Annotated in this window: 277 protein-coding genes, 2 pseudogenes, 2 CRISPR repeat arrays, 1 riboswitch and 1 other annotated feature (1 of these 283 running past the window's edge); of the genes and pseudogenes, 116 read left to right on the top strand and 163 right to left on the bottom strand. The window is 52.3% G+C overall.

Features of this window, described 5'->3' with window-relative positions; genetic code table 11:
* Positions 1-119 precede the first annotated feature (119 nt).
* The gene (gmhB, locus tag B4923_RS01925) at positions 120-683 is read right to left on the bottom strand and encodes a D-glycero-beta-D-manno-heptose 1,7-bisphosphate 7-phosphatase (RefSeq protein WP_109052656.1); all 564 of its coding nucleotides are present in this window, start codon (positions 681-683) and stop codon (positions 120-122) included.
* Between the two features lie 179 nt (positions 684-862).
* Here gmhB and metN point away from each other — a divergent pair, with 179 nt between their 5' ends.
* The 6 genes from metN (at position 863) to proS (ending at position 6,598) form a co-directional block, all read left to right on the top strand.
* Positions 863-1,894 (top strand): methionine ABC transporter ATP-binding protein MetN, encoded by a 1,032-nt coding sequence (gene metN / locus B4923_RS01920; RefSeq protein ID WP_109052655.1) that lies wholly within the window; start codon positions 863-865, stop codon positions 1,892-1,894.
* Positions 1,887-2,540, top strand: coding sequence for a methionine ABC transporter permease MetI (locus B4923_RS01915; protein ID WP_109052654.1), 654 nt, complete (start codon positions 1,887-1,889; stop codon positions 2,538-2,540). The genes metN and B4923_RS01915 overlap by 8 nt, the downstream gene beginning before the upstream one ends.
* A 66-nt stretch (positions 2,541-2,606) precedes the next feature.
* Positions 2,607-3,422, top strand: a complete 816-nt coding sequence (locus B4923_RS01910; protein WP_109052653.1) for a MetQ/NlpA family lipoprotein — start codon at positions 2,607-2,609, stop codon at positions 3,420-3,422.
* A gap of 117 nt (positions 3,423-3,539) precedes the next feature.
* Positions 3,540-3,950 (top strand): Rcs stress response system protein RcsF, encoded by a 411-nt coding sequence (rcsF, locus tag B4923_RS01905; protein WP_109052652.1) that lies wholly within the window; start codon positions 3,540-3,542, stop codon positions 3,948-3,950.
* Positions 3,947-4,654, top strand: a complete 708-nt coding sequence (gene tsaA / locus B4923_RS01900) for a tRNA (N6-threonylcarbamoyladenosine(37)-N6)-methyltransferase TrmO (protein WP_109052651.1) — start codon at positions 3,947-3,949, stop codon at positions 4,652-4,654. The genes rcsF and tsaA overlap by 4 nt, the downstream gene beginning before the upstream one ends.
* Positions 4,655-4,879: 225 nt before the next feature.
* The gene (gene proS, locus B4923_RS01895; RefSeq protein ID WP_109052650.1) at positions 4,880-6,598 is read left to right on the top strand and encodes a proline--tRNA ligase; all 1,719 of its coding nucleotides are present in this window, start codon (positions 4,880-4,882) and stop codon (positions 6,596-6,598) included.
* Between the two features lie 112 nt (positions 6,599-6,710).
* Here proS and rpoS read toward each other — a convergent pair whose 3' ends face one another.
* The 7 genes from rpoS to ftsB all read right to left on the bottom strand — a co-directional run bounded on the left by rpoS (position 6,711) and on the right by ftsB (position 12,371).
* Positions 6,711-7,703 carry an RNA polymerase sigma factor RpoS gene (rpoS, locus tag B4923_RS01890; protein ID WP_109052649.1) on the bottom strand — a complete coding sequence of 331 codons (993 nt, stop codon included), beginning with the start codon at positions 7,701-7,703 and terminating at the stop codon, positions 6,711-6,713.
* 53 nt (positions 7,704-7,756) lie between these two features.
* Positions 7,757-8,761 (bottom strand): murein hydrolase activator NlpD, encoded by a 1,005-nt coding sequence (gene nlpD / locus B4923_RS01885; protein ID WP_170115993.1) that lies wholly within the window; start codon positions 8,759-8,761, stop codon positions 7,757-7,759.
* A gap of 275 nt (positions 8,762-9,036) precedes the next feature.
* Positions 9,037-9,663, bottom strand: coding sequence for a protein-L-isoaspartate(D-aspartate) O-methyltransferase (locus B4923_RS01880; RefSeq protein ID WP_109052647.1), 627 nt, complete (start codon positions 9,661-9,663; stop codon positions 9,037-9,039).
* A gap of 78 nt (positions 9,664-9,741) precedes the next feature.
* The gene (gene truD, locus B4923_RS01875; RefSeq protein WP_109052685.1) at positions 9,742-10,788 is read right to left on the bottom strand and encodes a tRNA pseudouridine(13) synthase TruD; all 1,047 of its coding nucleotides are present in this window, start codon (positions 10,786-10,788) and stop codon (positions 9,742-9,744) included.
* 19 nt (positions 10,789-10,807) lie between these two features.
* Entirely contained in the window at positions 10,808-11,305 is a 498-nt protein-coding gene (gene ispF / locus B4923_RS01870) for a 2-C-methyl-D-erythritol 2,4-cyclodiphosphate synthase (RefSeq protein ID WP_109052646.1), read from the bottom strand.
* A gap of 20 nt (positions 11,306-11,325) precedes the next feature.
* Complete coding sequence (ispD, locus tag B4923_RS01865) at positions 11,326-12,042, bottom strand: 2-C-methyl-D-erythritol 4-phosphate cytidylyltransferase (protein WP_109052645.1); 717 nt, start codon at positions 12,040-12,042, stop codon at positions 11,326-11,328.
* Between the two features lie 2 nt (positions 12,043-12,044).
* On the bottom strand, positions 12,045-12,371 hold the full coding sequence (ftsB, locus tag B4923_RS01860; RefSeq protein ID WP_109052644.1) for a cell division protein FtsB: 327 nt from the start codon (positions 12,369-12,371) through the stop codon (positions 12,045-12,047).
* 345 nt (positions 12,372-12,716) lie between these two features.
* On the opposite strand from ftsB, the gene B4923_RS01855 reads away from it, so the two are divergent.
* The 3 genes from B4923_RS01855 to B4923_RS01845 all read left to right on the top strand — a co-directional run bounded on the left by B4923_RS01855 (position 12,717) and on the right by B4923_RS01845 (position 15,085).
* Positions 12,717-13,487, top strand: coding sequence for a basic amino acid ABC transporter substrate-binding protein (locus B4923_RS01855; protein WP_109052643.1), 771 nt, complete (start codon positions 12,717-12,719; stop codon positions 13,485-13,487).
* Positions 13,488-13,611: 124 nt separating this feature from the next.
* Positions 13,612-14,376, top strand: a complete 765-nt coding sequence (locus tag B4923_RS01850; protein WP_109052642.1) for an amino acid ABC transporter permease — start codon at positions 13,612-13,614, stop codon at positions 14,374-14,376.
* On the top strand, positions 14,363-15,085 hold the full coding sequence (locus B4923_RS01845) for an amino acid ABC transporter ATP-binding protein (protein ID WP_109052641.1): 723 nt from the start codon (positions 14,363-14,365) through the stop codon (positions 15,083-15,085). Before B4923_RS01850 ends, B4923_RS01845 begins: the two co-directional genes overlap by 14 nt.
* A 72-nt stretch (positions 15,086-15,157) precedes the next feature.
* Here the strand turns inward: B4923_RS01845 and B4923_RS01840 are convergent, their stop codons facing one another.
* The 5 genes from B4923_RS01840 to cysG form a co-directional block, all read right to left on the bottom strand.
* Complete coding sequence (locus B4923_RS01840; protein ID WP_210732679.1) at positions 15,158-15,490, bottom strand: DUF3561 family protein; 333 nt, start codon at positions 15,488-15,490, stop codon at positions 15,158-15,160.
* A 69-nt stretch (positions 15,491-15,559) separates the two neighbouring features.
* On the bottom strand, positions 15,560-16,243 hold the full coding sequence (gene cysC / locus B4923_RS01835) for an adenylyl-sulfate kinase (protein ID WP_211313911.1): 684 nt from the start codon (positions 16,241-16,243) through the stop codon (positions 15,560-15,562).
* Positions 16,182-17,657: a sulfate adenylyltransferase subunit CysN gene (cysN, locus tag B4923_RS01830; protein WP_109052639.1), complete on the bottom strand. Its 1,476-nt coding sequence runs from the start codon at positions 17,655-17,657 to the stop codon at positions 16,182-16,184. The genes cysC and cysN overlap by 62 nt, the downstream gene beginning before the upstream one ends.
* Before the next feature lie 11 nt (positions 17,658-17,668).
* A complete protein-coding gene (cysD, locus tag B4923_RS01825) occupies positions 17,669-18,577 on the bottom strand; it encodes a sulfate adenylyltransferase subunit CysD (protein ID WP_109052638.1) in 909 nt (302 codons plus the stop codon).
* 9 nt (positions 18,578-18,586) lie between these two features.
* Entirely contained in the window at positions 18,587-20,029 is a 1,443-nt protein-coding gene (cysG, locus tag B4923_RS01820) for a siroheme synthase CysG (RefSeq protein WP_109052637.1), read from the bottom strand.
* A gap of 430 nt (positions 20,030-20,459) precedes the next feature.
* Here cysG and B4923_RS01815 point away from each other — a divergent pair, with 430 nt between their 5' ends.
* Together B4923_RS01815 and eutR are read left to right on the top strand one after the other, a co-directional pair.
* Positions 20,460-21,839 (top strand): aldehyde dehydrogenase family protein, encoded by a 1,380-nt coding sequence (locus tag B4923_RS01815; protein ID WP_109052636.1) that lies wholly within the window; start codon positions 20,460-20,462, stop codon positions 21,837-21,839.
* Between the two features lie 135 nt (positions 21,840-21,974).
* The gene (gene eutR, locus B4923_RS01810) at positions 21,975-23,015 is read left to right on the top strand and encodes an HTH-type transcriptional regulator EutR (RefSeq protein ID WP_109052635.1); all 1,041 of its coding nucleotides are present in this window, start codon (positions 21,975-21,977) and stop codon (positions 23,013-23,015) included.
* A gap of 4 nt (positions 23,016-23,019) precedes the next feature.
* On the opposite strand, the gene B4923_RS01805 is transcribed toward eutR, so the two are convergent.
* The 3 genes from B4923_RS01805 to cysJ are packed head-to-tail and all read right to left on the bottom strand — an operon-like array spanning position 23,020 to position 27,338.
* The gene (locus B4923_RS01805; protein WP_109052634.1) at positions 23,020-23,754 is read right to left on the bottom strand and encodes a phosphoadenylyl-sulfate reductase; all 735 of its coding nucleotides are present in this window, start codon (positions 23,752-23,754) and stop codon (positions 23,020-23,022) included.
* 12 nt (positions 23,755-23,766) lie between these two features.
* Positions 23,767-25,500 carry an assimilatory sulfite reductase (NADPH) hemoprotein subunit gene (gene cysI, locus B4923_RS01800; protein WP_109052633.1) on the bottom strand — a complete coding sequence of 578 codons (1,734 nt, stop codon included), beginning with the start codon at positions 25,498-25,500 and terminating at the stop codon, positions 23,767-23,769.
* Positions 25,500-27,338 carry an NADPH-dependent assimilatory sulfite reductase flavoprotein subunit gene (gene cysJ, locus B4923_RS01795; protein ID WP_109052632.1) on the bottom strand — a complete coding sequence of 613 codons (1,839 nt, stop codon included), beginning with the start codon at positions 27,336-27,338 and terminating at the stop codon, positions 25,500-25,502. Before cysJ ends, cysI begins: the two co-directional genes overlap by 1 nt.
* A 281-nt stretch (positions 27,339-27,619) precedes the next feature.
* Here cysJ and B4923_RS01790 point away from each other — a divergent pair, with 281 nt between their 5' ends.
* Complete coding sequence (locus tag B4923_RS01790) at positions 27,620-29,314, top strand: hypothetical protein (RefSeq protein WP_109052631.1); 1,695 nt, start codon at positions 27,620-27,622, stop codon at positions 29,312-29,314.
* Between the two features lie 11 nt (positions 29,315-29,325).
* Here the strand turns inward: B4923_RS01790 and B4923_RS01785 are convergent, their stop codons facing one another.
* Entirely contained in the window at positions 29,326-30,618 is a 1,293-nt protein-coding gene (locus B4923_RS01785) for an ABC transporter substrate-binding protein (RefSeq protein ID WP_109052630.1), read from the bottom strand.
* Positions 30,619-31,244: 626 nt separating this feature from the next.
* Here B4923_RS01785 and B4923_RS01780 point away from each other — a divergent pair.
* Together B4923_RS01780 and queD are read left to right on the top strand one after the other, a co-directional pair.
* A complete protein-coding gene (locus B4923_RS01780) occupies positions 31,245-32,579 on the top strand; it encodes a glycoside hydrolase family 28 protein (protein WP_109052629.1) in 1,335 nt (444 codons plus the stop codon).
* 103 nt (positions 32,580-32,682) lie between these two features.
* Positions 32,683-33,045: a 6-carboxytetrahydropterin synthase QueD gene (gene queD / locus B4923_RS01775; RefSeq protein WP_109052683.1), complete on the top strand. Its 363-nt coding sequence runs from the start codon at positions 32,683-32,685 to the stop codon at positions 33,043-33,045.
* A gap of 66 nt (positions 33,046-33,111) precedes the next feature.
* Here queD and queE read toward each other — a convergent pair whose 3' ends face one another.
* Positions 33,112-33,783, bottom strand: coding sequence for a 7-carboxy-7-deazaguanine synthase QueE (gene queE, locus B4923_RS01770; RefSeq protein WP_109052628.1), 672 nt, complete (start codon positions 33,781-33,783; stop codon positions 33,112-33,114).
* Positions 33,784-33,984: 201 nt separating this feature from the next.
* On the opposite strand from queE, the gene B4923_RS01765 reads away from it, so the two are divergent.
* Positions 33,985-34,950 (top strand): MBL fold metallo-hydrolase, encoded by a 966-nt coding sequence (locus B4923_RS01765; protein WP_109052627.1) that lies wholly within the window; start codon positions 33,985-33,987, stop codon positions 34,948-34,950.
* A gap of 42 nt (positions 34,951-34,992) precedes the next feature.
* Here B4923_RS01765 and bglB (B4923_RS01760) read toward each other — a convergent pair whose 3' ends face one another.
* From bglB (B4923_RS01760) to rlmD, 7 genes are all read right to left on the bottom strand, one after another.
* Positions 34,993-36,132, bottom strand: a complete 1,140-nt coding sequence (bglB, locus tag B4923_RS01760; RefSeq protein WP_109052626.1) for a beta-galactosidase BglB — start codon at positions 36,130-36,132, stop codon at positions 34,993-34,995.
* 43 nt (positions 36,133-36,175) lie between these two features.
* Entirely contained in the window at positions 36,176-37,738 is a 1,563-nt protein-coding gene (locus B4923_RS01755; protein WP_109052625.1) for an MFS transporter, read from the bottom strand.
* A 400-nt stretch (positions 37,739-38,138) separates the two neighbouring features.
* Positions 38,139-39,440 (bottom strand): phosphopyruvate hydratase, encoded by a 1,302-nt coding sequence (gene eno / locus B4923_RS01750; protein WP_109052624.1) that lies wholly within the window; start codon positions 39,438-39,440, stop codon positions 38,139-38,141.
* Between the two features lie 89 nt (positions 39,441-39,529).
* Positions 39,530-41,167 (bottom strand): glutamine hydrolyzing CTP synthase, encoded by a 1,638-nt coding sequence (gene pyrG / locus B4923_RS01745; protein WP_109052623.1) that lies wholly within the window; start codon positions 41,165-41,167, stop codon positions 39,530-39,532.
* 226 nt (positions 41,168-41,393) lie between these two features.
* Positions 41,394-42,209 (bottom strand): nucleoside triphosphate pyrophosphohydrolase, encoded by an 816-nt coding sequence (gene mazG / locus B4923_RS01740; RefSeq protein ID WP_109052622.1) that lies wholly within the window; start codon positions 42,207-42,209, stop codon positions 41,394-41,396.
* 226 nt (positions 42,210-42,435) lie between these two features.
* Positions 42,436-44,667, bottom strand: a complete 2,232-nt coding sequence (gene relA / locus B4923_RS01735; RefSeq protein WP_109052621.1) for a GTP diphosphokinase — start codon at positions 44,665-44,667, stop codon at positions 42,436-42,438.
* A 68-nt stretch (positions 44,668-44,735) separates the two neighbouring features.
* A complete protein-coding gene (rlmD, locus tag B4923_RS01730; RefSeq protein WP_109052620.1) occupies positions 44,736-46,070 on the bottom strand; it encodes a 23S rRNA (uracil(1939)-C(5))-methyltransferase RlmD in 1,335 nt (444 codons plus the stop codon).
* Between the two features lie 136 nt (positions 46,071-46,206).
* Between rlmD and barA the strand changes: the two genes are divergently transcribed.
* Positions 46,207-48,978: a two-component sensor histidine kinase BarA gene (barA, locus tag B4923_RS01725; protein WP_109052619.1), complete on the top strand. Its 2,772-nt coding sequence runs from the start codon at positions 46,207-46,209 to the stop codon at positions 48,976-48,978.
* Between the two features lie 41 nt (positions 48,979-49,019).
* On the opposite strand, the gene B4923_RS01720 is transcribed toward barA, so the two are convergent.
* The 6 genes from B4923_RS01720 to B4923_RS01695 all read right to left on the bottom strand — a co-directional run bounded on the left by B4923_RS01720 (position 49,020) and on the right by B4923_RS01695 (position 56,656).
* Positions 49,020-50,162, bottom strand: coding sequence for a glycerate kinase (locus B4923_RS01720; protein ID WP_109052618.1), 1,143 nt, complete (start codon positions 50,160-50,162; stop codon positions 49,020-49,022).
* Between the two features lie 139 nt (positions 50,163-50,301).
* Positions 50,302-51,192 (bottom strand): 2-hydroxy-3-oxopropionate reductase, encoded by an 891-nt coding sequence (gene garR, locus B4923_RS01715; RefSeq protein WP_109052682.1) that lies wholly within the window; start codon positions 51,190-51,192, stop codon positions 50,302-50,304.
* Positions 51,193-51,248: 56 nt separating this feature from the next.
* Positions 51,249-52,019 carry a 2-dehydro-3-deoxyglucarate aldolase gene (gene garL, locus B4923_RS01710; RefSeq protein WP_109052617.1) on the bottom strand — a complete coding sequence of 257 codons (771 nt, stop codon included), beginning with the start codon at positions 52,017-52,019 and terminating at the stop codon, positions 51,249-51,251.
* 71 nt (positions 52,020-52,090) lie between these two features.
* Positions 52,091-53,431 carry a glucarate dehydratase gene (gene gudD, locus B4923_RS01705; RefSeq protein ID WP_109052616.1) on the bottom strand — a complete coding sequence of 447 codons (1,341 nt, stop codon included), beginning with the start codon at positions 53,429-53,431 and terminating at the stop codon, positions 52,091-52,093.
* 40 nt (positions 53,432-53,471) lie between these two features.
* Positions 53,472-54,815 (bottom strand): enolase C-terminal domain-like protein, encoded by a 1,344-nt coding sequence (locus B4923_RS01700; RefSeq protein WP_109052615.1) that lies wholly within the window; start codon positions 54,813-54,815, stop codon positions 53,472-53,474.
* 488 nt (positions 54,816-55,303) lie between these two features.
* Positions 55,304-56,656, bottom strand: coding sequence for an MFS transporter (locus tag B4923_RS01695; protein ID WP_109052614.1), 1,353 nt, complete (start codon positions 56,654-56,656; stop codon positions 55,304-55,306).
* Positions 56,657-57,200: 544 nt separating this feature from the next.
* Between B4923_RS01695 and garD the strand changes: the two genes are divergently transcribed.
* The 3 genes from garD (at position 57,201) to B4923_RS01680 (ending at position 61,445) form a co-directional block, all read left to right on the top strand.
* The gene (gene garD, locus B4923_RS01690) at positions 57,201-58,775 is read left to right on the top strand and encodes a galactarate dehydratase (RefSeq protein ID WP_109052613.1); all 1,575 of its coding nucleotides are present in this window, start codon (positions 57,201-57,203) and stop codon (positions 58,773-58,775) included.
* A gap of 573 nt (positions 58,776-59,348) precedes the next feature.
* The gene (locus tag B4923_RS01685) at positions 59,349-60,884 is read left to right on the top strand and encodes a methyl-accepting chemotaxis protein (protein WP_170115991.1); all 1,536 of its coding nucleotides are present in this window, start codon (positions 59,349-59,351) and stop codon (positions 60,882-60,884) included.
* A gap of 210 nt (positions 60,885-61,094) precedes the next feature.
* Positions 61,095-61,445, top strand: a complete 351-nt coding sequence (locus B4923_RS01680; protein ID WP_109052611.1) for a FlxA-like family protein — start codon at positions 61,095-61,097, stop codon at positions 61,443-61,445.
* A gap of 66 nt (positions 61,446-61,511) precedes the next feature.
* Here the strand turns inward: B4923_RS01680 and B4923_RS01675 are convergent, their stop codons facing one another.
* From B4923_RS01675 to B4923_RS01655, 5 genes are all read right to left on the bottom strand, one after another.
* On the bottom strand, positions 61,512-61,736 hold the full coding sequence (locus tag B4923_RS01675) for a DUF3820 family protein (protein WP_109052610.1): 225 nt from the start codon (positions 61,734-61,736) through the stop codon (positions 61,512-61,514).
* 4 nt (positions 61,737-61,740) lie between these two features.
* Entirely contained in the window at positions 61,741-63,795 is a 2,055-nt protein-coding gene (gene ligA, locus B4923_RS01670; protein ID WP_211313910.1) for an NAD-dependent DNA ligase LigA, read from the bottom strand.
* A 28-nt stretch (positions 63,796-63,823) separates the two neighbouring features.
* A complete protein-coding gene (gene hldE, locus B4923_RS01665; protein ID WP_109052608.1) occupies positions 63,824-65,257 on the bottom strand; it encodes a bifunctional D-glycero-beta-D-manno-heptose-7-phosphate kinase/D-glycero-beta-D-manno-heptose 1-phosphate adenylyltransferase HldE in 1,434 nt (477 codons plus the stop codon).
* Between the two features lie 49 nt (positions 65,258-65,306).
* Entirely contained in the window at positions 65,307-68,153 is a 2,847-nt protein-coding gene (gene glnE, locus B4923_RS01660; protein WP_425428579.1) for a bifunctional [glutamate--ammonia ligase]-adenylyl-L-tyrosine phosphorylase/[glutamate--ammonia-ligase] adenylyltransferase, read from the bottom strand.
* A gap of 61 nt (positions 68,154-68,214) precedes the next feature.
* Complete coding sequence (locus B4923_RS01655) at positions 68,215-69,549, bottom strand: CYTH domain-containing protein (protein WP_109052606.1); 1,335 nt, start codon at positions 69,547-69,549, stop codon at positions 68,215-68,217.
* Between the two features lie 359 nt (positions 69,550-69,908).
* Here B4923_RS01655 and B4923_RS01650 point away from each other — a divergent pair, with 359 nt between their 5' ends.
* Together B4923_RS01650 and B4923_RS01645 are read left to right on the top strand one after the other, a co-directional pair.
* The gene (locus B4923_RS01650) at positions 69,909-70,529 is read left to right on the top strand and encodes a TIGR04211 family SH3 domain-containing protein (protein WP_109052605.1); all 621 of its coding nucleotides are present in this window, start codon (positions 69,909-69,911) and stop codon (positions 70,527-70,529) included.
* Between the two features lie 130 nt (positions 70,530-70,659).
* Positions 70,660-71,907, top strand: coding sequence for a multifunctional CCA addition/repair protein (locus B4923_RS01645; RefSeq protein WP_109052604.1), 1,248 nt, complete (start codon positions 70,660-70,662; stop codon positions 71,905-71,907).
* Between the two features lie 48 nt (positions 71,908-71,955).
* Here B4923_RS01645 and bacA read toward each other — a convergent pair whose 3' ends face one another.
* The gene (gene bacA / locus B4923_RS01640) at positions 71,956-72,774 is read right to left on the bottom strand and encodes an undecaprenyl-diphosphate phosphatase (protein ID WP_109052603.1); all 819 of its coding nucleotides are present in this window, start codon (positions 72,772-72,774) and stop codon (positions 71,956-71,958) included.
* A gap of 303 nt (positions 72,775-73,077) precedes the next feature.
* Positions 73,078-73,431, bottom strand: a complete 354-nt coding sequence (gene folB, locus B4923_RS01635; protein WP_109052602.1) for a bifunctional dihydroneopterin aldolase/7,8-dihydroneopterin epimerase — start codon at positions 73,429-73,431, stop codon at positions 73,078-73,080.
* A 107-nt stretch (positions 73,432-73,538) separates the two neighbouring features.
* On the opposite strand from folB, the gene plsY reads away from it, so the two are divergent.
* Together plsY and ppa are read left to right on the top strand one after the other, a co-directional pair.
* Entirely contained in the window at positions 73,539-74,168 is a 630-nt protein-coding gene (plsY, locus tag B4923_RS01630) for a glycerol-3-phosphate 1-O-acyltransferase PlsY (protein ID WP_109052601.1), read from the top strand.
* A gap of 131 nt (positions 74,169-74,299) precedes the next feature.
* Entirely contained in the window at positions 74,300-74,830 is a 531-nt protein-coding gene (gene ppa, locus B4923_RS01625; RefSeq protein WP_109052600.1) for an inorganic diphosphatase, read from the top strand.
* Positions 74,831-75,028: 198 nt separating this feature from the next.
* Here the strand turns inward: ppa and B4923_RS01620 are convergent, their stop codons facing one another.
* From B4923_RS01620 to tamA, 3 genes are all read right to left on the bottom strand, one after another.
* Positions 75,029-75,376, bottom strand: coding sequence for a gamma-glutamylcyclotransferase family protein (locus B4923_RS01620; RefSeq protein WP_109052599.1), 348 nt, complete (start codon positions 75,374-75,376; stop codon positions 75,029-75,031).
* 2 nt (positions 75,377-75,378) lie between these two features.
* On the bottom strand, positions 75,379-79,293 hold the full coding sequence (tamB, locus tag B4923_RS01615; RefSeq protein ID WP_245929473.1) for an autotransporter assembly complex protein TamB: 3,915 nt from the start codon (positions 79,291-79,293) through the stop codon (positions 75,379-75,381).
* Between the two features lie 101 nt (positions 79,294-79,394).
* Positions 79,395-81,122 (bottom strand): autotransporter assembly complex protein TamA, encoded by a 1,728-nt coding sequence (gene tamA, locus B4923_RS01610; RefSeq protein ID WP_245929472.1) that lies wholly within the window; start codon positions 81,120-81,122, stop codon positions 79,395-79,397.
* 426 nt (positions 81,123-81,548) lie between these two features.
* On the opposite strand from tamA, the gene msrA reads away from it, so the two are divergent.
* A complete protein-coding gene (msrA, locus tag B4923_RS01605; RefSeq protein WP_109052597.1) occupies positions 81,549-82,190 on the top strand; it encodes a peptide-methionine (S)-S-oxide reductase MsrA in 642 nt (213 codons plus the stop codon).
* A 226-nt stretch (positions 82,191-82,416) separates the two neighbouring features.
* Positions 82,417-83,745: a polyamine export protein PaeA gene (gene paeA, locus B4923_RS01600; protein ID WP_109052596.1), complete on the top strand. Its 1,329-nt coding sequence runs from the start codon at positions 82,417-82,419 to the stop codon at positions 83,743-83,745.
* 148 nt (positions 83,746-83,893) lie between these two features.
* On the opposite strand, the gene B4923_RS01595 is transcribed toward paeA, so the two are convergent.
* On the bottom strand, positions 83,894-84,100 hold the full coding sequence (locus tag B4923_RS01595; protein WP_109052595.1) for a DUF1107 domain-containing protein: 207 nt from the start codon (positions 84,098-84,100) through the stop codon (positions 83,894-83,896).
* A gap of 335 nt (positions 84,101-84,435) precedes the next feature.
* On the opposite strand from B4923_RS01595, the gene B4923_RS01590 reads away from it, so the two are divergent.
* On the top strand, positions 84,436-84,996 hold the full coding sequence (locus tag B4923_RS01590) for a YtfJ family protein (RefSeq protein WP_109052594.1): 561 nt from the start codon (positions 84,436-84,438) through the stop codon (positions 84,994-84,996).
* 6 nt (positions 84,997-85,002) lie between these two features.
* On the opposite strand, the gene cysQ is transcribed toward B4923_RS01590, so the two are convergent.
* Complete coding sequence (cysQ, locus tag B4923_RS01585; protein ID WP_109052593.1) at positions 85,003-85,743, bottom strand: 3'(2'),5'-bisphosphate nucleotidase CysQ; 741 nt, start codon at positions 85,741-85,743, stop codon at positions 85,003-85,005.
* Between the two features lie 242 nt (positions 85,744-85,985).
* Between cysQ and B4923_RS01580 the strand changes: the two genes are divergently transcribed.
* The gene (locus B4923_RS01580; protein WP_109052592.1) at positions 85,986-87,941 is read left to right on the top strand and encodes a bifunctional 2',3'-cyclic-nucleotide 2'-phosphodiesterase/3'-nucleotidase; all 1,956 of its coding nucleotides are present in this window, start codon (positions 85,986-85,988) and stop codon (positions 87,939-87,941) included.
* 86 nt (positions 87,942-88,027) lie between these two features.
* Here the strand turns inward: B4923_RS01580 and B4923_RS01575 are convergent, their stop codons facing one another.
* On the bottom strand, positions 88,028-88,426 hold the full coding sequence (locus B4923_RS01575; RefSeq protein WP_109052591.1) for a DUF2502 domain-containing protein: 399 nt from the start codon (positions 88,424-88,426) through the stop codon (positions 88,028-88,030).
* 334 nt (positions 88,427-88,760) lie between these two features.
* The gene (gene bamJ / locus B4923_RS01570) at positions 88,761-89,381 is read right to left on the bottom strand and encodes a BamJ family beta-barrel-assembly machinery protein (RefSeq protein WP_109052590.1); all 621 of its coding nucleotides are present in this window, start codon (positions 89,379-89,381) and stop codon (positions 88,761-88,763) included.
* Positions 89,382-89,638: 257 nt separating this feature from the next.
* Here bamJ and B4923_RS01565 point away from each other — a divergent pair, with 257 nt between their 5' ends.
* The gene (locus B4923_RS01565; protein WP_109052589.1) at positions 89,639-90,334 is read left to right on the top strand and encodes an OapA family protein; all 696 of its coding nucleotides are present in this window, start codon (positions 89,639-89,641) and stop codon (positions 90,332-90,334) included.
* 78 nt (positions 90,335-90,412) lie between these two features.
* On the opposite strand, the gene rplI is transcribed toward B4923_RS01565, so the two are convergent.
* The 5 genes from rplI to yjfP all read right to left on the bottom strand — a co-directional run bounded on the left by rplI (position 90,413) and on the right by yjfP (position 92,926).
* Entirely contained in the window at positions 90,413-90,865 is a 453-nt protein-coding gene (rplI, locus tag B4923_RS01560) for a 50S ribosomal protein L9 (RefSeq protein ID WP_109052588.1), read from the bottom strand.
* A gap of 41 nt (positions 90,866-90,906) precedes the next feature.
* Entirely contained in the window at positions 90,907-91,134 is a 228-nt protein-coding gene (gene rpsR / locus B4923_RS01555) for a 30S ribosomal protein S18 (RefSeq protein ID WP_005974788.1), read from the bottom strand.
* A gap of 4 nt (positions 91,135-91,138) precedes the next feature.
* The gene (gene priB / locus B4923_RS01550; protein ID WP_109052587.1) at positions 91,139-91,459 is read right to left on the bottom strand and encodes a primosomal replication protein N; all 321 of its coding nucleotides are present in this window, start codon (positions 91,457-91,459) and stop codon (positions 91,139-91,141) included.
* A 2-nt stretch (positions 91,460-91,461) separates the two neighbouring features.
* Complete coding sequence (gene rpsF / locus B4923_RS01545) at positions 91,462-91,854, bottom strand: 30S ribosomal protein S6 (RefSeq protein WP_109052586.1); 393 nt, start codon at positions 91,852-91,854, stop codon at positions 91,462-91,464.
* Between the two features lie 307 nt (positions 91,855-92,161).
* The gene (gene yjfP / locus B4923_RS01540) at positions 92,162-92,926 is read right to left on the bottom strand and encodes an esterase (protein WP_109052585.1); all 765 of its coding nucleotides are present in this window, start codon (positions 92,924-92,926) and stop codon (positions 92,162-92,164) included.
* Between the two features lie 285 nt (positions 92,927-93,211).
* Between yjfP and B4923_RS01535 the strand changes: the two genes are divergently transcribed.
* Both B4923_RS01535 and bsmA read left to right on the top strand, forming a co-directional pair.
* Complete coding sequence (locus B4923_RS01535) at positions 93,212-95,158, top strand: methyl-accepting chemotaxis protein (RefSeq protein WP_109052584.1); 1,947 nt, start codon at positions 93,212-93,214, stop codon at positions 95,156-95,158.
* 143 nt (positions 95,159-95,301) lie between these two features.
* Positions 95,302-95,613: a biofilm peroxide resistance protein BsmA gene (gene bsmA / locus B4923_RS01530; RefSeq protein WP_109052583.1), complete on the top strand. Its 312-nt coding sequence runs from the start codon at positions 95,302-95,304 to the stop codon at positions 95,611-95,613.
* Positions 95,614-95,693: 80 nt separating this feature from the next.
* On the opposite strand, the gene rlmB is transcribed toward bsmA, so the two are convergent.
* The 13 genes from rlmB to B4923_RS01460 all read right to left on the bottom strand — a co-directional run bounded on the left by rlmB (position 95,694) and on the right by B4923_RS01460 (position 109,106).
* Positions 95,694-96,425: a 23S rRNA (guanosine(2251)-2'-O)-methyltransferase RlmB gene (rlmB, locus tag B4923_RS01525; RefSeq protein WP_109052582.1), complete on the bottom strand. Its 732-nt coding sequence runs from the start codon at positions 96,423-96,425 to the stop codon at positions 95,694-95,696.
* 116 nt (positions 96,426-96,541) lie between these two features.
* Complete coding sequence (gene rnr, locus B4923_RS01520) at positions 96,542-98,992, bottom strand: ribonuclease R (protein WP_109052581.1); 2,451 nt, start codon at positions 98,990-98,992, stop codon at positions 96,542-96,544.
* 41 nt (positions 98,993-99,033) lie between these two features.
* Positions 99,034-99,459: a nitric oxide-sensing transcriptional repressor NsrR gene (nsrR, locus tag B4923_RS01515; protein WP_109052580.1), complete on the bottom strand. Its 426-nt coding sequence runs from the start codon at positions 99,457-99,459 to the stop codon at positions 99,034-99,036.
* 307 nt (positions 99,460-99,766) lie between these two features.
* A complete protein-coding gene (locus B4923_RS01510; RefSeq protein ID WP_109052579.1) occupies positions 99,767-100,009 on the bottom strand; it encodes a helix-turn-helix domain-containing protein in 243 nt (80 codons plus the stop codon).
* Positions 100,010-100,012: 3 nt separating this feature from the next.
* Positions 100,013-101,623: a sigma-54 interaction domain-containing protein gene (locus tag B4923_RS01505; RefSeq protein WP_245929467.1), complete on the bottom strand. Its 1,611-nt coding sequence runs from the start codon at positions 101,621-101,623 to the stop codon at positions 100,013-100,015.
* A gap of 306 nt (positions 101,624-101,929) precedes the next feature.
* Entirely contained in the window at positions 101,930-102,550 is a 621-nt protein-coding gene (gene anfO / locus B4923_RS01500; RefSeq protein ID WP_109052578.1) for a Fe-only nitrogenase accessory protein AnfO, read from the bottom strand.
* A 22-nt stretch (positions 102,551-102,572) separates the two neighbouring features.
* Positions 102,573-103,079, bottom strand: a complete 507-nt coding sequence (locus tag B4923_RS01495) for a pyridoxamine 5'-phosphate oxidase family protein (protein ID WP_109052577.1) — start codon at positions 103,077-103,079, stop codon at positions 102,573-102,575.
* Between the two features lie 36 nt (positions 103,080-103,115).
* Positions 103,116-103,514: a hypothetical protein gene (locus tag B4923_RS01490; protein WP_109052576.1), complete on the bottom strand. Its 399-nt coding sequence runs from the start codon at positions 103,512-103,514 to the stop codon at positions 103,116-103,118.
* A gap of 197 nt (positions 103,515-103,711) precedes the next feature.
* Positions 103,712-105,100, bottom strand: a complete 1,389-nt coding sequence (gene anfK, locus B4923_RS01480; protein ID WP_109052574.1) for a Fe-only nitrogenase subunit beta — start codon at positions 105,098-105,100, stop codon at positions 103,712-103,714.
* Positions 105,101-105,112: 12 nt separating this feature from the next.
* Positions 105,113-105,463, bottom strand: a complete 351-nt coding sequence (gene anfG / locus B4923_RS01475; RefSeq protein WP_109052573.1) for a Fe-only nitrogenase subunit delta — start codon at positions 105,461-105,463, stop codon at positions 105,113-105,115.
* Positions 105,464-105,472: 9 nt separating this feature from the next.
* Positions 105,473-107,044, bottom strand: coding sequence for a nitrogenase iron-iron protein, alpha chain (gene anfD, locus B4923_RS01470; RefSeq protein ID WP_109052572.1), 1,572 nt, complete (start codon positions 107,042-107,044; stop codon positions 105,473-105,475).
* Positions 107,045-107,116: 72 nt separating this feature from the next.
* Entirely contained in the window at positions 107,117-107,944 is an 828-nt protein-coding gene (gene nifH, locus B4923_RS01465) for a nitrogenase iron protein (protein ID WP_109052571.1), read from the bottom strand.
* 457 nt (positions 107,945-108,401) lie between these two features.
* The gene (locus B4923_RS01460; protein ID WP_109052570.1) at positions 108,402-109,106 is read right to left on the bottom strand and encodes a glutamine amidotransferase; all 705 of its coding nucleotides are present in this window, start codon (positions 109,104-109,106) and stop codon (positions 108,402-108,404) included.
* A gap of 420 nt (positions 109,107-109,526) precedes the next feature.
* On the opposite strand from B4923_RS01460, the gene B4923_RS01455 reads away from it, so the two are divergent.
* A complete protein-coding gene (locus B4923_RS01455) occupies positions 109,527-111,083 on the top strand; it encodes a methyl-accepting chemotaxis protein (protein WP_109052569.1) in 1,557 nt (518 codons plus the stop codon).
* Between the two features lie 827 nt (positions 111,084-111,910).
* Here the strand turns inward: B4923_RS01455 and B4923_RS01450 are convergent.
* The gene (locus tag B4923_RS01450) at positions 111,911-112,654 is read right to left on the bottom strand and encodes a DUF4225 domain-containing protein (RefSeq protein WP_109052679.1); all 744 of its coding nucleotides are present in this window, start codon (positions 112,652-112,654) and stop codon (positions 111,911-111,913) included.
* A 4-nt stretch (positions 112,655-112,658) separates the two neighbouring features.
* Positions 112,659-113,123 carry an Hcp family type VI secretion system effector gene (locus B4923_RS01445; protein ID WP_109052568.1) on the bottom strand — a complete coding sequence of 155 codons (465 nt, stop codon included), beginning with the start codon at positions 113,121-113,123 and terminating at the stop codon, positions 112,659-112,661.
* A gap of 156 nt (positions 113,124-113,279) precedes the next feature.
* Between B4923_RS01445 and B4923_RS01440 the strand changes: the two genes are divergently transcribed.
* Both B4923_RS01440 and codA read left to right on the top strand, forming a co-directional pair.
* Positions 113,280-113,714, top strand: coding sequence for a helix-turn-helix domain-containing protein (locus tag B4923_RS01440; RefSeq protein ID WP_245929466.1), 435 nt, complete (start codon positions 113,280-113,282; stop codon positions 113,712-113,714).
* Positions 113,711-114,955: a cytosine deaminase gene (codA, locus tag B4923_RS01435; RefSeq protein ID WP_109052567.1), complete on the top strand. Its 1,245-nt coding sequence runs from the start codon at positions 113,711-113,713 to the stop codon at positions 114,953-114,955. The genes B4923_RS01440 and codA overlap by 4 nt, the downstream gene beginning before the upstream one ends.
* Positions 114,956-115,002: 47 nt before the next feature.
* Here the strand turns inward: codA and B4923_RS01430 are convergent, their stop codons facing one another.
* Positions 115,003-115,908 (bottom strand): GntR family transcriptional regulator, encoded by a 906-nt coding sequence (locus B4923_RS01430; protein ID WP_109052566.1) that lies wholly within the window; start codon positions 115,906-115,908, stop codon positions 115,003-115,005.
* A gap of 155 nt (positions 115,909-116,063) precedes the next feature.
* Here B4923_RS01430 and B4923_RS01425 point away from each other — a divergent pair, with 155 nt between their 5' ends.
* The 3 genes from B4923_RS01425 to B4923_RS01415 all read left to right on the top strand — a co-directional run bounded on the left by B4923_RS01425 (position 116,064) and on the right by B4923_RS01415 (position 119,626).
* Positions 116,064-117,077: a zinc-binding alcohol dehydrogenase family protein gene (locus tag B4923_RS01425; protein WP_109052565.1), complete on the top strand. Its 1,014-nt coding sequence runs from the start codon at positions 116,064-116,066 to the stop codon at positions 117,075-117,077.
* Positions 117,078-117,142: 65 nt separating this feature from the next.
* Complete coding sequence (locus B4923_RS01420; RefSeq protein WP_109052564.1) at positions 117,143-118,432, top strand: ABC transporter substrate-binding protein; 1,290 nt, start codon at positions 117,143-117,145, stop codon at positions 118,430-118,432.
* A gap of 114 nt (positions 118,433-118,546) precedes the next feature.
* The gene (locus tag B4923_RS01415; protein ID WP_170115990.1) at positions 118,547-119,626 is read left to right on the top strand and encodes a glycoside hydrolase family 88/105 protein; all 1,080 of its coding nucleotides are present in this window, start codon (positions 118,547-118,549) and stop codon (positions 119,624-119,626) included.
* Between the two features lie 101 nt (positions 119,627-119,727).
* Here the strand turns inward: B4923_RS01415 and B4923_RS01410 are convergent, their stop codons facing one another.
* A complete protein-coding gene (locus B4923_RS01410) occupies positions 119,728-120,744 on the bottom strand; it encodes a type IV pilus twitching motility protein PilT (RefSeq protein WP_109052562.1) in 1,017 nt (338 codons plus the stop codon).
* A 21-nt stretch (positions 120,745-120,765) separates the two neighbouring features.
* Between B4923_RS01410 and B4923_RS01405 the strand changes: the two genes are divergently transcribed.
* From B4923_RS01405 to B4923_RS01370, 8 genes are all read left to right on the top strand, one after another.
* A complete protein-coding gene (locus B4923_RS01405) occupies positions 120,766-121,473 on the top strand; it encodes a YggS family pyridoxal phosphate-dependent enzyme (RefSeq protein ID WP_109052561.1) in 708 nt (235 codons plus the stop codon).
* Between the two features lie 73 nt (positions 121,474-121,546).
* Positions 121,547-122,368, top strand: a complete 822-nt coding sequence (gene proC, locus B4923_RS01400; protein WP_109052560.1) for a pyrroline-5-carboxylate reductase — start codon at positions 121,547-121,549, stop codon at positions 122,366-122,368.
* A 56-nt stretch (positions 122,369-122,424) separates the two neighbouring features.
* Positions 122,425-122,979: a YggT family protein gene (locus B4923_RS01395; RefSeq protein ID WP_095833248.1), complete on the top strand. Its 555-nt coding sequence runs from the start codon at positions 122,425-122,427 to the stop codon at positions 122,977-122,979.
* Positions 122,976-123,266 carry a DUF167 family protein YggU gene (gene yggU / locus B4923_RS01390; protein ID WP_109052559.1) on the top strand — a complete coding sequence of 97 codons (291 nt, stop codon included), beginning with the start codon at positions 122,976-122,978 and terminating at the stop codon, positions 123,264-123,266. The genes B4923_RS01395 and yggU overlap by 4 nt, the downstream gene beginning before the upstream one ends.
* Positions 123,267-123,284: 18 nt before the next feature.
* Positions 123,285-123,878: an RdgB/HAM1 family non-canonical purine NTP pyrophosphatase gene (gene rdgB / locus B4923_RS01385; RefSeq protein WP_109052558.1), complete on the top strand. Its 594-nt coding sequence runs from the start codon at positions 123,285-123,287 to the stop codon at positions 123,876-123,878.
* Positions 123,871-125,007 (top strand): radical SAM family heme chaperone HemW, encoded by a 1,137-nt coding sequence (gene hemW, locus B4923_RS01380; protein WP_109052557.1) that lies wholly within the window; start codon positions 123,871-123,873, stop codon positions 125,005-125,007. Before rdgB ends, hemW begins: the two co-directional genes overlap by 8 nt.
* Positions 125,008-125,194: 187 nt before the next feature.
* Complete coding sequence (locus B4923_RS01375) at positions 125,195-125,461, top strand: type II toxin-antitoxin system ParD family antitoxin (RefSeq protein ID WP_109052556.1); 267 nt, start codon at positions 125,195-125,197, stop codon at positions 125,459-125,461.
* A gap of 194 nt (positions 125,462-125,655) precedes the next feature.
* Positions 125,656-125,784, top strand: coding sequence for an entericidin A/B family lipoprotein (locus B4923_RS01370; RefSeq protein WP_109052678.1), 129 nt, complete (start codon positions 125,656-125,658; stop codon positions 125,782-125,784).
* 103 nt (positions 125,785-125,887) lie between these two features.
* Here B4923_RS01370 and B4923_RS01365 read toward each other — a convergent pair whose 3' ends face one another.
* The 4 genes from B4923_RS01365 to B4923_RS01350 form a co-directional block, all read right to left on the bottom strand.
* Positions 125,888-126,874 (bottom strand): helix-turn-helix domain-containing protein, encoded by a 987-nt coding sequence (locus B4923_RS01365; RefSeq protein WP_109052555.1) that lies wholly within the window; start codon positions 126,872-126,874, stop codon positions 125,888-125,890.
* Between the two features lie 271 nt (positions 126,875-127,145).
* Complete coding sequence (locus B4923_RS01360) at positions 127,146-128,378, bottom strand: CaiB/BaiF CoA transferase family protein (RefSeq protein WP_109052554.1); 1,233 nt, start codon at positions 128,376-128,378, stop codon at positions 127,146-127,148.
* A gap of 55 nt (positions 128,379-128,433) precedes the next feature.
* On the bottom strand, positions 128,434-129,750 hold the full coding sequence (locus B4923_RS01355) for an MFS transporter (protein WP_109052553.1): 1,317 nt from the start codon (positions 129,748-129,750) through the stop codon (positions 128,434-128,436).
* Positions 129,751-129,847: 97 nt separating this feature from the next.
* Positions 129,848-131,014 (bottom strand): acyl-CoA dehydrogenase family protein, encoded by a 1,167-nt coding sequence (locus B4923_RS01350; RefSeq protein ID WP_109052552.1) that lies wholly within the window; start codon positions 131,012-131,014, stop codon positions 129,848-129,850.
* 685 nt (positions 131,015-131,699) lie between these two features.
* Between B4923_RS01350 and B4923_RS01345 the strand changes: the two genes are divergently transcribed.
* From B4923_RS01345 to B4923_RS01310, 8 genes are all read left to right on the top strand, one after another.
* Positions 131,700-132,848 (top strand): acyl-CoA dehydrogenase, encoded by a 1,149-nt coding sequence (locus B4923_RS01345; protein WP_109052551.1) that lies wholly within the window; start codon positions 131,700-131,702, stop codon positions 132,846-132,848.
* 8 nt (positions 132,849-132,856) lie between these two features.
* Positions 132,857-133,621, top strand: a complete 765-nt coding sequence (locus B4923_RS01340; RefSeq protein WP_109052550.1) for an electron transfer flavoprotein — start codon at positions 132,857-132,859, stop codon at positions 133,619-133,621.
* A 13-nt stretch (positions 133,622-133,634) separates the two neighbouring features.
* Positions 133,635-134,597, top strand: coding sequence for an FAD-binding protein (locus B4923_RS01335; RefSeq protein ID WP_109052549.1), 963 nt, complete (start codon positions 133,635-133,637; stop codon positions 134,595-134,597).
* A gap of 50 nt (positions 134,598-134,647) precedes the next feature.
* The gene (locus tag B4923_RS01330; protein WP_109052548.1) at positions 134,648-135,937 is read left to right on the top strand and encodes an FAD-dependent oxidoreductase; all 1,290 of its coding nucleotides are present in this window, start codon (positions 134,648-134,650) and stop codon (positions 135,935-135,937) included.
* Positions 135,934-136,218: a ferredoxin family protein gene (locus B4923_RS01325; RefSeq protein WP_109052547.1), complete on the top strand. Its 285-nt coding sequence runs from the start codon at positions 135,934-135,936 to the stop codon at positions 136,216-136,218. The genes B4923_RS01330 and B4923_RS01325 overlap by 4 nt, the downstream gene beginning before the upstream one ends.
* 88 nt (positions 136,219-136,306) lie before the next feature.
* Positions 136,307-137,638 carry an MFS transporter gene (locus B4923_RS01320; RefSeq protein ID WP_109052546.1) on the top strand — a complete coding sequence of 444 codons (1,332 nt, stop codon included), beginning with the start codon at positions 136,307-136,309 and terminating at the stop codon, positions 137,636-137,638.
* A gap of 69 nt (positions 137,639-137,707) precedes the next feature.
* Positions 137,708-139,390, top strand: a complete 1,683-nt coding sequence (fadK, locus tag B4923_RS01315) for a medium-chain fatty-acid--CoA ligase (protein ID WP_109052545.1) — start codon at positions 137,708-137,710, stop codon at positions 139,388-139,390.
* 14 nt (positions 139,391-139,404) lie between these two features.
* Positions 139,405-139,959 (top strand): desulfoferrodoxin family protein, encoded by a 555-nt coding sequence (locus B4923_RS01310; protein ID WP_109052544.1) that lies wholly within the window; start codon positions 139,405-139,407, stop codon positions 139,957-139,959.
* Positions 139,960-140,033: 74 nt separating this feature from the next.
* Here B4923_RS01310 and B4923_RS01305 read toward each other — a convergent pair whose 3' ends face one another.
* The 3 genes from B4923_RS01305 to aas are packed head-to-tail and all read right to left on the bottom strand — an operon-like array spanning position 140,034 to position 143,892.
* Positions 140,034-140,495: a GNAT family N-acetyltransferase gene (locus B4923_RS01305; RefSeq protein ID WP_109052543.1), complete on the bottom strand. Its 462-nt coding sequence runs from the start codon at positions 140,493-140,495 to the stop codon at positions 140,034-140,036.
* 32 nt (positions 140,496-140,527) lie between these two features.
* The gene (lplT, locus tag B4923_RS01300) at positions 140,528-141,730 is read right to left on the bottom strand and encodes a lysophospholipid transporter LplT (protein WP_109052542.1); all 1,203 of its coding nucleotides are present in this window, start codon (positions 141,728-141,730) and stop codon (positions 140,528-140,530) included.
* Positions 141,727-143,892, bottom strand: coding sequence for a bifunctional acyl-ACP--phospholipid O-acyltransferase/long-chain-fatty-acid--ACP ligase (aas, locus tag B4923_RS01295; RefSeq protein WP_109052541.1), 2,166 nt, complete (start codon positions 143,890-143,892; stop codon positions 141,727-141,729). Before aas ends, lplT begins: the two co-directional genes overlap by 4 nt.
* A 1,135-nt stretch (positions 143,893-145,027) precedes the next feature.
* On the opposite strand from aas, the gene B4923_RS01285 reads away from it, so the two are divergent.
* Positions 145,028-146,680, top strand: a complete 1,653-nt coding sequence (locus B4923_RS01285) for a methyl-accepting chemotaxis protein (protein WP_109052539.1) — start codon at positions 145,028-145,030, stop codon at positions 146,678-146,680.
* Between the two features lie 124 nt (positions 146,681-146,804).
* On the opposite strand, the gene B4923_RS01280 is transcribed toward B4923_RS01285, so the two are convergent.
* The 3 genes from B4923_RS01280 to lysA form a co-directional block, all read right to left on the bottom strand.
* Positions 146,805-147,257 (bottom strand): GNAT family N-acetyltransferase, encoded by a 453-nt coding sequence (locus B4923_RS01280; protein ID WP_109052538.1) that lies wholly within the window; start codon positions 147,255-147,257, stop codon positions 146,805-146,807.
* A 160-nt stretch (positions 147,258-147,417) separates the two neighbouring features.
* Complete coding sequence (locus B4923_RS01275; protein WP_109052677.1) at positions 147,418-147,735, bottom strand: PTS sugar transporter subunit IIB; 318 nt, start codon at positions 147,733-147,735, stop codon at positions 147,418-147,420.
* 99 nt (positions 147,736-147,834) lie between these two features.
* A complete protein-coding gene (gene lysA / locus B4923_RS01270; protein WP_109052537.1) occupies positions 147,835-149,097 on the bottom strand; it encodes a diaminopimelate decarboxylase in 1,263 nt (420 codons plus the stop codon).
* Positions 149,098-149,239: 142 nt separating this feature from the next.
* On the opposite strand from lysA, the gene B4923_RS01265 reads away from it, so the two are divergent.
* The 3 genes from B4923_RS01265 to pspG all read left to right on the top strand — a co-directional run bounded on the left by B4923_RS01265 (position 149,240) and on the right by pspG (position 151,754).
* Positions 149,240-150,163, top strand: coding sequence for a LysR family transcriptional regulator (locus B4923_RS01265; RefSeq protein ID WP_109052536.1), 924 nt, complete (start codon positions 149,240-149,242; stop codon positions 150,161-150,163).
* A 189-nt stretch (positions 150,164-150,352) separates the two neighbouring features.
* A complete protein-coding gene (dusA, locus tag B4923_RS01260) occupies positions 150,353-151,330 on the top strand; it encodes a tRNA dihydrouridine(20/20a) synthase DusA (protein ID WP_245929470.1) in 978 nt (325 codons plus the stop codon).
* A gap of 202 nt (positions 151,331-151,532) precedes the next feature.
* Positions 151,533-151,754: an envelope stress response protein PspG gene (gene pspG / locus B4923_RS01255; RefSeq protein ID WP_109052534.1), complete on the top strand. Its 222-nt coding sequence runs from the start codon at positions 151,533-151,535 to the stop codon at positions 151,752-151,754.
* Between the two features lie 366 nt (positions 151,755-152,120).
* Here pspG and B4923_RS01250 read toward each other — a convergent pair whose 3' ends face one another.
* On the bottom strand, positions 152,121-153,110 hold the full coding sequence (locus B4923_RS01250) for a quinone oxidoreductase (RefSeq protein ID WP_109052533.1): 990 nt from the start codon (positions 153,108-153,110) through the stop codon (positions 152,121-152,123).
* Between the two features lie 127 nt (positions 153,111-153,237).
* Between B4923_RS01250 and dnaB the strand changes: the two genes are divergently transcribed.
* Together dnaB and alr are read left to right on the top strand one after the other, a co-directional pair.
* Positions 153,238-154,644 carry a replicative DNA helicase gene (gene dnaB / locus B4923_RS01245; RefSeq protein WP_109052532.1) on the top strand — a complete coding sequence of 469 codons (1,407 nt, stop codon included), beginning with the start codon at positions 153,238-153,240 and terminating at the stop codon, positions 154,642-154,644.
* Between the two features lie 33 nt (positions 154,645-154,677).
* Positions 154,678-155,757 (top strand): alanine racemase, encoded by a 1,080-nt coding sequence (alr, locus tag B4923_RS01240; protein ID WP_109052531.1) that lies wholly within the window; start codon positions 154,678-154,680, stop codon positions 155,755-155,757.
* Positions 155,758-155,833: 76 nt separating this feature from the next.
* On the opposite strand, the gene B4923_RS01235 is transcribed toward alr, so the two are convergent.
* Together B4923_RS01235 and B4923_RS01230 are read right to left on the bottom strand one after the other, a co-directional pair.
* The gene (locus B4923_RS01235) at positions 155,834-156,598 is read right to left on the bottom strand and encodes a transporter substrate-binding domain-containing protein (RefSeq protein ID WP_109052530.1); all 765 of its coding nucleotides are present in this window, start codon (positions 156,596-156,598) and stop codon (positions 155,834-155,836) included.
* Between the two features lie 54 nt (positions 156,599-156,652).
* Positions 156,653-156,898 (bottom strand): hypothetical protein, encoded by a 246-nt coding sequence (locus tag B4923_RS01230; protein ID WP_245929465.1) that lies wholly within the window; start codon positions 156,896-156,898, stop codon positions 156,653-156,655.
* A 221-nt stretch (positions 156,899-157,119) separates the two neighbouring features.
* On the opposite strand from B4923_RS01230, the gene B4923_RS01225 reads away from it, so the two are divergent.
* From B4923_RS01225 to B4923_RS01215, 3 genes are all read left to right on the top strand, one after another.
* A complete protein-coding gene (locus B4923_RS01225; protein WP_109052529.1) occupies positions 157,120-157,599 on the top strand; it encodes an Lrp/AsnC family transcriptional regulator in 480 nt (159 codons plus the stop codon).
* Between the two features lie 250 nt (positions 157,600-157,849).
* Positions 157,850-158,464 (top strand): YitT family protein, encoded by a 615-nt coding sequence (locus B4923_RS01220; RefSeq protein ID WP_109052528.1) that lies wholly within the window; start codon positions 157,850-157,852, stop codon positions 158,462-158,464.
* Between the two features lie 77 nt (positions 158,465-158,541).
* The gene (locus B4923_RS01215; protein WP_109052527.1) at positions 158,542-159,735 is read left to right on the top strand and encodes an amino acid aminotransferase; all 1,194 of its coding nucleotides are present in this window, start codon (positions 158,542-158,544) and stop codon (positions 159,733-159,735) included.
* A gap of 155 nt (positions 159,736-159,890) precedes the next feature.
* Positions 159,891-160,219: a CRISPR direct-repeat array (repeat unit 28 nt; unit sequence TTTCTAAGCTGCCTATACGGCAGTGAAC).
* Positions 160,220-160,348: 129 nt separating this feature from the next.
* On the opposite strand, the gene cas6f is transcribed toward B4923_RS01215, so the two are convergent.
* The 8 genes from cas6f to uvrA form a co-directional block, all read right to left on the bottom strand.
* The gene (gene cas6f, locus B4923_RS01210; RefSeq protein ID WP_109052526.1) at positions 160,349-160,903 is read right to left on the bottom strand and encodes a type I-F CRISPR-associated endoribonuclease Cas6/Csy4; all 555 of its coding nucleotides are present in this window, start codon (positions 160,901-160,903) and stop codon (positions 160,349-160,351) included.
* 10 nt (positions 160,904-160,913) lie between these two features.
* On the bottom strand, positions 160,914-161,924 hold the full coding sequence (gene csy3, locus B4923_RS01205; RefSeq protein ID WP_109052525.1) for a type I-F CRISPR-associated protein Csy3: 1,011 nt from the start codon (positions 161,922-161,924) through the stop codon (positions 160,914-160,916).
* Between the two features lie 10 nt (positions 161,925-161,934).
* Positions 161,935-162,867: a type I-F CRISPR-associated protein Csy2 gene (csy2, locus tag B4923_RS01200; protein ID WP_109052524.1), complete on the bottom strand. Its 933-nt coding sequence runs from the start codon at positions 162,865-162,867 to the stop codon at positions 161,935-161,937.
* Positions 162,864-164,198 carry a type I-F CRISPR-associated protein Csy1 gene (gene csy1 / locus B4923_RS01195; protein ID WP_109052523.1) on the bottom strand — a complete coding sequence of 445 codons (1,335 nt, stop codon included), beginning with the start codon at positions 164,196-164,198 and terminating at the stop codon, positions 162,864-162,866. Before csy1 ends, csy2 begins: the two co-directional genes overlap by 4 nt.
* A 23-nt stretch (positions 164,199-164,221) precedes the next feature.
* Positions 164,222-167,509 (bottom strand): type I-F CRISPR-associated helicase Cas3f, encoded by a 3,288-nt coding sequence (gene cas3f / locus B4923_RS01190; RefSeq protein WP_109052522.1) that lies wholly within the window; start codon positions 167,507-167,509, stop codon positions 164,222-164,224.
* Positions 167,506-168,486 carry a type I-F CRISPR-associated endonuclease Cas1f gene (gene cas1f / locus B4923_RS01185; RefSeq protein ID WP_109052521.1) on the bottom strand — a complete coding sequence of 327 codons (981 nt, stop codon included), beginning with the start codon at positions 168,484-168,486 and terminating at the stop codon, positions 167,506-167,508. The genes cas3f and cas1f overlap by 4 nt, the downstream gene beginning before the upstream one ends.
* 356 nt (positions 168,487-168,842) lie before the next feature.
* Positions 168,843-169,230: a CRISPR direct-repeat array (repeat unit 28 nt; unit sequence GTTCACTGCCGTGTAGGCAGCTTAGAAA).
* 432 nt (positions 169,231-169,662) lie between these two features.
* Positions 169,663-170,082, bottom strand: a complete 420-nt coding sequence (locus B4923_RS01180; RefSeq protein ID WP_109052520.1) for a secondary thiamine-phosphate synthase enzyme YjbQ — start codon at positions 170,080-170,082, stop codon at positions 169,663-169,665.
* A 184-nt stretch (positions 170,083-170,266) separates the two neighbouring features.
* Positions 170,267-173,104 (bottom strand): excinuclease ABC subunit UvrA, encoded by a 2,838-nt coding sequence (uvrA, locus tag B4923_RS01175; RefSeq protein ID WP_109052519.1) that lies wholly within the window; start codon positions 173,102-173,104, stop codon positions 170,267-170,269.
* Between the two features lie 250 nt (positions 173,105-173,354).
* On the opposite strand from uvrA, the gene ssb1 reads away from it, so the two are divergent.
* Positions 173,355-173,894 (top strand): single-stranded DNA-binding protein SSB1, encoded by a 540-nt coding sequence (ssb1, locus tag B4923_RS01170; RefSeq protein ID WP_109052518.1) that lies wholly within the window; start codon positions 173,355-173,357, stop codon positions 173,892-173,894.
* A 614-nt stretch (positions 173,895-174,508) separates the two neighbouring features.
* Entirely contained in the window at positions 174,509-176,389 is a 1,881-nt protein-coding gene (locus B4923_RS01165) for a group II intron reverse transcriptase (RefSeq protein ID WP_109052517.1), read from the top strand.
* Between the two features lie 234 nt (positions 176,390-176,623).
* Here the strand turns inward: B4923_RS01165 and B4923_RS01160 are convergent, their stop codons facing one another.
* From B4923_RS01160 to bglB (B4923_RS01150), 3 genes and pseudogenes are all read right to left on the bottom strand, one after another.
* Entirely contained in the window at positions 176,624-177,658 is a 1,035-nt protein-coding gene (locus B4923_RS01160) for a LacI family DNA-binding transcriptional regulator (RefSeq protein WP_109052516.1), read from the bottom strand.
* A gap of 2 nt (positions 177,659-177,660) precedes the next feature.
* A pseudogene (locus B4923_RS21250) lies at positions 177,661-177,768 on the bottom strand (carbohydrate ABC transporter permease); the annotation flags it as partial.
* Between the two features lie 88 nt (positions 177,769-177,856).
* The gene (gene bglB, locus B4923_RS01150; RefSeq protein ID WP_109052515.1) at positions 177,857-178,954 is read right to left on the bottom strand and encodes a beta-galactosidase BglB; all 1,098 of its coding nucleotides are present in this window, start codon (positions 178,952-178,954) and stop codon (positions 177,857-177,859) included.
* A 505-nt stretch (positions 178,955-179,459) separates the two neighbouring features.
* On the opposite strand from bglB (B4923_RS01150), the gene B4923_RS01145 reads away from it, so the two are divergent.
* The 5 genes from B4923_RS01145 (at position 179,460) to B4923_RS01125 (ending at position 184,272) form a co-directional block, all read left to right on the top strand.
* A complete protein-coding gene (locus B4923_RS01145; protein ID WP_109052514.1) occupies positions 179,460-180,167 on the top strand; it encodes a metal ABC transporter ATP-binding protein in 708 nt (235 codons plus the stop codon).
* Positions 180,164-181,018, top strand: a complete 855-nt coding sequence (locus tag B4923_RS01140) for a metal ABC transporter permease (RefSeq protein ID WP_109052513.1) — start codon at positions 180,164-180,166, stop codon at positions 181,016-181,018. The genes B4923_RS01145 and B4923_RS01140 overlap by 4 nt, the downstream gene beginning before the upstream one ends.
* A 31-nt stretch (positions 181,019-181,049) precedes the next feature.
* Positions 181,050-181,928, top strand: coding sequence for a metal ABC transporter substrate-binding protein (locus tag B4923_RS01135; RefSeq protein WP_109052512.1), 879 nt, complete (start codon positions 181,050-181,052; stop codon positions 181,926-181,928).
* A 362-nt stretch (positions 181,929-182,290) separates the two neighbouring features.
* Positions 182,291-183,253 (top strand): ROK family protein, encoded by a 963-nt coding sequence (locus tag B4923_RS01130; RefSeq protein WP_109052511.1) that lies wholly within the window; start codon positions 182,291-182,293, stop codon positions 183,251-183,253.
* Positions 183,250-184,272: a LacI family DNA-binding transcriptional regulator gene (locus B4923_RS01125; protein WP_109052510.1), complete on the top strand. Its 1,023-nt coding sequence runs from the start codon at positions 183,250-183,252 to the stop codon at positions 184,270-184,272. The genes B4923_RS01130 and B4923_RS01125 overlap by 4 nt, the downstream gene beginning before the upstream one ends.
* Here the strand turns inward: B4923_RS01125 and B4923_RS01120 are convergent.
* The 3 genes and pseudogenes from B4923_RS01120 to B4923_RS21245 form a co-directional block, all read right to left on the bottom strand.
* On the bottom strand, positions 184,253-185,068 hold the full coding sequence (locus B4923_RS01120; protein WP_109052509.1) for a DeoR/GlpR family DNA-binding transcription regulator: 816 nt from the start codon (positions 185,066-185,068) through the stop codon (positions 184,253-184,255). The genes B4923_RS01125 and B4923_RS01120 overlap by 20 nt on opposite strands.
* 156 nt (positions 185,069-185,224) lie before the next feature.
* Positions 185,225-186,205 (bottom strand): D-threonate 4-phosphate dehydrogenase, encoded by a 981-nt coding sequence (locus B4923_RS01115; protein WP_109052508.1) that lies wholly within the window; start codon positions 186,203-186,205, stop codon positions 185,225-185,227.
* A pseudogene (locus B4923_RS21245) lies at positions 186,198-186,365 on the bottom strand (D-threonate kinase); the annotation flags it as partial. The pseudogene B4923_RS21245 and the gene B4923_RS01115, both read right to left, overlap by 8 nt.
* A gap of 370 nt (positions 186,366-186,735) precedes the next feature.
* On the opposite strand from B4923_RS21245, the gene B4923_RS01105 reads away from it, so the two are divergent.
* The 3 genes from B4923_RS01105 (at position 186,736) to dtnK (ending at position 189,579) form a co-directional block, all read left to right on the top strand.
* Complete coding sequence (locus B4923_RS01105; RefSeq protein ID WP_109052507.1) at positions 186,736-187,056, top strand: hypothetical protein; 321 nt, start codon at positions 186,736-186,738, stop codon at positions 187,054-187,056.
* Positions 187,057-187,104: 48 nt separating this feature from the next.
* Positions 187,105-188,100 carry a 2-keto-3-deoxygluconate permease gene (locus tag B4923_RS01100; protein ID WP_109052506.1) on the top strand — a complete coding sequence of 332 codons (996 nt, stop codon included), beginning with the start codon at positions 187,105-187,107 and terminating at the stop codon, positions 188,098-188,100.
* A gap of 216 nt (positions 188,101-188,316) precedes the next feature.
* Positions 188,317-189,579 (top strand): D-threonate kinase, encoded by a 1,263-nt coding sequence (gene dtnK, locus B4923_RS01095; protein WP_109052505.1) that lies wholly within the window; start codon positions 188,317-188,319, stop codon positions 189,577-189,579.
* A gap of 239 nt (positions 189,580-189,818) precedes the next feature.
* Here the strand turns inward: dtnK and yacL are convergent, their stop codons facing one another.
* Both yacL and acnB read right to left on the bottom strand, forming a co-directional pair.
* On the bottom strand, positions 189,819-190,208 hold the full coding sequence (yacL, locus tag B4923_RS01090; RefSeq protein ID WP_109052504.1) for a protein YacL: 390 nt from the start codon (positions 190,206-190,208) through the stop codon (positions 189,819-189,821).
* Positions 190,209-190,651: 443 nt separating this feature from the next.
* Positions 190,652-193,249, bottom strand: coding sequence for a bifunctional aconitate hydratase 2/2-methylisocitrate dehydratase (acnB, locus tag B4923_RS01085; RefSeq protein ID WP_109052503.1), 2,598 nt, complete (start codon positions 193,247-193,249; stop codon positions 190,652-190,654).
* A gap of 539 nt (positions 193,250-193,788) precedes the next feature.
* Here acnB and B4923_RS01080 point away from each other — a divergent pair.
* The gene (locus B4923_RS01080) at positions 193,789-195,417 is read left to right on the top strand and encodes a methyl-accepting chemotaxis protein (protein WP_109052502.1); all 1,629 of its coding nucleotides are present in this window, start codon (positions 193,789-193,791) and stop codon (positions 195,415-195,417) included.
* A gap of 47 nt (positions 195,418-195,464) precedes the next feature.
* Here the strand turns inward: B4923_RS01080 and B4923_RS01075 are convergent, their stop codons facing one another.
* Together B4923_RS01075 and B4923_RS01070 are read right to left on the bottom strand one after the other, a co-directional pair.
* Complete coding sequence (locus tag B4923_RS01075; RefSeq protein WP_245929463.1) at positions 195,465-196,256, bottom strand: alpha/beta hydrolase; 792 nt, start codon at positions 196,254-196,256, stop codon at positions 195,465-195,467.
* 285 nt (positions 196,257-196,541) lie between these two features.
* Entirely contained in the window at positions 196,542-198,842 is a 2,301-nt protein-coding gene (locus tag B4923_RS01070; protein WP_109052500.1) for a TonB-dependent siderophore receptor, read from the bottom strand.
* A 426-nt stretch (positions 198,843-199,268) separates the two neighbouring features.
* Here B4923_RS01070 and B4923_RS01060 point away from each other — a divergent pair, with 426 nt between their 5' ends.
* Together B4923_RS01060 and B4923_RS01055 are read left to right on the top strand one after the other, a co-directional pair.
* Complete coding sequence (locus tag B4923_RS01060) at positions 199,269-200,252, top strand: helix-turn-helix domain-containing protein (protein ID WP_109052498.1); 984 nt, start codon at positions 199,269-199,271, stop codon at positions 200,250-200,252.
* 118 nt (positions 200,253-200,370) lie between these two features.
* Positions 200,371-201,699, top strand: a complete 1,329-nt coding sequence (locus tag B4923_RS01055; protein WP_109052497.1) for an MmgE/PrpD family protein — start codon at positions 200,371-200,373, stop codon at positions 201,697-201,699.
* Here B4923_RS01055 and B4923_RS01050 read toward each other — a convergent pair.
* The 5 genes from B4923_RS01050 to pdhR all read right to left on the bottom strand — a co-directional run bounded on the left by B4923_RS01050 (position 201,688) and on the right by pdhR (position 210,262).
* Positions 201,688-202,851, bottom strand: a complete 1,164-nt coding sequence (locus B4923_RS01050; protein WP_109052676.1) for a dienelactone hydrolase family protein — start codon at positions 202,849-202,851, stop codon at positions 201,688-201,690. The two genes, B4923_RS01055 and B4923_RS01050, sit on opposite strands and share 12 nt — an antisense overlap.
* 236 nt (positions 202,852-203,087) lie before the next feature.
* Entirely contained in the window at positions 203,088-204,512 is a 1,425-nt protein-coding gene (lpdA, locus tag B4923_RS01045; protein WP_168709743.1) for a dihydrolipoyl dehydrogenase, read from the bottom strand.
* A 214-nt stretch (positions 204,513-204,726) separates the two neighbouring features.
* Positions 204,727-206,607, bottom strand: a complete 1,881-nt coding sequence (gene aceF / locus B4923_RS01040; RefSeq protein ID WP_109052495.1) for a pyruvate dehydrogenase complex dihydrolipoyllysine-residue acetyltransferase — start codon at positions 206,605-206,607, stop codon at positions 204,727-204,729.
* A 14-nt stretch (positions 206,608-206,621) separates the two neighbouring features.
* Positions 206,622-209,285, bottom strand: coding sequence for a pyruvate dehydrogenase (acetyl-transferring), homodimeric type (gene aceE, locus B4923_RS01035; protein WP_109052494.1), 2,664 nt, complete (start codon positions 209,283-209,285; stop codon positions 206,622-206,624).
* A gap of 212 nt (positions 209,286-209,497) precedes the next feature.
* Positions 209,498-210,262: a pyruvate dehydrogenase complex transcriptional repressor PdhR gene (gene pdhR, locus B4923_RS01030; RefSeq protein WP_109052493.1), complete on the bottom strand. Its 765-nt coding sequence runs from the start codon at positions 210,260-210,262 to the stop codon at positions 209,498-209,500.
* Positions 210,263-211,052: 790 nt separating this feature from the next.
* Here pdhR and B4923_RS01025 point away from each other — a divergent pair.
* Positions 211,053-212,411 carry an amino acid permease gene (locus B4923_RS01025; RefSeq protein ID WP_109052492.1) on the top strand — a complete coding sequence of 453 codons (1,359 nt, stop codon included), beginning with the start codon at positions 211,053-211,055 and terminating at the stop codon, positions 212,409-212,411.
* An 83-nt stretch (positions 212,412-212,494) separates the two neighbouring features.
* Here B4923_RS01025 and ampE read toward each other — a convergent pair whose 3' ends face one another.
* Together ampE and ampD are read right to left on the bottom strand one after the other, a co-directional pair.
* Positions 212,495-213,349 carry a beta-lactamase regulator AmpE gene (gene ampE / locus B4923_RS01020; RefSeq protein WP_109052491.1) on the bottom strand — a complete coding sequence of 285 codons (855 nt, stop codon included), beginning with the start codon at positions 213,347-213,349 and terminating at the stop codon, positions 212,495-212,497.
* A complete protein-coding gene (gene ampD, locus B4923_RS01015; RefSeq protein ID WP_109052490.1) occupies positions 213,346-213,921 on the bottom strand; it encodes a 1,6-anhydro-N-acetylmuramyl-L-alanine amidase AmpD in 576 nt (191 codons plus the stop codon). Before ampD ends, ampE begins: the two co-directional genes overlap by 4 nt.
* A 764-nt stretch (positions 213,922-214,685) precedes the next feature.
* Here ampD and nadC point away from each other — a divergent pair.
* The 4 genes from nadC (at position 214,686) to hofC (ending at position 218,882) form a co-directional block, all read left to right on the top strand.
* Positions 214,686-215,576, top strand: a complete 891-nt coding sequence (gene nadC, locus B4923_RS01010) for a carboxylating nicotinate-nucleotide diphosphorylase (RefSeq protein ID WP_109052489.1) — start codon at positions 214,686-214,688, stop codon at positions 215,574-215,576.
* Positions 215,577-215,785: 209 nt separating this feature from the next.
* Positions 215,786-216,232 (top strand): prepilin peptidase-dependent pilin, encoded by a 447-nt coding sequence (ppdD, locus tag B4923_RS01005; RefSeq protein ID WP_109052488.1) that lies wholly within the window; start codon positions 215,786-215,788, stop codon positions 216,230-216,232.
* A gap of 2 nt (positions 216,233-216,234) precedes the next feature.
* Positions 216,235-217,680: a type II secretion system protein GspE gene (gene gspE, locus B4923_RS01000; protein ID WP_109052487.1), complete on the top strand. Its 1,446-nt coding sequence runs from the start codon at positions 216,235-216,237 to the stop codon at positions 217,678-217,680.
* Positions 217,677-218,882 carry a protein transport protein HofC gene (gene hofC, locus B4923_RS00995; protein WP_109052486.1) on the top strand — a complete coding sequence of 402 codons (1,206 nt, stop codon included), beginning with the start codon at positions 217,677-217,679 and terminating at the stop codon, positions 218,880-218,882. Before gspE ends, hofC begins: the two co-directional genes overlap by 4 nt.
* Before the next feature lie 30 nt (positions 218,883-218,912).
* Here hofC and B4923_RS00990 read toward each other — a convergent pair whose 3' ends face one another.
* Positions 218,913-219,953 carry a GMP reductase gene (locus tag B4923_RS00990; RefSeq protein WP_109052485.1) on the bottom strand — a complete coding sequence of 347 codons (1,041 nt, stop codon included), beginning with the start codon at positions 219,951-219,953 and terminating at the stop codon, positions 218,913-218,915.
* A gap of 433 nt (positions 219,954-220,386) precedes the next feature.
* Between B4923_RS00990 and B4923_RS00985 the strand changes: the two genes are divergently transcribed.
* From B4923_RS00985 to yacG, 4 genes are all read left to right on the top strand, one after another.
* Positions 220,387-221,964, top strand: coding sequence for an alpha-N-arabinofuranosidase (locus B4923_RS00985; RefSeq protein ID WP_109052675.1), 1,578 nt, complete (start codon positions 220,387-220,389; stop codon positions 221,962-221,964).
* Positions 221,965-222,232: 268 nt separating this feature from the next.
* Positions 222,233-222,859 (top strand): dephospho-CoA kinase, encoded by a 627-nt coding sequence (gene coaE, locus B4923_RS00980; protein ID WP_109052484.1) that lies wholly within the window; start codon positions 222,233-222,235, stop codon positions 222,857-222,859.
* Positions 222,852-223,604, top strand: coding sequence for a cell division protein ZapD (gene zapD, locus B4923_RS00975; RefSeq protein WP_109052483.1), 753 nt, complete (start codon positions 222,852-222,854; stop codon positions 223,602-223,604). The genes coaE and zapD overlap by 8 nt, the downstream gene beginning before the upstream one ends.
* A gap of 68 nt (positions 223,605-223,672) precedes the next feature.
* Positions 223,673-223,873, top strand: coding sequence for a DNA gyrase inhibitor YacG (gene yacG / locus B4923_RS00970; RefSeq protein WP_109052482.1), 201 nt, complete (start codon positions 223,673-223,675; stop codon positions 223,871-223,873).
* A gap of 174 nt (positions 223,874-224,047) precedes the next feature.
* On the opposite strand, the gene mutT is transcribed toward yacG, so the two are convergent.
* From mutT to secM, 3 genes are all read right to left on the bottom strand, one after another.
* Complete coding sequence (gene mutT, locus B4923_RS00965; RefSeq protein ID WP_109052481.1) at positions 224,048-224,443, bottom strand: 8-oxo-dGTP diphosphatase MutT; 396 nt, start codon at positions 224,441-224,443, stop codon at positions 224,048-224,050.
* Positions 224,444-224,515: 72 nt separating this feature from the next.
* On the bottom strand, positions 224,516-227,218 hold the full coding sequence (gene secA, locus B4923_RS00960) for a preprotein translocase subunit SecA (protein WP_109052480.1): 2,703 nt from the start codon (positions 227,216-227,218) through the stop codon (positions 224,516-224,518).
* 99 nt (positions 227,219-227,317) lie between these two features.
* Positions 227,318-227,830, bottom strand: a complete 513-nt coding sequence (gene secM, locus B4923_RS00955; RefSeq protein WP_109052479.1) for a secA translation cis-regulator SecM — start codon at positions 227,828-227,830, stop codon at positions 227,318-227,320.
* Between the two features lie 28 nt (positions 227,831-227,858).
* Between secM and B4923_RS00950 the strand changes: the two genes are divergently transcribed.
* Positions 227,859-228,386, top strand: a complete 528-nt coding sequence (locus B4923_RS00950) for a DUF721 domain-containing protein (RefSeq protein WP_109052478.1) — start codon at positions 227,859-227,861, stop codon at positions 228,384-228,386.
* A gap of 12 nt (positions 228,387-228,398) precedes the next feature.
* Here B4923_RS00950 and lpxC read toward each other — a convergent pair whose 3' ends face one another.
* The 16 genes from lpxC to mraZ form a co-directional block, all read right to left on the bottom strand.
* On the bottom strand, positions 228,399-229,316 hold the full coding sequence (gene lpxC, locus B4923_RS00945) for a UDP-3-O-acyl-N-acetylglucosamine deacetylase (protein ID WP_109052674.1): 918 nt from the start codon (positions 229,314-229,316) through the stop codon (positions 228,399-228,401).
* A gap of 102 nt (positions 229,317-229,418) precedes the next feature.
* A complete protein-coding gene (ftsZ, locus tag B4923_RS00940) occupies positions 229,419-230,567 on the bottom strand; it encodes a cell division protein FtsZ (RefSeq protein ID WP_109052477.1) in 1,149 nt (382 codons plus the stop codon).
* A gap of 69 nt (positions 230,568-230,636) precedes the next feature.
* The gene (gene ftsA, locus B4923_RS00935; protein WP_109052476.1) at positions 230,637-231,893 is read right to left on the bottom strand and encodes a cell division protein FtsA; all 1,257 of its coding nucleotides are present in this window, start codon (positions 231,891-231,893) and stop codon (positions 230,637-230,639) included.
* The gene (gene ftsQ / locus B4923_RS00930; protein WP_109052475.1) at positions 231,890-232,762 is read right to left on the bottom strand and encodes a cell division protein FtsQ; all 873 of its coding nucleotides are present in this window, start codon (positions 232,760-232,762) and stop codon (positions 231,890-231,892) included. Before ftsQ ends, ftsA begins: the two co-directional genes overlap by 4 nt.
* 1 nt (position 232,763) lies before the next feature.
* A complete protein-coding gene (locus B4923_RS00925; RefSeq protein ID WP_109052474.1) occupies positions 232,764-233,684 on the bottom strand; it encodes a D-alanine--D-alanine ligase in 921 nt (306 codons plus the stop codon).
* 8 nt (positions 233,685-233,692) lie between these two features.
* Positions 233,693-235,153 (bottom strand): UDP-N-acetylmuramate--L-alanine ligase, encoded by a 1,461-nt coding sequence (gene murC, locus B4923_RS00920; RefSeq protein WP_109052473.1) that lies wholly within the window; start codon positions 235,151-235,153, stop codon positions 233,693-233,695.
* Positions 235,154-235,230: 77 nt separating this feature from the next.
* Complete coding sequence (murG, locus tag B4923_RS00915; protein WP_109052472.1) at positions 235,231-236,322, bottom strand: undecaprenyldiphospho-muramoylpentapeptide beta-N-acetylglucosaminyltransferase; 1,092 nt, start codon at positions 236,320-236,322, stop codon at positions 235,231-235,233.
* Positions 236,319-237,521: a cell division protein FtsW gene (gene ftsW / locus B4923_RS00910; RefSeq protein WP_109052471.1), complete on the bottom strand. Its 1,203-nt coding sequence runs from the start codon at positions 237,519-237,521 to the stop codon at positions 236,319-236,321. Before ftsW ends, murG begins: the two co-directional genes overlap by 4 nt.
* Positions 237,521-238,837: a UDP-N-acetylmuramoyl-L-alanine--D-glutamate ligase gene (murD, locus tag B4923_RS00905; protein ID WP_109052470.1), complete on the bottom strand. Its 1,317-nt coding sequence runs from the start codon at positions 238,835-238,837 to the stop codon at positions 237,521-237,523. Before murD ends, ftsW begins: the two co-directional genes overlap by 1 nt.
* A 3-nt stretch (positions 238,838-238,840) precedes the next feature.
* A complete protein-coding gene (gene mraY / locus B4923_RS00900; RefSeq protein ID WP_109052469.1) occupies positions 238,841-239,923 on the bottom strand; it encodes a phospho-N-acetylmuramoyl-pentapeptide-transferase in 1,083 nt (360 codons plus the stop codon).
* Entirely contained in the window at positions 239,917-241,278 is a 1,362-nt protein-coding gene (gene murF / locus B4923_RS00895; RefSeq protein WP_109052468.1) for a UDP-N-acetylmuramoyl-tripeptide--D-alanyl-D-alanine ligase, read from the bottom strand. The genes mraY and murF overlap by 7 nt, the downstream gene beginning before the upstream one ends.
* Positions 241,275-242,762: a UDP-N-acetylmuramoyl-L-alanyl-D-glutamate--2,6-diaminopimelate ligase gene (murE, locus tag B4923_RS00890; RefSeq protein WP_109052467.1), complete on the bottom strand. Its 1,488-nt coding sequence runs from the start codon at positions 242,760-242,762 to the stop codon at positions 241,275-241,277. The genes murF and murE overlap by 4 nt, the downstream gene beginning before the upstream one ends.
* Positions 242,749-244,512 (bottom strand): peptidoglycan glycosyltransferase FtsI, encoded by a 1,764-nt coding sequence (locus B4923_RS00885; protein WP_109052466.1) that lies wholly within the window; start codon positions 244,510-244,512, stop codon positions 242,749-242,751. The genes murE and B4923_RS00885 overlap by 14 nt, the downstream gene beginning before the upstream one ends.
* Before the next feature lie 25 nt (positions 244,513-244,537).
* Entirely contained in the window at positions 244,538-244,858 is a 321-nt protein-coding gene (ftsL, locus tag B4923_RS00880) for a cell division protein FtsL (protein WP_109052465.1), read from the bottom strand.
* Positions 244,855-245,796 carry a 16S rRNA (cytosine(1402)-N(4))-methyltransferase RsmH gene (gene rsmH / locus B4923_RS00875; protein WP_109052464.1) on the bottom strand — a complete coding sequence of 314 codons (942 nt, stop codon included), beginning with the start codon at positions 245,794-245,796 and terminating at the stop codon, positions 244,855-244,857. Before rsmH ends, ftsL begins: the two co-directional genes overlap by 4 nt.
* A gap of 2 nt (positions 245,797-245,798) precedes the next feature.
* On the bottom strand, positions 245,799-246,257 hold the full coding sequence (mraZ, locus tag B4923_RS00870) for a division/cell wall cluster transcriptional repressor MraZ (protein ID WP_109052463.1): 459 nt from the start codon (positions 246,255-246,257) through the stop codon (positions 245,799-245,801).
* Between the two features lie 891 nt (positions 246,258-247,148).
* On the opposite strand from mraZ, the gene B4923_RS00860 reads away from it, so the two are divergent.
* Entirely contained in the window at positions 247,149-247,589 is a 441-nt protein-coding gene (locus tag B4923_RS00860) for an L-alanine exporter AlaE (protein WP_109052461.1), read from the top strand.
* A 53-nt stretch (positions 247,590-247,642) separates the two neighbouring features.
* Here the strand turns inward: B4923_RS00860 and cra are convergent, their stop codons facing one another.
* The 4 genes from cra to B4923_RS00840 form a co-directional block, all read right to left on the bottom strand.
* Positions 247,643-248,647, bottom strand: a complete 1,005-nt coding sequence (gene cra, locus B4923_RS00855; RefSeq protein ID WP_109052460.1) for a catabolite repressor/activator — start codon at positions 248,645-248,647, stop codon at positions 247,643-247,645.
* 469 nt (positions 248,648-249,116) lie between these two features.
* Complete coding sequence (gene ilvN, locus B4923_RS00850) at positions 249,117-249,608, bottom strand: acetolactate synthase small subunit (RefSeq protein WP_168709736.1); 492 nt, start codon at positions 249,606-249,608, stop codon at positions 249,117-249,119.
* A 2-nt stretch (positions 249,609-249,610) separates the two neighbouring features.
* Positions 249,611-251,329 carry an acetolactate synthase 3 large subunit gene (gene ilvI, locus B4923_RS00845; protein WP_109052458.1) on the bottom strand — a complete coding sequence of 573 codons (1,719 nt, stop codon included), beginning with the start codon at positions 251,327-251,329 and terminating at the stop codon, positions 249,611-249,613.
* A 418-nt stretch (positions 251,330-251,747) separates the two neighbouring features.
* Positions 251,748-253,553 (bottom strand): AMP-dependent synthetase/ligase, encoded by a 1,806-nt coding sequence (locus B4923_RS00840; protein WP_109052673.1) that lies wholly within the window; start codon positions 253,551-253,553, stop codon positions 251,748-251,750.
* Positions 253,554-253,971: 418 nt separating this feature from the next.
* Here B4923_RS00840 and leuA point away from each other — a divergent pair, with 418 nt between their 5' ends.
* The 6 genes from leuA to B4923_RS00805 all read left to right on the top strand — a co-directional run bounded on the left by leuA (position 253,972) and on the right by B4923_RS00805 (position 259,818).
* The gene (gene leuA, locus B4923_RS00830; RefSeq protein ID WP_109052456.1) at positions 253,972-255,567 is read left to right on the top strand and encodes a 2-isopropylmalate synthase; all 1,596 of its coding nucleotides are present in this window, start codon (positions 253,972-253,974) and stop codon (positions 255,565-255,567) included.
* Complete coding sequence (leuB, locus tag B4923_RS00825; protein ID WP_109052455.1) at positions 255,567-256,658, top strand: 3-isopropylmalate dehydrogenase; 1,092 nt, start codon at positions 255,567-255,569, stop codon at positions 256,656-256,658. The genes leuA and leuB overlap by 1 nt, the downstream gene beginning before the upstream one ends.
* Positions 256,659-256,660: 2 nt before the next feature.
* A complete protein-coding gene (gene leuC / locus B4923_RS00820; protein WP_109052454.1) occupies positions 256,661-258,061 on the top strand; it encodes a 3-isopropylmalate dehydratase large subunit in 1,401 nt (466 codons plus the stop codon).
* Between the two features lie 13 nt (positions 258,062-258,074).
* The gene (gene leuD / locus B4923_RS00815) at positions 258,075-258,677 is read left to right on the top strand and encodes a 3-isopropylmalate dehydratase small subunit (RefSeq protein WP_109052453.1); all 603 of its coding nucleotides are present in this window, start codon (positions 258,075-258,077) and stop codon (positions 258,675-258,677) included.
* 303 nt (positions 258,678-258,980) lie between these two features.
* On the top strand, positions 258,981-259,211 hold the full coding sequence (locus tag B4923_RS21020; protein WP_109052452.1) for a hypothetical protein: 231 nt from the start codon (positions 258,981-258,983) through the stop codon (positions 259,209-259,211).
* A 28-nt stretch (positions 259,212-259,239) separates the two neighbouring features.
* Positions 259,240-259,818 (top strand): helix-turn-helix transcriptional regulator, encoded by a 579-nt coding sequence (locus tag B4923_RS00805; protein ID WP_109052451.1) that lies wholly within the window; start codon positions 259,240-259,242, stop codon positions 259,816-259,818.
* Between the two features lie 75 nt (positions 259,819-259,893).
* Here the strand turns inward: B4923_RS00805 and sgrT are convergent, their stop codons facing one another.
* Positions 259,894-260,058 (bottom strand): glucose uptake inhibitor SgrT, encoded by a 165-nt coding sequence (gene sgrT / locus B4923_RS00800; protein WP_109052450.1) that lies wholly within the window; start codon positions 260,056-260,058, stop codon positions 259,894-259,896.
* 90 nt (positions 260,059-260,148) lie between these two features.
* On the opposite strand from sgrT, the gene sgrR reads away from it, so the two are divergent.
* The 7 genes from sgrR (at position 260,149) to ilvN (B4923_RS00765) (ending at position 267,620) form a co-directional block, all read left to right on the top strand.
* Positions 260,149-261,807 (top strand): HTH-type transcriptional regulator SgrR, encoded by a 1,659-nt coding sequence (sgrR, locus tag B4923_RS00795; RefSeq protein WP_109052449.1) that lies wholly within the window; start codon positions 260,149-260,151, stop codon positions 261,805-261,807.
* 37 nt (positions 261,808-261,844) lie between these two features.
* Positions 261,845-261,973, top strand: a riboswitch (TPP riboswitch).
* 80 nt (positions 261,974-262,053) lie between these two features.
* A complete protein-coding gene (gene thiB, locus B4923_RS00790; protein ID WP_109052672.1) occupies positions 262,054-263,037 on the top strand; it encodes a thiamine ABC transporter substrate binding subunit in 984 nt (327 codons plus the stop codon).
* Positions 263,013-264,620, top strand: a complete 1,608-nt coding sequence (gene thiP / locus B4923_RS00785; protein WP_109052448.1) for a thiamine/thiamine pyrophosphate ABC transporter permease ThiP — start codon at positions 263,013-263,015, stop codon at positions 264,618-264,620. The genes thiB and thiP overlap by 25 nt, the downstream gene beginning before the upstream one ends.
* The gene (gene thiQ / locus B4923_RS00780) at positions 264,607-265,305 is read left to right on the top strand and encodes a thiamine ABC transporter ATP-binding protein ThiQ (protein ID WP_109052447.1); all 699 of its coding nucleotides are present in this window, start codon (positions 264,607-264,609) and stop codon (positions 265,303-265,305) included. Before thiP ends, thiQ begins: the two co-directional genes overlap by 14 nt.
* A 133-nt stretch (positions 265,306-265,438) precedes the next feature.
* Complete coding sequence (locus B4923_RS00775; RefSeq protein WP_109052446.1) at positions 265,439-265,543, top strand: ilvB operon leader peptide IvbL; 105 nt, start codon at positions 265,439-265,441, stop codon at positions 265,541-265,543.
* Positions 265,544-265,657: 114 nt separating this feature from the next.
* Complete coding sequence (gene ilvB, locus B4923_RS00770; protein ID WP_170115989.1) at positions 265,658-267,322, top strand: acetolactate synthase large subunit; 1,665 nt, start codon at positions 265,658-265,660, stop codon at positions 267,320-267,322.
* A gap of 4 nt (positions 267,323-267,326) precedes the next feature.
* Entirely contained in the window at positions 267,327-267,620 is a 294-nt protein-coding gene (ilvN, locus tag B4923_RS00765; RefSeq protein WP_109052444.1) for an acetolactate synthase small subunit, read from the top strand.
* Positions 267,621-267,748: 128 nt separating this feature from the next.
* Here the strand turns inward: ilvN (B4923_RS00765) and B4923_RS00760 are convergent, their stop codons facing one another.
* From B4923_RS00760 to B4923_RS00735, 6 genes are all read right to left on the bottom strand, one after another.
* Positions 267,749-268,519, bottom strand: a complete 771-nt coding sequence (locus B4923_RS00760) for a DedA family protein (protein ID WP_109052443.1) — start codon at positions 268,517-268,519, stop codon at positions 267,749-267,751.
* 201 nt (positions 268,520-268,720) lie between these two features.
* Positions 268,721-269,416: an ABC transporter ATP-binding protein gene (locus tag B4923_RS00755; RefSeq protein ID WP_109052442.1), complete on the bottom strand. Its 696-nt coding sequence runs from the start codon at positions 269,414-269,416 to the stop codon at positions 268,721-268,723.
* Entirely contained in the window at positions 269,409-270,191 is a 783-nt protein-coding gene (locus tag B4923_RS00750) for an ABC transporter ATP-binding protein (protein ID WP_425428577.1), read from the bottom strand. The genes B4923_RS00755 and B4923_RS00750 overlap by 8 nt, the downstream gene beginning before the upstream one ends.
* Positions 270,178-271,161 carry a branched-chain amino acid ABC transporter permease gene (locus B4923_RS00745; protein ID WP_245929469.1) on the bottom strand — a complete coding sequence of 328 codons (984 nt, stop codon included), beginning with the start codon at positions 271,159-271,161 and terminating at the stop codon, positions 270,178-270,180. The genes B4923_RS00750 and B4923_RS00745 overlap by 14 nt, the downstream gene beginning before the upstream one ends.
* Positions 271,162-271,220: 59 nt before the next feature.
* Complete coding sequence (locus B4923_RS00740) at positions 271,221-272,120, bottom strand: branched-chain amino acid ABC transporter permease (RefSeq protein WP_109052439.1); 900 nt, start codon at positions 272,118-272,120, stop codon at positions 271,221-271,223.
* Between the two features lie 19 nt (positions 272,121-272,139).
* The gene (locus B4923_RS00735) at positions 272,140-273,276 is read right to left on the bottom strand and encodes an ABC transporter substrate-binding protein (protein ID WP_109052438.1); all 1,137 of its coding nucleotides are present in this window, start codon (positions 273,274-273,276) and stop codon (positions 272,140-272,142) included.
* Positions 273,277-273,993: 717 nt separating this feature from the next.
* Here B4923_RS00735 and B4923_RS00730 point away from each other — a divergent pair.
* The 4 genes from B4923_RS00730 to rluA all read left to right on the top strand — a co-directional run bounded on the left by B4923_RS00730 (position 273,994) and on the right by rluA (position 281,931).
* A complete protein-coding gene (locus B4923_RS00730; protein ID WP_109052671.1) occupies positions 273,994-275,571 on the top strand; it encodes a sensor domain-containing diguanylate cyclase in 1,578 nt (525 codons plus the stop codon).
* Positions 275,572-275,740: 169 nt separating this feature from the next.
* A complete protein-coding gene (locus tag B4923_RS00725; RefSeq protein WP_109052437.1) occupies positions 275,741-278,107 on the top strand; it encodes a DNA polymerase II in 2,367 nt (788 codons plus the stop codon).
* Positions 278,108-278,298: 191 nt separating this feature from the next.
* Positions 278,299-281,202: an RNA polymerase-associated protein RapA gene (gene rapA, locus B4923_RS00720; protein ID WP_109052436.1), complete on the top strand. Its 2,904-nt coding sequence runs from the start codon at positions 278,299-278,301 to the stop codon at positions 281,200-281,202.
* Between the two features lie 75 nt (positions 281,203-281,277).
* On the top strand, positions 281,278-281,931 hold the full coding sequence (gene rluA, locus B4923_RS00715) for a bifunctional tRNA pseudouridine(32) synthase/23S rRNA pseudouridine(746) synthase RluA (RefSeq protein ID WP_109052435.1): 654 nt from the start codon (positions 281,278-281,280) through the stop codon (positions 281,929-281,931).
* A gap of 104 nt (positions 281,932-282,035) precedes the next feature.
* Here rluA and djlA read toward each other — a convergent pair whose 3' ends face one another.
* Entirely contained in the window at positions 282,036-282,905 is an 870-nt protein-coding gene (gene djlA, locus B4923_RS00710; RefSeq protein ID WP_109052434.1) for a co-chaperone DjlA, read from the bottom strand.
* Positions 282,906-283,055: 150 nt separating this feature from the next.
* On the opposite strand from djlA, the gene lptD reads away from it, so the two are divergent.
* The 6 genes from lptD (at position 283,056) to apaH (ending at position 289,857) form a co-directional block, all read left to right on the top strand.
* On the top strand, positions 283,056-285,455 hold the full coding sequence (gene lptD / locus B4923_RS00705) for an LPS assembly protein LptD (protein WP_211313909.1): 2,400 nt from the start codon (positions 283,056-283,058) through the stop codon (positions 285,453-285,455).
* Between the two features lie 84 nt (positions 285,456-285,539).
* Entirely contained in the window at positions 285,540-286,832 is a 1,293-nt protein-coding gene (gene surA / locus B4923_RS00700) for a peptidylprolyl isomerase SurA (protein ID WP_109052433.1), read from the top strand.
* Entirely contained in the window at positions 286,832-287,833 is a 1,002-nt protein-coding gene (gene pdxA, locus B4923_RS00695; protein ID WP_109052432.1) for a 4-hydroxythreonine-4-phosphate dehydrogenase PdxA, read from the top strand. The genes surA and pdxA overlap by 1 nt, the downstream gene beginning before the upstream one ends.
* Positions 287,826-288,644: a 16S rRNA (adenine(1518)-N(6)/adenine(1519)-N(6))-dimethyltransferase RsmA gene (gene rsmA, locus B4923_RS00690; RefSeq protein WP_109052431.1), complete on the top strand. Its 819-nt coding sequence runs from the start codon at positions 287,826-287,828 to the stop codon at positions 288,642-288,644. The genes pdxA and rsmA overlap by 8 nt, the downstream gene beginning before the upstream one ends.
* A gap of 14 nt (positions 288,645-288,658) precedes the next feature.
* A complete protein-coding gene (apaG, locus tag B4923_RS00685) occupies positions 288,659-289,036 on the top strand; it encodes a Co2+/Mg2+ efflux protein ApaG (RefSeq protein ID WP_109052430.1) in 378 nt (125 codons plus the stop codon).
* A gap of 2 nt (positions 289,037-289,038) precedes the next feature.
* The gene (gene apaH, locus B4923_RS00680) at positions 289,039-289,857 is read left to right on the top strand and encodes a bis(5'-nucleosyl)-tetraphosphatase (symmetrical) ApaH (protein WP_109052429.1); all 819 of its coding nucleotides are present in this window, start codon (positions 289,039-289,041) and stop codon (positions 289,855-289,857) included.
* A gap of 57 nt (positions 289,858-289,914) precedes the next feature.
* Here the strand turns inward: apaH and B4923_RS00675 are convergent, their stop codons facing one another.
* From B4923_RS00675 to B4923_RS00660, 4 genes are all read right to left on the bottom strand, one after another.
* Positions 289,915-290,100 (bottom strand): hypothetical protein, encoded by a 186-nt coding sequence (locus tag B4923_RS00675; protein WP_109052428.1) that lies wholly within the window; start codon positions 290,098-290,100, stop codon positions 289,915-289,917.
* A 214-nt stretch (positions 290,101-290,314) separates the two neighbouring features.
* Positions 290,315-290,797, bottom strand: a complete 483-nt coding sequence (gene folA, locus B4923_RS00670; protein ID WP_109052427.1) for a type 3 dihydrofolate reductase — start codon at positions 290,795-290,797, stop codon at positions 290,315-290,317.
* A gap of 107 nt (positions 290,798-290,904) precedes the next feature.
* Positions 290,905-291,378: a threonine/serine exporter gene (locus tag B4923_RS00665; protein WP_109052426.1), complete on the bottom strand. Its 474-nt coding sequence runs from the start codon at positions 291,376-291,378 to the stop codon at positions 290,905-290,907.
* Positions 291,366-292,145: a threonine/serine exporter family protein gene (locus B4923_RS00660; RefSeq protein WP_109052425.1), complete on the bottom strand. Its 780-nt coding sequence runs from the start codon at positions 292,143-292,145 to the stop codon at positions 291,366-291,368. The genes B4923_RS00665 and B4923_RS00660 overlap by 13 nt, the downstream gene beginning before the upstream one ends.
* 164 nt (positions 292,146-292,309) lie before the next feature.
* On the opposite strand from B4923_RS00660, the gene B4923_RS00655 reads away from it, so the two are divergent.
* Positions 292,310-292,924 carry a LysE family transporter gene (locus B4923_RS00655; RefSeq protein ID WP_109052669.1) on the top strand — a complete coding sequence of 205 codons (615 nt, stop codon included), beginning with the start codon at positions 292,310-292,312 and terminating at the stop codon, positions 292,922-292,924.
* A gap of 88 nt (positions 292,925-293,012) precedes the next feature.
* Here the strand turns inward: B4923_RS00655 and carB are convergent, their stop codons facing one another.
* From carB to ribF, 8 genes are all read right to left on the bottom strand, one after another.
* The gene (gene carB, locus B4923_RS00650) at positions 293,013-296,237 is read right to left on the bottom strand and encodes a carbamoyl-phosphate synthase large subunit (RefSeq protein ID WP_109052424.1); all 3,225 of its coding nucleotides are present in this window, start codon (positions 296,235-296,237) and stop codon (positions 293,013-293,015) included.
* Between the two features lie 14 nt (positions 296,238-296,251).
* The gene (gene carA, locus B4923_RS00645) at positions 296,252-297,400 is read right to left on the bottom strand and encodes a glutamine-hydrolyzing carbamoyl-phosphate synthase small subunit (protein WP_109052668.1); all 1,149 of its coding nucleotides are present in this window, start codon (positions 297,398-297,400) and stop codon (positions 296,252-296,254) included.
* A 447-nt stretch (positions 297,401-297,847) separates the two neighbouring features.
* Positions 297,848-298,669, bottom strand: coding sequence for a 4-hydroxy-tetrahydrodipicolinate reductase (gene dapB / locus B4923_RS00640; RefSeq protein WP_109052423.1), 822 nt, complete (start codon positions 298,667-298,669; stop codon positions 297,848-297,850).
* A gap of 336 nt (positions 298,670-299,005) precedes the next feature.
* Positions 299,006-299,956 (bottom strand): 4-hydroxy-3-methylbut-2-enyl diphosphate reductase, encoded by a 951-nt coding sequence (ispH, locus tag B4923_RS00635; RefSeq protein ID WP_109052422.1) that lies wholly within the window; start codon positions 299,954-299,956, stop codon positions 299,006-299,008.
* Positions 299,937-300,410 (bottom strand): FKBP-type peptidyl-prolyl cis-trans isomerase, encoded by a 474-nt coding sequence (fkpB, locus tag B4923_RS00630; RefSeq protein WP_109052421.1) that lies wholly within the window; start codon positions 300,408-300,410, stop codon positions 299,937-299,939. Before fkpB ends, ispH begins: the two co-directional genes overlap by 20 nt.
* Entirely contained in the window at positions 300,410-300,919 is a 510-nt protein-coding gene (lspA, locus tag B4923_RS00625) for a signal peptidase II (RefSeq protein ID WP_109052420.1), read from the bottom strand. The genes fkpB and lspA overlap by 1 nt, the downstream gene beginning before the upstream one ends.
* Entirely contained in the window at positions 300,919-303,759 is a 2,841-nt protein-coding gene (gene ileS, locus B4923_RS00620; protein WP_109052419.1) for an isoleucine--tRNA ligase, read from the bottom strand. Before ileS ends, lspA begins: the two co-directional genes overlap by 1 nt.
* A 32-nt stretch (positions 303,760-303,791) precedes the next feature.
* On the bottom strand, positions 303,792-304,733 hold the full coding sequence (gene ribF / locus B4923_RS00615) for a bifunctional riboflavin kinase/FAD synthetase (RefSeq protein WP_109052418.1): 942 nt from the start codon (positions 304,731-304,733) through the stop codon (positions 303,792-303,794).
* 528 nt (positions 304,734-305,261) lie between these two features.
* Here ribF and rpsT point away from each other — a divergent pair.
* Positions 305,262-305,525, top strand: a complete 264-nt coding sequence (rpsT, locus tag B4923_RS00605) for a 30S ribosomal protein S20 (RefSeq protein ID WP_109052417.1) — start codon at positions 305,262-305,264, stop codon at positions 305,523-305,525.
* Between the two features lie 194 nt (positions 305,526-305,719).
* Here the strand turns inward: rpsT and dnaJ are convergent, their stop codons facing one another.
* Together dnaJ and dnaK are read right to left on the bottom strand one after the other, a co-directional pair.
* Positions 305,720-306,844, bottom strand: coding sequence for a molecular chaperone DnaJ (gene dnaJ / locus B4923_RS00600; protein ID WP_109052416.1), 1,125 nt, complete (start codon positions 306,842-306,844; stop codon positions 305,720-305,722).
* Positions 306,845-306,955: 111 nt separating this feature from the next.
* Entirely contained in the window at positions 306,956-308,869 is a 1,914-nt protein-coding gene (gene dnaK, locus B4923_RS00595; RefSeq protein WP_109052415.1) for a molecular chaperone DnaK, read from the bottom strand.
* A 483-nt stretch (positions 308,870-309,352) separates the two neighbouring features.
* On the opposite strand from dnaK, the gene satP reads away from it, so the two are divergent.
* The gene (gene satP, locus B4923_RS00590) at positions 309,353-309,925 is read left to right on the top strand and encodes an acetate uptake transporter (protein WP_109052414.1); all 573 of its coding nucleotides are present in this window, start codon (positions 309,353-309,355) and stop codon (positions 309,923-309,925) included.
* Positions 309,926-309,998: 73 nt separating this feature from the next.
* Here satP and B4923_RS00585 read toward each other — a convergent pair whose 3' ends face one another.
* Together B4923_RS00585 and mog are read right to left on the bottom strand one after the other, a co-directional pair.
* Complete coding sequence (locus B4923_RS00585; protein ID WP_109052413.1) at positions 309,999-311,345, bottom strand: MFS transporter; 1,347 nt, start codon at positions 311,343-311,345, stop codon at positions 309,999-310,001.
* 127 nt (positions 311,346-311,472) lie between these two features.
* Complete coding sequence (mog, locus tag B4923_RS00580) at positions 311,473-312,060, bottom strand: molybdopterin adenylyltransferase (protein WP_109052412.1); 588 nt, start codon at positions 312,058-312,060, stop codon at positions 311,473-311,475.
* Positions 312,061-312,465: 405 nt separating this feature from the next.
* On the opposite strand from mog, the gene B4923_RS00575 reads away from it, so the two are divergent.
* Positions 312,466-313,557: a GGDEF domain-containing protein gene (locus tag B4923_RS00575; protein WP_109052411.1), complete on the top strand. Its 1,092-nt coding sequence runs from the start codon at positions 312,466-312,468 to the stop codon at positions 313,555-313,557.
* A 106-nt stretch (positions 313,558-313,663) separates the two neighbouring features.
* On the opposite strand, the gene tal is transcribed toward B4923_RS00575, so the two are convergent.
* Positions 313,664-314,617 carry a transaldolase gene (tal, locus tag B4923_RS00570; RefSeq protein ID WP_109052410.1) on the bottom strand — a complete coding sequence of 318 codons (954 nt, stop codon included), beginning with the start codon at positions 314,615-314,617 and terminating at the stop codon, positions 313,664-313,666.
* 240 nt (positions 314,618-314,857) lie between these two features.
* Between tal and yaaA the strand changes: the two genes are divergently transcribed.
* Positions 314,858-315,631 (top strand): peroxide stress protein YaaA, encoded by a 774-nt coding sequence (yaaA, locus tag B4923_RS00565; RefSeq protein ID WP_109052409.1) that lies wholly within the window; start codon positions 314,858-314,860, stop codon positions 315,629-315,631.
* A gap of 53 nt (positions 315,632-315,684) precedes the next feature.
* On the opposite strand, the gene thrC is transcribed toward yaaA, so the two are convergent.
* From thrC to B4923_RS00540, 5 genes are all read right to left on the bottom strand, one after another.
* Entirely contained in the window at positions 315,685-316,974 is a 1,290-nt protein-coding gene (thrC, locus tag B4923_RS00560; protein WP_109052408.1) for a threonine synthase, read from the bottom strand.
* Between the two features lie 3 nt (positions 316,975-316,977).
* Positions 316,978-317,907 carry a homoserine kinase gene (thrB, locus tag B4923_RS00555; RefSeq protein ID WP_109052407.1) on the bottom strand — a complete coding sequence of 310 codons (930 nt, stop codon included), beginning with the start codon at positions 317,905-317,907 and terminating at the stop codon, positions 316,978-316,980.
* 2 nt (positions 317,908-317,909) lie between these two features.
* The gene (thrA, locus tag B4923_RS00550; protein WP_109052406.1) at positions 317,910-320,369 is read right to left on the bottom strand and encodes a bifunctional aspartate kinase/homoserine dehydrogenase I; all 2,460 of its coding nucleotides are present in this window, start codon (positions 320,367-320,369) and stop codon (positions 317,910-317,912) included.
* A gap of 27 nt (positions 320,370-320,396) precedes the next feature.
* Positions 320,397-320,511, bottom strand: a sequence feature (Thr leader region).
* Positions 320,450-320,518: a thr operon leader peptide gene (gene thrL / locus B4923_RS21275; RefSeq protein WP_109052666.1), complete on the bottom strand. Its 69-nt coding sequence runs from the start codon at positions 320,516-320,518 to the stop codon at positions 320,450-320,452. Its footprint overlaps the feature before it by 62 nt.
* Positions 320,519-320,714: 196 nt before the next feature.
* Positions 320,715-321,416: a tRNA/rRNA methyltransferase gene (locus B4923_RS00540; RefSeq protein WP_109052405.1), complete on the bottom strand. Its 702-nt coding sequence runs from the start codon at positions 321,414-321,416 to the stop codon at positions 320,715-320,717.
* A gap of 651 nt (positions 321,417-322,067) precedes the next feature.
* Here B4923_RS00540 and arcA point away from each other — a divergent pair.
* Positions 322,068-322,784 carry a two-component system response regulator ArcA gene (arcA, locus tag B4923_RS00535; RefSeq protein WP_109052404.1) on the top strand — a complete coding sequence of 239 codons (717 nt, stop codon included), beginning with the start codon at positions 322,068-322,070 and terminating at the stop codon, positions 322,782-322,784.
* Between the two features lie 80 nt (positions 322,785-322,864).
* Here the strand turns inward: arcA and creA are convergent, their stop codons facing one another.
* Positions 322,865-323,335: a protein CreA gene (creA, locus tag B4923_RS00530; RefSeq protein WP_425428576.1), complete on the bottom strand. Its 471-nt coding sequence runs from the start codon at positions 323,333-323,335 to the stop codon at positions 322,865-322,867.
* 223 nt (positions 323,336-323,558) lie between these two features.
* Here creA and robA point away from each other — a divergent pair, with 223 nt between their 5' ends.
* On the top strand, positions 323,559-324,446 hold the full coding sequence (gene robA, locus B4923_RS00525) for an MDR efflux pump AcrAB transcriptional activator RobA (RefSeq protein ID WP_109052402.1): 888 nt from the start codon (positions 323,559-323,561) through the stop codon (positions 324,444-324,446).
* On the opposite strand, the gene gpmB is transcribed toward robA, so the two are convergent.
* Positions 324,435-325,085: a 2,3-diphosphoglycerate-dependent phosphoglycerate mutase GpmB gene (gpmB, locus tag B4923_RS00520; RefSeq protein ID WP_109052401.1), complete on the bottom strand. Its 651-nt coding sequence runs from the start codon at positions 325,083-325,085 to the stop codon at positions 324,435-324,437. The two genes, robA and gpmB, sit on opposite strands and share 12 nt — an antisense overlap.
* A gap of 51 nt (positions 325,086-325,136) precedes the next feature.
* Here gpmB and yjjX point away from each other — a divergent pair, with 51 nt between their 5' ends.
* Positions 325,137-325,673: an inosine/xanthosine triphosphatase gene (yjjX, locus tag B4923_RS00515; RefSeq protein ID WP_109052400.1), complete on the top strand. Its 537-nt coding sequence runs from the start codon at positions 325,137-325,139 to the stop codon at positions 325,671-325,673.
* On the opposite strand, the gene trpR is transcribed toward yjjX, so the two are convergent.
* Together trpR and sltY are read right to left on the bottom strand one after the other, a co-directional pair.
* Positions 325,670-326,023 (bottom strand): trp operon repressor, encoded by a 354-nt coding sequence (gene trpR / locus B4923_RS00510; protein WP_109052399.1) that lies wholly within the window; start codon positions 326,021-326,023, stop codon positions 325,670-325,672. The genes yjjX and trpR overlap by 4 nt on opposite strands.
* A gap of 72 nt (positions 326,024-326,095) precedes the next feature.
* Positions 326,096-326,469, bottom strand: partial view of a murein transglycosylase gene (gene sltY / locus B4923_RS00505; protein WP_109052398.1) — the 3' portion only. Its footprint extends 1,555 nt past the window's final position; 374 of the gene's 1,929 nt are visible here — the last part of the coding sequence; the start codon falls outside the window, past its right edge — the gene reads right to left on this strand; its stop codon occupies positions 326,096-326,098.

The following is a 326,469-nucleotide window of genomic DNA, read 5'->3' as shown; positions in this document are numbered from 1 at the left end:
ACTGTGATTAAGCTCACAGCGCCGTGTCGATGGAGGCGCATTATAGGGAGGGAATCTGGAAGCGCAAGCAAATATATTCAACTTCTTTCTGTTTGCGCAACTTTCATTCACTTAGTCTATTAACTACGCTTTTTTATCCATTGAGGAAGATCCGCAAGACTATCAATGACGCCATCCGCCAATGTTTCCCCTTGTTCAGAGATAGGTTTGCCACTGCGAACCAAGATCTTGGTTCCAACACCAGCGGCAATCCCCGCCTGCATATCTTCTACTTTATCCCCTACCATATAGGAAGCAGCCATATCGATATTCAGGTGTCGTTGTGCAGCGAGCAGCATGCCTGGCTCTGGTTTACGACAATCGCACGTCTGACGATAATCCCCTTCTCCCTGATCGGGGAGATGGGGGCAAAAATAGATGCCATCCAGATCGACATCGCGGTCTGCCAAAGACCAATCCATCCACTCGGTCAGTTGCATAAACTGATCTTCAGTAAACTTACCACGCGCAATGCCGGATTGATTGGTGACAACCACCAGTGCAAACCCCATTTTCTTCAGTTCTTGCATGGCTTCAATCACACCGTCAATGAATTGAAACTGATCGATCTCATGCACATAACCGTGGTCGATATTGATCGTGCCGTCACGATCAAGAAAAACGGCTGGAACACTTTGTGCCACTTACTTCGCTCCCGATGGCGTAAATTACTCGTTAGTATCGCATGTTTTCACCGACAGAGAGAACGCCCAGCAACATCAATCTCAATTGACTCAGACGTCTAGACGCCCTAACATCCAATGACTATTCCGTCTCCACGGAATCTGGTTTATCCAGCCATAGGCACTAACGATAAAAATATATGATTGAACTTTCTAATATTACCAAGGTTTTTCAGCAAAATGGACGCTCGATTACTGCGCTTGCTGATGTCAACCTCCATGTCCCGACGGGACAGATCTATGGCGTTATTGGCGCATCAGGTGCAGGTAAAAGTACGCTGATCCGCTGCGTTAATCTGTTGGAGCGCCCCACGCAAGGTAAAGTGCTGGTTGATGGTCAGGATCTGACCCAGCTTTCAGATAGCCAGCTCACGCGCGCGCGCCGCCAAATTGGCATGATTTTCCAACATTTTAATTTGCTTGCTTCACGTACGGTATACGGCAATATCGCCTTGCCCCTTGAATTGGATAACACGCCAAAAGCAGAAATCACCCGCCGGGTAAATGAACTGCTGGAGTTGGTCGGGCTGACGGACAAGCATGATGCTTATCCGGCAAATCTTTCCGGCGGCCAGAAGCAGCGCGTCGCGATTGCACGTGCATTGGCCAGCAATCCTAAAGTATTGTTGTGTGACGAGGCCACCAGCGCACTGGATCCCGCAACGACCCGCTCAATTCTGGAACTGCTTAAAGATATTAATCGTCGCCTTGGACTGACGATCCTTCTGATCACGCATGAAATGGATGTTGTAAAACGTATTTGCGATCGGGTCGCGGTGATCAGCGGCGGTCAGTTGATTGAGCAGGATACGGTAAGCGAAGTGTTCTCCCACCCGAAAACACCGCTGGCGCAAAAATTCATTCAATCCACCTTACATCTCGATATTCCTGACGACTATCTTTCACGTCTGTCACCGGAACGCGGTGTCAATCCTACTCCGTTATTGCGCATGGAATTTACCGGTCAGTCCGTGGATGCACCGTTGCTTTCTGAAGTCGCCCGACGTTTTAATGTTAACAACAACATTATCAGCGCTCAGATGGATTATGCCGGCGGCGTCAAATTCGGCATCATGCTGGCGGAAATGCATGGCGAAGATGCGGATACACAAGCGGCAATTGCGTTCCTGCAGGAAAGTCACGTCAATATTGAGGTCCTGGGTTATGTCTGAAGCAATGTTATGGTTAATGGCCCGGGGAGTATGGGAAACGGTTGCAATGACGTTGATTTCCGGTTTCTTTGGCTTTGTACTTGGCTTGCCGGTGGGTGTTTTGTTGTATACTACCCGCCCGGGCCAGATTATTGCCAACCCTAAACTTTATCGCGTGGTTTCGGCTCTGGTAAATATTTTCCGTTCCATTCCTTTTATTATTCTACTGGTTTGGATGATTCCTTTTACTCGAATCATCGTCGGAACATCTATCGGCCTACAGGCTGCGATTGTGCCTCTGACCGTTGGTGCGGCACCGTTCATTGCCCGTATGGTAGAAAATGCGCTGTTGGAAATCCCGACAGGGCTGATCGAAGCGGCACGCGCCATGGGTGCGACGCCGATGCAAATCATCAGAAAGGTTTTATTACCGGAAGCCTTACCTGGACTGATTAACGCCGCGACCATCACCCTTATTACCCTTGTAGGCTATTCTGCTATGGGGGGTGCCGTTGGGGCCGGAGGCTTAGGCCAAATTGGTTATCAGTATGGCTATATTGGTTATAATGCCATGGTAATGAATACGGTATTGATATTGTTGGTTGTTTTGGTTTACCTGATTCAATTTTGTGGGGATCGGGCAGTAAAAGCTGTCACGCATAAGTAATCGTTAAACCCGCATTTGCTTATTCCGGGCAAATGTTATGAAGACTTTTTAATTAGAGGTAAGGATATGGCTATTAAATTTAAATCCATCGCGACTATTGGCGCATTAATTGGCGCCCTGACGTTGGCGGGATGTGGTCAGGAAGAAAAGGATCCGAATCATATTAAAGTTGGCGTCATTGTTGGTGCCGAACAGCAAGTTGCGGAAATTGCTCAGAAAGTGGCAAAAGACAAATATGGTCTGGATGTTGAATTAGTCACCTTCAATGATTATGTCTTGCCTAACGAAGCACTGAGCAAAGGTGATATCGATCTGAACGCTTTCCAGCACAAACCTTATCTGGAGCAGCAAATCAAAGATCGTGGCTACAAATTGGTTTCCGTTGGTAATAGCTTTGTTTATCCGATTGCCGGATATTCCAAAAAAATAAAGTCACTGGATGAATTACAGGATGGCGCACAGGTTGCGCTGCCAAACGATCCAACCAATCTGGGCCGTTCATTGCTGCTGCTGCAAAAAGTAGGCTTAATTAAACTGAAAGATAATGTCGGTCTCCAGCCAACCGTTCTGGATGTTACCGAAAATCCGAAAAACCTGAAGCTGGTTGAGCTGGAAGCCCCACAATTGCCACGTTCCCTGGACGATGCACAAATTGCTCTGGCAATCATCAACACCACATACGCCAGCCAGATTAACCTGACGCCGACTCAAGACGGTATCTTTGTTGAAGAGAAAGATTCCCCGTATGTAAACCTGCTGGTTTCCCGCGAAGACAATAAAGATGCGGAAAACGTGAAAAAATTTGTTCAGGCTTATCAGTCAGACGAAGTTAACGAAGCAGCGAATAAAATCTTTAATGGCGGTGCCGTTAAAGGCTGGTAACATTCGGGTTACTCGTTTTATTAAAATATATCCTCAAGACGGGTCCCGGCCCGTCTTGTTATTTGTGCAATAGCTTGCTTCAATATCCGCTCTTTAAGAAAAAGCAGAGGTCATTCTATGCGCGTAATCCCTCTTATTCTGTTAACGATGTCGCTAACAGGTTGCTCTCTATTACAAAAACCAACGGAACCGGCTCCTCAACCTGCGAGTGAACCCAAGGCAGCAGAGCCGGTAGCCAAGCCAAAACCTGCCCCGCGCCCTGCGCCTGCCGTTTTATATCAAAGCGCTGAAGAACTGGTTGGCAAACCATTCCGTGATATGGGTGAAGTGTCTGGTTCATCATGTCAGGTTACGGCTCAGGATGCGCCACCCAATACAGCCAACGCCCGCAGGCGAATGCAGAACAGGGCAACAGCCATGAAAGCCAACGCGGTTTTACTGCATGAATGCCAGATCATCAGCAGCGTCGCCGGCTGCTATCGTCAGGCGGTCTGTCAGGGCACAGCATTGCAAGTTTCAGATCAATGAGTCAGTTTGTTTTCAATCAGATCGGTGTTATCCGTTCACCCTATAAAGAAAAATTCGCCATTCCGCGGCAGCCGGGTCTGATTGAAGATGGTGGTGGAGAACTCCAGCTATTGCCGCCCTATAATCAGGCGGAATGCGTACGTGGACTGGCAGACTTTAGCCATATATGGATTTTGTTCATTTTCCATCAAACCATAGCGGGTGGCTGGCACCCCACCGTTCGGCCGCCAAGACTGGGTGGCAATGCACGCGTTGGGGTATTCGCGACACGCTCTACTTTCCGGCCAAATCCCCTCGGGATGTCATTGGTGGAACTGAAAGCTATTCATACGCAAGGCGATCGCGTCACGCTAGAATTAGGCAGTCTCGATCTGGTTGATGGTACGCCAGTCGTTGATATCAAGCCCTATCTTCCTTTTGCGGAAAGCCATCCCAATGCATTGGCAGGCTTCGCACAGTCCGCCCCGGAAGCCAATATGTCCGTTATTTTCTCCCCGCTTGCAGAACAGCAGATCGCCAGCGGTCAACATAAGTATCCATATTTAAAACGCTTTATCAGTCAGGTCTTAGCTCAGGATCCGCGCCCGGCTTACCGAAAAGGAGAGGATGCGGAGCGGGAATATGCCGCTTTACTGCTGGAATTTAACGTGCGTTGGCGGGTATCTGGACAACAAACCGAGGTATTATCCCTCGAATCCCGTTAAAAAACGTCGCCTGCGACAACCCGAAGGGCGATGGGCACGAATAAATAGTCCACGTAAAAACGTCAGATGACGGTTACCACGAACGGGCTACGGCTATTCACGCATAAATTTCTGCCGACTCTCTTTTGACGAACGGTCCACGCTGTTAAACTAAGCCACTTTTTATGCCTTCGGCTGCATTAGGCAGCACGATGCTATTTCTCGTTCTGACGGAACTAAAACACCATGCGTACTAGTCAATATATGCTCTCCACACTCAAGGAGACGCCTGCCGATGCGGAAGTTATCAGCCATCAGTTGATGCTCCGAGCCGGAATGATTCGCAAACTGGCCTCCGGTCTTTATACCTGGTTGCCTACAGGTCTGCGGGTTTTGAGAAAAGTTGAAACCATCGTGCGCGAAGAAATGAATAACGCTGGCGCGATTGAAATTTCCATGCCGGTTGTTCAGCCTGCCGATCTGTGGGTAGAAAGCGGTCGCTGGGAGCAATACGGCCCGGAGTTGCTGCGTTTTGTCGATCGCGGAGAACGCCCTTTTGTTCTCGGCCCTACGCACGAAGAAGTCATTACCGATTTGATTCGTAATGAAATCAGCTCATACAAACAGCTGCCATTGAATTTTTTCCAGATTCAGACCAAATTCCGTGATGAAGTCCGTCCACGTTTTGGCGTAATGCGTTCCCGTGAATTTCTGATGAAAGATGCTTACTCTTTCCACACTTCACAGGAATCACTACAGGCGACATACGATGCAATGTATGCCGCCTACAGCAAAATTTTCAGCCGCATGGATCTCGATTTCAGGGCCGTTCAGGCCGACACCGGCTCCATCGGCGGCAATGCTTCTCATGAATTCCAGGTACTGGCCGCCAGCGGCGAAGACGATATTATCTTCTCTACCGGCTCCGACTATGCCGCAAACATTGAACTGGCAGAGGCCGTCGCCCCCCAGCTAGGCCGAGCTGAAGCAAAGGAAGAGATGCGTCTGGTTGATACGCCAAACGCCAAAACCATCGCTGAACTGGTTGAGCAATTCAAACTGCCGATTGAAAAAACGGTCAAAACGCTGCTGGTGAAAGCGGCGGAAGAGAGCGGCCATAAACTGGTCGCATTACTGGTTCGTGGCGATCATGAACTGAATGAAGTCAAAGCCGAGAAAATCGCCCTGGTTGCCAGTCCGCTGACTTTCGCAACGGAAGAAGAAATTCGCGCGATCGTCGGCGCAGGTCCTGGTTCCCTGGGGCCGGTGAATTTACCGATTCCCGCCGTTATTGACCGTACGGTTGCCGCGATGAGTGATTTCGGCGCCGGCGCCAATACGGACGGTAAACACTATTTTGGCATTAACTGGGAACGTGATGTTTCCCTGCCGTTGGTTGCAGATATTCGCAACGTGGTAGAAGGCGATATCAGCCCAGATGGCAAAGGGACGCTGCAAATCAAACGCGGGATCGAAGTAGGCCATATCTTCCAACTGGGCAGTAAGTATTCAGAAGCGCTGAAAGCGACCGTTCAGGGAGAAGATGGACGTAATCAGATCCTGACCATGGGCTGCTATGGTATTGGGGTGACTCGAGTGGTTGCCGCCGCCATTGAGCAGAATCACGACGATCGCGGCATTATTTGGCCAGATGCCATCGCACCTTTCCACGTAGCGATTCTGCCAATGAATATGCACAAATCTTTCCGGGTGAAAGAAGTCGCTGAAGATATCTATCAGAAGCTGCGCGCCCACGGTATTGAAGTCCTGCTGGACGACCGTAAAGAGCGTCCGGGCGTTATGTTCGCCGATATGGAACTGATTGGTGTGCCACACACGATCGTCATCGGCGATCGTAATCTGGATAACGAAGAGATTGAATATAAGAACCGCCGCGGCGGTGAAAAGCAGATGATTAAAACCGGCGAGATTGTCGATTTCCTGCTGGAAAACATTGTTCGCTAGTCTTCATCCAAGCGCCCTTTCCGAATGGCAAGGGCCACCATAAAAAAAGGTGGGTTACCCCCACCATTTTTTATTCTGACGAATACCGCGTCGGCTCCGTATTTTATTCACGTTATTCACGGAACAATTCTTCAATGTTAAGGCCCTGCACCTGCAAAATTTCACGCAGACGACGTAAGCCTTCAACCTGAATCTGCCGGACACGTTCTCGAGTCAGGCCGATTTCCCGACCAACATCTTCCAACGTTGCGGCTTCATAACCTAACAAACCAAAACGCCGGGCCAAAACTTCACGCTGTTTGGCGTTAAGTTCAAACAGCCACTTGACGATATTCTGCTTCATATCGTTATCTTGAGTGGTGTCTTCCGGTCCGTTGTCTTTCTCGTCGGCCAGGATGTCCAGCAGCGCTTTTTCCGAATCGCCACCAAGCGGTGTATCAACGGAAGTGATACGTTCGTTCAGACGCAGCATTCGATTGACATCATCAACGGGTTTATCAAGCTGCTCGGCAATTTCTTCCGCGCTCGGCTCGTGATCCAGTTTATGAGAAAGTTCGCGTGCCGTACGCAGATAAACGTTCAGCTCTTTGACGATATGGATAGGCAAACGAATCGTGCGGGTCTGATTCATGATTGCCCGTTCAATCGTTTGTCGAATCCACCAGGTGGCATAAGTGGAAAAACGAAACCCTCTTTCAGGATCGAATTTTTCAACAGCCCGGATCAAACCAAGGTTCCCTTCCTCAATCAGATCCAGAAGCGCCAGCCCGCGGTTGTTGTAACGACGGGCAATTTTCACCACCAGTCGCAGGTTGCTTTCGATCATCCGGCGCCGCGACGGAACATCGCCGCGCAACGCGCGCCGGGCAAAATAGACTTCTTCTTCAGCGGTTAAAAGAGGCGAATAACCAATCTCTCCCAAATAGAGTTGCGTTGCGTCTAAAACACGCTGTGGGACCCCTTGTGCTAACAGCTCGTCTTCAGCCGAGTCATTATCAGCGGTTTCTTCCTCTGCCAGCGCCTTATCGTCAAAAACATCAAGTCCATTCTCTTCGAAATCAGCATCTTCCTGTAACTCGTTAACTTTCAGCGTACTTTGGCTCATAAGTGGCTCCTACCCGTGATCCCATGGCAGAATACCGAAATATTCTGCCCGATTTATCGCTGCGGAAGAAAACGCAGCGGGTTTACGGATTTCCCCTTGTAACGAATTTCAAAATGCAAACGAACTGAACTGGTTCCGGTGCTACCCATGGTAGCGATTTGTTGCCCCGCCGTGACCTCTTGTTGTTCCCGGACCAGCATAGTGTCATTATGGGCATAGGCGCTCAAGTAGTCATCATTATGTTTGATGATTATCAGATTCCCGTAACCTCGCAAGGCGTTGCCCGCATAAACTACACGCCCGCTGGCGGTAGCCATGATTGGTTGCCCACGTGAACCGGCGATATCAATCCCTTTATTTCCCCCCTCGGATGCAGAGAAACTATCAATGACTTTCCCTTCGGTAGGCCAACGCCAGCTGCCGACAGCAGCAGTACTACCTGCATTGCTGCTCGCCGGTGCGGTCACAGGCGCAGTGGCTGTCGCCCCTGCCGTAGGTAACATTTTACCTACATTCTGTTTACTCGAATTATCAGAATACGCGTTAGTTGACTGAGAATCAACCGGTGTAGTCTGTATTTGCGAACTTGACGGCGGCACCGGAACGCCTCCCGTCGTCGCATCCGTCGCGGCCAGCATACCGCCGCCGCTGGTCAAACCGCCGGTTGTACCGGCGGAACCATTGCCAAGACTCAGCGTCTGGCCGACATTCAGACTGTAGGGTTCCGGAATATTATTCCGCTGCGCCAGGTCCCGATAATCGTTACCTGTAATCCAGGCGATATAGAACAGCGTATCGCCCCGCTTGACGGTATAGCTATTGCCGCTATAACTTCCTTTTGGGATATTGTCATAGCTGCGGTTATAGACAATTCGGCCATCACTCGTGGTGGCCACTGCGTCACCCGATGTCGTTCGTGATGAGGACGCAGATAACGTTCTGCTGCCCGTATTTCCGTCGACACTGCTTATCGGTGCGGATTTGGTGTCATTGCTGGAACACCCGGCCACGCCTAAGATAATCACCATACAAGCAGCAATCTGACGCAAATTCATCATTCGGCTTCCCATGCGCCCATTCCCCTATAACTATAAAATTCATTAATAAATTCAGACATTTGCACCTCGCACCCATTGTCGCGCAGCTGATATCAGGTGTTTTTGTTCATCAGTCAGAACGAAAAGCTCGCCATTTCTTCATCACTGGCGCATAAGCAAAACAGGAGTGACAACAATCATTATCTGATGCTAACAATATCAATGAGTTCGTACCATAAAACAGTTGTATTGAAATTTTAATGAATTAATAACAATACAAAACCATCGCAACGGTATCAGGCTAATTCGCCTTTGACTAGCGGAACAAACCGAACGGCTTCAACAGACTGGATAATGAACTCTCCCGCATGACGTTGCACAACCTGCAACGTTTGTGATTGATCGCCAACCGGCAAAACCATCACGCCGCCTTCATCCAGCTGTGCCAGCAAGGCTTTCGGGATCTCTGGCGGCGCCGCGGTCACAATAATGGCGTCAAAAGGTCCGCGGGAAGCCCAGCCCTGCCAGCCATCGCCGTGACGGGTGGAAACATTGTGCAAATCAAGCTGTTTAAGCCGACGTTTAGCCTGCCATTGCAATCCTTTGATGCGCTCAACAGAACAAACATGCTTGACCAGATGTGCCAGAATCGCCGTTTGATAGCCGGAACCCGTGCCGATTTCCAATACGCGCGAAACCGGCGTCAGGCACAGTAATTCCGTCATCCGCGCCACCATATAAGGCTGTGAAATCGTCTGACCGGAGCCTATCGGCAATGCGGTATTTTCATAAGCCTTGTGTTCAAACGCCTCATCAACAAAGCGTTCTCTGGGTACAGCCTCAATAGCCTTTAACAGGCGTTCATCCTGTATTCCCAACTGGCGCAACTGCACCAGCAACGTTTGCATGCGTTTGTTCACCATTCTCCGCTAACCTCAGATTTGGCTAACCCCATCATCATCGTCAAAGATACCCGATCAAGAAAAATAAACCGCAATACATTAGGCAACAATATCCGTTCCCTGTTGCTGGTTGATAATTTCACGCACCACGCTGGTCGCGAAACTGCCGGCAGGCAACCAGAATGTCAGCCCAACCGTACTTTCATCCAGCCAGTTCCAGTTCATACGCTGCGGATACAACAAGATCGCACGCCGAGCGGGTTCGACCCGTTCACGTTGTAATAATGACCATAACGTTTCTTGCCCGGTCAGACTTTGCTGCTCAAAGGCCAGTGCGATATCCTGAGTACCGAGAGCGCCATCACCGGGTAATGGCGCGGTTACCTGAAGCTCGCCCGCATCAAGTCTCGCCTGTAAACTCGCCAATTCATCCGGCCTGGCGACAAACCAGCTCCCCCGACCGGTCAATTGTAACGCATCGCCGGGCAAAACGGTTTTAGCCTGCTGTTGAGCGAGCCTGGCGGCAGCCACTTGATTAAACAACGCACTACGGCTGGCGGAAAGATAGAAACTGCGTTTAGCGCGTTCTTTTACCCGAATGTCGTTGTTCGCCCAGAGACGAGCCTGCTCAAGATTATTTCCGTCTTTGCCGAACCGTTGGCTACCAAAATAGTTAGGCACCCCTCGTTCAGCAATCAGCCGTAAACGGGATTCCACCGCTGATTGATCGCTGATCTGACGCAACACCAGCGAAAAATCATTACCTTGCAGCGTACCAATACGCAATTTACGACGATGACGCGCAAATTCAAGTACCTCACAACCTTCCAGCTCGAAGGCGTTCAGGTCAGGTGATGCCTTACCGGGAATATGGAGGCAGAACCATTGTTCCGTAACGGCATGACGGTCTTTCAGCCCGGCGTAACTCACTTCGCGTTGAGGCAGGCGGCAAAACTTTGCCAGCGCTTCGGCCACAAACTGCGTATTGCAGCCGCGCTTACGAATACGAACCAGAATATGCTCGCCGTCACCATCAGGCTGAAATCCCAGATCCTCAATCACCCTGAAATCTTCTGCTGCGGATTTCAGCACCCCTGACGCCTGCGGCTTGCCATGCAGCCAGATTAGCGGCTCGCTATTATCCATCGTTACCATCAGAGCGTACTTACCATGCGACGATTTCACCCGCTTCATTTTTTACCAGCAGCGCCACGGCTTCGCAGGCAATCCCCTCCTCCCGGCCGGTAAAACCCAACTGTTCCGTTGTGGTGGCTTTAACGTTTACATCATCCATATGGCACTGTAGATCTTCGGCCAGATTGACGCGCATTTGCGGGATATGCGGCGCCATTTTAGGCGCCTGGGCGATAATCGTGACATCCAGGTTTCCCAGACGGTAGCCTTTCTCAATAATTCGCCGCCACGCTTCCCGCAATAATCCACGGCTGTCTGCGCCTTTAAACGCCGGGTCAGTATCAGGAAACAACTTACCGATGTCGCCCAACGCCGCCGCCCCTAATAAGGCATCCGTCACCGCATGCAGCACAACATCGCCGTCGGAATGCGCCAATAATCCCTGAGTATGGGGAATACGCACGCCACCGATCACCAGCGGTCCTTCTCCACCGAATTTATGAACATCAAAACCGTGACCGATACGCATTGCGCATTCTCCTTTTATGTTTATTCAATCGTATGATTGTGGTGCAAATTCGTTAAATAAAATTCAGCCAATGCCAAATCTTCCGGACGGGTCACCTTAATATTATCAGCCCGACCGCTGACAATCCGTGGGCAATAGCCGCAATACTCCAGCGCCGACGCTTCATCGGTGACCACCACGCCATCGTTTAAGGCGCGTCGTAAACAGGTTTTCAGCAACGCGGACGGAAACAGCTGTGGCGTCAACGCATGCCATAGATCGCTGCGATCAACCGTGTGCTTGATAATCTGTCCTGAACCACGCTTCATGGTATCACGAACCGGCGCCGCCAGAATTCCACCCACATCACTGTGTCCAACCAGACTCAGCAGCCGTTCCAGATCGTCCTGATGCAAACAGGGACGCGCGGCATCGTGTACCAATACCCATTCCGTATCCGCAATATCCTGTAGCCCCGCCAATACAGAATCGGCGCGCTGTTTTCCCCCCACAACCACACTGACGCGGGGATCGCGGGCAATAGGTAAAGTATGAAATGAGAGATCGTCGGCGCTAATGGCAATGACGGCGCGATGAATGCGCGGGTGGGATAACAGCGCGCTCACGGCATGTTCAAGAATGGTTTTATTACCAATGGTCAGGTACTGCTTAGGGCAGTCGCTTTGCATCCGGCTGCCATTACCGGCAGCAGGCAGGACAGCGACAATCTCTGGCTGGGAAGCACTCTGTTTTAGCATGTTTAGCGCGATGTGTTGTTAGGTAAGGATGAAGACGTCGTCGCAGTACGATGGCTGGATTCCGGCACCAGACGATAGAAGTTCTCACCAGGCTTAATCATGCCCAGTTCATTGCGCGCACGCTCTTCAATCGCTTCCTGCCCGCCGTTAAGATCGTCAATTTCGGCAAACAATTGTTCGTTACGGGCTTTCAGTTTGGCATTGTTCCCCTGCTGGACAACAACATCATCTTTTACCCGCACATAGTCGTGAATACCATTCTTGCCCAGCCACAGTGAATACTGAAGCCAGCCAAGCAACACCAATAATAACAGCGTAAGTTTTCCCATCCCGCCCCCTGAAAAAACGCCTAATCATCCCATAACTTTTGCTTCGACTCCACACCGTCAGGCGGCAGACGGAAAGATTCACGTCAGGATACTCACAATGAGCGCCTTCGTCCCGGTTCATCAATGGAAGACAAAGGCATGAATAACCATATTCATTACAGCGTTTTACTCATCCATACCGCCTATCGACAGGCCAATCCCGTACCGTGTGGTCATCAGCAAATATCCGGTTAAACAGAGACGTAAGTTGAACCCTTAGCACTATCTGTGTATTTTTATGCAGACAAAATGCATAAAAAAAGTGCATACACACAGAAGAAACTCAACCAAACACCAGGAGATCTCATGTTTAAAAAACTGTTACTGATTGGCGCGATGTGTGCCACAGTCATGTCTGGCAGCGTATTTGCCGCAGAACCTACCTATGTCGTTGGTTCCGGAGGCACCTACCGTCCGTTTGAATTCGAAAACGCACAGAAAGAGCTGGAAGGCTTTGATATTGATATCATCAAGGCGATCGCCAAGACGGAAAACTTTAATATCAAGCTGATCAACACACCATGGGAAGGTATTTTCGCCACCCTGAACTCCGGCGATCGCGATATTATCATTTCCGGGATAACGATTACCGATAATCGGAAACAAATGGTTGATTTCTCAGCCCCTTACTTCCCCGCCGAACAGGCCATCGTCGTGCCTAAAGACTCCGCTATCGACTCAATCGCGGCGCTGAAAAACCACAAAGTCGGCGTTGTCAATTCCAGTACGGGCGATGTAGTCGTTTCCGATGTGCTGGGCAAAAACAGCACGGCGATTAAACGTTTCGATAATACGCCGTTAATGCTGCAAGAGTTGTATGAAGACGGTATCGGCGCCGCGATCGGCGATGTCGGCGTGGTGAAGTTTTACATTAAGACCCACCCTGAAAAACAATTCAATCTGGTTTCCGATGCCAAGTTTGAGCGTCAGTATTTTGGTATTGCCGTTGCCAAAGGCAATGATGAACTGCGCAACAAGATCAATGCCGGCCTGAAGAAGATTATTGCCGACGGCACCTATGCCAAAATCTATCAAACCTGGTTCGATAGCGATGTACCGGCTCTGCCTGCCGAATAATCTGCCAGTTGGAAACCATAACTGCACCACCTTCAGTAGAATAAACGCATCAGCCGGACGGGCATCACCCGCCCGGCATCAATAGCAAACCATTACGTTAGTCTATTCACGAAAGGAAACAATCTTGACGGGATTTCGTTGGGAGATCATTCAGGAGTACGCACCGTTATTTACGCAGGGTGCCTGGATGACCATAAAATGCACCTTTATCTGTGTCATCCTTGGCACCTGCTGGGGGCTGACGCTTGGCCTGGGGAGATTGGCGCAGGCGCCGCACGGCCCCTGGAAATACATCCTGCATTATGGCGTGCAATGGCCGGTCCGCATCTATATCAGCGCGTTCCGGGGAACGCCGCTGTTTGTACAAATCATGGTGGTACACTTTGCGCTGGTGCCGCTATTTATCAATCCGCGTGATGGTCTGTTGGTCACCAGCAACATCATGTCCGTGGATTTCGCCCGTACGTTGCGTTCCGACTATGGCGCATTTCTCTCCTGCATCGTGGCAATCACCCTGAACGCCGGCGCCTATGTTTCCGAAATTTTCCGTGCCGGCATTCAGTCTATCGATCGCGGTCAGATGGAAGCATCGCGTTCGCTGGGGATGAGCTATGGCCGGACGATGCGGAAAGTCATACTCCCGCAGGCATTCCGTCGCATGCTGCCGCCGCTGGGGAATAACGCGATCGCCATCGTGAAGGATTCTTCGCTGGCCTCGGCAATCGGCCTGGCCGATCTCGCCTACGCCGCCCGCACAGTTTCCGGTGCCTATGCTACTTATTGGGAACCCTACCTGACGATTTCTCTCGTCTATTGGGTTATTACTTTTCTGCTCTCACTGCTGGTTCGGCATATGGAAACGAGGTTCGGTAAAAGTGATTCACGTTAATAACCTGCAAAAAAAGTTTGGCGACACACACGTCCTGCGCGGTATTTCCTGTGATATCGCCCATCAGGAAGTGATCTGCATGATTGGCCCATCCGGCTCAGGAAAGAGTACGTTCCTGCGCTGTCTCAATGCGCTGGAAACGCCGTCAGCAGGCGAGATCACCGTCAATGGCTTTGCCATTCACGATCAGAAAACCAATTTGAACCGTATGCGTGAAAGCGTCGGTATGGTATTTCAGCGCTTTAATCTTTTCCCACACATGACCGTGTTGGAAAATCTGATTATGGCGCCGATGGACGTCAAGAAATTATCCCGTTCGCAGGCTATAGCACGCGCCAGGGCATTGCTTGAGAAAGTCGGATTACTGGATAAAATCGACGCCTGGCCAAACAGCCTGTCCGGCGGCCAGCAGCAGCGGGTGGCGATTGCCCGCGCCCTGGCGATGGAACCGGCCATTATGTTATTTGATGAGCCAACATCCGCGCTGGACCCTGAACTGGTGGGTGAAGTGCTGGCGGTCATGAAAACGCTGGCTCAGGAAGGCATGACCATGGTAATCGTCACCCATGAAATGGCCTTCGCCCGGGAAGTTGCCGATCGGGTGATCTTTATCGATCAGGGGATCATTCAGGAACAGGATAAACCAGAAACGATCTTTACCAATCCCAGTAATCCGCGTACGCGCGCTTTCCTGAGCAAAGTGCTGTAAGACGCGTTTATAAAAGACGTTGATGTGTAAGGATGATCCGGTATGCGGCCAGCCGATACGTGGGCTGGTCACCTACCAGCCGGTCAGGAAGGAGAACACCAGCCAGAACAGGCACACCACTGACAGCCCTGTGGCAGAGAGGGTATAGAAGACGTTTCCCCCCAGCATAAAACTGAGCCCGACCCCCATCAGCACCGACAGCGGCATCAAGGCCAGAAAAAAAGGCCAGGTGTAGAGCATGAAAAACAACGTGGTATTGGAGCCATACACCAGAAAAGGGAGCGTGAAAGCCAGCCAATAAAAAGAAAAACCCGCTACCGCTCCCATAAAGGGATACGAAACCCGATCTTCATCATCTCGTATCGGTTTTGTTTTGCTGATCGTTAGCTGCGTGGCATTCGGCATCATCTTTCCCATTATTCTCCCGCATCACTCTACAAATCGTGAAATCTATTGGGTAGAGTGGCGAAAACGTCAGAGATTGATAATAGCTCGGCCACGCAGCAGATCTAATAATTGGTCCGTCAAATTTGTTACTAATTGTTCGCCATCCAGATGAATATCCGGCGCTTCGGGGGCTTCATAAATCGAATCGATCCCCGTGAAATTACGCAGTTCACCCGCACGGGCTTTCTTGTATAACCCTTTGGGGTCACGAGCTTCGCAAATCGCCAAAGGCGTATCGACAAACACTTCAATAAACTGCCCGCGATCCAGCAGATCCTGCACCATTTTACGCTCGGCGCGATGGGGTGAGATGAAAGCGGTCAGCACAACCAGTCCGGCGTCAACCATCAGTTTGGCCACTTCGCCGACGCGGCGGATATTTTCCCGCCGATCGTCATCGCTGAATCCCAGATCGCGGCACAGACCGTGCCGCACGTTATCGCCATCCAACAGGTAAGTGCTCACCCCCTGCTGATGCAACGCCTGTTCCAGCGCGCCCGCCAGCGTTGATTTACCGGACCCGGAAAGTCCGGTAAACCAGAGCACGACGCCCTGATGACCATGCAGTTGCTCGCGCGCCTTGCGTGATACGGCATGTGAATGCCAGACCACATTCTCATCGGCAGATGATGGACGGCCTGAAGACACGTTATTTTCCTCCCAGCAAATCACGGGCGCCCCAGTGTGGGAAATGACGTCGAACCAGCGCATTCAGTTCCAGTTCAAACGCACTGTATGCGCCGGGCTCCTGATAAACCTGTTCGATGGGTTCCCTTACCAGGCCCGCCCCCACGGTGACATTACTCAGACGATCGATAAAGATCATGCCGCCAGTCACGTGATTTTGCTGATAATTATCCAGCACCAGCGGCTCATCAAAGGTCAGCTCAACCAGCCCGATCCCATTGAGCGGCAGATTTTCCGTGACGCGCTGCGTCAGGGAGTTAATCTCCACCTGATACTGGATATTCTCTACCCGGCCGCGCGTTTTCTTACCGCTAATCTTGATATCGTAGCTTTGTCCCGGCACCAGCGGTTGTTCTGCCATCCACACCACATCCACCAGTGCATTCTGCACGGCTTTCAGCGTTTCGCTGCTGTCTACCAGCAGATCGCCGCGGCTGATATCGATTTCATCCGCCAGAACCAGCGTAATGGCTTCTCCAGCCTGCGCTTGTTGTCGATCGCCATCAAAGGTCACGATTCGGCTGACGGTTGATTCAACCCCGGAAGGCAGCACTTTAACGCGCTGCCCCACACGGACTATCCCCGATGCCAGCGTTCCCGCATAACCGCGGAAATCCAGATTGGGTCGATTCACGTACTGAATCGGAAAACGCATGGGCAATTTCAGACTACGCTGCGCCACATTGACGGTTTCCAGCACGTCAAGCAGCGTCGGCCCGGTATACCAGCTCATCGTGGTGCTCGGCGTGGCGACGTTATCGCCATCCAGCGCGGAAATCGGCACAAAGGTAATATTCAGATCGGCCGGTAGCTGCTGGGCGAAATCCAGATAGTCCTGCTTGAACTGTTCAAAAACCGTCTGCTGATAGTCCACCAGATCCATTTTATTCACTGCCACCACCAGATCCCGAATGCCCAGCAGCGTAGCAATAAAACTGTGACGACGCGTTTGATCCAGCACGCCTTTGCGCGCATCAATCAACAGAATAGCCAGTTCGCACGTTGATGCCCCGGTGGCCATATTGCGGGTGTACTGCTCATGTCCCGGCGTATCGGCAATAATGAATTTACGTTTTTCCGTGGAGAAGTACCGGTACGCCACATCAATGGTGATGCCCTGCTCACGCTCAGCCTGAAGCCCGTCAACCAGCAGGGCCAAATCCAGCTTCTCACCCTGCGTGCCCAGACGCTTACTATCACTGTGCAACGTGGTGAGCTGATCTTCGTAAATCTGGCGGGTATCATGCAACAAACGGCCAATCAGCGTACTTTTGCCATCGTCGACGCTGCCGCAGGTCAGAAAACGCAGCAGTGTTTTATCCTGTTGAGCATGCAGGTAGGCTTTAACCCCACCCTGTTCAGCAATCTGTTTTGCGATGGTACTGTTATTTACAACCGCATCTTTTACGACCAAATCTTTTACAACGCGCTGGCTCATTCGACGACTCCTCAGAAATACCCTTGACGCTTTTTCAACTCCATTGAACCGGCCTGATCGCGGTCGATCATCCGTCCCTGACGCTCACTGGTAGTGGAAATCAGCATCTCTTCGATGATTTCCGGCAGCGTTTGCGCGTTTGACTCCACCGCGCCCGTCAGCGGCCAACAGCCCAGCGTACGGAAACGAACCATACGTTGTTCGATCACTTCGCCCGGTTGCAAATCGATACGATCGTCATCCACCATCAACAGCATGCCGTCACGTTCCAGAACCGGACGCATCGCCGCCAGATAGAGCGGCACAATATCGATATTTTCCAGATAGATATATTGCCAGATATCCAGTTCAGTCCAGTTGGACAACGGGAAAACGCGAATACTTTCCCCTTTGTTAATCTGACCGTTGTAGTTATGCCACAGTTCAGGACGCTGGTTTTTCGGATCCCAGCGATGAAAACGATCGCGGAATGAATAAATGCGTTCTTTGGCGCGAGATTTCTCTTCATCACGGCGAGCGCCGCCGAACGCGGCATCGAAACCATATTTGTCCAGCGCCTGCTTTAATCCCTCGGTTTTCATGATATCGGTATGTTTGGCGCTGCCGTGGATGAACGGATTAATGCCGAGCGCCTCGCCCTGAGGATTACGGTGCACTAACAGCTCACAGCCGTAGGCTTGCGCTGTCCGATCGCGAAACTCGTACATTTCACGGAATTTCCAGCCGGTATCCACATGCAGCAACGGGAACGGCAGCGATCCCGGATAAAACGCTTTACGCGCCAGATGCAGCATGACCGAGGAATCTTTACCGATAGAATACATCATCACCGGATTGCCGAACTCTGCCGCAACCTCACGGATAATGTGAATGCTCTCGGCTTCGAGCTGCCGTAAATGAGTGAGTCGTTTCTCGTCCATAACCATTCCTTAAGCCAAATTCACTACCGCCGGACGGCTATCTTGCCGCGCCGCCAGCGTTTGCTGACCAAACCAGGCGATCTGATGATGCAAATTCACCACCTCACCAATCACCAGCAGGGCCGGCGTCGGCGCCTGCTGGGCCAATTGTTCCAACTGTTGCAATGTACCGACCAATACCTGCTGATCGTGTCGGGTTCCGCGTCCAATCACGGCGACGGGCGTTTCCGCCGAGCGACCGTGCGTAATCAGCTGTTGACTGATTTCTGCCGCTTTCACCGTTCCCATATAAATCGCCAGCGTCTGGCGTCCACGCGCCAGCGTCGACCAATTCAGCGCATCGCCATCAGGTCGGCAATGCCCGGTAATAAACACCACGCTTTGGGCATAATCCCGATGGGTCAACGGGATACCAGCATATGCGGTGACGCCGGCCGCGGCGGTCACGCCAGGCACCACCTGAAAGGAAATGCCTGCCTGCGCTACCTTTTGCAGTTCTTCGCCGCCACGCCCAAAAATAAACGGATCGCCGCCTTTCAGGCGAACCACCCGTTTGCCTTGCTGCGCCAGCGTCACCAGCAGTTGGTTAATCTCGTCCTGAGAGACAGAATGGTTGCTGGCGCGCTTGCCTACACAGATGCGCTCGGCATCACGGCGTACCAACTCCAATACGTCATCGCTCACCAGGTGGTCATACAACACGACATCCGCCTGCTGGATGACCTGCAAACCACGCAACGTCAGCAGCCCGGCATCGCCGGGTCCGGCGCCCACCAGCACAACTTCACCGCGTGTCGCAGCCGGCTGTTGTTGTTCATCGTACTGTTGATGCAATTGCTGTTGCAGTTCGTCCTCTGCCTGCGAGAGTTGCCCTGCGGAAACCAGCGTGGCGAAACGTCCTACAAACAGCCGTTCCCAGAAACGGCGGCGCGCGCTCATCGAATGCAATCGAGATTTGATGCGATCGCGCCAGCTACCCGCGATCCCGGCCATGGTTCCCAGACTGGCGGGCAGCAGCGCCTCCAGTTTTTCACGCAATAGGCGCGCCAGTACCGGCGCTTGCCCTCCCGACGAAATCGCCACCACCAGCGGGGAGCGATCGACGATCGAGGGGAAAATAAAGGAGCACCTGGGTTGATCGTCCACCACATTAACCAGCAGATGGCGCTGATTGGCAGCATCAAATACCGCAGCGTTCAACGCGGCGTCATCCGTTGCGGCAATGACCAAAAACACGCCGGACAACAATTCCGGCGTAAAACGCTGGGCCAGCCATTGAATCTTGCCTGCTTCGTGCTGCTCAGCCAGATCGTCCGCCAGCGACTGTGCGACAACCTTCACCTCAGCGCCGGCACGTTGCAACAGTCCAATTTTACGTGAGGCGACATCACCGCCGCCGACCACCAGCACAGGGCGGCCCCGAAGGTCAGCGAATAAAGGTAGATAGTTCACAAACGCCTTAACTAAGCAAAAAAATAGATAAAGCGACTATACGGTGCGGATATCACTCTTATGAAATGCCGAATTGGAATGACAAGTTCCGTAATGGAATAACAACAAACAAAATCAGGCTAAAACCCGCGAACGCCATGCAATGAAATGCCCTAACGATCACAGAAGTTGAAAATCAGTGTATGACATGCGTCAAAGTTGTAAAGAGTTTGCCGATTTTTGATATTTCCTTTCATTGATTCATCGCAACATGCCTACAGCCCACCGGGCAACGGACAAGCGTAAGACAGATGATGTGTTCGTGCGATCACGTTCGACTACCAGGTGGATTCGCTGTACCTCACGTTGATAGTGGGATTTCCGTATTCACCTTCGCTCACTATGAACCGGTTAGGTTTTATCTCATTGATATAAAAAGAGGATTGCGCATATGGAACTGTCAACACAAGCGCTAAGCACCCCGGCACACCCGTTTGTCGAGTTTGATGCACAATACGGCGTATTTGAATCGCTTGACGATGCCGTTAACGCCGCGGCTCTGGCCCAGAAGCGATTGGATAACGTTGTCTTGCGTCAAAGCGTAATCGCGGCAATCCGTCAGGCCGGAGAGCGGTATGCGCAGGTACTGGCGGAGATGGCCGTAGCGGAAACCGGCATGGGTCGCGTTGTCGACAAATATGCCAAAAACGTGTCTCAGGCACGCAGCACGCCGGGAACGGAAAGCCTGTCGGCGAAAGTAGTGACCGGAGACAATGGCCTGACGCTGATTGAAAACGCGCCCTGGGGCGTGGTTGCTTCGGTCACGCCTTCGACGAATCCGGCGGCAACCGTGATCAATAATGCAATCAGTATGATTGCGGCGGGCAATAGCATCGTTTTTGCTCCTCATCCCTCGGCAAAAAAGGTTTCGTTGCACACCATAAGTCTGTTGAACAAAGCGATCGTCGCGGCGGGAGGACCGGAGAACCTGCTGGTGACCGTGGAAGATCCCAATATTGAAACAGCCCAGCGCCTGTTCCGTCATCCCGGTATCAGCCTGCTGGTCGTCACCGGCGGTGAGGCGGTAGTGGAAGCGGCGCGTAAACATACTGACAAGCGGCTGATTGCCGCCGGTGCGGGCAATCCCCCGGTTGTCGTGGACGAAACCGCCGATATTCACCGCGCCGCGCGGGCGATTGTTCGTGGCGCGTCGTTTGACAACAATATCATCTGTGTTGATGAGAAAGTCGTGATCGTCGTTGACAGCGTTGCTGATGAGCTACTGGCAGAAATGCAGAGATATCAGGCCGTGTTATTGGACGACGAACAGGTAAAACAGCTGCTGCCTGTCTTACTCACCGATATTGATGAGAATGGCAAAGGACGGGTCAGCCGCGATTGGGTCGGACGCGATGCATCAAAAATCGCGGCAGCGATTGAGTTGCATGTCGGCGAACAGACTCGCCTGCTGCTGGCTGAGACCGACGCAAACCACCCGTTTGCCATCACGGAAATGATGATGCCCGTCCTTCCGGTGGTACGCGTGAGTAATGTGCAGGAAGCCATTGAGCTGGCAGTGCGTCTGGAAGGCGGCTGCCGTCACACCGCCGCAATGCATTCGACCAATATCAATAACCTGCACAAAATGGCCAGCGCTATCAATACCAGTATCTTTGTGAAGAACGGCCCCTGTATCGCGGGGTTGGGTTTGGGCGGCGAAGGCTGTACATCCATGACCATTTCAACGCCCACCGGGGAAGGCGTGACGTCAGCGCGCACATTTGTGCGTATACGTCGTTGCGTGATGGTGGATATGTTTCGTATCGTTTAAGAATCAATGAAAGCCACGTTGCCGCCGCCGTCAACCGCGCGCGGCAACCAAAGATAACGTATCGGCTCGACAGCGGCGCCCGGACATGAGGGTTACGTGATACGTATCATATTGTTTTATTGGAGGTAAGTGCACATGAGGACAGGTAACCTTACCCATCTACACCATCTTGATGCTCTGGTTTCTCCTCCAGAAAAGATGTTGTCTTCCTTGAGCGAAGCTCAAAACATACATCAGTATTCAACTCAGGACGTTTACACACAATCCTGTTCCATTACGGCCTGGCAACAGCTTTACGATCAGGTCTCGCCAGGTCATTTCCGCGGAGAGCTTCAGGAGTTGCTGTTAGACGGCGTTCAACTCTGTCATGAATATACCAATCTCGCATTACGCCAGTCCTGCATGGTGTGGCCGGGCTCTTTCTGGTTTGGCATTCCCGCTGCTCAGGAAAGCATGGGGTTTATTGGATCACAGCGATTAGACAAATGTTCCATTGCCGTCAGTCCTGGCGGCAAAGAGTTTGAGTTAACGACGCCCGATGATTTTTCCATCATGGGGGTGGTGATCTCTCATGATGTGCTCTATCAGTATATCGACGCGTTGAATGACCCGGAATGGTTGACCCAGCGCTTAAATCAGGGAGCCGCGTTGATGATGGACCCCCACAAAAAAGCAACGCTCTGCGCGTTTATTCGTCACGCACTCGGATATGGCTACCACTCCCCGCAATTGATAAAACAAAAGAATGCGGGAAAAGTGCTCAAACATAACCTGCTGACAACGCTCATTTCCTTTCTGGAAAACGTACAACCCTCTTCCGATCGGGCACAGAACAGAAATCATCGAAAACTGATCTCTTTTGCGCGTGAATACGTGCTGAACCAAACGTCAGAACCGGTGACCGTTCTCGAGTTATGCCGACAACTGCATGTCAGCCGGCGTACATTACAAAATACCTTTCACAGCGAATTGGGGATAGGGCCTAATGCATGGCTTAAAATCATCCGCCTCAATGCGGTACGCCGTGAACTCACCAGTCCATACTCCCAGCACCACACCGTTCAGGATGCCGCAATGCAATGGGGGTTCTGGCATTTAGGGCAATTCTCCAGCGATTACCAGAAATTATTCAACGAGAAACCATCATTAACGCTACGACGACGTTTGCAGCATTAACGCTTCATCCTTCGTGAAGCCCGCATTCGCGTTTGAGCCCAAAAAATCGCGTTTCTTCCTCGCTCATTCCCGGCTCCCATTTACGGGTGGTATGCGTATCCCCCACGGACAGGTAGCCCTGATCCCACAGCGGGTGATAGCGTAAACCGTTTTGCTTCAGGTATTGGTAAACCTGACGATTGTCCCAGTCGATAATCGGCAGGAATTTGAATACGCCGCGCTGAAGCGCCAGCACCGGCAGATGCCCACGGCTGCCGGATTGTTCCCGCCGCAACCCGGCAAACCACGTCTGCGCGTTGAGTGAGCGCAACGCGCGATTCATGGGTTCGACCTTGTTTATCTGGTTGTACTGTTCAATGCCTTCAACCCCCTGCTCCCATAGTTTACCGTAACGCGCTTCCTGCCATGCGGGTGACTGAGCGGCACGATACACCTTCAGGTTCAGCTTCAGTTGATCGGTCAGCGCATCAATAAACTGATAGGTTTCCGGAAAAAGATAGCCGGTATCCGTCAGAACGACCGGGATCTCCGGTCGTAGCTGTGTCACTAAATGCAGCGACACCGCCGCCTGAATCCCAAAGCTGGAGGAAAGCACATATTCCCCCGGCAGATGCTCCAGCGCCCAACCGACCCTTTCCTGCGCAGACAACGACTCAAGCTGCTCATTCACGGCAGCCAGCGCAGCAGTCTGCTCCGCTTTCGGCAAGGCATTAAGCGCGTCAAGATTAAGTTCAGACATCAGGATCTCCTGTCAGTCATAAAAATCGCGGGCGGGGTCCAGCACCGGTTTGATAATGTTGGTACGGATGGTGAAATCGCCAAAACCTTCATTATCGTGACGATCTTTCGCCCAGAGGCCAATCAGCCGATCAATCTCGGCCAGGATCTCGGTTTCATTGATATTCTCGCGATACATGCGCGGAATACGCGTTCCCTCGAGGTTGCCGCCCAGATGCAGGTTATAGCGTCCAATCGCTTTCCCCACCAGGCCGATTTCGGCCAGCAACGCGCGACCACAGCCGTTCGGGCATCCCGTTACGCGCAGAACGATATGCTCATCGCCGACGCCATGCTGCTGCATGATATTTTCAACCCTGGTGACGAATGTCGGCAGGAAACGCTCCGCTTCCGCCATCGCCAGCGGACAGGTTGGAAACGATACGCAGGCCATGGAGTTTTTACGCTGCTCGGTCACGCCATCATCAATCAGACCGTGTTCGCGCGCCAGCGCTTCAATCTTCGCTTTGCTACGCGCGGAGACGCCGGCAACGATCAGATTCTGGTTTGCCGTCAAACGGAAATCGCCTTTATGAATTTTAGCAATTTCCGCCAGACCGGTTTTCAACGGACGTCCCGGATAATCCAGAATACGGCCATTCTCGATAAACAGCGTCAGATGCCATTTGTTATCAATGCCTTTGACCCAGCCGATACGATCGCCGCGCCCGGTGAATTCATACGGACGAATCGCATCAAATTTCACACCGGCCCGCTTTTCCACTTCCTGTTTGAACGTCTCAACACCAACGCGCTCCAGCGTGTACTTGGTTTTAGCGTTCTTACGGTTGGTACGATTGCCCCAGTCGCGTTGAGTCGTGACCACCGCCTCCGCAACCGCCAGCGTATGCTCAACGGCAATGTAGCCCAGCTCACTGGCCGTGCGCGCATAGGTTGCCTTATCGCCGTGCGCAATCGACAGCCCGCCGCCAACCAGCACATTGAACCCGACCAGACGGCCATTGTCGGCAATCGCCACAAAGTTGAGATCGTTGGCATGCAGGTCCACATCGTTCTGCGGCGGGATCACCACGGTGGTTTTAAACTTACGCGGCAGATAGGTCGCCCCCAAAATCGGCTCTTCGTCCGTGGTGGCGACCTTCTCCTGATCCAGCCAGATTTCGGCATAGGCGCGGGTACGCGGCAGCAAGTGCTCAGAGATCTTCTTCGCCCATTCATAGGCTTGCTGATGTAGTTCGGATTCCACCGGATTCGAGGTACACAGCACATTACGGTTCACATCATTGGCGGTTGCCAGCGAATCCAGCCCTACGCTGTTCAGCAACTGGTGCGCGGGTTTCACATTCGACTTCAGGATGCCGTGAAACTGGAACGTCTGGCGGTTGGTCAGACGGATACTGCCGTACAACGTATTTTCAGCCGCAAATTTATCAATGCCCAACCACTGTTTTGGCGTGATCACTCCGCCGGGCAAACGGCAGCGCAGCATCATCGCATGCCGGGGCTCCAGTTTCTGCTCGGCACGCTCGGCACGGATATCGCGATCGTCCTGCTGATACATTCCGTGGAAACGGATCAGTAAAAAGTTGTCGCCATTGAAGCCGCCGGTCAGGCCATCCGTCAGGTCTTCGGCGATCGTACCGCGTAAAAAGTCACTTTCCCGTTTCAGACGTTCGGCATCAGCGAGTTTCCCTTCCACCACTAATGGGCCGGGATGTTTTTCACTTACAGATAATTTTTCGCTCATTAGTACACATCTCGCTGATAACGGCGCTCAAGGCGCAGGTCACTTAAAAATTCGTCGGCTTGCTCGATATCCATACCACCGTGCTCAACCACCACGTCCAGTAATGCCTGTTCGACATCTTTCGCCATTCGGTTGGCGTCGCCACAGACATACAGGTGAGCCCCCTCCTGAAGCCAGCGCCAGACTTCCGCGCCTTTTTCCCGCAGTTTATCCTGCACATACACCTTGTGCGCCTGATCGCGTGACCACGCCAAATCAATGTTGGTCAGCAAGCCGTCTTTTACGTAGCGCTGCCATTCAACCTGATACAAGAAATCTTCGGTAAAGTGCGGATTGCCGAAGAACAACCAGTTTTTGCCTTCCGCGCCCTCGGCTTCACGCTGCTGCATAAAAGCGCGGAACGGCGCAATCCCCGTCCCGGGGCCAATCATGATGATCGGCGTTTCCGGGTTGGCCGGCAGACGGAAATTGTCGTTATATTCGATAAAGACCCGAATCTCATCGTCTTCATTCAGGCGGTCGGCCAGATAGCCGGAAGCACCGCCCGCACGCGCACGGCCATCAATGTCATAACGCACGACGCCAACCGTAATATGGACTTCACTTTCCACTTCGGCCTGTGAAGACGCGATGGAATACAAACGCGGCGTCAGCGGGCGCAGCAGGCCGATCAACTGCTCAGCCGTGAGTTCCACCGGCGCCTGGCGCACCATGTCCACCAGCGGTGTTCGTTGGGCAAACTGTTGCAGCGCGGGTTTATCGCTCACCAGCGCCAGCAACGTTTCATCACGGGACAGCGCGGCATATTTTTCAACAATCGGTGCGGTGTTCTGCGTCAGCTCAAAGTGGCTTTTCAGCGCCTGCGATAGCGCTAGCGTTTTTCCTTCAACGTTTACCGGTTCATCGCCTTTCAACCATAGCAGTTCGAGAATTTCCTGCACCAGCGCGGGATCGTTATCAAACCACACGCCCAGCGCATCGCCAGGCTGGTAACGCAAGCCTGAATCGCCCAGATCGATCTCGATATGACGTACATCTTTTTCTGAGTTACGTCCGGTAATTTTCTGATTCACCGACAATACGGCGTGCAAAGGAGCCGTCTTGCTATAGGGGCTGCTGGTAATTTCATCCAGCGCGCCACGGGTGCTGGCCTGTACCGCGGCCTCACTCTGTGCGGGCAGACGCGCCTGCAAAAGATCCACCAGTTGGCGCCGCCACTGTTCCGCAGCCGCCTGATAATCCACATCGGCATCCACGCGATCCAGCAGTCGTTCCGCTCCCAGTTCGGCAAGGCGGTGATCAAAATCTTTACCCGCCTTGCTGAAAAATTCATATGACGTATCGCCCAGCCCCAAAACAGCGAACGCGGTATCTTTCAACTGCGGCGCTTTTTTGGAAAACAGGAATTTGTGCAAGGCAACGGCTTCTTCCGGCGGCTCCCCTTCTCCCTGGGTCGACGTCACGATCAGCAGCAGCTTTTCCTGACCGATTTGTTTGAATTTATAGTCGCCCGCGTTAACCAGATTGACCGTCAGTTTCGCCGCCAGCAGATCGTCACGCAGTTGCTCGGCAACCCGCCGGGCATTGCCGGTTTGAGACGCGGAAATCAGGGTGATACCTGGAACCGGAGCGGCGGTTGCCGCCGGTGAGCCCGCGCTGGCGGAGCCTGTCGCGATGCCTGATGGCGATAGTTCTGCCGGCTGTTGCAGCAGTCCCCAAAAATAACCGGACAACCAGGCAAGCTGTGCAGGCGAAAAATCACCGGTTGCCGCCTGCAAACGCGTTAATTGATCCGCACTCAACGGGAGCAACGAAGTAGGAGAAACCGGAGTTTTCATTATGATCGCTAATTCCTTGTCTTTGGTAGCCGCTACTAATGCAAATAAGTGAAATAAAAAGATGAGTGGCACATAAGGTTAACCATCCGCATCTTAACAATAAAGAAATGATGGACATATCAAATAACCAAAATGACTAAATGGTTTTTCTGATAATCCTTATTGCTTAAAGTGTTATAGGTCACATTTTACTGCGCTGGTGATTTGAATGATTCCAGCGCCATTTCGAATGGGCGCTATACTCGCGATCAACACTCGGGTGACGGATGGAACAATCAAAGATGTGGCAACGCCGCGCGCTGGAATTGAATACTCAGGACATCTGGCATTGGGATCGCGTTATTGAGGTCGTGACGTATGCCCGCCAGCAGGGATTCAACACGCTGGTGCTGGGATCGGCTGATTTACTGGACAAGCTGGTGACACCGAAAGCGTATAACCATGCCCGTTTCGACGATCGCATCAGCAGCCAGCAGCGCTCGCGCTGTATTTATCTGAATCAGGTGGCGGCCTACTGCCATGAACAGGGGCTGACATTCTATCTGCAATGTAAAGAGCTGTCGTTTCCTACCGAACTGCTATTGCATCATCCGGAATTGCTGGACGACGAGCACAGCCTCAGGATGGATACCGATTTCTGGTGCGATTATCTGTCTGCCAAAGTCGAGCTGCTGCTACAACAGATCCCGCGTTTAAGCGGTCTGTTGCTGGCCATCTCCAACAGCGATAGCCTGCTGCGCTTTTCTGCCCCCTCGGGGGATGAGATGAACGGACTGACGCCCGTCGCCGCACACTGGCCGCCGGAATCTGACAGCGAACAGATCTATCATCGGCTATTTTCCGCCGTGGCGCGGGTAATGCACTATCACCAGCGTCATTTGGTGTTACGCGCCTTCCCCGCCAGTCATCACGATATCAACAATGTGCTCAATGCCATTAGTGCGCTGCCTGAGTTTGTTTCCGTGGCAATAAAGATGACGCCGGAGCGTTTCTGGCCTGAATTTCCCAACAATCCGGCCTTGTTGGCGGTCAGCGGACGCGAAATCTGGGTGGAGCTGGATTTGGCCGGGGAAGAGGTCTGCTGGGGCAATCTGCCGTTTATCCGTTATACCGAAGTACAAGGTCGGCTGCTGTGGTGTCAGGAAAAAAACCCGGCCATTGCCAGCGTGCTTTGCCGTATCGGTTGGGAAGGCGTCGATAACCACAGTGTATTGGGAACGCTGAGCGAATTCACGCTGTTCGCCTGTGCCAGATTACTGAGTAAAAATGCGCCTCCTACCAACGAAGCCACCCTTTTCGGCCAATGGCTGGCCGAACGCTATCAGTGGCAACCGGACGATGCCACGCGACAGGCGATGCTCGCTTTACTGGAACAGGCTCACCAGGCGATTTCACTATCGCTGTATGCCCGTCACCATGTTTTTCACCGTCACAGTATGTTGCCAACCAGCTACGGTCAGGCTATCTGGAGCCTGTATGGGCAGTTGAACCGTAATCACTGGCTGCCGGGATCGGGACGGGATATCACCTTCGATCCGCAGCAGGCCGAACTGGCTTCGCAAAACCTGTACCAGATTGCCAAAGAGAAAGATCTCGCCTGGCAACTGGCGGAACAGTGTCAGCAGGCTGCCTGGCAATTTACCCGCGAGTACACGATGCCAGATGCGCTGAGACAACGTTGGTTACAGGAGTGGCGAGGGCTGGCGCTGTATTGCCGTGCGTTTGTGCATGCGCAGAAAGCGTTTTTTACGCTCCATTACTGCAAACTGGTGGAAAACAACTGGACGCTACGGGAAATCGCCAAAACCAATATTCAGGCGCTGTATGGACTCGGGCATGAGATGGATGATTTTTGCCTGCAACACCGGGATTACCCGGTGAGTATGCATGTCATGTTCGATGCTGAACGCCCCCGTTCACTGGCTGACAGCCTGCAAGAGCAGTTGACGGCGTTGGCGAACAGCACCGGTAAATGAACGTTGAATGGTTAGCGGATGACTCGCTGCAAAATACGATTACCCGAGGTGCTAAAGTTTTTCGCGGAGACTTCCACGCTCTTGTTGCCGTAATCCAATTGCTCAATGGTTTGCAGGATCAGACTGGCGAGCTGCGGGTCCTCCAGATAAGAGGATACTGGCGTTTGCATCGGTTTTTCCAGCGCCTGCGTCAGCCCGGCCACCGACAAATCACTGTTATCCAGCAGTTGCTTCTCTGCCAACGTCTGACGGGCAATACGGCTGAGTGGAATACCGCGCTCGGTGCCCACCAGCAAGCTGCCTTCCGGATCGTTCATCAGGAAATTCAACAACAGTGCCGCTTCTTTCGGGTGCCGGGTGTTTTTGCTGATGGCAAACAGCATCGACGGTTTAAAGAACTGCCCTGAATTTTCCGACCCCGGCGTCATAAGGTAAGGACCCAGTTCCAGCTTACCCGGAGCCGTCAGCGGATCGGCATATTTCTTCACGACGGAAATCCACAGATGCGCGCCGCCATACTCGCCGTTAATCCAGGGGCGTGTTTCATACATGCCGACCTTGCCGAAAGCGTTATAGTATTTAGACGAAGGCATCACATGTTCATTCGTTAAACGCTGATAGAAACGAAAGGCCTCGATCCATTGCTCTTCCGTGTAGTTAAAGCGTTTATTCTTCTCATCGATCATCCCGATCTGATACTTCTGCGTCATGTAGTAGTTAATCAGCTCCAGGATCCCTTCACCGCTATCCTGGGCCGGCGAGGCGAGAGGAAAATAGCTGTCGCCTAATTTCTCTTTGAATACCTTGCCGGCATGAAACAGTTCATCCCAGGTCGTCGGATACGGTAAACCGGCTTTTTTCCAGGTTTCTGCGTTGTAGTACATGACCAGGGCATTCAAAGAGGTGGATATGGCATTCACTTTGCCGTCAATCGTGGCTGGCGTCAGCGCATCTTCAGGGAAATCCTGTAAATTCAGCGTGTCTTGCAGACGAGTCAAATCGTAAAAACCCGTACCGGACTTGGAGAATATCGGCAGCCAGTTCCAGTTCACCTGTAATACATCAGGTTCTTCGCCACTGGCAATCTGCGTGGTCAACCGGGACAGGTGCCCGTCCCAACCGGTGTATTCCGCCTTCACGGTAATATTGGGATATTTTTTCTGAAACGCGTCCAATGCGGCCAATGTTGCCTGATGACGGCTGTTGCCCCCCCACCAGGAAATACGCAGTTCCACAGGTTCATTCGTCTGTGCCGCACACAGTGCAGAAAAAGTGATGAAAATCAGTCCTATCAGTAATCTCATTTTTCCCCCGACGAGCTTGTTATCGCGCTGCTCCTGTTATGTGCAGCTTGTTATATACCCAATGAATTTCGAGGCGCAGGAAGCCGGCGCACCTGCAACTTGAAAGATGGCGGGTATAGCAGTTCAGGATAGGGATCAGGCGGACACTGGCCTCTTCCCGGCGATAACAAGATAGGCGGATTGCTGATGTCTTCACCAGGCGTAATCCCGGATAAACGCGCGTTCTGCGTGACTGACAGAAGAAATCGTTATACCTCCGCATTATCAGGGGACGTTTCAACGCTATGCCGTTCTCCCGTCGGTCAACAATACCGCACGCTCTCACACCATTAACTCACGGAACACATCAAAAGGAGATTTAATTCACAAATTAAAAACAACCCACCAACAAAAAAGCGTTTCGACACATGGCCACAGGCACGTACCACCGTAAAAGTGTGATGAAACACGCACGCGCTCCCGACACCAACAGACCGGAAGTCAGGTCATTCACACTTCACCGGCGCAATGATGGTGCGCTGTGATTCTTCTCCAGAACTCGGTGAGTTTCGTCACACAGTGGCTGTCAGGCGGGAGAAAACGTGCTGCAATAACGTCATCAACGGATGTACAGACAGGATAACAACATGAGGATATCTATTCAGTCGTATTCCCCCGCCGCCGATGGTATCACGCTGGATACCGCCATTTTTCAGCAGGCGATTGACCAGATCGCCGATCGCGGCGGCGGTACGCTGATTGTTGAACCTGGGCGCTATCTGCTGGGAGGGCTGCTGCTACCGTCGAATTTCTGCCTGCAATTGGAGGCAGGGGCCGAACTGATCGTCAGCGGGGACTATGAGCAATTCACTCAGGCCAACACCATCAGCATGGCCGAGCTATCCCACCGCGCATTCCTGTATGCCTACCAGCAACGCAATATCACGCTGTGCGGTCAGGGTAGAATTATTGGCAATGCCGATGCCTATTTCTCTGCCGAACCCGACGATCAGGGCTATCGTCTGCCCGCCCAATACCGGCCACGCATTGTTGTGTTTGAAGATTGCGAACACATTCAATTGCGCGATTTCACCATTGAACGTGCTCCGATGTGGACCGTGCATCTGGTGAGCTGTCGTCGGATCATCGTTGAACGGCTGACGATTGATAACGATCTGACCATGGCCAATACCGATGCGCTGGATCTCGACAGTTGCCAGCAGGTACAAATCAGCAACTGTTCACTGAGCGCCGCCGACGATGCGCTATGCATCAAGACCACGGCCAAACCCGTTCATTTGCAGCGCAAGGCCCAACAGATGGTGATAACCAACTGTCTATTGCGATCCAAAAGTTGCGCGCTGAAAATCGGCACTGAAACCTTTGCCGATATTGAAGACATTTCCGTCAGCAACTGCGCCATTTATGATTCTAATCGCGGTATCGGCCTGATTTCCCGCGATGGCGGCACGTTCAGACGCATTCAGTTCAGCAATATTACGTTTCAGTGTTTCGCGGCGCACCCGTGCCACTGGGGAAAAGCCGATCCGGTATTTATTTCCGTGCGCTATCGTGATCCGACCATTGAGCCTGGCCGCATCGAAATCGTCCAGTTTTCTCAGCTCTCGGGCATCAGCGAAGGGGCGATTAATCTGCACAGCACACCGCCTGGCTATATCCGCGATATCCACTTCCATGCCGTACATCTTGAACAACGACAAAGCCAGTCACCGGAACAAGGCATGTATGACATACGTCCGCCTTGCAATCCGGAACGGCCGACCGGGATGGGGTTGGATAATGCCTACCGGGTCAATCCGGCAACAGGCCGCGCCTATGGTGTGGAATATTATCCGCAGGGAATGCCCGGACTGTTTGCGCGCGGGGTCAGCAATCTGGTTGTCAGCCACCTGACGCTGCATCGTCCATCGCCTCTCCCCGCGGGCTGGCATCACGACGAAATGGTACAATTGAAGGAATAAGTGGCTTCAGGTTATTTCCGGGTCATGACGAAACGTGCTTCAGGCTACACTTTCCGGTAGTATGCGACGGTTTTCCCGTTTGAAAGAAATTGAGAGCATCGCCATGGCAACCACGCTATTTAAAGATTTTCAGTTTGAAGCCGCTCACCGCCTGCCCCATGTTCCGGCAGGGCATAAATGTGGGCGCCTGCATGGGCATTCCTTTATGGTTCGGCTGGAAATCACGGGCGAGGTTGATCCGCATACCGGCTGGGTGATGGATTTCGCTGAACTGAAAGCCGCGTTTAAGCCGACCTGGGAAAGGCTGGATCATCATTATCTGAATGATATTCCCGGGCTGGAAAATCCGACCAGCGAAGTGCTGGCCCACTGGATCTGGCAACAGTTGAAACCCTCATTGCCGGAACTGAGCGCCGTGATGGTAAAAGAAACCTGCACCGCCGGGTGTATCTACCAGGGTGAATAAGCGGTCATCCTGACCGCGCATTCTCTTCAGGCGGCGTGAAACGGTTGCGTCTTCACGCCGCCCGCCTCAGGCAATATTCAAATATTTATGCGTCTGCATGGAAAGCCGCCAGTTACGGGCAATGCAGGTCGCAATACACAGTTTGGTTGCCTCGTCTTTCTGGCTGATCGGCTGTAGCGCCACAATACGCGACTTGTCATCGTCCAGGCGCGCCAGCAATTCATCCAGCGCTTCGATATCTCGCTCCCTGCCAACCGGATGCTTGATTTCATCAGCCCGTTGCAACGCTTGATCGATCACCTTCATGCCGCCACGCATATTTACCTTGGGCGAAACCGTTACCCAGGTTTTGGGTGAACAGCGCACGTCATGCGTCCCGCTGGTCTCTATCTGACAGCTGAACCCGTGCTTTTCCAGCAACAGCGTCAGCGGCGCCAGATCGTGAATGCAGGGCTCACCACCGGTGATAACGATATGACGGGCGGTATAACCTTCACGCGCTATCAATGCCAGAATATCCTCGGAAGTGGCGGCTCCCCAGGCATCACTTTCCTGGGTTTTGACGATAATCTCATCCAGCGACGTTTCCCGATCGGCCAGTTTGTCCCAGGTATGTTTGGTATCACACCAGCTACAGCCTACCGGGCAGCCCTGCAAGCGCACGAACACCGCCGGAACACCGGTAAAATAGCCTTCGCCCTGTAATGTCTGGAACACTTCATTAATCGGGTACTGCATGTTTTCCCACTATCACGCTTACTCAAAGAGGCATTATCGCAGATCGCAGGTCCACACGCCAAACCTCCCACACCATTACCGTTCAGGCTGAAATGCTGGCGTTTGATTTGAGTAATGTTGCAACACGGTTAATAATCAACAGGCAATACGCATGCTGCATCGACCATTTCAACGCTAACTTATTAACAAGGAACGAAAAACATGAATCGATTGAGATCTTTCGCTTTACTGTTACTGGCGTTTGTTTTCGTCCCCGTTATCGCCACGGCACAACCGGTTCCAAAGGTTAACACGCAGTCGGGGTATTACCGTATGCCGCTGGGGCAATTTGAAATTACCGCACTGGCCGACGGCACCAACGCCATGCCGGTCGATAAACTGCTGGCCCGGACATCGCCGGAACAAATCACCGCCCTGCTGGCGGAACAATCGCTGACCGCCCCGGTCGATACCTCTATCAATACTTATCTGATTAATACCGGACAAAACCTGATTCTGGTGGATACCGGCAATGGCAAACAGAACAATCCTTCCGTCGGTAAGGTATTGAATAACCTCAAGGCCTCCGGCTATACGCCCGAGCAGGTGGATACCGTATTAATGACGCATCTGCATGGCGATCACTTCGGCGGCCTGATTACCGATGGCAAACTCACCTTTCCCAACGCCACCGTCTACGTTAGCCAGATCGAGGCCGATTATTGGCTCAGCGAAGCAAATCTGAAACAGGCCAGCGAAGCGCAGAAACCGGCGTTCCAGCGGGTGCAGAATACTTTTCGCGCCATCCAGTCAGCCAATAAGCTGAAAACTTTTGCCTCTGAGCATCCGCTCTTTACCGGTATTACGCCGCTGCCCGCTCCCGGTCATACTCCCGGTCATACGGCTTTTTGGGTCGAGAGCGAAGGACAGAAATTGCTGATATGGGGGGATATCATTCACGTTGCGGCGGTGCAATTCCCTTTACCGGCGACCACCATCAGCTTTGATTCCGATATGGATACCGCGGCGCAAACCCGCAGTAAGGTGCTGGCGGATGCCGCCGCTCAGGGCTACTGGGTGGCCGGAACGCATATTTCATTCCCTGGCATCGGTCACGTCAAGGCGGATGAGAAATCCGGTTATCGCTGGGTTCCGATTAATTACAGCGTGGCGGGGCTGACAGACTAGACGTCGGCAGCGGACATCCCGGCGGGATGTCCGCTGCGGCGATTACAGGTAAACGCGCAGATACTCTGACAGGCAAAGAATCGCCATCGCCTGCCCGTAAGGCATAGAGGTCAACGGGATCTGGCGGTAATAATCCAGTTCCTGCCCCATCGCGGTTCCGAATGACACCTGAACCAGCTCCCCTTCGGCATTCACGTTGCCAATCACACCGCGGATCGCTTTTTCCGCCATGGGCGCATAGCGTTTATCCACATAGCGCTTACGCACCGCTTTCAAAATACCATAGGCAAAACCGGCTGTTGCCGAGCTTTCGAGATATGATTGCGGATCGTCAAGCAGCGTATGCCACAGACCGCTGTCGTCCTGATATTTCTCCAACGCTTCAAGCTGGCTTTCCAACACCTGCAACAGGAAACGCCGCGTCGCATTCTGCTCCGGCAATTCCAGCAGTTCGATAAATTCGGGGATCGCGACGGTCAGCCAGCTGTTGCCACGCGCCCAACGCGCTCTGGCAAAGTTATGTTTCCCTTCAAACGTCCAGCCGTGGAACCACAGACCGCTCTCACGATCCATCAGATATTGAACATGCAGCAGGAACTGATAGGTAGCCTCTTCCACAAATTCAGGACGGTTCAGCAGCTTGCCGATTTTTGCCAGCGGCAACACGCTCATCATCAGCGTGTCGTCCCACATCTGCTCGGTGTTTTCATTGTTATAAACAATGTGCTGTAGGCCCTGCTTTTGCGTGCGCGGCATTTCATACATCACCCACTCGGCCCAGCGCTCCAGATACGGCACCCAACTGGCATTGCGCGTTTCTTCATAGCGATAAGCCAGCGTCAGGAAAGGACAAACGGTGTTGACGTTCTTGGTCGGTGTTCCCTCAGCCAGACGCGCCGTGAACCAGTCATCAATGATGGCCCGCATCTGTTCATCGCCCGTTTGCTGGTAGTACTGATAAATACCGTACAAGCCGATGCCGTGCGTCCATTCCCAGCCTGCCCAGCCTTTGGTATCAATCACCCGACCATCGTCCAACCGTAACAAAAACTCGCCGGTTTTATCTTCAATATTCACCAGATTATCGGTGATACGGCAAATCAGGGCTTTCAGTTCTGCACGGGAAATGAAGTGCTCTGGCTGACGTAATAGCGGGCTATGTTTTACACTGAATACGGTCATAGTCATTTATCCAATTTAGTTATCATTCAACAGTTCAAGACGTTCAGGACTGGGTCATCGGCGTGGTGGGTGTCCTGGCCTTCTTGTGGCGATTAAGGTAGCCGATATTGTTATTGCCCCACAGAGACTCATACGGCATCCCCGCCAGCGTTTCGACCACCGCCCGCGCTTCCGGCGTAATCTTTTCGGGAATCGGGCGTCCGGCTTCACGCATTTTCAGCGTTTCTTCCCGCAGAATGCTGTGCGTATGCAAATTGAGTTTGAATCGCAGAGAAACCAGGAATCCCAGCGCCAGAACGCCTACGGTGCCAAAACTCAGGATCATCAGAATAGTATGGCTAACGCCCGGCGCCTGTACGCTCTGGCCCGATACAAAACCGGATAGCTGCAACACGATCCCCACCAGCATCACCGCACCGGCCTGAGAAGCCTTGCGGGTCAACGTCATGATGCCGGCAAAGATCCCCTCACGACGCTGGGCGGTAATCACTTCATCCACGTCGGCGATATAGGTGTAGGTGTTCCACGGTACATAGTTGATCCCGCCGCGGCCTAAACCCGCCAGCGCAGAGATCAGCAGCAGCAGTGAGAAAGTATCGTGCAGGCCGCTGTACCACAGAATGGAGTAGGAAACCGCACTCAATCCGAACAGGCATACAACCAAACGGTAAGACGGCGCAGGTCCGAAACGAATACACAGCGGGATCATCGCAATCACGGAAATAAACTGTAGGATCGCCATCGTTCCCATCAGGTTGGAAGCGACGGTCGGGCTCTGCATCAGTACAAAGACCACATAGTAGGTAAATACGGCGTTAAACACGTCCTGCGCAATATAACCGCCCAGATACATCCCCAGATGCTGACGGAAAATACGGATGCGCAACGTAGACAACAGCTCGACATTCAATCGTTTCAGACTATCGACCAGCGACAGGGACTGACGCTCTTTTTCCGCCCGCAGTGACGCTTCCGACATTTGATCGCGCGGCCGTTCCCAGGTGAAGAAATAGACCAGCGTCAGCACCATCGCGCAGATAATGGAGAACACCAGGCTGGAATAGAAGAACGAAACCGCATTGTCTTTGCCGAAATAGCCCAGCAAAATCCCCGGTAAAAACGCGGCCAGAATAGCGGACAGTTGAGCTAACGCGATGCGCGCGCCGGAGAATTTGGTTTTCTGTTTGAAATCGTCGGTCATTTCCGGCACCAGCGTTTCATACGGCACCAGCACCATGGTATAGACCACATCAAACAGTAAGTAGGTCAGCAGGTAGTACCAATATCCCATATCGCCCACCCACATAAAGCTGTAGCTGAAGACGCAGGGAATACCGAGCAGAATAAAGAACTTACGGCGACCAAAGCGTTTACCCAGCCAGGTCGAACCAAAGTTATCGGTCAGGAAGCCCATTAACGGACTGACGACGGCATCCAGCACACGCGCCATCGCAAAGATAAAGGTTGCCTCAATCGGTGTTAAGCCACAAAACGTGGTGTAAAAGTAGAGTAACCAGGCGGCCGTCAGCGCGGTGGTGCCAGCCCCAAGAAAGTCGCCCGAGCCATAGGCTAAATAGTTAGCCAACCCGATTTTACGTGTTTTCATTCCCATCCTTCCTCGGTCATTTTTATTTATGAAGGTGTCATGGCGGGTTACAAGAGCCGTATCTCACTGCGTTCAAGATGGCAGGTATCCTGCCGCCATGGCATTAAGGTAACGTCCGGCACTACTGAAAACCTTTGTGCTTTTGCCACCGAATGCCATCCACTGGCACCACGAGGAAGAATTACCCGATCGGCTTCAAAGATTTTATAAAAAGCCATTTTATTTTAAAAGAACCCAAGGTTCGTTTATGGCGATCACAAGAAATGAGGCGGTAACGACCGGGATGGATAGAAACGCGCATAAAAAAATCCAGAAACGAATTAACGCTTCTGGATTCTGCGGTTAATGCGATGCGTTTGTCAGACTCGATCCGGCTTCCGACAAACGCAGCAGGCGGTGATTACTGGCCTTTAACTTCTTTCAGACCGTTGAACGGCGCGCGGCTGCTGCCCAGCGCTTCTTCAATACGGATCAGTTGGTTGTATTTGGCAACACGGTCAGAACGGCTCATCGACCCTGTTTTGATCTGGCCGGCCGCAGTCCCTACCGCCAGGTCAGCAATGGTTGCATCTTCGGTTTCGCCAGAACGGTGGGAGATAATAGCAGTGTAGCCGGCATCTTTCGCCATCTTGATTGCAGCCAGGGTTTCGGTCAGAGAACCGATCTGGTTGAATTTGATCAGGATGGAGTTAGCGATACCTTTTTCAATCCCTTCTTTCAGGATTTTGGTATTGGTTACGAACAGATCGTCACCAACCAGCTGGATTTTGTCGCCCAGAACTTTGGTCTGGTAAGCAAAACCATCCCAGTCAGACTCATCCAGACCGTCTTCGATAGAAACGATCGGATATTCTTTGGTCAGGCCTTCCAGATAGTGAGTGAATTCCTGAGAGGTAAAGGTTTTGCCTTCGCCTTTCAGTTCGTAGTTACCGGTTTCTTTGTTGTAGAACTCGGAAGCCGCACAGTCCATAGCCAGAGTCACGTCTTTACCCAGTACATAACCGGCTTTTTCCACCGCTTCTTTGATCGCAGCCAGTGCCGCAGCGTTGGATTCCAGGTTCGGCGCATAGCCGCCTTCATCGCCAACCGCGGTGTTCAGGCCCTTGGCTTTCAGCACTTTTGCCAGATTGTGGAAAATTTCAGAACCGATGCGGATCGCTTCTTTAACGGTTTTCGCGCCAACAGGCTGAATCATGAATTCCTGGATATCAACGTTGTTGTCTGCGTGCTCGCCGCCGTTGATGATGTTCATCATTGGCAGAGGCAGAGAGAACTTGCCCGGGGTGCCATTCAGTTCAGCGATGTGTTCATACAGCGGTTGGCCTTTGGAAGCGGCGGCGGCTTTGGCGTTAGCCAGAGAAACAGCCAGAATCGCGTTAGCGCCGAAGTTGGATTTGTTTTCAGTACCATCCAGGTCGATCATGATTTTATCGATGTTCGCCTGATCTTTCGCATCTTTACCCAGAACAGCCTGGGCAATCGGACCGTTAACCGCAGCAACCGCTTTGGTTACGCCTTTGCCCAGAAAACGGGATTTGTCACCGTCACGCAGTTCCAGCGCTTCGCGAGAGCCAGTGGAAGCTCCTGATGGCGCAGCAGCCAGACCAACAAAACCACCTTCCAGATGAACTTCCGCTTCAACAGTTGGGTTTCCGCGGGAGTCGATGATTTCACGGCCGATGACCTTAACAATTTTGGACATTAGATTTTCCTCAGTACAAGTTAAACTAAAACCTCAGACGAACAACGCGCGATCTATTGGGTACAGATCGCGCGTTGCTGGCAAAACCCTTACTTCAACTGACGCTTTTGATAAGCGCCAGCGGCTTTTACAAAGCCGGCAAACAGTGGATGTCCATCACGCGGCGTTGATGTAAATTCCGGATGGAACTGACAGGCCACGAACCATGGATGACCGGGTAATTCGATGATCTCCACCAGCTTGCGGTCGGCGGAAAGGCCAGCAACCCGTAATCCCGCCGCTTCAATCTGTTTCAACAGCATATTGTTGACTTCATAACGATGACGGTGACGTTCAACGATCGTCGTTTCACCGTAAAGCTGACGAACCAGACTGCCTTCGGTCAGATGACATTGCTGTCCGCCGACACGCATGGTTCCCCCCAGATCGCTCGCTTCATCGCGTACTTCGATATTACCGTCTTCATCACGCCATTCCGTAATCAGCGCAATGACCGGGTACTTACAGTCTGGCACAAACTCAGTGGAGTTTGCCCCCTCCATACCCGCCACGTTACGGGCAAATTCCATTAATGCGACCTGCATCCCCAGACAAATGCCCAAATAAGGGATGTTGTTTTCACGGGCGTAACGCGCCGCCATCACCTTACCTTCCACGCCCCGATAACCAAAACCGCCGGGAATCAGGATAGCGTCCAAATCTTTCAATACTTCGACACCACGGGTTTCAACGTCCTGTGAGTCGATAAGCTTGATGTTTACCGTCACCCGGTTCTTCAATCCGCCATGTTTCAACGCTTCAATAACCGATTTATAGGCGTCCGGCAGGGCGACATATTTGCCAATCATTCCGATGGTCACTTCGCCGCCCGGATTCGCTTCTTCGTAAACAACCTGCTCCCATTCGGACAGATCCGCTTCCTGGCAATCCAAGCTGAATCGTTTACAAATATAATCGTCCAGACCCTGTGATTTCAATAGCGCCGGGATTTTATAAATGGAATCAATGTCTTTAAGGGATATTACTGCTTTTTCCGGCACATTACAGAATAAAGCAATCTTTGCACGCTCATTGGCAGGGACCGTTCGGTCAGAACGGCAAATCAGCACATCCGGCTGAATACCGATGGAAAGCAGCTCTTTCACCGAGTGCTGAGTCGGTTTGGTTTTCACTTCCCCGGCCGCCGCCAGGTAAGGCACCAGCGTCAAATGCATGAACAGCGTATGTTCCCGGCCGACTTCCACCGCCATCTGACGAATCGCTTCAAGGAATGGCAAAGATTCGATATCCCCGACCGTACCGCCGATTTCAACCAGAACGACGTCATGACCTTCGCCGCCTTCCAGAATACGTTCTTTAATGGCATTGGTGATGTGGGGAATAACCTGAATAGTGGCGCCCAGATAGTCGCCGCGGCGCTCTTTGCGCAATACGTCAGAGTAGATACGGCCGGTGGTGAAGTTATTACGACGAGACATTTTGGTGCGGATGAAGCGCTCGTAGTGGCCCAGATCGAGATCGGTTTCCGCCCCATCTTCGGTGACGAAGACTTCACCGTGCTGAGTCGGGCTCATCGTGCCCGGATCCACGTTGATATACGGGTCCAGTTTCATGATGGTAACGTTGAGGCCACGGGCTTCAAGAATAGCCGCCAGAGAGGCTGCGGCAATGCCTTTACCCAGAGAGGAAACGACCCCGCCGGTCACAAAAATATAATTAGTTGTCATGCTGAACCTGAGAGTTTAGGTTTAAAGACGATGGAAAGACCAAGACGGGAAAGTAGTATACCGGAACCTGATGAACGCCACAAATGTTCGTTTTACTCATCGCGGCGATTCCAACCCGTTGGCCACAGGGGTTTGCCTTCTTCCATAATCAATCAATAACCATTTTAAAATCATTAAATTACAAATTAAAAATCATAAAAATGATGATACTGGAATAAAAATCAAATCAACGGCCTTTTTCCTGTTGTTTTACCTGCTGCCACGCGGCCTCCATTTCTTCCAGCGTTGCCTGCTCCAGCGTTTTGCCGGATGCCGTAACAATTTGTTCTACCTGACGAAAACGCCGGCTGAACTTGCGATTGGCCTCTTGCAGCGCGCGTTCAGCCTTGTGCCCCAGGTGACGGGAAAGGTTGACCGTCGCGAACAATAAATCACCGATCTCTTCACGCAGTTTTTCTTCATCAACAACGGCTTGCCGGGCTTCATGCATCACTTCATCAATTTCTTCGTAAACCTTGTCGACAACCGGCCCTAAACTATCCCAATCAAAACCCACGGACGCGCAGCGCTGCTGAATTTTTTGTGCTTTCATTAACGCAGGCAACGCCTCGGGAATATCATCCAACTGTGAATGGCGATCTTTTTCAGACCTTTCCTGAGCCTTGGTCTGCTCCCAGCTTGCCAGTGCGGCTTCACTGTCTGCCGGCGTCGCCGCATCGGCGAAGATATGCGGATGGCGCCGCTCCAGCTTATCGCTGATGGCGTCGCAGACGTCGGAAAAATCAAACAACCCTTGTTCCTGCGCCATCTGCGCATAAAACACCACCTGAAACAGCAGGTCGCCCAGCTCACCACGCAGATCGTCAAAATCTTTACGGCTGATGGCATCCAGCACTTCGTAAGTTTCTTCCAGCGTATAAGGCGTAATGGTGTCAAACGTCTGCTTGCGATCCCACGGACAACCGTTTTCCGGGTCGCGCAGGATTTTCATGATAGTGAGCAGGCGCTCAATCGCGGGTGAGTTCATTGCAGATACAGTCATAATATTCCTGAAAATTAAACGATTATTGTTCTACGGCGGATTATGAGGGCAAGGGGAAGGTTCCGTGCGCGATAAATTCCGAGCATCTTTTCCGCATCTGCGACGCGCCTGACACGGGGCGTCCAATCGACGCCGCCCCATGACCCCGGTCTTTTTCGCGAGAATTACGCCGCTTCGCGGTGCCTTCGCAATTTTTACGCGAAGGGAAATGCCCCATCATCACCAGTCATCCCCCTTGCTGGCGGCGGGCGTCAATCACATCCGGCAGTTGGTTGAGTTTGGCTAAAACTCGGCCCAGAACCTGTAGGTTGTATATTTCGATATCCATATCAATCGTCGCCAACTGCTGTTTGGTATCGCTGCGGCTTGCCACGCCCAACACATTGACTTTCTCATTCGCCAGAATGGTGGTGATGTCACGCAGCAGACCGCTGCGATCGTTCGCGATCACCCTCACCACCAGCGAATAGCCGCTGGAATAGCTTTCGCCCCAGACCGCGTCAACAATGCGCTCCGGCGCATGGCTGCGCAGCTCGTCCAGTTGCTCACAGTCGGCGCGGTGAATGGAAATGCCCCGGCCGCGGGTAATAAATCCGGTGATCTCGTCACCCGGTATCGGCTGACAGCAGCGGGCAATGTGGTGCATCAGATTGCCCACCCCTTCCACCACCACGCGGCCGTTGTCTTTACTGCGCGCCGGCGGCTGCTGTGATTTTTGCGTCAGCTGGCGTAACGCTTCACGATCCTGCTCTTCAGCGCTGGGTTGGTTAAGCTGCGATTGCAGGAAATTAACCATCTGGTTGAGGCGCACGTCGCCGCCGCCAATACCGGCCAACAGCTCGTCCAGCGAATTCACGTTATAACGCGGCAACAACAGTTTTTCCGCCGCCTTCAGGCTAATGCCCAAATGCTCCAGCTCGTTATCCAGAATCTGCCGCCCCGCCAGAATGTTCTTGTCGCGATCCTGCTTGCGGAACCAGTTGTGAATCTTTGAGCGTCCGCGGCTGGTCGTGATATACCCCAGGTTCGGATTCAACCAGTCACGACTCGGATTAGGCTGTTTCTGGGTGATCACTTCGATCTGATCGCCCATCTGTAACTGGTAGGTAAACGGCACGATCCGTCCGCCGATTTTCGCCCCGATGCAGCGATGGCCGATATCGCTGTGAATGTGATAGGCGAAATCGAGCGGCGTCGAGCCCGCAGGCAAATCGACCACATCGCCTTTTGGCGTAAACACATAAACACGATCGTCAAACACCTGACTGCGGACTTCATCCAGCACTTCATCGGAATCCGCCATCTCCTCCTGCCACGCAATCAGCTTGCGCAGCCAGGCAATGCGGCCTTCGTAACCAGAACGCCCGCCGGCAACCGTGCCTTCTTTGTATTTCCAGTGCGCGGCGACGCCCAGTTCGGCATCCTCATGCATTTGACGGGTACGAATCTGGATCTCAAGGGTTTTTCCACCCGGCCCCAATACCACGGTATGAATGGACTGATAACCGTTCGGTTTCGGGTTGGCGACATAGTCATCAAATTCATCCGGCAGATGACGGTAATGCGTATGTACGATCCCCAACGCGCCGTAGCAATCCTGCAAGCGCTCCACCACGATACGCACCGCGCGTACATCGAACAGTTCATCGAACGACAGGGCTTTTTTCTGCATCTTGCGCCAGATGCTGTAGATATGCTTCGGCCGGCCATAAATCTCGGCCTGAACCCCTTCCGCTTTCATTGCGGCGCGCAGCGTTTTGACGAAATCGTCAATGTACTGTTCGCGATCGATACGGCGTTCGTGCAGCAACGTCGCGATACGCTTGTACTCATCGGGATGCAGATAGCGGAAGCAAAAATCCTCCAGCTCCCATTTGAGCTGGCCAATCCCCAGCCGGTTGGCTAACGGCGCATAGATGTTGGTACATTCTTTGGCCGCCAGCACCCGTTCTTCTTCAGGGGCGTCCTTCACTTCGCGCAGATGCGCAATACGCTCGGCAAGCTTGATGACCACGCAGCGGAAATCTTCCACCATCGCCAGCAGCATACGGCGAATGTTATCCACCTGTTCCGAGGCAACCGAATCATGCTGCGTCGCTTTCAACTGGCGGATCGCATCCATATCGCGTACACCGTGCACCAGATCGACGATATTTTTGCCAAATTCTTCCTGCAATGTGGCTTCATCCACCACATTGGCATCGGCCAGGGGGAACAGCATGGCAGCACGCATGCTGTCATTGTCCATACTCAGCGTGGAGAGGATTTCCACCATTTCGATACCGCGCCATAACAGCAGCAAGGCATCGGGATGAGCTTGCGTTTGCCGTTCACAGTAGCGCCAGGTTTCGGCTAAACGTTCACATGACTGTTGACTGGCGATGCCAAGCGAAGCAATCCACGCGTCAGGTACGAATTCACCAGCCGTATTCAAATGCGCACTTCTTACCGCAACCATAATTTCTCCCTACGTTATACCCGTCGTCTTTCAAATCGCAGGCGCTCTGGTTTCCTGCATCCTGAAATTTACCGGGTATCCGCCCCACCCGAATCGGGCAAAAACAGCGCCATCGACTCAAGGTGTCCGGTATGTGGAAACATATCCAGCATAGCAACATTCGCCAGCCGATAACCGGCGGCGAGCAATATTTTGCTGTCACGCGCCAGCGTCGTGGGATTACAGGAAACGTAAACCACACGTTGGGGCGCAAGTCTGACAATCTGCGTCATCACGCCTGCTGCGCCAGCTCGTGCCGGATCAAGCAATATCTTATCAAAACCCTGGGCTGCCCAGGGCTGTAGAGTGACGTCATCTTCAAGATTTTGGTGAAAAAATGTGACATTGCCGAGTCCGTTACGCCGGGCGTTCTCGCGCCCTTTTTCCACCAGCGCCGTCACGCCTTCCACACCAACGACACTGGCCGCCCGCTGTGCCAGCGGGAGCGTAAAGTTGCCCATGCCGCAGAACAGATCCAATATTCTATCCTGTGGCTGAACGTCCAGCCAGGCCAGTGCTTGCACGACCATCTGCTGGTTAACCGCGTCATTGACCTGAATAAAATCCCGCGGGCTGAACGCCAGATCCAGTCCCGCAATCTGATACACCGGCGTTGCTCCGGAAAGACACGTCAGAGACTCCGCATCGGGCGCCAGATAAACCGCGACATCCTGCTGTTGCGCGAAATCACGCAGCGCCTGCGTGTCGGCCGCGCTTAGCGGATCGAGATGGCGCAACACCACCAGCGGCCCATTGTCCGCCAGAACCAATTCGACATGCCCTAACCGTTTTGCCGCTTGCAGGCGGCTCAGGCAATCATGCAGCGGCAGCAGCAGATTTCCCAGTTCCGGGCGTAACACCGGGCAGGTTTTAATGTTCACCAGATCGTGGGAACCCGACTGCCGGTAGCCCATAAACAACCGTTGCTGTTTCGCCTGGAAGTATAACGCAAGCCGGGCACGCCGCCGGTAGGCATAAGATGGCCCGGCGATAATCGTCACGGCCGGTGACGCCCCCATTTCATGGGCCATCATGCGCGTCAACGCCGACGCTTTGCTGCGCTGTTGCAATTCAATGCCGGCATGCTGTTGCTGACAACCCCCGCAGGTGCTGAAATGCGGGCAAGCTGGTTCAACCCGTTCTGCGCTGCGCGTCAAAATGCGTTTAAGTTTAGCGTGAGCAAACTGGCGCTTTTCGTCCGTCAGTTGGATTTCCGCCTGTTCTCCCGGCAGGACACCCGGTATAAAAATGGTTTTTCCCTGATGCCGTGCCACCCCTTGTCCAAAAGGATCCAGGGAGTCCGCCGTCACAGTGATCACTTGCCGGGTCGTCACGCGCCGGTTTGGAGAGTAGAATTGCGCCATAGTTTACGATCGTTTTATCAGTACAATAATTTTTAAACTTTATATACCCAATAGATTTCAAGATGCAGAGAACCCAATACCTGCAATTTGGAAGATGACGGGTAAGCCGTGCTTAATTCTCCCACATTGGAACCTCATGACCAAATACAGTCTGCGCGCACGCATGTTGATAATGATTTTGGCACCGACATTAATGATCGGACTGCTGCTCAGCGCCTTTTTCGTCATCCATCGCTATAACCAGCTCCAGACACAGTTGGCCGAGGCTGGCATGAGCATCATCGAACCGTTGGCCATCACCAGCGCCTATGCCATTACGCAGCGACAACAGAAGACAATCCAGCCGCTGATTAATGCAATCCACCGGAGCCACTCCGGTATTATCCGAACTATCAGCGTGTTTAATGAACAAAACCAACTGCTGGCGACCACCAATGCGCGCCACCATGAATTGCTGTCGCCGTGGATAAAGGACGTCTCCAACTATCACGGTTTGCACCAGCACCATACGAAAAATTCGCTGATTCTGCATATGCCGATCACTGCCGATAGCGAATTGACCGCCGGGGAGATCCTCCCTTCCGCCCATAGCGGCAGTGCGCCGCTCGGCTATATCGTCATTGAGCTGGACATCACTGCGATCGAGCTTCAGCAGTATCAGGAGATTTTCGTTGCAGCCCTGCTGCTACTGCTTTGTCTGGGCGTCGCCGTGTTGTTTGCCTATCGTCTGATGCGGGACGTGACCGCGCCGATTCGCAATATGGTTGAAACGGTTGATCGCATCCGGCGCGGACAGCTGGACAGCCGGGTGGAAGGCCGCATGTTGGGCGAGCTCGATATGCTGAAAAATGGCATCAACTCCATGGCCATGTCATTGACCGCGTATCATGAAGAAATGCAGCAGAATATCGATCAGGCTACCTATGATTTACGTGAAACGCTGGAACAGATGGAGATCCAGAACGTTGAGCTGGATATTGCTAAAAAACGCGCTCAGGAAGCGGCGCGTATTAAATCCGAGTTTCTGGCCAACATGTCGCATGAGCTCAGGACCCCGCTGAACGGCGTGATTGGTTTTACCCGTCAGACGCTGAAAACGCCGTTAAATACCACGCAAACCGATTATTTGCGCACCATTGAGCGCTCCGCCAACAATCTGTTGAATATCATCAACGATGTGCTGGATTTCTCGAAGCTGGAGGCCGGCAAGCTGGTTCTGGAGCATATCCCGTTTTCTTTGCACAACACGCTGGATGAAGTCGTGATGCTGTTGGCCCATACCGCCCACGAAAAAGGGTTGGAGCTGACGCTGGATATCCAGAACGATATCCCGGAACAGTTTGTCGGCGATCCGCTGCGGATCCAGCAAATCATCACCAATCTGTTGGGTAACGCCATCAAATTTACCGAGCAGGGCAACATTGATATTCGGGTAGAGAAACGCCGACAGGAACACAATGAGGTTCAGCTGGAAATTCAAATCTGCGATTCCGGGATCGGCATTGCCGAATTACAACAATCTCAGCTATTTCAGGCCTTCCGTCAGGCGGATACCAGCATTTCCCGCCGCCACGGCGGCACCGGACTCGGTCTGGTGATTACCCAGCGGTTGGTCAGGGAGATGGACGGAGATATCGGTTTCCAGAGCAAGTTAAATCAGGGTTCGACGTTCTGGTTCCATATTAGCCTGCCGTTAAACCCGCATGCGATTCCCACCGAGCCGGCTTATCGTCTGCTGCACGGTAAACATCTGGCGTATGTTGAATCCAATCCGGCGGCCGCTCAGGCTACGCTGAACCTCCTGGGTCAGACGCCGTTGACCGTCAGCTACAGCCCGACGCTGGAACAGCTCCCCGAAATCTCATTCGATATCCTGCTGCTCGGTATTCCGGTGCACTATCGCAACACCCTGCTGGACTACATGCCGAAATTGCGTGATGTCTGCCGTCGTGCGCCTTGCGTTATTCTGGCGATCCCCAGTCTTGCACAAATGGACGCGGAGCAGCTCAAGCTATTTGGCGTTCACGCCTGCCTGAGCAAACCCATCTCCGCGCCGCGTTTATTACCGCTGCTGCAAGACCGTTCACTGTTCCAACTTTCACTACTACCGGAAGCATCCCCGCCGATTCGCGCCCACACCGCCCGGCTGCCGCTGAGCGTGATGGCCGTGGACGACAATCCGGCCAACCTGAAGCTGATCGGTACGTTGCTGGAAGAGCAAGTCGAAACAATTATCCTGTGTGAAAACGGCGCCGACGCTATCGATCGGGCCAAACACCATGAGATCAACATCATTCTCATGGATATCCAGATGCCGGGAATGGATGGTATCCGGACCAGCGAACGGATCCGCCAGCTACCCCATCATGCAAAAACCCCTATCGTCGCCGTTACCGCACACACCATGGATGACGAACGAGAACACCTGCTGCAATCGGGCATGGATGATTATCTGGCCAAACCAATCGACGAACAGATGCTGAGAAACATACTGGCCAAATACTCGCCAGTCGAAGCGGTTATTTCGCCGTCAAATAAACACGATGATGATAGCCAGCTGTCGCTGGACTGGACGCTGGCGCAGCGTCAGGCGGCCAATAAACCACAGTTGGCACACGATCTGTTACAGATGCTTCTGGATTTTCTGCCGGAAGTTCGCGGCAGGATAGAGGACATACTGAACGATCAGGTAGACGATAAACTCGTTGATTTAATTCATAAACTACACGGCAGTTGCAGTTATAGCGGAGTTCCGCGATTAAAACGCATTTGCTGCTATCTGGAACAGCAGCTACGCAAAGGCATTGATGCCAGCGAGTTGGAGCCGGAATGGCTGGAACTGTTGGATGAGATAGACAACGTCACTGAAGCGGCGAAATTACATTTTCAACAGGTCTCTTCGCAGTAGGCAGACGCTTTAGAAAAGCGCCTGCCTCTTATCCTGCCGCACTACGATAAATCCTTCGATAGCTTAATGGTGGCGGCAATATTACGCGCGGTCATCCGCACATTGTCAGCGGCATTATCCAACGCCTCTTCCAGCGAACAGATATTGTACAGCACGCTGAATACGGCATCCAGACCATGTTCATGCACGACACCCACATCCGCGGTCAAGCTGCCGGCAATGCCGATCACCGGTTTATTGTAGCGTTTGGCGATCCGGGCAACGCCAATCGGCACTTTGCCATGAATCGTCTGGCTATCAATCCGACCTTCACCGGTAATAACCAGAGAAGCGTCCTTGACCAGCTCATCCAGTCCCAATGCTTCGGTCACAATTTCGATGCCCTGCCGTAATTCGGCACCGCAGAATGCCTGCAACGCCGCCCCCATGCCGCCTGCCGCGCCGGCGCCGGGCACCTGTTCAACGTCCATATCCAGATCGTGACGGATAATCGCGGCGTAATGCTTCAGGGCGTTGTCGAGTTGTTCGATCATTTCAGTCGTCGCGCCTTTTTGCGGACCAAATATCGCCGATGCCCCCTGTTTTCCTGTCAGCGGATTGGTCACATCGCAGGCCACCTCAAAACGACAATCCTTGATGCGCGGATCCAGTTCACCAATATCGATACTTGCCAGCTCATCAAGCGCGCCGCCGCCATAGCCAATCTGGCTGCCGGCATCATCCAGCAACTTTGCGCCCAGTGCCTGCGCCATTCCCGAACCGCCGTCATTGGTTGCACTGCCGCCAATGCCGATAATGCAGTGCTTGACGCCATGGTCCAATGCACAGCGAATCAGCTCTCCCGTACCATAGCTGGTGGTCAGCAGCGGATTGCGCTGCTGGGCGGGCACGCGCTCCAGTCCGCTGGCCGCAGCCATCTCGATAAACGCCGTGTTCTCATCGCCCGACAGGCCAAAAAACGCATCAATCCTGTCGCCCAACGGCCCTGTCACTTTCACCTGTACAATCTTACCGTTGGTGGCCGCCACCATGGCCTCCACGGTGCCCTCGCCGCCATCGGCGACAGGCAATTTGACATAGCTTGCATCGGGAAAGATGTCGCGAAATCCCTTTTCGATCTGAGTGGCGACCTCTTGTGCAGATAAGCTCTCTTTATAAGAATCCGGTGCGATAACTATTTTCATAAACGATCCGATTTCATAAACGTCCCGATTGCATTTCAATAATCCATGCGCTACTGAATCGGCGTTTATCAGAATGATTACCCCGACAACCAGACCGGCATACCATCATGTATGCCGATCCGACAACCCTCACACCGGCCTACCGTGTGACTTCAATCTTAGCCAATTTTTCATAATAACGGGCCAACGCACTGTGGTCGGCCGATCCCAGATCGTCTGCTTTCAACGCCTGCATCATCTCCATAACGGCGGCCGTCAGCGGCAGTTGAGCCCCTACGCCGTGTGATGTATCCAGCGCATTGGCCAGATCCTTGATATGCAAATCAATACGGAAACCGGGCTTGAAGTTGCGATCCAGAACCATCGGCGCTTTGGCGTCCAGCACGGTGCTGCCCGCCAGACCACCGCGTATCGCCTGATAAACCAACTCCGGGTTGACGCCCGCTTTGGTCGCCAGCACCAGCGCTTCCGACATCGCGGCAATATTCAGCGCGACAATCACCTGATTAGCCAGCTTGGTGACATTCCCGGCGCCGATATCCCCGGTGTGCACCACCGACCCCGCCATCGATTTCAGGAGGTCAAAACAGCGTTCGAACAGTGCCTTATCGCCGCCGACCATAACCGACAAGGTGCCGTCAATCGCTTTTGGCTCACCGCCGCTGACGGGTGCATCCAGCATATCTATCTTTTTTTCCGCCAGCGCAGCGGCAATTTCCCGGCTGGCGAGTGGCGCAATCGAGCTCATGTCCACCACAATACTGCCGGCCCGCGCACCTTCGATAACGCCATTTTCCCCCAGCACCACCTCTTTCACATGGGGAGAGTTAGGTAACATGGTGATGATCACATCACTCTGTATCGCCACCTGTTTCGGCGTTGCCGCCGCCGTTGCGCCTGCGGCAACGACCTCGGCGACAGCCTCCTGATTTCTATCCATCACGACTAATGAGTAACCTGCTTTCAGCAGATTTTTACTCATCGGTTTTCCCATGATTCCCAGTCCAATAAAACCAATTTTCATCGCTATAACCTCATTGTCTGATGTATTTATCACTACCGATGTACGCTCGACGCACAGCGGAACTACGCCTTAAACTTGTCGCATAGCGCCTGCGTGGCGCCGCGAAACACGCCCAGATCGCTGCCGACCGCCACGAAAGTCGCGCCCCATTCCAGATATCGGCGGGCATCGGCTTCTGCCGGAGCCAAAATACCGCAGGGTTTGTGGTGCGCCGCGGCGCGTTCAAAGATATGGCGGATAACCCGCTGGGCTTCAGGATGATTTGGCTGCCCCAGATACCCCAGCGCGGCGGAAAGATCGCCCGGCCCGACAAAAATACCGTCAACACCGTCAACGGCCGCAATCGCATCCAGATTGTCTACGCCTTCCTGGCTTTCAATCTGCACCATGACAGTAATGTTTTCGTTAATCGTGGCGAAGTAATCAGGCTCGGTTCCGTAGCCGTTACTACGATGCGACACCGATACGCCGCGAATACCGGCAGGCGGATAGCGGGTTGACGCTACCGCGCGCAGCGCATCCGCCTCTGATTCCACAAAGGGGATCAGGAAGTTATTGAAGCCAATATCCAACAAGCGTTTGATGATGACCGGCTCATTACAAGGCGGGCGAACAACGGGCGCACTGTGGCTGCCTTTCAGCGCCATCAATTGCGGAATAAACGTCGCGATATCGTTAGGTGCGTGTTCGCCATCCAGTACCAGCCAGTCAAACCCTGCCAGCCCCAACACTTCGGTTGAAATTGGATTACCCAGCGCGCACCAGCAGCCAATCAAGGTTTTACCCTGCCGTAAATTTTGGCGAAAACGGTTAGGTAATATCGGAGTATTCATTTTTTATCCTCGGTCATTCCGGCACCGCCTCGTTTGACACGGCGCCATTGAAAATTCAGTAAAATAAAAGGTTAACGAACCAGACAAGGGCGTTTGTTATCAAACGCCCAGCCAGGGATCAGATACTGCATTCCCATGGCATCGTTACGCGCCCCCAACCCCATGCTTTTGTACAGTTCATTCGCTTTCATCACCTGATCCATATCCAGCTCAACGCCCAGACCCGGTTTCTTCGGCACTTCCACCATCCCCTCCACGATCTGCAACGGTTCTTTGGTCAGGCGCTGATTACCTTCCTGCCAGATCCAATGCGTATCAATCGCCGTGATTTTTCCCGGGGCTGCCGCCGCGACATGCGTAAACATGGCCAGAGAGATATCAAAGTGGTTATTGGAGTGCGAACCCCAGGTCAATCCCCACTCGTGGCACATCTGCGCCACGCGCACAGAACCCTGCATAGTCCAGAAGTGCGGGTCTGCCAAAGGAATATCGACCGATTGCAGGGAGATGGTGTGTCCCATTTGCCGCCAGTCGGTAGCAATCATGTTCGTTGCGGTCGGTAAACCTGTGGCGCGACGGAATTCCGCCATCACTTCACGACCGGAGAAGCCCTGTTCTGCGCCACATGGATCTTCCGCATACGCCAGCACGCCACGCAACTGCTTGCCAAGTTGGATGGCTTCATTCAATGACCAGGCGCCATTTGGATCCAGCGTAATTCGGGCCTGCGGGAAACGTTTGGATAAAGCGGTCACCGCTTCCGCTTCTTCACTGCCCGCCAGCACGCCGCCTTTCAGTTTGAAATCATTAAAACCATATTTTTCGTAAGCGGCTTCCGCCAGACGAACCACGCTTTCCGGCGTGAGCGCTTCTTCATGGCGCAGACGATACCAGTCGCATTTCTCATCTGGCTGACTTTGATAAGGGAGATCGGTTTTATTGCGGTCGCCGACGTAGAACAGATAACCCAACATTTCGACGGCGTCGCGCTGTTGACCATCGCCAAGCAGAGAAGCGACGCTGACATTGAGGAACTGCCCCAGCAGATCGAGCATCGCGGCTTCGATCCCTGTCACGACATGGATAGTGGTGCGCAGATCGAACGTCTGTAGACCACGCCCGGAAGCATCACGATCGGCGAACTGATTACGCACCGCCGACATCACATTTTTATATTCGCCCAGCGTCTTACCAACCACCAGTTCAGCGGCGTCCTCCAGCGTCTGGCGTATTTTCTCTCCGCCCGGGACTTCCCCCACGCCCGTATGCCCGGCGTTATCCTGCATAATAACGATATTGCGGGTGAAATAAGGCGCATGCGCGCCGCTGAGGTTCAGTAACATGCTGTCATACCCGGCAACGGGAATAACCTGCATATGGGTAATAACCGGAGTCGTACTTTGCAACGTCATATTCTTATCCTTTTTATCTATTTCACGAGGTCGCGTAGGGTTAGCGGCCAAATACCGGGCGTTTACGATCAAACGTCCAACCGGGAATCAGGTATTGCATCGCAGCCGCGTCATTACGCGCACCGCTTGGTAATTTGTTGTGCAGATCATGCGCCTTCATCACCTGATCCATATCTAATTCAATACCGAGCCCCGGACGATCCGGCACCCGGATCTTGCCATTGACAATTTGCAGCGGTTCTTTGGTCAGATGTTGGCCTTCCTGCCAGATCCAGTGCGTATCAATCGCAGTTGGATTACCTGGCGCAGCCGCTCCGACATGGGTAAACATGGCCAGCGAAATATCAAAGTGGTTATTCGAGTGACAGCCCCAGGTGAGGCCCCATTCATCGCACATTTGCGCGACACGAACGGCGCCGTGCATGGTCCAGAAATGCGGGTCCGCCAGCGGAATATCGACGGCCTGCAACATCACGGCATGATTCATTTCACGCCAGTTGGTGGCGATCATATTAGTGGCGACCGGCAGCCCCGTAGCCCGGCGGAATTCCGCCATCACTTCACGGCCGGAGAAGCCCTGTTCAGCGCCGCACGGATCTTCGGCATAAGTCAGAATGCCCTGCATGTCTTTACATAGACGAATGGCCTCATCCAGTAGCCAGGCTCCATTCGGATCGACGGTGATGCGCGCATCCGGGAAACGTTTTTTAAGCGCTTTGACCGTATCGATTTCCTGCTCGCCCGGTAAAACGCCGCCTTTCAGTTTGAAATCTTTAAATCCATAGCGATCGGTTGTGGCCTCGGCCAAACGGACAACCGCTTCGCTATCCATCGCTTTCTGGTGACGCAGGTGATACCACTCATGCCTGCCGTGTTCACCGCTCAGATAAGGCAAATCGGTTTTTGTACGATCGCCAATGTAGAACAGGTAACCCAGCACCGTGACGTCGTCACGCTGTTTACCCGGTCCCAATAGCTCAGCCACCGGCACTCCCATGAACTGCCCCAGCAGATCAAGCAATGCGGCTTCCAGCGCGGCAACCGCATTGACCCGTAACTCAAACGTCCAGGCGCCTTTACCAAAGGTATCGAAATCTGAAGACTGGTTGCCTTTGTGCACGTCATGAACCAGACGATTCATTCGTGCAATCTGCTGGCCTTTCACGCGTGGGATCGCCTCCAGCAGCGTGTGGTAAATCACCTCGCCGCCGGGCGCTTCCCCCACGCCGGTATGACCGGCATTATCGGTCAGAATAACGATATTCCGCGTAAAGTAAGCGCCATGCGCACCACCGATATTCAGTAACATGCTGTCATAACCTGCGACGGGAATAACTTTCATATCGATAATGATGGGAGTATCCGAAACGCTATTGCTGCCCATTACACTCTCCTGAAATTAAATCGGTGAATGCTGCTTATCTTTACGTTGAAAAGAAAAATAACCGTTGATAATACGAAATTAGAGATCGGCGTTATCAATACAACAGCACAATCATGACCTTGCCCTGCCAGCTTTAATTAAAATTATAAGTTTTCTTATTTCACAACTCATTGGGCAATAGCTCAGTATTCAAAGGAAAAAAGCAGATTAAATATGTCATCGGCACAAGCCAATGGGAGGTATTTCACGAAAAACCACTTACCGTCATAACAATGAAAACGCGCTCCGCCAAGGCTGCAAAAAGCGCATTGAGTAACCGCCATGTCCGCTGTGTGCAAAAAGAACAGGAATAGACGCTCAGGGTTCGTCGGTGGCAGAAAAACAAAGCGGAAAACAGGTTTTCATCTCGGGATGGGGCAACAGACCAATAAACAATAGATAAAACGCCGCGCTATTCTAAAATAGCGCGGCGTTTTAAATCCCGACCGTTATTTGCGAAATGGCTTCAGCTCAATACGCTTAATCTCACCCACAATAAACAGGTAGCTGATAATCGCGACCAGCGCATGAATGCCCACATATACCAATCCACCATTAAACGAGCCCGTCATCCCGATGATGTAGCCAATAGCGATAGGCGTCACAATACCTGAAACGTTACCGAACATATTGAATAACCCGCCGCTTAAACCGCTGATTTCTTTCGGCGCCGTATCGGCCATAACGGCCCAGCCCAGCGCGCCGATCCCCTTCCCAAAGAAGGCGGCAGCCATGATGGCGACAACGATCCATTCTGTTTCGACGTAATTACAAATGACCATCGACATGGAGAGAAACATCCCCAATACAATCGGTGTCTTACGGGCGAAAGTCAGGGAGTTCGTTCGACGCACCAGGTAATCGGAAATAACGCCGCCCAGCACGCCGCCGACGAAACCGCAGATAGCCGGTACGGAAGCGACGAACCCGGCTTTAAGAATGGACATGCCGCGCGCCTGCACCAGATAAACCGGGAACCAGGTGATAAAGAAATAGGTCATGGCGTTAATACAGTATTGTCCGATATACACACCGACCATCATGCGCGACTGCAACAACTGCTTGACCTGGTGCCATTTCTCACCTTTTACGACAACTTTTTTCTCGCTTTTGGCGTCCATGTTGGTCAACGCGCCGCCCGCTTCAATATAATCAAGCTCGGCCTGATTGACGCCGGGGTGATCTTTCGGATCGTGAATGACTTTCAGCCAGAGGAAACTGATGATGATCCCTAATCCGCCCATGAACCAGAACACATGCGCCCAGCCAACGGCATGAGTAAGCCATCCCATAATCGGCGCAAAAATAACGGTGGCGAAATATTGTGCGGAGTTAAAAATAGCGGCAGCGGTGCCACGCTCTTGCGCGGGGAACCAGGCGGCAACAATACGACTATTTCCCGGGAAAGAAGGGGCTTCACACAACCCGACCATAAAACGCAACAGAAACAGCGCAATCACGATGCTTGCCGTGGTAGGGAACAGATCGACAAATCCTTGCAACAGGGTAAACAAAGACCAGGTAAAAATACTCCAGAAATAGACACGCTTGGAACCAAAGCGATCCAGCAGCCAGCCGCCTGGGATCTGTCCAATCACGTAGGCCCATGAGAAGGCAGAGAAAATGTATCCCATGCCCACAGCATCCAGCCCAATCTCTTTGGTCATCGCCGAACCGGCAATGGATAACGTGGCACGATCGCCATAGTTAAATGACGTGACGATAAATAACATCACGACAATCCAGTAGCGGGCGTTTGTTCGCTTCTGCATAGCACCTGCTGCTGAGTTTACTGTATTCATGATGAACTCCTGCTTCGATCGCGGTTAAGCGCATTCATTCTGAATAACAGATAACATGTTGTAGGGTTATCAGAATGAAGATTGGTGAATAATAAATTGCTATTCTTATTTTGTGCGAATAGTCAGGTTATATGGCATCGGAGTAATTAATCGATATCCTTCACTCGCCAAAAGATTATAAATTTTACCCACCGTTTGCTCACTAGATAAAAGCACAACATTAAAATAATCATTTTGAATATGTTGGTGCACTTGCCCTATACAATGCGAGGTATTTCACGAAAAACCGCCTTCCCACTTACGTTGGAAACGCATTTATCCTTTTTTCTTATCGAAAATAAATCAGGCAAAAAATAATGTGACAAATATCACCAATAACTGGATGTTAGCCCTATCATGAATAGAAAAAAACGAAACACTTTAGTCAAATGCACAGTGCGCCATGACTTATCGTTCACGTATACTCATTAATGAGCAATGAAGTTAATAAATATGATTGCAATCGTAAACCGCATCTTATAAATACAGAAAAAAGGGTTGCGCCATGTCAGACAAATCAGAAATTAATGCTGAACAAGAAAAACCGCTTTATATTAAGGTTCATGATTCTGATAATGTTGCCATTGTGGTTAATAATAATGGCTTACGTGCCGGGACCCGTTTTAATAATGGGTTCGAATTAATTGAACATATCCCACAAGGCCACAAGGTTGCCTTAGTCAATATTGCCAAATCCGACGCCATTATCCGCTATGGCGAAATTATTGGTTATGCATTACGCGATATTCCGCAGGGGAGCTGGATCGATGAATCACTTGTCGATCTCCCCCAGGCTCCGCAACTGGAATCCCTGCCGTTGGCAACCAGAGTTCCCGATCCGTTGCCTCCGTTAGAAGGCTATACCTTTGACGGCTACCGTAATACCGATGGCAGCGTAGGGACGAAAAACCTGCTTGGCATTACCACCAGCGTACATTGCGTCGCCGGCGTTGTTGACTATGTCGTCAAGATCATTGAGCGGGATTTACTGCCGCGCTATCCGAATGTGGATGGCGTCGTTGCGCTCAACCATCTGTATGGCTGTGGCGTTGCCATCAATGCGCCTGCGGCGGTGGTGCCTATCCGGACTATCCATAATCTGGCGCTGAACCCCAATTTTGGCGGTGAAGTGCTGGTTGTCGGCCTCGGCTGTGAAAAGTTACAACCCGAACGTCTGCTTGAAGGCACGCCTGATGTTCAGCCCATCGCGCTGGACGACAGCAGTATTGTACGTTTGCAGGATGAACAACATGTCGGCTTCAAATCGATGGTTGATGATATTCTGACGATGGCCGACCGGCATCTGCAAAAGCTGAACCAGCGCCAGCGTGAAACCTGTCCGGCATCTGAATTGGTGGTTGGCATGCAGTGCGGTGGCAGCGATGCCTTTTCCGGCGTGACGGCCAACCCCGCCGTTGGGTTTGCCTCCGATCTGCTGGTGCGCTGTGGCGCTACCGTCATGTTTTCCGAAGTCACCGAAGTGCGTGACGCCATTCATTTACTGACGCCGCGCGCCATCAACGAAGAAGTGGGTAAACGCCTGCTGGAAGAGATGGCCTGGTACGATAACTATCTCGATAGCGGCCAGACCGATCGCAGCGCCAATCCCTCGCCCGGCAATAAAAAGGGCGGGCTGGCCAACGTGGTGGAAAAAGCGCTCGGTTCGATCGCCAAGTCAGGCACCAGCGCCATCGTTGAAGTGCTATCGCCCGGCCAGCGCCCTACCAAACGCGGCCTGATTTATGCCGCCACCCCAGCCAGTGACTTTGTCTGTGGAACACAACAGCTCGCTTCCGGCATCACCGTTCAGGTATTTACCACCGGACGCGGTACGCCCTATGGGTTACTGGCCGTACCGGTCATCAAGATGGCTACGCGTACAGCATTGGCAAACCGCTGGTATGATCTTATGGATATCGATGCGGGTACGATTGCAACGGGTGAAGCCACGATTGAAGATGTCGGCTGGCAGCTTTTCCGTTTCATTCTGGATATTGCCAGCGGCAGAAAGAAAACCTGGTCAGATCAATGGGGCCTTCACAACGCGCTGGCCGTGTTCAATCCGGCTCCCGTAACCTGATTGAAACATTGCGTTTCTTATGGGCCAGAAAATACTCTGGCCCTTTGATTTATTAATTCAATAACCCATTTTTTGACTGGAAGTTAACTTAATATCCATTAACCATTAAAAACGGTAGTAGAAAAAACCATAATCAGTAACAATCTTGACTAAAAAGCCAAATATTACTCAATATAATTTAACAAACAAAATATCTTTCAGTACCTGACGCCAAGCCATTTGGTGCTTACCGGTCATTTACAATCACTTCTTTTAATAATTATTTTCTACCAATGATTTATTTATAATAAAATGAATTAATTGACAGAAGATCCCCATCATCATAGATTTACCTATACTGATAACCGTGTGATTGTATTCGGTAAATGATTCTCAAAAAGAAGGATTTATCGTTTATCGTCGCTCACCCAATAAGAGCCAGCATCCTGTTCATGATGAAAAAACGCTCACGATAAAACCGTGCATGCGGTTAATTTTTGATGTACAGATGCAAAAAAGCTCAAAAAAATCAGCGTACCCACTTGAATATATTGATTAATTTAAACAGCAATAAAAAAACTGCCGGGGTTCCCAATGAGGTTGAATACACCTGTTACACAGCAGGAGTATCTGTTAGATATGGATACAACATTAATGTCCACTACAGATATTCAAAGTCATATCACCTACGCCAATTCCGCATTTATCAAAGTCAGTGGATTTTCTGAAGATCAATTAATTAATCAACCACATAACATTGTGCGCCACCCGGATATGCCCACCGAAGCATTTTCAGATATGTGGTTTACATTACAACAAGGTGACAGTTGGACAGGCCTGGTGAAAAACAGGCGCAATAATGGCGACCATTATTGGGTAAGAGCCAATGTCACACCGGTTTATCACCAAGATCAACTGACAGGTTATATCTCCGTTCGTAACACACCCGCGGCAGATGAAATAAAATTTGCCGAATCACTCTATGCGGCCGTACAGAAAAAACAGGTTAAACATCGTAAATTTTACAAAGGACTGGTTGTCAGAACCGGCCTGTTTTCACCGCTGTCGCTATTTCAGAAACTCTCCGTGCGCTGGCGACTGCGGCTGGCGATCCTGATCGCGGGCATTTTCCCCGCGACGCTGGCGCTTAGTGGCGTTAACCCGCTGTGGTTAGCCGCCTTTACTCTCCCTCTCATTGCGCTGCTTGATCTGTTCTTGCAAAAACAAATCGCCAACCCACTGAAAATGATTCTGAAACAGGCGCAGCATGTTGTTTCCGGCCGTAAAGTGAAACATATGCACCTGAACCGGGTCGATGAAATCGGCCTGCTGCTTCGTGCGATCAATCAGTTCGGGCTTAACCTGCACTCGCTGGTTGACGATGTTGGTACACAGATACAAGGCATGACGGATGTCAGCCACAAACTGGCAGAAAACAATAGTGCGCTGAATACCCGTACCGAAGAAACTGCCGCCAATCTGCAACAGACGGCTGCCGCCATTGAGCAGATTACCGGTGCGGTTCAGCAAAGTTCGGAAACCACCACTCAGGCAACACAAATGGCTGAACTGGCGAGTAATACGGCATTGCAAGGCGGCGAGATCATGAAGGAAACCATCGGAATGATGGATTCCATTTCCAGCGCCAGTAACAAGATTGTCGACATTATCAGCGTTATTGACAGCATTGCGTTCCAGACCAATATCCTGGCGCTGAATGCCGCAGTAGAAGCCGCGCGTGCCGGGGTCCAGGGACGAGGGTTTGCCGTGGTCGCTTCGGAAGTCCGCAATCTGGCGCAGCATTCCGCCTCTGCCGCGAAAGAGATCAAAACCCTGATTGACGCCAACGTGGCAAGCGTCAACTCAGGCAGCGTGATGGTTGAGAATGCAGGTAAACATATCAATGACATGGTGAATGAAGTCATGCAGGTTGCCACCATGCTCAAGGAAATCAGCAATGCCACCCATGAGCAGACGTCCGCACTGGAATTAATCAACACCTCTATTGCTCAGATAGAAGAAATGACGCAACGCAACACCGATATGGTGATGCAATCCACCGAAGCGGCCGAGGGGTTAAACCGTCAGGCAATGCGCTTGAATAGCGCGATTAATGTCTATGGCAGTTAAACGTCAGACATTTTGCATGTAACGCCGTCGCATATGAGACTTATAAAAAAGCGGGCGCACGGCAAGGGCTAAAAAATACACTTTCTGTTACATCTGTTATGAATAAATGGCAGTAACCCTTCGCGTTATCAGGCAAAACCTTAACAAAGCGAAAGGGATATTAGCCGATAATAAAGATCACACCTTGTGTGATCTTTATCAGGAGGGAAAATGTCCACTATCAGTGCGGTTTCATCAACAACATCATCAGCAAGTAGCTCACAAAGCTATACGCAGAAGATTAACCAATTAAATCAGCAACTGGAAAAATTGACGGAACAACTCAAAAGTGTATCGAGTTCATCTGGAGACTCAGAAACAGCAGCCACACAGAGCCAAATGTTGCAGGCTCAGATTCAAACCATTGAAGCACAGATCGCTCAGCTTGAAGCTCAGCAGGCCCAGCAAAGCGCTCAGGCGCAAAAATCAACCGAGGAAGTTGCTGCTGATTTCGGGACAAAGTCTCAGGCTGACGGCGTTAATCGCCCGACCGAAGAAAACCAGATTAACGTTTACATCTAAACCATATCGACATATACCCGTCATACAGCAACTCGAATCAGTTAGGGCACAAGGCATAATGTAAAGTTATGCCTTATTTTTATGTTTCAATGGTTGCACCAGCCCCTGCAACCCTTCTATTTTTATCGCCAGCGTTAATTGCATCAGCTCGCCTAAACGGCCTTTCGGAAACTCCCCTTTGCGGGCAAACCACAGCAGGTATTCTTCCGGCAGATCAATCAGAGCACGCCCCTGATATTTACCAAAGGGCATCGGCGTATTGGCAATCTCAAGCAGGTCCTCTTTTTCCATCTGTTTATGCCCCCAGCAGGCGAATCATTTCGGCTTCATCGATCACCGGAATACCCAGCTCTTGCGCTTTGGTCAGTTTCGATCCCGCGGCTTCGCCAGCAATCACCATATCGGTTTTTTTCGAGACGCTGCCGCTGACTTTTGCACCCAATGCCGTTAGACGATCTTTGGCTTCATCACGGGACAGGATACTCAATGAGCCGGTCAATACCAGCGTTTTCCCTGCAAACGGACTATCGATCTCTTCGGCTTTAACCACCACCGGAGCTGGCCAGTGAACGTTGATCCCCTCGGGATCGGTCAACTCGCTGATCACTTTCCGATTGTGATCTTCATCGAGGAAATGACGCACATGGGCGGCGACCACTTTCCCCACGTCAGCCACTTCAAGCAATGCTTCTTCGTCCGCGGCAAATAACGCCTCGAGCGAACCAAAGTATGCCGCCAGGTTAGCCGCCGTCGCTTCACCGACATCACGAATCCCCAACGCGAACAGGAATCTCGCCAACGTGGTGCTTTTCGCTTTTTGCAATGCATTAACCAGATTCTGCGCCGATTTCGGCCCCATACGATCGAGGCCGGTCAAGATACCCGCACTGAGTCGAAACAGATCGGCCGGCGTTTCGACATACTGTTTTTCCACCAGTTGATCGATAATTTTGTCGCCCATGCCATCCACATCCAGCGCACGACGGGAAACAAAATGCTTCAGCGCCTCTTTGCGCTGCGCGCCACAGATCAGCCCACCGGTACAACGCGTAACGGCTTCCCCCTCCACACGCTCCACGTCGGAATGACACACAGGACAGTGAGTGGGAAATTCAATCGGCCGGGTATCCTCCGGCCGTTCAGATTCCACCACGCCCACAATCTGCGGAATGACATCCCCCGCACGGCGGACAATGACGCGATCGCCAATCTGTAATCCGAGGCGTTCGATTTCATCGGCATTATGCAGCGTCGCATTACTGACCATCACCCCAGCCACCGCGACAGGTTCAAGACGGGCAACGGGCGTTATCGCCCCGGTACGCCCAACCTGAAATTCGACATCACGTATCCAGGTCAACTGTTCCTGGGCCGGAAATTTGAAGGCCACGGCCCAGCGTGGCGCTTTGGCAACAAAGCCCAGACGCTCCTGCAACGCCAGATCGTCAACCTTGATCACCACACCATCAATATCGAACCCCAGCGAACCGCGGGTCTGTTCAACCTGATGATAGAAATCGAGGACTTCCGCGCTGCCGGTACAAAGTTTGATACGATCGCTGACCGGCAATCCCCACTGTTTAAACTGCATCAGACGTTCCCAGTGACTGGCCGGCAACTCGCCGCCCTCCAGCAGACCAACGCCGTAACAGAAAAAGGTCAGCGGGCGTCTGGCCGTAATTCGGGGATCGAGCTGACGCAACGATCCAGCGGCGGCATTACGAGGATTGGCGAACACTTTGCCGCCGGTACGCCGCGCTTCATCATTCAGTTTCTCGAAGCCGCTATGTTTCATGAACACTTCGCCGCGAACTTCCAGTCGTTGCGGAATGTTTTCACCCTGAAGACGCAGCGGAATGGCGCCAATCGTACGAATGTTACTGGTGATGTTTTCCCCGGTGGTTCCATCTCCGCGCGTCGCGGCACGAACCAAAACGCCCTCTTCGTACAGCAGACTCACCGCCAGGCCGTCCAGCTTCAGCTCACAGCAGAACGTCAGATCCTCGGCATTTTTCAACCGGTCGCCAATACGCTTGCTGAACGCCAGATAGCTGTCTTCATCAAAGACGTTATCCAGCGATAACATCGGCACTTCATGCCGCACCTGCTCGAAAGCGGCCAACGGCGCGGCCCCTACGCGCTGAGTCGGTGAATCGGTTGTCACCAACTGAGGATATGCCGCTTCCAGCACCTTCAGTTCCTGCATGAGACGGTCATACTCCGCATCAGGAATTTCTGGCGCATCTTCAACGTGATATTTGTATTCATGATGGCGCAACAACGCGCGCAGTTCTGCGACGCGCTGTGTGGCTTCACGCATTTCGACTGACTCTACATTCAATGGTTTCATACCTGTTTTAATGACGCGACATCATCGGTTATTCAGACTTACCCGCTTTGATACGATTAATGATGGTGGTTGTGGAGCACCCATCCTCGAAATTCAGGATTTTAACCTCTCCGCCGTTGGCCCATACTTCTTCGCTGCCGGCAATCTGATGCGGTTGATAATCACCGCCTTTCACCAGCACGTCGGGCAGCACCTCGGCAATCAGACGCTGCGGCGTGTCTTCCTCGAACGCCACCACCCAATCCACGGCTTCCAGCGCCCCCAGCACGATCATGCGCTGAGGCAGCGGATTCACCGGACGGGTCGGCCCTTTCAGACGCTGCGTCGAAGCATCGCTGTTTACCGCAACAATCAGCCGATCGCCAAGCCTGCGGGCATTCGATAAGTAGGAAACGTGCCCCGCATGAAGAATATCGAAACACCCATTCGTCATGACAATCTTTTCACCACGCTGGCGCGCCAGCGCAACCGCGTCCTTCAACTGTTGTTCGCTCATCACGCCAAAACCTGTTTCAGCACGGCCGCGAATCGCATTTTCCAGCTCAATCGGCGTCACCGTAGACGTCCCCAGCTTACCAACCACAACCCCCGCGGCGGCGTTAGCCAGAAAACAGGCTTCCTCCAGCGAATTACCCGCTGACAGCGACGCCGCCAGAACCCCGATCACCGTATCCCCTGCCCCCGTCACGTCATACACTTCCTGCGCTTGCGTCGGTAAATGTAAAGGCTCTTTGTCCGGCTGCAACAAGGTCATTCCCTGTTCTGAACGGGTGATCAGCAGCGCTGACAGTTCATAGTCAGCCACTAACTTCATACCACGGGATACCAATTCATCTTCATTCTGACAACGACCCGCGACGGCTTCAAACTCGGACAGGTTCGGCGTCAGCAATGTCGCGCCACGGTAGCGTGAAAAATCGGTTCCTTTGGGATCGATCAAAACAGGTACGCCGGCGGCCTTCGCGGTCTGGATCATGGCCTGGACATGAACCAATGCCCCTTTTGCATAGTCGGACAGTACCAGCGCGCCAATATTGGGCAGTGCCTGCTGAATACGTTCGATCATCGGCTGTGGATCAACGCCATCAAACCCTTCTTCAAAATCCAGGCGAATAAGCTGCTGATTACGGGACAGAACACGCAGTTTGGTGATCGTCGGATGCGTCGGCACGGACACAAAATCACACTTCACGTTAACCTCACCGAGTTTCGCACTTAGCGCTCGTGCAGCGTCATCGATCCCCGTCAAACCGACCAGACGCGAACCGGCGCCCAGCGATGCGATATTCATCGCCACGTTTGCCGCCCCGCCGGGACGTTCTTCTATCGTGTCGACCTTGACCACCGGCACCGGGGCTTCGGGGGAAATCCGACTGGTTGGACCGTACCAGTAACGATCCAACATCACATCACCAACCACTAACACCCCCGCTTGGCGGAAGTCAGGCAGCGTAACTTTCATCCCATACTCCAAACTTATTTCGCATATTGCGCGTGATAATATCACAGCCTCAGCCTAACCACTTATTCCAGCTCTGTTGTACCTGCTGTCGTTCGGCGACGAACCGGTTCTGACTGACCCGGCCCGATAATTCCTGTAATGCCAGATGGTGCAGCTCATTGCGCAGTGTGACATAGGCCAGTTTGAGCGCGCTCGCTTCGCGCTCCTCCATCACGCCATACTGCGCCATCAAGTCCAGAATGCGGACGTTATCCGACCAGCGGGTGAGGCGCGGTTCGTGTGCGGCATAACGCAGCACCAGATATTGCACGATAAACTCAATATCGGTAATGCCGCCGGCATCCGTTTTCAGATCAAACAGTGAACTGTCTTTGTTAGCCAGGTGTTGACGCATTTTTTCGCGCATTTCACGGACTTCCGTACGTAAGGCGTCCGCGTCACGCTCCCGGCAAAGGATCGCGCGCCGGATAGATTCAAACTGTTGCTGTACGCCTGATTCACCATAAACCATACGCGCCCGCACCAAAGCCTGATGTTCCCAGGTCCAGGCCTCGTTACGCTGGTACTCATCAAACGCTTCAACGGTACTGACCAGCATGCCGGCTGCGCCCGATGGCCGCAGGCGGGCATCCACTTCATACAAAATCCCAGATGACGTCCGCGTACTGAACAGGTGCATCACACGCTGAGCCAGACGCAGATAAAATTGGCGGCCATCAATACTGCGCTCACCATCCGTCATCACATCGGCCGGACAATCAAGCAGAAAAACCAAATCAAGATCTGAACTGTAGCCAAGCTCCCAACCGCCCAATTTCCCATAGGCGATAACCGCAAAGCCGCGTCCCTCACGCTGTTGCAGATGTGAAGGCTGACCATAGCGAGCCACCATTTGTCCCCATGCCTGTTGCACGACGGCAGCAATGATGGCTTCAGCCAGATAGGTTAAGTGATCGCTCACTTTCATTACGGGGAGCACGCCCGCAATATCCCCGGCAGCGATACGCAACTGCTGCGCTTGTTTAAACTGGCGCACCGCCTCCAACTGCTGCTCTTCATCCTCTTCAGGTACTCGCATCAGGTACTGACGCAATTCGTCGGAGTACGCATCCGGCGCGATCGGTTGATACAGCGTCGCAGAATCGAGCAGTTCATCCAGCAGTAAGGGATAGCGGGCCAACTGGCTGGCCACCATGGGTGAGGCGGCGCACAGCCGGATCAACTGGGCCAGTGCGGCGCGCGATTCGAGTAACAATTCCAGATAGGTGGTACGCGTTACGATCCCCAGCAAGAGAGGCGTCAGCCGTGACAGAATGGTATCGGCTTCCTGACGGGCGCACACTTCCGCCAACAGATTCGGCATCAGTTGATCCAGGACATCCCGACCACGCGGGCCGATCGTCCGCTTCGCGACGTCCTGACGAAACCCGATGATCGCGAGCAGTAATTTCTCCCGTACCGGCTCGGTCAAATGCGGCGTCAGCAGCGCCAGATCGCTATCGTCCAATGTATCCTGCCACAGGCTGCTATAGCTGCCATGTTCGGGAATATCATTGCTATCCGATGCATCGTCACCGATCAAGTCATTGAAAACGCCGCGCACCGCCTGCATATGCCGCGATAATGTCTCCTGCAACGCGGTCCAATCGTTACATCCCATTCCCCACGCCAGCCGCTGCTGGTTCAGTTCATCATCGGGCAAGGTTTGAGTTTGCTCATCGGCAATCGCCTGCAACAAATTTTCCAGACGACGCAAAAACAGATAAGACTCGCTGAGCGCAATCACTTGCTCAGGGCCTAACAGCCCCAGTACGCCAATATGCTGAAGTGTAGGAAGCAGCGCACGCTGCTGTAGGCCGGGTTCGCGGCCGCCGCGAATCAGTTGAAAGACCTGGGTGATAAATTCAATTTCACGAATGCCGCCGGCCCCTAATTTGATGTTGTTCCGTAAATCCCGGCGCCGGACTTCACGGGCAATCATGCCCTTCATGTTCCGTAACGACTGGATCACGCTGAAATCAATGTAGCGACGGAAAACAAAAGGCTTCAGGGTGCTGCGCAGCTCCTGGCTGTAGGCGTCATCCATTCCCCCCAGCAGGCGTGCCTTGACCATCGCGTAGCGTTCCCAGTCACGCCCCTGTTCCTGATAATAATCTTCCATGGCCGCAAAACTGAGCACCAGTGGCCCACTGTCGCCAAAAGGACGCAAACGCATGTCAACGCGATAGACAAAACCATCCACCGTTGGCTGATCCAGCACTTTAATCAACCGCTGTCCCAATCGGGTGAAGAACTGAGCGTTATCCAGTTCACGCCGCCCGCCTTGCGTTTGGCCGTTTTCAGGGTAGGCAAAAATCAGGTCGATATCAGAAGAGAAATTCAGTTCACCCCCGCCCAGTTTCCCCATGCCGAGGATCAACAAGGGTTGAGGAACCCCCAGTGCATTACATGGGGTTCCCCATTCACGGCAACACGCCTGATACAGCCAGTTTCTGGCGGCAATAATCAACGTTTCCGCCAGTTCGCTAAGCTGCCTGAGGGTTTGTTCGGTTGTACTGGTGTGAAGTATCTGTGACCAGGCAATCCGTACCAGAATCCGGCGACGGAACTGGCGCAGCACGTTCATCAGCGCCGCTTCATCATTGACCTCCGCCAGCGCCGTATTCAACCAATCGGCGTAGTGCCGCCATTCCTCCGGCTGTGGCGGTTGCTGATGGAGCGCCTGCCACCAGTCGGGATGCATCGTCAGAGCGTCGCTGACAAAATCGCTTAATGCCAAGACCGCCAGATCGCGCTCTGCGGCAGGAACGGGATTGGGGAGCGTTTCCCGTAAGCGTAATAAAACCCGTTGAGACTGTTCCGCCAATAGTGCAGGTAATGATGGCAAAGGAAGTATCGACATGGTGATTCCCTTGGTATGCCACCCACCATCATTGGCGGGTGAACGCAATTAACAATTAATTCCCGGCACTGTGTAACCAGAATGGCGATTGAGCCAGAGCTTGTTTGCGGCAGGTTTCCAGATAGGGTGACGGCGAATGGTCGATGGTAAACTGCTCGATTGAGCGAATCAGTGCCCGCCAGCGTTCGATATATTCTTCCACCTGTTCTGTCGGATAAGCGCCCGACAGCAGATAAAAGGCCGAAATATTGCGATGCAGCCGGGGCAATTGCTGCTCGTATTGCACTTCGCTCAACGTGTTGTTGAACGTACTCCGCAGGTCGGCGGCGCTTCGGCTCAGCATAATATCGGCAAAACGTTTATAGGAACCCTGCAACCGGATACGATCTTTGTTATCCATATAGGCGCGCCAGCCCGCGTTGATCAACCAGGAAGTGAGCACCAGCTTACTTTGCAGATACTCCACGCTGTAGCACACTGTTTCCGCATCGCCCGGTCCCTCAATTTTCGCCTCCAGATTGGTCAGCGCGGCCCGGAAAAGCGTCGTCACCTTACGGGAAACGAGCCCGCCGACCAGCACCAGCATCTCGCGAATCAGCGCGCTGGCCTGCGGCAACGCCTCACGCGCGGCGGCATTGCCTCTGACCCAGAGCTCTTCATGATATTGCCAATGCGCCAACGCGTACTCCAGCGCTGCATTGATCGCCTGATCGATATTGGTCTTGGGTTCTACCGCCAGCACCGTGACAGGACGACACTCACGCGCCGGATTCCCTCTGGCAAGATGATATCCCCGTGCGGCCTTGCTGAGACTTCCCTGCCGCAATCCCCCAAAATCAGCAATTTCCTTCGCCAGTTCCAGCAGATGCGACGTCTGCCCGATTTTGAGTTCCATCTCCAGTTCGCAAAGCGGTTCACTCAGTTCGCCCGAACGAATCTCTCCACGGTCAAACGCGATTTCAATAATGCTCTGGTAGTAAGTGATCACCCACTTTTCACGCGTAAAGTCTGTACTGAACAGCGGGTTAAGCGACCGCTGCAATGCCGTCACATCACAATTTTCCGGCCAGATATCCGCAGGAAACAGGCTGAGATCCAGTTCTGATTTTTCCAGCGCCACATTGTATTCCGGGTGCTGATGCAATCCACCGACCACTTTACCGGCAGTTTTCACCGTCATTTCATAGCGTTCATTCTCGCCGCGAATCCGCAGACCGATCCCATTCTGACGCAGATAATTGTCAGCCGTTTCATAATAGGTATTCGTCAGCCGATGGGCCCGCAGATGTTCACTCTGGCTGTACTCATTCTGCCAGTCAGTCAGCTGTTTCAACAGCGAATCAACGCTGTCAGGGTGAACGATAAACTTCAGTTCTATTTCTTCACTCATAACATTTACTATGCCCAATAGATTTCAAGATGCAGGAAGCCAACACGCCTGCAACTGAAAAGATGAAGGGGGTAACACCGGGTCAGCGCCAATTACGCCAGTAAATAACATTTTACTTCAGCTTGCCACTGTTACGACACGCTCTCTTTTTCAGCTGCGAACAAGCGCGCATTTCTTACCCGCCGTCAGGCTGGCATTTCAATCTTGAATACCGAAAAAAACCAGTAAAAACGCGGTATTCCGGCTTACCGGGCCGCGGTCGTCCCAAGAGTAAGATAGTTCTCATTTCGGTTTAATTATTGCCTCGTCAGACTTAACCCTCTACTATCAGCCCACAATTCACGCAACATGATGATCTTATGCAGAAATTATGCCTAATTTGTTTTACCTTGATGACCTTCACGCTGAGTTGGACTGCTCATGCTGAAGAAAAACGCTATGTTTCCGATGAGTTACTGACCTACATACACAGTGGCCCGGGTAACCAATATCGCATCGTCGGCACACTGAACGCCGGCGATCAGGTCACCGTACTCAGCGTCAATGAAGGGGCGGGTTACGCCCAAATTCGCGATGACAAAAACCGCACCAGTTGGATCCCGCTCGATCAGCTAAGCGAGACCCCCAGTCTGCGCACGCGCGTACCTGAACTGGAAAATCAGGTTAAAGACCTGACCGATAAACTGAATAATATTGACCAGAGCTGGAATCAGCGCACGACCGAGATGCAGCAAAAAGTGGCGGCCAGCGACGAAATTATCAATGGGCTACGTAACGAAAATCAGGATTTGAAAAATCAGCTGATCGTGGCCCAGAAAAAAGTCAGCGCCGCCAATGTTCAGCTTGATGACAAACAGCGCACGATCATTCTGCAATGGTTTATGTACGGCGGCGGGGTTGCCGGAGCGGGTCTGTTACTGGGCCTGTTGCTGCCGCACATTCTCCCGCGCAGAAAAAAGAACGATCGCTGGATGGGATAACACCATCATCGCCAAAACGCCGCTTAATCAATCATGCCTGCATACGCAGGCATTTTTACGTGCAGGCAATAATGTGAATCAAAGATGTTAATATGTAGTGAATATCACGCGTTATTTCAGGAGCCCGGCATTGAATATTTATCTTGTCGGCGGTGCTGTTCGGGACAGCCTGCTTAATTTACCCGTCACCGAGAAAGATTGGGTGGTTGTCGGTGCAACGCCGGAACAATTACTGGCACAGGGCTATCAACAGGTAGGAAAGGATTTTCCGGTCTTTCTGCATCCTGTCAGCCGTGACGAGTACGCACTGGCACGTACCGAGAGAAAATCGGGCCAAGGCTACACCGGTTTCGTCTGCCACGCCGAGCCAGACGTCACGCTGGAGCAAGACCTGTTGCGCCGGGATCTGACGATTAACGCCATCGCCCAAACCGAACAAGGGGAGCTGGTTGACCCTTACCATGGCCGTCGCGACTTGGACAATCGCCTGCTCCGCCACGTTTCCGATGCCTTCAGCGAAGATCCGTTAAGGGTGTTACGCGTCGCTCGTTTCGCCGCCCGCTTTGCCTACCTTGGCTTTCAGATTGCGGAAGAAACCATGGCGTTGATGCAAAGAATGACCCGGGAAGGAGAACTTGCCTATCTGACGCCTGAACGCGTCTGGAAAGAAACGGAAAAAGCGCTCGGCACCCGTTCGCCGCAGGTGTACTTTCAGGTACTGCGCGACTGTGGAGCCCTTGCGGTGTTGTTCCCCGAAATCGATAAACTTTATGGCATCCCGGCACCGGCCAAATGGCATCCGGAAATTGACACCGGTATTCATACCCTGATGACGCTGGCGATGGCCGCCCGCCTCAGCCCGGATATCGACGTCCGTTTCGCCACACTGTGCCACGATCTGGGAAAAGGCCTGACCCCGCCAGAATTGTGGCCCCGGCATCATGGCCACGGCCCCGCCGGTGTGCAACTGGTTGAGTCGCTATGCCAACGTTTGCGCGTGCCTAACCACATACGGGATCTGGCAAAGCTGGTGGCGGAATACCACGATCTGATTCATACCGTCCAGATACTACAGCCCAAAACGTTGATGAAACTGTTTGACGCTATTGACGTCTGGCGCAAGCCACAGCGTCTGGGACAGTTGGCGATCGCCAGCGAGGCGGATGCCAGAGGCCGAACCGGCTTTGAAGAGAGCCCCTATCCGCAGGGAGATTATCTGCGTGAAGCGTTTCGGGTGGTCAGTCGTGTTACCAGCGCGGACGTCGTCGCCGACGGTTATCAGGGAATTGAGGTTCGCAACGAGCTGTCTCGTCGTCGGACTAAAGCGCTGGAACAGTGGAAAGCGCAACAGCAGGACAACGCATCCCCTACGGCATAACCTGCAAAAGGCCACGCACAGGTGGCCTCTTATCGCATCCGTTCAGGCTTACATAAACACCATGTACACCGCCGCCGCCACAATAAAACGGTAAATAGCGAACGGGACAAAAGAGATGCGTTTGATAATCTGCAGGAAGGTTTTAATCGCGATCAACGCGACCACAAACGCCGTCACAAAGCCAACCGCAAACATCGGCAGATCCGCCAGCGACAGGAAATGCCAGCTTTTATAGAAATCCAGAACGGTCGCGCCCATCATCATGGGAACCGCCAAAATGAAAGAGAACTCTGATGCGGCGTAGCGACTAACGCCCATCAGCATTCCGCCGGAAATGGTCGCGCCTGAACGGGAAAACCCAGGCCACAACGCCAGACACTGAAAGCAGCCAATCATGAATGCCTGACGATGCGTAATATCATCCAACCCGACTGACCGCGGCTGTTTCGGCTTTAACCATTCCGCAGCCAGCAGCAGGAAGCCCCCGACGACCAACGCGTACATCACATTCTGGGGGGTAAATAATGATTTGATGACTTCATGGAAAACCAGACCAAGCACCACGGCCGGAATCATTGCCAACAGAATATGGGTCAGCTTCAAGCGACCGGAAGTTTGCCCTTCGTGCGGAACCTGGCCGAAATGAATACCGATAAGCCCGAATAACCGACGCCAGAACACCACGACAACCGCAAGAATAGAGCCCAACTGAATAATAACTTCGAAGGTTTTGGCTTTCTCGTCAGCGAAACCTAACCAGTGACCAACAATAATCATGTGCCCAGTCGAAGAAACGGGTAGAAACTCGGTCAACCCTTCAACCACCCCAAGAATAAACGCGATGAACAACGAATGCAGGTCTGCCATCTAAAATCCCTTGACTCTTGTTGTAAACAATGAAAAACACAACCCATAAAAAACTGCAACGCAGTTTTCAACGTCGCTTGCGACGGCCCGTCATAAAAAAGCGGCTACGCTGCTGAGCGAGCCGCTATATTCCCGCTTGAAGCATGACGGGTATAAACGTTATAGACCTTGCAGGTTACCGTTTAGTTGCACGTAAATCAGTATTAATTAAGTCAAATCAGATTTATACCCGCCATCTGCAAATTGCAGCGCGTTGGCGCCCGGAAATGGGCAGAGTAGCCCGCCATAAATCTATTGGGCCTATCATCGCGTACCGCGCTCGATAATCACCCCAACCTGACGCGCCTGCGCTACCGCACCCGGTTTACCGACCTTGATACGTAACCAGGGAATCGGGAAACGCTGCATCAGGATCTGTGCCACCTCCTCAGCGACCCGTTCCACCAGCGCAAAACGTTGCCCGGCGACGTGCTCAATCACGGCCTCACTGACCTCGGCATAGCTCAGGCAGTCGTTAACATCATCGCTGGCCGCCGCCCGACGATTATCCCATCCCATTTCGATATCGAACACCAGCTTCTGCTGAATGGTCTGTTCCCAGTCGTAAACACCAATGGTGGTTATGACGGTAAGTTCCTCAATAAATACGATATCCATCACGTCGTTCTCTGTTTTTGTCGTTGTCGGATACCACTTCCGACGGAATATGCGTATTATCCACAGATGCGAAGAGTAAAACGACTCCTATTAAACGGAACTGCGTTATGAGTGCAACCGCGCTTGGTATGATGTTAATCGCGTATCTGTGTGGCTCGATTTCCAGTGCGATTCTGGTGTGCCGAATCGCAGGGCTGCCGGATCCGCGCGAACATGGTTCGGGAAATCCTGGGGCCACCAACGTTCTGCGTATCGGTAGTAAAGCTGCCGCGGCCGCCGTACTGGTCTTTGATGTGCTGAAAGGCATGTTGCCCGTCTGGATGGCTTACGCGCTGGGCATTCCCCCGCTATACCTTGGTCTGACCGCTATCGCGGCCTGTCTGGGACATATCTATCCGGTCTTTTTTCGCTTTCGCGGTGGAAAAGGGGTTGCCACTGCCTTCGGCGCCATTGCGCCTATCGGTTGGGATCTGACCGGTCTGATGACCGGAACCTGGTTACTTACCGTTCTGCTGAGCGGCTACTCCTCCCTCGGCGCCATCATCAGCGCGCTGATTGCCCCATTCTACGTCTGGTGGTTTAAACCGCAGTTCACTTTTCCTGTCGCAATGCTGTCCTGTCTGATTTTAATGCGTCATCACGACAACATTCAGCGTCTGTGGCGCGGACAGGAAGGGAAAATCTGGAACAAGCTCGGCAAGAAAAAGAAATCCGATGCCGACAAAAAAGACGAATGAACAATGAAGAAGAGGCGGTATAGCCAGCCGGTAGTCACCGGGAACTTTGCGCTAAAAATGGGGACATTAGGCGTGATTTGGCTATAATGACCGCCACTCCATTTCAGGTTTGAAGAGAGAAGGAAACCGACATGAGTCTGAACAATGTCCCGGCGGGCAAAGATCTTCCGGAAGATATTTACGTAGTTATTGAAATCCCGGCGAATGCTGATCCGATCAAATACGAGATTGATAAAGACACTGGCGCTCTGTTTGTAGACCGTTTCATGTCTACCGCCATGTTCTATCCATGCAACTATGGTTACATCAACCACACCCTGTCTCTGGATGGTGACCCGGTTGACGTATTGGTACCGACTCCGTATCCGTTACAGCCGGGTTCAGTGATCCGCTGCCGTCCAGTTGGCGTATTGAAAATGACTGACGAAGCAGGCGAAGATGCCAAACTGGTTGCCGTCCCGCACAGTAAACTGAGCAAAGAATACGATCACATTAAAGACGTTAACGATCTGCCAGAACTGCTGCGCGCGCAGATCGGCCACTTCTTTGAACATTACAAAGATCTGGAAAAAGGCAAGTGGGTTAAAGTTGAAGGCTGGGATAACGCCGAAGCGGCCAAAGCAGAAATCATCGCCTCCTTCGAACGCGCCAAGAACAAATAAGTTGATTCATCCCCCGCGCTGTCGGGAATAATGGCAGAGAACATCCGTTATCCGCCGTCAAAAACACCGCCTTGCGCGGTGTTTTTTTATGACGGGCACCCTGCGGGCCGTCGCAAGCGACGTTGAAAAACGCGCCTGCGTTTTTTTATGACGGGCTGTCCCTGCCCGTCCCCCTTCGCACCACCACGATATGGCGTTTTAGGGTTCCTCATCGCGTTTCAGCCAGTCCCCGCTGGTGATACGCGGTAATCCTTCCACCGAGTGCTTATAAAGATAGATCCAGGCGCTCCCCAAAGGGGTCGGGATCAACTCACGCTGGTACTCGTGGCCGTCTCGCTTTAACGCATCAAGCTCCGTCAATATTGATGAACTGATGCGATACACCTCGCAATGAATCTCCCCATCACCTGCAACCACCGCCGGATAGTGGCCGAGATTATACAGCTCGTACCCGACGAGCTGACAATCTCCCAACCATTGGGCGTTGGTCATCCAGTGACTATTTCCCTGTTTGCGCCGTAAACTGCCGTAGACAATAATTCGCATCGCTAAAACTCAAACTGATAGAGCACATCTAATGCCTGGCTAACCCCAGACACCGCTTCCAAGTATAGCTTTGGCATTAAACGGTAACGCAACGTTAACGTCGCCAAAGAATCAAATATACCCACGCCATATTTGACTTGCAGGCCAGGAAGAACGTAACCGCTGACCACAACCTGAGAATTGTCGCCAACGCCCTGTGTATCCAGAGCTAAATTACTTACGCCAAAAGCCTCGCCGATTTTACCCACAACTTGACCACTTTGTGCAACCCCTAAACCAACCAACATGGATGTCATGGCAGAACTATCGGCGCCACTGCTATCCAGACCTTGCCCGCGGAGCAAGTAGGACAAGGCTTCCTGCTGCGACATCGCAGGATCGGAGAAAACTTCGATTTTCGGCGTACTTGCCATGCCGGTAACCCGGACGCCCGCCGTCACGTCATTTTCAGTATTGTCAGGATTACGGATCGCCTCAATATTCAGCATAGGTTGATCCGGCGGACCGGAGAACTGTATCAGACCTTTACGGACAATCAGATCCTGCCCGTAAGCCTTGAAGCGGCCGGAAGGGATATCTATCTGGCCGTTCAAACCCAGTCCTCGCTCATCCTGAACCATTTTCAGGTCGCCCTGCAAACGGGCGATCAGACCGAAAGCATCCAGCCGCACATCATTTCCGATACGTATAATCAGATTGCTGTTAATGGGGATAGACGCGGAAGCCTGCTCCAATGGCTGACGTTGCTCATCCAGCAGCACTTCATCTGACGAAACGTCCACCGCACTTTCCGGCATATCCTTAACCACAATACGCGCCCAGGGGATACTGACCGAGCCGTTCAGGGCGAACAGCTGCGGCGTTGCCTCAAATACGATATCCGGCGAAACATCAAGACGCACCATCGGCGGCACCGTTACCCGCAACCGCTGGCCTTTTGCCGCAATACGCGCCCGCCAGGCGTCTGGCTGCGACCAGTCCGCGTTACCGCCCAGGTTCAACTGCCCGTTATCGGTTTTCAGGAATCCCTGTAAGGTGGAAGACATACCATTAAAACTCACCGCCAACCGTCCCGTTGTGAGATCAATCGGCATCCAACTCCCATCAATATCCAGTCTTTCCAATACCATTGAACCCAATATCTGAGGCCGTTCTGCATTTCCGGCCAGGCGCAGATTAGCATTCAGCATCCCTTCCACTTTTTCCCCTTTTTGCAAAACCGGGTTAAGCAGCGCCAGAGAAATATTGTCAATGGTGATAGTACCGCCAAGATTACGTCTTCCCTGCGGGTCGGTTACCTGAACATCACCACTGAAACGTCCGTTATCCCGAATAGCCATCAGCCAGCCGAGCTGCGCACGTCCACGGTCGAGACCGGCATTCAGCGTAAAGGTGTCAAACGCCAGAGGCAGCGTGTTCCCTTGCACCTGCTGACGAACGTTAATACTATTTCCCACCAGAGTGATTTTCGCCTGCGGCAGCCCCTGATCGGCCTGCCAGCTGACATCTGCGCCACCGCTAAAGGTTCCTGACAACACCGTATCCGTGCTCAGGAACGGCTTAATCATCGCCAAATCAAAGCGGTTCAGGCGGATGCTGGCCTGACCGCTCGGCCCGGCTTCAATGGTTTTCGGTACACAGATTTCCGCATTCGGGTTACGCCAGCAGTGCGTGCCGATGCTGACTTTTTGCGGTTCATTCTGATAATCCAGCGCGATTTCCTGGGTCAACCGCCATTCGCCAACCGGGGTATCAAACCGGGTATTGCTCAGTGCGCCGTGCCAGCGCTGCGCCTGGCGATCGAAACTGCCAGACAGGGCCAGTTGGCCGGAAACCGGTTCTCCCTGGAGATTCAAACGCAGCTGATGCTGTTTCTCGTTGCCTTCGGCATTCAACGTCAGCAAACCGATGTTCAGGCTATCCTGATGCAGCTGTTCAAGTCGAACCGCAAGTTTGCCCGCAATCTGTTGCGTTGAGGACGACGAATCGGAGGACGATGGTTCTGAACGGATGTCACCATCGATCTTTATCTGGCTAATGGTCATCGCCTGCCAGCGCAGACCCGACGCCGTGATATCTGCCAGAATCTGCGGCGCACCCAAATCGCCGCGCAGCTTCAGGGTTCCCAACGCCCGACCGGCGAGGCCGGGCAGCATGCCGGTCAATGAGGGCGCATTGAGGTCAGCATCCAGTTGCCACTTATCGTTCAAATCACCTTTGATATTCAGCTGGTTACGTCCCAGAGCCAGATTCAGCCCCGGTATTTGCCACTGACCGGCCGCGTTCCCGCGCAGTTCGCCTCTGGCTGTCAGCTTGTTCTCCTTCACATTGCCATCCAGATGCAGTTCTGGCACCTGTAGCTGCCAACTCCCGCCATAAACGCTGCCGCGAGTGGTAATCCTACCGTCCACTTTGGCAGGCCATTCAGGCCACTGTTTCGCGGTATTAATGCCGCTGATCAGCAGCTCGCTGCGCCAGCTGATGGCTTTGCTCCAGTCCAGCACCGCGCTCAGATCGGCATTCCCCTGCAATGCCGCTATACGCAGGCGGGTCAGATTGAATTGCTGCACATTGCCCTTACCGTCCAGCAGCAACGTAGCCGGCGGCAAGTCCGTTCCACGAATGTCGCTGCGTAACGACAGCGCATAGTCCGTCGCCTTACCGTTGAATCGCAAACGCACATCGTTTGCCTGATATTGCGCTTCCCCCGTCAGCGGCCAACGAACCTGCCCGCTTTCCAGCGTCAGCGCCAAAGGTAATCCCACCTCCGCCAGTTCGGCCTGCAACGTTAACTGCGCACGCTGCGGGCCAGACAGATTCAGGGCCACGTTAAGCTGTTCGCGCAACCCGCCGTCTACCGTCAGCTTGAGTTTTTCGCCTTTCAGCGGATCAATATTCAGTACGCCATTTGCCGACAGTGATACCGGCCAATTTTCGCTGAGCGTCGCCTCGCCCCGCACGTTGAGTCCGCCCTGTGGCGATTGAACCACCAGACGATCCAGACGCAGATGCTGATTCTGCGTTGAAGCCTGAATCATCAGGTCAGAAATCAGAATGTCCTGATCGCCCGTCAGTCGCAGCTGTTCCCCGTGGATTTCTGAAATATTCAAATCCAGCGGCAATGTGAACTGCGGTAAATCCGGCAGAAGCGGTTTGGAGAACAGTTCCGTCAGGCGCTCACCCAACGGTTGTTCCGGCGGCGCCGGTTCCTGACTGGCGGACTTATCCGCCGGCTTCACCGTCGGCTGGGCCGGCACACCCGGAAGGGTTTTATCAATCTGAATGGTTTGCGAGGTTCCATTCTCAACCGATTCGCGGACCGTTGCGGCCGTTTCCTTCACCACTGCGGCGACTTCGGCCGCCGTCACTTTTCCATCTTCCAGCACATCAACCGGCGTCTTCGGTAATGCGATCAGCAGCGCGCTGATTTGGGTTGGCAACAGCGTGAACGCCCGTTCCTTCCACTGCATGCCCGTGCGAAACGATCCCAGCGAAATGGCCGTGTCATCCACGGTCACCTTCACGTTATCCAGCGTCAGCTGATTGAGCGAAATAGGGAACGGCGTGGACAATTCCGTCAGTGGCTCACTGGGCTCGACAGGCTCTTCTGTCGCAGGAAGCGCAGCGGTATCCACCACCACGTCCACATCTTTTGCCGACAGGTCGTTAATGCAAATCTGGCTTTTTCGCAAACAACCGGGCGCCAGCGATAAATGGAACGTCCCCGCTTTCACCGTTACGCCCGGCATCTGATAGCTGATCTGGCTGAGCGTCAAATCGCGCCAGCCGCCGCTGACATTCGCAATATCCAGCCCCGGTACAAAACGCGCCGCACTGTTCAATAACAGGTGCAAACCCGGCGTTGTCCCTATCAGCAAGGCCAGCGAGATCAGGATTAACAACAGGAAAGCACTCATGCCAATGCCCAGTTTTTTGAGCCACTTTCCACTTTTCTTTTTGCTCACTTCGCGTGTTGAAGCGTCATCTTGTGTCGAGGGTTTATTCTCTTTCATCTCTGTCATAATTCAGGCCCCAACGCGATATAGAACTGCACGCCATGTTTTTCAGGATCGCCTACAGGCGTGGCAATATCGAACTTTACCGGGCCAATCGGGGATGACCAGCGAACACCGATACCGGCCCCCGTTTTGAAATCGTTTTGCTTGATGTCATTCACCGCTTCGCCGGAATCGACAAACACGGCGCCCCACCATTTTCCGGTCACGTTGTACTGATACTCCAGCGAACCGGTCGCCAGTTTGGACGCCCCGGTCAGTTTGCCATCGCTGTCCCGCGGGGAAACCGATTTGTATTTATAGCCGCGAATACTACGATCGCCGCCCGCAAAGAAACGCAGCGAAGGGGGAACGCGGGAAAAACTATTGGTTTCAATCCACCCCAGATTGCCACGGGCAACAAAGCGGTGTTTCTCCGCCAGCGTTCTGATCCAGACGTTTTGCGCCTGAAAAACCACGAAATCGATATCCGATCCCCACAGGGTGTCGGAAACATCGATCGAATAGCGTTGGGTGTCACCCCATACCGGCATCAACCCGCCGCGCTGGCGGGTTCGATTAATGCTAACGCCGGGATAAAGCAACATGGTGGTATCGGTCACGCTCCCCTGCGTAAAGTGGTCAAGACTCCAGCGCAGGTTGATCGCCCGCTGCCAGCCGCTGGAGAGATCCCAGTAGCGCGCCACATTCAGCGTGGTTGAATCGGATTGCGTGTCATTAAGGTCTTCCCGCTTAAAGCCTCCCTGCAACAGGTAATACTGTTCCAACGGGTTCTTCAATAACGGGATTTTGTAACTCAGATCGAGCGATTGTTCCGGCGCCGAAACGCTCAGACTGCTCGAGAGGCTATGGCCGCGTGAGTTGAGCCAGGGTTTATTCCAGGTTGTTTTAAAGCGAGGCCCCACATCCGTCGCATATCCTACCCCGGTTTCCACCTGATTACGGGTTCGCGGCGTGACGACCGCTTCCAGTGGCAGGACCTTGGTCGTTTTCGATTGTTCAAAATCAGGCGAAACCACAACGGAATTGAACCAGCCCGTCGCGGACAAACGGCGATTTAATTCGCCAAGATCTTCACTACTGTAAGGATCGCCGGTGCGGAATGGCACCAGATTTTGCAGATAATCGTCGCGGATTTGCGCACCCTGAAACTTCACCGCCCCAAAGCGGTAACGTTCACCACTGTCATAGTCGATGTCCCAGAATGCCTTTTTCTCTTCGCGCATAACCCCCAGTTGGCTGCGCTGAAAATGAGCATCAAAATACCCTTTACGCAGGGAGAGATTATTCAGCCCGCTTTTAAAGCTATCATAGTCACCGTGGTTCAACACCGAACCGATAGCCGGGAGATCGTCCCGCAGCCGCTGTTGATAATCGCTATCGTCGCGGGCGCCGCCGCGCAAATCCACATTCACTTCGGCTATCCTGACCGGTTCGCCGGGGGTCACGCTGGCAATCAGAACCGGCCGGCCACCGTTGACCGCAGGTCTGAATTCAAAGGCGATTTGTGGATCGTAATAGCCTAATGCCCGCAGTCCCTGACGAATTGCCTCATCGACCCTGGCGCGAAAGCGCCCATCGGCGTTAACTTCATCGACCGCAATGGTGGATAAGCGCGCCCGCACATTTTTTTGCAGCGCGCCCTCCAGTCCCGTTACCTGTAAACGGATATTGGCGGCGTAAGTCGCCGGTGCAAATAGCAATACGCCCAATAAACTGAATGCGCACAATAGGCCGAAGGTACGATACCGTGGCACACCAAAGCCAGAAAGGCTGTGTTTTTGTCCTGTAAGAATGGTCACTTAGCTCCCTGATTACATCACTCTGTCACACCAAATCTATAGCATGACTTTTATAACATCGCCGCTTTAGTATCGGTTTTACCACCGCGTTCGACCGCACTGAGCAGATAATGAAACCCGCCCCCAGCAACGGTCGACATGGCATGGCCTATTAAGGTTAGCGATAAATGCTGGTATTTTCCCTTAAAAATAGATTTAAACCTGCGAACATTAAAATGCAGCATTATAGATAAACACTACCTTAACATTAAACACCCCCGGCTTATAAAGACAGCGCGAAACTTCTCAGTTATGCTCTAAACACGACATTATCCAGATACCATAATATCTACCGCTATACCGGGAGCTGACAAAGTGACATTTCATGCCGATAAAACGTTGCGGATAAAATCTTCTGACGCCTTGCCTGGGCGAACAACACCGATGCCAGTCGCCAGACTGCATGCGGTCAACGAACACTCAATGACGCATGTTCCAGATAATATGGATGTCGCCCTTTTTGCCATGGGGTGTTTCTGGGGAGTCGAGCGTCTGTTCTGGCAGCAGCCCGGTGTCTACAGCACCGCGGCGGGCTATACCGGCGGCTACACGCCTAATCCGACTTATCGAGAAGTTTGCAGTGGAAAAACCGATCACGCTGAAGCGGTGCGGATAGTTTTCGATCCAGCGGTAATCAGCTATACCCAGCTACTGACGCTATTCTGGGAAAACCACGATCCCGCCCAGGGCATGCGTCAGGGAGGAGATATTGGCACCCAATATCGCTCTGCCATTTATACGCTTACGCCAGAACAAGAAGAGGCCGCTCAGGAAAGTTACCGTCAATTCCAGCAGGCGATGAAAGCGAGTGGCGACAACCGGACCATCAGTACCGAAATCGCGCCTGCGGGTCCTTTCTACTATGCCGAGGACGAGCATCAGCAATATCTGTACAAAAATCCCGAAGGCTATTGCGGGTTAGGCGGTATCGGGGTTTGCCTGCCGCCTCAACGCTGATCTCTGGCGGTACTTTCACCACTCCTGTTATACTGCGCACGTTATACCAATAGATTTCAAGATGCCGGAAAGCCAACTCGCCTGCATCTTGAAAGATGATGGATATATTTAGTTTAAATAATTTGGGCAGACTTCCTGCCCTGTTAGCGGCTTTCTATGCGTTATCTGAAATGATCTACCTTTCTGAGGATCGCCGGCTCCTTTTCAGGGCCAATGCGAAAAAACCATGTTAAACAGTCTATTACTGATAATTTTTCTTATTGCTGTCAGTGCATTTTTCTCAATGTTCGAAATATCGCTGGCTGCGTCACGTAAAATAAAACTTAAATTGATGGCTGATGAGGGGAACCTCAACGCCGACCTGGTATTAAAGTTTCAGGAAACACCGGGTATTTTCTTTACTGTTATTCAAATTGGCGTTAATGCCGTCGCCATTCTGGCCGGTATTATTGGTGATGCCGCATTCTCACCCACGTTTTTCGTTTTGTTCGAACAGTTCATGTCCCCTGAGGCAGCCGATAAGGTCAGCTTTATCTGTTCCTTCGTACTGGTCACCAGCCTGTTTATTCTGTTTGGCGATCTCACTCCGAAACGCATCGGTATGATTGCACCGGAAGCCGTCGCTATCCGCATAATCAACCCCATGCGCTTCTGCCTGTTTATCTTCCGTCCGATGGTCTGGTTTTTCAACGGCCTGGCAAACATGATTTTCCGTTTACTGAAATTGCCCATGGTGCGTAAAGATGACATCACTTCAGATGATATCTACGCCGTGGTCGAAGCCGGCGCGCTGGCCGGTGTGCTGCGTAAACAGGAACATGAGCTGATTGAAAACGTATTTGAGCTTGAATCACGCACGGTTCCCTCTTCCATGACCTCACGTGAAAGCGTCGTCTTCTTCGATTTGCATGAAGCGGAAGAGCAAATCAAAGAGAAGATTGCCGAACAACCGCACTCAAAATTCCTGGTTTGTGACGGCCACATCGATCAGATTGTCGGCTATGTCGATTCAAAAGACCTGCTGAACCGGGTTCTGGGCAACCAGAGCCTTGAGTTGCACAGCGGCGTGCAGATTCGCCCTGCGCTTATCGTGCCCGATACGCTCACGCTCTCCGAAGCGTTGGAAAGTTTTAAAACCGCTGGTGAAGATTTCGCCGTCATTCTGAATGAGTATGCGCTGGTGGTCGGTATTATTACGCTGAACGATGTCATGACCACGCTCATGGGAGATCTGCTCGGACAGGGACTGGAAGAACAGATTGTTTCCCGTGACGAGAATTCCTGGTTAATCGAAGGCGGCACACCGATAGAAGATGTGATGCGCGCCTTGAATATCGATGATTTCCCTCATTCGGGCAACTATGAAACCATCGGCGGTTTCATGATGTACACGCTGCGCAAAATCCCGAAACGTACGGATTTTGTCCGCTTCTCCGGTTATAAATTCGAAGTGGTGGATATTGATAGCTATAAGATCGATCAGCTGCTGGTCACGCGTCTGGAAGAACGCCCAAATGCCGCGAAAACCGAAGAGATAAAAGAAGAGAAGCGATAGGCAAAAAACACCGGGCACGTTGTCGCGTAGCGACGGCCCGCAGGGTGACGGGCAGGGATAGTCCGTCATAAAAAATACCCGCCTGATAAGCGGGTATGTGTCAAACAACCTGATAATACGTGTCAGCAACCTGCTGGAGCGGCGCCCGTTATCCCATTTCGGCCTGTAACCTGATGACCTGACGGTTCACTTCAGACATGACCAGCAAATGCTGTTTATCCTGTTTTTTCGGCAGTAAAATTTTGCCGTAGTCGAACTCAAAAGCACCAACTCCCTTGATATACAACCGCCCGCGAAACAAGGTTTTCACATACTTGGCGACCTTCATAGGGTTGTAACGTTCGAAGATCTTCATTGTTTTTACTCTCCTCCCGTTTTATTTTTCTACGCGTTTCCTCTCTCCAAAATGGGGAGCGGGCTAAGCGCGCTAATAAATATCGGATACGTTAATTAGTGTTGTGAAATCGTGTTTAGTTCCCACCGAAATAGTATCCCTAACTGCTTTTACACATTTTTACAGAACAATTTTAAATTAATCAGCTTAGTGTCAGTATAAACCTTCAAAAAGTAGGTGTTTGTGCACTCCGGCACAAACTGACTCTCAAATCGCAGGACAGACCCGTTTCCTGGCTCTACGCTTATTCCAAAGCCTGACATCGAATCAGGCCAATCCCTGCTAAGGAAAACACTATGATAAAACTCCGTCATCTCTGCATCGCATTGGGCTTTATTCCGTTGCTGGCCTCCGCTCACAACCTTCAATCCGGACAGTCGATCCCGCCCGTTGGCGTCGCTGACCGGGGTGAACTTCAGTACCAGGATAATAAGTTTAGCTATAAAAACTGGAATAGCGCGCAACTGCCGGGCAAAGTGCGGGTGGTGCAACATATCGCCGGGAGGACATCGGCCAAAGAAATGAATGATCCGCTGATGACCGCGCTAAAGGCCGCCAATCTAGCACGCGAATATTACCAAACGACGACAATCGTCAATACCGATGACGCCATTATCGGTACCAGCATGTTTGTCCGTAGCAGCCTCGAAGATAATAAAAAAGCGTTTCCCTGGTCGCAGTTCATTGTGGACGGTCAGGGTAACGTGCGTAGGGCCTGGCAACTGGAGCCCGCAGGCTCGGCCATCATCGTACTGGATAAGCGGGGTCACGTTCGCTTTGTCAAAGACGGCGCCCTGAGCGGGCAGGAAGTGCAGCAGGTAATGTCCCTGCTGCATCAGCTGCTGGATGAAAAATAGCGGTATTCAGAACAGCGATACGCGAAAGCCGGGGTTCAGGAACGATTCACGAGGCGAGTAAGACAAGGGTTTTCCCTGCCAGTCATGAATCTGCGCCCCGGCAGCCACGGCAACCGCATGCCCGGCGGCCGTATCCCAGATATTGGTAGGCCCGAAGCGGGGATATAGCTGGGCCTTTCCTTCCGCAACCAGACAGAATTTCAGTGACGAACCGATTTCAACGGTCTGATGTTCCCCCAACTGACTGAGGTAATCCTTCAATTCCTGATCCGTATGGGAACGACTGACCACAACCAGCGGCGGACGCGCATCCTGAACATGAATCTGACGACGCTCGCCCTTCTCTTCTTTCCAGGCCTTACCTTCCGCAGCGGAATACATCACATCGGTTACCGGGACATACACCACGCCCAGTACCGCCTGCCCATTTTCGATCAGAGCAATATTTACCGTAAACTCACCGTTGCGGTTGAGAAACTCTTTAGTGCCATCCAGCGGGTCAACCAACCAATAGCGCTGCCAATGCTGGCGTTCCGGCCACTGCGGCGGATCTTCTTCCGACAGTAACGGGATATCGGGAAATGCCGCCGCCAACCCTTCACGGATAACCTGATGTGCAGCCAGATCGGCCGCCGTCACCGGTGAATTATCCTTTTTATGCGTGACTTCAGTGGGCTGATGTCCCTCATAAACCCGCATAATGGCAGCGCCAGCATCGCGGGCCAGTCGGCAAATATGTTCTAGCATTTTCTACCTCATCGTTACGGGTTAGATACAGAGTAACGGATGCCGATATGTCACTCGGGCTTCCCCCTCGTACTCATTATACAACTGTGAACTCACTTACGATTATTGCCGTTATTCTATGTCATCGTCACAATTTACTGTGATAATTCCCCCTGAATTCATAATTATATGAGATATATCCCGGATAATTAACCTTCACGGACAGATTCACGCCCTGACAACACTCGCAAAGGAGTTAAGTAATGAAGCATTCGCTGGCGCTCAGCCTGCTTGCCATGCTGGTGACCTCCACCGCTCATGCCGCCATCGTTGATTTACGGGTAATGGAAACCACCGATCTGCACAGCAATATGATGGATTTCGATTATTACAAGGATACCCCGACCGATAAATTCGGCCTGGTGCGTACTGCCAGCCTGATTCATGCGGCGCGCGAGCAGGCGACCAACAGCGTACTGGTGGATAATGGCGACCTTATTCAGGGTAGCCCGCTTGGGGATTACATGGCGGCCAAAGGGCTGAAAAAAAATGAAATCCATCCCGTCTATCAGGCGCTGAACACGCTTGATTACTCCGTAGGTAATATCGGCAACCACGAATTCAACTATGGTCTGGATTATCTGCATCAGGCATTGTCTGGTGCGAAATTCCCTTATGTGAATGCCAACGTACTCGATGCCAAAACAGGGAAACCGCGGTTTACCCCCTATCGGATCGAGAATAAATCCGTCCAAGATCGCGAAGGCAAATGGCATATTCTGCGTATCGGCTACATCGGTTTCGTTCCGCCACAGATCATGGAGTGGGATAAGGCCAACCTTGCGGGGAAAGTTATCGTTGAAGACATCACGGAGAGCGCCAAAAAGTGGGTGCCGGAGATGCGTAAGCAGGGCGCCGATCTGGTCATCGCTATTCCACACTCCGGGCTCTCTGCCGAACCTTATAAAGCCATGGCAGAAAACTCCGTCTATTATCTGAGCCAAATTCAGGGCATTGATGCCATTATGTTCGGCCATGCACACGCCGTGTTCCCCAGCACAGATTTTTCGGCCATCAAAGGGGCGGATATCAAGCAGGGAACGCTTAATGGCGTGCCCGCCGTTATGCCCGGACAATGGGGCGATCATCTCGGCGTGGTTGATTTTATTCTGAATAATGACAGTGGGCAGTGGGTTGTCGAACAGGCGAAAGCGGAAGCGCGCCCCATTTATGACAAGGCCCAGAAAAAATCGCTGGCGGCCGAAGATGCAAAACTGATCGACGTACTATCGGATGCACACCAGAATACGCGTGATTTCGTCAGCAAACCGATCGGGAAATCAGCGGACAACATGTATAGCTATCTCTCGCTGATTCAGGATGATCCGACAGTACAGATCGTCAATAACGCTCAGCGCGCCTACGTCGAACATTTCATTCAGGGCGATCCCGATCTGGCCGATCTGCCGGTCCTGTCTGCCGCGGCGCCGTTTAAAGCCGGTGGTCGCAGAAATGATCCGGCCAGCTATGTCGAGGTAGAAAAAGGCCAGTTGACCTTCCGTAATGCCGCCGATTTGTATCTGTACCCCAATACGCTGGTAACGGTTAAAGTAAATGGGAAAGAGGTTCAGGAATGGCTGGAATGTTCCGCAGGCCAGTTCCGACAGATTGATGTCAACAACAGCCAACCACAGTCTCTGCTCAACTGGGATGACTTCCGTACCTATAATTTTGATGTCATCGATGGCGTTGATTATCAAATTGATGTCACTCAGCCCGCACGCTATGACGGCGAGTGCGCCCTGATCGATGATAATGCACACCGCATCAAAAATCTGACGTTCAAAGGCAAACCCATCGATCCCAACGCGACTTTCCTGATCGCCACCAATAACTACCGCGCCTACGGTGAAAAGTTTGCCGGTACCGGGGAAAAACACGTGGCTTTTGCCTCTCCGGATGAAAACCGTTCTGTTCTGGCGGCCTACATCAGTGCTGAAAGCAAAAAATCAGGGGAAGTGAAACCACAGGCGGATAATAACTGGCGGCTGGCACCTATCACCAGCAACACTCCGTTAGATATCCGCGTTGAAACGTCGCCATCCGACAAGGCCACGGCGTTCATTAAAGAAAAAGCGCAATACCCGATGACCGCCGTCGGCACTGACGACACCGGGTTTGCGGTCTATCGCATTGATCTGCAAAACAGCAGGCCATAAAACGTCAATACGGATGCAATAATCCTTTCAGGAAAGAATGAAGCCACGCAGTTGCGTGGCTTCATTCGCTCTACATTATTATTGCGTTAGTGGCGGAAAGGACCTCTGCCATCACGATCGTGTCGCTCTGGTCCCCGGGCCTGACGATAGTCCCGGTTATCCCGACGCGGACCGCGATCGTCAAAGCGATGGCGATCAAAACCCCTGGACTGATGCGCTCGCCACCAGCTTACATCGCGCCAACGCCAGCCATCCCAATAGTATCCATGACGGTTACGTTCCCCGCGGTGATAGCCACGGTGCTCATGCCACCACCGTTCGCTTCGCCAGTCATAACCATCCCAGTAGTAGCCCCGGCGATCCCGATCGCCAATATTCAGCGTCACGCCGGGCATAAGATCAATGCTGACGCTGGCCGCTTCTGCCGCTGGCGTCATGGCAAACATTCCAACGAATAACGTACTGACTAACAGTGGCTTAAACATAGGGTAACTCCTTCCTTGCCGCTACTGCGGATTGGCAAAGATATACGGAGAATCATTCCCCGCCACTATCAGACAATCGCCCATTTGCCTGGTTTTACGCTTCTTAACGAATTGCTGACAGTGCGATTCATCCATCCCCGGGGCATTTCCCTACGTTAAAAGCATTTTATTGCCCGAGAGGAAGTCCCGCTCTCAATGCGGCGCATGTCACCGGTGGACGTGGTGCGGTCGGGATGGGGTTCCGCAGGGCCGCCCCATACCGTGGCAGCCCCGGGGATATAAGACTCTTAAGAGGCATTACTCAAATAAGCGTCTTCTTTTTACCGCATTGAGATTACAGAATCTCCAGCAGCTCAACTTCAAAAATCAACGCGCTGAATGGCGGAATAGAGGCGCCAGCGCCACGTTCGCCATAGGCCAGATGGTGAGGGATATACAGTTCCCATTTCGAACCTACCGGCATCAGCGTCAAGGCTTCAATCCAGCCCGGGATCACGCCACTGACCGGGAATTCTGCTGGCTGACCGCGTTGAACAGAACTGTCAAACACGCTGCCATCGATCAAACGGCCGGTATAGTGCACACGAACACGATCCTGACGCGCGGGGATTTCACCTTCGCCCTGAGTCAGTACGCGGAATTGCAGGCCAGATTCGGTACTGCTCACGCCCTCTTTCTGGGCATTCTCAGCCAGGAACTGCTGACCTTCTACCGCCATCGCCTGCTGGCGCTCACGGCGTACCGCATCAGCGCGTTCGTGAATTTCACGCAGAGCACGATGAACCACATCCACTGGTACCGCCGGCGCATTGCCTTCCAGCGCATCGCGCAGACCAGCGACCAGGGCTTCCGGGATCAAACCTTCAAGACCAGATTCCTGTAGTTGTTGACCAACCTGTAAGCCGATGCCGTAACTTGCCTGCGCTTCGACGCTATCAAAAGAAGGGGTTGTCATGGATGTTCCTTTTAATCTGTAAAAAACCGAAAGCGCAGCATAACAGCGCCGGAGATTAGGGTAAAATCCTGTGTGCGGATCAATACGTGGTTCGCCGGTCAAACCGGGTAATCCTGGCCAGCTAACCTATACTAGTAAATCGAACACCGTTGAATCGCCGTTACCTTAAGCATCAAAGAGTTAACTGGTCATCATCCAGTGGTTACCGATATACTAAATCGTGTTTTTATTTTTATACCGTTGCAAGAGAGGTCACCATGGGCAGAATTGCGCCCAGGAAGCGAAAAACAACCTGGGATTACCAAGCGCTATTACGCTTCTGCCAGCGTTTTATCCGTCGCGGCCCGGAACGTTCTGGCGAGGATGATCCAGAAAATCCTGCGTCGCCAGCAACATCACCCGGCCAGCGGATTAAAGCGTCATTGAAAAAACTCTGGCATCTGCCCGACGGTTACCGTTGGATGGAGCCGCTTCCTCTCTTCCACCGCCGCTGGATTTTAATCGCTATCGGTTTACTACTGGTGATACTGCTGTGGCCCTATAGTCCCTCTCAGACATCGCCTCCTCAGCCAATTACCGTACCGATAGAGCAAACCGACAACAGCGTGCCGATGCAGGCCGAAATCGTTGAAAATCGGCCACTGGCGCAACAACCCGATTCCCCGCCGCCACCGCCGCCCAGTACGGAAACAAACTGGCGCAGTTATCAAATCGTTGCCGGTCAGACGATGGCGCAGCTCTTTCGTGATAACAACCTGCCGGTTGGCGATGTTTTTGCGATGGCTCAGGTAGAAGGTCAGGATAAACCACTCAGTAACTTGCGGGCGGGACAGGAAGTAAAATTGCAGGTTAATACGCAAGGGATGGTGACGACGCTGGAAATCACGACGACGGATAATCAGACCGTTAGATTCACCCGTAACGACGATGGCACTTTTACGCGTATGCGCTAACGCCGATTTTACTGCTCCAGAAATGCAAAACGCTGGCACCAAGGCCAGCGTTTTACGCGTTGTTAGCAAAAGCGTTAATTACGCTTCAGCAATGACAACGACATTCAGCGTAGCGAACACATCGCTGTGTACCTGGAAGCTCACTTCGTGGTCGCCCAGAGTACGCAGAACGCCGTTCGGCAGGCGAACTTCGCTCTTGGCGATTTCAACACCGGCCGCCGTTACTGCATCAGCGATATCACGGGTGCCGATAGAACCGAACAGTTTACCTTCGTCGCCAGCTTTAGACGCGATGGTAACCGTTGCCAGTTCAGTGATCTTGGCAGCGCGAGCTTCGGCAGCGGCCAGAACGTCAGCCAGTTTGGCTTCCAGTTCAGCACGGCGTGCTTCGAAGAACTCAACGTTTTTCTTGGTTGCCGGCACGGCTTTGCCCTGCGGAACCAGGAAGTTACGGGCATAACCCGCTTTAACGTTTACCTGATCACCCAGGCTGCCCAGGTTTGCTACTTTATCAAGCAGAATAACTTGCATTACCTTATCCTCTCAAAGTCTCGTTAATGGACAGTGGCCGATTACTGATGACGATCAGTGTACGGCAACAAAGACAAGTAACGCGCACGCTTGATAGCGCGGGCCAGCTGACGCTGGTATTTTGCACGAGTACCGGTGATACGGCTCGGAACAATCTTGCCGCTTTCAGTGATGTAATTTTTCAGCGTAGCGATGTCTTTATAGTCGATCTCTACAACGCCTTCCGCGGTGAAACGGCAGAACTTGCGACGACGGAAATAACGTGCCATTTGGCTAGTCTCCAGAATCTATCAATTCAATCTGCTCGGCATGTAACACCAGCTTGCTCAGGCCATTGCGTGCTTGATGGCAGCTAATAAACCCGTGCACGGTGAGTTGCGTGCCGACCGTTATACTGTGGGTAAATGCTTGTGACGTTGGTCCACTGACAATCACGGGCATACGACACCATGCTTGCCGGTTAAATCCGGCTTCCTCCTGCGTTGATTTGTGCTCAAGCACAAACTGACAGTGAGGAATACCCGAAGGACTGACTTTACGAATGGGGGTCTTACACACTGTGCCGGACAACACCAGACGATTGGTCGTCACCACAATTACTCTTCAGAATCCCCAGCATCTGCATCATCGCCGGCTTCTGCGAAATCTTCACGACGCTCACGGCGTTCGTCTTTCGCTTTAACCATCGGAGATGCTTCGGTTACCGCGTGTTTAACGCGCATAATCATGCTACGGATAACGGCGTCGTTGAAGCGGAAGTTTGTTTCCAGCTCATCAATCACTTCCTGCGGCGCTTCAACGTTCAGCAGAACGTAGTGAGCCTTGTGCAGTTTGTTGATCGGGTAAGCCAGTTGACGGCGGCCCCAGTCTTCCAGACGGTGGATCGTACCTTCCGCACCGGTGATAGCACCAGTGTAGCGTTCGATCATGCCCGGAACCTGTTCGCTTTGGTCAGGATGAACCATAAAAACGATTTCGTAATGACGCATCGAATTGCTCCTTACGGATTATTCAGCCTCCTGTCAGGGTCAACCGCGGCCCATGGAAGCAAGGAACGTGTGTATGTGTGCGGCTGAAAAAATGACGCGTAAGTATAGTGCCCCACCGCGGCAATAGCAAGATGGCGTTTAGCGTATCAACCCTGTTGCGAACGGAGGGCTTCAGTGACAGGCGAACCGGCCGAATTAGTAAATATGAGGGGTTGACGACAACATGCGATTTTAGAAAACAAGAGCAACCTTTAACCGCTTTTATGCTGGCAGAGCCTTCCTGCCAGCATCCTGTTTCAATAATACACTACGGCTGTTCTAACAGATGCAGTTGAAAAAAGTCCGTTCCCGCCTGCAAAGCGGAAGGGGTAATACGATGTCCGACGCCCGCTTCGGTCAGATAGACCAGCTTCCGATCCTGCTGGCCTGCGTGCAACGCACGATAGAGACGGACGCTTTCCTCTGCCGGCACCACCTCATCCGCCTCACCGTGCCACACCAGTAAAGGCCGGTTGGACAAGGCCGCCAGCCGGGAGGAAACATCATAGTCGGCAAGCGTTGCTGACAGTTGCTGTAATACTTCCTCCGCCCCCTCTTCTCCAGCCACTACCGGTGGAAACAGCGTGCGCGATAGCGTTGAAAAATAGCCCGACCCCATAAACGCGGCCACCGCAGAAATCCAGGGATAACGCGCCATGCAACCCAGCGCGCTCATTCCGCCCAGAGAAGCGCCACACACGCCAACGCGCTCTCCGGCAATCAGCCCGCGCTGCCGATACTCATCCACATAGCCGGGCAGTTCTTTGATATTTGACTGCAAAATATCCCAGAAATGACGCAGCCGATGGGCTTCATCACCGTCATAGCGGGCGCCGTGCATCAGGGCATCCGGCAGGATCACGCGGAACCCCGCTTTCGCCAACGCATAGCCAAAATACGAATACACCTCTTTTGAAGAGGTGTAACCATGAAAGAAAAAAATCGTAGGTAATGCCGCTTCACGTTTACCCGCCGGAACTGCATGAATCGCTTCAATGCCGCTATTGATCACATCGACCGACATTTCAACCATCGTCTCCCCCTGGTTTCTGCTCATGTCGCTAAATCATGTGCCCCCTGCACGCAGGCGCACTGACGACAAACCAACGCCACGATACCCGGACTATGGCTTATCTCAAAATGCCGCTTCTGGCAACCTACTGACATCATTGCTCATTTCACAAAAATAGAAAAATAACATTGATTGAAATCAATTACCGAAATGGATATTTACACACCGGCATTAAATTTTTTTCATTTAATGCCGTTAGAACTTTTGTAACAAGACTAAAAAACAACCTTTTAGAAGAGATCAATTATGTTGGGATTTTCCTTTAAACGCTGGGGCCTGGGCATCAAGCTATCCGTCATCGCTTCACTAAGCGTGGCGATCTTGTTTATTGCTTTTACACTCTCACTCACTCGTTCCGCGGGTGAACAACTTAAATCGCTAACGCTCAGCGACATGCAAAGCCAGGTCTCGGGCATGACCGATATGATAAGCATGTATGACACCGGGCTTCAGGCGGAAGTCAGTAATTATTCTCGTCTGTTTGCCAGCTTTTTACCGACGCGATTTACGCTGGATACGGCCAACCGTACTGCTTTCGACAATACCGATATGCCAACGCTTAGAGCCGGGGATACGGTATTAAATCTGAATACCATTGTGCCGGACGATTTTCTCAGCCGCACCAGTGCTATTTCGACCATTTTCGTGCGTGACAGCGACGATTTCATTCGTATCACCACTTCACTGAAAAAAGAAGATGGCTCTCGGGCCATCGGCACAAAACTCAACCGGGAAAGTCCGGCTTATAGCCTAATCATCAAAGGGGAAAGCTACAGCGGGCTGGCCACACTGTTCGGTAAACAGTACATCACGCAATATCAGCCAATACTTGATAGTGAAGGAAAAATTATCGGCATCCTGTTTGTGGGTGTCGATATCACCCAACAGTTCACCATCATGCAACAGCGGATTCTGGATAAGAAAATCGGTGAAAATGGCCACTTTTTTGTCATTAACACCCAAAAAGGCAAGGACGCAGGCAATTATCTCTATCACAAAAGCAATGCCAATCAACGTCCTGACTGGTCAGAAGGTACGCAGGAACAGATTTTGACAACGGAAGGCGGCACTCTCGAGTACAAAGATAACGCCTTGCCGGAGCAGGAAAAAATGCAGGTTATGGTGTATCAAAGTATCCCTCAGTGGAACTGGGCCGTAATCGGCACCATCAGTAAAGAAAGCCTGCTGGCTGAAGTCAATCATACCCGGAATCTGTTTCTCTTTGGCGGTATCGCGCTGGTTGCCCTGTTTGCCGCCTTCTTTGTTCTTCTGACGCGCAAATGGCTCAGCCGTCCATTGCTTGAGGTCGTTGGCGTTGCTGAACAGTTTGCGGCGGGTAATCTTCAGGCAACATTGCTGACGCAGCGCGAAGATGAAGTCGGCCGTTTGATCGATGCGATTAATGGTATCGGGCAGGGCCTGACCACCATCGTCGCGCAGGTCAGAAACTCCGCCGGGGAAATTAGCGCAGGGACGGACGCGCTGGCGGCCGACAGCGAAAACATCAGCGAACAGATCGCCCGTCAGGCAAGCAGCGTAGAAGAAACCTCTGCCAGTATGGAGCAGTTGTCCGCCGCCGTTAAACAGAACGCGGATAATGTTTCCGCAGTTAAAGATCTGGCCGGGCAAAGCGCCGCCGCCGCACAGAGCGGTAGCCAGACCGTCACAGATTCGGTCACGACGATGAGCGAGATCAAAAACTCATCCCAACGCATTGCTGATATCACCACCGTGATTGAATCCATCGCTTTCCAGACGAATATACTGGCGTTGAACGCGGCGGTTGAAGCGGCGCGCGCTGGCGAACACGGAAAGGGCTTTGCGGTCGTCGCCGCAGAAGTCCGGGCGCTGGCGCAACGTACTTCCACGGCGGTTAAAGAGATTGAGGCATTGATTTCAGAATCGCTGGCAAAAATCGAAGCCGGTTATCATTTTTCCGAGAAAACACAGGCGGTCATGGATGACTTGCGTAACCGTATTCAGCAGGTCAGCACTATCGTTAACGACATTGATATCGCGTCACGCGAGCAATCCGCCGGCATCGGTCAGGTCAATATTGCCATTGTGCAGATTGGTCAGGCGACACAGGAAAACACCATTCTGGTCAGCAACTCGGAACAAACCGCGCACGCATTGCGTCAGAAAGGTCATCACCTGAGCGAACTGGTCAGCGTTTTTCGTATTCAGGAATAAAGGGGCAGACGATTGTCCCTGTTGGTCATCCGCAGAGGCCGATCCGCTCACGCGCATCGGCCCGCGTTATTTCACGCCTGACTATCAGAACGTGGCCGATAGCGCTACATTAGTACAAATCGTTATCTTTCAGGTTCAAACCGATGAACAAAACACACCTTCTCTTACTACCGCTGTTTATACTCATGCTGCCCGCCTGTCAGGTTTTGCAGGGAAAACCTGAACCCGCGCCCGCGCCGGCTGAACACGCCATTGAAATCCGGCATGCTCAATCCCATTCGCTGGAAAAGACCGGTACGATCTCTGTCACCGTATACGGTAGTCCGGATGACGCTGAACGGGCGATTCAGCAAAAAGCCAATGCCTACGGCGCCCGCTACTATGTGATTGTCACGAAAGCAGAAGAGAATTCCCGGCCCGGCGTCTGGTATGCGCGGGCCGTGTTATATCGTTGAGGGGGCTTTCTCATCAGAGTAAGAGGATAATCACACCCGGTCGATGATCCTGACGGTGCCGGCGTGCGTTTCGCCGCTTATCAGCCGCGCTGACGCACCGCTTCAAACAGGCACACGCCCGTGGCTACCGACACGTTCAATGAGGATACGCTGCCCGCCATCGGGATACTGATCAACTCATCGCAGTGTTCGCGGGTCAGACGGCGCATACCGTCGCCTTCAGCCCCCATCACCAGCGCCATCGGCCCTGTCAGCTTGCTTTGGTACAGCGTGTGATCGGCTTCGCCTGCCGTCCCCACAATCCAGATATTGTGTTCCTGCAACAGCCGCAACGTGCGCGCCAGGTTGGTAACGCTAATGAGCGGGACGTTTTCCGCCGCGCCACAGGCCACCTTCTTCACCGTTGCATTCATCTGTGCCGAACGATCGCGTGGCACGATGACCGCATGAACCCCCGCCGCATCGGCATTACGCAAACAGGCGCCGAGGTTATGCGGATCGGTCACGCCGTCCAGCACCAGTAAAAAAGGCGTGTCCAGATTCTCCAGCAGCGCCGGCAGGTCATTCTCCTGATACTTTCGCCCTTCTTTGACTTTGGCGACAATCCCCTGATGAACCGCCCCCTCGGCCTGACTATCCAGCCACTGACGGTTAGCCAACTGAATCACCATACCTTGCGCTTCCAGTTCGGCAATCACAGGCTGTAGGCGACGATCGTCTCGTCCTTTTAGAATAAAGACTTCCAGAAAGCGCTGGGGATCTCGCGCTAATAACGCTTTAACAGCATGAATACCGTAAATAATTTCGCTCATTGATACTCTTCAGATTAATCATGAACGGGCACGATTCGCCGTACCGTTCGTTCAAGCATTCAAACACCGAAACAACCGCACGGTCTGGCGACGCCGTCATCAGACCGTGATTTGCCTTACTCTACAGACTTCTTCCTGGCGCGTTTGGCTTTGGTTGCCGCGGCACTCTTACGCGTTTTTTCAGCGTTCTTTTTCGCTTTATCCGCGTTCTTTTTAGGCTTCGCATTCGCCGGTTTGGCCTTGCGTTCACCTTCCTTACGGAAAGCGGCGTCAGGCTCGAAATTAGCCGAAGATCTGGCGGCGTTGCGACGGCGACGACTCGGTTTCGCTTCCCGATTATCCGGCTTCTTGGCCCGATCGCGGGCGGTTTTACCTTCACCTCGCGGTTTGCGCGTGCTCGATACCAGTGCAAAATCAATGTTGCGCTCATCCATATGGACCGCCTCAACACGAATTTCCACTTCATCGCCCAAACGGTAAACCTGACCGCGAGACTCGCCGATCAAACGCTGGCCGATATTATCGTAACGATAATAGTCGTTATCCAGTGTGGAAACGTGCACCAGTCCATCGATAAACAGATCGTTCAGGCGCACAAAGAAGCCAAAACCGGTGACGCTGGCGATAATCCCCGTAAACACTTCACCCACGTGATCCTGCATGAAATCGCACTTCAGCCAGTCCGCCACGTCACGCGTCGCTTCATCAGCCCGGCGTTCGGTCATCGAACAATGCATGCCCAGTTGCAGCATTTCATTCATATCGCTGTGCCAGCCGCCGCTCGGCGTCCAGCGCGCCTTACGGTCGCTCAGCAGATATTTGATGGCGCGGTGCAACGACAGGTCGGGATAACGGCGGATAGGCGATGTGAAATGCCCATAAGAGGTTAAGGCCAGCCCAAAATGCCCACGGTTTTCCGGATCGTAAACCGCCTGCTTCATGGAACGAAGCAGCATGGTCTGCAACATTTCATGGTCGGGGCGATCGGCAATCTCCACCATCAGTTCAGCATAATCTTTCGGCTGTGGCTTCATACCGCCTTTCAGCGTCAGGCCCAGTTCCCCCAGAACGCTACGCAACGCCAGCACATGGTCTTCGCTCGGCTGGTCGTGAACGCGGAACAGCGCCGGCTCTTCATTTTTCTCCACAAATCTTGCCGCAGAGATATTTGCCAGAATCATGCACTCTTCAATCAGCTTGTGCGCATCATTACGCACCACCGATTCAACACGTTCAATACGGCGCTCAGCGTTGAAAATAAATTTCGCCTCTTCCGTTTCAAACGCAATGCCGCCACGCTCTTCACGGGCGTGCTCCAGCACCTTGTACATCTTGTGCAGTTCCTCCAGTCCGCCCACCAGCGGCTTATAGTGCTCGCGCAGCTCAGCGTCACCCTGAAGAATACTCCACACTTTGGTATAGGTCAGACGGGCGTGTGAACTCATCACCGCTTCGTAGAACTTGTACGACGTCAGTCTGCCCTGCGCCGATACGGTCATTTCGCAGACCATACACAGGCGATCCACCTGCGGGTTGAGCGAACAGAGGCCGTTGGACAGCACCTCCGGCAGCATGGGAACAACCTGCGACGGGAAATAGACCGAGGTTCCACGCGCTCGCGCTTCGTGATCCAGCGGCGTATTCGGACGCACATAGTAGCTGACATCGGCAATCGCCACCCAAAGACGCCAGCCGCCGCCGCGTTTCCTCTCGCAATAAACCGCATCGTCAAAATCGCGCGCATCTTCACCGTCGATCGTCACCAGCGGCAGTTTGCGTAAATCCACGCGGCCTTTCTTCGCTTCCTCCGGCACGTTTTCGGCGAGATCTTTGACCTGCTCTTCCACTTTCGGTGGCCAGGTATGCGGAATATCATGAGTGCGCAGCGCGATATCGACCGCCAGCCCGGTACCCATGTTATCGCCGAGGATCTCGACAATCTTCCCGACCGCTTTGGTGCGCCGGGTTGCACGCTGGGTCAGTTCCACGACAACGACAAATCCCATCCGGGCGCCGTTGATCTCTTCTTTCGGGATCAGAATATCAAAACTTAACCGGCTGTCGTCCGGAACGACAAACCCAACGCCGGCATCCACGAAGTAACGCCCGACAATCTGCCCGGTGCGCGGTTCAAGGACACGCACGATGCGGCCTTCGCGACGACCTTTACGATCGGCGGCCAATGGCTGAGCCAGCACCACGTCCCCATGAATGGCACGTTTCATTTCCTCTGCGGACAGGTACAGGTCATCTTTGCGTCCCTCGACGCGCAGGAAGCCAAAACCATCGCGATGGCCAATTACCGTACCGCGCAGCAGGTCCAGCTTTTCTGGCAGCGCATAGCATTGACGACGGGTAAACACCAACTGCCCATCGCGCTCCATCGCACGCAGGCGACGGCGCAACGCTTCAAGCGCGTCTTCTCCCGTTAATTGCAAATCGGCAGCCAGCTCTTCGCGGCCGATCGGGGTATCCCGTTTGGCAATATGCGCCAGTATAAATTCACGACTCGGGATAGGGGATTCGTATTTTTCTGCTTCTCGTTCCAGGAATGGATCTTGTGACATTGCGGTTCCTCCGTTGTCATCAGCAGGAGGCTGAACATAACTCATTCAACCAACAACAATTTGTAAAGCGGTGGGTTTTCTTTGACCATATCAGCCAACGTGTATTGATCGAGCTCCTGCAAGAAGTTTTGTACTGCCTGCTGGAGTACCTGTTTTAGTCGGCAAGCCGGAGTGATATGACAGAAATCGATATTGCAGTTAACCAACGAAAGCGGTTCCAGCTCACGCACCACATCACCAATCCGGATTGAATCTGCCGGTTTTCCCAATCGAATCCCGCCATTTTTTCCACGCACGGCCATCACAAATCCCGCACGACTAAGTTGATTGATAATTTTGACCATATGATTACGCGACACGCCATACACTTCCGTCACTTCCGAAATGCTGGTCATTTTTCCGCCGGGTAAAGACGCCATATAAATAAGCGCCCGCAAGCCATAGTCCGTGAAACTTGTTAACTGCACATAAACCTCGGATACCTCTGGGTATCATTGACCGACGGCCTGAAGCCGTCCCAAAGAAATAGATCAAGCGACTTATCGGTAAACTGCCTGACATTCCCGATATATTTTAAGGCAAGAGGCAACAACAGAACACGCCAAACCGACATGGCGGACGAAGTCTGTGTGTGAAGCCATCCCACCGTAACGTGAAAGATACGGATAGATAAGTAGATAATAAACCAGCAGCAAACACTACGGCTAATTATTTAGCCGCAACCACGGTATATCTTCAGATACACGGAGTGAAGCGCTGCCCAAAAGCCACGAATCAGAACTTTTTGACAGCTATCTGCAATTTTTGCATAGCGTAATACAGCTGGCGGGGGGTGAGATTTAATAAACGCGCCGCTTTGGCTTTAACCCAACCGCTTTTTTCTAACGCGGCGATAATGCGATGACGGATCTCATCGCTGGGATCGCAACCGCTGGGGGTATCCATCACGGACATGGAGATATGCGGCAGCGTGGCGGGAAGCGCCGTGCCGATGCCGGCGGGTTTCGTGTTATCCATACGCTAACGCCCGCATCGATAGGTTTTGTAATCCAGCTGATATTTTTCCATTCTCAAACTCAGCGCGCGGCGTGTCATATTCAGCTGCGCCGCTGTCTGGGAAATATTTCCCTGATGGCGCGAAAGCGATTCGACAATAATGTCATACTCGATTCTGGCCAATTGAGCTTCCAGCCCGGTCACGGCTTCACCCAGCACCACGGGCTGAAGATCGATCGGTAAATGATAGCTGTGGATCACCCCCTCATCCGCCAGTAGGACCGCCCGCTCCATGGTATTTTCCAGTTCCCGCACATTGCCCGGCCAGCTATAGTTCAGCAGCAGATTCAACGCCGGTGTGGCAATCGAAGGCACGTCAACCCCTTGCTCCTTGGCAAAATGCGCGTTGAAGTGATCGGCCAGGATCAGAATATCGTTTCCGCGCTCACGCAATGGCGGGATGGTGATCGGGAAAACATTCAGGCGATAGAACAGATCTTCGCGGAACGTTCCGCTGGCAACCATATCCTGCAAGTTGCGGTGCGTTGCCGCCAGAATACGGACATTCACCTTGATGGTTTCGTTACTGCCCACCCGCTCAAAACAGCGCTCCTGTATCACCCGCAGTAATTTTGCCTGCGCCGAGGGCGTCAGTTCGCCGATTTCGTCAAGAAAAATGGTTCCCCCATCCGCCTCTTCGAAACGCCCGGCCCGGCGTGACAATGCGCCGGTAAACGCCCCTTTTTCATGACCGAACAGCTCACTTTCAATCACCCCTTCAGGCAACGAAGAGCAATTGAACTTCACGAACGGCCCATTGGCGCAATGACTGTTATAGTGAATCGCGCTCGCTACGCGCTCCTTGCCTACTCCGCTTTCTCCCAGAATCAAAACGGTGGTACGGGCGTGGCTGACTTTTTCGATCATCTGATAAACGGACTGCATCACCCGCGAATTACCAATAATGTTCGCCGGCTTGAATTTTTCCTGTAGCGCCTGCTTCAGCAGAGAATGCTGTTCTCTCAGCACTCTTTGGTGCGCTCTTTCCAGCAGGTGCAATTCCACCGCCTGGGCGATGGTCGTGGCGATAATCCGTAAGACCTCCAGATCCAGATACAGCAGTTGTTCGTTGTTGTACAACCGCTCAATGCCGATCGTACCCATGACTTTCATCCCGCGCATAATCGGAACGCAGATAAAGGAAAGCTGGCGATCCTCATGTTTATCCCAGCTGCCGGTACGATTCAAAAACCGGGGATCGTCCGCAATATGCGGCACAATAATGGGTTGTCTGGTTTCAACCACCTTCCCGGTAATCCCTTCACCGGGATAATAGACGCCCCGTTCGGCTTCCTCTCGTGACAGTCCGAAACTTTCGTGAATAAAGATCTGGTCGCAACTCGCATCATAGAGCGTAATCATCGCGCGGGTGGCCTGAAGGTGTTGCTTCATCAGTTCCAAAACCAATTTCAATGTCTTGGATAACGATCCTTCCGCGCTGACCACCTTGCTGACTTCCGACAAGAGCGGCAATAACTCAGAACGACATTCTCCCAACAGACAGGTAAACGAAAGCGGTTTTAAAATATGCCGCCCTGAATCCGCCTCTGTCATACTGCCTTTTCTGCAACTCATGGCTTTTTCTCCGGAAGACACAACGGCGCCCCACCGAGTTCACGCCCCTGTCCAGACACCCTCCGCCTGCGCCGCCATCACAGTTCGGCGTTACCGCAAACGGCTTGGATGTGGATACAGAACCATTGCAAAATAGACGCCATCTTCACCGGTAACCGATAGATTTTATTACCTTGATTTAAAAGTGGTTTAAACTTATTCACCGGCGGCGGCGAGGCACAAGTGTTCTCATGCGGACACTTGTGTTGGAGAATGTACGTTTTAGTACATTCCATTTGGGGACAGGCGGTCTGAGCAAATTGCGTATCAGGAAGCGCCCGTAGCGGGATGGATCGTGGCAAGGAGATATCCCTGAGGTTGCTGCTCAACCTCGACCACCAGATTTAACGCCGGCAGCTGTTGCGTAAACCATTTTGGCAGATGATCGCAGATGACATCGAGTCGGGTAAATCCCCGATCCTGTAAAAAAGGCAGCAATAGCTGTTTTGACGTCAATCCGGCATCGCTTGCCAGCGCCGTCATCAGATTAATGTGATACTCACCGTCATCCGTGCCGGCCTGAATAAACGTCGCTTCCACAGCAACCCGCTCCCGGGGGCGCTGCCCGACCGCATCATGAATGGCGGTCAAACACGCGTCCGGCATACCGCGGCATTTCCACATGGTGATCCCCATTCCATCAAACCACGCGAGTAGCGCGCCATGAATATTCAATGCGACAAAGTGCCGACACGCCGCAAGCTCCGCCAGCATGGTCAGCGTCCGGGTACGGATTTCCTCTAATCCCATGTCCTGACAAAGCTCATAAGGAATGTCTCTGACCGGCTGCCAATGCTTGCCGCAACGGGTAAACACGCGCACGACGCCGGGCGTAAACAAAGGGGCAATCTCGCCATGCGGATCAACAAAGACGGCAATTCGCATCATTGGTTCCTTTTTGCTGTCCGACTCAAAATCCGTGCTTCTTCCCTTTCAGGGAAAGGATATCGAGTCGGATGACCTGCGTGGCTCTGAGGTTGGCCGTTGGAAAACCAGACGGTCGCGTCGTAAACCGTTTTACAATGCGGTTTAACGCCGTTATTTTTTCTTGTTCATCGTCGACAAAGACGACTTCGCCAAAACCGATTACCGTACGGTGACGGGCTTCAAAATTGCACACCATCGCATCTTCAATAACGCCCTGATCGACGGAGATCACGAAACTGGCCTTGTTATTGCGTTTCATGATATCGATTTTGGTACCGCTTCTTGCCGAATGGAAATAGAACGCCCGTCCATCCCAGGCATAAAACACCGGAACGACAAAAGGAATATCGTCACTGGATAGCGCAAGGTACATCACCCGGGAAGCCTGAATAATTTGTTCGATTTCCAACGCATCGGTAATTTCCCGGTCATCCCGGCGCATGTCGCCGTGAGGACAGTATTTTTCCGCAGAGGGGGACGTCGTTGACATGGTTGCTCCTGATGATAGTGACGCCGTCAGAATGCGTTATTCCGCTGATTCCAACAGCGAGGAAAGCTCGCGACAGACAGAGAGAATGGACGTCTTGTCTTCAACACCCGGCGTACCGTGGTGATAATCGTCCACAGAACAAATGCCAAAAATGCCGTCCAGTTGGCGAATGCCGTGACAGAGCGACGCAGGCAACGGCATGACCTCGGTCACCGAGCTCAGCAAGCTGGCGTAGTTATGATTGAACGGCATATTTCCATGCTTCGCACAGAGGGCGATCAGGTAGTTTTCAACCGCCAACGCCGCCACGTTAAACACCAGACTGGGCGACTGCTGCTGTTCGGAGAACAGCATCGCTCGTCGATGATAGCCGCGGGCATCCTGCAAGCAGCGCGAGAACCGTTCTTCATCCGTTTCAAAAATGTATTTTGACATGGGCGTATTCCGTTCAGACCAAAGGGGCGATGCCCGGCCAGACAGGGAAGCCGCGGGCAAGGGCATCGAGCCAATCCTCAGGATTCGAGATTCCGACGCAGAGACGGCGTGCGGCAGCGTAAACCGCCCATCCGATCTCCCGTCCAAAGCCAGACGCAAATGCCCCGGGATCGGCCATTTGCCCGTCGAACACGGAGCTACCAGACATTCAGAATCCATTCTTTGTTTTTCTTGTATTCCATATCCGTAAACAGGGCATTGGCCATTTGTTCCGCCAGCCAGGTCGCGCCCGCGTAGCCAACAACCGGATGGCGATATAACCCGGCACGGTCATAGGTTGGAAACCCAACCCGGACCATGGGAATCTGGTTATCAATCGCCGTAAACCGCCCTTTGGAATGACCAAGAATCAAATCCAGTTCCAATGACTGCTGCGTAATACGATTTTCCAGCTCCCACAGATCGGCGTTGGTGACAATTTCCATCCCGAAACTCACTTTTTCCTGCAACGCCGTCACTCTGGGATCGCGGCCATAACTGGCGTTGTCATCCCCCAGCAGCAACAGTACGGGTTTCATTTCCAAATCCAGACAAAACTCCGCCAGTCCAATCACCAGATCAGGATTACCGTAAATGGCGACTTTTTTATCCGCGAGAAACATATGAACCAGATCGGTGAGCGCATCAATGGCTATCCCACGCTCACGAACCAGCGCCGGCGGGATCGGTTTACCCGTCATTTTCTTCAGGTTTTGCAGGAAGGTATCCGTATTGCGAATGCCAATGGGCGAAGGGCCAATAATGGCCGGCACATTAAATTTATCCTCAAGATAGCTTGCCGCTTTGGCGCCCTCATAGCGATTCAGCGCGATGGTGCCAAGCGCATTGGCCGTATCGGTCAAGTCCTCGATGGTCGTATTGCCATGAGATACCGTATTGCCGGAAGGCATCAGCGGTGAATCAAAATCCTCGATTTCAAACAGCACCGTCGCCTCGATCTCCATTGCCGCCAGCAGATGCTTAATGGCCGTCACGTCGCCGGGATTAGCCCAACCGGTAATCACGTTCAGCTTGCCGTTGGGCTCCCCTTTTTTGGCAAAGTATTTGACGAAATCTCTTACCGCTACGTCATAACCGCTGACCATGCTGCCGACAAAGCTGGGAGAATGGATCGGAATAAGGTGGATCTCGCGATCGGCAAACTTCTCTTTTAGCAGCCCTTCGTTCAGCTTGATCACCACACCGTCAACATCATCGCCGATAACTTCCGTTGAACAGGTGGTGATGATCGGGACCACCTTCACGTGGGGATAGCGCATCAACAACACGTCCACCGCCTGCTCCACGCGATCCAGCGCACCGAAAACCGCGCCATCTTCGTGTACCGAGGAAGACGCGATTTCAAAACTTTCCTTCAGGTGCTGAGAAATCAGCAAACGGACGAACATCACGCAGCCCTGCCCGCCATGCACGATCCCGATACAGTCCTTGATACCGATACTGGCGTACTGCACCCCGGCTGGCTGACAGGTAAAGATCGGATTGATCACGCCGACGCGATCTTTGGCTTTCAATTCACAAGACATTTCAGGCACCTCTTAATAGCGTTGGTCAGTGAGCTCTGCGTTCAGCGACCCCGTAATCGTCAAATAATCCATCCGCTCATGCAGTGCCTTCATCAGCACACGAATAGCATCGTGATCCATCTCGTTAAGCCAGGGGAAACGCGATCGGTAGGCGTCAACCAGCACGACTGCATCCACCCAATAGCAGCGATCGGCCGGGGTGCTCAGATCGACAGGTTCATCGCACAGCAGTTGCTGTGTTTTCAGCAAGATACCGGCATTTTGCTTTTCACGATCCCACGCCCTGGAGTGAAACTGCCAGAGACAGTTCTTCATGATGTAGTTCACCAGCGCATCAATCTTTGCCTCATCTGGATTGCTCATAACGCCCCCCTACTCACCAACGGCTACGGATGATTGAACGGCGGCAAACGTGGGATAAACCCGTTCGCGCAGTTTGGATACGCTGTCATAGCCGCCGCTGTATTCACGCAAATCCGGCGCGTTGCGGATCTCATCGCTCAGGCCGGCGTCAGAGAGCATTTTGGCGGTGACAAAACCGCTGTCAGTGGGGATCTCGTCCTGGCTGATATCCAGTTTTGCCAGTTGGTGAATCGGCGAATAAATGGCGTTGTAAATATCGCGGGCAAAGCGTACCCACCCCTCGAATCCTTTATAGGGTCCATTGTGATAGGCGTGGGCATTCAGGTACGGCACGCGGATTTTCTTCGCTACTTCACCAGGGCGTTTCCCGGTAAAAATGACGTCCGGTTTCAGCCGGTACATGGCTTCAATCGATTCCAGCTCATTGGGGTCATCAATGGCTAACGCCCCGGCCTCACAACGGGCAATGCCTTTTTCCATATCCCCTTGATGGCCGAATTTGGTATAGACCGACACCACTTCCACCCCCATCTCTTCATGAATCACATGCGCCCAGTGCCACAATTTCGAACCGCCCGGCCACAAACAGACCTTCTTCCCTTTCAGGCGAGCCTTATACCAGTCCAACTCCGGTTTCCAGCGAGCGATCTCTTCATCAATAATCGCCTGGGCCCGATCTTCAATGCCGAAAAACAGTCCGATTTTTCGTAATGAATCGGCGAGAGGAGTAAACCCGAAACCATCAATATCCAGACGAGGGATCCCGTAACGGACACGCAGCTCATTACAGATATATTCAGCGGAGCGCGCGCACTCCAGCACGTTCAGGTGCGCCCGGTGCATGGCCCTCAGGTCGTCATAAGAACCATTGCCGGTAAAGGTGGACAACACCTGAATTCCCATACGTTTAAAATAATCGACCATCACTTCCTGATCGCCCTGGATATTGTATTCACCGACGTAGTTGATGACGTAATCGCTGGTGATCGTCGGCTCGACCGTCCCCACCTTCTGATTAATCCAGGCAATATTGATTTTGTGATGCCCGCCAGACTGGCTTGGTCCGGCAAAACCCGGGGAGTTACAGACAAAAATATCCACCTCGGGCCGCTCATCCATCACTTCCTGCGCCACGGCGGCAATATCATCGCCGATCAGCGCCGAGGCGCAGGTCTGATAAATCGTCATCCGTTTAATCGTCGGATGCGCATCAAAGGCTTCAATGATATTTTTCTTCAGAACACCTTCCGCGCCGAACACGATATGTTTTTCTTTCATATCCGTGGCGAACGTATATTTAAGCTGGAAGTTGTCATTGTCACTGATATAGCGTTTTGTCTGCCAGGTATCATAAGTACAGCCGACCGGTCCGTGACTGATGTGAATAACATCCTTCATCGGCGTGCCAATGACATGCTTCGCCCCGCAATAGGCACAGCCGCGCTCAGAAATACTGCCCGGAATGGTATTTAAATATCCCAGCGGCAATGCCGACGTTAAATCTTCGCCCGGGTCTTTTACGACCGCATGTTGTTTCCTTTCAGGAATACACTTGCTACAGTCAAACTCATGGTAAGGCATAATACATTCCCCACGCTAAATGAAAATCATCAATAAAACCGAATGCGGCATTTATTCAGAATAACGAATAACCTAGTCGGCAAGACCATATTTAACGACCATCGACTCCAGTTGATCCATTGTTAACGGACGAGGAATAACCAAATCTTTATTTTCAATAATCTTACGGCCTAATTCGCAATATTCTTTTGCCTGATTGGCCTCAGGCTCATATTCCGTCACCGTTTTCTTATTAAACTCCGCCTTTTGTACAATATTGTCGCGTGGTACAAAATGAATCATTTTCGTTCCAATGGCGGCGGTGAATTCTTCCAGAAACGCCTTCTCTCCGTCCACATTACGGCTGTTGCAAATAATGCCGCCCAGGCGGACGCCACTCTGTTTGGCATACTTCACCAACCCTTTACAGATATTGTTGGCGGCGTAGATCGCCATCATCTCACCGGAAGCCACGATATAGACTTCCTGCGCCTTGCCATCGCGGATCGGCATGGCAAATCCGCCGCAGACCACGTCTCCCAGTACATCAAAGAAGATAAAATCCAGGTCATCGGTATAGGCATTATTATTCTCCATCAAATCAATGGCGGTAATAACACCACGGCCAGCACACCCCACACCGGGTTCAGGGCCACCAGATTCGACGCAGCGGATATCAAAAACGCCTTTTTTCACCACCATATCATTGGTAACTTTTTCCGCGCCCTGATCGCGCAACACGTCCATTAATGTTTCCTGTGGTTTGCCACCCAGGATTAAACGGGTGGAATCCGCTTTCGGATCACAGCCATGAATAAAAATCTTTTTTCCATGAAAATAGGCTAATGCCGCCGCTGTATTTTGGGTCGTGGTTGACTTACCAATCCCCCCTTTACCATAAATCGCTAATTTACGCGTCATCACACACACCTCTATTTTAATAAACGTTAACAAGCAACGCATTCTGGTTTCAATGTTCAAAACCAATAGAGCAAAGGGTGTGCCAGACCTGGCGTCATCATGAAAAAATGAAGGTTCACATTAGCCGGCGTTTGATAAATATGATCATTTATCAAACGCGCTATTTAAAAAAGACCAAATCTGAAACATAACGCGGATATTTATTCACGCCATCAATAATATTTCGTTCATTAACGTACAATTTTATTGGCGAATGTTCCCGAATGTCATATCCCCTAAGCTGAACGCAGCCAACGCGCATGCAACTTGAAGTATGACGAGTATATACTCTAAATAATTCGAGTTGCAGGAAGGCGGCAAGAGAAGGAATCCCGATGAGCTTACTCAGGTAAGTGATTCGGGTGACTGAACGCAGCCAACGCACATGCAACTTGAAGTATGACGAGTATAAAGCCGATTATTGAGCTTGCTCGCATTGCATTAGCCAATCATCCATCATGCGATAGGTTGCATCGGCCAGTACCGCGCAATAACGTTCCGCCTGTTCCCGTAATAAACGCGGATCGATGCCTGCCTGTCCCAGTTCGCAGGCATGCCCCACCAGCCAAGACGCCAGATTGCCGGGGGCCACCTCCGGGTGAAATTGCAGACCCAGCGCATAATTGCCAATCGCAAACGCCTGATGCGGACAAACCGAGGTCCCTGCCAGCAGTTGCGCTTGATCGGGAACGTCAAACTGATCGCCATGCCAATGCAGAACAGCGACGCCGTCCAGAGCAGATAACACCGAACGTTCTCCGGCGGACGTGAGCGTCAAAGGGCTAAAACCGATTTCTTTGACTCCCATTGGCGCCACGCGCTTACCCAGCGCCCGCGCCATCAACTGAGCCCCCAGACAAATCCCCAGCACAGGCTTTCTGCTGTCCAACCGTTGACGGATCAGGTTTAACTCCGCGACCAAAAAGGGGTAAGTATCGTGATCGAACGCGCCAATGGGTCCCCCCAACACCACCAGCAAATCACAATCAGCAAGATCGACCGATGACAGATCGTCTACCGCGGAGTCAAGATAACGACAACTATAGCCACGCTGCTGTAAGAATGGCGCCAGAATGCCCAAATCTTCAAAGTGAACATGACGCAAAGCCACCGCTGTTTTCATCAATTATTCCCCCAGAAAAGATCGGACCGGTCGTCGCACTCAGACCGCGTTTGATTCAACCGGCACGTATTGGTTCGCCATCCGATATTGCCAGAGCTGGCCCTCTCTTTTAAATAATGATTTTTTTATCGCTGACTCCCGACAGGGCCGTTTTCCTCTGGGGAGGCGAGGCGCTTATCCCGCGGCGAACCCGGCTATCCGCCCCCTTGACCGGCAGGCGATGAACAGATTGTTCGCTTTTTCTGCGCTGCCATATATTTTTAATTTTATCTTTGTTTTACAGTCATCAAGTATGCTCTCACAGCAGTGACCCCGTATTTTCTGTTTTATTAATCGCCTCAAGGGCAACGGGATGTTTAACGAGTCGACAAGGTTTACGACGTTTGTCGTTTATGCTGTACACACAAGGAAAAGGAAACCATGGGCCTGAAAAATATCTCCATTCGTGCTGGATTACTGACATTATTGTTATTAATGACTCTGTTGCTGCTTATCGTCAGCAGTATGGGTATTCTGGCCATTAAAAAGGACAAGGAAGCGCTGCTGGCGCTGAACCAAATCCAGGGAACCGAACTCAGTAGTCTGATGAATGGATATAACCTGACGCTCAGGGCCAGAGCATCGGCAACGCTGGCCGTCAGAAAAATTGAAATGGGGCGGCTTGAAGAAGGGACGCAGGAAACAGGAATAATGGAAAAAAACCTGCTCCAGTCCCAGCAGGACATCTCTCACGTTATGGCGTCCGTCGAACCCGATACCCAGAGAAATGTCCTGGCACAGGAAGTACAAAAAACCTATCAGGCTTATCTCGAACAGGGCATGATGCCGATGCTGAGTTCACTGCAAAAACAATACACCGACGAATATTACGACGTGCTCGAAAAACAGCTCGGCCCGTTAAGCGATGCCTTTGATCAATCCATTCAGACCTTTCGTCTGCACGCGCAACAGCTCTCCGAACAGCGGCTTGCGCTATCGGAACGCAATGAACAACTAATGTTGCTGCTCATCGTTATTTCCTGCCTGCTGTCGGTCGCACTGGCCGGCCTTGCCTGGATCGCGCTGCGGCACATGCTGTTAAAACCGCTGGATAATGCCATTGAGCAACTGGAACACGTTGCCATGGGCGATCTGACACATCGTCTGATGCTGGGGGGCAGTAATGAGCTGGGACGGCTTAACGATGCGATCGGCCGAATGCAAGGCGCGCTGCTGGATTCCGTCAGTCAGGTACGTGATGCCAGCACCCAGATCGACCATGCCAGCCACGAACTCTTTGAAAGCAATATCCGTCTTTCTCAGCGAACCGAAGAGTCCGCCGCGTCACTGGAGCAAACCGCAGCCAGCATGGAACAACTGAGCGCTACCGTGAAAAACAATGCCGAGCATGCGGAGCTAGCGCATCAGATCGCCAACAGCGCGGCTGATACCAGCGGTCTCAGCAGTGAATCTGTCTGCTATGTCATCGAAAAAATGCAGGAAATCGACACCAGCGCCAAACGGATTAATGACATTCTCGGCGTGATTGACGGTATCGCTTTCCAGACCAATATTCTGGCGTTGAACGCCTCGGTAGAATCGGCCCGCGCAGGCGAGCAAGGCCGGGGATTCGCTGTCGTTGCCGGGGAAGTCCGCAATCTGGCGCAGAACAGCGCGCAGGCCGCCAAAGAGATCCGCGCCCTGATAACGGATTCGCAAACGCGCATTTCAGAAGGGCTGGATCTGGCTTCACGTGCCGGCGAAACCATGGATGAAATGGATGAGGCAATTATGCGGATCACCCAACTGATGAAAAGCATCTCCAACGCGACCCAAGAACAGTACCGGGGCATCGAACAGGTCAATATCGCCTTCACCCAAATTGATAAAGCGGCGCAGCAAAACACCCAATTGGTGAAGTCGTTTTCAACCACCACCCAATCGCTGGAAGAACAATCCATGCAGTTGATGCGTTCCATGGCGGCGTTCCAGATGTAGCCGCTGATAGCCCGGAAGCGCTCGGGAAATGCTACCGGATGCTTTCGGGTAAACACGCTGCCAGAAATAGCGGACTCACTAACGTCCCGATTTACGATCGTTTTCAGGTACTCAAACCTGCATCCTGAGGTTTATTGGGTATATATCATTCATATTTTCATATCGCGTATGGATGCCCTGTATGATTTATAGATACAAGGTAGGTTTTATAAAAGAGATTAAACATTTCTTTTCTGTTCCAGATAATATAAATATATACCCACCCCCCAAAAAAACAAAGATATATATCTAACCCCCATACTGTGATAGATAAAAATATCGAGGTAATTGAAGAGGAATGATTCTTTTAATCCATCTTTGAAAGTGATTAAATGGAAACATGATAATAACAATAAAACAACCCTGATCCTGCGAAATAAGAAAAAGCAGACTATGGATGTAAATATGTATACATAAACAGGCCAGACATAAGATGAAATTATAATATCATTCATTTTCCATACCACGTATAGCGTGTCGTCATAGGATAATCCTTGTTAATTATACCCGTCATAAGAGGCTAAAGATTTCTTTTGTTTTCTAAATAATATAAAAATAAGCATACAAAAAAAAAGAATAAAGAAATATAGTTAATGCTCACGCTCGAATTTATAGGAATATCGAGAAGTGTAAAAAAAGGTGTATTTTTTAAGTCATATCTGAAAGCGAACATATGATATGCACTCAATAAAAATAAAGCCACTCTATTTTTGTAAAATAAAAAAAAGCAGATTACGGACGCAAATATATATGCATAAACAGGCCAAACATAAGAGTAAATTATTATATCATTCATTTTTATATAATATATATATTCCACCAATTGTTGTTATATCAACAGCACTCTCCGCAATCAAAGGTACCGTTCCCATAGTCTTCCATCCACGAACAAAATCACTGTTAATATACCTGAAAAGCCGGAAAGTATCCTCTCTTACAACATTTCTGAATAACCCATAGGCGGAAATCCCTAAATCGACGCTGGCGTAGGCTAAATCGGCATGATTTTCGCGTTGTCCTATTGATTGAGCAACAGCCCGGTAGGCATCCCGAGTCCAGCCCGACCGGTTTTCCCTAAACAGCAGGTAATAACCGTTCTCATACAGATTATTTAAACCGTGGGAGACATTTAGCGACCCGAATCCGGCGCAAAGATAGCCCGCAGAGGCGGCACAGGTGGCAATACCGGCCACAACCTGTGTTCCCCCGCCGATAAAGCCAACCTGTTTTAATATGATATTAAAAGATCGCGCTTTCTTCTCTTTTTCAAAAACATAATACTGCATTATCTTTTGCGTCGATAAGTCAAATTTCTGTTTTTGCAGATTGTTTATTTCTTTATCGAGTAAACGGATAGCCGCATCTTCCGTTAAGCAGAAGTTAAGCACATCCTGTCTTAGCTGGCTGGTTAATACGGCGATTTCTTTCAGAAACCCCCGGCGGGCCTCATAGCCGTGGATATAAAGCAACGCCAGCTCATCCGTCAGCCGGTTTAGTTGGGTTATTTTTCCTTCCAGATTAATGGCCGACATCATATCACCATAAACAATAGGCGCTGGTGCCCGCTTTGCAGTGTTCCCACTCTATACAAGCGTATTTAAAAGAAACGCTTTCCTGCGGCGGCATGTCATTTTGCGTCATTGAGTGCGGGGCTGACAGCTTTAATTCGACAATCCGGGCATCCCTCAGTTTTATCACAAAATATTTCTCGATTCCTCCGCTCTCAGAAATACGATAGAAAACGAATTCACATTGCAATACTTCATGGTTACTCAGCGACATTGCCAGCAGAGGGGAAGATTTGTCGATCGGTTTTCTTATTTCCAGAGGATGGAGCGAAAGGTTGTCATGGTGTTCAAGGTAACTAATTAAATCATAAATGAAGATTTCATCTTCATGGCCTTGCTGATATTTATTGCCGATGGAAAGGTGCGTCCCGCAGCCGGAAGAGATAAGCCCTTGCTTGTTGCCGTTAATCGATGCGTATATTAAATTTGCCATTTTAAAGTCCGTTTTAATTAAAGTTTCTAAAAACCCCTTGTTTTAGAATCAGGATATTATCCGGGGAAATATGATTTGTAAAGGAAAGAGGGACAGTGAAAATATATTTCAAATTTAATAATTAGGTAGCTAGTTAAAATATTTTCATGGACAGCGATGCAAAGTGTTACCGGTTATTTTAACGATAATAAATTAGGTGGCGACCCATTATTCCTCGCGCTCGCAACTAGCGCCACATCGTCATGGGTCACTGGCGAAGACGCCACCCGTTTTGGCGAGCGTTTTTTAAAGTGCGGAAACGGTTGGGAGGCTCAAACTGCTAACGTCGGTAGCCGATCAGGATCGGATCACCCGGTTTATGAAAGAAACCAGGGACATTTATTCGACGGTCATCGTAAAAAACCGGCACTGTGGCTGGAAACACTGGACGCCGTACTGCAAGATAACGGTAATCTCATCAAGGCGGCGGAACGCCTGGCGATTCACCGAAATACGCTAAACCTGCGTCTACAACGGATTGAACGGCAGTCAGGTCAGTCACTCAGCAATCCTCAATTTCGTTTAAATGCGCAACAGCAGGAGTTTTTATGAAAATTATTAATGCCGCGCTTCGACGACAAAACGGACTTTTCACTATCACCGTAGATAGCGGTCTGATCGCCGCCATTGATGTCCAGCCGGCGCGATTAACCACAGCGGAAAACAGCGATACGATCGATGCCGACAGCCAACTGGTCATTCCTCCGCTGGTCGAGCCGCACATTCATCTGGATGCGACGCTGACCGCGGGTGAACCGGAGTGGAACATCAGCGGTACGCTGTTTGAAGGCATTGAACGCTGGGGCCAGCGCAAAGCCGTCATCACCCACGACGACACCAAACGCCGGGCGCACGCCGCCATCGGCATGCTACGGGATCACGGTATTCAGCATGTGCGTACCCACATTGACGTCACCGATGCCAGTCTGGCCGCGCTGACAGCCATGCTGGAAGTGAAGCAGGAAGCGCGGGATTTGATTGATTTGCAAATCGTCGCGTTTCCTCAGGAAGGCATTGAATCCTTTGCCAACGGACGCCAACTGATGGAGCGCGCCATTAAGATGGGGGCCGATGTGGTCGGCGGTATTCCCCATTTCGAGAACACCCGCGATCAGGGCGTCAGTTCCATCAAATTCCTGATGGATCTGGCTGAACGCACGGGTTGTCTGGTAGACGTACACTGTGACGAAACCGACGATGCCCAATCGCGCTTTCTTGAAGTATTGGCTGAAGAAGCCCGGGTCCGCCGGATGGGACATCGAGTCACCGCCAGCCATACGGTGGCCATGGGCTCTTACGACAACGCATACTGCTATAAACTATTCCGCTTACTCAAAATGTCGGGGATCAACTTTGTTTCCTGCCCAACCGAAAGTATTCATCTGCAAGGACGTTTCGATACTTTCCCCAAACGACGCGGCGTGACGCGGGTGGCCGAACTCGACCGCGCAGGCATGAATGTCTGCTTCGGACAAGACTCCATCAGGGATCCGTGGTATCCGCTCGGTAATGGCAATATTCTTCGCGTTCTGGATGCCGGGCTGCATATCTGTCATATGATGGGCTATGAAGATCTGCAACGCTGCCTTGATTTCGTCACGGATAACAGCGCCAGAGCGATGAATCTGGGGGAGAAATATGGCATTGCCGTCGGTCGCCCGGCCAATCTGGTGATACTGGATGCCGGGAATGACTATGAAGCCTTATGTCGCCAGGCGAAAGCCAGAGTATCGATCCGCCACGGCAAGGTCATCATGCGCCGTACTCCGGAGCGGTTGAGCTATCCCGATTGAATGTCGGGCATCCGGGTTATCCTTCCGGATGCCTCACCGCTTCATGCTCATTGCGCATGGCGCTCTATCGATTGAATCATTGACTGTTTTGCCGTATCCAGATGCTGGCGCAGTTCACGCATGGCGAGTGAGCGATCGCGACATGCCATGGCGCTCAAAATAGCCAGATGCTCTTCCACCGCCAGCGTATTCCGCTGTTTCAGCGCCCGATCGTCCCATTGATAGTGGAAATGAAAAATCACCGAAATGATTTCGCTCATCTGATCGAAGAATGGATTGTTGGCGGCGGAGATGAGCAGCATATGCAGTTGCTGATCGAGCAGGGAAAACATCCGGTAATTCTGATTGATGGTGTTGCGCAAATGACGATGGTTTTCGAGTAGCTCACGCACGGTAATCCAGCGGCCGTCACTGTCAGACAGATTCATGAAACAATTCAGCGCATGAACTTCCAGCATCTCGCGCAGTTCAAACAGCTTTTCCGCATATTCCTGATCAAACTGCTTCATTTTCCAGTGCCCGCGCCGCACGCTTTCCATCAGGTCATAGCGGGAAAAGCGGAGTAAAAATTCACGCACCACGACCGGCCGCACATTGCACTGGCGCGCCAGTTGCAGTTCGGTAATGGTATCGCCGGGTAGTATCTGGCGCTGATTGATCATGTGATAAAACCGACTTTCAAACAGCTCAGTCTGTTCATCCATCGTACCACTGATAACGTCAAAACCGTCAGCGTCGGTCGGTTGACGCGCAATGGCGTACTTACCTCCCGTCTGTTGCAGCACGCCCTGTTCCATCAGATAGCTCAGCACGTGGATCACCGTGGTTCGGCTGATGTTAAACATGTCCGCCAGCGTGGACTGCGACGGCAAGGGCGAAGTGATATGTCCCAGCGAGATCGCCTCAATAAATTGATTGATCACGCTGTGGCGTAATGTTGATGTTCTGCTCATCGACGACCTCAAACTGCTTTTTATGTATTAAAAACCGATTAAGAACTGAAGTCAGTGTGATTAATCACATTACTAAAAACTTTGCACTACATAACTGCGCTTTTTAATAAAAGATTCATTCCATAAACAGGATGCCTTGAGGTCGGAATAATGTTATGAAAAGTCTAATTTGCCAACACCCAACACAAATGGAATATATAGAGCGCCCCATTCCTGTTCCATCAGACAGTGAGGTTTTGATTAAAGTAAAAACGGTCGGTATTTGTGGTACGGATATTCATGCCTGGGCGGGAAATCAACCTTTTTTTAATTATCCCCGCGTATTGGGACATGAAATATGTGGCGAAGTGATCGCTTTTGGTAAAAAAATAACATCATTCCGTATTGGCCAACAAGCTAGCGTTATTCCTTACATTGCCTGCAACCACTGTAGCGCATGTCTGAATAACCGCCCCAACTGTTGTGAAAATATTTCGGTTATCGGCGTTCATCAAGACGGCGGTATGGCTGAATATCTTTCTGTTCCCGCCGCCAATTTACTTTCCGCGGAAAATATTGACCCGATAACGGCCGCGTTAATCGAACCTTTCGCCATCAGCGCCCATGCTGTTCGCCGCGCCGACTGTATGCCCGGCGAAAGCGTGCTGGTGGTGGGCGGCGGCCCTATCGGCCTCGGCGTCGCCGCCATCGCACTGGCGGATAATCTCCATGTCGTATTGGCAGATACGCAGTTGGAACGGCGTGAGCACAGTAAAAATATTTTAGGGATCCGCGTATTGAATCCGGCCGATGCCGATTTTGAATCCCAGTTGCGTCAAGCGTTTCATGGCGAGCTACCGAACAAAGTGATCGACGCGACGGGTAACCAACATGCCATGAATAACTGCGTGAATCTCATCCGTCATGGTGGTCAGATTATTTTCGTCGGTCTGTTCAAAGGTAATCTTTCTTTCTCCGATCCGGATTTCCATAAAAAAGAAACCACGATGAAAGGCAGCCGAAACGCAACGACTGAAGATTTCAAAAAAGTTGAAAAATTAATGAGTGAGGGAAAGTTAAAAGCGGAAATGATGCTAAGTCATCGTTTCACCTTTAGTGAACTATCGGATATTTATGAAAGTGAAATTGTTAATAATAGAAATCTGCTAAAAGCTGTCGTGGAATTTTAATCAACACCCGTTATATTCTTTATGATAAACACCTTGTCCCCTACAAAAAGTACAATGAGGTTGTTATGAAAATAAAAATGATGCCGTTATGTTTTGCCGTGAGCTTTTCATTGTTCAGCACATTCGGCGTACACGCTGAAACCAAGGAACTTCGTTTTTCATGGTGGGGAGGAAATCAACGCCATCAGGCTACATCATTAGCGATTGCGGAATTTGAAAAAGCCCACCCGGATATTAAAGTCAGATCCGAACCGGCAGGCTGGGACGGCTATTTATCAAAGCTAACCACACAATTAGCGGGCAATAATGAACCGGATGTTATGCAGACCAACTGGAACTGGATGGTGCTGTTCTCCAAAGACGGCAACGGTTTTTACGACATCGGCAAAGTCGCAGCACAGATTGATCTGACCCAGTTTTCCGATCAGGCGAAAAAAATGGTCACCATGGAAGGAAAACTAAACGCAGTGCCTGTCGCCATGACCGGACGCTCCATGTACTACAACCCGGAACTGTGGCAAAAAGTGGGCCTGGCCTACCCCAAAACCTGGGATGAGATGATTGCCGCCGGCCCGATCTTTAAACAAAAGCTCGGAGATGACTATTATCCCTTCCTGCTCGCCAACCACGATACCACCATCATGACATTTCTGAATTCCTATATGATTCAGAAATATAACAAAACCATGATTGATGAAAAAAACCAGACCTTCGCCTTTACGCCACAAGAGTGGCAGGAATATTTTGGCCTGTATAAAAAGTTGGTCGACAATCATGTGATTCCGTCTATGAAATTTTTTGCCGCTTATGGCAAAGCCAACGCCTGGGAAATACCACACTGGCTGGGAGGGAAAATCGGCGGCGTACACACCTGGAGTACCGATAACACCTTTTCCAGTAGCCTAAAAGCGCCGGCGACACTGGAAGTCGGCCCGTATCCAATGCTGGCGGGTGCGCATGACAGCGGCATTTTCTTCAAGCCCGCGATGATGTTCTCCATTGGCAAGAATACCCGTTACCCGCAGGAAGCCGCGCAGCTTATCGACTTCATGCTGAATTCCCCTGAAGGGGTTAAAGCGATGGAGTTACAGCGCGGCGTGCCGCTAAGCCAGGCCGCGGTTGCCCAGTTAATGGCGGATGGCACGATCAACCCCGATCAGCTTCCGGTTCAAGGGCTCAAACAGGTAGAATCGCTGTATGGTGATATTCCTCCTTCGCCCTATATGGAAAATCCGCAGCTGCTGGCGGCGTTTTTAGAACATTTGCAAAAGTATGATTATGGACAGATGACTCTGGAAGAGGTCGCGCAGTCCTTCCCGAGAAGCGGAGCGCGGATTTTAAAAAGGATCATGTAATGCGACAGCGGAACGCCGATGCATATCGATGTTCCGCTACCGTTTCATGACAAAAACCAGCGATGACAAATGCTGCCGTTCACCCATTTCATTTTACAAAAACGTGAGAAAAAAATGCCGGCTGATAGCAAACAACAAATAAATGAAAAATTGGATCTGTTATTTAATGAGATTATTACCGTTCGCACCGACGATCAGGCATTAAAGAAACTGAAAGTCATTGCCTCCGATCTCTCCATTGAAAACTGGGACTGGTCGCAAGGCGTCGGGATCTACGGTATCTGGCGTCTCTATCAGGTAACAGGAAAACCGCACTACCTGGACTATATTCACGGCTGGTATCAACGCCGTCTTGAGGAAGGGCTGCCAGAAAAAAACATCAACCGTATGGCGCCGATGCTAACGCTCACCACCATGGGCATTACACAGCAGGATCGCCAACATGACGCCCTGATCCGTGAATATGCCGGTTGGATTGAAAACCAGCTGTTGCGCACCCAGGAAAATGGTTTTACCCACTGTACCAGCGACCACCTGAATGAAGAGCAGCTTTGGGTCGATACCTTGTTCATGAGCGGCCTGTTTTATGCCCGTGCGGGTGCTTACCTGAATCGCCCGGACTATCGCGAGGAAGTCTCTTATCAGTTCTTACTCCACATCAAGTATCTGATCGATCGCCAAACCGGACTGTGGATGCATGGCTGGAGTTTTAACGGGCCAGGCAACTACGGCGCGGCCCTGTGGGGTCGAGGCAACGGCTGGGCAGCAATCAGTACCGTCGATTTTCTGGAGATGCTGGATACGCAGGACGCCAGCTACCAGATGATCCTCAACACCTTCCGCCGTCAGGCCGACGCGGCGGTGAAATATCAGCATGAAAGCGGCATGTGGCATACGTTGCTCAATCATCCGGACAGCTATCTGGAAGCCTCCGGCACCGCCGGTTTCACCTACGCACTGCTGAAGGGAATACGCCTGGGTTTGCTGGACGAACGTTATCAGGATGCTGCCTGGAAAGGGGTTGATGCACTGCTTAGCCGCATCAATGCACAAGGCGAAGTTGCGGATGTATCGGCAGGCACATCGGTTGGCGCCGATCTGGATCACTATCGCCGCATTGCCATTAAACAACGCGCTTACGGACAATCCCTCACCATGCTGGCATTAACGGAAGCGTTGGCGGGCAGCCAATAACCGCCATCCGTGTATCATGACGCTTTTTCATGGGAAAATTCCCTGTTCTCTGTAGTCGTTAGGTTGTCCCCGCTCTGCGGGGACTTTTTTATCATGCGACATCATGTAGCCACCTCGCCGGATTCGGACAGCAACCCCTCCCGGCAGCGCTGTAAATGACTTTGCTCAAACGTCTGCATACCCGCCGCCGTCCCCGTTTGAATCAGACTCGGCAACTGATGATGTTTTCCTTCCCGAATCAGGTTACCGACGGCGGCCGTTGCCGTCAGCACCTCAAATAGTGCGACACGTCCGCCCGATGCCATCGGCAGCAACCGCTGCGCCACCACCGCCTGTAAACATGCCGCCAGTTGGCTACGGACAAAGGCTTTTTCTTCACCGGGAAACACATCCACCAGCCGGTCGACCGCCTGCGCCGCACCGCGGGTATGCAGGGTGGCGAACACCAGATGGCCCGTTTCCGCCGCGGTCAGCGCCAGCCGGATGGTCTCGGTATCACGCAGTTCCCCCAGTAAGATAACATCGGGGTCCTCCCGCAGTGCCGCGCGAAGAGCCTGCGCAAACGACACGCTATGCTGACCGATTTCCCGCTGCTGGATCAGACATTGCCGGCTGGTATGGATAAACTCGATCGGATCCTCCAGCGTGATGACATGACGGGGATGCCGTTCGTTCAAGGCGCCGATCATGGCGGCCAGCGTGGTGGATTTCCCGCTCCCCGTCGCGCCCGTGACTAAAATCAACCCATCCTTCCGTTCAAGCAGATCCGAAAGAATCCGCGGCGCCCGCAGCGCATCCAGTGAAAAACCGGACGATGGGATAAGCCGCAGCGCGATGGAGAGCCCGTGACGCTGACGAAAGACGTTAACCCGCAGGCGCTGCCCATCCACCAGCGTCAGCGCGCCGTCAACCTGCCCTGACTGCCGCAACTGCTGTTGCTGAACCGGCTCAAGCCACGCCGCACACCATTGTTCCAGCTGTTCGGAACATAAACATGGTAAGGTATTTTCAAACCGTAGCCGACCATCAATACGCCATACCGGAGGATGTCCGCTACACAGGTGCAGATCCGAGGCATTATGTTTTACACTAAGCGCCACCCATTCACCCACATCCATAGATTAATCTCCTGAACGACTATGACCACTATCCAACAGAACCTACAGGACATTCGGCAGCAGATCTCAACGGCCGCGCGGCAGTGCGCAAGGGCGCCAGAGGACATTACGCTGCTTGCAGTCAGTAAAACCAAACCTGTGACGGCTATCGAAGAAGCAATCCGCGCCGGACAACGGGCATTTGGCGAGAATTATGTTCAGGAAGGCGTGGACAAAATTCGTTACTTCCGGGAAAACCAGCCGGAAACGCATTTGGAATGGCACTTTATCGGTCCGTTACAGTCGAACAAAAGTCGGTTGGTAGCCGAAAATTTCGACTGGTTCCACACGGTGGATCGTCTGCGGATCGCCCAGCGTCTGAGCGAACAGCGCCCGACAGCGCTGCCGCCGCTGAATGTGCTGTTACAAATCAATATCAGCAATGAACCAAGTAAATCCGGCATTATGGTCGATGAATTAGCGGAACTGTCCGCCAGCGTGGCGGCGTTGCCGAATCTGCGGCTACGTGGTTTGATGGCTATTCCGGCCCCGGAAACGGATTATCAACGTCAGTTGGCCGTTTTCCGGCAAATGACCGACCTGTTTCAGCAGTTAGCCTTACATCATCCCCATATCGATACCTTGTCGATGGGGATGACCGATGATATGAAGGCGGCGATTGCAGCAGGAAGTACACTGGTGAGAATCGGTACGGCTATTTTCGGTGCGCGCGACTATTCGGCAGCCTGATTCGTCATCATTAATCAGAGCCCGTCACCGAGATACGGTCTTAACGGAATAACGGTAATCAGCGAGAATTCAGATGCAGCAACGTAAAATAGTGTTTATAGGCGCCGGTAATATGGCACAGGCCATTATCGCCGGATTAATTGAAGGGGGTTACCCCGCCGGCAATATCAGCGTATGCGCGCCTTCCGGCAGGAATCGTGATGTATTGGCGGCCAGATATGGCGTAACCAGCAGTGCTGATAACGTGCGCTGCGCGCAGGAGGCGGATGTTATTGTTCTGGCCGTCAAGCCGCAGATGATGGCAACCGTATGTGAACCATTACGCCAGCAGGTGGATTTCACTGGCAAACTGGTGCTGTCGATTGCCGCCGGGATCAGTATTGCCCGTTTTAAGGCGCTGTTAGACGAGAAGCTGAATATCGTGCGCATTATGCCGAATACACCGTCACTGGTAGGGAAAGGCATGAGCGGACTGTATGCGCCGGCGATCGTTAGCGAAACCGATCGGGCATTCACCGCCGAACTGATGAAAAGCGTTGGCAAAGTATGCTGGGTCGGGAATGAATCCGGCATTAACGGCGTTATCGCCGCCGCAGGCAGCGCGCCCGCGTATTTCTTCCTGTTTATGGAAGCCATGCAACAGGAAGCGATTCGCCAGGGATTCGATGAGGAGACGGCGCGCCTGCTGGTACAGCAGGCGGCTTCCGGCGCCGCCGCGCTGGTGGAGGCCAATCCCGGGACGCCGCTGTCAACGCTACGGGAAAATGTGACGTCCAAAGGCGGCACCACGGCGGAAGCGCTGCGGGTGTTTAACGAACGCCAGTTGACGCAAACGGTGGCAGAGGCCATGCAGGCTGCGGTCAACCGCGCACAGGAAATGGAACAGCTATTTTAATGCAACGCGCTAATCATCCGCCCGTTTACTCTCTTTAATAAGGAACTGATGTATCTATGCTTACCCTGACTTTTCTGGTCAAGACGCTGGTCGACCTCTACGTGATGGTATTGCTGTTGCGCATTTGGATGCAGTGGTCGCACAGCGACTTCTATAATCCTTTGTCGCAATTCGTGGTAAAAATTACTCAGCCGATTGTCGGCCCGCTACGTCGTATTTTGCCGTCACTGGGCCCGATTGATAGCGCATCGCTACTGCTGGCGTTTATTCTGACCACCATCAAATATCCTTTGCTGTTGCTGATTCAGGTGGGGGCGCTATCGCTCAGCCCGATGAATCTGCTGGTCGGTCTGATCTCCCTGATTAAATCCGCGGGCTATCTGATTTTCTGGGTGGTGATCATTCGCTCGCTGATGAGCTGGATCAGTCAGGGCCGCAGCCCCATTGAGTATCTGCTGCACCAGTTGACGGAACCCTTTATGGCGCCGATCCGCCGCATTATCCCGGCGATGGGCGGTATCGATTTCTCCGCCATGGTGGTGATCCTGATCCTGTATATGCTCAATTATCTGGGTATGGATCTGTTTCCGGGATTGTGGTTCTTGCTGTGAGCGCCATCACCCGCCATAACGACGATCTGATCATTCGGCTGTATATACAGCCGAAAGCCAGTCGTGACCAGATTATCGGACTGCACGGCGACGAACTGAAAGTCGCCATCACCGCCCCACCGGTCGATGGGCAGGCAAATGCCCATCTGACCAAATTCCTCGCCAAACAGTTCCGGGTCGCCAAAAGTCTGGTCATTATTGAAAAAGGTGAACTCGGTCGGCATAAACAGATTAAAATCATCAACCCGCAAACCATCCCGGCGGAAGTCGCGGAACTGATTCAATAAAGACGCAGGAAAACAGGAATGCAAAAAGTGGTTTTGGCTACCGGTAATCCCGGTAAGGTGCGTGAACTCGCCAGTCTGCTGGCGGATTTTGGGCTGGATATCGTGGCCCAAACGGAGCTGGGGGTCGATTCCGTCGAAGAAACGGGCCTGACATTTATTGAGAATGCGATCCTCAAGGCGCGCCACGCCGCTCAGATTACCGGTTTGCCCGCCATCGCCGACGACTCCGGGCTGGCGGTGGAGGCATTAGGCGGCGCGCCGGGTATTTATTCCGCGCGCTACGCGGGGGTGGATGCCAGCGATCGGCAGAATCTGGACAAGCTGCTGCATACCCTGAAAGAGGTGCCCGACGAACGGCGCGGCGCCAGCTTCCACTGCGTACTGGTTTATCTGCGTCATGCGGAAGACCCCACTCCGCTGGTATGTCACGGTAGCTGGAAAGGCGTGCTGATGCATAACCCCGTCGGCGTCGGCGGTTTTGGTTACGATCCGATCTTCTTCGTACCGGAGCTGGGCAAAACGGCCGCCGAACTCACCCGTGAAGAGAAGAACGCGCGATCTCACCGCGGTCAGGCGCTGCGTCTGTTGCTGGATGCCCTGCGTCATGCTTAAACTGCCGCCGCTCAGTCTGTACATTCATATTCCCTGGTGCGTACAAAAATGCCCCTATTGCGATTTCAATTCACATGCGCTGAAAGGCGATGTGCCGCATCAGGAATATGTTGAACACTTGCTGGCCGACCTTGATGCCGATCTGCCGCTGGCGGGCAACCGCCCGCTGCATTCCATTTTTATCGGTGGCGGCACGCCCAGTCTGCTGAGCGCGGAAGCCATGCAATCGCTGCTGGATGGCGTACGGGCGCGACTGACGCTAACGCCCGATGCCGAAATCACCATGGAAGCCAATCCGGGGACAGTAGAGGCCGATCGTTTCAGCGGCTACCAGCGGGCAGGCATCAACCGGATTTCCATCGGCGTGCAAAGTTTCGATGCGCAAAAGCTCACCCGTCTGGGCCGCATTCACGGTCCGCAAGAAGCCAAACGCGCCGCTCATCTGGCCGCTGGTCTGGGATTACGCAGTTTTAACCTCGACCTGATGCACGGGCTACCGGATCAGTCGCTGGAAAATGCGTTGGACGATCTGCGTCAGGCGATTGCGCTCAATCCTCCCCATCTGTCGTGGTATCAACTGACCATCGAGCCCAACACGCTGTTCAGCTCACGCCCGCCAAAACTGCCGGATGATGACGCGCTGTGGGATATTTATGAGCAGGGCCATCAGTTGCTGAGCGCCGCAGGCTATCAGCAATACGAAACCTCGGCCTATGCCAAACCGGGTTATCAGTGCCGGCACAATCTGAACTACTGGCGCTTTGGCGATTATCTGGGCATCGGCTGTGGCGCGCACGGTAAACTGACCTTCAGCGACGGGCGCATTCTGCGCACGGTGAAAACCCGCCACCCGCGCGGCTATATGCAGGGTAACTATCTGGATAAACAGCATGAGGTGGCGAATGAAGACCGGCCTTTCGAATTCTTTATGAACCGTTTTCGCCTGTTGGAAGCCGCCCCGCGCGGCGATTTCACCGCCTATACCGGGCTGGATGAAAGCGTGATTCGACCGCAGTTGGATCAGGCGCTGGCACAGGGCTACCTGATTGAGACCGCCGACCACTGGCAGATTACCGAGCATGGCAAACTGTTTCTGAACTCGTTGCTGGAACTGTTTCTGACGGAATAACCGCTCACCCGCGGAAAGACTTTTCATTGCCAAGCGGTTAGCCGTCATATTCTGCGAACCGCTTTCCATTTTCATTCTCTCCGCCTTGCCCTGCGCCCTCAAATACCATTTTCTTAGTACTGGATTGGGATTTTATTTTTAGGTATCTTTTGTAAGAATAAATCTTACTTCCACAGCAGAGGTATTTATGGCCAGAACGATGACAATTGATCTTGGAGACGAACTTCGCCACTACGTAGAGTCGCTGGTCGAGTCCGGCGACTACCGTACACAGAGTGAAGTCATTCGGGAGGCATTACGCCTGCTGCGTGAAAAGCAGGCTGAGTCCGACCTGCAAAAATTGCGTAATCTGGTTGCCGACGGATTAACTAGCGGGGAGCCACAGGAATGGAATCGCGATGAGTTTCTGCAAAAAGTCCGGGATAAAGTGCGGGCGCAACAACAAAGGAATTAAGCTGACGCCGCAAGACGCTGTGCGCAATATTGGATGGATATAGCAAAACTGGGGACGATGAAAACGCCGCCGAGTCACACGCTGACGCCGGTGAGAATATTTTGATAAATGTCAGCGTTTTCAGCTTCCTGAGATTGAATTTCCGCGTACGGTTATGACAAAGTGTACACATGTTGAATCTGCTGGTGACGATAATGAAATATATAAAATTACTCATAGCATCGCTGCTGATAGCCTCGGTATTGAGCGGTTGTAATACCGCGCGCGGTTTTGGTCAGGATGTGGAAAAACTGGGCAGTAAAATTTCCAGTTCGGCCAGTTAACGGCGTATTGCGCGTCAGACCATACGCTACGCCCCCCGGGAAGGTGATACCCTCGGGGTTTTCTTTATACCTCGCAGCATTAATTTCCGGACATTCCCGTTAATTACGTCGTTTTCACGTTGTCGTCCTCTTGCGCGTAATCATCCTGTGAAGCGGATTTGTCAGACGGCTCGTCGGCCGTCGGCAACTCCTCCGACAGGGCAATTTGCTGCACCGCCAGTTCGCGAAACTGTTTCGGACTGACGCCGGTATGCTTATGAAAAAAACGGGTAAAGTAGGCTTCATCGTTAAACCCCAGCGACGCCGCCAGCTGTTTGATGGTTTTCGCGGTATACACCAACTCACGCTGCGCCTCCTGCACCACCCGCATATTGATCACATCCAGGCTCGACCGCCCCAGAGCAATACGACACAGCCGGGAAAGGTGGCCGGGAGACATGCCCATTTCACAGGCATAGTCATTCACTGAAAGCCGTAGCCGGAATTGTCGATCCACACTACGCAGGAACTTATTAATCTGCACGGACTTGCGTGAACAGGTGGCCAGCTCCCGCTGCTCCAGCGACAAATGGCTAATGCGCGAGATATAAATAAATAGCGAGGTAAACAACGACATACACATCGCCGTCTGGTTGACCGTCGGCACGCGAAGTTCGCGCAGCATGGCTTTGTAAAAACCCAGCACCGTTTTTTTGTCGCCCGCCGTTTCATCCAGCGCGATAACGCACGGCTTGTGAATCAGTTTCATCAGACTCGGCGCCAGCAGGTTTGCCATTGATTCCAGTGGCTTCTGAGAGGCGGTAATGGTTAATCCCTCGGTGTCCGGCGTGTAATGAAAGGCATGAACGGTCTGCGCGGGCACCAGGATAAGGCAGGGAGAAACCGCCGTTAAACGGGCGCAGTTGAGTAAAACATCAACCTGCCCTTGTTGAATAAACAGCACCTGAATTAATGATTCATGTAAGTGTGGATTCACCTTCCAGTTATAGACTTTTGAACGATAAGAAATGTTTTCGACATTAAAGAAATTTTCCCAGCTCAGTTCTGATTGTTCGCCATATAAGGCATAGGCGGGAATGGTGGTCGCCATCAGCGTTCCCCTTAAATCTGTCCGATCTTTCGATTGATTATCTCGAATACAGTAGGGACCTCTGTCGTTTGAACTGGCGGATCAAGGCAGTGACGTTATCGCCGCAATTTATCAGTTTGCTTCATCTTTCCACCCACGAACACGTGGACCATTGGCTTAGACGAAATATGGCGCGTCCAGGGCAACGAATAACGTTTCGCTGCCGTAGCTCGTAACGCGTGACAGGCTATCTATCGTATTCATGCAAACATTCGCTGCCCGTATGGCCATATTATTCAACAGGTTCTGACTGAGAATGAAGGATCACCGCCCCCTCGGCGCCCAGGCTATCAATCTCTGCTGCCGAATAACCATACTGGGAAAGAATTTGCCGGGAGTGATAGCCCAGCGCCCGCGACGGAATAATACGAGCCGGCCCCATTTTTCCGATATTCACCGGCGGCGTGGTCAACACCCGTTGGTTTCCCGTGGGGTAAGTCACCTGACGCAGACAGTCATTCGCCCATGCCTGTTCATCTTCCAGGATCTCATCGGGCGTATAACCTTTCTCATGGGCAAAATCGTTTTGCTTAAGCATGACCATCATCTCACTCAGCGTTTTCTGAGCGATCTGCTCACTGATGATGTCAATGATTGCCCGGTTGCGCTCATGGCGGTTGACCTCATCAATCCGGCAGAAGTCAGGGCTGTCCACCAGATCCGCCCTCCCGAGCAATGTCATGAATTTATTAAAAAAGCGGTCATATTCGGGAATACAAATCACCATCCAGCGACCGTCTTTGGTTTGATAGGTATTGTTGAACGGGTTTGCCACTTCACGGCGGGATTTCGGATAGCGGTTGCCATACTGAGCCGACACCACGGCAATACTCATCATAAACAACGCCGTATGATGCAGGCTCACGGTGACCTTATCGCCTTTACCCGTTTTATCGCGTGCCAGCAGCGCGGCGCAAATGCCCGAGACCAGACACATCGAAGCCTGAAAATCACCGAAACCATTCACCGAATTGATCGGCGTTTCGCCCCGTTCATTGGTGGAGCCAAGGATCCCGCCACGGCATACGTAGGCGGTGGCGTCAAATCCCGCCGTATCCTTCTCCGGGCCCTGCTCTCCGTAGCCGAGGATCTGCGCGAAGATCAGTTCGGGGAAACGCAGGTGCAACTCGTCATAAGAGAAACCCAGACGCTCCAGCGCTTTCGTCCGATAGTTGGTCACAATGACATCCGCCGTCGCCAGAATTTTATAAGCGACCGATTTTGCCCGATCGTTTTTCAGGTTAAGGCACAGGAATCGCTTGTTGGCATTGGCAATATCAAATGCCGGATTTTCCTCATCGCTATAGGGCATATTGAAAACCGACGCCTGCGTCCGGCCGGGATCCCCGGCCGGCGGTTCGATCTTGATCACATCCGCCCCCCAGTCGCCCAGAATACGGGGCACCGTGGGCGCCGCCAGAAAGGATGTCAGATCGACGACTTTCACTCCCTCCAATGGTCTCATGATATTTACTCCTTCACTCAGTAGATAATCTGGATTTTATTAAACTATCAAACAGTTACATTCTCAGCGTTTGATGAACCACCGGATGATCCCTTTTTTCGATTGGCTGAATACGTACCATGAGAATGATCAGGGCGCCGACGATGGCGACCGTCGCGCCGAGGTACAGGGCGTATTCATATTTTCCTGTGATATCAATGATTAAACCGGAAAATACCGGCGAAAGAATACCGGCAGCCGTGCCAAACACGCCGTTCAGCCCCACCAGTACGCCGGTATTTTTCTGGGAAAAAACCATCGGGATAGAGAAATGCGATGCCATGGTGAAACACAAAAAGAAGTTGGAAGCGGAGATCAATCCGGCGGCGCTCCACAGGCTGCCGGCGCGCGTTCCCAGAATTAAAAACAGCCCGGCCAGCAGCAGCCCGAGAATCGGCGATAGCTTCCTGCCAAAATTTTGCCCGAAGCGCTGAGAAGCGCTATCGGCCACCAGACCGCCCAGCGGATAAGCGAAAATCGCCACCAGATACGGCAGCATGGAGTAAATCGCGCTCTGTTTCAGGTCAATCCCCCGCCCCATGGCAAAATAGGTGGGCAGCCAGGTCATAAACAGAAAGAAAAGATAGTTGGTGCAGAAATAGCACAGCGAACATCCCCAGACCGAGGGCGTGGAAAAGATATCGCGCTTACTGAGTACCGGTACGCCGTCCGTGTTGCTTGATGAAACGCCGGCGGGTGGAGCGATCTTTTGCCCGGCCTGAATATAAGACAACTCGGCGTGCGTGATATGGGGATGCTGCTCCGGCCGATTTTTACCTAACCGCCACCAGAGCAGGCACCACAGAATGCCCGGCAGGGAAACGACGTAAAACGCCATTTGCCAACCCCAGGTCTGAATAATCCAGGCGGAAAACACCATCGAAGCGGCAATACCCGCCGGACAGCCTACCTGTAATAATCCGGTGGCCTTACCGGATTCATTTTTCGGCACCCAGTTGGCCAGCAGTGAGAAATTCGCCGGCACCAGCACGCCCTGCCCGATGCCCACCAGAATACGCAGCAACATCATTATCCCCAACGTCGAGCCAAAGGGGGTTAAAAAGGTGAACAGCGCCCACCACAGGGTACCGGTCACCAGCACAACGCCGCCGCCAAAGCGGTCGGCCAGCGCCCCGGCGGGCAACATGGTTACGGCATAGCCGATAAAAAAGGCGGTGGATACCCAACCGAACTCCGTTGCGTTCCAACCATACTGCTGCATTAATGCAGGCCCGCACATGGACATACTGCTTCTGGCGACAAACATGACAAAATAATCAATGATCAGCAGAACCACGATGTTCCAGCGTGTATTACCAATTGATGTACTCATATGCCACTCCCGCGATAAAACGAAAATGGCTACACCAGCGATGACGCCACGAGATGCAGCCATTGTGATCGGTGATGATGACGCTGCTACCGAGGCATCACGCAATAACGCCGGCGCTGGCAATCAACGGGCGGGCAATCGTCAGCCGCTGAACGGTGCGCGGTCCTTCTTCAAACCATAACGCTCTGGCATCGCGGTACATTCTTTCGACCGGTCCGTAGGGGTTATCCTCGAAATAACCAATCCCCCCGAAGATTTCCAGGCAGCTATCCGATACGGTACGCACGGTATCAATGCCGTGCAGCTTGCACATGGCGGAGACCATTTCGATATCCTCGCCGCGATCGAACTTCCGGGCACAGTCCTGCAACATCACGCGCAGCGCATGGACCTGCGTTCCCATGTCGGCAATGGTCTGCTGGATGGCCTGGCGCGCGACCAGCGGTTTACCGAACGTCACACGATCTTTGGCCCGCGCGATGGCGAGTTCCAGAAAGCGTTGGGACATGCCCAGACAGGTGACGGCGATCATGGCGCGGGAGTGCGCCAGCGCATCCATGAAAATATCCAGCCCATCGCCCTCTTTCCCCATAATGTTGTGCGCGGGAACCTCACAGTTTTCAAAGCGCAGATAAGCGTGGCCAGCGCCGCGGCATCCCATCATGTGCGGCATGGGATCGATGTAATAACCCGGCGAATTGGTTTCGATCAGGAAAGCGGTCAGGCCGCCTTTTTTGCGTTTATTTTCATCAGTGACGGCAATGACGTAGCTGGCATCCGAAATGTCAGTATGGGAGATCAGCGTTTTTGAACCATTAAGGATATATTTGTCGCCTTTTCGGACCGCGGTAGTACGAATGTCCGCCCCGGAGCCGCAGTCGGCTTCTGTTAATGCGAAGTTGATGTAGGCGTCTTTATTCGCCAGCAACGGCAGCCAGCGGGCTTTTAAATCCTCTGCGCCATGATCGCGCAGAATGCGCCAGTTCAGGCCGTTGGCGTGATGCAGATTCATCCGCATGCCGCCCGGCCCGCGGCAGAACTCTTCCATAACCGAGAAAAACTGTTCGCAATTCAGTCCCAGGCCGCCATATTCCTCAGGGATAGCCAGGCGGAATAAATCATTTTTACGGCACACATCATAATAGGCTTCGGGAAAGACATTGGTTCTTTCCACTTCCAGCTGCAATTCTTCAAGATCGGTTTCTGTCACTCTACGGACTTTTTTCTTCAAGGCATCCAGTTCTTGTTGCGATAATATGGCCATATACCACCTTCTATTTATCATTGAGTGAATACGAAAGTTATGATGGTGATTAAATTGGTATTTAATCGTTTCCACGCATTGCGAGGCGTTTATTCTCCGTAAATAATTCGCTGCATGGTTGGCGATAATCAGATTATAGGAACAGGATGTGTCATTTAAACATTGACATTTTCAACTAATCACAGGACAAATCGAACATCGCGATAAACACCCTTGAAAGAAGAAAATTAAAACAACTAAAAAACAACAAGTTAAAAAATAAACACTTTTGTATTAAATATTTATTTCTATGATTCATTCCTGTTTTTGCGAGAGAGATCAATATTTATTCGCAATGTGTATTTACACCATGCAAGGTTAAATCAATGTTAATTAATATAATTAAAATTCACAGCAATGCTATATATCCCTTATCTCATAAAAAAAGAAATGTCTATTTTGTCCAAGTAATTGTCATGATTGTCTATACCTAAGCGACAATAGTTATTCTATGCTCGCCTGGTACCAGAAAATAAAGCCATTAAAAACCCACTGAAAATATCCATCGCCATAAATAACCGTATTCAATGAATAACGGCAATAACGAAAAAATATTCATTGAAAATGATAAAGGGAATATATCCCACGACAGCCTTTAATGAGGAGACGTTATGGACTTCCAGGCCAGTAATCATCAGGAGCAATCATGGACTTTTTGCTAACCGAAGAACAGGAACTGCTGCTCGCCAGTATCCGCGAGCTTATCAGCCGCGATTTTCCTGAAGAGTATTTCAAAACCTGCGATGAAACGCGCAAGTTTCCCCATGAATTCTTTTCCGCATTGGCGGAAAGCGGCATCGGTCTGCTGGGAATACCAGAGGAACTGGGCGGCGTTCCCGCCGATATGCTGACTCAGGTGTTGGTGCTGGAAGAGATCGCCCGGATGGGGGCGCCCGCCTACATCATGACCGAAGGGCAGTGCATTCATAATATGCAGCGCTTCGGCAACCCGGAACAGCTGGCGAAAACGGCCGAAATTGGTCTGTCGGGTATTCCCGCCTACTCGCTGGCCTTTACCGAACCGCAGGCCGGCTCAGACAACAACCGCATTGCCACCACCTACACGCGTAAAAACGGCAAGGTCTACCTGAACGGACAGAAAACCTTTATTACCGGCGCTAAAAATTACCCTTACATGCTGGTGCTGGCGCGCAATCCCGAACCGGACGATCCCAAACGCTGCTTTACCTTATGGTGGCTGGACCCCAACGCTCCCGGCGTAAAACGCAACGATCTGCACAAAGTTGGCTGGCATATGGTTAGCAATTGCGAGGTTTTCCTCGATAACGTGGAAGTGGAGGAAAGCGATATGGTGGGCCGCGAAGGTTACGGCTTCATCCATATGATGGAAAACTTTGAGATTGAGCGTCTGGTGATTGCCGCACACTCTCTCGGCGTTGCCGAATGCGCTTTTGAAGATGCCGCCCGCTACGCCAATCAGCGCATCCAGTTCGGCAAACCCATCGGCCAGTTCCAGATGATCCAACTCAAACTCACCCAGATGGCCATCAAAATCCAGAATATGAAGAACTTTGTATACCGGGTGGCCTGGGAGTGCGACAGCGGTTTACCCATGCGCCTTTCCTCACCGATGTGCAAGATTTACTGCGCGCAGTCTGCCTGCGAGGTGATCGATGACGCTATGCAAATCATGGGCGGTCTGGGCTACACCGACGACAGCCGTATTTCCCGATTCTGGCGGGATACCAGGGTAAATCGCATTGGCGGGGGCACCGATGAAATCATGGTGTATATCTCCGCCCGCCAGATCCTGAAACAGTATGAAAGCCGATAGGGGGAATAATGAAAATCATCACCTGTTGCAAGCTGGTGCCCGAAGAACAGGACATTGTGATCACGCCTGAGAGAACGCTGAATTTTGATCGCGCCGACGCCAAGATCAGCCAGTTCGACCTGAATGCGCTGGAAGCGGCGGTTCAGCTCGCCGGCGATGGCGATCGGATCGCCGCGCTCAGCGTCGGCGGTAAGCGGCTGGAAAACTCCAAAATTCGCAAGGATCTATTATCCCGCGGCCCCGACGAGCTTTATCTGGTGCAGGACGAACGCCTGGAACGCGCCCTGCCTTACGACACCGCGCAGGTATTGGCCGCCGCCGCCAGTAAGATCGAATTCGATCTGATGCTATTCGGTGAAGGCTCCGGCGATATGTATGCCCAACAGGTCGGCCTGCTGGTGGGGGAAATGCTTCAGTTACCCACTCTGAACGCCGTCAGCCATCTCAGCGTGACAGGGCGCAGCGTCAGGATTGAGCGATCGCTGGAAGATGAGGTGGAAGTGCTGGAAGTCCCGCTGCCAGCCGTGCTGTGCGTCACCTCCGATATTAACGTGCCGAAGATCCCTTCAATGAAAGCCATTCTGGGCGCGGGGAAAAAAACCGTGACGCAATGGCGCCCGGATGACATCGGCTGGACGCCCTCGCCTCCTCACAGCGAACTGGTCAGCGTCTTTGCGCCGGCTCAGACCGCGCGCAAACACATCATTATTGAAGATGACTCACCCGAAAGCGTCAGCCAACTGGCCGACTACCTGAGTAAGGCGCTGAACTAGAGAGGAAATCATGATGAATAAACTGACTAACGTATGGGTGTTCAGCGATAAGAACGATCGCTATGCCGAACTGCTGGCCGGCGCCCGCCAGTTGGGAGAACAGGTTACGGCGCTGGCGGTCAACGCCGACGGCGTCGAACACATTCGGCGGCTGGGCGCGGCGGATACTCTGTACTGGCTGGGCGAGATGTCGGCGCTACAGCGGATAGAAAATTATGCGGAAACCATTGCCGCGACGATAAATCATACGCTTGAGCAAACCAATCCACCACCGACCACGCTCATCCTGTTGGCCGCCACCAAACGCGGTAAGGCGCTGGGCGCCAGATTGAGTATCCAGCTTGATGCCGCGCTGGTTAACGATGTCACCGCCCTGAGTATCGAATCCGGCGGGATCTGCGCCGAACACCGGATGTACGGCGGATTGGCCTTTGGCCGGGAACGCATCGCCACGCCGCTGGTTATCGCCACCGTCTCTCCCGGCGTGTTTGAACCATTGCCGGAAAATACGCAGCACGCCTGTCTGGTGACAGAGAAGGGCTACATCACGCCCCGCCAGGAAATCGTTTGCCTGGAACGGCGGGGAAAACCCGCCAGCAGCGTAGACCTGAGTAAAGCCAAACGCGTGGTGGGCATCGGGCGAGGACTGGCGGCGCAGAACGATCTGCGCATGGTGCAGGATCTGGCGGCGCTTCTTCAGGCCGAGGTGGGCTGTTCACGACCGATCGCCGAAGGCGAACACTGGATGGAGCGCGAACGCTATATCGGCGTTTCCGGCGTATTGCTGAAATCCGATCTCTATCTGGCGCTCGGCATTTCCGGGCAGATTCAACATATGGTCGGCGGAAACGGCGCCAAAACCATCGTCGCCGTCAACAAAGACAAAAACGCCCCAATTTTTCAGTACGCCGACTATGGCCTGGTCGGGGATATCTACAAGGTCGTACCAGCCTTAATTGAACGGCTAAGCCGCTAATAATAAGAGTCCGCCCGCACAAAAACGGTCGCGGCCAGGGAGCAGAACTAATGTCGGAAGAAAAATTCGATGCCATCGTGGTCGGTGCCGGCGTCGCCGGATGCATCGCCAGCTACGTGATGGCCAAAGCCGGGCTGGATGTACTGGTGATAGAGCGCGGCAATGCGGCCGGCAGCAAAAACATGACCGGCGGGCGTCTTTATGCCCACAGTCTGGAAAAAATCATGCCCGGCTTCGCCCGGGAAGCGCCCATTGAAAGGAAAGTCACGCGGGAAAAAGTTTCATTTTTAACCGCAGAAAGCGCCGTCACGCTGGACTTTCATACCGAGCAGCCAGACCAGCCGCTGCAAAACTCCTACACGGTGTTGCGCAGTGAGTTTGACCCGTGGCTGATGGAAAAAGCGGAAGGCGCAGGCGCACAGTTTATTGCCGGCGTCCGGGTTGACGCCCTGCTTAAAGAGGGCGACAGGATCACCGGCGTACAGGCGGGCGACGATACGCTGGCGGCCAATATCGTCATCCTGGCGGATGGCGTCAACTCCCTGCTTGGCCGCGATATCGGTCTGGTGCCGCCGCCTTCTCCACACCACTTGGCGGTTGGCGTTAAGGAACTGATCTCACTGCCGCAATCACAGTTGGAAGACCGCTTTAATTTACCTTCCGGCGAAGGGACGGCCTGGCTGTTTGCCGGTTCGCCCTCGGATGGACTGCTGGGCGGCGGATTCCTTTATACCAACCGCGACACGCTTTCTCTCGGGCTGGTTTGCGGGCTGGGGAATATCGAAAGAGCACATAAAAGCGTGCCGCAAATGCTGGAGGATTTTAAACGCCACCCTGTCATCCGTCCGCTTATTCAGGGGGGAACGTTGCAGGAATACTCCGCGCACATGGTGCCGGAAGGCGGAATGTCGATGCTGCCCCGGATGGTCGGCAATGGCGTAATGATCGTCGGAGACGCTGCCGGCCTCTGCCTGAATCTGGGCTATACCGTGCGCGGTATGGATCTGGCTATCGCCTCGGCGGAAGCCGCCGCCATCACCGCGATCAATGCCAAACAGACGCAGGATTTCAGCGCCGACGGCCTGATGGGCTATAGGCGGCAGCTGGAACAGAGCTTCGTTTTGCAGGATATGCATCGTTACCGCAAGCTGCCGGCCTTTATGGAAAACCCGCGTTTATTCAACCAATACCCGCGCATGGCCGCCGACCTGATGTCCGACTTATTCGTCATTGACGGCCAACCCAGTCAATCCGTTTTAGCCAAAATCTGGTCCCGCAGCAGACAGGTCGGCCTGCTCAATCTGCTGAAAGATGGGTTCAATGGAGTACGTGCGCTATGAACAATGTCAATGTCGATATCAAACTGGGGGTCAATAAGTTCCGGGTTGATGAAAGCAATCCGCATATCCTGCTGGTTGACGCGCCCGATCCGATTCAATTCAGAAAGCTGGTCATCGCCTGTCCCGCCGGCCTGTATAAACAGGACGCCGAAGGCAATGTTCATTTCGACTACGCAGGCTGCCTGGAGTGCGGCACGTGCCGGGTGCTGTGCGGTGATTCGATTATCCGGAAGTGGGAGTACCCGCAGGGTACGTTTGGCATCGAATACCGTTTTGGCTGACGGCCCGCTCCAGCTACAGATTGCACGACGTTAACCCAATAACACCACCATGACGTATCGACTGAAACAACAACGAATGGAGATGGGTATGTCTGGTCAAAAACAAATTGATATCAGTACCATTTTAGATTCTCAGCCCATTACCCCGCGACAATGGCTGATTATCTTTCTGGGTTTTATTACGCTGGCCGTCGATGGTTTTGATGTGACCGCCATGGGCTTTATTGCCCCGGCCTTGATCGATGACTGGCAAATTTCCCGCCATGAATTAGGCCCGGTCATGATGAGCGGACTGCTAGGACTGGCCTGCGGTTCATTAATTTCCGGCCCGCTGGCCGATCGCCACGGACGTAAGACGCTGATTGTCGGTTCAGTGTTGTTTTTCGGCATCGGCAGCCTGATTTCCGCCTGGTCGTGGGATCTGCTCAGTCTGATTATCTTTCGTTTTCTTACCGGGCTCGGCCTGGGCGCGGCTATGCCCAACATCACGACGCTGGTCGCCGAATACGCGCCTAAACGCTGCCGCTCACATATGTCGACCGCCATCCACTGCGGATTTAATACCGGCGCCGCCCTCGGCGGGCTGGCGAGCGAACGGCTGATCGAGATTTTCGGCTGGCGCTCGGTGTTCCTTGCCGGTGGCGTGCTGCCGCTGATGCTGGCCGTCGTCCTGCTGCTGTATTTACCTGAGTCCATGCGTTTTCTGGTCCTGCATACCCGATATCAACAGCGGTTAGCGCGACTGCTTAACCGCTTTGTCCCCCAGATAGCCGACGCCAATACCCGATTCATCAATTCCGAACCGCAAATCACGCAGAAAAGCGCCATCGGATCGCTTTTTCACGCGCCATATGCCACCGGCACGCTGGCTATCTGGGCCACCCTATTTATCGGTTTATTCAGCGTTTATTTACTGTCGAGCTGGCTGCCACTAATGGTCAGGGATGCGGGGTTGACGTTATCTCAGGCGGTCATCATCGGCGCCATATTCCAGATAGGCGGCATCGCCGGCAATTTCTGCATCGGCCTGGAAATGGATCGCTGGGGGAAACACCGGGCCATTGCGCTGACGCTATTGGGCGGGGCCTGCGGCGCGCTGCTATTAGGCCTGCACATGCCAACATTGCCGTTGTTATGTTCACTGGTGCTGCTGCTTGGCTTCACGATCAACGGCATCAATCCGGGGTGTTATGCGCTGGCGGCCCACTTTTACCCCACGTTCATGCGTGCGACCGGCGTCAGTTGGGCCACGGGGATCGGCCGGCTGGGGGCGATCAGCGGCGCGGGCATCGGTTCCGCGATGCTGGCCGCCAACTGGTCGTTCAGCGATGTCTTTCTGTTTCTACCATTGCCTTTGCTGTTCGGGGCGTTGGCGATGTATCTCAAAAAGCAAAATGCGGCGACGGCATATACCCAATAGCCGGCAAGACGTATGAAACCACGACATCGGCAACGTGAAAGATAACGGGATATAACTGAGAACCTACTGATGAGTGTCACCATCAAATTTAATCCGGCGCGCAGAACGCAGTACCGGGAAATGGGGTATTGGGGCGATGCGTCGCTGGCAGACTACTGGCATATGTCGGCCATCTCCGCGCCGGAAAAAATCGCCGTAACCGATAATCAGGGCGCCGAATATACTTATGCGGAACTGGATACCGCGGCGGCGCGCGTTGCGACCTACCTTCTCGACGCGGGGATACAGCCCGGAGACAGAGTGGCGTTTCAGCTTCCCGGCTGGTGTGAATTCACGCTTATTTATCTGGCCTGTCTGAAAGTCGGGGCGGTATCCGTTCCGCTGCTTCCCGCTTATCGCGAAGCTGAACTCATCTGGATACTCAACAAATGCCAGGCGCGCCTGTTATTTATGCCGACGCGGTTTAAAAACGCCGCGCCGACGTCCGTCATCGCCCCACTGCGCCCTCAGTTGCCGGATTTACAGCAGGTTATCGCCGTCGATAAGCTGGCTCCCGCCGAATCCGGGGTGTCGTTAAGTCAGATCCTGCGGGATACGCCTCCGCTGGAGCGCCACATTCAGACTCAGGGCGACAGCCTTGCCGCGGTGTTATTCACCTCCGGTACCGAAGGTTTTCCCAAAGGGGTGATGCTGACGCACAATAATATCCTCGCCAGCGAACGAGCCTATTGCGCCACGCTAAACCTGACCTGGCTGGATACCATCCTGATGCCCGCTCCGCTGGCGCACGCCACCGGATTTTTACATGGCGTCACCGCGCCTTTTATCATCGGCGCCCGCAGCGTCCTGCTTGATATCTTCAACCCGGCCCAATGTCTGACGCTGCTGGAGCGGGAAAAATGCACCTGCATTATGGGCGCGACGCCCTTCCTGTATGACATGCTATGTGCCCTGCAAAAGCACCCCTGCGATTTATCTTCGCTGCGCTTTTTTCTATGCGGCGGTACGACGATACCGAAAAAAATCATCAAAGAGTGTTTGCAGGCGGGGATCCCTGTTTTCAGCGTATACGGCGCAACGGAAAGCGCGCCTCATACCGTGGCAAAACCCGATGCGCCGCTGTCGCGCATCATCAATACCGACGGAACCGCCACGCCCGGCGTGGAAGTCAAAGTCGTCAATAAGGCCCGGCAACCGGTGCCATACGGAGAAGAAGGCGAAGAGGCCTCTCGCGGACCAAACGTTTTTATGGGCTATCTGGATGAGCCGGAATTAACGGCCAATGCGCTGGACGAAGAGGGCTGGTACTACAGCGGCGACCTGTGCCGCATGGACGAGGACGGCTACATCAAAATTACCGGACGCAAGAAAGATGTGATCGTTCGGGGCGGCGAGAACATCAGTAGTTTGGAACTGGAAGACATTCTGCTGCAACACCCCCGGATCCGCGAGGCCGGCGTAGTCGCCATGCCCGATGAGCGGTTAGGCGAGCGCGCCTGCGCCTATATCGTATTGAAGGAACCGTACCGGACGCTAACGCTGGATGACGTCATTACATTTTTCAGCCGTAAACGCGTCGCAAAATATAAGTATCCCGAGCATGTGGTGGTCATCGATCGTTTACCGCGCACCGCTTCTGGCAAGATTAAAAAATACCTGCTGCGCCAGGATATTATTCATCGTCTCGGACTGGACGATCATCATACCCCGGCGGAAAACGTTATTACGCCCTCCCCTTTTTTTTCACCATAGCGGAGGATGCGCTGATGTTAACCAGAAACAAAAATGCAGATGGGCGCGGCGTCGGACATCAAACCTCAACCCGGGTCAGAAACAGCACAAAGCCGACATTCTCTACTGCCGCACCGGCCTTTTATCGTTGCTCACGCTGCCGCCGGCTGCTGGTGCAGCAATACGCGGGACAGGGCGCGTTATCCATCATCTGCTGCGGTGAGCCGATGGTCGAATTGAAACCACAGGAGCCGACAGATGCCGCCGCCGAACAACACCTGCCCGCCATGGTGGTATCCGGCGGATTTGAATCCAACGCGCTATCCGTCACCGTCGGCGCGCCACCGCATCCGATGGACGGTGAACATCATCTGGAATGGATTTACCTCTACACATTCCAGGGCGGGCAAATCAAATTCATCGCGCCGGGCGACAAGCCTTCAGCGATCTTTTCGCTGGCGGAAAGCGATGCCTACGTCTATTGCGACCGCGCGGTATGCAAAGGCAGCCAGTGCAAGTTTAACTGCAAACGAGGGTTCACCGCCTACGCGTATTGCAACCGGCACGGCCTGTGGAAAAACACGTTTTAGGCAGACGACTAAATCGGGCGCAGCGCGGGACGGGTCGTGAATGCGTTCAACGAGGCGTTGCGAGGTATCCGCACCTACGATGAGGCGCGGGAAAACATATCGATATGCGCAATCCCATCTTCATCGTAGACGCTCCCCGTCGCGACAAAGCCAAAGCTGGCATAGAACGATTGCAGATGTGCCTGCGCGGATAGAAAAATCGCTTTCTGCGGCCAATGGCGCGCGCAGACAAGCAGCGCATGTTCCATCAGTTGATTCCCCAGTTGTTGACCCCGGACGTGGGGCGCGACGATCACCCGGCCGATGGTTACCGCATCATTGCCTGGCGCCGGCGCCAGCAGCCGCGCATAAGCGGACAGCTTCCCGTTATCGTACGCCGCAATATGGCGATTGCCGTCAGCCAAATCGCGACCGTCAATGTCCAGATACGGGCAGGTTTGCTCAACAACAAAGACCTGATTACGCAGAGCAAGAATGTCATGCAATGAATAGACATTCAGATCCTCAACCCCCCAGTCATGCCATATCAGATTCATACCAGTCTCTTAAGACCCTCTCTATGATTGCCTTAACGCCGCTTGGTGAAAATCAGCCATACCCACAGCAATGCAATCGCCAATGCGAATAATACGCCGAAACCAATCCCGATAGTGATAACCGATACACCCAATTTCACCACCAGCGAGTAAAGTCCCAGCATCAGCAACATCGAGGCGTTTTCACCCAGATTCTGCACGGCAATGGCGTTGCCGGCCCCCACGCTGATTTTGCCACGTTCCTGCAACAGCGCATTGAGCGGCACAATGAAAAATCCGCCCAGCGCGCCAAGCAAAATCAGTAAACCATAGGCGCCGATCAGGTTGTGCTGAAGGGTAAAAATCACGACCACGACGCCAATCAGCACGCCCGCCGGCAGACAGCGCTGTACCGTCTTCAACGTAATCATCCTGGCAGCCGCGCCCGCGCCCACCACAATCCCCACCGCGACCATCGCGTTCAGCAACGTAGGCGTCGCGTTATCCGTAATGCCAAGCGCCAACGGGACCCACAGCACCAGCAGAAAACGCAGCGTCACGCCCGCGCCCCAAAACAGGCTGGTGCCAACCAGCGAAAAGCGGGTTTCCCCGTCACGCCACAAAACGCGGCAGGCAGAGAAGAAGCGATGCATCATCCGAGCCGGATGCCACTGCTGTCCCGGACGCGCCGCATCGAGGCGAGGGATCAACATGTTCGCGCCCAGCGCAACGCCATAGGTAACGGCACAAATCGCCAGCGCCGCGGACAGGTTCCAGTCGGCCAGCACGCCGCCGGCGACGGACCCGGTCAGGATCGCCGCAATGGTGGAAGCCTCCATCAGGCCATTCGCCTTGACGAGTTGATCGCCGCGGGTGATCTCGCCCAGAATCCCATATTTGGCGGGCGAATAAGCCGCCGCGCCGACCCCCACCAGCGTATATCCCAGAAACGGATTTCCTCCGATCAAAATCAGCAGCGATCCGGCCAGCTTCAGGGCATTGGCGAACATCATCACCCGCCCTTTGGCAAAACTGTCCGCAACCTGCCCGACGAAAGGCGCCAGAATGATATACGCCGCCACGAAGCCCATCTGTAAAAACGGCTGACTCCAGTCGGGATAAACGAGTTGCTTAATCAACGCCAGCGTGGCAAACAGCAATGCATTGTCACCAAAGGCGGAAAAAAACTGCGCGATAATGACCGCGTTCATGCTGCGCGACAATAACGGCGTCGTTGGTTCCGGCGTCTGACTCATGATATCTGCTCCCGTTCTTCGGCATGTTCAGCCATCTGGCGCAATGTGACAAAATCAGGTTTACCACTGCCGAGTAACGGTAATGCCTTCACGTACCGAATATCCCGTGGCACCATCAGCTCAGGCGCGCCGCCGCTACGCGCCTGAGCCAGCAGTTTCTCACGGGTTAGCTGGCCGTCGGTGGTAAACAACACCAGCGCTTCTCCTTTACTGCTGTCGCTTTTGGCGCTGGCGGCATGCTGCGCGTCCGGGGACGTTTTTATCGCCAGCTGTTCCACGCTTTCCAGCGACACCATCTCGCCCGCCAGCTTGGCAAAGCGTTTAACCCGCCCGACGATGGTACAGAATCCTTTGTCATCCAGTTCGACAATGTCGCCCGTGTCATACCAGCCCATCTGCAATTCACCCTGTGCGTTTTCCGCTGCCGGCACTTCCAGCACGCCCGGATTTTCAACCCGCAGATAGCCTTTCATGATATTCGGCCCGCGCAGTTGCAGGCGCCCGCCGCGATCGATCCCCGGCACGGCGATCAGCCGGGATTCCATTTCCGGCAGCAGACGCCCCACGGTGTGAATTTTGGCCGCCATCGGCACATTGATCGCCACCACGGGCGCACACTCCGTCACGCCATAGCCTTCCAGAATACGAATGCCGAACTTGTCCTGCCATATCTGGCGGGTCGATTCCGATAGTTTTTCCGCCCCGGCCACCACATAGCGCAAACGGGCAAAGTCATAAGGGTGCGCAAAGCGCGCGTAATTGCCCAGAAAAGTGGACGTGCCGAACAGCACGGTGCAATTCTGGTCATATACCAGCTCCGGCACAATGCGATAGTGCAGCGGGCTGGGATAGAGGAACACTCTGGCGCCGGTGATCAGCGGAGTCAGCAGACCGACCGTCAATCCAAAGGCATGGAACAATGGCAACGCGGACATAAAGCGGTCGCGCGGGGTGAAATCCGCCACGGTGCGGATCTGCTCGACATTCGCCAGCAGGCTGTCGTGAGAGTGCACCACGCCCTTTGGATTCCCCTCCGAACCGGAAGTAAACAGTACGATCGCGGCATCGCCTGCCTGCTGCGGCAACATCGCCCTGGCAGGACACAACAGATGAAGCAGAATCCACAGTTTATCCGCCAGCGTCACCGTGTCTTTCAAATCTTCCAGATAGACCCAGTGGGCATCACTCACCTGCTTAGGCAGATCGGTTAGCTTGCCCTTTTCCAAAAACTGGCGTGAAGTCACAATGGTTTTGATCGTGGCGGCCTTCATCGCGCTTTGCAGCCCTTTGGCCCCCGACGTGTAATTCAACATCGCAGGGACGCGGTTACGTAACGTTGCCCCCAGAATGGCGGCAGCCGCAATCGTCGCGTTGGGCAGTAACATACCCACATGCTCATCCGCCTGCGTAAAACGTTGCAGGATTCGCGATACGCCGAGCGATTTTTTCAGTAATCCCTGATAGCTGTCCTCTTTGAACGCAATATCCGTAATACAGGGAGAACTGCGGCCATAGCGCTTGCGGGCAGCGAGAAACGCCTGATACAGCGTTTGGTTCGGGCGCGTGGCCATCCTCGCATCCATCATGATCTGATGCAGATGCTCACCCGCCAATATACGGCGCTCTCTGGCGCTGCCTGCCTCGGGCATCGGTAGCCGGGTGGGAGGCAGATAGCTGATGGTGATTTGCGGAAACCAATGACGTTTAAAAATGCCGCCCAGACGACCAAATGGCGAAAGCTCCGCGCCATCAATCCGCACGGGAATAATCGTTGCGCCCGATTTGGCCGCGACAAACGCCGCGCCGCTGTATATTTTCATCAGCGACCCCGTGACGGTGATCCGTCCCTCAGGGAAGAGCACCACTGGCTGTCCACGATCTATCACCTTAATCAGCCCTTTGATGGCTAATGGCTTGGTCGGATCCAGCGGCACGAAATCAATATAGGGTTTCAGCCAGCGCATAAACCAGCGCTCTGAAATGGATGAATACACGGCAAAAACGGGTTTGATCGGCAAGAATAACGCCAGCAGCGCACCATCAAGAAAGGACACGTGATTGGGCGTAATCAACAATTTTGATTGCTGAAAACGGCTGCTGTCGCCCTCGATCCGGATGCGGTACAGACGGCGGAACACCCAACGTAACAGGGTATAAATCATGTCTTCTCCAATAGACAGATAAACGGTGTGGCCTGTTTGAAAAGCAGACCGTCGATTACCACGTAAAAATACTATAGTGACCCATTCATCACCAGAATAACCGACGCATGACCAGCAGTAAGGTAACTTATTAGGATAATTCGCCTTTAGTATAAGAGCGCACGGCTGAAACCGTCTCCCCATGCGGTCATGCTGGGATAATGGTGAAACGGTAATATCGGCGCATGATAAACATCAAATATATCATTACCGATAATGACCTGACGCTGAGCGCCAGCAATATTCATACTGATAATATTTTTGAAATAGCTTAAACAAATCGTCGTTCCCTCGCGGGGTAAAAATTTAAGGTGGGTGATAAAGCAGTAATCATTTATTCTGGATTCATCCGACAAAATAAGTTTGTTGCTTCCATTTGTAGCGCGCGCAATGCTTTATTAGCAGCGCGTGAGTTTATGGTTATCGGTAGATTGTATTTATCCGATTTAACGATCGACTGGCAGGAACGACAGGCAAAAAAAACCTACGCATCCGCGTAGGTCGGTGTAATTAAATGGTTCAATGTACAGAGCACATTGATACATCACCAATCAATACCTCTGGGACTTTTTACTCTAAAGAGGCGTACCCCGATAAACCAGTGAGTAATCGAAAGAGTTCTGCCAGAAGTGCAACCAACTGTAAAATTCTGCCGTATCCTGTAAGAACGCGATAGCCTATTCCTCAGGATCGGCGCATCGTATCGCCCTTTCATAAACAAACCACCCTGCCGCCGGCTGGTCAAAATCAGACTTACCGCCGATGATAATAATCCAGTTTATTTTTCAACATACCATGTCTTTATTCCATGAATAAATAATAAACAGAAAACAAATGACGTTCTGCGCCTTCGGCAACCACAACAACCCGGCATTAAACCGCTCACGGAATTTATAAGCAATTTCTATTAACTAATAGAAAAAACAAATATAAATCTCGAATTAACACCTGCTTGTTTTTTACCTGATGGTGACCATCAGAATAGAAGGTAATTAAGCCGCTTTTTCAACGAAATCTATAAAATAACCAGGAGTACTATCTAAAAGTCCTGCCAAAGGGCAGGTATTTACTTCCACATAAGGGTTTATAAAAAATAATGAAGAATTACAAAATCGGTACCCGGCTGGCCGGAGGATTTGGCTTACTCATCCTATTTTCTCTGGTGATGTTAACCAGCGGTATTTATCAACTCAACCAGGTCTCTCATAGTACGCAACAAATGATGCAAGAACCGCTTCGTAAAGAACGTCTGGCATCGGATTGGCACGCCGCGCTGGTCGCAGGCGTGCAACGGAGTATGGCGGTTGCCCGCAGTAATGACGATTCACTGGCTGAGCTGTTCGCCGCCGAGAACGCCGCGGCGAGCAAACAAAGCAGCAAACGGCAGGAACAATTTGCCAGCCTGATTTCTACCCCTGAGGAGCAATCCTTATTCGACAAGGTCGGCGAATACCGTCAGCTGTACATCAAAAAACGCGACGCCATCATCACGGCAAAGTCGGCGGGTCAGTTTGATAAGGCCGTCGAGTTATTCGAAAAAGAGTTTATACCGGCGTCAAACGGCTATCTGGAAAGTGTCGAGGCACTGAGTGACCACCAGCGCACCAGCATCGACCAGATGGGCGAAAGCATCAATCAAAGCGCAAACCAGGGTTACCTTTTCCTTGGGATCATGGGGCTGCTAAGCGCCGTCGTCGGCGCACTGGTTGCCTGGATGCTGACGCGCAGTATCGTTCAGCCGCTGGCTCGTGCCGTACAAGCCACGCAGGCCGTGGCGGCAGGCGATCTGACATATGCCATACAGCCGGAGGGACGCGACGAAGCGGCTCAGCTACTTCATGCCTTGCAAGACATGACCGTTCGTTTGCGCACCATCGTCGGTGAAGTCCGGCAGGGCTCGGAATCCATCGCCGGCGCATCGTCGCAGATCGCCGCAGGCAATATCGACCTTTCCAGCCGTACCGAAGAACAGGCCAGCGCCCTACAGGAAACCGCCGCCTCTATCGAAGAATTGAGCGCGACGGTACGACAGAACGCGGATAACGCCCGGCAGGCCAACCAACTCGCACAGGCGACCACCCGGCAGGCACAGTCCGGCGGGCAACTGGTGACTGAAGTTGTCGAAACCATGGGGGCGATCGACGCATCATCTAAAAAGATCGTGGATATCATCGGCGTTATTGACAGTATTGCATTCCAGACCAACATTCTGGCACTCAATGCGGCAGTAGAAGCGGCGCGGGCGGGTGAACAAGGCCGAGGCTTTGCCGTGGTTGCCAGCGAAGTTCGGAGCCTGGCACAGCGCAGTGCATCAGCGGCCAAAGAGATCAAAGAACTGATCGATCATTCAGTCGAAACCGTAGACGCGGGTAACCGTCTGGTCGAGCAAGCGGGCGTTTCCATACAGGAAATCGTCAACGGCGTGCGCCGGGTCAGCGATCTGGTGGGAGAAATCAGTTCCGCCAGCAACGAGCAGACGCTGGGCATTGAGCAGGTGAACGTTGCCGTGAACCAGATGGAAGTTACAACCCAGCAGAACGCCTCGCTGGTTAATGAAGCCTCATCGGCGACTCAGTCTCTGCAACAACAGGCGGCGCAACTGGCTCAGACGGTGAGTATATTCCTGTTGGACAACGACAGCCGGCTTCCCAATACGCCGACTGTCGCACCGTTAACGCTCAAACCAGCGCTGGCGTCCCCGGGTGGGAAAAAGGCGTCAGCGAATGAAGGGGATTGGGCCTCTTTCTGAGTACGGTATTCTGGTCACAACATTAAGGGGCCGCGGTGATCCCGCGGCCCCTTGTCAGGCGCGGGCGATGAAATCGCCTGAAAACACGTTGAGTCCGGCACACAAATCCATTTTCACTGCCATGCTATAACCCTTGACGATATAGCCTCACCACTTTATCCGGATAATCCAGCCCATCCCCGATATACTGCCAGCCGAATTTTTCGTAATAGCCGCTGAAGGTCGCGTACAGATACAGGTCTGCAAACCCGGCGCAACGGCTATAATCCAGCACATGGCGCTGTAGCATCTGCCCCAGTCCTTTATCACGCTGATTTTCATCGACATACAGCGCCGCCAGCCAGGGGGTCAAATCCTGACGGCTGATCAAATCGCAGCGCCACAGTCCAACGGTGCCAACCAGGCGATCCGCTTCCAGTGCAATGAACGTCACGGGCAAAGCGGGGGGATTGAGGCTGCTACGTACTACACTGGCAAAAAACTCACGGCTGTTGTGACTGCCAAACGCCTGCCACAACCAATCCGTTACCTGCTCCTGATGCTGAGGGTACTCAGCCAGATAAACAATCTTTGCCATGTCTACGCCCGTTGTTCCTGAAAGATCGGTACAGAATCAAACAATTACACGCCAAAATCCCGACGAATGTCTACCATACCTTCGAGTCCCGGCATCAACCGCGCTTCAAGAACAATTGTCCGACTGATGGCAACGCGGATAATAAGGAACAATAATTGGCCTACTTTACCAAACTCAGCGCCTGATCAAGCACTTTCGCACCATTTAATGTCCTGTATGCCACAGGATCGATCACCGCAATGGGGATCTGATAGCTATCCGTCAGCTTTTTATTTTCATTCAGCTTAAAACGTACCTGCGGCCCCAACAGCACGGCAATAATATCATTGCCATATTCCTGAAGCTCATCACGCAGGTTTTGCTCCGGAACGGCGTAAATCTTGAGTTCCAGTTCACGACTCTCCGCTTCCTTTTCCATCCTGGTCGCCACCAGCGAAGTGGACATGCCCGCAGAGCAGGCCAGTATGATTCTTTTCATCAGTCCGATCTCCATCTCATCCCTTACCTGTCATCCAGGCGACTCTGGCAGCAATCTCTCAGGCATCTATCGATGCCTCACCTCCCCAAATCACCCCGATTAAACCGACTCCAGCGCCAGCAACGCTTCCAGCGTCTGACGGCGGCGAATCAGCCGCGGTTTACCTTGCTCGAACAGCACTTCCGGCAGCAGCGGTCGGCTGTTGTAATTGGAGGACATGGAGGCACCATAAGCGCCGGTATCGTGGAAGACCAGATAATCACCGACCTGCGCATCCGGCAACGCGATGGTTTCCACCCCACCGCCAGCCTGCTGGGTAAACACATCTCCGGATTCGCACAGCGGTCCGGCAATGACGCTGTCGCGCAGCGTTGCCTGGCTCAGATCGCGGTTGTCGCCCGGCAACAAGGATATGTGGTGATAGCTGCCGTACATCGCCGGACGCATCAGATCGTTGAAACCCGCGTCCACCAGCACGAAATGGCGGCTTCCCATCGTTTTCACCGCGCGGACTTCGGCCACCAGCACGCCCGATTCCGCCACCAGAAAACGCCCCGGCTCAATTTCCAGCGTTACCGGATGGCCCAGATGAGCGGCAATTTTTTCACGCGCCGCATTCCACAAACCGTAATAGTGTTCGGTATCAATCGATTCTTCCCCCTCACGATACGGAATAGACAAGCCGCCGCCCGCAGAAATCGCCTGAACGTCCTGACCCAGCGAGATAACCTGCCGCACCATGGCATCACACACCTGTTCCAGGTGGCCGTAGTCCACGCCGGAACCAATGTGCATGTGAATCCCCATCAGTTGCAGCTGGTAACGCTGGATATGCGCCAGCGCCAGCGGCAGATCGCCATACCAGATGCCGTGCTTGCTGTTTTCGCCGCCGGTGTTGGTTTTCTGACTGTGGCCGTGACCAAAACCGGGATTAACGCGCAGCCAGACCGAATGGCCCGGCGACTGACGGCCCAACTGTTCCAGCATATCCACCGAACCGGCGTTTACCGGGATATTCAGCTCGGTCACCCGCTGCAATGTCGGACGATCCAGCAGGTCGGCGGTAAACACGATCTCGTGCGCCTCCGTTCCCGGCACAAAACCAGCCACCAGCGCCCGCTCGATTTCCCCCAGCGATACCGAATCCACTTTCACACCCTGCTGGCGCATCAGACGCAGAATGTGCGTATTGGAACAGGCTTTCTGCGCAAAGCGAATGGTATCGAACTGACGCAATTGCGCGATGCGATCCACGATGGTCTGCGCATCATAAGCCCAGACCGGGCAACCAAATCGGACGGGAAGTTCACGCAGGCTTTGTGCATTCAGCGCGTGCGTCATGTCGTTCAGATCGTGTGGCATGATTTTTATTACCAACTATGCATATAAGGTTTGAAATTACCGATCCCCACTATAAAAAATTACCAAAGTGGTAAACAAATATCGTTTTAGGCATAGTCTATTCATTTATGATATGGGTTGACGCATTTGATTGGGGGGAAACATGGCGGCAATATCACTGCGACACATTGAGATTTTCCATGCGGTCATGACTACCGGCAATCTGACGGAAGCGGCAGCGTTGCTGAACACCTCGCAGCCGACGGTCAGCCGTGAACTGGCGCGGTTTGAAAAGCTGATTCAGATGACCCTGTTCGAGCGGGTGCGAGGGAGACTGTATCCCACGGCACAAGGGTTACAGCTGTTTGAAGAAGTACAGCGTTCCTATTACGGGCTGGACAGAATTATTAATGCCGCCAGCGACATCCGCCGTTTTCAGCAGGCGCAGCTTTCGATCGCCTGCCTGCCCGTGTTTTCCCAGTCGCTGCTGCCTGACGTATGTAAACCGCTGTTGACCCGCTATCCCCGGCTCAGCCTGCACATCATTCCGCAAGAATCGCCGCTGCTGGAGGAGTGGCTCTCCGCCCAGCGACACGATCTGGGACTGACGGAAAACAATCTAACGCCAGCCGGTACGGAGCGCCAGACGCTGATGCTGCTGAACGAAGTCTGCGTGCTGCCCGCCGGACATCCTCTGGCGGCAAAAATCGTGCTTACTCCCGCCGATTTTGCCGATGAGCCCTTTATCAGCCTGTCGAGCGCCGACAGCTATCGCCAACTGCTGGATAAACTGTTTCAGGAACAAGGCGTGGCACGACAGATGGTATTGGAAACGCACAGTGCGGCTTCGGTCTGCGCCATGGTTCGCACTGGCGTCGGTATTTCGATTGTCAATCCGCTGACCGCCCTGGATTACGCGGCTTCCGGCGTTGTCGTACGCCCTTTCAGTATTGATGTTCCGTTCACCGTCAGCCTGATTCGCCCACTGCATCGCCCTGCTTCGGCGCTGGTGGATACGTTTATCGATCAGCTTAAACGCTATGCCGCTGACGTCCCCGGACGTTTACAGCAAGTGCTACAGCAGTGACGAGCCGAATGCCGGATGGGATCTTATGATATAGTGCATACTATTCTCCTTTTATGACCTTTTCCCTGCGGGAAAACCGACGCAACCACTGACCTGATAAGATCCATGCCACAACATAGCCAACTCACCCAGCATCAGCACGCAGCCTCACACGCCACATTCCCGTCAGGACGTTTTTCCGTCGCGCCGATGCTGGACTGGACCGACCGTCATTGCCGCTATTTTCTCCGCCAGTTAAGCCGCCATGCCCTGTTGTATACCGAAATGGTCACTACCGGCGCGATTATTCATGGCAAGGGCGACTATCTGGCTTATCACGAGGAAGAACATCCGCTGGCGTTACAGCTGGGCGGCAGCGATCCCGAAGCGCTGGCGCATTGCGCCTATCTGGCCGAACAGCGCGGTTATGATGAGGTGAATCTGAATGTCGGCTGCCCGTCCGATCGCGTGCAAAACGGCCGCTTCGGCGCCTGCCTGATGGAAGAAGCTACGCTGGTGGCTGACTGCATCAAGGCCATGCAAGATCGGGTTTCGATCCCGGTGACGGTGAAAACGCGTATCGGTATCGACGATCGGGACAGCTATGAATTCCTGTGCGATTTTATCCAAACCGTGGCCGTTCGCGGCGGCTGCGATACCTTTATCGTCCACGCCCGCAAAGCCTGGCTATCTGGCCTTAGCCCGAAAGAAAATCGCGAAATCCCGCCGTTGGATTACCCACGCGTCTATCAGCTCAAACGAGACTTTCCGGCGCTGACGATTGCCATCAACGGCGGTATCAAAACGCTGGAGGAAGCCAAAATCCATCTGCAATATCTGGATGGCGTGATGATGGGCCGTGAGGCTTATCAAAATCCTGGCATACTGGCGCAAGTGGATCGCGAACTGTTCGGCGAACAGGCGGCCGGCCCGGATATCGTCGCCGTGGTGGAATCCATGTATCCCTATATCGAACGTGAGCTCTCGAACGGCGCCGCGCTAGGCCACATTACCCGTCATATGCTCGGCCTGTTTCAGGGCGTGCCGGGCGCACGCCAGTGGCGGCGTTACCTGAGCGAAAATGCGCATAAGCCGGGAGCCGATGCCGCCGTTGTTGAACGTGCGCTGGCATTAATCAATCACACCGTGACGGCCCGTAAGGGCGACGGGCAGGATAGCCCGTTATAAAACAGACTAACTGTTAGTCGTTTTGACTAACACCATGCTTTCCCTCCTCCGGCTGTCGCTGATAAATCAATAAGTTATCAGCGATACGTTTTGGCACGATTATTGTAGTTACCTGATAACCGCCATTGCGTTTTGCTATCGACAACAGGCGACGAATCACGCTGAACAGGCAAAAAATAATCAACCGCCACAGGAGCACACCATGTTGGAAATTTTCTTCGTTATTGGATTCTTTATTATGCTGATGGTCACCGGCGTCTCGCTGCTGGGCGTGATTGCCGCACTGTTTATCGCTTCAATTTTTATGCTGATTGGCGGACTGTTCGTCATCACGCTCAAAGTCTTGCCGTGGCTACTGCTGGCCGTCGCGGTGGTTTGGATATGGCGTCATTTTCAGCAAAAACCGGTGCGCTATTACCGCTGATTCGGCAGAAAATCTCCTTAACAGGGTATGCGACAGCCAGGTTGGACCACCATTGAAGGATAAAGGGATATGCAAAACTGTGCGCCAGCAGATATTTTTTCCTGATAACGGCTGCTAGGATGTCGCCACAATTTATTGTCTGTCTTGCCTGACATCAGGTTTTATCATTATCTGAAAAAACAGCCTATTAAAGGCAGCTGGCAAAACGATTTCATCATCGTCAGGAAACATAATAGTCACGCAGTGGCACCTTCATGGCGACTACCCCGCTGTACCCTACATACAGCTTGATGAAATTAGCGTAATGGCAGAGGCCTCCCTTGGGAGGCCTTTTGCTTTTCCAACATCGGCGATGGAAACGCCCGATTACCGTCCCGGTATCAACAGGCTGGAACCTTGAGTACGACGGCCTTCCAGCGCCTGATGCGCGGCCTGAACGTCGGACAAGGCGAAGACCTGTTCCGGCGCGACATCCACCTTGATCGCGCCGCTGGCAATAAGCGAGAACAGCTCGCTGCTCGCCTGATCCAGTTCAGTACGGTTAGTGACATAACCGTGCAGTGACGGACGGGTCACATACAGTGAACCTTTCTGATTGAGGATGCCCAGATTAACGCCGGTCACCGGACCAGACGCATTCCCGAAACTGACCATCAGTCCGCGACGATGCAGGCTGTCGAGAGACGCCTCCCAGGTATCTTTCCCCACCGAGTCATACACCACCGAAACCTTGTTGCCATCGGTCAGTTCCGCGACTCGCTGAGCAATATTTTCAGTGCGGTAGTTAATCGTTGCCCAGGCCCCTTCCTGTTTGGCACGCTGCGCTTTTTCATCGGACCCCACGGTACCGATCAGTTTGGCGCCCAGCGCTTTCGCCCATTGGCAGGCAATCAACCCCACGCCGCCGGCTGCCGCATGAAACAGAAAGATTTCATTAGGTTTGATTTCATAAGTCTGACGCAGCAAATAGTACACCGTCAGCCCTTTCAGAAAAGAGGCCGCCGCCTGCTCAAAACTGATGGCGTCCGGCAGAATAGCGACTTTATCTGCCAACACATTATGAACATCGCTGTAGGCTCCCAATCCCGACTGAGCATAAACCACGCGATCGCCGACCTTAATCGCACTGACGCCGGCGCCGACTTTCGTTACCACGCCGGCCGCTTCCGTCCCCAGCCCGGAAGGCAAATCGGGAACCGGATACAAACCGCTGCGAATATAGGTATCGATGAAATTGATGCCGATGGCGTGGTTTTCCACCTGAACTTCACCCGCCGCAGGCTCATTGGGCGTAAAATCAACATATTGCAGAACCTCTGGCCCACCGTAAGCTCTGAACTGAACTCGTTTTGCCATGTTATCTCCTCAACCGTGACGGTTTCATTGTCTCGCCATAATACGTATTGCAGTGTGGCATTTCCTGCGTTCAGATATACAATGCCCTCTAATCCAATGGCAAATCAACCGGTAAAGACCTCGCTTCATGGCAGAAAAAAGACCAACCAATAAATCGAATGAACCCCGTGACCGCCAAATGGAAGGATTAAAGCTTCCGCCACACTCGCTGGAAGCGGAACAGTCGGTATTGGGTGGACTGATGCTCGATAATGAACGCTGGGACAACGTGGCAGAGCGTGTTGTTTCCAACGATTTCTATAATCGCGCCCACCGCCTGATCTTCACCGAAATGCAGCGTCTGCTGGAAATGAACAGGCCGATCGATCTGATCACCCTGTCGGAATCACTGGAACAGAAGGGCGATCTGGAGTCGGCCGGCGGCTTTGCCTATCTGGCCGAACTGGCGAAAAACACCCCCAGCGCGGCTAACATCGGCGCTTACGCCGACATTGTGCGGGAGCGAGCCGTCGTACGTGAGATGATCGCCGTCGCCAACGAAATTGCCGATGCCGGTTACGATCCGCAAGGGCGCAGCAGTGAAGACCTCCTCGATCTGGCCGAATCCCGCGTTTTCCAGATAGCCGAAAACCGCGCCAGTAAAGATGAAGGCCCGAAAAGCATCGATCGCATTCTGGAAGATACCGTTTCCCGTATCGAACAGCTTTACCAGCGCCCGCATGACGGCGTAACCGGTGTTTCCACCGGTTATCAGGATCTGGACAAGAAGACCGCCGGTTTGCAGAAATCCGACCTGATTATCGTCGCGGCGCGTCCTTCAATGGGGAAAACCACGTTCGCCATGAACCTGTGCGAAAACGCCGCCATGATGCAGGATAAACCGGTGCTGATCTTCAGTCTGGAGATGCCCGGTGAACAGATCATGATGCGTATGCTGGCTTCGTTGTCCCGCGTCGACCAAACCCGTATCCGTACCGGTCAGTTGGACGATGAAGACTGGGCGCGAATTTCCAGCACCATGGGCATCCTGCTGGAAAAGCGCAACATGTATATCGATGACTCTTCCGGCCTGACGCCAACGGAAGTGCGTTCCCGCGCCCGTCGGGTATTTCGCGAACATGACGGTCTGAGCCTGATTATGATCGACTACCTGCAATTAATGCGCGTACCGTCCCTGTCGGATAACCGTACTTTGGAAATTGCGGAAATATCCCGTTCACTCAAAGCATTGGCAAAAGAATTGCAAGTTCCTGTTGTTGCACTGTCCCAGCTTAACCGAAGCCTGGAACAGCGTGCAGATAAACGGCCGGTAAACTCCGACCTGCGTGAATCGGGATCCATCGAGCAGGATGCCGACCTGATTATGTTTATCTATCGTGATGAGGTTTATCATGAAAACAGTGACTTAAAGGGAATTGCAGAAATTATTTTAGGGAAACAGCGTAACGGCCCGATCGGTTCCGTACGTTTGACCTTTAACGGGCAGTGGTCGCGCTTTGATAACTATGCCGGCCCACAATACGATGATGAATAGCGCACAATGATAATCATGCGTTAAGGATAAAGAATGAAAACGGCAACTGCCGTCATTAGCCGCCGTGCTTTGCGTCATAACCTGCAACGGGTTCGCCAGTTGGCTCCTGAAAGTCGTCTGGTCGCGGTGGTAAAAGCCAATGCTTACGGTCATGGTCTGGTTGAAGCGGCACAGACTTTTCACGACGCCGACTGCTACGGCGTCGCTCGACTCTCGGAAGCCCTGACGCTGCGTGCCGCGGGGATCACCAAACCTATCCTGCTGCTTGAAGGTTTTTTTTCTGCCGACGATCTTCCCCTGCTGGCGACCCATCAGCTTGAAACCGCGGTTCACAGCCCCGAGCAGCTTGCGGCGCTGGAACAAGCCGACCTCCCCCACCCTATCCGCGTCTGGATGAAACTCGATACGGGAATGCATCGCCTCGGCGTACTGCCGGAACAGGCGGATGCGTTCTGGCAGCGGCTAACCGAATGCCACAATGTGGTGCAACCGGTGAACATCATGAGCCATTTTTGTCGCGCCGATGAACCAGAATCCGGTGTAACAGAACGTCAACTGGCCTATCTTGATGCGTTTGCGCAGGGAAAACCGGGGGCACAGTCCATCGCGGCATCCGGCGGCATTCTGCTGTGGCCGCAGGCGCACCGCGATCAGGTTCGTCCCGGTATTATTCTGTACGGCGTGTCCCCCCTCGACAATGAAAATGCCGTCCATTCCGGCTTCCAGCCCGCCATGACGTTGACATCGCACCTGATCGCCGTGCGCGAGCATAAAGCAGGAGAATCCGTCGGTTATGGCGGCACCTGGACCAGCGAGCGCGATACGCGGCTTGGGGTGGTCGCCATCGGCTACGGCGATGGTTATCCGCGCTGTGCGCCGGCAGGCACGCCGGTATGGATAAACGGACGTGAAGTTCCGCTGTCCGGTCGGGTTTCCATGGACATGATTACCGTCGATCTCGGACCAGAGGCGCAGGACCACGTGGGCGATGAAGTCATCCTGTGGGGACCGGCCCTGCCGGTGGAGAGCATCGCCACCCATACCGGCGTCAGCGCCTACGAGTTGATTACCCGCTTAACGCAGCGCACGCAGCTGGAATACCTTGATGATTAGCAGCACCGCGCGGCAATAAAACAAACGGATAAAAACGAAAGGAAGCGCCAGCGGCGCTTCCCTGATCTGAAACGTGTTACTGTCCGACGGCCAGCCACTCGCCGACAATCTTCTGATACGCGCCTGTCGCCTTGGTCAAATGCAGCCACTGATCCACATACAATTTCCAGCTCATATCTTCGCGCGGCAACATATACGCTTTTTCCCCGTACTGCATCGGTTTGTCCGGGTTAATCGCACACAGTTCCGGGTAGTGTTTCTGCTGGAACAAGGCTTCTGATGCCTCGGTAATCATCACATCCGCTTTCTTATCCACCAATTGCTGGAAAATAGTCACATTGTCCTGCAACATTAACGTTGCCTGCGGCAAGTAAGCCCGGGCGAACGCTTCGTTGGTTCCTCCCGCCGGTTCAATCAACCGCACGGATGGTCGATTAAGTTGCTCGATGGTCTGGTATTTATCTTTATTCTCGCAACGCGCCAGCGGAATTTTCCCGTCCACGTCCAGCGTCTGGGTAAAAAACACCTTTTTCTGCCGCTCCAGCGTGACGGAAATTCCGCCCATCGCGATATCGCATTTGCCGGACTGAAAATCAGGCATCAGCGTTTTCCAGGTGGTTTTCACAAAATTCACCTTAGCGCCCAGACTTTTTGCCAGCGATTCCGCCATGGAAATATCGATCCCTTCGTAGCGGCCATCGTCATGCAGAAAGGTATACGGTTTGTAATCGCCAGTGGTGCACACGTTCAGCACGCCTTGCTGCTGAACCGTATCCAGATGAGATTCGGCGCTTACCCCTCCGGCGACCAGCAACAATGCACACGAAACCCATTTCATCATGATTTTCCCCTTATAAAAGATATTCAGATTTTATTATTACGCTAATCATTCCCTTCACAGCCAGATCGGTATCAGCAACACCGAAATCTGCATTTCCGGCGCCATCGCCATCATCACCGGAATACCTGCCAGGAACAGCAGACCCATCGCGTTGGTGATGGAATCTCCCAGGATTTTAAAACGCGTTTCCTGATGCGACAGCTTTTTCGCCGAACGAAATGGCAGATGAGTAATGTAAATCATCGCCCAGTTGATAACACCATGAAAACAGTGATAATTTAAATTCTTCTTGAATTTCACGATTCATGCATGAAATGCGAAATTTTGGTTTATCTGGTGCACCAACAGGCTTATTTTTGCTCGAGTCAACCCTTTATAGCACCGGGTATGCGTACAAATGAACCATCATGGTGCAAAACAATCTGTCACGGTCTCTGTGGCAATGAAAAAGTCGTAGGCAAAGAGAGATAAAAAACTGTTAGTCTGTCAATTCAACTGTCTACCACCGTTTGGGGAGAACCATGTACACCATTGATGACTTCGATCTGAAAATCCTGACGCTGCTACAGGCCAATGGCCGTCTGACCAATCAGGAACTGAGTGAACTGGTTGGGCTTTCGGCCTCTCAGTGCTCCCGACGCCGTATTGCACTGGAACAGACGCAGCTGATTCTCGGCTACCACGCCCGCCTATCTCCCAACGCTATCGGATTGGAATGTCTGGGATTGATCGAAGTCCGACTGATAAACCACACCACCGAATATGTTGAAAGATTCCACCAGATGCTGGGGGAAGTGGATGCCATTATTGACGCCTATAAAACAACGGGTGATGCCGATTACCTGCTGAAAGTGGCCGTTGCCGACCTGCCGGGATTAAGTACGCTGATTAGCCAGATCCTGTCGCAAAACAAGAGCGTGGCGCACCTGAAAACGTCCGTGGTACTCAACCGACTCAAAGAAAATGGCCTGATGGCTCCTGAAATGCCGCTGTTGCCCTGATATAGGGCAACATGCTTCTCACTGGTGCAACAAAACCATCAATCTTCGCCTTTTAGATGGATGTAATGCACAAACCAATCACAAAAACAGCAATCAATGCGTTATTCGTGCAATATCTTCAAACTTATAATTCAATAAGTTACCCTTATTCCTGCCTTTAATCTGCCGAATGACGCCCAATATCCCACGCATCTGGTGCGATTTTTGCTTAACAGACAGGTGTTTACTGACCGTACATTGAATACTTCTTATGGATAACGTTATCACTACCGAAAAACTGTCACATACATTGCTGGAAGATATTCTGGCCATGCTTATCGGCACGCTGATGGTTTCTTTTGGCGTCATTTTGCTACGTCAGGCCGGTGCGTTAACCGGCGGTACGGCTGGCCTCGCCTTTCTACTGCATTACCTGACGCAGGTATCCTTTGGCGTGGCTTTTTTCCTGCTGAATCTGCCATTCTATTATCTGGCTGTTCGCCGTATGGGTTGGAAATTCACCGTGAAAACCTTTTGCGCCGTTGGACTGGTTTCCGTGTTTTCCGATCTGCATTCGCTGTTTATCCATTTCGATCGGCTCAACCCGTTTTATGCCACGCTGTTCGGTAATATCATCATGGGGTTGGGGTTCATTGTGCTGTTTCGCCACAAGGCCAGTCTGGGCGGCGTGAATATCCTGGCCCTCTATTTACAGGATAAATACGGGCTGCGGGCAGGAAAATTACAAATGGGCGTGGACGTTGTGATTGTACTGGCTTCCCTGTTCGTGGTAAGCATACCTATGCTGATTGCTTCCATACTGGGAGCGACCATTCTGAACCTGATTATTGCGATGAATCATCGCCCCGGCCGCTATACTGTCTGATGGTCAGAGCCAGGTAAGGAAGATGATTTACCGAGTCGAGAACCCGATACCCTAAATATTTCCAGGAGAGCTACACTGTGTTCCAAAATGTTGATGCCTACGCGGGAGATCCCATCCTGTCACTGATGGAGAAGTTCAAACAGGATCCGCGCGCGGACAAAATAAACCTGAGTATCGGGCTGTACTATAACGAACAAAATATTATTCCTCAGCTTCGCGCCGTCAGCGCCGCAGAAGACGCCCTGCAACAATTACCCAAGAGCGCCAGTTCCTATCTGCCGATGGAAGGTTTGCAGTCTTACCGTACTGCCATTCAGCACCTGCTGTTTGGAGAGAACCACCCGGTATTGAACGCCAACCGGGTTGCCACCATTCAGACGCTGGGCGGTTCCGGCGCACTGAAAGTCGGTGCCGATTTCCTGAAGCGTTACTTCCCGGACTCAGAAGTATGGGTCAGCGATCCAACCTGGGAAAACCATATCGCCATTTTCGCCGGCGCCGGTTTTAACGTTCACACCTATCCTTATTTTGACGCTGACAGCCTGGGCGTGAAATTTGATGCCATGCTGGCCGCGCTGCAACAGTTACCCGCACACAGCATTGTGCTGTTGCACCCGTGCTGCCATAACCCAACCGGTTCAGACCTGACCAACGAGCAGTGGGACCGCGTTATCGAAGTGGTAATCAGCCGTGAACTGATCCCGTTTATGGATATTGCCTATCAGGGCTTCGGCGCGGGGATCACAGAAGATGCCTACGCCATTCGTACCATCGCCCGGGCAGGCGTTCCGGCATTGATCGCCAATTCGTTCTCCAAAATTTTCTCGCTATACTGCGAGCGTGTCGGCGGACTTTCCATCGTGTGTGAAGATACCAACAGCATGCAACGCGTGCTGGGCCAGTTGAAAGCCACCGTGCGCCGCAACTATTCCTCTCCGCCGAATTTCGGTGCGCAGGTCGTTTCCAAAGTGCTGAACGATGCAGAGCTGAATGCCAACTGGCGCGCGGAAGTGGAAGAGATGCGTTCGCGCATCATTGAAATGCGTCAGACGCTGGTCACCGCGCTGAAAGCGGCTTTGCCAAACCGTAACTTTGATTACCTGCTGACCCAGCGCGGTATGTTCAGCTACACCGGTTTCAGCCCGGAGCAGGTTGATCGTCTGCGCGAAGAGTTTGGCGTTTACCTGATTGCCAGCGGCCGTATGTGTCTGGCGGGCCTGAACCACGGCAACGTTCAGCGCGTTGCAGCGGCTTTCGCAGCCATTCAGTGAACAACGGATTGATATCCGAATACCACCGGACTGAACCTGCCTGTAATTCATAACAGATTATGGGCTTGGTTAATCCGGTGGTTCTTTTTTAACAGAGCACAACGGCCATGCACTGCCGTGCATGGCCGTCATTCTTTCTGCCAATCCAATGTGTGTTTCCAAACTGCCTGTGCGGCGGTGAACGTTACCTTTAAATGGTTTTAAAAGGCATTTTATTTCTAAGCTGCCTGTATGGCAGTGAACTACTGGTTGTTCTGCCCCCCCTGGGGATGCAATTTCTAAGCTGCCTATACGGCAGTGAACATCAGGTTGCATTCTTGGCCTTCTTCTTCAATTTTCTAAGCTGCCTATACGGCAGTGAACGACTGGGGTGAACCTGGCGGCGGTTTTTTAGCTTTCTAAGCTGCCTATACGGCAGTGAACTCATTTTTTGGCTATATAGTTAGTAGTCCCTACTTTCTAAGCTGCCTATACGGCAGTGAACCGTTAGGTTTTTACACTAATCACCAGATTTTTAAAGAAAATACGCATTTTTTTGCAAAACCTCCTTTTTTTGTTATGAAGGCCAACTACATTTAAAATCAATTAGTTGCAGTCGGCCGTTAAAAAAGGGTCAGAACCAGGGGATGGTGGTTTCTGTGCTTAGACCATAGAAGGAGAAATGACCCGCGACGGGGATATCCTGTAGTGGCCCATGCTCAACGAACAGTCGAAACATTTGTCCGCTGGAAAGGCTTTTTAGTTGCACAAAGGGCAGTTTGCTACGTTTCTCTACTGCATCAGGAATCCGCACAGCGGCTTCAGCAGCGGTTAGCCACCCTTTATTAACCGAACGGCGGCGTAGCCTTTCGGCGCTGCTTTTAACCTGAACGCGACGCACGGTGCGAAATTTCACGCCATCGGGTACGGCCTGGAGTTCGGAAATCCGGGTGTAATCCCGTAACCCTTTCAACCAACCGGTTTGCTCCAGTGTCGATAACGCTGTTGCTGTACCATGCAGCCGCAGACATTCCCCCAACGTTTTGCCGACCTCAGGAAAACTCACGCCGATTGAGCCGTCTGCCAGTAACCCTAGTGCTCGATGTAGTTTGGCAAACAATGCGTTCAATAACTGTGGCGCCTTGAATTCCAGGTCTGGTAATACACGAATGTCGATGTAGTGATCCATGGTCGCTACCTTATTCGCCTTTTTCGCCGAACACGCCGCCACGAATCAGCGTGGCGATCACATAGTGCTGTTGCTCTGTCGCTGGTACATCCCCTTTAATGACCCAGTTATCCAACAGCGTATAAAAATCCATTTTCTCTTTCGGCTGGCGGTATGCTTTACCGCGGCTGGTGACTGAACCGTAAGGTTCGACTGCAATCGGACCTGCCTCATCGGCTGCTGGATGCCAGTCATCAATGGTGCGTAGCGCATTACCGATTTTCTGAGAGTGAATGGCTGCGACGCCATTAACTTGATAAAGGATTTTGCTTTTTCCGTTACGGGCTTTTTCATCCAGCACCAGTTCCTGAGAGGGGAAAACCTCCTGTCCGTTGCCGAGTTGTACATAAGTTTCCACGGTAAAAAGGACGGAGGATTCTCCAGATAAACCTTGTCCGATTGCCTGTGTCAGTGCAGCCAACTCACCGGACGGCTGGCTGAACTGGCGTAGCGAATAATCCTCACCGTTGAATTCCCAGCGTTGCTGGTGAGTGGTGACCACCACGCGGATAGCTTCTGCGCCGATACGGTTGCGCCATAAAAAGCGTCCGTTGGCGATATTCTCCGCATAGCGCGCTGCCAGTACGCCGAAACCTTGCTCACTGGCATAGCCTGTAATGATTTGCGCTAGTGCCTTCTGATAGTCCTGATCGTTACACACCGATGGCTGTGTCAGATTGCCTAATACCCGCAGGGTAAACACCACTTTCAGGGTATCAGCGTCGAAGGGGAGGGCGGCTACATCTACCTTTTGTAAATTAGCGTTCTGAATTGCTGTATCCAGTTTAGCTGGATCGCTAGTAAGCGTGTTTTTCAACCGGTTGGAAATCGTTCCCCGTACCGATTTTTCCTGAATGGCAATCGGCGCCCAGTTATCTTGTTGTGCCCAGTTTCCTGCATACATCAGGGCATCCGAGTTAGCCAGTTTGCGTTCAAAAGCCAGTACTGAAGCGGTTTTTAACGTCGTTGCTGTTTTTGCCATGATTTAATCCTTAGTAGTCAAATTCGTAGGTTGTTTCTTCTGATTGTTGATCACTGTCTGCTCGTTGGCGGCAATGATATTCCCCGTCCTGATAGTCATATTCCCAGAGAATATGCCGAATATCATGAATACGGTGCGCCCCTTGCCATTCCCCCACGCCGTATACCGCTTCGGCAAAACAGAATGGTGTTTGGGGATCCCGGGTTTTATCCACTTCACCGGAGGTATGCAGCGGAGAAATAGCGCGATAGCCGATCATTAGCGGCGTCAGAAAACCGCCTTCTCCCGGTTTGGCGACGTATTGCCATTGCACGGTGTTATCTTCTGTCGACCGCTCTGCACGCATTTTCAGGGCTGAGAAATCAAGCCAGGCATCAAGCATTTCCGATTGTGGGTCGGTTTGCCGCAGCGTCTGTAAATGGTTATGCAATAGTGTCGTTCGATCCCGTAGCACAAAACCCGGCAATAAACGACGCATCACCAGGCGTGTATCGGCCTCCGTTTCCGGTAATGGCTGCACGGTGACTTGCTCTATATCGACGATCGTCCCGCCCGCCAGCCTCTGGCATAGCGCTAACTGGGTAAGGTGTTCACGCAGTGCGGCGATATCAGCGGGTAGCGGCCCCTGACATGCCATCAGCAGCGATACCGTCATATGCATGCGGCCTTCCTCGTTAAAGGCGGCGGTCTTGGCGTCTTTGGTTAACGGATTACGGGTCAAAGCGAAACTACGTTCCCAACTGGAACCGTAAGCGTGTAATTGATGTTGATGACTTACCACACCGCAGCCTTCCAGTGTCAGATCGTGGCTGGCTTGCAGCTTGCGTGACAGCGCATGGGTAAACCCCAGAAAATGAGTAATGGCGGGAAAGCCGTAGGTCAATCCGGCAATCGCATTGGCGTTTTCTACCCGAATACGGCGGAATACAATGAGCGTACTCATGCGAATTCCTCCTTCAAGATGCTTTCCATTTCACGCATACGTTGTTTGAACAGGGCGGCGGTCGACCATTCGCGGCGTTCCACTTCACCAAAAATCAACTCATCATGCTTAAGTCGGAGGTTTAGCCAGCGGCCAAAGTCATGAGCCACCTCTTTCTGCCAGTCTCCTGATTCACGTTCATGGCGAAAGGCGGCATCATCCACGCAGCGGTGTGGATTGAGCCACAGCTGTTGCGCACGGTTTAGCTCGGATTCCGCACTCCAACTGGATGACAGGTTCTGTATGCTGGCAACGTAAAAGAAGAGCTGATCGATCACTTGATCGAGATAGCGTAGTCGCTGATGGCGGATGTCCCGGTTGTTTTCCACTGTTTTGACGCTGAGTAAAAACTGTCGCATCCGTGTCAGCGTTGTTCGGGTGTAGTAATCCGCTTCGCCACGCTCGCGGAAAATGGATTTATGCCGCTGCGGCGGTTGTTCTACACTCCGCCACTGCGGTGGGGCGCAACTGAGCAGGTAGGAACGGCCGCTGCGGGTGCTGTTAAGCGCGGAAATATTTTGTGGCTTGGTACCCCCCATATTCTGTACGGCCAGATTGGGGTAGCTAATCGAGAGTTGGTCGTGCCACTGATTTTCTTTCTGCGCCTGACGGATCGCTTTTGCCTCATCACCAAAGCGCACCGCATTTATACGCTGATACAACGCCTGTGCCAGCGAGGAAGGGTAGAGTGGGCTGAGCAGATGATATTCGCCATTTCCAATCGGAAAATAGATCTGCTTTGCCAGCTTGTGTGAACTTGGCTGACGATCGGTGAATACCTGCTGAAATCCGGCGAGCCATTGCGCCAGTTGTTCCGGATTTTCGGCTAACGCGGCCAATGCGCTGTGGTCATTGCGTTGTAATGCCGCTACCAGCGAATCCCCCTGGTGCTCGGTCTGCAACAGCTTGGCGACGTCCAGTGCGGCGGCGTTGCCTACGGCATCAATAGTCGATTTGGTTAGCGTTGCGGTGGAGAGCGTTTTGGCATCAGTGACAGTTTCGGCGCTAAAGATGCTGCTGCCCTTGGCATCGCTGTGAGTGAATTTCAGCGCATGTGTTACCAGACTGATTTGTCCGGCGCGGCCGGCAGCGTCCGTCAACCAGGCCCGAACTTCATGGCGTTGCTCTATTTCCCTGCGTTTCTGTACCAGCTCTGATTCAGCGGCGGCCAGGGCATCACCGCTCAGCCCCGATCGTTTCTTCTCCGCCTCTTTATCATGGGCATCCAGCTTGGCCTGCCGTCGATTTTCGATGTAGGACACGATGAACTGTGTGAGTGTTTTTTCTTCCATTCCTCCTCCTGTGATTATGGTTCTCATTGCGCAAACACCCCTAACAGCGGATGCCAGCACCAGCTATTGTCACTATCCCGCAGGCGAATTTCGCCGAAATGGGCGCTGACCCATCTCAGTTCCCACTGTTTCTCCTCGGCCAGCCGTTGATACAAGGCGTGGTAGTCGGGATCGATCCAGGCGCTTACGCCGTCCGCCATGTGCTGTGTCACAGAGCGAACAATGTCAATTGGTTTCCAGCCGCTGGGGCCATCATCCTGAACCATGAAAACCGGCGCTTCGTCTTCATCGGCGATCCATAAGCAGTACAGACTCTCTTTGGCCGACTTACGAAACGGAGTGCGTCGCTGAAGCTCGCCGCACCAGTGGGGATGGGCTTGCCACCAGAGCGCGGCGGTCGGTTTTTGCGAATCGCGATTCTTCAGGCCAAAAAGCGTATCGCCCAATGCCACATGTTCCAGTGTGACAAAGGTCAACGGGCTGGTGATCGGTTTTGGCTGCAAAATACGGGGTGAGGCGCTGAGGTGGCGGTATTCTTCTTCTTTTAACAATTGATGCAGATCGTGGCTGGTGAGTTTTAGCTTTTCGGATTCAAACCCGGGTTTACAGTACGCCACTTTTTTGCCCTTTAGCGATCGCAGGTTTCGGCTGAGCAGATAAATATTGGGTGTTGACGGTACATGCTGTTCATCCTGGCGGTGACGAAGTATCCGGCCAGCCAGTTGAATCAGCGACCGCATTGAGCTGGGTTCGACAATCGCCCAGTCATAGTCATGATCGCGGCCCACTTCCGCCACCGAGGTTGCTATCACCACGAACAGATGGTGTTGCTGTGGGGTATTTTCCATCGCGTCACGAATTTCCTTTACCTGCCATATGGCATCGGCATCGCCGCGCATCAGCGCCGTATCCAGCCTTTGTTCGATGTGGGAACGCATCGCCATCGGGTGTTGGCTGTGGTATATGCAATAATGAATGCAGGTATCCGATGGTGATGGCATTGCCAGCAGTTGACGAGCGACGGCCACCAGCGGATCGATGTTTGCCATCCTGATCAACCCCAGTGAAACGGTTTTACCGTTTTTATGCCTCTGGTGATACTGATGGTGCAAGTCGAACATCAGTGGATGTAGCGTTTGCGCCACCGCCGGATGAACGTCGTCATCACGCGTGCTGGGGCTGCTCACAGGGGTAATTGCCGCAAAGCGTAGCGGTAACTCATGTTGCGCCAGGTTCTTCAATCGCTTACTAATAAATGACTCATGCCCGGTAAAGAAATCGCTATCATTGCCATGTTGCTGGTACTGGCAGTCAAATTCATCAAACCAGCCACAGCACACGTTCAACGCGGTGTCCGGTGTGCCACAAGCCTGCTGCCAGGCTGCGCGCCCATCAAGGTAGGCGGCGAAGAGCGCCCGGATCAGAATCGGAGGCAGCGTGGCTGACGAGAGCAGCACTCGCGATCCTAACATGCCAGCCCAGTTCACCAGTCGACAGAGTGCAGGCAAATCTTCCAGACCAAAATCATCCGGTTCGTCCAGCACCAGATCGGCGGTTAACAACCGCAACATCGGCGCGATCTGCCGGCCGCCGCGTAACCCTTCGGTGGCGGGCATCAGGTGGTCAATTGTAGTGACCAGTACCGGCGCACTCAGTAACTGATGCAGGGTAGAGCCTTGCTCCAGCCACGCTTTCAGGCGGCCGTCATCCAGAGTGCCGTCGTAACGCACATATTGATGTTCGGCAAAGAGTGGATCAGCCGATTCACTGCCGCTTTGATGTAGTACTTCCTGACGGCAATGCTTATCTTCTTGCTGCAATGTATGCAAATCCTGCACGGCCTGGGAGCCAATCAGCACCGCCAGATCGTCCTCTTCCAGTTTTAATCGTTGCCGCAGGGCATCGCCAGTTTGCAGCGTTAGCGTTCTCAACCCCAACGCGATCGAGAAGCGGCAGCCAATGCTCTCTTCGGCCAGCCCATACATAATACGGGCATTGGCGAAAGTTTTTCCCCGGCCCGTGGAGGCCATATTGACGCCGAAGAACCCTTGTCGGGCGCTGGTAGCACGGATGGAACAGGCCAGATCGAAGGCGCGATCCTGCCAGCGGAAACGTGCGTGTGTGCTGCGTTGGCGGAATCCCTTGTGACGGGTGATGGCAGGCAGCGTATCACGTAAATGTGGCAGACTGCGCCCTAACAGCAGGGCGTTCTGACCGACTCCAACACAATGTTCATCCAGTTGCTGCTTGCATTTCTTCGTTTGCCGATCGGTGTTGGCCCACACCGGGTAATGCTTATCCTGCCAGCCAACCGTTGCGATGCTGGCGGAATAATGATGGTCAGCCAACATCAACACCAGACGTGCCAGATGCACGGTCAGACGTTGATCCAACTGGCCGAAGTGCGCCAGCGACGGTAATTTCAGTGCTCGACCGGCAAACTTGCGGGCTTTTTCACACCAGATTTTGCTGCGCAACGGCGTGCCGTGCGGGAATTGCCATACCTGTTCCAGATCGGATTGGCGCCAATCGGGGTTACAATGATTGAGGGCATTCCATTGCGGAGATACATGGTCGGTCAGCCAGCGGTCGAGGTAATCCAGTTGTGGTTGTGATCTGTCCGGTGCCCGTTCAGGTGAGGGATTAAACATCGGCAACCGATGGTGGGAGACAATCAGCCAGGCTACAACCTGCGCCAGTGGCGGTAAAGAATGAAACGGGCTGTCGCCAGCAGATTTCTTATCCCGTTGCAGACGGGACAGGAACGTCGTTTCCGCTTCTGCGGTGATGGTACTGAGCGCCGTTAGCCAGGCGCGATCATCCTGCTTGCCAACAAACGCCTGAAACAAGCGTAGCGATATCCATTCATGCCGATAAGGCTGGCTGCGAGGGCCTTTTTCGAGCAATCCCGTCTGAAATAAGGCATTGGCTTTGCCGAAATCATGAAACAACCCGGCAATCGCCGCCAGCAGACTGAATACCTCGGCGCTGTGCCACGGATTCTCATCTTTCGTGCGCAGAATATCCCGGCTGGTGGTATTCGTTGGGACGCTTCCCTGGGCATTGAAGCGTCGGAGATTACCAACAATCCACAGTAATTCGGTATGGTTGGCGCTGCGGATCCAGTGGCAGGCCACGGCGGTATTACGGCGTGCCGTTTTACGCAGCAGTTTGCGTAGTGTATTCAATCCTTCCTGAGTAATAGCTGTTTGCCAACTGCGTTCACCTTTACGTTCGGCAAACTGATCCAGCACCCGGCGGGTTTCTACCAGCGCTCGTTTGCTACATTCTGATATCAGCAGAATATTCATCTGCCCACCTGACTAAGCTGTCCGGCCACATCTTGCAGACTGGTGATCATGACATCCAACGCATCTGATTGCTGAAATGCCGTCAGGCAACGTTGGCGAAATTCCTGCTCATCTTCACCGGCCATCGCGGCAATAAACGCCTGCGGCAGCACCAATGCATCCTTAATCAGATCGGCAACGTCAAACACCAGTCCACCGCGTCGGGTCTTACCGTGCAAGACAGCCAAACCATGCGGCAGGCCCAACACCCATGTTGCCACTGCCGCTAGTCCATAAGCCAGATAGTTGCCGTGATCGAGAAAACGGTTTGCCAAATCGGTCCCCCCACCGCGTTTGGCTCGGGTAAACTCACCGTAGCTCACGGTATTGGCGGCCAGTCTGTACAGCGCTTTGGTCATCATGGCTTCCTGCACCAGCACCTCATTGCTGTTGTGGCAGGAAGCCAGTCCTTTTTCATAACGATCCAGTAATGCCTGAAGATGCTCTGATTTAAACGTGAATCGTTGTTCCCGGGACAGGCGAGATCCGAGCCAGTGCTGACGGATTTGCGCTATTCTCACCTGTTGGAATGCCACTGCTGCGGCCAACCGTTTTTGATCGTCAAACCAAAAGCTGACCCAGTCCTGTAAATATTCCGTTGGCCGATACTCACTTTGCGGCGATAACCAGGACACCGCCACTTCAGCTTCATTAGCTGCAAATAGCGGTGTCCCACCGCCGCCACAAAAGCCGATCATCACACCCGCGCGGGCAAATTCCCGCATTGCCGCTTGCGTCACGGATGTTCCGGTACCTAGCATCACAACACTGGTATTAGCGATGGGGATATTCCAGTACAACGACTGGTTTCCCTCTTCCGTGACATATTCTACCCGACCGCCATTCACCAGAATTCGGCAGTGCTGGAGGTAATAAATATTGGCGCGTTTGGAATGCAGAATCGTTTTTAAATCTGAAGGACTAAAGACATTATCCATAATATATTCTCTGCCGCAGCGATAACTATAATGACACCGACGAAATAAATCGCAGGATAATTATTTAATAGAGAAATTTGTCATACTCTGGAAACTACACCCAATAAATTTCGAATTGCTGGGAGCCAATGTCCCTGCGATGGGAAAGATAAGGGATAAAGAACTCAGATTAGCACAGTGGTGCGCTGGAAAGTTACTGCCACAAATAATATTCCATCAGTGATGACCCTTTTTTATTTGCCTGACTTATGCGTATGAATAATCAATAAGTTATAAGGAACCAGAAAAAAAGGGGGTGGTATATAAAAATGATAATTGCTGCTGATAAAACAAATCGTTAAAGTAAAAAGGCTACTGTTCACTGCCGTGTAGGCAGCTTAGAAAGCCCCTTTGCTGCCGAACAGTAAAGCGTAAGCGTTCACTGCCGTGTAGGCAGCTTAGAAATATGCAAAAAGGTGGTCTAAAGGTGGTCTAAAGTTCACTGCCGTGTAGGCAGCTTAGAAATCGCACGCGTGTGGGGTACTGTATATGCCCGAGTTCACTGCCGTGTAGGCAGCTTAGAAAACGAAATTCTGAATCACGAGCGATCAGCTATGGTTCACTGCCGTGTAGGCAGCTTAGAAAATTGCGCATTGGCCGGCGTCATGCCAGACATAGTTCACTGCCGTGTAGGCAGCTTAGAAAGACATCAACCCACATCGCATCAGGATTTGATAGTTCACTGCCGTATAGGCAGCTTAGAAATACGTTGACCAGATAACCGCTCAAGACGGGTTGTTCGCTGCCGTACAGGCAGAACATAAAGCCACTTTCTTCAATGAAAGCGGCTCAGCATGGCTGGTCTAGGACGAACGTCTGTTCTTCGAACTATTCGTCGTTTTACCCGCAATGGTGACAAGCGCCAACGCGTTGTCCGCTGGCAGAATCCGTGTTCCCGGTGGTTCGCCCGCCTAACGGAGAAATCATCATTTTTATATAACTGGGTAAATACAAGAATCATGGAGGTTAATCAATTTTGATGAGAAACCGATGGAAAGAATAAATTAAGATGGGCCCAGAACAATACGCATTAACTATAAATATAAAAAAACATTCTTCACTTTGTGAAAGTGCTAAAAATACAATGGCGCTTCAACTCAAATGAGTAACAGGTGAATATTCGTTTATTCATTACCGTTATTCCCCCTGGATAGTGATAATAAGTGTCCTGCTATCGCCATGATTACGATGCTCACATAAATAAATTCCCTGCCAGGTTCCCAGATTTAATCGTCCGTTGCTGATCGGAATAGTTAAATTATTTCCCAACAGACTCCCTTTCAGATGCGCGGGCATATCGTCGCTGCCTTCGTATACATGGCGATAATAAGGTTCATCTTCCGGAACCAGATGATTAAAGAAATTTTCAAAATCCTGCCGCACGGTCGGGTCGGCATTTTCATTGATCGTCAGTGCTGCTGAAGTATGTTTGATAAAAACATGCATCAGCCCAACGTTGATTTGTCGTAACGTTTTTACCTGCGCCAGCACTTCATCAGTAATCAGATGAAAGCCTCTGGTTTTAGGCTTAAGACGGATTTCATGTTGTATCCACATGGCAAACCTCCGGGAGTGCTACGACAGCATGTGATAAAGATTAAACAAGAAACCGAGCAGAATAAATAAGGGCACAAGGTCTTTTACCTGATGCCCCATATTCTTTAAACGATATCCTTGCCAGCGTTCAACATACCGTCGCCTTAGCTTCCTGCATGTTGAACGCTATGGGATAAGCACAACACTACGCCGGCTGACGCGCCAGAATCGGTTTCAGGAAACGCGCGGTATGCGATTTTTCACACTCGGCAACGGTTTCCGGCGTACCGGAAACCAGGATCTCACCGCCGCCGCTGCCGCCTTCCGGCCCCAGATCAATGATCCAGTCGGCGGTTTTTATAACATCGAGATTATGTTCAATCACGACAATGGTATTTCCCTGATCGCGTAATTGGTGCAAAACCGCCAGCAATTGCTGAATATCGGCAAAATGCAGGCCGGTTGTCGGCTCATCCAGAATATACAGCGTCTGACCGGTGCCACGTTTCGATAATTCACGCGCCAGTTTCACACGCTGCGCCTCGCCACCGGATAACGTGGTTGCCGACTGCCCCAGACGGATATACGACAGACCAACGTCTATCAGCGTTTGCAGCTTACGGGCCAGTGCGGGTATTGCATCAAAGAACTCGCGAGCTTCTTCGATGGTCATATCCAGCACTTCATGGATGCCTTTGCCTTTGTATTTGATTTCCAACGTTTCACGGTTATAACGCTTACCTTTACACTGATCGCACGGCACATAAATATCCGGCAGAAAGTGCATTTCCACTTTGATCACACCGTCACCCTGGCAGGCCTCGCAACGTCCGCCGCGGACGTTAAAGCTGAAACGACCAGGATTATAGCCGCGGGTTCGCGCTTCCGGCACGCCGGCGAACAGTTCACGGATTGGTGTAAAAATGCCGGTATAGGTCGCCGGGTTGGAGCGCGGCGTGCGGCCAATGGGGCTCTGATCGATATCGATAACCTTGTCGAAATGTTCCAGCCCCTGAATTTCACGGTATGCCGCAGGCTCCGCCAGCGTTGCGCCGTTTAACTGACGCTGCGCCAGCGGGAACAGCGTGTCATTAATCAGCGTGGATTTGCCCGAACCTGATACCCCGGTCACGCAGGTAAACAACCCTACGGGCAGGGTCAGGGTCACATCTTTAAGGTTATTGCCTTTCGCACCAATCAGCTTCAGCACTTTGGTCGGGTCAGCCGGAACGCGGTGTTCGGGGACTTCAATCTTGCGTTTGCCGCTCAGGAACTGCCCGGTCAGCGAGTCAGGCACCGCCATAATCTGCGCCATTGTGCCTTCGGCCACAATCTGACCACCGTGTACACCCGCCCCCGGTCCGATATCAATCACATGGTCAGCGGCACGAATCGCATCTTCATCATGCTCGACCACAATCACGGTATTGCCCAGATTACGCAGATGAATCAGCGTTTCCAGCAAACGCTCGTTATCACGCTGATGCAAACCGATGGACGGTTCATCCAGCACGTACATCACCCCCACCAAACCCGCGCCAATCTGGCTTGCCAGACGGATACGCTGCGCTTCGCCACCGGACAAGGTTTCTGCCGAACGTGAGAGCGACAGGTAATTAAGCCCGACATTAACCAGGAACTTCAGACGATCGCCGATTTCTTTCAGCACTTTCTCTGCAATCTGAGCGCGTTGCCCGCTGAGCTTCATATTCTGGAAGAAACTCATCGCATGGCCGATGCTCATATCGGAAATCTGTGGCAATGTAGTTTGTTCGACAAATACATGGCGCGCTTCTTCACGCAGACGCGTACCGCCACAACTGGCGCAAGGGCGATTGCTGATAAACTTCGCCAGTTCTTCCCGCACCGCGCTGGATTCCGTCTCTTTATAGCGGCGCTCCATATTGTGCAGAACGCCCTCAAACGGGTGACGACGCACCGAGGTATCACCCCGGTCATTAATATATTTGAACTCGATATTTTCTTTGCCTGAACCGTAAAGGATCAGTTGCTGAATGGAATCGCCCAGACTTTCGAACGGTACATCAACATCAAATTTGTAATGGTCGGCCAGCGAACGCAACATCTGGAAATAGTAGAAGTTACGGCGATCCCAGCCGCGGATCGCTCCTCCCGCCAGCGACAGCTCCGCATTCTGTACCACCCTCGCCGGGTCGAAAAATTGCTGAACCCCCAGGCCATCACAGCTTGGGCACGCGCCAGCCGGGTTGTTGAATGAGAACATACGCGGTTCCAGCTCATGCATGCTGTAGCCGCAGACCGGGCAGGCGAAGTTGGCAGAAAACAGCAGTTCCGGCATCGTCGGGTCATCCATATCCGCCACCACCGCACTACCGCCGGAGAGTTCCAGCGCCGTCTCAAACGACTCCGCCAAACGCTGAGCCAGATCGTCACGCACTTTGAAACGATCGACCACCACTTCGATGGTATGTTTTTTCTGTAATTCCAATTTCGGCGGATCGGAAAGATCGCAGACTTCACCGTCGATACGCGCACGGATATATCCCTGCGTCGCCAGATTCTCCAGCGTCTTGGTGTGCTCGCCTTTACGGTCTTTCACAATCGGCGCCAGCAGCATCAGACGCTTACCTTCCGGCTGCGCCAGCACGTTGTCCACCATCTGACTGACCGTCTGGGCATCCAGCGGAATATCATGCTCCGGGCAACGCGGCTCACCCACGCGCGCAAACAGCAAACGCAGGTAGTCATGAATTTCGGTAATCGTCCCCACCGTGGAGCGCGGGTTGTGCGAGGTAGATTTCTGCTCGATGGAAATCGCCGGCGACAGGCCTTCTATATGATCGACATCCGGTTTTTCCATCAGCGACAGGAACTGGCGCGCATAGGCGGAAAGTGACTCGACGTAACGTCGCTGTCCCTCGGCATACAGTGTGTCAAACGCCAGCGATGACTTACCTGAACCAGATAACCCGGTGATCACTATCAGCTTGTCGCGAGGGATTATCAGATTGATATTCTTGAGATTATGAGTACGGGCACCACGAACTTCGATCTTATCCATTCACACACTTCCCGGAATAAATACAGTTTTGCATCATCTCACTGATGGAGACAACCGGTACGAAACGTGCAATTATGGCACAAAAAAAGCTGAATGGATATCCAGTATCCAATCCGTTTTCTATGCAAATGTTGCAAACGTTTTCTTCATTTTTGATCGCGTTCCGCAGGTATGATAGATACTTTTCCCATGTTAAGATTGATCGTTTAGACTTGAAAATAAATCTATTGATTCATCAGGAGACACGAGCATGGCCAGCAGAGGCGTTAATAAAGTGATTCTTGTCGGACATCTGGGGCAAGACCCAGAAGTTCGCTATATGCCGAATGGTGGTGCAGTTGCCAACATCACTCTGGCCACGTCCGAAAGCTGGCGTGACAAGCAAACCGGCGAGCAGAAAGAAAAGACCGAATGGCACCGCGTTGTCCTGTTCGGCAAACTGGCGGAAGTCGCAGGCGAATACCTGCGCAAAGGCTCTCAGGTTTATATTGAAGGTTCACTACAAACCCGTAAATGGGCCGATCAGTCTGGTGTAGATCGCTACACCACTGAAATCGTGGTCAACGTCGGCGGCACCATGCAAATGCTGGGCGGACGTCAGAGCGGTGGGGCAGCGCCTGCCGGCGGCGGTCAGCAGCAAGGTAGCTGGGGCCAACCTCAACAACCGCAGGGCGGCAACCAATTCAGCGGCGGCGCTCAACCACAGCAAGCCCGCCCTGCTGCGCAAAATAACACGCCGGCGCCCAGCAATGAGCCGCCAATGGATTTTGACGACGATATCCCGTTCTAAGTGCGCCGTTTTGCTTTGTAAATCAAGTGGTTAACTCAAGTTATTGAGTTAATCATAGGCTGTTGGAGTGCCTATTGCAAGCCTGACTTATCCTTACCCAGTAATGGGTTTGAACCTCGAAAGAGGGAGGGGAGTGTAGCATGTCAGGAAAAGGCTGGTTGCGGGGAAATAACCTACTTTGCGCCAGCCATTGCAAATCCCATATGGTTAAGCCTGATTGGTTGAATCATAGTTCATAGTGGGTTTCGGGATATCTATGGCTCACGGTTATTCAGGAGTCATACCAATATTTATAGTAATTATTTGTAGAAGGTTACTATATCCAACAATATTGGCACCTGCTCGGTGGGAGTGGTAATTGAACGTAAGTGAAACCTAAGTGGGATGCTCCTTGACTACAAAGAAATACGGGATTACCTAAGTTGGTTAAGTAATTAACCAATATGGTAACGGAGACTCCATAGTACCCAATGTAGCTCTGTAATGGAGTCGCAATTGGCTAGCCAATCTGAAAAATATATATAAATTGATAAGTAATTATTAATTAAATTATATTCGTAAGGGGGAAGGGAGTCAGTTGGATCTATACTAATAGAAGCGAGGTTCGATAGTCAGTGCTATCACAGGGAACACTCAATGCTCTAAGTGGTATAAACAAAGCCAGTATACAAGGATATAAGATCAAGAAACTGCATAAAATCATGTGCAGTAATAAAGATCTTTGGGCACAGGCCTATGCCAATATTTATTCTAATCAGGGAGCCATGACGAGAGGAATAAATAACAATACGATGGATGAAATGAGCGTGGATAGGATTATTAATCTTATTCGGCTTATAAATTCAGGATCGTATAATCCCAAACCTTGCAGGCGCACGCACATACCTAAAGATGCCCGAAAACCGAATGGAAAGAAACGTCCATTAGGTATTCCAACTGGAGACGATAAATTAATACAGGAAGTAATGAGAATGCTATTGGAAGAGATCTATGAACCGGTCTTTAGCGACTGGAGCTATGGATTCAGGCCTAAGCGTTCCTGTCATTCTGCATTAAAAGAAATCAGAAACGGTTGGAAAGGAACAAAATGGGTATGTGATGTCGATATCAAAGGTTACTTCGACAACATTGACCACGATCTGCTGCTGAAATTCCTGAGCAAGCGGATCGCTGATAACAAATTTCTGGCGCTTCTCAAGAAGTTCCTGAAAGCTGGTTATCTGGACAACTGGCGTTACTTTGGCACCCATAGCGGGACACCACAAGGTGGTATTATCTCCCCTATTCTTGCCAATGTATTTCTCCATGAACTTGATGAGTTTATGAAAAATAGAATCAGCGAGTTCGGCAAAGGGGGACGGAGGAAACCCAATCCCATATACAAAAGAGCACTACAGAACCGGGCAAATCGTATTAAATGGATCAGGCAAGGTTTCGGCGCTTCAGGAATGCCTGCTGATGAGCAGAAAATCCAAAAATGGAAACATGAAGCGGATGAACTGGAGAAACAGTTGCGCACGCTATCCAGTGTTATTATGGATGATACTGAATTCAAAAGAATGCGGTATGTTCGATATGCTGATGATTTTCTGATTGGTGTGATAGGAAGTAAAAGTGAGGCAAAAAAGATAATGAAAGAGGTTGTCGATTTTGTTGAAACTGAACTTCACTTGGAAATATCAAAAGAGAAATCCGGCATTATTGACCCAAAGAAAGGATTCACTTTTCTCGGTTATGAAATTAAAACACGCCGTGAAAGCAAACAGGTCAAATGTGTTGTAGGGCTTAATACAGATGGAAGTAAAACTCATGCGGTAAAACGTACGATAACGGAACATATCCATCTGGGCGTACCGAGGGAAAGAATCCTGAAATTCTGCTCTCTACGTGGCTATGGGAATTACGATGGCGGATATGGTGACAGCTCTGGCCGGCCAGCAATGATGCACATGTCTGACTATGAAATCATTGGTCAGTACAACGCCGAAATGCGCGGCTACGCGAATTACTACAATCTCGCCCCCGTTCTCTATCTCAATAAGTTGCATTGGATATGGGAAAATAGTCTTTATAAGACGCTGGCAGGTAAACATCGGACGTCACGCACCAAAATCGCACGGCGATTAAGGCAAGCGGATGGCAGGTATGTTTATCGGGAAAATCGTAATGGAAAGGTATATGAGTTGGAGGTATTTAGACTCAAAAACAGGAGTGCGCCAAAACATAGTTCACCGGATATATTGCCGAATACGCATAAATATTCTGGCAGAACTGAATTGCTGGACAGGATGGCTGCACGCCAATGTGAATATTGCGGTACCAGAACCGGTCCTTTTGAAGTCCACCATGTGAGGAAACTTAAGGATATCAAGTCGGGTACAGATAACTGGAAGAAGCTGATGATCGCCCGTAACAGGAAAACATTAGTGCTCTGCCGGATATGTCACGTCAATCTTCACAGAGGAACACTGCCAGACCGAAGAAGCCTTGTTTGATCCAATGGAGAGCCGTATGCACAGAAATGTGCACGTACGGTTCGGTGGGAGGGCAACGGCTAACCCGTTCTGGGCGCACGTGCCCTACCCAACGATTTATTTTTTCATAGTTTGGATAGAATATCGCTGTAAGGCCCCGCTAGTGCGGGGCTTTTTTCTTTATGGCCGATATCCCCCTGACGCGTCGTTTCCATCAGGAATGCGGTTTAAGTTTTAGCGAGTGGTTGAGGCGAGCTACAACGCCCGCACCGACCCCCTGATCACCACGCGCCCCGCCAGTTCGGTACGCTGGGCAACTCCCAGCGCCTGTGATGGCGTCAACTGCTGCGTCAGCAGTTGCAGCGAAGCCCTGGCGATAGCCTCAAAGGGAAGATTCACGGTCGTGAGCGAAACGGGCAGCATATCAAGCGGCAAAATATCATCCATACCCATGACCGAAATATCGTCCGGTACGCGTAACCCATACTGGTACAGAGCATCCACTACGCCAATGGCCTGATTATCCGCGGCACAGAAAACAGCCGTCACGCCGAGACGATCGGGATGGGCGGTCAGCCAACGCAAGACGGCATCCCGCGCCGTTCGCGGGTGGAAATCCGGCAATGACAGAATCAACGCTTCGTCTACCTCAATTCCTGCCTGACACAACGCTTCACGATAGCCCCGCTCACGCTGTTTGATGGTCATACGGGATGTCCAGGTGAGATGAAGAATGCGCCGGTGTCCCTGTCCGATAAGATAGCGCACGGCAGCCGCAGCCGCATAATGGTTGGCGGGCATCACGCAATTCAACCGCATGCCGGGGTCTTCCCCATTAATCAGCACCGCCGGAATACCGCTTTCCGCAACGGCATTCAGCAGCATGGGGTGATCGTCGTTCACAATCAGGATGCCGCTTTCACGCCCGTCCTGTAGCTCACGCAGCAGTTGCTGTTCGTTAATGGTATCGTGCTCGCCCAGAAAAGGACGCAGTTGGATATTGCGTTGCAGACAGAGGGTTTTCAGCGCGTTAATCAGGGTCAGCGAGACCAGATTGTAATCATTTTCCAGCATCAGGTTGCGCGGCGTGGCCAGCATAATATGGCGCAGTGGCTCGGTATGGGGCGCCACCGCCTTACCTGCCTTATGCAAGGGATAGCCTTGCTCGACGGCAATCGCCATGATGCGCTGTTTGACTTTGGCGCTGATGGGCGCAGTGCCGTTCAAAGCACGGGATACCGTGCTGATTGAAACCCCGGCGCGATCGGCAATATCCTTGAGTGTCGACATCGTTATTTCATCCCCGTATTGGCAATACCTGTGGCGATGTATTTTTGCAGGAAGACAAACACCGCCGTCACCGGCAACAAAGAGAGCATGGTCGTCGCCAGTATATAATGCCTGCGGGTGTCAGATCGTTCACTTTACGCGTGTTGATCCACCGTTCGCTGTAGCGGATCGCTTCCAGACTCGCCATTGCCAATCTCTTCAAACAGAATGTAATTGCGCCAATAACATCAGCATGACCAGTGCTTGTCCGTAAGGCACGGCAACATTGGGAATATCGCGGTAAAACTGTAAATCGTGTCCCATGGCGGTACCGTCGGAGACGCCCTGCACCACGCCCGCATCATCAATCTGCGCGACGACGGCGGCAAACCCTTTATCCAACCGCGCCTGTGGAAAATCGTTCAACATGCCGAGCCGCCGCGCCGTTAGGATCCCGGCGATAAAGCCCGCGCTGGCGGAGGTTTCGAGCGGAGAATCCGGATCGTCCAGTAAAGTATGCCACAGACCGGAGTCGTGCTGACAACCTGCCAACGCCTGCGTCTGCTGCTCCAGAATGGCTTCCAGCGTGCGTAGCACAGGCGTAGACAGCTGATCCTGCGCCAGCACGCGCATTTCCGGCAGCACCAGCGTGATCCAGGCGTTGCCTCGCCCCCAGAAGGCATTGGCGTAATGATGTCTTCCGATGAATGTCCAGCCGTGATACCACAACCCGCTGCGTACATCCGCCAGATAGCGGGCATGGGTTAGCAGTTGATACTCGGCTTCTTCAATCAGATCGCGGCGTGACAACAGCCGCCCTGCCGCCACCAGAAAGAGTCCGGCCATAAACAGCGTGTCATCCCACAATTGTCCGGTGTTGGAGCGCTCTTTCACCGTGTGCTGAAAACCGCCATCTTCCGTTTTGGGTAACGAATGCAGCAGCCAGTCGGCCCATTCGCTTACCGCCTGCCGCCATTGCGATGGAGCTTGCGGGTTATCCAGACACAGCAGCGCCAGCACCAGCATCGGCGCCGTGGAATTGATCTGACGCGGCGGCAGGCCGATATCCAGCTTTTGCTGATACCATTGCTCCAGCGCCAGCAGCATGGCACGGTCCTGCTTCAGATTCGCCAGTTTCCAAAAACCGTAAAGCCCGACGCCCACTTCCCAATCCCATTCCTCAAACTGAATCGCCAGTTCATCGGCAAGATCGGTCTCCTGCGTCACGCTGTCGATGGCCTTTAGCCGGCAGAATGCCCGCGCCACCTGCTCCAGCAACGCTTCGGTTTGTAACTTATCGAGCGAGCCCGTCGGCATCTTATGCGCCCCCTGTTTCGTTAATTTAATGCAAATTTGCATTAATGTTGACTTGCATTCAAATTTTGACAATTCGCATTAATAAATAAGATTGCCGCCTTTTTATATGTGATGAATCCCACACAAACACGCTCTATAAATAAAGAGTTAAAATATTTTTAACGCGGCTCACATAAAACAGTTCATGACGACGGCGAAATAATGACGCGGCAATGCAAATTTGCACGATTAAATACCGTGCGGTTTCAGGAGAGAATTTTCAGCAACCCTGCGCATGACGCGACCCCTCATAACGGGGAAGTCTCATAACGTTTTTAAATACTTTTTTACCTATTCCGGCATTCCGCATTGAAATAAAAATGTTATGTTATAATATAACAATTCATATCAATGAGCGGATAACGATGATGAGCCTCTATTCCCTCTCCGCCCCCAAACGGGTACTGCTGGTGTCAGCGCTATTGTCATTCCTGTGGTTACTGGTTGTCTGGGCGGTGATGTTGCCATGATCGCATTACAAGAACTGGCGTTTGGCTACCGTGGCCAGACTCCATTGGGGATACTGAGCGGAAGCTTCAATTCGGGATCGCTAACGGCGATTATCGGTACGAACGGCAGTGGAAAATCTACGCTGCTAAAAACGCTGGCGGGGCTGCTTCCGCCGCTGTCCGGCACCTTTCGCATCAATAGTGAGGGAAAAAATACCATTGGCTACCTGCCGCAGCTTTCCGAGTTTGATCGACAGTTTCCTATCAGCGTCTGCGATCTGGTCTTGATGGGCTGTTTGCCGCACAGCGGTCTGCTGCGTGGTATTTCCGCCGATTGGCGTAATAAAGCAATACGGGCGCTTGAAGCGGTATCCATGGCCGGGTTCGCCCATCAGCACATCGGCAAGCTCTCCGGTGGGCAGCTACAGCGTATTCTGTTTGCCCGTCTGCTGCTGACCCAATCGCCCATCATTCTGCTGGATGAACCCTTTACCGGCATCGACAGCCAAACCACACAGACCCTGCTGACCATTCTTCAGCAACTGCATGAAGAAGGCCGAACGATCCTTACCGTGCTGCACGATCTGGAACTGGTTGAGCAACATTTCCCCCAGGTTCTACAGCTGATCAACGGCAGTCACCGCTGGGGAAACCGACAGCAGATCTTCGCCAGTCAGCCGACAAGCGCCAGTGCCGCTCCGGTACTGCGGAGCGTGGCGTCATGACGTGGTTTTATTTAATCAGTTCGCCGTTCGCCGAATTTGGCTTTATGCGTCGCGCACTGGTCGGCTGTCTGGTTCTGACGCTCAGCGCCGCGCCGCTGGGCTGTTTTCTGCTGCTGAGAAGAATGAGCCTGATTGGCGATGCGCTCTCTCACGCTGTCCTGCCGGGCGTTGCCATTGGCTATCTCGTTTCCGGCATGTCCCTGCTGGCGATGGGCATCGGCGGCTTTATTGCCGGGCTGTCGGTTGCCATGCTCTCCGGCCTGGTCAGCCGTCAGACGGAACTGAAAGAAGACGCCAGCTTTGCCGGCTTTTACCTCGGCTCACTGGCACTCGGCGTCACGCTGGTTTCCCTGCGAGGCTCCAGTATCGATTTGTTGCATGTGCTGTTTGGCTCTATTTTGGCCATCGACCGCGCCGCCCTGATCGACATTGCGCTGATCGGCTCGGCTTCTCTGATCGTGTTCGCCATTATCTATCGGGCGCTGGTGATTGAATCCTTTGATGTGACGTTCTTGCGCATTGCATCCGGCCGCCATCGCGCAATGATTCACGGCCTGTTTCTATCGCTGGTCGTGTTGAATCTGGTAGCGGGTTTTCAACTACTGGGCACGCTGATGGCGGTCGGCATGATGATGCTCCCTGCCGCCTGCGCCCGCTTCTGGACACAGCGGCTTTCCATCATGCTGGTGACGGCGATGCTTCTCGGCATGGCGTCCAGCCTGATCGGGCTGCTCTGGTCATACTACGCTGACCTGCCGGCAGGGCCGGCCATTATTTTGACCACGACGCTGTTTTTCTGTTTTTCAATTTGCTTCGGCCACAACGGCGGCATGCTCCGTGCTCGCCGCTGATTCCATAATGTAGAACTTCTGTGAGGAAAAAATGAAACGTTCACTACTCGCGCTTGCTTTATCCGGTCTGCTTTTAAGCCCGCTGGCGATGGCAAAAAACCTGAATGTGGTTGCCAGCTTTTCCGTATTAGGCGACATGGTCAGTCATATTGGCGGCGATCGCGTTACGGTAACCGAACTGGTCAAACCCAATGGCGATCCCCATGAATTCGAGCCGTCTCCGCAGGACAGCAAAACGCTGGCAAAGGCCGATGTGGTTTTCGTTAACGGTCTGGGGCTGGAAGGCTGGCTGGATCGGCTGGTTACCGCATCGGGCTACACCGGCAAAGTGGTCACCGCCTCCGACGGCGTCCAGACGCGGACCATGATCGAAGACGGCAAAACGGAAACCGATCCCCACGCCTGGAACAGTATGGGCAACGGGGTGATCTATGCCAACAACATCGTTAATGCGCTAATTGCGGCAGACCCGCAGAATGCCGACGACTATCGCAAACAGGGGGAAGCTTATATCCGGCAGTTAACCGAACTGGACAGCTACGCAAAGAAAACCTTTGCCGATATTCCACCAGAAAAACGCAAAATATTGACCAGTCATGATGCATTCGGCTATTTCAGCCAGGCATATGGCGTGAAATTCCTGTCGCCAGTCGGCTATTCCACCGAATCAGAAGCCAGCAGCAAAAAAGTGGCTTCACTGATCAAACAAATCAGAGAAGAAAAAATCAAAACCTACTTTATTGAAAACCAGACCGATCCGCGTCTGGTGAAACAAATTGCCAACGCCAGCGGCGCACAACCCGGCGGTGAGTTATATCCGGAAGCCCTGACCGATGCATCCGGCCCTGCGTCAAGCTACACCGCCGCGTTTAAACACAACGTTGATGCCATTGCATCAAGTATGAAATAACGCGCCATGCCAGCCCCGAGGGGAAACGCTGACTCCGTTTCCCCTCGGTAAAAAACATAGCGCTCACTCTGATGGCGGGATGGGAGACTCGTCGGGATTATTTAATGACGCCCAAAACGTTTAGTAAACTAAGAAAAAATCTTACTATTCCTGCCGTGATATTGTTCACAATCCTGATTTATTTTTGCTTTCATTTTCAGAAATGAAAGCAATATCATAATGAAATATAGGAATAAAAATAAAAAACCATTCCATAACATCAATAAAGCCAATTGAGTTTAGTAAACAAAAAGAAGTAGACTGACGAAACAGGTGATGGCGCTGCCTCCATCCGTTGGGGTTTTGAGCGGGAGCGATGAAGCATGTTAAGTCTGGGTATTGATATCGGTGGTTCGAAAATAGAAGCTGTGGTGCTGAATTCCCTCGGCGAGACGGTGTACAAACAGCGCTACCCAACGGAAAAGCAAAGCTACATCGCGTTCTTCACCCTGTTGTGCCGCGTGATCGACGATGTTCATCAGGCAGTGTCACATCCCTTCAGCATCGGTATTTGTCTGCCGGGAACCGTCGAAGCGAGCAACGGCGACATCAAAAACTCCAATATTCTGGTCATTAACCAGCAGCCGCTGCCTGCCATGCTTGAAGCATACTGCCGGCAGCCGATTGCCATCAGTAATGATGCAAACTGCTTTGCGCTGTCAGAAGCCATTGATGGCGCGGGAAAAGGATACGACACCGTATTTGGCGTGATCCTCGGCACCGGCTGCGGCGGCGGTATTGCCATTCATCAGCAGGTGATAGACGGGCGCAACCGCTGTGCCGGTGAATGGGGACACAACGCTTTACCGCGTTATAGCCCGGAACGAGATGGCCCCACCGCCATCTGTTACTGTGGGCAAGATAACTGTATTGAATCCTTTATTTCCGGCACGGGTTTATCGCAACGCTACAACCTGCGCTATCACCGCTCGCTGACCGCCAAAGAGATTCTGGATGCCGTCGATATGCAGGATGGCGATGCTCGTTCTCAGTTTACGCTATTTCAGGATCAACTGGCCCGCTCGCTGGCGGACGTCGTCAATCTGCTCGATCCTGATGTCATCGTAATTGGCGGCGGGTTATCAAATCGTCGCGTACTGTATCAGGGGCTGGATACGCAGGTTGCCCGCTATGTTTTCAGCAATACTTTTACGACGCCCATTCTTCAGGCGGTACACGGGGACAGCAGCGGCGTTCGGGGCGCGGCGTGGCTGGGACAAAAACTGTCGTCAACATCCGCTGAAACACCACGCGGTATGCCCATACGGATCGAAGGTAACGAATGACCAAACGTATCAGGATCAGGGATATTGCCGCAGAGGCGGGCGTTTCGGCAGGCGCGGTGTCACGGGCGTTAAAAGGACAACCGGGCCTGAAAGATGAGACGCGTGAACGCATTCTCGGCATTGCGCAGCAACAGGGCTACGACTTCACTCGGCTGCGTAATGATAAAGTCCGCCGCGTACTGTTTTTACTGCATCGCCAGCACAATATTTCCAGCGCATTGTCGTTCTATTCACCGTTATTGCTTGGCGTGGAAAATGCCTGCCGGGAAGCGGGGATCGCCCTGAGCTTTCTGGCATTGGGCCCTACTGACCCGGTGGAGCAGCAGGTTCGTCTGCACAACCCCGATGCACTGCTGTGCGCCGGCTTTTTTGAACCAGAACTGCTTGCGGTTTTACAGCATATGCAACTGCCGTTGGCGCTGGTTGACCTGTGGTCGCCGCACCTTCCCTGCGTCAATCCCGATAACTTTCAGGGCGGCTATCTCGCCACTCGCCACTTGATTGCACAGGGCAGAACACGTATCGCGTTTCTCGCCAGCAGCCTTGCTCACTACAGTATCCGTCTGCGCGAAAAAGGCTACCGTCAGGCGCTGTTTGACGCCAAACGGCTTACTCCACCGGAATACGAAGCGATTGCGCCTCCCCTGTTGGATATTGAAGCCTCGCTGACCCAAGCCGTGGAAGAATTGCTGGATCTGCCTCAACCTCCCGATGCCATTTTCGCCTACAATGATTCCGCTGCACTGATTGCCATGCGGGTTTGTCAGCAGCGCGGATTAACAATCCCGCAGGATATGGCCATTGTCGGTTTTGATGATATTGAAACCGCCGCCATGGCACACCCTCCACTGACGACGATCGCCATCAATAAAGCCGTACTCGGACAACAGGCGCTACAGTTGTTGATTAACCCCACAGGGGAAAATCAACAGCGGCTGCTGGCGGTAGAACTGGTGCCAAGGGAAAGCGCCGGGGAAACGCTCATCCCGCGTGAAACACTCACACCAGTTTCAGATTAAAGGGCTGTGCCTTAAGCTGGTTTTGTACATCGGGAGGGAGCCCTACGTCCGTAACGATGTCGCTCAAATCCGCGAGCGGCGCGACACAGAACAGGGAATAAGCGCCGTATTTGCTGCTGTCCGCCAGTAATACCCGGCGGCTGGCATTCAGGCCGAGATCCTGTTTCACGCCCGCCTTTTCCTCGGTCGGCGTGGTGATGCCTTTTTCCAGACTCCACGAGTTACAGCTGATAAACGCAATATCCGGGTAGATGCTGCGCAGCAGACGTCGGCCATGTTCACCAATACATGACTGGCTGCTGTCATCAATACGTCCGCCGATGATAGTGACTTCAATCTGTTTGAATTCAGACAGAAACAGCGCAATTTGCAGGTCAGCCGTAATAACGCGCAGCGGTAAATGGGTCAGGTTACGCGCCAATTCCAGCGTGGTGGTGCCGGCATCCAGCACCACCGCACTGCCCGGTTGCACCAGCGTCGCCGCATAGCGGGCAATCGCCTGCTTTTCCTGCAAATTACGTTGCAGTTTCTCGTTGGTCGTTGGCTGGACGGGGATAAAGCGATTGAGAGTAACGCCGCCGTGACTACGGCTAATCACCCCCTGTTCATCCAGTTTGATCAAATCGCGGCGAATGGTCGCCGGGGAGGCATCAATGATGGAAACCAGCTCATCCACCGTCACCAGATTATGGCTCTTCAGATAGTCCATAATCTGATCCAGACGGCTTTGCCCTTTCACTCTCTCTCCACTTATGCGCAAAGCATCGCTCAATGTTCTCTCCTCGACGATATTCATCCGCTTAACTCATACTTCCGGCAGCCATCAATGCCAGCGAACCGACAACGCGATACCCGGAACAAGAGGAGACGCAAACGTCTCCCTGTTATACCCTGGGTATATTATCCCTGGATTGATGGCTCTCGTCGTGAGAAGTCCGTCACTAAGCGCGAATTACGCGAGCTGCATGGCTAACTGGATTGAGATCGCCATGCTCTCAGACTTCGCTTTTCCTGTCCACGCAATATCAAAAGCCGTACCGTGATCGGCGGAAGTACGAATAAAAGGCAGCCCGGCAGTGATGTTAACCCCATCATAAAAACCGAGCAATTTCAGCGGAATATGCCCTTGATCGTGATACATCGCCACCACCATATCATACTGGCCTTCATAGGCTTGCAGATAAACGGTATCCGGCGGGCACGGGCCGTACACATCAATGCCTTTGGCCTTCATCGCTTCAACAGAAGGCGACACGATCTTGATCTCTTCATCGCCGAACAACCCATTTTCGCCGGCATGCGGATTGACCCCGGCGACCGCGATGCGGGGATGTGCGAAACCAACCCGTTTCAGAAAGGTATCCGCCATCGCAATGACCGTTTCAACGCGATCGCGGTTAAGCGTGTCAAGGAACTTACGCAATGCGATGTGCGTTGAAACATGAATCACTTTCAGTTTATCCGTATACAGCACCATCGCGTAGTCGCGGCTGTTGGTCAGTTTCGCCAACAACTCGGTATGCCCCGGATAAAGATGGCCGGCAGAATAGAGCGCTTCTTTATTCAACGGAGCGGTAGCGATAGCATGCACTTCGCCCGCCATTGCCAGTTCTGTCGCGCGTTTAATGCAGCGGTAGGCCAGATCGCCCGCCTGCGCCTGAACCTCGCCGGGCTTCAGCGTCTCCGGCTCAGCCAGCGGTTCATCGATTATGTTAATCACACCCGGTGTAAAAATGGCATCGGCAGGCTTATCAATCACCCTGAGCTCCACCTCTGGCACGACATTCAGCGCAAGAATACGACGCAGTGTCTGCACACACCCAACCACGACGGCAGGCGCGCCGGAAAGTTCCCCCTCGGCCAGAGACTTGATAATAATTTCCGGCCCGATACCAGCCGGATCACCCATGGTTACTGCTATAGTTTTACTCACTGGCCTTCTCCTCAATAAAACGTAAAACGTCGAGCAAGGTGGTTTCGTTGCCAAAACCGCCTGCTTTAATCATCACAGGCGCATCACCGACCAGACAGTCCTGCCGTCGTCCCCATGGCACACAACCGGTAATTTGTCTCTTAATCTGAAACCCGCGAGCCTCCGGCACGGCGGCGGCGTATGAAAATGAGCCAGGATATCGTTCAGTACCACGTCACTCGGCTACATCAGGGTAATCTTTTTTGATCGATTTCGCTCACTCAATCCGTCATAGCGGGGGCAGGATAACGAAATCACCAGACAAACAGAGATAATACGCCAGTCTCTTCTCGCCTTGTCATTTGAGTTCATGTTGATTATATTAAATCATAATTGATTATATGTGAGCAAGATCAGATTATTTAATATCTAATTAACTTATAAATTACTCTTAGTAACACTGCGGATTGCCGTCTCTCTTCATGATCGAACAATCCCGGTGGGCAAAAGTCGCGTGAAGAGAAAATTCAGCACAGCAATAGGTAGACAGGATGAATATTCACAATACGCTCCTTAGCAAGGTTCAGACACTGATTCAACAGGCCCGCCAGCAGGCTGGACAGAAGCTCCTGTCGCGTACGCCGCTACTCTTGATTACAGGTTCAGCGACTGGTGAAGAATGCGCCAGCGCCGATCGACGCCAAAAAGGTGTGCGTTATGTATTTAACGTTTTTCCAGGCCGCGCCCGGCAATTAGCCGCGGCGCAAACGCAAAAGGCCATGATTAAGGCGGAGAACATGGGGCATCGACAATCGGCTGCACTTACGGTTCTAACGGCGCCGATGGTAAACATGATGACGTATAGAAAATAGATATAGGGTGGTTATTTTCTATATTGGCATATCCAGGAGAGATTAAAAATGGCTACAGAATCTAAAGCATTTAGTGTACCGATGTTTGATTTCATGAATAAAATACCTGGTGGATTAATGTTAATTCCACTAATCCTGGGGTCAATTTTTGGAACTTTTTTTTCTGATGCATTAATGGTGGGATCTTTTACTACAGCACTGTTTAAAAATAGTGCGATGCCATTAATTGCACTATTAATTTTTGCAACCGGTACACAGGTATCCTGGCGCTCCAGCGGACCAGTTCTCGCCCACACCGGGGTTGTTGTATTCATGAAAAGCGTCGTACCAGGATTCCTGATTGTTTGTTTAGGTTTATTTATCGGTATTGATGGTTTTTTAGGGATCTCCATTCTGGCTTTACTGGCAGCCGCGGATAATAGTAACGGTGGTTTATGGTTAGCGTTTACCGGGAAATACGGCGACTATCGGGATCGTGGAGCCTATATGGGTTCCGCGGTTACTGACGGCCCATTCTTTAGCATGTTATTTTTAGGGGTTTCCGGATTAGCTGAAATACCCTTATCCATGTTTGTCGCTGCTATTTTACCCTTCATCTTGGGCATGATAGTCGGTAACCTCGATAGTAAATGGAAGGCTATTTTAATTCCGGTACCTAACATCGTCATCCCGTTCTTTGCTTTTGCATTAGGTACCGGCATTAATCTTACCAGTGTTGTTACTGGCGGCGTTCAGGGTATTGTTGTCGGGATAATCGTTGCACCCTTTACCGGTTGGTTAGTTTATCTTGGTTACAAATATATTCTTCGCCGCGGCCCTAAAAGCGGTATCGGTTTTGTCGCCGGGACAACGGCTGGTAACGCGATAGCCAATCCTGCAATTATTGCAGCGGTTGATCCCCGGTTTGCCCAATATGTGGACGTTGCAACGGCCCAGGTCGCCGCATCAGTATTAGTGACTGCAATACTGGCTCCCGTTTTAGCTTCATGGATGTTAAAACGCAACAATGCCTTAAGTTCACCGGATGCAGAAGAAATGGCGTAATTTTCAGACTGTGGGACAGAACATTGTCGTTTTGAACAACGCAGCAACAAATTCGTCGAGAACAAATTTGGCCAGCCAAAGGCGGGCCTGCGGCGGGAAACAGGACGCCGCTCATTAATCCCCGGAAGCGCCAACACCAGAAAGGGACCGGGGGGAAGCGTTAAAAAAACTATTATAAATCAGTCAGATAATAATAACCATTTCGAGAGGAATGATATGAAATTATTAGTTATTGCCGATGATTTTACCGGTTCTAATGATACAGGCGTTCAATTTGCTAAAAAAGGCGCAAAAGTCGATGTCTCTTTTTTATGGGATGATAAAAACGAAACCGATACGGAAGTGCTGGTCATTGACTCAGAAACCCGGGCCGTATCCATTGACGAGTCCAAACGGCGAATAAAAACCTGCATTATTCAACAGGAAACAGAATCTCAGGGGATGACGATTTACAAAAAAATAGATTCAACCCTGCGAGGTAATTTAGGTGCTGAAATAGAAGCCATTTTTGACGTAACGAATATCAGGCTGGCATTAGTCGTCGCGGCAATCCCTAATAATGGACGAGTGACCAAAGAAGGCATTTGCTATGTCAACGGAATACCGTTATTAGAAACAGAATATGCAACGGACCCCAAAACGCCGATCCATTCGTCCTCCATTAAAAACATTATCGCCAGCCAAACTGAATTGCCCGTTCACGAAATTCATTTGGCGGATATTCGCAGTGGGAATGCGAACCAACTCATTGATATAATTGTAAATAAAGAACGTTCTATCATTATATTGGATACTGAAACCGAGGAGGATTTGCGGATAATAGGCCAGACGATTGATAATATATCCTGCCCTGTTGCTTTTGTTGGCGCTGCCGGGTTGGCCAGTGTATTGCCTGAACGTTTTTACAAAGAGCGACACAATAAATCACCCGCGTTAGTGATATCTGGCTCTATGAGTGATGCAACGATTAAGCAAATTAACCATGTGGTCAAAAATAGTTTAGCCGATGTTATTGACATTGACGTCGACAGATTATTGTCCAATGATTATATTCAGTTATTAACCGAGGTGGTTACCGAGGCTTCAGATATCCTTAAAAAAGGACATCACTGTATTATTCGATCGTGTACTGATTCCAGCGCCCGTAATACTATTGATGAGAGATGTGAAAAATTGGGTTTCTCCAGGCAGGAACTGGGGGAGACAATAAGTTTAAAACTTAGTGAGATCGCCAGAGAAATCTTACAAAAGAACAGCGTTGGCGGATTATTTTTAACCGGCGGCGATATTGCCATTGCTGTTGCAAAAACAATTAAAGCGAAAGGCTATCGGGTCCAACATGAGGTCGCGCCATGTATTCCCTGCGGCGTCTTAATTGATAGTGAAATAAATAATGCCATTCCTGTCATCACAAAAGCCGGTGGTTTTGGTGCGGAAGATGCGATAAAAGTATCTTTAGAATTTTTTGGAAAGATTTAATTTTTATACTTTATCATACGCTTAATATTTAAATATCGACGCGATGAAAAATCACTTAAAAACATAGCCATTAATTATAGCGTCTGTATTTTTGCGCGTTCCCGGCATAGCACACGCTGAACGCACACGTCCATGGCTGGCGGGTGCGGAGCCGTCTGATTATCGGACCTGGTGACCGCGAAACGGCCACCTTTAAGCAAAACGGCGATTACACAGAATCACCAACAAGAGTCGGAGCGTCATAATGTTTTCTTCTGCCCTGTCGCGCCATTTTCCCATACAAACTCACGATATTTTCTCATTACCGTCAGAAAATCATCCGTGCCGCAGAGCGACAGACTTTCCTCATCGTAATAGCTCATCCCGTCTTCCATCTCATCGACGGAAAATTCAAGCTGGTTGGCGCGAATCATCACCTCTTCGCTATCCAGCAACAGGGTATATTCATGACCGACATACTGCCACTGACGTTCGCTCCCCGACACGGAATGCGCCGCCGCCTCCACCTGTTCAAGTAACGCTAAATTATCTTTCACCTCTTCGTTAAACCAGTGGCCAAGGGCTTCATGCCCCATTGACATTCTGACTATCACCTGACCGGTAACATCGCGCAGAAACTCGTAGTCCATGGTGCCCCCTCCTGTATCACTCTCATTATTTTTAGTTTAAAGGGCATTGGATATTGCCACAGTGATGGCTCGCAAACGTCTGGTAAAAACCGGTAAGATTATTTGCTTCGCAGGCCGCCGAACCCGCTGACATGACGACAGTGCGTAAAACTCACCACCGCTTCCCGTGCCGGATGACCGATTTATTCCGGCCCACCATCTTCAGATCTTTCGCAGCACTATCATAACCCATTGCTATATAATGGAAAATTATATTCCTTACGCTACCGGCCAAATTCATTTTTATGAGCAGGCAGGCTATCTGGCGTTACCGCGGCGATGGGAGCGAAGTTATCCCAGAGAAGGGAAGAAGAGATAAATATCCGATAAAACACAATGCCGGTCACATTAAGCGACCGGCATTAGGCCCGATGGCCTCCCACGAAGAACAGCACTATAGCGATTTAGACTGCGGTCTGGAAAATCACGCCATCCGCTTTCTCGGTATATTGACCCAACTGGTCAAAATTCAGATAGCGGTAGGTATCCTGCGCGGTCTTATCCACCTGGTTCATATAGGTTTGGTACTCTTCCGGCGTCGGCAGACGGCCCAGCAGGGATGCCACCGCAGCCAGTTCGGCGGAAGCCAGATACACATTCGCCCCCGTTCCTAAACGGTTCGGGAAGTTACGCGTGGAAGTTGAAACCACCGTCGCACCGTCGGCCACTCGCGCCTGGTTACCCATACACAGCGAACAACCCGGGATTTCAATCCGCGCGCCGCTCTTGCCAAATACGCTGTAATAGCCTTCTTCCGTCAGCTGAGCCGCATCCATTTTGGTCGGCGGCGCAACCCACAGACGGGTCGGCAACTGGCCTTTGTGGCTATCCAGCAGTTTACCTGCCGCACGGAAGTGACCGATGTTGGTCATACAGGAACCGATAAAGACTTCATCGATCTTTTCACCCTGCACGTCAGACAGCCAGCGGGCATCATCCGGATCGTTCGGCGCACACAGGATCGGCTCTTTGATTTCAGCCAGATCGATGTCGATAACGGCGGCATATTCCGCATCGGCGTCCGCTTCAAGCAGTTGCGGATCGGCCAGCCATTTTTCCATGCCCTGAATACGTCGCTCCAACGTGCGACGATCGCCGTAGCCTTCCGAGATCATCCATTTCAGCAGCACGATGTTGGAATTCAGATACTCAACGATCGGCGCTTTATCCAGCTTGATGGTACAACCCGCGGCGGAACGCTCCGCCGAGGCATCCGTCAATTCAAACGCCTGCTCTACTTTCAGATCCGGCAGACCTTCGATTTCCAGAATACGACCGGAGAAAATGTTTTTCTTACCTTTTTTCTCCACGGTCAGCAGACCCTGCTTGATGGCATACAGCGGAATGGCATGAACCAGATCGCGCAGCGTAATGCCCGGCTGCATTTTACCCTTGAAGCGAACCAGAACGGACTCGGGCATATCCAGCGGCATGACACCCGTTGCAGCGGCGAAGGCCACCAGCCCGGAACCCGCCGGGAAAGAAATGCCAATCGGGAAACGGGTATGGGAATCGCCACCGGTCCCCACGGTATCTGGCAACAGCATGCGGTTCAACCAGGAGTGAATGACACCATCGCCCGGACGCAGGGAAACCCCGCCGCGGTTCATGATGAAATCAGGCAGCGTGTGGTGAGTCGTCACATCAACCGGCTTCGGATACGCCGCCGTATGACAGAAAGACTGCATCACCAGATCGGCGGAGAAGCCCAGACAGGCCAGATCTTTCAGTTCATCGCGGGTCATCGGCCCGGTGGTGTCCTGCGACCCTACGGAGGTCATTTTCGGCTCGCAGTATTCGTTCGGACGAATACCGGCGACGCCGCAGGCGCGGCCAACCATTTTCTGAGCCAGCGAGAAGCCCTTGGCGCTGGCTTCCACCGCTTTGGAAATACGGAATACGTCGCTGTGCGGCAGCCCCAGCGACTCACGGGCTTTGGACGTCAGTCCACGGCCAATGATCAGCGGGATACGTCCCCCCGCGCGAACTTCATCCAGCAGTACGTCGGTTTTCAGTTCAAACGTCGCCAGCACGTCGTTGGTGTCATGACGGCAGACTTCGCCTTTGTACGGGTAGATATCAATCACATCGCCCATGTTCAGGTCATTGACATCCACTTCAATCGGCAGCGCACCAGCATCTTCCATGGTGTTAAAGAAGATCGGCGCAATTTTACCGCCAAGCACCACGCCGCCGCCGCGTTTGTTAGGCACATGAGGAATGTCATCCCCCATGAACCACAGTACGGAGTTGGTTGCCGATTTACGTGAAGACCCCGTGCCGACCACATCGCCAACGTAAGCCAGCGGGAAGCCTTTTTTGTTCAGTTCTTCAATTTGTTTGATGGGACCCACCACGCCCGGCTGATCGGGTTCAATGCCTTCACGGGCATTTTTCAGCATCGCCAGCGCATGCAGCGGAATATCGGGGCGCGACCAGGCGTCTGGCGCGGGTGACAGGTCATCGGTGTTGGTTTCACCGGTCACTTTAAATACGGTTACGGTAATCTTTTCCGCCAGCTCAGGACGGGACAGGAACCATTCGGCATCCGCCCAGGATTGGATAACCTGTTTGGCATAAGCGTTACCCGCTTTCGCCTTCTCTTCCACATCATAAAAGTTGTCAAACATCAGCAAGGTGTGAGACAGGGCTTTGGCGGCAATCGGCGCCAGCGCGGCGCTGTCCAGTGCTTCAATCAGTGGGTGGATGTTGTAACCACCTTGCATGGTGCCCAGCAGCTCAACGGCTTTCTCAGGCGTCACCAGGGGAGAAGTGGCCTCGCCTTTTGCAATGGCCGCCAGAAAACCCGCCTTCACATACGCGGCTTCATCAACACCAGGGGGAACGCGGTTAGCTAACAGATCCAGTAAAACATCTTCTTCGCCTGCGGGTGGGTGCTTTAATGACTCAACCAACGCGGCCATTTGTATGGCATCTAACGGCTTAGGAACAATCCCCTGTGCAGCCCGGTCGGCTACGTGCTTACGATATTCTTCTAGCACGACTTTCTCCTCGCTCTCATTGTCTTCGTTATGCCCGGCGCTCTTGTTCCCGGTCTTGATGTCCATGCCTGGGTGTAAGCTTGTGGATGTAAGGTAATAGAGTGCCCGGTTCAGCCTCGTCAGCATACCAGAATTTGAATCGATTGTTAATTCGTTTACATAATAGCAACATTAATTATTATTAAATCGACCCTTTGCACGGTTAGCTATTTTTTATCCGATGCAGGCTGACTTCAGCAGAATAGCATGCTCCTGATAACACACACTATACCCAATAGATTTCAAGGCGATCATCGCGTAAATCATCTTGCTTTCCAAACCGATAACGGTGTGGGGCAAAAGACCCGGCACCGCGGCTCTTTAACAAAATGGCGGGGATGGCATGGCAGGAAAAAGTCCGGACCGTTCACGATGGAATATGCGTAATTGTTAATAACCCGGCCCCGGCGTAGCTCATAATAAATCAGTATGCAAACAATTGCCCCAACTGCCGATAGGCTATTAATAGTTAGGACAATATTGATACACCGGGAGTCGCTATGTTGTTGTTGCGAAATATCACCATCAGAAAAGTATTGTTGATTATTCTCAGCCTTTTTTTGTTGTTATGGGGAGGCGTCTCATGGTTCACATTATCATCCCTCAATCAGGCGACGCATTTCCTGACCATCGGTAATACGCAGGTTGAAGGGTTAAATACCCTGACCGACGGCAATAATCAGGCATTACGCGCCGCAATCCGCCTCAATCAGGCCATGACGCTGATGCAAAGCGGAAAACTGGACGACATTGACGTTACGGTTTCGTCTGCCGTCGACGCATTACAGAGCAGCAAAGATAACCTTGAGAAATTCAAACAACAAACGCATCCACAGATTGATCGGCAGGTAGTCGATAATGTGATTGCAGCCTGGAGCAAACTCATCGACCAGGGATTGCAGCCCATGATGGACACTCTGCAAGAAAAACGCTTTGCCGAGTACCGTCGTTTATTCCGGGATGATTTTCAGTCTTTGAATGAAGCATTTATCACCGAGTTAAATCTTTATCAGGCCCTGTCAGCGGATAACCATACGTTGCAGCAGATCTATTCACTGGTCGACTGGTGTAAAAAGATCCTGATTGCCGCCATGGCGACGGGCGCCATCATCCTGTTGCTGACCGATCGTTATCTGTCGAGCTACGTGGTTAAACCCCTGACCTTGATTAAAGCGCATTTCCGTACGCTGGCGGAAGGACGGCTCGATCGCTCTCTGGAAGATTTCGGCCGTAACGACGCAGGCCAGCTCATTCCCTATCTGAAAGAGATGCAGGAAAGCCTGAAATCAACGGTATCCACCATCCGCGACAGCGCCCACTCCATTTATCAGGGCACAGCGGAGATCAGCGCCGGTAACAACGATCTCTCTTCCCGTACGGAACAGCAGGCATCGGCATTGCAACAGACCGCGGCCAGTATGGAACAGTTGGGTATTACGGTGAAACATAATACCGATAACGTTCATCAGGCCACGAGACTGGCGGAGAATGCCGCGACGGTCGCCAAACAGGGCTGGGAAATGGAGCGTGAACTGGGTGTCATTATGCAGAGTATCGCCACCAGTTCGCATAAAATTACCGAAATTACCGGCATGATCAACAGCATAGCCTTTCAAACAAACATTCTGGCGCTAAACGCCGCGGTAGAGGCGGCGCGCGCCGGTGAGCAAGGACGCGGTTTCGCCGTGGTGGCGGGCGAAGTGCGTAATCTGGCGCAAAAAAGCGCTCAGGCGGCCAAGGAAATCGAGAGTCTGATCGCTGAATCCGTTGAACGCGTTAATGCCGGTTCCAGGCAGGTCGTGCGGACCGGCGAAGTCATGGACGGCGTGATTACCTCTATCCGGCAGGTGAACGATCTGATGGGTGAGATTGCATCGGCTTCTGACGAACAGGCTCAGGGGATCAATCAGGTCAGTCAGGCGGTTACGGAGATGGACAGCGTCACACAGCAGAACGCCGCACTGGTGGAACAATCCGCGGCAGCGGCGGCATCGCTGGAAGAGCAGGCCCGCCAGCTCACTCAGGCAGCGGCAATATTCCAACTCGGGCAGGACGGCGATCGACAGGAAGACACCGGCGCCTTCACACCGCCAATTCCACAGCTATCGATGCTTGGAACGGCATCCTGAGAATCGGGATGTCGGGGAAAAAAGCTGAAAACCATTTTCTGACGTTCTTATCGACCATTTCCGGCAGGGTCCTGCCGGAAATGGGTACGCAACGCATGCTGCAAAGCGAACAACGGAACGGATTGATGCGACTGTTCAGGATAAATATCCAGCGTAACCTGTAAATTCGGTGAGTGGTTCTGCAACGACCACGCCAGCTCCCGGATCCCATCGACCATCCTCCTCTGGTGACGATGCCGCCGCAGCGCGAGGCGCTGTTCGTCGGGCAACTGCCATTCCCACGGTTCCAGAGACTGTTCATATTCTCCCACCGATAAGGCCAGACTGGCGGTTTGCGGTATGGAACGCGCAAGAAAACGTTCGGCTTGCTGAATAAGGTAACCCCCATTCCACCAGACGGATGGACTGGCGGCATAAAAATGCTGAAAAGCATTTGGAGCAGCAAACAGCGTATCGACAGTAAACAAACCGCCATAGGAATGACCGAATAATGCTTCGCGCCGGCGGTCAGTTGAATATTTACCGGCAATAAAGGGTTTTAACTCGCTCAGGATAAAGTGACGAAACCCTGCCGCATTACCCGCCATACCGGATGGATAATACCCGCCCTGCGGATTCGCTTCCGGCACGATGCACTCAACCGCAGGGCGATAGTCCCGCTCACGCCGGGTAGGGCCATCGTAATCAATCGCCGCAATAATCCCCCCGCCCATGCCGCAACGCGGATGGGCCAGCGCGTCCATCAATGACACGGCGACAGGGAAATAGCGGGCGCCATCCAGGAGATAAATAACCGGCCAACCCTGCGGCGGCGGCGTGATATCAGGACAAAAGGACATAATGCGAAAGCGCCCGCATGCGGACGAGTCAAACATCTCATCACATGTATTGCGTAACTGATACATCCATCCTCCCGAACTTCTTCTTATTATTTATGTTGACGCCCTGCTTGCCAAACCCAAAAACGCCGGGAGCGTTTTTTGACCACGCCCGGCGTTGGTCCGTCAGGGATGGCTGACCACAAAAAATCCGGTGGGGTAAATTACCCCCACCGGAAACGATAGTGCGATGACGCCCGGTCTTTTAATCGGCGCCGACACGCGGCGCCGGCTTACCATAACCGTTTAAAAGCGGGTATTCAGGCTGACAAAGAAAGTTCTGCCCGGTTCATTGTAGGTGGCCGCGCCTGCACCATATGAAGTTACGGTCGTTCCAGCGGCAGTGGTATTAGTCAACGACTGCGCATTACCTGCCCTGAACTGACGTTTATCAAGCAGGTTATCAACACCGACAGTAACACTGGCATACTTATTCACATCATAAGTACCACTCAGGCCGAACACCGCATACGGGCTAACTTCGTGCCGATCATACTCGGCAGTCAATGGCAGAGACGATGTTGCTTCTCCCTTATAGTTATATTTCTTCGGCTTCTGACGACCATACCAGGTCATGTCTGCCAGGAAAGAAAGGCTGTCAGTTGCCTGCCAACTGACAGAGGAATTCAGGGTGAATTCCGGCGTGATCGACAAATAATCACCAGTGGTTTTGTTTTTCGACTGCAACATCCAGGTAATATTATTATTCCAACTGATAGTATCCGTTACTGGAATATTCAGCGTACCTTCCAGCCCTTCCACCAATGCTTTTGGTACGTTTTCCCATTGAAGAATGGCTGAATCAAGCGTGGTCGTTGAACCTGTTGAATGTATGCCAGATTCAATCTTATTACGATAATCATTACGGAAATAGGTCACGCCAGCCTGATAACCGTTACGATGAAACTCAAGACCAATTTCCTTATTGATACTGGTTTCCGCTTTCAGATCCCCATTCCCCATCAGGTAACATCCGTTGGTACCTGCAACATTACAACCATTGCCACGGCTATAGAGCAAATAATTGGGGTTCATCTGATAAAGGTTCGGTGCTTTATAAGCGCGGGCAATACCCATTTTCAACGTAAAGTCTTCACCCAATTGTTGAGACAAGTTCAACGATGGGCTCCAGTTACTCCCGACTATACTGTGATGATCGAAACGTAAAGCCGGCGTCAGCATTGTGCTGTCAGTCATTTCAATATTGTCTTCAGCAAAGACCGATGCAATACGGGCTGACATACGATCGTTGCGTGTACCAGTAGGGTATCCGTCGATGATTCCACCCTGTTGCGATTGCGTATTCGACGCCGGATCTTTTAATTTCTGTTCAGACCACTCCACCCCAATGGTTGCCGTCTGATTAAGCAGCGCCTCAAACGGGATATTAACTTCACTGTGGCCAGTAAATACATCCAGCTTAATGGTGCTGAAGTCATTCCCTTCCGGCCGGCCGGCTGGCCCACCCGCCAACAACTCAAAAATACGCGTATTGTGGGTACGTTCATATTGCAGGTAAGAGGTTGAACTTACACCACTATCCCAGTAGCCACGATGGGTAATGGCGAAATTCTGCCGGTACATCCGATTGGTTTCTCGACCATAATTTTCCAGTGAGGTGGCACTACTGTTGTTATTTTCGGTATCCCCAGCGTAGATATTGCCCTGACGGCTGAATCCGGCCTCAAATTCCAGCGACTGCTGTGTGGTAATGTCCCAGCGCAGCAGACCATTAATATCTTTATTACGCACCCCTTCACGCCCGGCCGGGATCGTAGTTGCCAGCGGGCTGATCTGGTGACCGTCGTTAATGTCCCAGGCATCGGCCTGCGTTTTATTGATATTACCGGACAAGCGGAAACTCAGGTTATCGGTCAACCCGCCCATCAGGCTGAAATCGGTGCGTTTGGTCGCCCCTTCAGACTTATGCGCCGGCATATTCATATAGGTATTCCAGGTGCCGTGCAGTTCCTGCGTCGGCTGTTTGGTAATGATATTCACCACCCCGCCCGCGGCCCCGTTGCCGTAGCGTGCCGCAGCCGGCCCCCGCAACACTTCAATCCGCTCTACCATATCGGCAGGTACCCAGTTGGTGTCGCCACGGGTATCACGCTCGCCGCGCCAGCCATAGCGTATTGCATTACGGCTGGAAACAGGTTTGCCGTCCACCAGAATCAGGGTATTTTCCGGGCCCATGCCACGCAGGTCGATCTGACGGTTATTTCCACGGGAGCCACTGTTTGAGTTACCCGACAGGTTAACCCCCGGCATGGTACGTATCAGTTCCGACAGGTCGTTAGCCGGTGGACGCTTACTGATATCTTCCGCGGTAATCACCGACACACCGGGAGCCTGCCGGGTTTGTTCTGCGGCGGTCACCACCATGGTATCGCCCGATGTGGTATTATTTTCAGCCTGTTCCTGAACCTGAGCGGCAGGTTCGTCAGATGCAGCGCCTGTCGTTTGCGCAACGGTCAGAAAAGCGCTCATCCCACAGCTGACGCCAATGAGAGTCGCCAGATAATGGCGTGGTTGTGGTAATTTCATCAAAATCATCCTGCCCTGTAATCAATGAGTCTATCGTCTGACAGACGTTCTGGTGCCGCTACGAATACCGCCAAACGTAACGGGCAATCAGCAACGTGCTGAATAATAAGGGCGGAGAGAAAACCGGCGGCAAGCACGGTTGTCATCAAGGAGAACATCGTGTGTCGTTGTAAACGCATGTTGTTCTACATATGTATTGTTGTAATCAGTCAGTCCTTTTTCTCCGCAATACCAAAAATGGAGCATGCGCATAAACGATGAGGCAACGATCCCCAACGAAAAATGCTATTGAGAAGTATTTGCATTACCATTTTGGTGCAGTCATTGTTACATTTGTCATTCGGGATGAGGTTTGCACTAACAGCAAATTGTTTTGCCAAAACATCAAAATGGCGGGGGATAACCAGATAAATACCAGGGGAAATCATGCAAAATACTATTCCATCGTCAAAATCCATCTATAAAAATCACATTGTTCAACAGTCCAGCCTGGTATCGAATGACTACCGTCTGCTCGGTCCCAAATGGGTGGATGACACGCCCGTGCTCTTTGGCAGTTTCAGCGTTATCCCGTTGAACCAGCATGTCACCTTGCATATTGCCGACGTTATCAACCTGCACAATATGAAAACTCAGGGCATGCTGAATGGTGCGATAAAGCTCGCCATCGTGGTCAATGGCACCGCGCATGTGACATTTGGCGAACAGCAATTACATCTGGGGGAACATCAGCCCGCCTCCCTGGTGGTGTTAACCGAGCCCACCCTGTTTACCCGCATTGGCAAACGCGATGAATATGAACGCACCATTTCACTGACCTTCAGCCGCGAGTGGCTATACGGTAATCTGCTGGATAGCGTCAATGACTGGCAGGCAATCTATGATTTTACCCAGACGCACCTCGCCACGCACCTGTGGACGCCCTCCCGCCAGGCGCTGGCCATTGCCCTGCAAATATTGAATTCGGAACCCTGTAAAACACCGCTCCAGCGTCTTTACCTTGAAACCCAGTGCATGAATCTGATTATTGAGGCATTCACGTCGCTGACAGCCAGCGTCATGCAGGAGAAAAATAATGGCATCACGCTGCGGGGATATCACCGTATTCAACAAGTCAGGGATATGCTGGAAAGCGGAACGGCCGACCAGCTCTCAATGAGCGAAATTGCCAAAAGCGTCAATATGAGTGAAAGCACGCTACAGCGACATTTTCGTCAGACCTTCAACATGACGGTATTTGAATATTTGCGTAACTGCCGGTTACAGCGCGCCATGCTGGCCTTGAAAAAAGATGGTATCGGTATTGCGCAGGCCGCCAGTATCGCTGGCTATAACAGCCCCGCCAACTTCGCTACCGCGTTGCGACGCGCATTTGGTATTACACCGGGGCAGTTGAAAGATCGGTTCTGAACGCAATGAATTACCGTTGATATAATTCAAACCAATAATATATGTCATTTAGTTATTAATACCCTTTCAACAGAGCACAGTAGATTAAGACATCTTTATTGCTGACTTTTTGCCGCTTATGACCAACCAGACTGACTTAACGACGACCCTCGCACAGTTCATTACGCACAGTTTACCGAGCCAGGCGGCGATCGACGCCGCCCGACTGGGGGTAACGGATTTTGTTGCTACTGCCCTGCCGATTACACAGGGCGCAATCGCCGACAGCGGCCTGATCCCGTTAAAGCAGGTTTTCAACGGTACCGACAGCCAGACAAACAGTCTGATTCTGGGTTATGTCGGCCATGCGCTGGACTTTGATGACTATCATCCGGCTTTTCGCGGACATCCCAGTACGGTGATCCTGCCGGCGCTGTTTGCGCTATCAGCAGAAAACCCGCACATCACCGAAGATGACTTTTTGACCGCCTATGTCATCGGCGTAGAGGTCGCAGGCAGAATCGGCCTGGCTTGCGGGCCTCGCCATTACAGTCTTGGCTATCACAATACCGCGACGTTAGGTGCTATCGCGGCGGCGGCGGCCGCAGTTCGTCTGCTTGGCGCATCGGTTGAACAGACCAAAAATATACTTGGTCTGGCGGCCACGCAGGCGGCAGGCCTACGCGCACAGTTTGGTTCAGCGGTAAAACCGCTTCATGCGGGGTTCGCCGCCAGAGCCGGCGTCACGGCAGCCAAGCTCGGGCTGGCGGGCTTCGAGGGCAATCCAGAGCAAGTTATTGAAGCTTTTCTGGCTGCGCATGGCGATCGGAAACAGCAATCCTCATTACTGACTGAATCCTGGGGAACGCCGTGGCGCATCCTTTCGCCTGGTCTGGAATTCAAACGCTACCCCACCTGTGGCGGTACACACAGTGCGGCGGAAGCGGCTTTTGAACTAAGAGAACGGTGGTATGCGCAACACGACACCGGCGTTTCGCTTACCGATAACGTAGAGCAGATTACCGTCTCCTTTCCACCCGGCGGCGATATCGCGCCGTTTATCCGTAGAGCCGCAACTGGCGTAGAAGCGCGTTTCAGCCTGGAATATGTGATTGCCGCCGCGCTGCTGGAAGGTGAACTGAAGCTGAAGCGTTTTGCGGAAGGGCCGGTTGATCCTGAAATTCTGGCGCTGGCTGACAAGGTTATCCGGATAGCGGACGATACCGCACCACCGGACGAACAGGATCCCGAAGCCCGCTTTCATGAGGTCACGCTGTATTTGCATGATGGCGCCATGCTGCGCCATCGCGTCACCCGCCGGGAGACAACGATGCAGCCGACCGATTTGCGCGCCAAACTGCGGCAGACCATCGGTTCACTGCCGCATCTGGACAGCGGGCAGCTCGCCGACCGTTGTGCATTAAGACAGGAAGGCGATCTGCGCTATCTGATTTCGCTATTGCTTTAACCACCGATCCAGCCAGATAAAGATGTCTTCCTGCTGTTCCTGATAGAAAACGTGACCGAGTTCAGGCCAGATTTTCGTTTCCAGCTTGCTATCAGCCTGTTGCGATTGCCAAACCTTATGCATTTTTGCATACGCGGCTGCCACGGCGCTATGGGGAAACAGTTTGTCCTGACCGCCGTTGAACAGCAACATTGGTCTGGGTGCGGCGATGCTGGCGACATCGGGAAAATCCATACGCGCAGGTAAACCGGGATGCAGCATGTAAAACGCCGATTGTCCGCGCAGCACATTGTTGCCCGGCGTCATCAGTCCTTCGTAAGTCCCCATCCAGGAAACGGCCGCCGTTGCGGCCACTCTGTCGGACAATGCCGCCAGTTGCCAGGCACGATAGGCCCCCATGGAAAAGCCGACCACGCCGATACGTTTGTCATCCACCTGCTCAAGCGAAGCCAGAAAATCGATCGATCGCGTATCTTCATACGCCATCAGCCCCGCCAGAGAACGGCCCAGATTGAAGAAGTTACTGGCCAGCGCCTGCTGCTGCTCATACTTGATGGGGCCACGTTCGCCCCACCCCAGCGCATCAACCGCCAGCACCACATAACCCCGTTTCGCCAGCTCATCGCCCACAAAACGCCCGGTGAAAAATTTATCCGCCCATGCCTGCGCTGAGGCGAGCTGCTCGGCATTGCCCCACGGCTTGATCATCTTCTCCTTGCCGATATCAAATTTCGATCCGTGATCGTGCAGCAGAATCACCGCAGGATGGGGCCCCGGCGTTTTCGGCGTCAGCAACAGGGCGTTTACGCGGCTTTCGTCGGTCAGATTGAATGCGACCTTCTCTGCCGTATAGCTGCCGCGATCCTGCCGATCGAGCGTTTGGGGGGCAAAATCCTGCGTAGCATCCGGGGTCAGCAACAGCGCACGCAGCGTCTGTCGCGCTTCAGATTTCCACAGACCAAAGTCGGTATAGTTTCCGGAAAGCCAGGAATCCGGATAGGTCATCTGCTGCTTCAACTGGGTATAAAACGATGGCAATCCTTCATCGGTGATCGCAGGCGTGTGGGCATTCATATCATTGGCCATGAGCGAGGTACTGGACAGTAACATAGCCAGCAACCAGACAAGGGGACGCAAGGCATTCAATTTCATCATAACCTCAAAAATAAAACACCGTTTCTTTTCTGAAATCAGAGTGTAAATGAAGCGGATAAAAATACCTGGGTGGAAGCGTAATTCTGCGATGCAGGTTAAAAAAATCGCCTGGAGAGATTTAACCACGCGAAACGCTGGCCTGAAGGGTGGCTGGCTATTCCCGTCCGCCATAAAAAAATCCGGCATCACAAGATACCGGATTCAGAATGATTAACCGCGAACTGAAGGCGAAATTATTTCTTTTTCGCTTTCGGATTCGGCAGGTCGGTAATGCTGCCTTCAAAAATTTCAGCCGCCAGACCGACTGACTCATGCAGCGTCGGGTGAGCATGGATAGTCAGCGCGATATCTTCCGCATCACAGCCCATCTCAATCGCCAGACCGATTTCACCCAACAGTTCACCGCCGTTGGTACCGACAATCGCCCCGCCGATAACACGGTGAGTTTCTTTGTCGAAAATCAGCTTGGTCATGCCGTCTGCGCAGTCAGACGCGATAGCACGGCCGGAAGCCGCCCACGGGAAGGTCGCTGTCTCAAAGCTGATGCCTTTCTCTTTCGCTTCTTTCTCTGTCAGGCCAACCCATGCCACTTCCGGTTCGGTATAAGCAATAGAAGGAATCACTTTCGGATCGAAGTAGTGTTTCTTGCCCGCGATGACTTCAGCCGCTACGTGACCTTCATGTACGCCTTTGTGAGCCAGCATCGGCTGACCAACGATGTCGCCAATAGCATAAATGTGCGGCACGTTGGTGCGCAGTTGCTTATCAACGCGGATAAAACCACGATCGTCCACCTCAACACCAGCCTGACCGGCATCCAGTTGCTTACCGTTCGGTACACGGCCGATAGCCACCAGCACCGCATCGTAACGCTGTGGTTCCGCCGGCGCTTTTTTACCTTCCATCGTCACGTAGATACCGTCTTTCTTAGCTTCTACCGCGGTCACTTTGGTTTCCAGCATCAGGGTGAACTGCTGGCTGATACGTTTGGTGAACACTTTAACAATGTCTTTATCCGCCGCCGGGATCACCTGATCGAACATTTCAACCACATCGATCTGAGAACCCAGTGCATGATAAACGGTCCCCATTTCCAGACCGATGATGCCGCCGCCCATGATCAGCAAACGCTCTGGAACGGTTTTCAGCTCCAGCGCATCGGTGGAATCCCATACGCGCGGGTCATCATGAGGAATAAATGGCAGTTGGATCGGACGTGAACCCGCGGCGATGATCGCGTTTTCAAAGTTGATCGTCGTTTTACCGTTTTCACCGTCAACCACCAGCGTGTTCGCGCCGGTGAATTTGCCCAGACCGTTAACGACTTTAACCTTACGGGCTTTCGCCATACCCGACAGACCGCCGGTCAGCTGCTTGATAACTTTTTCTTTCCACAAACGGATTTTATCAATATCGGTTTTCGGCTCGCCGAACACGATGCCATGCTGTGCCAGCGCTTTGGCTTCTTCAATCACTTTAGCGACGTGCAGCAGGGCTTTAGAAGGGATACAACCTACATTCAGACACACCCCACCCAGCGTGGAGTAACGCTCTACCAGTACGGTTTCCAGACCCAAATCCGCGCAACGGAACGCCGCAGAATAACCTGCGGGGCCGGCACCCAGTACCACTACCTGAGCTTTAATTTCAGTACTCATCATGACCTCTTAATTAATTTCCGGCGGGTCTGTGACGTCATTGTTATTGAGTCTTAACGCCCTCTTCCACCGGGACGTGTCTTTGCCGCGGTAGTTTACAAAATCATTAACAATTTTGAAACAACAAGCGACTAACGATTTGTCCTTAATCACTGATAGCTGTAGCCAATGACAGCTTACCAGAAAAAAGCCGGCCGTCAGGCCGGCTTTTCGATTACATCACCAGACGGCGAATATCAGACAACGTGTTGTTGATGATGGTAATAAAGCGTGCACCATCAGCACCGTCAATGACACGATGGTCGAAGGACAGAGATATCGGCATCATCAGACGCGGCGTAAACTCTTTACCGTTCCAGACCGGTTCCATCGCGGACTTAGACACACCCAGGATAGCGACTTCCGGCGCGTTGACAATCGGCGCGAAATGCGTCGTACCCAGGCCGCCGATGCTGGAGATAGTGAAGCATCCCCCCTGCATTTCGCCTGCGGTCAACTTACCGTCACGGGCTTTCTTAGAGATCGTCATCAGTTCACGGGACAGCTCGATGATGCCTTTCTTGTTCACATCTTTGAACACGGGAACCACCAAACCATTCGGCGTATCAACCGCTACACCGATGTTGATGTATTTCTTCAGCGTCAGACGTTGGGCATCTTCGGACAGCGAACTGTTGAAACGCGGCATCTGCTCAAGCGCAGCGGCAACGGCTTTCATGATGAATACAACCGGGGTGATCTTCACGTCCAGTTTACGCTTCTCGGCTTCTACGTTCTGCTGTTTACGGAACGCTTCCAGCTCGGTGATATCCGTTTTGTCGAAATGCGTAACGTGCGGGATCATCACCCAGTTACGGCTCAGGTTGGCGCCAGAAATTTTCTGGATACGACCCAGTTCAACTTCTTCAATTTCACCGAACTTGCTGAAGTCCACCTTCGGCCACGGCAGCATGCCAGGCAGACCGCCACCGGCGGCGCCCGCAGCAGGCGCGGACTCAGCGCGTTTCACCGCGTCTTTCACGTAAGCCTGAACGTCTTCGCGCAGGATACGGCCTTTACGGCCGGTACCCTTCACTTTTGCCAGATTCACACCGAATTCACGGGCCAGACGGCGGATAACCGGCGTCGCGTGAACATAGGCGTCATTCTCGGCAAATTCGCCCTTGCTGTCAGATTTCGCAGCAGGCGCGGCTTCGGCTTTCTTCTCTGGCGCGGCGGCTTCCTGCCTGGCGGCAGGCGCGGCTGCCGGGGCAGCGCCCTCGACTTCAAAGATCATGATCAGCGAGCCGGTTTTCACTTTGTCGCCGGTGTTGATTTTGATCTCTTTTACCGTCCCGGCAAACGGTGCCGGCACTTCCATCGAGGCCTTGTCGCCTTCAACGGTGATCAGTGATTGTTCTGCGGCGATTTTGTCGCCCACTTTCACCATCACTTCCGTGACTTCGACTTCGTCACCGCCGATATCCGGCACGTTGACTTCTTTGGCGACAGGCGCGGAGCTGGCGGCCGGAGCGGCCTGAGTTTCCTCTTTCGCCGCAGCCGGCGCAGCAGCGCCAGCGACTTCGAATACCATAATCAGTGAACCGGTTTTCACTTTGTCGCCGGTGCTGATTTTGATTTCTTTAACCACGCCCGCGAACGGCGCCGGCACTTCCATCGAAGCCTTGTCGCCTTCAACGGTAATCAAAGATTGCTCGGCTTCAACGCTGTCGCCGACTTTGACCAACACTTCGGTGACTTCAACTTCGTCCGCACCGATGTCCGGCACTTCAACGTCTTTGCTGGCGCTGGCAGCAGCGGCTGCCGGTTTGGCGTCTTCTTTCTTCTCTTCAGCCTTGGCAGGCGCAGCATCGGCTGCACCGTCGGCGGAATCGAAAATCATGATCAGTTTGCCGGTTTCTACTTTGTCGCCGACAGCAACTTTGATCTCTTTTACTACACCGGCCTGCGGAGAAGGCACTTCCATAGAGGCCTTATCGCCTTCTACCGTGATCAGCGACTGTTCAGCTTCAACTTTATCGCCCACCTTCACCAGCACTTCGGTGACTTCAACTTCATCTGCACCGATGTCCGGTACGTTGATTTCGATAGCCATGTAATCTTTACCTCTTATGCCAGACGCGGGTTAACTTTATCTGCATCGATCTCGAATTTGGCAATCGCGTCGGCAACCACTTTCTTATCGATTTCACCGCGTTTGGCCAGTTCACCCAGGGCCGCAACCACGACGTAAGACGCATCCACTTCAAAGTGATGACGCAGGTTCTCACGGCTGTCGGAACGTCCGAAACCGTCGGTTCCCAAGACGCGATAATCGCTGGCCGGAATGAAGTTACGAATTTGCTCAGCAAACAGCTTCATGTAGTCGGTTGACGCAACGGCAGGCGCCTCACTCAATACCTGAGCCACATAAGGAACGCGTGGTTCTTCGGTTGGGTGCAGCATGTTCCAGCGTTCGCAGTCCTGACCATCACGAGCCAGTTCGGTGAAGGAGGTCACGCTAAAGACATCAGAACCAATGCCGTAGTCTTTCGCCAGAATCTGTGCGGCGTCGCGTACGTGACGCAGGATGGAACCTGAGCCCAGCAGTTGAACTTTACCTTTGCTGCCTTCAACCGTTTCCAGCTTGTAGATACCCTTACGGATACCCTCTTCCGCACCCTGCGGCATCGCAGGCATGTGGTAGTTTTCGTTCAGCGTGGTGATGTAGTAGTAAATGTTTTCCTGCGCTTCGCCGTACATACGATGCAGACCGTCATGCATGATGACGGCCACTTCATAAGCGTAGGCCGGATCGTAAGAAATACAGTTCGGGATAGTCAGCGACTGAATGTGGCTGTGACCATCTTCGTGCTGCAAACCTTCGCCGTTCAGCGTGGTACGGCCGGAAGTACCGCCGATCAGGAAACCGCGAGCCTGTTGGTCACCCGCCGCCCAGCACAGGTCGCCAATACGTTGGAAACCAAACATGGAGTAGTAGATGTAGAACGGGATCATCGGCAGATTGTTGGTGCTGTAAGACGTTGCCGCCGCCAGCCAGGATGAACCTGCGCCCAGTTCGTTGATCCCTTCCTGCAGGATCTGGCCCTTCTTATCTTCTTTGTAGTAAGCAACCTGCTCGCGGTCCTGCGGGGTGTACTGCTGACCGTTCGGGCTGTAAATACCAATCTGACGGAACAGGCCTTCCATACCGAAGGTACGCGCTTCATCGGCGATGATCGGAACCAGACGATCTTTGATCGACTGATTTTTCAGCATCACGTTCAGGGCGCGAACGAAAGCGATAGTGGTGGAAATTTCTTTATTCTGCTCTTCCAGCAGCGTGCTGAAATCTTCCAGCGTCGGCAGTTCCAGTTTTTCACTGAATTTCGGCTGACGGCTTGGCAGGTAACCTTCCAGCGCCTGACGACGCTCATGCAGATATTTGTATTCTGCGGAGTCTTTGTCGAAGGTGAGGTACGGCAGTTTTTCGATGTTTTCATCACTGACCGGCACGTTGAAACGATCGCGGAAGTAGCGCACGCCGTCCATGTTAATTTTCTTAACCTGGTGAGCGATGTTTTTACCTTCAGCGGCGTCGCCCATACCATAGCCTTTGATGGTATGCGCCAGAATAACCACCGGCTTGTCTTTGGTTTCCTGCGCTTTTTTCAGTGCAGCGTAGACTTTCTTCGGATCGTGACCGCCACGGTTCAATGACCAAATCTGATCGTCGGTCCAGTCTTTGACCAGCGCCGCCGTTTCCGGATATTTACCGAAGAAGTGCTCACGGACATAAGCGCCATTTTTGGATTTGAAGGTCTGGTAGTCACCGTCAACGGTTTCGTCCATCAGTTGGATCAGCTTGCCGCTGGTGTCTTTACGCAGCAGTTCGTCCCAACGTCCGCCCCAGATAACCTTGATCACTTCCCAGCCGGCGCCGCCGAAGATGCCTTCCAGTTCGTTAATGATCTTGCCATTACCGGTAACCGGCCCGTCGAGGCGTTGCAGGTTACAGTTGATAACGAACACCAGGTTATCCAGTTTTTCACGGGTCGCGATGGTGATCGCCCCCTTGGATTCCGGTTCATCCATTTCACCGTCGCCCAGGAAAGCATAAACCGTTTGTTTGGACGTATCTTTCAGCCCGCGGTGCTCAAGGTATTTCAGGAATTTAGCCTGATAAATTGCACCAATCGGGCCCAGACCCATGGAAACGGTCGGGAACTGCCAGAATTCCGGCATCAGTTTCGGGTGTGGATAAGAAGACAACCCTTTACCGTGCACTTCCTGACGGAAGTTGTTCATTTGTTCTTCAGTCAGGCGGCCTTCAAGGAAAGCACGGGCATAAATGCCGGGAGAAATGTGACCCTGGAAGTAAACCAGATCGCCACCGTCATGGGCGTTACGCGCACGGAAGAAGTGGTTGAAACACACTTCATAGAACGTTGCGGAAGACTGGAAAGACGCCATGTGGCCGCCCAGATCCAGATCTTTTTTCGAAGCACGCAATACTGTCATGACCGCATTCCAGCGAATTGCTGAGCGAATACGACTTTCCAGATCCAGGTTACCTGGATATTCCGGCTCATCTTCCACTGCGATGGTGTTGATGTATTGACGTGCGGCACTGCCAGCAGCAACGCTCACGCCACCTTTACGCGCTTCACTCAATACCTGATCAATCAGATACTGGGCGCGCTCAACACCCTCTTCACGGATGACCGATTCGATCGCCTGCAGCCAGTCGCGGGTTTCGATCGGATCCACGTCATTATTTAAACGATCTGACATGGTTATTCCTTATCTTCTCTAATAAGTTAGTTTGTTGGAGCCTGTCTTCTTGTGCTCTGGCTTATTCAGTCATAAATAATAAAGCACATGAAGACAGGCCCATCGTCATATCCCCGTCACCTTTCAAGTTACAGCTCCGTTGGCTTACCGCCCTACTGCACCTTGAAATCTATTGGGTATAATTGCCGCATTCAGAGCCCAAAATCGGACGCTCAATCCTTGCGTTGCTGGAGCCGACGCAGCGATCTCTCGCGCCGACTATGTTCCCGGTTAAGATCCAGCAATACTTCCTCAATAAACGCCAGATGGCGGTGTGATGCTTCACGAGCCTTTTCTGGTTCACGGGCAACAATCGCCTCAAAAATTCCAGCGCGATGAATGCTCACCTTCCCCAACACTTCACGGCTCAGATAAAGCAATTCAAAATTCTGTCTTACGTTCTGTTCCAGCATCGGTCCCATGCAACGCAATAAGTGCAGCAGCACCACATTATGCGTGGCCTCTGTTACAGCGACCTGATACTGCATAACCGCTTCCGACTCCGCGTTCAAATCCCCTGAGTCTCTGGCCTGCTGAATGACGGCGTGGCAATCCCGAATGCGCTGGAGATCCGATTCGGTACCGCGTAACGCAGCGTAATAGGCAGCGATACCTTCCAACGCGTGGCGAGTTTCCAATAGATCGAATTGTGATTCGGGATGCGTACTCAGTAATTCTGCCAGCGGATCGCTGACGCTTTGCCATAGATTGGCTTGAACGAAGGTACCACCACCCTGACGGCGCAAAAGTAGCCCTTTGGCTTCCAGACGTTGAATGGCTTCTCTCAGAGAAGGGCGGGAGACATCGAACTGTTTCGCCAGTTCACGCTCCGGAGGGAGCTTCTCGCCGGGGCGCAAGGTTCCCTCAAGTATCAGAAACTCCAGTTGCTGCTCAATCACATCTGACAGCTTAGGCTGACGGATCTTGCTGTATGCCATGGTGGATTCTTCTCTGCGAATGGCGCGGAGTCAATTGGTAATACCAATTTAAAAAACGTGACGTTAAAGTAACAAAGTATTCACCTTCTGTCCATAAGGACGTTGAGCTAAATCACCAATCCCACCAGATTTTAACAAATGCACAGGGAATATGAGGCAAAGTGATAATCCACCAGTGGTATTACCATTAATCCCTCTCATGTATATTTTAACTTTTTTGAAACGTAGAACAGGCATGGCTGAACCGTTTAAAGCACAATAATATTGAATATAAATACAAATTTAATGAATATTAATTCAATTTTGTTTTGCAGCAAACCGCCTTGATCGCTTCTTTTGCACACGCTTTGTTCCCCTCTGGTAATAGAGAATAACCATCAAGAGGTAATCGATGAATCAGACATGAAAACATTTTCAAAACGCGATGAGCGACACCGATGAACAGAACCCTGGCGTAGCGATGATTTTTATCTATTGCTGAGCAAGAAATCAGTGCAATTTTGTGTGCTTATCACTATTCTCTGACAAACGGTAGGTGCCTCAGGATATTAACCTGCATTTCACCGTAAAAATAAAATTACACAAACGTAAAAGAGTTAATACGGGCTGTGCTTATACCCAATAGATTCAGGGCGGGCCATCCTGCCCCTCTACGGGAGTCAACGCTATGCGTTTTTTTCGAGAGGCAGGACAAAACGTTGTTATTTTGAACAACGCGCCTGCAACCTGAAATATGGCGGGTATAGTGCGTCAGTTTTTATTTGCTCGTAATGGCAGAGGATTAAATTTGATGGATGATCAACAACAGGACGGCGCGCTAAAGCGTGGCTTAAAAAACCGTCATATCCAGTTGATTGCCTTAGGTGGTGCGGTAGGTACCGGATTGTTTCTTGGTATTGCTCAAACCATCAAAATGGCTGGACCGTCGGTACTTTTAGGCTACACAATTGGTGGGGTGATTGCCTTTCTCATCATGCGTCAGCTTGGTGAAATGGTGGTAGAAGAGCCGGTAGCCGGTTCTTTTAGCCACTTTGCGTATAAATACTGGGGAAATTTTGCAGGATTCGCCTCTGGCTGGAACTACTGGATTTTGTATGTTCTGGTCGCCATGGCCGAACTGAGCGCCGTCGGTATTTACGTACAATATTGGTGGCCTGATATCCCAACCTGGGTCTCCGCCGCCGTTTTTTTCCTGCTCATTAACGCGATCAATCTGGCAAACGTCAAAGTTTATGGCGAAATGGAGTTTTGGTTTGCCATTATCAAAGTCGCAGCCATTATCGGCATGATCGTCTTCGGAGGCTGGTTATTAATTAGCGGTTCCGGCGGCCCGGAAGCGACGGTTACCAACCTCTGGGCGCAGGGCGGATTTTTCCCGAACGGCATTTCCGGGCTGGTCATGGCGATGGCCGTCATCATGTTCTCGTTTGGCGGGCTGGAGCTGGTCGGGATTACCGCGGCCGAAGCCGATAATCCGGAAAAAAGCATTCCGCGCGCCACCAATCAGGTCATCTACCGTATTCTGATCTTTTATATCGGTTCTCTGGCTATCCTGCTGTCACTCTATCCGTGGGGTAAAGTGGTCGAAGGCGGTAGCCCCTTTGTCTTAATCTTCCACGAACTGAACAGTAACGTAGTGGCTACGGTGCTGAACATCGTGGTACTGACTGCGGCGTTATCGGTTTACAACAGTTGTGTTTACTGTAATAGCCGCATGCTGTTCGGTCTGGCAAAACAGGGGAACGGCCCGAAAGTGTTGCAAACGGTTGACGCCCGCGGCGTACCTGTCGTGGCGATCGGCGTGTCGGCGCTGGCGACCGCGCTGTGTGTGCTGATCAACTACCTGATTCCAGGCAAGGCCTTTGAATTACTGATGGCGCTGGTGGTTTCCGCTCTGATGATCAACTGGGCGATGATCAGTCTGGCGCACCTGAAATTCCGGGAGCAGAAAGATAAAGAAGGGATCGTCACCAAATTTAAAGCGCTGATTTATCCGCTGGGCAACTATATCTGCCTGCTCTTCCTGGCCGGCATTCTGGTCATTATGTATCTGACGCCGGGCATCCGGATTTCAGTGCTGCTGATCCCGGTGTGGCTGATTATTCTGAGTCTCGGTTACTTCTTTAAACAGAAGAATCAGGGCCGTTAAGGTTCCATCCGACTGATACGCAAATGGCCGATAATATCGGCCATTTTTCATTTTATATCCTATACCTGACAACCAGCCGGGACTCAGACCAGCGCGCCATAAATGGTCAAAAGCGCCACCACAACCACCAGCACCATCGTCACTTTTTTGGCCAATGTCACGGCCGCTTTCGGTGTTTCCACCGGATCAATGTGCGGCTCACGCGCCAGAGAAAACTGCGCCAGTTGGGTTAACACCCAGTATTGCGAATTACGGGTGTCGCACAGCGAGGAAAACCAGGCCGGCAGGGCTTTCTCACCATGGCCCAGCAAGGCATACGCCACGCCGGCCAGACGTACCGGAATCCAGTCAAGCCAGTGCAGCAGCGAATCGACGCCGGACTGCGCGCGCGCCAACGGCGTATGATGGCGAGCCAGCCACGTTTGTCTGGCGCGTAAAAAAGCATATCCCGCCAATGCTACCGGACCGTAAGGCCCGGCCACCGTAAACCAGAAGAGCGGCGCCAGATAGAACCGGAAGTTAATCCATAACAACGCGTTCTGTAATTCCTTCAGGCGCTCGTTTTCCCCCGTCCCCACCGGCAACCCGTGGATTAAAGCCAGCTCCGCCGCCAACGCCTGACTGGCATCTTTTTCACCACGCTGCGCTGACTGGAGATAATGACGATAATGCTGACGAATCTCGCCGGCGCCAATGCACATCAGGCTGATGACCACCCACAGCAATAGCAGAACAAGGCCGAATAGCACGTCACTTACCAGCCATAGTAATACGGCCACCGCCCCCATACAGCAAAGCGTCAGAAACAGGGTCTGAAATAAAGAAGGAGAAGGCAAACGGCGAAACACCACTTCAAGACGATGATCGATCTGCCAATGTTCACCTTGTTTGAACAAACGCTCCCACGTCAATACCAGCAACAATGTAAACAGCGTCATCGTTTTATACTCCCTTCGTTTTCTCTCCGGCCTTCCTGAATCAGGCGATGATATTGGTCCCAATCAAAGGCAGGACCAGGATCGGTTTTACGTCCTGGCGCGATATGGCTGTGTCCGGTGATCCTTGACGGTGTAATAGGGTAAACGTCGAGCAATAGCCGTGTTATCGCCGCCAGCTGATGATATTGTTCAGTAGTAAAAGGTAGCGTATCCGTTCCTTCCAGCTCGATCCCGATCGAAAAATCGTTACACCGCTCACGGCCTGCAAAACAGGAAACGCCCGCATGCCACGCCCGCTGGTCAAAAGAAACATACTGAATCACTTCCCCATCCCGGCGAATCAGGCAATGTGCCGAAACACGCAAATGGCTGATATCCGCAAAATAGGGGTGTGCGGCAGGATCGAGCGTCGCGGTAAATAACTGATCAATATAAGGCCCACCGAATTCACCCGGTGGCAGGCTGATATTGTGGATCACCAGCAGTGAAGGTGCTTCTTCTTCCGGACGGCTATCAAAATGGGGTGAAGGTATGTGTTTTATCTCAGATAACCAGCCATTTTCCAAAAGCATCGGCGGTAACCTCGCATTATGTCGTTTGCCGGGCTAAATAAGGTGCGGTGAGTTGCTGTGATTCGTAACAAATAATTTGCCAACAGAGTACCATGTTTCTCAATACCATAGCTAACCAGCTGGATACAAAAAGATTTTTCTATTCTCCCTCAGGGCTTCAACACGCCCCCGAATGGTTAATTCCCTGTTCAAAAACATTCGCAGAAATAACATCGGTACAATCACGCCCACAATAACGTGATATTGATCACATTAATAATGCAATTATATGAATGTGTGATCTAGATTTCGTGCATCACATCAATTTTTATTTAAAATACCCCGCAGGAGCCATCTCCTGTTTTCTTAGATATTACAAAAACTTATTTAAAAATATTCCACATCACAGCGTGATGCTGACACGACATGGTAATTGACATGAAAAAAACACTCACCGCAGGGGCTTTAATCGCGTTGTCTTACAGCATGCCAACGCTCGCTAAGTGAAATCTACCGGCTGGGGCTATTATCTGGTCGTAGGCTATAATTTCTAATACTTTCAATCAGTTCAATACAAAATGGGCGCGAAGCGTTTCATAAAGAGGCTTCGCCCCACGACAGAACACACGCGCCCAGGATTTCACCAGTGCCGTTAAGTTCGTTCCCCTTTTATGAATAATGATTAAAAACAAATAACCAGCTGAATTACAAAGATTATTCATTCTGGATGTCAGCCTGCAAACAGGGTAGCATATTGCCCCGAATCCCCTTTCGGAGTTTTTGTGATGCCAACTCGTCGTTACAGTCAGGAACAGCGTCAGGCCGACCTGCTCGCGCGTATTGAGCGTGATATTCCCGCCAGCGTTAATCTGGCCTTGAGTGAAGATTTAGGTGGCATCGTTGATGCCAGTCAGGACATTACCGCGCATTTACTCTCGAATGAGGCTTCGGCGCACGCCCGCATTATCACCCGTGAGGCCGGAGTGTTCTGTGGCAAACGCTGGCTTGAGGAAGTCTTTTCTCAGCTTGGCGATACCACTACCATTACCTGGCATGTTGCCGACGGTGAAGCCATCACGCCCAACCAAATGCTGTGTGAAATAACGGGGCCGGCAAAACAGCTGTTGACCGGGGAACGTACCGCCCTGAACTTCCTGCAAACCCTTTCCGGCGTCGCCACCGAAGTCAGCCATTACGTATCTTTATTACAAGGCACCCGCACCCGTCTGCTTGATACCCGTAAAACCATACCGGGCCTGCGGACGGCCCTGAAATACGCCGTTTCATGCGGGGGCGGTAGCAATCATCGCTTAGGGCTCGCTGACGCATTCCTGATCAAGGAAAACCATATCATTGCGGCTGGCTCAATCCGACAGGCGGTGGAAAAAGCGCGGTTGTTGCGTCGCGATGTGCCGGTAGAAGTCGAGGTCGAGTCGCTTGATGAACTGCAACAAGCGCTGGATGCCGGCGCAGACATCATCATGTTAGATAATTTCAGTCTGGAAAAGATCCGTGAAGCGGTCACGATCGCACAAGGGCGGGCGCTTCTGGAAATCTCGGGTAATGTCACCATCGAGACATTACGCGGTTACGCCGAAACCGGCGTGGACTATATTTCTGTAGGCGCGCTGACCAAACACATTCGGGCATTGGACTTATCCATGCGTTTCCTCTAAGCCCTCCGGTGGGCAATCTCTGCCCACCACACCACCCTACGGGCCGCCACTACGTGGCACAGATTGCGTAGCGACCCGCAATAATCCTTCAATAAACAGCAAATCCAAAAATCTTTTCCATAACACCTTCCCGTTTGGCCCCTGACTTATCGCCATCCTTGCGCCGGTTTTTTATCCTGCCGTTACCGACAACAACAGGGAAATCAGAAATGGAGCAACAACAGGGGTTTACGCTGGTTGAATTGATGGTCGTTATTGCGATTGTCGCCATACTCAGCGCCATTGGCGTTCCGGCTTATCAGGGCTATCTACAGAAAGCCGCCATGACCGACATGCTGCAAACCATGGCGTCCTATAAGACGGCTATCGATTTGTGCGGTCTGGAAAATACGGCCTTTTCTACCTGCAACTCAGGCAATCAGGGCATTCCCGGCAGCAGAACCTCACGCTATATCAGTGAAGTGACCGTGAATCAGGGCACGATCACTCTGACAGGGCAATCAACATTGCAAGGACTGCGCGTCGTTTTGACCCCCGTATGGGACTCGGCGACCAGCACATCACGCTGGACAAAAAACTGCGCCACGGACGGTAAGGCCGAAAGCTTGCAATCCGCGTGTCAGGATGTTTTCCGCTTTGACAATACGGCAGGCTGACGATGACCGACGCCAAGCATCTGATGGACGAATTGCAGCTACTGTGCCGCCGTTATCATGCCCTGCTAGTGGGACTGGACGAACAAACGATTTCCGTTGCGGTCAGTGCTTCCCCCTCAGCAGAGATGATCGCCGCCCTGCGTTTTGCCGGTAACCGCCGGATATTAGTCGAGCAATGGCCGCAGGCAAAAATGGAGCAGCGGCTTAATCCGGCAAATATCATTGAAAAGCCCGCGACAGCGTCTCCCACCCAACCGGATAGCCCCACCAGCGACGACGATCCTCCTGTCGTTCAGTTTATTGATCAGACGTTGCGGCTGGCCATTCAGCGCCGGGCCTCAGACATTCATTTTGAGCCTTTGCTGACCTACTACCGGCTCCGGTTGCGCATTGATGGGGTGTTACAGGAAATAGCCGCGCCACCCGCGGAACTGACAGCGCGATTGACCGCACGGCTGAAAATCATGGGCAAACTGAATATCGCTGAACGCCGTTTACCGCAGGATGGGCAATTCAGTCTGGTACTGGATCAGCAAACCTACTCATTACGCATTGCAACACTTCCGGTACAGCAGGGGGAAAAAGTGGTGCTGCGCATTTTACAAACCCATCAGCAGGAGTTGATACTCGGCAAGCTGGGGATGTCCGAAAACGCGCTGGCGCAGTTTATCCAGATACTGAGCGCCCCTCAGGGAATGATTCTGGTTACCGGACCGACAGGCAGCGGAAAAACCGTGACGCTCTATAGCGCCATCCGGTGGCTGAATGATGTCAGCCGTAATATATGCAGCGTTGAAGACCCCATTGAGATCCCCCTGCCCGGTATTAACCAGACGGCGGTCAACCCGAAAGCCGATCTCGATTTCAGTCGGATATTACGCGCCCTGTTACGTCAGGACCCGGACGTGATCATGATTGGCGAAATCCGCGATGCCGAAACCGCAGAAATAGCCGTCAAAGCAGCGCAAACCGGGCATCTGGTCATGTCCACGCTGCATACCAACTCCGCAATAGAAACGCTGAGCCGATTGAGTCACCTAGGTATTCCCGGCTACCTGCTTGCCACAGCACTGAAGTTGGTCATAGCACAACGGTTGGTCCGCCGTTTATGTCCGCACTGTAAAACCCAGAGCGAACCCCTGCGCCATTTTCCTGACGAAATATGGCATGGCCCCTTGAATCATTGGCAAGCGCAAGGTTGTAGCCACTGCTTTTCCGGCTATTACGGCCGCATCGCCATACATGAACTACTGGTTGTGACACCGGCACTCCAGCAGGCGCTGGTCAGCAACGCCAGCGATCGTCAGTTAGCCGCACTCTCGCGTAATGCAGGCTTTCCTACACTGTTTGTGACTGGATTATCGCTGGTTAATGAAGGAATAACGTCGATAGCCGAAGTGTATCGTGTCGTTGGCGACAATATTGCGGGTAAGGCAGAAACCGTATGAAGCAGGAGCGCTTATATCACTGGCAGGCGATTACGCCGGAAGGAGAGTTCGCGCATGGCGAAATAATTGATTTCCATCGGCATCAGGCTTATATCCGCCTCATTGCGCAGGGCTATCAGCCCTTGTCTCTCAAAACCGGACAATATCTATCGCCGCGTTATTGGAAAAATGAGCATCTTGGTGAGTTGATCAAACAGTTGGCGACACTGCTACAGGCGGGACTCCCTTTATTGGACGCGCTGAAACTGCTCGCAGAACAGCATGAACGTCCCGGCTGGCGCTGTGTTCTCAAAGACATCGGTATCCAGGTTGCGCAGGGGAAAGCGCTATCTGAAACGCTCGCTGACTACCCGCACATCTTTCCCGTCGTCTATCGTTCCTTGATCGCCGTCGGCGAGCTCACCGGGAAACTCGATGAATGCTGTCTGCAACTGGCGCGCCAACAGGAAAAACAATGCCATCTGCAACGCAAAGTCATTAAAGCACTGCGCTACCCTTGCTTCGTATTGGCTGTCGCGTTGCTGGTCAGCACCATGATGTTGACTCTGGTATTACCGGAGTTCGCCAACCTATACGCTTCATTTGATACCCCGCTTCCCTGGTTTACCCAACAGTTGATGCGCCTGGCAAGCTGGGGAATCCATTACGGTTTAGCGGCATTACTCCTATTCGCGGCCTTATTGATGGTTTATATCGGCCTGCGAAACAGCAGGCAGGCATGGCGGGAAAGAGAGCAGGCGTGTTTACTTAAAATACCGGTGATATCAGGCCTGATTCGAGGGAAATGTCTGAATCAGATATTCAACATATTGGCCATGACCCAATATGCAGGGTTGACCTTACCTGCCGGACTGGATGCCGCCGCCACGATCCATCATCCTCTCTACCAATCAGCCGTACGGCAAATACAAGAGCAGATTCATCAGGGCATTACCCTGCATCACGCAACCCGGCAATTCATCATGCTGTTTCCCGCGCCCTGCCAGCAACTGATTAGCGTCGGCGAGGAGACGGGGGCATTAGATACGCTATTTGCACAGTTAGCACAGTGGTATGAAAGAAAGACAGAGCAGCAGGCCGAAAACCTCACTCAAACGCTGGAGCCCATATTGATGATGGTGGTGGGAGGTATGGTCGGAGCAATCGTGGTAGGCATGTATCTGCCTATTTTTCAGTTAGGCAATGTATTGGCTGGAGGTTGATCCAGCCAATACCATCAAAAGGAACGGCCATTACCCGTTGAAAACACGGTTTTCCTGTTCAGCAACACGGATAAACGTCGTGCGTTTGGTCAACTCTTTCAGGCGTGATGCGCCGACATACGTGCAGGCTGAACGTAATCCCCCCAGGATGTCGCGCACGGTATTATCCACCGGACCGCGAAGAGGTAATTTAACGGTTTTACCTTCCGCTGCACGGTATTCGGCAACGCCGCCTACGTGTCTCTCCATCGCCGAAGCCGAACTCATGCCATAAAACAGCATCATTTTTTCGCCATTTTCCTCGACAATCGTGCCTTCACATTCATCATGCCCGGCCAACATGCCTCCCAGCATGACGAAATCCGCACCGCCGCCAAAGGCTTTGGCAACGTCTCCCGGCGCAGAACAACCACCGTCACTGACGATTTGTCCACCCAATCCGTGTGCGGCATCAGCACATTCAATCACCGCGGACAATTGCGGATAGCCAACCCCGGTTTTGACCCGGGTAGTACAAACCGAACCAGGTCCAATACCGACTTTCACAATATCCGCACCGGAGAGGATCAGTTCTTCAACCATTTCCCCCGTCACGACGTTACCCGCACAAATCACCTTATCCGGAAAAGCTTCACGCGCTTTTTGCAGGAAAGTAACAAAGTGCTCGGAATAACCATTCGCCACATCGATACAAATAAATTTCAGCTCCGCTGACAACGCGACAATTTGCTTTAACCTGACAAAATCCGCATCGGACGTCCCCGTCGATACCATGACATGACGCAGGACAGCTGCCGATGAACGTTGTACAAACTGCGTCCATTGCTCCAGCGAGTAATGTTTGTGAACGGCGGTCAATACATCAAACGATGCCAGCGTCTCTGCCATACGGAATGTACCCACCGTATCCATGTTGGCGGCAATAATCGGCACCCCGGACCAGTCTTCCCCGGCGTGGAGAAAGGTGAACTGACGTTCTAGTTCAACGTCAGAACGGCTTTTGAGGGTAGAGCGTTTAGGGCGGATAAGAACGTCTTTAAAGCCCAACTTTAAATCTTCTTCAATACGCATGAGGTTCGAATTCCTGGTTAGTGGCGATGGTTCGCAAAAATTGTGATCGGCGAAATTAGTGCCATATCCAGTGACGCTATCATACGCGGTAATAATCCTGCGACAAGAGTGCGAATTTACTTTTTTAAGTGACGCCGATGAATGTCCCCGGGCCATCATCACGGCTTGTAATCGCCGGCCACAAACCCAAACCAACACCCAGCCGCCGAAGTGACGCGCTGCGCAATATACGACGGCTGAAACGCGGCTATTAAGGATGGCGAGGGCGGAAATGTGACGTACGCTATATTACCATCCGGTTAATCTCTATAATATTTCTCCCCGATATAACACCGGATTGTCACTGGTCATCGACCAGGCAAAACCTGAGTGGGTTCTCGCAAGAGGCTCACTCAGGTTTTTTTTTAACTTGAATATTATTGGCGGGATGAATATGAGAAAGATGAAGCTCTCGGTATTAATGGTGGGATTAATGGGAATGATGTCGGCAGCAGTCGCAGAAAACCGCATCGAAGCGACACTGAAAGCCGAACAATCCGGCCCTCAGATATCGCGCTATATCTATGGCCAGTTTTCCGAGCATCTGGGGCGCGGCATTTACGATGGCATCTGGGTCGGCCCTGATTCATCCATTCCTAACACACGCGGCATCAGAAACGATGTGGTCTCAGCCCTCAAAGCGATCAAGGTGCCGGTCGTGCGCTGGCCGGGCGGATGTTTCGCTGACGAATATCACTGGCGCGACGGCATAGGGCCGCGCGATAAACGCCCGGTGCGCAAGAATAACTGGTGGGGAGGCGGTCTGGAAAACAATGCCTTCGGCACCCATGAGTTTTTCGATTTTGCCGAACAGATCGGCGCGGATGCCTATCTTTCGGTCAATGTCGCGTCATCCACGCCGACGGAAATGCGTGAATGGATCGAATATTTAACGTCGAAGGAGCAGGACAGTCTGGCCAACGAGCGCCGCGCCAATGGCCGCGACGAACCGTTTAAGGTGCCTTTTATCGGCATCGGCAATGAAAGCTGGGGCTGCGGCGGCAATATGACGCCGGAGTATTATTCCAATGAACTGCGCCGCTGGGGATCTTTTTTCCATAAAGACGGCCTCAATTTCCATGAAGGCAATGACAATACCGCGTTGCGCGTCGCTTCCGGCGCGAATAACGACGACACCCACTGGACTGACGTGGTTATGAAAAACGCCGCGTTTCATATGGATGCAATCTCTTTGCATTTTTACACGGTGCTGACGGGTGAATGGGTAAACCGTAATCAGGCCAGCGCGACGGGGTTCCCTGAAGAGCAGTGGAACGCGATTTTCCAGCAAACCTTACGTATGGACGATGTGCTGCAGCAGCATATTGCCGTCATGGATAAGAACGATCCGCAAAAACGAATCGGCCTGTTCGTTGACGAATGGGGCACCTGGTATAACGTTGAGCCCGGCACCTATGCGGGTCATCTGTTCCAGCAGAACACCCTGCGCGACGGCATCCTGGCTGCCGCCAACTTCAATATTTTTCATAAATATGCCGAGCGCGTGCGGATGACCAACATCGCTCAGGCCATCAATGTATTGCAGGCGATGATTCTGACAGAAGGCGACAAGATCGCGCTGACGCCGACCTATTATGCCTTCAAGATGTATGTGCCGTTCCAGGATTCTACTGCTATCCCGCTTGATGTTAAGGCGCCGCAGCTGACTTCCGGCGGCAAATCGTTCCCGGCCTTCAACGTTTCCGCCGCCAGGGCGAAGGACGGCAAGATATATATAGGCGTCGCCAACATGAATCTGCGCGAAGGCTATGACCTGTCCATCAATCTGGGAACGCTTAAAGCGAAGTCTGTTTCCGGCGAAATACTGACCAGCACGGTAATGGATGCGCACAACATTCCCGGCCAGCCTGAAGCTATTCATCCGGTAACCTATCAAGACGGCAAGATTAACGGCTCGGTGCTGTCGTTGAAAATCCCTGCGAAATCGGTAGTGGTGGTGAGCCTGGAGTAAGCGGGGCTAAGCCACAACGTTCACTATGCCGCGCTGCCGGCAGCCCAACGGGGCGAGGTCCATGGATGGGCCGAGTAACAGAGCCAACGCACAGGCAACCTGAAGTATGACGGGTATAGCGGCGAGGCGGCGTATTGATTTAAACGCCGCCGGAAGCCGCGGCCACACTGGCATCCATCCATTTTTCCGCCGTTTTATTCCACGCGCAAAACTTCCCTGTTTGGGATAAAATCAGATAAATTTATCCATTAACTTTAAAAATCGGCATATGACCTATATCGTAGCCTTAACCGGTGGTATCGGCAGCGGGAAAAGCACGGTTGCCAATGAGTTTGCAAAATTAGGGGTAACCATCATTGACGCAGATATTATTGCGCGTCAGATGGTTGAACCCGGCACGCCTGCGCTGGAAGCGATCAGACACCGATTTGGCGACAGCATCCTCAATGCTGACGGCTCCCTCAATCGCTCAGCATTACGTCAACGAATTTTTTCTTCTTCGGAAGAAAAACGATGGCTGAACAATCTGCTGCACCCATTGATTCATGCAGAAACACAGCGACAGTTTCAGACATCAACCGGACCGTATCTACTTTGGGTGATACCATTGCTGATAGAGAACGGCTTGCAACAACGTGTTCAGCGTGTTCTGGTAGTAGACGTCAGCCGGGATACACAGCTCGAACGCACGCTGGCACGAGATGGATCCAGCCGACAACAGGCAGAAAACATACTGGCGGCGCAGGCGACCCGAGAGCAACGCCTGGCTTATGCCGATGATATTATCGATAATAATAGCAGTCAGAAACAACTCGCCCCACGCGTTGCCGAACTGCACCGCCATTACCTTGAGCTGGCTGCTTCTGCTACTGACAGGATTACTAAGAATGAGTGACGCTTCCTCAACCATTTTGTTTGAATATCCTCTTAACGAAAAGACGCGTACCTGGTTACGAATCGAATCGTTGTTGCAACAACTACATCAAAATCATGCCCTAACCGATATGGGAAGCGCCCTGACGTTCTTTCGTTCCATTTCAGACCTGATGGACGTATTGGAACGCGGGGATGTTCGTACCGAATTATTAAAAGAACTGGAACGCCAGCAGCAAAAATTATTGCAGTGGAGCGATGTGCCAGGCGTCGATATGGATCGTATTCACGCCCTGCGACGCCAGTTAAAAGATCAGTCTGCGGTACTGATGGCGGCGCCACGGATGGGGCAAATTCTGCGTGAAGACCGTCTGATCAGCATGGTTCGCCAGCGGCTGAATATTCCGGGGGGATGTTGCAGCTTCGATTTACCAACGCTGCACATCTGGCTTCATCAGCCACAGGAGCAGCGTGAGCAGTTGGTGTCAGGCTGGTTAGCCTCATTAACGCCGTTAAAGAAATCACTGGATATGATACTGGAACTGATTCGCCACTCCGGTACCTTCCGCCAACAAACCAGCCTGAATGGCTTCTTTCAGGATAACGCGTCCGACGCGGACCTGTTACGCTTACGTATCGAACTGGCGCACCAGCTTTACCCGCAGATATCCGGTCATAAAACGCGTTATGCCATTCGTTTTCTCGCTCTGGACAGTGAAAACGGTCAAATTCCCTCTCGTTTAGCTTTCGATTTAGCCTGTTGTTAACGCGGTGATGAAGAAAATGTCAGGATTAGAATCAACATGTTATAAGGGAACTGGTCAGGAGAAAGTAAATGGATAATGAGATAATAACGGTGCAATGTCCGACATGTAAAAAGTCGGTGGTGTGGAATGCAAAAAGCGTTTATCGACCATTTTGCAGTAAGCGCTGCCAGCTCATTGACCTCGGCGAATGGGCCGATGAAGAGAAGCGTATTCCCAGCGATGATATCATTTCAGACAGTGAAGACTGGAGCGACGACCCGCAGCACTGATGCTGTGCCGCCTTCAACCAAAAGCGTCTGCCGATATTCAGATACCGCACGCAGCTAAAACGGTATCTGAATCTGGTAAAGCGGATCATAGATATGACGCAGGCTTTTCAGATAATGGCTTCATGTGCGTTTTTACACGGCGCGTTATTAAAAAGGGCGTTATTACAAGCGTCGTTAGTTCGATTTCAACCAGCGGATCATTTCCGCATTCGCAGGCGGGAATTCGTCTTCCTTCAGTTCATCCACGTTCAACCAGCGGGATGATTGCCCTTCACGGCCATAGGGTTCGCCCTGCCAGCTTTCCACCAGAAAAAAGTGCAGCGTAATAATGCGCTCTGACGTAGAAAACGTCTTTTTGTTCAGAAACGTTGGTCTCTCAGCTTCAATCCCGGTCTCTTCGCGCAGCTCGCGAATTAATGCTTGTTCAGGCGTTTCGCCCTCTTCTACTTTTCCGCCAGGAAACTCCCACATCCCCGCCATATGAACGCCAACAGGACGACGAGCAATAAAAAACCGTTGCTCCGCATTGCGAATGATACCTACCGCAACAGATAACTGTTTTTGCACCATGATATGATATTTCCTATCAAGTAAAAGGCGGTCCAAGACCGCCTTTGCATTATGACTCAATACGACGTTGCGTTATTTCTGCAAACGACCGTGGCACTGCTTATACTTTTTGCCCGATCCGCAAGGGCAAGGATCGTTACGACCAATTTTACGCTCGGCATGAACCGGAGAGCCGGTGTTCAGACTATCTTCCTCCTGATGGCTCAGCTGTTGCTGGCGAGCCAGGCGCTCCGCTTCTTCACGACGCTGCTGCTCCAGTGCCTCAATCTCTTCAGGCATCCGGACCTGCACTTTACTCAACGTGCTGATCACTTCATATTTCAGCGATTCCAGCATAGCGGCAAACATTGAGAACGACTCACGCTTGTATTCCTGCTTGGGGTCCTTCTGGGCATAACCACGCAGATGGATACCCTGACGCAGGTAGTCCATCGCAGCCAGATGCTCTTTCCACAGGGAATCCAGCGTCTGTAGCATCACGCCTTTCTCGAAGTTGCGCATCACTTCGCTGCCCACAATCTCTTCTTTACGCTGATACACGTCGATAGCCTGCTGGAAAATACGCTCGCGCAGCGTTTCTTCATGCAGTTCCGGCTCTTTATCCAACCATTCTTTAATCGGCATATCCAGATCAAAGTCGTTTTTCAGACGCTGTTCCAGACCTTCCGTATCCCACATTTCTTCCAGCGACTGCGGCGGAATATAGCTATCGATAGTGACCTTGAATACGTCCTCACGAATGCTGTTGATGGTTTCACTGATGTCGGAAACATCCAGCAGTTCATTACGCTGAGTATAAATAGCACGACGTTGATCGTTGGCAACGTCATCATATTCAAGCAATTGCTTACGAATATCAAAGTTGCGGCTTTCCACTTTACGCTGGGCGTTGGCAATCGCTTTGGTCACCCACGGGTGTTCAATCGCTTCGCCCGGTTTCATCCCAAGCTTACGCATCATGTTGGATACGCGATCGGAAGCAAAAATACGCATCAACGCATCTTCCATCGACAGGTAGAAACGAGAAGATCCCGCATCCCCCTGGCGACCGGAACGACCGCGCAACTGGTTATCAATACGACGGGATTCATGGCGCTCAGTACCAATGATATGCAAACCGCCCGCCGCCAGCACGGCGTCATGACGCTCCTGCCAGGCAGCCTTGATTGCCGCGATTTGTTCTTCATCCGGATTTTCCAGATGCGCGATTTCAGCCTGCCAGCTGCCACCCAGCACGATATCCGTACCACGACCGGCCATGTTGGTTGCAATGGTAACCGCTCCGCTTTGACCGGCCTGAGCAACGATGTCCGCTTCCATTGCATGGAATTTCGCGTTCAACACATTGTGTTTGATACCCGCTTTTTCCAGCGCATGAGAAACGACTTCCGATTTCTCAATGGAAATCGTACCTACCAGAACAGGCTGACCTTTTTCGGTACGCTCTTTGATGTCTTCAATGATCGCATCAATTTTCTCTTGCTCCGTCATATAAACCAGATCGGGCAAATCTTTACGGATCATCGGACGGTTGGTCGGTACAACAATCGTGTCCAGCTTGTAAATGGAGCTGAACTCAAACGCTTCGGTGTCCGCCGTACCGGTCATCCCGGCAAGCTTTTCATACAGACGGAAGTAGTTCTGGAAGGTAATGGAAGCCAGCGTCTGGTTTTCGTTTTGAATCGCCACATGCTCCTTCGCTTCCACCGCCTGGTGCAGACCATCCGACCAGCGACGTCCCTGCATGGTACGACCGGTGTGCTCATCAACGATAATGACCTCACCGTCTTTGACGATGTAATCCACGTCACGGGTAAACAGCACATGGGCACGCAGTGCGGCAGTCACATGGTGCATCAGCATGATGTTCGCCGGAGAGTACAGCGACTCACCTTCGTCCATGATGCCTTCCTTCACCAGCAGTTCTTCGACCAGCACCAGACCGCGTTCGGTCAGGTTAACCTGGCGGGCTTTCTCATCGACAGAGAAGTGCCCCTCTCCGTGGAACGTATCCGAGTCCTCTTTTTCCTGACGAATCAGGTGAGGAATGATCTTATTCACCCGGGTATAAAGCTCGGAGCTGTCTTCGGCAGGGCCGGAAATGATCAGCGGTGTACGCGCTTCATCGATCAGAATGGAGTCAACCTCATCCACCAGCGCGTAGTAGAGTTTACGCTGAACACGTTCTTCCGGGCTGAATGCCATGTTGTCACGAAGGTAGTCAAAACCATATTCGTTGTTGGTACCGTAAGTAATATCTGCCGCATAGGCTTCGCGTTTAGCAGGCGCAGGCATACCAGGCAGGTTGATCCCAACGCTCAGGCCAAGAAATTCAAACAGAGGACGGTTATTTTCGGCATCACGCTGCGCCAGATAGTCGTTCACCGTGACCACATGCACGCCGCGTCCCGTCAGGGCATTGAGGTAAGCGGGCAACGTCGCCGTCAGCGTTTTACCTTCACCGGTACGCATTTCTGCGATGCAACGCTCGTTCAATACCATCCCGCCGATGAGCTGTACGTCAAAATGACGCATACCAAATACGCGCTTACTGGATTCGCGAACGACAGCGAACGCTTCCGGCAACAGGCTCTCCAGCGTTTCGCCTTTTTCCAGACGGGCGCGAAACTCCGTCGTTTTCGCTTTCAGCTCTTCATCTGAAAGCTTTTCCATCGCGGGTTCCAGGCGGTTAATCACTTCTACGTTTTTGCGCATACGGCGCAAGGTGCGATCGTTACGGCTACCAAAAATTTTGGTTAGTATATTCATGACCATAATAGTTTTAATCTCACAAATGCCACTCATCCAGCGGCTGCACAACATCAAAATACTGGGGAAAAGCCCTACGGCTGTTAATTATCAATAACGTATTTTTCAGCTTTTGAAGTGCGGGCCGGCACGAATGCCTTGAATCTGGGCAAGCCAGAGTCCCGTTTGATGACGTGTCGGGGGGAAAAGGGATACGCGCCCTATTTGATGAACGGCGGTTGGTGGTTTTTCTTCACGCGTTAGCAGCGCATTAAGCGTATCCAGCAGCACTAACGAGTGCGACGGTAGCTCATCTGCCTGCTGTGCATCAATTTGCTGTGGTGCCGTCAGCGCAAAAGACAGGTGACGAATGACAGTACGAATGGCATGCTGATGCCAGTAGTCCACACTAAAAGACGATCGGCGATGCGCCTCTTTCAGCGCCACGAGGTCGGTCAGGCTGAGTGATACACTATTCTGGCGGCTGACGCTGGATGCAGAATTTGGCAAAGAAGCCAGATCCTGCGCCTCATTCAAACCTGTCGGCAAACCAAGACTCGCCGCGACCATCCCCAACAGGAGATGCGGCCAGAAATAACGTCTGCCAAATTGTCGCCAACGATTTAGAATACCAATCACAAGTTTAACGTCCGTCGGAGCCTGATTTATGCGTGATAGCCGCCCACAATCACTGGAGTCCCTGTTTGATAGCGCATCAGGTTCGGGCTCTGGTCCACTGCGTGATGTGCAACAACGCGCTATCGCTTTACTAAAACTTAACCGCGCCGTGCGCGGGTTACTTCCTGCACAATTGCACCCGTGGTGCCGCGTAGCGAATTATCGTCAAGGCCTGCTTATTCTGGAAACCGCCAACGCTAACTGGTTGATGCGGTTACGTTATGAACAACCCGCCTTGCTCTCTGCATTACGCGCACAAATATTACCATCATTGGCTTCAATCGACATCAGGATTAATCCATCACTCGCCGCAAAAGGACATGAAATCCTGAAAAATAACGACACACCGTCAACCAACGAAACAGAGAGCAAACCGTTACGTCAGTTAAGTGAGCAAAGCGCGAAAACACTAAGGAGTTTGGCTGGGCACAGCCCGGAGAAACTACGCAAGATATTAGAACGACTGGCTTCACTGGCCGGAGAGAGTACCAGTAAAACCAGTCGTAATAAGAAATGACAGCGCTAAGCGTTACGCCAATACTGTTGACGGCGCTTTAAATGCCAACGGCATTTCAGCTTCGTCTTCAAAGGTGACGTATTCCCACGCTTCCTGCTTAGCCAGAACCGCCTGCAACAGTTTGTTGTTCAAGGCATGACCAGACTTAAAGGCAGTAAATGCACCGATGATGTTATGACCACACATAAACAGGTCGCCAATGGCGTCCAGCATTTTATGGCGGACAAACTCATCTTCAAAACGCAAGCCGTCTTCGTTCAGTACCCGATAATCATCTACGACTATTGCGCAATCGAAACTACCGCCCAGGCACAACCCTCGAGACTGCAAGTATTCGATATCACGCATAAAACCGAAGGTACGCGCGCGGCTAATCTGGCGCACGAACGCATCAGCAGAGAAGTCCAGACGATAACGCTGGGAACCTGCATCAATAGCCGGGTGGTTGAAATCGATAGTGAAATCCAGGCTGAAGCCGTTGAACGGCGTCATCTCGGCCCACTTATCGCCATCTTCAACACGCACAGGCTGTTTGATACGCACAAATTTCTTGGCACTGTTCAGCTCTTCAATACCGGCATCTAACAGCAGGTAAACGAAAGGACTGGCACTACCATCCATAATTGGAATTTCCGGTGCATCAACTTCAATGACAATATTGTCAATTCCCAACCCTGCAAGGGCAGCGTTAAGATGCTCCACCGTAGAAATACGCACGTCATGCTCATTAACCAGGCAAGTACAGAGCATGGTATCACGCACGGATTTTGCATCAGCCGGAAAATCAACCGGGGGATTCAAGTCAGTGCGACGATAGATGACCCCGGTATTTGCCGGTGCAGGACGCATAGTCAGGGTGACTTTCTTGCCGGTATGCAAACCGACCCCTGTCGCCTGAACAATACGTTTTAATGTACGTTGTTTGATCATCATTTTATCTCGCATGTTACTGAACCTACCGACCTAGTATATACCAGGCTCGGCGGGACAGTTTAGCACAAAGAGCGGAGATTCCAACGTTATATGACAGTATTAATCTGCCTGCTTACGCAAGAACGCCGGGATATCCAGATAGTCTGGCTCTTTATTGGTTTGCGGATTCTGGTCATTCACCACCTTCGCAACCGGTTTTTCCTGAGTCAGCGGCGTCATGCCATGCTGCTGATAGCGATGATCCATAACCGGCTGAGACTGCTTATTGGTCACCAGTGTAATTTCAGGACGCTTGTCCATACCGATACCCGTGGCAACCACGGTTACACGCAGCTCATCATTCATATCAGGATCGAGGGAGGTACCGATAACGACCGTCGCATTGTCGGAAGCAAAGGCACGGATGGTATTACCCACCGTTTCAAACTCATCCAGACGCAGGTCGAAGCCGGCAGTGATGTTAACCAGCACACCGCGTGCGCCAGACAGATCGATATCTTCCAGCAGCGGGCTGGAGATCGCCATTTCGGCCGCTTCTTCAGCGCGATCTTCACCACGGGCCACACCGGAGCCCATCATGGCATAACCCATTTCGGACATCACGGTGCGCACGTCTGCAAAGTCGACGTTCATCAGGCCAGGGCGGGTGATCAGTTCGGCAATACCCTGCACCGCACCTTTCAACACGTCATTGGCTGCGCCAAACGCATCCAGCAGGGAAATACCGCGTCCCAATACTTTCAATAATTTATCGTTTGGAATCGTGATCAGAGAATCGACGTGCTTGGACAGCTCGGCGATACCCTGCTCAGCAAAAGCCATACGTTTTTTGCCTTCAAAATTGAAGGGTTTGGTCACGACGGCCACCGTCAGAATACCCAGGTCTTTCGCGACTTCAGCCACGACAGGTGCCGCGCCGGTACCGGTACCACCGCCCATACCGGCGGCGATAAATACCATGTCCGCGCCTTCAAGCGCAGCCCGCAGCGCTTCACGATCTTCTTCTGCGGAATTGCGGCCGACTTCCGGATTGGCGCCAGCCCCCAGACCTTTGGTAATACCGCTACCAATCTGAATCGTCTGGCCCACGGCGGTTTTACGCAGTGCCTGCGCATCCGTATTGACCGCGAAGAATTCAACGCCCTCGATGCGCTCGCGCACCATGTGTTCGACAGCGTTACCGCCGCCGCCGCCGACGCCGATGACTTTAATCACCGCGTCGTTGGTTAATTCCATTGGTTCAAACATAGTTTCTCTCCGTTTTGTGCCTGTAACTGCGAGATCATAAAATTGTGCCAGGTGATCTCTTTGATAAAATTAAAATTCTTTCCTCAACCAGCTATTGATTCTTTTGAACCAATTGCTCACTGAGGCACGTTTTTCGACTTCATGCTCACCGCCAAGGTGAGATTCCTTGCCGTAATGCAGTAACCCTACCGCGGTGGAGTAGTAAGGCTCCTGAGCATAGTCTGTGAGACCTGTAATATTTAGTGGCTGCCCAATGCGTACCTGTGTATGAAATACACGCTGCGCACAAGCGGCCAATCCGTCGATTTGCGCGGCACCGCCAGTCAGTACAATACCCGCTGCCAGATGGTGCTTGACGCCTTGTTGACGTAACTGCTCCTGCAACTGTAAAAGTTCGTCGTTTACCAAATTTAAAAGTTCGGTATAACGTGGCTCGATCACTTCAGCCAGCGTTTGCCGTTGTAAACTACGCGGCGGACGCCCCCCAACGCTTGGGACCTCCACATTTTCATCTTTGCCGACAATCGCGCCCAATGCGCAACCGTGGCGAACCTTGATCGCTTCCGCATCCGTCGGCGGTGTACCGAACGCATAGGCAATATCGCTGGTTACCACGTTGCCCGCGTAAGGAATCACTTTGGTATGCCTCAGGGCGCCGCCGGTATAAACGGCGATGTCCATCGTGCCGCCGCCGATATCCACGACACACACACCCAGCTCACGTTCATCTTCCGTCAACACGGCGTAGCTGGATGCCAGACCAGCGAAAATCAGCTGATCTACTTTCAGACCACAGCGTTCTACCGCTTTGACAATATTCTTCGCCATATCGTTATGGCAGGTAATCAGGTGGACTTTCGCCTGCATGCGCACGCCGGATAATCCAACCGGATTTTTAATCCCTTCCTGATAGTCAATGGCATACTCCTGCGGGATCACATGAAGCACCCGGTGTTCATCACGTACGCGCACGGACTTGGCGGTATGCACCACGCTTTCCACATCTTCCTGAGTCACCTCTTCTTCAGAAATAGGCACCATCCCTATTTCATTCTGGCAACTGATGTGTTTTCCCGATAACGCCAGATACACAGAGGAAATCTGGCAGTCCGCCATCAGCTCGGCCTGGTCAATGGCGCGCTGCACGCATTTGACGACAGACTCGAGATCGTTGACGCCGCCTTTATCCATACCACGTGACGGGCAACTGCCCACGCCAATAATATTGACCATGCCATCGGGCAGAACCTCCCCTACCAGCGCAGCCACTTTCGCTGTACCGATCTCCAGCCCAACTACCAGTTTTCTGTCCGTCGACTTGATCATTGTTGTTTAGCCTGTGCCTGATTCTGTTTCTGATTACTGTTCTGTTGCTGATCAATGTCTTGTTTCTGATCAACGCTTTGCTGATCAAACAAGGCCGGCGCCCAACCTACGGCTGCTCCAGAGTCATAACGCAGATCAACATAGCTGATACGCTTGTTATCGCTCTGCGCCTGCCGTTGCAACAGCGGATAAAGCTCGATAAAGCGTTCCAGTCGCCGCTCCCGATCATCTCGCCCCAATTCAAGACGAATATCGTCATCCAATGCCAGTTGCCACGAGTGACGTGCGCTCATCGCAACCATTTTTAACGTAAACTTTCTTGCCGCCAGTTCCTGATTCATTGTCCGGTAACCCTCCAGCACATCGGTTTCACTCCCTTCCGGGCCGTACAGCAATGGCATCTTGCGGTTACCTACCCGCTCTGCGGGAACGCTGAAAGAATTGCCCTGAGCATCAACCATCAACAAATCATTCCAACGAGCCACCGGAACATATTCAACCAGATGAATCTTTAATTCATCCGGCCACTGCTTACGAACACTGGCCTGTTTTATCCACGGCAAACGTTCAATCTGCTGCTGGATAACATTCACATCCTGTGTCATAAACGTGCCCGGCGACCCCAGCGCTAAAATCGCCTGACGAATATCGTCATTGGTGGTGTATTGCCTCTCGCCTGTCACCACCATCCGGGATAAGGGCAAACGACTGGCATCTTTCATCCATTCGACAACCATCCAGCTACCCCAGACGATCGTCCCTATCACCATCAGCAGGAACAATATTCCCGCCAGCTGTCCCCCGTTACTGCGACGCGTTCCTTTAACTTCCGGCTCCCGGCCGCGTGTATTCAGCGCTGCCTGCGACATATCAGCCAGCCAGCTCCAATACCTTTGCCACCAGTTGCGAGAAGCTCAGGCCATGTTGACGCGCCGCCATCGGCACCAGACTATGACTTGTCATGCCCGGAGAGGTGTTCACCTCCAGCAGATAGAACGCGCCGTCGCTATCCATCATCAGGTCAACACGTCCCCAGCCGCTGCAATCAAGCGCGCGGTATGCTGCCAGCGACAACGCCGCCAGCTCCTGCTCTTTCTCAACCGACAGACCGCTGGGACAAAAATACTGGGTATCATCAGACAGATACTTCGCTTCGTAATCGTAAAACGTGCCCGCCGCCTGAATACGAATAGAAGGCAATACTTCATCGCCAAGAATCGCGACAGTATATTCCGGGCCGCTCAGCCATTTCTCCACCAACACTTCGTCGTCATGGCGGAACGCTTCTTCGATCGCCGCATGCAGTTCGCTGGTTTGATTCACTTTACTCATACCAACGCTGGAACCTTCACGACTTGGCTTCACAATCAGCGGCAGTCCCAGATGCGCCAGTTTCTTCAGCAGTTCGTCCTGACTGAGCGCGGCAAATTGCTGACGATTCAACGCAACATACGGCGAGACCGGTAACCCCATCGCCGCCCACACCAGCTTGGTGCGTAACTTATCCATCGTCAGCGCAGACGCCATCACACCGCTGCCGGTATAGGGGAGTTGCAAAAACTCCAGCACTCCCTGCAATGTGCCATCTTCCCCACCACGACCATGCAGGGCGATAAAGACTTTGGTAAAGCCTTCATCTTTTAAATGCGTTACCGGAAACTCGCGGGTATCGACAGCGTGGGCATTAATCCCCGCTTCTTTCAGACCGTCCAGTACCGCCTGACCTGAAAGTAACGACACTTCACGTTCAGCCGAGGTTCCACCAAGCAATACAGCAACTTTCTCAGTCATGATGAGCCTCATTCATTTATCTGCGGCTGCAATCGGGAATCAGCCAATTTGCGCGCCAGTTTGCCGATATTGCCGGCGCCCTGAACCAAAATCAGATCGCCGCCTCGCAGGGCCTGTGACAATAGTTCAGGCAAGGTATCCACATCCGTCACCAAAATCGGATCTATCTTACCCCGTCCGCGGATGGTGCGGCACAGAGAGCGGCTATCCGCGCCAGGAATCGGCGACTCCCCTGCCGGATAGACATCCAACATCAGCAGAACATCGACCTGCGATAACACGTGAGCGAAATCATCATAGAGATCGCGGGTACGCGTATAGCGATGCGGCTGGAAAACCATCACCAGACGTTTGTCCGGCCAGCCTGCCCTTGCCGCTTTAATCGTCGCATCGACCTCCGTCGGGTGGTGACCATAATCATCCACCAGCATCGCACTGCCGCTTTGCCCGTTCACCGTCTCAAGCGCGTATTCACCCAGGAAATCAAACCGACGTCCCGTACCTTGAAAACGCTCCAGCGCACGCAGAATAGCGTCGTCGTCAATCCCTTCATCTGTCGCGACCGCGACGGCCGCCGCCGCATTCAATGCATTGTGACGGCCAGGGGCATTCAATGTCACATTCAGCACCGGCTTATCCTGGCGTTCCAGCGTGAAATGCCCCTGCGCCCCGATCTGTCGATAGCCGGCGACACGGACATCAGCATCGTCGCTGAACCCGTAAGTCGTGATATGACGCCCAACGCGCGGCAGCAATTCCCGAATAACCGGATCGTCAATACACATCACGGCCTGACCATAAAACGGCAAATTATGTAAAAAGTTGATGAACGTTTGCTTCAGGTTTTCAAAATCACCCTGATAGGTATCCATATGGTCGGCTTCAATATTGGTGACTATCGCGACCATGGGTTGCAGATGCAGGAAAGACGCATCGCTTTCGTCCGCTTCGGCAATCAAATAACGGCTCGATCCCAGACGCGCATGCGTTCCCGCCGCCTTAACCAAACCACCGTTTACAAACGTTGGGTCCAATCCCGCTTCGGCATAAATACTGGTTACTATTGCCGTCGTCGTGGTCTTACCATGCGTTCCCGCAATCGCAATGCCATGACGAAAGCGCATTAGCTCGGCCAGCATTTCGGCCCGACGAATCACCGGGATACGCGCTTCATGCGCGGCGACAATTTCCGGGTTATCCGCTGAAATCGCCGTGGATACCACCACCACGCTGGCATTCAGAACATTCTCGGCACGATGGTGGAAATAGATCTGCGCGCCCAGTTCAGCCAACTGCTGCGTTACCGCATTAGGAGCCAGATCGGAACCGCTGATTTCATAACCTTCATTGGCCAACACTTCGGCGATACCACCCATGCCGGCACCGCCGATGCCGACAAAGTGTATGTGCCGGACGCGATGCATCTCGGGCACGATTGAACGTAGTTTCGCCAGTTGTTGAGTATTCACTTTTTTCTATCGCTACCTTGTTTCATTCCCGGACACGCTATCGTCCGGCAATATTGTATGAATTAACCATGAACCATTTATCCATGAACGACACGGGTGGTTCGACTGTCCGCTACGGCGCTCACTTCCGCCGCCACACGTTCGGTGGCGTCCGGAATTGCCGCCGCGTGGGCCTGCTGCGCCATTTTCATCAATGTTGCCCGATCCCAGCCCGCCAGCGTTTCACTCACGGTGTCAACATTGAACTGCGGCTGCTCGATAATCTTTGCCGCTCCCACGTTCTCCAGCGGCAGTGCATTCCAGTACTGCTGTCTGTCTTTATGCTGAAACGGCACAAATAACGCTGGCAACCCGGCAGCGGCAATCTCACTGACCGTCAGCGCGCCAGCGCGGCAAACCACGACATCCGCCCAGGCATAGGCTGCGGCCATGTCATCGATAAATTCCGTAATCTTGTGCTGCGGCTGCCCGGCCTGTTGATAAGCCTGTTCAACCTCCGGCTGAGCGCCTTTCCCAACCTGATGCCAAATCGTAACGCGGTCACCCAATCGAGCGGCGACGCCGGGGAGCGTCTGATTAAGCACCCTCGCCCCCTGACTTCCTCCGAAGACCAGCACGCGTATGGGGCCGGTACGGTCAGCCAGACGTTGCTCAGGAGCCGGTAATGCCAGCACATCCGTTCTCACCGGATTACCCACGACGTCAGCGTCAGGAAACGCGCCGGGGAAAGCCTGCAACACTTTTTTGGCAATGCGAGACAACCAACGGTTGGTCAGTCCGGCAATGCCATTTTGTTCATGCAACACGACCGGGATACCACACAACCATGCCGCCAAACCACCGGGGCCGGAAACATAGCCGCCCATACCCAGCACCACATCAGGCTTATACGCGCGCATAATCGCCTGAGCCTGACGAACCGCACGGAAGATGCGCAATGGCGCACTTAGCTGGGCACGAAGCCCCTTTCCACGCAGGCCGGAAATACGGATAAAATCAATTTCAATCCCATGCTGCGGCACCAAATCCGCTTCCATACGATCCGCGGTTCCCAGCCAGCGTACCTGCCAGCCTTGCGCCATCAGATGATGCGCAACAGCCAGTCCCGGAAAGACATGTCCCCCCGTTCCGCCCGCCATCACCATCAAACGCTTGCCTTCGCCACTCATCGGGCACTCCTCGTAAACGCCTGTGCTTTTGTCAGTCGCGTTTCAAAATCAATACGTAACAGTAAAACGATAGCCGTCGACATAATGAGCAGACTGGAGCCACCGTAGCTGATCAAGGGTAATGTCAGTCCTTTCGTCGGCAACATCCCCGCCGCCGCGCCCACGTTTACCAAGGTCTGAAAGCTGAACCAGATGCCTATGGAACAGGCCAGAAAACCCGAGAAACGCTGATCAATCTCCAGCGCGCGCCGCCCGATGGACATCGCACGAAAAGCGACGAAGAATATCATTAACAGCGCCAAAACCACACCGATATAGCCGAGCTCTTCACCCAGAATAGAGAAAATGAAGTCGGTATGCGCTTCCGGCAGATATTCCAGTTTCTGTACCGAGTTTCCCAATCCTTGTCCCCACAGTTCGCCACGTCCGAACGCCATCAGGGATTGCGTCAACTGGTAACCACTACCGAAAGGATCTTCCCAGGGATTCCAGAAGGACGTCACGCGCCGCATACGATAGGGTTCGGCAATAACCAACAGGGCAACCGCGAACATGCCGCACCCGATAATCGCCAGGAACTGCCATAATTTCGCCCCGGCCAAAAACAACATCGCCAACGTCGTAATAAACAGTACAACCACTGTCCCCAGATCGGGCTGGGCAAGCAGTAACACCGCCAACACCACCATGACGCCCATCGGTTTGCAAAAGCCCCAGAAGTTGTTACGTACTTCTTCCACCTTGCGCACCATGTAGCTGGAGAGGTAACAAAACAGCGACAGTTTCGATAATTCCGCAGGCTGAATACGCAACGGCCCCAGTGAAATCCAGCGAGACGCCCCGTTAACCGAACTGCCTACCGCGAGCACCACCAGCAACATCACCATTGATGCCAACAGCAATACCGGGCTGTAACGCTGCCAAATCTCCATTGGCACACGAAGCGTCACCAACGACAAGGCAAACGCCAGCCCCAAATACAAGGCATCACGCTTGGCGAACAGGAATGGATCGCTGGCAAGGCGCTGTCCAACCGGCATTGATGCGGAGGTCACCATCACAAATCCCGTCACAGCCAGCCCCAGCGTCAGCCATACCAGCGTGCGGTCATACAGAACGATGCTCAGCGTATCGCTTTCACGCGTTCCCATGACCCAGCTTTTTAGACGCTCGATAAATGCCAGCCGGAAAAAACTCATCAGCCTAATTCCTCCGCCAGTCGGGCAAATTCCTCACCCCGATGCTCAAAACTGCGGAATTGATCGAGGCTGGCACAGGCAGGCGACAGTAAAACAAGGTCACCCGCTTTCACACGCGCAGCGATCAGTTGCATGGACTGTTCCATCGTTTCGGTTTGCTCAGCGATCTCCGGCCGCAACGCGGCCAGCTGTGCGCCATCACGACCAAAGCAATACAACCGGATATTGTCGCCCTGGAAATAACGCTGTAGTGGCGAAAAATCGGCCGACTTACCGTCTCCGCCCAATAGCAGATGCAATGTCCCTTCTACTTGCAGGCCGCTGAGTGCCGCCTCCGTACTACCGACATTGGTCGCTTTGGAATCATTTATCCATCGAACGCCATTGCGCTCCCACACCAGTTGGAAACGGTGCGCCAGTCCTGTAAATGTCGTCAGCGCCGTCAAGGCCGGCGCACGGGGAATACCGACCGCATCTGCCAACGCCAGGGCGGCCAGCGCGTTGGTATAGTTATGTTGTCCCACCAGCTTGATCTCGCGGGTGTTTAATACACGTTCGCCCTTGACCCGCAACCAGGTTTCACCCTGCTGTCGATTCAGATGATAATCACCCACGTCAACCCCGAAACTCCGGCAGCGCGCATCTGCGCCCCGCACCGGCATGGTCAGCGCATCATCAGCGTTAACCACGCACACGCTGGCGTGTTCATAAATACGTAACTTCGCGGCACGATACTGTTGTAAACCAAAGGGATAACGATTGGTATGATCTTCGGTTACATTCAGAATCGTCGCAGCAGCGGCATGCAGGCTGCTGGTAGTCTCCAACTGAAAACTCGACAATTCAAGCACATAGAGCTGATATTCTTGCTGCAACAATTGCAGTGCCGGTAAGCCGATATTACCGCCAACGCCGACTTGCCATCCGGCAGCTTTCGCCATTTCGCCGACCAACGTGGTCACCGTACTTTTACCATTAGAGCCGGTAATCGCCACAATCGGCGCCTGAGCCTCGCGGCAGAACAGTTCAATATCACCAACAATCTCAATGCCGGCTTCTTCAGCCTCACACAATATTGGCGTTGCCAGTGCAATCCCCGGACTTGCCACAATCAGGTCGGCATCCATCAACCAGTCATCGTTGAGACTGCCCAGATGACGCTCTATCGCCGGTGGCAGCTTATCCAGGCCTGGCGGACTGACACGGGTATCCACCACGCGCGGCACCACGCCACGCGCGAGAAAGAAATCAACACAGGAGAGCCCGGTCAGCCCCAACCCGATAATGACAACTTTTTTACCCTGATAGTCCACCATCTTTTACCGTACCTTCAGTGTTGCCAGGCCAATCAGAACCAGCATCAACGAAATAATCCAGAAGCGCACGATCACGCGCGGCTCCGGCCAACCTTTAAGTTCATAGTGATGATGAATCGGCGCCATGCGGAAAATCCGCTGACCACGCAGCTTAAAGGACCCGACCTGCAAAATGACCGACAGCGTCTCGACAACAAACACGCCGCCCATGATGACCAGTAAAAATTCCTGACGCAGCAGGACCGCGATAGTGCCTAATGCGCCACCCAGCGCCAGAGAGCCGACATCCCCCATGAACACCTGTGCCGGATAAGTGTTAAACCACAGGAATCCAAGCCCTGCGCCGACAATCGCGGTACACACCACCACCAGTTCACTGGCATGGCGGATATACGGAATATGCAGATAGCCCGCAAAGTTCATGTTCCCGGTGGCCCAGGCGACCAGAGCAAACCCGGCGGCAACAAATACGGTTGGCATAATGGCCAGACCGTCCAGACCGTCAGTCAGGTTTACCGCGTTGCTGGTACCGACAATCACAAAATAGGCCAGCACGATATAGAGCAGCCCCAATTGGGGCATGATGTCTTTAAAGAACGGCACCACCAGCTGCGTGGCCGGCGTATCCTTACCAATCGAATACATGACAAAGGCGACCACCAACGCGATGACTGACTGCCAGAAATATTTCCAGCGTGCGATCAACCCTTTTGTGTCTTTACGTACCACTTTGCGATAGTCATCGACGAAACCGACCACGCCATATCCCACCAGAACAAACAGTACGCACCAGACATAGGGATTAGAGAGATTGACCCACATCAGCACCGAAATAATGATGGATGCCAGAATCATGACCCCACCCATGGTCGGCGTACCCCGTTTGCTGAAATGCGATTCCGGCCCTTCGTTACGAACGACCTGACCAATCTGCAAACGTTGTAGCCAGGCAATCAAATGCGGTCCCATCCATAGGGAAATAACCAATGCGGTCAGCAGGCTGACAATGGCGCGGAACGTCAAATAGGAAAAGACGTTAAAGCCGGAATAAAGTTTGACCAGATGCTCGGCCAGCCACACTAACATTTTGCATTCTCCTGTAATGCGTGTACTACCTGCTCCATCGCTGAACTGCGGGAGCCTTTGACCAGTACGCTGATAATTTTATGTTCAGACATCAGCCCGTTAAGACGAGAAATCAGTGCGGGTTTATCCTGAAAGTGCTCGCCATCACGACTGGCATGGCTAATCAGCTCACTCAGCGTTCCCACGCTCAATACTTTATCGATACCCGCCACCCGAGCGGCTTCGCCGACCTGACGGTGACATTCGGCGGCATCGTCACCCAGTTCACCCATATCGCCCACGACCATCACACGGTATCCCGGCATGTCCGAAAGAACCTGCGCGGCAGCGGTCATAGAGCCCACATTCGCGTTGTAACTGTCATCCAGCACTAACTTGCCATCGGCCAGCACAATCGGGAACAAACGCCCGGGAACGGCCTTAAGCTGTGCCAGTCCGGCTTTTACCGCTTCCAGCGTGGCGCCAACGGACATCGCCAGGGCGGTAGCGGCCAAGGCATTAGCCACGTTGTGACGCCCCGGTAACGGTAAGGTAATCTCTGCCTGCCCGAATGGGGTATGCAGATTGAACCGGGTACCCTGCGTTACGGAATGCACGTCACTGGCAAAAAAATCGATATCACTGCCAGCCTGTGAGGAAAAACGCCATACCGTTTTATGATTCAACAATGTCTGCCAGTGCGGAAAGTCATGGCTGTCTGCATTGATAATCGCCACACCATCGACAGAAAGCCCGGCAAAAATCTCCCCTTTTGCCTGTGCGACGCCGGCCAAAGAACCAAATCCTTCCAAATGCGCCGCCGCAAGGTTGTTAACCAATGCGCTTTCTGGACGCACCAGATCGGTGGTATAGGCAATCTCTCCAATATGGTTGGCGCCCAACTCAATCACGGCAAACTGATGTTCCGGCGTCAGACGTAATAACGTTAACGGCACGCCAATGTCATTATTAAAGTTGCCCGCGGTATAAAGCACATCGCCACACTGACGCAAAATGGCCGCCGTCATTTCCTTAACCGACGTTTTACCGGAAGAACCGGTTAACGCCACGACGCGGGCCTTCGACTGCGTTCTTACCCATGCTCCCAGCTTCCCTAATGCCAGACGAGTATCCTGCACCAGCAGTTGCGGAACTTCGACAGGTAAGCGCTTACTGACCAGTAGAGCCGACGCACCGTTTTTTACGGCGTCCGGGGCATAATCATGCGCATCAAACTTCTCGCCTTTTAACGCGACAAACAGGCACCCAGCGGACAATTTACGGGTATCTGTCGACACCTCGGCGATATCAATGCTATCGCCGATCAGCTGAGCGCTCAGCACGGAGGCTAGCTGTTGCAGGGAAACGCGAATCATACGATCACCCCCAGCAAACGAGCGACGGTAATGCGATCCGAGTAATCCAGACGGCGATTGCCAACCAGTTGGTAATCCTCATGCCCTTTACCCGCGATCAGCACAACGTCATTTTCTTTCGCTTGCATGATGGCGCTGGTCACCGCCTCGGCGCGACCGTGAATAACCTGAACGCGACCGGCATCCAGTAACCCCGTCAGAATATCCGCCACAATGGCCTGCGGCTCTTCGCTACGGGGATTGTCATCAGTGACGACGACCCGATCAGCCAGCTGTTCCGCGATCCCCCCCATCAGCGGGCGCTTACCTTTATCACGATCGCCACCACAGCCAAACACACACCATAATTGCCCCTGGCAATGTAAGCGCGCGGCTTCAAGCGCTTTTTCCAACGCATCCGGCGTGTGGGCATAATCCACCACCACCGTCGGTTTGCCTTCGGCATGGAACACTTCCATCCGGCCGCACACCGGCTGTAGTTGCGATCCGGCGGTAATCAACTGACTTAGCGGATACCCCAGAGACAACAGCGTCGCCAACGCCAGCAGCATGTTGCTGACATTGAATGCGCCCATCAGTTTGCTCTGAATTTCGCCCTGTCCCCAGCTTGAATCGAAACGGATGGTGGCGCCGTTGTCGTGATAATCGACATCAATCGCTTTCAGCCAGCGGCCACGACAGTCGGGAACCAGATTGTTTTCCATGGTAACGCTGACGGCATCAGGCAATTTTGCCAGCCAGCGACGTCCCACCTCATCATCCGCATTGATAATCATCTGCCCGACCTGGTGATCGGCAAACAGCGACCATTTGGCCGCCTCGTAGCTTTCCATATCACCGTGGTAATCAAGATGATCGCGGCTCAGATTGGTGAAGACGGCCGCCGCAAACGGTAATGCCGCGACCCGATGTTGAACCAGCCCATGAGAAGACACTTCCATCGCCGTGACGGTGGCGCCTTGTTCGGCCAATTGGCTTAATACCTGCTGTACGTCTACGGCGGAACCGGTGGTATTGGCTGTCGGCACAACGCGCCCCAGTAAACCATTCCCCACCGTTCCCATCACCGAACTGGTTTCCCCCAGCGCCTGACTCCACTGCGCCAGCAATTGTGTGGTGGTGGTTTTACCATTCGTACCGGTCACGCCGATTAGCTGCAATCGCTCCGCCGGCTGCTGGTAGAAACGCCCGGCCAGCGCCGAGAGACGCTGATTAAGATTGCTCAGATAAACCACGGGGACACCGTGCATTTCACGCACCGTGCCATCACGGATATCGCCTTCAGCCTCGGCAACGATTGCCGCCACACCTTGCGCAATTGCCTGCGGAATATAGCGTCGTCCGTCCGTTTTGTGGCCGACAACAGCAACAAACAGATCCCCGGCAGCCGCAGCGCGGCTGTCTAACGTCATTTCCCGCAACGCACACGCCGGCGTGTCTTGCACCCACGGCGCTAATAAATCGCGCAAATTACGATCTGCCACCTGGACCCTCTTTTCGGTTAATTACAAACTCGTTCTTGTCATCGGAGGGTAATGCATCAGGTTCTACGTTCATCGTACGTAAAACCCCTCCCATGATGGCGCCAAATATCGGGGCCGAAACCGCGCCGCCGTAATATTTTCCTGCCTGCGGATCGTTAATGACAACGACCAGAGCAAATCTTGGGTTACTGGCAGGCGCAACGCCTGCGGTGTAAGCAATGTACTTGTTGATATACTTGCCATCCGGGCCAACTTTTTTTGCCGTACCCGTTTTTATGGCGATTCGATAGCCTTTGATAGCGGCTTTTGTACCGCCGCCACCCGGCAGCGCCACACTTTCCATCATATGAACCACGGTCCGTACCAGCGCTTCGGGGAAGATACGTTCGCCGGCGACAGGTGGATCAACTTTGGTAATCGACAGCGGGCGATAAATGCCAAAACTGCCGATGGTGGCGTAGACTCGCGCTAACTGTAACGGTGTTACCATCAGCCCGTAGCCAAAAGAAAAGGTGGCCCTCTCTATGTCAGACCACCGTTGTTTTTGAGGATATAAGCCACTGCTTTCTCCGACCAACCCCAAATTGGTCGCTTTTCCCAATCCAAAACGAGAGTAAGTATCTACTAACGCAGAGGAAGGCATCGCCAACGCCAGCTTTGAAACGCCGACGTTACTCGACTTCTGTAAAACCCCCGTAAGGGTCAATTCGCTGTAGCGTGCTACGTCTTTGATTTCATGACCATTGACGTAATACGGCAAGGTATTGAGAACGCTGTTTTCTTTTATCACGCCACGCTGTAGCGCGGTCATGACCACCATCGGTTTGACGGTAGAACCCGGTTCAAAAATATCGGTAATGGCGCGGTTACGCATCACGTCTTTAGGCGTGCCAGACAGATTATTCGGGTTGTACGACGGGCTGTTCGCCATCGCCAGCACTTCACCGGTATTGACATCAACCAGCACTGCCGTACCGGATTCAGCCTTATTAAACGCGACAGCATTGTTCAACTCACGGTAGACCAATGCCTGTAGGCGCTCATCAATACTCAGCACCAGATTATGAGCCGCCTGACTGTCAACCGAGGAAATATCTTCAATCACCCGCCCAAACCGATCTTTACGCACCGTCCTTTCGCCCGGTTGCCCGGTAAGCCAGCGATCGAAACTTTTCTCAACCCCTTCAATACCCTGACTATCGATATTGGTAAAACCAATCAGATGGGAGGTCACCTGACCTGAGGGATAATAACGACGTGATTCCTGACGAAGATTAATGCCGGGTAGTTTCAGTTTATGGATATATTCGCCGATGGCGGGGTTAACCTGGCGGGCAAGGTAAACAAAGCGCCCTTTGGGATTGGCGTTAATCTTGGCGACCATCTGGTCAAGCGGGATTTCCAGTGCGTCGGACAGTGCTTTCCAGCGTGTATCCAGCGTGATACCGCCATGATCGTTTAATTCCTTCGGATCGGCCCAGACCGCATTGACTGGTACGCTCACCGCCAATGGACGACCGGCGCGATCGCTAATCATGCCGCGGGCCGTTGGCACTTCCTGTACCCGAAGAGACCGCATGTCGCCTTCACGAACCAATTGTTCAGGATTAATCACCTGAAGATAGGCGGCCCGCACCATCAGAGCAACCATCGCCAGCAGAATACAGCTACAAAGCAACGCAAAACGCCAGCTGACAAAGCTGGCTTGATCTTCCTGGCGCTTTAACTTTCCTGTACGGGCTGCTTTCATGCTGTATTTAGTTGCCTATTTTAGTTCATTGCTTAACCACAATATTTTCCTGTGACGGATCGACATGCCCCATTTGCAGTTTTTCCGTCGCGATCCGCTCTACGCGGCTATGATCCCCTAACGAGTTCTCTTCCAGAATCAGGTTGCGCCACTCAATATCCAGCGCATCACGCTCCAACAGTAATTGTTCACGTTCCGCCGTCAGCAAGCGCGTCTTGTGAGCCGTTGTCACGACAAACACCGCTGACACCAGAACCGCAATCATCAGCAACATGGGCAGCTTGGCATGACGAAGCAAATCGTCGCCGATAACGCCGACCAACCCATGACGCTCATTGCCTATCATGCTGGCAATCTCTCGGCAAACCGCAGAACAGAACTGCGCGCGCGTGGGTTTTCCGCGACTTCCTCAGCGGAAGGCATCATTTTTCCCACGGCCTTTAACGTTTGTCCGCCCTGGCTACGCAACTGTTCTTCCGTCAGCGGCATACCCGCCGGTACCTGAGGGCCACGGCTTTGATGACGGATGAAGCGTTTAACAATTCGGTCTTCCAGCGAATGGAAGCTAATCACGGACAAACGACCATGCGGCGCCAAGACGCTCAACGCGCCGTTCAATGCCTGCTCGATCTCTTCCAGTTCGCTGTTGATATAAATTCGGATCGCCTGAAAGCTGCGCGTCGCCGGATGCTTGTGTTTTTCACGAATCGGACTGGCGGCGGCAATCAGCTCAGCCAACGCTTTCGTCCGCGTCATGGGTTCTGTACGGTTACGCTCAACAATGGCGCGGGCAATCCGCTTGGCAAAACGCTCTTCACCGAAGGTTTTCAGTACCCAGGCAATATCATCGGCTTCCGCTTTCATCAGCCATTCGGCCGCGGACACCCCGCGGGTGGGATCCATACGCATATCCAGCGGGCCGTCGCGCATAAATGAAAAACCGCGCTCAGGATCGTCGAGCTGCGGCGAGGAAACGCCCAGATCCAGCAGAACACCGTCAACGCGCCCGGTCAGGTCACGCTCAGCCATATAATCCGCAAGCGCGGAAAAAGGGCCGTGAATAATAGAAAAACGGGGATCGTCTATCGCTTTGGCAGCTTCGATAGCTTGAGGATCGCGATCGATAGCCAGTAGACGTCCTTCCGGTCCCAATTGGGAAAGAATAAGGCGAGAGTGACCGCCACGGCCAAAAGTACCGTCTATATAGACACCGTTGCTGCGAATGTTCAGACCGTTAACAGCCTCATCAAGCAGTACGGTGGTATGTTTATAATTTTCCAGCATGTCTATAGTGATAAGTCCTGCAACCGCTCAGACAACGGTTCCTGAGTCGATTGTTCAGCATCGATATCTTCCCTGACCTGTTGATACCAGGTCTGTTCATCCCACAATTCAAACTTGTTGAACTGTCCGACCAGCATCACTTCTTTTTTCAGACCTGCGTGCTGCCGCAGCGTGTTGGCTAATAACAAACGCCCGGCGTTATCCATCTGACACTCACTGGCATGCCCCAGCAACAAACGCTGAACACGCCGTTCAGCCGGATTCATACTCGACAGACGAGAAAGCTTTTGTTCAATAATTTCCCATGCGGGCAAGGGATAAAGCAGCAGGCACGGCTGATGAAGATCAATGGTACAAACCATTTGACCTTGCGATTCCTCATTCAGCGTTTCCCGATAACGGGTTGGTACGGCAAGCCGCCCCTTGCTGTCGAGGTTAACCAGCGTAGCCCCACGAAACATGCGTGAATTACTCCTTCATAACCTTTTTCACCACTTTATCCCACAAATCCCCACATTGAAGAGTGTACGGAGGGTATTAAAACCTTGTCAAGCCAGAGCGGGCGTGCTTTGGAATTATTTCTATATGATTCTTGGCTGCCATGAGGGTAAAAAGAATAGCGGTGAAGAATTAATAAAGATTAACGTCATGAAAATTTAAGAGAAATTCGCTGATTAAATAAGATCGCTTAAAGATATAGCAATAATTTCATGCTGGCCGATTATTTTTCCTGTCACAGGATGATACCAAATATAAACCTTTCCAGAATAGTCTTAGTCAGCCTAAGGCCTTGCATCACAAGGCTTTCGCTTGGCATGCGCAATTATACCGCGGTTGTTAACATTTGCTCAACGTCACATATCTGACATTGTCATCATCGATTCTTTATTAATCAGTCGATTTACTTTAATTTACGTTTTCTAACGAGCTAAATCAGTCGGCAAAAAAGGAAACATCCATTTTGGCTGACACGGAATAAATAGCGCCGCTCATATCCGTTTTCGCGCCATCAAAAAGAGAATGGGTATAAACCCACCATTTTTTGCCAGCCATACCTCCCTTTCCTTAACGCTATTTTTCTAACCGCTACACCTGGCGGCGCAAGAACATCAACCATTTGTTAAACAACAACTTTTAACCAGGACAGCGCGGTAAATACGTAAAAAATTGGCGAATCGAATATAAAGTAGCGAAAAAGCTGACCACGAAGTCAAAAATAAAAATTTATAGCTACTTATTCATCCAATAAGCAGTGATGTACACTACGCATAACTTATAAAGCAAAAATAAAAACCTTTATTAAGCGTCATTACCTGATTTTTATCCTAGGCTTCGTTTCGGAGTGAACTGGTATGTTTTCCCCTACATCAAGATTGCGCAGTGCAACAGCAGATACCTTTGCATTAGTCGTGTATTGCTTCATCACCGGCATGGTGATCGAGATTGTGCTGTCCGGCATGAGTTTTGAACAGTCGCTTTCGTCAAGACTGCTATCTATTCCTGTCAATATTGCTATTGCCTGGCCCTATGGCATTTATCGCGATCGTATCCTGCATTTTGCCAGACACCACGGTTCAAACCACTTTATCGTGCGTAATCTGGCCGATCTGTTCGCCTATGTCAGTTTTCAGTCCCCGGTCTATGTTGCCATCCTCTGGACAATTGGCGCTGACTCATCGCAAATGCTGACTGCGGTTACCAGTAATGCAGTGATTTCAATGGTGATGGGCATCCTGTACGGATATTTTCTGGAATACTGCCGTCGGCTTTTCCGGGTAACCGTTTCAGGATAAAAGAAAAGCGCCATACATCATGATGTATGGCGCGATAAGAATAACAGCGGAATTTAGTGCCGGCTGAGTGAACCGCGACGATACAGATTACGTCGGATACGATTCAAGCCAGGCTTCGGTTTCTTCGGTTCATCCAGACTCGCCAGAACCAGCTCCAACACACGCTCGGCCACTTCTCGATGACGCTGAGCAACTGACAATACCGGGCATTCCAGATAATCCAGCAGCTCATTATCGCCAAAGGTCGCGATAGCCAGATTACTCGGTAAACGTCCGCTTTGTTTCAGCGTCACATCCATCACGCCCTGCAACAGCGGGAAAGCCGTGGTGAACAGCGCCTTCGGCATCGGATGATCTTTAAGATAGTCAGCAAACACCGCCGCTGCCGCTACGCGTTCATAGCTATTGGCATAAAGGTAATGAACCTCCCGGGGATCATCCGCCCACGCCTGACGAAATCCCTGTTCGCGCAGAAAACTGACGGAAAGCTCCGGTAATGCGCCAAGATACAGGACAGACTCTGCTGGTATTTTCCTGAGTTCTTGAGCCAGCATTTCGGCGTCTTCCAGATCGGCGCCCACCACACTGGTAAAATGCTCACGGTCCAACGCCCTGTCCAATGCAATAATCGGCAGGCTGTTATTCGCCCAGCGTTGATAGAACGGATGCTCAGGCGGCAACGCCGTGGAGACGATGATCGCATCAACCTGGCGTTGCAGCAGATGTTCGATGCAGCGCATTTCATTATCAGGTTGATCTTCAGAGCAGGCGATCAACAGTTGGTAGCCACGTTGCCGCGCCTGACGTTCCAGATAATTGGCAATTCGCGTATAGCTGGTATTTTCCAGATCCGGAATAACGAGCCCAATAGAACGCGTACGTCCGGCACGTAATCCAGCAGCAACAGCATTGGGATGATAATTGTACTTTCTAACCACAGCCATGACTTTCTCAACGGTCTTATCGCTGACGCGATATTGCTTGGCTTTCCCGTTAATCACATAGCTGGCGGTAGTGCGTGAAACACCCGCAAGACGCGCGATTTCATCCAGTTTCACGTTAACCCCTCAGTAAGCCGGATAAATAAAATAGCGATGACCATAAGCTCATCATGGATATCGCGTAGATCTAACAGCAGAAGTTGCCGAACGGCAACCGCTTTTATCATATCGCCTTCAGATTTCAAGCGCCGTGATGTTGGTTGAACCTGTACGTTCTCACCCTTTCCACGTGTTGAAATCTATTGGTATATACCCGTCATACTTCAAGTTGCATGTGCGTTGGCTGCGCTCAGTCACCCGAATCACTTACCTGAGTAAGCTCATCGGGATTAATGAGAGACATCCTGTCTCTCACCGAAGGCCAGCCGTTGGCTGTTCAAATTCGTTCCCGACGAAGTTGTCCTTCCCTTGCCGCCTTCCTGCAACTCGAATTATTTAGAGTATAGATAGGGTATCGCAGGAAAAAATTAAGAGGCTCGATATATATTATCGAGCCTCTTAAGAGAAAAAGCAGCGAAAAATAATATTAACGCATGATCTTATCGCCACGGGCGACGCCGACGATACCAGAACGCGCCACTTCCACGATTTCCGCCACTTCACGCACGGCGTTCAGGAACGCATCCAGTTTATCGCTGGTGCCGGCCAGTTGGACGGTGTACAGCGAAGACGTCACGTCAACAATCTGTCCGCGAAAAATATCAGTGCAACGTTTCACTTCCTCACGCCCGTATCCCGTTGCCTGTAATTTGACCAGCATGATTTCACGTTCGACGTGGGATCCCTGCACTAACTCACTGACACGCAGCACGTCCACCAATTTATGCAGTTGCTTCTCGATCTGCTCCAGCACCTTCTCATCACCAACGGTCTGAATCGTCATGCGCGATAACGTTGGATCGTCGGTAGGCGCAACCGTCAGGCTTTCAATGTTGTAGCCACGCTGTGAGAACAGACCGATAACACGTGACAATGCACCTGATTCATTTTCAAGTAATACTGATAAAATCCGACGCATGATCAGGTCCTCTCCGTTTTGCTAAGCCACATTTCATCCATTGCGCCACCGCGAATCTGCATAGGATAAACATGCTCACTGCTGTCGATCTTGACATCGACAAACACCAGGCGATTTTTCTGCGCCAGCGCCTGCGCCAATTTTTCTTCCAGTTCATCCGGCGTATTAATGGAAATACCGATATGTCCGTAAGCCTCGGCCAGCTTCACAAAATCCGGCAGAGATTCCATATAGGAGTTGGAGTGGCGGCCTGAATAAATCATATCCTGCCATTGCTTTACCATGCCCAGAAAACGGTTGTTCAGATTAACCACCACCACAGGCAAGTCATACTGCAACGCGGTAGACAGTTCCTGAATATTCATCTGGATACTGCCGTCGCCGGTCACGCAGATAACGGTTTCTTCCGGCAGAGCAAGTTTAATCCCCAACGCCGCGGGCAGACCGAACCCCATGGTTCCCAATCCACCGGAGTTCACCCAGCGGCGAGGCAAATCAAAGGGATAATAGAGCGCGGCAAACATCTGATGTTGGCCCACGTCTGATGCGATATACGCGTTACCGTCAGTCAGGCGGTACAGCGCTTCAATCACGGCCTGCGGCTTGATGCTGTCGCTTTCGGTGCTGTATTTCAGGCAATGCCGGGCACGCCATTGCTCAATGTTCTGCCACCAGTCACGCAGCGCGTCAAACTGCTGTCTGGTTTCATCCTGAGCCAGCAATTCGAGCATCAGACCCAGTACCTGTTTGGCGTCACCCACAATCGGAATATCCGCACTTACCGTTTTGGAAATTGATGCGGGATCGATATCGATGTGCAGAACGGTAGCATTAGGACAATATTTCGCCAGATTATTGGTCGTGCGATCGTCAAAACGCACGCCAACCGCAAAAATAACATCGGCGTGATGCATCGCCATATTGGCTTCATAAGTACCGTGCATACCCAGCATGCCGAGACATTGGCGATGCGTCCCCGGAAAACCGCCCAGCCCCATCAGTGAACAGGTAACGGGAATATTGAGCTTCTCGGCAAACGCCAGAAGTTCCTCGTGACAACCAGAATTGATGACCCCGCCGCCGCTGTAGATAACCGGTTTTTCAGCCGCCAGCAGCGTTTGCAATGCGCGGCGAATCTGCCCTTTATGTCCCTGAACCGTCGGGTTATAGGAACGCATGCTGACATGGTCGGGATAAACGTAAGGCAGTTTGTTGGCCGGATTCATCACATCCTTCGGCAAATCCACCACCACCGGACCAGGACGACCGCTGGACGCCAGATAAAACGCTTTCTTCAGTACCGTCGGTACATCTTCCGCCTGTTTGACCAGAAAACTGTGCTTCACGATCGGCCGGGAAATCCCCACCATGTCGCATTCCTGAAATGCATCGTAGCCAATCAGCGATGTCGCCACCTGACCGGACAGCACGACCATCGGAATTGAATCCATATAAGCAGTCGCAATACCGGTAATCGCATTGGTTGCACCGGGACCAGACGTTACCAGCACTACGCCGACGTCGCCCGTGGCACGCGCATAGCCATCGGCCATATGGACCGCACCCTGTTCGTGGCGCACCAAAATATGTTCAATGCCACCGACCGTATGCAGGGCATCGTAAATATCCAGCACGGCACCGCCGGGATAGCCGAACACATGTTTTACGCCCTGATCGATCAACGATCGAACCACCATCTCGGCGCCTGACAACATCTCCATGGGTTTGCCTCTTTTGTTCAGAAAGCGAATACGCTTCTGTATTGACAGGGGAAATCCCCGTACTCACATTGATTTAATACTGTTAACGTTTATGCCTGTCATCATGTCAGATTACAGGTGTATTGCCGCCCGCCGTCCGAAATCAGTCTGGCGCAAACCGCGCTTAATAGCGTGACATTTTAATAAAACGGGGCTTTAAATATAACTAATTACAATAACGCCAGATTCGGATGCAGGCAAACGGCAAAATCCGTTCTACTTTAAGGGGAAAACAGGGAATGAATCGCAGAAAGAACAAGAATTAAGATAAAACGCTGATGAGTGGCCTTCGGGCCTGAAAAATCTGCCACGAAGGCCATAAATTACAGAGTGAAATCTTGATGCCGAAAATTAACGATTCGGGTTCCGCAATACGGCCTCAGGACTCCGAATACATGGCGTCGATTTCCAACCGGTAGCGCTGATTAATCACCTTACGACGCAGTTTCAATGTTGGCGTAAGCTCGCCCTCCTCCATCGAAAACGGCACCGGCAGCAGAGTAAATTTTTTCACTTGTTCAACGCGGGATAACTCTTTTTGCATCTCGCGCAGGCGCTGCTCGAATAGTTCGATAATATGGCTGTGCCGCAGCAGTTCCAGACGATCGTGGTATTTCAGATTAACGGAGCGGGCATATTCTTCCAATGCTTCAAAGCAAGGAACAATCAAGGCAGAGACGTACTTGCGCGTATCTGCAATAATCGCGACCTGATCAATGAAGCGATCCTGTCCCAACGTCCCTTCCAGATGCTGCGGCGCGATATATTTTCCGCCTGAAGTCTTCATCAAATCTTTCAGACGTTCCGTGATGAACAGATTACCGTCCGCATCCAACTCACCGGCGTCACCGGTTTTGAGCCAGCCATCATCGGTAAAGACTTCAGCCGTTTCCTGTGGGCGATGAAAATAACCGCGCATCACCGTGGCGCCGCGCACCTGAATTTCGTTATCCACGCCGATACGAACGTCAATCTCCGGCAAGGGAGTCCCAATCGATCCTAAACGGAAATGCCGTTCTTCCCAGCAGGAAACCGTCGCACAGGTTTCCGTCATACCGTACCCGTATACGATACGTACGCCCATGGACAGGAAGAACTGGATGATATTGTCATCCAATCGTGCGCCGGCCGCCGGCATGAAACGGATCTGCCCGCCTAAAAGCTGGCGTAATTTGCCAAGAACCAGACGATCGGCATAACGATGCATGATGCTGCGCAGCATACCAGGACGTCTCCCCGCACGACGCATCAGACAAACGGCTTGTCCCTGAGCGATAGCCCAGCGGAACAGATGTTGGCGATACCAGGGCGCCTGTGCCACTTTTTCATGGACGGCGCTGTACACTTTCTCGTAGAAGCGAGGAACAGCACACATCATTGTCGGTTTAACCGCCTGCATGGCATCACGAACCAGATTGGTGTCACTGAGATACACATTCTGCGCACCGCTATGCATGATGAAAAAACTCCAGGCGCGTTCAAACACGTGGGATAACGGCAGGAAGCACAACGAACGGTCAACATCAGAGACGCTCAGGCGTCGCTCGTGGAGTTTAAGTTGCATCGCCATATTAGCGTAATCCAGCATCACGCCTTTGGGTTCACCCGTTGTGCCCGAGGTATAAATCAGCGTGAACAAATCACTGAGTTCGCGATTATCAATGCGGTTTTGCAGTTCGCTATGCCAGAACTCTTCCACAGCCTGAGATTCAAATTCACGCAGGGTAACGGCAATGTCGCAATCGCGTAAGTCCACACCATCTTCCATCACAATGATATTACGCAGTTGCGGACAGATGTCGCGTAACCCCAGCAGCGCATCGAACTGCGTCTGGCTACCGACAAAAATGGTGTGGATATCGGCATCATTAATGATAAATGCGGCCTGCGACGAGGTATTGGTGGCATAAATAGGCACGCTGATGGCTCGCAGGTGCAGCAGGGATAAATCGGCGAGCGCCCAGTTCATCGAATTGTGAGAGAAAATGGCGACGCTTTCCTGCACCTCCAGCCCCAATGCCAGTAACGAACTGGCAATCCGCCGGATGCGCTGGCCTGCCTGTGACCAGGTAAGCTGTTTCTCTTCGGCTGACGCCCATTCACGCAACGCGATGCGCCCAGAGCAATGCGCGATCTGATGTTGTACCCGGTGTACCATATGGTATGGCTGTAAAGGATTATTCATCTGTAAAAAACTATTGATCCAGAAAAGATGGATAGAGAAATGTGTCTGAAAAAATTTTAGCGTACAGCTGTACATTATTTTGGCTGCAGTCTACCGGTATGGTTTAAAACCGCAACGATCTTTCAGGCATAAATAGCGGGTCATCGATGGCTTACTTGACCCACGTCACACTAAACGAGTAGTTGACATACCCATAGAAATAAAGTACCAATAGTGCAATATCGAATTTCAGATGACGAGACATCATGTTCAATTTCACTTTCCTACTAGGCCTACTACTAAACGCATCTACGTTGCGCGGTATGCTGGTGGGTAAAATTCAGAACTGATTTCACGCCACCCAATAAAAACCCGCGCCGATGCGCGGGTTTTTTTTTACTCGCCGGGCGCCAAGTAAATACGATAAGGAATCAAACCGATGAGCCAGCAAGTTATTATTTTTGATACCACATTACGTGACGGAGAACAGGCTCTGCAGGCCAGTCTGAGTGTGAAAGAGAAACTCCAGATTGCACTGGCTCTGGAAAGAATGGGCGTTGACGTAATGGAAGTTGGCTTCCCGGTTTCCTCACCTGGCGACTTCGAATCCGTACAGACTATCGCCCGCAACGTCAAAAACAGCCGGGTCTGCGGACTGACTCGCTGTGTAGAGAAGGATATTGATGTTGCCGCCGAGGCGCTGCGCGTGGCGGATGCATTCCGCATCCATACCTTTATCGCCACCTCGCCGATGCATATCGCCACCAAACTGCGCAGTACGCTGGACGAAGTCATCGAACGCGCCATCTATATGATCAAGTACGCCCGTAACTACACTGACGACGTCGAGTTCTCCTGCGAAGACGCTGGCCGTACGCCGATCGCGGATCTGAGCCGCGTTGTGGAAGCCGCAATCAATGCCGGCGCCCGCACAATCAACATTCCGGATACTGTCGGCTACACCATGCCCCATGAATTCGGCAATATCATCGCCTCTCTGTACGAGCGCGTTCCCAATATCGATAAAGCCATCATTTCGGTTCATACCCACGACGATCTGGGGCTGGCGGTAGGCAATGCGATGGCGGCGGTTCATGCCGGCGCCCGCCAGGTAGAAGGCACGCTGAACGGCATCGGCGAACGTGCCGGCAACTGTTCCCTGGAAGAAGTGATCATGGCGATTAAAACCCGTCATAACATCCTGAATGTCCATACCAATATCAATCATCAGGAAATCTACCGTACCAGCCAGTTGGTCAGCCAGATCTGCAACATGCCGATTCCCGCCAACAAAGCCGTGGTGGGCGCCAACGCTTTCGCCCACTCCTCCGGCATCCATCAGGATGGCGTGCTGAAAAACCGCGAAAATTACGAAATCATGACGCCGGAATCCATCGGCCTGAAAGAAGTCCAGTTGAATCTGACTTCCCGCTCTGGCCGTGCGGCAGTAAAACACCGCATGGAAGAAATGGGCTATCAGGACAGCGACTACAATCTGGATGATTTATATTCCGCCTTCCTGAAACTGGCCGACAAAAAAGGTCAGGTTTTCGATTACGATCTGGAAGCGCTGGCGTTTATCAATAGCCAGCAGGAAGAGCAGGACTTTTACAGCCTGGATTATTTCAGCGTGCAGTCCGGTTCAAGCGTGATGGCAACCGCATCAGTCAAACTGAACTGCGGAGATGAAACGCAGGCGGAAGCCGCAACGGGCAATGGTCCGGTTGATGCCGTCTATCAGGCGATTAACCGTATCACCGGATATCAGGTTTCACTGGTTAAATATCAACTGACCGCCAAAGGACAAGGCAGAGATGCGTTGGGTCAGGTGGATATCGTCGCGGATTATCAGGGTCGCCGTTTCCATGGCGTCGGCCTGGCAACGGATATCGTTGAATCTTCCGCCCAGGCGATGGTAAATGTATTAAACAATATCAAACGCGCTCAGCAGGTAGAAAAAGAAATTCAGCGTCTGCAGCAGCACAGTAATCAACAACACGACAGCAAACAACAAAACAGTCAGGAAACAGTGTGATGAGCAAAAGCTACCATATTGCCGTCTTACCCGGAGACGGTATTGGCCCGGAAGTAATGGCGCAGGCCCACAAAGTGTTGGACGCCGTACGTCAGCGCTTTAATCTCCGTATTACCACCAGCGAATATGACGTCGGCGGCATTGCCATCGATCGCCAGAATACCCCGCTGCCGCAGGCAACCATCGCCGGATGTGAACAGGCCGACGCCATTCTGTTTGGTTCGGTCGGCGGCCCGAAATGGGAGCATCTGCCTCCTGCGGAACAGCCGGAACGTGGTGCGTTATTGCCGCTGCGTAAGCATTTCAGATTATTCAGCAACCTGCGCCCGGCTCGCCTGTATCAAGGGCTGGAAGCGTTTTGTCCTCTGCGCGGCGATATCGCCGCCAAGGGGTTTGATATCCTGTGCGTGCGGGAACTGACCGGCGGTATCTATTTCGGTCAGCCCAAAGGGCGCGAAGGCAGCGGCCAACATGAACGCGCTTTCGACACCGAGATCTATCACCGTTTCGAGATTGAGCGCATCGCGCATATCGCGTTTGAATCTGCACGTAAACGCCGCAGTATCGTGACGTCCATCGATAAAGCCAACGTTTTGCAGAGTTCTATCCTGTGGCGTGAAATCGTTAACGAAATCGCCAAAGAATATCCAGATGTGAAGCTGTCCCATCTGTACATCGACAACGCCACCATGCAGTTGATTAAAGATCCGTCCCAGTTTGACGTGCTGCTGTGCTCCAACCTGTTCGGCGACATTCTGTCAGACGAATGCGCCATGATTACCGGTTCCATGGGGATGTTGCCTTCTGCCAGCCTCAACGATCAGGGATTTGGTTTGTATGAGCCGGCGGGGGGATCTGCGCCGGATATCGCCGGTCAAAACATTGCCAACCCGATCGCGCAAATTTTATCGCTGGCGCTGCTGCTGCGTTACAGCGTGGGGGCTGATGATGCCGCCGACGCTATCGAAAAAGCGGTTAACACGGCGCTGGCTGAAGGCTATCGCACGTCGGATCTGGCCAGCGAAGGCAATGCGGTCGGTACGGATGAAATGGGCGATATCATCGCCCGGTTTGTTGCACAAGGGGCATAACCATGGGTAAGACGTTATATCAAAAATTGTTCGATGCGCATGTCGTCTACGAAGCGCCGAATGAAACGCCTCTGCTGTATATTGACCGTCATCTGGTACACGAAGTGACCTCGCCACAGGCGTTTGACGGCCTGCGGGCGAAGGGACGTAAGGTTCGTCAGCCGGGTAAAACTTTCGCCACCATGGATCACAACGTTTCCACCCAGACCAAAGATATCAATGCCTGTGGTGAAATGGCCCGTATTCAGATGCAGGAACTGATTAAAAACTGCGCTGAATTTGGCGTACAGCTGTATGACCTGAATCACCCGAATCAGGGGATCGTCCACGTTATCGGCCCGGAACAGGGGATGACGCTGCCGGGGATGACCATCGTCTGCGGCGACTCCCACACCGCCACGCACGGCGCCTTTGGCTCTCTGGCCTTTGGTATCGGCACATCGGAAGTTGAGCATGTTCTGGCGACGCAGACCCTGAAACAGGGGCGCGCCAAAACCATGAAGATCGAAGTGGCGGGCGATGCCGCGCCGGGAATTACCGCCAAAGACATCGTGCTGGCGATTATCGGTAAAACCGGTAGCGCGGGCGGTACCGGCCATGTGGTTGAATTCTGTGGTAAGGCCATTCAGGCGCTGAGCATGGAAGGCCGTATGACGCTGTGCAACATGGCGATTGAAATGGGCGCCAAAGCCGGTCTGGTCGCACCGGATGAAACCACGTTCAATTATCTGAAAGGACGTCAATTTGCGCCGAAAGGCACGGATTGGGATGCGGCAGTCGCCTACTGGAGCACGCTGAAGTCAGACGACGACGCGCAGTTCGATACCATTGTCACGCTGGATGCGGCCCAGATAGCACCTCAGGTTACCTGGGGCACCAACCCGGGTCAGGTTATCGCCGTCGATCAGATCATTCCGTTCCCTGAATCGTTCATCGATCCGGTAGAACGCGCTTCCGCCGCCAAGGCGCTGGCCTATATGGATTTACAACCCGGCATTAGGCTGACAGACGTTGCGATTGATAAAGTGTTTATCGGCTCCTGCACCAACTCGCGTATCGAAGACCTGCGCGCGGCGGCCGAGATTGCCAAAGGACGTAAGGTTGCTCAGGGCGTTCAGGCCATTGTGGTACCTGGTTCAGGCCCGGTTAAAACCATGGCGGAACTGGAAGGGCTGGATAAAGTGTTTATCGAAGCCGGTTTCGAATGGCGTCTGCCCGGTTGTTCAATGTGTCTGGCGATGAACAATGACCGTCTGAACCCCGGCGAACGCTGCGCATCAACCAGTAATCGTAACTTTGAAGGGCGTCAGGGCCGTGCCGGACGCACCCATCTGGTCAGCCCGGCGATGGCCGCCGCTGCTGCTGTGACGGGGCATTTTGCCGATATCCGCGAGTTGAATTAAGAGAGAGACCAACATGGCTAAATTTACGCAACATATCGGTCTGGTGGTTCCTCTGGATGCCGCTAACGTCGATACCGACGCCATCATTCCAAAACAGTTTCTGCAAAAGGTCACACGAACCGGCTTTGGTCAGCACCTGTTTAACGACTGGCGTTTTCTGGATGAAGCAGGTCAGGAACCCAATCCTGACTTCGTGCTGAATAAGCCACGCTATAAAGGCGCCAGCATTCTGCTGGCGCGTGAAAACTTTGGCTGTGGTTCATCGCGCGAGCATGCGCCGTGGGCGCTGACCGATTACGGCTTCAAGGTGGTGATCGCACCGAGTTTCGCCGATATTTTTTACGGTAACTCGTTCAATAACCAACTGCTGCCGGTCACGCTGAGCGAAGAAGATATTGATACGTTGTTCAAACTGGTCGACGGTGAAGAAGGCATTACTTTCACCGTAGATCTAGAGAACCAGACCGTATTGGCCGGCGGGAAAAGTTATCCATTTGAAATCGACAGCTTCCGCCGTCACTGCATGATCAACGGGCTGGACAGTATTGGGCTGACGTTGCAGCACGAGGATTCTATCGCCGATTACGAGCAAAAACAGCCGTCGTTCCTGCATTGATCTGATACGTTTAGTTCCTCTCTAAAAACCGCCCCTGACGCTGGACATGATTTCTGGCGACAGGGGCGGCCAATCCGTAACGCCATTCAGGCTTTCATGCCGTTTATCAAACTACGCCCATGAATAAACCCTGTGTTCCGCGATTTTTTCCCGGCAACGCTATTTGCGAAGCGGCGCGCAGTATTTTATTTATTGCAACAAATTGATAAATAAATAAATTATACTTCATTCTCATTTAATATCCGCGTAATATTGACATTTGTCAACACTACAATTACCCTAATTTCATTATTCAGGATGAAGATGAAAAAACACCCGAATAAGCATATTCAGGCAGCCATTGAATATGCTTTAGCGCAGGGATGGAGATTTCACCCCAGCAACGGTCATGCTTTTGGCAGGCTCATTTGCGGCACACAGAACCATCACGACCACATGATGAGTATCTGGTCCACGCCGTCAAATCCGGAAAATCATGCAAAACAAATCTGCCGTAAGGTCGATAGCTGTCTGGCAATATTGAAAAAAAACTAAGCGAGAAAACCGTTTAATGGGGGAACGCATGACAACCTATCACTTTTCTCTCACGCTATCGGGCGTTACCGCCGAAACAACAGGATTGGAAAATGCGCTTTTTTCCAGCGGTTGCGATGATGCTCTGATCTGTTTTTACGGCAATACCGTCTATCTCGAATTTGATCGAGAAAGTCCCGATTTTTCCGATGCGATAATGAGCGCCATTCGCGATATTGAGTCTGCGGGTATTAATGCCCATGTCCAATCCGTTGACGCGGCATGGGTTGGGCTCAGCGATATCGCCGCATTATCAGCTATGTCACGCCAGGCGATTGCGCTGTTAAAAGACGGGAAACGCGGCGCTGGCGATTTTCCTTCTCCCGTCCAGCGTTTGAAGGGGTCTTCTCCGCTGTGGGATTGGGGTGAAGTTGCAGACTGGCTTGCAAAACAGAAGAAGATACCGCAAGCAATCGCTGACAATGCCAGGGAACTTGCCGCCATCAATCTGGCATTACAACTACGCAACGCCAGCCAGAAAGACAAACTGAGCCACTACTACTCTTTACTTAATGATCAATATCAGAATGTCGATAAAATACTCGACACAACGGGGAAAAATGCATAAAAAAAGCCAGCGAAAGGTTTCGCTGGCTGGTGAAAAGCACCATTACTCAGAATGTTTCTCTACCTTCTCCCACCGCTAGATCCAGTGACGGTATTCCTCTTCCGACATCTCCACAATTTGCCACTGCGTTGCCTGTTGCAATAATGCCACTCGCTGCTGAGCAGACATCCAACGCAGCCATTTCGCCTTGCACGTCGAAAGATAAACCCGATAGAACCGATACAACTGTGAAATCGCCATAAGCCACCTCCGCGCTTTCATTATGTAAAAGTATCGGCGTAATATAGGGAAAGATAAATTGATGACTTTAAGGTCTGGAGTTCCTCTTTTATGTCTTCCAACCGTCTGCAACAGCAGTTCATCCGTCTGTGGCAACACTTTCAAGGACAAACCACCGACACCACGCTGCAAGAGTTGGCCGGCGTCTTAAGCTGTTCACGTCGCCATATCCGTTCTCTTCTGGGAGCGATGCAGCAGCAAGGATGGCTGACCTGGCAGGCGGAAGCGGGCAGGGGCAAACGCTCGCAGCTTGCGTTCATTTATACCGGTTTGGCCCTGCAACAGCAGCGTGCAGAAGATTTACTGGAGCAAGATCGCATCGATCAGTTAGTACAGCTTGTCGGCGACAAAGAAACGGTACGTCAGATGCTGCTTGCCCACCTTGGCCGCAGTTTCCGGCAAGGTAAACACATTCTGCGAATCCTCTATTACCGCCCGCTGTGTAATCTACTGCCAGGATCGGCATTACGACGTTCGGAAATGCATATAGCCCGGCAAATTTTCAGCGGGTTGACTAATATAAATGAGGAAAACGGGGAACTAAAACCCGATCTGGCGCATCACTGGCAAATGCTGGAACCGTTGCGTTGGCGATTCTACCTGCGTCCTTCTATCCGTTTTCATCATGGTCGTGAGCTGACGATGGACGATGTGATCAGTTCGCTTACCCGACTAACCGAACTGCCGCTGTTCTCTCACATCAAAAAAGTCACCTCGCCGATGCCTTTTGTGATTGATGTGCAGTTGCACAGCGCCGACCACTGGCTGCCGTGGCTGCTTGGCAGCGTTCCCGCCATGATCCTGCCGCAGGAGTGGCGAACCCTGCCCGATTTTGCCCGACGCCCCATTGGCACCGGTCCTTACACTGTCGTGAGCAATAACAACAGCCATATGAAAATACGCGCGTTCGATGACTATTTTGGCTATCGGACCCTTATTGATGAAGTGAATATCTGGGTATTGCCGGAAGGACCGGAAGAAATGACCGTTTCCGTCAAATTGCAGTCCGATGATTCCCACAATGAACAGTTGGAAAGCAGAATGGAGGAAGGTTGCTATTTCATCCTGTTCGATAAACGTTCTCCGCTGGCTAAACGCCCGGAAATCCGCCGCTGGCTCTGGCAGGTGTTTAACCCCATCGCCCTGCTGAGCCACGCCGATGCTATCCGTCAGCTCGACTGGTCACCGGCCTATAGCCTGCTGCCACGCTGGCACCATCATCAGCCTGACAAGCCGCTGCCCATGCCGCAGGGACTTAAGCAAATTACGCTGACCTTTTATCAGGAACATCCTGAGTACCGGATACTCAGTGAAATCATGAGTAAGCTGCTGGAAAAACATGGCGTAAAGCTACACGTACAGATCGTCAGTTATGAAGACTGGTATCAGGGAAATATTGAAAGCGATATCTGGTTCAGTAGCGTGAACTGCTATTTACCGCTCGAATTCTCGCTGTTCGCGATGCTGTATGAACTGCCGCTGATGCAACACTGTCTGGATAGCGATCTGCACCATGATGCACAGCAATGGCGCAATCACACCCTGTCCATAGCAGAGTGGTGCGATAAGCTGGTCAACAGCGGCCAACTACACCCTTTACTCCATCACTGGCTGAAACTTCAGGGGCAGCGCAGTATGCGAGGCATCAGAATGAATATGCTGGGCTGGTTTGACTTCAAATCAGCCTGGTTTGCGCCGCCAGAAAACTGAGAACCTTCCCCTGCCCCCCTGAACCCTTTACAATGGGACGTTCTCAACGGGGTGCGGAACATGTTTCGCCACAAGATTGACATTGGCGCGAGATTTTTCGCTGAGAAAACACCCGTCGAACCTGATCCGGTTAATACCGGCGAAGGGATTTGAGAGTGCTCATTGCTGACTCAAAGACCTTTGCCACCCCATGATGCTCAGGAGTGCAAAGTGTTAAATATATCGTTATTAAAACGTTCGGCAGCCATGCTGAAAAAAAGCCTGCCTTGTCTTTTACTGATTTCCGCACCGGCCTTCGCCAAACCTGCGCTCACCGTATATACCTACGATTCTTTTGCCTCTGAATGGGGACCGGGTCCGGTAATCAAAACCGCGTTTGAGAAAGAGTGCGAGTGCGAACTGAATTTTGTCGCGCTGGAAGATGGCGCCTCGCTGCTGAACCGCCTGCGGATGGAAGGTAAAAACAGCAAGGCGGATATCATTTTAGGGCTGGACAATAACCTGTTGCAGGCTGCGGAACAGACCGGCCTGTTCACAAAAAACGATCTGGATACCAGCGCGGTTAACGTGCCTGGCGGGTGGAACAACACGACGTTTGTCCCTTACGACTACGGCTATTTTGCGTTTGTTTACAACAAAGAAACCCTGAAGAATCCCCCCAAAAGCCTGCATGAGCTGATCGACAGTCCGGAAGCGTGGAAAGTGATTTATCAAGATCCGCGCACCAGTACGCCGGGTTTGGGACTGCTGTTATGGATGCAGCAAGTGTATGGCGATCAGGCTCCGCAGGCGTGGCAGAAACTGGCGAAAAAAACCGTTACGGTCACCAAAGGCTGGAGCGAAGCCTACGGTCTGTTCCTGAAAGGCGAGGCCGATCTGGTACTCAGCTATACAACATCTCCGGCGTATCACATTATTGAAGAGAAAAAAGAGAATTACGCGGCCGCGAATTTCAGTGAAGGGCATTACCTGCAAATTGAAGTCGCCGGGCAACTGGCCGCCAGCAAACAGCCGGAACTGGCAAAACGTTTTATGCAATTCATTCTGAGTCCGGCATTCCAGCAGGCGATTCCCACGACCAACTGGATGTACCCGGTTATCCCAACCGAATTGCCGGCTGGATTCGCAACCCTCCCTGTACCGGAGAAAGCATTGCAATACAGCGCGCAACAGGTGGCGGAGCAAAGGAATAACTGGATTCAGGCATGGCAACGCGCAGTCAGCCACTGACCGCAGGAAGTCTGTGGCCGGGATTACTGGCTGCTACGCTGTTAATTTCAGTCGCCGTTCTGGCTTTCGGGGCGCTATGGCTACAGGCCCCCGACAGCCAGTGGCAGACCTTATGGCAGGACAGCTATCTGTGGCATGTCATTCGATTCACCTTCTGGCAGGCATTCCTGTCCGCACTGCTTTCTACCGTCCCCGCCATTTTCCTCGCCAGGGCCTTGTACCGTCGCCGTTTCCCCGGCTACCGTTGGCTATTGCGACTCTGCGCCATGACGCTGGTGCTGCCCGTGCTGGTCGCCGTTTTTGGTCTGCTCAGCGTGTATGGCCGGCAAGGTTGGCTGGCGCAGCTACTGGGATTTTTAGGCCTGCCCTACCCGTTTTCACCTTATGGTCTGCAAGGCATTCTGCTGGCGCATATTTTCTTTAACCTACCGCTGGCGACCCGCCTGTTATTGCAATCGCTGGAAAGTATTGCGACAGAGCAGCGCCAGTTGGCTGCTCAATTGGGCATGAATGATTGGCAGCATTTGCGTATCGTCGAATGGCCCGCACTGCGCAGACAAATTTTGCCGACGGCCGCACTGATTTTCATGCTTTGCTTTGCCAGTTTTGCCACCGTGCTGTCTCTTGGCGGCGGTCCACAGGCAACCACCATTGAATTGGCCATTTATCAGGCGCTGAGCTTTGATTACGATCCCTCGCGCGCCGCGTTACTGGCGTTAATCCAGATGAGCTGCTGTCTCGGGCTGGTGCTGCTCAGCCAGCGCCTGGGCCGTATCTTGCCGGTCGGCAGCACCCAGCAGTTAGTATGGCGTAACCCGCAGGACAGCCCGTTGAGCCAGTTTTGTGACAGCGTGCTGATTGGCGCGTTACTGCTTTTAGTGGCCCCGCCCCTGCTGGCGGTGGTTGTTGACGGCGTTAATCTTTCACTGATCGCCGTGTTGCAACAGCCTGTTTTGTGGCAAACCTTGTTTACCTCACTGCGTATTGCGCTGAGCGCAGGTCTGCTGTGTCTTGCCCTGACCATGATGTTGCTCTGGAGCAGCCGGGAACTGAAGTTGCGCCAACAACCTTTGTACGGTCAGTTGATGAACCTGAGCGGCATGCTGATCCTCGCCATGCCCGGCATTGTGCTCGCGACCGGTTTTTTCCTGTTACTGAATAATACGGTGGGATTACCGGACTCCCCTTATGCGTTAGTCGTGATGACCAACGCGCTGATGGCGATCCCCTACGCGCTCAAAGTGCTGGAAAATCCCATGTACGACGTAGCCGAACGCTATAATCAGCTCTGCCTGTCGCTGGATCTGCGGGGCTGGCGGCGTTTAAAAATTATCGAACTGACCGCGCTGAAACAGCCGCTGGCGCAGGCGCTGGCTTTTGCCAGCGTATTGTCGATTGGGGATTTTGGCGTTATCGCATTGTTCGGCAGTGAGCAGTTTCGCACCTTGCCTTTTTATCTTTATCAGCAGATTGGTTCCTATCGCAGCGCCGATGGCGCCGTGACCGCACTGTTACTGATGCTTATCTGCTTTACGTTATTCACCCTGATTGAAAAACTGGCAGGTCGTCATGATCGCTCTTGATAAGCTGACATACCTCTATCAGCACTTTCCCATGCGCTTTGATTTCCACGTTCAATCCGGCGAACGTGTTGCTATTCTCGGCCCCAGCGGAGCGGGGAAAAGCACGCTGCTGAATCTGATTGCCGGCTTTCTGATGGCAGACAGCGGCACATTGCGTTTGAATGGCGAAGAACATCGGCATACGCCGCCCGCCAAACGGCCGGTCTCGATCCTGTTTCAGGAAAATAACCTCTTTCCCCATCTGACTATCGAGCAAAACATTGCGCTGGGCCTGAACCCCGGTCTGCGTCTCAATGACACACAGCGGGAAACGCTGCGGCACATTGCTGACAAGGTTGGATTGACGACATTGCTCAGCCGTCTGCCGTCACAGGTTTCAGGGGGACAACGGCAGCGGGCCGCGTTGGCTCGCTGTCTGGTCCGCCAGCGCCCTATTCTGCTGCTGGATGAACCGTTTTCCGCGCTCGATCCCGCATTGCGCCTGGAAATGCTGGAACTGCTCGACGAGATTTGTCTGGATCGCCAACTCACGCTGCTGATGGTTTCCCATAATCTGGACGATGCGATCCGCATAGCGGAACGTACCATACTGATTGTCGATGGACAGATTAGCTATGATGGACCAACACTGGCATTGCAGGATGGCAGCGCCGATGCGGCGAAAATACTGGGAATTCGGGGATAAACGCGCTTGTTCATTACCAGAAAAAGTGTGACCGCACGCGGATTTCAGCTTTTTATCCCTCACGGGTATTGTGTCCTTTTCACGACCTGTGCTTATATGAATAAGTGACTTAATCGTTAATAACAGGATTCCCGTGACGCACTATTCTTCCACTTCAGCACTACTAAGCACCGCGCATGTTGACGCGGTTGTCGTCGTGCGCGTGGTTGTGGTGGTCGTCGTCGGCAGCGCGCCGTAACGGGTTCCGAATCAAACCAAGATTCCCAAACCCCGCCGGCGCCAGCCGAGCGGGGTTTCTTGTTTCTACCCTCCCCGCTCTGAAAACGCACCGGCCCTGATGAAGGATATAAATATGCGTTATACAGGCGCCCAGTTGATTGTCCGGCTGCTCGAACAGCAGGGCATCACAACAGTAGCAGGGATCCCCGGTGGTGCAGCCCTGCCGTTATACGACGCGCTCGGCCAGAGCAAAACTATCCGACACGTACTGGCACGTCACGAGCAGGGAGCAGGATTTATGGCTCAAGGCATGGCAAGGGCCAATGGGCGCGCCGCCGTCTGCATGGCGTCAAGCGGCCCGGGCGCAACTAACCTGCTGACCGCCATTGCCGATGCCAAACTCGATTCTATCCCATTGGTCTGCATTACCGGGCAGGTGTCCTCCAGCATGATCGGGACAGACGCCTTTCAGGAAGTCGACACCTATGGCATTTCCATCCCGGTGACCAAACACAACTATCTGGTTCGTGACATCAAAGAGTTACCGCGTGTTATCCCTGAAGCCTTTCGCATCGCACAATCCGGCCGGCCCGGTCCGGTATGGATCGATATTCCCAAAGATATACAAACGGCCGAGATCGAATTGGATATGCTGCCGCCAATAAGCCAAAACGATCGTCCGCCGGCCATTGATGCCCAGAAAATCGCGCAGGCAGCCGCCATGATTAACACGGCACAGCGTCCGATCCTCTATCTGGGCGGCGGTATTATCAGCGCATCGGCACACGAACAGGCCGTGCAACTGGCTGAACGCGCTAATCTGCCCACGACCATGACGCTGATGGCGTTAGGCGCCATGCCAGTGGATCACCCGCTGTCGCTTGGCATGCTGGGTATGCATGCCGCACGCTCAACCAATTTGATCTTGCAGCAGGCGGATTTATTAATTGTGCTGGGGGCTCGCTTTGACGATCGTGCGATTGGTAAAGCGGAACAGTTCTGTCCTCAGGCCAGCGTGATTCATATTGATATCGATCCGGCTGAGCTGGGCAAGATCCGGCAATCGCATGTCGCGCTGAATGCCGATGTCGCCGAAGCGCTGGATCAACTGTTGCCACTGATCGAAACGCAACGACGCGACGTGTGGCGTAAAACGATCGGTGACTTGCAGCATGAATTCCCGTTCCACATGCCGAACGCTAACGATCCGCTGAGTCATTATGGCCTGATCCAGGCTGCCGCGCAGGCACTGACGGATGATGCCATCATTGCTACCGATGTCGGACAACACCAGATGTGGGTTGCGCAATCTTACCCACTGCGCCGACCACGACAGTGGCTGACCTCCGGCGGGTTGGGCACCATGGGTTTCGGTTTGCCCGCCGCGATGGGCGCCGCATTAGCCGAACCTGAACGTACCGTGGTGTGTTTTTCCGGTGATGGCAGCCTGATGATGAATATTCAGGAAATGGCGACCGCCGCAGAAGAAGGGCTGAATGTCAAAATTATCCTGATGAACAACCAGTCGCTGGGGTTGGTTCATCAGCAGCAGGATCTGTTCTTCCAGAACCGCATCTTCGCCGCAGACTATCGTTACAGAACCGATTTCCTGGCCATTGCCGCCGGTTTCGGCTTCGCCACCTGCGATCTGAATGCGGCAGACGATCCGCGAACGGCACTGGCAGAAGCATTGAATCGCCCCGGCCCCGCGCTGATCCACGTCTTGATAGATGTGAATGAAAAAGTGTATCCCATGGTGCCGCCGGGTGCCGCCAACATTGATATGATCGGAGATTAAGACCATGCCACATCAATCCACCTCAAAACAGGTCACGTTGGAACTCTCGGTGCGCAACCACCCCGGCGTCATGTCGCATGTGTGCGGACTGTTCGCCCGTCGAGCCTTTAACGTGGAAGGGATTCTCTGTATGCCGCTGGCCGGCGGCGATGAAAGCCGCATCTGGCTACTGGTGCAGGACGATCAGCGACTACCGCAGATGATCAGTCAGGTAGAAAAACTGGAAGATGTGATTAAGGTACAGCGTCATGGCGAGGAAATGCGCATCTTTGATCAGGTAGCCGAGTTTTATCGATAGGACCGCTGACTGAAGTGGCGCTGTTGACGTTAATGAACAGCGGAAGATACACGGGGTACAACATCTTCAAACCGGATAACCCCGTGCTTCTTCACCTTCATTATCCGCCAGGTTCACTCTGATAAACGTTACCCATGCAGCACCTGCCACAGCAGGTGACGATAAACAGGCATTAGCGGATGCGCGATCAGCGTTGCCAATGCCACCCCTGCCGCCGCCAGCGTCAATGGAGCAACCCAGCGTAACCGACTGAGCGGCAACCGTTTACTGAACCAGTCACGTTTTTTGCGTTTATCGCCTCGCCACCAGCGCCAGCTTAACCACGCGCCGCTCCACACCAGTAACGCGGTAACCAGCAATAGCCATTTAAAACCGGTACTGTCGATGCCCGCGGGAATATCAATGGCAACGCCAGCCAATATGCCGGGTAAAAAATACGCCGGCGGCCACAGCAGACAACCGATGATATTCGGCACGGCAAATTTATAAGGCGGCAGCCCCAGCATACCGGCAACCATGGGAATCAGCGGACGCGTCGGTCCGACGAATCGTCCAATCAACACCGTCGGAACAGGATGTTGATACAAGGCATGTTCCGTTTTATTGAGCAACGTTTGATGCTTTTTCAGGAAAGACCATTGATGCAGCGGTTGCTTAAACGTTCTGCCGATGAAATAAGAACTCCAATCCCCCAGCAAACAGCCGACGATACCCGCCGCCCACGCGGGATATAACCCCATCTGACCACTGCCGATCAGTGCCCCCAACGTGGCCATCATAACGGTGCCCGGCAGCAACAGGCCAACCAGAGCAAGAGATTCCAGAAAGGCAACCAGCATGACGGCGATCAGTGAATACGCTAATGATTGAGTAACCAGATGATCCAGCCACGCTTCCATAAATCCTTACTCAACTTTTGTGAAAAACAGGATTGTCTGGATCATAGCAGATAGAGTCAACTAGTCATTCCCAGCATGACCGTCATGGCACTGGCTTTCGCCGCATCCCTGCGGCTCATCCTGAAGGCTCTTCCCGACTCAGCCCCTTTACGCCAGAGGGGAAAAACCTTTTGCTCTGCTGTGGGGATTTAAATCGGAAATTTATCCGCCTAAATACATTTTCTTCACTTCCGGGTTGGCCAGAATAGCCTGCGCCTGTCCCTGTAGCACAATCTTGCCGTTTTCCAGCACATAGGCGCGATCGGCAATTTTCAGCGCCGCCGTAGCATTTTGTTCAACAAGAAGGATGGTAATATTTTCTTTTTGTAACTGTTTAATGATATTGAACATTTCGCCGACTATCTTTGGGGCCAGCCCCAGACTGGGCTCGTCCAGCATCAATAAAACCGGCTCGCTCATTAATGCTCTGGCAATCGCCAGCATCTGCTGTTCGCCGCCGCTCATGGTGCCTGCCAGCTGGCTGCGACGCTCTTTCAACCGCGGAAACAGCGTGTACATTTTATCTTTCAGATATTCGAAATTGACCGGGTTGTTGTACGCGCCCATGCGCAGATTTTCTTCAATAGTCAAATTGGTGAAAACTTTGCGCCCTTCCGGAACCAATGCCAGACCTTTACGCACAATCTGGTGGGTCAGACTGTGGGAAATATCTTCATTCAGGAAATTGACGTTGCCGGTCGATTTCACCAGATTGATAATACCGTTCAGCGTTGAGGTTTTTCCCGCACCATTACTGCCAATCAGCGTAACGATTTCACTATTATTCACCTCAATGTCGATGCCTTTTAATCCCTGAATCAGTCCATAAAATACTTGCAGATCCTCGGCCTTAAGCATAATCCACCTCTCCAAGATAGGCGGCAATCACCTCTTTGTTATTAATTGCCTCATGAGTGGTGCCACTGAATAATGGCTTGCCGTAATCCAGAACCAGCACCCGCTCGCACAAGGTATTAACGAATGACATGTCATGCTCAATCAATAGCACCGTTAATTGATAATCCTCGCGCATTTTAAAAATCAGCTGCGCCAGTTCATTCGTTTCCCGGGGGTTCATCCCGGCCGCAGGCTCGTCCAGTAATAATAATTCCGGCGAGGTTGCCAACGCGCGGGCGATTTCCACTTTACGCTGATTGCCATAGCTCAGGTTGGTTGCCAGTGAATTGGCATGTTCGGCAATACCGATATATTCCAGAATCTCCATGGCCTGCGCTTTTGCCCGCTTCTCCGCCGAGAAAAAACGCCCTATATGCAATGCAGCTTCAATAAACGAATAATGAATGGCGCGATCAAAACCGATTAAAACATTTTCCAGTACCGTCATTGAATTGAATAACCGAATATTCTGGAAAGTACGGGCAATGCCGCGATTGACCACCAGATTTGGTTTCAAACCGGTAATGGTTTCCTGCCCCAGCATGACTTTGCCCGAAGTCGGCTTGTAATTCGAGGTAATAACGTTAAATAAGGTGGTTTTCCCCGCGCCGTTCGGACCAATCAGACCAAATATCTCCGCCTGATTAAGCGTAAAACTAACGTCATCAATTGCCCGTAATCCACCAAATTGCATAATGACGTGATCAACACTGAGAATAGGTTTATTTTCCATGATGGCGTTTCCTGTTCACTTCCCAGATCTCCTGCTTACCCAGTAACCCTTCGCGGGCAAAAAGCATAATAATCAGCAGCACCAATGAAAAAACGACCATCCGTAAACCGGGGTAGGACCCCAGGTCCTCACCAAACAGACTTAGCGGCTGGTCAAGGAAACGCAGCCATTCGCCGCTGCCCACCACCAAAATCGTTCCCAGAATCGCGCCGGTCGTGCTGCCTAATCCACCCAATACAATGATGATGAGCAGTTGGAACGTCAGCATGAAATCAAACAAAGCGGGGGAAATAATCGTCAACAGCGAAGCCAGTAAACCACCGCCAATGCCTTCCAGAAAGGCGCTGGTGGCAAAGGCGCAGGTTTTAATTTTGAAGGTATTAATCCCCATCGCGATCGCGGCGTCTTCATCATCACGAACCGCTTTCATCGCCCGCCCGTATTTTGAATACACAATCTGTAAAATAAGCAGCACGGCGATAAGGGAAATAAAACCGCACCAGTACAACATGTGGCTGGCCTGGGGAATTTCATTCAGACCAATGGCGCCATTGGTGATTTGCGGATTATTAATTGCCAGGATTTTAATAATAAAACCAAATCCCAACGTGACAATCGCCAGATAATCACCGCGCACCCGGAAGACGGGAAACGCCAGACACACGGCTAACAGAGAAGCACAGATCCCACTAATAATGAGTGCGGGTAAAAAGGAGGTATGCAGCGCCAATACCACGGCGCTGGGGGACGCCATCTCATACATTTCCAGCTTGGTGTCCGCGCTTAACAACAGGATGGCGGTAATATAGGCGCCGACGGCAACAAAACCGTTGGGCTCAAGGGATAATTGTCCCGTTACCCCGTTAATCAGGTTGTAACTCACCGCCAGGATCATAAATATAAAAATATTACAGACAATACGGATGATGTAATCGTCAAACACATTCTGCAACGTGAACAGAACCAACAGCATTATCACAAATACCGCGGCATAGCCGATTAACAACGAAAATGAATTTGTGGGCATTCTCATCAGAAGCGGCTCCTTTCCAGTCTTTCATCACCCATAATGCCTACCGGTCTGAATAGCAGAACCAAAATCAGGAACATAAATGCAAAGGCATCCTTATATCCACCCAACTCAGGAAATACCGCCACGGCGACCACTTCGGTGAAGCCCAGAATAAAGCCGCCAATTACCGCCCCCGTGACGCTGCCGATTCCCCCCAATACCGCCGCAGCAAATGCTTTCAGGCCAATCAGTACCCCCATTAATGGATCGATCGTCGGATAGCTGGTGGCATAAAAAATGCCGCCAAGGGCAGCCAGAGAACTTCCGAGAGCAAAGACAAAAGCAATAATATGATTGGCATCGATCCCCATTAAGCGAACGGTATTCACGTCAAATGCCACGGCGCGAATAGCCATTCCTTGTCGGGTGCGGTAGAGAATAAAAAGAATGCCGGCCAGCAGAATCAGCGTAACCAGCGGGACAAGCCAGGCGACATTGGTAATAATGATGCCGCCCATCGTGACCGTCTGATTAAAAAACTCCGGCGCCGAAAAAAAGCGCGGACTCCCGCCAAAAATAACGTTAAACAGGTTCTCTAAAAAAAAGCTCACCCCAATCGCGGTAATCAGCATGGATATTTTAGAGGCATGACGTAATGGCCGATAAGCAATCTGATCGATGCACACGCCCAATAAGGCAGAAAAGAGAATCGCGAATAAAATAGCTGCCCCGAAAGGCAGCTCAAACGTCGTTGATCCAAACAGGGCAAGAAATGCCCCCACCATCATAATATCGGCATGGGCAAAGTTGATGAGCCGTAATACGCCGTACACCATGGTATAACCAATAGCGATCAGCGCATACATACTCCCCAGACTCATGCCGTTAACCACTTGCTGGAAGAAAATGGCAACATCCATCATTCAATCCTTATTTGCCTTATGGATTAACAACTGTTTTAAAGGCCAATTGTCCGTCTTTAACCTCATTAATGACGGCGCTACGGATTGCATCTCCATCTTTTAATGTCAGCGTCCCGGTAATTCCGGCAAAATTACTGGTGGCGCGGATTTTTTCATTAACGCAAACACGGTCTTTCGGATCGCTGCACTGGTTCATCCCATTGACGATCATTTTATAAGCATCAGCGGTCATCGCGCCCCAGGTATGGGTCGGCTCTTTATATTTTTCATCCCAGGCTTTGATGAACTTCTCACCTTCAGGCGTCTGATCTTTGGCGTTCGGCGAGTAGTAGTCGGTCGTCATATAGCCTTCAACCGCATCTTGCCCCAGCTTGAAGAAAACCGGGTCAGCCGCCAGCCCGTCACCGCCGACGACCGGCACCTTCAGCCCCAGCTGTTTGGCCTGTACCGCGATCAATGCCCCTTCGGTGTAATAGATAGGCATATAAATCATATCGACATTTTTAGCTTTGATGGTGGAGAGCTGGGCTTTGAAATCCTTACTGCCGCCGGGAGCCTGTACTTCGACAGGAATGGTGCCGCCGTTTTTAAGAAACTGGGTCCGGAAGGATTTTGCCAGCCCGACAGAATAGTCGTTGCTGCTGTCGAACATGATGGCGGCGGTTTTCGCCCCTAAATCGCGCGATGCCAGATTGGCCCCCACGACGCCCTGAAAACTATCGGAAAAGCACACGCGGCTGACATACTGACGGTTGCGGGTCACACGGTCATTGGTGGCGGTTGGGGAAACCAGCGGGGTTTTAGTGTCTTCAGCCATTTTGGTCATTGCCATCGTATTGGTTGAGGTTACCTCACCAATTACCGCATCGACCTTATCACTGGAAACCAGACGCTGCATCGCGTTGGCCGCTTCAACCTTGTCACTCTTGTCATCAATGATAACGAGTTTAATTGTGTCGCCATTTTTCAGCGTCGGCTCCAGGCTATTAATCAGCTCAACGCCTTTTTGAGAAGGCTGCCCGTAGCCGCTAAGCGGTCCGCTCAGCGGCAGAACCACGCCGATTTTTACTTCAGCCGCCAGTACACTATTGGTGCAAACAACGGAGGAAACCCATACTGCTGCTAATGTTACTTTGACAAGTTTGTTATTCATGATCGCCTCTTTGGTAATGAGAGATTCAAATTCCAGTGGTGGAATAAAGCCGTCCTGTCTGACAATACGAACCTGAAAACGCCGCAGGGATATATCCTGCTGACGGAATTAAAATCAGCAACAAATATGCCAAAACGGAAAATTAATTATTAAGAACTTAATAATAAAGAAGAAAGTGAAATTATTACGCAAAGATCAATCATAGGAAAAAGAGATAATGAACCAGAATGCACCAATTCGTTTCGCCGTTGCTTTTTAAAAGTGCGTCTTCATATATCGCCGGTTTCTTTAAATAAATCAGTCGCCGGCTGCAAATAATTCTCTCTTATTTTCATCAATATTAGATGATGAAGCACAATTCCTTTTATTCATCGGTAAAAACAATCTTTCAGTTATTATTTCTGCAATATCGAATTTAGCGATACTTTATGCTGTAAACAGAACAAGGATGCGCCTGACTCCGAAGAAACTGTAGCAGTATTTATGATTGACAGAAAAAGAGAGAGCAGGGTCGCCAGCAGGAATCGATAATTCAATCCATTGAAAATCATCGGACATTTGACACGAAGCCCTTCATGGTAACCAAACGGGTGCATAGGGCATATTAAAAAACATTTCACTAATCGTCTTTTTATGGACAATTATTTTACAGCACTGTCCCCACCACTTATGATAATGGTCATTTTTAGCACAGCGCCAATCCAATTCTGTCCAAATATGTTGTTAAAACGCTTCAATCACATCGGATTACGACGACTCATTTTGCTCCTGGCCGTCACGAGCGCGCTGATTATGCTAGTTAACAGTCTTTATGCCAGTTACCGCGTACAGCGCCAGCTCCTGATCGACAATACATTAGAAGCCAATCGCGTTTACGCCGCGAAGCTGGCGGCCATAACTGATACTTTTTTCAAATCATCACTGCAACAGTTGGCTTACAGCGCTAACCAGATAGCGGAAAAAATGGATGACAGCAACAGCCTGAACGGGGAAACCAGACGTATCGGGTTGCAGAGTCACAGTTTTAACACGGTATCTATCGTCGATGAACATGGCGTGGTCAAGTCAACCTTTCCCGATACGTCTCAATGGATAGGGCAAAAGGTCACCACGGTTGGCGTAAGGCAGTCCTTACAGGAAAGGCAGCCGCTGGTCAGCTCGCCTTATGTTTCCGTGGCCAGTAATCTGATCGTACTTGTCTCAGCGCCGATCTTTACCCGGGACGGACGCTACAAAGGGTTTATCAGTGGTTCCATTCACCTGGAAAAATCAAGCATTCTCAATGAATTGCTTGACCGGCACTATTATCGGGACGGTTCTTACATCTATGTTACCGACCGCTATAGAAAAATCCTGTACCACAAAGATCCTGACCAGATCGGCGGCATCGTTCACCACAGCCCGATAATTGATAGCAACACAGACAAAAACGGCAGCCGGGAAATGACGGATTATCAGGGCAAAGCGGTGCTTGTCGGATACGCCGTGATCCCCGCCAGCCGTTGGGAAGTGATCGTGCTGCGTCCAACCAAAGAAACATTAAAGCCTTTAGACAGCCTGATGTTGAGTGTGCTACGGCATACTTTGCCAGTCGCTATTCTGACGCTATTCTGCGTTTGGTTGTTCGCCCGGCTTATTGCCCAGCCGCTGTGGCTGCTGGCCCGAAGCGCCAATCAAATGGACTCGCTCAATGTCTCCGACGACATCAGGAAAATTCACTCCTGGTATTTTGAGGCGACACAGCTCAAACAGGCCATGCTGATTGGCATCGAACTATTACAGAAGAAAATCGGCAGGCTGCGCTCTGAAGCACAAACCGACCCCATGACCGGGCTGCTCAATCGCCGGGGATTGGAAATCGTGCTACAGTTCTGGCTGCTCAGCCAGAAAAGATTTGCCGTAATCACGCTGGATATTGACCATTTCAAACGGATCAACGACACCTACGGCCACGACGTGGGCGACAGCGTGATCAAATACCTTGCTCAGCTCATTCGCGCCAGTTCACGCGATACGGACACATTATGCCGCAGCGGCGGCGAAGAATTTCTGATCCTGTTGCCAGACACCGATCTGGATATTGCCACCGGCATTGCCGAACGGCTTCGCCAGTGTACACAGGACTCAGAGATCCCGCAGGTCGGTCATATCACCATCTCCCTGGGCGTTGCCCTGTGGTCACCGGAAGTCAGTGGAATGACCATTGAACGCACCTTTAAAATGGCGGATAAAGCGCTGTATAAAGCCAAACAAGGAGGCCGTAATCGGGTGGTCACCGCACCGGAAGCGCGTTGATTATTCATCTGACGGCTTTGCTTTCCCCACCGCTTGTTCTTGCCGGACACCCGTTAATCTCCGCAAACGGCTGGACATTCACTGTATAAATAACCATACTTATCTTTGACTTTTATGCGTTCCCGCTGACTTTTAACACTATTATCTTTTGAATGGAAAGGCCGCCTTTGTGATGCAGACTCGTCAGGGTTTTCTGCTTACCCGCCACTGGCACGACACACCTGCCGGTACGCAGGTGGAATTCTGGCTGGCTACCGATGACGGTCCCGTGCTGGCTCGTCTTCCTGCCCAACAGGCTGTCGCCTTTATTCCTGTTTCACAAGAATCACAGGCCCGTGTGTTATTAAGTCAGGATAAGCATTGGCAGCTACGCCCGTTGGCATTGCAGGATTTCCATCATCAGCCGCTGCTTGGGCTGTATTGTCCTCAATATCGCCAGCTTCTTCGGTTGGAAAAACGATTGCGGGAAGGCGGCGTTCAGGTTTACGAAGCCGACATTCGCCCGCCTGAACGCTTTCTCATGGAGCGTTTTATCACGGCTCCCGTATGGCTCAGCGGCGAGACCGCGTCATCAAGCCTGCTAACGCAGGTTCGTATGAAACCGAACGCCGACTACCGTCCCAATCTAAGGCTGGTCTCACTGGATATAGAGACCAACCGCCATGGCGAACTTTATTGCATTGGGCTGGAAGGCTGTGGACTACGTCAGGTTTATATGCTCGGCCCGGCGAACGGAACGCCCGCCAGCTCAGATGATTTCACGCTGGAATATGTCGCCAGCCGCCCCCAACTACTGGAAAAGTTGAACCATTGGCTGCAACTGCACGACCCCGATGCCATTATCGGCTGGAATCTGGTGCAGTTCGACCTGCGCGTACTGCAAAAACACGCCGAACGCTATCGCATCCCACTGCGTTTGGGCCGCAATGGCGGCGAGTTGGAATGGCGCGAACACGGCTTCAAGCAAGGACATTTCTTTGCCAGCGCCGCAGGACGATTGATTATTGATGGCATTGAAGCCCTGAAGTCGGCCACCTGGAACTTTGCCTCGTTCAGTCTGGAGTTTGTCGCGCAAACGTTGCTGGGGGAAGGAAAGGCCATTGATACCCCTTACCAGCGCATGGATGAAATCGATCGCCGTTTTGCCGAAGACAAACCCGCCCTCGCCCGCTACAACCTACAGGATTGCGAACTGGTCACACGCATCTTCGCCAAAACCGAGTTACTTTCCTTCTTGCTGGAGCGCGCCAGCGTGACGGGGTTGGCCGCCGATCGCAGCGGAGGCTCTGTCGCGGCCTTTACCCATCTCTACCTGCCGCGCATGCACCGGGTTGGCTATGTTGCTCCGAATCTGGGAGAGGTTGCGCTGGAAGGCAGCCCCGGTGGATTTGTCATGGATTCACGTCCCGGTTTGTACGATTCGGTTCTGGTACTCGATTATAAAAGTCTGTATCCCTCGATCATCCGTACCTTCCTTATCGATCCGGTGGGGCTTGCCGTCGGGATGCAACACCCTGATGAACAACACGCCGTTTCCGGGTTTCGCGGCGCCTGGTTCTCTCGCGATACACACTGTCTGCCCGCCATTGTCGATCAGATCTGGCAAGGGCGCGAAGCCGCCAAGCGAGCCGATAATAAACCGCTGTCTCAGGCGTTGAAAATCATCATGAACGCCTTTTACGGCGTGCTGGGCGCCACCGGTTGCCGTTTTTTCGATCCTCGTCTCGCCTCCTCAATCACCATGCGCGGCCACGAAATCATGCGTAAAACGCGTGAACTGATTGAAGAACAGGGATATGAGGTCATTTACGGTGATACCGATTCCACCTTCGTCTGGCTTAAACGCGCTCATAATGAAGAAGAGGCGGCGCATATTGGCAAAATGCTGGTGCAACACGTTAATCAATGGTGGCAACAACATTTACAGCAAACCCAACTGTTGACCAGCGCGCTGGAGTTGGAATTCGAAACGCACTTTTGCCGCTTTCTGATGCCGACCATTCGCGGTGCGGAACAGGGAAGCAAAAAGCGCTACGCGGGAATGATGATCACGCCGCAAGGCGAAAAAATGGTGTTTAAAGGTCTGGAAACGGTGCGTACAGACTGGACGCCGCTGGCGCAACAATTCCAGCAGCAACTTTATTTACGCATTTTTCAGCAAAAACCCTACCAGGAATGGCTGCGAGAATACGTCAGCAAAACGCTGAACGGCGACTTTGATGACCTGCTGATCTATCGTAAACGGCTGCGGCGGCGTCTTGACGACTATCAACGCAATGTCCCGCCACACGCCCGGGCAGCCAAAATCGCCGACGACTATAACCGTCAGCAGGGACGCCCGTTGCAATACCAGAACGGCGGCTGGATTAGTTATGTCATCACCACCAACGGACCGGAGCCGCTGGAAACCCGGCATTCGCCACTGGACTATCAGCATTATGTCGAGCGCCAGCTACAACCTGTCGCCGATGCGATTCTTCCTTTCCTTCACGATGATTTTGCTACACTGGTTACCGGTCAGATGGGGTTATTTTAATGACCGGAACCCGCTCAGGGCGTTTGAACAGGTGACGAACGCGTCGCCTTCCATTACCATAGCGCCCTTTCTGAATTGACGTCATCAGCATAATTATCTTATTCGTGCCGGGCAGACGAGCGCTGTCAGACATGAATGACAAAACAAACCCGACACTCCCCCGACACAGACAAAAATCGAGCTAAGAATCTATGCCTTTTACACTTGGTCAACGCTGGATCAGCGATACGGAAAGCGAACTTGGATTGGGGACGGTGGTTGCCGTCGACACGCGTATGATAACGCTGCTTTTCCCGGCCAGCGGTGAAAACCGACTTTATTCCCGCAGCGATGCGCCCATCACGCGAGTGATGTTTAATCCCGGTGATACCGTTACCAGCCACGAAGGTTGGCAGTTGAAGGTCGAGGAAGTTCGCGAAGAAAAAGGTTTGCTGGTGTACTGCGGCCAGCGTCTGGACGACGAATCACCGGCGGAATTACGTGAAGTCCTGCTGGATAGCAGACTGACCTTCAACAAACCGCAGGATCGGTTATTTGCGGGCCAGATTGACCGGATGGATCGTTTTGCCCTGCGCTATCGTGCCCGCAAGCATCAGAATGAACAGGCCTTGCAACAGTGGGGGGGACTGCGCGGTATGCGCGCCAGTCTGATCCCTCATCAGTTGCATATTGCCTATGAAGTGGGACAACGCCATGCGCCGCGCGTACTGCTGGCGGATGAAGTCGGTCTGGGGAAAACCATTGAAGCCGGGATGATCATCCACCAGCAACTGCTTGCCGGCCGCGCGGAAAGGGTGTTGATCATTGTGCCGGAGACGTTGCAGCACCAGTGGCTGGTAGAAATGCTGCGCCGCTTCAATCTGCTGTTCTCGCTGTTTGATGATGAACGCTATGCTGAAGCCAAACTGGACAGCGGCAACCCCTTTGAAACCGAGCAGTTGGTCATCTGTTCACTCGGTTTCGTCCAGCGGAACGCACAGCGTTTCGAACAGTTGGTTAACGCCAACTGGGGTCTGCTGGTGGTGGATGAGGCTCACCATCTGTCATGGAGTGAAGCGAACCCAAGCCCTGAATATCAGGCCGTTGAACAGCTGGCCAGAAATATTCCCGCCGTGCTGCTGTTGACCGCAACGCCGGAACAGTTAGGCCAGCAGAGCCACTTTGCGCGTCTGCGTTTGCTAGACCCCAATCGTTTTCATGACTATCGGGAATTCATTGCCGAACAGCAGCAATACCGTCCGGTGGCCGATGCCGTAACCCTGCTGCTGGCAGGAGGAAAGGCGCAAACCGCCGAGCTTAACGCGCTGAGTGAATTGCTGGGCGAACAGGATATTGAACCGTTGCTGAAAGCCATCAACAGCGACAGCGACGACAACCAGCGGGCGCGTCAGGAACTGATCACCATGCTGATGGATCGCCACGGCACCAGCCGCGTGCTGTTCCGTAATACCCGTCAGGGCGTGAAAGGCTTCCCGCAGCGTATTCTGCACCAAATCCGTCTGCCGTTGCCGGCGCAGTATCAAACGGCCATCAAGGTCTCCGGGATCGTGGAGGCGGGCAAACAGCCCGAAGCCCGCGCCCGCGATATGCTGTACCCGGAACAGATTTACCAACAGTTGGAAGGCGATGACGCGACCTGGTGGAATTTCGATCCGCGCGTGGAGTGGCTGCTCAATTATCTGACGACCCATCGTGATAAAAAAGTGCTGGTGATCTGCGCGCAGGCGGCAACCGCGCTACAGCTGGAGCAGGTACTTCGTACCCGCGAAGCTATTCGTGCCGCAGTTTTCCATGAAGGGTTGTCCATTCTTGAGCGCGATCGCGCAGCCGCCTATTTCGCCTCTGAAGAAGCAGGGGCGCAGGTATTGATTTGTTCCGAGATCGGTTCCGAAGGCCGCAACTTCCAGTTTGCCAGCCATCTGATCATGTTTGATCTGCCGTTCAACCCGGATCTGCTGGAGCAGCGTATTGGCCGTCTGGATCGTATTGGCCAGACACAGCAGATCCAGATCCTGATCCCGTATCTGGAAAACACCGCACAAGCCCTGCTGGTACGTTGGTATCACGAAGGACTGGATGCTTTTGAACACACCTGCCCGACCGGACGAACCATCTACGACGCCCACTACACGCAATTGATTGAACGCTTGCTGACGCCAGGCGAACAAGCAGGTCTGGATGAATTTATCCATGCCTGCCGGCAACAGCATGAACAGTTGAAACAGCAGCTTGAACAGGGACGCGACCGTTTGCTGGAAATGCATTCCAACGGCGGCGAACAGGCTCAGATGCTGGCGCAAGGCATCGCCGAGCAGGATAATGATGTCAATCTGGTGACGTTTGCGCTGAACCTGTTTGATATCGTGGGCATCAATCAGGAAGATCGCAGCGATAATCTGATTGTGCTGACGCCGTCCGACCATATGCTGGTGCCGGATTTCCCCGGTTTACCGCAGGACGGCTGCACCATTACGTTCGATCGCGAACAGGCGCTGTCCCGTGAAGACGCCCAGTTTATCAGTTGGGAACATCCGTTAATCCGCAATGGTCTTGACCTGATTCTCTCTGGCGATACCGGCAGCTGTGCCGTATCACTGTTGAAAAACAAGGCGCTGCCGGTGGGTACGCTGCTGGCTGAACTGGTTTACGTGGTGGAAGCGCAGGCGCTGAAACATCTGCAACTGACGCGTTTTCTGCCGCCGACGCCGGTCCGTCTGCTGATGGATCGCAAAGGCGTAAACCTTGCTGCGCAGGTTGAATTTGAAAGCTTCAATCGCCAGCTTAACGCCGTGAACCGTCATACTTCCAGTAAGCTGGTGAATGCGGTACAGGCGGATGTCCATGCGATGTTGCAGCAGGCCGAATCGCTGATGGAAGAACAGGCTCGCCAGTTGATTACCGACGCGCAGCATCAGGCCGATCAACAGCTGCGTCGCGAACTGGAACGACTGGAAGCGCTGAAGGCCGTGAATCCCAATATCCGTGAAGATGAACTGAAAGCATTGGAAGATCAACGCGAGCAGGTACTGAGCAACCTTCATCAGGCAAACTGGCGCCTGGATGCTATTCGTCTGGTGGTGGTCACACATCAGTAAGCGCTCCCCCTCCCCTTTACCGGGGAGGGATCATAGCGATCAACTTTATCAGCAGTCTGAAAAAAGGCACGACAGATGGAACCGTACAATCCTCCCACCGATCCCTGGTTGCATATTCTTTATCAGGATCAACACATTGTAGTGGTAAACAAACCCAGCGGATTATTGTCCGTTCCTGGTCGGGCCCCGGAGCACAAAGACAGCGTGATGAGCCGTATTCAGGCCGACTATCCAACGGCCGAATCCGTGCACCGTCTGGATATGGCCACCAGCGGGGTGATGGTGGTCGCCCTGACAAAAGCGGCCGAACGCGAGTTAAAACGGCAGTTCCGCGAACGTGAGCCGAAAAAATCCTATCTGGCCCGCGTGTGGGGATTGATGGAACACGATGAGGGATTAATCGACCTGCCCTTGATTTGCGACTGGCCGAACCGTCCAAAACAGAAAGTCTGTTTTGAGCAGGGTAAACCAGCGCAGACAGAATACCAGGTTGTGTCCCGCGATAACGATGGCACAACCAGAGTCAGGCTGATGCCGATAACCGGTCGTTCTCACCAGCTCCGGGTTCACTTACTGGCGCTCGGCCACCCTATTCTCGGCGACGGTTTTTACGCTCATCCACAAGCCAAAGCAATGGCGCCTCGCCTGCTGCTGCACGCGCAAGCGCTTTGCATCACGCATCCTGAATTTAAAACGCCAATGCATTTTCGCTGCGAAGCGGATTTTTGAAGGTCGTGTTCATTGTCTGCAACAGGATGATGAAAAGAGGAAAGCGGTAAGAACGTGGTGAGGCAGAACAGAAAAAACCACAGGTGAGGAAGAAAGAGATGGCGTTATTTCACTTGATTCGCGCTTTTTAGCAGCTCATAAGCGGCCTGAATATCCTGCGCTTTCCGCTTGGCCATATCCATCATTCTTGGCGATAGCCCTTTCGCCACCAGTTTATCCGGATGGTGCTCGCTCATCAGTTTTCGGTAGGCCCGTTTAATCGTCGCCGCATCATCGTTGCGGCGAACCCCAAGCGTTCGACAGGCGCTTTCCACCGTTGGCCCACGCGGCACCGTAAAGGAGCGCTGGCCGCCATAAGAGTGCCCGCCAGATGACTGGCTACGGCGCTGATGGGATTTATTGCCCTGCTTCGCCCCGCCGTGTCTGGACTGGCTGGCGCTACTTTCCATGTTACGCAGAAAAAACTCGAACTGTTCCCGGGTAACGCCCAACTCATCGGCGATAACATACAACACGCGTCTTTCGTTCGGATGCAACACGCCATCCACAAAAGCGACTTGAAGCTGAATTTCCAGAAACATCTTAATCAGATCAAAGCGGCCAAGGCAGGCATCGCGCAGCTTGCGTAATTTGATACGCAAAGGGAAATGACTGGCCTTTCCTTCACGGAAAGCCCGTTGCGCCGCACTTCTCGCTTCGCCAAACAGCTCAAGACGATCCATTATTTTGGTCGCAATCTGAATATCGGCTTCCGTTACCCGGCCTTTGGACTTGGTAAGGTGCCCCATAGCCTGAAAAGTCGTGAGGAAAAACAGCGCCTGACGGGTCGATTGGGCTGAAAAAAAGTTACGGCGACGCGATGCCCTGGCCCTATCGACCAAATGCCCCATCAGCAATCCCATAATCATTCCCCAGATGCCGCCGCTCGACATAATTCCCAGCGCAAGCCCCAGCAACTTTCCCCAATACCGCATATACTCCTCAAATCCTCATGCCGTCGGCTAAAAATTGCTTTATCATACCCGTCATTTATCTTTGCACCTAACGGCAGTGCGTATAAAGCAGTGGGGATTTAACACTGGCGCAACGCTGACGAGTGATATAGTCTCTGACCGTTTGCCGGCATGATGCCCCTGATGACGGAACACCTGATACCGCGTATGAAAAAAAGTTTCCCAACCCTGCTGGCCACTCTGATTTGGTCGGCGCTTTACAGCCAGCATGCGCTGGCCGATCTTGCCGAACAGTGTATGCTGGGCGTACCTACGTACAACAGGCCGCTGGTAACCGGCGATCCTAATCAACTGCCCGTCAATATTCAGGCCGACAAAACGGAGGCTAACTACCCCGATAACGCCCGATTCATCGGCAATGTCAACATTCAGCAGGGTAATAGTATCCTGACTGCCGAGCAGGTGGAGCTTAATCAGGTTGAAGCCGCCGCTCAGGGGTCTGCGCCCACACGAACCGTTACCGCAACGGGAAATGTGCACTATGATGATAATCAAGTCATTTTGAAAGGCCCCAAAGCCTGGTCGAACCTTAATACTAAAGATACCGATGTTTATGACGGTAACTACCAGATGGTTGGCCGTCAGGGCCGCGGTTCTGCCGACAAAATGAAAATGCGCGACAGTAATCGCTACACCATTTTGGAAAACGGATCGTTTACCTCTTGCCTGCCGGGCGATAATAGCTGGAGCGTCGTCGGTTCGGAAGTGATTCAGGATCGCGAAGAACAGGTAGCTGAAATCTGGAACGCCCGTTTCAAAATTGGCAACGTTCCCGTGTTCTACAGCCCGTACTTGCAATTACCCATTGGCGATAGACGCCGCTCAGGCTTCCTGATCCCGAATGCCAAATACGGCAGCAGCAACGGTTTTGAATTACTGACGCCATACTACTGGAATATTGCGCCAAACTTTGATGCGACGATCACACCCCATCTGCAAACCAAACGCGGGGTGCAGTGGCAAAACGAATTCCGTTATCTGACGACACCGGGCCTCGGCACCATTCAACTTGACTGGTTGCCGAGCGATAACGAATATTCCAGAACCGTCCCGCAGGATGATAACGATACCCGCTGGTTGTTCCACTGGGACCATAGCGGCGTCATGGATCAGGTGTGGCGTTTTGACGCCGATTACACCAAAGTCAGCGACGATCGCTATTTCACCGATCTGGACTCCGAATATGGTTCGACAACCGACGGGTATGCCACCCAAAAGCTCAGCGTCGGCTATGCCAACCAGAACTGGGACACGGCGCTGTCCACCAAGCAATTTCAGGTTTTCTCCACGTCGACCAGCCGGGATGTCTACCGTGCCGAACCGCAACTTGACATCAACTACTATCAGAATGATATCGGCCCGGTTGATCTGCACCTTTATGGTCAGGCAGTAAAATTTACCAACGTCAACGAGAACCGTCCTGAAGCGACGCGTATACATTTTGAACCCGCGCTGAACCTGCCTCTGGCCAATCGCTGGGGGAGCCTGACGACCGAGGCTCGTCTGCTGGCGACACATTACCAGCAGGAAAATCTGGACCGTTACCGCGCCGATCCCACCGTTAGCGATACCAATAAAGATGCGCTGAAAGATTCGGTAAACCGCGTCATGCCACAGTACAAAGTCGATGGCAAACTGGTGTTTGAGCGCGAGATGGACTGGTCGCAAGGCTATACCCAGACGCTGGAGCCGCGGGCGCAATATCTGTACGTGCCGTACCGCAATCAAAGCAACATTCACACCTATGATTCGACGCTGCTGCAAGCCGACTACTCCGGTCTGTTCCGTGAACGAACCTACAGCGGTCTGGATCGTATCGCCTCAGCCAACCAGATCGCGACCGGGATGACTTCGCGTATTTATGATGATGAGCTGGTTGAACGTTTTAATGCTTCCATAGGTCAAATCTATTACTTCGATCGTCCGCGTACTGGCGACAACAATACCGCGCTCGATCAAAGTAAAAATAGCGGCAGTTTGGTGTGGGCTGGTGATAGCTACCTGAAAATCGACGATAGCTGGGGTCTTCGCGGTGGTTTGCAGTACGATAATCGTCTGAACGAAGTCGCGTTGGGTGATGCCGTAGTGGAATACCGCAGAGATGCCGAACGTCTGGTTCAGTTGAACTATCGCTATGCCAGCGCCCAGTACATTCAGGCGATGTTGCCCAATGTACAGAATCCGGGCTTCCAGCAGGGCATTTCGCAAATAGGCCTGACAGCCAGTTGGCCAATTGTCGATCGCTGGGCCGTTGTTGGTGCATATTATTACGATACCAAAGCCAATCAGCCTGCCAACCAGATGATTGGCGTGCAGTATAATACCTGCTGCTGGGCCGTCAGCGTCGGTTATGAACGTAAAATCACCGACTGGAACGCGGCTAGCCACAGCAGTGAATATGACAACAAGGTATCGTTTAATATCGAATTACGTGGCTTAAGCAATAATTACAGCCTGGGTTCTGAGAAGATGCTGCGTTCCGGTATTTTACCTTACCAGCGCGCGTTCTGATGAGCATGCCATACGGCAGTAGTGCAGACAGGTTGTATCAACGAAACTTTTAACCCGCCTTGCGGATGAGATAATGGGAAAGGTATGAATAACTGGAGAACGCTTATTCTCGGATTGGCACTGAGTGCCTCTACCGCGTTCGCAGCACCACAGGTGGTTGATAAAGTCGCGGCGGTGGTGGATAACAGCGTCGTGTTGGAAAGTGATGTAAACAGCCTCTTGCAGTCGGTGAAACTGAATGCGCAACAGGCGGGGCAGCAATTGCCGGATGACGCCACATTGCGCCATCAAATTACCGATCGGCTGATCATGGATAACATCATTCTGCAAATGGCGCAGAAGATGGGCATCCAGATTACGGATGAACAGTTGGATCAGGCTATTGGCAACATTGCGGCCCAGAACCGTATGTCAGTTGATCAATTAAGAAGTCAGTTGGCGTACGAAGGACTGAACTACAACACTTACCGTAACCAGATCCGTAAAGAGATGCTGATTGCGGAAGTGCGCAACAATGAAGTCCGTCGCCGGGTGACGGTTTTACCACAGGAAGTCGATGCGCTGGCCAAGCAGATTGCCAACCAGACCGGCGAAGACGCTGAATTAAACCTGAGCCATATCCTGATTCCACTGTCGGAAAACCCCAGCCAGCAGCAGGTGGATGAGGCGGAAAATCTGGCCGCCTCACTGGTAAAACAAATCAATGAAGGCGCCGATTTCGGTAAACTGGCGATGACCTACTCTGCGGATTCCCAGGCGCTGCAAGGCGGACAAATGGGATGGGGCAAGCTACAGGAAATCCCTACCCTGTTTGCAGACCGATTGACTCAGGCGCAAAAAGGCCAGATCGTCGGCCCGATTCGTTCTGGCGTTGGTTTCCATATTCTGCGGGTTAACGACATTCGCGGCAGCGATAAAACGGTTTCGGTCACTGAAACGCACGCACGCCATATTTTGTTGAAACCTTCGGTTGTAATGACCGACAGCCAGGCACAAGCCAGGCTGGAAGACGTTGTACAGCAGATCAGGAATGGTACGACGGATTTCGCTACCCAGGCCAGACAGCTTTCGCAGGATCCCGGCTCGGCCAATCAGGGCGGCGATCTCGGCTGGGCGTCTCCGGATATGTACGATCCCGCATTCCGTGATGCCTTGTTGAAACTGAAAAAAGGCGAAATCAGCCAACCCATTCATTCTTCTTTTGGCTGGCATCTGATCCAGTTGCTGGATACCCGTCAGGTTGATAAAACCGATGCGGCGCAGAAAGAACAGGCATACCGTATGATCTTTAACCGTAAATTCGCCGAAGAGGCGCAAACCTGGATGCAGGAACAGCGTGCCGCGTCTTACGTGAAAATCATCAATGGCGCAGACTGATGCAGACTGAGACCGGTATCCCACGCATTGCGATCACCCCCGGCGAACCTGCCGGGATTGGTCCCGATTTGGTTATTGCGCTGGCACAACAGTCATGGCCGGTTGAACTGGTGGTGTGCGCCGATCCCGATCTGTTGTTGAGCCGCGCGCTACGGTTGAATTTGCCGTTAACCTTACGCCACTACCAGCAAGAACAACCGGCGAAGCCACAACAGGCGGGAAGTTTAACCATTCTGCCCTTTGCGACGCCGGCAACGGTGATGGCAGGCCAGCTTAATGTCAGCAATAGCGCTTATGTTGTCGAGACGCTGGCGCGAGCATGCGACGGCTGCCTGAGTGGAGAATTTGCCGCTCTGGTTACCGGCCCCGTGCATAAAGGCATTATTAACGATGCCGGTGTTCCCTTCAGCGGCCATACCGAATTTTTCGCCGACCGTAGCGCTTGCGATCGGGTTGTCATGATGTTGGCAACAGAGGAATTGCGGGTAGCGTTGGCCACCACCCATCTGCCGTTATCTGAAGTATCCGGCGCGATCACCCGGCAAAGTCTGCATGAAGTCATCACGATTTTGCATCGCGATCTACAGACCAGGTTTGGACTCGCCCAGCCACAGATCTACGTTTGCGGCTTGAATCCGCATGCCGGCGAAGGCGGCCATATGGGCCGGGAAGAACTGGATATCATTACGCCGGCGTTGGACGAACTGCGCCAGCAAGGTATTACGCTGGTGGGCCCGCTGCCTGCGGATACGCTCTTCCAGCCCAAGTATTTGCAACATGCTGATGCGGTACTGGCGATGTATCACGATCAGGGCCTGCCGGTTCTGAAATATCAGGGATTTGGGCGTGCGGTCAATATCACGTTGGGGCTGCCGTTTATCCGAACGTCGGTCGATCATGGTACGGCCCTGGAGCTGGCTGCGACCGGCCGTGCCGATCACGGCAGCTTTACCACGGCATTAAATCTTGCCATTAAAATGACACAACACATTAATGAATAATCGAGTACACCAAGGTCACTTCGCCCGTAAACGCTTTGGGCAAAACTTTTTAAGCGATCATTTCGTGATCGACAGTATTGTTTCAGCCATTCATCCGCAATCCGGACAGGCGATTGTAGAGATCGGCCCCGGTCTTGGCGCGCTGACGGCTCCGGTTGGCGAACGTATCGATCGCTTTACGGTGATTGAACTGGACAGAGATCTGGCGGCCAGACTAGAAACGCATCCGACGCTGAAAGACAAGCTGACCATCATTCAACAGGACGCGATGACGATTGATTTTTCGGTTCTGGCGGAGCAAGCTGGACAGCCGCTGCGGGTATTTGGCAATTTACCGTATAATATTTCAACGCCGCTGATGTTCCATCTGTTCAGCTATACTCAGTCTATCCGTGACATGCATTTTATGTTACAGAAAGAAGTGGTTAACCGTCTGGTTGCCGGGCCTAACAGCAAGGCTTACGGTCGTTTGAGCGTGATGGCGCAATACTACTGTCAGATCATTCCGGTGCTGGAAGTACCGCCTACGGCGTTCAAACCGGCGCCCAAAGTGGATTCCGCCGTGGTGCGTCTGGTTCCTCACGCTCAGGTTCCTCATCCGGTGAACGACATTCGCGTGTTAAGCCGAATCACGACAGAAGCCTTTAATCAACGTCGTAAAACACTGCGTAACAGCCTGGGTAATCTCTTTACTCCGGAACAGCTGACTGAACTTGGCGTTGATCCGGGCTGCCGGGCAGAAAACGTTACCGTTGAGCAATACTGCCGGTTGGCAAACTGGCTGACCGAGCATCCTGCAACACAGGAATAACTGGAGTCGTTGTGATGATTAATGCGCCCCGAGTTTGTGTACAGGTTCAAAGTTTCTACGTCGAATCACAGTCACAGCCTGATGAAGAACGTTTTATCTTTGCCTATACGATTACCGTCCGCAATCTGGGGCGACATCCGGTGCGCTTACTGGGCCGCTACTGGCTCATTACCAACGCCAACGGCCGTCAGACGGAAGTTCAAGGCGAAGGCGTGGTCGGCGAGCAGCCCCTGATACAACCCGGCAGTGAATTCCAGTATACCAGCGGTACGGTGCTGGAAACCCCGCTGGGAACAATGGAAGGTCACTACCAGATGATCGATCATCAAGGCGATACATTTCAGGTCAGCATCCCTGTATTTCGTCTGGCAATTCCCTCACTGATACATTAATTATGTCTACCTATTTAGTTGGCGATGTTCACGGCTGTTTAGTTGAACTTCAGGCGCTATTGGCGCAAGTTTCTTTTCATCCCGAGCAAGACACGCTGTGGTTGACCGGCGATCTGGTGGCACGCGGACCGGACTCGCTGGGCGTGTTGCGTTTTATTCGTTCACTTGGCCCTGCCGTCCGTCTTGTTCTGGGTAATCACGATTTGCATTTACTGGCCGTGTATGCCGGCATCAGCCGCAGTAAGCCGAAAGATCGCCTGGCGCCATTGCTGGCCGCGCCGGATGCAGACGTACTGATTAACTGGCTGCGTAAACAACCGCTCTTGCAGGTTGATGAAGATTTAAAGCTGGTGATGGCGCATGCCGGCATTACCCCACAATGGGATCTGGCTACCGCGAAAATGTGTGCCCGTGAAGTCGAATCCATTCTGAGTAGCGATAGCTACCCTTTGTTTCTGGATGCTATGTATGGCGATATGCCAAATCACTGGCTCCCTGAACTCAGCGGCCTCCCTCGCTTACGCTTCAGTACAAATGTCTTTACCCGCATGCGCTATTGCTTCTCTGGCGGCCAGTTGGACATGCTCTGCAAAGAGCCTCCCGGTCAGGCGCCTTCCCTGCTGAAACCCTGGTTTGATCTACCGGGGAAAATCGCCGGAGAATACGCCATCGCTTTCGGACACTGGGCCTCGCTGGAAGGGAAAGGCACGCCAGAGAACATCTATGCGCTGGATACCGGATGTTGCTGGGGAGGCGAGCTGACCATGTTGCGCTGGGAAGACAAACGCTACTTCACGCAAAAATCCGTCATAGCCGGATAGATGTTGAAAAACGCTCCCGGCGTTTTTTATTCCCCTATCGCCAGCCCTGTAATTAATTCATTGCGGTGGCGTGGGGGAATCTGCCTTACATTGCTTATCCTGCCCGCCGTTATCCGCCGGGGCAGACCAGATACCGCCAAGCACGCCTGCCAGACCCGCTATTTCCATGCCGCCAGCCGGTAATTCCCGACGCCTGGGTTCAATCAGGCGATCGGCATTTAAATTGTGATTCCTGTTGGTCATCAATGCCGCTTCCTCGGTTAAAAATTCAGATTCGGTAGATCCACCGCTTGAATGCGCATATTACCGATGAGGTATGACGATAGTGTGACTTGTCGAACCGTAGCAGGTCCGGGAATGAATGAGCCACAATAAGCCGATCGGCAAAGGGAAGTCAGGCTCAAAAAAACCCGCCATCAATAGCGGGTCCAAACATCAGTGCGGAGAAAACCAGAGACTAGCGGCGCTCTAAAATCTCAAAACAGTAGCTGTGTGAATTACGTTCATCAGCATCATGGAACTCGCTGAAAGTAGACAGCCACTCGTCAGGCTCGTAATCGGGGAAATGCGTATCGCCTTCCACTTCGGCATCAATGTGGGTCAGGTACAGACGATTGGCCCTGGGAAGCATCTGCTGGTAGATACTGCCGCCGCCAATGATCATCACTTCTTCCACCTCGCCTGCCGCGGTCAAGGCGTCTTCCAGCGAAGCGACCCAGGTCACGCGATCGTCGTCACCTGGGTGTTTACTGACGACGACATTGTGTCTGCCCGGCAACGGCTGACCAATAGAGCGGAAAGTATTGCGCCCCATGACGATCGGCTTATCTAATGTATTGCGCTTAAACCACGCCAAATCGGCCGGTAAATGCCACGGCATGGCATTTTCCATGCCGATCACGCGATCTACTGCCAATGCAGCAATCAAACTAATAACCATGGTGAAACCCTGTAGGTCGGAAAATTGCTGACACTATACGGAAAGCCCTTTCACTCGTCGATACAGATACCCGCCTGATCCACAATATAAGAGAGCTCCGATTCAGGCTAGACGCCCGGGCGTTTGCGATACAGCCATATCCCCGGCAACGACAGCCCGATAGACAGCGCCCCCACAATGAAGCTGGCCTTCAGGAAATTGGTCATCATGACGCGCATCAGTTCTTCACTATAGCCAAGATGCGAAATTTCCACGACCGAGATCATCGCCGTATAGGCCGAAATACCAGGAAACATCGGGATCACCGCGGCAACCGTAAATACCTTCGGGTGCGCCAATAGCCATCGCGACCAGCGAATACCGATGATGCCGATCATGATCGCCGCCAGAAATGACGCCCATTCAATATTCATACCGAAATGGATCGCCAGAAAACGTACGCCATGCCCCAACGCCCCAAGCAGCGCGCAATAACGTAGCGCTTTGATCGGCACATTAAACACCATGGCAAACCCCAGAGCGGGAACCGCAGCCAGCGCCATATCCTGCAACAGCGCCCACAACAGACTTAATAAGCCCATCCGCGTAGCCCCCACAGCGACAGCGCCATTATCACGCCAATACAGGTCGACAGCGTCAACAGGCTGGCGACCGTCCAACGGGCCAGACCGGTGTTCACATGGCCTTTAAACATGTCGGCAACCGCGTTAATTAACGGAAACCCCGGTACCAGCAGCAAGACGCTCGCCGCCATCGCAACGCCGGAGGTATGCTGAAAGACGGGCAGTCGCATCAACAGCCCGGAAGCCGATGTGGCGACAAATGCCGTAATACAAAAGTTAATCAATGGATTTAGGTGCCGGGCGGTAAACACCTGTCGGACGTACATCGCCAGACCGCTGGCAATCATCGTCACAACAAAAGCATCCCATCCGCCGCCATTCAATCGGCTGAAACAACCGCAGGAAAGCGCAACGATAGACACCATCAGCCAGCGCGGGTAGCGGAGCGGCCTGATATGCGAAAGCCTTTTCTCGACCCCTTCAACATCCAGCAATTTATGCTCGGCCATGATCACCGCATGCTGCACCTCAATGACCACATGCATATTGATGCCGCGATCCACATTCTTGCGTGTAGATGTCAGGCAATGCCCATGCATAATGGTTGTCAGCACAATGGCGTTCGCCGAGATCGAACTTTCAACGCTATCTGCGCCCAATGCCACCCCCAGGCGGGAAGATAGCTGCTCCACAACCATACTTTCGGCGCCGTGCTGTAACAGCAAAAGCGCACACTGAATACACAGCCGGGTAATTTCCCGTTGCTGTGTTGTTTCACTCACCATGATGTTATCCCAACCCCAACCCAAGAAAAAACGACCACAAGCAAAGAAAGGAAACTTGTTAGCACATTGCGAACGAATAGCCAATAATGAAGATGCCAATTAATGATTCTGGCGTTATCATTCTACCCGGTTATTCCTTCTATTTTCTCCATCTGGAACACATCATGTTAGAAACGTCGTTATTTGTCGCTACGATTGCCACGCTGGGTATGCTTTCTCCCGGCCCTGACTTTTTTCTGGTGATCAAAAATGCTGCCCGCTATCCACGCATCGAGGCACTGATGACAGCATGCGGCGTTATCTGCGGGGTGGCCACGCACATGGCTTACTGCGTGGCAGGGCTGGCGGTGGTGATTACCACCACGCCGTGGCTGTTCAACTTGCTGAAGTATGCCGGGGCGGCCTATCTGATCTGGGTAGGGATTCAGGCCCTGTTGTCCCGTGGCGGGAGTAAAATGGATGTCTCGAATTTAGCGAAACAACGCGTCAGCATGAAGAAAGCCTTTTGGCAGGGTTACTTATGCAATCTGCTGAACCCAAAGGCGACGCTGTTCTTTCTGGCGATGTTCACCCAGGTGCTGAGCGTTAACTCCGGCGTCGGTGAAAAGTTGTGGTATGCCATGATTATCTGGGTCTTAGCCGTAATCTGGTGGCCGTTGCTGGTGATTATTTTCCAGAGTGGCCCGGTACGTCAGGTGCTGGCGAAAATTCAGAAGCTGGTGGATAAACTGCTGGGAACCGTTTTGATCGCGCTGGGCATCAAAGTTGCGCTGGGATAACCCCTCCCGGAAAGAAAAAAGCCAGCGTTTGTGATAAACGCTGGCTTTTATACTATGGGTTCTGCCGTAATGCCTACGACGGCGTGAATCAGCCTTTAATCATGGCGTGCATTTCCTGGACGGACGTCACGCGCTCCGTCGGATCCGCCGTCAGGGACATTGCCGTGGCAAAGCCGCCGTTCATAGTCGTATCGTAGTGGACCTTGTACTGCAACGCGCTGCGGCGAATCAGTTTGGAATCCTCAATCGCCTGACGTCCTGCCGTGGTGTTGACGATATAGGTATATTCACCATTTTTGATACGATCCTGAATGTGTGGACGACCTTCATGCACCTTGTTCACCAGACGAGGATTAATACCAGCTTCACCCAGCTCAACCGCCGTGCCGTGCGTCGCATCCAGCTCAAAACCGTGCTTCAGCAATTTAGCGGCCAAATCCACCACGCGCGCTTTGTCGCCTTCACGCACCGACAGCAGCGCACGACCGGATTTCTTCATCTGCGAATTGCTGCCCAGCATCGCTTTGGCGAAGGCTTCGGCAAAGGTACGGCCTACGCCCATCACTTCACCGGTCGAACGCATCTCTGGCCCCAGGATCGGGTCAACGCCAGGGAATTTGTTAAACGGCAGCACCACTTCTTTCACCGAATAATACGGCGGGATGACTTCTTGCGTTACGCCTTGCTCAGCCAGCGTTTGTCCTGCCATCACGCGAGCCGCCACTTTCGCCAACGGCACACCCGTCGCTTTAGAGACAAACGGAACGGTACGCGCCGCTCGCGGGTTAACTTCAATCAGATAGACTTCATTGTTTTTAACCGCGAACTGTACGTTCATCAGACCACGCACGCCAAGCTCGAATGCCAGCTTTTCAACCTGCTGACGCATCACATCCTGAATTTCCTTGCTCAACGTATAGGCTGGCAGAGAACAGGCTGAATCGCCGGAGTGAACGCCTGCCTGCTCAATGTGCTCCATAATGCCGCCAATCAATACGCGCTCACCGTCACAGATGGCATCCACATCGACTTCAATCGCGTCATCAAGGAAACGGTCCAGCAATACCGGCGCGTCGTTGGAGACGCTGACGGCGGTCTGGAAATAACGGCGCAGGTCGATTTCGTCGTAAACGATTTCCATGGCGCGGCCGCCCAGTACATAAGAAGGACGCACCACCAACGGATAACCGATATCGCGCGCCTTTTCCACCGCCTGTTCAATCGCCGCCACGGTGGCGTTCGCCGGTTGTTTCAGCCCCAGACGGTTTACCGCCTGTTGGAAACGCTCACGGTCTTCAGCGCGGTCAATCGCATCCGGGCTGGTGCCAATCACCGGGACACCCGCCGCTTCAAGCGCACGAGCCAGCTTCAGCGGCGTCTGACCGCCGTACTGTACGATCACGCCTTTCGGTTTTTCGATACGAACGATTTCCAGCACGTCTTCCAGCGTCACCGGTTCAAAGTACAGGCGATCGGACGTATCGTAGTCGGTGGATACGGTTTCGGGGTTACAGTTAACCATGATGGTTTCATAACCGTCTTCACGCAGCGCCAGCGAGGCATGCACACAGCAGTAATCGAATTCAATACCCTGACCGATACGGTTTGGACCACCGCCCAGCACCATAATCTTGTCACGATCCTGGCTCGGATTGGCTTCACACTCATCTTCATAAGTGGAATACATATAGGCGGTATCGGTGGCAAATTCAGCCGCACAGGTATCCACGCGCTTGTAAACCGGATGCAGGTCAAACTTGTCGCGCAGCTTACGAATTTCACTTTCGGCGACGCCGGCCAGTTGCGCCAGACGCGCATCGGCAAAGCCTTTACGCTTCAGCAGACGCAGGAAGTCAGCATCCAGCGCGGTCACGCCTTTTTCCGCTACCTGCTCTTCCAGGCGCACCAGTTCTTCAATCTGCACCAGGAACCAGCGATCAATATTCGTAAGGTTAAACACGCCATCGACAGACATTCCCGCACGGAATGCATCGGCGATATACCAGATACGCTCGGCGCCAGCATCTTTCAGTTCACGACGGATTTTGGTCAGCGCTTCCGGATCGTCCAAATCGACTTTCGGATCAAAACCGGTAGCGCCGACTTCCAGCCCGCGCAGCGCTTTCTGTAATGATTCCTGCTGCGTGCGGCCAATCGCCATCACTTCGCCCACGGATTTCATCTGCGTGGTCAACCGGTCATTGGCACCGGCGAATTTTTCGAAGTTAAAACGCGGGATCTTCGTCACGACATAGTCGATGGACGGTTCAAACGACGCCGGAGTGCGACCGCCGGTGATGTCATTCATCAGTTCATCAAGCGTATACCCCACCGCCAGCTTGGCGGCGATTTTTGCAATCGGGAAACCCGTTGCTTTAGAAGCCAGTGCGGAAGAACGAGAAACTCGCGGGTTCATTTCGATAACGATCAGACGACCATTTTTCGGGTTCACCGAGAACTGGACGTTCGAACCGCCGGTTTCCACCCCGATTTCACGCAGTACCGCCATCGAGGCGTTACGCATGATTTGATATTCTTTGTCAGTCAGGGTTTGCGCCGGCGCAACCGTGATGGAGTCACCGGTATGAATCCCCATGGCATCGAAGTTCTCGATAGAACAGACGATGATACAGTTGTCGTTCTTGTCGCGAACCACTTCCATTTCATACTCTTTCCAACCGATCAGGGATTCGTCGATCAGCAGTTCTTTGGTGGGGGAAAGATCCAGACCGCGCTCGCAAATCTCTTCAAACTCTTCGCGGTTGTAAGCAATGCCCCCCCCGGTGCCGCCCATGGTAAAGGAAGGGCGGATAATACAGGGGAAGCCCACGTCTGCCGCCACGGCCAGCGCTTCTTCCATATTATGTGCAATACCGGAGCGCGCCGTATCCAGGCCAATTTTCTTCATCGCGACGTCAAAACGACGGCGGTCTTCGGCTTTATCGATCGCATCCGCGGTAGCGCCAATCATCGTGACGCCAAATTCGGCCAGTACGCCCTGACGTTCCAGCTCCAGCGCGCAGTTCAGCGCCGTCTGACCGCCCATGGTCGGCAGCACCGCATCCGGACGCTCTTTCTCGATGATTTTACGCACCACTTCCCAATGAATCGGCTCAATGTAGGTCGCATCGGCCATTTCCGGGTCGGTCATAATGGTGGCCGGGTTGGAGTTCACCAGAATGACGCGGTATCCCTCTTCACGCAGCGCTTTACACGCCTGTGCGCCAGAGTAGTCAAATTCACACGCCTGACCGATAACAATCGGACCGGCGCCCAGAATCAGGATGCTTTTAATATCTGTACGTTTTGGCATTTTCTCGCTCCTGATTATTTCGCTGAAGAACGGTAGGTCTGAATCAATTCAATAAAGTGGTCGAAAAAGGGCGCCGCATCGTGCGGGCCGGGGCTGGCTTCCGGGTGCCCCTGAAAACTGAAAGCCGGTTTATCGGTGCGATGAATACCCTGAACCGTATGGTCAAACAATGATTTGTGCGTTACGCGCAGCGTGTCAGGCAGGTTATTTTCATCAACCGCAAAACCGTGGTTCTGCGCGGTAATCATCACGCGATTGTTATCCAGATCTTTTACCGGGTGGTTGCCGCCGTGGTGACCCAATTTCATTTTGATCGTCCGGGCGCCGCTTGCCAGCGCCAGCAGTTGGTGACCGAGGCAGATACCGAAGACCGGGATGTCCGTATCCAGGAAGGTTTTAATCGCGCGGATCGCATAATCACAAGGCGCCGGATCCCCCGGACCGTTAGACAGGAAAATGCCGTCCGGGTTAAGCTTCAGCACGTCTTCCGCGGAGGTTTGCGCCGGAACGACCGTCAGACGGCATCCTCTGTCCACCAGCAGACGCAGGATATTGCGCTTCACGCCATAGTCATAAGCGACCACATGGAAAGGCAGTTCGCTTTCCTGCTTAGCTTCGGGTAAATCGCCCTCCAACGTCCAGCTACCTTGCAACCAGCTATAGCTTTCCGCCGTGGTTACTTCTTTTGCCAAATCCATATCTTTCAGCCCGGGAAACGCCTTGGCTTTTTCCAGCGCCAGTGCCGCATCCGGCGTATCGCCCGCGATAATGCAGCCGTTCTGAGCGCCTTTTTCACGCAGTAAACGGGTCAGCTTGCGGGTATCGATATCGGCGATGGCCACGATATTGTTGCGCTTGAGGTAATCAGACAGGGTTTCTTCACTACGGTAGTTACTGGCAATCAGCGGCAGGTCACGAATAACAAGGCCCTGAGCATGTACGGAAGGTGATTCTTCGTCGCTGGCATTGGTGCCGACATTACCAATATGGGGATAAGTGAGAGTGACAATCTGGCGGGAATAGGAAGGATCAGTAAGGATTTCTTGATAACCGGTCATCGACGTATTGAAGACCACTTCCCCCACTGCCGTTCCTTCTGCCCCAATGGCCCGACCGTGGAATTGGGTTCCGTCTTCCAGAACCAATAGCGCTGACTTAATCAAAACACCCTCCAAGGAATAAACAATCATGTTATTTGCATATTAATTCAGATTCACCGATCTAAATCAATGCAAAAACCACCTGTAAGGTAAATTTTTGGCAAATTGGGCGCATTTTAATGATGGCCTGCCAACTTGTCTACTCCAACCGTCTTTTTTCTCACCTTTTTATGCTTTCTACCGTGAATAACCGCTCACGACCTTAAAAAGAGATATCAACTAGGCTAAGTAAACGGTTGCTAACCGACATTGTTAAAATATGGGTGATAATCAACCAACATCGTCTGTTTGTTGGTTCAGAGCGGGTAAATCAGACATGAAAAACGAATAAAATCAGCTAAAAAAAGAACTATAACACGATGCCGAATCAATAACCCAATTAATAAAAGTAACGATAGAAATCGTTACTTTTATCATTTAGTTATGAATTATAAAAAATAAAAAATCTTATTATAAATCATCAAGGGAAAGCACATCCCTCATATCAAAAAGACCATTTTTTACATCACTTATCCAAATAGCCGCCCTTACCGCACCATTTGCAAAAGTCATGCGACTGGAAGCCTTATGGGTAATCTCGATGCGTTCACCGATATCAGCAAACATTGCCGTATGTTCGCCAACGATATCGCCCGCCCGGACAGAGGCAAAACCAATACTTTTTGGATCGCGTTCGCCGGTATGGCCTTCGCGCGCATACACCGCGCACGTTTTCAGATCGCGTCCCAACGCACCGGCAATTACCTCGCCCATCGCCAGCGCCGTACCTGAAGGCGCATCCACTTTATGCCGATGGTGCGCTTCAACGATCTCAATATCAGTGTAGTCGCCCATGACTTTGGCCGCTTTCTCCAACAGCTTCAGCATAACGTTGACACCCACGCTGAAGTTGGCCGCGAACACAATGCCGATATCCTGAGATGCCTGTGCAATAGCCGCTTTACCTTCATCATCGAAGCCCGTTGTGCCGATAATCATGGCCTTACGATGCTGACGACAAAAGGCCAGATGCGCCAGCGTGCCTTCTGGACGAGTAAAATCGATCAAAATATCAAAGTCATCACGGACGGCCTCCAGACTATCGTTGACCAACACGCCCGTTTTTCCCAATCCGGCCAGTTCACCCGCATCAGTCCCGACCAGGGATGAGCCGGCGCGCTCCAGCGCTGCGCCCAATACCGCGCCTTCAGTTTGATCAACGGCCTGAATCAGCTGACGCCCCATACGGCCACCTGAGCCCGCAATCGCGATACGAATGGATGAATCCTTCATAATGTCTCTCTCTGTAATACTTCCAACGAATCATGTCAGATTAACGAGCGTGAAGCGCTATCGCCAGTGGATTTATGACCAGATTAGAAAATTATGTGAGAAGAGAGATAAAATCAGTAAAATTATCCGATCAATATCCTGAAAAACCGTCGCTAAAAACGTAAGCGGCAACAAAGGTGCTCACAGGATAAGTCGTTGCGCCGAAAGCCACTTAATGTATTAACGCATAAACATGCATTTTTATCACATCGTTATCAGTGGTGAATCGTACAATACGCAGACAAAAGAAGACGCAAATGGAGAGGACGGCGGTGCAGACCGCACCGCCGCAGTATATTAATCGATCTGTTTTACTTCTACACGCAGCTCTTTCGGTACTTCAAAAACGATATTCTCTTCACGCCCCTGCATTTCAACGGTAATCTTGCCGCCTAACGCCTGCAAGCGTTTAATGACCTGCTGAACCAGAATATCCGGCGCTGATGCGCCGGCGGTGACGCCAACCTGTGACACGCCAGTCAACCAGCTTTCCTGAATGTCTTCTGCCGCATCAATCAGGTAGGCGGCTTTGCCCGCCCGCTGAGCCAGTTCAGCCAAACGATTGGAGTTGGAAGAGTTCCTGGAACCCACCACCAGCACCACGTCCGCTTCAGCCGCCAGATTACGTACCGCTTCCTGGCGGTTCGTGGTGGCATAACAGATATCATCTTTGCGCGGACCAACAATTTGCGGGAAACGCGCGCGCAGCGCGTCAATCACCGCCGAGGTATCATCAACCGACAACGTCGTCTGTGTCATAAAGCAGAGGTCGGTTTCATCCTTCACCTGCAACTGCCAAACATCCTCGGGCGACTCGACCAGATACATTCCGCCTTTGACGTTATTGTACTGCCCCATCGTGCCTTCCACTTCCGGGTGACCCGCATGCCCAATCAGAATCGCTTCGGTCCCTTTACGGCTGGCACGGGCCACTTCCATATGCACCTTGGTCACCAGAGGACAGGTGGCATCAAACACCGTCAGGTCGCGGCTTTTTGCTTCGGCACGCACCGCCTGTGAAACGCCATGCGCAGAGAAAATCAGAATCGAACCATCCGGTACTTCATTAATCTGCTCAATGAATATCGCCCCGCGTTCACGTAATCCGTTAACCACATAGCGATTATGAACCACTTCGTGACGAACGTAGATTGGCGTACCGTATATCTCCAGCGCTCGTTCAACAATGCTGATAGCCCGATCGACCCCCGCACAAAAACCGCGTGGGTTAGCCAGCAAGATTTGCATGGGGAACCTCCTGCCGTAAAGGATCGATCTCCAGCACTTCCAGATCGAACGTAATAGCCTGGCCTGCCAGCGGGTGATTGAAATCCACGGTGATGGACTCTTCCGCCACTTCGCGGATAATTCCGGGCATATCATTACCGCCCATGCCGCTGAACAGCATAATCGTGCCCACATCCGGCACGCCGGTCCCGGCAAAATCACGACGCAGGAAGAACTGAATCAGATCGGGATTGGTCGGCCCAAACGCAGATTCCGGCGGTAACGTGAACTTACGTCTGTCGCCGCGCCTGAGCCCCAGCAGGTTCTGTTCCAATTCGCTGGACAAACTGCCATCCCCCAGGCGGAACAACGCGGGTTTACCGCTTTCGCGGGTAGACTCCGCCGCAGAACCATCCGCCAACGTCAGGATAAAGTGCACCAGCACCTCGCTGTTGCTCTGTACAGTCTCAGACATCAGTGACCCTTTTGTTTGACGGCATCATCATGCGTATTGAAAAAACCTTCCAGTACGATCAGCGCAGCGCCAACACAGATCGCGCTATCTGCCAGATTAAAGGTGGCGAAGTGCCAGTCCCCCATATAGAAGTCGATGAAGTCCACAACAAATCCATGCCACGTCCGGTCAAACAGATTGCCTAACGCACCGCCGATGATCAGCGCGTAAGCAATGTTATTTAACTTTTGCCGCGCACTGCCGCGATACATCATCACCAGCAAGGCGACCACAATCGTTACCGCAATACCCGCAAAGAACCAGCGCTGCCAGCCGCCTTTATCTGCCAGGAAACTGAATGCCGCACCGTAATTCCGCGCATAGTGCAGATTCAGAGAAGGAAACAGAGGCTGCGTCTCCCCCAGCGCAAAGTGAGCGAGAATCCACTGTTTGCTGCCAAGGTCGATAACCAAAACCAGTAGCGCCAGCCAAAGCCAGCGCAATCCGCTCGAACAGATCGATTTATTCATCAGACAAATTTACGCTCTTCTCCATTGCCGCCGACGTTAGTTGCACAGCGACCACAAATGTCAGGCTGATCGGCGTTAATGCCGATATCTGACTCATAGTGCCAGCAGCGAGGACACTTGTGCCCTTCCGCCTTGCTTAAGGCAATTTTCAGTCCGGAGAGTTCCGTAGCTTGCGCATCGGCAGGCGCGTCTTCATAGCGCTCAACCAGCGCTTTCGAGGTCAACAGCGCAAAATGCAGTTCCTGATGCAGTCGATTCAATTTACCCGCCAGATTGGCATCGGCATAAAGAGTGACGGATGCTTCCAGCGATCCGCCGATTCGCTTGTCATTACGCGCCTGCTCAATCACTTTGTTGACTTCACTGCGCACTTTCAGGATGTCCGCCCAGAAAGCGTCATTCATGGTCTCGGCCGAATCCAGGCCGAACAGGCCGTCATACCACTCCTCGGTAAAGACATACTGAGCGCGATCGCCCGGCAGGTAGCCCCAGATTTCATCTGCGGTGAATGACAGGATAGGCGCCATCCAGCGAACCAGCGCTTCGCAGATATGATACAGCGCCGTCTGACAGCTGCGACGGGCAACGCTGTCGCCTTTCGCGGTGTATTGACGGTCCTTGATGATATCAAGATAGAACGAGCCCATTTCAATGGAGCAGAACTGCATCAGCCGTTGTACGACACGGTGAAAATCATAGCTCTCGTAGGCTTCGATAATCTCTTCCTGCGCCGCTTTCGCACAGCCGACCGCCCAGCGATCCAGCACCACCATTTCTTCGGGTTTCACCATATGCTGCTGCGGATCGAATCCGTTCAGGTTGGCCAGCAGGAAACGTGCGGTATTACGAATACGACGATAAGCATCGGCTGAACGTTTCAGAATCTCATCGGAAACGGCGATCTCGCCCGAATAATCAGTTGAACCGATCCACAGACGCAGAATATCGGCCCCCAGTTTATCCATCACATCCTGCGGGCTGACGGTATTGCCGATCGACTTGGACATCTTGCGACCCTGACCATCAACGGTGAAACCGTGAGTCAGAACCTGACGATAAGGCGCTTTACCTTTGATCGCGGTAGAGATCATCAGTGAAGACATAAACCAGCCGCGATGTTGATCGGAACCTTCAAGGTACATATCCGCGGAATGACCGCCAAACTCAGGGCGAACATCAACCACCGAAGCATGCGTTGACCCGGAGTCGAACCATACGTCCAGCGTATCCGGCACCTTAACGTAATGTTCGGCCTCAGCCCCCAATACATCGGCCGGATCAAGATCCCACCATGCCTGAATACCATCCTGCTCAACGCGTTTGGCAACGGCCTCAATCAGTTCGCTGGTGCGCGGATGCAATTCTTCCGTTTCTTTGTGAACGAACAACGACATCGGTACGCCCCAGGTGCGCTGACGGGAAATACACCAGTCGGGACGGTTAGCGACCATCGCTTCAATACGTGCCTGACCCCAGTCAGGGATCCACTGCACGCCTTTGATTTCAGCCAGAGACTGCTGACGCAGACCTTTCTGATCCATGCTGACAAACCACTGCGGAGTGGCACGGAAGATGATAGGCGTTTTGTGACGCCAGCAGCACGGATAGCTGTGCAGCAGTTTTTCCACATGCAGCAGAGCGCCTTTTTCACGCAGAATCTCAACAATGAGATCATTGGCTTTAAAGACAAACTTACCGTCCAGTTCAGGATAAGTCCCGCTCAGGTAGCAGCCGTTCGGCCCTACCGGATTGGCGATTTCCAACCCATACTGCTGACCGATGACGTAGTCTTCCGGACCATGCCCCGGTGCGGTATGCACCGCACCGGTACCCGCGTCCAGCGTCACGTGCTCGCCCAGAATAACCGGAACGTCAAAGCCCATGAACGGATGTTGGAAACGCAACAGTTCCAACTCGCTGCCTTTTACCTTATTTTCGGTTAACTCAACAAACGTCGCGTCGCCGTTAGCGTCTCCGGCGATACGCTGGGCGACAGCGGCGGCTAATCCATCCGCAACAATAATGTTTTTCCCTGCCACCTGAAGCAGGACATACTCAAAGTCAGCATTAAGCGCAATCGCCCGGTTGGCAGGCAACGTCCAGGGCGTAGTCGTCCAAATGACCAACGAGACATCGCCTTTCACCGCATCAGCAGACAGACCGAATTTCGCCAGCACCGCACCGCGATCAACGGCATTGAACGCAACATCGATGGACGGCGAGGTTTTATCGTAATATTCCACTTCGGCTTCGGCCAGCGCAGAACCACAGTCGGCGCACCAGTGAACCGGTTTCGCACCTTTAAGCAGGTGGCCGTTTTCAATAATGCGACCCAGCGCCCGAATAATGTTCGCTTCAGTCTGGAAATCCATCGTCAGGTAAGGATGTTCCCAGTCACCTAATACGCCCAGGCGAATAAAGTCTTTCTTCTGACCGGCGACCTGTTCGGCCGCGTATTTACGGCACTCGGCGCGGAATTCCGCCGCGCTCACCTTCTCTCCCGGCTTACCGATCAACTGTTCGACTTTCAGTTCGATAGGCAGGCCATGGCAGTCCCAGCCCGGCACATAAGGGGAGTCATAGCCAGACAGACTTTTAGACTTAACGATAATATCTTTAAGAATTTTGTTAACCGAGTGACCAATATGAATGCTGCCATTCGCATACGGAGGGCCATCATGCAGAATGAAGGTTTTTTTACCTTTTTTGGCATTACGAATAATCCCGTACAGATCCTGCTCATACCAACGTTTCAGCATGTCAGGTTCACGCTTGGCCAAATCGCCACGCATCGGGAACCCTGTTTCCGGCAAATTCAGGGTAGTCTTATAGTCACTCATTAGATTCTCGATTTCGTCTTCGGCTAGAAAAATTAAACCGGTGTCTTTAACCCAAAAAATATCCGGGCCGTCACCACATCATCGGCGATTTGCTGCTTTAAGGCTTCAAGCGAGGCAAAACGCTGTTCATTACGTATCTTTTTACGCAGTACCACTTCAATATGACGACCATACAGATCCATCGTCACGTCCAGTAGATGCACTTCAAGCTGCTGGCGCCGGTCTCCCGTTACCGTCGGACGAGTGCCGATATTGGCAACGCCCGGCAACGGCTCATCGCCCAGACCATATACACTGACAGCATAAACGCCGCTGACTGGCGAAACCTGACGTTTCAACGGCAGATTGGCGGTCGGAAAACCGATGGTCCGCCCTAATTCATTTCCATGCACTACGCGCCCGGAAATACTATAGGGATGGCCCAACAGGTTTTCCGCCAGCGCGAGATCATCATGGCTGAGCGCTTCGCGAACGGCGGTGCTGCTCACCCGTTTACCGCTATTACAGAATGAGTCGGTACTGATGACATCAAACCCAGCCTTAAGCCCGGCATCTTGTAATAACAGGAAATCGCCCTGCCGACCAGCCCCGAAACGAAAGTCGTCTCCGACCACCAGAAACCGGACGCCCAGTTTTTCCACCAACAGCGTAGATACAAACGTTTGGGCATGATTGGCGGCAAAATGCGCATCAAACTTCACGCACAGCAGGTAATCTACCCCCGCCTTCGCCAGATAATTCACTTTATCGCGCAGGCGAGTCAAACGCGCAGGCGCTTTTTCGGCAGAAAACAATTCCAGCGGCTGCGGTTCAAAGATCATCACCATGACGGGTAAACCGCGCGCCTGTCCTTCCTGCTTCAAGCGCTCCAGCAACATTTGATGTCCGCGGTGCACGCCGTCAAAATTACCAATAGTGAGCACACAGCCATAATGGTGTGCCCGAAGATTGTGTATACCGCGAATTAGCTGCATGGCTGGCTCAGAACAAATGGGTTAAATAATGGAAATCGGCGGATTATACCTTGTACAGCGAGTAAGGTTAACCCGCGATTCACGCCTTTTGCTGCCGCGATGCCCGATACGCTCTCCATTTCTGCTATTTTTGGCTGAATCGTCGGTAGATCGCCGCAACATACCGGATATTCAGACCGGGTTTTATATGATGAATTGTTTCATCACGTACACCCCATTGGGGGATATCCAGGTGCGGTAAAGTGACAATCGAATGAATCATCAGGAACTTGGTTAACGCGATGGCTTACGCCACGAGGCAGCGTCAACGCGATCGCAAACTGCAAGATGACAGGTATAATCAATTTATGATGCGAAAAGCTGTATTCCGGCGCGTGAAGCTGTTAAAATCCTGCGCCATCACAACGTAACAAGCGTCGACGTACAAACGGCGCTTATTTGCACAAATCCATTGACAAACGAAGGCTAAAAGGGCATATTCCTCGGCCTTTGAATTGTCCTCGATAGAATATATTTGGGAGTTGGACCTTGGCTAATATCAAATCAGCTAAGAAACGCGCCGTACAATCTGAGAAGCGCCGTAAGCATAACGCAAGCCGTCGTTCCATGATGCGTACTTTCATCAAGAAAGTATACGCGGCGATCGCGACTGGCGATAAAGAAGCGGCACAGAATGCGTTTAATGATATGCAACCGATCGTGGATCGTCAGGCTGGTAAAGGCCTGATCCACAAAAATAAAGCTGCACGTCATAAATCCAATCTGGTTGCGCGCATTAACGCTATGCAATAATCGCGTTTCGCGTATTGTATTGTTGTTAAAAAAACCGGCTCAGGCCGGTTTTTTTGCGTCTTCAGCAGGAAATGCTTTTTCCCTGTTATTCACGATATCGCCCAACGGTACAGCCGATCCCGACGCCGGCAGGATATGCAATCCGGCTGGTTGCTACCAGCCGGATTCTTGTTTTGCCCAAAGCCAACTTCAGATTAGATCAGATCGTCAAAAAACTTCTTCACACCATCGAAAAAGCTCTTGGAACGCGGGCTGTTTCTTTCCCCTGATGGGCCGCCAAAGCTTTCTTCCAGTTCTTGCAGCAGTTGCTTTTGACGCTCGTTCAGGTTAACCGGCGTTTCCACCACAACCCGACACAACAAATCGCCCTGAACGCCGCCGCGAACAGATTTCACGCCTTTGCCGCGCATACGGAACAGTTTCCCGGTTTGCGTTTCCGCGGGGACTTTCAGCTTAACCCGGCCATCCAGCGTCGGCACTTCAATTTCCCCGCCCAGCGCCGCCATGGCAAAATTAATCGGCACTTCACAGTACAGATTGTTTTCTTCGCGCTGGAAAATCGGATGCGGTCTCACCTGAACCTGAACGTATAAATCGCCGGCTGGCGCGCCATGTTCCCCCGCTTCCCCTTCTCCTGACAAACGGATGCGATCGCCCGTATCCACCCCGGCAGGGATCTTCACCGACAGCGTTTTGCTCTTTTCTACCCGGCCATGACCGTGACATTTCGTGCAGGGATCTTTAATGATCTTCCCACGGCCATGACAGTGCGGACAGGCTTGTTGAACGGTGAAAAAGCCCTGACGCATCTGTACCTGACCGTTACCATGACAGGTCGGACAGGTGACGGGCGAGCTGCCAGGCTTAGCCCCGCTGCCATGGCAAACATCGCACTCTTCAAGCGTAGGGATACGGATCTCTTTGGAAACCCCGCGGACAGCCTCTTCCAGCGACAGCTCCATGTTATAGCGTAAATCGGCGCCGCGACTCGCGCGCTGGCGGCGACCACCGCCAAAAATATCACCGAAGACGTCGCCAAAAATATCACCAAAATCGGCTCCGCCGCCAAAACCACCGCCTCCCATACCACCTTGTTCAAATGCAGCATGGCCGTACTGATCGTAGGCGGCACGTTTCTGTGAGTCGGTGAGGATCTCGTAGGCTTCCTTAATCTCTTTAAAGCGGGCTTCGGCCTCTTTATCACCAGAATTACGATCCGGGTGATACTTCATCGCCAGACGCTTATAAGCCTTCTTAATCTCACGCTCTTCCGCACCTTTAGCAACGCCTAAAATCTCGTAATAGTCTTGCTTCGCCATTCTTTTTTTCCTGCCCTCAACATGCGTGCACGGGCGCAGAGTTTCCTCAACGCCCGTGCTGGTTGCCAGCAACAGTTAATAGTTACCGTTACTGCGCCCGCTCAAGGGCGATTATTTTTTATCTTTTACTTCTTCAAACTCGGCATCAACTACATCGTCGTCTTTACGAGCGGAAGTATCACCGGCCGCACTTTCAGCACCCGCCTGAGCCTGTGGCTGAGACGCTTCCAGCAGCTTACCGGAAGCCTGAACCAGCGCCTGGATTTTCGCTTCGATATCCGCTTTGTCTTCACCTTTCAGCGCGCTTTCCAATGCTTTCAAGGCGTCTTCAACAGCGGTTTTATCATCAGCGGCCAGATTATCACCCACTTCTTCCAGCTGCTTGCGAGTGCTATGCAACAGGTGATCGCCCTGGTTACGGGTCTGAACCAGTTCTTCAAACTTACGGTCAGATTCCGCATTCGCCTCGGCATCGCGAACCATTTTCTGGATCTCGTCCTCATTCAGACCAGAGGATGCCTTGATAGTGATTTTCTGCTCACGACCGCTGTTCTTATCTTTCGCGGAAACATGCAGGATACCATCCGCATCGATATCAAAGGTCACTTCGACCTGCGGCATACCGCGCGGCGCAGGCTGGATACCATCCAGATTGAATTGGCCCAGAGACTTGTTGTCATGCGCACGTTTACGTTCACCCTGCAGTACATGAATGGTTACCGCAGACTGGTTATCTTCCGCTGTCGAGAACACCTGGCTGTGCTTGGTCGGAATAGTGGTGTTTTTGGCAATCAGCGCCGTCATCACGCCACCCATGGTTTCGATACCCAGAGACAATGGGGTCACGTCCAGCAGCAGCACGTCTTTCACATCACCCGACAGAACGCCGCCCTGAACCGCAGCACCGATAGCAACGGCTTCATCCGGGTTCACGTCTTTACGTGGTTCTTTACCGAAGAAGTCAGCCACTTTCTTCTGTACCAGTGGCATACGAGTCTGACCACCCACCAGAATCACATCCTGGATTTCAGACACGGACAGTCCGGCATCCTGCAAAGCAACTTTCAGCGGCTCCAGAGAACGATTCACCAGATCTTCTACCAACGACTCCAGTTTGGCGCGCGTCACTTTGATGTTCAGGTGTTTCGGCCCCGTTGCATCCGCGGTGATGTACGGCAGATTCACGTCAGTCTGTTGTGCAGAAGACAGTTCAATCTTGGCTTTTTCTGCGGCTTCTTTCAGACGCTGCATAGCCAGCGGATCGTTACGCAGATCGAAACCCTGATCTTTCTTGAATTCATCAACCAGATAATTGATCAGACGGCTATCGAAATCTTCGCCACCCAGGTGGGTATCACCGTTGGTTGCCAGAACTTCGAAAGTTTTTTCGCCATCAACCTCATCGATTTCGATGATAGAAATATCGAAAGTACCACCACCCAGGTCATATACCGCAATGGTGCGGTTACCCACTTCCTTATCCAAACCATACGCCAGCGCCGCCGCCGTCGGTTCGTTAATGATACGTTTTACTTCCAGACCTGCGATACGCCCTGCATCTTTGGTTGCCTGACGCTGAGCATCGTTGAAGTAGGCCGGAACGGTAATCACCGCTTCAGTCACCGCTTCACCCAGATAATCTTCGGCCGTTTTCTTCATTTTCTTCAGCACTTCAGCTGAAATCTGCGGCGGAGCCATTTTCTGGTCTTTCACTTCCAACCAGGCATCACCATTATCGGCCGCAATGATTTTGTACGGCATAATATTGGTGTCGCGCTGTACTTCTTCGTCTTTAAAACGACGACCAATCAGACGCTTAATCGCAAACAGGGTATTTTTCGGGTTAGTCACCGCCTGACGTTTAGCCGGTTGGCCAACCAGAGTTTCACCGTCTTGCGTATAAGCAATGATTGAAGGTGTCGTGCGATCGCCTTCGCTGTTTTCCAGTACTTTAACCTGCGTACCGTCCATAATCGCTACACAAGAGTTGGTCGTACCCAGGTCGATACCAATAATCTTACCCATCTAAACATCTCCACTAATAAAGTCATATTCGGTGTGGTAGTTCAACCTACTATGCGGGCGGTATGTCGTTTTTCAACGTCATGACCTCGTTTTTCTTTTGCATCGCCGTCTATTCAGAGATGGCGATGCAAATTTAACGATCCCACATAAACCTTTCTGGCATGGTCAAACTGTTTTGGTTGGAAATAAGATGGGGTCAACAATTCCATCATCAAGGGGGGACATGAAAAAAAATGACCGTTATCCCCTGTGGGATCAAACTATTCTTTCTTCGCCATGTTGTGTCCGCTCAGCGCGCCCGATATGATGCCGCGCTCGCTGTAAAAAATAATTTTCAGGAAAAATTTTGACGTTGCGCCGCAACGTCCCGTCAGGGGATGGCCAAGGGTGGCAGGCCACAAAAAAAGGAAATCCCCGGCGTTATGGCGGGCAATAACACCTTAAACAACACCTATTTTGATGATCTGTTATTGCAGAGGATTTATGCATACGAACACGTTGGCGAATCCCGGTCCATTAGGACTGATGGGCTTCGGGATGACAACTATTTTACTGAACTTGCACAACGCAGGCTTTTTCCCGCTTTCTTCTATTATTCTCAGCATGGGCATTTTTTACGGCGGTATTGCCCAGATTCTGGCAGGACTACTGGAATACAAAAAAGGGAATACCTTCGGCATGACCGCGTTCACCTCTTACGGCGCGTTCTGGCTGACACTGGTCGCTATTATCATGCTGCCTAAAATGGGTCTGGCAGACGCCAGTGATGCACAGTTCCTGGGGGTATTTCTTGGTCTGTGGGGCGTTTTCACGCTGTTTATGTTCTTCGGAACATTGCGGGCCAACCGCGCGCTACAGTTTGTTTTTGCCAGCCTCACCGTTCTGTTTGCCTTGCTGGCAATCGGTAATTTCACCGGGAACCATGCACTGCTGACTTTTGCCGGTTTCGAAGGCATTATCTGCGGTGCAAGTGCGATTTATCTCGCGATGGCTGAAGTGCTGAACGAGCAATATGGTCGCACCGTTCTGCCAATCGGCGCGTGCGGTACACACTGAGTTTCACGGCTATTCAGTGATAAAGGAAGCCCAGTCAACATGACTGGGCTTTTTACCGTTACAGGCAACCGAATTAAATACCGACAGGTGAACGGGAATCCTCTTCCCCCGCCAGTTTGTCGTGCCGCTCGCTATTCAAATCACGATGCAAATAAATCCCCAACAGCAGACCGACGCCGGACAGCGTCAGCACATAAAATGCCGGAGCCAGCGGCGTTATCTTCATAATCAATGTGACAAAGATCGGCGTTAAACCGCCGAAGATCGCATAGGAAACATTATAAGAAAACGAGATCCCCGAGAAACGGACTTCCGCCGGGAAAGCGCGCACCATCACATAAGGAACCGCGCCAACAACGCCGACGCTTAAGCCGACAATCGCGTAGCCGATAAAAAGCAGACCCGGATTGCCCGCCGCCGTGCTGTAAAAGAACCAACTGCATACGGCCAGCGACAAACTGCCCAGGATAAACATTTTACTGGCGCCGAAGCGGTCAACAAGCAGGCCGGCGCCGATGCAGCCCACCATCAGCATAATCGTCGCCAGACAGTTTGCCTGTAATGCGAGTGCGGCAGAAATACCATGTACTTTTTGCAGATACGTCGGCGCCATAAGAATCACCACGACAATACAAGCGGACAGCATCCAGGTCAGCAGCATGGAAACCACCACCGCTTTCCGGTGATTCACCACCACCGATTTCAACGGTAACTCTTCCGCCAATTTCTTTTGGGCCTGCATTTCCATAAAGATCGGCGTTTCCTGCAACCAACGGCGTAAATACATCGCCACCAGCCCAAAGATCCCGCCAATAAAGAACGGCAAACGCCAGCCGCCGGCCAACATCTGATCGGAAGTCAGTACCGTATTCAGCAAGGTGGCCACCAGCGATCCCAACAAAATCCCCATGGTCAGCCCTGCGGTCAGGATGCCGCAGGCAAAACCGATGCGCGAGCGTGGAACATGCTCTGAGACGAATACCCATGCCCCAGGCACTTCACCGCCAATGGCCGCGCCTTGCAGCACTCGCATCAATAGCAGAAGCAGCGGTGCCGCGATGCCGATAACCTCATAGGTCGGCAGCATCCCCATGGCCAGCGTGGGCAAAGCCATCAGCAAGATACTCAGACTGAACATCTTTTTACGCCCGACCAGATCGCCAAAGTGGGCCATAACAATGCCCCCCAGCGGACGCGCGAGATAACCGGCGGCAAAGATGCCAAAGGTCTGAACCTGACGCAGCCACTCGGGAATATCCGACGGGAAAAAGAGATCGCCAATAACGGCAGCGAAAAAAACGAAAATGATGAAATCATAAAACTCCAGCGCGCCACCCAGCGCAGCCAGAGACAGCGTTTTATAATCCTGCCGATTTAATCGGCGATGTTGTGAATGAAGGTGAAGATGCTCGTTTGCCATAAGTTACCGTGCAGTGCAAGAGTGAGATCAATAAAATTCCGCCGCTTTATGTAAAGCAAAAATTACTATAGCGGCAAAATTATGATACACCAGCAAAGCTGAATCTTATGTTTGAAATCGCCTAACTTCAGTTTTTTATTTCACGTATGGCATTTTTAGGACGAAAAGCTGCTACCACCTGCGGATCGGTCTCGATATAAGGGCCTTCCAGTAACTGGATGCAATAAGGCACGCTGGCAAAAATTCCCGCCATCACCACTTTGCCATGCGCATCTTTCAGTCCTTCCAGCGTTTCTTTAATCGATTTGGGCTGTCCCGGCAGATTGAGAATCAACGCCTGTTTACGAATGACGCCAACCTGTCTCGACAAAATGGCTGTAGGAACAAATTGCAGGCTAATCTGCCGCATTTGCTCCCCAAACCCTGGCATTTCGCGATCGGCTACCGCCAGCGTTGCATCGGGCGTCACATCGCGACGGGCGGGCCCCGTGCCTCCCGTGGTCAACACCAGATGGCAGCCGCGTTCATCCACCAGTTCACATAGCGTTTGTTCAATCAGAGTCTGTTCATCGGGCACCAGACGGGTTTCAATCTCAAAAGGCGTGGTCAGGGCGCTGGACAACCATTCTTTCAATGCGGGTATTCCTTTATCCTGATAAACCCCGCTGGATGCCCGGTCAGAAATAGATACCAGACCAATACACAATATGTTCATAAACACCTCGCTGAAAACCTAGTCTTATCAGAATATTATCTGATTTACGCCACCAAACCACCATGCAGACAAGAAATTTGTGCAACTGAAGCTTTTCTGGCTAGTCTTCCATACTGCTTACATGATAATAGTTATTAAATAGCATCTCGAAAATACGACAAAACTTGCCAGTCAATAACTATCTGAAATAGAAAATGAAAATTAGATAATGGAAATATAATGAGGCGCCTTTTCAAAGGCAGAGTCCAATCTCCGATGTTTATGTAATAAAACATCACGTATGGAGAGGAAAAATAACGAGATAGGCTATGATTAATCATAACCTGCATTTAGATCATATGATAAAATCAACGCGCTTTTGCAGTACCTTGAGAAATAGAAAAAGCCACACCAAGGAAGTACCCTATGAGCACAATTAAGTATAAGATATTAAATATATTTTCCCATCCAATCCCTGCTTTCTTTCTGTTCGGCACACTGGCTTTTTTTATCACCGTTGCTTTTATGCATGAATCAGACAAAAACGTCTGGAAAATTGAAAAACACAATCTTGATACAACGATTAAAGCCTATTCATCTTATAGTTCCGGGGCGGAAGTTAAAGATAGTGACGTTACCCATAAAACGGGGAGCTATGTTTCTGCCCGCATCAGAACCTTCGCTTTTAATACCGGCGATACGCGCAGTGAATGTATTGGCCGACTCTCAGAGACAGAGCTGCATTTTAATGATATGTCGATCATCAGAATCTGTCAGAATAAATTACCATCTATCGGTGAATATGCCGGGAAAGATACATTAACAAGCATTTTTCCCATTTTATCACCTACGGATGAGCTGCTGGGCATTCGCATAAGAACCAATTCGGAAACGCCGCCCCCTTCTCTATTTGATACGTTTAGATCGTTGTCCGGCATCATCGGCATACTGAGCATTGTTCTGATTTCCGCTGTTTTAGGTAGTCTTCTGTCTGTATTAGCCAAAAAGTACCTGATCGAATTACCCACCATAGCCAGATATGACGATCTGACAGGATACCTGCGGCGAGATGCCTTCTTTATGGCGGCGAATAAAGCCCTGAACATTTCCGATTTTACCAAACATCCCGTTTGCATGATTTTAATTGATATCGATCACTTCAAGAGGGTGAATGATACATTCGGCCATAGCGCGGGGGATTACGCCTTGAAGTTTGTCGCCGATATTTTAAAAAGATCATTTCGTCGTGAAGATATTTTTGGGCGTATTGGCGGCGATGAGTTCGCCATTGTTTTACCCAATATGGACCTGGATGATGCTTACATAGTGGTGGAGCGCGCCAGAGCCCGGATCAACGATAACCATTATGAAGCATCAAATGGCAATAGAATAAATCTGACGGTCAGCATTGGCTTGGTTAAATACAATATTGCCGAAGAAGGGTTAATAGACGTCATGAAACGTGCTGACGAAAATCTTTATATTGCCAAAAAAAACCGCAATACCGTTGCCAAATAATCATCGTCTATTTAAATACCAAGTGAGCGAATGGCAAACGCGCCCGCAGCGCAAAAAAATAGCCGAACAATCATTCTCATCCGGCTATTTCAACACTCAGGAACAATTACAGTAAGTCAGCGATCATTTTTTCAAGCTTCACCTGGTCAACAGCAAATTTGCGGATACCGTCAGCCAACTTATCAACAGCCATGGGATCCTGATTATGCTGCCAGTAGAACTGCGCTTCAGTCATCTTCGCCGGACGCGCCTTCACATCACCGGTATAAGAAAGCTTGCGAACAACTTCGCCTTCGCTTTCAGACAGCTCTTTCAGCAGCGCCGGGGCGATAGTCAGACGGTCACAGCCAGCCAGTTCCAGAATTTCGCCTACGTTACGGAAGCTTGCGCCCATAACAACCGTTTCATAGCCATGTTCTTTGTAGTAACTGTAGATTTCACTAACAGAAACAACGCCTGGATCCTCATCTGGCGCAAAATCTTTTTTATCGCCATTGGCTTTATACCAATCCAGGATACGGCCTACAAACGGGGAAATCAGGAAAACGCCCGCTTCAGCACACGCCCGAGCCTGAGCAAAAGAGAACAATAACGTCAGGTTACAGTTGATCCCTTCTTTTTCTAACTGCTCGGCTGCGCGAATACCCTGCCAGGTAGAAGCCAGCTTGATCAGAATGCGGTCATTACTGATGCCGGCATCGTTATACAACTTAATAAGATGTTTTGCTTTCGCAACGCTGGCTTCCGTATCGTAAGACAGACGAGCATCTACTTCCGTAGAAATACGGCCCGGGATCAGTTTTAAAATCTCAAGACCAATGTTTACCGCCAGCTTATCGGTTGCATCCACCACCTGCTGCTCACGGTTGCTGCTCTGCAAACGGGCCCAGGCGATCGCTTCATCAATCAGTTTGCGATATTCAGGGATCTGAGCCGCATTCAGAATCAGTGAAGGGTTAGTGGTCGCATCTTGCGGCTGATACAATTTCATGGCCGCGATATCGCCGGTGTCAGCCACAACCGTCGTCAATTGGCGTAGGGAAGTCAGTTTATCCGTCATGTTGGCATTTCTCATTGTTTGTACATGGATTGTTAGTGCATGAATACTGAGTGCATGAACTGGTGGCATCATGTTTTAGCCAGAATCTGATAATAACACGCACGTCCCCCCACGCAAGCCAGCCTTTTCACCTCATACAGAGGTTCTGACGATTGCCCTTTCCTGTTATAACCATCGCCGCTTTCTTGCTGGATATTTGCTACAGTAAAACAACAAAATCGGACCTACAGGACATGGCGCATGCTGATAACCCTTTCACCCGCAAAAACCCTTGACTACACCAGTCCTTTAGCAACACAACGCTATACTCAGCCGGAACTATTGGACTATTCCAGCCGGCTGATTTCTGTTTGCAAAACGCTGACGCCCGCACAAATCGCTTCGCTCATGAGTATCAGCGACAAACTGGCCGGTTTGAATGCCGCGCGTTTCAATGACTGGCACCCTGACTTTACCCCCGATAATGCGCGTCAGGCGCTATTAGCGTTTAAGGGGGATGTCTATACGGGTTTGGCGGCGGAAAACTTCAGCGAAGATGATTTTGATTTTGCCCAGAAGCATTTACGTATGCTGTCCGGTTTATACGGCGTTCTGCGACCGCTGGATCTGATGCAACCCTATCGGTTGGAAATGGGCACCAAACTCAACAATAAAGCGGGTAAGGACCTGTATAGTTTCTGGGGCGGCATCATAACCGAAAAGCTGAATCAGGCCCTGAGCGAACAAGGTGACGACATTCTGGTCAATCTGGCCTCTGACGAATATTTCAAAGCGGTGCAACCGAAAAAGCTGCAAGCGACGCTGATCAAACCCGTATTTTTAGATGAAAAAAACGGCAAATTTAAAGTCATCAGCTTCTATGCCAAAAAAGCGCGCGGGCTGATGAGCCGCTTTATTATCCAGAATCGCCTGACACAGCCGGAACAACTGAAAGACTTTAATTTGGAAGGTTACTTTTTCGAAGAAGAGGAATCATCCGTTCACGAACTGGTGTTTAAACGCCACCAGCAATAAAGCGAATCACCCGACAAGGGCGGAGAACTCCGCCCTTGAAAATTGAAAAGAAGTTATTGCGGCAACGTCATCAGGAACTGACGCAACGCTGCGAAATCATTCGGGAAATGATGAGACAGCAAAGCCAGATCGGCGCGTTTCGCCAGCGCTTCAGGCAGTTCCAGTTCTTTACCCAGAATGGCCTCTACGCTTTCCTTGAATTTTGCCGGGTGGGCGGTTCCAAGGAATAAGCCGAATTCACCGGGCTGGAGCTGATCGCGCAACAGACGATAAGCAATTGCAGCGTGTGGTTCAGAGGTATAACCCAGCGCTTCAAGCTCATGCAGGGTTTCTTTGGTGGTTTCATCACTCACCGCACCAAAGCCCAGCGTTTTCAACTGCCAGTTTTTACGGCGGAACAATTCCTCCACTCGCGGCCAGTTATTCGGCTGGCTCACGTCCATGGCGTTGGACAGCGTCGCGACCGTTTTATTGGGTTCCCAGGCTCCGCTGCTCAGGAAACGCGGTACCGTATCATTTGCATTGGTTGCCGCGATAAAACGTTTAATCGGCAGCCCCAGTGATTTAGCCAACAGACCGGCAGTCAGGTCGCCAAAGTTACCACTCGGTACGGAGACGACCAGTTGATTACGCGCTTCCTGCGGCAACTGTGCGACCGCTTCAAAGTAATAGCAGATTTGTGCCAGCAGGCGGCTGATGTTGATGGAGTTGGCGGAATTCAGACCAATCGTCTTTTTCAGCTCTTCATCGTCGAAAGCCTGTTTAACCAGAGCCTGACAGGCGTCAAAATCACTATCGACCGCGATAGTATGAATATTCCCCCCCAGCGTACAGAACAGTTTTTCCTGCAATGGGCTGATTTTGCCACGCGGATAAAGGATCACCACACGGACATTATCCAAACCGTAAAACGCATGAGCGACTGCCGCGCCGGTGTCGCCGGAGGTCGCAGTCAGAATCGTAATCTTGTCGTCGCCGGAGACTTCCGTCAGCATCTGCGCCATAAAACGGCCGCCAAAATCTTTGAATGCCAGAGTCGGACCGTGGAACAGTTCCAGCGCGGCAATGTCTTCTGTGACGGGCGCGACAGGCGCCGGGAACGCGAAAGCCGCCTTCACACGCTGAAATACCGTCTCCGCCGGTATTTCATCACCGATATAGGCAGACAGAATACGGCTGCTGCGGGTAACAAAATCCAGTTTCAGCAGCGCATCGATTTCAGTACGCTCAAACTCAGGCAGTTCCAGAGGAAAGAACAGCCCTTGCTGGCTTCCCAGACCTTGCTTGATGGCCTGAGCAAAGCTGACCTGCTCGTTATGATCTTTAAGGTTGTACAGTTTCATGCATTATCCCAGTTGTCGTGCGCCTGTTGTATCCAGACGGCAAATATGAACAAAACCTTCATCGTTCTGCAAATAGTTATCCCGTAGCCAGTGGGCCAGGCGCTGTGCGCTGTCCATATCATTGCACACGGAAAAGAGCGTCGGCCCCGAACCGGAAATACCACAGGCCAGCGCGCCGATATCCTCTGCGGCTTTACGTGCTGCGGCGAAACCGGGCAGGAGTTTGGTGCGATAGGGTTCTGCTATGACGTCTTTCATCAATTTGGCCGCCAGCGACGCTTGCCCGGTATGGCAGGCGTGGATAAAACCGGCCAGATAACGGCCATGGCTGACACAATCCTGACGACGATATTGCGCGGGTAAAATCGCCCGCGCTTCGGCCGTTGACACCTTGATGCCCGGATACGCCATCACCCATAGCCAGTCGTCAAAAGCCGGTACCGGCTGGCTGATGATGCCTTCCTCTTCCAGCATCAGCTGGATACCGCCGAGGAAGCAAGGAGCTACATTATCATAATGTACGCTGCCGGAAATACGGCCTTCCAGCTCGCCCATCAGGGTCAACAGACGGACGTCATCCAGTGGTTTACCGCAGAACTCGTTCATTCCCATCAAACCAGCGACCACCGAACAGGCGCTGGAGCCCAAACCGGATCCGATCGGCATGTTTTTTTCGAGCGTCATGGCAACCGGTACGGTTTTACCAATCTCCTGACAAAAACGTTCCCAGCATTGATAAACAATGTTTTGCTTTGGATCGTCTGGCAATTTGCTGACGAATCGGCCTTCACTACGCAAACTGAATCGATCCGCAGCGACAACAGAGACACAGTCCCCCAGCAGCGAGCCGTCTACCGGAGAAACAGCCGCACCCAGCACATCAAACCCGACGCTGACGTTGCCAATCGATGCCGGTGCATAAACCTTAACCATAATTAAGCTCCCAACTTCCATGACAGGGTACGCAGCAAATCTGCAAATACACCAGCGGCGGTAACATCATTACCGGCGCCATACCCTCTTAATACCAACGGCAGTGGCTGATAGTAACGACTGTAGAATGCCAGCGCGTTCTCGCCATCTTTGACTTTGAATAACGGATCGTTGCCACCCACTGCGCTGATCTGCACTTTACAGCGCCCGTCTTCGATCATGCCGACATAGCGTAACACTTTACCTTCATCCCGCGCCTGCGCGATACGGCTGGCGAACTCATCATCGACTGACGGCAAGCGGCGCATGAAGCTATCCACATCACCAGAGGCATCGAAACTGGTTGGCAGGACAGACTCGACTTCAATATCATCCAGCTCCAGTTTATACCCTGCTTCACGCGCCAGAATCAGCAACTTACGCGCGACATCCATACCGGACAAATCATCACGGGGATCGGGCTCGGTATAGCCTTTCTCTTTGGCCTGCGCCGTCGCTTCGGATAAAGACATGCCTTCGTCCAGCTTACCGAAAATGAAGGACAGCGAACCCGACAGAATACCGGTGAAGCGAATCAGTTCGTCCCCGGCGTTCAGCAAGTTCTGAAGGTTTTCAATGACTGGCAGACCGGCGCCTACGTTAGTGTCGTACAGGAAGCGGCGGCGTGATTTCGCGGCGGCGCTGCGCAGCAGCTGGTAGTAGCTCATAGGACCGGTATTGGCTTTCTTATTCGGCGTAACCACATGGAAGCCATCCGCCAGAAAGTCTGCATACTGATCGGCTACGGCCTGATTTGACGTACAATCGACAATCACCGGGTTCAGCAAATGATATTCTTTTACCAGACGAATCAAACGACCCAGATTGAAAGGTTCGCTGGCTTTTGCCAGTTCATCACGCCAGGTGTCCATCGGAATACCGTTAATATTGGTCAGCAGCGCCCTGGAGTTGGCAATCCCGACAACCCGCAGGTCGATATGCTTCTGTTTAAGCCACGGTTGCTGACGGTGGATCTGCTCCAACAACGCGCCGCCGACTCCTCCTACGCCAATGACGAATACATCGATCACCTGATCGGTATTAAACAACATCTGGTGAGCGACACGGACGCCGGTTGTCGCCATATCATTGCTGACCACAACCGAAATGGAACGTTCCGATGACCCCTGAGCGATGGCGACGATGTTGATATTGGCGCTCGCCAGCGCGGAAAACAGGCGGGCAGACAGGCCACGCAGCGTACGCATGCCATCACCCACCACGGAAAGGATAGCCAGACGCTCCATGACATCCAGCGGTTCGAGCACGCCCTCTTTCAGTTCCAGATAGAATTCATCTTCCAGCGTCTTTTTGGCACGGGCCAATTCGTTCTGCGAGACGCAGAAACTGATGCTGTATTCAGACGATGACTGAGTAATCAGCACCACCGAGATACCCGCGCGAGACATCGCCGCAAACACGCGCGCCGCCATACCGACCATGCCTTTCATACCAGGGCCGGAGACGTTAAACATCGCCATGTTATTCAGGTTGGTGATGCCCTTGACCGGATATTGCGTATCAGTGCTGTCCATGCCGATCAGCGTGCCGGGAGCCTGAGGGTTTTCGGTGTTTTTGATAAGGCAGGGAATCTGGAACTGGGCGATGGGAGCGATGGTTCTGGGGTGGAGGACTTTGGCGCCGAAATAGGATAACTCCATCGCCTCCTGATAGGACATCGACTTCAGCAACCTGGCATCCGGCACCTGACGCGGATCGCAGGTATAAACACCGTCGACATCCGTCCAGATTTCACAACAGTCGGCGCGCAGACAAGCGGCCAGCACCGCGGCAGAATAATCAGAACCATTACGGCCCAGCACCACCAGTTCGCCTTTATCATTACCCGCAGTGAACCCCGCCATCAGGATCACGTGGTCTTTCGGAATGGCGCTTTCGGCTATACGGCGGGTAGATTCGTTGATATCAACGGTGGATTCAAGATAATGCCCCTGAGCCAGCAGCTTTTCCACCGGATTAATGACGGAAACCGCATAACCACGCGCCTGAAATACCGCTTCCATAATGGCGATAGACAGCTTTTCGCCGCGACAAATGATAGCGGCATTCACGCTGTCGGGACACTGCCCCAACAGCGCGATGCCATGCAGAACCTGTTTTAACTGGGCAAATTCTTGATCCACCAGCGACTTAAGGCGAGCCAGTTCAAAACCGGGCTGGGACTCGGCAAGACCTTGCAGCAAAGAAGAGAAGATAGCTTCAGCGTCGTTAAGGTTAGGCAGTAAATCCTGTCCGGCGACCGTTTTTTCGATCATCGCGACCAGATGGTTGGTAATTTTTGCCGGGGCTGACAGTACGGTGGCAACCTGTCCCTGGCGCGCATTGCTTTCGATAATGTCGGCAACGCGCATAAAGCGTTCCGCATTTGCCACCGAAGTCCCGCCAAATTTCAACACTCGCATTTTTATTTTTCTCCTGAATTTCTGCCATAAAAAAAAGCCCGCACTGTTCGGTGCGGGCTTTTTCGGATTCGTTGTATGCGTCAGCCCGCACCGTTACTGGTTGTACCGGTGATGGTAATAATCGTGGTGATCAGGCTGATAGTACGCATGGAAAAAGCTTGTCTCAGTAAATTTAAAAAATTCTGCCCTATTAGTTAGGGCAATCGCCTCTTGAAGTCAATGGATTTCTTTTTTTTCATCCCATCGACCGATACGCGAAAAACGTCAAATCAACTACAAGGCAGAGAATAAACCAGAGAATTATTTACTAAAAACTATAAATCAACATGTTTTACTGCAAAAAAATCACTTGTCGCTATCTTCTTTGGATAGCACTTTCTCAACATCATGCAGCAAAGTATGCAGCATCGCCGTGTCGCGATGTTCTAAACGCCCCAGCCGTTGATGGATCCAGTCTCGCAGTTTCTCATCCTCACTAACGCCCAGCGTCATCAGCAATCGTTCCAGACGCTGCCGCAATGCCGACAACGATCCAGCTGGCGGCAGGCTCGCCTTATCCGGTTGGATCTGCATTAATTCTGCCAGTTGATAGCAGTACACCATCACCGCCTGTCCCAGATTAAGAGACGGATAGTCAGCCTTCATCGGCACGCCGGTCAACACATCGGCCAGCTCAAGCTCTTCATTGGTCAGCCCGGAATCTTCACGCCCAAACACCAGCGCGGCAGAGCCGACCCAGTGTGCCTTTTCCTGCATAACCCCCAGTAACTCGACCGGCGTACAGTAATAACGAAAGCGGGCGCGGCTACGCGCAGTTGTCGCAATGGTAAAATCCACATCGGCCAGCGCCGCTTGCAGGGTGGAAAACATCGTGGCCGCGCCAAGAATATCTCCCGAACCGTGCGCCACCCAGCCCGCCGCAGGTTCCTGATGGGCGGTGCTGCCCACAATACGCAAGCTACTGAATCCCATGGTTTTCATCGCTCGAGCTGCCGCACCCACGTTCTCGGCGCGCGCGGGGTTAACCAAAATAATATGAAACTGCATAGATATCCTCTATGGCGTAAAAATACGCCGGCGAAAACGCTTCCAATGGGGCAAAGGCCGAACCGTCATGACGGTGAAAAATTAACAACAACACAACAAAATGCCGGGCATCATTCTGCCGCTGAAAAGAAACGGGGGATTCATTGAAGAAACGCCGTCTTAATTGATTATTTCCAATAAAAATTAGATAATTAATTTCAGCGCATATCCATCAGGCCACGAATTTTCAGCCAAACTATCTTATTGCTGTCATCAGCATTTGCTATGCTGAATCGTGTATAAAAGATGCTAAATTGTGACTTAAACTGGCAATCTTGTAAGTCTTTTTCACAAAATAGTTAACGTGCTACAATGAAGTTTGATATATGTCAACGGAACCGTAAATTTGTCAGCAAGCAAAATCAGTGCTTACTGTTATGTTGCTGTTAATAAGGTTAAACTGTGCACCACATTTTGAGCGCAGTCAGATCCGCTCTGCCATCACCTAATTGCCATTCCTCTGGCCGGTGAAATGTGCACCAGGAACGTATTTACGTACTTTAGTCTAATGTTGAGTGAGATGGTGACCTTTACCTCATATAGCTCCAATGATAACAGCGACTTCTGTACTTCCGATTTCTATATTTTAGTTGGCAATTTTAGGTAGCAAACATGCAGACGCCGCACATTCTTATTGTTGAAGACGAGTTGGTAACTCGTAATACCCTCAAAAGTATTTTTGAGGCAGAAGGCTACATCGTTCACGAAGCCACAGATGGCGCAGAAATGCACCATATTCTGTCGGAAAATGACATCAATCTGGTCATCATGGATATCAATCTGCCGGGTAAAAATGGCTTGCTGTTGGCGCGTGAATTACGTGAGCAAGCCAGTGTTGCATTGATGTTCCTCACTGGCCGTGATAACGAAGTCGATAAAATCCTTGGTTTGGAAATTGGTGCTGATGACTATATTACCAAGCCGTTCAATCCGCGTGAGTTGACAATTCGTGCGCGCAACCTGTTGTCCCGCACCATGAATCTGGGCGGTGGCACAGAAGAACGTCGCCTGGTTGAAAGCTACCGCTTCAATGGCTGGGAGTTGGACATCAACAGTCGTTCACTGGTCAGCCCGGCCGGCGAGCAATACAAGCTGCCGCGCAGCGAGTTCCGGGCCATGCTGCATTTTTGTGAGAATCCCGGAAAAATCCAGTCTCGCGCAGAATTGCTGAAGAAAATGACCGGACGCGAGTTGAAGCCTCATGACCGCACCGTTGACGTGACGATCCGCCGTATCCGTAAACATTTCGAGTCAACGGCTGATACGCCGGAAATCATCGCCACCATCCATGGTGAAGGCTATCGTTTCTGTGGCGACCTGGAAGACTGAGATCACCCAGCCGAAGCAGTCTGCTGCTTCGGCTCTTTCAGTAGCGTTCACATCAAATAACGCTACCTGTTTTTCTATTCTCAGTTAGCTGCTTTTTCCCATGGCATAACGGGTACCGCGCTCAAGGCATTCTTTGGCGACCCATCGACCAGACGATCCGAATAGGTCAAATAGATCAGCGAATTACGCTTCTGATCGTAAAACCGTACCACTTGCAGCTTTTTGAAAACCAGCGATGTCCGTTTCTGGAAAACCACCTCTCCCCGATCGCCAGCGCTTTTGATTTTATCCGTCAACGTAATCGGTCCGACCTGCTGGCAGGAAATCGCCGCATCAGCGGTATCCTCCGCCAGTCCCAACCCACCCTTGATACCGCCGGTTTTTGCCCGGCTGATATAGCAGGTAACATTATTCACCCCAGGATCGTCAAATGCCTCCACCACAATTTTATGGTCCGGCCCCAGCAACTTAAACGCCGTGTCAACGGAACCTATCTGCTCTGCTCGCACGACGCTCGTCGCCGATAACATCAACAAGCCGATACCTGTCATTAACTTTTTGCTCATATTCCAGATTCTCTGATTATCCGTCATAAATGATTCGTCATTGCGTCACCGGGAAGCGCACGCTCAAATACATCGCCGTCGTCAGCCATGTTACCCAAATTGCCTGCTGAATACTTTCAAGAATCTTAAGCGGTGACAATGTCAAAAAATTGCTATGATGCAGGATCTCAATACGTTCAGTGCTCAATGTGTTTGACGAGGAAGATCTATGGATCAAGCCGGTATTATACGTGATCTGCTTAACTGGCTGGAAAGCCATCTCGACCAGCCTTTATCACTCGATAATGTCGCGGCGAAAGCGGGTTATTCAAAATGGCATCTACAACGAATGTTCAAAGATGTCACAGGCCATGCTATTGGTTCATATATTCGCGCACGGCGGCTTACCAAAGCTGCGGTCGCTCTTTGCCTGACCAGTAGACCCATCCTGGATATTGCTCTGCAATATCGCTTTGATTCCCAGCAAACGTTCACCCGGGCATTCAAAAAGCAGTTTGCCCAGACGCCAGCTTCCTATCGTCGTTCCGATAACTGGAATACCTTCGGCATCCATCCGCCGATTCGATTAGGCGAATTCACCTTGCCACAGCCCCAGTTCATCACGCTGCCGGAAACAAAGTTGCTCGGCCTGACGCAAACCTATAACTGCCGTCTGGAACAGATTTGTAATTTCAGAACTGAAATCCGTATTCACTACTGGCGTCAGTTCCTGGGAGAGACTAAAACGATCCCACCCGTACTGTACGGGCTGCATCATTCGCAGCCGAGCAAGGAAAAAGACGACGAGCATGAAGTGCTTTACACCACCGCGCTGGAGCCACAATACCTGCCGGACGACGTGCATACCGGCGAGCCGATCACCTTACCGGGCGGCGATTACGCCATGTTTGTCTATGAGGGGGCGGCTGACGGGCTACAGGATTTTATCATCACGTTGTATGACACCTGTCTGCCGACATTTCAGATCACCCGTCGGAAGGGGTTTGACGCAGAGCGTTTTTACCCCAATCCCGAACAGGGTGAGGATATCCCAAAAATCATTCGCTGCGAATATCTTATCCCCATCCAGCACCCCGAGAATCAATCAGCGCTGTAGCTCATCCAATGCGGGTATATCCAGGTGCGAAATATCTCCGGCGGTTTCCACTACCCAGCCAGGAGCCAGCCACGGACTTTGCTGATAATCAATGCGCGACAGGGAGCAGTTGCGCAAACGCAGTCGTCGCTCCGCCGATGCGGGTAATCCCAGTATCGTGCTCAACAAGCATCCCAGCGCCATCCCATGGCTGACCAACAACGGCTGGCTGCCTTTCGGCAACGTCAGGCAACGCGCCAACACGCGATGCATGCGTTCGGCCAGTTCGCTCATCGACTCCCCTTCGGGGATCCGACCGTTCGGCGTACCATCCACCAGCTGTTTACGCCAGGCTTCTTCTTGCAGACTCAAGGTGTCAATATCACGTTCTTCAAGAACGCCCATATGCAATTCGCGTAGCCCCGGCTCCAAGACGATCTGGCAGTCGGCGCAGGCACTGGCGATAATTTCCGTCGTCTGACGTGTACGCCCCAAATCGCTGGTAAAAATATGCGTAATGCCCAATGTTCTGATACGTTCAGCCGTCTGATAAGCCTGCTTCTCGCCTCGCGGTGTTAGCGCACTGTCGGATTGACCTTGAATACGCCGCGCCACATTCCATTCTGTTTCGCCGTGGCGAACAAGATATACCTGTAACATGGTTATTTTCCGTTATACTGCGTCAAATTAACTAAAGAGTTCGAAACCGTTATGTATCATGTTGTCGCTGCAACTACCAACCCGGCAAAAATTAAGGCTATTACTTTAGCATTCGCGGATGTCTTTGGTGCAGAACATTGCCGCATCGAAGGTGTTGACGTCGATAGCGGTGTCCCACGCCAGCCTCTCGGTTCGTTAGAAACCCGTACGGGTGCCAGAAATCGCGTCATGATGGCCCGCCAGGTCCGTCCTGAAGCTGATTTTTGGGTCGGCGTTGAAGCAGGGATTGAAGAATGCATGACATTTGCCTGGATGGTGGTGGAAAACGCCCATCTGCGTGGCGAGTCTCGCTCTGCAAGCCTGGTTCTACCCGAAAGTATATTACACGGCATTCGTGAAGGAAGGGAGTTGGGTGATGAAATGGAGCGCCTGACAGGTGTACAGAATATTAAACACAAAGGCGGCGCAATCGGCGTCTTCACGGACGGAAAACTGTCACGCACCAGCGTTTATCATCAGGCGCTGCTGCTGGCGTTGGTTCCGTTCCATAACCCGATCTATCAGACTCCGGTACAGACTGCCAACTAGCGCCCTTTTTTCTCCGCAGGGGCTTGATCCGCAGACAGCAACTGCGCCTCCAGCCAGCGCTTTAGTGCGGGAGGCGCGGCTTTCAGACTGTTGGAACCACGGGTAATCGTGGCGATTCCGGCGCCAAGCTCGCTTTTCAACTCACGCTGACTCAGCTTTCCACGCATCAGTTCCTGAATAATCCGCACTCGCGTTCCCAGCGCCGTTCGCTCATCCGGCGTCAACAACAGCTGCAATAACGGCTGCTGTAGATCTTCATTCACAGACTGTTGTAGCAATGTCACGAAGCGTAGCCAGTTTTCATTGTCTTGTTCAGATAGTGTCGGATCGGTAAGAAATGACGGATTCATCGCAGGCTGCCATACTATTTAACTAGTACAGCAGCATAGCACAAATTGTAGAAAATGATCGCGCGGACAAGACTAATAGCGACGCTGCCACTCCGCGTCAGTCAAAACACGCGCCGGCTGATGCAGGAAATAACGGTAAAAGACATCATAGGCCAGCACATTTTTAACGTAGCCGCGCGTTTCAGCGAAGGGAATACTTTCAATAAACGCGACGGAGTCAATGCGCCCTGCGCTGTTTTTCAGCCAGGTATTGACGCGAGATGGTCCGGCATTGTATGCCGCTGAAGCCAGAACACGGTTGCGGCCAAACATCTGATAGACATATTCCAGATAGTCGGTACCCAGCAGAATATTGGTTTGCGGATCAAACAGCTGGCTGCTGTTCATGTAGGTCGTGATATTACTCATTTGCGCCGTATGCTGTGCGGTAGCGGGCATCAGTTGCA

This window comes from Brenneria roseae subsp. americana (genome assembly GCF_003115815.1).
Classification (GTDB): domain Bacteria; phylum Pseudomonadota; class Gammaproteobacteria; order Enterobacterales; family Enterobacteriaceae; genus Brenneria; species Brenneria roseae.
The sequence above is the reverse complement of the archived record's forward strand: the minus strand, read 5'-3'. Positions and strand labels throughout refer to the sequence as shown.

What these genes read in the sequence shown, in the direction of transcription:
- yaaA (WP_109052409.1), top strand. Translation starts at nt 314,858, where the DNA reads ATGCTGATAACCCTTTCACCCGCAAAAACCCTTGACTACACCAGTCCT.
- mazG (WP_109052622.1), bottom strand. Translation starts at nt 42,209, where the DNA reads ATGACTGTATCTGCAATGAACTCACCCGCGATTGAGCGCCTGCTCACT.
- B4923_RS01335 (WP_109052549.1), top strand. Translation starts at nt 133,635, where the DNA reads ATGAATAAACTGACTAACGTATGGGTGTTCAGCGATAAGAACGATCGC.
- B4923_RS00745 (WP_245929469.1), bottom strand. Translation starts at nt 271,161, where the DNA reads ATGCTGTTGGTTCTGTTCACGTTGCAGAATGTGTTTGACGATTACATC.
- rcsF (WP_109052652.1), top strand. Translation starts at nt 3,540, where the DNA reads ATGCGCGTAATCCCTCTTATTCTGTTAACGATGTCGCTAACAGGTTGC.
- B4923_RS01590 (WP_109052594.1), top strand. Translation starts at nt 84,436, where the DNA reads ATGATAAAACTCCGTCATCTCTGCATCGCATTGGGCTTTATTCCGTTG.
- bglB (WP_109052515.1), bottom strand. Translation starts at nt 178,954, where the DNA reads ATGCCGACGGGCTCGCTCGATAAGTTACAAACCGAAGCGTTGCTGGAG.
- alr (WP_109052531.1), top strand. Translation starts at nt 154,678, where the DNA reads ATGAAAACGGCAACTGCCGTCATTAGCCGCCGTGCTTTGCGTCATAAC.
- B4923_RS01180 (WP_109052520.1), bottom strand. Translation starts at nt 170,082, where the DNA reads ATGTGGATACAACATGAAATCCGTCTTAAGCCTAAAACCAGAGGCTTT.
- cysD (WP_109052638.1), bottom strand. Translation starts at nt 18,577, where the DNA reads ATGGACGAGAAACGACTCACTCATTTACGGCAGCTCGAAGCCGAGAGC.
- B4923_RS01160 (WP_109052516.1), bottom strand. Translation starts at nt 177,658, where the DNA reads ATGTCGACACTCAAGGATATTGCCGATCGCGCCGGGGTTTCAATCAGC.
- rnr (WP_109052581.1), bottom strand. Translation starts at nt 98,992, where the DNA reads ATGTCACAAGATCCATTCCTGGAACGAGAAGCAGAAAAATACGAATCC.
- B4923_RS01440 (WP_245929466.1), top strand. Translation starts at nt 113,280, where the DNA reads ATGCAAAGTGTTACCGGTTATTTTAACGATAATAAATTAGGTGGCGAC.
- mutT (WP_109052481.1), bottom strand. Translation starts at nt 224,443, where the DNA reads ATGGTGCAAAAACAGTTATCTGTTGCGGTAGGTATCATTCGCAATGCG.
- B4923_RS01075 (WP_245929463.1), bottom strand. Translation starts at nt 196,256, where the DNA reads ATGTCCTTTTGTCCTGATATCACGCCGCCGCCGCAGGGTTGGCCGGTT.
- B4923_RS01510 (WP_109052579.1), bottom strand. Translation starts at nt 100,009, where the DNA reads ATGGATAACACGAAACCCGCCGGCATCGGCACGGCGCTTCCCGCCACG.
- B4923_RS01345 (WP_109052551.1), top strand. Translation starts at nt 131,700, where the DNA reads ATGGACTTTTTGCTAACCGAAGAACAGGAACTGCTGCTCGCCAGTATC.
- ilvN (WP_109052444.1), top strand. Translation starts at nt 267,327, where the DNA reads ATGCCACATCAATCCACCTCAAAACAGGTCACGTTGGAACTCTCGGTG.
- B4923_RS01685 (WP_170115991.1), top strand. Translation starts at nt 59,349, where the DNA reads ATGAGGTTGAATACACCTGTTACACAGCAGGAGTATCTGTTAGATATG.
- dusA (WP_245929470.1), top strand. Translation starts at nt 150,353, where the DNA reads ATGCTGGACTGGACCGACCGTCATTGCCGCTATTTTCTCCGCCAGTTA.
- gudD (WP_109052616.1), bottom strand. Translation starts at nt 53,431, where the DNA reads ATGACGTTGCAAAGTACGACTCCGGTTATTACCCATATGCAGGTTATT.
- ispH (WP_109052422.1), bottom strand. Translation starts at nt 299,956, where the DNA reads ATGCAAATCTTGCTGGCTAACCCACGCGGTTTTTGTGCGGGGGTCGAT.
- B4923_RS01370 (WP_109052678.1), top strand. Translation starts at nt 125,656, where the DNA reads ATGAAATATATAAAATTACTCATAGCATCGCTGCTGATAGCCTCGGTA.
- B4923_RS00840 (WP_109052673.1), bottom strand. Translation starts at nt 253,553, where the DNA reads ATGAATAATCCTTTACAGCCATACCATATGGTACACCGGGTACAACAT.
- B4923_RS01430 (WP_109052566.1), bottom strand. Translation starts at nt 115,908, where the DNA reads ATGAGCAGAACATCAACATTACGCCACAGCGTGATCAATCAATTTATT.
- dnaB (WP_109052532.1), top strand. Translation starts at nt 153,238, where the DNA reads ATGGCAGAAAAAAGACCAACCAATAAATCGAATGAACCCCGTGACCGC.
- B4923_RS01060 (WP_109052498.1), top strand. Translation starts at nt 199,269, where the DNA reads ATGCAAAATACTATTCCATCGTCAAAATCCATCTATAAAAATCACATT.
- murD (WP_109052470.1), bottom strand. Translation starts at nt 238,837, where the DNA reads ATGGTGGACTATCAGGGTAAAAAAGTTGTCATTATCGGGTTGGGGCTG.
- metN (WP_109052655.1), top strand. Translation starts at nt 863, where the DNA reads ATGATTGAACTTTCTAATATTACCAAGGTTTTTCAGCAAAATGGACGC.
- ligA (WP_211313910.1), bottom strand. Translation starts at nt 63,795, where the DNA reads ATGAAACCATTGAATGTAGAGTCAGTCGAAATGCGTGAAGCCACACAG.
- mog (WP_109052412.1), bottom strand. Translation starts at nt 312,060, where the DNA reads ATGAACATATTGTGTATTGGTCTGGTATCTATTTCTGACCGGGCATCC.
- cysI (WP_109052633.1), bottom strand. Translation starts at nt 25,500, where the DNA reads ATGAGCGAAAAATTATCTGTAAGTGAAAAACATCCCGGCCCATTAGTG.
- B4923_RS00885 (WP_109052466.1), bottom strand. Translation starts at nt 244,512, where the DNA reads ATGAAAGCAGCCCGTACAGGAAAGTTAAAGCGCCAGGAAGATCAAGCC.
- thrB (WP_109052407.1), bottom strand. Translation starts at nt 317,907, where the DNA reads ATGGTTAAGGTTTATGCACCGGCATCGATTGGCAACGTCAGCGTCGGG.
- B4923_RS01765 (WP_109052627.1), top strand. Translation starts at nt 33,985, where the DNA reads ATGAATCGATTGAGATCTTTCGCTTTACTGTTACTGGCGTTTGTTTTC.
- proS (WP_109052650.1), top strand. Translation starts at nt 4,880, where the DNA reads ATGCGTACTAGTCAATATATGCTCTCCACACTCAAGGAGACGCCTGCC.
- paeA (WP_109052596.1), top strand. Translation starts at nt 82,417, where the DNA reads ATGTTAAACAGTCTATTACTGATAATTTTTCTTATTGCTGTCAGTGCA.
- B4923_RS00665 (WP_109052426.1), bottom strand. Translation starts at nt 291,378, where the DNA reads ATGGGCTTATTAAGTCTGTTGTGGGCGCTGTTGCAGGATATGGCGCTG.
- gspE (WP_109052487.1), top strand. Translation starts at nt 216,235, where the DNA reads ATGACCGACGCCAAGCATCTGATGGACGAATTGCAGCTACTGTGCCGC.
- folA (WP_109052427.1), bottom strand. Translation starts at nt 290,797, where the DNA reads ATGGTTATTAGTTTGATTGCTGCATTGGCAGTAGATCGCGTGATCGGC.
- B4923_RS01455 (WP_109052569.1), top strand. Translation starts at nt 109,527, where the DNA reads ATGGGCCTGAAAAATATCTCCATTCGTGCTGGATTACTGACATTATTG.
- leuB (WP_109052455.1), top strand. Translation starts at nt 255,567, where the DNA reads ATGAGCAAAAGCTACCATATTGCCGTCTTACCCGGAGACGGTATTGGC.
- rpsF (WP_109052586.1), bottom strand. Translation starts at nt 91,854, where the DNA reads ATGCGTCATTACGAAATCGTTTTTATGGTTCATCCTGACCAAAGCGAA.
- pspG (WP_109052534.1), top strand. Translation starts at nt 151,533, where the DNA reads ATGTTGGAAATTTTCTTCGTTATTGGATTCTTTATTATGCTGATGGTC.
- B4923_RS01125 (WP_109052510.1), top strand. Translation starts at nt 183,250, where the DNA reads ATGACCAAACGTATCAGGATCAGGGATATTGCCGCAGAGGCGGGCGTT.
- B4923_RS01070 (WP_109052500.1), bottom strand. Translation starts at nt 198,842, where the DNA reads ATGAAATTACCACAACCACGCCATTATCTGGCGACTCTCATTGGCGTC.
- B4923_RS21020 (WP_109052452.1), top strand. Translation starts at nt 258,981, where the DNA reads ATGAAAAAACACCCGAATAAGCATATTCAGGCAGCCATTGAATATGCT.
- leuA (WP_109052456.1), top strand. Translation starts at nt 253,972, where the DNA reads ATGAGCCAGCAAGTTATTATTTTTGATACCACATTACGTGACGGAGAA.
- B4923_RS00735 (WP_109052438.1), bottom strand. Translation starts at nt 273,276, where the DNA reads ATGAATAACAAACTTGTCAAAGTAACATTAGCAGCAGTATGGGTTTCC.
- B4923_RS01445 (WP_109052568.1), bottom strand. Translation starts at nt 113,123, where the DNA reads ATGGCAAATTTAATATACGCATCGATTAACGGCAACAAGCAAGGGCTT.
- hldE (WP_109052608.1), bottom strand. Translation starts at nt 65,257, where the DNA reads ATGAAAGTTACGCTGCCTGACTTCCGCCAAGCGGGGGTGTTAGTGGTT.
- B4923_RS01025 (WP_109052492.1), top strand. Translation starts at nt 211,053, where the DNA reads ATGGATGATCAACAACAGGACGGCGCGCTAAAGCGTGGCTTAAAAAAC.
- queD (WP_109052683.1), top strand. Translation starts at nt 32,683, where the DNA reads ATGGCAACCACGCTATTTAAAGATTTTCAGTTTGAAGCCGCTCACCGC.
- B4923_RS01145 (WP_109052514.1), top strand. Translation starts at nt 179,460, where the DNA reads ATGATCGCATTACAAGAACTGGCGTTTGGCTACCGTGGCCAGACTCCA.
- rsmA (WP_109052431.1), top strand. Translation starts at nt 287,826, where the DNA reads ATGAATAATCGAGTACACCAAGGTCACTTCGCCCGTAAACGCTTTGGG.
- ftsL (WP_109052465.1), bottom strand. Translation starts at nt 244,858, where the DNA reads ATGATAGGCAATGAGCGTCATGGGTTGGTCGGCGTTATCGGCGACGAT.
- B4923_RS01320 (WP_109052546.1), top strand. Translation starts at nt 136,307, where the DNA reads ATGTCTGGTCAAAAACAAATTGATATCAGTACCATTTTAGATTCTCAG.
- djlA (WP_109052434.1), bottom strand. Translation starts at nt 282,905, where the DNA reads ATGCGGTATTGGGGAAAGTTGCTGGGGCTTGCGCTGGGAATTATGTCG.
- B4923_RS01055 (WP_109052497.1), top strand. Translation starts at nt 200,371, where the DNA reads ATGACCAACCAGACTGACTTAACGACGACCCTCGCACAGTTCATTACG.
- hemW (WP_109052557.1), top strand. Translation starts at nt 123,871, where the DNA reads ATGCTTAAACTGCCGCCGCTCAGTCTGTACATTCATATTCCCTGGTGC.
- hofC (WP_109052486.1), top strand. Translation starts at nt 217,677, where the DNA reads ATGAAGCAGGAGCGCTTATATCACTGGCAGGCGATTACGCCGGAAGGA.
- leuD (WP_109052453.1), top strand. Translation starts at nt 258,075, where the DNA reads ATGGCTAAATTTACGCAACATATCGGTCTGGTGGTTCCTCTGGATGCC.
- nadC (WP_109052489.1), top strand. Translation starts at nt 214,686, where the DNA reads ATGCCAACTCGTCGTTACAGTCAGGAACAGCGTCAGGCCGACCTGCTC.
- B4923_RS00585 (WP_109052413.1), bottom strand. Translation starts at nt 311,345, where the DNA reads ATGGCAAACGAGCATCTTCACCTTCATTCACAACATCGCCGATTAAAT.
- thrA (WP_109052406.1), bottom strand. Translation starts at nt 320,369, where the DNA reads ATGCGAGTGTTGAAATTTGGCGGGACTTCGGTGGCAAATGCGGAACGC.
- B4923_RS01620 (WP_109052599.1), bottom strand. Translation starts at nt 75,376, where the DNA reads ATGCGAATTATTGTCTACGGCAGTTTACGGCGCAAACAGGGAAATAGT.
- creA (WP_425428576.1), bottom strand. Translation starts at nt 323,335, where the DNA reads ATGACAGGTATCGGCTTGTTGATGTTATCGGCGACGAGCGTCGTGCGA.
- yacL (WP_109052504.1), bottom strand. Translation starts at nt 190,208, where the DNA reads ATGGACTACGAGTTTCTGCGCGATGTTACCGGTCAGGTGATAGTCAGA.
- B4923_RS01495 (WP_109052577.1), bottom strand. Translation starts at nt 103,079, where the DNA reads ATGTCAACGACGTCCCCCTCTGCGGAAAAATACTGTCCTCACGGCGAC.
- ilvN (WP_168709736.1), bottom strand. Translation starts at nt 249,608, where the DNA reads ATGCGTCGGATTTTATCAGTATTACTTGAAAATGAATCAGGTGCATTG.
- eutR (WP_109052635.1), top strand. Translation starts at nt 21,975, where the DNA reads ATGAGGACAGGTAACCTTACCCATCTACACCATCTTGATGCTCTGGTT.
- B4923_RS01360 (WP_109052554.1), bottom strand. Translation starts at nt 128,378, where the DNA reads ATGAGACCATTGGAGGGAGTGAAAGTCGTCGATCTGACATCCTTTCTG.
- B4923_RS01325 (WP_109052547.1), top strand. Translation starts at nt 135,934, where the DNA reads ATGAACAATGTCAATGTCGATATCAAACTGGGGGTCAATAAGTTCCGG.
- proC (WP_109052560.1), top strand. Translation starts at nt 121,547, where the DNA reads ATGCAGCAACGTAAAATAGTGTTTATAGGCGCCGGTAATATGGCACAG.
- ilvI (WP_109052458.1), bottom strand. Translation starts at nt 251,329, where the DNA reads ATGGAGATGTTGTCAGGCGCCGAGATGGTGGTTCGATCGTTGATCGAT.
- csy1 (WP_109052523.1), bottom strand. Translation starts at nt 164,198, where the DNA reads ATGGAAGAAAAAACACTCACACAGTTCATCGTGTCCTACATCGAAAAT.
- B4923_RS00805 (WP_109052451.1), top strand. Translation starts at nt 259,240, where the DNA reads ATGACAACCTATCACTTTTCTCTCACGCTATCGGGCGTTACCGCCGAA.
- B4923_RS01855 (WP_109052643.1), top strand. Translation starts at nt 12,717, where the DNA reads ATGTTTAAAAAACTGTTACTGATTGGCGCGATGTGTGCCACAGTCATG.
- zapD (WP_109052483.1), top strand. Translation starts at nt 222,852, where the DNA reads ATGAGTGACGCTTCCTCAACCATTTTGTTTGAATATCCTCTTAACGAA.
- aceE (WP_109052494.1), bottom strand. Translation starts at nt 209,285, where the DNA reads ATGTCAGATCGTTTAAATAATGACGTGGATCCGATCGAAACCCGCGAC.
- ribF (WP_109052418.1), bottom strand. Translation starts at nt 304,733, where the DNA reads ATGCAGCTAATTCGCGGTATACACAATCTTCGGGCACACCATTATGGC.
- ppa (WP_109052600.1), top strand. Translation starts at nt 74,300, where the DNA reads ATGAGTCTGAACAATGTCCCGGCGGGCAAAGATCTTCCGGAAGATATT.
- B4923_RS01100 (WP_109052506.1), top strand. Translation starts at nt 187,105, where the DNA reads ATGGCTACAGAATCTAAAGCATTTAGTGTACCGATGTTTGATTTCATG.
- tamB (WP_245929473.1), bottom strand. Translation starts at nt 79,293, where the DNA reads ATGAGTGCTTTCCTGTTGTTAATCCTGATCTCGCTGGCCTTGCTGATA.
- bamJ (WP_109052590.1), bottom strand. Translation starts at nt 89,381, where the DNA reads ATGACAACCCCTTCTTTTGATAGCGTCGAAGCGCAGGCAAGTTACGGC.
- rlmB (WP_109052582.1), bottom strand. Translation starts at nt 96,425, where the DNA reads ATGAGCGAAATTATTTACGGTATTCATGCTGTTAAAGCGTTATTAGCG.
- B4923_RS01355 (WP_109052553.1), bottom strand. Translation starts at nt 129,750, where the DNA reads ATGAGTACATCAATTGGTAATACACGCTGGAACATCGTGGTTCTGCTG.
- ileS (WP_109052419.1), bottom strand. Translation starts at nt 303,759, where the DNA reads ATGAGTGACTATAAGACTACCCTGAATTTGCCGGAAACAGGGTTCCCG.
- B4923_RS01350 (WP_109052552.1), bottom strand. Translation starts at nt 131,014, where the DNA reads ATGGCCATATTATCGCAACAAGAACTGGATGCCTTGAAGAAAAAAGTC.
- pdxA (WP_109052432.1), top strand. Translation starts at nt 286,832, where the DNA reads ATGCAGACTGAGACCGGTATCCCACGCATTGCGATCACCCCCGGCGAA.
- B4923_RS00655 (WP_109052669.1), top strand. Translation starts at nt 292,310, where the DNA reads ATGTTAGAAACGTCGTTATTTGTCGCTACGATTGCCACGCTGGGTATG.
- nifH (WP_109052571.1), bottom strand. Translation starts at nt 107,944, where the DNA reads ATGACGCGTAAATTAGCGATTTATGGTAAAGGGGGGATTGGTAAGTCA.
- B4923_RS01575 (WP_109052591.1), bottom strand. Translation starts at nt 88,426, where the DNA reads ATGTTTAAGCCACTGTTAGTCAGTACGTTATTCGTTGGAATGTTTGCC.
- anfO (WP_109052578.1), bottom strand. Translation starts at nt 102,550, where the DNA reads ATGATGCGAATTGCCGTCTTTGTTGATCCGCATGGCGAGATTGCCCCT.
- leuC (WP_109052454.1), top strand. Translation starts at nt 256,661, where the DNA reads ATGGGTAAGACGTTATATCAAAAATTGTTCGATGCGCATGTCGTCTAC.
- ftsA (WP_109052476.1), bottom strand. Translation starts at nt 231,893, where the DNA reads ATGATCAAGTCGACGGACAGAAAACTGGTAGTTGGGCTGGAGATCGGT.
- B4923_RS01425 (WP_109052565.1), top strand. Translation starts at nt 116,064, where the DNA reads ATGAAAAGTCTAATTTGCCAACACCCAACACAAATGGAATATATAGAG.
- B4923_RS01505 (WP_245929467.1), bottom strand. Translation starts at nt 101,623, where the DNA reads ATGAGTTGCAGAAAAGGCAGTATGACAGAGGCGGATTCAGGGCGGCAT.
- B4923_RS00730 (WP_109052671.1), top strand. Translation starts at nt 273,994, where the DNA reads ATGTTGTTAAAACGCTTCAATCACATCGGATTACGACGACTCATTTTG.
- B4923_RS00985 (WP_109052675.1), top strand. Translation starts at nt 220,387, where the DNA reads ATGAGAAAGATGAAGCTCTCGGTATTAATGGTGGGATTAATGGGAATG.
- B4923_RS01120 (WP_109052509.1), bottom strand. Translation starts at nt 185,068, where the DNA reads ATGAATATCGTCGAGGAGAGAACATTGAGCGATGCTTTGCGCATAAGT.
- B4923_RS01780 (WP_109052629.1), top strand. Translation starts at nt 31,245, where the DNA reads ATGAGGATATCTATTCAGTCGTATTCCCCCGCCGCCGATGGTATCACG.
- csy3 (WP_109052525.1), bottom strand. Translation starts at nt 161,924, where the DNA reads ATGGCAAAAACAGCAACGACGTTAAAAACCGCTTCAGTACTGGCTTTT.
- cas3f (WP_109052522.1), bottom strand. Translation starts at nt 167,509, where the DNA reads ATGAATATTCTGCTGATATCAGAATGTAGCAAACGAGCGCTGGTAGAA.
- dnaK (WP_109052415.1), bottom strand. Translation starts at nt 308,869, where the DNA reads ATGGGTAAGATTATTGGTATCGACCTGGGTACGACCAACTCTTGTGTA.
- pyrG (WP_109052623.1), bottom strand. Translation starts at nt 41,167, where the DNA reads ATGACAACTAATTATATTTTTGTGACCGGCGGGGTCGTTTCCTCTCTG.
- bglB (WP_109052626.1), bottom strand. Translation starts at nt 36,132, where the DNA reads ATGACCGTATTCAGTGTAAAACATAGCCCGCTATTACGTCAGCCAGAG.
- ssb1 (WP_109052518.1), top strand. Translation starts at nt 173,355, where the DNA reads ATGGCCAGCAGAGGCGTTAATAAAGTGATTCTTGTCGGACATCTGGGG.
- lptD (WP_211313909.1), top strand. Translation starts at nt 283,056, where the DNA reads ATGATGCCCCTGATGACGGAACACCTGATACCGCGTATGAAAAAAAGT.
- trpR (WP_109052399.1), bottom strand. Translation starts at nt 326,023, where the DNA reads ATGAATCCGTCATTTCTTACCGATCCGACACTATCTGAACAAGACAAT.
- thrC (WP_109052408.1), bottom strand. Translation starts at nt 316,974, where the DNA reads ATGAAACTGTACAACCTTAAAGATCATAACGAGCAGGTCAGCTTTGCT.
- B4923_RS01395 (WP_095833248.1), top strand. Translation starts at nt 122,425, where the DNA reads ATGCTTACCCTGACTTTTCTGGTCAAGACGCTGGTCGACCTCTACGTG.
- ampE (WP_109052491.1), bottom strand. Translation starts at nt 213,349, where the DNA reads ATGACGCTGTTTACATTGTTGCTGGTATTGACGTGGGAGCGTTTGTTC.
- truD (WP_109052685.1), bottom strand. Translation starts at nt 10,788, where the DNA reads ATGGATAATAGCGAGCCGCTAATCTGGCTGCATGGCAAGCCGCAGGCG.
- anfD (WP_109052572.1), bottom strand. Translation starts at nt 107,044, where the DNA reads ATGCCTTACCATGAGTTTGACTGTAGCAAGTGTATTCCTGAAAGGAAA.
- cysC (WP_211313911.1), bottom strand. Translation starts at nt 16,243, where the DNA reads ATGCGCTGGTTCGACGTCATTTCCCACACTGGGGCGCCCGTGATTTGC.
- B4923_RS01375 (WP_109052556.1), top strand. Translation starts at nt 125,195, where the DNA reads ATGGCCAGAACGATGACAATTGATCTTGGAGACGAACTTCGCCACTAC.
- B4923_RS01595 (WP_109052595.1), bottom strand. Translation starts at nt 84,100, where the DNA reads ATGAAGATCTTCGAACGTTACAACCCTATGAAGGTCGCCAAGTATGTG.
- queE (WP_109052628.1), bottom strand. Translation starts at nt 33,783, where the DNA reads ATGCAGTACCCGATTAATGAAGTGTTCCAGACATTACAGGGCGAAGGC.
- B4923_RS00925 (WP_109052474.1), bottom strand. Translation starts at nt 233,684, where the DNA reads ATGACTGAGAAAGTTGCTGTATTGCTTGGTGGAACCTCGGCTGAACGT.
- B4923_RS01105 (WP_109052507.1), top strand. Translation starts at nt 186,736, where the DNA reads ATGAATATTCACAATACGCTCCTTAGCAAGGTTCAGACACTGATTCAA.
- B4923_RS01420 (WP_109052564.1), top strand. Translation starts at nt 117,143, where the DNA reads ATGAAAATAAAAATGATGCCGTTATGTTTTGCCGTGAGCTTTTCATTG.
- tal (WP_109052410.1), bottom strand. Translation starts at nt 314,617, where the DNA reads ATGACGGATAAACTGACTTCCCTACGCCAATTGACGACGGTTGTGGCT.
- B4923_RS01225 (WP_109052529.1), top strand. Translation starts at nt 157,120, where the DNA reads ATGTACACCATTGATGACTTCGATCTGAAAATCCTGACGCTGCTACAG.
- B4923_RS01235 (WP_109052530.1), bottom strand. Translation starts at nt 156,598, where the DNA reads ATGATGAAATGGGTTTCGTGTGCATTGTTGCTGGTCGCCGGAGGGGTA.
- mraZ (WP_109052463.1), bottom strand. Translation starts at nt 246,257, where the DNA reads ATGTTTCGTGGGGCTACGCTGGTTAACCTCGACAGCAAGGGGCGGCTT.
- barA (WP_109052619.1), top strand. Translation starts at nt 46,207, where the DNA reads ATGACCAAATACAGTCTGCGCGCACGCATGTTGATAATGATTTTGGCA.
- pdhR (WP_109052493.1), bottom strand. Translation starts at nt 210,262, where the DNA reads ATGGCATACAGCAAGATCCGTCAGCCTAAGCTGTCAGATGTGATTGAG.
- B4923_RS01695 (WP_109052614.1), bottom strand. Translation starts at nt 56,656, where the DNA reads ATGAATACAGTAAACTCAGCAGCAGGTGCTATGCAGAAGCGAACAAAC.
- B4923_RS01460 (WP_109052570.1), bottom strand. Translation starts at nt 109,106, where the DNA reads ATGAAAACAGCGGTGGCTTTGCGTCATGTTCACTTTGAAGATTTGGGC.
- B4923_RS00760 (WP_109052443.1), bottom strand. Translation starts at nt 268,519, where the DNA reads ATGGAAGCGTGGCTGGATCATCTGGTTACTCAATCATTAGCGTATTCA.
- B4923_RS00540 (WP_109052405.1), bottom strand. Translation starts at nt 321,416, where the DNA reads ATGCAGTTTCATATTATTTTGGTTAACCCCGCGCGCGCCGAGAACGTG.
- B4923_RS01310 (WP_109052544.1), top strand. Translation starts at nt 139,405, where the DNA reads ATGTTAACCAGAAACAAAAATGCAGATGGGCGCGGCGTCGGACATCAA.
- rlmD (WP_109052620.1), bottom strand. Translation starts at nt 46,070, where the DNA reads ATGGCGCAATTCTACTCTCCAAACCGGCGCGTGACGACCCGGCAAGTG.
- B4923_RS00575 (WP_109052411.1), top strand. Translation starts at nt 312,466, where the DNA reads ATGAGCACAATTAAGTATAAGATATTAAATATATTTTCCCATCCAATC.
- anfK (WP_109052574.1), bottom strand. Translation starts at nt 105,100, where the DNA reads ATGTCTTGTGAATTGAAAGCCAAAGATCGCGTCGGCGTGATCAATCCG.
- lpdA (WP_168709743.1), bottom strand. Translation starts at nt 204,512, where the DNA reads ATGAGTACTGAAATTAAAGCTCAGGTAGTGGTACTGGGTGCCGGCCCC.
- B4923_RS01450 (WP_109052679.1), bottom strand. Translation starts at nt 112,654, where the DNA reads ATGTCGGCCATTAATCTGGAAGGAAAAATAACCCAACTAAACCGGCTG.
- B4923_RS01655 (WP_109052606.1), bottom strand. Translation starts at nt 69,549, where the DNA reads ATGAGTGAAGAAATAGAACTGAAGTTTATCGTTCACCCTGACAGCGTT.
- B4923_RS01130 (WP_109052511.1), top strand. Translation starts at nt 182,291, where the DNA reads ATGTTAAGTCTGGGTATTGATATCGGTGGTTCGAAAATAGAAGCTGTG.
- dtnK (WP_109052505.1), top strand. Translation starts at nt 188,317, where the DNA reads ATGAAATTATTAGTTATTGCCGATGATTTTACCGGTTCTAATGATACA.
- apaH (WP_109052429.1), top strand. Translation starts at nt 289,039, where the DNA reads ATGTCTACCTATTTAGTTGGCGATGTTCACGGCTGTTTAGTTGAACTT.
- lspA (WP_109052420.1), bottom strand. Translation starts at nt 300,919, where the DNA reads ATGAATAAATCGATCTGTTCGAGCGGATTGCGCTGGCTTTGGCTGGCG.
- B4923_RS01280 (WP_109052538.1), bottom strand. Translation starts at nt 147,257, where the DNA reads ATGGCAAAGATTGTTTATCTGGCTGAGTACCCTCAGCATCAGGAGCAG.
- B4923_RS00675 (WP_109052428.1), bottom strand. Translation starts at nt 290,100, where the DNA reads ATGACCAACAGGAATCACAATTTAAATGCCGATCGCCTGATTGAACCC.
- B4923_RS01720 (WP_109052618.1), bottom strand. Translation starts at nt 50,162, where the DNA reads ATGAAAATAGTTATCGCACCGGATTCTTATAAAGAGAGCTTATCTGCA.
- B4923_RS01220 (WP_109052528.1), top strand. Translation starts at nt 157,850, where the DNA reads ATGGATAACGTTATCACTACCGAAAAACTGTCACATACATTGCTGGAA.
- B4923_RS01410 (WP_109052562.1), bottom strand. Translation starts at nt 120,744, where the DNA reads ATGGATGTGGGTGAATGGGTGGCGCTTAGTGTAAAACATAATGCCTCG.
- dnaJ (WP_109052416.1), bottom strand. Translation starts at nt 306,844, where the DNA reads ATGGCGAAGCAAGACTATTACGAGATTTTAGGCGTTGCTAAAGGTGCG.
- cysQ (WP_109052593.1), bottom strand. Translation starts at nt 85,743, where the DNA reads ATGCTAGAACATATTTGCCGACTGGCCCGCGATGCTGGCGCTGCCATT.
- folB (WP_109052602.1), bottom strand. Translation starts at nt 73,431, where the DNA reads ATGGATATCGTATTTATTGAGGAACTTACCGTCATAACCACCATTGGT.
- B4923_RS01785 (WP_109052630.1), bottom strand. Translation starts at nt 30,618, where the DNA reads ATGAGATTACTGATAGGACTGATTTTCATCACTTTTTCTGCACTGTGT.
- yjjX (WP_109052400.1), top strand. Translation starts at nt 325,137, where the DNA reads ATGTATCATGTTGTCGCTGCAACTACCAACCCGGCAAAAATTAAGGCT.
- gpmB (WP_109052401.1), bottom strand. Translation starts at nt 325,085, where the DNA reads ATGTTACAGGTATATCTTGTTCGCCACGGCGAAACAGAATGGAATGTG.
- ispF (WP_109052646.1), bottom strand. Translation starts at nt 11,305, where the DNA reads ATGCGTATCGGTCACGGTTTTGATGTTCATAAATTCGGTGGAGAAGGA.
- B4923_RS01675 (WP_109052610.1), bottom strand. Translation starts at nt 61,736, where the DNA reads ATGGAAAAAGAGGACCTGCTTGAGATTGCCAATACGCCGATGCCCTTT.
- lysA (WP_109052537.1), bottom strand. Translation starts at nt 149,097, where the DNA reads ATGCCACACGATCTGAACGACATGACGCACGCGCTGAATGCACAAAGC.
- murG (WP_109052472.1), bottom strand. Translation starts at nt 236,322, where the DNA reads ATGAGTGGCGAAGGCAAGCGTTTGATGGTGATGGCGGGCGGAACGGGG.
- carB (WP_109052424.1), bottom strand. Translation starts at nt 296,237, where the DNA reads ATGCCAAAACGTACAGATATTAAAAGCATCCTGATTCTGGGCGCCGGT.
- lplT (WP_109052542.1), bottom strand. Translation starts at nt 141,730, where the DNA reads ATGAGTCAGACGCCGGAACCAACGACGCCGTTATTGTCGCGCAGCATG.
- B4923_RS01405 (WP_109052561.1), top strand. Translation starts at nt 120,766, where the DNA reads ATGACCACTATCCAACAGAACCTACAGGACATTCGGCAGCAGATCTCA.
- ftsZ (WP_109052477.1), bottom strand. Translation starts at nt 230,567, where the DNA reads ATGTTTGAACCAATGGAATTAACCAACGACGCGGTGATTAAAGTCATC.
- ftsB (WP_109052644.1), bottom strand. Translation starts at nt 12,371, where the DNA reads ATGGGAAAACTTACGCTGTTATTATTGGTGTTGCTTGGCTGGCTTCAG.
- anfG (WP_109052573.1), bottom strand. Translation starts at nt 105,463, where the DNA reads ATGAGCAATCCAGATGAGGCAAAGATTGATGCGCTGGTGAACTACATC.
- ppdD (WP_109052488.1), top strand. Translation starts at nt 215,786, where the DNA reads ATGGAGCAACAACAGGGGTTTACGCTGGTTGAATTGATGGTCGTTATT.
- fkpB (WP_109052421.1), bottom strand. Translation starts at nt 300,410, where the DNA reads ATGTCTGAGACTGTACAGAGCAACAGCGAGGTGCTGGTGCACTTTATC.
- thiQ (WP_109052447.1), top strand. Translation starts at nt 264,607, where the DNA reads ATGATCGCTCTTGATAAGCTGACATACCTCTATCAGCACTTTCCCATG.
- relA (WP_109052621.1), bottom strand. Translation starts at nt 44,667, where the DNA reads ATGGTTGCGGTAAGAAGTGCGCATTTGAATACGGCTGGTGAATTCGTA.
- B4923_RS01815 (WP_109052636.1), top strand. Translation starts at nt 20,460, where the DNA reads ATGGAACTGTCAACACAAGCGCTAAGCACCCCGGCACACCCGTTTGTC.
- bsmA (WP_109052583.1), top strand. Translation starts at nt 95,302, where the DNA reads ATGAACAAAACACACCTTCTCTTACTACCGCTGTTTATACTCATGCTG.
- bacA (WP_109052603.1), bottom strand. Translation starts at nt 72,774, where the DNA reads ATGGCAGACCTGCATTCGTTGTTCATCGCGTTTATTCTTGGGGTGGTT.
- yacG (WP_109052482.1), top strand. Translation starts at nt 223,673, where the DNA reads ATGGATAATGAGATAATAACGGTGCAATGTCCGACATGTAAAAAGTCG.
- B4923_RS01265 (WP_109052536.1), top strand. Translation starts at nt 149,240, where the DNA reads ATGGCGGCAATATCACTGCGACACATTGAGATTTTCCATGCGGTCATG.
- aceF (WP_109052495.1), bottom strand. Translation starts at nt 206,607, where the DNA reads ATGGCTATCGAAATCAACGTACCGGACATCGGTGCAGATGAAGTTGAA.
- cysJ (WP_109052632.1), bottom strand. Translation starts at nt 27,338, where the DNA reads ATGAAAACTCCGGTTTCTCCTACTTCGTTGCTCCCGTTGAGTGCGGAT.
- yjfP (WP_109052585.1), bottom strand. Translation starts at nt 92,926, where the DNA reads ATGGTTGAAATGTCGGTCGATGTGATCAATAGCGGCATTGAAGCGATT.
- ftsW (WP_109052471.1), bottom strand. Translation starts at nt 237,521, where the DNA reads ATGAGTTTTTTCCGGCTGGCATTTATCGAGCGTCTAAAAAGCTGGGTC.
- B4923_RS01365 (WP_109052555.1), bottom strand. Translation starts at nt 126,874, where the DNA reads ATGGCGACCACCATTCCCGCCTATGCCTTATATGGCGAACAATCAGAA.
- secA (WP_109052480.1), bottom strand. Translation starts at nt 227,218, where the DNA reads ATGGTCATGAATATACTAACCAAAATTTTTGGTAGCCGTAACGATCGC.
- plsY (WP_109052601.1), top strand. Translation starts at nt 73,539, where the DNA reads ATGAGTGCAACCGCGCTTGGTATGATGTTAATCGCGTATCTGTGTGGC.
- garD (WP_109052613.1), top strand. Translation starts at nt 57,201, where the DNA reads ATGTCAGACAAATCAGAAATTAATGCTGAACAAGAAAAACCGCTTTAT.
- rluA (WP_109052435.1), top strand. Translation starts at nt 281,278, where the DNA reads ATGGAACCGTACAATCCTCCCACCGATCCCTGGTTGCATATTCTTTAT.
- B4923_RS01285 (WP_109052539.1), top strand. Translation starts at nt 145,028, where the DNA reads ATGAAGAATTACAAAATCGGTACCCGGCTGGCCGGAGGATTTGGCTTA.
- B4923_RS01415 (WP_170115990.1), top strand. Translation starts at nt 118,547, where the DNA reads ATGCCGGCTGATAGCAAACAACAAATAAATGAAAAATTGGATCTGTTA.
- codA (WP_109052567.1), top strand. Translation starts at nt 113,711, where the DNA reads ATGAAAATTATTAATGCCGCGCTTCGACGACAAAACGGACTTTTCACT.
- rpsR (WP_005974788.1), bottom strand. Translation starts at nt 91,134, where the DNA reads ATGGCACGTTATTTCCGTCGTCGCAAGTTCTGCCGTTTCACCGCGGAA.
- B4923_RS01840 (WP_210732679.1), bottom strand. Translation starts at nt 15,490, where the DNA reads ATGCCGAATGCCACGCAGCTAACGATCAGCAAAACAAAACCGATACGA.
- B4923_RS00950 (WP_109052478.1), top strand. Translation starts at nt 227,859, where the DNA reads ATGCGTGATAGCCGCCCACAATCACTGGAGTCCCTGTTTGATAGCGCA.
- B4923_RS01805 (WP_109052634.1), bottom strand. Translation starts at nt 23,754, where the DNA reads ATGTCTGAACTTAATCTTGACGCGCTTAATGCCTTGCCGAAAGCGGAG.
- apaG (WP_109052430.1), top strand. Translation starts at nt 288,659, where the DNA reads ATGATTAATGCGCCCCGAGTTTGTGTACAGGTTCAAAGTTTCTACGTC.
- thiP (WP_109052448.1), top strand. Translation starts at nt 263,013, where the DNA reads ATGGCAACGCGCAGTCAGCCACTGACCGCAGGAAGTCTGTGGCCGGGA.
- B4923_RS01340 (WP_109052550.1), top strand. Translation starts at nt 132,857, where the DNA reads ATGAAAATCATCACCTGTTGCAAGCTGGTGCCCGAAGAACAGGACATT.
- thiB (WP_109052672.1), top strand. Translation starts at nt 262,054, where the DNA reads ATGCTGAAAAAAAGCCTGCCTTGTCTTTTACTGATTTCCGCACCGGCC.
- B4923_RS01490 (WP_109052576.1), bottom strand. Translation starts at nt 103,514, where the DNA reads ATGTCAAAATACATTTTTGAAACGGATGAAGAACGGTTCTCGCGCTGC.
- B4923_RS01135 (WP_109052512.1), top strand. Translation starts at nt 181,050, where the DNA reads ATGAAACGTTCACTACTCGCGCTTGCTTTATCCGGTCTGCTTTTAAGC.
- B4923_RS01250 (WP_109052533.1), bottom strand. Translation starts at nt 153,110, where the DNA reads ATGGCAAAACGAGTTCAGTTCAGAGCTTACGGTGGGCCAGAGGTTCTG.
- sgrT (WP_109052450.1), bottom strand. Translation starts at nt 260,058, where the DNA reads ATGGCGATTTCACAGTTGTATCGGTTCTATCGGGTTTATCTTTCGACG.
- ispD (WP_109052645.1), bottom strand. Translation starts at nt 12,042, where the DNA reads ATGCTAAAACAGAGTGCTTCCCAGCCAGAGATTGTCGCTGTCCTGCCT.
- uvrA (WP_109052519.1), bottom strand. Translation starts at nt 173,104, where the DNA reads ATGGATAAGATCGAAGTTCGTGGTGCCCGTACTCATAATCTCAAGAAT.
- aas (WP_109052541.1), bottom strand. Translation starts at nt 143,892, where the DNA reads ATGATTTATACCCTGTTACGTTGGGTGTTCCGCCGTCTGTACCGCATC.
- ftsQ (WP_109052475.1), bottom strand. Translation starts at nt 232,762, where the DNA reads ATGTCGCAGGCAGCGCTGAATACACGCGGCCGGGAGCCGGAAGTTAAA.
- B4923_RS01755 (WP_109052625.1), bottom strand. Translation starts at nt 37,738, where the DNA reads ATGAAAACACGTAAAATCGGGTTGGCTAACTATTTAGCCTATGGCTCG.
- rapA (WP_109052436.1), top strand. Translation starts at nt 278,299, where the DNA reads ATGCCTTTTACACTTGGTCAACGCTGGATCAGCGATACGGAAAGCGAA.
- B4923_RS01140 (WP_109052513.1), top strand. Translation starts at nt 180,164, where the DNA reads ATGACGTGGTTTTATTTAATCAGTTCGCCGTTCGCCGAATTTGGCTTT.
- cysN (WP_109052639.1), bottom strand. Translation starts at nt 17,657, where the DNA reads ATGAGCCAGCGCGTTGTAAAAGATTTGGTCGTAAAAGATGCGGTTGTA.
- rsmH (WP_109052464.1), bottom strand. Translation starts at nt 245,796, where the DNA reads ATGCTGGAAAATTATAAACATACCACCGTACTGCTTGATGAGGCTGTT.
- B4923_RS01915 (WP_109052654.1), top strand. Translation starts at nt 1,887, where the DNA reads ATGTCTGAAGCAATGTTATGGTTAATGGCCCGGGGAGTATGGGAAACG.
- B4923_RS01080 (WP_109052502.1), top strand. Translation starts at nt 193,789, where the DNA reads ATGTTGTTGTTGCGAAATATCACCATCAGAAAAGTATTGTTGATTATT.
- B4923_RS00860 (WP_109052461.1), top strand. Translation starts at nt 247,149, where the DNA reads ATGTTTTCCCCTACATCAAGATTGCGCAGTGCAACAGCAGATACCTTT.
- B4923_RS01535 (WP_109052584.1), top strand. Translation starts at nt 93,212, where the DNA reads ATGTTGGGATTTTCCTTTAAACGCTGGGGCCTGGGCATCAAGCTATCC.
- cas6f (WP_109052526.1), bottom strand. Translation starts at nt 160,903, where the DNA reads ATGGATCACTACATCGACATTCGTGTATTACCAGACCTGGAATTCAAG.
- B4923_RS01050 (WP_109052676.1), bottom strand. Translation starts at nt 202,851, where the DNA reads ATGAAATTGAATGCCTTGCGTCCCCTTGTCTGGTTGCTGGCTATGTTA.
- B4923_RS00740 (WP_109052439.1), bottom strand. Translation starts at nt 272,120, where the DNA reads ATGGATGTTGCCATTTTCTTCCAGCAAGTGGTTAACGGCATGAGTCTG.
- B4923_RS00660 (WP_109052425.1), bottom strand. Translation starts at nt 292,145, where the DNA reads ATGGTGAGTGAAACAACACAGCAACGGGAAATTACCCGGCTGTGTATT.
- B4923_RS01650 (WP_109052605.1), top strand. Translation starts at nt 69,909, where the DNA reads ATGCAGAAATTATGCCTAATTTGTTTTACCTTGATGACCTTCACGCTG.
- rplI (WP_109052588.1), bottom strand. Translation starts at nt 90,865, where the DNA reads ATGCAAGTTATTCTGCTTGATAAAGTAGCAAACCTGGGCAGCCTGGGT.
- rdgB (WP_109052558.1), top strand. Translation starts at nt 123,285, where the DNA reads ATGCAAAAAGTGGTTTTGGCTACCGGTAATCCCGGTAAGGTGCGTGAA.
- fadK (WP_109052545.1), top strand. Translation starts at nt 137,708, where the DNA reads ATGAGTGTCACCATCAAATTTAATCCGGCGCGCAGAACGCAGTACCGG.
- B4923_RS01700 (WP_109052615.1), bottom strand. Translation starts at nt 54,815, where the DNA reads ATGGGCAGCAATAGCGTTTCGGATACTCCCATCATTATCGATATGAAA.
- tsaA (WP_109052651.1), top strand. Translation starts at nt 3,947, where the DNA reads ATGAGTCAGTTTGTTTTCAATCAGATCGGTGTTATCCGTTCACCCTAT.
- eno (WP_109052624.1), bottom strand. Translation starts at nt 39,440, where the DNA reads ATGTCCAAAATTGTTAAGGTCATCGGCCGTGAAATCATCGACTCCCGC.
- B4923_RS01580 (WP_109052592.1), top strand. Translation starts at nt 85,986, where the DNA reads ATGAAGCATTCGCTGGCGCTCAGCCTGCTTGCCATGCTGGTGACCTCC.
- dapB (WP_109052423.1), bottom strand. Translation starts at nt 298,669, where the DNA reads ATGAAGGATTCATCCATTCGTATCGCGATTGCGGGCTCAGGTGGCCGT.
- B4923_RS01880 (WP_109052647.1), bottom strand. Translation starts at nt 9,663, where the DNA reads ATGGTGAACAAACGCATGCAAACGTTGCTGGTGCAGTTGCGCCAGTTG.
- mraY (WP_109052469.1), bottom strand. Translation starts at nt 239,923, where the DNA reads ATGTTAGTGTGGCTGGCCGAGCATCTGGTCAAACTTTATTCCGGCTTT.
- B4923_RS01910 (WP_109052653.1), top strand. Translation starts at nt 2,607, where the DNA reads ATGGCTATTAAATTTAAATCCATCGCGACTATTGGCGCATTAATTGGC.
- B4923_RS01680 (WP_109052611.1), top strand. Translation starts at nt 61,095, where the DNA reads ATGTCCACTATCAGTGCGGTTTCATCAACAACATCATCAGCAAGTAGC.
- rpoS (WP_109052649.1), bottom strand. Translation starts at nt 7,703, where the DNA reads ATGAGCCAAAGTACGCTGAAAGTTAACGAGTTACAGGAAGATGCTGAT.
- B4923_RS01565 (WP_109052589.1), top strand. Translation starts at nt 89,639, where the DNA reads ATGGGCAGAATTGCGCCCAGGAAGCGAAAAACAACCTGGGATTACCAA.
- sgrR (WP_109052449.1), top strand. Translation starts at nt 260,149, where the DNA reads ATGTCTTCCAACCGTCTGCAACAGCAGTTCATCCGTCTGTGGCAACAC.
- ampD (WP_109052490.1), bottom strand. Translation starts at nt 213,921, where the DNA reads ATGCTTTTGGAAAATGGCTGGTTATCTGAGATAAAACACATACCTTCA.
- B4923_RS01330 (WP_109052548.1), top strand. Translation starts at nt 134,648, where the DNA reads ATGTCGGAAGAAAAATTCGATGCCATCGTGGTCGGTGCCGGCGTCGCC.
- nlpD (WP_170115993.1), bottom strand. Translation starts at nt 8,761, where the DNA reads ATGATGAATTTGCGTCAGATTGCTGCTTGTATGGTGATTATCTTAGGC.
- coaE (WP_109052484.1), top strand. Translation starts at nt 222,233, where the DNA reads ATGACCTATATCGTAGCCTTAACCGGTGGTATCGGCAGCGGGAAAAGC.
- murF (WP_109052468.1), bottom strand. Translation starts at nt 241,278, where the DNA reads ATGATTCGCGTTTCCCTGCAACAGCTAGCCTCCGTGCTGAGCGCTCAG.
- B4923_RS01790 (WP_109052631.1), top strand. Translation starts at nt 27,620, where the DNA reads ATGTGGCAACGCCGCGCGCTGGAATTGAATACTCAGGACATCTGGCAT.
- B4923_RS01305 (WP_109052543.1), bottom strand. Translation starts at nt 140,495, where the DNA reads ATGAATCTGATATGGCATGACTGGGGGGTTGAGGATCTGAATGTCTAT.
- cas1f (WP_109052521.1), bottom strand. Translation starts at nt 168,486, where the DNA reads ATGGATAATGTCTTTAGTCCTTCAGATTTAAAAACGATTCTGCATTCC.
- csy2 (WP_109052524.1), bottom strand. Translation starts at nt 162,867, where the DNA reads ATGAGTACGCTCATTGTATTCCGCCGTATTCGGGTAGAAAACGCCAAT.
- robA (WP_109052402.1), top strand. Translation starts at nt 323,559, where the DNA reads ATGGATCAAGCCGGTATTATACGTGATCTGCTTAACTGGCTGGAAAGC.
- satP (WP_109052414.1), top strand. Translation starts at nt 309,353, where the DNA reads ATGCATACGAACACGTTGGCGAATCCCGGTCCATTAGGACTGATGGGC.
- ilvB (WP_170115989.1), top strand. Translation starts at nt 265,658, where the DNA reads ATGCGTTATACAGGCGCCCAGTTGATTGTCCGGCTGCTCGAACAGCAG.
- B4923_RS00755 (WP_109052442.1), bottom strand. Translation starts at nt 269,416, where the DNA reads ATGCTTAAGGCCGAGGATCTGCAAGTATTTTATGGACTGATTCAGGGA.
- B4923_RS01275 (WP_109052677.1), bottom strand. Translation starts at nt 147,735, where the DNA reads ATGAAAAGAATCATACTGGCCTGCTCTGCGGGCATGTCCACTTCGCTG.
- surA (WP_109052433.1), top strand. Translation starts at nt 285,540, where the DNA reads ATGAATAACTGGAGAACGCTTATTCTCGGATTGGCACTGAGTGCCTCT.
- B4923_RS00990 (WP_109052485.1), bottom strand. Translation starts at nt 219,953, where the DNA reads ATGCGTATTGAAGAAGATTTAAAGTTGGGCTTTAAAGACGTTCTTATC.
- lpxC (WP_109052674.1), bottom strand. Translation starts at nt 229,316, where the DNA reads ATGATCAAACAACGTACATTAAAACGTATTGTTCAGGCGACAGGGGTC.
- garL (WP_109052617.1), bottom strand. Translation starts at nt 52,019, where the DNA reads ATGAATACTCCGATATTACCTAACCGTTTTCGCCAAAATTTACGGCAG.
- arcA (WP_109052404.1), top strand. Translation starts at nt 322,068, where the DNA reads ATGCAGACGCCGCACATTCTTATTGTTGAAGACGAGTTGGTAACTCGT.